The sequence below is a fragment of the Solibacillus sp. FSL H8-0523 genome (assembly GCF_038051985.1).
Lineage (GTDB): Bacteria > Bacillota > Bacilli > Bacillales_A > Planococcaceae > Solibacillus.
The window spans coordinates 749,731-1,211,103 of sequence record NZ_CP150291.1; the positions used below are offsets into that span (position 1 = coordinate 749,731).

Annotated in this window: 454 protein-coding genes, 1 pseudogene, 2 riboswitches and 1 other annotated feature (2 of these 458 cut by a window edge); of the genes and pseudogenes, 391 read left to right on the plus strand and 64 right to left on the minus strand. The window is 39.2% G+C overall.

The features are described 5' to 3' along the window. Both NSQ62_RS03455 and NSQ62_RS03460 read right to left on the minus strand, forming a co-directional pair. On the minus strand, window positions 1-358 hold the start of the coding sequence (locus NSQ62_RS03455; RefSeq protein ID WP_341322536.1) for a ribonuclease J. It extends 1,310 nt beyond the left edge of the window; the window shows 358 of its 1,668 coding nt (coding positions 1-358); its start codon is at window positions 356-358; the stop codon falls past the left edge of the window. 5 nt (window positions 359-363) lie between these two features. Further along, a complete protein-coding gene (locus NSQ62_RS03460; protein WP_341322537.1) occupies window positions 364-573 on the minus strand; it encodes a DNA-directed RNA polymerase subunit epsilon in 210 nt (69 codons plus the stop codon). Between the two features lie 339 nt (window positions 574-912). Between NSQ62_RS03460 and NSQ62_RS03465 the strand changes: the two genes are divergently transcribed. Together NSQ62_RS03465 and NSQ62_RS03470 are read left to right on the plus strand one after the other, a co-directional pair. Then, window positions 913-1,683, plus strand: a complete 771-nt coding sequence (locus NSQ62_RS03465) for a Cof-type HAD-IIB family hydrolase (protein WP_341322538.1) — start codon at window positions 913-915, stop codon at window positions 1,681-1,683. A 109-nt stretch (window positions 1,684-1,792) separates the two neighbouring features. After that, complete coding sequence (locus tag NSQ62_RS03470) at window positions 1,793-2,287, plus strand: hypothetical protein (protein WP_341322539.1); 495 nt, start codon at window positions 1,793-1,795, stop codon at window positions 2,285-2,287. A 40-nt stretch (window positions 2,288-2,327) separates the two neighbouring features. On the opposite strand, the gene def (NSQ62_RS03475) is transcribed toward NSQ62_RS03470, so the two are convergent. After that, window positions 2,328-2,885 carry a peptide deformylase gene (gene def / locus NSQ62_RS03475; RefSeq protein ID WP_341322540.1) on the minus strand — a complete coding sequence of 186 codons (558 nt, stop codon included), beginning with the start codon at window positions 2,883-2,885 and terminating at the stop codon, window positions 2,328-2,330. A 385-nt stretch (window positions 2,886-3,270) separates the two neighbouring features. On the opposite strand from def (NSQ62_RS03475), the gene pdhA reads away from it, so the two are divergent. The 6 genes from pdhA (at window position 3,271) to NSQ62_RS03505 (ending at window position 9,805) form a co-directional block, all read left to right on the plus strand. Further along, window positions 3,271-4,386: a pyruvate dehydrogenase (acetyl-transferring) E1 component subunit alpha gene (pdhA, locus tag NSQ62_RS03480; protein ID WP_341322541.1), complete on the plus strand. Its 1,116-nt coding sequence runs from the start codon at window positions 3,271-3,273 to the stop codon at window positions 4,384-4,386. Window positions 4,387-4,389: 3 nt separating this feature from the next. Continuing rightward, window positions 4,390-5,367, plus strand: a complete 978-nt coding sequence (locus NSQ62_RS03485; protein ID WP_341322542.1) for an alpha-ketoacid dehydrogenase subunit beta — start codon at window positions 4,390-4,392, stop codon at window positions 5,365-5,367. 18 nt (window positions 5,368-5,385) lie between these two features. Next, on the plus strand, window positions 5,386-6,726 hold the full coding sequence (locus NSQ62_RS03490; RefSeq protein WP_341322543.1) for a dihydrolipoamide acetyltransferase family protein: 1,341 nt from the start codon (window positions 5,386-5,388) through the stop codon (window positions 6,724-6,726). A 4-nt stretch (window positions 6,727-6,730) separates the two neighbouring features. Continuing rightward, the gene (lpdA, locus tag NSQ62_RS03495) at window positions 6,731-8,143 is read left to right on the plus strand and encodes a dihydrolipoyl dehydrogenase (RefSeq protein WP_341322544.1); all 1,413 of its coding nucleotides are present in this window, start codon (window positions 6,731-6,733) and stop codon (window positions 8,141-8,143) included. Window positions 8,144-8,739: 596 nt separating this feature from the next. Continuing rightward, window positions 8,740-9,153 carry a CidA/LrgA family holin-like protein gene (locus NSQ62_RS03500; protein ID WP_341322545.1) on the plus strand — a complete coding sequence of 138 codons (414 nt, stop codon included), beginning with the start codon at window positions 8,740-8,742 and terminating at the stop codon, window positions 9,151-9,153. Further along, the gene (locus NSQ62_RS03505; protein ID WP_341322546.1) at window positions 9,116-9,805 is read left to right on the plus strand and encodes an LrgB family protein; all 690 of its coding nucleotides are present in this window, start codon (window positions 9,116-9,118) and stop codon (window positions 9,803-9,805) included. The genes NSQ62_RS03500 and NSQ62_RS03505 overlap by 38 nt, the downstream gene beginning before the upstream one ends. Before the next feature lie 37 nt (window positions 9,806-9,842). Here NSQ62_RS03505 and NSQ62_RS03510 read toward each other — a convergent pair whose 3' ends face one another. Further along, window positions 9,843-11,312 (minus strand): aminotransferase class I/II-fold pyridoxal phosphate-dependent enzyme, encoded by a 1,470-nt coding sequence (locus NSQ62_RS03510; protein ID WP_341322547.1) that lies wholly within the window; start codon window positions 11,310-11,312, stop codon window positions 9,843-9,845. Between the two features lie 125 nt (window positions 11,313-11,437). On the opposite strand from NSQ62_RS03510, the gene NSQ62_RS03515 reads away from it, so the two are divergent. Both NSQ62_RS03515 and NSQ62_RS03520 read left to right on the plus strand, forming a co-directional pair. Beyond that, a complete protein-coding gene (locus NSQ62_RS03515; protein WP_341322548.1) occupies window positions 11,438-12,397 on the plus strand; it encodes a nitronate monooxygenase family protein in 960 nt (319 codons plus the stop codon). 25 nt (window positions 12,398-12,422) lie between these two features. Beyond that, entirely contained in the window at window positions 12,423-12,695 is a 273-nt protein-coding gene (locus NSQ62_RS03520) for a UPF0223 family protein (RefSeq protein WP_341322549.1), read from the plus strand. Between the two features lie 101 nt (window positions 12,696-12,796). Here NSQ62_RS03520 and NSQ62_RS03525 read toward each other — a convergent pair whose 3' ends face one another. Next, the gene (locus tag NSQ62_RS03525; RefSeq protein WP_341322550.1) at window positions 12,797-13,426 is read right to left on the minus strand and encodes a DUF1054 domain-containing protein; all 630 of its coding nucleotides are present in this window, start codon (window positions 13,424-13,426) and stop codon (window positions 12,797-12,799) included. 193 nt (window positions 13,427-13,619) lie between these two features. On the opposite strand from NSQ62_RS03525, the gene NSQ62_RS03530 reads away from it, so the two are divergent. Together NSQ62_RS03530 and NSQ62_RS03535 are read left to right on the plus strand one after the other, a co-directional pair. Next, window positions 13,620-13,817, plus strand: a complete 198-nt coding sequence (locus tag NSQ62_RS03530; protein WP_341322551.1) for a hypothetical protein — start codon at window positions 13,620-13,622, stop codon at window positions 13,815-13,817. Between the two features lie 137 nt (window positions 13,818-13,954). Beyond that, window positions 13,955-14,749, plus strand: coding sequence for an inositol monophosphatase family protein (locus NSQ62_RS03535; RefSeq protein WP_341322552.1), 795 nt, complete (start codon window positions 13,955-13,957; stop codon window positions 14,747-14,749). Between the two features lie 62 nt (window positions 14,750-14,811). Here the strand turns inward: NSQ62_RS03535 and NSQ62_RS03540 are convergent, their stop codons facing one another. Further along, entirely contained in the window at window positions 14,812-15,027 is a 216-nt protein-coding gene (locus tag NSQ62_RS03540; RefSeq protein WP_341322553.1) for a DUF5325 family protein, read from the minus strand. A 129-nt stretch (window positions 15,028-15,156) separates the two neighbouring features. Here NSQ62_RS03540 and typA point away from each other — a divergent pair, with 129 nt between their 5' ends. The 3 genes from typA to NSQ62_RS03555 all read left to right on the plus strand — a co-directional run bounded on the left by typA (window position 15,157) and on the right by NSQ62_RS03555 (window position 18,272). Further along, entirely contained in the window at window positions 15,157-17,004 is a 1,848-nt protein-coding gene (gene typA / locus NSQ62_RS03545) for a translational GTPase TypA (protein WP_341322554.1), read from the plus strand. A gap of 40 nt (window positions 17,005-17,044) precedes the next feature. Further along, on the plus strand, window positions 17,045-17,425 hold the full coding sequence (locus NSQ62_RS03550; protein ID WP_341322555.1) for a YlaH-like family protein: 381 nt from the start codon (window positions 17,045-17,047) through the stop codon (window positions 17,423-17,425). A gap of 208 nt (window positions 17,426-17,633) precedes the next feature. After that, window positions 17,634-18,272: a fucose permease gene (locus tag NSQ62_RS03555; protein ID WP_341322556.1), complete on the plus strand. Its 639-nt coding sequence runs from the start codon at window positions 17,634-17,636 to the stop codon at window positions 18,270-18,272. A 42-nt stretch (window positions 18,273-18,314) separates the two neighbouring features. Here the strand turns inward: NSQ62_RS03555 and NSQ62_RS03560 are convergent, their stop codons facing one another. Both NSQ62_RS03560 and NSQ62_RS03565 read right to left on the minus strand, forming a co-directional pair. Beyond that, window positions 18,315-18,518 (minus strand): YlaI family protein, encoded by a 204-nt coding sequence (locus NSQ62_RS03560; RefSeq protein ID WP_341322557.1) that lies wholly within the window; start codon window positions 18,516-18,518, stop codon window positions 18,315-18,317. Between the two features lie 11 nt (window positions 18,519-18,529). Further along, complete coding sequence (locus tag NSQ62_RS03565; protein WP_341322558.1) at window positions 18,530-19,030, minus strand: peptidyl-prolyl cis-trans isomerase; 501 nt, start codon at window positions 19,028-19,030, stop codon at window positions 18,530-18,532. Between the two features lie 170 nt (window positions 19,031-19,200). Here NSQ62_RS03565 and NSQ62_RS03570 point away from each other — a divergent pair, with 170 nt between their 5' ends. The 3 genes from NSQ62_RS03570 (at window position 19,201) to pyc (ending at window position 24,169) form a co-directional block, all read left to right on the plus strand. Next, complete coding sequence (locus NSQ62_RS03570) at window positions 19,201-19,482, plus strand: YlaN family protein (RefSeq protein ID WP_341322559.1); 282 nt, start codon at window positions 19,201-19,203, stop codon at window positions 19,480-19,482. Window positions 19,483-19,543: 61 nt separating this feature from the next. After that, window positions 19,544-20,713 (plus strand): FtsW/RodA/SpoVE family cell cycle protein, encoded by a 1,170-nt coding sequence (locus NSQ62_RS03575; RefSeq protein WP_341322560.1) that lies wholly within the window; start codon window positions 19,544-19,546, stop codon window positions 20,711-20,713. Between the two features lie 21 nt (window positions 20,714-20,734). After that, window positions 20,735-24,169 carry a pyruvate carboxylase gene (gene pyc, locus NSQ62_RS03580; protein WP_341322561.1) on the plus strand — a complete coding sequence of 1,145 codons (3,435 nt, stop codon included), beginning with the start codon at window positions 20,735-20,737 and terminating at the stop codon, window positions 24,167-24,169. A 187-nt stretch (window positions 24,170-24,356) separates the two neighbouring features. On the opposite strand, the gene NSQ62_RS03585 is transcribed toward pyc, so the two are convergent. Beyond that, complete coding sequence (locus NSQ62_RS03585) at window positions 24,357-25,268, minus strand: heme A synthase (RefSeq protein WP_341322562.1); 912 nt, start codon at window positions 25,266-25,268, stop codon at window positions 24,357-24,359. A gap of 895 nt (window positions 25,269-26,163) precedes the next feature. Here NSQ62_RS03585 and coxB point away from each other — a divergent pair. The 6 genes from coxB to NSQ62_RS03615 all read left to right on the plus strand — a co-directional run bounded on the left by coxB (window position 26,164) and on the right by NSQ62_RS03615 (window position 31,819). Next, a complete protein-coding gene (gene coxB / locus NSQ62_RS03590; protein WP_341322563.1) occupies window positions 26,164-27,234 on the plus strand; it encodes a cytochrome c oxidase subunit II in 1,071 nt (356 codons plus the stop codon). Between the two features lie 38 nt (window positions 27,235-27,272). Further along, window positions 27,273-29,213 (plus strand): cbb3-type cytochrome c oxidase subunit I, encoded by a 1,941-nt coding sequence (locus NSQ62_RS03595; RefSeq protein ID WP_341322564.1) that lies wholly within the window; start codon window positions 27,273-27,275, stop codon window positions 29,211-29,213. Then, entirely contained in the window at window positions 29,213-29,839 is a 627-nt protein-coding gene (locus NSQ62_RS03600; RefSeq protein ID WP_341322565.1) for a cytochrome (ubi)quinol oxidase subunit III, read from the plus strand. The genes NSQ62_RS03595 and NSQ62_RS03600 overlap by 1 nt, the downstream gene beginning before the upstream one ends. After that, entirely contained in the window at window positions 29,839-30,183 is a 345-nt protein-coding gene (locus NSQ62_RS03605; RefSeq protein WP_341322566.1) for a cytochrome C oxidase subunit IV family protein, read from the plus strand. The genes NSQ62_RS03600 and NSQ62_RS03605 overlap by 1 nt, the downstream gene beginning before the upstream one ends. A gap of 182 nt (window positions 30,184-30,365) precedes the next feature. Next, the gene (gene ctaG, locus NSQ62_RS03610; protein ID WP_341322567.1) at window positions 30,366-31,280 is read left to right on the plus strand and encodes a cytochrome c oxidase assembly factor CtaG; all 915 of its coding nucleotides are present in this window, start codon (window positions 30,366-30,368) and stop codon (window positions 31,278-31,280) included. Between the two features lie 77 nt (window positions 31,281-31,357). After that, window positions 31,358-31,819 (plus strand): DUF420 domain-containing protein, encoded by a 462-nt coding sequence (locus tag NSQ62_RS03615; RefSeq protein WP_341322568.1) that lies wholly within the window; start codon window positions 31,358-31,360, stop codon window positions 31,817-31,819. Window positions 31,820-31,966: 147 nt separating this feature from the next. Here NSQ62_RS03615 and NSQ62_RS03620 read toward each other — a convergent pair whose 3' ends face one another. Further along, window positions 31,967-32,323, minus strand: coding sequence for a YugN family protein (locus tag NSQ62_RS03620; RefSeq protein ID WP_341322569.1), 357 nt, complete (start codon window positions 32,321-32,323; stop codon window positions 31,967-31,969). Window positions 32,324-32,472: 149 nt separating this feature from the next. On the opposite strand from NSQ62_RS03620, the gene NSQ62_RS03625 reads away from it, so the two are divergent. From NSQ62_RS03625 to NSQ62_RS03635, 3 genes are all read left to right on the plus strand, one after another. After that, window positions 32,473-33,516 (plus strand): CAP-associated domain-containing protein, encoded by a 1,044-nt coding sequence (locus NSQ62_RS03625; RefSeq protein ID WP_341322570.1) that lies wholly within the window; start codon window positions 32,473-32,475, stop codon window positions 33,514-33,516. Window positions 33,517-33,588: 72 nt separating this feature from the next. After that, on the plus strand, window positions 33,589-35,058 hold the full coding sequence (locus NSQ62_RS03630; protein WP_341322571.1) for a UDP-N-acetylmuramoyl-L-alanyl-D-glutamate--2,6-diaminopimelate ligase: 1,470 nt from the start codon (window positions 33,589-33,591) through the stop codon (window positions 35,056-35,058). A 59-nt stretch (window positions 35,059-35,117) separates the two neighbouring features. Further along, entirely contained in the window at window positions 35,118-35,564 is a 447-nt protein-coding gene (locus tag NSQ62_RS03635) for a YlbF family regulator (protein WP_341322572.1), read from the plus strand. 113 nt (window positions 35,565-35,677) lie between these two features. Here NSQ62_RS03635 and NSQ62_RS03640 read toward each other — a convergent pair whose 3' ends face one another. Then, entirely contained in the window at window positions 35,678-36,580 is a 903-nt protein-coding gene (locus tag NSQ62_RS03640; RefSeq protein WP_341322573.1) for a glycerophosphodiester phosphodiesterase family protein, read from the minus strand. Window positions 36,581-36,855: 275 nt separating this feature from the next. On the opposite strand from NSQ62_RS03640, the gene NSQ62_RS03645 reads away from it, so the two are divergent. Further along, the gene (locus tag NSQ62_RS03645) at window positions 36,856-37,128 is read left to right on the plus strand and encodes a YlbG family protein (protein ID WP_341322574.1); all 273 of its coding nucleotides are present in this window, start codon (window positions 36,856-36,858) and stop codon (window positions 37,126-37,128) included. Between the two features lie 11 nt (window positions 37,129-37,139). Here NSQ62_RS03645 and NSQ62_RS03650 read toward each other — a convergent pair whose 3' ends face one another. Further along, window positions 37,140-37,529: a methylthioribose kinase gene (locus tag NSQ62_RS03650; RefSeq protein WP_341322575.1), complete on the minus strand. Its 390-nt coding sequence runs from the start codon at window positions 37,527-37,529 to the stop codon at window positions 37,140-37,142. Window positions 37,530-37,581: 52 nt separating this feature from the next. Between NSQ62_RS03650 and NSQ62_RS03655 the strand changes: the two genes are divergently transcribed. From NSQ62_RS03655 to coaD, 3 genes are read left to right on the plus strand one after another with little or no spacing between them, the layout of a single operon-like run. Then, entirely contained in the window at window positions 37,582-39,003 is a 1,422-nt protein-coding gene (locus NSQ62_RS03655; RefSeq protein WP_341322576.1) for an RNA polymerase II, read from the plus strand. A 22-nt stretch (window positions 39,004-39,025) separates the two neighbouring features. Beyond that, on the plus strand, window positions 39,026-39,598 hold the full coding sequence (gene rsmD / locus NSQ62_RS03660) for a 16S rRNA (guanine(966)-N(2))-methyltransferase RsmD (RefSeq protein WP_341322577.1): 573 nt from the start codon (window positions 39,026-39,028) through the stop codon (window positions 39,596-39,598). Continuing rightward, window positions 39,595-40,083, plus strand: a complete 489-nt coding sequence (gene coaD / locus NSQ62_RS03665) for a pantetheine-phosphate adenylyltransferase (protein WP_341322578.1) — start codon at window positions 39,595-39,597, stop codon at window positions 40,081-40,083. The genes rsmD and coaD overlap by 4 nt, the downstream gene beginning before the upstream one ends. A 46-nt stretch (window positions 40,084-40,129) precedes the next feature. Here the strand turns inward: coaD and NSQ62_RS03670 are convergent, their stop codons facing one another. Further along, complete coding sequence (locus tag NSQ62_RS03670; RefSeq protein WP_341322579.1) at window positions 40,130-40,954, minus strand: hypothetical protein; 825 nt, start codon at window positions 40,952-40,954, stop codon at window positions 40,130-40,132. A gap of 154 nt (window positions 40,955-41,108) precedes the next feature. Between NSQ62_RS03670 and NSQ62_RS03675 the strand changes: the two genes are divergently transcribed. Then, window positions 41,109-42,158 carry a SepM family pheromone-processing serine protease gene (locus NSQ62_RS03675; protein WP_341322580.1) on the plus strand — a complete coding sequence of 350 codons (1,050 nt, stop codon included), beginning with the start codon at window positions 41,109-41,111 and terminating at the stop codon, window positions 42,156-42,158. Here the strand turns inward: NSQ62_RS03675 and NSQ62_RS03680 are convergent. Then, on the minus strand, window positions 42,155-43,363 hold the full coding sequence (locus NSQ62_RS03680; RefSeq protein ID WP_341322581.1) for a nucleotidyltransferase: 1,209 nt from the start codon (window positions 43,361-43,363) through the stop codon (window positions 42,155-42,157). The genes NSQ62_RS03675 and NSQ62_RS03680 overlap by 4 nt on opposite strands. 184 nt (window positions 43,364-43,547) lie before the next feature. Here NSQ62_RS03680 and NSQ62_RS03685 point away from each other — a divergent pair, with 184 nt between their 5' ends. The 54 genes from NSQ62_RS03685 (at window position 43,548) to NSQ62_RS03950 (ending at window position 98,443) form a co-directional block, all read left to right on the plus strand. Then, window positions 43,548-44,081 carry a YceD family protein gene (locus NSQ62_RS03685; RefSeq protein WP_341322582.1) on the plus strand — a complete coding sequence of 178 codons (534 nt, stop codon included), beginning with the start codon at window positions 43,548-43,550 and terminating at the stop codon, window positions 44,079-44,081. Window positions 44,082-44,104: 23 nt separating this feature from the next. Then, entirely contained in the window at window positions 44,105-44,278 is a 174-nt protein-coding gene (gene rpmF / locus NSQ62_RS03690) for a 50S ribosomal protein L32 (protein WP_341322583.1), read from the plus strand. Window positions 44,279-44,623: 345 nt separating this feature from the next. Then, window positions 44,624-45,388 (plus strand): enoyl-CoA hydratase/isomerase family protein, encoded by a 765-nt coding sequence (locus tag NSQ62_RS03695; RefSeq protein ID WP_341322584.1) that lies wholly within the window; start codon window positions 44,624-44,626, stop codon window positions 45,386-45,388. A 108-nt stretch (window positions 45,389-45,496) separates the two neighbouring features. After that, window positions 45,497-45,880 (plus strand): transcriptional regulator, encoded by a 384-nt coding sequence (locus NSQ62_RS03700; RefSeq protein ID WP_341322585.1) that lies wholly within the window; start codon window positions 45,497-45,499, stop codon window positions 45,878-45,880. A 118-nt stretch (window positions 45,881-45,998) separates the two neighbouring features. Further along, complete coding sequence (locus tag NSQ62_RS03705) at window positions 45,999-46,211, plus strand: biotin/lipoyl-binding carrier protein (protein ID WP_341322586.1); 213 nt, start codon at window positions 45,999-46,001, stop codon at window positions 46,209-46,211. An 18-nt stretch (window positions 46,212-46,229) separates the two neighbouring features. Then, window positions 46,230-47,765: an acyl-CoA carboxylase subunit beta gene (locus tag NSQ62_RS03710; protein ID WP_341322587.1), complete on the plus strand. Its 1,536-nt coding sequence runs from the start codon at window positions 46,230-46,232 to the stop codon at window positions 47,763-47,765. 68 nt (window positions 47,766-47,833) lie between these two features. Next, window positions 47,834-48,721: a 2-dehydropantoate 2-reductase gene (locus NSQ62_RS03715; protein ID WP_341322588.1), complete on the plus strand. Its 888-nt coding sequence runs from the start codon at window positions 47,834-47,836 to the stop codon at window positions 48,719-48,721. Further along, window positions 48,718-49,113 (plus strand): DUF3397 domain-containing protein, encoded by a 396-nt coding sequence (locus tag NSQ62_RS03720; protein ID WP_341322589.1) that lies wholly within the window; start codon window positions 48,718-48,720, stop codon window positions 49,111-49,113. The genes NSQ62_RS03715 and NSQ62_RS03720 overlap by 4 nt, the downstream gene beginning before the upstream one ends. 105 nt (window positions 49,114-49,218) lie before the next feature. Then, a complete protein-coding gene (gene bshC, locus NSQ62_RS03725; protein ID WP_341322590.1) occupies window positions 49,219-50,832 on the plus strand; it encodes a bacillithiol biosynthesis cysteine-adding enzyme BshC in 1,614 nt (537 codons plus the stop codon). Between the two features lie 176 nt (window positions 50,833-51,008). Further along, window positions 51,009-51,440 (plus strand): division/cell wall cluster transcriptional repressor MraZ, encoded by a 432-nt coding sequence (mraZ, locus tag NSQ62_RS03730; protein WP_341322591.1) that lies wholly within the window; start codon window positions 51,009-51,011, stop codon window positions 51,438-51,440. A 14-nt stretch (window positions 51,441-51,454) separates the two neighbouring features. After that, entirely contained in the window at window positions 51,455-52,405 is a 951-nt protein-coding gene (rsmH, locus tag NSQ62_RS03735; protein WP_341322592.1) for a 16S rRNA (cytosine(1402)-N(4))-methyltransferase RsmH, read from the plus strand. Window positions 52,406-52,408: 3 nt separating this feature from the next. Continuing rightward, window positions 52,409-52,789 (plus strand): cell division protein FtsL, encoded by a 381-nt coding sequence (gene ftsL, locus NSQ62_RS03740; protein WP_341322593.1) that lies wholly within the window; start codon window positions 52,409-52,411, stop codon window positions 52,787-52,789. Window positions 52,790-52,827: 38 nt separating this feature from the next. Continuing rightward, the gene (locus NSQ62_RS03745; protein WP_341322594.1) at window positions 52,828-55,002 is read left to right on the plus strand and encodes a penicillin-binding protein; all 2,175 of its coding nucleotides are present in this window, start codon (window positions 52,828-52,830) and stop codon (window positions 55,000-55,002) included. A 57-nt stretch (window positions 55,003-55,059) separates the two neighbouring features. Further along, on the plus strand, window positions 55,060-56,976 hold the full coding sequence (locus tag NSQ62_RS03750) for a penicillin-binding transpeptidase domain-containing protein (protein ID WP_341322595.1): 1,917 nt from the start codon (window positions 55,060-55,062) through the stop codon (window positions 56,974-56,976). A gap of 140 nt (window positions 56,977-57,116) precedes the next feature. Continuing rightward, window positions 57,117-58,091: a phospho-N-acetylmuramoyl-pentapeptide-transferase gene (gene mraY / locus NSQ62_RS03755; protein WP_341322596.1), complete on the plus strand. Its 975-nt coding sequence runs from the start codon at window positions 57,117-57,119 to the stop codon at window positions 58,089-58,091. After that, window positions 58,088-59,440, plus strand: a complete 1,353-nt coding sequence (gene murD, locus NSQ62_RS03760) for a UDP-N-acetylmuramoyl-L-alanine--D-glutamate ligase (RefSeq protein ID WP_341322597.1) — start codon at window positions 58,088-58,090, stop codon at window positions 59,438-59,440. Before mraY ends, murD begins: the two co-directional genes overlap by 4 nt. Window positions 59,441-59,456: 16 nt before the next feature. Beyond that, complete coding sequence (gene ftsW / locus NSQ62_RS03765; protein WP_341322598.1) at window positions 59,457-60,542, plus strand: putative lipid II flippase FtsW; 1,086 nt, start codon at window positions 59,457-59,459, stop codon at window positions 60,540-60,542. A gap of 5 nt (window positions 60,543-60,547) precedes the next feature. Next, a complete protein-coding gene (locus tag NSQ62_RS03770; protein WP_341323876.1) occupies window positions 60,548-61,396 on the plus strand; it encodes a cell division protein FtsQ/DivIB in 849 nt (282 codons plus the stop codon). Further along, window positions 61,362-62,090 carry a DUF881 domain-containing protein gene (locus tag NSQ62_RS03775; RefSeq protein ID WP_341323877.1) on the plus strand — a complete coding sequence of 243 codons (729 nt, stop codon included), beginning with the start codon at window positions 61,362-61,364 and terminating at the stop codon, window positions 62,088-62,090. Before NSQ62_RS03770 ends, NSQ62_RS03775 begins: the two co-directional genes overlap by 35 nt. A 25-nt stretch (window positions 62,091-62,115) precedes the next feature. Next, a complete protein-coding gene (locus NSQ62_RS03780; RefSeq protein WP_341322599.1) occupies window positions 62,116-62,826 on the plus strand; it encodes a DUF881 domain-containing protein in 711 nt (236 codons plus the stop codon). 14 nt (window positions 62,827-62,840) lie between these two features. Next, on the plus strand, window positions 62,841-63,206 hold the full coding sequence (locus tag NSQ62_RS03785) for a small basic family protein (RefSeq protein ID WP_341322600.1): 366 nt from the start codon (window positions 62,841-62,843) through the stop codon (window positions 63,204-63,206). A gap of 104 nt (window positions 63,207-63,310) precedes the next feature. Further along, window positions 63,311-64,603: a cell division protein FtsA gene (gene ftsA, locus NSQ62_RS03790; protein WP_341322601.1), complete on the plus strand. Its 1,293-nt coding sequence runs from the start codon at window positions 63,311-63,313 to the stop codon at window positions 64,601-64,603. A 39-nt stretch (window positions 64,604-64,642) separates the two neighbouring features. Then, window positions 64,643-65,800, plus strand: a complete 1,158-nt coding sequence (gene ftsZ / locus NSQ62_RS03795) for a cell division protein FtsZ (protein WP_341322602.1) — start codon at window positions 64,643-64,645, stop codon at window positions 65,798-65,800. A gap of 257 nt (window positions 65,801-66,057) precedes the next feature. Continuing rightward, window positions 66,058-66,879 carry a sigma-E processing peptidase SpoIIGA gene (locus NSQ62_RS03800; protein ID WP_341322603.1) on the plus strand — a complete coding sequence of 274 codons (822 nt, stop codon included), beginning with the start codon at window positions 66,058-66,060 and terminating at the stop codon, window positions 66,877-66,879. Between the two features lie 13 nt (window positions 66,880-66,892). After that, window positions 66,893-67,600 carry an RNA polymerase sporulation sigma factor SigE gene (sigE, locus tag NSQ62_RS03805; RefSeq protein WP_341322604.1) on the plus strand — a complete coding sequence of 236 codons (708 nt, stop codon included), beginning with the start codon at window positions 66,893-66,895 and terminating at the stop codon, window positions 67,598-67,600. Between the two features lie 78 nt (window positions 67,601-67,678). Continuing rightward, window positions 67,679-68,449 (plus strand): RNA polymerase sporulation sigma factor SigG, encoded by a 771-nt coding sequence (gene sigG, locus NSQ62_RS03810; protein WP_341322605.1) that lies wholly within the window; start codon window positions 67,679-67,681, stop codon window positions 68,447-68,449. Between the two features lie 75 nt (window positions 68,450-68,524). Continuing rightward, window positions 68,525-68,764, plus strand: coding sequence for a YlmC/YmxH family sporulation protein (locus tag NSQ62_RS03815; RefSeq protein WP_341322606.1), 240 nt, complete (start codon window positions 68,525-68,527; stop codon window positions 68,762-68,764). Between the two features lie 75 nt (window positions 68,765-68,839). Continuing rightward, complete coding sequence (locus NSQ62_RS03820; protein WP_341322607.1) at window positions 68,840-69,508, plus strand: YggS family pyridoxal phosphate-dependent enzyme; 669 nt, start codon at window positions 68,840-68,842, stop codon at window positions 69,506-69,508. Between the two features lie 12 nt (window positions 69,509-69,520). Continuing rightward, entirely contained in the window at window positions 69,521-70,063 is a 543-nt protein-coding gene (locus tag NSQ62_RS03825; RefSeq protein ID WP_341322608.1) for a cell division protein SepF, read from the plus strand. Between the two features lie 23 nt (window positions 70,064-70,086). After that, window positions 70,087-70,347, plus strand: coding sequence for a YggT family protein (locus NSQ62_RS03830; RefSeq protein WP_341322609.1), 261 nt, complete (start codon window positions 70,087-70,089; stop codon window positions 70,345-70,347). Window positions 70,348-70,457: 110 nt separating this feature from the next. Then, on the plus strand, window positions 70,458-71,246 hold the full coding sequence (locus NSQ62_RS03835; protein ID WP_341322610.1) for an RNA-binding protein: 789 nt from the start codon (window positions 70,458-70,460) through the stop codon (window positions 71,244-71,246). 94 nt (window positions 71,247-71,340) lie between these two features. Further along, on the plus strand, window positions 71,341-71,895 hold the full coding sequence (locus NSQ62_RS03840) for a DivIVA domain-containing protein (RefSeq protein ID WP_341322611.1): 555 nt from the start codon (window positions 71,341-71,343) through the stop codon (window positions 71,893-71,895). Window positions 71,896-71,960: 65 nt separating this feature from the next. Next, window positions 71,961-72,259, plus strand: a binding site (T-box leader). 99 nt (window positions 72,260-72,358) lie between these two features. Then, entirely contained in the window at window positions 72,359-75,124 is a 2,766-nt protein-coding gene (ileS, locus tag NSQ62_RS03845; RefSeq protein WP_341322612.1) for an isoleucine--tRNA ligase, read from the plus strand. 93 nt (window positions 75,125-75,217) lie between these two features. After that, window positions 75,218-75,934: an AzlC family ABC transporter permease gene (locus NSQ62_RS03850; protein WP_341322613.1), complete on the plus strand. Its 717-nt coding sequence runs from the start codon at window positions 75,218-75,220 to the stop codon at window positions 75,932-75,934. Next, window positions 75,931-76,260 (plus strand): AzlD domain-containing protein, encoded by a 330-nt coding sequence (locus NSQ62_RS03855; RefSeq protein ID WP_341322614.1) that lies wholly within the window; start codon window positions 75,931-75,933, stop codon window positions 76,258-76,260. Before NSQ62_RS03850 ends, NSQ62_RS03855 begins: the two co-directional genes overlap by 4 nt. A 147-nt stretch (window positions 76,261-76,407) precedes the next feature. Beyond that, window positions 76,408-77,550 (plus strand): FIST N-terminal domain-containing protein, encoded by a 1,143-nt coding sequence (locus NSQ62_RS03860; protein ID WP_341322615.1) that lies wholly within the window; start codon window positions 76,408-76,410, stop codon window positions 77,548-77,550. 5 nt (window positions 77,551-77,555) lie between these two features. Next, window positions 77,556-78,536, plus strand: coding sequence for a methyl-accepting chemotaxis protein (locus NSQ62_RS03865; protein WP_341322616.1), 981 nt, complete (start codon window positions 77,556-77,558; stop codon window positions 78,534-78,536). 88 nt (window positions 78,537-78,624) lie between these two features. After that, a complete protein-coding gene (lspA, locus tag NSQ62_RS03870; protein ID WP_341322617.1) occupies window positions 78,625-79,104 on the plus strand; it encodes a signal peptidase II in 480 nt (159 codons plus the stop codon). Then, entirely contained in the window at window positions 79,101-80,006 is a 906-nt protein-coding gene (locus NSQ62_RS03875; RefSeq protein WP_341322618.1) for an RluA family pseudouridine synthase, read from the plus strand. Before lspA ends, NSQ62_RS03875 begins: the two co-directional genes overlap by 4 nt. Before the next feature lie 660 nt (window positions 80,007-80,666). Beyond that, window positions 80,667-81,212 (plus strand): bifunctional pyr operon transcriptional regulator/uracil phosphoribosyltransferase PyrR, encoded by a 546-nt coding sequence (pyrR, locus tag NSQ62_RS03880; RefSeq protein ID WP_341322619.1) that lies wholly within the window; start codon window positions 80,667-80,669, stop codon window positions 81,210-81,212. 27 nt (window positions 81,213-81,239) lie between these two features. Next, window positions 81,240-82,535, plus strand: coding sequence for a solute carrier family 23 protein (locus NSQ62_RS03885; RefSeq protein WP_341322620.1), 1,296 nt, complete (start codon window positions 81,240-81,242; stop codon window positions 82,533-82,535). Between the two features lie 269 nt (window positions 82,536-82,804). After that, window positions 82,805-83,683, plus strand: coding sequence for an aspartate carbamoyltransferase catalytic subunit (locus NSQ62_RS03890; protein WP_341322621.1), 879 nt, complete (start codon window positions 82,805-82,807; stop codon window positions 83,681-83,683). Next, window positions 83,684-84,958, plus strand: a complete 1,275-nt coding sequence (locus NSQ62_RS03895; protein ID WP_341322622.1) for a dihydroorotase — start codon at window positions 83,684-83,686, stop codon at window positions 84,956-84,958. It abuts the gene before it with no gap. Then, window positions 84,958-86,058, plus strand: coding sequence for a glutamine-hydrolyzing carbamoyl-phosphate synthase small subunit (gene carA, locus NSQ62_RS03900; RefSeq protein WP_341322623.1), 1,101 nt, complete (start codon window positions 84,958-84,960; stop codon window positions 86,056-86,058). The genes NSQ62_RS03895 and carA overlap by 1 nt, the downstream gene beginning before the upstream one ends. Beyond that, complete coding sequence (gene carB, locus NSQ62_RS03905; protein ID WP_341322624.1) at window positions 86,051-89,248, plus strand: carbamoyl-phosphate synthase large subunit; 3,198 nt, start codon at window positions 86,051-86,053, stop codon at window positions 89,246-89,248. Before carA ends, carB begins: the two co-directional genes overlap by 8 nt. 1 nt (window position 89,249) lies before the next feature. After that, window positions 89,250-90,023, plus strand: a complete 774-nt coding sequence (locus tag NSQ62_RS03910) for a dihydroorotate dehydrogenase electron transfer subunit (protein WP_341322625.1) — start codon at window positions 89,250-89,252, stop codon at window positions 90,021-90,023. Continuing rightward, window positions 90,020-90,931, plus strand: coding sequence for a dihydroorotate dehydrogenase (locus tag NSQ62_RS03915; protein WP_341322626.1), 912 nt, complete (start codon window positions 90,020-90,022; stop codon window positions 90,929-90,931). The genes NSQ62_RS03910 and NSQ62_RS03915 overlap by 4 nt, the downstream gene beginning before the upstream one ends. Window positions 90,932-90,933: 2 nt before the next feature. Continuing rightward, window positions 90,934-91,641 (plus strand): orotidine-5'-phosphate decarboxylase, encoded by a 708-nt coding sequence (pyrF, locus tag NSQ62_RS03920; RefSeq protein WP_341323878.1) that lies wholly within the window; start codon window positions 90,934-90,936, stop codon window positions 91,639-91,641. Between the two features lies 1 nt (window position 91,642). After that, window positions 91,643-92,275: an orotate phosphoribosyltransferase gene (gene pyrE, locus NSQ62_RS03925; RefSeq protein ID WP_341322627.1), complete on the plus strand. Its 633-nt coding sequence runs from the start codon at window positions 91,643-91,645 to the stop codon at window positions 92,273-92,275. Between the two features lie 447 nt (window positions 92,276-92,722). Beyond that, entirely contained in the window at window positions 92,723-93,736 is a 1,014-nt protein-coding gene (locus NSQ62_RS03930) for an ABC transporter ATP-binding protein (RefSeq protein WP_341322628.1), read from the plus strand. Beyond that, the gene (locus NSQ62_RS03935; protein ID WP_341322629.1) at window positions 93,733-94,680 is read left to right on the plus strand and encodes an ATP-binding cassette domain-containing protein; all 948 of its coding nucleotides are present in this window, start codon (window positions 93,733-93,735) and stop codon (window positions 94,678-94,680) included. Before NSQ62_RS03930 ends, NSQ62_RS03935 begins: the two co-directional genes overlap by 4 nt. A gap of 1 nt (window position 94,681) precedes the next feature. Then, on the plus strand, window positions 94,682-95,644 hold the full coding sequence (gene opp4B, locus NSQ62_RS03940; RefSeq protein WP_341322630.1) for an oligopeptide ABC transporter permease: 963 nt from the start codon (window positions 94,682-94,684) through the stop codon (window positions 95,642-95,644). 37 nt (window positions 95,645-95,681) lie between these two features. Then, window positions 95,682-96,593 carry an ABC transporter permease gene (locus NSQ62_RS03945; protein WP_341322631.1) on the plus strand — a complete coding sequence of 304 codons (912 nt, stop codon included), beginning with the start codon at window positions 95,682-95,684 and terminating at the stop codon, window positions 96,591-96,593. A gap of 17 nt (window positions 96,594-96,610) precedes the next feature. Continuing rightward, window positions 96,611-98,443 (plus strand): oligopeptide ABC transporter substrate-binding protein, encoded by a 1,833-nt coding sequence (locus tag NSQ62_RS03950; protein ID WP_341322632.1) that lies wholly within the window; start codon window positions 96,611-96,613, stop codon window positions 98,441-98,443. Between the two features lie 116 nt (window positions 98,444-98,559). On the opposite strand, the gene NSQ62_RS03955 is transcribed toward NSQ62_RS03950, so the two are convergent. Beyond that, window positions 98,560-100,245, minus strand: a complete 1,686-nt coding sequence (locus tag NSQ62_RS03955; RefSeq protein WP_341322633.1) for a methyl-accepting chemotaxis protein — start codon at window positions 100,243-100,245, stop codon at window positions 98,560-98,562. 282 nt (window positions 100,246-100,527) lie between these two features. On the opposite strand from NSQ62_RS03955, the gene NSQ62_RS03960 reads away from it, so the two are divergent. Next, window positions 100,528-102,030: a succinate CoA transferase gene (locus NSQ62_RS03960; protein ID WP_341322634.1), complete on the plus strand. Its 1,503-nt coding sequence runs from the start codon at window positions 100,528-100,530 to the stop codon at window positions 102,028-102,030. A 168-nt stretch (window positions 102,031-102,198) separates the two neighbouring features. Here the strand turns inward: NSQ62_RS03960 and NSQ62_RS03965 are convergent, their stop codons facing one another. After that, a complete protein-coding gene (locus NSQ62_RS03965; RefSeq protein WP_341323879.1) occupies window positions 102,199-103,881 on the minus strand; it encodes an NFACT RNA binding domain-containing protein in 1,683 nt (560 codons plus the stop codon). 239 nt (window positions 103,882-104,120) lie between these two features. Between NSQ62_RS03965 and NSQ62_RS03970 the strand changes: the two genes are divergently transcribed. The 14 genes and pseudogenes from NSQ62_RS03970 to NSQ62_RS04035 all read left to right on the plus strand — a co-directional run bounded on the left by NSQ62_RS03970 (window position 104,121) and on the right by NSQ62_RS04035 (window position 117,802). Then, window positions 104,121-104,996: a YicC/YloC family endoribonuclease gene (locus NSQ62_RS03970; protein WP_341322635.1), complete on the plus strand. Its 876-nt coding sequence runs from the start codon at window positions 104,121-104,123 to the stop codon at window positions 104,994-104,996. A 15-nt stretch (window positions 104,997-105,011) separates the two neighbouring features. Continuing rightward, window positions 105,012-105,629, plus strand: coding sequence for a guanylate kinase (gmk, locus tag NSQ62_RS03975; RefSeq protein ID WP_341322636.1), 618 nt, complete (start codon window positions 105,012-105,014; stop codon window positions 105,627-105,629). A 4-nt stretch (window positions 105,630-105,633) separates the two neighbouring features. Beyond that, window positions 105,634-105,858, plus strand: coding sequence for a DNA-directed RNA polymerase subunit omega (gene rpoZ / locus NSQ62_RS03980; protein WP_341322637.1), 225 nt, complete (start codon window positions 105,634-105,636; stop codon window positions 105,856-105,858). An 87-nt stretch (window positions 105,859-105,945) separates the two neighbouring features. Then, window positions 105,946-106,494, plus strand: a pseudogene (gene coaBC / locus NSQ62_RS03985) (bifunctional phosphopantothenoylcysteine decarboxylase/phosphopantothenate--cysteine ligase CoaBC); the annotation flags it as partial. A gap of 5 nt (window positions 106,495-106,499) precedes the next feature. Then, window positions 106,500-108,905 (plus strand): primosomal protein N', encoded by a 2,406-nt coding sequence (gene priA / locus NSQ62_RS03990; RefSeq protein ID WP_341322638.1) that lies wholly within the window; start codon window positions 106,500-106,502, stop codon window positions 108,903-108,905. Window positions 108,906-108,930: 25 nt separating this feature from the next. Then, complete coding sequence (gene def / locus NSQ62_RS03995; RefSeq protein WP_341322639.1) at window positions 108,931-109,422, plus strand: peptide deformylase; 492 nt, start codon at window positions 108,931-108,933, stop codon at window positions 109,420-109,422. 3 nt (window positions 109,423-109,425) lie between these two features. Next, window positions 109,426-110,367, plus strand: coding sequence for a methionyl-tRNA formyltransferase (gene fmt / locus NSQ62_RS04000; protein ID WP_341322640.1), 942 nt, complete (start codon window positions 109,426-109,428; stop codon window positions 110,365-110,367). Then, on the plus strand, window positions 110,364-111,725 hold the full coding sequence (gene rsmB, locus NSQ62_RS04005; protein WP_341322641.1) for a 16S rRNA (cytosine(967)-C(5))-methyltransferase RsmB: 1,362 nt from the start codon (window positions 110,364-110,366) through the stop codon (window positions 111,723-111,725). The genes fmt and rsmB overlap by 4 nt, the downstream gene beginning before the upstream one ends. Before the next feature lie 52 nt (window positions 111,726-111,777). Then, window positions 111,778-112,878, plus strand: a complete 1,101-nt coding sequence (gene rlmN / locus NSQ62_RS04010) for a 23S rRNA (adenine(2503)-C(2))-methyltransferase RlmN (protein ID WP_341323880.1) — start codon at window positions 111,778-111,780, stop codon at window positions 112,876-112,878. Window positions 112,879-112,888: 10 nt separating this feature from the next. Continuing rightward, window positions 112,889-113,635, plus strand: coding sequence for a Stp1/IreP family PP2C-type Ser/Thr phosphatase (locus tag NSQ62_RS04015; protein ID WP_341322642.1), 747 nt, complete (start codon window positions 112,889-112,891; stop codon window positions 113,633-113,635). A gap of 3 nt (window positions 113,636-113,638) precedes the next feature. Continuing rightward, window positions 113,639-115,615 carry a Stk1 family PASTA domain-containing Ser/Thr kinase gene (gene pknB, locus NSQ62_RS04020; protein ID WP_341322643.1) on the plus strand — a complete coding sequence of 659 codons (1,977 nt, stop codon included), beginning with the start codon at window positions 113,639-113,641 and terminating at the stop codon, window positions 115,613-115,615. 11 nt (window positions 115,616-115,626) lie between these two features. Then, window positions 115,627-116,508, plus strand: coding sequence for a ribosome small subunit-dependent GTPase A (gene rsgA, locus NSQ62_RS04025; protein ID WP_341322644.1), 882 nt, complete (start codon window positions 115,627-115,629; stop codon window positions 116,506-116,508). Window positions 116,509-116,510: 2 nt separating this feature from the next. Next, window positions 116,511-117,176, plus strand: a complete 666-nt coding sequence (gene rpe / locus NSQ62_RS04030) for a ribulose-phosphate 3-epimerase (RefSeq protein ID WP_341322645.1) — start codon at window positions 116,511-116,513, stop codon at window positions 117,174-117,176. Beyond that, window positions 117,173-117,802, plus strand: a complete 630-nt coding sequence (locus tag NSQ62_RS04035) for a thiamine diphosphokinase (RefSeq protein ID WP_341322646.1) — start codon at window positions 117,173-117,175, stop codon at window positions 117,800-117,802. Before rpe ends, NSQ62_RS04035 begins: the two co-directional genes overlap by 4 nt. A 205-nt stretch (window positions 117,803-118,007) precedes the next feature. Here NSQ62_RS04035 and rpmB read toward each other — a convergent pair whose 3' ends face one another. Continuing rightward, a complete protein-coding gene (rpmB, locus tag NSQ62_RS04040) occupies window positions 118,008-118,196 on the minus strand; it encodes a 50S ribosomal protein L28 (protein ID WP_049668398.1) in 189 nt (62 codons plus the stop codon). 212 nt (window positions 118,197-118,408) lie between these two features. Here rpmB and NSQ62_RS04045 point away from each other — a divergent pair, with 212 nt between their 5' ends. The 92 genes from NSQ62_RS04045 to NSQ62_RS04500 all read left to right on the plus strand — a co-directional run bounded on the left by NSQ62_RS04045 (window position 118,409) and on the right by NSQ62_RS04500 (window position 211,721). Then, window positions 118,409-119,284 carry a diacylglycerol kinase family protein gene (locus tag NSQ62_RS04045; RefSeq protein WP_341322647.1) on the plus strand — a complete coding sequence of 292 codons (876 nt, stop codon included), beginning with the start codon at window positions 118,409-118,411 and terminating at the stop codon, window positions 119,282-119,284. Window positions 119,285-119,592: 308 nt separating this feature from the next. After that, a complete protein-coding gene (locus NSQ62_RS04050) occupies window positions 119,593-119,955 on the plus strand; it encodes an Asp23/Gls24 family envelope stress response protein (protein ID WP_341322648.1) in 363 nt (120 codons plus the stop codon). An 18-nt stretch (window positions 119,956-119,973) separates the two neighbouring features. Then, the gene (locus tag NSQ62_RS04055; RefSeq protein WP_341322649.1) at window positions 119,974-121,620 is read left to right on the plus strand and encodes a DAK2 domain-containing protein; all 1,647 of its coding nucleotides are present in this window, start codon (window positions 119,974-119,976) and stop codon (window positions 121,618-121,620) included. Between the two features lie 196 nt (window positions 121,621-121,816). Beyond that, window positions 121,817-122,479 carry an L-serine ammonia-lyase, iron-sulfur-dependent subunit beta gene (sdaAB, locus tag NSQ62_RS04060; protein WP_341322650.1) on the plus strand — a complete coding sequence of 221 codons (663 nt, stop codon included), beginning with the start codon at window positions 121,817-121,819 and terminating at the stop codon, window positions 122,477-122,479. 12 nt (window positions 122,480-122,491) lie between these two features. Further along, window positions 122,492-123,409, plus strand: coding sequence for an L-serine ammonia-lyase, iron-sulfur-dependent, subunit alpha (gene sdaAA / locus NSQ62_RS04065; protein WP_341322651.1), 918 nt, complete (start codon window positions 122,492-122,494; stop codon window positions 123,407-123,409). Between the two features lie 118 nt (window positions 123,410-123,527). Then, window positions 123,528-125,567 carry an ATP-dependent DNA helicase RecG gene (gene recG / locus NSQ62_RS04070; RefSeq protein WP_341322652.1) on the plus strand — a complete coding sequence of 680 codons (2,040 nt, stop codon included), beginning with the start codon at window positions 123,528-123,530 and terminating at the stop codon, window positions 125,565-125,567. A 126-nt stretch (window positions 125,568-125,693) separates the two neighbouring features. Further along, entirely contained in the window at window positions 125,694-126,266 is a 573-nt protein-coding gene (gene fapR, locus NSQ62_RS04075) for a transcription factor FapR (protein WP_341322653.1), read from the plus strand. Further along, a complete protein-coding gene (gene plsX / locus NSQ62_RS04080; protein ID WP_341322654.1) occupies window positions 126,263-127,258 on the plus strand; it encodes a phosphate acyltransferase PlsX in 996 nt (331 codons plus the stop codon). Before fapR ends, plsX begins: the two co-directional genes overlap by 4 nt. A 28-nt stretch (window positions 127,259-127,286) precedes the next feature. Continuing rightward, window positions 127,287-128,240, plus strand: a complete 954-nt coding sequence (gene fabD, locus NSQ62_RS04085; protein WP_341322655.1) for an ACP S-malonyltransferase — start codon at window positions 127,287-127,289, stop codon at window positions 128,238-128,240. Beyond that, complete coding sequence (fabG, locus tag NSQ62_RS04090) at window positions 128,231-128,977, plus strand: 3-oxoacyl-[acyl-carrier-protein] reductase (RefSeq protein ID WP_341322656.1); 747 nt, start codon at window positions 128,231-128,233, stop codon at window positions 128,975-128,977. Before fabD ends, fabG begins: the two co-directional genes overlap by 10 nt. A gap of 29 nt (window positions 128,978-129,006) precedes the next feature. Next, window positions 129,007-129,243, plus strand: a complete 237-nt coding sequence (gene acpP, locus NSQ62_RS04095) for an acyl carrier protein (RefSeq protein WP_341322657.1) — start codon at window positions 129,007-129,009, stop codon at window positions 129,241-129,243. Between the two features lie 220 nt (window positions 129,244-129,463). Continuing rightward, window positions 129,464-130,225, plus strand: a complete 762-nt coding sequence (rnc, locus tag NSQ62_RS04100) for a ribonuclease III (RefSeq protein ID WP_341322658.1) — start codon at window positions 129,464-129,466, stop codon at window positions 130,223-130,225. Window position 130,226: 1 nt separating this feature from the next. Continuing rightward, a complete protein-coding gene (gene smc, locus NSQ62_RS04105) occupies window positions 130,227-133,802 on the plus strand; it encodes a chromosome segregation protein SMC (RefSeq protein WP_341322659.1) in 3,576 nt (1,191 codons plus the stop codon). Window positions 133,803-133,804: 2 nt separating this feature from the next. Continuing rightward, window positions 133,805-135,073, plus strand: coding sequence for a signal recognition particle-docking protein FtsY (gene ftsY / locus NSQ62_RS04110; RefSeq protein WP_341322660.1), 1,269 nt, complete (start codon window positions 133,805-133,807; stop codon window positions 135,071-135,073). Window positions 135,074-135,222: 149 nt separating this feature from the next. Then, window positions 135,223-135,558 (plus strand): putative DNA-binding protein, encoded by a 336-nt coding sequence (locus NSQ62_RS04115; protein WP_341323881.1) that lies wholly within the window; start codon window positions 135,223-135,225, stop codon window positions 135,556-135,558. A gap of 12 nt (window positions 135,559-135,570) precedes the next feature. Next, window positions 135,571-136,929 (plus strand): signal recognition particle protein, encoded by a 1,359-nt coding sequence (gene ffh / locus NSQ62_RS04120; protein WP_341322661.1) that lies wholly within the window; start codon window positions 135,571-135,573, stop codon window positions 136,927-136,929. 93 nt (window positions 136,930-137,022) lie between these two features. Next, window positions 137,023-137,295, plus strand: coding sequence for a 30S ribosomal protein S16 (rpsP, locus tag NSQ62_RS04125; protein ID WP_341322662.1), 273 nt, complete (start codon window positions 137,023-137,025; stop codon window positions 137,293-137,295). A 27-nt stretch (window positions 137,296-137,322) separates the two neighbouring features. Further along, on the plus strand, window positions 137,323-137,556 hold the full coding sequence (locus NSQ62_RS04130) for a KH domain-containing protein (RefSeq protein WP_008403311.1): 234 nt from the start codon (window positions 137,323-137,325) through the stop codon (window positions 137,554-137,556). Window positions 137,557-137,806: 250 nt separating this feature from the next. Then, window positions 137,807-138,325 carry a ribosome maturation factor RimM gene (rimM, locus tag NSQ62_RS04135; RefSeq protein WP_341322663.1) on the plus strand — a complete coding sequence of 173 codons (519 nt, stop codon included), beginning with the start codon at window positions 137,807-137,809 and terminating at the stop codon, window positions 138,323-138,325. Beyond that, window positions 138,325-139,053, plus strand: coding sequence for a tRNA (guanosine(37)-N1)-methyltransferase TrmD (gene trmD, locus NSQ62_RS04140; RefSeq protein ID WP_341322664.1), 729 nt, complete (start codon window positions 138,325-138,327; stop codon window positions 139,051-139,053). Before rimM ends, trmD begins: the two co-directional genes overlap by 1 nt. A 127-nt stretch (window positions 139,054-139,180) precedes the next feature. Further along, window positions 139,181-139,525, plus strand: a complete 345-nt coding sequence (gene rplS, locus NSQ62_RS04145) for a 50S ribosomal protein L19 (protein WP_341322665.1) — start codon at window positions 139,181-139,183, stop codon at window positions 139,523-139,525. A 207-nt stretch (window positions 139,526-139,732) separates the two neighbouring features. Next, the gene (gene lepB, locus NSQ62_RS04150) at window positions 139,733-140,296 is read left to right on the plus strand and encodes a signal peptidase I (protein WP_341322666.1); all 564 of its coding nucleotides are present in this window, start codon (window positions 139,733-139,735) and stop codon (window positions 140,294-140,296) included. A gap of 173 nt (window positions 140,297-140,469) precedes the next feature. Continuing rightward, a complete protein-coding gene (ylqF, locus tag NSQ62_RS04155; protein WP_341322667.1) occupies window positions 140,470-141,423 on the plus strand; it encodes a ribosome biogenesis GTPase YlqF in 954 nt (317 codons plus the stop codon). Between the two features lie 99 nt (window positions 141,424-141,522). Then, complete coding sequence (locus NSQ62_RS04160) at window positions 141,523-142,296, plus strand: ribonuclease HII (protein ID WP_341322668.1); 774 nt, start codon at window positions 141,523-141,525, stop codon at window positions 142,294-142,296. A gap of 5 nt (window positions 142,297-142,301) precedes the next feature. Continuing rightward, the gene (locus NSQ62_RS04165) at window positions 142,302-144,209 is read left to right on the plus strand and encodes a hypothetical protein (RefSeq protein ID WP_341322669.1); all 1,908 of its coding nucleotides are present in this window, start codon (window positions 142,302-142,304) and stop codon (window positions 144,207-144,209) included. After that, window positions 144,206-144,508 carry an EscU/YscU/HrcU family type III secretion system export apparatus switch protein gene (locus NSQ62_RS04170; protein WP_341322670.1) on the plus strand — a complete coding sequence of 101 codons (303 nt, stop codon included), beginning with the start codon at window positions 144,206-144,208 and terminating at the stop codon, window positions 144,506-144,508. Before NSQ62_RS04165 ends, NSQ62_RS04170 begins: the two co-directional genes overlap by 4 nt. A 296-nt stretch (window positions 144,509-144,804) precedes the next feature. Then, the gene (gene sucC / locus NSQ62_RS04175; protein ID WP_341322671.1) at window positions 144,805-145,986 is read left to right on the plus strand and encodes an ADP-forming succinate--CoA ligase subunit beta; all 1,182 of its coding nucleotides are present in this window, start codon (window positions 144,805-144,807) and stop codon (window positions 145,984-145,986) included. Further along, on the plus strand, window positions 145,983-146,885 hold the full coding sequence (sucD, locus tag NSQ62_RS04180; protein ID WP_341322672.1) for a succinate--CoA ligase subunit alpha: 903 nt from the start codon (window positions 145,983-145,985) through the stop codon (window positions 146,883-146,885). Before sucC ends, sucD begins: the two co-directional genes overlap by 4 nt. A gap of 142 nt (window positions 146,886-147,027) precedes the next feature. Further along, entirely contained in the window at window positions 147,028-147,921 is an 894-nt protein-coding gene (gene dprA, locus NSQ62_RS04185) for a DNA-processing protein DprA (protein ID WP_341322673.1), read from the plus strand. Between the two features lie 124 nt (window positions 147,922-148,045). Continuing rightward, window positions 148,046-150,130, plus strand: coding sequence for a type I DNA topoisomerase (topA, locus tag NSQ62_RS04190; protein WP_341322674.1), 2,085 nt, complete (start codon window positions 148,046-148,048; stop codon window positions 150,128-150,130). Window positions 150,131-150,148: 18 nt separating this feature from the next. After that, on the plus strand, window positions 150,149-151,462 hold the full coding sequence (trmFO, locus tag NSQ62_RS04195) for an FADH(2)-oxidizing methylenetetrahydrofolate--tRNA-(uracil(54)-C(5))-methyltransferase TrmFO (protein WP_341322675.1): 1,314 nt from the start codon (window positions 150,149-150,151) through the stop codon (window positions 151,460-151,462). Between the two features lie 253 nt (window positions 151,463-151,715). Further along, on the plus strand, window positions 151,716-152,615 hold the full coding sequence (gene xerC / locus NSQ62_RS04200; protein WP_341322676.1) for a tyrosine recombinase XerC: 900 nt from the start codon (window positions 151,716-151,718) through the stop codon (window positions 152,613-152,615). 17 nt (window positions 152,616-152,632) lie between these two features. Further along, window positions 152,633-153,175, plus strand: coding sequence for an ATP-dependent protease subunit HslV (gene hslV, locus NSQ62_RS04205; protein WP_341322677.1), 543 nt, complete (start codon window positions 152,633-152,635; stop codon window positions 153,173-153,175). After that, window positions 153,172-154,560, plus strand: a complete 1,389-nt coding sequence (gene hslU / locus NSQ62_RS04210) for an ATP-dependent protease ATPase subunit HslU (protein ID WP_341323882.1) — start codon at window positions 153,172-153,174, stop codon at window positions 154,558-154,560. The genes hslV and hslU overlap by 4 nt, the downstream gene beginning before the upstream one ends. 84 nt (window positions 154,561-154,644) lie before the next feature. Continuing rightward, window positions 154,645-155,424: a GTP-sensing pleiotropic transcriptional regulator CodY gene (gene codY / locus NSQ62_RS04215; RefSeq protein WP_341322678.1), complete on the plus strand. Its 780-nt coding sequence runs from the start codon at window positions 154,645-154,647 to the stop codon at window positions 155,422-155,424. Between the two features lie 603 nt (window positions 155,425-156,027). After that, window positions 156,028-156,420, plus strand: coding sequence for a flagellar basal body rod protein FlgB (flgB, locus tag NSQ62_RS04220; RefSeq protein ID WP_341323883.1), 393 nt, complete (start codon window positions 156,028-156,030; stop codon window positions 156,418-156,420). 2 nt (window positions 156,421-156,422) lie between these two features. Further along, window positions 156,423-156,887 (plus strand): flagellar basal body rod protein FlgC, encoded by a 465-nt coding sequence (flgC, locus tag NSQ62_RS04225; protein WP_341322679.1) that lies wholly within the window; start codon window positions 156,423-156,425, stop codon window positions 156,885-156,887. A 7-nt stretch (window positions 156,888-156,894) separates the two neighbouring features. Next, entirely contained in the window at window positions 156,895-157,203 is a 309-nt protein-coding gene (fliE, locus tag NSQ62_RS04230; protein WP_341322680.1) for a flagellar hook-basal body complex protein FliE, read from the plus strand. A 58-nt stretch (window positions 157,204-157,261) separates the two neighbouring features. Beyond that, a complete protein-coding gene (fliF, locus tag NSQ62_RS04235) occupies window positions 157,262-158,854 on the plus strand; it encodes a flagellar basal-body MS-ring/collar protein FliF (protein ID WP_341322681.1) in 1,593 nt (530 codons plus the stop codon). Window positions 158,855-158,869: 15 nt separating this feature from the next. Further along, window positions 158,870-159,883, plus strand: coding sequence for a flagellar motor switch protein FliG (fliG, locus tag NSQ62_RS04240; protein WP_341322682.1), 1,014 nt, complete (start codon window positions 158,870-158,872; stop codon window positions 159,881-159,883). Continuing rightward, window positions 159,867-160,673 (plus strand): flagellar assembly protein FliH, encoded by an 807-nt coding sequence (gene fliH, locus NSQ62_RS04245; protein WP_341322683.1) that lies wholly within the window; start codon window positions 159,867-159,869, stop codon window positions 160,671-160,673. Before fliG ends, fliH begins: the two co-directional genes overlap by 17 nt. Before the next feature lie 5 nt (window positions 160,674-160,678). After that, entirely contained in the window at window positions 160,679-162,004 is a 1,326-nt protein-coding gene (gene fliI, locus NSQ62_RS04250) for a flagellar protein export ATPase FliI (RefSeq protein WP_341322684.1), read from the plus strand. Continuing rightward, window positions 162,004-162,453 carry a flagellar export protein FliJ gene (gene fliJ, locus NSQ62_RS04255; protein ID WP_341322685.1) on the plus strand — a complete coding sequence of 150 codons (450 nt, stop codon included), beginning with the start codon at window positions 162,004-162,006 and terminating at the stop codon, window positions 162,451-162,453. The genes fliI and fliJ overlap by 1 nt, the downstream gene beginning before the upstream one ends. Before the next feature lie 4 nt (window positions 162,454-162,457). Next, window positions 162,458-163,078: a hypothetical protein gene (locus tag NSQ62_RS04260; RefSeq protein WP_341322686.1), complete on the plus strand. Its 621-nt coding sequence runs from the start codon at window positions 162,458-162,460 to the stop codon at window positions 163,076-163,078. Between the two features lie 21 nt (window positions 163,079-163,099). Next, window positions 163,100-164,341, plus strand: coding sequence for a flagellar hook-length control protein FliK (locus NSQ62_RS04265; protein ID WP_341322687.1), 1,242 nt, complete (start codon window positions 163,100-163,102; stop codon window positions 164,339-164,341). Then, window positions 164,342-165,082 (plus strand): flagellar hook assembly protein FlgD, encoded by a 741-nt coding sequence (gene flgD / locus NSQ62_RS04270; protein ID WP_341322688.1) that lies wholly within the window; start codon window positions 164,342-164,344, stop codon window positions 165,080-165,082. 12 nt (window positions 165,083-165,094) lie between these two features. Next, window positions 165,095-165,466 (plus strand): TIGR02530 family flagellar biosynthesis protein, encoded by a 372-nt coding sequence (locus tag NSQ62_RS04275; RefSeq protein ID WP_341322689.1) that lies wholly within the window; start codon window positions 165,095-165,097, stop codon window positions 165,464-165,466. 97 nt (window positions 165,467-165,563) lie between these two features. Beyond that, window positions 165,564-166,550 (plus strand): flagellar basal body rod protein FlgG, encoded by a 987-nt coding sequence (flgG, locus tag NSQ62_RS04280; protein ID WP_341322690.1) that lies wholly within the window; start codon window positions 165,564-165,566, stop codon window positions 166,548-166,550. 79 nt (window positions 166,551-166,629) lie between these two features. Then, window positions 166,630-166,854, plus strand: a complete 225-nt coding sequence (locus NSQ62_RS04285) for a flagellar FlbD family protein (RefSeq protein WP_341322691.1) — start codon at window positions 166,630-166,632, stop codon at window positions 166,852-166,854. Next, entirely contained in the window at window positions 166,841-167,266 is a 426-nt protein-coding gene (fliL, locus tag NSQ62_RS04290; protein WP_341322692.1) for a flagellar basal body-associated protein FliL, read from the plus strand. The genes NSQ62_RS04285 and fliL overlap by 14 nt, the downstream gene beginning before the upstream one ends. A 39-nt stretch (window positions 167,267-167,305) precedes the next feature. Continuing rightward, window positions 167,306-168,301, plus strand: coding sequence for a flagellar motor switch protein FliM (gene fliM / locus NSQ62_RS04295; protein ID WP_341322693.1), 996 nt, complete (start codon window positions 167,306-167,308; stop codon window positions 168,299-168,301). After that, on the plus strand, window positions 168,294-169,508 hold the full coding sequence (fliY, locus tag NSQ62_RS04300; protein ID WP_341322694.1) for a flagellar motor switch phosphatase FliY: 1,215 nt from the start codon (window positions 168,294-168,296) through the stop codon (window positions 169,506-169,508). The genes fliM and fliY overlap by 8 nt, the downstream gene beginning before the upstream one ends. A gap of 24 nt (window positions 169,509-169,532) precedes the next feature. Next, window positions 169,533-169,895, plus strand: a complete 363-nt coding sequence (locus NSQ62_RS04305) for a response regulator (RefSeq protein WP_341322695.1) — start codon at window positions 169,533-169,535, stop codon at window positions 169,893-169,895. Between the two features lie 97 nt (window positions 169,896-169,992). Then, complete coding sequence (locus NSQ62_RS04310) at window positions 169,993-170,583, plus strand: flagellar biosynthetic protein FliO (RefSeq protein WP_341322696.1); 591 nt, start codon at window positions 169,993-169,995, stop codon at window positions 170,581-170,583. After that, the gene (gene fliP / locus NSQ62_RS04315; RefSeq protein ID WP_341322697.1) at window positions 170,580-171,245 is read left to right on the plus strand and encodes a flagellar type III secretion system pore protein FliP; all 666 of its coding nucleotides are present in this window, start codon (window positions 170,580-170,582) and stop codon (window positions 171,243-171,245) included. Before NSQ62_RS04310 ends, fliP begins: the two co-directional genes overlap by 4 nt. Before the next feature lie 13 nt (window positions 171,246-171,258). Then, window positions 171,259-171,528, plus strand: coding sequence for a flagellar biosynthesis protein FliQ (fliQ, locus tag NSQ62_RS04320; protein ID WP_341322698.1), 270 nt, complete (start codon window positions 171,259-171,261; stop codon window positions 171,526-171,528). A gap of 4 nt (window positions 171,529-171,532) precedes the next feature. After that, complete coding sequence (gene fliR / locus NSQ62_RS04325) at window positions 171,533-172,318, plus strand: flagellar biosynthetic protein FliR (protein WP_341322699.1); 786 nt, start codon at window positions 171,533-171,535, stop codon at window positions 172,316-172,318. A 7-nt stretch (window positions 172,319-172,325) separates the two neighbouring features. Beyond that, the gene (flhB, locus tag NSQ62_RS04330) at window positions 172,326-173,414 is read left to right on the plus strand and encodes a flagellar biosynthesis protein FlhB (protein ID WP_341323884.1); all 1,089 of its coding nucleotides are present in this window, start codon (window positions 172,326-172,328) and stop codon (window positions 173,412-173,414) included. Between the two features lie 23 nt (window positions 173,415-173,437). Continuing rightward, a complete protein-coding gene (gene flhA, locus NSQ62_RS04335; RefSeq protein ID WP_341322700.1) occupies window positions 173,438-175,471 on the plus strand; it encodes a flagellar biosynthesis protein FlhA in 2,034 nt (677 codons plus the stop codon). Continuing rightward, the gene (gene flhF / locus NSQ62_RS04340) at window positions 175,468-176,664 is read left to right on the plus strand and encodes a flagellar biosynthesis protein FlhF (RefSeq protein ID WP_341322701.1); all 1,197 of its coding nucleotides are present in this window, start codon (window positions 175,468-175,470) and stop codon (window positions 176,662-176,664) included. Before flhA ends, flhF begins: the two co-directional genes overlap by 4 nt. Further along, window positions 176,648-177,526: a MinD/ParA family protein gene (locus tag NSQ62_RS04345; protein ID WP_341322702.1), complete on the plus strand. Its 879-nt coding sequence runs from the start codon at window positions 176,648-176,650 to the stop codon at window positions 177,524-177,526. The genes flhF and NSQ62_RS04345 overlap by 17 nt, the downstream gene beginning before the upstream one ends. Then, window positions 177,527-178,672, plus strand: a complete 1,146-nt coding sequence (locus tag NSQ62_RS04350) for a chemotaxis response regulator protein-glutamate methylesterase (RefSeq protein ID WP_341322703.1) — start codon at window positions 177,527-177,529, stop codon at window positions 178,670-178,672. A gap of 17 nt (window positions 178,673-178,689) precedes the next feature. Further along, window positions 178,690-180,750: a chemotaxis protein CheA gene (locus tag NSQ62_RS04355; RefSeq protein ID WP_341322704.1), complete on the plus strand. Its 2,061-nt coding sequence runs from the start codon at window positions 178,690-178,692 to the stop codon at window positions 180,748-180,750. A gap of 21 nt (window positions 180,751-180,771) precedes the next feature. Beyond that, window positions 180,772-181,218: a chemotaxis protein CheW gene (locus NSQ62_RS04360; protein ID WP_341323885.1), complete on the plus strand. Its 447-nt coding sequence runs from the start codon at window positions 180,772-180,774 to the stop codon at window positions 181,216-181,218. 58 nt (window positions 181,219-181,276) lie between these two features. Continuing rightward, the gene (locus tag NSQ62_RS04365) at window positions 181,277-181,915 is read left to right on the plus strand and encodes a chemotaxis protein CheC (RefSeq protein WP_341322705.1); all 639 of its coding nucleotides are present in this window, start codon (window positions 181,277-181,279) and stop codon (window positions 181,913-181,915) included. Then, window positions 181,912-182,415 (plus strand): chemotaxis protein CheD, encoded by a 504-nt coding sequence (locus NSQ62_RS04370; protein WP_341322706.1) that lies wholly within the window; start codon window positions 181,912-181,914, stop codon window positions 182,413-182,415. The genes NSQ62_RS04365 and NSQ62_RS04370 overlap by 4 nt, the downstream gene beginning before the upstream one ends. Further along, a complete protein-coding gene (locus tag NSQ62_RS04375) occupies window positions 182,415-182,789 on the plus strand; it encodes a multidrug transporter (protein WP_341322707.1) in 375 nt (124 codons plus the stop codon). The genes NSQ62_RS04370 and NSQ62_RS04375 overlap by 1 nt, the downstream gene beginning before the upstream one ends. Window positions 182,790-183,061: 272 nt before the next feature. Then, the gene (locus NSQ62_RS04380; RefSeq protein WP_341322708.1) at window positions 183,062-183,832 is read left to right on the plus strand and encodes a FliA/WhiG family RNA polymerase sigma factor; all 771 of its coding nucleotides are present in this window, start codon (window positions 183,062-183,064) and stop codon (window positions 183,830-183,832) included. Window positions 183,833-183,844: 12 nt separating this feature from the next. After that, a complete protein-coding gene (locus NSQ62_RS04385; protein ID WP_341322709.1) occupies window positions 183,845-184,153 on the plus strand; it encodes an RNA polymerase subunit sigma in 309 nt (102 codons plus the stop codon). Window positions 184,154-184,161: 8 nt separating this feature from the next. Next, window positions 184,162-184,788 carry a hypothetical protein gene (locus NSQ62_RS04390; protein ID WP_341322710.1) on the plus strand — a complete coding sequence of 209 codons (627 nt, stop codon included), beginning with the start codon at window positions 184,162-184,164 and terminating at the stop codon, window positions 184,786-184,788. 159 nt (window positions 184,789-184,947) lie between these two features. After that, window positions 184,948-185,670 (plus strand): 30S ribosomal protein S2, encoded by a 723-nt coding sequence (rpsB, locus tag NSQ62_RS04395; RefSeq protein WP_341322711.1) that lies wholly within the window; start codon window positions 184,948-184,950, stop codon window positions 185,668-185,670. Window positions 185,671-185,831: 161 nt separating this feature from the next. Then, window positions 185,832-186,719, plus strand: a complete 888-nt coding sequence (tsf, locus tag NSQ62_RS04400; protein WP_341322712.1) for a translation elongation factor Ts — start codon at window positions 185,832-185,834, stop codon at window positions 186,717-186,719. A gap of 186 nt (window positions 186,720-186,905) precedes the next feature. Then, the gene (gene pyrH / locus NSQ62_RS04405; RefSeq protein WP_341322713.1) at window positions 186,906-187,631 is read left to right on the plus strand and encodes a UMP kinase; all 726 of its coding nucleotides are present in this window, start codon (window positions 186,906-186,908) and stop codon (window positions 187,629-187,631) included. Then, entirely contained in the window at window positions 187,631-188,188 is a 558-nt protein-coding gene (frr, locus tag NSQ62_RS04410; protein ID WP_341322714.1) for a ribosome recycling factor, read from the plus strand. Before pyrH ends, frr begins: the two co-directional genes overlap by 1 nt. 266 nt (window positions 188,189-188,454) lie before the next feature. Then, complete coding sequence (locus NSQ62_RS04415; protein ID WP_341322715.1) at window positions 188,455-189,240, plus strand: isoprenyl transferase; 786 nt, start codon at window positions 188,455-188,457, stop codon at window positions 189,238-189,240. A gap of 5 nt (window positions 189,241-189,245) precedes the next feature. Then, complete coding sequence (locus tag NSQ62_RS04420) at window positions 189,246-190,040, plus strand: phosphatidate cytidylyltransferase (RefSeq protein ID WP_341322716.1); 795 nt, start codon at window positions 189,246-189,248, stop codon at window positions 190,038-190,040. Between the two features lie 66 nt (window positions 190,041-190,106). Further along, a complete protein-coding gene (gene dxr, locus NSQ62_RS04425) occupies window positions 190,107-191,252 on the plus strand; it encodes a 1-deoxy-D-xylulose-5-phosphate reductoisomerase (RefSeq protein ID WP_341322717.1) in 1,146 nt (381 codons plus the stop codon). 57 nt (window positions 191,253-191,309) lie between these two features. Beyond that, entirely contained in the window at window positions 191,310-192,566 is a 1,257-nt protein-coding gene (rseP, locus tag NSQ62_RS04430; protein ID WP_341322718.1) for an RIP metalloprotease RseP, read from the plus strand. A gap of 180 nt (window positions 192,567-192,746) precedes the next feature. Then, window positions 192,747-194,453, plus strand: a complete 1,707-nt coding sequence (locus NSQ62_RS04435) for a proline--tRNA ligase (RefSeq protein WP_341322719.1) — start codon at window positions 192,747-192,749, stop codon at window positions 194,451-194,453. A 211-nt stretch (window positions 194,454-194,664) separates the two neighbouring features. After that, a complete protein-coding gene (locus NSQ62_RS04440; protein ID WP_341322720.1) occupies window positions 194,665-198,987 on the plus strand; it encodes a PolC-type DNA polymerase III in 4,323 nt (1,440 codons plus the stop codon). 234 nt (window positions 198,988-199,221) lie between these two features. Next, the gene (gene rimP, locus NSQ62_RS04445) at window positions 199,222-199,707 is read left to right on the plus strand and encodes a ribosome maturation factor RimP (RefSeq protein ID WP_341322721.1); all 486 of its coding nucleotides are present in this window, start codon (window positions 199,222-199,224) and stop codon (window positions 199,705-199,707) included. 13 nt (window positions 199,708-199,720) lie between these two features. Next, the gene (gene nusA / locus NSQ62_RS04450; RefSeq protein WP_341322722.1) at window positions 199,721-200,848 is read left to right on the plus strand and encodes a transcription termination factor NusA; all 1,128 of its coding nucleotides are present in this window, start codon (window positions 199,721-199,723) and stop codon (window positions 200,846-200,848) included. A 34-nt stretch (window positions 200,849-200,882) separates the two neighbouring features. After that, window positions 200,883-201,161 (plus strand): YlxR family protein, encoded by a 279-nt coding sequence (locus NSQ62_RS04455; RefSeq protein WP_341322723.1) that lies wholly within the window; start codon window positions 200,883-200,885, stop codon window positions 201,159-201,161. Then, the gene (locus NSQ62_RS04460; RefSeq protein WP_341322724.1) at window positions 201,158-201,466 is read left to right on the plus strand and encodes a YlxQ family RNA-binding protein; all 309 of its coding nucleotides are present in this window, start codon (window positions 201,158-201,160) and stop codon (window positions 201,464-201,466) included. The genes NSQ62_RS04455 and NSQ62_RS04460 overlap by 4 nt, the downstream gene beginning before the upstream one ends. Before the next feature lie 14 nt (window positions 201,467-201,480). Next, entirely contained in the window at window positions 201,481-203,817 is a 2,337-nt protein-coding gene (infB, locus tag NSQ62_RS04465; protein ID WP_341322725.1) for a translation initiation factor IF-2, read from the plus strand. Further along, a complete protein-coding gene (locus NSQ62_RS04470; RefSeq protein WP_341322726.1) occupies window positions 203,817-204,095 on the plus strand; it encodes a DUF503 domain-containing protein in 279 nt (92 codons plus the stop codon). Before infB ends, NSQ62_RS04470 begins: the two co-directional genes overlap by 1 nt. 237 nt (window positions 204,096-204,332) lie before the next feature. After that, complete coding sequence (gene rbfA, locus NSQ62_RS04475) at window positions 204,333-204,677, plus strand: 30S ribosome-binding factor RbfA (RefSeq protein WP_341322727.1); 345 nt, start codon at window positions 204,333-204,335, stop codon at window positions 204,675-204,677. Window positions 204,678-204,773: 96 nt separating this feature from the next. Then, window positions 204,774-205,679: a tRNA pseudouridine(55) synthase TruB gene (gene truB, locus NSQ62_RS04480; RefSeq protein ID WP_341322728.1), complete on the plus strand. Its 906-nt coding sequence runs from the start codon at window positions 204,774-204,776 to the stop codon at window positions 205,677-205,679. Window positions 205,680-205,691: 12 nt separating this feature from the next. Beyond that, window positions 205,692-206,627, plus strand: a complete 936-nt coding sequence (ribF, locus tag NSQ62_RS04485) for a riboflavin biosynthesis protein RibF (RefSeq protein WP_341322729.1) — start codon at window positions 205,692-205,694, stop codon at window positions 206,625-206,627. A 257-nt stretch (window positions 206,628-206,884) separates the two neighbouring features. Further along, complete coding sequence (gene rpsO, locus NSQ62_RS04490) at window positions 206,885-207,154, plus strand: 30S ribosomal protein S15 (protein ID WP_341322730.1); 270 nt, start codon at window positions 206,885-206,887, stop codon at window positions 207,152-207,154. Between the two features lie 354 nt (window positions 207,155-207,508). Continuing rightward, the gene (pnp, locus tag NSQ62_RS04495; RefSeq protein ID WP_341322731.1) at window positions 207,509-209,623 is read left to right on the plus strand and encodes a polyribonucleotide nucleotidyltransferase; all 2,115 of its coding nucleotides are present in this window, start codon (window positions 207,509-207,511) and stop codon (window positions 209,621-209,623) included. Window positions 209,624-210,494: 871 nt separating this feature from the next. Continuing rightward, a complete protein-coding gene (locus tag NSQ62_RS04500) occupies window positions 210,495-211,721 on the plus strand; it encodes a pitrilysin family protein (RefSeq protein ID WP_341322732.1) in 1,227 nt (408 codons plus the stop codon). Between the two features lie 215 nt (window positions 211,722-211,936). On the opposite strand, the gene NSQ62_RS04505 is transcribed toward NSQ62_RS04500, so the two are convergent. The 5 genes from NSQ62_RS04505 to NSQ62_RS04525 form a co-directional block, all read right to left on the minus strand. After that, complete coding sequence (locus NSQ62_RS04505) at window positions 211,937-212,569, minus strand: hypothetical protein (protein WP_341322733.1); 633 nt, start codon at window positions 212,567-212,569, stop codon at window positions 211,937-211,939. Between the two features lie 67 nt (window positions 212,570-212,636). After that, entirely contained in the window at window positions 212,637-213,257 is a 621-nt protein-coding gene (locus NSQ62_RS04510; protein ID WP_341322734.1) for a hypothetical protein, read from the minus strand. Then, entirely contained in the window at window positions 213,257-213,856 is a 600-nt protein-coding gene (locus NSQ62_RS04515; RefSeq protein WP_341322735.1) for a hypothetical protein, read from the minus strand. The genes NSQ62_RS04510 and NSQ62_RS04515 overlap by 1 nt, the downstream gene beginning before the upstream one ends. After that, window positions 213,853-214,698: an ABC transporter ATP-binding protein gene (locus NSQ62_RS04520; protein WP_341322736.1), complete on the minus strand. Its 846-nt coding sequence runs from the start codon at window positions 214,696-214,698 to the stop codon at window positions 213,853-213,855. The genes NSQ62_RS04515 and NSQ62_RS04520 overlap by 4 nt, the downstream gene beginning before the upstream one ends. Next, a complete protein-coding gene (locus NSQ62_RS04525; RefSeq protein ID WP_341322737.1) occupies window positions 214,695-215,072 on the minus strand; it encodes a GntR family transcriptional regulator in 378 nt (125 codons plus the stop codon). Before NSQ62_RS04525 ends, NSQ62_RS04520 begins: the two co-directional genes overlap by 4 nt. A gap of 145 nt (window positions 215,073-215,217) precedes the next feature. Here NSQ62_RS04525 and NSQ62_RS04530 point away from each other — a divergent pair, with 145 nt between their 5' ends. The 81 genes from NSQ62_RS04530 to crtI all read left to right on the plus strand — a co-directional run bounded on the left by NSQ62_RS04530 (window position 215,218) and on the right by crtI (window position 306,356). Continuing rightward, the gene (locus NSQ62_RS04530) at window positions 215,218-215,487 is read left to right on the plus strand and encodes a YlmC/YmxH family sporulation protein (protein WP_341322738.1); all 270 of its coding nucleotides are present in this window, start codon (window positions 215,218-215,220) and stop codon (window positions 215,485-215,487) included. After that, window positions 215,484-216,257 carry an NAD(P)-dependent oxidoreductase gene (locus NSQ62_RS04535; protein ID WP_341322739.1) on the plus strand — a complete coding sequence of 258 codons (774 nt, stop codon included), beginning with the start codon at window positions 215,484-215,486 and terminating at the stop codon, window positions 216,255-216,257. The genes NSQ62_RS04530 and NSQ62_RS04535 overlap by 4 nt, the downstream gene beginning before the upstream one ends. After that, window positions 216,250-216,840 (plus strand): dipicolinate synthase subunit B, encoded by a 591-nt coding sequence (locus NSQ62_RS04540; protein WP_341322740.1) that lies wholly within the window; start codon window positions 216,250-216,252, stop codon window positions 216,838-216,840. Before NSQ62_RS04535 ends, NSQ62_RS04540 begins: the two co-directional genes overlap by 8 nt. A gap of 86 nt (window positions 216,841-216,926) precedes the next feature. Continuing rightward, the gene (locus NSQ62_RS04545; protein ID WP_341322741.1) at window positions 216,927-217,967 is read left to right on the plus strand and encodes an aspartate-semialdehyde dehydrogenase; all 1,041 of its coding nucleotides are present in this window, start codon (window positions 216,927-216,929) and stop codon (window positions 217,965-217,967) included. Window positions 217,968-217,982: 15 nt separating this feature from the next. Beyond that, on the plus strand, window positions 217,983-218,894 hold the full coding sequence (gene dapA, locus NSQ62_RS04550; protein ID WP_341322742.1) for a 4-hydroxy-tetrahydrodipicolinate synthase: 912 nt from the start codon (window positions 217,983-217,985) through the stop codon (window positions 218,892-218,894). A gap of 377 nt (window positions 218,895-219,271) precedes the next feature. Next, a complete protein-coding gene (locus tag NSQ62_RS04555) occupies window positions 219,272-220,939 on the plus strand; it encodes a ribonuclease J (protein WP_341322743.1) in 1,668 nt (555 codons plus the stop codon). Between the two features lie 271 nt (window positions 220,940-221,210). Further along, on the plus strand, window positions 221,211-223,517 hold the full coding sequence (locus NSQ62_RS04560; RefSeq protein WP_341322744.1) for a DNA translocase FtsK: 2,307 nt from the start codon (window positions 221,211-221,213) through the stop codon (window positions 223,515-223,517). A 201-nt stretch (window positions 223,518-223,718) separates the two neighbouring features. Further along, window positions 223,719-224,447, plus strand: coding sequence for a GntR family transcriptional regulator (locus NSQ62_RS04565; RefSeq protein WP_341322745.1), 729 nt, complete (start codon window positions 223,719-223,721; stop codon window positions 224,445-224,447). Window positions 224,448-224,510: 63 nt separating this feature from the next. Next, on the plus strand, window positions 224,511-225,590 hold the full coding sequence (locus NSQ62_RS04570) for a BMP family protein (protein WP_341322746.1): 1,080 nt from the start codon (window positions 224,511-224,513) through the stop codon (window positions 225,588-225,590). Between the two features lie 300 nt (window positions 225,591-225,890). Next, window positions 225,891-227,423, plus strand: a complete 1,533-nt coding sequence (locus NSQ62_RS04575) for an ABC transporter ATP-binding protein (RefSeq protein ID WP_341322747.1) — start codon at window positions 225,891-225,893, stop codon at window positions 227,421-227,423. Then, complete coding sequence (locus NSQ62_RS04580; protein ID WP_341322748.1) at window positions 227,423-228,472, plus strand: ABC transporter permease; 1,050 nt, start codon at window positions 227,423-227,425, stop codon at window positions 228,470-228,472. Before NSQ62_RS04575 ends, NSQ62_RS04580 begins: the two co-directional genes overlap by 1 nt. Window position 228,473: 1 nt before the next feature. Further along, a complete protein-coding gene (locus NSQ62_RS04585; protein WP_341322749.1) occupies window positions 228,474-229,433 on the plus strand; it encodes an ABC transporter permease in 960 nt (319 codons plus the stop codon). Between the two features lie 439 nt (window positions 229,434-229,872). After that, the gene (locus tag NSQ62_RS04590; protein ID WP_341322750.1) at window positions 229,873-231,135 is read left to right on the plus strand and encodes a pitrilysin family protein; all 1,263 of its coding nucleotides are present in this window, start codon (window positions 229,873-229,875) and stop codon (window positions 231,133-231,135) included. A gap of 3 nt (window positions 231,136-231,138) precedes the next feature. Then, window positions 231,139-232,440 carry a pitrilysin family protein gene (locus tag NSQ62_RS04595; RefSeq protein ID WP_341322751.1) on the plus strand — a complete coding sequence of 434 codons (1,302 nt, stop codon included), beginning with the start codon at window positions 231,139-231,141 and terminating at the stop codon, window positions 232,438-232,440. Continuing rightward, complete coding sequence (locus NSQ62_RS04600; RefSeq protein ID WP_341322752.1) at window positions 232,440-233,168, plus strand: SDR family oxidoreductase; 729 nt, start codon at window positions 232,440-232,442, stop codon at window positions 233,166-233,168. Before NSQ62_RS04595 ends, NSQ62_RS04600 begins: the two co-directional genes overlap by 1 nt. Window positions 233,169-233,214: 46 nt before the next feature. Further along, the gene (locus tag NSQ62_RS04605; protein WP_341322753.1) at window positions 233,215-233,472 is read left to right on the plus strand and encodes a DUF3243 domain-containing protein; all 258 of its coding nucleotides are present in this window, start codon (window positions 233,215-233,217) and stop codon (window positions 233,470-233,472) included. Between the two features lie 356 nt (window positions 233,473-233,828). Beyond that, the gene (locus NSQ62_RS04610) at window positions 233,829-234,626 is read left to right on the plus strand and encodes a DUF3388 domain-containing protein (protein WP_341322754.1); all 798 of its coding nucleotides are present in this window, start codon (window positions 233,829-233,831) and stop codon (window positions 234,624-234,626) included. Between the two features lie 62 nt (window positions 234,627-234,688). Beyond that, complete coding sequence (locus NSQ62_RS04615) at window positions 234,689-235,582, plus strand: helix-turn-helix domain-containing protein (RefSeq protein ID WP_341322755.1); 894 nt, start codon at window positions 234,689-234,691, stop codon at window positions 235,580-235,582. Window positions 235,583-235,630: 48 nt separating this feature from the next. Beyond that, window positions 235,631-236,209 carry a CDP-diacylglycerol--glycerol-3-phosphate 3-phosphatidyltransferase gene (gene pgsA / locus NSQ62_RS04620; protein ID WP_341322756.1) on the plus strand — a complete coding sequence of 193 codons (579 nt, stop codon included), beginning with the start codon at window positions 235,631-235,633 and terminating at the stop codon, window positions 236,207-236,209. 361 nt (window positions 236,210-236,570) lie between these two features. After that, window positions 236,571-237,827 (plus strand): competence/damage-inducible protein A, encoded by a 1,257-nt coding sequence (locus NSQ62_RS04625; RefSeq protein WP_341322757.1) that lies wholly within the window; start codon window positions 236,571-236,573, stop codon window positions 237,825-237,827. A 165-nt stretch (window positions 237,828-237,992) separates the two neighbouring features. Then, a complete protein-coding gene (recA, locus tag NSQ62_RS04630; RefSeq protein ID WP_341322758.1) occupies window positions 237,993-239,072 on the plus strand; it encodes a recombinase RecA in 1,080 nt (359 codons plus the stop codon). A gap of 311 nt (window positions 239,073-239,383) precedes the next feature. After that, the gene (rny, locus tag NSQ62_RS04635) at window positions 239,384-240,937 is read left to right on the plus strand and encodes a ribonuclease Y (protein ID WP_341322759.1); all 1,554 of its coding nucleotides are present in this window, start codon (window positions 239,384-239,386) and stop codon (window positions 240,935-240,937) included. A gap of 284 nt (window positions 240,938-241,221) precedes the next feature. Continuing rightward, window positions 241,222-242,985, plus strand: coding sequence for an S-layer homology domain-containing protein (locus NSQ62_RS04640; RefSeq protein WP_341322760.1), 1,764 nt, complete (start codon window positions 241,222-241,224; stop codon window positions 242,983-242,985). An 84-nt stretch (window positions 242,986-243,069) separates the two neighbouring features. After that, window positions 243,070-243,870 (plus strand): hypothetical protein, encoded by an 801-nt coding sequence (locus NSQ62_RS04645; protein WP_341322761.1) that lies wholly within the window; start codon window positions 243,070-243,072, stop codon window positions 243,868-243,870. Between the two features lie 66 nt (window positions 243,871-243,936). Then, window positions 243,937-244,689 (plus strand): Wzz/FepE/Etk N-terminal domain-containing protein, encoded by a 753-nt coding sequence (locus NSQ62_RS04650; protein WP_341322762.1) that lies wholly within the window; start codon window positions 243,937-243,939, stop codon window positions 244,687-244,689. A 3-nt stretch (window positions 244,690-244,692) separates the two neighbouring features. Then, a complete protein-coding gene (locus NSQ62_RS04655) occupies window positions 244,693-245,406 on the plus strand; it encodes a CpsD/CapB family tyrosine-protein kinase (protein WP_341322763.1) in 714 nt (237 codons plus the stop codon). A gap of 21 nt (window positions 245,407-245,427) precedes the next feature. Continuing rightward, a complete protein-coding gene (locus tag NSQ62_RS04660; protein WP_341322764.1) occupies window positions 245,428-246,189 on the plus strand; it encodes a CpsB/CapC family capsule biosynthesis tyrosine phosphatase in 762 nt (253 codons plus the stop codon). A 32-nt stretch (window positions 246,190-246,221) separates the two neighbouring features. Further along, entirely contained in the window at window positions 246,222-248,060 is a 1,839-nt protein-coding gene (locus NSQ62_RS04665) for a nucleoside-diphosphate sugar epimerase/dehydratase (RefSeq protein ID WP_341322765.1), read from the plus strand. A 23-nt stretch (window positions 248,061-248,083) separates the two neighbouring features. After that, complete coding sequence (locus NSQ62_RS04670; RefSeq protein ID WP_341322766.1) at window positions 248,084-249,439, plus strand: O-antigen polymerase; 1,356 nt, start codon at window positions 248,084-248,086, stop codon at window positions 249,437-249,439. Beyond that, window positions 249,429-250,958, plus strand: coding sequence for a murein biosynthesis integral membrane protein MurJ (murJ, locus tag NSQ62_RS04675; protein WP_341322767.1), 1,530 nt, complete (start codon window positions 249,429-249,431; stop codon window positions 250,956-250,958). The genes NSQ62_RS04670 and murJ overlap by 11 nt, the downstream gene beginning before the upstream one ends. Further along, window positions 250,955-252,067 carry a glycosyltransferase family 4 protein gene (locus tag NSQ62_RS04680; protein WP_341322768.1) on the plus strand — a complete coding sequence of 371 codons (1,113 nt, stop codon included), beginning with the start codon at window positions 250,955-250,957 and terminating at the stop codon, window positions 252,065-252,067. The genes murJ and NSQ62_RS04680 overlap by 4 nt, the downstream gene beginning before the upstream one ends. Window positions 252,068-252,071: 4 nt before the next feature. Then, a complete protein-coding gene (locus NSQ62_RS04685) occupies window positions 252,072-253,142 on the plus strand; it encodes a glycosyltransferase (protein ID WP_341322769.1) in 1,071 nt (356 codons plus the stop codon). Between the two features lie 13 nt (window positions 253,143-253,155). Next, a complete protein-coding gene (locus tag NSQ62_RS04690) occupies window positions 253,156-254,160 on the plus strand; it encodes an NAD-dependent epimerase (protein ID WP_341322770.1) in 1,005 nt (334 codons plus the stop codon). Window positions 254,161-254,183: 23 nt separating this feature from the next. Then, window positions 254,184-255,461 (plus strand): nucleotide sugar dehydrogenase, encoded by a 1,278-nt coding sequence (locus NSQ62_RS04695; RefSeq protein ID WP_341322771.1) that lies wholly within the window; start codon window positions 254,184-254,186, stop codon window positions 255,459-255,461. A gap of 98 nt (window positions 255,462-255,559) precedes the next feature. Further along, a complete protein-coding gene (locus NSQ62_RS04700; RefSeq protein WP_341322772.1) occupies window positions 255,560-256,462 on the plus strand; it encodes an NAD-dependent epimerase/dehydratase family protein in 903 nt (300 codons plus the stop codon). Further along, window positions 256,459-257,565: a glycosyltransferase family 4 protein gene (locus NSQ62_RS04705; protein WP_341322773.1), complete on the plus strand. Its 1,107-nt coding sequence runs from the start codon at window positions 256,459-256,461 to the stop codon at window positions 257,563-257,565. Before NSQ62_RS04700 ends, NSQ62_RS04705 begins: the two co-directional genes overlap by 4 nt. Window positions 257,566-257,585: 20 nt before the next feature. Next, complete coding sequence (locus NSQ62_RS04710) at window positions 257,586-258,149, plus strand: sugar transferase (RefSeq protein ID WP_341322774.1); 564 nt, start codon at window positions 257,586-257,588, stop codon at window positions 258,147-258,149. Window positions 258,150-258,317: 168 nt separating this feature from the next. Next, complete coding sequence (locus NSQ62_RS04715) at window positions 258,318-258,449, plus strand: hypothetical protein (RefSeq protein WP_341322775.1); 132 nt, start codon at window positions 258,318-258,320, stop codon at window positions 258,447-258,449. A 51-nt stretch (window positions 258,450-258,500) separates the two neighbouring features. Continuing rightward, on the plus strand, window positions 258,501-259,067 hold the full coding sequence (locus NSQ62_RS04720; RefSeq protein WP_341322776.1) for a transposase: 567 nt from the start codon (window positions 258,501-258,503) through the stop codon (window positions 259,065-259,067). Between the two features lie 378 nt (window positions 259,068-259,445). Further along, window positions 259,446-260,384: an LCP family protein gene (locus NSQ62_RS04725; RefSeq protein ID WP_341322777.1), complete on the plus strand. Its 939-nt coding sequence runs from the start codon at window positions 259,446-259,448 to the stop codon at window positions 260,382-260,384. 41 nt (window positions 260,385-260,425) lie between these two features. Next, window positions 260,426-261,721, plus strand: coding sequence for a glucose-6-phosphate isomerase (locus NSQ62_RS04730; RefSeq protein WP_341322778.1), 1,296 nt, complete (start codon window positions 260,426-260,428; stop codon window positions 261,719-261,721). A gap of 38 nt (window positions 261,722-261,759) precedes the next feature. After that, window positions 261,760-262,728, plus strand: a complete 969-nt coding sequence (gene galE / locus NSQ62_RS04735) for a UDP-glucose 4-epimerase GalE (RefSeq protein WP_341322779.1) — start codon at window positions 261,760-261,762, stop codon at window positions 262,726-262,728. A gap of 552 nt (window positions 262,729-263,280) precedes the next feature. Then, complete coding sequence (locus NSQ62_RS04740) at window positions 263,281-264,078, plus strand: TIGR00282 family metallophosphoesterase (protein ID WP_341322780.1); 798 nt, start codon at window positions 263,281-263,283, stop codon at window positions 264,076-264,078. A 140-nt stretch (window positions 264,079-264,218) separates the two neighbouring features. Then, window positions 264,219-264,683 carry a VanZ family protein gene (locus tag NSQ62_RS04745; RefSeq protein WP_341322781.1) on the plus strand — a complete coding sequence of 155 codons (465 nt, stop codon included), beginning with the start codon at window positions 264,219-264,221 and terminating at the stop codon, window positions 264,681-264,683. 143 nt (window positions 264,684-264,826) lie between these two features. Beyond that, window positions 264,827-265,873: a UDP-glucose 4-epimerase GalE gene (galE, locus tag NSQ62_RS04750; protein WP_341322782.1), complete on the plus strand. Its 1,047-nt coding sequence runs from the start codon at window positions 264,827-264,829 to the stop codon at window positions 265,871-265,873. A 94-nt stretch (window positions 265,874-265,967) separates the two neighbouring features. Continuing rightward, window positions 265,968-267,809, plus strand: coding sequence for a nucleoside-diphosphate sugar epimerase/dehydratase (locus tag NSQ62_RS04755; protein ID WP_341322783.1), 1,842 nt, complete (start codon window positions 265,968-265,970; stop codon window positions 267,807-267,809). A 42-nt stretch (window positions 267,810-267,851) separates the two neighbouring features. Then, window positions 267,852-268,460, plus strand: coding sequence for a sugar transferase (locus NSQ62_RS04760; RefSeq protein WP_341322784.1), 609 nt, complete (start codon window positions 267,852-267,854; stop codon window positions 268,458-268,460). Between the two features lie 32 nt (window positions 268,461-268,492). Next, window positions 268,493-269,680, plus strand: coding sequence for a glycosyltransferase family 4 protein (locus NSQ62_RS04765; protein ID WP_341322785.1), 1,188 nt, complete (start codon window positions 268,493-268,495; stop codon window positions 269,678-269,680). 1 nt (window position 269,681) lies between these two features. Then, window positions 269,682-270,719 (plus strand): polysaccharide biosynthesis protein, encoded by a 1,038-nt coding sequence (locus NSQ62_RS04770; RefSeq protein ID WP_341322786.1) that lies wholly within the window; start codon window positions 269,682-269,684, stop codon window positions 270,717-270,719. Window positions 270,720-270,735: 16 nt separating this feature from the next. Then, on the plus strand, window positions 270,736-271,845 hold the full coding sequence (locus NSQ62_RS04775) for a capsular polysaccharide biosynthesis protein CapF (RefSeq protein ID WP_341322787.1): 1,110 nt from the start codon (window positions 270,736-270,738) through the stop codon (window positions 271,843-271,845). Window positions 271,846-271,848: 3 nt separating this feature from the next. Continuing rightward, the gene (gene wecB, locus NSQ62_RS04780) at window positions 271,849-272,979 is read left to right on the plus strand and encodes a UDP-N-acetylglucosamine 2-epimerase (non-hydrolyzing) (protein ID WP_341322788.1); all 1,131 of its coding nucleotides are present in this window, start codon (window positions 271,849-271,851) and stop codon (window positions 272,977-272,979) included. Continuing rightward, window positions 272,979-274,211: a glycosyltransferase gene (locus tag NSQ62_RS04785; RefSeq protein WP_341323886.1), complete on the plus strand. Its 1,233-nt coding sequence runs from the start codon at window positions 272,979-272,981 to the stop codon at window positions 274,209-274,211. Before wecB ends, NSQ62_RS04785 begins: the two co-directional genes overlap by 1 nt. A gap of 12 nt (window positions 274,212-274,223) precedes the next feature. After that, window positions 274,224-275,330 (plus strand): glycosyltransferase, encoded by a 1,107-nt coding sequence (locus tag NSQ62_RS04790; protein WP_341322789.1) that lies wholly within the window; start codon window positions 274,224-274,226, stop codon window positions 275,328-275,330. A gap of 130 nt (window positions 275,331-275,460) precedes the next feature. Further along, window positions 275,461-276,903: an O-antigen polysaccharide polymerase Wzy gene (gene wzy / locus NSQ62_RS04795; protein WP_341322790.1), complete on the plus strand. Its 1,443-nt coding sequence runs from the start codon at window positions 275,461-275,463 to the stop codon at window positions 276,901-276,903. A gap of 71 nt (window positions 276,904-276,974) precedes the next feature. Then, window positions 276,975-277,958 carry a glycosyltransferase gene (locus tag NSQ62_RS04800; protein WP_341322791.1) on the plus strand — a complete coding sequence of 328 codons (984 nt, stop codon included), beginning with the start codon at window positions 276,975-276,977 and terminating at the stop codon, window positions 277,956-277,958. Further along, on the plus strand, window positions 277,943-279,424 hold the full coding sequence (locus NSQ62_RS04805) for a lipopolysaccharide biosynthesis protein (RefSeq protein ID WP_341322792.1): 1,482 nt from the start codon (window positions 277,943-277,945) through the stop codon (window positions 279,422-279,424). The genes NSQ62_RS04800 and NSQ62_RS04805 overlap by 16 nt, the downstream gene beginning before the upstream one ends. A 54-nt stretch (window positions 279,425-279,478) precedes the next feature. After that, window positions 279,479-280,024, plus strand: a complete 546-nt coding sequence (locus NSQ62_RS04810) for a GNAT family protein (protein WP_341322793.1) — start codon at window positions 279,479-279,481, stop codon at window positions 280,022-280,024. 71 nt (window positions 280,025-280,095) lie between these two features. Further along, a complete protein-coding gene (locus tag NSQ62_RS04815) occupies window positions 280,096-281,238 on the plus strand; it encodes a DegT/DnrJ/EryC1/StrS family aminotransferase (RefSeq protein ID WP_341322794.1) in 1,143 nt (380 codons plus the stop codon). Further along, window positions 281,235-281,942: a WbqC family protein gene (locus tag NSQ62_RS04820; RefSeq protein ID WP_341322795.1), complete on the plus strand. Its 708-nt coding sequence runs from the start codon at window positions 281,235-281,237 to the stop codon at window positions 281,940-281,942. The genes NSQ62_RS04815 and NSQ62_RS04820 overlap by 4 nt, the downstream gene beginning before the upstream one ends. A gap of 18 nt (window positions 281,943-281,960) precedes the next feature. Next, on the plus strand, window positions 281,961-282,854 hold the full coding sequence (gene rfbA / locus NSQ62_RS04825; RefSeq protein ID WP_341322796.1) for a glucose-1-phosphate thymidylyltransferase RfbA: 894 nt from the start codon (window positions 281,961-281,963) through the stop codon (window positions 282,852-282,854). 16 nt (window positions 282,855-282,870) lie between these two features. Beyond that, window positions 282,871-283,863 carry a dTDP-glucose 4,6-dehydratase gene (gene rfbB, locus NSQ62_RS04830; protein WP_341322797.1) on the plus strand — a complete coding sequence of 331 codons (993 nt, stop codon included), beginning with the start codon at window positions 282,871-282,873 and terminating at the stop codon, window positions 283,861-283,863. Window positions 283,864-283,981: 118 nt separating this feature from the next. Further along, on the plus strand, window positions 283,982-285,796 hold the full coding sequence (locus NSQ62_RS04835; RefSeq protein WP_341322798.1) for a CocE/NonD family hydrolase: 1,815 nt from the start codon (window positions 283,982-283,984) through the stop codon (window positions 285,794-285,796). Between the two features lie 119 nt (window positions 285,797-285,915). Further along, the gene (locus NSQ62_RS04840) at window positions 285,916-286,899 is read left to right on the plus strand and encodes a ketoacyl-ACP synthase III (protein ID WP_341322799.1); all 984 of its coding nucleotides are present in this window, start codon (window positions 285,916-285,918) and stop codon (window positions 286,897-286,899) included. Between the two features lie 27 nt (window positions 286,900-286,926). Continuing rightward, a complete protein-coding gene (locus NSQ62_RS04845; protein WP_341322800.1) occupies window positions 286,927-287,175 on the plus strand; it encodes an acyl carrier protein in 249 nt (82 codons plus the stop codon). Beyond that, window positions 287,165-287,857: an acetyltransferase gene (locus NSQ62_RS04850; RefSeq protein ID WP_341322801.1), complete on the plus strand. Its 693-nt coding sequence runs from the start codon at window positions 287,165-287,167 to the stop codon at window positions 287,855-287,857. Before NSQ62_RS04845 ends, NSQ62_RS04850 begins: the two co-directional genes overlap by 11 nt. Before the next feature lie 29 nt (window positions 287,858-287,886). After that, window positions 287,887-288,633, plus strand: coding sequence for a Wzz/FepE/Etk N-terminal domain-containing protein (locus NSQ62_RS04855; RefSeq protein WP_341322802.1), 747 nt, complete (start codon window positions 287,887-287,889; stop codon window positions 288,631-288,633). Then, entirely contained in the window at window positions 288,614-289,339 is a 726-nt protein-coding gene (locus NSQ62_RS04860) for a CpsD/CapB family tyrosine-protein kinase (RefSeq protein ID WP_341322803.1), read from the plus strand. Before NSQ62_RS04855 ends, NSQ62_RS04860 begins: the two co-directional genes overlap by 20 nt. A 152-nt stretch (window positions 289,340-289,491) precedes the next feature. Next, complete coding sequence (locus NSQ62_RS04865; protein WP_341322804.1) at window positions 289,492-289,758, plus strand: stage V sporulation protein S; 267 nt, start codon at window positions 289,492-289,494, stop codon at window positions 289,756-289,758. 43 nt (window positions 289,759-289,801) lie between these two features. Next, window positions 289,802-290,068 (plus strand): stage V sporulation protein S, encoded by a 267-nt coding sequence (locus NSQ62_RS04870; RefSeq protein ID WP_341322805.1) that lies wholly within the window; start codon window positions 289,802-289,804, stop codon window positions 290,066-290,068. Between the two features lie 535 nt (window positions 290,069-290,603). Further along, a complete protein-coding gene (locus tag NSQ62_RS04875) occupies window positions 290,604-292,340 on the plus strand; it encodes a 2-oxoacid:acceptor oxidoreductase subunit alpha (protein WP_341322806.1) in 1,737 nt (578 codons plus the stop codon). A 2-nt stretch (window positions 292,341-292,342) separates the two neighbouring features. After that, entirely contained in the window at window positions 292,343-293,209 is an 867-nt protein-coding gene (locus tag NSQ62_RS04880) for a 2-oxoacid:ferredoxin oxidoreductase subunit beta (RefSeq protein WP_341322807.1), read from the plus strand. Between the two features lie 132 nt (window positions 293,210-293,341). Next, a complete protein-coding gene (locus NSQ62_RS04885; protein WP_341322808.1) occupies window positions 293,342-294,868 on the plus strand; it encodes a methyl-accepting chemotaxis protein in 1,527 nt (508 codons plus the stop codon). A gap of 503 nt (window positions 294,869-295,371) precedes the next feature. Beyond that, window positions 295,372-295,698: a geranylgeranyl pyrophosphate synthase gene (locus NSQ62_RS04890; RefSeq protein WP_341322809.1), complete on the plus strand. Its 327-nt coding sequence runs from the start codon at window positions 295,372-295,374 to the stop codon at window positions 295,696-295,698. A 138-nt stretch (window positions 295,699-295,836) separates the two neighbouring features. After that, window positions 295,837-296,976: a radical SAM family heme chaperone HemW gene (gene hemW, locus NSQ62_RS04895; RefSeq protein ID WP_341322810.1), complete on the plus strand. Its 1,140-nt coding sequence runs from the start codon at window positions 295,837-295,839 to the stop codon at window positions 296,974-296,976. Window positions 296,977-297,232: 256 nt separating this feature from the next. Next, window positions 297,233-298,276: a heat-inducible transcriptional repressor HrcA gene (gene hrcA, locus NSQ62_RS04900; RefSeq protein WP_341322811.1), complete on the plus strand. Its 1,044-nt coding sequence runs from the start codon at window positions 297,233-297,235 to the stop codon at window positions 298,274-298,276. A 23-nt stretch (window positions 298,277-298,299) separates the two neighbouring features. Then, window positions 298,300-298,857 (plus strand): nucleotide exchange factor GrpE, encoded by a 558-nt coding sequence (grpE, locus tag NSQ62_RS04905; protein ID WP_341322812.1) that lies wholly within the window; start codon window positions 298,300-298,302, stop codon window positions 298,855-298,857. Window positions 298,858-298,953: 96 nt separating this feature from the next. After that, window positions 298,954-300,807 carry a molecular chaperone DnaK gene (gene dnaK / locus NSQ62_RS04910; RefSeq protein WP_341322813.1) on the plus strand — a complete coding sequence of 618 codons (1,854 nt, stop codon included), beginning with the start codon at window positions 298,954-298,956 and terminating at the stop codon, window positions 300,805-300,807. Between the two features lie 815 nt (window positions 300,808-301,622). Then, the gene (gene dnaJ / locus NSQ62_RS04915) at window positions 301,623-302,741 is read left to right on the plus strand and encodes a molecular chaperone DnaJ (RefSeq protein WP_341322814.1); all 1,119 of its coding nucleotides are present in this window, start codon (window positions 301,623-301,625) and stop codon (window positions 302,739-302,741) included. Window positions 302,742-302,756: 15 nt separating this feature from the next. Beyond that, the gene (gene prmA, locus NSQ62_RS04920; protein WP_341322815.1) at window positions 302,757-303,695 is read left to right on the plus strand and encodes a 50S ribosomal protein L11 methyltransferase; all 939 of its coding nucleotides are present in this window, start codon (window positions 302,757-302,759) and stop codon (window positions 303,693-303,695) included. Between the two features lie 94 nt (window positions 303,696-303,789). Then, window positions 303,790-304,530 carry a 16S rRNA (uracil(1498)-N(3))-methyltransferase gene (locus NSQ62_RS04925; protein ID WP_341322816.1) on the plus strand — a complete coding sequence of 247 codons (741 nt, stop codon included), beginning with the start codon at window positions 303,790-303,792 and terminating at the stop codon, window positions 304,528-304,530. A gap of 251 nt (window positions 304,531-304,781) precedes the next feature. Then, a complete protein-coding gene (gene crtI / locus NSQ62_RS04930) occupies window positions 304,782-306,356 on the plus strand; it encodes a phytoene desaturase family protein (protein WP_341322817.1) in 1,575 nt (524 codons plus the stop codon). Between the two features lie 44 nt (window positions 306,357-306,400). Here the strand turns inward: crtI and NSQ62_RS04935 are convergent, their stop codons facing one another. Genes NSQ62_RS04935 through NSQ62_RS04970 form a run of 8 tightly spaced genes read right to left on the minus strand, consistent with a single transcriptional unit; the run spans window position 306,401 to window position 318,514 of the window. Continuing rightward, window positions 306,401-307,081: a DUF4956 domain-containing protein gene (locus tag NSQ62_RS04935; protein ID WP_341322818.1), complete on the minus strand. Its 681-nt coding sequence runs from the start codon at window positions 307,079-307,081 to the stop codon at window positions 306,401-306,403. Between the two features lie 12 nt (window positions 307,082-307,093). Continuing rightward, complete coding sequence (locus tag NSQ62_RS04940; RefSeq protein WP_341322819.1) at window positions 307,094-307,801, minus strand: polyphosphate polymerase domain-containing protein; 708 nt, start codon at window positions 307,799-307,801, stop codon at window positions 307,094-307,096. After that, window positions 307,801-310,902 carry an exopolysaccharide Pel transporter PelG gene (gene pelG / locus NSQ62_RS04945; RefSeq protein ID WP_341322820.1) on the minus strand — a complete coding sequence of 1,034 codons (3,102 nt, stop codon included), beginning with the start codon at window positions 310,900-310,902 and terminating at the stop codon, window positions 307,801-307,803. The genes NSQ62_RS04940 and pelG overlap by 1 nt, the downstream gene beginning before the upstream one ends. Next, window positions 310,851-312,317, minus strand: a complete 1,467-nt coding sequence (gene pelF / locus NSQ62_RS04950; RefSeq protein WP_341322821.1) for a GT4 family glycosyltransferase PelF — start codon at window positions 312,315-312,317, stop codon at window positions 310,851-310,853. Before pelF ends, pelG begins: the two co-directional genes overlap by 52 nt. A gap of 10 nt (window positions 312,318-312,327) precedes the next feature. Then, the gene (locus tag NSQ62_RS04955) at window positions 312,328-314,139 is read right to left on the minus strand and encodes a DUF2194 domain-containing protein (RefSeq protein WP_341322822.1); all 1,812 of its coding nucleotides are present in this window, start codon (window positions 314,137-314,139) and stop codon (window positions 312,328-312,330) included. Then, window positions 314,117-315,031: a hypothetical protein gene (locus tag NSQ62_RS04960; RefSeq protein ID WP_341322823.1), complete on the minus strand. Its 915-nt coding sequence runs from the start codon at window positions 315,029-315,031 to the stop codon at window positions 314,117-314,119. The genes NSQ62_RS04955 and NSQ62_RS04960 overlap by 23 nt, the downstream gene beginning before the upstream one ends. Further along, window positions 315,028-317,208 (minus strand): NAD-dependent epimerase/dehydratase family protein, encoded by a 2,181-nt coding sequence (locus NSQ62_RS04965; protein WP_341322824.1) that lies wholly within the window; start codon window positions 317,206-317,208, stop codon window positions 315,028-315,030. The genes NSQ62_RS04960 and NSQ62_RS04965 overlap by 4 nt, the downstream gene beginning before the upstream one ends. Next, the gene (locus NSQ62_RS04970; RefSeq protein WP_341322825.1) at window positions 317,156-318,514 is read right to left on the minus strand and encodes a right-handed parallel beta-helix repeat-containing protein; all 1,359 of its coding nucleotides are present in this window, start codon (window positions 318,512-318,514) and stop codon (window positions 317,156-317,158) included. The genes NSQ62_RS04965 and NSQ62_RS04970 overlap by 53 nt, the downstream gene beginning before the upstream one ends. Before the next feature lie 254 nt (window positions 318,515-318,768). Between NSQ62_RS04970 and mtaB the strand changes: the two genes are divergently transcribed. From mtaB to rpsU, 4 genes are all read left to right on the plus strand, one after another. Continuing rightward, complete coding sequence (gene mtaB / locus NSQ62_RS04975; RefSeq protein ID WP_341322826.1) at window positions 318,769-320,121, plus strand: tRNA (N(6)-L-threonylcarbamoyladenosine(37)-C(2))-methylthiotransferase MtaB; 1,353 nt, start codon at window positions 318,769-318,771, stop codon at window positions 320,119-320,121. 102 nt (window positions 320,122-320,223) lie between these two features. Then, a complete protein-coding gene (locus tag NSQ62_RS04980) occupies window positions 320,224-320,700 on the plus strand; it encodes a hypothetical protein (RefSeq protein WP_341322827.1) in 477 nt (158 codons plus the stop codon). 166 nt (window positions 320,701-320,866) lie between these two features. Beyond that, window positions 320,867-321,535, plus strand: coding sequence for a deoxyribose-phosphate aldolase (gene deoC, locus NSQ62_RS04985; RefSeq protein WP_341322828.1), 669 nt, complete (start codon window positions 320,867-320,869; stop codon window positions 321,533-321,535). A 110-nt stretch (window positions 321,536-321,645) separates the two neighbouring features. Continuing rightward, window positions 321,646-321,819, plus strand: a complete 174-nt coding sequence (gene rpsU / locus NSQ62_RS04990; protein WP_004227078.1) for a 30S ribosomal protein S21 — start codon at window positions 321,646-321,648, stop codon at window positions 321,817-321,819. 202 nt (window positions 321,820-322,021) lie between these two features. Here rpsU and NSQ62_RS04995 read toward each other — a convergent pair whose 3' ends face one another. The 6 genes from NSQ62_RS04995 to NSQ62_RS05020 form a co-directional block, all read right to left on the minus strand. Next, entirely contained in the window at window positions 322,022-323,173 is a 1,152-nt protein-coding gene (locus NSQ62_RS04995; protein WP_341322829.1) for an acyl-CoA dehydrogenase family protein, read from the minus strand. Window positions 323,174-323,184: 11 nt separating this feature from the next. Further along, complete coding sequence (locus tag NSQ62_RS05000; RefSeq protein WP_341322830.1) at window positions 323,185-324,033, minus strand: 3-hydroxyacyl-CoA dehydrogenase family protein; 849 nt, start codon at window positions 324,031-324,033, stop codon at window positions 323,185-323,187. A gap of 38 nt (window positions 324,034-324,071) precedes the next feature. Continuing rightward, window positions 324,072-325,589, minus strand: coding sequence for an AMP-binding protein (locus tag NSQ62_RS05005; RefSeq protein WP_341322831.1), 1,518 nt, complete (start codon window positions 325,587-325,589; stop codon window positions 324,072-324,074). Window positions 325,590-325,640: 51 nt separating this feature from the next. Continuing rightward, complete coding sequence (locus NSQ62_RS05010) at window positions 325,641-326,837, minus strand: acetyl-CoA C-acyltransferase (protein WP_341322832.1); 1,197 nt, start codon at window positions 326,835-326,837, stop codon at window positions 325,641-325,643. Between the two features lie 2 nt (window positions 326,838-326,839). Then, window positions 326,840-328,534 (minus strand): class I adenylate-forming enzyme family protein, encoded by a 1,695-nt coding sequence (locus NSQ62_RS05015; protein ID WP_341322833.1) that lies wholly within the window; start codon window positions 328,532-328,534, stop codon window positions 326,840-326,842. Between the two features lie 142 nt (window positions 328,535-328,676). Continuing rightward, on the minus strand, window positions 328,677-330,101 hold the full coding sequence (locus NSQ62_RS05020) for a carotenoid oxygenase family protein (RefSeq protein ID WP_341322834.1): 1,425 nt from the start codon (window positions 330,099-330,101) through the stop codon (window positions 328,677-328,679). 333 nt (window positions 330,102-330,434) lie between these two features. Here NSQ62_RS05020 and NSQ62_RS05025 point away from each other — a divergent pair, with 333 nt between their 5' ends. The 17 genes from NSQ62_RS05025 (at window position 330,435) to NSQ62_RS05105 (ending at window position 347,092) form a co-directional block, all read left to right on the plus strand. Continuing rightward, window positions 330,435-331,769: a sigma 54-interacting transcriptional regulator gene (locus tag NSQ62_RS05025; RefSeq protein ID WP_341322835.1), complete on the plus strand. Its 1,335-nt coding sequence runs from the start codon at window positions 330,435-330,437 to the stop codon at window positions 331,767-331,769. Window positions 331,770-331,819: 50 nt separating this feature from the next. Further along, window positions 331,820-332,728 (plus strand): alpha/beta hydrolase, encoded by a 909-nt coding sequence (locus tag NSQ62_RS05030; RefSeq protein ID WP_341322836.1) that lies wholly within the window; start codon window positions 331,820-331,822, stop codon window positions 332,726-332,728. Between the two features lie 25 nt (window positions 332,729-332,753). Then, window positions 332,754-334,040 carry an RNA polymerase factor sigma-54 gene (rpoN, locus tag NSQ62_RS05035; RefSeq protein ID WP_341322837.1) on the plus strand — a complete coding sequence of 429 codons (1,287 nt, stop codon included), beginning with the start codon at window positions 332,754-332,756 and terminating at the stop codon, window positions 334,038-334,040. A gap of 293 nt (window positions 334,041-334,333) precedes the next feature. Further along, on the plus strand, window positions 334,334-335,683 hold the full coding sequence (locus NSQ62_RS05040; RefSeq protein WP_341322838.1) for a nodulation protein NfeD: 1,350 nt from the start codon (window positions 334,334-334,336) through the stop codon (window positions 335,681-335,683). Further along, window positions 335,680-336,681: a flotillin-like protein FloA gene (gene floA, locus NSQ62_RS05045; RefSeq protein WP_341322839.1), complete on the plus strand. Its 1,002-nt coding sequence runs from the start codon at window positions 335,680-335,682 to the stop codon at window positions 336,679-336,681. The genes NSQ62_RS05040 and floA overlap by 4 nt, the downstream gene beginning before the upstream one ends. A gap of 23 nt (window positions 336,682-336,704) precedes the next feature. After that, window positions 336,705-337,172 carry a hypothetical protein gene (locus tag NSQ62_RS05050; protein WP_341322840.1) on the plus strand — a complete coding sequence of 156 codons (468 nt, stop codon included), beginning with the start codon at window positions 336,705-336,707 and terminating at the stop codon, window positions 337,170-337,172. A gap of 125 nt (window positions 337,173-337,297) precedes the next feature. Further along, window positions 337,298-337,531 (plus strand): RNA methyltransferase, encoded by a 234-nt coding sequence (locus NSQ62_RS05055; RefSeq protein ID WP_341322841.1) that lies wholly within the window; start codon window positions 337,298-337,300, stop codon window positions 337,529-337,531. Further along, complete coding sequence (locus NSQ62_RS05060) at window positions 337,531-338,631, plus strand: sporulation protein YqfD (RefSeq protein WP_341323887.1); 1,101 nt, start codon at window positions 337,531-337,533, stop codon at window positions 338,629-338,631. The genes NSQ62_RS05055 and NSQ62_RS05060 overlap by 1 nt, the downstream gene beginning before the upstream one ends. Window positions 338,632-338,633: 2 nt before the next feature. Then, on the plus strand, window positions 338,634-339,593 hold the full coding sequence (locus NSQ62_RS05065; protein ID WP_341322842.1) for a PhoH family protein: 960 nt from the start codon (window positions 338,634-338,636) through the stop codon (window positions 339,591-339,593). A 143-nt stretch (window positions 339,594-339,736) separates the two neighbouring features. Next, on the plus strand, window positions 339,737-341,842 hold the full coding sequence (locus tag NSQ62_RS05070) for an HDIG domain-containing metalloprotein (protein ID WP_341323888.1): 2,106 nt from the start codon (window positions 339,737-339,739) through the stop codon (window positions 341,840-341,842). 18 nt (window positions 341,843-341,860) lie between these two features. After that, a complete protein-coding gene (gene ybeY, locus NSQ62_RS05075; protein ID WP_341322843.1) occupies window positions 341,861-342,346 on the plus strand; it encodes an rRNA maturation RNase YbeY in 486 nt (161 codons plus the stop codon). Beyond that, window positions 342,333-342,683 (plus strand): diacylglycerol kinase family protein, encoded by a 351-nt coding sequence (locus NSQ62_RS05080; RefSeq protein WP_341322844.1) that lies wholly within the window; start codon window positions 342,333-342,335, stop codon window positions 342,681-342,683. Before ybeY ends, NSQ62_RS05080 begins: the two co-directional genes overlap by 14 nt. Window positions 342,684-342,719: 36 nt before the next feature. Further along, window positions 342,720-343,127, plus strand: coding sequence for a cytidine deaminase (locus NSQ62_RS05085; RefSeq protein ID WP_341322845.1), 408 nt, complete (start codon window positions 342,720-342,722; stop codon window positions 343,125-343,127). Beyond that, a complete protein-coding gene (era, locus tag NSQ62_RS05090) occupies window positions 343,114-344,028 on the plus strand; it encodes a GTPase Era (protein WP_341322846.1) in 915 nt (304 codons plus the stop codon). Before NSQ62_RS05085 ends, era begins: the two co-directional genes overlap by 14 nt. Before the next feature lie 149 nt (window positions 344,029-344,177). Further along, window positions 344,178-345,368, plus strand: coding sequence for a CapA family protein (locus NSQ62_RS05095; protein ID WP_341322847.1), 1,191 nt, complete (start codon window positions 344,178-344,180; stop codon window positions 345,366-345,368). A 120-nt stretch (window positions 345,369-345,488) separates the two neighbouring features. After that, the gene (gene recO, locus NSQ62_RS05100) at window positions 345,489-346,262 is read left to right on the plus strand and encodes a DNA repair protein RecO (RefSeq protein WP_341322848.1); all 774 of its coding nucleotides are present in this window, start codon (window positions 345,489-345,491) and stop codon (window positions 346,260-346,262) included. A gap of 50 nt (window positions 346,263-346,312) precedes the next feature. Further along, window positions 346,313-347,092 (plus strand): MBL fold metallo-hydrolase, encoded by a 780-nt coding sequence (locus tag NSQ62_RS05105; protein ID WP_341322849.1) that lies wholly within the window; start codon window positions 346,313-346,315, stop codon window positions 347,090-347,092. A 29-nt stretch (window positions 347,093-347,121) separates the two neighbouring features. Here NSQ62_RS05105 and NSQ62_RS05110 read toward each other — a convergent pair whose 3' ends face one another. Together NSQ62_RS05110 and NSQ62_RS05115 are read right to left on the minus strand one after the other, a co-directional pair. Then, the gene (locus tag NSQ62_RS05110) at window positions 347,122-347,925 is read right to left on the minus strand and encodes an EcsC family protein (RefSeq protein WP_341322850.1); all 804 of its coding nucleotides are present in this window, start codon (window positions 347,923-347,925) and stop codon (window positions 347,122-347,124) included. 63 nt (window positions 347,926-347,988) lie between these two features. Then, window positions 347,989-348,453, minus strand: a complete 465-nt coding sequence (locus NSQ62_RS05115) for a hypothetical protein (RefSeq protein ID WP_341322851.1) — start codon at window positions 348,451-348,453, stop codon at window positions 347,989-347,991. A 125-nt stretch (window positions 348,454-348,578) separates the two neighbouring features. On the opposite strand from NSQ62_RS05115, the gene NSQ62_RS05120 reads away from it, so the two are divergent. Further along, entirely contained in the window at window positions 348,579-349,229 is a 651-nt protein-coding gene (locus tag NSQ62_RS05120) for an HAD family hydrolase (RefSeq protein ID WP_341322852.1), read from the plus strand. A 104-nt stretch (window positions 349,230-349,333) separates the two neighbouring features. On the opposite strand, the gene NSQ62_RS05125 is transcribed toward NSQ62_RS05120, so the two are convergent. Both NSQ62_RS05125 and NSQ62_RS05130 read right to left on the minus strand, forming a co-directional pair. Continuing rightward, a complete protein-coding gene (locus tag NSQ62_RS05125) occupies window positions 349,334-349,822 on the minus strand; it encodes a 3-isopropylmalate dehydratase small subunit (protein ID WP_341322853.1) in 489 nt (162 codons plus the stop codon). A gap of 2 nt (window positions 349,823-349,824) precedes the next feature. Beyond that, window positions 349,825-351,066, minus strand: coding sequence for a 3-isopropylmalate dehydratase large subunit (locus tag NSQ62_RS05130; protein WP_341322854.1), 1,242 nt, complete (start codon window positions 351,064-351,066; stop codon window positions 349,825-349,827). Between the two features lie 245 nt (window positions 351,067-351,311). Between NSQ62_RS05130 and NSQ62_RS05135 the strand changes: the two genes are divergently transcribed. From NSQ62_RS05135 to NSQ62_RS05195, 13 genes are all read left to right on the plus strand, one after another. Beyond that, window positions 351,312-352,517 carry an MmgE/PrpD family protein gene (locus NSQ62_RS05135; protein ID WP_341322855.1) on the plus strand — a complete coding sequence of 402 codons (1,206 nt, stop codon included), beginning with the start codon at window positions 351,312-351,314 and terminating at the stop codon, window positions 352,515-352,517. 10 nt (window positions 352,518-352,527) lie between these two features. Next, the gene (locus NSQ62_RS05140) at window positions 352,528-353,910 is read left to right on the plus strand and encodes an FAD-dependent oxidoreductase (protein WP_341322856.1); all 1,383 of its coding nucleotides are present in this window, start codon (window positions 352,528-352,530) and stop codon (window positions 353,908-353,910) included. Window position 353,911: 1 nt separating this feature from the next. Beyond that, complete coding sequence (locus NSQ62_RS05145; protein ID WP_341322857.1) at window positions 353,912-354,625, plus strand: isochorismatase family protein; 714 nt, start codon at window positions 353,912-353,914, stop codon at window positions 354,623-354,625. 1 nt (window position 354,626) lies between these two features. Continuing rightward, complete coding sequence (locus NSQ62_RS05150) at window positions 354,627-356,006, plus strand: amidohydrolase family protein (RefSeq protein WP_341322858.1); 1,380 nt, start codon at window positions 354,627-354,629, stop codon at window positions 356,004-356,006. A gap of 23 nt (window positions 356,007-356,029) precedes the next feature. After that, window positions 356,030-357,271: an ABC transporter substrate-binding protein gene (locus tag NSQ62_RS05155; RefSeq protein ID WP_341322859.1), complete on the plus strand. Its 1,242-nt coding sequence runs from the start codon at window positions 356,030-356,032 to the stop codon at window positions 357,269-357,271. 183 nt (window positions 357,272-357,454) lie between these two features. Continuing rightward, window positions 357,455-358,327, plus strand: coding sequence for a branched-chain amino acid ABC transporter permease (locus NSQ62_RS05160; protein ID WP_341322860.1), 873 nt, complete (start codon window positions 357,455-357,457; stop codon window positions 358,325-358,327). Beyond that, window positions 358,324-359,301 carry a branched-chain amino acid ABC transporter permease gene (locus NSQ62_RS05165; protein ID WP_341322861.1) on the plus strand — a complete coding sequence of 326 codons (978 nt, stop codon included), beginning with the start codon at window positions 358,324-358,326 and terminating at the stop codon, window positions 359,299-359,301. Before NSQ62_RS05160 ends, NSQ62_RS05165 begins: the two co-directional genes overlap by 4 nt. Continuing rightward, entirely contained in the window at window positions 359,301-360,029 is a 729-nt protein-coding gene (locus NSQ62_RS05170) for an ABC transporter ATP-binding protein (RefSeq protein ID WP_341322862.1), read from the plus strand. The genes NSQ62_RS05165 and NSQ62_RS05170 overlap by 1 nt, the downstream gene beginning before the upstream one ends. After that, entirely contained in the window at window positions 360,022-360,732 is a 711-nt protein-coding gene (locus NSQ62_RS05175) for an ABC transporter ATP-binding protein (protein WP_341322863.1), read from the plus strand. The genes NSQ62_RS05170 and NSQ62_RS05175 overlap by 8 nt, the downstream gene beginning before the upstream one ends. A gap of 30 nt (window positions 360,733-360,762) precedes the next feature. Further along, window positions 360,763-361,500, plus strand: coding sequence for an IclR family transcriptional regulator (locus NSQ62_RS05180; protein ID WP_341322864.1), 738 nt, complete (start codon window positions 360,763-360,765; stop codon window positions 361,498-361,500). A 30-nt stretch (window positions 361,501-361,530) separates the two neighbouring features. Then, window positions 361,531-362,871: an MmgE/PrpD family protein gene (locus NSQ62_RS05185; protein WP_341322865.1), complete on the plus strand. Its 1,341-nt coding sequence runs from the start codon at window positions 361,531-361,533 to the stop codon at window positions 362,869-362,871. Between the two features lies 1 nt (window position 362,872). Further along, window positions 362,873-364,069, plus strand: a complete 1,197-nt coding sequence (locus NSQ62_RS05190) for a CaiB/BaiF CoA-transferase family protein (RefSeq protein WP_341322866.1) — start codon at window positions 362,873-362,875, stop codon at window positions 364,067-364,069. A 12-nt stretch (window positions 364,070-364,081) separates the two neighbouring features. Beyond that, a complete protein-coding gene (locus tag NSQ62_RS05195; protein WP_341322867.1) occupies window positions 364,082-365,020 on the plus strand; it encodes a hydroxymethylglutaryl-CoA lyase in 939 nt (312 codons plus the stop codon). A 229-nt stretch (window positions 365,021-365,249) separates the two neighbouring features. Here NSQ62_RS05195 and NSQ62_RS05200 read toward each other — a convergent pair whose 3' ends face one another. Continuing rightward, window positions 365,250-366,638: a glycine--tRNA ligase gene (locus tag NSQ62_RS05200; RefSeq protein ID WP_341322868.1), complete on the minus strand. Its 1,389-nt coding sequence runs from the start codon at window positions 366,636-366,638 to the stop codon at window positions 365,250-365,252. 404 nt (window positions 366,639-367,042) lie between these two features. Here NSQ62_RS05200 and NSQ62_RS05205 point away from each other — a divergent pair, with 404 nt between their 5' ends. The 9 genes from NSQ62_RS05205 to NSQ62_RS05245 all read left to right on the plus strand — a co-directional run bounded on the left by NSQ62_RS05205 (window position 367,043) and on the right by NSQ62_RS05245 (window position 376,239). Continuing rightward, window positions 367,043-367,681, plus strand: a complete 639-nt coding sequence (locus tag NSQ62_RS05205; protein ID WP_341322869.1) for a helix-turn-helix transcriptional regulator — start codon at window positions 367,043-367,045, stop codon at window positions 367,679-367,681. A gap of 7 nt (window positions 367,682-367,688) precedes the next feature. Beyond that, window positions 367,689-368,504: a pyruvate, water dikinase regulatory protein gene (locus tag NSQ62_RS05210; protein WP_341322870.1), complete on the plus strand. Its 816-nt coding sequence runs from the start codon at window positions 367,689-367,691 to the stop codon at window positions 368,502-368,504. Between the two features lie 278 nt (window positions 368,505-368,782). After that, window positions 368,783-370,615 carry a DNA primase gene (gene dnaG / locus NSQ62_RS05215; RefSeq protein WP_341322871.1) on the plus strand — a complete coding sequence of 611 codons (1,833 nt, stop codon included), beginning with the start codon at window positions 368,783-368,785 and terminating at the stop codon, window positions 370,613-370,615. A gap of 30 nt (window positions 370,616-370,645) precedes the next feature. Next, window positions 370,646-371,773 carry an RNA polymerase sigma factor RpoD gene (gene rpoD / locus NSQ62_RS05220; RefSeq protein WP_341322872.1) on the plus strand — a complete coding sequence of 376 codons (1,128 nt, stop codon included), beginning with the start codon at window positions 370,646-370,648 and terminating at the stop codon, window positions 371,771-371,773. Window positions 371,774-371,961: 188 nt separating this feature from the next. Further along, window positions 371,962-372,516 (plus strand): hypothetical protein, encoded by a 555-nt coding sequence (locus NSQ62_RS05225; RefSeq protein ID WP_341322873.1) that lies wholly within the window; start codon window positions 371,962-371,964, stop codon window positions 372,514-372,516. A 161-nt stretch (window positions 372,517-372,677) separates the two neighbouring features. Further along, window positions 372,678-373,814 (plus strand): acyl-CoA dehydrogenase family protein, encoded by a 1,137-nt coding sequence (locus NSQ62_RS05230; RefSeq protein ID WP_341322874.1) that lies wholly within the window; start codon window positions 372,678-372,680, stop codon window positions 373,812-373,814. A gap of 148 nt (window positions 373,815-373,962) precedes the next feature. Further along, window positions 373,963-374,295, plus strand: a complete 333-nt coding sequence (locus NSQ62_RS05235) for a cytochrome c (RefSeq protein WP_341322875.1) — start codon at window positions 373,963-373,965, stop codon at window positions 374,293-374,295. Window positions 374,296-374,425: 130 nt separating this feature from the next. After that, entirely contained in the window at window positions 374,426-375,121 is a 696-nt protein-coding gene (locus tag NSQ62_RS05240; protein WP_341322876.1) for a tRNA (adenine(22)-N(1))-methyltransferase TrmK, read from the plus strand. Next, on the plus strand, window positions 375,118-376,239 hold the full coding sequence (locus NSQ62_RS05245; RefSeq protein WP_341322877.1) for a Nif3-like dinuclear metal center hexameric protein: 1,122 nt from the start codon (window positions 375,118-375,120) through the stop codon (window positions 376,237-376,239). The genes NSQ62_RS05240 and NSQ62_RS05245 overlap by 4 nt, the downstream gene beginning before the upstream one ends. 82 nt (window positions 376,240-376,321) lie before the next feature. On the opposite strand, the gene NSQ62_RS05250 is transcribed toward NSQ62_RS05245, so the two are convergent. Beyond that, complete coding sequence (locus NSQ62_RS05250) at window positions 376,322-378,139, minus strand: dihydroorotate dehydrogenase (protein WP_341322878.1); 1,818 nt, start codon at window positions 378,137-378,139, stop codon at window positions 376,322-376,324. 90 nt (window positions 378,140-378,229) lie between these two features. Next, window positions 378,230-379,198 carry a 4-hydroxy-3-methylbut-2-enyl diphosphate reductase gene (locus NSQ62_RS05255; protein WP_341322879.1) on the minus strand — a complete coding sequence of 323 codons (969 nt, stop codon included), beginning with the start codon at window positions 379,196-379,198 and terminating at the stop codon, window positions 378,230-378,232. A 228-nt stretch (window positions 379,199-379,426) separates the two neighbouring features. Between NSQ62_RS05255 and NSQ62_RS05260 the strand changes: the two genes are divergently transcribed. Continuing rightward, window positions 379,427-379,699: a DUF1450 domain-containing protein gene (locus NSQ62_RS05260; protein WP_341322880.1), complete on the plus strand. Its 273-nt coding sequence runs from the start codon at window positions 379,427-379,429 to the stop codon at window positions 379,697-379,699. A gap of 144 nt (window positions 379,700-379,843) precedes the next feature. Further along, entirely contained in the window at window positions 379,844-380,578 is a 735-nt protein-coding gene (locus NSQ62_RS05265) for an HAD-IIB family hydrolase (protein ID WP_341322881.1), read from the plus strand. Window positions 380,579-380,626: 48 nt separating this feature from the next. Here the strand turns inward: NSQ62_RS05265 and vrrA are convergent, their stop codons facing one another. Then, a complete protein-coding gene (gene vrrA / locus NSQ62_RS05270; RefSeq protein WP_341322882.1) occupies window positions 380,627-381,130 on the minus strand; it encodes a VrrA/YqfQ family protein in 504 nt (167 codons plus the stop codon). A 159-nt stretch (window positions 381,131-381,289) separates the two neighbouring features. Between vrrA and NSQ62_RS05275 the strand changes: the two genes are divergently transcribed. The 5 genes from NSQ62_RS05275 (at window position 381,290) to NSQ62_RS05295 (ending at window position 386,228) form a co-directional block, all read left to right on the plus strand. Further along, window positions 381,290-382,600 (plus strand): DEAD/DEAH box helicase, encoded by a 1,311-nt coding sequence (locus NSQ62_RS05275; RefSeq protein WP_341322883.1) that lies wholly within the window; start codon window positions 381,290-381,292, stop codon window positions 382,598-382,600. 67 nt (window positions 382,601-382,667) lie between these two features. After that, window positions 382,668-383,555: a deoxyribonuclease IV gene (locus tag NSQ62_RS05280; protein ID WP_341322884.1), complete on the plus strand. Its 888-nt coding sequence runs from the start codon at window positions 382,668-382,670 to the stop codon at window positions 383,553-383,555. Window positions 383,556-383,676: 121 nt separating this feature from the next. Beyond that, complete coding sequence (gene dacB / locus NSQ62_RS05285; RefSeq protein ID WP_341322885.1) at window positions 383,677-385,095, plus strand: D-alanyl-D-alanine carboxypeptidase/D-alanyl-D-alanine-endopeptidase; 1,419 nt, start codon at window positions 383,677-383,679, stop codon at window positions 385,093-385,095. A gap of 13 nt (window positions 385,096-385,108) precedes the next feature. Continuing rightward, a complete protein-coding gene (locus NSQ62_RS05290) occupies window positions 385,109-385,720 on the plus strand; it encodes a pyroglutamyl-peptidase I (protein ID WP_341322886.1) in 612 nt (203 codons plus the stop codon). Window positions 385,721-385,895: 175 nt separating this feature from the next. Beyond that, a complete protein-coding gene (locus NSQ62_RS05295) occupies window positions 385,896-386,228 on the plus strand; it encodes a MerR family transcriptional regulator (RefSeq protein ID WP_341322887.1) in 333 nt (110 codons plus the stop codon). 57 nt (window positions 386,229-386,285) lie between these two features. On the opposite strand, the gene NSQ62_RS05300 is transcribed toward NSQ62_RS05295, so the two are convergent. Then, complete coding sequence (locus NSQ62_RS05300; protein WP_341322888.1) at window positions 386,286-386,525, minus strand: isopropylmalate synthase; 240 nt, start codon at window positions 386,523-386,525, stop codon at window positions 386,286-386,288. Window positions 386,526-386,629: 104 nt separating this feature from the next. On the opposite strand from NSQ62_RS05300, the gene NSQ62_RS05305 reads away from it, so the two are divergent. The 12 genes from NSQ62_RS05305 (at window position 386,630) to NSQ62_RS05360 (ending at window position 395,252) form a co-directional block, all read left to right on the plus strand. Continuing rightward, window positions 386,630-387,376, plus strand: a complete 747-nt coding sequence (locus NSQ62_RS05305) for a metal ABC transporter ATP-binding protein (protein ID WP_341322889.1) — start codon at window positions 386,630-386,632, stop codon at window positions 387,374-387,376. Between the two features lie 15 nt (window positions 387,377-387,391). Beyond that, the gene (locus tag NSQ62_RS05310) at window positions 387,392-388,255 is read left to right on the plus strand and encodes a metal ABC transporter permease (RefSeq protein WP_341322890.1); all 864 of its coding nucleotides are present in this window, start codon (window positions 387,392-387,394) and stop codon (window positions 388,253-388,255) included. Further along, window positions 388,255-388,665 (plus strand): Fur family transcriptional regulator, encoded by a 411-nt coding sequence (locus tag NSQ62_RS05315; RefSeq protein WP_341322891.1) that lies wholly within the window; start codon window positions 388,255-388,257, stop codon window positions 388,663-388,665. The genes NSQ62_RS05310 and NSQ62_RS05315 overlap by 1 nt, the downstream gene beginning before the upstream one ends. 97 nt (window positions 388,666-388,762) lie before the next feature. After that, a riboswitch (cobalamin riboswitch) is annotated at window positions 388,763-388,944 on the plus strand. Window positions 388,945-389,091: 147 nt separating this feature from the next. Next, the gene (locus NSQ62_RS05320; protein ID WP_341322892.1) at window positions 389,092-389,646 is read left to right on the plus strand and encodes a hypothetical protein; all 555 of its coding nucleotides are present in this window, start codon (window positions 389,092-389,094) and stop codon (window positions 389,644-389,646) included. Continuing rightward, entirely contained in the window at window positions 389,636-390,592 is a 957-nt protein-coding gene (locus tag NSQ62_RS05325) for an ABC transporter substrate-binding protein (RefSeq protein ID WP_341322893.1), read from the plus strand. The genes NSQ62_RS05320 and NSQ62_RS05325 overlap by 11 nt, the downstream gene beginning before the upstream one ends. 68 nt (window positions 390,593-390,660) lie before the next feature. Continuing rightward, window positions 390,661-391,203: a bifunctional adenosylcobinamide kinase/adenosylcobinamide-phosphate guanylyltransferase gene (locus NSQ62_RS05330; protein WP_341322894.1), complete on the plus strand. Its 543-nt coding sequence runs from the start codon at window positions 390,661-390,663 to the stop codon at window positions 391,201-391,203. A 3-nt stretch (window positions 391,204-391,206) separates the two neighbouring features. Then, window positions 391,207-391,989 carry an adenosylcobinamide-GDP ribazoletransferase gene (cobS, locus tag NSQ62_RS05335; RefSeq protein WP_341322895.1) on the plus strand — a complete coding sequence of 261 codons (783 nt, stop codon included), beginning with the start codon at window positions 391,207-391,209 and terminating at the stop codon, window positions 391,987-391,989. Beyond that, on the plus strand, window positions 391,962-392,558 hold the full coding sequence (locus tag NSQ62_RS05340; RefSeq protein ID WP_341322896.1) for a histidine phosphatase family protein: 597 nt from the start codon (window positions 391,962-391,964) through the stop codon (window positions 392,556-392,558). Before cobS ends, NSQ62_RS05340 begins: the two co-directional genes overlap by 28 nt. Next, a complete protein-coding gene (locus tag NSQ62_RS05345; RefSeq protein WP_341322897.1) occupies window positions 392,510-392,938 on the plus strand; it encodes a bifunctional adenosylcobinamide kinase/adenosylcobinamide-phosphate guanylyltransferase in 429 nt (142 codons plus the stop codon). Before NSQ62_RS05340 ends, NSQ62_RS05345 begins: the two co-directional genes overlap by 49 nt. Further along, a complete protein-coding gene (locus NSQ62_RS05350) occupies window positions 392,925-393,419 on the plus strand; it encodes an ECF transporter S component (RefSeq protein WP_341322898.1) in 495 nt (164 codons plus the stop codon). The genes NSQ62_RS05345 and NSQ62_RS05350 overlap by 14 nt, the downstream gene beginning before the upstream one ends. Next, complete coding sequence (locus NSQ62_RS05355; RefSeq protein ID WP_341322899.1) at window positions 393,416-394,084, plus strand: hypothetical protein; 669 nt, start codon at window positions 393,416-393,418, stop codon at window positions 394,082-394,084. The genes NSQ62_RS05350 and NSQ62_RS05355 overlap by 4 nt, the downstream gene beginning before the upstream one ends. Before the next feature lie 97 nt (window positions 394,085-394,181). Continuing rightward, window positions 394,182-395,252, plus strand: coding sequence for a branched-chain amino acid aminotransferase (locus tag NSQ62_RS05360; protein ID WP_341322900.1), 1,071 nt, complete (start codon window positions 394,182-394,184; stop codon window positions 395,250-395,252). 94 nt (window positions 395,253-395,346) lie between these two features. Here NSQ62_RS05360 and NSQ62_RS05365 read toward each other — a convergent pair whose 3' ends face one another. The 3 genes from NSQ62_RS05365 to NSQ62_RS05375 all read right to left on the minus strand — a co-directional run bounded on the left by NSQ62_RS05365 (window position 395,347) and on the right by NSQ62_RS05375 (window position 399,066). Further along, on the minus strand, window positions 395,347-396,915 hold the full coding sequence (locus NSQ62_RS05365) for a flotillin family protein (RefSeq protein ID WP_341322901.1): 1,569 nt from the start codon (window positions 396,913-396,915) through the stop codon (window positions 395,347-395,349). Between the two features lie 81 nt (window positions 396,916-396,996). Beyond that, window positions 396,997-397,527, minus strand: a complete 531-nt coding sequence (locus tag NSQ62_RS05370) for a hypothetical protein (RefSeq protein WP_341322902.1) — start codon at window positions 397,525-397,527, stop codon at window positions 396,997-396,999. 93 nt (window positions 397,528-397,620) lie between these two features. Next, window positions 397,621-399,066: a bifunctional UDP-sugar hydrolase/5'-nucleotidase gene (locus NSQ62_RS05375; protein ID WP_341322903.1), complete on the minus strand. Its 1,446-nt coding sequence runs from the start codon at window positions 399,064-399,066 to the stop codon at window positions 397,621-397,623. A 112-nt stretch (window positions 399,067-399,178) separates the two neighbouring features. On the opposite strand from NSQ62_RS05375, the gene NSQ62_RS05380 reads away from it, so the two are divergent. After that, a complete protein-coding gene (locus tag NSQ62_RS05380) occupies window positions 399,179-399,505 on the plus strand; it encodes a heme oxygenase (protein ID WP_341322904.1) in 327 nt (108 codons plus the stop codon). Window positions 399,506-399,558: 53 nt separating this feature from the next. On the opposite strand, the gene NSQ62_RS05385 is transcribed toward NSQ62_RS05380, so the two are convergent. Further along, the gene (locus tag NSQ62_RS05385) at window positions 399,559-400,173 is read right to left on the minus strand and encodes a hypothetical protein (RefSeq protein ID WP_341322905.1); all 615 of its coding nucleotides are present in this window, start codon (window positions 400,171-400,173) and stop codon (window positions 399,559-399,561) included. 267 nt (window positions 400,174-400,440) lie between these two features. Here NSQ62_RS05385 and NSQ62_RS05390 point away from each other — a divergent pair, with 267 nt between their 5' ends. Both NSQ62_RS05390 and NSQ62_RS05395 read left to right on the plus strand, forming a co-directional pair. Beyond that, complete coding sequence (locus tag NSQ62_RS05390) at window positions 400,441-401,142, plus strand: O-linked GlcNAc transferase (protein WP_341322906.1); 702 nt, start codon at window positions 400,441-400,443, stop codon at window positions 401,140-401,142. 12 nt (window positions 401,143-401,154) lie between these two features. Beyond that, entirely contained in the window at window positions 401,155-401,592 is a 438-nt protein-coding gene (locus NSQ62_RS05395; RefSeq protein ID WP_341322907.1) for an iron ABC transporter substrate-binding protein, read from the plus strand. Window positions 401,593-401,963: 371 nt separating this feature from the next. Here the strand turns inward: NSQ62_RS05395 and NSQ62_RS05400 are convergent, their stop codons facing one another. From NSQ62_RS05400 to NSQ62_RS05425, 6 genes are all read right to left on the minus strand, one after another. Next, entirely contained in the window at window positions 401,964-402,278 is a 315-nt protein-coding gene (locus tag NSQ62_RS05400) for an acyl-CoA dehydrogenase (RefSeq protein ID WP_341322908.1), read from the minus strand. A 13-nt stretch (window positions 402,279-402,291) separates the two neighbouring features. After that, window positions 402,292-402,921, minus strand: a complete 630-nt coding sequence (locus NSQ62_RS05405) for a response regulator transcription factor (RefSeq protein WP_341322909.1) — start codon at window positions 402,919-402,921, stop codon at window positions 402,292-402,294. Continuing rightward, window positions 402,914-403,939, minus strand: a complete 1,026-nt coding sequence (locus tag NSQ62_RS05410) for a sensor histidine kinase (RefSeq protein ID WP_341322910.1) — start codon at window positions 403,937-403,939, stop codon at window positions 402,914-402,916. Before NSQ62_RS05410 ends, NSQ62_RS05405 begins: the two co-directional genes overlap by 8 nt. Continuing rightward, window positions 403,936-404,610 (minus strand): cell wall-active antibiotics response protein LiaF, encoded by a 675-nt coding sequence (gene liaF, locus NSQ62_RS05415; RefSeq protein WP_341322911.1) that lies wholly within the window; start codon window positions 404,608-404,610, stop codon window positions 403,936-403,938. Before liaF ends, NSQ62_RS05410 begins: the two co-directional genes overlap by 4 nt. A 70-nt stretch (window positions 404,611-404,680) precedes the next feature. Beyond that, window positions 404,681-405,307, minus strand: coding sequence for a PspA/IM30 family protein (locus tag NSQ62_RS05420; protein ID WP_341322912.1), 627 nt, complete (start codon window positions 405,305-405,307; stop codon window positions 404,681-404,683). A gap of 14 nt (window positions 405,308-405,321) precedes the next feature. Further along, a complete protein-coding gene (locus tag NSQ62_RS05425) occupies window positions 405,322-405,669 on the minus strand; it encodes an ABC transporter permease (protein WP_341322913.1) in 348 nt (115 codons plus the stop codon). A gap of 215 nt (window positions 405,670-405,884) precedes the next feature. Between NSQ62_RS05425 and NSQ62_RS05430 the strand changes: the two genes are divergently transcribed. The 6 genes from NSQ62_RS05430 to NSQ62_RS05455 all read left to right on the plus strand — a co-directional run bounded on the left by NSQ62_RS05430 (window position 405,885) and on the right by NSQ62_RS05455 (window position 410,784). Continuing rightward, window positions 405,885-406,106 (plus strand): YneF family protein, encoded by a 222-nt coding sequence (locus tag NSQ62_RS05430; RefSeq protein WP_341322914.1) that lies wholly within the window; start codon window positions 405,885-405,887, stop codon window positions 406,104-406,106. A 161-nt stretch (window positions 406,107-406,267) separates the two neighbouring features. Then, window positions 406,268-406,894, plus strand: a complete 627-nt coding sequence (locus NSQ62_RS05435; RefSeq protein WP_341322915.1) for a TrkA C-terminal domain-containing protein — start codon at window positions 406,268-406,270, stop codon at window positions 406,892-406,894. 248 nt (window positions 406,895-407,142) lie between these two features. Then, window positions 407,143-408,342: a glycine betaine/L-proline ABC transporter ATP-binding protein gene (locus NSQ62_RS05440; RefSeq protein WP_341322916.1), complete on the plus strand. Its 1,200-nt coding sequence runs from the start codon at window positions 407,143-407,145 to the stop codon at window positions 408,340-408,342. Next, window positions 408,335-409,198, plus strand: coding sequence for a proline/glycine betaine ABC transporter permease (locus NSQ62_RS05445; protein ID WP_341322917.1), 864 nt, complete (start codon window positions 408,335-408,337; stop codon window positions 409,196-409,198). Before NSQ62_RS05440 ends, NSQ62_RS05445 begins: the two co-directional genes overlap by 8 nt. A 55-nt stretch (window positions 409,199-409,253) precedes the next feature. Next, window positions 409,254-410,135: a glycine betaine ABC transporter substrate-binding protein gene (locus NSQ62_RS05450; protein WP_341322918.1), complete on the plus strand. Its 882-nt coding sequence runs from the start codon at window positions 409,254-409,256 to the stop codon at window positions 410,133-410,135. 178 nt (window positions 410,136-410,313) lie between these two features. After that, window positions 410,314-410,784: an S-ribosylhomocysteine lyase gene (locus NSQ62_RS05455; protein ID WP_341322919.1), complete on the plus strand. Its 471-nt coding sequence runs from the start codon at window positions 410,314-410,316 to the stop codon at window positions 410,782-410,784. Between the two features lie 44 nt (window positions 410,785-410,828). On the opposite strand, the gene NSQ62_RS05460 is transcribed toward NSQ62_RS05455, so the two are convergent. After that, window positions 410,829-411,782 carry an alpha/beta fold hydrolase gene (locus tag NSQ62_RS05460; RefSeq protein ID WP_341322920.1) on the minus strand — a complete coding sequence of 318 codons (954 nt, stop codon included), beginning with the start codon at window positions 411,780-411,782 and terminating at the stop codon, window positions 410,829-410,831. Between the two features lie 253 nt (window positions 411,783-412,035). On the opposite strand from NSQ62_RS05460, the gene NSQ62_RS05465 reads away from it, so the two are divergent. Together NSQ62_RS05465 and NSQ62_RS05470 are read left to right on the plus strand one after the other, a co-directional pair. Beyond that, window positions 412,036-413,217, plus strand: a complete 1,182-nt coding sequence (locus NSQ62_RS05465; RefSeq protein WP_341322921.1) for an acetyl-CoA C-acetyltransferase — start codon at window positions 412,036-412,038, stop codon at window positions 413,215-413,217. A gap of 22 nt (window positions 413,218-413,239) precedes the next feature. Continuing rightward, window positions 413,240-413,497 carry a YqkE family protein gene (locus tag NSQ62_RS05470; RefSeq protein WP_341322922.1) on the plus strand — a complete coding sequence of 86 codons (258 nt, stop codon included), beginning with the start codon at window positions 413,240-413,242 and terminating at the stop codon, window positions 413,495-413,497. Between the two features lie 24 nt (window positions 413,498-413,521). Here the strand turns inward: NSQ62_RS05470 and NSQ62_RS05475 are convergent, their stop codons facing one another. Both NSQ62_RS05475 and NSQ62_RS05480 read right to left on the minus strand, forming a co-directional pair. Next, entirely contained in the window at window positions 413,522-414,013 is a 492-nt protein-coding gene (locus NSQ62_RS05475; protein ID WP_341322923.1) for a VanZ family protein, read from the minus strand. Next, window positions 414,010-414,900 (minus strand): aldo/keto reductase, encoded by an 891-nt coding sequence (locus tag NSQ62_RS05480; RefSeq protein ID WP_341322924.1) that lies wholly within the window; start codon window positions 414,898-414,900, stop codon window positions 414,010-414,012. Before NSQ62_RS05480 ends, NSQ62_RS05475 begins: the two co-directional genes overlap by 4 nt. Window positions 414,901-414,988: 88 nt before the next feature. On the opposite strand from NSQ62_RS05480, the gene NSQ62_RS05485 reads away from it, so the two are divergent. From NSQ62_RS05485 to NSQ62_RS05495, 3 genes are all read left to right on the plus strand, one after another. Next, window positions 414,989-415,528: an NUDIX hydrolase gene (locus tag NSQ62_RS05485; RefSeq protein WP_341322925.1), complete on the plus strand. Its 540-nt coding sequence runs from the start codon at window positions 414,989-414,991 to the stop codon at window positions 415,526-415,528. A gap of 57 nt (window positions 415,529-415,585) precedes the next feature. Further along, complete coding sequence (locus tag NSQ62_RS05490; protein ID WP_341322926.1) at window positions 415,586-416,095, plus strand: hypothetical protein; 510 nt, start codon at window positions 415,586-415,588, stop codon at window positions 416,093-416,095. A 65-nt stretch (window positions 416,096-416,160) separates the two neighbouring features. Then, on the plus strand, window positions 416,161-416,628 hold the full coding sequence (locus NSQ62_RS05495) for a Fur family transcriptional regulator (protein ID WP_341322927.1): 468 nt from the start codon (window positions 416,161-416,163) through the stop codon (window positions 416,626-416,628). 43 nt (window positions 416,629-416,671) lie between these two features. Here the strand turns inward: NSQ62_RS05495 and NSQ62_RS05500 are convergent, their stop codons facing one another. The 3 genes from NSQ62_RS05500 to NSQ62_RS05510 form a co-directional block, all read right to left on the minus strand. Continuing rightward, window positions 416,672-417,013, minus strand: a complete 342-nt coding sequence (locus NSQ62_RS05500) for a general stress protein (protein ID WP_341322928.1) — start codon at window positions 417,011-417,013, stop codon at window positions 416,672-416,674. Window positions 417,014-417,133: 120 nt separating this feature from the next. Then, window positions 417,134-418,462, minus strand: a complete 1,329-nt coding sequence (locus NSQ62_RS05505; protein WP_341322929.1) for a hemolysin family protein — start codon at window positions 418,460-418,462, stop codon at window positions 417,134-417,136. A 36-nt stretch (window positions 418,463-418,498) separates the two neighbouring features. Beyond that, the gene (locus NSQ62_RS05510) at window positions 418,499-418,894 is read right to left on the minus strand and encodes a MerR family transcriptional regulator (RefSeq protein ID WP_341323889.1); all 396 of its coding nucleotides are present in this window, start codon (window positions 418,892-418,894) and stop codon (window positions 418,499-418,501) included. Window positions 418,895-419,222: 328 nt separating this feature from the next. Between NSQ62_RS05510 and xerD the strand changes: the two genes are divergently transcribed. The 10 genes from xerD (at window position 419,223) to NSQ62_RS05560 (ending at window position 429,951) form a co-directional block, all read left to right on the plus strand. After that, a complete protein-coding gene (gene xerD / locus NSQ62_RS05515; RefSeq protein ID WP_341323890.1) occupies window positions 419,223-420,125 on the plus strand; it encodes a site-specific tyrosine recombinase XerD in 903 nt (300 codons plus the stop codon). 191 nt (window positions 420,126-420,316) lie between these two features. Then, complete coding sequence (gene deoB / locus NSQ62_RS05520) at window positions 420,317-421,495, plus strand: phosphopentomutase (protein ID WP_341322930.1); 1,179 nt, start codon at window positions 420,317-420,319, stop codon at window positions 421,493-421,495. 13 nt (window positions 421,496-421,508) lie between these two features. Then, complete coding sequence (locus tag NSQ62_RS05525) at window positions 421,509-422,813, plus strand: pyrimidine-nucleoside phosphorylase (RefSeq protein WP_341322931.1); 1,305 nt, start codon at window positions 421,509-421,511, stop codon at window positions 422,811-422,813. 156 nt (window positions 422,814-422,969) lie between these two features. Beyond that, window positions 422,970-424,709: a sulfate permease gene (gene sulP / locus NSQ62_RS05530; protein WP_341322932.1), complete on the plus strand. Its 1,740-nt coding sequence runs from the start codon at window positions 422,970-422,972 to the stop codon at window positions 424,707-424,709. A 221-nt stretch (window positions 424,710-424,930) separates the two neighbouring features. Next, on the plus strand, window positions 424,931-425,293 hold the full coding sequence (gene spoIIAA, locus NSQ62_RS05535) for an anti-sigma F factor antagonist (RefSeq protein WP_341322933.1): 363 nt from the start codon (window positions 424,931-424,933) through the stop codon (window positions 425,291-425,293). Beyond that, window positions 425,278-425,718: an anti-sigma F factor gene (gene spoIIAB / locus NSQ62_RS05540; protein WP_341322934.1), complete on the plus strand. Its 441-nt coding sequence runs from the start codon at window positions 425,278-425,280 to the stop codon at window positions 425,716-425,718. Before spoIIAA ends, spoIIAB begins: the two co-directional genes overlap by 16 nt. 12 nt (window positions 425,719-425,730) lie before the next feature. Beyond that, window positions 425,731-426,501, plus strand: a complete 771-nt coding sequence (locus NSQ62_RS05545; protein WP_341322935.1) for a SigF/SigG family RNA polymerase sporulation sigma factor — start codon at window positions 425,731-425,733, stop codon at window positions 426,499-426,501. A 4-nt stretch (window positions 426,502-426,505) separates the two neighbouring features. Beyond that, on the plus strand, window positions 426,506-427,948 hold the full coding sequence (locus NSQ62_RS05550; RefSeq protein ID WP_341322936.1) for a spore germination protein: 1,443 nt from the start codon (window positions 426,506-426,508) through the stop codon (window positions 427,946-427,948). Between the two features lie 102 nt (window positions 427,949-428,050). Beyond that, the gene (lysA, locus tag NSQ62_RS05555) at window positions 428,051-429,370 is read left to right on the plus strand and encodes a diaminopimelate decarboxylase (RefSeq protein ID WP_341322937.1); all 1,320 of its coding nucleotides are present in this window, start codon (window positions 428,051-428,053) and stop codon (window positions 429,368-429,370) included. A 215-nt stretch (window positions 429,371-429,585) separates the two neighbouring features. Further along, the gene (locus NSQ62_RS05560) at window positions 429,586-429,951 is read left to right on the plus strand and encodes a GNAT family N-acetyltransferase (RefSeq protein WP_341322938.1); all 366 of its coding nucleotides are present in this window, start codon (window positions 429,586-429,588) and stop codon (window positions 429,949-429,951) included. A gap of 283 nt (window positions 429,952-430,234) precedes the next feature. On the opposite strand, the gene NSQ62_RS05565 is transcribed toward NSQ62_RS05560, so the two are convergent. Next, on the minus strand, window positions 430,235-430,759 hold the full coding sequence (locus NSQ62_RS05565) for a DUF309 domain-containing protein (protein WP_341322939.1): 525 nt from the start codon (window positions 430,757-430,759) through the stop codon (window positions 430,235-430,237). A 429-nt stretch (window positions 430,760-431,188) separates the two neighbouring features. On the opposite strand from NSQ62_RS05565, the gene NSQ62_RS05570 reads away from it, so the two are divergent. The 13 genes from NSQ62_RS05570 (at window position 431,189) to brnQ (ending at window position 445,301) form a co-directional block, all read left to right on the plus strand. After that, complete coding sequence (locus NSQ62_RS05570; RefSeq protein WP_341322940.1) at window positions 431,189-431,971, plus strand: segregation/condensation protein A; 783 nt, start codon at window positions 431,189-431,191, stop codon at window positions 431,969-431,971. After that, complete coding sequence (gene scpB / locus NSQ62_RS05575) at window positions 431,940-432,527, plus strand: SMC-Scp complex subunit ScpB (protein ID WP_341322941.1); 588 nt, start codon at window positions 431,940-431,942, stop codon at window positions 432,525-432,527. The genes NSQ62_RS05570 and scpB overlap by 32 nt, the downstream gene beginning before the upstream one ends. Window positions 432,528-432,540: 13 nt before the next feature. Further along, complete coding sequence (locus tag NSQ62_RS05580) at window positions 432,541-433,521, plus strand: D-alanyl-D-alanine carboxypeptidase family protein (protein ID WP_341322942.1); 981 nt, start codon at window positions 432,541-432,543, stop codon at window positions 433,519-433,521. A gap of 150 nt (window positions 433,522-433,671) precedes the next feature. Continuing rightward, window positions 433,672-434,415 carry a pseudouridine synthase gene (locus NSQ62_RS05585; RefSeq protein WP_341322943.1) on the plus strand — a complete coding sequence of 248 codons (744 nt, stop codon included), beginning with the start codon at window positions 433,672-433,674 and terminating at the stop codon, window positions 434,413-434,415. Between the two features lie 105 nt (window positions 434,416-434,520). Next, entirely contained in the window at window positions 434,521-435,054 is a 534-nt protein-coding gene (gene resA / locus NSQ62_RS05590) for a thiol-disulfide oxidoreductase ResA (RefSeq protein WP_341322944.1), read from the plus strand. A gap of 13 nt (window positions 435,055-435,067) precedes the next feature. Then, a complete protein-coding gene (locus tag NSQ62_RS05595) occupies window positions 435,068-436,726 on the plus strand; it encodes a cytochrome c biogenesis protein ResB (protein ID WP_341322945.1) in 1,659 nt (552 codons plus the stop codon). Continuing rightward, window positions 436,723-437,907 (plus strand): c-type cytochrome biogenesis protein CcsB, encoded by a 1,185-nt coding sequence (gene ccsB / locus NSQ62_RS05600; protein WP_341322946.1) that lies wholly within the window; start codon window positions 436,723-436,725, stop codon window positions 437,905-437,907. The genes NSQ62_RS05595 and ccsB overlap by 4 nt, the downstream gene beginning before the upstream one ends. A 121-nt stretch (window positions 437,908-438,028) precedes the next feature. Continuing rightward, a complete protein-coding gene (locus NSQ62_RS05605) occupies window positions 438,029-438,745 on the plus strand; it encodes a response regulator transcription factor (RefSeq protein WP_341322947.1) in 717 nt (238 codons plus the stop codon). Then, window positions 438,738-440,513 (plus strand): ATP-binding protein, encoded by a 1,776-nt coding sequence (locus NSQ62_RS05610; protein ID WP_341322948.1) that lies wholly within the window; start codon window positions 438,738-438,740, stop codon window positions 440,511-440,513. The genes NSQ62_RS05605 and NSQ62_RS05610 overlap by 8 nt, the downstream gene beginning before the upstream one ends. 249 nt (window positions 440,514-440,762) lie before the next feature. Continuing rightward, window positions 440,763-441,296 (plus strand): RNA polymerase sigma factor SigX, encoded by a 534-nt coding sequence (gene sigX / locus NSQ62_RS05615; RefSeq protein ID WP_341322949.1) that lies wholly within the window; start codon window positions 440,763-440,765, stop codon window positions 441,294-441,296. Then, on the plus strand, window positions 441,293-442,498 hold the full coding sequence (locus NSQ62_RS05620; RefSeq protein ID WP_341322950.1) for a hypothetical protein: 1,206 nt from the start codon (window positions 441,293-441,295) through the stop codon (window positions 442,496-442,498). Before sigX ends, NSQ62_RS05620 begins: the two co-directional genes overlap by 4 nt. A 244-nt stretch (window positions 442,499-442,742) precedes the next feature. Beyond that, a riboswitch (FMN riboswitch) is annotated at window positions 442,743-442,918 on the plus strand. A 244-nt stretch (window positions 442,919-443,162) separates the two neighbouring features. Beyond that, a complete protein-coding gene (locus tag NSQ62_RS05625) occupies window positions 443,163-443,738 on the plus strand; it encodes an ECF transporter S component (protein ID WP_341322951.1) in 576 nt (191 codons plus the stop codon). 225 nt (window positions 443,739-443,963) lie between these two features. After that, a complete protein-coding gene (brnQ, locus tag NSQ62_RS05630) occupies window positions 443,964-445,301 on the plus strand; it encodes a branched-chain amino acid transport system II carrier protein (protein ID WP_341322952.1) in 1,338 nt (445 codons plus the stop codon). Window positions 445,302-445,345: 44 nt separating this feature from the next. On the opposite strand, the gene NSQ62_RS05635 is transcribed toward brnQ, so the two are convergent. Further along, entirely contained in the window at window positions 445,346-446,203 is an 858-nt protein-coding gene (locus tag NSQ62_RS05635) for a YitT family protein (RefSeq protein ID WP_341322953.1), read from the minus strand. 527 nt (window positions 446,204-446,730) lie between these two features. On the opposite strand from NSQ62_RS05635, the gene NSQ62_RS05640 reads away from it, so the two are divergent. Next, window positions 446,731-447,129, plus strand: a complete 399-nt coding sequence (locus NSQ62_RS05640) for a MerR family transcriptional regulator (RefSeq protein ID WP_341322954.1) — start codon at window positions 446,731-446,733, stop codon at window positions 447,127-447,129. A gap of 25 nt (window positions 447,130-447,154) precedes the next feature. After that, the gene (glnA, locus tag NSQ62_RS05645) at window positions 447,155-448,513 is read left to right on the plus strand and encodes a type I glutamate--ammonia ligase (RefSeq protein ID WP_341322955.1); all 1,359 of its coding nucleotides are present in this window, start codon (window positions 447,155-447,157) and stop codon (window positions 448,511-448,513) included. Window positions 448,514-448,579: 66 nt separating this feature from the next. On the opposite strand, the gene NSQ62_RS05650 is transcribed toward glnA, so the two are convergent. Beyond that, complete coding sequence (locus tag NSQ62_RS05650) at window positions 448,580-449,077, minus strand: DUF3231 family protein (protein WP_341322956.1); 498 nt, start codon at window positions 449,075-449,077, stop codon at window positions 448,580-448,582. Between the two features lie 190 nt (window positions 449,078-449,267). Between NSQ62_RS05650 and NSQ62_RS05655 the strand changes: the two genes are divergently transcribed. From NSQ62_RS05655 to NSQ62_RS05725, 15 genes are all read left to right on the plus strand, one after another. Further along, complete coding sequence (locus NSQ62_RS05655) at window positions 449,268-450,383, plus strand: ABC transporter (RefSeq protein WP_341322957.1); 1,116 nt, start codon at window positions 449,268-449,270, stop codon at window positions 450,381-450,383. 12 nt (window positions 450,384-450,395) lie between these two features. Further along, window positions 450,396-451,607 carry an ABC transporter permease gene (locus NSQ62_RS05660; protein ID WP_341322958.1) on the plus strand — a complete coding sequence of 404 codons (1,212 nt, stop codon included), beginning with the start codon at window positions 450,396-450,398 and terminating at the stop codon, window positions 451,605-451,607. 10 nt (window positions 451,608-451,617) lie between these two features. After that, window positions 451,618-452,529 carry an ATP-binding cassette domain-containing protein gene (locus NSQ62_RS05665; RefSeq protein ID WP_341322959.1) on the plus strand — a complete coding sequence of 304 codons (912 nt, stop codon included), beginning with the start codon at window positions 451,618-451,620 and terminating at the stop codon, window positions 452,527-452,529. 188 nt (window positions 452,530-452,717) lie between these two features. Then, a complete protein-coding gene (locus NSQ62_RS05670) occupies window positions 452,718-454,409 on the plus strand; it encodes an FAD-dependent oxidoreductase (RefSeq protein ID WP_341322960.1) in 1,692 nt (563 codons plus the stop codon). A 107-nt stretch (window positions 454,410-454,516) separates the two neighbouring features. After that, window positions 454,517-454,777 (plus strand): metal-sensitive transcriptional regulator, encoded by a 261-nt coding sequence (locus tag NSQ62_RS05675; RefSeq protein WP_341322961.1) that lies wholly within the window; start codon window positions 454,517-454,519, stop codon window positions 454,775-454,777. A gap of 49 nt (window positions 454,778-454,826) precedes the next feature. After that, window positions 454,827-455,303 carry a DsrE/DsrF/DrsH-like family protein gene (locus tag NSQ62_RS05680; RefSeq protein ID WP_341322962.1) on the plus strand — a complete coding sequence of 159 codons (477 nt, stop codon included), beginning with the start codon at window positions 454,827-454,829 and terminating at the stop codon, window positions 455,301-455,303. A gap of 10 nt (window positions 455,304-455,313) precedes the next feature. Beyond that, entirely contained in the window at window positions 455,314-455,655 is a 342-nt protein-coding gene (locus NSQ62_RS05685) for a rhodanese-like domain-containing protein (protein WP_341322963.1), read from the plus strand. Between the two features lie 13 nt (window positions 455,656-455,668). After that, window positions 455,669-455,965, plus strand: coding sequence for a rhodanese-like domain-containing protein (locus tag NSQ62_RS05690; protein ID WP_341322964.1), 297 nt, complete (start codon window positions 455,669-455,671; stop codon window positions 455,963-455,965). A 63-nt stretch (window positions 455,966-456,028) separates the two neighbouring features. After that, complete coding sequence (locus NSQ62_RS05695) at window positions 456,029-456,595, plus strand: sulfurtransferase TusA family protein (RefSeq protein ID WP_341322965.1); 567 nt, start codon at window positions 456,029-456,031, stop codon at window positions 456,593-456,595. A gap of 1 nt (window position 456,596) precedes the next feature. Further along, window positions 456,597-456,992, plus strand: coding sequence for a DsrE/DsrF/DrsH-like family protein (locus NSQ62_RS05700; protein ID WP_341322966.1), 396 nt, complete (start codon window positions 456,597-456,599; stop codon window positions 456,990-456,992). Window positions 456,993-457,118: 126 nt separating this feature from the next. After that, entirely contained in the window at window positions 457,119-458,246 is a 1,128-nt protein-coding gene (locus NSQ62_RS05705; RefSeq protein ID WP_341322967.1) for an MBL fold metallo-hydrolase, read from the plus strand. Between the two features lie 494 nt (window positions 458,247-458,740). Beyond that, the gene (locus NSQ62_RS05710; protein ID WP_341322968.1) at window positions 458,741-458,968 is read left to right on the plus strand and encodes a sulfurtransferase TusA family protein; all 228 of its coding nucleotides are present in this window, start codon (window positions 458,741-458,743) and stop codon (window positions 458,966-458,968) included. Window positions 458,969-459,044: 76 nt separating this feature from the next. Further along, window positions 459,045-459,824, plus strand: a complete 780-nt coding sequence (locus NSQ62_RS05715; protein WP_341323891.1) for a sulfite exporter TauE/SafE family protein — start codon at window positions 459,045-459,047, stop codon at window positions 459,822-459,824. A gap of 116 nt (window positions 459,825-459,940) precedes the next feature. Next, window positions 459,941-460,573 (plus strand): hypothetical protein, encoded by a 633-nt coding sequence (locus NSQ62_RS05720; protein ID WP_341322969.1) that lies wholly within the window; start codon window positions 459,941-459,943, stop codon window positions 460,571-460,573. A 3-nt stretch (window positions 460,574-460,576) separates the two neighbouring features. Further along, window positions 460,577-461,373: the 5' portion of a NosD domain-containing protein gene (locus NSQ62_RS05725; protein ID WP_341322970.1), read on the plus strand. Its footprint extends 529 nt past the window's final position; 797 of the gene's 1,326 nt are visible here — the first part of the coding sequence; the start codon lies at window positions 460,577-460,579; its stop codon lies beyond the right edge, outside the window.

Here is a 461,373-nt window from a genome sequence, read left to right on the forward strand (position 1 = left end):
TTAATTTCGTTGTACGTAATAAGCCGTGCTCATCTAATTTGTTACGTAGTAAGCCTAATGCTAATTTACCACCATAAACAGGCACGTTTACCTGACGTAATAAGTAAGGTATCCCGCCGATATGGTCTTCGTGACCGTGTGTAATAAATAAACCTTTAATTTTGTCTACGTTTCGAACTAAATACGTATAGTCCGGAATCACGTAGTCAATACCAAGTAGCTCGTCCTCAGGGAATTTAATACCTGCGTCAATTAAAATAATTTCATCTTGGAATTGTACTGCGTATGTGTTTTTGCCGATTTCGCCCAGTCCGCCGAGTGCGAAAACAGCTGCTTGATCATTCTTAACGAATTTCATAAGAATTAAGCGTTCTCCAGAATGAAGTTAGGGCTGTTTTGTTCATACTCTAGATAGTTGCCTTCTAAAAGTTGAACTAGCTCGATGTTGTAGTTACGGTCTTTTAAATAGTGACGTACTTCACGCTCAGATGCCGCCTCTAAATAAACTACTTTTGTGTTTTCGCGAACTGGAATGTCAGTAACTCTTTCTTGATAATAAACTTTGTAAATCATAGTGTCTCTCCTTTAATAACGAACATTATTATTGCATCCTCTTTCATAAAGAAAAACGCATTTCCTTTATATTATCATGGGACTCCTTTAAAATAAAGAAAAGCCCTTTAAAAATGATGGATAAACATATTAAATCAATAAAAAAATGACACGTCCTAAAAAGGCGTGCCATTTTAAAATGAAATCTGTTAGGCAATTAATTTTTTCCCGAGGATGCCATTTAATTGTTTGAGCCACTTCTTTTTGAGACGCCTTAACATAGGTCATCACTCCTCATTTCTATTATACTGAATATTCAGTCTTTTGTAAAGGGTTACTATATATAAAGGAAGAAATTAAATGAAAAAAATTTTATTTTTTGATGTAGACGGCACCTTATATAATTCTAACAAACAGCTTCCAAGCACTGCGAAGGAAGCGCTATTTAAAGCACGAGAAAATGGCTATGAGATTGCAATTGCTACAGGACGCGCACCGTTTATGATTGCGGATTTATTAGAAGAATTACAAATTGATAGCTATGTCACGTTTAACGGTCAATATGTTGTCTATAAAGGCAAAGTGATTTATACAAACCAGATTGCAAATGACTTGTTAGCTGATATTTTACAATTCGGCGCTGAGCGCAACCATCCATTTGTGTTTTTAAATGAGCGTGAAATGATTGCATCAAAAGAAGGCTCTTGTGAAATTGAAGAAAGTTTAGCGACGCTTCATTACCCGTATCCGGAGATTAATGCAGATTATTATTTACAAACGCCCGTTTATCAAACGCTTCTTTTTGCAAATGCAAACGAGCAAGCAACCTATGAGCACCAGTTTCCAGGTGTTGAATTTGTCCGTTGGCATCCATATTCTTGTGACATGTTGCCAAAAGGAGGTTCAAAAGCAGTAGGGATTCAAAAATTAGTTGATCATATCGGAATAGATATGAGCGAAGTTATTGCATTTGGTGATGGATTAAATGACGTCGAAATGCTACGGGAAGTTGGTTTTGGTGTAGCGATGGGGAATGGGCACGAAGAAGCAAAGGAGTCTGCTTCAATCGTAGCGGGTCATGTAGATGAGGATGGGTTATTTAGAGTAATGAAACAGTTAAAAATTATTTAAAAAATAGTAGAATAATAGTGAATCGTATTATTTTTTGTTATATAATGTAAGGAAGAGGAATTGAGAATGCAAAATGTGTTATTAGTTTACGAATTGAAGGTGATTTTAAATGATAAAATTCGAAACAATGGTTGGGGGAATTTCTGTGGGGATGGAAAGTACCCAATCAAATAATGATGCGTTTTTCAACGTTACAGATAAAAAGCATGCTACAAAAGCGAACGAAATAGTGGCACAAGGGATTTACTATGGCTATATTAAAGTATTAATTGATGGTGAGGAACAATTTGGACAGTATCAATTACAAATTGTTGCGGCGCAATGGTTACGGTATATTGAATTGTTTGAACAATTTTTTGAAAAAGGTTATGTTCAAGCGGAGGTTCCGTCCTATTTAGAAGTGAAACGGATTGATGATGAGACGTTATCTTTTCACATAAAAGATTCACTGTTTGTTTTTTCCTATGTCGAGTTTATTAAGCAATTTATTCATGATGCCCTAGAATACTTCATATACCATCAACAGGTTACAAATGATGGTATGTATGAGGACGTCGTAGCGTATTTAAGGCAATGGCAATCAAAACTTTATTTAGCAGAATAAAAAAGCGTTGCGAATTCAATTTCGCAACGCTTTTTACTGTTTATTCTCTACCAAATGGGATGCTATTTTCAATCTCGTGGAATGGATCTTGTTCGTTAATGCGATCATAGAACATGACGCCGTTTAAGTGATCTAACTCATGCTGGAACGCAATGGCAGGTAACCCTGTTAAGCGTAATTTCTTTTCTTCGCCGTCTACCGTCATAAATTTCACCGTAATACGAGCGTAACGCGGTACGTAGCCTGGCACAGCACGGTCAACTGATAAACAGCCTTCACCACTTGTAATGTATGTTTGTTCTACCGAATGACTAACGATTTTAGGATTTATAGCAACAAAGCTTAATAGTTCGCCTTGATCATCATCTAAATGAAGCGCGAACATACGCTTTAGGCTATTTACTTGGTTTGCAGCTAAGCCAATTCCACCACGTAAATTGTATTTTTCAGCAATTTCAGGGTCTTGACTATTAATTAAATATTGCAGCATATCATCAGCTAATTGACGATCTTCTTGGGTTAATGGGAAAGTAACCTCTTCTGCGCGTGTACGTAATGTTGGGTGACCTTCACGAATAATATGTTCCATTAAAATCATGTGAAACTTCCTTTCAGTTCTAACTTAATTATTTTTCATTATACACAACTCATGAATTGGGATGTAGAAAAAACTTTTGAATGGCGAAATAATTAGTAGAATGGATTGTTTAGGTGAAGATATGGGAATGAATGTCATGAGAACTGAGGTTATTTAGCAAATAATGATAAAACCGTAATCAGCATTCTATTATAGTACAGAATAGATTTGCGTATAGTACAGAAACTTGCGCTGTTATAATTTGAACAATCGAAAGAAATTTCTTTGATTTAGATGATAAACAATGATTGACCGATAGAATTTTATTCATTATACTCGGGTTAGAACAATATTGTACTATACAAATTTATAAATTTTTTAATACAGTTCAAAGGGGATGTATACAATGGCAGAAAAAATGATGAATCAATTGGACCCAGCTGGCACATTGCATGAAGTGGAAAGTAAGTTTGAAATGTTCCAAATCTTAAATGAAAACGGCGAAGTAGTAAACGAAGCAGCAATGCCGGAATTATCGGATGAGCAGTTAGTGGAATTAATGTCACGTATGGTTTATGTACGTATTTTAGACCAACGCTCGATTTCGTTAAACCGTCAAGGCCGTTTAGGTTTCTACGCACCTACAGCAGGTCAAGAGGCTTCTCAATTAGCGTCACACTACGCACTTGAAAAGGAAGACTGGATTTTACCAGGTTACCGTGACGTACCACAAATTGTGATGCATGGTTTACCATTATGGAAAGCTTTCTTATTCAGCCGCGGTCACTTTATCGGAAACCAAGTACCTGAAGGGGTTAACGTTTTAGCGCCACAAATCATTATTGGTGCACAATATATTCAAGCTGCAGGTGTTGCGTTAGGCTTACAAAAGCGCGGTTCAAAAACGGTAGCGATTACCTATACAGGTGACGGTGGTTCTTCACAAGGGGATTTCTATGAAGGCATTAACTTTGCCGGTGCATTTAAATCACCAGCCATCTTTATTGTACAAAATAACCAATTTGCGATTTCAACACCACGCGAATTACAAACGGCAGCCAAAACAATCGCACAAAAAGGAATTGCAGCAGGTATTCCAAGTGTCCTTGTAGATGGTATGGATCCATTAGCGGTTTATGCAGCAACAAAAGATGCGCGTGACCGTGCAGTCGCTGGTGAAGGCCCAACTTTAATTGAAACAATGTGTTACCGTTATGGTCCACATACAATGGCAGGCGATGACCCAACACGTTACCGTACATCAGATACTGACAACGAATGGGCAGCAAAAGATCCGCTTATTCGCTTCCGTAAATTCCTAGAGGCAAAAGGCTTATGGGATGAGAAGAAGGAAGAAGAAGTAATCGAGCGTGCAAAAGAAGAGATTAAAGAAGCCATCAAATTAGCAGACCAAGCGCCAAAACAAAAAGTAACAGAGTTAATGGACAATATGTACGCAGAAGATATGCCTGCGAACTTAAAAGAGCAATATGCAATTTTCAAAGAGAAGGAGTCGAAATAAGCCATGGCACAAATGACGATGATTCAAGCAATTACAGATGCATTACGTTGCGAACTAAAAAACGACGAAAACGTATTAGTATTCGGTGAGGATGTTGGGGTAAACGGAGGGGTATTCCGTGCTACTGAAGGTCTTCAAAAAGAATTTGGTGACAATCGCGTTTTTGATACACCACTTGCTGAGTCGGGTATCGGTGGTTTAGCAATCGGTTTGGCGTTAACTGGCTACCGTCCAGTGCCTGAAATTCAATTTTTCGGCTTCGTTTTCGAAGTAATGGATTCAATTAGCGGGCAATTAGCACGTTTAAAATACCGTTCTGGTGGTACTTACAATGCACCAGTAACAATCCGCTCTCCATTTGGTGGCGGCGTGCATACACCAGAAATGCACTCAGATTCATTAGAAGGTTTAATGACACAATCACCAGGTTTAAAAGTAGTTGTGCCATCAACACCTTACGATGCAAAAGGCTTATTAATCGCATCGATTCGTGATAACGATCCAGTTATTTTCTTAGAGCACTTAAAATTGTACCGTTCATTCCGTGAAGAGGTTCCTGAAGAAGCGTATACAATCGAAATTGGTAAAGCAGATGTGAAGCGTGAAGGAACAGATTTATCAATCATTACGTATGGTTTAATGGTGCATGAGTCTTTAAAAGCAGCAGAAGAGCTTGAAAAAGAAGGTCATTCTGTAGAAGTAATTGACTTACGTACAATTCAACCGCTTGATATTGAAACAATTATTGCCTCTGTTGAAAAAACAGGCCGTGCCATCGTTGTTCAAGAAGCGCAAAAACAAGCGGGTATTGCGGCAAACGTTGTAGCTGAAATTACAGAACGTGCGATTCTTTCATTAGAAGCACCGGTATTACGTGTAGCGGCACCAGATACAATTTATCCATTCCCACAAGCTGAGGGTGTATGGTTACCAACGTACAAAGATGTAATCGAAACTGCAAAAAAAGTTTTAACATTCTAAGAATTGAGGGTGAGAGAAATGGCATTTACGTTCCGTTTACCAGATATTGGAGAAGGTATTCATGAAGGCGAAATCGTGAAGTGGTTTGTGAAACCAGGCGATCAAGTAAAAGAAGATGATATTTTAGCTGAAGTACAAAATGATAAAGCGGTCGTAGAAATTCCTTCACCAGTAGATGGTACTGTAGAAGAAATTTTTGTCGAAGAAGGTACTGTCGCAATTGTAGGTGACGCCCTTATTCGCTTTGACGCACCAGGCTATGAAGATTTAAAACTAAAAGGTGACGATCACCACGACGCAAACGAAGCAGCGAAAACAGAAGCCCAAGTACAAGCGACTGCAGAAGCGGGTCAAGATGTGAAAAAGCAAGAAGTTGCTAAAATTGACGCACCAAAAGCTGAAGCTCCTGCTGAAGTAGCGCAACCAACTTCAAACAAGCGCATCATTGCTATGCCATCTGTGCGTAAGTATGCACGTGAAAAAAGTGTCGATATTCAGCAGGTAACGGGCTCAGGTAAAAATGGACGTATCGTAAAAGAAGATATCGAAAGCTTCTTAAATGGTGGCGCACAAGCAGTTGAAGCTGAGGAAGTAACAACACAAGAAGTGACGGGAGCGGTTGAAACAACAACAGCACCAGTTGTTCTTGAAGGTGAATTCCCAGAAACACGCGAAAAAATGAGTGGGATCCGCAAAGCAATCGCAAAAGCAATGGTCCACTCGAAGCATACAGCACCACACGTTACATTAATGGATGAAGTGGATGTAACAGAACTTGTTGCACATCGTAAACAATTTAAGGATATCGCGGCAGAGCAAGGTGTTAAATTAACGTATTTACCGTACGTTGTGAAAGCTTTAATCTCGACTTTACGTAAATTCCCTGAATTTAACCGTTCGTTAGATGACGCGACACAAGAAATTATTCAAAAACATTACTATAATATTGGTATCGCTGCCGATACTGAGAAAGGTTTATTAGTCCCTGTACTAAAGCATGCTGATCGCAAATCAGTATTTGGCTTATCTGCAGAAATTAATGAGCTTGCTGTAAAGGCACGTGATGGTAAGCTAGCACCGCACGAAATGAAAGGTGCGTCTATGTCGATTACAAACATCGGTTCGGCAGGTGGGCAATGGTTTACACCAGTGATTAACCACCCGGAAGTAGCCATTTTAGGAATTGGGCGTATTTCAGAGAAACCCGTAATAAAAAATGGTGAAATTGTAGCAGCACATGTGTTAGCATTATCATTGAGCTTTGATCATCGTATGATCGATGGAGCGACTGCACAAAACGCTTTAAATCATTTAAAACGTTTATTAAGTGAGCCGCAACTTTTATTAATGGAGGCGTAAAAAAATGGTAGTAGGAGATTTCCCAATCGAACTAGATACTCTTGTAGTAGGTTCAGGCCCTGGTGGTTATGTTGCTGCAATTCGCGCAGCACAAACAGGTCAAAAAGTTACAATCGTAGAGCGTGGAGCATTAGGTGGCGTTTGTTTAAACGTTGGCTGTATCCCATCAAAAGCTTTAATTTCTGTAGGTCACCGTTTTGAACATGCACAACACTCTGACGATATGGGTGTTGTAGCATCAGACGTTAAATTAGACTGGTCTAAAGCACAAGCATTCAAAGACGGCGTTGTTAAAAAATTAGTAGGCGGCGTTGAAGGCTTATTAAAAGGAAATAAAGTAGACATCTTAAAAGGTGAAGCTTATTTCGTAGATGGCAACACTGTACGTGTAATTGATGGCGATAAAGCACAAACTTACACATTCAAAAATGCAATCTTAGCAACAGGATCTCGTCCAATCGAAATCCCAACGTTCAAATTCACAAACCGTGTAGTATCTTCTACAGGTGCGTTATCATTCCCTGAAGTACCAGGTAAATTAGTTGTAATCGGTGGCGGTTACATCGGTACTGAGCTAGGTTCTGCTTATGCTAACTTAGGTTCTCAAGTAACAATTATCGAAGGCGGCAAAGACATCTTAGCTGGTTTCGAAAAACAAATGACACAAATCGTTAAAAAAGGTCTTAAGAAAAAGGGCGTTGAAGTAGTAGTAGGCGCATCTGCTAAAGGCGTTGAAGAAAACGAAAATGGCGTTATCGTTACTTATGAGGCTGGTGGCGAAGAGAAAACAGTTGAAGCGGATTACGTATTAGTAACTGTAGGTCGTCGTCCAAACACGAACGAAATCGGCTTAGAAGAAATCGGTATTAAATTTGCAGAGCGCGGTTTATTAGAAGTTGACAACCAAGGTCGTACTTCTGTACCAAACATCTATGCAATCGGTGACATCGTTGCTGGTCCACAACTTGCACACAAAGCTTCTTACGAAGGTAAAGTTGCTGCAGAAGCAATCGCTGGTGAACCTTCAATCGTTGATTACTTAGCAATTCCAGCAGTATGCTTCACAGATCCTGAAATGGCAACTGTAGGTTACTCTGAAGAGCAAGCAAAACAAGAAGGTATCGAAGTAAAAGCTGCAAAATTCCCATTCGCTGCTAACGGTCGTGCACTAGCATTAAATGCTACTGACGGTTTCGTTAAATTAGTAGCGCGTAAAGAAGACGGCCTACTTATCGGTGCTCAAATCGTTGGTGTTGGTGCTTCTGACATGATCGCTGAAATGGCAACTGCTATTGAAGCGGGTATGACTGCAGAAGATATCGCATTAACAATCCATGCTCACCCAACTTTAGGTGAAATTACGATGGAAGCTGCCGAAGTATTACTAGGCAACCCAATCCACATCGTAGCAAAATAATTTTTAATTACTAAAGCTACTTAGCGCAATTTTGTGCTAAGTAGCTTTTTTTGTGCAAAAATTTTACATACCAAGGAAACTTGAGTGATATTTAGAAGATAATAGTGCCTAACGAAGAGAATCTGATTCACTTGTATAACAGAAAAATGATTATTTTTATAAATTTTAAATTTAATTTTAGGATGTTTTTAATTTATCGGTTTTGGTTATATATAACTGAATGATAATAATTTGATTTTTGTGATTCAGATATTTAGACGTAATACAAATAAAAGGGGATGTACAGATGAACTATTCAAATGAAAATAAATCAACAAGACGAAAAACGATTTTAACTTCTGCATCTACGGTTATTTGCGATCGCGCCCTACTAGACTGGGAGGCATCTGAAGACCTGCCTCAAATATTTCTCTCAACGATTTATAAGTAGTCGAAAAGCCGATTTGTCAGGTGTAATGACAGATTGGTTCGTTTTTTGTCTTTAAATGCAAATTTAAGTCGTAAGTTCATAAATTTTGTTGAGATGTTTTTGAAATGAAATAGACAGATAATTTGAATGAGCGTACAATAAAACTGTATATAAGGGGGTTTTTAACATGAATTTTGTAAGAACAATTGCTCAGATTGGTATTATCATCTTGTTTTACTTAGTTGGACAAGCAATTGTAGACTTTACGGGTATGATTATTCCAGGTAGTATCATCGGTTTAGTGTTATTGTGGCTAGCGTTATTTTTTAAGGTGTTGAATGTAAAATACATACAGAAAGGTGCTAGTTTTTTACTGGCTTTTTTAACATTATTTTTTATTCCGTCAACGGTAGCCGTCATTAATTATCCAGAGCTGTTAACTGTATCAGGGGGACTTTTAATCGTGGCGGTTATTGTCAGTACGCTGATTTCGCTCGCAGTAACAGGTAAAGTGAGTCAGTTTATTGAAAAGAAGGAGCAGCAAAAAAAGGAGGAGAAGGACGGTGCAACAATTTCTACTAATTCTCTTTATCATAAGTAGCACGGTGCTGTTATTTATACTGTTGAACAAATTGTATTTAAAAATAGGGAATCCATTTTTACTACCGATTTTAACGGTTACTTGTCTTACTGTAATCGTACTTTTAGTATTTAATATCCCCTATGAAACGTATATGGAAGGTGGTGCGTGGATTTCTAAAATGCTTGGACCAGCTGTTGTTGCACTCGCATTTCCACTTTATAACCAACGACAAACCATTTTTAACTATAAATACTCGATTGTAACGAGTATTTTCGTGTCGATGATTGCGGGGTTAGTTAGTGTTGTTGCATTACTGCTGTTATTTGGCGCAAGTAAGACGTTTTTATTAACATCCCTACCAAAATCACTGACAACACCTGTTGCCATGCAAGTGAGTGAGGGTATTGGAGGCATTGCACCACTGACTGTTGTCTTAGTAATGGTAGCAGGATTTACGGGCGCAATCGTAGGACCAGTTGTTTTTAAAGTTTGTAAAATTGATACAGCGATTAGTCGAGGTGTAGCGATGGGGAGTGCTTCTCATGGTGTTGGGTTAACAAAGCTAAAAGAATATAGCGAAGAAGATTTATCGATTGGCTCTTTATCGATGGGATTGAGCGCGGTTGTCGGGGCATTTGTTATTCCATTTATCGCGATGTTTCTATTTTAAAAAAAGACAGCACAGCAAGTTGCTGGCTGTCTAATTCTTAGTAAATCGCTTTACGTTCTTTAATGACACGAATATTTTTTAGTGTGCTATCTTCAGGTCCTTGAACCGGAAGACCGGCTTCGACATTCATTTGAATGAAATCGATATTAGATTGTGTAATTATTTCCCCGGGAATAAATAGTGGAATTCCTGGCGGGTATACCATGATAAATTCAGCACAAATATAACCTTCTGATTCTGCTAATGGCATACTTTCTGTTTGTGCATAAAAAGCATCACGTGGTGTCATAGCTAAAGCGGGAATCTCAGGGATTTTAACATTTGTTTCTGTAATGGTAGCCTCTGAATCAAAAGCTAGTGACATACGTGTTAGGGCATTAATGAGTAAATTGATTTCTTTTTTTGAATCACCAATGGTCACCAAGCATAAAATATTGTATAAATCCGATAACTCGACTTCTAAGTTGGCGTTTTTACGAAGCCATTCTTCTGCAATATGCCCGGTGATGCCTAAATCTTTAACACTAATTAATAGTTTTAACGGATCCATATCGTATGTAGCAGACGTGCCTAATTTTTCACGTCCTACACAATGTAAATGCGCGATATGATTAATACGTTTTCGTGCATCTTTTGCTAAACGAATCGCATTGTCTAGTAAATCATTGCCATGTACGGCAAGCTGACGACGTGCTGTGTCCAGTGAAGCAAGTAATGGATAAGATGTAGACGTTGTTGTCAGCATTGAAAATACGGACTGTGCACGCTTGACTGAGACGAGTCCTTCTTTCACATTTAATACGGAGCTACCTGTCATAGAGCCGCCCAGTTTGTGAATGCTCGTTGCAGCCATATCTGCACCAGCTTGCATTGCTGAAAGAGGTAAGTCATCATGGAATTTAATATGAACACCATGTGCCTCATCTACGATAACAGGAATGTTACGAGCGTGTACGATATCGACAATCCGTTTTAAATCGGCTACAAAGCCAAAATATGTCGGATTAATGACGAGTACTGCTTTTGCATCAGGGTAAGTCGTTAAAGCTCGTTCCACGGACTCTGGTGAGATACCGTGTGAAATACCAAGTTCTGTATCGACTTCAGGGTGAATGAAAATCGGAATAGCCCCTGAGAAAACAATAGCTGACATAATCGATTTATGTACATTCCGCGGTACTATGATTTTATCGCCTGGACCGACGACGGTCAGAATCATCGTCATAATGGCGCCACTAGTACCCTGCACGGAAAAGAATGTATGGTCAGCACCAAAGGCTTCAGCAGCAAGCTCTTGTGCTTGCGCGATTACACCTTTTGGAGCATGTAAATCATCTAGTGGAGCGATATTAATTAAATCTATTGATAAAACGTTGTCGCCTACAAATTCTCGGTAAGCTGGATCCATGCCCTGGCCTTTCTTATGGCCTGGAATGTGGAACTGAATAGGATGTCTGTTGCGATGCGCGAGTAGCGCATCAAACAATGGAGTCTCTAACTGTGACAACGCAGGTACCACCTCACATTAATGTAATTTTTAAAAACAAATGAATTATAGCACCGATTAAACTTGCTGACTATATAAAAATTTCGAATTATTACAATAACTACAACTATTCAGGGGGAATTTACATGAAATGGGAAACGCGTGTTACTGAATTATTGCAAATTAATTATCCGATTATTCAGGGGGGACTTGCATATTTAGCGTATTCTGAACTGGCGGCCGCAGTGTCAAATGCTGGTGCTTTGGGTCAGATTACTGCGATGAGCTTACCGAGCCCCCAAGCGTTAAAAGAAGAAATTGAAAAAGTTCGGGCATTAACAGATAAACCATTCGGGGTGAACTTTGCAATCGGCATGCATGGAACGGGTTATGAAAAAATGGTGGAGGTTGCTGCTGATATGGACGTACCAGTTGTCACGATAACTGGGGGTAATCCCGCTGCTATTTTTGATATTTTAAAGGATGCACGCTGTAAAAAGCTTGTCCTTGTGGCAGCGAAACGCCAAGCACAAAAGGCCGAGCAACTTGGTGCGGATGCTGTGATGGTCGTTGGACAAGAGGGTGGCGGTCATTTAGGACGTGACGATGTTGGAACGATGGTATTAGTGCCACAGGTTGTAGATAGTGTCTCTATTCCCGTCATCGCCTCAGGGGGGATTGGTGACGGTCGTGGCTGGATGGCAGCGCATGCATTAGGTGCAGAGGGAATTGAAATGGGAACACGTTTTATCGCGACTAAAGAATGTGTACATGCATCACAAGCCTATAAAGATGCGCTAATTGCGAGTGAAGAAACTGCCACAACAATCATCAAACGTTCAATCGGAGCCCCAGCGCGCGTAATTCGGAATGACTTTACGGATCAAATTTTAGCAATCGAAGAAAAAAGCCCTTCCTATGAAGCATTAAAATTTCATATTAGCGGGGAGGCAAACAAGAAGTTTATTTACGAGGGGGATGCCACGCAAGGCTTCGGCTGGGCCGGTCAGGTAACCGGAATGATTCAAGACGTGCCAACTGTAGAACAATTAATTCAACGTATGGTTGTACAAGCCGAAAGTTTCCGTTTAAAATGGGGACAGTAAGTAATTAAAGGTAGGGAAATCATACATGGAATATTCATATCCACTAAATACAGATTGGACAACGCAAGAAATGGTTGCGGTTGTACAATTTTTTGAAGTGATCGAGCTGGCATACGAAAAAGGCGTAAAGCGTGAAGTTGTGATGACGCGCTATAAACGCTTTAAAGAAATCGTTCCCTCACAGGCAGAAGAAAAAACAATATGCCGAGAGTTTGAAGAGGCAAGTAAATACGTACCATACCGTGTTGTGAAGCTAGCCAAAGAGTTAGCAGACGGTCAAATCGTACGAATGAAATAACAAAAAGAGCTTTGAACAACTTGTTCGAGGCTCTTTTTTGTATATTTACTAAAATTCATGGAATGTTTTACAGTCATTTGTGCATAGTAATAATAAATGGATTAGTTTTTACCAATGATGATGTTATAAATCGGCAGTAACTCATCGAAGGTTTGCTCAACTAATTGTAAAAATTCATCCGCAGATAATTTCACAGCATCCGTAGCTTGAATATGACGACCTACTAAAAATTCACCTTTTTTCACATCTCGTAAACGAATCACCATTTTTTCTAATTGTTCCTCACGTGCTTCAGCTAGTGCAATAGCGCCTGGCTGCATATGATCACCTGAAATGACATAATCATCGCTTAAGCTTTTGACAGCCTCTATGTTTTGAAGTAAGCGTTCTGCCATCTGCTGTTTGTGCGGTGCTTCGTAAATTACGGCAACAACGATAAATAAATGCGTGCCCCAAAGACCAATTTGGAAGTGAGGTAATGATTTATAACCGCGTTTATAAGGTGCGAAGGCAACCCATGAGTCTTTAGGTGGGTTTACCGTACGACGTGCATGCTTTGCAACATGCGCGAAAAATTCATCGCCCGTTTGAGCGCTGAAATAACTAGCAAATGTTTCACCTAGTTCATGAAACTTCGGACGAATCAAGGTTGTGAGTGCCTCCATTCGTGCATCTAAGCCTTCAATTTGAAAGACATGGAAATCTTCGTTTGACCAATTAACAATACTCATATTTATAAATTCCTTTCGAAGAAATGTTTATTTTATTATTTTTTTGGGAAAAAATCTGTTAATAGAAACTATTTACCATAAGGTTAGACTTTTGAAGGGTATTTTAGTCGCGATTGACTAATATTGTCTGTCGAAAAGTACTGAATCCATCGGACTGGTAAAGTTTTACACTAAAAATGAGGAAGTGATTATTATGAAACAGATGATTAAAATTATACGCAAAGTGGACATTGAAAAGCAATACGAAGAGATTTTAATGCTTGAAATGGATTATGAATTAGCTACATTATTCGCAGCAATGAATGATAATGATCAACCCGAAATTGAGAAAGCGAAAAAACGTTTGGTTGAAATTCAAGAGGAATTAAATGGTCTACATGCATATGCGTAACAAAAAAAGGCATCCGAAATAAAAAAGTCACTTGCAGAAGAAAGATTGCAGGTGATTTTTTGTTATAATGGAAATATTTAAAGAATTGTTTGTTTAAAACAAATGATGAGCTTCGTAGTCGGAGGGTGGATGCAAAGATGGATATAAATCAACTAGATGTATTTGCAAAAGAGATTATTTTTGAAGCAGGGCGAAGAATTCGTGATGCCTTTTCCTATGATATTGAAATCGAAACAAAATCAAATGCCAATGATTTAGTAACGAATATTGACCGTGAAACGGAGGCGTTCTTTATTGAAAAAATAAAGACGTTTGATCCGACACACCGTATTTTAGGTGAGGAAGGGATGGGCGAAAGGGTTGAAAGTTTAGAAGGCGTTGTGTGGATTATTGATCCGATCGATGGCACGATGAATTTTGTGAAGCAGCACCGTCATTTTATGATTACAATGGGAATCTATGTTGATGGTATTGGAAAGATTGGGTACATATTTGATGTCATGCGTGAAGATTTATTTTATGCAATTGCTGGAGTAGGGGCATGGTATAACGATTCACCGATGCGCAAATTACAGCCAGTAAAAATTGAAGAAGCCGTCATTGGTATTAATGCAAATTGGGTAACGCCAAATAACCGTATTCACCATGAAAAAATTATTGACCTTGTACGCACTGTACGTGGAACGCGCTCCTATGGTTCTGCTGCGATGGAAATTGCGTTTGTTGTCAGTGGTAAGCTGGATGCTTATATTTCAATGCGGTTGGCACCATGGGATATTGGAGGCGGTGTGATCATAGCAACGGAAGTAGGCGCGGTTGCAACGAACTTTAATGGGGAAGGGTTTGATTTTTTAACGACGGACACGTTTTTAATTGCCAATCCTTCAATTCACCAATTAATACTAGAAAAGTATATAGAAGAAAAAAAATAAAAAAAACTTCGGTGCTATGTAAGCATCGAAGTTTTATGCATGTTTTGTGAAAAAAAAACAGCTTATAATAATCCTTGGTCACGGAATTTACGTTTTTGTTTGAACGCCATTCCGAAAATTGCGCACATTGCAATAAGACCAACAATAACGCCAATCCAGCCGATTGTTTGATACTTATCACCTATCATAAAAACAAGTGAAAATGCGAATCCTATGCCTAACATAGACAGAATTGCGGCAAGCGCATAAATAAACATAACGAATTTTGCTTTATTCATAAAATTTACCTCCCAGTACCTTTAAATATGTGAAAAAAATGATCTTGTATTTTTCTGAAAAGACATTTAATCTTTCATGTGCTATAATATCACAGTTAAACATTTGAAAAAAGAATATGGAGTGGAATAATGACAAATTTACGTCAAGATTTACGCAATATCGCAATTATCGCCCACGTTGACCACGGTAAAACGACACTAGTTGACGAATTATTAAAACAATCAGGTACTTTCCGTTCAAACGAACGCGTTGAAGAACGTGCAATGGATTCAAACGACATCGAGCGTGAGCGCGGGATTACAATCCTTGCCAAAACGACTGCTGTTAACTATAAAGATACTCGTATCAACATCTTAGATACGCCTGGACATGCCGATTTCGGTGGTGAAGTAGAGCGTATTCTTAAAATGGTAGACGGTGTTTGTTTAGTAGTAGATGCATATGAAGGTTGTATGCCACAAACTCGTTTCGTATTAAAGAAAGCTTTAGAACAACGCTTAACACCAATCGTTGTTGTTAACAAAGTAGATAAAGATTCAGCTCGTCCACTAGAAGTAGTAGATGAAGTATTAGAATTATTTATCGAATTAGGTGCAGATGAAGACCAATTAGACTTCCCAGTAGTTTACGCTTCAGGTGTAAATGGTACATCTTCATTAGATTCAGACCCAGCTAAACAAGAAGAAAACATGGAAAGCTTATTTGAAACAATCCTTTCTTCAATTCCAGCACCAGTAGATAACTCAGAGGACCCTTTACAATTCCAAGTAGCATTACTTGACTATAATGACTTCGTTGGTCGTATTGGTATCGGTCGCGTATTCCGCGGTACGATTTCTGTAGGACAACAAGTTTCTCTTATGAAATTAGACGGTACAGTGAAAAACTACCGTGTTACTAAATTATTTGGTTTCTTAGGTCTTAAACGTGTAGAAATTGAATCAGCTAAAGCTGGTGATTTAATTGCCGTTTCAGGTATGGAAGACATCAACGTTGGTGAAACAGTTTGTCCAACTGACCATCAAGAAGCGTTAACACCATTACGTATTGATGAGCCAACTTTACAAATGCGTTTCTTAGTAAACAACTCACCATTCGCAGGTCGCGAAGGGAAATGGATTACTTCTCGTAAAATCGAAGAGCGTTTACGTGCACAATTACAAACAGACGTATCTCTACGTGTAGAAGATACAAACTCTCCTGATGCTTGGACTGTTTCTGGTCGTGGTGAGCTTCACTTATCGATCTTAATCGAAAACATGCGTCGTGAAGGATATGAATTACAAGTTTCTAAACCAGAAGTAATCGTTCGTTTAATTGATGGCGTACGTTGTGAGCCAATTGAACGCGTTCAAATCGACGTTCCTGAAGATGCTGTAGGTTCTATTATTGAATCGATTGGTACTCGTAAAGGTGAAATGTTAGATATGGTAAACAACGGTTCTGGACAAGTACGTTTAATCTTTAACGTACCAGCACGTGGTTTAATCGGTTATTCAACTGAATTCATGTCTTTAACAAAAGGTTTCGGTATCATCAACCATACATTCGATTCTTACCAACCAGAAGTTGCTGGTAAAGTCGGTGGACGTCACCAAGGTGTATTAGTATCTATGGAAAACGGTAAGTCAACAACTTACGGTATGATGGGTATTGAGGACCGTGGTACATTATTCATCGAGCCAGGTACAGAAGTTTATGAAGGTATGATCGTTGGGGAAAACAACCGTGACGGCGATATCACAGTAAACGTTGTTAAAATGAAACAAAAAACAAACATCCGTTCAGCTAACAAAGACCAAACGAATGTTATCAAAAAACCTCGTATCTTAACTCTTGAAGAAGCGTTAGAATATTTAGGTGACGATGAGTACCTAGAGGTAACTCCAGAATCTATTCGTTTACGTAAACAAATTTTAGACAAAAACGAACGTGAGCGTATGGCTAAAAAGAAAAAAACTGCTGAAAACGAATAATATATTCGTGTGAATAGGGAAAGGTTGAATGATGTTGAATATGATGGCTTTGACTAGCTATTTTAATTTAGTATTACTAGCAACTGTATCTACAAATGAAACTGATTATGTAATGAATCGTATGTCAGGGATTACAAGATATTTATACGAAAATTTACCAAACTACGATGTAGCCGGGTATGCAACATTCGTTCTCGTATTCCTTTTATCGGCACTTGTGTTTAAATTGGGCTTTGCACATAAATTACCTTTAGGTAAAAATATTATTATTTATACGTTCTTATTTTTAGGGTGTATTGTACTAACGTTTTTAGCGTTATTTTTACCAATGATTGAAGGTTTAATTGTTGCAGCGCTAATTTTAATCGTTTATAAATCGCGTATGTGGCGTGATAAACGACAACAAGCAAAACAAGCTTAATAGTTAGGGGTGGGAGAACAATACTGTTTTCCTGCCTCTTTTTTGTAAGATAAAGTATAAAATTTTAGCGTTAAAACAGTGTCTAGGCTAAAGCGCCAGCTGCTCGAGGTACTTCCTTTTCTTCTAAGGGTCTTTAATTGCGTAGGTTTAGTTGATAGCAGTATAATTTGTAATTGGGGATAATAAACTATAAATGGAGTAGAGAACAATGACTTTTACAAAAAAACAAGTGATTATTAGTGTCTTTATAGCGCTAGTTATTATTTCATGTATTATTTTCGTGCCAGCGGTTTTATCAGCAAAAAATGAAGACAATGCAGCAGCAGCATTAAGTGAAATTTACAACGACCAGTTTGTTGTTACAAAATCAACAGCGGGTGCGTTTAAAAAAGAATTTGAAGTAACAGTCCAATCAGAAAAGACAAAAATCGTTTATGATTTTGATGTGAAAGACGGCGCGTATTCAGGTGAATATTACGCAGAAAATGTCAATGTGAAAGTAAATGAGCTGATTCAACCAATCGTTGGCGAAAGAAGCTTTGTGATGTCAAATGTATTCCAAGAAGGCTTACAGCAAGAGTCTACACTAGATGAAGTGAATGTGGAAAAAGCAGCCGTGCATATTTTATTGGAAGAAAATTTGTCAGATGAAACAGCTAAGCAAGTAGCAGATGCATTAAAAGCACAGTTTGGTGAGATTCCAGTATCAATTGAAGCGTATGTAGTAGATGAAGAGCGTGTATTTGAAGGTGTAAAAACGGAAGTAGGTCAATTCTTCCAACTAAGCCAAATCAATGCGGATAGCTTCATTGACTTCCAATTCCATAAACAAACATTTGATTTCTAAATAAAAAGGCGGTGAGCTCTCAAGTTGAGGGCTCATCGCCTTTTAAAATTCTTCATCAAATTTGGATGATGTTCTAAAGAAACGGAAATTTCCTGTTTCGATCCGTTTTTTTGTATTGCCCGCAATGCGATCGCCACACGATTCACACATAAATGTATGAATTGGACGATTACGTAACTTTTTTGCTAAAGGTAAATCATTAGGTAATTCATGTATTGTATCGCAAATGACACATTTTACACGCATTGTTGTACCTCCTATTGAATACGAATCGAGCGAACAAATTTAATTGGATTGTCTACATTTGAACCGTCTGCAAATAATACATATACAGGGCCATCTTCTAGTAATGGTTTGCCGTCTTGGCTAAATTTGAAAATGAAGTTTTGTGCTTCTTCAATTGAAAAAGTGTGTTCTTCATCGTTTGCACATTCGAACACAACCTCTTTTGCATCTGCATGCATTTCGGCGTTGTTTAAGAAAGGTTTAAGTTCCATGCCGAATGTACCTGTCAGCATACCTTTACGGTCAAATTTACGCTCCGTTTTTAATGTTGGTGGGAATACCGCACCTTCCATAATTTCACGTGACCAGTGTGCACCCATTTCACGTAAGTATTTTTCGTTATCTTCTGTCGCTTTTTCTGTTACGAAATATGTAGTCAGATCCAGCTTACGATCATCGAAAATCCATACTGTTGGGTCAAGTGTCAGTTGAAATTTGACTGCACCTTTAATCGGAATGATTGTTTCGACCATTTGTAAGTCCCCCTTAACTATTTTCCTCCATTATTATAACGTTATTTCACATAGAAAGAAATATAATTGAATTGGGGTTAAAACATACAAAGACGCTTGCAATTTCTGTAGTAAAAAGATACACTTTATTAAGATAGAATCGAAGAAATATCATAGATGGGGGCGTCCTCATGGATACGAAAGCACAAGCTTCCTTTCAGGAAAAAGCATTAGCGCAATTAACTGTGGATGCAGCAAAAATTGCTCAATTAATTCACGTACAAATGGATAATTTGACAATGCCATCTTGTCCATTATATGAAGAAGTATTAGATACACAAATGTTTGGTTTGTCGCGTGAAATCGAGTTCGCTACAAAACTTGGTTTAATTGAGCGTGAACAAGGAAAGCAAATTCTAGATTCTCTAGAAAAAAAGCTTTCTTTATTACATGATGCGTATACAGACAAATAAAAGAAAACTCAAACGCGTTCGCGGTTTGAGTTTTTTTTTCAAAGAATGAGGTTTTGAAAACATGAAGCATTACTTTAAAAATTATTTCCGTAATTTTGATTACGGACTGCTATTTGTCTATATTTTACTCATGCTCTTTGGACTTGTGATGATTTATAGTGCAAGTATTTGGGTATCGATCGTACGATATGAAGCAGACCCAGATCATTATTACACAAGACAGTTAATCAACATTTGTCTGGCGTTTTGCCTATTTTTAGTAGCGGTTATTTTTCCATACAAGCAGTTTGCAAACAAAAAAATATTAGGCTTTTTATTTGGTATCATGTTTGTTTTAGAAATGGTATTAATTGCAGTTGGAACAGAAGTAAATGGTGCGAAAAGTTGGATTGACCTGGGCGTTATGAATTTCCAGCCTTCTGAATTTGCGAAGCTCTTTATTATTATTTATTTTGCAGGGACATTTTATCGTAAAAGTATACATAAAGGTTCTATGCAAAAGTTATCGTTTGAGGATGTAACACCACCGCTTGGTATGTGGCTATTTATCGTGCTTGTTGTCGGATTCGAAACGGATTTAGGGGCATTAGCTGTCATTATTGCCATTGCATTAGCTGTTGTTATTTCGAGTGGTTTTAGGGGTAAAACACTTGTTAAAATTTTCGGGTTACTTTCAGCACTTGGTGTTGTTGGGGCCATTGGTATATTAATCTTTAAATGGGATACGATATTCAATGCGAGTCGTCGAGGCCGTATTACCTCGTATTTAGATCCATTTAGTGATCCACTCGACACAGGGTATCATGTAGTCAACGGCTATTATGCAATTGGTGCAGGAGGCTTAGAAGGACGCGGACTTGGGCAATCGATTCAAAAGCTGGGCTATGTTCCTGAGCCACAAACCGACTTTATTATGGCGATTATCGCCGAAGAACTAGGGGTAGTTGGTGTTTCCGTTGTTATTTTTGGACTGGGCTATATTGTGATGCGTGGTTTATATATTGCAATGAAAACAAAAGACCCGCTTTCGCGTATGCTTGCGGCGGGCATCTCGACTTGGATTGGAACACAAACGTTTATTAACTTAGGGGGTTTATCGGGACTTATCCCGTTAACCGGAGTAACGCTTCCTTTTATTAGTTATGGCGGTACTTCTATATTATTGCTATCTTTGGCAATGGGGATTTTAATCAATGTTTCGACGCATTACAAACTAGAAAAAAGAAAGTAATGAATGAGGGGTTGAGGAGAAATGACAGCGATCAAAAAGATTTTAGTAGCAAACCGAGGGGAAATTGCGATACGTATTTTACGTGCATGTAACGAATTGCATATTAAAACAGTAGCGATTTATTCACGTGAGGATAGTGGTTCGTATCACCGTTATAAAGCAGACGAGGCCTACCTGATTGGGGTAGGTAAAAAGCCGATTGATGCGTATTTAGACATTGAAGGTATCATTGTAATCGCAAAAGATGCAAATGTGGATGCGATTCATCCGGGCTATGGTTTTTTAGCAGAAAATGTACAGTTTGCACGGCGCTGTGAAGAAGAAGGCATTCAATTTATTGGTCCGACTTCACGTCATTTAGATATGTTCGGTGACAAGGTAAAAGCACGTGAGCAGGCTATTGTTGCAAATATTCCAGTCATTCCAGGTACAGATGGTCCGGTTACTAGTTTGCAAGAAGTACAAGCATTTAGTGAAACGCACGGCTTTCCGGTTATGATCAAAGCCGCACTAGGTGGCGGTGGGCGTGGGATGCGTCTTGTTCATAGAGTGGAAGATTTACAGGATTCCTATGACCGCGCTAAATCGGAAGCAAAAGCGGCATTTGGCTCAGATGAAGTGTATGTAGAAAAGGCCATAATCAAACCAAAACATATCGAAGTACAAATCTTAGGGGATACGCACGGCAATATTGTGCATTTATATGAACGAGATTGTTCGATTCAGCGCCGTCATCAAAAGGTTGTTGAAATTGCACCATCTAATTCGATTTCAAAGGACTTGCGTGACCGTATTTGTGATGCCGCAGTAAAACTAATGAAAAATGTCGGCTACATAAACGCCGGAACCGTGGAATTTTTAGTAGCGGACGATGAATTTTATTTCATCGAAGTAAATCCACGTATCCAAGTAGAACATACGATTACAGAAATGATTACCGGCATTGATATTGTGCATGCACAAATAAAAGTGGCAGAAGGACTTAATCTTCACTCTGAAGAAGTAGGGATCCCAGCGCAGGACGCGATTCCTCTATTCGGCTTTGCAATTCAGTCACGTGTGACAACAGAAGATCCTGCGAATGACTTTATGCCAGATACAGGGAAATTAATGGTATACCGCTCAAGCGGCGGCTTCGGTGTGCGTCTAGATGCTGGAAATGGTTTCCAAGGTGCTGTTGTAACACCGTTCTATGATTCATTACTTGTGAAAATTTCAACATGGGGTATGACATTCGCTGAAGCGGCGGCAAAAATGGACCGTAACTTACGTGAGTTCCGTATTCGTGGTGTAAAAACGAATATTCCGTTTTTAGGTAATGTTGTAATACATGAAAAATTTTTAACAGGTGCATTTGATACGAGCTTTATCGATACCACACCTGAACTATTTGAGTTCCCAGAGCGTAAAGACCGTGGGACAAAGCTACTTAACTATATCGGTAATGTGACATTAAACGGCTTCCCAGGAGTAGAAAAGCGTGCGAAACCAATATTTGTGCAGCCAGAACAGCCAAAAGTGGACCTAGTAGCACCACCACAAAGCGGTACGAAGCAAATCTTAGATGAGCGCGGTGCAGATGGCTTAGTAAAATGGGTGAAAGAGCAGCAAGATGTGCTACTGACAGATACAACATTCCGTGATGCGCATCAATCACTGTTAGCAACGCGTATGCGCTCGCAAGATATGTTCCAAATTGCAGATGAAACAGCGCGCCTGATGCATAATTACTTCTCATTAGAAATGTGGGGCGGGGCAACGTTTGATGTGGCCTACCGTTTCTTAAAGGAAGATCCATGGGCACGTTTAGAAAAACTACGTGAGCAAGTACCAAATGTGTTATTCCAAATGCTACTGCGTGGTGCCAATGCGGTGGGTTATACGAACTATCCAGATAATTTAATTCGTGAATTTATTCAACAATCGGCCGCATCAGGTGTCGATGTCTTCCGCATTTTCGATTCATTAAACTGGATTAAGGGAATGGAAGTTGCAATTGATGAAGCACGTAACACAGGAAAAATCGCAGAAGCCGCGATTTGCTATACCGGCGATATTTTAGATGATAGCCGCGGAAAATACACAGTGCAATACTATAAAGACATGGCACGTGAATTAGAAGCAACAGGTGCGCATATTTTAGCGATTAAAGATATGGCCGGGTTACTAAAACCACAAGCGGCCTATCGCTTAATTTCAGAGCTAAAAGATGCGACAGACTTACCAATTCATTTGCATACGCATGATACGAGTGGCAACGGGATTTACTTATACGCAAAAGCCATTGAAGCCGGTGTTGATATTATCGATACGGCACTTGGCTCAATGGCGGGCTTAACTTCACAACCAAGCGCCAATTCATTGCATTACGCAATGAAAGGCTCAGAGCGCAATGTTCGTGCCGATGTCGAAAGTTTAGAAAAGCTCTCGTACTATTGGGGCGATGTGCGTAAATATTATGTAGACTTTGAAAGCGGGATGAACGCGCCACATTCTGAAATTTATGTTCACGAAATGCCGGGTGGTCAGTATAGTAACCTACAGCAACAGGCAAAAGCAGTCGGACTAGGTGACCGCTGGGACGAAGTGAAAACGATGTATTCAACAGTCAATATGATGTTTGGTGATATCGTTAAAGTAACGCCTTCTTCAAAAGTTGTTGGCGATATGGCGCTCTTTATGGTGCAAAATAATTTAACAGAAGACAATGTACTTGATCGCGGACGAGGCATTGACTTCCCAGAGTCTGTGATTGAGTTCTTCCAGGGCTATCTGGGACAGCCACATGGTGGATTCCCGCAAGAACTTCAGGCAGTTGTACTAAAAGAGCGTGAAGCGATTACAGTGCGTCCTGGTGAGTTATTAGAGCCTGTAAACTTTGATGAGCTTGCAAAAGATCTAGAAGAGAAAACGGGTCGCATACCAACGAAGAAAGATTTGTTAGCCTATGCGCTCTATCCAAAAGTATTTGAACAATATATGCAAGCAATGGATCAGTTTGGTGATATTTCCGTACTCGATACACCGACATTCCTTTACGGCTTAAAGCTCGGTGAAGAAATTGAAGTGGAAATCGAAAAAGGGAAGACGCTAATTATTAAGCTTGTATCAATTGGTGAGCCGCAGCACGATGGTACGCGTGTCCTTTACTTTGAGATGAATGGTCAATCGCGTGAGCTTGTTATTCAAGATTTAACAGTTGAGGTAGATGGCAGTATCGCATTAAAGGCTGACCCGTCAGATCCAAACCAAATTGGTGCAACAATGCCAGGTACGGTATTAAAGGTTGTTGTCAACAAAGGCAGCTCAGTGAAGCGCGGCGATCATTTACTCATTACAGAATCAATGAAAATGGAAACGACTGTACAAGCACCAAAAGATGGAATCGTTAAAGAAGTGTACGCTTCAGCAGGCGATGCGATTTCAACAGGTGATTTGTTAATCGAACTACAATAAGTAAAAACAAACGTGCTAAAGCGCCCGTTCAGCCTCGACAGACATTAGCGGGACCGAAATGTCCGAAGGGCTGGCGCTTTAGCCTAGACGTAGACAAAACTTTATGTAAAGTTATCTACAATGCGATCCTCTTTAATTTGGTAAACAAAAAATCCGATTTCTCTTAGTCTAAGAGAAATCGGATTTTTTATTTAGAACGAGATACTAACAAAATTAAATAGCATAATAACCCGAACAGTAATGTAATGAGTAAAGAATGTAGTAATGAAACAAGTAATTGTAACTTAAATAAGACAACAAGCATACCTGCTAACACTTGCCCAACGACAAGTGACATTGCAATGACCCAACCCCAATAAATAACACGTTGCCCTTTATAGTTACGAACAACATAAATTGTAATATAAACCATCCAAATAAAGAAGATTAACACCGCGAATCGGTGCCCCATCTGTACCCATTCATACAGGTTATAAGGAATAGCGAACGGTTCTTCGTTACGACAGAACGGCCAATCCGGACAGACTAAACTTGCATCTGTATGACGAACAAGTGCCCCTGAATATACCACAACGTATGAATAAAGTGTTACTGCAATTGTATGTATTTTTAACTTTTTACTCATCGAAATACGATTGGTATCGAATTTTTTATCGGCCTCAAAAACAATGAGCGTCAGCAGCAGTACAGATGCAAAGGAAATTAATGAAATCCCAAAGTGCAATGCTAAAATGTAGTCGCCTTGTCCCCAAAGTACTTGTGCAGCACCAATTAGTGCTTGAAGAACTAAGAAAAACATGGCTAAAAAGCCTAAAAATTTAACTTCACGAATATGTCCAAGTGAGCGCCACGTCCAAACGACTAAAATAAGAATGAAAATGGAAACCGAACCTGTCACTACTCGATGAGAAAATTCAATTAAAACTTCTGTTGTAATTTCTTTCGGGATTAAGGAGCCGTTACAATCAGGCCAATTTCGACCACAACCTAAACCACTATCTGTTTTTGTAACGAGCGCACCACCTTGAAGAATTAACAACATGCCAAGCGTCGATAAAACACCAAACCATTTTAAAAATTTATTGTATTTTTGTTGCATGAAGTTAAGCCCACCTACTTTAATATTAAACGTCGCTTATAAAAGCGTCTCTAGTTTAAGATAATAGCGAAAAAATGGTAGAAATACAACTTATAACAAGGTTCGACTTGGAATAGCAACCAGTTTTTCACAAATTGTTCATAAATTCGTCTCCTATCCTTCACAAATATTGGCAGAAAATGCATTACTATATATATGTTGTTCTAGATTTCTAAGCGCTTTTTGAATTTTGAATTACAGATATTTGAAATTTAACGAAACGTCTAGAAATCCGATGCAAATTTAGATATAGTTATGGTAGCGGAATATGCTTACAAATTTGAAAGGAAAAGTAATTATTAGCGCGTAGCCTTTGTAAGAACGAGCAATGTTCCTTACATAACGAGCGTTTTCTTGTCGGTTTTCTTGCACTTATTGAATGGAATTGGTAATTCAAACAGGATGAAAACAAACAAGCGAAGCGAAAGTTAGACAATCTTTTTCATGAATTGCGTTTTACATTCGTGTTGAAATGCATTTGCCAAGAAGAGAGTCGAAGGTGAAGAGGCGCAAAAATAACAGCATCCTTCCTCATTAGTGGGCGAAAATTTGTAAACAATGGCATCGTTCGCGGCCAAACATGTGGGGACTGGCAGTAGGGTTAGCGTATAGCGTAGAGCATGCCAAAATTATGGAGAATAGTGACATTAATTTCTAGCACTGATTATCTTTCTGTACGTTCACGATTCTCTAAAATTGATAACAGCATGACTCAAGTGTTGTAGCGTACATAAACATGAGCTAATCATTTTGGTTTACACATTGGAATTCTTTCTTAACTAAGAATTCACATAGACAGAACCGCAGTCCTGGTAACACATGAAAATACAACAAAGAAAGAGGGGTTTATTAAGCTATGATGAAAGGGCTTAAAAAGTGGCGTTTATTCTCGCTATTAACAGTAATGACAGTTTTCCTTTCAGCATGTGGTGAAGATTATCTTTCGACGCTTCGCCCAGCAGGTCCGGTAGGTCAAGAGCAATTAAATATTTTAATTTTATCTATTGTGATTATGGCATTAGTCGTAGTCGTAGTATCTACAATTTATTTAGTTGCGTTCTTTAAATTCCGCCGTGCTAAAGTAGGCGAAAACCATATGCCGAAGCAAGTGGAAGGAAGCCACACATTAGAAGTTATTTGGACAGTTATTCCGATTATCTTACTATTAATCTTAGCTGTACCAACGCTAAACTCTACTTATAAATTTGCAGATGTTGCTGCAATGGATGAAGTAGATGAAGAAGGCAACAAAACAGCTCTTACAGTGAATGTAACAGCAAAATTATACTGGTGGGAGTTTGAGTATCCAGACTTAGGGATTATTACGGCACAAGATTTAGTCGTACCAACTGGTGAAAAAGTATACTTCAACCTAATCGCTGCAGACGTTAAGCACTCATTCTGGATCCCAGCAGTGGGCGGTAAGATGGATACAAACGTTGATGGTATTAACAAATTCTACTTACAGTTCGACAAAGAGTCAGCTGGATTAAATGAAGGAGAAGGCGTGTTCTATGGTAAATGTGCTGAGTTATGTGGTCCTTCTCACGCATTAATGGACTTCAAAGTAAAAACGCTTGAACCAGCAGCATTTGATGCTTGGGTTGCGGCAATGAAAGCAACAGAAGGCAATACTGCAAGTGCAGATTCAACAGATGTTGGTGAAGCAGCATTCGCAAACTCTTGCCTAGGATGTCACGCTGTATCAGCAGTAGCTGGTAATGGTATGGGTCCAAACTTAACAACATTCGGTGACCGTAACCGCTTAGCTGGTTTCATGGAGCATAATGTTGAAAACACGACTGAATGGATTCTTGATCCTGAAACGTACAAACCAGGTAATACAATGACTGGTAAATATAATGTTACTCCGGAAGAAGCAAAAGCAATTTCAGAGTACTTAATGACATTAACAGTTGAAAAGTAATTTAAAACGAGAGAGAAACTTTGAAGGAGGTTAAAGTTGTGAGCTCTGTTACACAGAAAAAGGGCTTCGGGGCACATGTATGGGACTATTTAACAACGGTCGATCATAAAAAGATCGCCATTATGTATTTAGCTGCCGGTACACTGTTCTTCGCAATTGCAGGATTTGAAGCGTTACTTATGCGTATTCAATTAATGTTCCCAGAAAGTACGTTCATTTCTGCTGGCCTATTTAACGAATTATTAACAATGCACGGTACAACGATGCTATTCTTAGCAGCGACACCGATTATCTTTGCCTTTATGAATGCCATCGTGCCACTACAAATTGGTGCACGTGACGTAGCATTCCCATTTTTAAACTCACTAGGGTTCTGGTTATTCTTCCTTGGTGCGGTATTCCTTCACCTTTCATTCTTCTTAGGTGGAGCGCCTGATGCAGGTTGGACTTCATATGCATCATTATCTTTATATTCACCAGGACATGGTATCGACTTCTATATCCTAGGTTTACAAATTTCTGGTGCGGGTACATTAATTTCTGGTATCAACTTTATCGTAACGATTATTACAATGCGTGCACCTGGTATGACGTTCATGCGTATGCCACTATTTACTTGGACTACTTTAGTATCAAGTTCATTAATTTTATTCGCGTTCCCTCCACTTACTGGTGGTTTATTCTTAATGTTAGTTGACCGTATGTTCGGAGCAAACTTCTTCGATCATACAATGGGTGGTAACACAATTATTTGGGAGCACTTATTCTGGATCTTTGGTCACCCGGAAGTGTATATCTTAGTATTACCTGCGTTTGGATTATTCTCAGAGATTATTCCAGTATTCGCTCGTAAACGTTTATTCGGATACTCTTCAATGGTATTCGCAACAATCTTAATCGGTTTCTTAGGATTCATGGTATGGGCCCACCACATGTTCACAGTTGGTATGGGTGCTACTGCCAACGCAATCTTCGCTGTTGCAACAATGGCAATCGCCGTTCCAACAGGTATGAAAGTATTCAACTGGATTCTGACAATCTGGGGCGGTTCAATTAAAGTTACAGTACCAATGCTTTATGCACTTGGTTTCATCCCGTCATTCGTTGCGGGTGGTGTTACAGGGGTTATGCAGGCAACTGCACCACTTGACTACCAATTACACGATTCTTATTTCATCGTAGCTCACTTCCACTACGTAATCGTAGGTGGTATCGTAACTGCGTTATTCGGTTCAGCTCACTTCTACTGGCCGATTATGTTTAACCGTGCGTTAAATCCGAAACTTGGAGTACTTACTTTCTGGGTATTCTTCATTGGTTTCCACTTAACGTTCTTCGTACAACATTTCTTAGGTTTAATGGGTATGCCACGTCGTGTATTCACATACATGGGCGGCCAAGGCTGGGATCTATTCAACTTAATCTCAACAGTCGGTGCCATGATGATGGGTGTCGGGGTAGTATTATTAGTAGTCGATGTATTATTATCGATTAAATCTGAACCAGTTAACAAGCGCGATTACTGGGGCGATGGTCGTTCACTTGAGTGGGCAATCGAAACGCCACTACCATTCTATAACTTTAAACAAACGCCACTAGTGCGTGGATTCGATCCATATTGGATTGAAAAAGAAGAAGGTAACAAAGAAGGTATGGTATATGCTGAGCCACTAGGCGAAATTCACATGCCAAATAACTCAATCTTACCTTTAGTTATGTCAATTGGTGTATTCATCGCTGCATTTGGTGCGTTATATAGCCCATGGGGTGATCAAGTTCAAGCAGGTACAGCTACAGGTGCATCACCAGCAGTATCATTAGCGTTACTTATCGGAGGTTTAGGCTTAACGGTTGGTTCTATGATCGCTCGTTCAGTAAAAGACGATTTAGGATTCCATGTAACAGTTGCTGAAGTTGAAGCAATTGAGACAGATTTAGCAAACTACCGTGCAAAAGGAAACAAAGGGGGTAACAAGTAATGGATATTAATCAAAAATTTACTCCACAAACTTGGCCAAAACACCCTGAACAGGCTACACAAGAAGGGAAAAACAAGTTAGTTGGTCTTTGGATTTTCCTAGCGTCAGATACAGTTTTATTCGCGAGTGTGTTTGCTACATACATCGCTTTAAAAGACCATGGTCCAGCAGGTATGGAATTTGCTGCAAAGGATCTTTATGAATTACCATTAGCATTTATTATGACGATGTTATTATTAACATCTTCATTAACATCTGTATACGCAATGTACCATATGAAGAACTACAACTGGAATGGCGTTCGTACATGGATGGGTATTACTGTATTATTAGGGTTAGCATTCTTAGGTTTAGAAATCTACGAATTTAATCACTATGTACACATTGGCTTTGGTTACACACAATCGGCATTCTCATCTGCATTCTTTACGCTTGTAGGGATGCACGGTTTACACGTAATCATTGGTTTGGTTTGGATTACAGGCTTAATCGTCCGTAACGGTGGTCGCGGACTGAATCTTTACAACGCGCCGAAGTTCTATGCCGCTTCATTATACTGGCACTTTATCGACGTTGTATGGGTATTCATCTTCACAGTAGTATATCTGATGGGAGTGTTGGGATAATGGCACACGGAACTCATGTAGAAGTACGTACTCCAGCTCAATATGAATATGATAAAGCTCAGTCTAAAGCGCATATGCGTAAACAAGTAGTAAACTTTGCGATTATGATTTTCTTAACTTTTATCGCGTTTGCTGCAGTGTTAGCTGAATTTGCACCTACCTTTATCATTCCAGTCATTTTATTATTAGCTGGAATCCAAGTAGTATTACAACTTTATGCTTTCATGCACTTAGAAGACCGTTCTACACACATGGTTGGTGTAATCGAATTCTTCATTTGGAGTGCTGCCTTCATCGCGTTTACGTTCTTTATCGCGTTCACAACAATTATTTGGTGGGGTTAATAAGCAAAACAAACACGTCCTTAGCATCTTGCTAAGGGCGTTTTGTTTGTGGAAGCAATCAATTTTTTAACAAATATCAAAAATACATGTTTGAATTCAATCAATTGTCATAGATATTCCATTGAAGTTATAAATTTCCCATTTTATAATGAACTTACTGATGTTTAAAGGAGCATGGTTATATGCCAATAAGTATTTTTGGTTTTCAAGCGTTATGGAGTCCATACTTAGTAGGGACGCTTTTACTCGTGACGGTGATCTATTTTTTAGTAACAGTAAAATGGCAACACAAATTCGCAACAAGTGAACCATTAAAGAAAAGTGAAGCAATTAATTTTATCCTTTTTATCATTTCGTACTATATTATAAAAGGCTCGCCAATTGATTTATTAGGTCATATTATGTTCACGCTGCATATGACACAGATGGCCTTTTTATTATTGTTAGTACCGATTTTCTTTATTAAAGGGATTCCAGCTTGGATTTGGAAGATTGTTGTGGAAGCGCCGGTCGCACGTACAATTTTTAAAATTTTTACGAAGCCTTTAGTAGCGATTATTTTATTTACAGGATTATTTTCTGTTTACCATTTACCGCTTGTATTCGATACGATTAAACTAAATGAAGCGTTACATATGCTGTATACGATGATTTTATTCCTTTCTGCAGTATTCATGTACTGGCCACTATTGAACCAGGTAGAAAATCAGACTGAAATGAATAACATGAGTAAGCTGGCATATATTGCGGGCAATGCGGTTTTAATTACACCGGCTTGTGCGTTAATCATTTTCGCATCTGGCCCGATGTATGGTACATATAGTGATGGTGACATGTGGATGAAAGCGATGGCGCTTTGTGTGCCTTCTGATACATTATCAAGTCTTAGCTTATCAGGACCAGAGCTGTTTTCGAATATGGATTTAGTGAGTGATCAGCAAGTTGGTGGCGTACTAATGAAAATTATTCAAGAAATTATTTTTGGGATCATTTTATTCCGTATTTTCCGTAAATGGTGGAATACCGAGCGAGCAAATCCGGAAGAAATTACAGAAAATGCGTTAAAAGAGTTTCAAAATAGAACTCGCTATCAATAAAATGATAAGATAGAATACAGCATGAGGTATCATGTTTGTAAAAAATGAGACATAATTTTAGATTGGGGATTTGAAAAATGGGCGTACCTATTTTACCTACAATCAGCACGGCATTTATTGTCATTAGTGCTGTTTTAGTAGCAATTGGCTGGGTGCTAATTGCGCAAAGAAAAGTTGAAGCACATAAAAAAGTGATGTTCGCAGCTGGTGTATCAGCGCTAATCTTCTTTATTATTTATGCGTCACGTACAGTGTTTATCGGAAACACGGCTTTTGGTGGTCCAGATGATTTAAAGGGCTATTATACGTTCTTCTTAGTTTTCCATATAACATTAGCGACAGTTGGTGCAGTATTTGGTTTAACAAGTTTATTCTCGGGTTATAAAAATAACATGAAATTACACCGTCGTATCGGTGCGATTACAAGTATTATTTGGTTCTTCGTAGCGATTACAGGGGTTTTAGTTTACTTATTACTTTATGTATTTTATGAAGGCGGAGAAACAACGTCGGTATTTAAAGCAATTTTAGGCTTCTAATAAAGAGCTTCTCATACATTGTGTGAGAGGCTTTTCTTTTTTTCGATTAAATATAACCCATTTTATTTTAAACTTTGTCATCCTGAATTGTGGGGATAGGCCAAAAATAAAAAAGCTGGATAGTAGAGACCAGCTTTTTAGCGTGTATTAAATCCCGTATGCAGATAATTCTTTGCGAACGTTAATTAATACTTTTTCACATTCTTTTAGTAAATGCGAAGGGAATACTTCGTCTGTGTATTCAACACCATGTGGATAGTAGTATTTACCAAGTGCTGGTTTTTGAATGTTTAAAGTTGCATTGTGTCCACCAACATCACCTGATACAGCGTCACAGAAAACACGTAAGTAGAAACGGCCTTCTTTCACGTCGTATTTACGGTCAAATGTCATACGGTCATAATCCCATGCACCATGACATTCTAAACCAAATTTACCCATTACTGTTGTTAAAATTTCTTGATCCACTTTAACATTTTCCAGTTGTGTATTTTCAATATACATTTCATTATCCTCCTTTTTCCTATCGTACATAACTATACGGTCAAATTTAATAATAGAACAAAATGGTAAATGTTTCAATGACAACATTGTGTCATCGTGACCAAAATTGGTATAATTAAACTTAACAAAATACGACAATGGAGGGTTTTATGAAGGCCTTATTTCAAATCTTGATTATCGCTACATGTATTGGGATTGTTGTATATTATACAAATGTGGAGCCTTCGAAAACAGAATTATTAGAAGGGCCAACAGCGATTACCAAACCAGTATTAGAAACAGCATCCGTACAAAATGATATCGGTGGCTTGCCTAGGCCTGATACAGGTATTTCCATTTTTATTGGTGATAAAGAGAAAGAGATTTTGGATAATTACGGTAAGCCTTTGCGTGTGGATCCATCTGAGTTTGGCTATGAATGGTGGGTGTATGAAAAGAATGCAGCACTATTAATGGTTGGAGTTATGAACGGGGAAGTTGTACAAATTTATACAAATGACGTGAATGTTAATACAGCGCCTTATCTGATTGGCGAGTCGATTGATGATATTTACCGGCATACCATTTTGGAGCAAGAAGTAACCGTTGAAATTGGGGATAATCTCTATATCGTTGCAATGAGTGAGCAGGATATGAAAAATCGTTTGTTAGTAAAATATGAGGATCTATACATACAGCTTTATATCGATCGTGATCACAATACGTTATATGCGATACGCTTTATTGATGGTGCAACGTTAGTATTACATAAAACCTATGAAATGCAGTTTGTTGGGGAGCTTGTTGAAGCAAGTACACCATCAAGCTATGCACAAGTTGCTATTAATGCAGCAGTTGGTCGCCAATTAACGGAATTAACAAATGCTTTTCGTGTAAAGCAGCAATTACCAAAACTAGATGAATCCACTCTATTAGCAGAGCTAGCGCGTGAACACAGTGAGCAAATGGTTTTAGCGTCAATGGAATCACAAACAATCGAATCAGATTTTGATTTGAGTGCTCGGCTACAGGAACGAACTATAAGCTATGAGCATTTAGGTGAAAATGTAGCGGCCAATTATAAGGATTCCATTGAAGTTTTACATGGCTGGATAAATTCTAAAGAACACCGAGCGCTTTTATTAAGCGAAGATTATACACAAATCGGGTCCGGTACCTATGTGAATTACCATACGCAATTTTATATGCACTAACTAGTAAAAAAACGTTACGTCTTAGTAGCGTTTTTTTATTTGGTTCATACAGTAAGGTAAGGAGTGTGAGCGGTGCAATTAGCAGAGCTATTAAATGATTGGCCTTGTACGGTAAAGGGCTCTGTGCGGTGTGAAGTGAACAGCATAGAAGATTACGCTAGTCATGTAACGGCTGGTACGCTTTTTGTTGCAAGGAAGGGCCAGGTTTCGAATGGACTTCATTATATTGCGCAAGCGATTTCCAATGGTGCAGTCGCCATTGTCGTTGATGACGAGCATTATTTTAATATGACCAAGTTAGCCGTGCCACTTATTTGGGTGCCGAATGTATTAAGTTTTTTAGCCTATAGCTGTGCAAAAATAAATCGTTTCCCTGCAGAAGCGTTAACGGTTATTGCGGTGACTGGAACGAATGGGAAAACGACAGTTACACATTTTATCGGGCAATTATTGCAAAGGCAAAAGCAACAAGTGATGGTGATTGGTACGAATGGCGTTTATATTAACGGAGAACGCTGTGAAGAGCATAAGGTATCGTTAACAACGCTACAGCCAAAACAAATGCAAGCGTTATTTCAAGAAGCGGTGAGCAAAGAAATTGGCTACGTCGTACTAGAAGCTTCATCGATTGGCTTACAAAAGCACCGCTTAGATTATTGCGATATTGACGTGGGTGTATTTTTAAATGTAACGGAAGATCATTTAGATGAACATGGTAGCTTTGAAAATTATAAATTAGCCAAACAAATCTTAGTGACATTGGCCAAACAAGTAATCGTCAACGGGGACGATGCGATTTGTCGGTCAATTGGCTTTACGAAAAAAGGCAAGAGAAACTTTTTTGGGAAAGGGCAGCATGTCGATTATTTTTACCAAGCAATCTACGAAGGGAATGCGAACACGACATGTCTTGTACAACATAAGGATGAAAAGTATGTTGTACACATTCCGTTTGTCGGGGATTATCAATGTGCCAATGTATTAGCAGCAATCAGTACATTAGCACAATTAGGTTTTTCACTTGAACAATTATGTCGTTATAGCGAAACACTTAACCTGCCTGAAGGACGATTTGAGCGAATTGAGAACGCGAGAGGCATTGATATTATTATTGATTATGCCCATACACCCGATGCAATGAAACAAATACTGCAGGCAGTCAAAAAACAAACGCGGCAAAAGGTAATTGTTGTTTTTAGTTGTGGTGGTAACAGGGACCGGGAGAAGCGCCCGAAAATGGGGATGATTGCATCAATTTATGCCAATAGCATTGTGTTAACAACTGACAATGCGCGAAATGAAAGTCCGCAAGCTATAAATGCACAAATTCAGCAGGGCTTTTCGTCTACGCAAATTTTTAAGGAAGTACTGGACAGGAAGCAAGCTATTTTTACAGCATTAAATGAAGCGGATGAAGGCGATAGTGTAGTTATTTTAGGGAAGGGGCATGAAAAGACACAACAAATTGGTGATGTACAAAGCAACTTTTCAGATAAGGAATGCGTACTTGAATTTTTAAAAGTAAACAACACGAGTAGATAAACGATAATTGATTTTCGAAGTGTTTCTGTTATGATTAAAGAAGATTGGAGGAATTAACAATGCTCATGACTTCAGATTGGATAATGATTTTAGATGAGGTCGATGAATTAAGCGCCATGATTCTTTCTTCTACACAAGCACAAACCTATCGTAGTGCGCATAAGGCAGTGTATGAGGATGAAGCATTGAGTGCTCAAATTAAGGCCTTTCAACGATTAAAAGATCACTATGAGGATGTCCAACGTTTTGGAAAATATCATCCTGATTACCATACAATTATGAAACAAATTCGAACAGAAAAACGTGCACTTGACCTAAATGAACAGGTGGCTATGCTGAAGATAGCGGAAAATGAATATCAAGATTTACTTGATGAGATTAGCTTCATTATTGGCCGCTCTGTTTCAGAGGCCGTAAAAATTCCAGCAAGCAACCCATTTTTCGCGAGTACTTCGTCTTGCGGTACGAGCTGTGGTACAGGTGGCGGCTGTTCTTGTTCGGCATAATTTGTTCCTGTTTCATTACAAAAAGTGTCCCTAAAAATTATTTAGGGCACTTTTTTGTTTGTTCAACAAGAAAAGGCTGCTCCAAATGAATTGTGCAGCCTTTAGCTTATTTCTTAGTTTGTTTCTTCGATTAGCGCGGCAATATCAGGGCGGTTTGTGATGATGCCCATTGCCCCTTGTCGTAATAGACGATTCATTGCCATAAGATCGTCAATATTGCTATAAATTGTTGGAATGTTTAAGTCTTCTAAAAACTTCACAAAGCGCGGTGAATCGTAGTTGAATACACCTGATTTTAACGGTAAGACAAATAAATCTACCTTAGGGTGATACAGATGTCCAAATTGACTTGTGAACGCCGTCATCGCCTTTTTGATATCGCCTTCACCAGCGCCTAAAGCGATGCGGTTTTGTGCATATAAATTAAAGCGATCAATTTGTTCGCTATATGGACTTGTTACGAGAATTTGATATTGAATATCTAATTCTTCGATTAAGCGCCATAGTTTTGAAGGCATTAAACTCCCTTCATACGTGTCAGGGCTATCTTGAATCGAGACGATAAATAGCTTGTCTGGATAAGCCTCAAACAGTTCTCGTAATGTGACAACCGATACCGTTTCCTCTTCATAAGGGCGTGTTCCGTCGATTGTTTCGAAATAATAACCAATATTTAATTGTTGTAGTTCTTCTAATGTTAAATCTTTAACTGCGCCAGCACCGTTTGTGATGTGGTCAACCGTTGCGTCGTGGAAGGCGATAATTTCTTCGTCCTTTGTTAGGCGTACACTAACTGCAAATCCGTCGACGTTGTGCTTGCTTGCTTGTTCAAATGCAAGTCGTGAGTGTGCAGGAGCTAATGCAGCGCCCCCGTGCTGTGCGATAATAATTGGACGTTCAAATTGCAATGCTTCTTTAGATTCGCGTTTTTGTGGCTTCGAAATAGCTTTGGACCCTGCCCATGCCGCAGCACTCGCTGCAGCGATTGCTAAAGCAACTTTTGTTTTCTTACCCATTAAATTCGTCCTCCTCTAACCGTACATTCCTATTATTTAAAGTTTTAAAAATAGAGTGGTAAACGTGCATGAACGCATGGAGTATGAATCGGCACTCTACTAGCTCTTATTATAACGGATAACGGGGCATACTGTCTAAACTCTGTTGCTATCAATTTGCACATTTGGTATTCTTTTAATGGATAATGAAGTAAAAATTTTGCTTAAATGCACAGGGAAACCGGGTCGTTTTTTTTATAAATGTGGAAATGTCCATAAGAAAAGAGGGATTTTATATGAATGAAAGACAAGGCTTAATTGTTTACGTCCATCAATTGAAGCATGCGAAATCATTAAGAAAGTACGGGCATGTGAATTTTATTTCGCGTAAATTGAAATATGTCGTGATCTATTGTAATCAAGAGGACTTGGAAGCGCTGAAAACAAAAATACAACGCCTTCCATTTGTGAAAGACGTTGTAGAGTCATACCGACCATTTGTTAAAACGGAGTTCGAAAATGCAAAGCCGGATAAGGCAAAGGAATACGATTATAAAGTAGGCCTATAGCTTTTTGGGTATTAGTGCATAGGTGGAATATAATGATTTAATCGTAAAATACCAATTAAGTATTGATAATATTGATTTGTTTCCGAAAAAATAGATGAGTGCTTCACTTCGAAAATATTTTCAAGTTGTCCAGCGTCTTTAACGGTTTGCTTGAAAATGTCGATGCGCTTCGAAGGTTTTTCGGCACTATATGGGATACCTTCACGGCAAATATAAATAGGCATGAATTTACTTTCACCAGCTGGTTTAAATGCTACAGCAAGAGAAGCAACTAGTTGGCCGTTATGATTAGCAGTGAAGATGAACGCGTTATGGAAACGGTTTTCGTTTGATTTAACAAGCTCACAAAGCTCATAAATGTCACCATAGCCTTGACCAAGTTCGATAAATTGTTGAATCATTATGACACATCCTTTCTTTACAATAGTATCATGATGCAGGAGGGAAGAGCACATGAAAATTGCAGTAAGTATTTTTTCGTTTTTAGCAATTTTAATTGGAACCATGCTTTTTATGCAGTTCCAAGTATATTCGGATGAAGTGGGCTCGATTGAAAAAGGCTACAATTACTCACAGGAAATCGAAATTGTGTATCATGGCGATAGTTTAGATATTCGTCAGCACTTTAAAAATTTACCGACAGAGGAAATTAGCATTCAGTGGCCAAAAAATTCAGTGAATCCGAATTGTTTTATTGAAAATGAGCATAGCTGTGCGCGCTTAAGTGAAGACTCTTTGAAGTTTAAAGAAGGCGAAACACGTGCGCAATCGATTTCGTATGTCATTCCGTTAGAAAAAGGCTTACAATCCGGTAAGCTGATGAAAGATGTGTTTGCGACATTAAAAAATGGCGATGTCCAATTTTCAACGGTACATATTTCCGCGCAGCCGGATGTTTTGGGTGAGTGGGTAACAGGCTTACCGTTAATTGGCGAACAAAAGTTAACATTGGTAAATTACACAATGTTTAGCGGTCGCGGTGCGGTAAAAGATTTGTTCTGGCAAGATGGTCTCTTAGATTTACAACAACAGACAGATGTGTTGTCGATTTATTCAAAAACAGCATTAAAGCCAGCGTTTTATGAAAAACTTAAAAATGTAAATTTTTTAAGTGATGATTATTTCGCAATCATTAATGGGACGAATATTGATGGATTAGATGGTTATCGCATGCTATTCTTACCAAACATTACAGTATCGAAATTACAACAAACGGTTATTATTTCACAGCTTGACTCGATGTATAATTTCGGAGATAGCCCGCATTGGGTAAAAGAATTAGTGGCCTCGTATTTAACGGGCACGGTGTTTGGTAGCGATAAAACAAAAGAAGTGGCAGCGGGGATTACAAATCAATTAACGGATGCCCAATTAGCAGATTGGGTAGTACGACTTCAGGAATTAGAAGGGGAAGCGATGAACCCGAAAGTACTAGATGAACAGCTATCAGACATTCTTGGTGCATCGACAATGTATGTGTCAATGAATGCAACGACTGAAGGTTCGTATCCGTTCTTATTCAATGACCCACGTGATATTTTTGTAAACTTGCATAAACAAGAAACGATTCAAGTGGTCTTAAAAGACGGTGAAGTATTATATTCTGCGGATTCTTTATTAAATGCGTTAGGATATGATGTGAAGACGGGCGAAAACGGGTATTATGTAACAAGTGAAACACGTGCGTTCCGATTCCCGCATGAGCCAGGCTTCTATGTATTTAACCAACGTCGTTATAATACGGTATCGATGCCGATTAAAACGGTTGCGGGTCAGTACTTTATCGAAGAGGCGTGGCTACAACGTCTATTTTTAGTCGAGCTAACGAAATCGGGTAAACGCATTACGATTACAGCACCTCAAGAGCAACAATAGACGAAGAAAGATTGGTGAAAACATGCGCGTAGTAGCAGGAGATCGAAAAGGAATGCCTTTAAAGGCCATTACAGGCGATACGACTCGTCCAACGACAGATAAGGTAAAGGAATCGATTTTTAATATGATTGGACCGTTTTTTGATGGCGGTACAGCAGTTGATTTATTTGCTGGTAGTGGTGGACTTGGCATTGAGGCATTAAGTCGTGGGGCAGCGCATGCGTTATTTATAGAAAAGGATAGTCGCGCTTTCCAGGTGTTGCAAGAAAACATTAAAAAGTGTCGCTACGAGGATGTGTCAGAACGGTTCCGCGTAGACGCAACACGCGCGGTGAAGGCGTTGTTAAAGCGTGATATTGAAGTGGACTATTTATTCGTTGATCCACCGTATCATAAAAAAGAATATTATGATTTAGTCGAGGCACTTGTAGAAGGCGGGAAATTATCACAGCAGGCGATTATTATGTGTGAGCATTCGCGAGAAGTAAGCTTGCCAGAGAATTACGGGGTGTACCGCTTAGTTCGACAAGAAACGTATGGAAGTACGATCATCTCGATTTATCGTTACGAAGAGGAAGAGGGAGAAGTCGAGTGACTGAAAAAATAGCTGTAGTACCGGGCAGTTTTGACCCGATTACAAAAGGGCATTTAGATATTATTCGTCGTGCTGCAGATGTGTTTGATGTAGTTTATGTAGCTGTGTTAAATAATTCAGCAAAACAGCCACTATTTTCGGTAGAAGAGCGTACAGCGCTTATTCGGGAAGTAACAAAGGACTTACCAAATCTTCGCATCGAAACGTCTTCAGGCTTATTGATTGACTATGCACGCAAAAAAAATGCGAAGGCCATTGTGCGCGGGTTACGTGCGGTTTCTGACTTCGAATACGAAATGCAAATTACATCAATGAACCGTGTACTTGATGAAAATATCGAAACATTTTTCATCATGACAAAAAATCAATACTCGTTTTTAAGCTCGAGTATTGTGAAGGAAGTCGCAAAGTACGGCGGCGATGTAAGCGAGCTTGTACCGGCAATCGTCGAGCAAGCGTTAAAACAAAAATTTAGTAACAAGTAAGCTTTTGCGTAAGAAGGGGTTGTTTCCTTTTTGCGCAAAAGCTTTTTTACATAAAAAAGAGTAGATATAACAGTGGAATGCAGAGGCTATAAAGGGCGCGTAATGCAATATAAGGACGAATCGAGAGCCCGGCTGTTCGTGCAATGACAATTACCTGCAAGTGAATGCTGAGGCCCTGTGTCGTTAAAAGGACAACACAACAAAAAAGCAATAAATCTCCAGACAGATGCTGCTGAACTGTTGCAAGTCCATTCGTCATTTCAAGTAAGCTCGCTGTGAATAATTTGAATGCGAGAGGGACATTCGTGAATTGTTCAAGGCTGTAAATGACGACATGATAAATCGTTGTAAAAAAAATAAGTGTAATGGCAACAGTTAGGATAGTAGGGGCGCTATCGCGAATACTATTTGTGAAAGGTGTCGCTTCTTTTTTTAACGGAATGAGCTGAGAAGAATCGCTACGGATGACAGGGTAAACGATAGTTAATAAGCAAAGGGAAAAACTATGTATTAACAGTAAGTAGTACCAACTAAATGTAGTGGACTGCAGTAAATCTTGTCCGACAAATCCAAATAAAAACAAAGGGCTAGGACTATGGCAAATGCCGAGCAAATAAGCTGCCTGATGCTTTGTGATTGCCTGTTGTTTCGTCAGTTGTACAATTGTTGCAGCACCCGTAGGAAAGCCACCAATCGCGCTAATAAAGTACGTTTGTAAAAACGTGAAATAGGAAACAGTAGAAGAAGTTGCGCTTATACGAATGAGCCAGCTCGTCAAAATTAAATACGGTAGCAAATAAGGGAATAGGGCTTCCATGAAAAGTGTATAGCCCAAATCTGCACCTGCATGTGTGACTTCTGGAAATAGCAAAAGTAAGCTAATGAGTAGTAAGCATAAAAGGATTGTCCAAATAATTATTCATCCTTTACAAAATTTTGTCATTCTTTCGTTCAGATGCTACACTAATTGTATGCAATTAGATGTTTATTTAGTCTTTCACTGATTTTGGAGGCGTTTATATAGAATGAATAATAAAGCGAAAATATCATTAGGAATCTTTTTTATTGTGTTAATGGCATTATCATTTTATCGATTGGATTATTATATTACCAAACCGGGTGGTACATATGACGTCAGCGATTTTTTAGCCGTTCAGCAAGGTGACGAGGACGATGAGGGTGCCTTTTATATGACAACGGTTGCGATGGGTCAGGCAACACCGATTACGTACGCGATGGCTAATTTTACGGACTTTTACGATGTGGTGAAAATTGCTGATGTGCGTCAAGAAGAAGAAGACGACGAAGAATACAATATACGTCAATTAAAGTACATGACTGATTCACAGTTTAATGCCACATATGTTGCGTTTAACCGTGCTGGATTGGATTATCAAATTACGTATAAAGGGCTTTATGTATTAAATGTACTCGCAAAAGGGGCCGCAGATGGTGTATTAAAGCCAGGCGATGAGATTGTCGAGGCAGACGGACAGCGCATTATGAGTTTGGAAACCTTCCACGACATCATTACCCCGAAAACAAAAGGGGACCAAATACGCCTTGTCGTGAAGCGTAATGACAAATTAATCGACGAAACGTTAGCGATTAAAGAAATTCCAGGTGGAGATGGCCGTTACGGGATTGGCATTACGTATTCGGAAAGTAAATCGATTAAAACCGATCCAAAGGTAACAGTGAAAACTGAAGACATCGGTGGGCCTTCAGCGGGCCTAATGTTTACGTTAGAGCTGTTGAACCAGTTAATTGATCAGGATATTACAAAAGGTTACGAAATTGCGGGTACCGGAGAAATGCTAGAAGATGGTACAGTAGGACGCATTGGTGGGATTGAGAAAAAAATCGTCTCTGCCGATAAAGAGGGGATTGCTATTTTCTTCGCGCCAGATGATGAAATAACAGAAGCGATGCTTGAGTATAACCCAAACATCGAATCTAATTACCAAACAGCGAAAAAAACCGCTGAAAAAATCAAGACGGATATGAAAGTCGTGCCGGTCAAAACCATTGACGATGCACTCGACTATTTAGAAACGTTACAACCGAAAAATTAAACGCGAATAGGCGGAGATTTATAATCCTCGTCTATTTTTATGCGTGAAAATTGCGCCATCCCTTGTTGGTACATTTGCGTAGCATGTAAATCAAGCGAGAGTACCGGGTCGCTAACAGCACCGACACGACTAATCAGCGGTAAGGTAAGTGACTTTTTAATGCTTGAAATATATGCCTGCCCTTCTTTGGTCATCCCTAAAATACGGATGTAGCTCGGTGTTGTCGTTTGGTGAAGCTGCTCTTTTGTTATACCGGTAAAAATATGTGTGATCATGCGTTGAAGCCTTGTCCACGTATAGCGTTTTGATTTTAATGCATTCATAAACTCAGCGTAAGAATTACTGGCAGCTGCATGTTTAATAAGTGAATTTTCAAGTCCTTCGGTAACATCAGCATATGCTTTTAGTTGCTGTGGTATATGGCGTAAAATCGCATATTTTAACAGTGGCCAAAAATTTTCCCAACTCGCGAATTGCCCGTGCGTTTGTTGCCAAATCGCAAGCTGTTCTACACTGGATTTCGGTAAAAATTGTGTGACTTGTTGCAAGTTTTGTCCGCCAAATAATGCTTGTCGAATACCGGTCGCACTTGCAATCGAACTAGCTGCATCGATCGCATCATGATAACCAGCCGCAATGCGCTGAATCGTAGCGGGCTGCATCTTGCACTTGTGTGCTTTTATTGCCTCCACATAATGAAATCCTAAAATGTTATTCGGCTGCGCTAAATCGATGTATGTGTTTTTATAAAGTTGTGTAAGCTGTTCGTAAGCAATAAATAATGCTTGCGGATAGCTTTTGCCTTGCTGAACATGTTCTTTAATAATGGCATTGTAATCGTCGCGATTTTTTTCAATCACTTCATACGTATTTAAAAAAGGTGTAATTGTTCCTTGTTCACTACCAAAGGCAAGATGCGTGCATTTCATCGCTTCTAAAAGCTGGACGGCGCCGGATGCAAACAGGCTTGCTTGCGCGGTACTGAAAATGTAAGGAAGCTCAATTACGATGTCTACACCGCTAGCTAGCGCCATTTTTGTGCGATGCCACTTGTCAACGAGTGCGGGTTCGCCTCGCTGTAAAAATTGCCCGCTCATGACGGCAATCGCAACCTCTGAATGGGTTGTTTTTTTTGCCTCCGTTACATGGTGTAAATGGCCATTATGAAAAGGATTGTATTCAACAACGATACCTACAGCTTGCATAAAATTCCTCCTTACGTTAGAATAGTTTCTTATTGAATTCATGATATTTTAGTGAATGTTGTGCGTCAATATGATAGAATGTAACTTGATTATAAGCACCTTTTTAAAGAGTGACAAGAAATTATCTTGACATCTATTTTTGTAAGCTATATAATCAACAGTGTTGTCTCGAGGTGATAAACGAATGAAATGGTCAATTCATCAATTATCGAAGTATCGAAAAGACGGAATGCCACTTGATACTTATGTCGAGTTGCAGGAAGTAATGACTCGTAACGGAGATATTCGCAACGTTTCACCCGTTCATGTAAAAGGGCTATGTACTTTTGGTGCATCGCAAATGACTTGTCAATTAACGATTAGCGCTACATTGACGCTTCCATGTGCTCGCACGTGGGAAGATGTTGAATATCCTGTGGAAATCGAAACAGTTGAAATTTTCAGCTGGGTTGATGCAGAAAACCGTGGGGATGTTGAAGGCGATATCCATTTTATTGATGGAGACGTGATTGACATGAAACCAGTTCTTGAAGAATTAATTCTTCTCGAAGTGCCGATGCAAGTATTCAAAGAGAATACCGAAGGACAAGTGCTAGGTGGTAAAGACTGGTCCTATTCAACGGATGAAGATGTAGAAAAAGCTAAGGAAGTTGACGAACCAAAACTGGATCCAAGACTGGCTGCTTTAGCTAAGTATTTTGATCAAACAGATGAATAACTATCTGTAAGGAGGTGCCAATAATGGCTGTACCAGCTAGAAGAACTTCTAAAACTGCAAAAAGAAAGCGTCGTACGCATTTCAAATTAGCTTTACCAGGTATGGTAGCTTGCCCAAACTGTGGAGAAGCTAAATTATCACACCACGTTTGCAAAGCTTGCGGACAATACAAAGGTAAAGAAGTAGTAGCAAAATAATTCAGTATTTTGCTCAGATAAGACTAGTGAAGAGACCATGGCTCTTCACTAGTCTTTTTTCTGTTGGGTAAGAATATATAAAATTTTACCGTTATAGCAGTGTCTAGGTATTCGCGCCAGCCCCTCGGACATTTCGAACCCACCTGCAAAAGTGGAGGAGTGTTTACTTTTGCGTCGGGTCCTCCAATGCCTGTCGGGGCTTAAAGGGCGCGAATGCGCTTTTCTTATAAGTTATTGTAAAATCATTTCTTCTCGCGTACTATTAATATTATTAGAAAATTTCATTATTTAGTCGAACAATGAATAGCCTAATGAATGTTGATCATAATTTTGGGGGATGATGGAATGGATTACTTAATTCAACAAGAAGATGGGATTTTAACGTTTACGATTAATCGAGAAGAAAAACGAAATGCTATAAACTATGCCGTAATGGATGGTTTAAAAGAAGTGATTACATACATAAAACAACATGATGACGTGCGCTTTTTAGTTATTACTGGTGCTGGTGACAAGTCATTTTGTTCGGGTGGGGACTTATCGGAGTTTCATAATTTAGAAACAGAAGATGAGGCGTTCGGGATGCTGAGCAAAATGGCGGAAATTTTATATGAAGTGGCGACATTACCCGTACCAACAATCGCGCTCATTAATGGAACGGCGGTAGGTGGGGGCTGTGAAATTGCGACTGCCTGTGATTTCCGTATAATGGCTTCTCACGCAAAAGCAGGCTTTATTCAAGGGACGCTTGCGATTACATCTGGCTGGGGTGGCGGAACGTACCTATTTGAGCGCGGACTACGTCATGACCGTGCGTTAAAAATGCTTGTGGATGCAAAACCGTATGACGCAAAAACACTTTATGATATTGGTTGGGCGATGCGTGTCTACATTGAAGGTACAAAAGAGCAAGCATTGGCGGATTTTATTGAACATATGGCGAAAATTCACCCATCGGTTCATCAAGCGTATAAAGAAATTGAACTACGTAAATGGCGTGAACGCAATATGTATGAGCGGGTCATGGAGGAAGTACGCTTATGTGCAAAGCTTTGGGAATCAGAAGCGCATCATGAGGCGGTTCAAAACTTTTTAAATAAAAAAAAATAACATCATCCAGTTACGACGAAAACTATTTTTGTCGTAACTTTTTTCATTTCAAAGTCTATTTTAATGCGCGCGGCATATAGTAGTAAAAAATATGAGGTGGTGCATGAGGTGGAGTCGAAAAGAAGAAAAGATCAATGGACGATTGAAGATGATGAAAAACTTGCGGAAATTGTCATTCATAATGTACAAAATGGACGCACGCAGTTAGAGGCATTCGAACAAGCAGCTGGGGCGTTAAATAGGACGAAGCAGGCCTGTGGTTTTCGCTGGAATAAAACACTACGTACGCAATACGGACAGGTGCTAAATAGTGTGCGCAAACGTCCAAAGCAATTAATGCGCAGTCATTTGAAATTAGCATTAACCAGCTTTGAGGAGTTGACAGAAGCGTACAATGATTTAGAGATGAAATACTCTGAATTACAATCGGAGTACGATAAAATGCAAAAATGGTTGCAACAAGGAAGCACTTTGATAAAAGAAAAGGGTTAAAGATAGAAAATATTATATTATACGAGAAAATATTTGTAATTAAATTTGAAGCTAGCTTACAATAGAACTAGAAACAGTGCGCGACTTTGCGCAAATATCTTTCTAAGGGGGAAATTTTATGACACAGGTAAAAGCACAAATGGCAGGAACAGTTTTCGAAGTGAGTGTAAAAGAGGGAGATAGCGTAACGAAGGGGCAAACATTAATTATTTTAGAATCAATGAAAATGGAAATCGCGCATGACTCAGAAACGGATGGCACAGTAGAGAAAGTGGTTGTTGCTGAAGGGGATTTTGTAGAAGAAAATGATGTGTTAGTTGAACTAGCTTAAGTGACGGGGGAAACGACAATGCAACCAACTTACAATGAGTACTTACAGCAAAAAATTGACACAATTTATGCAGGTGGCGCTCCGAAATATCATGAAAAGCTAAAAGAAACAAATAAATTATTTGTGCGTGATCGCTTAACTTTATTATTTGATGAAGGTGTATATGAAGAAGACGCTCGCTTTGCAAACTGTGAAGCAGGGGACTTACCAGCAGATGGTGTTATTACTGCAATCGGGCAAATCGATGGGCAAACGGTGTGCGTCATGGCGAATGATTCAACAATTAAGGCAGGCTCTTGGGGCTCGCGTACGGTTGAAAAAATTATTCGTATCCAAGAAACGGCAGAAAAACTACAAGTACCAATGCTGTATTTAGTCGACTCGGCAGGTGCGCGTATTACCGATCAATTAGATATGTTCCCAGGGCGTCGTGGGGCTGGGCGTATTTTTCATAACCAAGTGCGAATGAGTGGGATGATTCCGCAAATTTGTATTTTATTTGGCCCGTCTGCTGCGGGTGGTGCTTATATTCCAGCGTTTTGCGATATTGTCATTATGGTTGATGGCAATGCGTCGATGTATTTAGGCTCACCACGTATGGCGGAAAAGGTAATCGGTGAAAAGGTATCGCTTGAGGAGATGGGGGGTGCGCGTATGCACTGTACGGTTAGCGGCTGTGGGGATGTGCTTGCCGAAACAGAACAACAAGCCATTGCTGAGGCGCGTCGATACATGAGCTACTTCCCGGCGAATTTTGCTGAGTTTCCGCCAATGAGTGAAATAAAAGCCCCAATTAAAGGGCGAACATTAGAAGAAATTATTCCGGAAAATCAAAATTCACCGTTTGATATGTATGAAGCAGTTGACCAATTGATTGATGAAGGAAGCTTCTTTGAAATCAAAAAGCTATTTGCACCAGAGTTGATTACAGGGTTAGCACATATTGACGGAGCGGTCGTAGGGATTATTGCGAATCAGCCGAAAGTAAAAGGTGGCGTGCTATTCGTTGATTCCGCAGATAAAGCAGCGAAGTTTATTACGCTCTGTGATGCCTTTTCAATCCCATTATTATTTTTAGCGGACGTGCCAGGTTTTATGATTGGTACAAAAGTCGAAAAGCAAGGGATTATTCGTCACGGTGCAAAATTTATTTCAGCAATGAGTTCAGCGACTGTACCAAAAATTTCGGTTATTGTGCGTAAAGCGTACGGCGCGGGGTTATATGCGATGTGTGGCCCAGCATTTGAACCAGATGCAGTCATTGCCTTACCAACAGCGCAAATTGCTGTAATGGGCCCTGAAGCAGCTGTAAATGCAGTGTATTCAAATAAAATCGAAGCCATTGAAGATCCGAAAGAACGCATGCAATTTGTGAAACAAAAAATCGAAGAGTATAAACAAGAGATTGATTTATACAAATTAGCGTCGGAAATGGTAATTGATGATATTGTGGCACCAAAAGAGCTACGCGATGTATTAATTCAACGCTTTGGGTACTATAATTCAAAGCAAATTACATTGTCGTATCGAAAACATCCAGTCTATCCAGTATAATAATGTTAGCTAAAGGTCTGTCTTGAAGGCAGACCTTTTTAATTCGAAATAAATTTGAGGTATAATACATGCGAATTGAAATTATCGGAGCAGGTGCGGTAGGGTTATTAATGGCGAGCTTTTTTATTGAGCAACAAGCGGATGTCACATTCGTGCTACGACGTCAGCTGCCTAAAGAACAAAAAATCACGCGAACAAATAGCGATGGCACCGTGACGGACAATTTACGAGTCTCGGTAGCGACAGAACTTTCGGGCAAAGCGGATCTAATTATTGTAGCGGTTAAATATGGCGACTTGCAAAATGTGTATGCACAGCTAAGAACTAGTGATGTGACAATACCGGTGCTGTTTGTACAGAATGGATTAGCGCATTATGAGGAGGCGTTGCAATTACCGCAGCTCCATCTGGCGTTTAGCTCAGTCCAATTTGGTGCACAAAGGCTAGAAATGTTCCATGTAGCGCATAAGGGGATTGGTGTGATGAAGCTAGCTGTAGGTCGCGGGGATGAAGTGTTATTTCTACCGCTGCTAAATTACGCGCAACATCAGCTGCCCGTTGTGTTTGAGGTAGATGCAGAGGCGATGCTACTAGAAAAAACGCTGTTGAATTGCTTTATCAACCCATTAACGGCTATTTTACAGGTGAAGAATGGTCAATTAATTACTGAAAACAATGCTTTTCAATTGTTGAAAAATTTATATAATGAAATAACAACTGTCTTTCCACAATATGGGCAAGTATTTCAATTCGAACAAGTTGTCGCACTTTGTGAAAAAACAGCAACGAACACCTCTTCTATGCTTGCGGACCGTTTAGCAGGAAGGGTAACGGAAATTGATACAATCGTAGCGCCTATTTTAAGAAAAGCAACACAGCAAAATCAGTCAATGCCCGTGTTGCAAACATTCTATTTGCTTGTTAAAGCTTTGGAGGAGAGCGGTGAAAAAATGTGATATTATTTCTTCAGTTCATATTAGCAACCATAATCATCTTTCCGATAATCGCTTTTATTTTGACGCTTATTATTTGTCGGAAGTTCAAGTTGAAAAAACATAAAGCTATCGGATTAGCATCAGATGTGACGACGGTCATTTTACTATTCTCGGTTCCTGTAGCAATTCGTAGTTTATGGGGACAGTCTATTTGGATTTTAATGCTCGTGGTCCTGTTAATCCTCGCGATTATCTTTACATACCTAGATTGGCGAACGAAAAAGGAAATTGAAGTGCAGCCGCTATTAAAAAAGATTTGGCGCGTTTATTTTTTACTACTAAGCATTGCATATTTCACGGTATGGATTATAGGGATGACGCATTCAGTCATGATTTTTATGATGATCGATTAAGAGCATATTCTTTTTGTTGTGGCTAATTTATCGATACAATAATGAGAAAGAGTTAAAAAGTAAAATACATTACAACTGAGTAGAGTGAAGCAGAGGAGAATTTTAATGGAACTGGAACAAATTCAAGCCCCAGTCAACAATCAATTATTAGCAGATTATTGGTCGAAGGATACGGCGATTCATACGTTCTTTGATTATGCATACAATAACGAAGCATTTGTTGCACGTGCAGCGTATTTAAAAAATCGCCACTATCGAACAAAGGAATTAGCGCATATTATTCGTGATTATATGCAGCCTTTCGGGATTTCAACGCAAACCGAAAATCATTTACAACAGTTGGAGCGAGGGGCGCTTGTTGTCGTTGGTGGGCAACAGGCTGGGCTATTAACAGGACCATTATATTCTGTGCATAAAGCGATTTCGGTCATTTTATTGGCAAATGAAAAGCGCACACAGCTAAGTACAGACGTGGTACCAATGTTCTGGATTGCTGGGGAAGATCACGATATCGAAGAAATTAACCATACGTATACGATTGTCGATGCACAAGTGAAAAAACGAGGCTATAGTGAGCGTTCAAAATTTAAAACGATGGCTTCTACTACAGCGTTCAATCAAGAAGCACTAACACAGGTGATTAAAACGACTTTTAAAGATTTCGGTGAAACGGAATATACAGAAAGTTTGCTAGAAAGTGTGTTAGTCCATGCAAGTGAAAGTACAACATTTACAGATTTCTTTAGCCGCTTAATGAATGATTTATTTGAAAATCATGGCTTATTGATGCTTGATGCTACATTCGCACCGTTTCGTGACTATGAAAAGGCCTATTTTACCGCACTTATAGAATGCAACGAAGAGATTGCGCATCAAGTAGTCGCGCAAGAACAAAAGTTAGCTGATGCGGGTTACGCAAAACCGATTGAAGCAACACAAAATAATGCGAATTTATTTTACGTAAAAGAAGGCGAACGCTTTTTATTAGAGCGTAAAGAGCAGCATTTTAAAAATGTGTCGGCGCATGTGAACTTTACAAAGGACGAGCTACTAAAATTAGCAAATGACAATCCACAAGCACTAAGTAATAATGTGGTGACACGTCCGTTAATGCAGGAGATGACGATTCCGGTGCTTGCCTTTGTTGGTGGACCTGGTGAGTTAGCGTACTGGGCAACATTAAAACCTGCATTTCACGCGTTACAGCTGCAAATGCCTATTTTTGCACCACGCTTAAATATTACACTTGTGACACGACAAGTGCAGGCGTTATTAAAAGAAACAGAACTAACGGTAGCTGAAGCGCTTGCGAATAAAGTTGAACAGAAATTAGCAGACTATATCGAACAAATTCGTGATGATGAGTCCGAGCAATTTATTGAAACGATGCAACACCAACTACAGACGCAATATGAGCAATTCGAAATGCAATTAAAAGGCCGTTACCAATTGAATGGTCTACTTGAAAAGAATATGGATTATCACAAACGTCAATTTGATTATTTACAAGCAAAAATCGAACAGCAAAATATCGAACAACATGCTGTGGCGATTCGTCAGTACAATACAGTAACGGCACATCTAAATCCAAATAAAGGATATCAAGAACGTGTTTATAGTCCTTACGTCTACCTAAATGAACACGGTAAGACATTGATTGACGAATTGTTAGCATTACCAATGGGTATTTCTAACCAACACAAAGTCGTCTATCTTTAATTAATTAAGAGTTATCTCATATAGAGGTAACTCTTTTTTGTGTCTTTTGACACCAAACTAATGTACTGTTTTGTGCGCATTTTCGTGATTTCTTTTTATTGGTAGTTGAATTCGTGAAATCAGTGGTGGAAAGTGGGGGGATGTGGTACATTATTTATTAAAGTGGGGTGAGTAGCATGTTCATGGGTGAATATCAACATTCAATCGATGCAAAAGGCCGTATGATTGTACCAGCAAAATTTCGGGAAATACTTGGCGAAACGTTTGTACTGACACGCGGGCTAGATCATTGTATTTTTGGATACCCTATGGATGAATGGCGAAAACTCGAACAAAAATTAAAAGGTTTACCGATGACGAATAAAGATGCTCGTGCATTTGCCCGCTTTTTCTTTTCAGGGGCAACCGAGGTAGAACTGGACAAGCAAGGCCGAATCAACATTCCATCTACCCTAATCAACCATGCTAATCTTGAAAAGGAGTGCATTGTATTAGGTGTATCGAGTAAGATTGAAATTTGGGCTAAAGATGCTTGGAGTTCGTATTTTGAAGAATCGTCGGAATCATTTAATGAGATTGCAGAAAATTTAATTGGAATTGATTTTTAAGAGGTGCTTTAACTATGTTTGATCATACAACCGTATTATTGAAAGAAACTGTTGATGGATTGAACATCAACCCAGATGGTATTTATGTAGACTGTACTTTAGGTGGTGCAGGACACAGTGAATACCTAGTGAAACAATTGTCAGAAAAAGGTCGTCTCATTTGTTTCGACCAAGATACCATTGCAATTGACAATGCAAAAGTACGATTAGCGGATTATTTAGACCGCGTTACGTTCGTGCATTCTAATTTCCGTTATTTAAAAGAAGAATTACACAATTTAGATATTCATCAGGTCGATGGAATTTTATATGATTTAGGTGTTTCATCGCCGCAGCTAGATACACCAGAGCGTGGTTTTAGCTATCATCATGATGCACCGCTTGATATGCGAATGGATCAAACAGCTGAATTATCAGCTTATCATGTTGTCAATGAATGGACTTATGAGAATTTAGTTCGTATATTCTTCCGCTACGGCGAAGAAAAATTTTCTAAGCAAGTTGCACGTAAAATTGAACAAGCTCGCGAAATCGCACCTGTTGAAACAACAGGTCAATTAGTAGAGCTGATTAAAGATGGTATTCCAGCTCCTGCACGTCGTAAAGGTGGACACCCTGCGAAGCGCATTTTCCAAGCAATCCGTATTGCTGTAAATGATGAGCTAGGTTCAGCAGAGGATTCGTTAGTTGATGCGATTGATTTATTAAAGATTGGTGGTCGCATTAGTGTGATTACGTTCCACTCTTTAGAAGACCGCTTAACGAAAACGATATTCAAAGAAGCTGCATCACTTCCTGATTTACCACCAGGGTTACCAGTCATCCCAGAACATATGAAACCGGTGTTAAAGCTAGTGACAAGAAAGCCTATTTTACCATCAGACGAGGAGTTAGCTGCGAATAATCGTTCACGTTCAGCAAAGTTACGTGTTGCTGAAAAAATTAACGACAAAGGGCGTGGGTAAGAAATGGCAGTAAGAGTAAGACAAACATACATCCAACACCAGCCAGAACTACCTGAACAGCAGCATGAGCAAATCCAAGAACATAAACCCCAGCCTAAAAAAGCGGCTAAGTTTTTTACGCCGGGGGAAAAGTTTTTATTCATAATTTTGGCGGTAGTTGTAGCATCTTTCGCAATTTCCATATTACACACGCAAGGAGAAATCCAAACGGTAAGTATGGAAATCCAATCGATTGAACGAGAAATTACAGAAGTTAATAATAACAACGTTGACTTAAAGGTACGCGTAAGTGAGCTATCGACTCACGAGCGTATTTGGGAAAAAGCGAAAGAACTCGGTTTAACACTAAATGAGAAAAATGTGAAGGTAGTGCCGGGGGAATGAAAAAGAGAAAATTTCGTTACCAGTTTGGAGCCTTTCTAATGTTTTTATTATTTGGAGGGCTCTTTTTACTGTTATATTGGCGTTTTGTATCGATCCAGGCAACTGGTGTTGTTAAAGGACACGAGCTAGCAACAGAAGCTCTGTCAAAGTATGAATCGGGCTATGCGTTGTCAGCGGATCGTGGCAAAATTTTAGATCGCAATGAACATATTATTGCAGAAGATACGCTAAGTTATCGTTTAGTCGTGGTCATTTCAGAAAAGGCCACGGAAAAAGAGAGTAACCCAAGACATGTAGTAAATCCAGCAGAAACCGCAGAGCAATTAGCAAACTATATTCCAATGGATGAAGAGAAAATATATGAACGACTTACTATTTCAAAAGATAAGTATCAAGTTGAATTCGGTCTTGCCGGACGTGGTATTAGCCATGATGTGAAAAAGCAAATTGAAGCACTCAATTTACCAGGAGTCATTTTCTTTAGCGATAAAAAACGCTATTATCCAAATGGCGCATTTGCCTCATACTTAATTGGTTTTGCATTACGTGAAACAGATGATGAGGGCAAAACGGCAGTCGTAGGAAAAATGGGGCTAGAATCAATCTATGATAAACAATTAACGGGGATAGATGGTCGATTATCCTATCAACGAGATGCGCGAAACTATTTATTACCGAATAGTAATAATATTGTAGAAGAGGCACAGCACGGGAATGATATTTACCTAACGCTTGATAAAACGATTCAAAACTTTTTAGAAGATGCAATGAGTCGTGTGAATACAAAATATAGCCCACAGTCGATGATTGGTGTCGTGGCCAATCCAAAGACGGGTGAAATTTTAGCTATGAGTCAGCGCCCGACATTTAACCCAGATACACGTGAAGGATTAGACGGGAACTGGTTAAACGATGTTGTTGAAAATACGATTGAGCCAGGTTCCACTTTAAAAACATTCACGGTAGCAGCTGCGGTGGATTCCGGTAACTGGTATCCCAATGCCAAGTATAAATCAGGACAATATAAGGTTTATGGAGACACTGTTCGAGACCATAATGAGGTTGGTTGGGGAACAATTTCTTATTTAGAAGGTTTCCAGCGTTCATCCAACACGGCGATGACGAACTTACTAGATGTCATGGGCTGGGACACGTTTGAAGGGTATTTAAATGATTTTGGTTTTGGTCAAAAAACAGGGATTGATTTACCGAATGAGGCGAGTGGTATCCTTAATGCACGTTACCCAATTGATAAATATACAACGACATTCGGACAAGGGACGACGGTTACACCAATTCAGCTTATTCAGGGCTTAACGGCAATTGCCAATGATGGGGAAATGATGCAACCATATGTGATTGATAAAATTGTTAATCCGAATACTGGTGAAATTGTATTAGATTCAGAGCCGACTGAAAAAGGACGACCGATTTCAGCGGAAACAGCCAAAAAAATGCGCGAATTACTTGCTTCAACGATTTATGGTGAGGCGGGGAACGCGAAACGCTTCCAACTTGACGGCTATGAGGTGGCTGGTAAAACAGGGACTGCCCAAATGCCAAAAGCAAACGGTCGTGGTTATGACTGGGGTAAAAATGAATTCCTTTACTCGTTTTTAGGTATGGTACCCGCAGATGACCCACAATTAGTTGTCTATATTGCGGTTGCAAAACCAAAACTTGGGGCAGAGGCCGGCTCAGATCCTGTATCACAAGTATTTAATTCAGTTGCACAAAATAGTTTAAAATACTTAAACATTAATCCGACAGACGTAGCTGAAGTACAAAAGAAAGAAGTTGCGAACTATGTTGGTGCGCATTCAGATTCAATTGTAACAGAGCTTGAAGCAGATGGATTGCATCCAGTCCTAATTGGCGAGGGTGGCGAAATTACGGAACAATTCCCGGTAGCAGGGAAAATCTTAACAAAGGGTGGCATCGTGTTCTTAAAAACAGAAGGAACGATTACCGTACCATCATTTGAAAATTGGTCATTACGTAATTTACTTGTGTATAAATCACTGTCGAATTTACCAATCGAAATTTTTGGTGAAGGCTTTGTCGAAAGTCAAAGTGTATCCCAAGGAACAATCATTGCAGATGGTTCTCCAATTGTCGTGAAATTAAAAACACCAGAAGAAAAGCATCTAACGCCTCCTGCTAAGGATATGGAGCTTGAAGAGGGTGAAGAAGAACAAACCGTACAAGATTAAAACGCTTTGAATACAACCTTTCATTAAGACATACGTTGATATTAGTGAGGTGTCTTAATGAAATGGGTACAAAAAAGTGCTAAACAACGATTAACATGGATCGCCATCGCATTTGTTCTATACGGCGTGGCGATTTTTGTTAAATTGCTTTATGTGCAAGTCGTGCAATACGACGAATTGTCGACATTAGCAAAGGAAAACTGGGACCGAGAAATTCCTTTTGCTGCTCAGCGAGGGGAAATTGTTGATCGAAATGGTGAAGTGATTGTCACGAATGAACTTGCGCCAACGATGTATTTCATGCCTGCACAAAATGAAAATAAAGAGCAGGTTGCCGATGCGCTTAGTCAAGTATTAAACAAAGATAAAACGAAACTTTTAGAGAAGCTTCAACAACGACTGAATCTGGTCAAAATTGCACCTGAGGCAAAAAATATTTCCTATGACCAGGCCATCGCGCTCCAACAGATGCAAATTCCAGGGCTTTATAGTGGCATTGATTATGTACGAGCGTATCCACATGGCAATTTGTTAGCACGTTTTCTAGGTTTTACAGGGGTAGATAATCAAGGTTTAGCAGGAATTGAATACGAATACAATAAAATTTTAACGAGCTCGAGCGAGGCAGTACGTCTATTTACCGATGCTAAAGGAACGCCACTTGAACATGTAGATGACGAATGGAAAGATGGCAAAGATGGGGCAACCTTGCAGCTGACAATCGATGTTGACGTCCAAAAAATAGTCGAACGTGAGCTATCGCAGGCAATGCTTCAATACGATGCAGATCAAGCGCTCGCCATTGCTATGAATCCGAATAGCGGAGAAATATTAGCACTCGCATCCTTTCCGTCGTATGACCCGACAAACTTTTCAGAAGTAGACTCCGGTATTTACAATCGCAACTTACCGGTATTTATGTCGTATGAACCAGGCTCAACCTTTAAAATCATTACGCTGAGTGCAGCGATTGAAGAAGGGGTTGTGGATATGGAGAACGATGAGTTTTACGATGCAGGTTATACGCTCGTTGAAGGCGCGCGTCTACGCTGTTGGAATCGCGCAGGTCATAAGCATCAAACATTTTGGGAAGTTGTGCAAAACTCCTGCAATCCAGGCTTTGTAGAGCTTGGTCAACGTGTTGGTTCAGAAAAATTACTTGATTATATTCATCGCTTCGGCTTTGGGCAAAAAACAGGCTCGAATATTGCAGGAGAGTCTTCAGGTATTTTGTTTAAGAAAGAAGCGTTTGGGCCAGTAGAGCATGCAACAACCTCTTTTGGGCAAGGTATTTCTGTGACACCGATTCAGCAAATGCAAGCCGTTGCCGCAGCGATTAATGGGGGGACATTGTATCAGCCTTATGTCGTGTCGAAAATAGTAGATGCCAAGACGAAGGACGTTTTACTTGAGCAACAGCCGGTCGTGAAGTCACAAGTTGTAAGTGAACAAACATCCGAGCAAGTGCGTCATGCATTAGAGCTCGTAGTAGCAAATGGTTCAGGACGTCAAGCGTATCGCGACGGCTTACGAATCGCTGGGAAAACAGGAACAGCGCAAAAGGTGGAGAACAATCGTTATAAGGAAGGCGATTACATCGTATCCTTTATCGGTTTTGCACCCGCAAATGACCCTGAAATCTTAGTGTATGTAGCCGTGGATCATCCGAAAAGCGCATTGCAGTTTGGTAGTGTTATCGCGGCACCAATCGTCGGCCAAATTATTGAGGATGCCGCGCCACTTCTTTCGATTGAAAAACAACAGCAACAATTGGAGCGCCGTTATGTATGGGGCGATGAATTAACAGAACGCATCCCCAATTTAGTCGGATTAACTAAAGAAGAAATCGTTGAAAAATACTATCCATATAAAATTGTCTGGCACGGTGAGGGCAGCAAGGTCATTCAACAAATTCCGGTTGAAAATAGTCGGATTTTGCAAAATGATACGGTTCATTTATATTTAGGAGATTAAATTGTATTTCAGCCTTTAAAAATCCAACTAAAAGAACTATTATAGTGAATGACGTTTTTTGTAAAGATATTGTAGAAAAACGATTTATCGAAGCAAGAACGCCACCGCATTTTAAACAGAAGTTTTAAAGGAGATTTATTATGACATTATCAACAACATTGACCATACTTGTTTCATCATTTTTATTAACGGTCATTTTAGCACCAATCGGAATTCCGGTGTTGCGCCGTTTGAAGTTTGGGCAAAGTATTCGTGAGGAAGGTCCTCAATCGCATATGAAAAAAGCGGGCACACCGACAATGGGTGGCTTAATTTTCTTACTAGCAATCATTGTCTCGACAGTTGTTGTGGCGATGATTTTTGATTTATTTACGACACAAACCGTCGTGCTCTTACTTGTTTTAATTGGATTTGGGGTTATTGGCTTTTTAGATGATGGATTAAAAGTTATTTTTAAACGAAATTTAGGGTTAACGTCATTACAAAAGTTAATCGGACAAATCGTTATTGCCATTGCTGCATTCTTATTATTACGTTTAGGTTCGTTTGATACATCGGTTGGCATTCCTTATACGGACATTTCAATTGACTTAGGTGTATTTTATGTTGCATTTTTAATTTTCTGGCTCGTTGGGTTCTCAAATGCTGTGAACTTAACAGACGGATTAGACGGACTTGTTTCAGGGACAGCATCCATTGCCTTTGCTGCATTTGGTGTGATCGCCCTATTTAATGAGCAAGCAGATATTGCATTATTTGCTTTTGCCGTAACAGGTGCGCTACTTGGGTTCTTAATATTCAATGCTAACCCAGCGAAAGTATTTATGGGTGATACCGGCTCATTAGCGCTTGGTGGAGCTTTAGCCATGGTATCGGTTCTTGTGAAGCAGGAATTATTACTATTGTTAGTTGGTTTAGTGTTTGTTATTGAAACACTATCGGTTATTTTGCAAGTAGGTAGCTTTAAACTACGAAAAAAACGTATTTTCAAAATGAGTCCCATTCATCACCACTTTGAATTATCAGGCTGGTCTGAATGGAAAGTAGTCATTGTATTTTGGTCAACAGGTTGTATCGTAGCACTTATTGCAGTATTAGCGGAGGCGTTATTATGATTCAGTATGAAGGATTACAGTCTAAAAAAGTTTTGGTATTAGGGTTAGCCAAAAGTGGTGTCGCAGCAGCGGAGCTATTACATAAGCTAGGCGCGTTTGTCACAGTAAATGATGCCAAACCATTTGATGCAAACCCGGAAGCACAGGAACTACTTTCAAAAGGGATTACGGTCATTTGTGGCCGTCACCCAGAGGATTTACTCGATGAAGGCTTTGAATTAGTTGTGAAAAACCCGGGGATTCCATATACAAACCCGATCGTAGCGGATGCGGTAGGACGCGGTTTACCAGTACTTACAGAAATGGAGCTTGCGTATTTAGTAAGTGAAGCGCCGTTTATTGGGATTACGGGTTCGAATGGTAAAACGACAACGACAACAATTATTTTTGAAATGCTTGCAAAGGGCAATTTAAAGCCGTTAATCGCGGGCAATATTGGTACGGTAGCGTGTGGTGTTGCGGCTGAAGCAACAAAGGACAATATAATCGTAACCGAATTATCATCATTCCAATTAATGGGTACACGCGCCTTCCGTCCACGCATCGCGATTTTAACAAATCTTTACGAAGCGCATTTAGATTATCATGGAACGTTTGAAGAATACGCGGAAGCGAAATTTGGTGTAACGCGTAATCAAACAGCAGAAGATTATTTCATCTATAATGCCGATCAGCAAGTTGTGGCAGATTATGCGAAAAAATCACAAGCACAACTTGTGCCATTTACAACAAAAGGCCGTACCGAGCAAGGTGTTAGTGCAGATGAGCAGGCGATTTACTGGCAAGGCGAAGCGATTTTAAATCGCGCGGATATCGTGTTACCGGGTAATCATAACTTAGAGAATATTTTATGTGCCGTTGCCGCAGCCAAACTATCAAACTGTCCAAATGAAGCGATTGCGCAAGTTTTAGCGTCATTTGGAGGGGTACGTCACCGTACACAGTTTGTACGTGAATGGCAAAGCCGCAAAATTTATAACGACTCAAAAGCAACAAATGTGTTAGCAACGAAGAGTGCTTTATCCGCCTTTACAGCGCCGATTGTATTGTTAGCGGGCGGATTGGACCGTGGACACTCATTTGAAGAGCTACGCGAGGATATGAAGGGCGTTAAGGGTGTCGTTGCTTTTGGTGAAACGGCACTACGCTTTATTGAATTTGCAAAATCTTGTGGTGTTGAAAACATTGTACGTGCAATTGATGTAGAAGATGCTGTGGGCTATGCAGCAAAAATGTCAGAAGCAGGAGATATTATTTTACTATCACCAGCATGTGCAAGTTGGGATCAGCACGAAAGCTTTGAAATTCGAGGCGACCTATTTATTGAACGTGTCATGAAACTTTCTTAAAGAAAGGATTGCAAGTTTGCCCCAACGAACAAAAATTTATTTTTTCGGTTCAGCATTTTTGTTATCGATTATTGGGATTGTTTTTATCTATTCAGCCGGAACGTATTGGGGGGAAGTCCATTACTTTGGACAAACCCCGTTCTATTTCAAACAGGCACTCTACTTTGGCGTAGCCGTTGTTTGTTGTGTTGTGGTCATGAATATACCAGCCTTCCAACAGGAAAAGCTTTGGGCTATTTTTTATGTGTTATCGCTCGTGTTATTGGTTGCAGTTTTAATACCGGGTATAGGCATTGTAAGAAATGGCTCGCAAAGCTGGATAGGTGTTGGCGCATTAACGGTTCAACCTGCTGAACTTGCGAAGTTGACAACATTGATTTACTTGAGTGCGATACTATCAAAGCGTAAATCGTATGAACGGGTTGTGCAGGTGCGACATTTTGTTGTGATTTTTCTACCAGCATTACTCATTATGCTACAGCCTGATTTTGGAGCAGTCTTCATATTAGTTGTTGTCGCATTTATCCTACTGTTTATTGCAAAGTATCCAATTCGTTTGTATGTCGCCTTTGTAGTAGCGGGAATCGTTGGTTTAGCATTGTTAATCGCTGCTGCACCGTATCGCCTAAAGCGGATTGAAGCATTTATCAATCCGTGGGAAGATCCTTTAGGAAGTGGGTTCCAATCCGTACAATCTCTTTTTGCAATCGGGCCAGCAGGATTATTTGGACATGGTTTATTAAAAAGTAGACAAAAGTATTTATATTTGCCTGAGCCACAAAACGACTTTATTTTCGCGATTATTTTAGAAGAAATCGGACTTGTTGGTGGACTAGGATTGCTGCTTATTTTTGCGTGCTTTTTAATATCGGGTTTCAAATTAGCGCTTCGCTGTCATGAGGCATTTCATTTTTACGCAATTTGTGCGTTAACGACGATGATTGCGGTACAAGCTTGTCTAAATGTGGGGGTAGTCATTAATTTACTACCTGTTACAGGAGTGACGTTACCGTTCATCAGCTATGGTGGGACATCGCTTGTTGTGGTGTGGTTAACCGTGGCACTGATTTTAAACTTTTCAACAGGGGAAAGAAAGGAGTAGAGATGATGGAAAAGGTGATTGATATTACAGAACGTGTACCCGCTATGAAAAAACGAAGAAAACGAAGAACCAATTTTAAATTTATCGCTTTAATCACCATTTTTCTTCTCATCATTTTAGTGCTTCTTTATTTTCAATTACCTTATAGCAATATAAAAAAGATTGATATCGAAGGTGCCGAACTTCGAGATGAAGCTTATTATTTAGAGCAATCGGGCTTGCGAGTGGAGAGTTCCTTATGGGACTTTAAAACATCGGATGTGGAACAACTACTTGCCAAAAATGAATGGATTAAATCGGTGGATGTGAAACGGAAATTTTTAAACGATGTTGAAATTACAATCGATGAATGGAAAAAGGTCGCATACATTTCAAAGGATGGCGATTTTTATCCGATGCTAGAAAATGGAGTTGTTTTCAGTGAAACGGATGAAGTAGTGCCCATTGATGCGCCAATTTTCTTGAAATTTGATGACGAATCACTACGTAAAAAGTTATTAAAACAACTGGCAGGATTGAAGCCAGAAGTATTGTCACTCATTTCCCAAATCAATTCAAACCCGTCGGAAGCGGATCCATATGCCATTACATTATTTATGAATGATGGCTATGAAGTACGAGCGGATGCGAATACATTAGCGGAAAAGCTCAATTATTATCCGTCGATTATTGCCCAAATCGAACATCAAGAAGCGTTTGAGAAGGGAATTATCGATATTGAAGTTGGTTCGTATTATCGTCCGTTTTCGGATGAATACTCGCTCATTGATATGAGTGAAGCGGAATCTGAGGAAGGGGGGCAAGCAGAGCAAACAAATGATGAACAACAAGAGCAACAGACAGGAGAAGACTAAATCGCTATTTTCACGTAAATATTTGGTTTTATTTATCGTATGTATTATTACGGGATTTATTATTGGCTTTTCGTATAATCTCTCCAAGGATAAAAGAACGCTCAGCTCAGCCTCTTCACAATTTGACCAGGAAAATCAATATTTAGAAGATTTGATTCGTCAAAAAGAACGCAACAAAGAGCTTGTAGGCGAACTTGCCGAACTTGAAGAAAAAATTCGGTCGTATGAGAAGCAGTATTCGTCAAATGAGGCACAATATGAACAAAACATTCAAGATGCCGAACAGCTACGCTTATTATTAGGCTTATCAGCGGGTGTAGGTGAAGGGATTAAAATTACGTTACAAGACGGCGATTATAACGCCCAATTAACGAACCCAAATGAATATATCGTCCATGAAAGTCACATATTCAAAGTGTTAAATGAATTAAAAATTGCAGGCGCAGAGGCTCTTGCTATTAATGGTCAACAGTTAAAAGCAAATTCTTATATAAGTTGTAATGGCCCTGTTATTACGATTGATGGTCAACAATATCCAGCGCCGTTTGTCATTGAAGCAATAGGCAATCAAGATACTCTTATTGAATCGCTAGAGTTAACAGGTGGAATATTTGATCAGCTTTTAAATGAACAAGTTGTCGTAACAATTGAACGCAGCAATTTAATTGAAATGGCAACAGTTAGCGAAGAATAACAAGCAACAAGCATTCGGAGGAATCATGATGACGAAAAAAATGTACCGTAATATTACACTCGTCTCGCTCATCATTGGATTTATGTTGGCGGTACAGTATAACACCGTACAAAACCCAACCGAGCGAAATACGGTAGATATATGGGAAATTCGCCAGCAATTATCACAAGAAAAAGAGCGACATTCCGAATTACTTACACAGATTAACGATGTGACAGCAACTGTCAATCAGTATGAAGATGTCGAATTTGATAATCCCGAATTACTTTTACAGCAGACAGTGGATAACTTGAAGGAACAAGCAGGTATACTGCCGACAACGGGTCCAGGCATGACGTTAACGATCGAACCAGCAGAAGAGTTGTTACAATTCGGCTATGAAATTAAACCCATTTCTCCCGAATTACTTATTCGATTGGTTAATGATTTATATCGATATAATGCGCAAGCGATTGAAATTGGCGGAAAACGGTTAACGTACAATAGTGCCATCCGTGATATCAATGGAAAAACAATGGTGAACAGTGAAGCAATTGATGATACAAATGTTGAAATAAATATTATTACGCAATCATTTGATCAAGCACAAAAATTAAAAAACCATTTACTCGCTTCATCGTTTCCAGATGAATTCTATATTGATAATCTTGTATTAACGGTTCATGAGCCATCTGAGCGTATCCGTATTAATTCCACGGTTGTAGTACAAAAAAGCAAGTATTTATCAGAGAAATAAGAGGGGATACGAATATGTGGTTACCGCTTTTAGGGTTGGTTTTTGGCGTGGTATTAGGGATTTTAACAGATATTCAAATTCCATCTGTTTATGAAAACTATTTGTCGATTGCTGTACTTGCAGCACTTGACACAATGGTAGGCGGAATTCGTGCACAGTTACAACAAGTCTATGATGATAAAGTATTTATTTCAGGTTTTTTCTTCAATATACTTTTAGCAGCAGGACTTGCCTTTTTAGGGGTTCATATAGGGGTTGACCTCTATTTAGCAGCAATTTTCGCATTTGGAGTACGACTTTTCCAAAATATTGCTGTAATCCGACGTATCTTATTAACAAAATTAGATAATAGACGATTAAAAAAAGGTGAAAACTCGTAACAATCACGTTAAAATATCATTACAATTTATTGTTTTACTTAGACAATCACATGAATTTACAATAGAATGAATTATAAGGAGTATTTCGAAGGAGGTGCAGAAAGTTGAATCATCAAGAAATTTATGTTTCGCTCGATATCGGTTCGTCTTCCATTAAAGTATTGATCGGGGAAATGAGCGATGATCAATTGCACGTAATTGGTGTAGGGCATGTCAAATCAACAGGCATTCGTAAAGGTGCAATTGTTGATATTGATGCAACGGTACAATCGATTAAAAAGGCAGTGGACCAGGCAGAGCGAATGACTGGTATTAAAATAGACGAGGTAATTCTCGGCGTTCCTGCTAACCAAACGTTTTTACAATCTGTAAAAGGTGTGGTGGCAGTTAATAGTGAAAACCGAGAAATCACAGATGATGATTTGGCACGTGTAATAGACTCTGCACAAGTGATGTCCATTCCACCTGAGCGGGAGCTAGTAAACTTAATACCTAAACAATTTATCGTAGACAATTTAGATGAAATCAAAGATCCAAGAGGCATGATCGGTATTCGTTTGGAAATGGATGCAACGATGATTACTACATCGAAAACGCTCGTACATAATGTGCTACGATGTGTGGAACGTGCAGGCCTACAAATTCGTGAAATCTATTTACAACCGTTAGCAGCAGGAGCTTTTGCATTAACGGAGGACGAAAAGAATCAAGGGACTGCCTACATCGACCTAGGTGGGGGTTCTACAACGATTGCGGTATTCCAAGATGGACTACTTTCGAATACAGCAGTCATCCCAGTTGGTGGAGATCATATTACGAAGGATTTATCAATCGTATTAAAAACGCCGACAGAGCAGGCTGAAAAAATTAAAAAGCAATATGGCCATGCTTTTTATGATGATGCTTCAGACGAACAACTATTTGAAGTTCCTGTTGTAGGAACGGATTCGACAGACCAATATAGTCAACGTTATATTTCTGAAATTATTGGGGTTCGTTTAGAAGAATTATTTGAACTTGTTTTAGATGAACTTGCTCGAATGGGTATTCAAGATTTACCTGGTGGTATTGTTATTTCAGGTGGGGTAGCACAGCTAGAAGGTATTGCTCAACTTGCTCGTCAAATAATGTTAACGCGCGTTCGCATTTATACGCCAGACTATATCGGTGTTCGTGAACCTGCATTTACAACGTCGGTCGGCCTTATACGCCATGCCTATGCGGATGACGAGTTTTATGGACACAGCGAGCCAGTAAATGCTGCACCATATCCTACTCAACCAGCTCCTTCTAAAAAGCAAGCTGCTAATGTATCGGAGAGAGTAGATAGCGCTAATGCTAATAAAGTAAGTGTTATTGATCGCGCAAAAAATATATTGAATAAATTTTTCGATTAAATCGAAAAAGATGACGTGAACAATTAGGAGGAGAATTGTATGTTAGAATTTGAAACGGGTATGGACCAATTAGCCGTAATTAAAGTAATCGGCGTTGGTGGTGGCGGTAATAACGCTGTAAACCGTATGATCGAACATGGTGTACAAGGCGTAGATTTTATCGCTGTAAACACAGATGCACAGGCTTTGAACTTATCAAAAGCTGAATATAAATTACAAATTGGTGGGAAATTAACACGTGGACTTGGTGCTGGAGCAAACCCTGAAGTGGGGAAGAAAGCAGCAGAAGAAAGTCGTGAACAATTAGAAGAAGTATTACGTGGTGCAGACATGGTATTCGTCACTGCAGGTATGGGTGGCGGTACTGGTACAGGAGCAGCCCCTGTAATCGCTTCAATAGCGCGTGATTTAGGCGCATTGACAGTTGGGGTAGTAACACGCCCGTTTACATTTGAAGGCCGTAAGCGTCAAACTCAAGCGATTGGCGGTATTACGTCAATGAAAGAAGCGGTTGATACGTTAATCGTCATTCCAAATGATAAGTTATTACAAATCGTTGATAAATCAACACCGATGTTAGAGGCGTTCCGTGAAGCGGATAACGTACTACGTCAAGGTGTACAAGGTATTTCAGATTTAATCGCAACGCCTGGTTTAATCAACCTTGACTTTGCCGATGTGAAAACAATTATGTCGGACAAGGGTTCTGCATTAATGGGAATCGGTATTGCTGCTGGTGAAAACCGCGCTGTAGAAGCGGCGAAAAAAGCCATTTCTTCACCACTTTTAGAAACATCAATTGATGGCGCTAAAGGTGTGATTATGAATATTACAGGTGGTACAAACTTAAGCCTTTATGAGGTGCAAGAAGCGGCCGATATCGTTCAATTAGCTTCGGATGAAGAAGTAAACATGATTTTCGGTTCAGTTATTAATGATAACTTAAATGACGAAATTATTGTTACTGTGATTGCAACTGGATTCTCAGATGATTTCATTGCACCTAAACCACAGCCTGTTCGTCCAACATTAGGTGCGCGTCAGCAAGCAGCAACGCAGGCACCACAACAGCAACAACCAACTCGTTCACAAGAGCCTATTCAACAAGAGGCGCCTCGTCAACAGCAACAAACAAATTATCAACAAGATGATGCTTTAGACATTCCGACATTCTTACGTAATCGTCGTAATCGATAAGAAAATCTCTCGAACTAGCGTTTCGCTTAAAAGCGAAGCGCTAGTTTTTTTTGTCTGATAGTTGATTGATTTAAGTTATTTTTTATTAATATACTCATTAATTCTCAAGATATACATCAAAATGATTAAATGGGTTTAACTTGTCGAAATATTCAAAAATATAAAGTTGTATGTCAATCGATTTTCTTGAAAAGCTATGCTCGTTTGACAAAAAGCGCCTCCTTGTATTTGGTAATCTTTGCTTAGGAGGACAAAGCATGTATGCAGAATGGGTGTTGTTGTTTAACTTTTTCGTCAATATTGCCTTATTAAAATTTATTGAGGCGATGACACATTCGAAAATTAGATTGTGGCGTTTGCTTACGAGTGCTTTTTGTAGTGCCATGATTGCACTTCTGATGTATGACCGTATTTTGAGTGTTTTTGTGTGCTTTGTCGTACTGATAGGGATTGCGTATTCCTTTCGTATTCCTGCCTTATTCAAATACGGACGGTGGCTTGTTGTAGCAACGCTTTTGGTAGGTGGCTTGTTAACTGCGCTACAACCACTATTATTTTCTCGTGCCTATTTTGTATATATTTTACTGTGCGTTGGCATAGTATGTAGTAGCTTACTAGCCTTAAAGTTCGGCTGGGTGAAAAAGTTACAGCAAGTTGTGCAGCTACGCTTTGTAACCCCATGTACCGTTTTTTTTAATGAGGAACCGTGGGAACTCATTGCCTATATTGATACGGGGAATGAATGCGTGGAACCGATTAGTCGGGCACCTGTGCATTTTATCGCGTATGACGCCGTGCAAGCTTTGATGTCAGATCCATTAAAAAGAGGGTTACTGACATGGGATGAAAAAAGCCCGCACGAAATCACAATGTTTGCTGCGCCACTCCAAAAATGTATACGAATGGTTGCGATTTCTACTGTACAAAAAACAACGACGATCGTGCCCGCATTTCGTGTCAAATTGCACATTCATGATCATCTGTATGTTGATCATTATGTCGTTTTTACAAAAAATGCGACGACGTTTCCTCAAAATGCACATATGATTGCACATGTTTCTGTTCTGACTAATTCATAAGGGAGGCTCGATATTGCTACAAAAAATCAAATCATGGATTTTTAAACTATTTAGCTACTTTACAAAAAAAGGGACATACTATATAGGGGGACATGATTCATTGCCTATTCCATTAACACGAGAAGAAGAAGTTGTTGTCGTTGAAGCTTTTATGAATGGAGACTTACACGCGAGAGATATGCTGATTGAACGTAATTTACGTTTGGTCGTTTATATTGCAAGGCGCTTTGATAATACAGCAACACCGATCGAGGATTTAATCAGTATCGGTTCGATTGGGCTTATTAAGGCGATTGAAACGTTTAATTTAGATAAAAACATTAAATTAGCAACCTATGCCTCGCGCTGCATCGAAAACGAAATTTTGATGCACTTACGTAAGACGAGCCGTATGAAGGGGGAAGTGTCGTTTGACGAACCGCTCAATGCTGATGCAGACGGCAATGAATTATTACTGTCCGATATTTTAGGGACAGAAGAGCATATTATTTCGATGGATGTTGAACGAAAAATTGAACGCCAGCACATGTTTATGGCGATTAATCAATTAACACCACGCGAAAAGTATATTATGGAATGTCGCTTTGGGTTAAATGGCAAAGAGGAAATGACACAAAAGGAAGTGGCTGACCATTTGGGCATTTCACAGTCCTATATTTCACGCCTTGAGAAAAAAATCATTCTTGATTTACGTGAATATTTAAATGAACCGATTGCGTAATAATGGCTAATTTTGGCGCGCATAGTGCGAGTTGTTTCGGACAAACTGATGTTAATCATGAAGTTCGGAAGGTGAATTATGCGTACGAAAGTAGAATTATGCGGCGTCGATACATCTACATTGCCAGTATTAAAGCCAGATGAAATGAAAAATTTATTTATCCGTTTGCAACAAGGAGAGCTGTATGTACGTGATGAACTCGTGTTTTGTAATTTGCGATTAGTGTTAAGTATTGTTGGACGCTATGCATATCGCGGAGAGCAAGCAGATGACCTGTTTCAAGTAGGTTGCATTGGTTTACTGAAGGCGATTGATAATTTTGATTTAAAGCATAATGTGCGTTTTTCCACGTATGCTGTACCGATGATTATGGGTGAAATTCGTCGGCATTTGCGCGATCATCATGCGCTGAGAGTGTCACGTTCTTTACGTGATATTGCGTATAAAGCGATGCAGGCAAAAGAGCGCTATATTACCGAGCATTTACGTGAACCAACAATCGAGCAGCTAGCACAGGCGATTGAAATGAAAAAAGAAGATGTGTTATTCGCACTAGATGCCATTCAAGATCCAATGTCACTAAACGAACCGATTTATTCAGACGGTGGTGACGCGATTTATATGATGGATCAAATTAAGGATAAAGTAACTGAAGAACAATGGGTAGGGACCATCTCGTTACAAGAAAGCATGAAACGTTTAAATAGCCGCCAAAAGATGATTATCGAAAAACGGTTTTTCTTAGGTGAAACGCAAACGGAAATTGCGCAAAGTTTAGGGATCTCTCAAGCACAAATTTCTAGGTTAGAAAAAAGCGCAGTGGAATTATTAAAGCGCGATTTTCGGTAATCCGTCAATCCAAGGGACCGTCCGTTAAAAGGGCTGTCCCTTTTCGCTCATTATTTTACTTGAAAGGATGGAAAGATGCGCTTTTCCTCCGTACAGGAGAAGGAAATTATTGATTCAGTTAGTGGGAAATTCATTGGTTATATTGTCGATGCGGAGATTGATGAAGCACGTGGAGAAATTGTGGCGCTCATTATTTCTACACCAAAAAAGTTTTACCACTTATTTCAAGGGGAAGAGACAGTTAAGAAAATTGCTTTCAGTCATATCCTCACAGTAGGAAAAGATGTCATATTAGTGAAGACTCCAGAGGAATAGGTCGGGCTATTCATTGAAAAAAGCTCCTTGCCTTGTTACAATGAAGGAAACTATTGTTGTAAAGTTGGGAAAAAAGTGGCGAAAATCGAAAATAATTTAGAAATTATTCAAACTCAAATAAAACAAGCAAAGTTACGTGTAAACGCATCGCAGCAGGTGAACATTATTGCTGTAACGAAAGAAGTAGATGTAGCACGCACACAAGAGGCGATTGAAGCGGGCTTAATTCATTTAGGCGAAAACCGTCCAGAAGGCCTCGAAAATAAACGACAAGCAATTGATGCAACTGTTTCATGGCACTATATTGGTTCGTTACAAACACGTAAAGTAAAGCAAGTAATCGACCAAATTGATTATTTACATTCATTAGACCGTTTAAGCTTAGCCGAAGAAATTGAAAAACGAGCAACAAAAACGGTGAAGTGTTTTGTACAGGTGAATGTTTCAGGGGAAGAATCTAAACACGGTTTAACGAAAGAACAGACACTAGCATTTGTAAAACAGCTAGAGCAATTTTCGAAAATCGAAGTAGTTGGCTTAATGACGATGGCTCCGTTTACTGAAGATGAAACTAAAATTCGTGAAGTGTTTAAACAACTAAAACAATTGCAGCAACAAGTGTCCGAATTAAGCATTTCCAATGTACCTTGTACAGAGCTTTCAATGGGAATGTCGAATGACTATGAGCTTGCGGTCGAAGAAGGCGCAACGTTTGTCAGAATTGGAACGGCTCTTGTTGGTTAAGGAGGATTTACGATGAGCATTAAAAATATTTTTGATAAATTCTTTTATTTAGAAGATGTCGAGGAAGAACAAGCTCCTGCACAAGCAGCACCAACAAAGCAAGCGTCAAAAGCCGCTCCAAAGGAAGTGCACTATCAAGAGGCAGTTCAAAAGCAGCAAACGCAGGTCATTCAAAATCGGATGAAAAAAGAGCGTAAAGTTCCGCAGAATTCGCAGCAACGCAATGAGGTTGTTGTGCAAAACCATAACCAAAATAATAACAATGTTGTGAGTTTACAAGCGGCGGCTTCTTCTAAAAATTCAAAATTAGTATTAATCGAACCACGTGTTTATGCGGAGGCACAAGATATTGCTGAGCATTTAAAACAACGACGTGCGACGGTTGTTAATTTACAGCGCATTGACCGCGATCAAGGCAAGCGCATTATCGACTTTTTAAGCGGAACAGTGTATGCGTTAGGTGGCGATATTCAACGTATCGGCAACGATATTTTCTTATGTACACCAGAAAACGTAGAGGTATCAGGAGAAATTTCGAATTTAACATTCGAGTAATTTAGTAATAGTGAGGTAATCAGATGATCATTTTTGGCGTTATATCTACAGCATTTCTTATTTACCGTTACATGCTGATTGGTTACATATTAATGTCTTGGATTCCAGCACTCCAAGAGTCAGCAGTCGGGCGTTTCCTAGAAAAAGTATGTGAACCATACTTAGGTTTCTTCCGTAAGTTTATCCCACCAATTGGCATGATTGACATTTCACCAATCGTTGGTTTATTCGTACTTTACTTCATTGAACGTGGTGTTTATAGCGTTCTAGGTTTCTTACTATAAGCCAAGAAAAACCCCTTCACAACATGTTGTAGGGGTTTTCTTTTGGAGTGTTTAAATTTGGAAATAAAAAGGAATAGGTATAGTATATACTTTAAGAAGGTAGGATTAAGATGGAGCATTTAATTCAACATTTCCGTAAAGATGAACAGCCATTTATTGAGCAGGTTATCGGTTGGCAGCGTGAGGTAGAAGATCGTTATGCGCCGAAGCTGACGGATTTTTTAGACCCAAGACAGCGCTTTATTGTGGAATCTGTCATTGGCCAAAATGAAGACTTGCGTATATTTACTGAAGGGACGTTTAAAGAGGCAGAGCGACAACGTATTTTAATTGCGCCTTCTTATCTTGAGCCGACAGAAGAAGACTTTCAAATTGGCGTTTATACGATTCATTACCCAGCAAAGTTTGTGCAGTTGCGCCATCCGGATGTATTAGGGGCGTTATTATCAATTGGATTAGATCGTAGTAAGTTTGGTGATATTCGCTTGGGTGAAAATACCGTGCAATTTGCTTTAGCACAAGAAATAGCAGATTATGTCCGTGCAAATTTAACTGGTATGGGAAAAGTGAAAGTGCATGTGGAGGAACTAGGTAGTTCAACGCCACTTATCCAAAACGAGGAACATTGGGTGGAAAGCTCGTATACGGTGTCTTCAATGCGTTTAGATGTTGTACTTGCTACTGTTGCCAATATTTCACGCCAAAAATCACAAAGCTTAATTAATGGCGGGAAAGTAAAAGTGAACTGGACGGTGCGTGAGGCGGTCGCATTTGAACTACAAGAAGGCGATATTGTCTCAGCACGCGGATTTGGCCGTTTGAAAGTCATTATGACAGAAGGACGAACAAAAAAAGATAAAATCCGCTTACAAGTAGGACGTTTAGAGCAAAAAGCCTAACTTTCAAGTATTTTTTATGAAAATAGATGTTATTCATTTGAGAAACGTTTATAATATTTTGTAACAATGTACGTGCAAAGGAGAGTAGAACGATATGCCATTATCACCTCTTGATATACATAACAAAGAGTTTACACGCGGTTTCCGTGGCTATGCTGAAGACGAGGTAAATGAGTTTTTAGATCAAGTGATTAAAGACTATGAAATTATTTTGCGCGAGAAAAAAGAGCTAGAAGACCAAGTGAAATCAATGTCTGAAAGAATGAATCATTACAATTCATTAGAAGAAACATTGCAAAAATCCATCGTTGTAGCGCAAGAGGCTGCCGATGAAGTACGCCGTAACTCTCAAAAAGAGTCAAAATTAATTGTCAAAGAAGCAGAAAAAAATGCCGATCGTATTATTAATGATGCGTTATCAAAAGCGCGCAAAGTAACGATTGAAATTGACGAATTAAAGAAACAATCTAAAGTGTTCCGTAACCGCTTTAAAATGTTAGTAGAAGCACAGTTAGACCTGTTAAACACAGGGGACTGGGATCATCTATTAGAATATGATGTCGACCTAACTGATATTCAAACGCCACATCAGCAACGTCAACAAGATGAAGACGAGGCTGCTTCAACAGATAGTAATTCAGCGTATTAAGGGAACGTACTTGACTTTTCTCATTACGATTTTTATACTGAAAAATAATGATTCTATGCACAACGCATAAAGCTTTGATGGAGACAGTACATTTAGCATTGCCGCTTAGCGATTCGAGGATGGTGAAAGCTCGAACAAAACAAGCTAAATTGAAAATCACTCCTGAGCTAAATAGCCGAACGACGGACGTCACAGATTTTAAAGGAAGTTTTTTGAGTTTACTCAAAAAAATCTGGACGCAATTATGCGAAGGCGTAATTGATTAAGTAAGCTATTTCGTGTCACACGACGTTACAGTGTCTAATGAGGCTATTTATAGCGAAATTAGGGTGGTACCACGAGACTAATGCTCCTCGTCCCTTTTAACAGGGATGGAGGGGCTTTTTTTATTCAACTGATTCAGCAGAAGTCCAATTCGCCCGTAGTAGAGCATTACATTTATTTTTATTTAGGAGGATTTTACATGGTAGAGTACAAAGAGACGTTATTAATGCCGAAAACAGATTTCCCAATGCGCGGTGGCTTACCGACAAAAGAACCCCAAATCCAAGCACAATGGGATGAAATGGACATCAACAAATTAGTGTTAGAGCGCACAAAAGACCGCCCACACTTCTTATTACATGATGGCCCTCCTTATGCAAACGGCGACATTCATGCAGGTCATGCATTAAACAAAGTCATTAAAGATATGATTAACCGTCATAAATCAATGACTGGTTTCAACGTGAACTATATTCCAGGTTGGGATACACATGGTTTACCAATCGAGCAAGCATTAACAAACAAAGGCGTTAAGCGTAAAGAAATGTCAGTAGCGGATTTCCGTGAGCTATGTGAAAAGTATGCGTATGAGCAAGTAGCAAACCAAAGCACACAATTCCAACGTTTAGGTGTTCGTGGCGACTGGGCAAACCCATACATCACATTAAAGCCTGAATTCGAAGCGCGTCAAATCGAAGTATTCGGTAAAATGGCTGAAAAAGGCTATATCTATAAAGGCTTAAAACCAGTTTATTGGTCACCATCTTCTGAATCGGCATTAGCAGAAGCAGAAATCGAATATAAAGATGTGGAATCGTACTCAATCTATGTAGCGTTCAACATTAAAGATGCAAAAGGTGTTGTACCAGCAGACGCGAAATTCATCATCTGGACAACGACACCATGGACAATTCCGGCAAACTTAGGGATTTCAGTAAATCCTGAGTACACATATGTAGTAGCACAAGCAAACGGTGCAAAATACATCGTGATGAAAGACTTAGTTGAAAAGCTTGCAACAACTTTCGGTTGGGAAACGTACGAAATCGTTCAAGAAGTAAAAGGGCAAGAGCTTGATTTAATCGTAGCAGAACACCCAATTTACAAGCGCGATTCATTAGTAATGGTTGGTGAGCACGTAACTGCTGAAGCGGGTACAGGATGTGTACACACAGCGCCAGGACATGGTGAAGACGATTACCAAATCGGGAAACAATACGGCTTAGAAATTTTATCACCAGTAGATAACGGTGGTTGCTATACAAATGAAGCACCTGGCTTTGAAGGTTTATTCTATGAAAAAGCAAACCCAATCGTGATTGAAAAGTTAAAAGAAGAAGGCGCATTATTAAACGTTTCTAAATTCTCACACTCATACCCACACGACTGGCGTACAAAAAAACCAGTCATCTACCGTGCAACACCACAATGGTTTGCTTCAGTAGAAATGTTCCGTGGTGAGTTATTAGATGCAGTAAAATCAACAGAATTCACACCAGCATGGGGCGAAACGCGTCTGTACAATATGATTCGTGACCGCGGTGACTGGGTAATCTCTCGTCAACGTGCATGGGGTGTACCGATTCCAATTTTCTATGCAGAAGATGAAACACCAATCATCACACCAGAAACAATCGCACATATTTCAAAATTATTCCGTGAAAATGGCTCAAACATCTGGTTCCAACGTGAAGCAGTTGAGTTACTTCCTGAAGGCTTCACACACGAAGGTAGCCCGAACGGTAAATTCACAAAAGAAAACGACATCATGGACGTATGGTTCGATTCAGGCTCATCTCACCAAGGTGTACTTGCTGAGCGCGGTATGAAATACCCTGCTGACCTTTACTTAGAAGGTTCAGACCAACACCGTGGCTGGTTCAACTCATCATTAATTACATCTGTTGCGATTAATGGCGTTGCACCATACAAAGGCTTATTAACACATGGTTTCGTATTAGATGGCGAAGGCCGTAAAATGTCGAAATCACTTGGTAACACAATTGATCCATTAAAAGTAATGAACCAATATGGTGCAGACATCTTACGTATGTGGGTAGCTTCAGTCGATTACACAAGTGATGTACGTATCTCAATGGATATGCTAAAACAAGTTTCTGAAACATACCGTAAAGTGCGTAACACATTACGTTTCTTACACGGGAACGTGACAGACTTCAATCCAAGTCAAGACCGCGTAGCTTACGAAGAGTTAAATGAAATGGATCAATATATGTACATGCGCTTACAAGATACAGTAAAGGCAATCCGTGCAGCATATGACCGTTATGACTTCTCAACGGTGTACACAACAGTAAACAACTTTGTCGCAATCGAATTATCTTCATTCTACTTAGATATCGCAAAAGACATTGTGTACATCGAAGGTACAGATAACAAAAACCGTCGTGCAATGCAAACAGTTATGTATGATACTTTAATGGCGTTAGTGAAATTATTAACACCAATGATCCCTCATACAACAGAAGAGCTATGGGGCTACATGACATTCGAAGGAAAAGAGCTTTCAGTTCAATTAACAGACTTCCCAGAAGTAGACGAAAAAGCGAACTTCGAACAATTACGTCCGAAATGGGCAAAATTAATTGCTGTGCGTAATGAAGTGTTAAAAGCGTTAGAAGAAGCGCGTAACGCGAAAACAATCGGTAAATCATTAGAAGCAAAAATCTCTGTTTATGCAGATGCAGAAACAGTTGAATTATTAAATGATGCAAGTATTGACTTTGCGCAACTTTCAATCGTCTCTCAATTTGTAGTAGCGGGCAGCAAAGAATCAGCTCCTGCAGAAAGCCTACAATTAGAAAAAACCGCTTTAGTTGTTGAAAAGGCAGACGGCGAGAAATGTGAACGCTGCTGGACAATTGCGGAAACAGTTGGTACGGAAGACAAGCACGCGACATTATGTAAACGTTGTGCGGATGTAGTAGAAAACTATTACGTATAATTTTTAAAAAGAACGCTGTTGCCATATTGGTAATGGCGTTCTTTATACATTTTTTTATTTTCTGAAGAGAATGACTATTTAGGGGCGAGAGACATGGGGCAAATTGAAAAAAACACGTATACACCGGATACGTTTAGGCAAGGTGTAAAAGACTGCATTCCAACATTACTCGGTTATATTAGTATCGGTGTAGCATTTGGGGTAGTTGGCATTGCTTCAGGGATTTCGGTGTTAGAGGTCTTTTTACTATCGGTGCTTGTTTATGCGGGTTCTGCACAGTTTATTTTTTGTGGACTGTATGTAGCGGGAGCCCCTGTAACAGCGGTCATTGTTACAATTTTTATTGTCAATTTGAGACACTTACTAATGTCGTTAACGGTTGCGCCGTATTTTACGAAACATTCGATGCTCCGTAACATTGGCTTTGGTACGCTGTTAACAGATGAAACATTTGGTGTGTCCGTTGTGACGGCTAGTAAAGAAGGGCGTCTTGGCGGGAAGTGGATGGATGGCTTAAATATTACAGCGTATACGACTTGGATAGCGGCTTGTACGGTGGGTGGGGTCATCGGGCAATGGCTACCAGATCCCGAACAATGGGGACTGGATTATGCGCTTGTGGCAATGTTTGTGGCATTACTTGTATTAACCTTGCAAAGTATTGCGCGTGAAAAAATTATGCATTACTTAAAATTAATTGTGGTCATGGCCGTTAGTATGTACGGTATGCTGTATTTCATGCCAGGACATTTAGCAGTACTTCTATCAACGGTAGTTGTAGCAACGATAGGGGTGGTGACTGAAAAATGACGACAACATTTGCGATGATTTTGTTGATTTTGGGTTGTGCAATGGTAACATGGATTCCGCGTATTTTACCATTTGTCTTAGTGAAAAATATGAACATGCCAGATATTGTACTGCGCTGGCTTGCCTACATACCTGTTTGTATTTTGTCTGCACTTGTCATTGAAGGTTTTTTTAAGTATGAACAATCGTTTGTAACAGTCAATTGGCTGAATGTCGCGGCGTTTATTCCGACATTATTCGTTGCGTTACTGACAAAGAGCTTGTCGAAAACGGTAATTGCAGGTGTAATAACAATGGCTGCTTTACGCTACATAATTGGATATTGAAACTTAAGACTCACTTAATATTTTCGTTAAGTGAGTCTTATTGTATGGTAGAGAGTTAAATTTGATACATTTTTTGTTTATGTTATAATATTTCGGTAGTAATTGGAAGAATTAGATTTTATATAGAGAATGAAGAGGAGTAATAATATGGATTTAATCCGTTCGGCGATAACAAAAACAAAGCAAGTTCAAAAAGCAATAGATGAACTTTCGTTTACGATACATAAGGACCCTGCATTGGTGCTATTTTTTGCAAGTACGTCTTACTCATTTGAAGAGCTTGTCGCATGCTTTGCGATAAAATACCCAAAAAGCCAGGTTGTTGGAGTAACGACGACTGGAGAAATGGGTCCACTAGGATTTGATGAACATAGCCTAAGTGTACAAAGTTATGCAGCACAGTTTGGTAAAGTTCAACCGACATTAATGACCGATATCGCACAATACCCAATCTTTGAGCGCCAAAAGCTTGTAAGCTCTGCCAAGCAATTAGGCATTCCATTACAGTCAAAAAATATCGAAAAAGAAGGCCTTGCATTTGTATTTCCTGTTGGCTTACATGCAGGAGAGGAAAAAATGCTGTCGGTTGTCAATTCGATTTTTGAACATGACGGATTCCCGATTTTCGGTGGTACTGCCGGAGATGATGCAAAATTTGAGGCGACATATGTTAGTGTAAATGGTGAAATTACATCAACAGGTGGGGCAGTCATTTTTATGAAGCCAACTGTTGATTTTTATATTATTAAGGAAAATAATTTTGAAAGCACGGGCAAAAAGGTCAAAATTACAAAAGCCGACCCAGAAAAGCGCCTTGTTTATGAAATGGATGGGCGCCCAGCAGCAGAAGTGTATGCAAAAGCATTAGGTGTGCCGGTCAGTACGCTTGCGCAGCATTGGTCACTTTATCCGTTAGGGAGAAAATTCAATAATGAGTTTCATAATGCATCGCCGTTTATGGTGAGAGAATCGGGTGCACTTGAATTTTATTGCCAAGTGTACGAAGGGGCTACGTTAGAAATTTTACAGCCGCGTGATGCGATTAAGGAAATGGAAAAAACAATTGATAATTTCACGAATCATTTCACTGAATTAAATGGCGTCTTTGCGTGTAATTGTATTCTCCGAAAGCTGCAGTTCCAACAAGAGCGTCTCTTTGGACAAATGAATGAGCGTTTAAAACAACTTCCGAATTTATGCGGGTTTTCGAGTTACGGTGAGCAGCTAAATAAATCACAGTTAAACCAAACGATGGTGCTAATTGGCTTTGGTAAATTAAGAGCGGAGTGAATGACATGTTAAAACGATGGTTGAACAAAGGGCAAGTAGTAGAAGACGTTAAACAGGAAATCGAAACACTAACACCAGATGAGCGCGCTCAAATTATTGAAGGTGTAGAGGAATTGCTGGAGTTGTTGAAAAAAACTAATACGAAAACTACGGAAGGCGATCACTTATTTATCGAACGGATTTCTGTCATTTCGGAGTCGCTTCAGCAAGACCAAACGCTGCTAAGTTCTACTTATGAAAATGCACAATCAATCGTGCAAGAAACTGAAGAAATTCAGCAAATTACAGCTTCCGTGGAATCACAAGTGGATCAAAACCGCCAATTGATTGAAGAGGGGCGTCATCAAATGGATGCGCTAAGTGGTCAAATGGAAAATGTGCGTCGTATCTTTACAAATGTCGGTGTATCGATTGGTGATTTGCAAAAAGACACGAAGGAAATTCAAGATTTTGCGAAGTTAATTGGCGCCATTGCGGATCAAACAAATTTACTCGCATTGAATGCTTCAATTGAGGCGGCCCGTGCAGGTGAGCATGGTAAGGGGTTTGCTGTTGTCGCTGCGGAAGTTCGAAAACTAGCAGAGCAAAGCAAACAAGCACTTGAGCAAATTAACGGTAAAGTATCCGATATTGTTCAGCATATGGAGCGTGTCGCTACGAATGTTGTACTAGAACAAAAAACGGTGGATGAGACGCAACAAATGTCGGCGCAAACACAACAATATTTTATTCGAATTGAAGAATCTGAACAGCAATTAGCGGACAATATGCAAACGATTCAGCAGGCAACAGAGCAAACCTTAAATCAGATTATGACGCTACAAAATTTACTTGAGCAGATGGTTTATTCGTCAAAAGGCTCGATGCAGCAAATAGAAGACCTTTACGGATTTTCTGAAACGAAGTCGTATCATGCAACTGATATGATTGCTTATATTATTCAAGTGAAAAATTTAGTGGATGCCTTGAAAAACAATCGATTGTAGTTGTCACAGATTTCTCATGCTATAATTATCGTTTCATCGTCTAATTATGATAAAATAGGAAAGATATATCGTAAACGGAGGATTTGCTGTGTATAAATATTACGGATTAGCAGTTATTGCAGTCATTTTGGATCAATGGACAAAGTGGCTAATCGTTAAAAATATGGAACTTGGGGAACGTATTAGTGTATGGGACCCGTGGTTTGGCATTTTATCGCATCGTAATCGTGGTGCGGCGTGGGGCATGTTAGAAGGACAAATGTGGCTCTTTACAATTGTCACAGTTGCAGTCATTATTGCAATTATTTATTTTAACCATACAGAAGCAAAAGGGAAACCGATGTACCATGTGAGTTTAATGCTCCTGTTAGGTGGCGCAGTCGGAAACTTTATTGATCGTTTAACGCGCGGCGAGGTTGTGGACTTTGTCGATGTACTAATTCCGGGGATTAACTATCACTTCCCAATCTTTAATATCGCAGATGCAGCGTTAACTATTGCTGTAATCATGCTCTTTATTACGATAATTATTGATGAAAAAGCTCAAAAGAAAAAGGTGAAAAAATGACAGTAGTCACATTAACAGTAGAAGAATTTGCTGGTGAACGTATCGACAAGGCGCTTTCATTAATGGAAAGCACATGGTCACGCTCACAAATCGGCAATTGGCTTGAACAGGAACGCATTACAGTAAACGGCGTGAACGTAAAAGCGAAATATAAAGTAAAAGCAGGCGACGTCATTGAAATTGATGTTCCTGACGTGATGGAAGAGTTAGAAATCATTCCAGAAGATTTAAATTTAGAAATCGTTTATGAAGATGCCGATGTATTAGTCGTAAACAAACCTCGTGGTATGGTTGTACACCCTGCACCTGGTCATGCATCAGGCACATTAGTAAATGGTTTAATGCATCATTGTAAAGACTTATCAGGTATTAACGGTGTAGCACGTCCTGGTATCGTACACCGTATTGATAAAGATACATCAGGCTTACTAATGGTTGCTAAAAATGATATCGCGCACGAAAGCTTAGTGAACCAATTAGTTGAGAAATCAGTTACGCGAAAATATACAGCGCTTGTTCATGGTCATATTGCACATGAAAAAGGTACAGTTGATGCGCCAATCGGCCGTGATCAAAAAGACCGTCAAAAGCAAGCGGTTGTGGACAAAGGCAAGCATGCTGTAACACACTTCCAAGTAATGGAGCACTTCGGTGAATTTACATTAGTAGAATGCCGTTTAGAAACAGGCCGTACGCACCAAATCCGTGTGCACATGAACTACATTGGCTTCCCATTAGCGGGCGATCCAAAATACGGACCAAAGAAAACAATCGATTTCGGCGGACAAGTATTACATGCAGGCGTACTAGGATTTGTACACCCTGTAACAAAAGAATACCTAGAATTCAGTTCTCCGCTACCAGCAGATTTCCAAGAGCTATTAGCAGAGTTACGTAACTAAAACAAACACCGAAATTTTACGATGACGTAAAGTTTCGGTGTTTTCTTTTCTAATAAAGTTATGCTCTCGGTATAAAGTGAAGGGTGAGCTACCGATACATCTGCTTCAACGAACAGAGTTGTACGGAGCGAAGGGGCGGACTCCTTGGCGATTAAGCGTGCGCGGAAAATCCACTTTTGATGCCGCCGTCAGAGGCATCAAAAGTTAGTTGGAGCCACGCCGCCCGGAAAGCCTGCCCTGTAGCGCAGTACAACGGACATGAGCTTAAAACCACCTCGCTTCAACGCGTTCCTACCGTAGCGTAACGGAATGAATAAATATCAGACAATTACAACATTTCTGTTTTGTTGTCTGACCTCTTAATTGTCTGTTGACGTGACAAAAAAACAAGCATATACTGACAACAGTGAATGAAAGGTCCTGACGAGAGCAGGCGAGTAATCACGCAATCATTTAAATAGTGTTCACCTTTAATGACAGTCCAGAGAGGCTGAAAAGGAATTATGTGAAGCTTTAGGGAAGATTTGTGCGCAAATCCAAGCCTAAATGCAGTTTAAACATGGACTTTTTCAACCCTCTAGGAAATACTCTAGAGGGTTTTTATTTGGCCTAAAAACATTTTCCGTGAACAAAAAACATTTGACGAAAGGAGAAAAAAACATGCAACAAACTTCGGTGTTACTAGATGGACCATCCTTGAATCGTGCGGTTACACGCATTGCACACGAAATTATTGAACGCAACAAAGGAATTGATGAAGTCATTTTAGTCGGCATTAAAACACGCGGTGCTTACTTAGCGAGACGCTTAGCCGAACGAATTGAAAAGATTGAAGGCAAGGCGATTCGTACAGGAGAATTAGACATCACATTATACCGCGATGACTTATCGACGAAGCAAGTCAATGATCAAGCGCAAGTACAGCAAGTAGACATTGAATATCAAGTAAACGACCAAAAAATCGTATTAGTAGATGATGTGCTTTATACAGGACGAACGGTACGCGCTGCACTTGATGCGGTCATGGATTTAGGAAGACCTTCTCAAATTCAATTAGCGGTTTTAGTTGACCGTGGTCACCGTGAGCTGCCAATCCGAGCAGATTATGTGGGTAAAAATATACCGACATCTGGTCATGAACGAATCGTTGTCAACTTAGATGAAGTAGATGGACAAGACGTTGTAAAGATTGTTAAAGAAAATTAACAACAAATCGAGAAAAGAGGAAATGGAATGTCTCAAAAAGCCGTGTTAGATATAAACGACAAGCCAAGTGTTGGCCAATTAATTACATTTAGTTTCCAGCATATGTTTGCTATGTTTGGTTCAACAATTTTAGTACCAAAATTAGTCGGGTTAAGCCCAGCGATTGCCTTACTTACAAGTGGGATTGCCACAATCATTTTCTTATTAATTACGCAGTTTAAAGTACCGGCTTACTTAGGATCTTCATTTGCATTTATTTCGCCAATTATTTTAGTAGCAGGTATGTCTGAAGCGGGTGTTGCTATCAATCCTGGAAACGCGATGATTGGTGCGATGATGGTCGGAGTTGTTTATGCGATTGTCGCATTAGTGATTTGGAAAACAGGCTACCAGTGGTTAATGAACATCTTACCGCCAATCGTAGTAGCGCCAGTTATTATCGTAATTGGTTTAGGTTTATCGGGTACAGCGGTAAACATGGCAATGAACTTTAACGGAGAATACAGCGGGAAGCATTTCTCAGCAGCGCTTGTGACACTCGTTGCAGCGATCATCTTTAACGTATATTTCAAAAATATCTTAAGTGCCATGCCAATTTTACTTGGGATCATTATTGGCTATATTTACTCAGTTATTATCGGAATTGTTGATTTCACAGCAGTAAAGGATGCGAAGTTCTTCCAACTACCTGAATTTTTAGTACCAGGTGTACATTATGACTTTAATATTACAGGAGCCATCCTAGTCGGAATGGTGCCAATCGTCATTGTAACGATTTCAGAGCATATCGGTCACCAATTAGTATTAGGGAAAGTCGTGAATCGTAACTACATTAAAGACCCAGGCTTACACCGTTCATTATTAGGTGATGGCTTAGGGACATTTGCATCAGCATTAATCGGTGGTCCACCAAAAACAACATACGGTGAAAACATCGGGGTTCTAGCGATTACACGTGTGTACTCAGTCTATGTTATTTTGGGCGCAGCGGTTGTTGCGATTATTGTCTCATTCTCAGGACAATTAATGGCAATCATCGAAACAATTCCAACAGCCGTACTTGGCGGAATTTCGATTCTCTTATTCGGTATCATTGCATCAAGCGGGTTACGCATGTTAGTAGAGAGCAATGTTGATTTCGGAAACAATCGTAACATGGTCATTTCATCAGTAATTTTAGTTATCGGTATCGGTGGCGCAGCAATGCGCTTTACAGAAAGCTTTGCCATCGAAGGTATGGCACTAGCAGCAATTATCGGGGTTATTTTAAACCTGGTGTTACCTGGCCGAGAAAAAGTAGACAAAGATAATTACGAAAACTAAATAAGTAGTACCTTTTAAACATTGTCCAGAGAGGCAAGAAAGGGTAGGACAAAAAAGGCATCTAGGATTTTCTAGCATGCATAGCTTGTCACACCCTTTTGAACCTCGCTAATTAGTTAGCGTGGTTTTTTTATAGAAAAATCGTCATGAAGTTGACATGATTCTGTTAAGAGTAAACAACCATAAATTAAATATTCGCAATATAATGGAAGTAAACAAAATACACGGAATTCAAATGATTAAGTATTTTCAAAATCGGGGGCGCGAGCATGAAAAATTTATTATCGATGGAACATTTATCGAATGAGGAAATCATAGCGATTTTAGATCGAGCACGAGACTTCGAAAACGGAAAGCAGTCCCAACTGAAACGCTCATATAACGTAGCGAATCTTTTCTTTGAACCAAGTACACGTACAAAAACAAGCTTTGAAATGGCTGAACGTCGTGTTGGCTGTACGGTTATCCCGTTTGACGCTGGGTTTTCAAGTAAAACAAAGGGCGAAACGATGTATGACACAGTGAAAACGCTCGAGATGATTGGTATTGACGCTGTTGTTATTCGTGATAAGGAAGATGAGTATTACAACGAACTACTAGAAGGCATCAACTGCGCGGTTATTAACGCAGGAGACGGAGCAGGACAGCATCCATCACAAAGCCTACTAGATCTTTATACGATTCGCAAAGAGTTTGGTAAATTCGAAGGCTTGAATATTACGATTGTCGGTGATATTTCACATAGCCGCGTTGCAAAATCGAATGCGACAGCACTAAAACGCTTAGGTGCAAATGTACGATTTTTATGTCCACCAGCATGGGCAGGCGATTTTGAAGCAGCACATAGTTGGGATGACGTGTTAACTGATAGCGACGTGATCATGCTACTACGTATTCAGCATGAGCGTCACTCTGTGAGTAAAAACTTTTCAAAAGAAAGCTATCATGAGGAATTTGGTTTAACTCCATTACGAGAAAAACAAATGAAGGACGGGGCAATTATTATGCATCCCGCTCCTGTAAACCGCGATGTTGAAATCGCAGATGAGCTTGTTGAATGTGAACGCTCCCGCATTTTTGAACAGGTACGTAACGGTGTCTTCACACGAATGGCAATCGTAGAAACCATTTTGAAAGGAAGAGAATAAATGACAACAGTACTTCAAAACGTAAAACTATTAAATGAACAAGGTGAATTAGTAGTTTCTTCTATAGTAATTGAGGACGGGAAAATTGCTTCAATCGGTGGCGACATGCCAACGGACGCTCAAATTATTGACGGAAAAGGCCACTTCGCTTCACCTGGTTTTGTCGATGTACATACACATTTACGCGAACCAGGCTTCGAGCACAAAGAAACGATCGCAACAGGTACCGCTTCAGCGGCAAAAGGTGGTTTCACAACGATTTGTGCCATGCCAAATACAAAGCCAGTACCCGATTCAGTAGAAAACATGCAGTTAATTAACGGATTGATTAAAGACAGCGCGGTTATTCGCGTATTACCATACGGCTCATTAACAAAAGACATTTCTGGTGAAGTACGTACAGATATGGCAGAGCTAAAAGAACATGGCGCGGTTGCTTTCTCAGATGACGGCGTAGGAATTCAGCTTGCTTCGACAATGTACGAGCAAATGCAACAAGCAGCAAAACTTGATGCAGTAGTCGTAGCACACTGTGAAGACAACTCACTAATTTACGATGGGGTTATGCACGAAGGTACACGTAACAAAGAGTTAGGCTTACCAGGAATTCCATCAATTTGTGAATCAGTACAAATTGCACGCGACGTACTACTTGCTGAAGCAGCAGGTGCCCGCTATCACGTATGTCACGTATCAACAAAAGAATCTGTACGTGCTGTACGCGACGCAAAAGCAGCAGGTATTAAGGTAACAGCTGAAGTTTGTCCACACCACTTATTATTAGAAGAAATGGATATTCCATCAGATGATGCAAACTGGAAAATGAACCCACCATTACGTGCGCTTGAAGACAAAGATTCATTACACGCTGCACTACTTGATGGCACAATCGACTGCATCGCAACAGACCATGCACCACATACAGTAGAAGAGAAATGCTGTGGTATGGTTGGCGCACCATTCGGTATTGTAGGCTTTGAAACAGCGTTCCCATTACTGTACACAAACTTTGTGGAAACAAAGAAATGGACTTTAAAGCAATTAGTTGATTGGATGAGCGTAAAAGCAGCAGATATTTTCGACTTACCATACGGCACATTAGCAAAAGGTGCTTCGGCGGATATTGTATTAATCGATCTTGAAAAAGAGCAAACAGTAGATGCAGAAGGCTTTGTTTCAAAAGGTCGCAACACGCCATTCAACGGTTGGACAGCAAAAGGTTGGCCAGTAGTTACAATTTTTGAAGGCAATATCGTATATCAGGAGGCAGAATAATGAAAACACGCTTATTAATTTTAGAAGACGGCACGGTATTTACAGGCACGGCATTTGGTAGTGACGGGGCTTCACAAGGTGAGGTAGTATTCACAACAGGAATGACAGGTTACCAAGAAACATTATCTGATCCTTCTTTCTACGGACAAATCGTTACATTAACATACCCATTAATCGGGAACTACGGCATTAACCGTGATGACTTTGAGTCGATCACACCAGCAATCCGCGGCTTTGTTGTCCGTGAATTATCAGAGCAACCATCAAACTGGCGCTGTGATACAACGGTGGATGCGTACTTAGCTTCACAAAATATCCCAGGAATTGAAGGTATTGATACACGTAAATTAACACGTATCATTCGTGCAAAAGGTGCGGTTCGCGCGATTTTAACAGAGGCTGATGCGGAAGTGAATGTAGAAGAAGTGGTGGCAACATTACAAAGCACACCATTAATTACACACCATGTAAAAGAAGTGTCACCAAAAGCTGCGTATCCATCACCAGGGCGCGGTAAACGTGTTGTGTTAATCGACTTCGGGATGAAGCACGGCATTTTACGTGAATTAAATAAACGTGATTGTGATGTACTCGTTGTCCCTTACAACACTCCAGCAGAACGCATTTTAGCGTGGCATCCAGATGGCATTATGCTATCAAACGGACCAGGTAACCCAGAAGATGTGCAAGAAGGAATCAAAACGGTGAAAAACCTAATCGGAAAAGTGCCAATGTTCGGTATTTGCTTAGGTCACCAAATCTTCTCATTAGCATGTGGCGCAAAATCGTTTAAATTACCATTCGGTCACCGCGGTGGGAACCATCCAGTAAAAGATTTACGCACAGGTCGCACTGATATAACGTCTCAAAACCATGGCTATGCGATTGATATCGAGTCATTAAAAGATACAGATTTAGAATTAACGCACGTAGCACTAAACGACGGGACATGTGAAGGGGTACGCCATAAAAATTACCCAATCTTCACAGTACAATATCACCCAGAAGCATCACCAGGTCCAGAAGATTCAAATCACTTATTCGATGAATTTATCGAAATGATGGAAAATGAAGCAGCGAAGGAGAACCAACATGCCTAAACGTACAGATATAGAAACAATTTTAGTAATCGGATCAGGTCCAATCGTAATCGGTCAAGCAGCAGAGTTTGACTATGCAGGAACACAAGCATGTCTTTCATTAAAAGAAGAGGGCTACCGTGTTATTTTAATCAACTCAAACCCAGCAACAATTATGACGGATACAGAAATGGCAGATAAAGTTTACATCGAGCCAATTACATTAGAATTCGTATCACGTATTTTACGTAAAGAACGTCCAGATGCGATCCTACCAACATTAGGTGGTCAAACAGGTCTGAATATGGCCATTGAATTAGATGAATCAGGTATTCTTGACGAGTTAGGCATTGAAATTTTAGGAACGAAATTAGACGCAATTCATAAAGCAGAAGACCGCGATTTATTCCGTAACTTAATGTACGAGCTAAACGCACCAGTACCAGAATCAGATATTATTCACAACATGGAAGAGGCGCATGCATTAGTAGCGCGTATCGGTTATCCAGTAATCGTACGTCCAGCCTTCACACTTGGTGGTACAGGTGGCGGTATTTGTCACAATGACCAAGAGCTAGAGGAAATCGTTACTTCAGGGCTGAAATATTCTCCTGTAACACAATGCTTACTTGAAAAATCAATTGCCGGTATGAAGGAAATTGAATATGAAGTAATGCGTGACGCAGCAGATAACGCCATCGTTGTTTGTAATATGGAAAACTTCGACCCAGTTGGGATTCATACAGGGGATTCAATCGTAGTAGCACCAACACAAACATTATCAGATCGTGAAAACCAAATGCTACGTAATATCTCACTAGATATTATCCGTGCATTAAAAATCGAGGGTGGCTGTAACGTACAGTTAGCACTTGATCCTAATAGCTTCCAGTACTATGTAATCGAGGTAAACCCACGTGTATCTCGTTCATCAGCACTTGCATCAAAAGCAACAGGTTACCCAATTGCGAAACTTGCGGCGAAAATCGCGGTAGGCCTAACACTGGATGAAATTAAAAACCCAGTAACAGGTTCAACATATGCATGCTTCGAGCCAGCACTTGACTACATCGTAGCGAAAATTCCACGCTGGCCGTTCGATAAATTCGAATCTGCAAAGCGTAATCTAGGTACACAAATGAAGGCAACAGGTGAAGTAATGGCACTTGGTCGTACCTTTGAAGAAGCGTTATTAAAAGCAGTTCGTTCATTAGAAACAGGCCATGTGCATATCGAAATGAAGCACCCTGAAGAGCTAACAGATCAGTGGATTGAAAAGCGTATTAAAAAAGCAGGCGATGAGCGTTTATTCTTCATCGGCGAAGCACTACGCCGCGGTGTGACAATTGAAACGATTCATGAGTGGTCAGCAATCGACTTATGGTTCTTGCACAAATTAGAAAAAATCGTGAAAATGGAAACAACGCTTGCTGAAAACAAAAACGACAAAGCGGTATTACGTACAGCGAAACGTCTAGGGTTTGCAGATAAAAAAGTAGCACAGCTTTGGGAAACAACAGAACGAGAAATCTACGCATTCCGTAAAGAAGCAGGCATCGTACCGGTTTATAAAATGGTCGATACATGTGCAGCGGAATTCGAATCAAATACACCATACTTCTACGGGACATATGAAGATGAAAACGAGTCAATTCGCTCTGAAAAAGAGTCGGTAATCGTTCTTGGTTCAGGCCCAATCCGTATCGGACAAGGCGTTGAGTTCGACTATGCAACAGTACACTCAGTATGGGCAATTCAAGAAGCTGGCTATGAGGCGATTATCATCAACTCAAACCCAGAAACAGTATCAACAGACTTCTCGATTTCAGATAAATTATACTTCGAGCCATTAACAATCGAAGACGTGATGCACATCATTGACCTAGAGCAACCAAAAGGTGTTGTTGTTCAGTTCGGTGGGCAAACAGCAATCAACTTAGCAGATAAATTAGAAGCATACGGCGTGAAAATTTTAGGTACATCTCTAGAAGATATCGACCGTGCAGAAAACCGTAACAAGTTTGAAGCAGCACTACAAGAGCTAAAAATCCCGCAACCACAAGGGCAAACAGCGATTTCAAAAGAAGAAGCATTAGTAATCGGTGAAAAATTAGGCTTCCCTGTACTAGTTCGTCCTTCTTATGTACTTGGTGGACGCGCAATGGAAATCGTTTATAACTTAGACGAACTGGCACATTACATGGAAAATGCCGTAGAAGCATCTCCAGATCACCCTGTATTAGTAGACCGTTATTTAACAGGTCAAGAAATCGAAGTCGATGCGATTTGTGACGGAGAAAACGTGCTAATCCCAGGAATCATGGAGCATATTGAACGCGCAGGTGTTCACTCAGGTGACTCAATTTCGGTATACCCACCACAAAAATTAACAGATGCACAAAAAGACACATTAGTAGACTACACAACACGTCTTGCAAAAGGTCTTGGCATTATCGGCTTAATGAACATTCAATATGTACTGAGCGAAGGGGAAATTTACGTAATCGAAGTAAACCCACGTTCAAGTCGTACGGTACCGTTCTTAAGTAAAATTACGAACATCCCGATGGCAAACATCGCAACCAAAGCGATCCTTGGTCAATCAATCGTCGAACAAGGTTACCCGACAGGCTTAGCACCAGAGCAATCAGGCGTCTTTGTAAAAGTACCAGTATTCTCATTCGCGAAATTACGCCGCGTAGACATTACATTAGGACCTGAAATGAAATCAACAGGTGAAGTAATGGGGAAAGATGCAACGTTCGAAAAAGCATTATATAAAGGCTTCGTTGCTGCCGGTATGGAAGTTAAAACACATGGCACAATCCTGTTCACAGTATCAGATAAAGATAAAGAAGAAGCAGTTGCTTTAGCGAAACGCTTCTCTACAGTTGGCTACCGTATCGTCGCTACAGAAGGTACAGCAAACTTATTCGCAGCAAACGGTGTGAAAACAGATATCGTTGAAAAAATCGGCGGTAAAGGTAAAACGTTACTTGATATGATTCAAAACGGCGAAGCACAACTTGTAGTGAATACATTAACAAAAGGTAAACAGCCAGCGCGTGACGGCTTCCGAATTCGCCGTGAGTCAGTAGAAAATGGCGTACCTTGCTTAACTTCATTAGACACAGCAGAAGCAATGTTACGTGTAATTGAATCGATGACATTTACAGCTGAAGAAATGCCAAAAGCGGAGGTTGTACACTAATATGATGCGTCAAGAGAAAATGACTGTAGTTGCGCAAGCACAAATTGCGACAAACATTTTCGAATTGACACTACAAGGACAACTGGTACAGGACATGACTCCTGGCCAGTTTGTTCATGTAAAAGTGTCTGATACATTCGAGCCATTATTACGTCGTCCAATTAGTATTGCCAATGTAGATAAAGAAAAAAGTGAATTTACGATGATTTATCGTGCGGAAGGGCGCGGCACGAAGTTTTTAGCGAAAAATCGTGAAGGCGAGCTTGTCGATGTGTTAGGTCCACTAGGGAACGGCTTCCCAGTTGATGCGGTAAATCCAGGCCAAACAGCACTTTTAGTTGGTGGGGGGATCGGTGTACCACCATTACATGAGTTATCAAAGCAATTAAACGCACGCGGAGTAAAAACAATCCACGTACTAGGCTTCCAATCAGAGGACGTATGTTTCTATGAGGAACAATTTACAGCACTAGGTGACACTTACTATGCAACTGTCGACGGCACTAAAGGAACGAAAGGTTTTGTCACAACGGTATTTGATGAAGTACAGCCAGAATTTGACGTGTTCTATTCTTGTGGTCCACTACCAATGCTACGTGCCTTAGAGAATTATTATCCAGAAAAAGAAGGGTACATGTCGTTTGAAGAACGCATGGGCTGTGGGATCGGTGCGTGCTTTGCCTGTGTATGCGACACGACAGATAAAATTGAAAAAGACTATGTAAAAGTGTGCTCAGACGGGCCAGTATTCCCGAAAGGAGTTGTGGCACTATGAGCCGTTTAAACTTACAACTACCAGGATTAGAATTAAAAAATCCAATTATGCCAGCATCAGGCTGCTTCGGCTTTGGTCGAGAGTATGCACAGTTGTATGATTTATCTAAGCTTGGCGCGATTATGATTAAAGCGACAACTGTGGAAACACGTAAAGGCAATCCAACGCCACGTGTTGCGGAAACGTCAGCAGGTATGCTAAATGCAATCGGCTTACAAAACCCAGGGATCGATAAAGTAATGGGTGAAGAGCTGAAGTTTTTAGAAGGCTATGATGTGCCGATTATCGCAAACGTTGCTGGAACAGAAGTAGCAGACTACGTAGAAGTAGCAGAGCGTATTTCAAAGGCACCGAACGTAAAAGCGCTTGAATTAAATATTTCATGCCCGAACGTAAAATGCGGTGGGATTCAATTTGGGACAGACCCAGCAACAGCGCAACAACTAACTGCAGCAGTAAAGGCCGCATCAAATGTGCCGGTTTATGTGAAATTATCACCAAATGTCACGAATATTGTCGATATCGCTAAAGCGGTTGAAGCAGGTGGTGCGGACGGAATTACAATGATTAATACCCTTGTGGGGATGCGTCTTGACGAGCGTACAGGCAAACCCGTTATCGCTAATGGGACGGGTGGTCTATCAGGCCCAGCTATTAAACCGGTTGCGATTCGCATGGTGTATGAAGTATATAAAGCAGTTAACATTCCGATTATCGGTATGGGCGGGGTAACCTGTGCACAAGACGTGATTGATTTCATGTCTGCGGGTGCATCAGCAGTAGCAGTAGGGACAGCAAACTTTGTCGATCACTTTGTTTGTCCGACGATTATTGAAGAATTACCAGCGCTATTAGATACATTAGGGGTTACGCATATTTCAGAAATTATCGGAAGGAGCCATCGCTAATGTTGAATACAAAACCGATCATTGCTTTAGACTTTCCTGGTGAACAGGATGTCCTAAAATTTTTAGCGCAGTTTGACGAGAAATTATTCGTTAAAATTGGCATGGAATTATATATGCAGGAAGGTCCGTCCATCGTTTCGAAAGTAAAAGAACAAGGCCATGATATTTTTCTTGATTTAAAATTACATGACATTCCAAATACAGTGAAGTCTGCAATGAAAGGCTTAGCACGTTTAGGTGTCAATTTAGTCAATGTGCATGCAGCGGGAGGACGCACGATGATGGAAGGTGCACTAGAAGGCTTAGAAGCAGGTACAGCAGCGGGCCAAACACGTGCGGCGTTAATCGCAGTAACGCAATTAACATCAACAACAGAACAACAAATGCAGCAGGAGCAAAAAATCGAATTAGCACTGAACGAATCGGTTTTACATTATGCACAGTTAACGAAACAAGCAGGGCTTAATGGTGTTGTGTGCTCAGTACATGAGGCAAATGCCATTCGCGAGGCTTGTGGTGAGGACTTTTTACGCGTGACACCAGGTATCCGTATGCTTGGTGGGGAAGCGCATGACCAAAAGCGCATCGCTACTCCAGATGGTGCAAAACAAGACGGCTCATCACTTATTGTAGTAGGACGTGCCATTACAGGCGCGGAAAATCCAGTAGAAGCGTACAAGCAAGTTTGTCAATTATGGGAGGCAAAATAATATGTCATTACAAAAAGAAATCGCACACGCAATGTTACAAGTAGGTGCGGTAGAATTAAATCCAACAGACCTTTTCACATGGGCTTCAGGCATTCAATCGCCAATCTACTGTGATACACGTTTAACAATTTCAGATCCAATCATCCGTAAGCAATTAGCAAAAGGTTTAGCATTACTAATTCAAGAAAACTTTGCAACTTGTGATGTCGTGGCAGGCACAGCAACAGCTGGTATTCCGCATGCTGCTTGGGTTTCTGATATTTTAGAACTTCCAATGGTATACGTACGTTCAAAAGCAAAAGAACACGGCCGTGGCAACCAGATTGAAGGAAAATATGCTGCAGGTCAAAAAGTCGTTGTCGTAGAAGACATCGTATCTACAGGTGGTTCTTCGATTACCGCAGTCGAAGCATTACGTGCAGCGGGCTGTGAAGTGTTAGGGGTTGTGTGTGTGTATACGTATAATCTACCAAAAGCAGAAGATGCGTTTGAAGCAGCTGGCGTGAAATACATTTCTTTAACAAATTTTGACTACCTAATTGAAGCAGCAAATGAATCTGGCGCAATTCAAGAAAATCAGATTCCTTTCTTAAAAAACTGGCATAAAGAGTTAAAAGAAGGTAAATTAAAATAAATAAATATTAGAAATATTCAAAAACGTGTGAATGTATAAAAAATATACTTTACACGTTTTTATTATAGTTATATAATTCCTTTATCGAATTGTTCAGTTTTTTTAAAACTGAAGTTTAATATCTTGTCAAAATTTTAAACTTAAAAGGGAAACACTAACCTTATGTCATTAAATTTTAATCGTAAAATTAATGATATAAGCCTAATTTTTAACTCAAATTATCGGAAAATTAAAATTTTAAAGAATAGTTTGCTATTGATAAAAGATAAATGTTAAATTAGAATAGTTAGAAAGTTTAATAATTGACATTAAAAATTTTTTATGGATAATTTATAATTAGATACAAAATATTTACATATTATTCATAAAACTAGTTTTAGACGAGTTTATTTGATAGATAGAGAATAGCTGAGAAAGTTTTTTAAATATAGAAAGGAGCGATTACTTGTGTCTACGACGAATGAATTATTAGAAATTAAAAATTTAAGCACGAGTTTCCGAATTAAAGATACGTATTATCGAGCTGTAGACAATGTTTCATTAACGCTTCGCAAAAATGAGATTTTAGCTATCGTAGGAGAATCTGGTTGCGGAAAAAGTACATTAGCAACTTCGATTGTTGGATTACATAATTCAATTACAACAAAGGTTGAAGGAGAAATCATTTACAACAATCAAAACTTAGTTAATTTAACAGACGAACAATTTAACAAACTAAGAGGAAATGACATCGGCTTCATTTTCCAAGATCCGTTATCTGCATTAAACCCATTAATGCGTATTGGTGATCAAATTGAAGAGGGATTAATTTACCATACAAAATTAACAAAGCAAGAACGTCAGAAACGTGTGCTTGAATTAATAGACCAAGTAGGGATTCCGAATGTAGAACGTGTTGCACGTCAATTCCCACACCAATTATCAGGTGGTATGCGTCAGCGTGTGATGATCGCAATTGCCTTATCTGGAAAGCCGGCCATTATCATTGCTGATGAGCCAACAACCGCACTTGATGTGACAATTCAAGCACAAATTTTAGATTTATTAAAATCGCTTCAAGATGAGATTGAGTCAGGCATCATTTTAATTACCCATGACTTAGGGGTCGTTGCTGAAGTTGCTGACCGTGTTGCCGTGATGTATGCGGGTCAAGTAATCGAGGAAGCACCGGTAGTCGAATTATTTAGAAATCCAAAGCACCCTTATACAAGATCATTACTTAAATCGATTCCACAAACAAACAGTGAGAACGAGGAATTAGAAGTGATTCAAGGGATGGTACCTTCACTGATGAAGCTACCACGTGAAGGTTGTCGCTTTTCTCCACGTATTCCATGGATCCCAGCATCAGCACACGAAGCAAGTCCACAGCTTCATGAAGTTTCACCAGGCCATCTTGTTCGCTGTACATGCTGGAAAGAATTCCATTTCGAGGATGAGGAAGGGAGCGTAAATCCATGAGTTTCATGCAAATTAAAGATTTAAAAGTTCACTATCCAATCCGCGGTGGTTTCTTTAATACGGTAGTTGACCATGTTTATGCTGTTGACGGTGTGACAATGGAATTTGACAAAGGGAAAACTTACGGTTTAGTAGGCGAATCTGGTTCAGGTAAATCAACGACTGGTAAAGCCATTATCGGCTTAGAAAAAATTACATCAGGTAGCATTATTTATGAAGGCAAAGAAGTAACGAATACGCGTCGTAATCGTGATTCAGCTTATAACCGTGACATCCAAATGATTTTCCAAGATTCACATTCAAGTATGAATCCACGTAAACGCGTTTTAGATATTTTAGCAGAGCCAATTCGTAACTTTATGAAATTGTCTCCACAAGAAGAGCGTAAACGCATTAATGAATTACTTGCAATCGTTGGGATGTCTGAGGACGTCTTATTAAAATATCCACACGAATTCTCTGGTGGTCAAAAGCAGCGTTTAGGGATTGCACGTGCGGTAGCCTGTAACCCAAAAATGATTATTGCCGATGAGCCCGTTTCAGCACTTGATTTATCCGTTCAAGCACAAGTTTTAAACTTTATGAAGGATATTCAAGAACAATATGGAATTAGTTACTTATTCATCTCACACGATTTAGGGGTTGTGCGTCACATGTGTGACCATATCTCGATCATGTATAAAGGGCGTTTTGTAGAAACAGGGAAGCGTGAAGATATTTACACGAACCCACAGCATATTTATACGAACCGTCTGTTATCTGCGATTCCTGATATTGCGCCAGAAACACGTATTGAACGTAAAGTAGTACGTCAAAAAGTGGAAGCAACATATCGTGAAGAACAGCATAAGTATTATGACAAGGATGGAAAAGTGTATCCTTTAAAAGCCCTTTCAGATACGCATCAAGTAGCCATGTCTGAAGACGAAAAGGAGCGTGTGTAGTATGTGGAAAACAATCGTCCGCCGTGTGTTAATTATGATTCCGCAGCTATTTATTTTAAGTCTCCTAATTTTCATTTTAGCGAAACAAATGCCTGGGGATCCATTTACAGGTTTAATTACACCGGAAACTGACCCGAACGTAATTGAAGAATTACGTATTAAAGCAGGATTTTATGATCCATGGTACGTACAGTACTATAACTGGATTGCCAACGCAGCGCAAGGTGACTTCGGTCAATCATATACATTTAAAAAGCCGGTCGCAGATATTCTTGGGGACCGTGCCATGAATACATTCTTACTATCATTACTAAGTGTTATTTTCTTATATGCTTTAGCCATTCCACTAGGGGTGCTAGCAGGACGTTACCAAGAATCGTTCTTAGATAAAACCATTGTTTTTTACAGTTTTATCTCCTACGCGATTCCAACGTTCGTATTATCATTAATCTTCCTGTACATCTTTGGTTATCGCCTCATGTGGTTCCCAACGAGTGGTACGGTAGACATCTCACTCGATCAAGGAACCTGGGCATATTATTGGGATAAGTTCTATCACTTAATTTTACCAGCAGCGACGTTCGCGATTCTTGGTACGACGGGTATTATTCAATACTTACGTACGGAAATCATTGATTCAAAAACAATGGATTATGTAAAAACAGCGCGTAGTAAAGGGATTCCGATGAAGAAAGTGTATTCACGTCATATCTTCCGTAACTCGTTATTACCAATCGCAGCGTTTTTAGGTTTTACAATTACAGGTTTACTTGGTGGATCAATCTTCATCGAAAACGTATTCGCATATAATGGTATGGGTAAATTATTTATCGAATCAATTCAAGGTCGTGACTATAGTGTGATTACAGCACTGGTTATGCTATATGGCTTCTTAGCATTATTAGGTAGTCTATTATCCGATATTATTTTAAGTATTGTGGATCCGCGTATTCGCATAGACTAATTCAATTAATAATGACTAAGGAGAGGTGATTTTAATCATGGAAACTAAAAAAGAACAAGCTGTAGAAAAATTAGAATCTCAAAGCTCTCCACCAACTGGTATTCAAGTGGTTTTACGAGAGTTTAAAAAAGATAAATTAGCACTAGGCTCATTGATTTTTATCATTTTATTAATGGTAACAGTAATGGTTTTATCCATTGTCATTGACCAAGCAGAAGTAATGAAAATTCAATTATTAGAACGTTATACGGAGCCTGGTGTTCGAGGTTATATCCTTGGGGCCGATGAAGCTGGACGAGATATGTTCGGTCAGTTAATCATTGGGGCGAAAAACTCGATTTTAATTGCGATTGCCGTTACGATTTTGGCAAACTTTGTGGGGATTGCCCTAGGGATTATTATGGGGTACTACGGTGGATTTATCGATAACTTCTTTATGCGTATTATCGATTTCTTCATCACATTACCAACGACAATGATTATCATCGTTGTTGTAACAATCATTCCTTCTTACGGAATTTTGGATTTAATTTTAATTATCGCAGCATTCCAGTGGATGGGGACGGCCCGACTCGTGCGTTCAAAAGCGCTATCGGAAGCACGTCGCGATTACATAAGCGCCTCGAAAACAATGGGGACAAGTGATTTCGCGATTATGTTTAAAGGATTATTACCAAACTTAAGTTCTCTATTAATCGTTGAAGTGACACTTAGCTTCGCTGGTAACGTAGGGATTGAAACAGGTCTTTCATTCTTAGGTTTCGGTTTACCACCGTCAACACCAAGTTTAGGAACTTTAGTAGCTTATGCCATGAACCCGATAATTTTATCGAGTAAATGGTGGATATGGTTACCCGCATCGATCTTAATTTTAGTGATGATGCTTGGTATAAATTATGTCGGTCAAGCGTTACGACGTGCAGCTGACGCAAAACAACGTTTAGGATAAAGGGAGGAAGAAAACTTATGAAGAAAAAGAATGGCTTAATGCTTACAACTGTATTTGCATCTGCACTAGCACTTGCTGCTTGTGGTGGAGATGACAACGAGACAACAACTGAAAAACCAGCAGATAACAACACGGACACGAAGACAGAAGATACTAAAACGGATGATGGTGCTTCAACAGCTGATGCGCCAACACTTCCAGATGAAGTTGCAAACGACGGCGATGCAATTGCTGGCGGTACATTAAAGTTCGCTTTAGTAACGGATTCTCCATTCTCAGGTATTTTGTCTTGGGAATTATATGAAAATGCGTATGATGCAGACGTTATGGATTTCATGTCGAACTTAATTTTCGACACTGATGGTGACTTCTTAATCACTGACGAAGGTATCGCGAAATTAGACGTAGATGCAGATAACAACAAAGTAACTGTAACAATCCAACATGACGTGAAATGGTCTGATGGCACGCCATTAACTGCTGACGACATTATTTATTCTTACGAAATCATTGGTCACCCAGATTACACAGGTATTCGTTATGACGGCGACTTCCAAAACATCATTGGTGCTGCTGAATACAAAGCCGGTACTGCAGAAACAATTTCTGGTATCAAAAAAATCGATGATAAAACTGTAGAAATTTCTATGACGAAAGTTTCTCCAGCGATTTACTCTGGTGGTGACGGTTTATGGAGCTATGCAGCACCTAAACACCAATTAAAAGATATTCCTGTGAAGGATTTAATCTCATCTGAACCAGTGCGTAAAAGCCCGGTTACTTTAGGTCCATTTAAATTAGATAAATTAGTAGATGGTGAATCTGTACAGTACGTAGCGAACGAGCATTACTGGAAAGGTAAACCAAAATTAGACTCAATCGTATTACAAGTTGTACCTTCAACTTCAATCGGTGAAGCATTACGTACAGGTCAATACGACTTAGCATCTTCTTACCCAACGACTCAATATGATGGCGTAAAAGATTTAACAAACTTAACAGTATTAGCTCGCCCTGAGTTAGCTTACTCTTACTTAGGATTCAAATTAGGTAAATGGGATAATGCTGCAGGTGTCAACATTACGGACGAAAATGCTAAAATGAACAACAAACAATTACGTCAAGCAATCGCTTATGCAATTGATGTTGAGCAAGTAACAGAGCGCTTCTACCAAGGCTTACGTTCTCGTGCAACTTCATTAATTCCACCAGCGTTCTCTACATTCCATGACAATACGTTAACTGGTTTCAACTATGATCCAGAAAAAGCAAAAGCTTTACTTGATGAAGCTGGCTACAAAGACGTAGATGGCGATGGTATTCGTGAAGATGCAAACGGTGAAAAATTCTCAATCCGTATGGCAGGTATGTCTGGTTCAGACACTGACGAAGCAATCGTAGAATACTACCGTCAAAACTGGAAAGATGTAGGTTTAGATGTACAGTTAACAACTGGCCGTTTAATCGAGTTCAACAGCTTCTACGATAAAGTAAAAGCGGATGATGCTGAAATCGATATGTTCATGGCTGCTTGGGGTACTGGTACAAACCCATCTCCACTTGGTTTATATGGTGAAACAGCTGCATTCAACTACAGCCGTTTCGTAACACCAGAATTACAAACTTTATTAGCTGCTATCGACTCTAAAGAAGCGATCGATGCAAGCTACCGTGCAGATGCATTCCGTAAGTGGGAAGAGTATATGTTTGATAATGCTACAACAATTCCAACATATTTCCGTACAGAAATCATCCCGGTTAACAAACGTGTGAAAAACTACAACGTAAGCTATTCTAACAATACAGAATGGCACGAAGTAGAAGTTGTTTCTGAAGATCCAGTTAAATAATTTTCAAGAACTACAACCCGCTTAGGATTTTTCCTAAGCGGGTTTTTCAAGGATTTTTTATGATAGAGGAAAGGGGATATTCAAAAGTGATTACTTTTTGAACATCCCCAGTTTACTTAGAGTTTAAATTTATTAACAAGTTCATTTAAGTCTTGTGCATTATGACTAAGTTCAATGGATACATCGTTAATTTGTTCCATCGTAGCGGATTGTTCTTCTGTTGCTGCGGCTATCATTTCAAAATCACTAACGGATTGTTCAGAGCCATTTGCCATTTGTGAAACAGAAGCGGTTACTTGTTCAGCACTTGCTGAAATCTCTTCAGACGCTGCTGATATTTCTTGCACTTGCTCGACGACCTGTCCGATTGCACCGTTGATTGACGTGAAGGTGCTTTGTGTATTGTTAATGATATCAACACCTTTTGCGACAGAAGATAAGCCTTCATGTACGGCTTGTTCCACGTTTTTCGTGCCTCGTTGAATTTCTAACGTTAATGCGACAATTTTTTCTGCTGAAAGTTTGGATTGTTCTGCTAATTTTTTTACTTCATCGGCTACAACGGCAAAGCCTTTTCCATGCTCACCAGCACGAGCTGCCTCGATGGAAGCATTTAATGCGAGTAAGTTTGTTTGATCGGATAAATCGGTAATGACCTTTGTAATTAAGCTGATTTCTTCCGATTGCACACTTAAAACTTCGGTTACAGACGAAATATTAGACGTCGATTCATGAATTGTTGTCATTTGATGTTTTGCTTCGGTTAAGGTTTCGTTACCGATTCGTGCTTGTTGCTCCATATGACTTGAACTTTCAAGTAAGACTTGCGCTGATTCTGCGATTTTTTGAATCCCAGATGCGGTTTCTTCCATTGCAGAAGAGCTTTCGCCAGCAGTAGTTGCGGTCATTTGTGCAATTTCAGTTGTATTGACGACGCGCTGTGCAACATCTTCACTTGTCGCCCGAATTTCTTCGGTACTCGCGGCTAATTCCTCGGCCGAAGAACTTAAATGCTCGGTGTTTGCTTGGATACTACCTAAAACGTCGCGTAGGTTATTTTTCATTTGATTAAAAGCGCCTGCTAATTGACCAATTTCATCTTTCGATTTGTATGTAAAATCTTCGCGCGTTAGGTCACCATTTGCAATGTAATCTGCCTCTGTTGTGACACGGCGGAGTGGGCGGGCAATTTTTGTTGTAACGAAAATTGCTAAAGCAATAATGATGGCGCTATTTAGTAAAATTGCGAGCACCGCAAGCGTGGTTGAGATGGTAATTGTCTGATCGGTTCTTTGGTCAATTGCATCTAATTGTTGTTGTTGTAGCTCTTGTAAGGATACTGTTAAATTAAAAATTTCAGAATTAGCACTTGAAAACTCGTTATTTACAATGCTGAGTGCTTGCGTTTCATTGCCAGTATCAAACGCTGTGATCGTACGGTTTGCAGCATCGATGATTGCAGTGGATGCCAGTTCTAATTCATTAAGTAACTCAGCTGACTGTGCATCCTGATTAAACGTTTTTAATTTTTGTACTTCATCTGTTAATAATGTGTTGTAAGCATTTAAACGATCGATATTAAAATCTGAAGGATCTAAAATATAAGCACGAATAAACATACCTTGAGTAGCGATCGCACGTTGTATTTCTTTCCCGATTTGAATTTGTGAGACACGTTCATCCATCATTTCTTCTACTTGGTTATTAATGCGATAAAACTGTTGTAACAATAATGATAAGCAGAGGAAGACAATAATTAATAACATTGCAAAGGATAAATTTAATTTTTTACTTACAGACATAAAAATGCCCCCTTTAGAATACGAAACTTTAAGACTATCGATTTATATATCAGTTTAATCAAACAATGACATGTGTGCAAATTATTTATTGAGGAAAAATATTATATTATTTCGAATATACAAAACGGTTGTTAATTTGCTATATTATAGAGGGGATATTCTATTTTATGTAGAATAATTCTATATCGGCGAAAACGAGGAGTACATAGGATTTATTTCTTTTTAAGTGTTTTGCCGACTTGTAGAATGCACATCACAAAGGGAAAAAGAGGAGGAAAAGAATTGGACACAACTTTACATGCAAGAATTCGTCATAATGAACTTGAGGGGAAAATTGTATCAGCTGAAACAGCAGCATCATGGATTCAAGATGGTATGGTAGTGGGGATGAGTGGCTTTACACGTGCGGGGGATGCCAAAACGGTACCGCTAGCACTGGTTGAAAAAGCAAAAACTGAGCCATTCAAAATTGATGTATATACAGGCGCTTCATTAGGGCCAGAGGTAGATCAACTAATGGCGGAGGCGGGGATTATTCGCAAGCGTGCGCCTTATCAAGGGGATCCAGCCATTCGTAAGTTAATTAATACAGGGGAAGTATTATATTCAGATATGCATTTATCACATAATGCAGAGCTAATTCGACAAGGGATTATCGGACCGATTGATTTTGCGATTATCGAAGCAACTGCGATTACGGAAGATGGCATGATTATTCCAACGACATCAATCGGAAACTCGCCAATTATTGTGCAGATGGCAAAGGAAATTATTATTGAATTAAATCCAGAACAGCCAAATTTAGAAGGGATTCATGATATTTATTTACCAGGACCACAGGGAGACCGTGAGCCAATTCCGTTATTAACTGCAAGCGACCGCATTGGGACAATTGGGATTCCGGTAGATATCAACAAAATTAAAGGGATTGTACATTCTACAATTAAAGATGCACCGTCGTTAATCGTACAGCCGGATGAAGAAACAGAACAAATCGCACAGCACTTATTAAACTTCCTGCGCGATGAAATCAAAGCAGGACGCCTACCAGAAAATTTATTACCACTGCAGTCAGGTGTTGGTTCTGTTGCAAACGCCGTATTAAACGGCTTCTTAAATTCTGAATTTGAAGAGCTAGAAATTTATTCAGAAGTATTACAAGATGCTGTATTCAATTTACTAGATGCGAACAAAATCAAAATTGCGTCAGGTACATCTATTACGTTAAGTGAAGAATGCGCTAATAAAGTGTACGGCAATATTGATCACTATAAAGATCGTTTAGTATTACGCCCACAAGAGATTTCAAATCACCCAGAAGTCATTCGTCGTATCGGAATTATTGGCATTAACACAGCGCTTGAAGTAGACATTTACGGCAACGTGAACTCAACGCATGTCAACGGTACACATATGATGAACGGTTTAGGTGGTTCAGGAGACTTCACGCGTAATGCACGATTAGGTATTTTCGTAACGAAGTCGTATGCAAAAGGTGGCGATATTTCGTCAATCGTGCCAATGGTAGCGCACCACGACCATACAGAGCATGACGTGGATGTTATTGCAACCGAGCAAGGAATCGCAGACCTACGCGGCATGGCGCCAAAAGAGCGTGCAAAAGCGATTATCGAAAACTGTGTGCATCCTGACTATAAAGAGGCGCTATGGGATTACTACAACAGTGCAGTTGAAAAAACAGGCAACGCACATACACCACATGATTTAGAAAAAGCGCTTTCATGGCATGTGAACTTCCAAAAAAATAAAACGATGAAGTTTTAATAGAGAAAAGGGATTGACCAAAAAGCTTTCTGGTCAATCCCTTTTTGCGCCGAGGATGGTGGGAATTTATTCCGACCACCGCAGAAACACCGCGCCATCGCGGATAATTAGTACATGAGCGAAACACTGTCCGCAAAAGTACAACTTTTCGGACAGCCCTCTTTATCATTATTTTTTCAACTGCATAATAACGGCTTCATCTGGTGTAACGTAGAGTGTCTTTTGCTCGAAGTAAATCACGAAACCTGGTTTTGCGCCATTTGGTTTTTTAACATGACGAATTTCTGTGTAATCTACAGGGACAGATGCCGATTCACGGGCTTTACTGAAGTAAGCACTTAACATCGCTGCTTCTTTTAACGTTGTTTCATCTGGATTTTCAGCATGAATGACAACGTGTGAGCCTGGAATGTCCTTTGTATGTAGCCAAATTTCATTGCGCTTGCCAATTTTAAATGTTAAATAATCATTTTGCTTATTATTTTTACCGACCGAAATGGCAATACCTGTTGAAGACATGAAGTTTTCAGGTGTTGGTTTTGTCGGTTTCTTTTTGCGTTTTGACTGACGTAATCGGAGTAAGCCTTGCTCTGCGAGTTCTTCACGAATTTCCTCAATATCAGAAGGTGAAGCTTGCTGTACTTGCTGCGAGAGCATCTCTAAATAATGAATGTCATCAAGCGTTTTTTGCTGCTGTTCTTCAATCATAATCAGTGCTGTTTTAGCTTTGTTGTATTTTGTGTAATAGCTTTGTGCATTTTCAATCGGCGATTTACGCGGGCTAATGGGAATACGCACTTTTTCAGCCGGTTCACTGTAGTAGTTTTCAACGTCTACATAGTCTGCACCTTTCGCAAAGTTATATAAATTGGCCATTAATAATTCGCCGTAAAGCTGAAACTGTTCTAAGTTTTGTGCGCGCTCTAAATCTTTTTGTAGTTTCTTTTGCTTTAGCTTTAATTTGTTCAGTTCGTTTTGTAACCAACGCTCTAAATCACCTGCCTGCTGCTTGACACGATCACGCTCAGCGCGTGCGAAAAATACACGATCCAGCAGTTCACCCAGTGTGTCATATGTAGTAACAACACCTTGTAAATGGGTTAGGTTTGTAGGAGAGAAATAGCTTTTACCTTCTAATTCTACGTATGTTGGTTTTGCAATGGTTGCAATTTCATTCATAAACTGACGCGTCGCTGTTACCGCATCTTGTGTTGTTAAACGGTGTAGGAGCTCTGTCGCGTGCAGTGGTGAAAAACCAGCGAACTTTTCAATAAGGTCTTTTGCTGTTAAATCTTGTGTGAATAGTTGTTTTAGCTCTTCGTCGGATAAGCTTGTTAGAGAAGCTTTATCTTGTTTTGGTGGCTCAATGTACGCTTGCCCAGGTAACACGGTACGGTAGCTATTCACTGATGGTGGTAAGTGTTTTAAGCTATCGATAATTTTCCCCGTCTCTACATCAATTAGTAGAAGGTTACTGTGACGGCCCATCACTTCAATGATTAGCTGACGTTTTACAGGGTCACCAATTTCGTTTGTACTATCAATATCAAATGTAAGAACGCGTTCAAAGCCTTGTTGCGTAATGTTTGAAATATAGCCACCGTCTAAATGTTTGCGCAGGAGCATACAGAACATTGGAGGATCTGCCGGGTTTTCAATCGATTGCTCTGTACGATGTACGCGTGAATAGGATGGATGGATCGAAAATAAAAGCTTTGTGTTTACACCAGCTGCGCGGATTTGTAATACGACTTCTAGCGCGTTGGGCTGATAAATTTTTGTAATGCGTCCAGATGTTAAGCTTTGTAGCTCTTTACTCATTGAACGCGTAAATAATCCGTCAAATGCCATTGTGTTTGCCTCTTTCGTTTCATTAAATTCTTTGTCCATCTATCATACCACTTTTTGACGGGTTGGCAGTAGGCAGATACATAAACGCCGTGGATTATTCAAGGTGAAGGATATTCCCCTTGTTCACAGTTTTTCACTCGCTTTCGTACGAATTGTATTTACTATCGTAATCGATTACGCAAATTTAAATAAACCTATGTTATAATTAATGCAATATGCAAAGAAGGGCGTGACGAACCTTGGTACGTAGTATGACCGGTTTCGGCAGGGGGGTCACAACAACGAAAAACTTTCAACTAACTGTTGAAATTCGTGCTGTGAATCATCGTTTTTTAGAAATGAATACGAAGTTTCCAAAAGAATGGATGGAAGCGGAAGTGCTTGCAAAAAAAATGTTGTCGGATACGATTTCTCGTGGGAAAATAGATGTTATCATTTTTCTAAAAGAATTAAAGGATACCGAGCAAACAATTCAAATAAATTGGCCGCTACTAAATGCGTTTTTACAAGCGAAGGAAGAGCTTGCACAGTCTGTTTCGATGGAAGAAAAGTGGACGATGCAAGAAATTGTCAGCCTTGAGCAAGTACTGCAAATCGAAAAGATGGAGCTTGAACAAGCACAAATTATCAAAGCAGTACAAAGTGCGTTAGCAGAAGCCATTCAAAATTTAATTGCGATGCGTGAGCGTGAAGGCGAGCAATTACAGCAAGTAATGTTACAATATAAGGCTGAGCTAGAAAAAGAGATTGCGCAAATCCGAAATTATGCGCCATTAGCAGTGGACAAGTATCGCGAACGTTTAACAAGTCGTTTACAAGACATTGCAAGTGGGCAATTAATAGAAGAACGAATCTTTACAGAAGTAGCCATTTTTGCTGAACGTATTGATATTACAGAAGAGCTAGATCGTCTTACGAGTCATTTTAGCCAATTAGTCGAAACATTAAATGAACCAATAGCAATTGGCCGTAAGCTTGACTTTATTATGCAAGAAATGAATCGTGAAATTAATACAATTGGTTCAAAAAATCAGTCAACGGCTTGTTCGTCAGCTGTTGTCCAAGCCAAAACGATTTTAGAAAAAATGCGAGAACAAGTTCAAAATATTGAATAACAAAAGGAGATACATATGCATAAACAACGTGGATTATTAATTGTTTTATCTGGTCCATCAGGCGTTGGTAAAGGGACAGTTCGTAAAGAGCTCTTCTCACAGCCTGATACAAATTACGAATATTCGATTTCGATGACAACACGTAATCCTCGCGAAGGAGAAATAGATGGTGTAGACTATTTCTTTAGAACACGTGAGGAATTCGAAACGTTAATTGAACAAGGAGGCTTACTCGAGCACGCGGAATTCGTAAGCAACTATTACGGGACACCGCTTGCCTATGTTCAAGAAACGCTAGAAGCGGGTCGTGACGTATTTTTAGAAATCGAGGTGCAAGGTGCAGCTCAAATTCGTGAAAAGGCGCCAGATGCGTTGTTTATCTTTTTAGCCCCACCTAGCATTACCGAGCTTGAGCAGCGTTTAGTTGGTCGCGGTACAGAAACAGAAGACGTGATCGCGCGACGCATTGCAACGGCTCGTGAAGAAGTTGAAATGATGTCTCTTTACGATTATGTTGTAGAAAATGACCAAGTTCAAAATGCATGTGATAAAATTAATGCAATCATTGTAGCGGAGCACTGCCGTCGTGTACGTGTAGAAAAACGCTACTTGTCAATGTTGAGAGGAGAATAAAACTATGTTATACCCATCAGTAGATAAGTTAAAAAAACAAATCGATTCTAAATACTCATTAGTGAGCTTAGCATCAAAACGTGCACGCCAATTGCAAGAAGAGGGCGGCGAAATGCTAGACAAATACGTTTCATACAAACCAGTAGGAAAAGCGTTAGAAGAAGTTGCTGCAGGTAAGTTACGTAAAGTGAAGCAAGATGCTTCAGCGATTTACGAAGACGAAATTTAATCTAGATAAAACATTCAAATATGTTGAGTTGAAGCTCCCTTAGAATCTTTCTTTGGGGGCTTATCCTTTGAAAGGACGGTTATGATGATGGAAAAGAACAATGTATTATTGTGTGTTTCAGGGGGCATTGCCGTTTATAAGGCGGTCGCACTTGTAAGTAAATTATCGCAAGCGGGCATGAACGTAAAAGTCATGATGACCGAGTCAGCAAGAAAGTTCGTGGCACCACTTAGCTTTCAGGTGATGTCAAAAAACGATGTGTTTTACGATACATTTGATGAAAAGGATTCCAACGTTATTGCACATATTGATTTAGCGGATTGGGCGGATTTAGTCATTGTTGCACCAGCGACAGCCAATATGATTGCCAAAATGGCACACGGCATGGCCGATGATATGGTGACAACGACATTACTTGCGACAACGGCACCAGTTTGGGTCGCACCGGCGATGAATGTACATATGTATGAGCATCCGGCAGTGAAGCGCAACATTCAGCAACTCCATGAAGATGGGCTTCGTTTTATCGAGCCATCAGAAGGTTTTTTAGCATGTGGTTATGTGGGCAAGGGACGTTTAGAAGAGCCTGAAAAAATTACCGCGCTTGTTGTGAAGCATTTTAATGAGCGAAGTGAGGCGCAATGAAGTTTGCACAAGTAATCGTAGATGTATCGGCTTACCCGGTAGATCGACCGTTTGATTATTTAATTCCTAAAGAATGGGAAGAACTAATTGATACTGGTTGCCGTGTGAAAGTTCCATTTGGCCCGCGGAATGTGCTCGGCTTTGTTGTCGGGATTTCCGAAGAGTCCGATGTACCCGTAGAAAAAATTAAGGCCGTGGCGCAAGTGCTTGATCTTGAATCGATTTTAACTGTTGAAATGCTCGAGCTTGCCAAATGGTTGAAGCATCAAACGATTTGCTATGAAATTGATGCCCTACAAGTGATGCTACCAGGTGCTCTGCGCGCAAAGTATGAAAAGTATGCCATGTTAATCGGCGATGCGACACAGCTAGCATCTGAACTTCAGCCGTATTTTGAAAAGGCCACAAAGGTGAATGTTGCGCAATTTGAAAAAGCAAATGCATTGAAATCGTTAAAGCAAGCGGTAAACGCTGGGCTTGTGCTGATTGAAAATGAAGTGAAGCAAAAGGGGCAAGTAAAGCAAGTACGGAAAGTGCAAATTGCCTCACTCGAACAGCTTGAAGTTGTGCAACAGCAAATTAAGCGCGCCCCAAAGCAAATCGCACTTATTGAATGGATGAAGCCTTATGCCGGAGCCATTTTAATGCCGGATGCGATTTGTGAAGCGGTCAATGTGACGAGCGCCGTATTAAAAGGCGTCATTGACAAAGGTGCGGCAGAATATATTCACGAGGAAGTATATCGTGACCCGTATACAAAGGAAATTGTGCATACCGACAATTTAACGTTAACCGATGAGCAGCACAACGCATTGACTAAAATAAAGCAGGCGATGGAAGAACAGCGCCAAGAAACGTTTTTACTACACGGTATTACCGGGAGTGGGAAAACGGAAATTTATTTGCAAGCGATTCAGCGTGCGATTGCGGAAAACAAAGAAGCGATTGTACTGGTTCCTGAGATTTCGCTAACCCCACAAATGACGGAGCGCTTTAAATCACGTTTTGGTGATGAGGTTGCCGTGATGCATAGTGGACTATCTGTTGGTGAAAAATACGATGAATGGCGCAAAATTCAGCAAGGCAAAGTAAAAGTTGTTGTTGGAGCGCGTTCAGCGATTTTTGCGCCCTTTAAAAATTTAGGAATTATCATTTTAGATGAGGAGCATGAATCCACATACAAGCAAGAGGATTCGCCGCGTTACCATGCGAGGGATGTAGCGATTTGGCGCGGCAAGTATTACAACTGTCCGGTCATTTTAGGGAGTGCGACACCAGCACTTGAAACATATGCTCGTGCAAAAAAAGGTGTGTATACGCTATTAACGCTCAATAACCGTGCGAAAAGCCAAGCGTTGCCAACCGTTCACATTGTCGATATGCGTGAAGAGCTCCAGGCGGGGAATCGTTCGATGTTTTCACAGCAACTTATGACAGCACTTCTAGAACGACTAGAGCGCGGCGAGCAAGCGGTGCTGTTTTTAAATCGCCGTGGGTATTCATCGTTTGTGCTATGCCGGGATTGTGGAACGAGCGTACAATGTCCGAACTGTGATATTTCACTAACGTACCACCGCTATCAAGAAAAGTTGAAATGCCACTATTGTGGACATGAGGAGTATATTCCAGAGACGTGCCCCGAGTGCCAAAGTGAAAACATCCGCTATTTCGGTACAGGTACGCAAAAAGTAGAGGAAGAGATTTTCAAGCTGTTCCCGCAAGCGCGTGTCCTGCGAATGGATGTAGATACAACAAGGCAAAAAGGTTCACATGAAAAAATGCTTGATGCGTTTGGACGTGGGGAAGCAGATATTTTACTCGGCACGCAAATGATCGCAAAAGGCTTAGATTTTCCGAACATTACGCTAGTTGGTGTACTGAGTGCTGATACGAGCTTACATTTACCAGATTATCGTGCGGCAGAGAAGACGTTCCAGCTCATGACACAAGTAAGTGGTCGTGCTGGGCGTCACGACAAACCAGGGGAAGTATTTATTCAAACGTATACCCCAGAGCATTATGCGATTGAATTATCGAAAGAGCAGCACTACACGCCGTTTTATGAACGTGAAATGCATGCACGTCACACAGCAGGCTACCCACCGTATTATTATTTAGCGCTTGTGCAAGTAACACATGAAGACGTCGTCATGGCGGCAGAATATGCAGGACGTGTTGCGGAGTATTTACGTTCGAATTTATCGTTTGATGTTTCGGTTATTGGACCAACAACGGCAAGTATTGCTCGTCTCCAAAATAGATATCGCTACCAATGTTTGATAAAATATAAAATAGAGCCAAAATTAATTCCTGTGCTGTTGCAATTGATTAAATTGTATCGTTCCGAATGGATTAAAAAAGGCATTGTGTTAACAGTTGATTTAGATCCACAGATGATCTAATGGATATAGAAAGAGGTTAAAGGTTATGGCAATTAAAGAAGTTATTAAAAACCCGGCAAACGTGTTAAACCAACAAACAAAAGAAGTCGAAGTAATCGATGAATCGATCATCGCATTACTAGATGATTTATACGACACAATGGTTGAGCACGACGGTGTAGGGATTGCGGCGCCACAAATTAATGTAGGCCTACGCGTTGCGATTGTTGAGCTTGGGGAAGATATTTTAGAAATGATTAACCCTGTAGTGATCGAAACACGTGGCGAAGAAGAAGATGTAGAAGGCTGCTTAAGTTTCCCAGATCTTTTTGGTATGGTAAAACGCCCAACGTACGTGAAAATTGAAGCGGCTGACCGTGAAGGCCAAATCTACGAGTTAGAAGCAGAAGATTTCGAAGCGCGTTGCATTTTACACGAAATCGACCATTTAGATGGTGTGTTATTTGATTCGAAAATGACACGTGTGTTAACAGAAGCGGAGCTAGAAGAGTTATACGCGGACGCTGAGGAGGAATAATCGATGACAAAAATCGTTTTCATGGGTACACCGGCATTCTCAGCGCCGATTTTGCGTATGCTACAACAAGAAGGCTATGATGTCGTAGCTGTTGTCACACAGCCAGATCGTCCTGTGGGTCGTAAAAAAGTGTTAACACCACCTCCAGTAAAAGCGGAAGCGTTAGCATTAGGTATTCCGGTCATTCAGCCTGAAAAATTACGTGGCTCTGAAGAATTACAACAAATTATCGCGTTAAACGCTGATTTAGTAGTTACAGCTGCATTCGGTCAAATTTTACCTAAAGAATTACTAGATGCACCGCGTTTGGGCTGTATTAACGTCCATGCTTCATTATTACCAGTATACCGCGGCGGAGCGCCAATTCACCAAGCGATTATTGATGGTCAAGCGAAAACAGGCGTGACGATTATGTATATGGCACAGAAGCTTGATGCAGGAGATATTATTGCACAGCGCGAAATTATGATTGAAGATACAGACCACACAGGTGGCCTATTCGACAAATTAAGCGATGTAGGTCGTGAGTTATTAAAAGATACATTACCATCAATTATTGATGGTACAAACGAGCGCACTGTACAAGACGAGTCACTTGTCACATACGCGGGCAATATTAGCCGTGACCAGGAGTTAATTGATTGGAATAAAGACGCACGCACATTATATAATCAAGTGCGCGGCTTACATCCATGGCCAGTTGCCTATACAACATTTGAAGATGCCAACTTCAAAATATGGTGGGCAAAACCAGGTGAAACCGCTACGAACGCCGCACCAGGTGAAGTCGTAAACATCGAAAAAGATTATTTTGAAGTCGCAACAGGTGATGGTTCAACACTCGCATTATACGATGTACAGCCAGCAGGCAAAAAACGTATGACAGCTGAGGAATACCTACGTGGTACGGGCTCGAAATTACAGATTGGGGACCGTTTTCAATGAGCAAGAAAAAAGAAATCATTTGGGATGGTAATGTACGTGACGCGGCATTAACGATTTTACTTACAGTCGATAAAAGCCAAGCCTACAGTAACTTACTATTACACCAAACGATTGAAAAATATAAAATTGACGCCAAAGACCGTGGTTTATTAACGGAATTAACGTATGGTACACTGCAATATAAATACACGCTAGACTACTATTTAGATCCATTTATTCGCGGGAAAGTGGATATTTGGGTGCGTTGGTTACTACGTATGTCGCTGTATCAAATGCATTATTTAACACGTATTCCAGCGCACGCTGCGGTAAATGAAGCAGTAGAAATCGCAAAACGTCGTGGCCATAAAGGAATTGCATCGATGGTGAACGGGATTTTACGTTCGATTTTACGTGAAGGTGTACGTTCGCTTGATTTAATCACAGATGCCAATGAGCGTTTAGCGATCGAAACAAGTCATCCGCAGTGGCTAGTTAACCGCTGGGTAGAAAGCTATGGCTATGACCACACACGCGAAATGCTTCTTGAAAACAACATCGCCCCACTACAAACGGTGCGTGTTAATACGACAAAAGCAACGGTTGAACAAGTGATTACAACGTTAGAGCGTGAAGGTGTGAAAGCACGTCGTAGTGAATTTATGCCACAGTGTTTACATTTAGAAAGTGGACAAGCCGCACGGACAGGCGCATTCCGTAATGGCTTAATTACGATTCAAGATGAAAGTTCAATGCTACCTGCTACCGTGTTAAACCCACAGCCAGGTATGAAAGTACTGGATATGTGTGCTGCACCAGGCGGGAAAACGACGCATTTAGCTGAAGTCATGAACAATGAAGGTTCTATTTTGGCAACGGACTTACATCCGAAAAAATTAAATTTAATCGAAGAAAATGTCGAGCGCTTAGGGCTAACGATTGTGGAAACCGCACCACTTGATGGACGTAAAGCAGCGGAGCTTTTACAAAAAGAAGGCTATGATGCGATTTTAGTCGATGCACCGTGCTCAGGCCTAGGTGTAATGCGTCGTAAGCCAGATATTAAGTATACAAAGCGCGAAGAGGATTTAGAAAGTCTACAAACAATCCAATTAGCTATTTTAGAGAATGCGGTACAATTATTAAAAACGGAGGGTCGTTTAGTGTACTCAACATGTACAGTCGATCGTCGTGAAAACGAAGGTACGGTACAAGCCTTCTTACAAGCACATCCGGAAATGCAACCGGTGATGTTAGAAAATTTACCAACACAACTAGATGCGAAACAACAAGACGGGATGCTACAAGTATTCCCTCAAGATATTGGCAGTGACGGATTTTTCGTAGCTGCATTCGTAAAAAAAGGAGCGTCCAATTAATATAATGGAGCAGGAACAATTAAAACAATTTGATGACCGTATTCAGGATTTAATGGAAGAAGTGGCAGACAAGCCAGTTCGCCGTGAGAAAAAAGAAAAACCACAATTAAAACCTTCTATCTACTCATTACGTCTAGATGAAATGAAGGAATGGTTAACAGCGAATGGTGAAAAAGCATTCCGCGCAGGCCAAATTTACGAGTGGTTATATGAAAAGCGTGTAAAAACGTTTGAAGAGATGTCGAACCTATCAAAAGGCTTACGTGACAAGCTTGAAGCAGAATTTGCGTTAACGACACTTTCAACAATTATTAAACAGGAATCAAAAGACGGCACAATTAAGTTTTTATTCCAATTACAAGATGGCTATTCAATCGAAACAGTATTAATGCGTCACGAATACGGAAACTCGATTTGTGTAACAACACAAGTAGGTTGCCGCATTGGCTGTACGTTCTGTGCCTCAACATTAGGCGGACTTAAACGTCACTTAATGGCCGGAGAAATCGTTGAGCAAGTAGTGAAAGTACAACAACAACTTGATGAAACAGAAGAACGCGTATCATCAATCGTGATTATGGGGATTGGTGAGCCATTCGATAACTATGATGCGATGATGAGCTTCTTAAAAATTATGAATGATGACAAAGGCTTAAACATCGGCGCGCGTCATATTACGGTTTCCACTTCTGGGATTGTACCGAAAATTTACGAATTTGCCGACGAAGGTATGCAAATTAACTTTGCTGTATCCTTACACGCACCAAACCAAGAAGCACGTCAGAAATTAATGCCGATTGCTAAAGCATATAAATTAGAAGAGCTAATGGACGCGGTAAAATACTATACGACGAAAACAGGTCGCCGTGTAACGTTTGAATATGGCTTAATGTCAGGTCAAAATGATACGGAAGAAGTAGCATTAGAATTAGCGAAATTAATTAAAAACATTAAATGTCACGTTAACTTAATTCCAATCAACTACGTACCAGAACGTGATTATATTCGTACGTCACGTAGTAAAATCTTTGCCTTTGAAAAAACGTTAAAGGAACAAGGTATTAACGTAACGATTCGTCGTGAGCAAGGTGCGGATATCGCAGCAGCTTGTGGCCAGTTACGTGCACAGGAACGATCACAAGAAACAAAGTAGGTGGACGATAGTGAACTTTACAGTGGAAAGTGATATTGGGTTGAAGCGAACAATCAATGAAGATCGGGCGGCGTTTTTTGAACGCCCCGATCGTTTTAAGCTTGCGATTTTAGCAGACGGCATGGGTGGACATAATGCAGGCGACGTGGCGAGTGAAATGGCGATTAACGAAATGCAGCAGCTTTTCGAGCAAGTCGACAGTGCACAATTCGCGACAAAACAGACGCAATTCGAATGGTTGCGTGATGCGGTTTCACATATTAATCAGAAAATTTACCACTATTCCTTAGCGCATGAAAATTGCCAGGGGATGGGGACGACAATGATTGCAGTGTTACTTGATCAAAAGGAATGTATTATTAGTCATGTCGGTGATAGTCGTGTATACCATTTTACAAACGATTCCGTAGAGTTAGTAACGAGAGACCATTCATACGTAAATATTTTATTAGAAAATGGGGAAATTAGTGAGGAAGAGGCAAAAAATCATCCGAAGCGTAACTTCATTTTAAAAGCATTAGGAACGGAAATTTCAATTGAACCAGACTTCTATGAAATCACCTTAGATGATGAGGCGCATATACTCATTTGTTCCGACGGCTTAAGTAATAAGCTAACGCCAGCGGAAATGGCGCAGGTCATCGCGCGACCGATTTCGATTCAAGAAAAAGGAAAACATTTTATTCAAGCAGCAAATGAACGCGGCGGAGAAGATAATATTTCCCTTATTTTAATGACGACCAAGCAGGAGGTGTAGTCAATGCTAGTAGGAAAACATATTAGTGGCCGTTACAAAATTTTACAAGTAATCGGCGGCGGCGGTATGTCGAATGTGTATTTAGCGCATGACATCATTTTAAACCGTGATGTTGCCGTTAAAATTTTGCGCTATGATTTATCCAATGAAGAAGAATTGCATCGTCGTTTCCAACGTGAAGCATTGTCTGCAACAAGTTTAATGCACCCAAATATCGTCAGCATTTATGATGTTGGGGAAGATGGGGATATGCATTATATCGTCATGGAATACATTAAAGGGAAAACATTGAAACAATACATACAAGAGTTTTCACCTTTATCATCTGCGCGCAGTGTGCACATTATGAAGCAATTAACTTCAGCACTAGATCATGCACATGAGAATGGGATTATCCACCGTGATATTAAGCCGCAAAACATTTTAATGGACGAAGAAGGTAATGTGAAAATTACCGATTTTGGAATCGCGACGTCATTAGGCGCAACAAGCTATACACAAACAAACTCGGTCATCGGTACCGTACATTACCTATCACCAGAGCAAGCGCGTGGCGGACTTGCGACAATGAAGTCTGACATTTATGCGTTAGGGATTGTGTTGTACGAATTATTAACAGGCGAATTACCGTTCTCAGGTGAGTCAGCCGTATCGATTGCACTCAAGCATTTACAAGCCGAAACACCATCAGTTCGTGAATTCGATGCGACCATTCCGCAAAGTGTGGAAAATATCGTATTAAAAGCAACGTCAAAAGATGCGAATCATCGCTACGAAAGTGCCGAAGCAATGCAAGAAGATTTAGAAACATGTTTATCACTAAATCGCATGAATGAACCAAAGTTCGCACCACCGTTAGATGATGATGTAACAAAGCTAATTCCGATTATTAAAGAACCAAAGCCAGCGCAGCCACATGTGCAAAAACCTTCTACTGGTGTAACAGAGCAAACGGTGTTAATGGAGAAAACCAATCCTACACCAACAGCGCCGCAACAGCCAGAGGTGAAAAAGAAGCCGAAGAAAAAATGGCCGATAATTGTCGGGGTTTTAGCACTCTTTCTGATTGCTGGGATTGCCGCAGCATTTATGCTAACACCGAATAAATATCCAGTGCCGGGTGTAGTAGGCATGCCACTCGATGAAGCGATTGCAGAAATTGAAAAGGCAGGCTTTGTTGTCGGGAAGCAAGAAGAGCGAAATGCTGAAGATGTAGAAGTGGGACTGATTATCGATACGACACCACGTGCTGGCCTTGAAAAGGTAAAGGGCACTGAAATTGATTTAATCGTTAGTCTCGGGAAATCAGCTTCAGAAATGCCTGATTTTGTTGGAAAGCAAATTACCCAAGTTGAGCCAGTGTTAAAGGGCTATAAAGATTATTATATTGATGATGAAGTTTATGATGATTATGCGCTAGAAGGTGAAATTATCAAGCAAACGCCAAAAGCCGGTAGCGAAATAATCGCCGAAGAAACAGAAGTTGTATTAGTTTTAAGTAAAGGTAAGGAAAAAAGGACGGTTAGTAGCTTAGCGAATTTTAGTGAGGCGCAGCGTAAAGAATATGAACGTACGTCTGGTTTTAAAATTCATGTAACAGGTAGCAAGCACTCGGACACGGTGGAAGATGGTCATGTCATGGAGCAGACGCCAAAATCAGGTACTACGCTTGACGTAGGAGCGACAATCAATGTTGTTCTTTCAAAAGGTCCAGAAGCGAAACAAGAAAGTGTGTACCGCAAGGAAATCGAAATTCCATATGAGCCTTTAGAGGAAGGTATGGAGCAAACGGTTTCGATTTATATTCAAGATAAAACACGTACGATGATTGAGCCTGATGATACATTTACAATTACCGAAACAACGAAGTATGAAATTTTACTAACAATTGTTGAAGGCGATAAAGCTGCTTATCAGGTTGTTCGGGATAATAATGTCATTCAAAACGAAACAATCACATATGAAAGTTTAATCCCGTAAGGAGGAATTAGATGGCGCAAGCCCAAATCCGCAAAGCATTAAGTGGTTATTATTATGTTGAAAAAGACGGTGAACTCATTCAATGTCGCGCACGTGGGATTTTCCGGAACCGAGGAGAATCACCACTTGTGGGGGATCTTGTAGAGTATTCCTATGACGGCCATTCAGATGGCTCGATTGAAGAAATCAAGCCGCGTCATAATGCATTAGTTCGTCCGCCAATTGCCAATGTCGATCAAGCACTGCTTGTATTTTCGGCAAAGGAACCGGATTTTAACACGATACTACTCGACCGCTTTTTAGTAGTGCTAGAATCATTCCACGTAAAGCCGATTATCATTTTAACGAAATTAGATTTGATCAGTGCTGAAGAACGTGAAAAGCTACAAACGTATATTAACGATTACAAAGAGATTGGCTATGATTTTATTGAAACGTTTAAAGATGACGAGACATTAATGGATAAAATTGAGCCGATTTTAAAAGGGAAAACATCGGTACTAGCGGGTCAGTCAGGTGTTGGGAAATCAACATTACTCAATACGCTTTTACCAGCATTAGATTTAAAAACAGGCATTATTTCAAAAAGTTTAGGGCGTGGTAAGCATACAACCCGTCATGTAGAGCTGATTGAAGTGGCAGGTGGGTTACTTGCTGACACACCAGGCTTTAGTTCATTTGATTTTGATACGATTGAAAAAGAAGAGTTAACGGGGTGCCTACCTGAATTCCAGCGTATTAGTGAAGACTGTAAATTCCGCGGCTGCCTTCATACGAAGGAGCCAAAATGTGCCGTGAAGCAGGCAGTTGAAACAGGAGAAATCCGTAAATACCGCTACGCCCACTATGAACAATTTTTACAAGAAATTATTGATCGGAAGCCGAGGTACTAAACATGATTAAAATTGCACCATCGATTTTAGCAGCAGACTTTGCAAAGTTAGGTCAAGAAGTAAAAGAAGTTGAAGCAGCAGGCGCTGAACTGATTCATATCGACGTGATGGATGGCCATTTCGTGCCTAATATTTCATTTGGCGCGATTGCACTAGAAGCGATTCGTCCACTTTCTACATTACCAATGGACGTTCATTTAATGATTGAAAATCCAGACCAATATATTGAGCAGTTTGCAAAAGCAGGTGCTGACTATATTACGGTTCACGTGGAAGCGTGCCGTCACCTGCACCGTACAATTCAATTAATTCGCTCATTCGGTGTAAAGCCGGGTGTTGTGTTAAATCCACATACACCGATCGAATCGATTCAACACGTATTAGAAGACGTGGATATGGTGTTATTTATGACGGTAAACCCAGGCTTCGGTGGACAAAAGTTCATCGAATCGGTTGTGCCAAAAGTAGCGGCATTATCAACAATTATTAAAGAGCGCAGCCTTAATATCGAAATCGAAATTGATGGCGGTATTAATGCGAAAACAATCGTACCATGCGCAAAAGCGGGCGCAACGATTTTCGTAGCAGGCTCAGCTATTTACGGTAAAGAAGATCGCGCACAAGCTCTGCAAGAAATTAAACAAGCAGGACTTTCGGCAATCCAGTGATTGTAGCTATTTGCGCAGGCGGCCCCATTCGTGAGGTCGCCTTTTCTTTAACGCCGGATAAATGGATTGGTGTCGACCGAGGAGCGCTCTATTTAATTGACGAAGCGATCAACCCCGATGCCATTGTCGGTGATTTTGATTCGGTTACTGCGGAGGAATTTGCGCGAATTTCTAAAGCAGTGGCACATATCGAACAATTTCAGGCGGAAAAAGATGAAACCGATACCGATTTAGCGCTCATAAAAGCCCTAGATTACGCGCCAACAGAAATTTGGTTAACAGGCGTTACGGGTGGGCGTTTAGATCATTATGAGGCTGTACTGCGCTCTGTGTATACGTTACAGCAGCAACATCCGGAAGTTACGTTAAAAGTGATTAATCCGTACAATGAAATCCAGTTTTTACAAGAAGGAAAGCATGTATTAGATAAAGGTGTGTATGCTTATGTATCATTTTTTGCATATGGTCAAACGTTAACGAATGTGACGTTACGTGGTGTAAAATATGAAACGACAGATGAAGTAATCGAACAAGGTACAACACGCTTTACAAGTAATGAAATCCTTGGAGATGGGTCTATTTCTTTTGAAGGCGGCATATGTTTAATGATAAAGAGTAGAGACTAAGGAGGAGTTTTCCTGAAAGTGTATACCTTTCAATTACCAAAATGGGTGAGTGGGATGGCAAGGGGCTGTGTGAAGTTATTTCGAAGAGACAAAAAAGAAAAATGATAGCTAGCTATCGTTCACAAATGTGGGCGGTGGCTTTTTTGTCTATCTTTCTAGAAGAAATAAAAAAGAGCATCAGCTTTTGCTGATGCTCTTTACGCGATTAAACGCGTTCGATTTTACCTGATTTTAAAGCACGAGCAGAAACCCATACACGTTTTGGCTTACCGTCAACTAAAATACGAACTTTTTGTAGGTTAGCACCCCAAGTACGTTTAGAAGCGTTCATAGCGTGTGAACGGTTGTTACCAGTACGAGCTTTACGGCCAGTAATTACGCATTGTTTTGGCATTGTAAAATTCCTCCTTACAGCTGAATCTGAAATCTATATTTCAGTTCGATATTTCACATACCATAATAATTTAACATACCTCCCGAATGAGTGCAAGACATTTTGCACAAGCTTTCAAGAAAAAAACCTTTACACCTACTTTCAAATTAAATGGTTACATTTTTTGTGAAATGGAAATAGAAGGAGTGGTGAAAACAATAGGAGGTTTTTGTATGAAAAAATGCATGATTATTTTAAATCCATCATCAGGAAAAGAACAGGCGCTTGAATATAAGGATCAAATGTTAAAGCAGCTACATAACTTTGACGTGGTTGTGAAAGAGACGAAAAAAGAAGGCGATGCGACACAGTTTGCGCGCTTAGCTTGTGATGAGCAGTATGATGCTGTTGTATTGGTTGGAGGTGACGGTACATTAAACGAAGGGATTAACGGCATTGCTGAGCAACCTCATCGCCCTATTGTAGGCATTGTCCCGCTCGGCACGGTAAATGACTTTGCCAGAGCCCTTAAAATTCCATTAGAACCAGCAGAAGCGATCACTTTACTTGGTGGTGCTACTAGAAAAGCAGATATTGGAAAAGTGAATAATCATTACTTTACGAATGTCGTAGCAATTGGTTCGATTGCCGATGCGGTCGGAGATGTTTCAGTAGCGCAAAAAACGTCACTCGGATCACTTGCCTATTTAGTAGAAGGGGTAAAGGCTGCGGTTCAAAATGAAGCGTTTGAAATTCAAGTAGAAGCAAACGATACGGACTACCTAGAGGAAACGATGTTGTTTTTATGTGTACTAACGGATTCGGTCGGGAGTTTCAAAGCGATAAATGAAGAGGCAGATGCTTCGGATGGTTTATTGCATGGCTTTATTATAAAAAATAGCAATGTGTTACAAGCTGTAGGGATTGCCAAAAATTTATTAACAGGGAATTACGAAGACGATGATAATATTATTAAATTCGATGCAAGTGAAATGATTGTCAAAGCAAATAAACCGCTGACTCTAAATGTTGACGGCGATTTAATCGGAGAAGTACCCGCCACGATTTCGATTTTGCATAATCATCTTGAATTTTTTGTACAAGGCTAGGCCACTAGCTTTGTCTTCTTTCAAAAATAAAAAGTATACAATTTTACCGTTATAACAGTGTCTAGGCATTCGCGCCAGCCCCTCGGACGTTTCGAGCCCTCCTGCAAAAGTGGTGGGGCGTTTACTTTTGCAGGAGGGCTCTCCAATGCCTGTCGGGGCTTAAAGGGCGCGAATGCGCTTTTCTTGTGTGGGTCGAAATTTGTCAGAAAAGCAAGTTTGAACTGGACGAATGTGAACGTTTTCTTTTATAATCAACTTTTGTGTAGTACAATATAGATTAGTCAAATAGAGCCAAGGGGGCATACACTATGTCAGTTGAATTAAATAATGAATTCGGCCATATTGATATTTCCAATGATGTAATTGCACAAATTGCTGGTGGAGCGGCAATCGAATGCTACGGAATCGTGGGCATGGCTTCAAAACATCAAGTACGTGATGGTTTAACAGATATTTTACGAAAAGAAAATTTTGCAAAAGGTGTACTGATTCGTCAAGAAGATGAAGACTTACATATTGATATGTACATTATTGTAAGCTATGGTACAAAAATTTCAGAAATCGCATATCAAGTTCAATCGAAAGTAAAATACACAGTAAATAAAACATTAGGCATGAGTGTTAAGTCAGTTAACATCTATGTTCAAGGCGTTCGTGTAGCGAACGTGTAAGAGGAGGAAATGAATCGGATGAAGTCTTTAGACGGAATTAAGTTTGCTGAAATGGTACAAATGGGTGCACACAACCTTTACCAAAACGCAGCATATGTAGATTCACTAAATGTATTCCCTGTACCAGACGGGGATACAGGGACAAACATGAATTTATCTATGACATCTGGTGCAAACGAAACACAAGCAAATGCAGCAGAGCATATTGGGAAAGTAGCACAAAGCTTATCTAAGGGCTTACTTATGGGCGCACGCGGAAACTCTGGCGTAATCTTATCGCAGTTATTCCGTGGTTTCGGTAAAGCTATTGAAAAAGAAGCGACAATCGATGCACTTGGTTTAGCAAATGCATTCCAAGCAGGTGTTGATACTGCTTACAAAGCCGTGATGAAGCCTGTAGAAGGCACAATCTTAACGGTAGCACGTGAAGCAGCTGCAAAAATTGTAGAAGTTGCACAAACTGAAGCAGATATGATTGCTGTAATGGAAGCATTCATCACAGAAGCGAAAGCGTCACTTGACCGCACACCGGATCTTTTACCAGTGTTAAAAGAAGTAGGCGTTGTGGACAGTGGTGGTCAAGGGTTACTATTCGTATACGAAGGTTTCCTTGCTTCAATGAAGGGCGAGCCATTACCAGAGAAAAACGAATCGTCTTTAGATGATTTAATTAATGCAGAACACCACCGTGTCCAAGACTTCATGGATACTTCGGATATCGAGTTCGGTTATTGTACAGAAATTATGGTACGTCTTGAAGAAGACAAAGTACCATTTGATGAAGAACAATTCCGCCAAGAGTTAAATCCGATGGGTGACTCATTATTAGTGATCTCGGATGATGAAGTTGCGAAAGTACATATTCACTCGGAAACTCCAGGTGCTGTACTAGCAGCAGGGCAAAAATATGGTAGCTTAATTAAAATCAAAGTAGATAACATGCGTGAGCAACATTCTGCGATTGTGAATGATGCACCAAAAGCGCCTGCTAAAAAAGCGCAAGCAAAAGTACCTTATGCCGTTGTAACAATTGCAATGGGCGAAGGTGTGGCGAACTTATTACGTTCAATCGGTGCCTCTTATGTAATTGAAGGCGGTCAAACAATGAACCCTTCAACAGAAGATATCGTAAAAGCTGTCCAAGAAATTGGTGCAGAGCGCGTATTAATTTTACCAAACAACAAAAATATCATTATGGCAGCAGAGCAAGCAGCAGAACTGTTAGATATCGAAGCTGCGGTTGTACCGACAAAAACGATTCCTCAAGGGATGGCTGCTATTTTAGCGTTCAATCCAGAAGAGTCAGTAGTCAACAACAAAAACAACATGACATCTGGTTTTGCGCACGTAAAAACAGGTCAAGTAACATTCGCTGTTCGTGATACGTCGATTGATGGTGTTGAAATTCGTAAAGATGACTACATGGCGTTAGCAGAAGGAAAAATCATTTTATCAACAAAAGAAATGATGGACGCTGCCAAACAAGTGTTAGAAAACTTAATGGATGAAGATGCAGAAATCGTAACGGTTATTTACGGTGAAGACGCAACGGCCAAGCAAGCTGAAGAACTACAAAGCTTTATCGAAGCAAATTACCCAGATGCTGAAGTGGAAATTGTGGAAGGTAAGCAATCACTTTATCCGTTCATTTTATCTGTAGAATAATTTTTAGCAGTGTGTATTTTATACGCACTGCTTTCATCGTTTTCAAGGATATTATTTGTACTATTCTTAAAACTTTCGACTCTCGTGAATTAATGAGAGTCGTCTTTTCATTTTTTGACAAGAAATTTGTTAATTGTAGCCAAAATGGTTACACTATTAGTAAATATGAGAATAAAAGAAACAGGAGGGACCTCTTATGAAATTTACATCAGTTTTTGATATTATCGGTCCTGTGATGATCGGCCCTTCTTCATCCCATACAGCAGGTGCTGCTCGTATTGGACGTGTCGGACGTGATTTGTTTGGTCGTCAGCCGAAATGGGTGAAAATTTATTTATACGGTTCGTTTGCAGAAACGTACCGAGGTCATGGTACCGATGTTGCGATTGTCGGAGGGCTACTGGATTATGATACAGATGACGAACGGATTAAAACAGCCTTTGAAGAAGCAAAAAAAGCAGGCTTACAATTTGAGTTTATTCCAGAAACAGCAAACAAAGAACATCCAAATACAGCACGTCTACTAATGGGCGATGATGAAGGTGAAATGAGCGTTGAAGGCATTTCAATTGGCGGTGGTAAAATTGAAATTAGTGAAGTAAATGGCTTTAAACTGCGCCTGACGGGTGGTATGCCAGCGATTCTAGTTGTCCATGATGACCGTGCCGGTTGTATTGCGAATGTGGCGAACTGTTTAGCGATGCATGAAGTGAATATTGGGCATATGGAAGTGTCTCGTATTGAGCGCGGGCTAACGGCGCTTATGGTCATTGAAGTGGATCAAAATATTGACGAACGTATTTTAGAGCAAATTTCTTACATCCCACATATTACAAAAGTTTCGAAAATTAATAACTAAGGGGTGAAACGTATGGATGTATTATTTCGTAGTGTTCGAGAGTTAGTGGAACGAGCAGAAACAGAAGGCAAGTTAATTTCCGAATTAATGATTGAGCAAGAAATGTTAATTAGTGGCCGTACGCGTGAAGAGATTTTCGCACAAATGGATCGCAACTTAACGGTTATGGAAGAAGCGGTTGAGCGCGGGCTACGCGGTGTGCAATCGGTAACGGGCTTAACAGGTGGCGATGCAGTACTACTTCAAAATTATATCGCACAAGGAAAATCACTTGCAGGCGATTTATTATTAGATGCAGTAAGTAAAGCTGTGGCAACGAATGAGGTAAACGCTGCAATGGGAACGATTTGTGCGACACCAACAGCTGGTTCGGCAGGTGTCGTTCCGGGAACGTTATTTGCGGTGCAAAATAAACTCAATCCAACCCGTGAGCAAATGATTCGTTATTTATTTACATCGGGTGCATTTGGCTTTATCGTAGCCAATAATGCGTCAATTTCAGGTGCTGAGGGTGGCTGTCAGGCGGAAGTTGGGAGTGCATCGGCCATGGCGGCAGCAGCCATCGTAGAAATGGCGGGCGGTTCTCCACAACAAAGTTCAGAAGCATTTGCGATTACACTGAAAAACATGCTAGGGCTAGTATGTGATCCTGTGGCAGGGCTTGTGGAAGTACCTTGCGTCAAACGAAACGCAATGGGCGCCTCGAACTCACTTGTTGCAGCAGATATGGCATTAGCGGGTGTTACGAGCCGTATTCCGTGTGATGAAGTCATAGGTGCGATGTATCGAATCGGGCAAGCGATGAGTCCGAACTTAAAAGAAACTGCGCGCGGTGGTTTAGCCGCAACACCGACAGGAAAAGCGATTACTCATGCCATTTTCGAAGGTGGCAATTTAAAAGAAATTTTAAATTCGCGCACAAATAATTAATAACATGATGAGTGTGTCCGATTAGGGATGCATTCATTTTTTGCTTTTGACAGAACGTATGCACCCATTTTGTGCTATATTACTAGTAAAACAGTTTAAGTAAAGGAAGTGTCAGTGAATGATTCATGAACCTGTTTCGAATTTAAAAGGTATCGGTAAGGAAACGGCTGAAAGTTTAGCAAAAATCGGCATCCACACGGTACATGATTTAATTTGGACATTTCCGTATCGTCACGAAGATTTTCGTTTAAAGGATTTAGCAGAAACACCGCACAATGAGCGCGTCACGATTGAAGCGCGTGTTGAAAGTGAGCCGACTGCCTTATTTTTAGGGAAAAATAAATCACGCCTACAATTTACGGCATTAGCAGGACGTCATTTAATTAAAGTGGTGTTCTTTAATCAAAACTATTTACGCCAAAAAATTTCAACAGGCATGACGATTACGGTAACAGGTAAGTGGGATCGTGGTCGTCAAGTGCTGGTCGGGAGTTCTGTAACGTTTGGACCGAAAACGGAGCAAGTGGATTTCGAACCGGTGTATAGCTTAAAAGGGGGCTTGCAGCAAAAGCGCTTCCGCAAATATATGCGTCAAGCACTTGATACGGTAAAAGAAGAGCTGCCAGAAACATTACCGCACACATTACGTGACAGCTATCAATTACTTGTGCTGCAAGATGCGCTAGAAGGTGTACATTTTCCGCAAGATGCTGAACATGCAAAACAGGCACGTCGCCGTTTTGTTTATGAGGAACTACTTGAATTTCAGTTGCGTATTCAAGCGCTTAGAAAAGCGAATAAGGAAAACGAAAAAGGGATTTCAATTCGCTATGATTTAGATAAATTAAAGGTGTTTATTGCGACATTACCCTACGAATTAACCGGAGCACAAAAGCGTGTGGTCAATGAAATTTGTAAAGACTTACTTTTGCCGCAGCGTATGAATCGTTTACTGCAAGGGGACGTTGGTTCGGGTAAAACCGTTGTTGCGGCAATTGGACTTTATGCGGCAGTAACAGCTGGTTATCAGGGAGCCTTAATGGCGCCAACTGAAATTTTAGCAGAGCAACATGCAGAAAACTTACATGCTTGGTTTGATGCAATTGGTATTACCGTCGCAATCTTATCAGGCTCAACAAAAGCCAAGGCGCGTCGTGAACTCTTAGCTCAACTGGCAGCGGGAGAGATTGATATTTTAATTGGTACGCATGCGCTGATTCAACCGGGTGTTGAGTTTAAAAACCTAGGCTTTGTTATTACGGATGAGCAGCATCGATTTGGGGTAGAGCAGCGCCGTGTACTTCGAGATAAAGGTGAAAACCCAGATGTCCTGTTTATGACGGCGACACCGATTCCACGAACGCTTGCAATTACGGCGTTTGGTGAAATGGATGTATCGATTATTGATGAGTTACCAGCTGGACGTAAAGAAATCGAAACACATTGGCTGAAAAAAGAGCAGTTGAATAGTGTGCTAATGCGTATGACGAAGGAGTTAGAAGCTGGTCGTCAAGCATACGTAATTACACCATTAATCGAGGAATCCGATAAGCTAGATGTGCAAAATGCGGTTGAAGCGTTTGAGCATTTATCGATGTACTTTGGCAACCGCTTTAAAGTCGGATTAATGCACGGGAAATTGCACCCAGATGAAAAAGATGCTGTTATGCGTGCGTTTAGTGATGGCGACATCCATGTACTTGTGTCAACTACGGTTGTAGAGGTCGGGGTAAATGTACCGAATGCGACGTTTATGACGATTTATGATGCCGAACGCTTTGGTTTAGCGCAGCTTCATCAGTTGCGCGGACGTGTCGGACGTGGGGAACATCAGTCGTACTGTGTATTAATTGCTGATCCGAAAACCGATGAGGGCAAAGAGCGTATGACCAGTATGACCGAAACAAATGATGGTTTCCGTTTAGCTGAAAAAGATTTAGAGCTACGTGGTTCGGGTGATTTCTTCGGCAAGCGTCAAAGTGGGATGCCGGAATTTAAAATGGCGGATTTAGTACATGATTACCGTGCGCTTGAAACCGCACGACAGGATGCGGCAAAAATGCTGTACGATGAAGCGTTTTGGCAAGAAGATGAGTACGAGCCGCTACGTGACAAACTAGCTGCTTCAGGTGTGCTTGAAGGCGAGCGTATCGATTAAATACGTTAAATTTAGGAGAACGCGACAAAAAAATGTTGCGTTCTTTTTTTGTACACTGTATATTGATATTAGTACCAAGTGCTAATACTAATCTTATATAAAATTAAAGGCAGGTAACAAATACGTATGAAGCGTTCCAAAAAAGAGCGACAGTCGTTACTGACTGAAAAAATATCCGACAATCCTTTCGTGACAGATGAACAATTAGCAACGGAATTTAATGTCAGCGTTCAAACGATTCGTCTGGATCGTATGGAGTTAGCTATTCCGGAATTGCGTGAGCGTATAAAAGATGTTGCTGCGAAAAAATATGATGAAGTAAAATCACTCCCATTAGACGAAGTCATTGGTGAAATTATTGATATCGAGTTAGATAACCGCGCCATTTCGATTTTTGATGTGAGTGAAGAACATGTATTCCAACGTAATGGCATTGCACGCGGACATCACTTATTTGCACAAGCCAACTCTTTAGCGGTTGCGGTAATTGATGATGAGCTTGCACTAACCGTCAAATCCAACGTGGCTTTCGTAAAACCTGTAAAAGCAGGGGATCGTGTTGTAACGAAAGCTATTGTAAAGGGCAAACATCCTGAAAAAAATCGTACATTAATTGAAGTGACGTCAACCGTAGATAACGAAATCGTTTTCAGAGGCGAATTTGAAATGTACCGCACGAAAGGTGAAGAAGCAAAATGAAGTTAGCAGTAGATGGCATGGGTGGAGATAACGCCCCACAAGCAATTGTCGAAGGTGTCTTATTAGCTCTTGAAGACTTTCCAAATTTAGAAATTAATTTATACGGTGACGAAAGTAAGATGGCTCCGTTTTTAAAGCAGCATAGTCGCTTAACGGTTGTACATTGTACAGAAGTTGTTGAAGCCGAGGATGATCCGGCACGCGCGGTTCGCCGTAAAAAGGATTCTTCGATGACACGCATGTTAGAAGCGGTGGCTGAAGGTAGGGCGGATGCTTGTTTGTCTGCTGGGAACACAGGCGCATTAATGGCAGGTGGCTTATTTAAAGTAGGACGTATCGAAGGGGTTTCACGTCCTGCGTTAGCGACAACTTTACCAACGATGAATGGTGATGGCTTCTTAATGCTAGACCTAGGTGCCAATGCCGATGCAAAGCCCGAAAACTTACTACAATATGCCATCATGGGTGATATTTACGTGAAGCAAGTGCGCGGTATGACGTCGCCTCGTGTTGGATTATTAAATATCGGGACAGAAGATAAAAAGGGTAATGAATTAACGAAATCAGCGTTTACATTACTAAAAGAGGCAGATTTCAATTTTGAAGGCAATGTTGAATCACGTGAGCTGTTAAATGGGGTAGCGGATGTCGTTGTGACAGACGGATTTACAGGGAACATGGTGTTAAAAACAATTGAAGGAACTGCTGGGATGATTTTTAAGATGTTAAAAGAGACATTATTCGCAACGACGAAAACAAAACTTGCAGCAGCACTTATCAAAAAAGATTTAAAAGGCTTAAAAGATAAAATGGATTATACAGAGTATGGTGGCGCGGCATTATTCGGTTTAAAAGCACCAGTGATTAAAGCACACGGCTCGTCTAATCCACGTGCTATTTACAGTGCAATTCGACAAGCTTCTATTATGGTGGAGCATAAAGTATGCGAAACTATTGCAACGAAGATTGAACAAATGCCAAAACCAGAATAAAGCTTTTTTCACAAAGGGGAATATTGATATGACGAAAATCGCGTTTATTTTTCCGGGGCAAGGTTCGCAATCCGTGGGGATGGGTGCGGAGCTTGTAGCAAGCGACGAAAATAGTAAACAATTTTATGATTGTGCAGACGAAGTGTTACAGTTACCGCTGTCGGACTATATGTTAAACGGTCCACAGGAAACGTTAACACTGACATATCATGCACAGCCAGCACTTTTAACAACAGGCGTCATGATCGCCAATAAGTTAATCGCTGCAGGAATTACACCGCATTATACAGCGGGTCATTCATTAGGAGAATACAGCGCATTTGTTATCTCAGACGTGCTAACGTTTGAAGATGCAGTGCAAACGGTTCATAAGCGTGGGGTGTATATGGACGAGGCAGTGCCAGCAGGTCTTGGGGCAATGGCAGCAATTTTAGCGCTAGATGGGGATCAGCTAAATGCCATTTGCGAACAAGTATCCAGTACTGGTGAAGTCGTACAAGTTGCGAACTTCAACTGCCCAGGCCAAATTGTGATTTCGGGGACGAAACAAGGTGTCGACGAGGCATGTAAACGTGCGAAGGAAGCGGGGGCAAAACGTGCGCTTCCACTCGTCGTAAGTGGACCATTCCACAGTGTGTTAATGCAACAAGTAGCAGACAACTTAGCAGTATCAATAAAAACGTTAGACGTGAAAGCACCGAAAATTCCGGTAGTTAGTAATGTAACGTCAGAAATTTTAACAACACCAGAAGTGATCCGACAAGAAATGGTGGCACAAGTAACGAGCTCTGTACAATGGGAACAAAATGTACAAAAGCTGATTGCAGAAGGTGTTACCGTATTTATTGAATGCGGACCAGGAAAAGTATTATCTGGGTTAGTGAAGAAAATTGATCGCAATGTACAAACATACTGCGTTTCTGATGAGGCAAGCTTTGCGCAAGTTGTTGAAGCATCAAAGGAGTGGACACAATGGGTTTAACGGGGAAATGTGCGGTTGTAACGGGCGCCTCTCGCGGGATAGGCCGTGCGATTGCATTAGAATTAGCGAGTCTTGGCGCGCGTGTTGTTGTCAATTACAGCGGTAGTGCGGATAAGGCACAACAAGTTGTAGACGAAATTAAAACAAATGGCGGCGAAGCAATTGCTGTACAAGCAGATGTTGCGAACGGGGAATCTGTACAGCAATTAATGCAAACCGCGCTTTCGACATATGGCTCGATTGATATTTTAGTTAATAATGCAGGGATTACACGCGATAATTTACTTATTCGTATGAAAGACGACGAGTGGGATGATGTGTTAAATACGAATTTAAAAGGTGTATTTCTTTGTACAAAGACGGTTGCTCGTCAAATGATGAAGCAGCGTGCAGGACGAATTATTAATATTTCGTCGATCGTCGGTGTTGTCGGGAACCCGGGGCAGGCAAATTACGTTGCAGCTAAGGCAGGCGTAATCGGTCTAACGAAAACGACGGCGCAAGAACTAGCGTCGCGCAACATATTAGTCAATGCGATTGCACCAGGCTTTATTACGACAGAGATGACCGATAGCTTACCGGAAGAGTTAAAGCAAACGATGCTTAAACAAATTCCATTAGCGAAGCTCGGTCAACCAGAAGATATTGCAAAAGCGGTTGCCTTTTTCGCATCGGATAGTGCGAAGTACATTACCGGTCAAACATTACAAGTTGATGGTGGTATGGTGATGGCGTAAGCAACACATTCTTGAGGGGAGGTGACAATATGTCTACAGTATTTGAACGCGTATCAAAAGTAATCGTTGATCGCCTAGGCGTTGACGAAAGCGAAGTAAAATTAGAAGCATCATTCCGTGATGATTTGGGTGCCGATTCATTAGACGTTGTTGAATTAGTTATGGAGCTTGAAGATGAGTTCGATATGGAAATTTCTGATGAAGATGCAGAAAAAATCGCTACAGTTGGTGATGCTCTTTCATACATCGAAAGCAAAGTGAGCTAATGAATGTACAGGGTGCTCTATTGTATATAACATACAATAGAGGGCCCTTTTTCATGCTTTCAAATGACAAAAGACTTCAAAATTTAGAAAATGGTAGGCTATCGTGAGTGGTAATTGTAAAATTCCTTGATTTTACGCGTTTTTTTATGACAACCCTTTGCACAAAGTTATAGAACAATGTAAACTAAACGATAGAAACCAGAAGGAAGGCAGAAAGTCCATGACGCAAAGAAAAAAAGGAAGTAACCAAAAAATTGGGGTACTCCCTGAAAAAGTAAAAGCACAATTTCAAGTATTAGAAAATGAATTAAATATTCATTTCACAAACAAGGCTCTGATTTATCAAGCCTTCACACATTCATCTTATGTGAATGAGCATCGACGCAAACAATTTACGGACAACGAACGATTAGAATTTTTAGGGGATGCAGTGTTAGAGTTATCTGTATCGAAGTATTTGTTCGAAAAATTCCCAAATATGAGCGAGGGCGAATTAACGAAGCTGCGTGCATCAATTGTATGTGAGCCTTCATTAGTTGTGTTTGCTAACGAATTGGATTTTGGTCAATTTGTGTTATTAGGTAAAGGGGAAGAGCTAACAGGTGGTCGTGAGCGTCCAGCATTACTTGCAGACGTATTTGAATCATTTGTAGGCGCGCTTTATTTAGACCAAGGTTTAGATGTCGTTGTCGCATTTTTAGAACGTGTCGTATTCCCTAAAGTAGAAGTCGGTGCTTTTTCGCATGTGATGGATTTTAAAAGTCAATTACAAGAAATTATTCAACAAACAAATAATGGTCTTTTACATTACGAAATTGTCGATGAAAAAGGACCAGCGCACAACAGAACGTTTGTATCACGTGTGTTGTTAAATAGCCAAGAGCTTGGCTTAGGTAAAGGGAAATCGAAGAAAGAAGCTGAGCAGCAAGCAGCGCAAAGTGCGATGGTTATGCTTAAGCAGTCAAAGCTAGAGGGGGAATAATATGTTCCTTAAACGACTTGAAGTAGTAGGGTTCAAATCATTTGCTGAACGTATTGGGATTGATTTTGTTCCCGGAGTAACGGCGGTAGTAGGTCCAAATGGTAGCGGTAAGAGTAATGTTACCGATGCGATTCGCTGGGTATTAGGTGAACAATCAGCAAAGAGTTTACGTGGGGCAAAGATGGAAGATATCATTTTTGCTGGGAGTGAATCACGAAAAGCATTAAATTTTGCGGAAGTGACACTCGTTTTAGATAATACAGATGAACGCGTTGCGATTCCATACACAGAAATTAGTGTAACGAGACGTGTGTATCGTTCAGGTGATAGCGAATATTTGCTGAATAATCAGCAATGTCGCCTGAAGGATATTACGGACTTGTTTATGGATTCAGGCCTTGGAAAAGAAGCATTTTCGATTATTTCACAAGGACGCGTTGATGAAATATTAAACAGTCGTCCAGACGATCGTCGTAGCATTTTTGAAGAGGCAGCAGGCGTTTTAAAATATAAATTACGTAAGAAAAAAGCCGAGCACAAGTTAGTTGAAACGGATGAAAACTTAAACCGTGTGCTCGATATTTTGCATGAAATTGAAAATCGCTTAGAGCCATTGAAAATTCAAGCATCTAGCGCAAAAGATTATGTACGTATGACCGCGGAGTTGAAAGACTTTGATATTGCGTTGATGGTGCATGATGTATTAGGTCATGAAAAAACATTAAAAGGCTTTGATGAGGAGCATCGTACGTTAGCAACAACCGAAAAAGAGCATGCGGCGAAAATGGCCCAATCTGAAACGAATTTGCGCAACATGCGTACCGAATTAAAGACTATCGATGAAGTATTAGATAATTCGCAAGAGCAGCTTGTAGAAGCGAGTGCCGAAGTAGAACGTTGGGAAGGGCGTAAAGCGTTATTTAACGAAAAACGCTCGAATGCCGAAAAGCAAATCCAACAGTTAAAGCAGTCGTTAAAAGAAGCGAATCAGAAGGTTACGGAATTAGTACAGCAAGAGCTAGAAAATCGCCAGCAATTTACTGAAAAGCAAAAAGCGGTACAACAAGTGCGCTCGGCAATCAAGCAAGTAGAGCAAGCCTTAACACGTAGTGCTTCTGAAATTGAACAAGAAATTGAACAAGCAAAAAATATGTTCATTAACTTATTAAATGAAGAAGCGACTGTAAAAAATGAATTAAAGCATATTGATCAGCAGCTATCACAAGAGAAGGCCTCATCAGATCGTATGACGGGACGCTCTTCTGAAATGCAAAAGGAACTGGCGCAGGCTATTGTTTCACAGCAAACGACCTCGCATATCCTTGAACAAGCAGAACAGGCGTTAAAAGAGCAACTGAGTCAATCCGATGTATTACAAGCGAAGTTAAAAACAGCAACCGCGGATTTAGATGAAAAGCAAGCGCTGTTATATAAAGCGTATCAACATCATCAGCAGTTAAAGGCACGTAAAGAAACGTTAGCCGAGTTGGAAGCTGATTTCTCAGGCTTCTTCCACGGTGTTAAAGAAATATTACTTGCACGTGATCGTGGTGAGTTACAAGGTATTGAAGGCGCGGTAGCTGAGCTAATTCAAGTCGAAGCGAAATATTCGCAAGCATTAGAAACAGCATTAGGTGCGGCTTCACAGCATATTGTGACAGTAAACGAACAGCACGCGCAAAAAGCAATCAGTTGGTTAAAGCAAAAACGCGCGGGACGAGCAACATTTTTACCGAAAACCGTTATGCGTTCGCGTAAAATTGCACAGCAGCAATTGTATGACATTCAGTCGCATCCGGCATATGTTGCATTAGCGTATGAATTAGTAAGCTATGCGCCTGAAAATACGAATATTGTGGAAAACCTTTTAGGAAATGTCCTTGTGGCAGCCAACTTAGAAGGGGCCAGTCAAATTGCGCGTACATTAGGCTTTAAATACCGTGTTGTTACACTAGAAGGCGATATCATCAATGCAGGTGGTTCGTTAACAGGTGGTGCAGTAAAACAGCAAAGCTCACTCTTCTCACGAAAAGCTGAGTTAGACAAATTAGTGACAACGTTAACGGATATGGAAAAAACGATTCAATCAGCAGAACAAACCGTAGCGTTGAAGAAGTCGCAAATCGCAGAATTACGCCATACGCTTGAAGATATGAAGCTGCAAGGTGAGGTACTGCGCGAGCAAGAGCAAATCCATCGTTCAAAATTAGTAGAACTTGATATGACCGTGAAAAGCTTACAAACAACGGTTTCGCTAACACAGTCAGAGCAATCTACGCTTTCAACACGCAAAGACTCACTCGCTGAGCAGCACGAGCAAGCGACAACGCGTTTAGCAGAACTAAGCGATGAATTACAGCAAGTGCAAGAAACGGTTGATGAGTTAACAAAAGCGAAAGCGCAAAGTGAAACACGAAAAGATGTATTACGTGAGCAATTGGCGCAGCAACGCTCTGAGTTAGCGGTTGCTGGTGAGCAGTTAACACAAGTGCAGGCTGCCATCGCGGGGATTGAGCTCAACTTAACGAAAGCAAAAGACCAAGCCGAAAAGATTACTCAGGAAATTGATTGGATTGAATCAGAAGATGGTTTAAATGGGCCTTCTGCTGAAGAGTTAGCGCAAACGATTGTCAACTGGGCAACGAAGAAGGATGTACTCACAGAAACGATTCAAAAAAATCGTACGTCACGTGATTCACTGCATGAGCAAATTACAGAAACCGAAATTCAATTACAAGAAGTACAACGTGTACATAAAAGCTATGTCGACGCAATCCGCGCATTAGAATTAAAACGTAGTCGTATTGAATTTGAAAAAACAAACTTGCAGCAACAATTACTCGAGCAATATGAGCTTGATATTATAACAGCACAAGACTTGGCAATCGATATTGAAGACGAAGATCAAGTGCGTCGTAAAGTAAAACTATTAAAACAGTCGATTGAAGAATTAGGTCCAGTCAACTTAGCAGCTATTGAAGAATTTGACCGTGTACAGGAGCGCTATGCTTTCTTAAGTGAGCAACGTGAAGATTTAGTCGCGGCAAAAGATACGCTTCATAAAGCAATTGGTGAAATGGATGAAGAAATGACCGAGCGCTTTAACGAAACATTTAAGCAAATCCGTAAGCAGTTTACTGTGTCATTCCGTGAATTATTTGGTGGTGGTACAGCTGATTTAGTGCTACTGGATCCAGACAATTTACTTGAAACAGGTATCGAAATTATTGCGCAGCCACCGGGTAAAAAGCTACAAAGCTTAAGCTTGTTATCAGGTGGTGAACGTGCATTAACCGCGATTGCTTTATTATTTGCCATTTTAAATACGCGTCCAGTACCATTTTGTGTACTCGATGAAGTAGAAGCAGCACTCGATGAATCGAATGTTGCGCGTTATAGTGATTATTTACGTAAATTTAGTAGCCAAACGCAGTTCATCGTCATTACACACCGTAAAGGCACGATGGAAGGCGCAGACGTTCTGTATGGGATTACGATGCAAGAATCGGGTGTATCAAAGCTTGTATCGGTAAAACTAGAAGAAGAAACGGATTTAGTAATGCAAGGGAGTGTCTAATCATGAGCTTTTTTAAACGACTGAAAGAAAAATTAATTGGTGGCAACGAAGAGCAAGAACAAAAAGTTGACCAACTTGCGCTTAGTGAACAGGAAACAGCCGATCAACCACAAGTTGCTTTAATCGAAGAGACAACTGTTCAGGAGCCGGTAGAGCAAGCAGAAGAAGTTGTTGAACCAGAAGTAAAGCAAGTAGCAGCTACACCTGAAAAAGCCGAAGCTGAGCAAGTGGAAGCTATTTTATTTGGTAACGAAGTACTTGAGTCACCAGAAGTAGTTGAAGAAAAGGTAGAAGAGATAAAACCTTCTGCTTGGTCAATTACACAAAAATTCAAAGCAGGCTTAGAAAAAACACGTAATTCATTTACATCAAAAGTGAATGATTTAGTGGCACGTTATCGTAAAGTAGATGAAGATTTCTTCGAGGAATTAGAAGAATTATTACTACAAGCGGACGTAGGCTTTGAAACAGTTATGGAATTAATGGATAAGCTACGTTTTGAAGTACAGCGTCAAAACATTAAGGACACAAACGGTATCCAAGCGATTATCTCAGAAAAGCTAGTTGAAATTTATGAGTCGGGTGAGGATAACTTAACAAACTTAAATATTCAACAAGATGGCGACTTAACGGTTATTTTATTCGTTGGGGTAAATGGTGTTGGTAAAACGACAACAATCGGTAAATTAGCACATCGTCTAAAATCTGAAGGTAAATCCGTCATGCTTGCTGCGGGTGATACATTCCGTGCGGGTGCGATTGAGCAATTACAGGTTTGGGGCGAGCGTGTTGGCGTTGAAGTGATTGCGCAGTCAGAGGGCTCTGACCCAGCTGCCGTGATGTACGATGCGATTCGCGCGGCGAAAAACCGTGGTGTTGACGTACTGATTTGTGATACGGCAGGGCGTCTACAAAACAAAGTTAACTTAATGAACGAGCTTGAAAAGGTACACCGCGTGATTTCACGTGAAATTCCAAACGCACCACATGAAGTCTTATTAGCGCTAGATGCGACAACGGGTCAAAATGCGCTTGTACAGGCACAAACGTTTAAAGAGGTAACAAATGTAACCGGAATCGTGTTAACGAAGCTAGACGGTACAGCAAAAGGCGGTATCGTATTAGCTATTCGTAACAAATTACACATTCCAGTAAAGTTTGTGGGTCTTGGCGAAAAAATGGATGACTTACAACCATTTGACGCAGAACGTTACGTATACGGCTTATTCGCAGATGGCTTAGAGCAAGAGTTAAAAGAATTCGAAGAGTAATGAGAAGGGATTGTCCAGAAAGCATTCTGGACAATCCCTTTTATTTTCACAAATTTTGTCACAACTAAAAGAAAGACAAGGGAATTGCCTTGACAGTAAGCGTAGTCGCGATTATGATAAAAGAGACAAATTACGATTGGAGAGATAAAATGCTACTTGAAAAAACAACACGCATGAATTTTCTCTTCGACTTTTATCAAGCACTCTTAACAGACAAGCAACGCAGTTACATGGAGCTTTATTATTTAGATGATCATTCGCTTGGTGAAATTGCCGAGAGCTACAGTATTTCGCGTCAAGCTGTTTATGATAACATTCGTCGTACTGAGGCGATGCTTGAAGAATATGAAGATAAACTACAACTTTTTGGTAAATTTCAACAACGCCAAGAAGTATTAAAACAACTGACTGGTGCCATACAGGACGATACGACTTCAGTAGCGTCACGTTTAGCATTAGTTGAACAATTGAAGGAATCGGATTAGGAGGCGAACGAGTTGGCTTTTGAAGGTTTAGCAGAGCGACTCCAAGGTACGATCCAAAAGATTAAAGGTAAAGGGAAAGTTTCGGAACAAGACGTTAAAGAAATGATGCGTGAAGTCCGATTTGCCTTAATCGAAGCGGACGTAAACTTAAAGGTAGTTAAGGAATTCGTAAAAAAAGTAAGTGAGCGTGCTGTTGGCGTTGATGTCATGAAGTCATTAACACCTGGTCAGCAAGTAATTAAAATCGTACAAGAAGAATTAACTACATTAATGGGCGGCGAACAAAGCCCGATTAAATTTAGCACACGTCCACCGACAGTCATTATGATGGTTGGTTTACAAGGTGCTGGTAAAACGACAACGACTGGTAAATTAGCGAGCGTTTTACGTAAAAAATACAATAAAAAACCATTATTAGTTGCTGCTGACGTGTATCGTCCTGCCGCAGTTCAACAGTTACAAACATTAGGGAAGCAACTGAGCTTACCGGTATTTGCACTTGGCACAGATATTTCTCCAGTAGAAATCGCGCGCCAAGCGATTGAACATGCGAAAGAAGAGCATCACGATGTTGTATTAATCGATACAGCCGGCCGTTTACATATCGATGAAACGTTAATGCAAGAATTAAAAGATATTCGTGCATTAAAAGAACCTGATGAAGTGTTCTTAGTTGTCGATGCCATGACTGGTCAAGATGCGGTCAATGTAGCGCAAAACTTTAATGAAGCAGTGGGTATTACAGGCGTCGTCTTAACAAAATTAGACGGTGATACGCGTGGTGGTGCGGCACTTTCAATTCGTGCTGTTACCGAAAAACCGATTAAATTCGTGGGTATGGGTGAAAAAATGGATGCGCTTGAGCCATTCCATCCTGAGCGTATGGCGTCACGTATTTTAGGTATGGGTGACGTGTTATCGTTAATCGAAAAAGCACAAGCAAACGTCGATATGGATAAAGCAAAAGAGCTTGAAGAAAAATTCATGACGCAAAGCTTTACCTTTGACGATTTCATCGAGCAATTACAAGCTGTGAAAAAAATGGGCCCATTAGATGAATTATTAAAAATGATTCCAGGTGCCAGCAAAATGAAGGGCTTAGAAAATGCAAAAGTCGATGAAAAACAAATGGGTCGCATTGAAGCAATCATTTATTCAATGACGTCTACTGAAAAAACAAACCCAGAAATTATCTCTGCAAGCCGTAAAAAACGTATTGCAACAGGTTCAGGTACGTCAATTCAGGAAGTAAACCGTTTGCTAAAACAGTTTGAAGATATGAAAAAAATGATGAAGCAAATGACTGGCATGACGCAAGGTAAAGGCAAGAAAAAGATGAAAATGCCAGGTTTTGATCAATTATTTAAATAAAAAATTAAGGTGTTAAGAAAAAACACTTTACAAACCCTCAAGACATTGCTAATATAATATCTTGTGTGAAACTTATTCGGAGGTGCTATTAAAATGGCAGTTAAAATTCGCTTAAAACGTATGGGAGCTAAGAAGTCTCCTTTCTATCGTATCGTAGTTGCAGACGCTCGCTCACCACGTGACGGTCGTCAAATTGAAACAGTAGGTACTTACAACCCACTTACTCAACCAGCAACAGTAGAAATCAATGAAGAGCTAGCTCTTAAATGGTTAACTGATGGTGCAAAACCATCTGATACTGTACGTAACCTGTTCTCAGAACAAGGTATCATGGAGAAATTCCATAACGCTAAATACAGCAAATAATTCAATGATTAATTCGGAGGTGGCTCTATGCAGCAGCTGATTGAAGCAATTGTGAAACCATTAGTCGATTATCCTGAAGACGTACGTATTGAGACGGACGAAACTTCAAATCGAGTTGTTTATAAGCTTTTTGTTCATCCTGAGGATCGAGGGAAAGTGATAGGCAAGCAAGGACGTGTTGCGAAAGCAATTCGTACGATTGTGTACTCAGCCGCGGGCGGTCACCAGAAGAAAAAGACATACGTCGATATATTGGATTAGTAAAAGGAGGGTGGCATTTTGCTAACCCTTCTTTTTTTAATTAATAAGGAAGTATAAAATTTTCACGTCATAGAGTGTCTAGGCTAAAGCGCCAGCCCCTCGGACATTTCGAACCCTCCTGCAAAAGTGGTGGAGCGTTTATTTTTGCGTCGGGCCCTCCAATGTCTGTCGAGGCTTAAAGGGCGCTTTAGCGCTTTTCTCAAATATTTGTTATGATGTGGGTAAAATAGATATTAGAGGTGAACGAAACATGGAATGGTTTAATGTAGGACGTATTGTGAATACACATGGGATTCGCGGAGAATTACGTGTTATCTCAACAACTGATTTTGAAGACGAACGCTTTGCAGTTGGCGCAAAATTAGCCGCATTTAAAAAAGACGATAAACACCCAACATGGGTAACGATTGGCACATCACGTCGTCATAAAAACTTTATTTTAGTTACGTTTGAAGGAATGGAAAACATCAATTTAGTTGAGCCTTTTAAAGAAGGGTTACTAAAGATTACGATGGATCAATTAGCGGACGATGAACTAGATGAAAACGAATACTACCACTTCGAAATTAAAGATTGTGAAGTGTATTCAGAAGAAGGTGAACTGATCGGTGTCGTAACAGACATTTTAGAAACAGGTGCCAACGATGTATGGGAAGTAAAAGCAGAAAGTGGTAAGAAGTATTACATTCCGTATATTGAGGATGTCGTGAAAGAAATTGATGTCGATGAAAAGAAAATCATTATCCACGTGATGGAAGGCTTATTGTAATGAACATTCATGTATTAAGTTTATTTCCAGATATGTTTTCTGGTGTATTCGGTGCATCGATTTTAAAAAAGGCCCAAGAAAAGGGTGCTGTGGAATTAGCAGTTACTGACATTCGTGAGTACACTGAAAATAAGCATAAGCAAGTGGATGATTATCCATACGGTGGCGGCGCGGGCATGGTGTTAAAGCCAGAGCCGATGTTTAACGCCGTAGAAGCGATTACAGAGGGCCGTAAGCCACGTGTGATCCTGATGTGTCCACAAGGCGAGCGCTTTACGCAGAAGAAGGCAGAGGAGCTTGCACAAGAGGAAGATTTAGTTTTCCTTTGTGGTCACTATGAAGGCTATGATGAACGGATTCGTCAGCATCTTGTAACCGACGAGATTTCGATTGGTGACTTCGTACTAACAGGTGGGGAGCTGCCAGCCATGACGGTCATTGATGCGGTTGTACGTCTTTTACCGGGCGTTTTAGGACAAGCAGATTCTCATATTCAAGATTCATTTTCTACAGGGTTACTTGAGCACCCGCATTACACCCGCCCATCGGATTTCCGTGGGATGAAGGTGCCTGACGTGCTGTTATCAGGTAACCATGCGAAAATTGACGAGTGGCGTGAGGAACAATCATTCTTGCGTACATTACAACGTCGACCAGATCTTTTAGATGTACTCGAGCTGACAGAAAAACAGCAAAAAGTACTCGATAAAATTAAGGCGCAAATGTAAAGCAAATTTACTTGAAATGCCCTATTGTTTATGATAAGATACAATTTGTGCAAAAGCACTGAATCACGGTGTTCCGCTGTGGCGTAAATATGCGCGTGCAAGAGCATCTGTCTAAGGAGAGAATATAATGTCAAACATTATTACAGAAATCACAAAAGCACAACTACGTTCTGATTTACCTTCATTCCGTCCTGGTGACACTGTTAAGGTACACGTTAAAGTAGTTGAAGGTACTCGTGAGCGTATCCAATTATTCGAAGGTGTAGTTATTAAACGTCGTGGTGGCGGAATTAGCGAAACTTTCACAGTACGTAAAATTTCTTACGGCGTTGGTGTTGAACGTACTTTCCCAGTACACACTCCAAAAATCGCTAAATTAGAAGTAGTTCGTAAAGGTAAAGTACGTCGTGCTAAACTTTACTACCTACGTAACCTACGTGGTAAAGCTGCTCGTATTAAAGAAATTCGATAAGAACTTTTTAGAAGGGGGCTTGTGTATACAAGTCCCTTTCTTTATGACTATGACCGACTAGGATTTTGAAAATCCGTAAAAGAAAAGCATTCTAACGCATCGAATCGTGTGGCAGGTGGTTTTTAACGGTAAGCAATATAGATTATATTTTTGCTTGTAATACATATTTCGTATACAATAAGTGTTATAAGCAAGGGGGATCGCTACGTGGAAAAAACTGAAAAAGAGAAAAATGAGCTTTGGGAATGGACGAAAGCTCTATTAATTGCGTTTGCTATCGCAGCATTTATTCGTTATTTTTTATTTACACCGATAGTAGTTGATGGGGATTCAATGATGCCAACCCTTGAAAATGGAGATCGAATGATTGTGAACAAGTTTAGCTACAAAATCGGAGAGCCTGAGCGCTTTGATATCGTCGTGTTCCATGCACCTGAACAAAAAGATTACATTAAACGTGTAATTGGTTTACCGGGTGACTATGTTGAATATAAAGATGACCAGCTATACATTAATGGTGAAGCAATCGATGAGCCCTATTTAGACGCTTATAAAGCACAAGTTAGCGAAGGCAATTTAACAGGCGATTTCTCACTTAAAGATATCGATCCATCACTTGATGTGATTCCAGAAGGCTATGTCTTTGTGATGGGTGACAATCGTCGCTTCAGTAAAGATAGCCGTCATATCGGTATTGTTGACCAGAAAGAAATTATTGGTAACACAAGTATTATTTTCTGGCCACTAAGTGAAATTGAAATTGTAAAATAACTTTGCAAATAAAACAGCAACACATAAAAATGAGGGGGTAGTTTTTCTCCTCATTTTTTTAGTGGATAGGAAAGTATAACTTTTTAAGGAAATCCACATAAGAAAAGACATCATTTCACGCTGTTTGGCGCGAAATGTGTTTTTCTAAATGAAACAATCAGGAGGTAATTATTATGACAATTCAATGGTTCCCGGGACATATGGCGAAGGCGCGTCGCCAAGTATCAGAAAACTTAAAGTTAGTGGATATCGTTTTTGAGCTTGTAGACGCACGTTTACCGTTATCATCACGTAACCCCATGATTGATGAAGTAATTCATCAAAAACCACGCTTACTCATTTTAAATAAGCAAGATATGGCGGATGAAACCGAAACACGTCGCTGGATTCAATATTTCGCCGATAAAGGCTTTAAGGCTGTAGCAATTAACTCATTTGAAGGGAAAGGCTTACAAGCGGTCATAAAGGGCGCTCAAGAGATCTTAGCGGAGAAGTGGGATCGTATGAAAGCAAAAGGCATGAAGCCACGTGCGATTCGTGCCATGATCGTTGGGATTCCAAACGTAGGGAAATCAACATTAATTAACCGTTTAGCAAAGAAAAACTTAGCGAAAACAGGTAATATGCCAGGTGTTACAAAGTCGCAACAATGGATTAAAGTAGCAAAAGACATCGAGTTGTTAGACACACCAGGTATTTTATGGCCGAGATTTGAAGACCAACAAGTTGGTTATAAATTAGCGTTAACAGGTGCCATTAAAGATACGATTATTAATATGGAAGATTTAGCGATTTTTGGCTTAAATTTTTTAGCGACAAACTATCCAGCACGTATGGAAGAACGCTATAAATTGACGTCGGTTAGTGAAGAGCTTGTTGAAACATTTGATCATATCGGGAAATTACGCCGTGTATTTGGACAAGGTGGCGAAATTGACTACGATCAAGTAGCAGTATTAATCGTACGTGATATTCGTGACCAACATTTAGGGCCAATTACGTTGGATTTTGTAAAAGAACAGCTTGAAAAAGAAAAATTAGCAGCAGCGATTGAAATTGAAAATGAAGAACGCCGTAAAAAAACAGCAGAACTTCGTCGTCAGCAACGCTTAGAAAATAAAGAATAATTACGTGAAAACCTTTTTCATTTTTATGAGGAAGGTTTTTTCTTTTATAATGAAAAGAACTGTCGATATAACACGTAATGAAAGAGTAGAGGGACCTAGATGAAAACGATTAAAGAAATTACACAAGCACTAAAAGAAGCAACGCAAGTAGAAGAGTGGATGACAGAAATCGCGCAAGATGAGCGTGCGGGGGTTGTGAAAGCCTTGGTACAGTTTCATAAACGTTTAGAAAAGCAAGAAGCGTTAAAACAAGCGCATCAAGCAAAACTGGATTTTGATGCAAGTTATTTACCGCATCAAGCAGCCTTTGTTGCTGGTACGGATGAAGCAGGGCGCGGACCACTTGCAGGGCCAGTTGTAACTGCGGCCGTTATTTTACCGAACTATTGTGTGGAACTATTAGGTGTTAATGATTCGAAACAATTATCAAAAGAAAAACGCAATGACTTTGCAAAGCGTATTAAAGAACATGCACTCTATTACGCAGTGCATTTCCAAAGCGCAGAGGAAATTGACCGATTAAATATTTATGAGGCAACGCGCCAATCGATGCTAAAAAGTATGGAAGCGTTAGAAGTGCAGCCCGATTTTATTTTAGCCGATGCAATGACGCTGCATACAGATATTCCGCAAGCATCGATCATTAAAGGCGATGCAAAAAGCTTAGCGATTGCTGCAGCGTCGATTTTAGCAAAAACTGCCCGTGATGATTATATGGAAGCACTGGACGAAGCGTTTCCGCAGTATGGCTTTGCGCAACATGCAGGCTACGGTACGAAACAGCATTTAGAGGCGTTGGCCAAGTACGGACCGACGATTCATCACCGAAAAACATTTGAACCGATTAAATCTATGATTACACAAAGGGAGTGACCTTTATGAATTTTGCATCCTTTAATTCGATACAAGTCAACAACCAACAACAAGTGACTACAAACCAGCCGTTAGCACTACGCCAGGATCAAGTCTTTCATGGAGCGATTAAGCAACTGTATCCAGATCAAATGGCAGAGGTACAAGTAGGTAATCAAAAGATGATGGCGAAACTTGAAGTACCTTTAAAGGTTGGCGACGCGCACTTTTTCCAAGTAACGGCAACGAATCCGCAAACGGAATTAAAAGTCGTGACAGGGCCCATGTCACAAGCGATGACCCAAACACAGCAAATGAATCAGCTGCTCGATACAATGAACTTACCGAAATCCTCAGAAATGCAGCAGGTGCTGTCGCATTTTATGAAAGCACAGCTACCGATTTCAAAGGAGCAATTACTATCTGCCGAAGCGTGGATGAAAAACTTACCGGCAGGAGTAGAGAAGAATAATGCGCTACAAGCCTTACAGCGTATGGTTGAGCTTAAAATGCCGTTTACCAATACGGTGTTTCAGGCGTTAACGCAGGGCGCGAAAACAGACGGCATGTCGGCGAATTTAGCGAATTTAGCACAACTACTGGCCAATCAAACAGGCGGTAATGAAACGTTAAAATCGAATTTACTTCAGCAAATCAATCAAATTGCGAAACCACTTAATAATGAAACCGGCGGCGTATTATTGGCGCGTGCGACGCAAACGTTAATGGATCAGTCATCATCGGTAGCAACGAAGCTCCAAGCGTTAACTGCTTTAAAAGAAGCGGGCGTTGTACCGAATAATGCGACGCTCCAAAATTGGCAAAGTGCGAGTCAAACAGCAACACAGCAGACGACACAAGGAAGTGCACTACCAACACAGGCAGGTCCTATGATTCAGCAACTTACAAACACTTCACCCGAGCAGTTAAAGCCAGTGCTTGATCAGGTGAAAGCGTGGGTCAATAATGAATCGCTGTTATCGCAAAATCAAAAGCAGCAAATCCAGCAGTTGATTTCACGTTTCGAACAAATTCCACCATCCAAGCAAGCGATTGAAGTGTTTGCAAAACAAATGCAAGAGCAACTAACAAAAGCATTTAGTGAAAACGCAACAACACGTTTGTTTACGCAAAACGAACAAGGTGTATCGGCAAAGGATCAACTGTTAAGTTTGTTAAAGCCTGGTACGAACGTGCCTCAAAATGACATGTTACTACGAAATTTAGTGAAGGTGACTCAAGATAGCCCACTGCCGCAAATGCAAAGTGCGTTGACACAGGCAGAAGCACAGGTGCAATCTGCAGCAGATAGTAAAGCGATGGAACAAGCCATTAAAACCGTGTTAAAGGGGCTTGGTGTAAGCTATGAGGCGGCTTTGGCTAACAAAGCGGGCGATGTTCAGGCGGTCGCACAGCAAATGAAACCACAGCTACTGGCGCTTATTCAAGATATGCAAACCCCACCAGCCCTACGTGATGCGGCAGAAACCGTGATGGCACGATTAAACGGGATGCAATTATCTTCGGGGGAGAATGGTCATCAACACCAGCTTGTCATGCAAGTGCCGTTAGAGTTTTTCGGAAAGAAAATGGATGCAACGCTTCAATGGAATGGTCGCATGAAAGAAGATGGTAAAATCGATGCTAATTTTGCGCGGGTCATGTTTTATTTGAATATGGAAAATTTAGCGCAAACGGTCATTGACATGCAAGTACAAAACCGAGTTGTGACGATCAATGTATATAACGATATTCCGCAGTTAGATACGCTCGCAATGTCGTTAAAAGGTACGTTAAAGGCAGGCTTATTGGATAAAGAGTATACGTTATCTGGCGTGTTCATTAAGCCGTTTGGGGAGCAACATGCTAAAAATGTCACAAAAAATGCAACTCAGTCAGATGAACAGCAAGGTGGGGTGGACATTCGGGTATGAGTGAGAAAAAATTTGTACGAAAAGAAGCTATTGCTTTAACGTATGATCCCCAAAAAAGTAACGGCCCTACCGTTGTGGCTAAGGGAAGAGGGAAAATTGCTGAAAACATTTTAGAGCAGGCATCACTTCATGATGTACCTGTCTACGAAGACCCGAACCTTGTCCAACTGTTAGGACAGCTTGATTTAAATACATCCATCCCCGAAGAGTTGTATCAAGCGGTGGCAGAAGTATTTGCCTTTATCTATCATTTAGATGAAAAACATAAATTAACTATGAACAGTAGGCTACCAAAATAGCTTGCTGTTTTTTATTTTTACAATAACAATAAATAAGTAATAAGTGCATTGTATTTCTCGAATAGGTTATTTTATGAATAATAATTCACAAATAAATGTGAATAAACAATGATAATTATCAATTTTATAGCTTATCTATCTTTTTTTAAAATTGTAAAAATCATCTAAAGAGCATATTTTGACATAAAATAAAGTAAAAAATGCAACTGTGACAAATATAGACATTATCAGAATTATTGTTTAGAATAGAATATGTTAGTAGAATAATTTCCAAATGTCCGATGGGAGGATGTATCATGAATATCCATGAGTATCAAGGAAAAGAAATATTAAGAAAATACGGTGTTGCAGTTCCAAAGGGGAGCGTAGCATTTTCACCAGAAGAGGCTGTTAAAGTTGCAAAAGAACTAGGTGCAAACGTAACAGTTGTAAAAGCACAAATCCATGCAGGTGGACGCGGAAAAGCTGGCGGTGTAAAAATCGCAAAAAATTTAGATGAAGTACGTTCGTACGCAAAAGAATTACTTGGTAAAATCTTAGTTACTCACCAAACAGGTCCAGACGGTAAAGAAGTAAAGCGTCTTTATATAGAGGAAGGATCAGACATCAAAAAAGAGTATTACTTAAGTTTGGTACTTGATCGTGCCACTTCTTGCGTAGTCATGATGGGTTCGGAAGAAGGCGGTATGGATATTGAAGAGGTAGCGGAGTCAAATCCGGAAAAAATCTTCAAAGAAGTGATTGACCCAGTTACTGGCTTAAATGCATTCCAAGCACGTCGTATGGCATTCAACATGAACATTCCTTCAAAATTAGTGAATAAATCTGTGGCATTAATGCTTGGTATTTATAAAGCATTTATCGATAAAGATGCATCGACAGTAGAAATTAACCCACTAGTTGTAACGGGGGATGACCAAGTAGTAGCATTAGATGCGAAATTTAACTTCGATGCAAACGCATTATATCGTCACAAAGATATCGTTGAATTACGTGACTTCGATGAAGAAGACGCAAAAGAAGTGGAAGCATCAAAATATGACTTAAGCTATATTTCTTTAGATGGCAACATCGGCTGTATGGTAAATGGTGCGGGTCTTGCGATGGCAACGATGGATACGATTAGTTATTACGGCGGTTCACCCGCTAACTTCCTTGACGTTGGGGGCGGTGCAACGGCTGAGAAAGTAACGGAAGCATTTAAAATTATTTTATCAGACAAAAATGTGAAAGGAATTTTCGTTAACATTTTTGGCGGCATTATGAAGTGTGACATCATTGCAGAAGGTGTAATCATTGCTGCAAAAGAGGTCGGCTTAGCTGTGCCATTAGTAGTACGTTTAGAAGGAACAAACGTAGACTTAGGTAAAAAATTATTAAATGAATCGGGCTTAAACATCGTAGCAGCCGATTCAATGGCTGACGGTGCGCAAAAAATCGTGAAATTAGTTGAAGCTGAAGGCGGGGTTATGGCATGAGCGTGTTCATTAACAAAGATACAAAAGTAATTGTACAAGGGATTACAGGGGAAACAGCCCTTTTTCATACAAAACAAATGCTTGAATACGGTACAAAAATCGTTGCAGGGGTAACACCAGGTAAAGGTGGTCTTGAAATCGAGGGTGTTCCAGTATTCAACACAGTAGCAGATGCAGTACAAGCAACAGGTGCCAACGTATCGGTTATTTATGTACCAGCACCATTTGCTGCGGATGCAATTATCGAAGCGGTAGATGCAGAGTTAGATATGACCATCTGTATTACAGAACATATTCCAGTACTGGATATGGTCAAAGTAAAGCGTTATATGGAGGGCAAAAAAACACGTTTAGTTGGACCAAACTGCCCGGGTGTTATTACGGCGGATGAGTGTAAAATTGGGATTATGCCAGGCTACATTCATACAAAAGGTCATGTAGGCGTTGTTTCGCGCTCTGGTACATTAACATACGAGGCGGTACACCAACTTTCTCAAGAAGGTATCGGTCAAACGACAGCAGTAGGTATCGGTGGTGACCCGGTGAATGGGACGAACTTCATCGATTGCTTAAAAGCATTCAATGAAGATCCGGAAACCTATGCAGTTGTAATGATTGGTGAAATCGGCGGTACAGCTGAAGAAGAAGCAGCTGAATGGATTCAAGCCAACATGACAAAACCGGTCGTTGGCTTCATTGGTGGTCAAACAGCACCTCCAGGTAAACGTATGGGCCACGCAGGTGCGATTATTTCAGGTGGTAAAGGAACAGCAGCTGAAAAAATCAAAGCCATGAACGCGGCGGGAATTGAAGTAGCACCAACGCCTTCGGTAATCGGTGAAACATTAATTAAAGTAATTAAAGAAAAAGGTCTATACGAAGCTTGTAAGACACACTAAAATAGAAGATGTAGCGGACGCCTCGCTACATCTTTTTTCTACTTAAAATCACTATTGATAAAATTTGTTTATAAAAACTACCCCATCTAAAAAGCAAAGCGGTCATTTAAATTTCTTCTATTTAAAACAAGGAGTGTTTAACATGACAAATTCTATGGATGAAAAACTTTTAAGGCTTCATTATATTCACCCTCTACCATGGCATAAAATCCAACATCTATTGACAATTATTAATGATCTAGACGAATTACACGCTGTTTCACCTGATATTTTAGCGATGCATTTAAATATTAAACAACAAACTGCTGCGTCGATTATTACGCTGTATGCAAAATTAAAAGCAACATCGCTACAAGACTATTATGAAAAACACCAAATATACGCAATTCCTTATACGAGTGCGCATTATCCGGAGCGGTTAAAACAATTGTTTGATCCCCCGGCAGTACTGTATGCTAAAGGAGATATATCAATCTTGCATGCTGAGCGGACGATAGCGGTCATTGGTTCACGTGTAGCGACAAGTTATAGCGAAAATGCGCTAAAATTATTACTCCCCCCGCTAGTGAAGCAACAATTTGTGATTGTTAGTGGCTTAGCAAAAGGCGCAGATCGATTGGCTCATGAGGCGACGATTCGTTATGGCGGAAAAACCATTGGCGTATTAGGGAATGGCCTGTTTCATAGTTATCCAAAAGAAAATGATGAGCTGTATCGCTATATGGCCGAACATCAGCTTGTGGTAACGGAATACCCGCCGTACATGGGTGTGAAAAAATGGCATTTCCCAGCACGTAATCGTATTATTAGTGGGTTAAGTGAAGCGCTACTCGTGACAGAGGCAAAGCTAAGAAGTGGGACGTTAATTACAACAGAGCTTGCACTTGAGCAAGGGAAGGATGTATTTGTGGTGCCTGGAAATATTTTTAGCGAACAGTCAAGAGGGACGAATAAATTAATAAAAGAAGGTGCAATTCCTGTATGGGACGGGCATCAAATGTTAGCTGAACTGCAAATGTTTTCAAGTTTTCGTTGAAAAAAAGTTGCATTATCCGCCAATCTGTTATACATTTTGCAACAGGAAACGCTTTGAAAAACATTGACAAATTCATGTAGAATGAATTGAAGAAAATAACAACCCTCTCTAAGGAGGAAAACAGATGGCAGATTATTTAGTAATTGTAGAATCACCTGCGAAGGCGAAAACAATTGAACGCTATTTAGGAAAAAAATATAAAGTAAAAGCATCGGTGGGACATGTCCGTGATTTACCACGCAGTCAAATGGGGATTAATACGGAAAACAACTATGAACCAAAATATATTACGATTCGTGGCAAAGGTCCTGTTTTACAAGAGTTAAAGACAGCGGCCAAAAAAGCGAAAAAAATCTATCTCGCGGCCGATCCAGACCGTGAAGGGGAAGCAATTGCTTGGCATTTAGCAACGGCGTTAAACATAGATATCCATTCGGATTGCCGCGTCGTATTCAACGAGATTACAAAAGAAGCCATTCTAGAAAGTTTCAAACATCCACGCCCAATTAATATGGATTTAGTAGATGCGCAACAAGCACGTCGTATTTTAGATCGTTTAGTAGGCTACAATATTAGCCCAATCCTTTGGAAAAAGGTGAAGAAGGGTCTATCAGCTGGTCGTGTGCAATCGGTTTCATTACGTCTAATTATTGACCGTGAGCATGAAATCAAAAGCTTTGAACCCGAAGAATACTGGTCAATCGAAGCAGCATTTGAAAAAGGGAAAAAGCAGTTTGAAGCTTTGTATTACGGTAATGGCAAAGAGAAAGTAAAATTAACGAACGAAGAGCAAGTAACAAAGATTCTAAAGAACGTCAAAGGTTCTGAATTTGAAGTAATGAATGTTGTTAAAAAGGAACGTAAGCGTAATGCAGCACCAGCCTTTACAACCTCATCATTACAACAAGAAGCGGCTCGTAAGTTAAATTTCCGTGCAAAGAAGACGATGATGCTAGCACAGCAATTATATGAAGGTATTGAGCTAAGCAAAAAAGAGGGCGCAGTTGGGTTAATTACGTATATGCGTACGGACTCGACACGTATTTCAGAAACTGCAAAAACAGAAGCAGTTGCTTATATTGAAGGTAAATACGGTAAAGAATTTGTTGCACAAGAGCAAAAGCAAGTTAAGGCAAAGGCCAATGCACAAGATGCCCACGAAGCCATTCGTCCAACAAGTGCAATGCGTACGCCTGAGGAATTAAAAGCGATTTTAAGTCGTGACCAACTTCGTTTATATCGTCTCATTTGGGAACGCTTTATTGCCAGCCAAATGGCATCAGCGGTGTTAGATACCGTAACCGTTGACCTACAAAATAATGATGTACTGTTCCGTGCGAATGGTTCACAAGTGAAATTTGCAGGATTCATGAAGCTTTATATTGAAGGAACAGACGATCAAGCAGAAGAAACAAATAAGCTGTTACCAGAAATGGAAATCGGCGATAAAGTGTCATCGCTTGAAATCGAACCGAAACAGCATTTCACACAGCCACCACCACGCTATTCGGAGGCACGCTTAGTAAAAACGCTTGAAGAGCTAGGTATAGGCCGCCCGTCAACCTACGCCCCAACGCTTGATACAATTCAAAAGCGTGGCTATGTACAGCTGGATACGAAGCGTTTTGTACCAACGGAGCTAGGAGAAATCGTGCACCAAGCGACATTGGAGTTCTTCCCAGAAATCATTAACATCGAATTTACAGCGCAAATGGAACATAATCTGGATGAAGTCGAAGAAGGTATTACACAGTGGGTGAATGTCATCGACGCATTCTACAAAGATTTTGAACCACGCGTAAAATATGCGGATGAAGCGATGGAAAAAATCGAAATTAAAGATGAACCAGCTGGAGAAGATTGCGAAAAATGTGGCCAACCAATGGTATTTAAGCTTGGACGTTATGGTAAGTTTATGGCTTGTTCGGGCTTCCCTGATTGTCGCAATACAAAAGCCATCGTAAAACCGATTGATGTTGCATGTCCAACATGTAAGGAAGGCGAAATCGTAGAGCGTAAATCGAAAACGAAGCGTATTTTCTACGGTTGCAACAGCTACCCTGAATGTGAATTTGTTTCATGGGATAAGCCAATTAGTAGACCATGTCCAAAATGTAGTGCATTATTAGTAGAGAAGAAATTGAAAAAAGGTGTTCAAATTCAGTGTACAAACAGTGAATGTGACTATGAAGAAACACCATCACAATAAAGATTTGAGGTAACAACAATGACACAACCAATAGTAAATGTAATTGGTGCTGGTCTTGCTGGATCTGAAGCAGCTTGGCAAATCGCGAAGCGCGGCGTAAATGTTCGTCTTTATGAAATGCGTCCAGTAAAGCAAACACCGGCCCACCACACGGATAAATTTGCCGAGCTTGTATGCTCGAACTCATTACGCGCAAACGGTTTAACAAATGCAGTTGGCGTAATTAAAGAAGAAATGCGTAAATTAGACTCGGTTATTTTGGCGGCAGCAGATAATTGTGCTGTACCAGCTGGCGGCGCGTTAGCAGTAGACCGTCATGAATTTGCCGGCTACGTAACAGAAAAAGTAAAAAACCACCCGTTAATCGAAGTCATTAACGAAGAGGTAACGGAAATTCCAGAAGGGATTACTGTTATTGCAACAGGCCCGTTAACGTCTGAAGCGTTAGCGAAACAAATCCAAGGCTTAACAGGCGAGGAGTATTTATACTTCTACGATGCAGCCGCGCCAATTATCGAAAAAGATTCAATTGATATGGATAAAGTGTATTTAAAGTCTCGCTATGACAAGGGTGAGGCAGCTTACTTAAACTGCCCAATGAATAAAGAAGAATTCGATGCCTTCCGCCAAGCGTTAATTGAGGCAGAATGTGCACCACTTAAAGAATTCGAAAAAGAGAAGTATTTCGAAGGCTGTATGCCAATTGAGGTCATGGCAGCCCGCGGAGAAAAAACAATGACATTCGGACCGATGAAGCCAGTTGGTTTAGAAGATCCGAAGACAGACAAACGCCCATATGCAGTTGTTCAATTACGTCAAGATGATGCAGCGGGAACGCTTTACAATTTAGTAGGCTTCCAAACACATTTAAAATGGCCAGAACAAAAGCGCGTATTCTCGATGATTCCTGGTTTAGAAAACGTAGAAATCGTGCGCTATGGCGTTATGCACCGTAACACATTCATTAACTCACCGAAAGTGTTAGCACAAACGTATCAATTAAAAGCACGTCCGAATCTCTTCTTCGCAGGTCAAATGACAGGTGTTGAAGGCTATGTAGAATCAGCTGGTAGTGGTTTAGTTGCAGGAGTAAATGCAGCGCGAATGGCATTAGGCCAAGAGCTATTATACTTCCCGCATGAAACAGCACTAGGTTCAATGGCGCGTTACATTACGCATACGGATGCGAAAAACTTCCAACCGATGAACGTAAACTTCGGTATTTTCCCAGATCTTGGGGAGCGCGTTAAATCGAAGCCAGAACGTGCAGAAAAGCATGCTACACGTGCATTAGAATCAATTCAGAATTTTATTAATACTCAGGTAATTTAATTGCGAAAAGCCCTTAAAGACTGTTATACTTTAAGGGCTTTTAGATTTTTATTTTAAAAATATTACTAAATGAACCATTTTTCATGTGAAAGTACGGCTATTGTTGAAAATTTACAAGAAATCTGAATAAATTAAGCGAATTTCACTTGAAATCTTCTCTTAATAGGTATAGTGTCAATATGTATGTTTTTTTAATGTGGTTGAATCAATATCACATCATTCAATTCTCTTTCGTATTAGGAGGTTTTGCACGATGAATGGGCAAATGAAAGAAGCGCTCGAACAGTTTATGCGGTACGTACAAGTAGAAAAAAACTTTTCTTTACATACTGTACGTGAATACCAAGCAGATTTAGAAAACTTCTTTACATTTTTACAAACGGAAGGCATTACCGAACTGACAAAAGTTGATTATATCCATGCGCGTTTATACGTTACGAAACTTTATGATGAACAAAAAGCGAGAACTTCGATTTCGAGGAAAATCTCATCGATCCGTTCTTTTTTTCGTTTTTTAAATCGAGAACAGCATATTGATGATGCTCCGTTTCGTTCACTTTATCATCCGAAAAAGGAAGAACGATTACCGAGCTTTTTTTATGAGGAAGAACTGGCGCAGCTATTTGAAAAAAATCAAGGCGATGAGCCAAAGCAAATTCGAAATCTTGCGCTACTGGAGCTTTTATATGCAACAGGGATGCGTGTGAGTGAATGTGTAAGCTTAGAATTATCAGATATTGATTTTCACTATAGCATTATTCGGGTAATGGGTAAGGGACGTAAAGAACGAATTATTCCATTCGGTCAGTTCGCCCATGACGCTTTAACACGTTACCTAGAAGAAGTTCGAACAAAACTTATGAAACAGACGCACCATCAAAAAGTATTTGTCAATTTACGAGGTGGCGAACTTACTGCACGTGGCGTACGTTATATATTAAGTGAGATGATTGAGCATGCAAGTATGCATACTAAAATTTATCCGCATATGTTACGACATACGTTTGCTACTCATTTATTAAATAATGGAGCAGATATGCGTACGGTCCAAGAACTACTCGGACATGCGAACTTATCTTCTACTCAAATTTATACTCATGTAACGAAAGAAGCTCTTCGGAAAACCTATATGAATAGTCATCCGAGAGCATAAGTTAAGGGGGAAATAGTATGGGTCAAATTCATGCAACAACGATTTTTGCGATTCATCACAATGGTGAATGTGCGATGGCAGGTGATGGCCAAGTAACGTTAGGCAATCAGGTTGTAATGAAGCATACGGCAAAAAAGGTCAGACGTCTGTTTAATGGCAAAGTACTTGCGGGGTTTGCGGGTTCTGTGGCAGATGCCTTTACATTATTTGAAATGTTCGAAGCAAAATTGAACGAATATAACGGGAACCTACAACGTGCGTCTGTGGAAGTCGCAAAGCAATGGCGCGGTGATAAAATGCTACGTCAGCTAGAGGCAATGCTACTCGTGATGGATGGAACAACGTTATTACTAGTATCTGGGACAGGTGAAGTGATTGAACCGGATGATGGTATTTTAGCGATAGGCTCAGGTGGTAACTATGCGTTATCAGCAGGCCGTGCGCTTAAAATGCATGCGGGCGATCATTTAACGGCAAAGGAAATTGCGCATGCTGCACTTACGACAGCAGCGGATATTTGTGTGTTTACAAACCATAATATTATTTTGGAGGTTTTATAATGACGACGAATTTAACACCAAGACAAATTACGGAGCATTTAAACCGCCATATAGTAGGTCAAGATACTGCAAAGCGTGCCGTTGCGATTGCACTGCGTAATCGATATCGCCGTTCGTTACTAAGTGATGACTTAAAAAACGAAGTCATCCCGAAAAACATTTTAATGATTGGACCAACGGGTGTTGGGAAAACTGAAATTGCACGTCGCATTGCCAAACTAACGAACGCACCATTTATTAAAGTGGAAGCAACAAAGTTTACGGAAGTAGGTTATGTAGGTCGAGACGTTGAATCGATGGTACGTGATTTAGTCGAAGCAGCGCGTCGACTTGTGAAGGATGAAATGACAGAAGCAGTACGAGAGCAAGCGGAGCGCAATGCAACTGAAGTGCTTGTAAAGTTGTTAGTGCCTTCTAAAGTAAAGGAAAAGCTAACGCAAAATCCTTTTGAAATGCTGTTTGGTCAAAAACAGCAGCAAGAAGAACCTACACAACAAGACGAGCCAGAAATTCGTTCACGCCGAGCGCAAATTGCACAAGATTTAAAAAATGGGAAATTAGAAGATCAATGGGTGTCGATTGAGGTGACAGAAAATGCACCATCACTATTTGATGCCATGCCAGGCATGAATATGGAAGGTGCTAACGGGATGCAAGATATGTTATCAAACTTCATGCCAAAGAAAACGAAAAAACGCAAAGTGCAAGTGAAAGACGCACGTCGCATTTTAACGCAAGAAGAGGCAAATAAGCTAATTGATACAGATGCATTATCAAGTGAAGCCATTCACCGTGCTGAGCAAGTAGGGATTATTTTCATTGATGAAATCGATAAAATTGCAAGTAAAGGTTCGTCTTCAGCGGAAGTTTCGCGTGAAGGTGTACAACGTGACATTTTACCGATTGTAGAAGGGTCAACGGTAACGACAAAATATGGTCCGGTGAAAACAGATTATATGTTATTCATCGCAGCTGGAGCGTTCCATATGTCGAAACCAAGTGATTTAATTCCAGAATTACAAGGCCGTTTCCCGATTCGTGTTGAACTCGAAAAATTAACGAAACAAGATTTTGTGCGCATTTTACAAGAGCCAGATCAGTCGTTAATTTTACAATATAAAGCGTTATTAGCAACAGAAGGTGTGACAATTGACTTTACAGCGGATGCGATTGAGCGTCTTGCAGAAATTGCGACAGAAGTAAATCAAGAAACAGATAATATCGGTGCACGTCGCTTGCACACAATATTAGAGCGCCTGTTAGAAGAGCTTTCTTATGAAGCATCTGAAATCGCACCGGCACACATCGAAATCACACCGAATTATGTCGATCAAAAATTGGCGAATATCGTAAAAAACAAAGATTTATCTCAATTTATCCTATAATATAAGTTGAATTAGTATCTTTAAATTGTAAAAACCTTTAGAATATTAAGTGAATTAATCAGTCCTGTAGGAGGAAATATAAAAATGAATTTATTAGCAAAAACACGTAAGATCAACGCAATGTTACAAGCATCGGCAGGGAAGCCGGTTAACTTTAAAGAAATGGCTCAAACATTAGGAGACGTTATTGAAAGTAATGTATTTATCGTGAGCCGTAAAGGGAAGTTATTAGGTATTTCAATTCACCAACAAATCGAGAATGAGCGCATTAAAAAAATGTTCGAAGAGCGCCAATTCCCGGAAGCATATACGCAAAACCTATTCAACATTAGTGAAACTTCACCAAACTTAGACGTTAACAACGAGCACACAGCGTTCCCAGTTGAAAACAAAGACTTATTCGAAAAAGGTTTAACAACAATCGTGCCAATTATCGGTGGTGGTGATCGTTTAGGTACACTAATTTTAGCTCGTATCTCAGATCAATTCGAAGATGACGATTTAATCTTAGCTGAATACGGTGCAACAGTAGTAGGTATGGAAATTTTACGTGAAAAATCAGAGGAAATCGAAGAGGAAGCGCGTTCTAAAGCGGTTGTACAAATGGCAATCAACTCTTTATCATACTCAGAATTAGAAGCGATTGAGCACATTTTCGAAGAGCTTGATGGCAACGAAGGTTTATTAGTAGCCTCTAAAATTGCTGACCGCGTGGGAATTACACGTTCTGTAATCGTTAACGCATTACGCAAATTAGAATCTGCTGGTGTAATCGAGTCTCGTTCATTAGGTATGAAAGGTACTTACATCAAAGTACTAAATAGCAAGTTCTTAACAGCATTAGCTGAAATCAAAATGAAATAATTAAAACTATTTGTACGCGATAAAGTTTAACACTTTATCGCGTTTTTTAGTGTAATTTTGTGAGAAATGTTTGAATGGATTCTTTAAAAGTTAATAATTAACAATAATAAAAATAAAAAGGGAATATTTATTTCAAATCATCATTCTAACTTTTTTTGTAAATTCTATAGGGCAAATTGATAATGACAGAAAATTGATATATTGATAAATAAAACCCAAGTAACTGAGTTTGTAACATTGTTACGATATTATGAACAGTTTTTAAAAAAGCACCGTTCTATCAAGAATTAAGCTATTATATTTCCTAAGGGAAAAATTAGTGAGGAGTACAAAAAAAGGGTAAATAGGTATTTTTAACTAATGCATAATGGTAAATATTTATCATCAAAGTACTTTAATCAATGCCGTTTTAATTAGAAAGCAAAGGGGAATTCATTTACATACTAATTTGATTTGCAAAAAATGTCGAAACGTCGTAAAAATAGTTCCTAAAGACTAGTAAAAAGAGCCAAAAGACAATAGACACTAGGAAATAATATATTTACAATTGTATTATTAAGTTGTCGTGGGAAAGAAATGGCAAAAGTGAATGAGGTGAAAAAATTGAATTTATTTGGTGGTACGATTAGTAAGCTAGAAAATGGACTTTCATATGCTACGCTAAAAAATAAGACGATAACACAAAATATAGCGAATGTTGATACACCGAATTACAAAACAAAAGATGTAAGTTTCCAAGATGTTTTTAATGACGCAAAAAAATCTTCTATTTCAGCATATCGCACGGATGCCAAACATTACGATTTTTCAATTGAAATTGGTCATAGTGCTGTATATTCGAACGAAAATTTCCGCTCGAGACCGAACGGCAATGCCGTAAATATGGATGCAGAGCAAGCAAAATTAGCTGAAAATACAATTTACTATAACGCGTTGATTGAACGTTTAAATAGTAAATTCTCTACATTAAATACGGTAGTTAAGGGAGGTAGATAATTATGTCGATTTTTCATAGTATGAATACAACTGCTTCAGCGTTAACGGCGCAGCGCCTTCGAATGGACGTTATTTCTTCTAATATTGCCAATGTAGACACGACTCGTGCAAAACAAGTAAATGGCGAATGGGAGCCTTATCGAAAGAAGTCGATTACATTAAAGGAAAATGAAGGCCAGTTTTCAAACTTCTTAAATATGGCAATGGGAAAAACCGTGAAGGCGGGCGTTGGTAATGGTGTAAAGGTGACTTCTATTAAAGAAGATACAGAAACACCATTCAAATTAGCGTACGATCCGACACATCCAGATGCCAATGCAGACGGTTATGTACAAATGTCGAATGTTGATTTACTAAAAGAAATGGTTGATTTAATTTCTTCGACACGTTCGTATGAAGCAAATATTACAGCGTTTAATGCAAATAAAAGCATGTTAACAAAAGCGCTTGAAATTGGGAAAGGGTGATTACTAAATGGCCATTAATGCAATTTCATTTATGTCTCCTGCACAATCAGTGAATGAAGTGAAAAACGCTACTCAAGTAACATCTGCAGATGCGCAACAACAGTTTGCCGATGCTTTGAAAGAAGCGATCGCTGGTGTTAACGAGCACCAAAAAACATCAGATATGATGACACAAAAATTAATAAGTGGTGGAGATGTTGACTTATTTGAAGTAATGGTAGCTGCTCAAAAAGCAAGCGTTACTTTAAACACAACAATTGAAATTCGCAACAAAGCTGTGGAAGCTTATCAAGAAATTATGCGCATGAGTGTATAATTATTTTGTTTGACGAATAATTAATTGTTGGGCATTCACTATAACCGGAGGATTCATAATGAATGAACGACTTACTAAAATTAAAAGCGACTCCACTAACTTTTGGCAGAGTCGAACGAAAAATCAAAAAGGCGCAATGATTGGCGCTGTTGTAGCGGTGATTGCACTTGCTGCAGCTCTTACATATTTTTCAACGCGTACAACAATGGTTCAACTATTCCCAGAAATGTCTCAAGCAGAGGTAGGGAGTATAACGGAAGTACTTACCGCACAAGGGGTTAAGTATGAAATAACAAATGCAGGAACAACGATTTTAGTTCCTGAAAATCAAGTACAAGATTTACAAGTGTCACTTGCGTCTCAGGGTTATCCAGATTCAGGTGAAATAGGTACGTCATTTTTCGCAACAAACGCTGGTTTTGGTATGACAGATAATGAATTTAATGTTATTAAAAAAGCAGCAATCGAAACAGACTTAGCGAACCTTTTACGGAAATTTGACGGTGTAAAAGATGCTAAGGCCATTATTACATTGCCAAATGAAGGTGTTTTCTTAAAGGATGCACAGGGTGAATCAACCGCAGCAATCGTTTTAACGACAGCGCCTGGTCACAAGTTCTCAGACGAACAAATTAAAGGGTTATTTAATTTAGTTTCAATGAGTATTCCAAATTTAACAAAAGATAACATCCAAATTTCGAACCAACTTGGGGATTATTACGACTTAGATTCTGCTCAGAATGGTAGTAATAGTACGAATACCGTAGAAGGTCAAATGGGCGTTAAGAAAACAATCGAACGAGACTTACAACGTCAAGTACAACAAATGTTAGGTACATTAATTGGTCAAGATAAAGTCGTTGTAAACGTATCGGCTGATATTGATTTCAAGAAAGAAAATCGTGAAGAAAATCTAGTAAAGCCTGTTGACGAAGAAAATATGACAGGAATTGAAATTAGTGCACAGCGTATTACAGAAAGCTATTCAGGTGGTACGCCAGCAGATGGTTCTCCAGAAGCTGAAAACGTAACAGATAACTTTGTTGATTACGTAGAAGGTACAACAACAGGTAACGGTGATTATGAACGTGTAGAAGAAACAATTAACAACGATGTCAACCGTATCCGTCGTGAAATTCAAGAGAGTCCGTACAAAATCCAAAATTTAGGTATTCAAGTAATGGTAGAGCCTCCGAATGCAGACGAGGAGTTAGATGCAAGTATTCGTACGGATATCGAGCAAATCTTATCGACGATTGTACGTACTTCAATCGATCAAGAAACTGCAGGTATGTTAACGGATGAGGAAATTGCAAACAGAATCGTTGTTTCAATTCAACAATTCCACGGCAACGACACTGAAGATGGTGCACCAGAATCAATTATCCCTTGGTGGGTATGGGTGATTGGCGGTATCTTACTTGTAGCTATCGTATTATTAGTTCTTTATGTCCTACGAGCTCGTAAACGTAAGCAAGAAGAGGAAGAACTAGAAATTATTGAACAACAACAGCAATTAATTGATGTTGATGATATTTCAGAAGAAAAAGAAACTGAAGCGACTGTACGCCGTAAGCAATTGGAAAAAATGGCAAAAGAAAAGCCAGAAGATTTTGCGAAACTATTGCGTAGTTGGATTGCTGAAGACTAATAGGAGGTTCAGCTCTTGTCCAAGAAAGATAAAGATTTATCAGGAAAGCAAAAGGCCGCTTTACTGCTGATTTCTCTAGGGCCAGAAGTTTCGGCTTCTGTTTATAAGCATTTAAGTGAAGAAGAAATTGAACGTTTAACACTTGAGATTTCAAGTGTTAAAAAGGTTGACTCGGTGGTGAAAGATGAAATTATCGAAGAGTTTCACCAAATCGCATTAGCGCAAGATTATATTACGCAGGGCGGGATTGGCTATGCGAAAACAGTACTTGAAAAAGCATTAGGTGCTGAACAAGCACAAGCTATCTTAAACCGTTTAACATCTTCTTTACAGGTGCGTCCATTTGATTTTGCGCGTAAAGCAGATCCATCTCAAATTTTTAACTTTATTCAAAATGAGCACCCGCAAACAATTGCCCTGATTCTATCGTATTTAGATCCAGGTCAAGCAGGGGTGATTTTATCTTCATTACCACAGGAAGTACAAGCAGACATTGCAAAACGTATTGCAATTATGGAATCAACATCACCAGAGGTTATTAGTGAAATCGAATCTGTATTAGAACGTAAACTTTCTTCTACAGTTACGCAAGATTACACTGAAACAGGTGGCGTAGATGCAGTGGTAGAAGTATTAAATGGTGTAGACCGCCAAACAGAAAAAACAATTCTCGATGCACTCGAAATCCAAGATCCAGAGCTTGCAGAGGAAATCAAAAAGCGTATGTTCGTATTCGAAGATATCGTTACATTGGACAACCGTTCGATTCAACGCGTTATTCGCGATTGCGAAAACGAAGACTTATTACTATCAATGAAGGTTTCTTCAGACGAAGTAAAAGATATTATTTTCCGCAATATGTCACAGCGTATGGCTGAAACATTCCGTGAAGAAATGGAAATTATGGGGCCAGTTCGTTTACGTGATGTTGAGGAAGCACAATCTCGCATCGTAGCGGTTATTCGCCGATTAGAGGACGCAGGTGAAATTATCATTGCACGTGGTGGAGGAGATGACGTCATTGTCTAGAATCATCCGTTCAATGAATGCACAACCAGCTGAAGAAGCGCCAGTTGTTGAAATTAAACTTCAAAGTTTCTTCGAGCCGATTCATTTTGCTGAGCCGGAACAAGAAAACATAGACGATACGCCAACATTAACGTTAGAAGACATTCAACAAGAGCGCCAAATGTTGCTTGAGCAAGCAAAGCTAGAAATTGAAGCACAAAAGAAACAGTTTGAACAGTTTCGTGATGAGCAATTAGCTGCGATTGAAGCATTAAAGCAAACATGGGAAGAAGAAAAAATCCAATTGCAGCAAGAGGCCTATGATGCAGGTTTTGCGCAAGGCTATGAAGATGGCGTGCAAAAAATAAATGCAGATATGCAAGGTGCTTTGACGGTTGCAAATGACACAATGAATGATGCAAAGGTAAACGCTGCTGCATATATTGAATCTCAAGAACCGGTTTTATTAGAGCTTGCGCTTACTTCAGCAGAACGCATTTTAAATACAAAGTTAGCACGCGACGATGAGGCTTTTGTTTCAATAATTGAACGCGCACTAAAAGAAGCACGCGAAATGAAAGAAATTAAAGTGTATGTTTCGCCAAAGTATCATAAAGTCGTAACGGAACGCCGAGCAGAATTAGCTGAAATGTTCCCACCAAATATTCAGTTCTTAATCTTCGTCAATGAAGACTTACAAGACACCGAAAGCTATATCGAAACCAATCATGGTCGAATTGTCGTATCAGTAGATGAGCAATTGAAAGAACTACGTCGACAATTATATGAATTAATTGAAAGTAAGGAATGATACGGATGAAAACGGCTCAATTAGTTGAACAAATTCCTAATCTTAATACATTTAAAAAGTATGGAAGAGTGACGAGGGTTGTCGGTTTGATGATTGAGTCTCAAGGTCCGGAAAGTTCAATCGGGGATGTTTGTAAGATTCATATACAAACATCCAAAAATGGTCCTCAAGTTATGTTAGCTGAAGTAGTAGGGTTTAAGGATGAAATCGTCATTCTTATGCCTTACTCGTCGCTAAAAGAAATTTCAATTGGCTGTCTTGTAGAAGGGACAGGCACACCACTTGAAGTGAAGGTAGGACCAGAATTAATCGGTCAAGTATTAGACGCGATGGGGAACCCATTTGATGGGCAATCTTTACCAAAAGGTTTAATATCTGTTCAAACGGAAAAAGAACCACCAAACCCATTACATCGCCCACCTATAGATGAACAATTAGAAGTAGGTGTAAAAGCGATTGACGGGATGTTAACAGTAGGTAGTGGACAGCGTGTAGGTATTTTCGCTGGTTCGGGTGTAGGTAAGAGTACATTGCTTGGCATGATTGCGCGTAACACGAAAGCGGATATTAACGTCATCGCACTTGTAGGAGAGCGTGGACGTGAGGTACGTGAGTTTATTGAACGTGACTTAGGTCCAGAGGGGTTAAGTCGCTCGGTTGTCGTTGCCGCAACAAGTGACCAACCAGCTTTAATGCGTATTAAAGCGGCATTTACTGCTACAGCAATTGCTGAATATTTCCGCGATCAAGGTAAGAATGTCATGCTGATGATGGACTCAGTAACACGTGTTGCAATGGCACAGCGTGAAGTAGGGCTAGCAGTTGGTGAACCACCAGCAACGCGAGGTTATACGCCTTCTGTATTCGCAATTTTACCATCATTACTAGAACGTTCAGGGACGAATATTCATGGGACGATTACAGCATTCTACACCGTGCTCGTTGACGGGGATGATATGAATGAACCAATCGCCGATGCCGTTCGAGGGATTTTGGATGGTCATATTGTACTTGATCGAAATTTAGCCAATAAAGGGCAGTACCCGGCCATTAACGTGTTAAAGAGTGTCAGCCGTTTAATGAACCATATTGCTGAACCAGAGCATGTAAAAGCAGCAAGTCGCTTACGTGAGCTGTATTATACATACTCAAAGTCAGAGGATTTAATTAATATCGGTGCGTATAAACGTGGAACTTCAAAGGAAATCGATGAAGCGATTCAATATGAGCCATTAATTACCCAATTTTTAAAGCAAGGATTCAAAGATAAGGTATCCATTGAGCAAACGGTTCAAGAGATTCTTACACTATCGAATGGTGGTGCGAGGTAATGTCGAAATACACGTATCGCTTTGAAAAAATTCTAGTCGTGAAAGACCAAGAAAAAACAGAATCAGAGCTTGCGTTTAAAGAGTCTGTTCAGGTGTTCGAGGAAATTGCGACAAAGCTTTATGACTTATTAAGGAAAAAAGAAGACTTAATCGCCTATCAGCAAGAGCGATTAAAAGTTGGCTCTTCCATTGATGAAATTAACCATTACTCGAAGTTTATCGACAGTATGGAAAAGACAATTGAAGATGTGCAACAAAAGGTAGTACAAGCCCGTGCTAAAATGAATTGGCACGAACAAAAATTATTAGAAAAAAACTTGGAAGTACGTAAATATGAAAAAATGCGCGAAAATGACTTCGAACAATTTAAAGAAGAGCAGTTACGCGTAGAGGCAATTCTTTTAGATGAGCTTTCAACCATTGCGTATTACAAGAAGGAAATCAGGTGATTTCGTGGCAAAAAAAATAAAAGAAAATATTGAGCTTCAAAACGAGGGAACGGTAGTGGAAGAAAAATCACCCGGGTTTTTCAAAAAGTTTTTTTACTTGTTTTTAATTCCGTTAATGTTCATTGTCGCTATTGCACTCATTTTAGCAACGGTGACAGAGTATAACGTATTTAAAATGGCCAATAATGCGATTGAAAAAATTCCATTTGTCGGATCTTCAGATGATGAGAAGATAGTCGTTGAAAATAGCTCGTTAAACGAAAAAAAAGTGGTTGAATTACAAGCTGAAGTTCAAGAAAAAGAATTACAGATTACAGAACTTCAATCAAAAATTGATTCCTCAGCTATTGAAAAAGAGGAGCTTCTAACAGAACAAGAGCGCTTATTATTCGAAATTGAAAAATTAAAGCGCAATCAAGAAGAAACGCAAAAAGAATTCAATGAAATTTTATCGACATTTGAAAAAATGTCTGCAAAAACAGCAGCACCAATATTAGTACAAATGAGTGATACAGAGTCTTTACGTATTATGTCTAATATGAAGCCAGATACACTTTCAGCAATTTTTACGAAAATGTCACCGGTAGATGCAGCCAGATATACGGAGCTTCTATCTCAACAGTAAATTTGAAAGGGGGTGGAAAGAATGAATATCGCAATGTTACAAGCAATGAGCGCTACTAAAATGCCGCAACAAAAAAACACAGTTGAAACAAATTCACCAGATACTAATGCATTTGGTAGCGTGTTTCAATCGATTATGTCTAATTCGAGCCAGTCGACAAGTGAAACGACTAAAACGGAAGCAGCGACATTAGCTGAAGAGGTAAGTACAACATTAGCTACCGATTCACTAGAAGCTCTGTTAGAAGAGCTGGGCGTTGAAATGGATGAAGCGGGATTATTCGTGTTTGTCGGTGAAGAGCAAATGCCTGTTGCCGTCGATGAAATGCTAACACTAGAAAACCTAACGCAATTGTTAGGAATGACGGAAGAGCAATTGACACAAATTGTGCAGCAACTTCTTGGCGAAGAAACTCAGTTTGAAATGACGGATGTCTGGTCAATGATTGAGCAAGCACCTGCGATTTTGAGTGAAGTAATGGCTGCGATTCAAGGTACACAGCAGTCAAATGTGCAACCAAAAGAGCTACAGCAACTTGTTCAAATACTAAAATTAGCACAGCTTGTTGGAAATAAGGTTGACACAGTGTATCAACAAGAAGTCCAATTATCGCAATTAAAAGATGCACTACAGCTATTAGCCAATCAAGCACAGCAAGCCGTTCAAACACAAAATAACCAACAAGCATCAAAGTTAACGTTTGAGCAAATTGTACAACAAGTAACGCAAACGACGGTAAAAACAGATACAGAAACACAGCCAACTGTAGGCTTACAGCAGCAACAAGGAACGCAAACAAAAACAGTAACGATTACGCTACCAGCAGAAAAACCAGCACAATCTGAAGCGCTTGTAAAAGAAATTCAAAATTTAATAGCTCGTGGACAATTATCAGGTCAACAAGGAAATATGAAGTTATTTCTGAAATTATTCCCTGAAAATTTAGGGCAAATTCGTATTGAATTAGTACAAAAAGATGGTGTATTAACGGCGAGATTACTAGCGACGACAGCGGTTGGTAAAGAGTTATTAGAAAACAACTTAAACCAATTAAAAGCTGGATTTGTTGCTCAAAACATTCAAATGGATCGTATTGATGTATCGCAATCTTTACAAGATACAGACCGTAACGCACGTGACCAAAGCTTCTTCAATAACTTCTTCGGGCGTCAGCAAGAAGATGAGGTAGAAAAAGAAGAGGAAAACGACGACGAATCCATTTCCTTTAAAGATTTATTAATGGAGAGTGAGGAGGTAGAGTAAATGGCTGGGATTTCAAATGATTATTATTTACAAACGGCAAATCCAAACTTCAAAGTTACGGATAAACAAGACAACGGCGCACTTGGTAAAGATGCATTTTTACAAATTCTCATTACGCAATTACAAAACCAAGATCCAACAAGCCCCATGGATGATAAAGAATTTATCGCACAGATGGCGCAATTCTCTTCTTTAGAACAAATGCAAAATATGACAAAAGCGATGGAAAATTTATTAGCCTCACAAGAGCAATCTCAGTTAATGAATTACTCGACATTTGTTGGTAAGGAAGTTAAGTGGCATGAGCTAACAGATAAACTTGATAAAGATGGCAAGCCACTTTATAACGAAGGTACAGGCGCAATAGCGGAGCTGAAGTTTGTAGAAGGTGAAGCAGTATTCGTATTAGATAGCGGTAAGGAAATCGCACCAGGTAATATTTCATCTATCTTGGGTGGTAATCCGACGGCATCAACGACACCTGCTATCCCGTCTAATCCATTGGTACAGGCAAGTGAAATGCTTGGCAAGATGGTTAGCTATACATCTGCAGAAACAAGCCAATTAGTCCAAGCAATGATTGAATCAATTGTGAATAAAAAAGATGGTACAATCGAGTACGTTTTAAACGATGCTACTAACACTCGTTTAACAAAAGATCAGTTCACGCTTGTAGAAAATCCAACTGAAACGAAGGACGATGAAGAGCAAGCAGCTGAGTCAGAAACCGTTACGGAGTAAGAGGTGATTTTGATGAATCGAGTGACTATTCAACACATACCGTATCATCCACCTATTCAACCAACTGTTAAATCTGTAGGGCAAGCTTCTAAGCAATCATTTATTGATCACTTAAAGCAAGCGTCAGAACAGCACTTAAAAATCAGTAAGCATGCGTCAGAACGTCTGACAGAGCGTAATATTTCGATTTCAGAAGGCGAATGGCAGCAAATTACTGAAAAAGTTTTTGAAGCAAAAGATAAAGGTGTAAATCAACCACTTGTGCTACTTGACCAAGCCGCATTAGTTGTTAGCGCAAAAAATGCAACGGTTATTACAGCACTCGACCGAGCAGAAGCAAAGCAGCAGCTATTCACTAATATTGATGGCACCATTGTTATATAGGCTGGACCTTCAGAAGTAAGGAAGCCTTAGGTTGTTGACTGATAGAGACAACTAAATTATATGCACATTTTGAAAAATGAAGGGAGAACGGCATACTATGTTACGTTCAATGTATTCAGGTATTTCAGGCTTAAAAAACTTCCAAACGAAGTTAGATGTAATTGGTAATAATATTGCTAACGTAAATACGTACGGTTTTAAGAAGGAGCGTACTGTATTTAAAGATTTAATTTCACAAACGCAAGCAGGTGCTTCTAGCCCGTCAGCAACTCGTGGTGGTGTTAATGCGATTCAAGTCGGTTTAGGTTCACAATTAGCAGCGATTGATACAATGCATACGCCAGGTTCAATGCAATCAACAGGCCGTACATTAGACTTAGCGATTTCAGGAGACGGTTTCTTCATGGTAGCGGATTCAGCTGCTGAAGAATTACCAGCAGTTGAAGATATGGCTTCAATTACTGAAAATGCTTTAATTGATGAGGAATTAACAAATACTCAGTATACACGTGCTGGTAACTTTTATATGGACCGTAATGGTTTCGTTGTCAATGGTGATGGTAAATATCTTGTTGGTTATGCGAATCCAGAAATTTATGGTGAAGTTGATCCAGACGGTGAAAGTTTGGCAGATGCTGATAAAGAAACAGCTGCGGAAGAACTTGGTCAAGATAACTTGTACGAAGATGGTGCAATTACTGTTGATACACGTGCAATCAAAATCCCAACAAACGCGCAATCAATGTCAATCAGCAAAGACGGTTCGATTTACTATGTTGATGTGAATGGTAAATTACAATTTGCCGGACAAGCAATTTTAGCGAAATTCCCGAATGCTTCAGGTCTTGAAAAAACGGGTTCTAACTATTTCCAAGTAACTGCGAACTCAGGAGATCCATTAGTACAGGTTGGTACTCAAGCTGGTATTGGTTCAGTGGAATCAAGCTTCTTAGAAATGTCTAACGTTGACCTATCTGAAGAATTCACAGAAATGATCGTGGCACAGCGTGGTTTCCAAGCAAACTCTCGTATTATTACAACATCAGATGAAATCCTACAAGAGCTTGTAAACTTAAAACGATAATCTCGTAATGTAGGATAAAAATAATTTCATTGCAAAGGGGGGTCGGGCCGGCTCTCTTAGAAGGTCCGGCCCTATTTCAATGATAGAACTATCAAAGCTTAATGGGAAGCCATTCACTTTAAACGCTCTATACATAGAAACAGTCGAAGCTTTTCCAGACACAACGATTACGCTGACGACTGGGCGTAAATTCATTGTTTTAGAAACTGAAGAACAGGTGCGACAAAAGGTGAAAACCTTTTATCAACATATACAAGCACTATCAAACCCGCATCTAAGAGGTGAAGAAGATGAAGAACAATAAATTATTAACGATTATGCTCATTATGTTAGTGACGATTACGTTAATCGGTGTTATCGTGGTAGTGTTATTAACACAACTCGACAAAGGCTCTACAAGTGGACCAACAATAGATGAAATTGTTGAATCTTCAGTAGATGTCCCAGAAATTACGACAAATTTAGCAGATGGAAGCTTTGTACGACTTTCATTAAAAATTCAAGGATCAGATAAAAAAGCTGGTGAAGAGTTACTAAAACGTGATTTCCAAGTGAAAAATATTGTAATCCAAGAACTTTCTGAGATGGAAGCAGAGGCGTTAGAAGGAAAACAAGGGAAAGTGACATTCCAAAATGCAATTAAATCACAAATAAATGAATTAATGCAAAATGGAGAAGTTACGCAAGTGTACATTACATCTTATGTACTACAGTAAATTCGTACACAATTTTAATCTTGAAATGGAGGTGGGCAAATGGCAGGAGATATAATGTCTCAGTCCGAAATTGATGCGCTCTTATCGGCCATCTCTACTGGCGAAATGTCAGCAGCGGACATGAAAAAAGAAGACGAAACACGCAAAGTAAAAGTATATGACTTTAAACGTGCGCTTCGTTTTTCTAAAGACCAAATCCGAAGTTTGACCCGTATACACGAAAACTTTGCTCGACTGTTAACGACATTCTTCTCAGCGCAGCTAAGAAGCTATGTGCAAATTACAGTAGCATCGGTTGACCAAATTCCTTTCGAAGAATTTGTTCGTTCCATTCCGAATATGACGCTAATTAACGTGTTCGAAGTGCCACCACTTGATGGCAATATTTTAATGGAAATCAACCCAAACATCGCCTACTCTATGTTAGATCGTTTAATGGGTGGGACTGGTGCGAGTCATAGTAATGTGGACAATTTAACTGAAATCGAAACAAAAATTATGACGAACTTATTCGAACGTTCATTTGATAATTTACGCGAGGCATGGGAAAATATTTCGGAAATTGATCCGATGCTCGTTGAATTAGAAGTCAATCCGCAGTTCTTACAAATGATTTCACCGAATGAAACGGTCGTCGTTATTTCACTCAACACGATTATTGGAGAAACAACAGGGATGATTAATATTTGTATTCCGCATGTTGTGCTAGAGCCAATCGTGCCAAACTTATCTGTGCGTTACTGGATGCAAACGAACACGAAAGAAATTTCGCCAGAACAAACAAAAATGCTTGAAACACGTGTTAAACAAGCAACATTACCAGTCATTGCAGAATTAGGAACAACCGATATTACGATTGAAGATTTCTTAATGATGTCAATGGGTGACGTAATTGAATTAGATCAAAAGATCGAAAATCCATTAACCTTAAAAATCGGGAACCTACCGAAGTTTACCGTGCAGCCAGGGAAATTAAACAAAAAAATGGCTGTTCAAATTATCGACCCTTTGAAAGGAGGAGACGAAGATGAGTGATGAAATGCTCTCGCAAGAAGAAATTGAAGCGCTACTAAGAGGCGAGACATTAGACGATACTCCTACCGCGAGTAACGAAGATGTTGTAGAAGAAATTAATGTAGATGATCATTTAAGTCCAATTGAAATTGATGCGTTAGGTGAGGTGGGAAATATCTCATTTGGTAGCTCGGCTACTGCATTATCGTCTTTATTAGGACAAAAGGTTGATATTACAACACCAAACATTTCGATGATTAATCGAAATCGTTTAGAGGAAGAGTTCCCGCATCCATATGTTGCGGTTCAAGTAGAATACACAGTCGGTTTATCAGGTATGAACTTGCTGGTAATTAAGCAATCAGATGCGGCAATTATTGCGGACTTAATGTTAGGTGGCGACGGTTTAAATCCAAAGCCGGAGCTAAGTGAAATTCAATTAAGCGCTGTGCAAGAAGCGATGAACCAAATGATGGGTTCAGCAGCAACATCTATGTCGACAATATTTAATCAAAAGGTGGATATTTCACCACCTTCTATCGATTTAATGAATATTTCGCAAAATGAGGGGACAGATAATATCCCAGCGGATGATTTATTAGTGAAAATCTCATTCCGACTACGCATAGGTGAACTGATTGATTCAAATTTAATGCAATTACTACCTTTAAACTTTAGTAAAAAAGTAGTAAAGTCATTAATGGGAGAAGTTGATGAGCAATTAGCTACAGAAGTGCCTTCACAACCGGCACCTGCAGCACAACCTGCACCTCAGCCAGAGCCGTTACAACAACCGATGCCGCAACAGCAACAGCCGATGCAACAACCGATGTATCAGCAGCCAATGCAGCAACCGATGTATCAGCAACAACCGGTGTATCAACAACCAGCGTATACAGCGCCACCAGCAAATGTACAACAGGCACAATTTGCTAGCTTCGATTCAGCAAATATCACGCAAGACGAGGCACGCAATTTAAATATGTTACTTGATATTCCATTACAGGTAACTGTAGAGCTTGGCCGTACAAAGCGCTCAGTAAAAGAAATTCTAGAGCTTTCTAGCGGTTCAATTATTGAGTTAGATAAACTTGCGGGTGAGCCAGTTGATATTTTAGTGAACAATCGCTTGATTGCAAAAGGTGAAGTTGTAGTAATTGATGAGAACTTTGGTGTTCGAATCACAGATATTTTAAGCCAGGCAGATCGCTTGAACAATTTACGATAGTTTTTTAATTGGAGGAATCAGAATATGTCTAAGAAAATTTTAATTGTTGACGATGCCGCATTCATGCGCATGATGATTAAGGACATTTTAACGAAAAACGGTTTTGAAGTTGTAGGGGAAGCGGCGGATGGTATCCAAGCTGTTGAAAAGTACAATGAGTTACGCCCTGATTTAGTAACAATGGACATTACAATGCCAGAAATGGACGGTATCGCTGCATTAAAAGCAATCAAAGGTACAGATCCAAGTGCGGTAGTTATTATGTGTTCAGCAATGGGTCAACAAGCAATGGTTATTGATGCAATTCAAGCCGGCGCAAAAGACTTCATTGTAAAGCCATTCCAAGCTGATCGTGTAATCGAAGCAATTCAAAAAGCTTTAGGTTGATGCTATGCTAGCAAAAAAATCATTTCGATTTTGGCTTTTTGTTGGAGTAGTATGCTTTGCTGTACTCTTCTCACCAAATTCAAATGGAACTTTTGCAATGGTAAGTAACGTATACGAAAATTGTAATGAAAACCCTGAATTATGTTCAGAAGAAAATATTTCAGAAGATAACACGACAGATGCCGAAACAGAAAAAAATGAATCGGCATCTGTTGGTGTAGGGGTATGGGACTACATAAAAATCGTATTAGCCCTAGTTTTTGTGATAGGGCTATTATTAGTAATTATAAAATTTTTAAATAAGCGTAACTTAACGTACCAACAAAATGCCATTATCAAAAATATTGGTGGTTTGTCTGTAGGTCAGCAAAAGTCTGTACAGCTACTGAAAATCGGTAATAAGATTTATGTAGTGGGTGTAGGTGAAGATATTCAATTGCTAAAAGAAATTGAATCTGCTGATGAAGTCGATCAATTACTAAATCAAATTGAACAGAATCAAAGCATGGTGACAACAACACCTTATATTGCGGAATTATTCAAGAAATTTTCAAAGAAAGATCAGCCAAAAGATATTTCTGATAGTCCAAAATTTAACGACATGTTTAGTGAAAAATTAGATGAATTAAAACAACAACGAAGTGACGAATTAGAACGTTGGAAAGAACAGGAGCGTGACAAACGATGACTGATCTACTATCCGTCTTTTCAGAAAGTAATCCAGGAAATGTTTCTACATCGGTTACGCTATTATTCCTGCTGACAGTTCTTTCTTTGGCACCAAGTATTTTAATATTAATGACGTCGTTTGCTCGTATTGTAATTGTTTTATCATTTACACGTACGGCACTTGCGACAAACCAAATGCCGCCGAACCAAGTCATTATTGGTTTAGCACTTTTTTTAACGTTCTTTATTATGGCGCCAACGTTTTCAGAAGTGAATGAACAAGCACTTCAGCCTTTATTCGACGAAGAAATTGGGATTGAGGAAGCGTATGAAAAGGCGACCATTCCGTTTAAGGAATTTATGGCACAGCACACAAGGCAAAAGGATTTAGAGCTGTTTTTAGCGTATAACGAGGCAGAATATCCTGAAACGATTGAAGATATTTCGTTGATTTATCTCGTTCCAGCTTTCGCCTTAAGTGAAATTAAAACAGCATTTCAAATGGGCTTTATGATTTTCATTCCATTTTTAGTGATTGACATGGTCGTAGCGAGTACGCTCATGGCAATGGGGATGATGATGCTGCCTCCGGTAATGATTTCACTACCATTTAAAATTTTATTATTTGTACTTGTGGATGGTTGGTATTTAGTAATGAAATCTTTACTTCAAAGTTTTTAGGGGATGATACATAATGACACAGGAAATGGTCATTGCAATTGCAGAAAGTGCAGTGTTTACGGTATTAATCGTATCCGGGCCGTTATTATTAATCGCGTTAATTTCAGGTTTAGCGGTCAGTATATTTCAGGCAACGACATCGATTCAAGAGCAAACATTAGCATTCGTACCAAAAATTGTTGCTGTACTTGTTGGGATAATCTTTTTTGGTCCTTTTATGATTTCGAAAATGACAGATTATTTTTATAACATCTTAAATAATTTAGTTCGATATATTGGGTGAATCGATGACAGAACTACTTCAAGTATTTCCTAATATCTCAATTTTATTATTAATTATGGTTCGGGTTTCTGCATTTTTTGTATCAGTCCCTTTATTTTCTTATCGAACAATTCCTCAGCAAGTTAGAATTATCCTAGCAGTAGCACTCGCATGGATGATGTACTATACATTCAATATTGAACCTTTCGAAATTAACGGTGACTACCTATTACTTATCTTAAAAGAAGCAATTGTCGGGCTAATGCTCGGGCTAGCAGCAGCGATGATTATGTCGGCTGTTCAAATTGCTGGTGGATTCATTGATTTCCAAATGGGGTTTGCGATGGCCAATATTATTGATCCGCAAACAGGTACACAATCGCCGCTTATGGGGCAATTTTTAAACTTTCTATCACTTTTATTATTACTTGCAATAAATGGTCATCACTTAATTTTAGATGGTATTTATTATAGTTACCAATTTATACCATTGCAACAGTTTTTTCCGAATTTTGGGGAAGAAGGAACCGCACTTTTTATTATGAAAATGTTTGTTGCTGTATTTGCCATCGCATTTCAAATGTCAGCTCCAATAGTTGCAACACTGTTTTTAGTAACGTTAGCGTTAGGGATTACCGGGAAAACCGTGCCACAAATGAGTATTTTCGTTATTGGATTCCCGATTAAAATCGCAGTTGGCTTTCTTGTCTTAATCGTCACTATGGGTGTATTAGTTGGAGTAATGAAAGAACTAATTGAATATATGATTATTTCTTTACGTGATTTAATGGTTATTTTAGGTGGTGAATAGCATGGATATGAAGCTATTGGTAATGTTAGATCTTCAGTTTTTTGCAGGTGAAAAAACGGAGAAAGCAACACCAAAAAAACGACAAGATGCACGTAAAAAGGGGCAAGTTCTAAAGAGTCAAGATGTAACGGCAGCTGTATTGTTATTACTTACCTTTTTCTTTTTATTATTTTTCGCACCATTTATGTATGACGGTGTAAAGGGTTTTTTACTACAAGCATTAAACCGAAATCTATTAATTGAAACATTAAATGAAGATACCGTCATGGATATGTATGTGGAATCATTAAAGGAAATGGCGATTATTGTTTTACCGATTATGGTTGTCGCTATGATTGCAGGTATTGGAGCTAACTTTTTTCAGTTTGGCTTACTATTTACAACAGAAACATTAAAAATTGATTTAAAAAAGATGGATCCAATTAAAGGGATCAAAAAAATTATTTCCGTTCGTGCCATTGTCAATTTAATTAAATCGTTATTAAAGGTTACGTTAATTGGTACGGTTACGACGGTTGTTATACTTATTTATTTAGAAGATGTACTATCTTTAGCCTTACATAGTCCAGCACAAATTTTAGCAACGGTTGCGTATTTATCGGCAATCATGGGTATTGCAGCATCAATTATGCTCGTGGCCATTGCGTTATTTGACTATTTATACGAGCGCTTTGAATATGAGAAGCAATTAAAAATGTCGAAGCAAGATTTAAAAGATGAATATAAAAACTCAGAAGGTGACCCACTCATTAAATCAAAAATTAAGCAGCGGCAACGTGAGATGGCGATGCGCCGTATGATGTCAGAAATTCCATCAGCGGATGTTGTCATTACGAACCCGACGCACTATGCAATTGCGTTAAAGTATGATGAAAATGAAATGGATGCACCAAGAGTTGTTGCCAAAGGGACAGACTTTGTAGCACAAAAAATTAAAATGATTGCAAAAGAAAATAATGTCACGATGGTAGAAAATAGACCGCTTGCACGTGCCATGTACGATCAAGTAGAGATTGGACAAGCCGTACCGGAGGAATTTTTCAAAGCAGTGGCAGAAGTTCTAGCGTATGTATACCGAATTAAACGCAAAATTTAACGTAAAAATCAGGAGGGGCAACAATGCAAATACGCGACATAGGGGTTTTAGCTGCAGTTATTATGGTTGTAGCCATGCTCATCATCCCTCTTCCACCTTGGTTATTAAGCTTTTTAATTATTGTTAATATTACGCTTGCCTTACTTGTATTATTAACAGCAATGAATATGAAAGAAGCATTAGATTTCTCCATTTTCCCAACGATTATCTTATTATTAACGCTGTTTCGTTTATCGTTATCGGTATCAACGACACGTGCCATCTTAGCAGAAGGTGATGCAGGTCAGGTTGTTGAAACGTTCGGTAATTTCGTAACAGGGGGTAATATTTTAGTCGGGTTAGTAATCTTCTTATTACTTGTAATTATTCAGTTCATCGTTATTACTAAAGGTTCGGAGCGTGTTGCTGAAGTAGCTGCACGTTTCACATTAGATGCGATGCCGGGTAAACAAATGAGTATTGATGCGGATTTAAATGCCGGTGTTATTTCTGAGCAAGAAGCACGTGAACGCCGTGAAAAAGTTTCAGGCGAAGCAGACTTCTACGGAGCGATGGACGGGGCAACAAAATTCGTTAAAGGGGATGCCATTGCATCGATTATCATGGTAGGGATCAACTTGCTCTTCGGTATGATTATCGGGATGATGCAAATGGAATTAAGCTTTGGCGAAGCAGCTACAAAGTATTCAATGTTAACAGTCGGTGATGGTCTTGTATCACAAATTCCAGCGCTACTTATTTCAACTGCGACAGGTATCGTTGTAACACGTGCTGCATCAAAGGGAAATCTGGGCTCAGATATTACGGGTCAGCTTTTTGCGCAATCTAAGTTACTGTATGTGGCAGCGGCTACGGTCTTCTTATTAGGTTTATTTACACCAATTCCAGATTGGATTACGATACCAATTGCAGCGGTTTTAGCAATTAGTGCGTACTTAATGGACAACAAAAAAGAAGAGACGCCAGAAGAAATGTTGGAAATCGAGGAAGAAGTGGCAACCGATACGATGAAAAGTCCAGAGAATGTTATTAATTTACTAAATGTGGACCCAATCGAATTTGAGTTTGGTTACGGCCTGATTCCATTAGTAGATGCTGCACAAGGCGGAGATTTACTTGACCGCGTTGTTATGATTCGTCGTCAATTAGCACTTGAACTAGGGATTGTTATTCCAATCGTTCGAATACGCGATAATATTCAGCTACAGCCGAACGAATATCGCATAAAGATTAAAGGGAATGAAATGGCACGAGGCGAATTATTATTAGACCATTACCTAGCAATGAGTCCTGGTGATGATGATTCGATTGATGGTATTGATACAATCGAGCCTTCGTTTGGTCTTCCGGCTAAATGGATTACAGAAGAGGTCAAAGAAGATGCCGAAATGTATGGCTACACGGTTGTTGATCCACCAAGTGTTGTTTCAACACACTTAACCGAAATTATCCGTGCAAATGCACACGACTTACTTGGTCGTCAAGAAACGAAGCAATTAATCGACCACTTACGCGAAACACATGCGATTTTAGTGGACGAGTTAATCCCAGCACCACTTTCAATTGGTGAAGTGCAAAAAGTATTAGCTAAATTACTGCGTGAAAATGTATCGGTACGTAACTTACCAATTATTTTCGAAACGCTTGCGGATTATGCAAAATTAACAAGTGATACTGATATTTTAACTGAGTATGTTCGTCAAGCATTGGCTCGTCAAATCACAGCACAATTTGTGGCTGGTCAACCAGCATTAAAAGTCATTACTGTTTCTGGTCAGGTTGAAAAACTAATTACTGATAGTATTCAGCAAACTGATCATGGCAATTATTTAGCGATGGACCCTCAAGAATCACAGTTTATTCTTGAAGCGATTGCCAAAGAAGTGGAGCGCGTTTCCTATATGGAACAATCGCCAATTATTCTTTGCTCGCCAGGTGTTCGTATGTATTTAAGACAATTAACTGAACGTTACTTCCCACAAGTTCCGATTCTTTCGTATAACGAGCTTGATGCGGCTGTAGAAATTCAAAGTGTAGGGGTGGTGAATGTCGAATGAAAATGAAAAAATATAATGCTACTTCAATTGCAGAGGCAATGAAGCAAATTCGTGCTGATTTAGGTGAAGATGCGATTATTTTAAATTCAAAAGTCGTTGTAAAGAAAAAGTTTTTTGGTTTAGTGAAAAATAAAAGCTACGAGGTTGTAGCAGGTTATGATCGCATTGAAAAAAAACCGACAATCTCAAATTTACCAGACATTCCAGCCTATACGTCTTTGAATAATGAACAACAACATATACCAAGTCAACCGATGAAGCAATCTGAGGAGCCCGCATTCGCGCAGGCTCCTCAGGCCGATTCATCATTACCAAGTAATTTGGTGAAAGAAATTGCTGATTTAAAGTCCATCATGCAATCGATGCAACGTATGTCGACACAATCTCAATATCCAGATGAACTCTTACCATTTGTCGATTTTTTAAAACAGCAAGAACTTGGCGAGGAGCTTATCACAGCAATTAGTGATGAGCTTTTTATGCATTATCATAAAAATCACGAAATTTCCTGGGAAAACATGCAGAACATTGCAAAGGATTTTTTACGCAAAGAGCTGTATGCCTTACCAATTAGTGGTCTGTCATATGAAAAGAAGTACATTAATGTGTTAGGCCCAACAGGTGTAGGAAAAACAACTACAATCGCAAAAATGGCTGCTCGTTCGGTTTTGGAAAAGAAAAAGAAAGTTGGCTTTATTACAACAGATACGTATCGAATTGCGGCGATTGAGCAATTAAAAACGTACGCAGCATTATTACAGGCGCCAGTTGAAGTTGTCTATAATGCTGAGGATTATGCAACAGCAATTAACAAGCTTGCACATTTGGATTTGATTTTCATTGATACAGCAGGACGTAACTACCGCGAAGCAAAATATGTGAACGATTTAAAAACACTCATAAATTTCAGTGAACAGGCAGAATCTTATTTAGTGTTAGCTTTGACAGCTAAGCAAAAAGACTTAGAATCAATAATTGAACAATTTAAGGACTTAACAATCGAGAAATTCATCTTTACGAAGCTGGACGAAACAAATTCTATTGGCACTATGTTTAATTTAATGATTAAATATAATAAAGGACTAGCTTACTATACGGATGGTCAAGAAGTACCAGAAGATATTGAACAACCAAATAGTGATAGTCTACTAGAGCTTTTTTTCAAGGAGAATTTAGATGAAAGATCAAGCTGAAAAACTTCGTCAGTCAATGCTTGAAAATGATGCCAATATAGGTCGATCAATTGCGGTCATTAGTGGCAAAGGTGGAGTTGGTAAAAGTAACTTCACGACTAATTTTGCTACATTGTTGGCTAAATCAGGTAAAAGAGTAGTAATATTAGATATGGATATTGGTATGGGAAATGTACATATTTTGGTTGGTAAATCTGCTAAATATAGTTTAAAGGATTACTTAGATGGTAATTTAGCCTTAGAAGATGTCATGTTTTCGACTTCGGATGGTGTGAACTACATTTCAGGTGGCTCAGGCATGTCGTCACTTATGGATTGGTCTCCGGTTGTGTTTAGTCGATTGATTACGGGACTAGAAACACTTCAAAAGGAATATGACTTTGTATTATTTGATATGGGTGCAGGTATTGTCGAATGGTCGCTTGACTTATTAACGTCACTCGATGAATTGATTGTTATTTCAACAGCAGAGCCTACATCGATTATGGATGCTTATTCCATGATGAAATTTATTCATTTAAAAGATGATTCGAAAACGTTTTATATTTTGTGTAATCGAGCATTTAATACGGAGGAAGGCCAAGATACGACAAAACGTCTAAAAACCGTTATGGAGCGCTTTTTAGAAAAAGAGGTTGTTGTACTTGGCTCGTTGCCAGAAGACCCTGTCGTTCGACAAGCTGTACGTCAACAATCATTGTTTACAACACTTTATCCAGATGCACCTATTACGCAAACGATGCATAAGATTGTGAAGCAATTTTTAAATCATCAGGTGGAAATAGAAGAAGTGCATGCTGCTGAAAAATCGAACAAGTTCTTATCCAAATTAAAAAGTATCTTTTCGAAAGGTCGTGAGTAAATGGACAATCTAAAGAAAAGCAAGCTATTAGTAGTTGATGATTCGGCATTTATGCGGAAATTAATTAGTGATTTTTTTACTGACCATTTACAAATTGAAGTTGTGGGGTCTGCGCGCAATGGCAAAGACGCGATTAAAAAAATTCAACAGTTGAAACCAGATGTTGTAACACTAGATGTTGAAATGCCAGAAATGAATGGTTTGGATGCATTAAAGGAAATTATGATTCAGTGTCCAGTACCGGTCGTTATGTTATCGAGTACAACACAACGTGGTACAGAAAACACATTAACAGCAATGGAATACGGAGCTGTTGATTTTGTAGCGAAACCGAGTGGCACAATTTCATTGGATTTACATAAAATCCAAGATGAGTTAGTACATAAAGTTGTTGAAGCTTCAAGAGTACCAATTGCTAAGTTAAAAAAGCCAATCTCTTCAGTTTCTACTTTCGCAAATAAAAAAATAGAAACAGCACCAAGAATAGAGGTTGCTAAACTTACTTCGACGCCGTTAAAAGTTACACCAGTATTTGATAAGCCAATGAAAAAAGTAGATTGGAACAAGCATTCCAAAAAAATTATTTTAATTGGCACATCGACAGGTGGACCGCGAGCTTTGCAAGAAGTGATTACGAAAATCCCAGGAAATGTGGATGCACCAATAGTAATTGTGCAGCATATGCCAGCAGGATTTACAAAATCTCTTGCAACTCGTTTAGATCAGTTAAGTCAAATACATGTAAAAGAAGCCGAACAAGGCGATATATTACAAAAGGGAACAGCTTACATTGCACCAGGTGGTTTTCACTTGAAATTGCGTAAAGTCGGTTCAACTTTTGCGATTGCGCTCGACCAAAATGAGCCACCTCGTTCTGGGCATCGACCTTCAGTGGACGTTATGTTTGAAGATGTTAGTCAATACCCAGATTTTGATAAAATAGCTGTAATTATGACAGGTATGGGGTATGATGGTTCAAAAGGTCTGAAAGCTTTAAAGAAAACAGGAAATGTAATTGCAATTGCAGAGTCAGCAGAAACGTGTATAGTATACGGAATGCCCAAAGCTGCCGTGGAAACGCAGCTCGTTGATGAAGTGGTAGATGTTGACGTTATTGCACAAACAATTATGAAATATATGCCTTAAAAAGGGGTGCCTTTTAAATGGAAGTAAATCAATATTTAGAAATGTTCATTGAAGAAAGTAAAGAGCATTTACAAGCATGTAGCGAACATTTATTAGAATTAGAAAAAAATCCAGAAGACTTAGCAATTGTCGGTGAAATCTTTCGTTCGGCTCATACTTTAAAAGGTATGTCAGCTACAATGGGCTTTGAGGATTTAGCAGACCTAACACATAAAATGGAAAATGTGTTAGATGCGATTCGTAACGAAAAAATTAAAGTAACACCAGAAATTTTTGACGTTGTTTTCGAATCGGTCGATCACTTAGAAGAAATGGTTTACGATATTGCTGATGGTGGCGATGGTAAACGTAACGTGCAAGAAACAGTAGCGAAGTTAAAAAACATTGAATTAGGCGAGCCAGTAGTAGCTGCAAAAGTCCTAACGAAGCAAACAGTTGAAGCACCAGTGCCAGTAGAAGAAGTCGATTTTAAATTAACGTATGATGACTTTGAAAAAACGGTTATTTTACAATCTTCAGAGCAAGAATTTAATGCATACGAAATTTCAATTGCCCTACGCGAAGACTGCTTATTAAAAGCGGCACGTGTATTCATGGTATTTGAAATTTTAGAGAAGAATGGCGATGTGATTAAGTCATCACCTACAGTGGATAAGTTAGAAGAAGAACAATTTGATAATGAGTTCCATGTCGCTTACATTTCAAAAGAATCAGCAGAAGACTTACAAAAAATGCTGATGAAAGTTTCTGAGGTAGACCTTGTAGATGTAAAGGAAATTGGTCAAGACGTATTTACGCAAGTGACGGTTTCTTCAGCAGCTCAATCAGAAGAAATTACAGAAGCAGAAATAGCTGCAACGACAGAAGTTGTGCAAGCGCCAGTTGAACAAAAAGCAAACAGCAATAAAGCATCTGGTGGTCATGCAACAAGTAAAACGATTCGTGTAAATATCGAGCGTTTAGATATTTTAATGAACTTATTCGAAGAGCTTGCGATTGACCGTGGCCGATTATTATCAATCGCTGCAGATGTAAATCACGGTGAGTTAAATGAAACGGTTGAGCGTATGAGCCGTACAATGGGCGATTTACAAAATATCGTCTTAACAATGCGCATGGTACCAGTTGAAACGGTATTTAACCGTTTCCCAAAAATGGTGCGTCAATTATCACGCGATTTAAACAAAAAAATTGAGCTTAATGTTATCGGTGCTGAAACAGAGCTTGACCGTACAGTAATCGATGAGATTGGTGATCCATTAGTTCACTTAATTCGTAACTCGGTTGATCACGGAATTGAATCACCAGAGGTTCGTCGTGCAAAAGGTAAGCCAGCAGAAGGTACTGTCGAGCTTCGTGCATACCATAGTGGTAACTATGTCTTCATCGAAATTGAAGATGATGGTGCAGGGATTAACCGTGACCGCGTATTGGCAAAAGCCATTTCAAAAGGCGTTGTGACGCATGAACAGTCATTATCAATGTCAGATAAGCAAATTAACGAACTGATTTTAGCGTCAGGCTTCTCAACAGCAGAAGTGATTTCAGACGTATCAGGCCGTGGCGTAGGCTTAGACGTTGTTAAAACGACGATTGAATCGTTAGGTGGTAACATCTCGATTGAATCGACACAAGATGTAGGATCTGTATTCTCGATTCAATTGCCATTAACATTATCGATTATTTCAGTAATGTTAGTTGAAATTGAAAGCGAAATTTATGCAATTCCTTTATCATCGATTATCGAAACATCAATTATCCGTAATTCTGATATATTAAATGCCCACAATCAAAAAGTAATTGATTTCCGTGGCAAAGTCGTACCGCTAGTATTCCTTGAAGAAATCTTTGAAGTACCACGTCAAGAACCAAAAGATGATGGATTCCATTCAGTAGTCATCGTTCGTAAAGGCGATAAACTAGCTGGGTTAGTAGTAGATTCATTCATCGGTCAGCAAGAAATTGTATTAAAATCATTAGGTAACTACTTAACAAATATTTTTGCGATTTCAGGTGCAACAATTTTAGGTAACGGTAAAGTAGCGTTAATCGTAGACTGTAACGCACTTATGAAGTAAAAAGGATAAGAGGTGTGAATGATGACAAATGCAATCGAGCAAAAAAATTTAAAAGTCATTGTATTTCAATTAGCGGATAAAGAATATGCAATTCCTGTTTCTCACGTAAAGGGAATTGAAAAATTAATGCACATTACGCGCGTACCAAAAACAGCACGTTACGTAAAAGGTGTGATTAATTTACGCGGTGTTGTAACGCCCGTAATCGATTTACGTGAACGCTTTGATTTACCGATTTCAGGTAACGAAGAAACAACACGTATCATTATTATTACGCTTGAAACGATGGAAGTAGGCTTTGTTGTAGATTCAGCAAACGATGTGCTAGATATCGATGCATCTTCAATTGAGCAACAACCGGAAGTAGTAGGTTCTTTCGAAGAAGAATTTATTGCAGGTGTAGCGAAATTAGATAATCGTTTATTAATTTTACTTCACTTAGATAAAGTGTTAAACCCATTAGATTAACGATTAATTTTCAAGGTAAGCATATGCTTACCTTGAATCTATTAAAGTAGGGATTAAAATGGACTTTAATGAAAAGATCAGTTCGCTTCATTTAGATGTATTAAAAGAGATTGGTAATATCGGTGCGGCCCATGCAGCAACAGCGCTATCGGATTTGCTCCAAAAAAAAATCGATATGCGTGTTCCAAACGTTAAAACGGCTTCTTTTAATGAAATGATGGAGTTAGCGGGCGGTTCTGAAAATGTAGTGGTTGGCATTTTCCTTCGAATTGAAGGCGATGCAGAGGGAAGTATGTTTTTCATATTACCAGTGGAGCAAGCGAATCGTTTTATTCGTCGATTAATTCGCGATGAATCGTTCGACTTTAACAAACCACCACATTCAGAATTAGGTTTATCCGCGATGCAAGAAATGGGTAATATTTTATCGGGTTCTTATTTATCAGCACTATCTGATTTTACAGGACTAAAAATTTATCCAACCGTACCTGGGTTAAGTATCGATATGTTCGGGGCCATTATTAGTATTGGGCTAATCGAATTATCACAAGTAAGTGATACCGTAATCGTAATTAACACATCCATTTATGAAGAATTTATTTCAGATGATGAGGCTGTAAAAGGACATTTCTTCCTATTACCGGATCCAGATTCCTTTGAAGCTATTTTTAAAGCTTTAGGGGTGCCGACGACATGATTTTATCCAGCTCGAACGAAGTAGTAAAAGTGGGTATTGCACAAATGGATGTAGTAAAAGTCCCTAAAACAATTCGTACGTCGGGTTTAGGGTCATGTGTTGGTGTCGTTATTTATGATGAATCAACAAAGGTTGCGGGAATGGTGCATGTCATGTTACCAGACTCAAGTTTAGGTCGTACCGAAACAATTAACGTAGCAAAGTTTGCAGACACCGGTATAGCGGCTTTAGTGGATATCTTGAAACGAGAAGGCGCACATTCGTTCAAATTGAAAGCTAAAATTGCTGGTGGTGCACAAATGTTTCAATTTACTTCGGATAAAGATTCTATGCGTATTGGGCCTCGCAATGTAGAGGCGGTAAAGGCACAGTTGAAAAAGCTAAATATACCGATTGTTGCAGAGGATACAGGTGGTAATAGTGGACGTACAATTGAGTTTAATCCAAATACAGCTAAATTGAATGTACGAACAGTTAACCAAGGAGTGAGTGAAATTTGATGTTTGGTTCGATTTTTTATAATTTTTGGGCAGCTTTATTTTCATTCGCTGCATCTTTTATTTGGGCAATTCGAAATCCTTTTGCCATGCCTCTGCCAACCATTGGGACAGCGGTAATTGCAGCGATTATTGGATTTGTTGTCATGTATGCGATTCGACTTTTTATTGGCTATGTATTTTATACACCAGAAGAAGTTATACATACGGAAGTGGAAAATACAACGGAAGCCACAATGATTGAAGAAGATGGCAATCAGCAATTTGTTCCACAAAGTACTCGTACAACAGCAGAGTTTGAAGAGGCTAACACAGAAGAAATGGCTCAAGCTGTGCGGACGATGTTGCATGGCGAAGAAGCTTCGTTTTCACGTTGATTTTTAAATGAGTCGAAATTGCTATAAGAAAGAGACTGTTAAAAGTATTTTTACTTTTAACAGTCTCCTTTTTTAGGTGGAAATTATAAAGTTCTCATGTTATAGCAGTGTCTAGGTTAAAGTACCAGCCCCTCGGGACTTAAAGGGCGCTTTAGCGCTTTTCTAACTTATGAAAATATTATGTATCATTCTTCCGTCACATGTTTATTTATAGGCTTTTTGGTATAATGAGTAATAACTATGCTTACATTTCAGAAGAGAGGTGGATACGAGTGACTGAACAAGGACGCGCAGAAGAGCAATCACTATGGATTCGCTGGACAAAAGATAAAGATCCAGAAGCAGGCGACTTACTCATTAAGAAGTATAAGCCGCTCGTTTCATATCATGTACAACGTATTGCTGTAGGGTTACCGAAAAACGTTTCACGGGACGACTTAACAAGTCTTGGCATGATGGGACTATTCGATGCATTAAATAAATTTGATATAAATCGAGATTTAAAATTTGATACGTATGCATCATTTCGTGTACGTGGTGCAATTATTGACGGATTGCGGAAAGAAGACTGGTTACCTCGCTCTGCCCGTGAAAAGGCAAAAAAACTAGATGCACAAATTGAAAAGCTCGAACAAAAGCTCATGCGCCATGCGACACCAGAGGAACTTGCAGCGCATATGGAGTTACCGGTAGAGGACATTTACCAAACCGTTCACGAGCATTTTTTCTCAAATGTGTTGTCGATTAATGAGCAGTTAGATCAAGACGAAGGCGAAGGGAAAACATTCGTCATTCGTGATGATCATACAAGAACACCGGAGCAGCAAATGGTACATAGTGAGTTGTTAGGGGATTTAGCGGATAAAATCCAAAAACTAAATGAAAAAGAGCAGCTGGTTATTAGTTTATTTTATACAGAAGAAATGACGTTAACCGAAATTGGCGAAATGTTAGAATTATCGACGTCACGAATTTCTCAAATCCATTCGAAAGCATTATTTAAGTTACGTAAATTATTATCTTCGGAAATGATTAATACGTAGGAGGGATTTACGATGAGCTTAAAGGGCGTAGAATTACAAATTGCCATTCCAAAAACATTTGACGCTGGGAAAATGGCAGACCAACATCATCAAAATAATATTCAACAACAAATGCATGCGAACGAGGCACTAAAAAGGGAAATTGAACGCAAGCAATTTTTAGTTAATGAAATGGATAAAATGGATGTTGTTGATGGTGAAGAAGAACGGGATGATCAAAACGATCAATCGTCAGATCAGCAACAAAAGAAAAATAAGCAACAGCTAGAAAAAAAAGCCCAGCACCCATTTAAAGGAAACTTTTTTGATTTTAGCGGCTAGGAGATCATATGGTAACAGCACTAATCATAACGTTATTTATCATTCAGTTAATTACAATTTTCATTATTATATTGCTATCTGGCAAGTTAGCGAAATTTAAAGAATTAGAAATTCGTCAAAACCAACTTGTTGAGGAAATGGACAATGCCATTAGTGTCTATTTAATAGAAATGAAAGAGGAAAATAATCGTCTGATTGAAGAGTTGAAAGAGGCAACTGTATCGATTCCAGCAAAGCCAGCAGTACAACCATTCACTCAGACTCAGCCTCAAGTAGAAGTTGCACCAATTGCGACAGTGAACGCTAAAAAAATATTTGATGAAATTGCTGAAAATGAAGTAAAAAAAGAAAAGACACCGCCTCAAACGGAAGTGCCAGAATTTGAAAAACGCAAATTTGTTCCGGTTCAACAAGCAGCAAATGCCTACAGTAAACAAAAAGTGCAAACCGATAAACAATCGGAACTTGAACAAGTAGAGGACGAACTGTTTGCAAAAGAACCTGTAAAACAACAGCAAACAGTTGAACAACAAGTCGTAGCACATTACCGAGCAGGCAAATCAATCGAGGAAATTGCGCGGATGATGCAGCGCGGGAAAACTGAAATTGAGTTGTTAGTAAAGTTTCACGCGTAAAGTAGTTGCACTTGAAAGCGGTGTATGATATATTTACAAGCGGTGTTAAACCAATTCACACGTATTTTGATGTAGTAAGTGGTGCTCGTGACACACGGGTAGCTTGTTGCAGATGAAGAATACGGAGGAAAAAAACCAAACATTTAGGAGGAAACACACATGTCAGTAATTTCAATGAAACAATTACTAGAAGCTGGTGTACATTTCGGTCACCAAACTCGCCGTTGGAACCCAAAAATGAAGAAATATATCTTCGTTGAGCGTAACGGTATCTATATTATCGATTTACAAAAAACGGTTAAAAAATTAGAGGAAGCTTATGACTTCATGCGTCAAGTTGGTCAAGACGGTGGTAAAGTTTTATTCGTTGGTACGAAAAAACAAGCACAAGAAGCGATCAAAGAAGAAGCAGAGCGTTCAGGTAACTACTACATCAACCAACGTTGGTTAGGTGGTACTTTAACTAACTTCGGTACTATTCAAAAACGTGTTAAACGTATGAAAGATATCGAAAAAATGGAAGAAGATGGCACTTTTGCTGTACTTCCTAAAAAAGAAGTAATCCAACTTAAAAAAGAACACGAACGCTTAGTTAAATTCTTAGGCGGTATCCGTGATATGAAAGCTGTTCCGGACGTTATGTTCGTAGTAGACCCTCGTAAAGAGCGTATCGCAGTTGCAGAAGCAATCAAATTAAACATCCCTCTAGTTGGTATCGTAGACACTAACTGTGATCCAGATGAAATTGATTACGTAATCCCTGCAAACGACGATGCTATCCGCGCTGTTAAATTATTAACTGCGAAAATGGCTGACGCTTTATTAGAAGCTAAACAAGGTGAAGAAGAAGCTCCAGCAGTAGAAGCTACTACAGCTGAGTAATTCACTGTTAGAAAAGGTGATAAGTGGATCAAACCCTTATCACCTTTTTTTGAGAAAACTTTCGTGAATATGCATGAATCGTTGAAAATTCATGGCGTATCGCTTAAAGTATGATTAGTTAATTAAAAAATTTTTTAATAGACCTTAGGAGGAAACTCAACATGGCAAACATTACTGCACAAATGGTAAAAGAATTACGCGAAAAAACAGGCGCAGGTATGATGGACTGTAAAAAAGCATTAGTACAAACTGAAGGTGACTTCGAAGCTGCAGTTGACTTCTTACGCGAAAAAGGATTAGCTGCTGCAGGCAAAAAAGCTGACCGTATCGCTGCTGAAGGTACAACTTACATTTTAGAACAAGGTAATGAAGCAATCTTAGTTGAAATCAACGCTGAAACTGACTTCGTATCTAAAAACGACAAATTCGTAGCTTTAGTAGAAGAATTATCTGCTCACCTTTTAGCTACTAAACCAGCTGACGTTGACGCTGCTTTAGAAACTGAAATTAACGGTGCTAAAGTTTCTGACTACATCTCAACTGCAATCGCAACAATCGGAGAAAAAATCTCTCTACGTCGTTTCGAAATCAAAACAAAAACAGATGCAGACGCTTTCGGTTCTTACCTACACATGGGTGGCCGTATTGGTGTATTAGTAGTTCTTGAAGGTTCTACTGACGCTGCTGCTGCAAAAGATATCGCAATGCACATCGCTGCAATCAACCCAACTTACGTTTCTCGTGACGAAGTTTCTGCTGAAGAAGTAGAGCGCGAGCGCAAAGTATTAACTGAGCAAGCTTTAAATGAAGGCAAGCCAGAAAACATCGTAGCGAAAATGGTTGAAGGTCGTCTTGGTAAATACTTCGAAGACGTTTGCTTACTTGACCAAACTTTCGTTAAAAACTCTGACCAAAAAGTACGTACTTTCGTAGAGTCTACTGGCGGTACAGTAACTGGTTTTGCTCGTTATGCTGTTGGTGAAGGTATCGAGAAAAAAGAAGATAACTTCGCTGAAGAAGTAATGAGCCAAGTTAAAGGCAACAACTAATTTTAATACAACTTAAATTACTTATGATTTAAGCAAAGAGTAGGGAGCACCATTTGCGTGTTCCCTATTTTTAAAGAAAGCTGTTATTGGCTATAGTTAATTTGATCATAATTAGTGAAATACTATACATACGAAAGACGATTGTTTAGTGTTTCCTTTTAAATAAATGAGTAACGGAGGTTTACTATGAGTGTGTCACAATACAAGCGAGTAATCATTAAACTTAGCGGAGAAGCATTAGCTGGAGAATTAGGCTTTGGTTTTTCACCAGAAGTGATTAAATCAATCGCTGGAGAAATTAAAGATGTCATTGATTTAGGTGTGGAAGTAGCACTAGTTGTTGGTGGTGGTAACATTTGGCGCGGGAAAATTGGTGCCGAAATGGGTATGGAGCGCGCAAATGCAGACTATATGGGAATGTTAGGGACGGTAATGAATGCATTAGCGTTACAAGATTCTTTAGAAAACCTTGGTGTTCCAACACGCGTTCAATCATCAATTGTGATGACACAAGTAGCAGAGCCTTATATTCGTCGTAAAGCAGTACGTCATTTAGAAAAAGCACGCGTTGTGATTTTCGCAGCAGGAACAGGTAACCCGTACTTCTCAACAGATACAACAGCGGCTTTACGTGCAGCAGAAATTAATGCAGATGCAATTTTAATGGCGAAAAACAACGTGGATGGTGTTTATTCTGCCGATCCAAAATTAGATCCGACAGCAGTTAAGTATGACACACTTACGTATTTAGACGTTATTCAACAAGGCTTACAAGTAATGGATTCAACAGCTTCTACATTATGTATGGATAATGACATTAAGCTTGTTGTGTTCAACTTATCAGAGTCAGGTAATATTAAACGTGCCGTAATGGGCGAAAAAATTGGAACAGTAGTTAGGAGAGATGCATAATGACTAAGCAAGTATTAGATCAAGCACAAGACAAAATGACAAAATCGATTGCTGCTTTCTCACGTGAGTTAGCGTCAATTCGTGCGGGCGTAGCAAACGCTTCATTATTAGACCGTATTAATGTAGATTACTACGGTTCACCTACACCAATCAACCAAATGGCGGGTATTTCTGTACCAGAAGCACGTCTATTAGTAATCCAACCATACGATAAATCAATTTTAGGTGAAATCGAGAAAGCAATTATGCGTTCTGATATCGGGATTACACCAACAAATGATGGAAATATCATCCGTTTAGCAATCCCAGCGTTAACAGAAGAGCGTCGTAAAGATCTTGTGAAACGCGTGAAAAAAGAAGCAGAAGAAGCAAAAGTTGCAGTACGTAACGTGCGTCGTGATGCGAATGATGACCTGAAAAAGTCAGAGAAAAATGGTGAAATCACAGAAGACGAATTACGCGGCTTTGGTGAAGACATTCAAAAGTTAACAGATAGCTCAATCGTAAAAATCGATGAGTTAGTGAAAGAAAAAGAAAAAGAAATCTTAACAGTTTAATTTTTAATAGGTTGATTCGCGCTATTGAAAAGTAGCGCGAAATCTTTTTCTAAGAACATGAACTTTAAATGGATTGAAAGCGTCCTACTAGTGAGGACGTTTTTTTACTAAGCATTCCTAATGAAATATAGAGAATTTACATATAAGAATAATTAAGACATAAAGAGAAATCAATAAATTCATGAATCTGTGAAGGACAGGCTTTTGCTTTTTTGATATGATGAAAGTATAGACTAGTCCGATTTGTGCAGTTGGGGGAATTAACTATGTTTAAACAACTTTTTAGAAAAAAATCAAATACAGAGCAGCCAATTAATGATGGTCGTGTGGACTTAGTTAAGGAGGATGAAATCCCTACCCATATTGCAATTATCATGGATGGAAATGGTCGTTGGGCAAAAAAACGTGCACTTCCTCGAGTAGCAGGGCATCATGAAGGCATGCAAACTGTACGAAAAATTACCCGTTGTGCTTGTGATTTAGGGGTAAAAGTACTTACGCTCTATGCATTTTCGACAGAAAATTGGAAGCGACCTAAATCAGAGGTAGAATTTTTAATGCGTTTACCAGAGCAATTTTTAAAATCGTTTTTACCAGAGCTGATGGAGCGTAACATTCGTGTCGAAATGATCGGTGTCATGGAGTCATTGCCAGATTATACGCAGCGCGCTCTAAAGAATGCGATGGAAGCAACGAAAAATAATACAGGCCTTATCTTAAATTTTGCAATGAACTATGGTGGGCGTGCAGAGATTGTGATGGCGATGCAACAACTAATGACAGATGTTGAAGCCGGAAAATTGGCAATTGAAGATGTGAATGAACAACATATTACACAGCACATGATGACCGCGCATTTACCTGAGCCAGATTTATTGATTCGCACAAGTGGAGAAATCCGCATCAGCAATTTTATGTTATGGCAGCTAGCTTATACGGAATTTTGTTTTACAGATGTCCATTGGCCTGATTTTGACGAAGCATGTTTAAATGAGGCGATTGCTGTGTATCAAAACCGTAACCGCCGTTATGGCGGACTGAAAGGAGAATAATTGAATTGAAACAGCGCATTATAACGGGCGTCGTAGCAGCAGCATTATTTATTCCGTTCGTCATCTATGGCGGCGTGCCGTTTGCTATAATGGTTAGCCTTTTAGCGGTTATTGGATTTTATGAATTATTAAAAATGCGAGGAATTTCGATTTTTTCTGTTCCAGGAATAATTGGATTACTCGGCTTATTAATGCTAGTTGTACCAAATGAATGGTCAAAGGAAATCATTCAATTCGTAAATTACGAATCGAACTTAATGATTATTTATGGCGTCGTAATCTTATTATTAATTTATATCGTGTTAGTGAAAAATAAAATGACCTTTGATGAAGTCGGTTTTATTCTTTTAGGCGCTTTTTATGTGGGACTTGGTTTCCACTACTTTATTGAAACACGTTTTGTTGGTTTAGAATTTGTCATCTTTATTCTATTAGTGGTATGGACGACTGATTCAGGGGCATATTTTGTCGGGCGTAAGCTTGGGAAACATAAATTATGGCCAGAAATTTCACCGAAAAAAACGATTGAAGGTTCTATTGGCGGGGTTGTCATTGCGGTGATTTTCGCGGTCTTGATGCAGCTGATTTATCCATTTGCATCAAGTTGGACACTATTAATTGTTGTCACGATTATTGCGTCGATTATTGGTCAAATGGGTGATTTAGTCGAATCTGCTATTAAGCGTCATTATGGCGTCAAGGATTCGGGAACGATTTTACCTGGACATGGTGGGATTTTAGACCGCTTTGATAGTTTATTATTTGCGGTACCATTATTACATTTTGTTCATTTCTTTTAAGCAGACTTTGATGTAAAAAAAGTGTTTTGGCCTGCTCATGTAGCTCAAAGAGGGGAAGTATTTGTTGTGAAAAAAATTAGTTTATTAGGTGCGACAGGTTCAATTGGTTGGCAAACGTTTGATATTTTATTAGTACAGCCAGAGGAATTTAAGCTTGTTGCCTTTTCTGCAGGACAAAATGTAGAAAAGTCTCGTGAAATTATTGAAAAATTACAACCAGAACTTGTTTCGATGCAAACAGAGGAAGCAGCGCGTGTCTTGCAAAAAGACTATCCGCATATTTCCTTTACATATGGTGCTAAAGGGTTAGTAGAGGTGGCAACACATCCAGACTCTACGGTGCTTGTAAATGCGGTACTAGGCAGTGTGGGTTTAGAATCGACACTTGCGGCGATTCGTATGGGCAAAACGATTGCAATTGCCAATAAAGAGACGCTTGTCACGGCGGGTCACTTAGTCATGGCAGAAGCGAAAAAATACAATGCACCGATTTTACCGGTTGATAGTGAGCATTCAGCAATTTTCCAATCAATGAACGGGGAAAATAAAAAACGGATTGAGCGCATAATTTTAACAGCTTCAGGGGGCTCATTCCGTGATAAAACACGTAAAGAGCTTGAAGGGGTAACGGTAAAGGATGCGCTGAATCACCCGAACTGGTCAATGGGAGCAAAAATCACGATTGATTCAGCGACGATGATGAATAAAGGTCTTGAAGTAATCGAAGCGCATGTATTATTTGATATGGCATACGATAATATTGATGTATTATTACATCGTGAGAGTATTATTCACTCAATGGTGGAATATGAAGATACAAGTGTCATTGCACAGCTGGGCACACCAGATATGCGTGTACCGATTCAGTATGCACTGAGCTACCCGGATCGTCTGCCGCTTAAAAATGGGCAACGTTTAAACCTAGCACAAATTGGCCAGCTTCATTTTAAGGAAGTAGACTTTGATCGTTTCCGTGCTTTAAAGCTTGCATATGATGCAGGACGTATGGGCGGTACGATTTTAACGGCAATGAATGCAGCGAATGAAGCAGCGGTTGCACTATTTTTACAAGAAAAGATTACATTTTTGCAAATTGAAGAATGTATTGAGCGTGTGATGAATAGTCATAACAATATCATCATGCCAGATTTAGAAACGATTTTACATGTAGATGGCGAAACAAGAAAAACTGTTGCAAGCATGGTAAAATAGGGAACGATGAAAGTAAGCTATGTTTTGAGGCATAGCGCTATTTGAAGGTGGGAAATTATGGAGACAGTTATTGCCTTTATTTTAATCTTTGGCTCACTTGTATTTTTCCATGAGCTAGGTCACTTTATTTTTGCAAAACGCGCAGGGATCATGGTACGCGAATTTGCAATCGGAATGGGACCGAAAATTTTTGGTATGACGAAAGGCGAAACAATTTACACGCTACGTCTTTTACCAATCGGTGGTTACGTGCGCATGGCCGGGGAAGAAACCGATACGGTTGAACTGCAACCAGGCTACCGCGTGGCTTTAGTAACAAACGAAGATAATATTGTTGAAAAAATTGTACTAAATCAAAAAACACAGTATCAAAATGTTGTGTTTTTAGAAGTAGAGCGCGCGGATTTAGAGCGTGAACTATGGATTGAAGGCTATGACGAGGAAGAAAAGCTTGTTCGTTATCAAGTCGCTCGTACGGCAACGGTTGTTGAAAATGGCACGGAGCAAATTATTGCACCGTATGATCGTCAGTTTAACTCAAAATCGGTTGGCGCACGCGCAATGGCAATTTTTGCAGGGCCATTATTTAACTTCATTTTAGCGTTTTTCATCTTTATGGTGATTGGGTTAATTCAAGGAATTCCTGTAGATGACCCAATAATTGCGACGGTCAATGAGGATTCACCTGCTAGTGTGGCAGGTCTTCAAGACGGCGATAAAGTTGTAAAAGTGGACGGCGAGACGATTACTTCGTGGGATGAGCTATCAGAGCAAATTCAAACGAATCCAGCAACTGCGATTACATTCGATGTTGAACGTGCGGATGGTTCGACGGCAACACTTGAAGTAACACCAAAAGCGGTTGAGCAAAATGGAGAAGAATTTGGTCAAATCGGTGTCATGCGTTCGATGGATACGAATCCGTTAAAGGCCGTTGTCTACGGCGCTGAGGAAACGTATAACATGACGGTATTGATTCTGAAAATGGTTGGGAAACTTGTAACCGGTCAATTCTCAATCGATGACTTATCAGGTCCTGTAGGGATTTACAAAGCAACAGAAACGGTTGTAACATTCGGTCTTTATAATGTGTTGTACTGGGCAGCGATGTTAAGTGTCAACTTAGGGATTATGAACTTACTCCCACTACCAGCGCTTGATGGTGGACGTTTACTATTCTTCGCATTTGAAGCAGTGCGAGGGAAGCCATTAGATAGTCAAAAAGAAGGTATGGTTCATTTTGTAGGAATCGTACTGTTGATGATCTTAATGGTTGTTGTGACCTGGAATGATATCCAGCGCTTCTTCTTCTAATCAAATAAGATCTTAAAATGACGGCTTTGAGCGTTTTGTATGAATAATACTAGCGTTCAAAGCTAAATTTGTTTAGTATAGAAACAGTAGAATTTTTCGATTATCCAATCGAATTAATGTATTGAGGACAAAAATTGTCTTATAATGATGAAGTGAAAACTAAAAAAGGTGGCACTATTTATGAAACAAAGTAAAGCGTTTATTCCTACTTTAAGGGAAAATCCATCTGATGCAGATGTAAAATCACACCGCACATTATTACGTGCTGGTTTTATTCGTCAAAATGCAGCAGGGGTATACTCATATTTACCATTAGCAAAAAAAGTTTTATCTAAAATCGAGCAAATTGTTCGTGAAGAAATGGATGCAATCGATTCAGTAGAATTATTAATGCCAGCATTACAAGCTGCTGAACTATGGCAAGAATCAGGTCGTTGGGAAGCTTATGGTCCAGAATTAATGCGTTTAAAAGACCGTCATGACCGTGATTTCGCTTTAGGTGCAACACATGAAGAAGTGATTACAACATTAGTGCGTGATGAAATTAAATCATACAAAAAGTTACCGATCACACTTTACCAAATCCAAAACAAATTCCGTGATGAAAAACGCCCACGCTTTGGCTTATTACGTGGCCGCGAATTCATCATGAAAGATGCCTACTCATTCCATGCAACGCGTGAATCTTTAGATGCAACGTATGACGATATGTACCGTGCATACTCGAACATCTTCACACGTCTTGGCTTAAACTTCCGTGCGGTAATTGCGGATGCAGGTTCAATCGGTGGTAAAGGGACACATGAATTCATGGTTCTTTCTGAAATCGGTGAAGATACAATTGCTTACTCTGATACGTCAGATTACGCAGCAAACATCGAAATGGCAGAAGTAGTTGTAGAATATTCTGCACCAGATGCACCAATGAAAGAAATTGAAAAAGTGTCTACACCAGACCAAAAAACAATCGAAGAAGTTTCAGCGTTCTTAAATGTGGAACCTTCAAATGTTATTAAAACATTAGTATTCAATATCGATGACGAGCTAGTGGTTGTATTAGCGCGCGGCGATCACGAAATTAACGATATTAAATTAAAAAATGCATTAGGTGCCAATTCAGTTGAATTAGCAGACGATGCAGCAATTAAAGAGTTACTAGGCTGTGCACCAGGTTCAATTGGTCCAGTAAAATTACCTGTAAGCGTAAAAGTAATTGCCGATAACGCAATTAAATCAGTACGTAACGGTGTAGCTGGAGCCAACGAAGATGGTTTCCACTTATTAAATGTCAATCCAGAGCGCGACTTCGCGATTGGTTCTTATGAAGATATCCGCTTCATCCAAGTGGGTGACCCATCTCCAGACGGACAAGGTGTTATCAAATTTGCTGAAGGTATCGAGGTTGGTCACATCTTCAAATTAGGTACAACGTATTCAGCGAAAATGAACGCAACATTCCTAGACGAGCAAGGCAAAGCACAACCATTCATCATGGGTTGCTACGGTATCGGGGTTTCTCGAATTCTTGCAGCAGTTGCTGAGAACTTCCAAGATGACAATGGTTTCGTATGGCCAGCTCAATTAGCGCCATATGATTTACACTTAGTACCAGTGAATACAAAAGACGAAGCACAAGTGCAATTAGCCGAAGAATTATACGGTGTCTTAAAATCGTACCGCTACGATGTCCTATTTGATGACCGTGCGGAGCGCGCAGGCGTTAAATTCGCAGATGCAGACCTTATTGGTCTACCAGTGCGTATTACAGTAGGTAAAAAAGCTTCTGAAGGTTTAGTAGAAGTGAAATTCCGCGCGACTGGCGAATCAGCAGAGTGGGCAAAAGAAGAAGTAGTCGATCGTTTAAACGAATACTTCCGTCAAAACTAATCAGTACCACTAGATAGAAAGAATGGGAAAGTACAGGTTTCATGTACTTTCCTTTCTTTTTCGGTGTCTAGGCTAAAGCGCCAGCCCCTCGGACATTTCGAACCCTCTTTTCAAAAGTGGTGGAGCATTTACTTTTGAATCGGGTTCTCCAATGTCTATCGTGGCTGGACGGGCGCTTTAGCGCTTTTCCTATATAGAAAGGGTGAAACAATTGTCAAAACAGGAAGGAAGACAGAAATTCCTACTTCTCTTACAACAGCTTGAATTGACTGATGATGTCTACATGTCCTTTTTTGAAAATGGCGCACTCGAACGTGTTACCGTACAGAAAAAGAAACGTGTGTGGCACTTCAAAATTCAAATCGAAAATATTTTACCATTCCAGGTGTATCAGCTATTACGTATGCGCATGGCTGAGAAATTTTCACATATTGCAAACGTCTCACTAACGATTGAATCACTGAATCCGGTAGTTAATGAGCAGCATCTATTAGAATATTGGCAAGTAGCGATCGAGCAGCTTGGTGAAATGTCGCCACTGCTACGAGAAAACTTATTAAAGCAAACACCACACTGGACAGGCAATAAGCTCGTTGTCACATCGATGCTTGAGCACGAATTATCCATTTTAAAAACGAAGTATACCGAGAAAATCGCCTTATCTTATAAAGAGTTCGGCTTCCCTCATATTCCATTAGACTTTAAGTTAGTGGAGGAGTCCGAAGAATTCGTTGCCCAGCAAGCAGCATTTTATGAACAGCGCCGAGAAGAAGAGGAACGTCTATCGAAACAAGCGATGGCGGATTTTGCGGCACGTGAAAAAGTAAAAGCGGATAATCCAGGTGCAACCCAAAGTGAGGCACCATTCCAAATCGGCGCATTGATTAAAAATGCAGAAACAACGGAAATCCGTACAATCCTAGAAGAAGAACGTTCGATTATTATTGAAGGCTTTATTTTCGCTGTAGAAGTGAAAGAACTTCGTAGTGGGCGTTCAATTTTAGAATTTAAAATGTCGGATTACACCGATTCATTAATGATTAAAATGTTCTCAAATGGTGATGAGGACGTTGTAAAAATGAATCAACTGAGTAAAGGGATGTGGGTACGCGTACGTGGGGCAATTCAAATGGATACCTTCGCGCGTGATTTAGTCATGATGGCCCGTGATATTAATGAAGTGAAGCATGAGCCACGAAAAGATTCAGCACCTGAAGGAGAAAAGCGTGTAGAGCTCCATTTACATTCACCGATGAGTCAAATGGATGCAATGACACCTGTTGATAAGCTCGTTGCTCAAGCAGCCAAATGGGGACACCCCGCGATTGCGATTACCGATCATGCGGTCGTACAAGCATTCCCGGATGCCTATTCGGCTGGTAAGAAAAACGGCATTAAAGTGATTTACGGCTTAGAAGCGAACTTAGTGGATGACGGCAAGCCAATCGTCTATGATCCACAAGACCGCATGCTAGAAAATGAAACGTATATCGTATTTGACGTAGAGACAACTGGTTTCTCCAATGTCTACGATACAATCATCGAGCTGGCTGCCGTAAAAATTCAAAACGGGCAAGTCATTGATACGTTTGAACGCTTTGCCAATCCGCATCGTAAATTAACAGCGAAAATTATTGAATTAACACATATTACCGATGACATGCTAGTAACAGCTCCTGAACTAAGCGATGTCATTGCAGAATTCCGTGATTTTATTGGTGAAGCAGTATTAGTCGCCCACAATGCAGCATTTGACTTAGGCTTCTTATATGTGGCCTATAAAAACGCAGGGATTGACGTGCGTCACCCAGGGATTGATACGGTCGAGCTATCACGACTTGTGAACCCTGGCCAAAAATCGCATAGCTTAAAAACGTTAACGAAAAAATATAATATCGAATTAACGCAACATCACCGTGCCATTTATGATACCGAGGCAACGGCTGAGTTGTTTTTATATTTAATGAAGCAAGCGACAGATTTAGGGATTCACAACTTACTTGAAATGAATGATCATGTAGGTGGTGAGGATGGCTACAAACAGGCGCGTCCAAGTCACTGTACGATTTTAGCAGTTAATAATGATGGACTCAAAAACTTATTTAAGTTAGTTTCCATTGCGCATACACAAACGTTTTATCGTGTACCGCGTATTCGTCGCTCGGATTTACAAAAGCTACGCGACGGGCTCATTGTTGGTTCGGGTTGTTCAAACGGTGAATTATTTGAAACGATGATGAACAAAACACAAGAGGAAGCGGAACGTATGGCGCGCTTCTATGATTATTTAGAAATTATGCCAAAGCCAGTCTATTCGCCATTAGTCGATGGTGGGACGGTGCATGATGAATGGGCGCTAGAAGATATTATTCGCCGTATTGTCAAGATGGGGAAAAAGCTAAACATTCCAGTCGCAGCAACAGGTAACGTACACTATTTACATGAAACAGATGCGAAGTTCCGTCAAATTTTAATCGGCTCAATGGGTGGAGCCAATCCACTTAACCGTAATAAGCTACCAAAAGTGCATTTCCGTACAACCGATGAAATGCTAAAAGAATTCGATTTCTTAGGACCTGATTTAGCGAAAGAGGTCGTTGTAACGAATACACAGTTCATCGCGGATATGATTGGTGATGTCAAACCGATTAAAGATGATTTATATACACCAAAAATCGAAGGCTCGGATGACGAGGTTACGAATTTAACGTACGAAATGGCGCACCAAATTTATGGTGAAAACTTACCGGAAATTGTGCAGGCCCGTATCGACAAAGAATTAAAGTCGATTTTAGGGCATGGATTCGGGGTAATTTATTTAATTTCCGCGAAGCTCGTAAAAAAATCATTAGCGGACGGTTATTTAGTAGGTTCGCGTGGTTCGGTTGGTTCTTCACTTGTTGCAACGTTTATGGAGATTACCGAAGTGAATCCATTGCCACCGCATTATGTATGTCCAGCATGTAAGCATTCGGAATTTATCGCAGATGGTTCGGTTGCATCCGGGTATGACTTACCGAATAAAGTATGTCCTGAATGTGGGGCACAGTATAAAAAAGACGGGCAAGATATCCCGTTTGAAACGTTCCTTGGATTCAAGGGAGATAAGGTACCCGATATCGATCTCAACTTCTCTGGTGAATATCAACCGCAAGCACATAATTATACAAAAGAGCTATTCGGTGAAGATTATGTATTCCGCGCGGGAACGATTGGTACCGTTGCAGAGAAAACCGCGTATGGTTATGTAAAGGGCTATGCGAATGATAATAATCTTACGTATCGAAATGCAGAAGTCGATCGTCTTGTACAAGGCTGTACTGGCGTAAAGCGTACGACAGGGCAGCATCCAGGGGGCATTATCGTAGTACCAGATTATATGGACATTTACGATTTCTCGCCGGTACAATTCCCGGCTGATGCGCAGGATTCAGAGTGGAAAACGACACACTTTGACTTCCACTCGATTCACGATAATATTTTAAAACTCGATATTCTTGGGCACGATGATCCGACCGTAATTCGTATGCTGCAGGATTTATCGGGCATTGATCCAAAAACGATTCCAACTGATGATCCAATCGTAATGAAAATTTTCAGTTCAACGGAATCGCTTGGGGTCACGGAAAAACAAATTGGTGCCAAAACAGGGACACTCGGAATCCCTGAGTTTGGAACAAAATTCGTTCGCCAAATGTTAGAGGAAACAAAACCAACGACATTTAGTGAGCTTGTCCAAATTTCAGGACTTTCTCATGGTACGGACGTATGGCTAGGAAACGCAGCAGATCTGATTAAAGACGGTACATGTGTCTTAAAAGAAGTAATTGGTTGTCGTGACGATATTATGGTTTATTTAATTTATCAAGATCTTGAGCCATCATTTGCGTTTAAAATTATGGAGTCGGTGCGTAAAGGGAAGGGCCTAACAGATGAGATGGAAGCCGAAATGCGCGCGAAAAAAGTGCCAGAATGGTATATCGATTCATGTAAAAAGATTAAGTACATGTTCCCGAAAGCCCATGCGGCAGCCTACGTATTAATGGCCGTGCGTATCGCCTGGTTTAAAGTGCATCACCCAATTCTATATTATGCTGCATACTTTACGGTACGTGCATCGGACTTTGATTTAATTTCGATGACACAAGGCTCTGTTATGATTCGTAAAAGAATCGATGAAATTAACATGAAGGGCTTAGATGCTGCACCGAAAGAAAAAAGTTTACTAACCGTTATGGAAATTGCACTTGAAATGTGTGAGCGCGGGATGAACTTCAAAAAGATTGACCTGTATAAATCGCATGCAAGTGAATTTATAATTGAAGGGAATTCGTTAATTCCTCCATTCGATGCGATTCCGGGACTTGGAACGAATGTAGCGAAGCAAATTGTAGAAGCACGTAAAAACGGTGAGTTTTTATCGAAGGAAGACTTACAGCAACGTGGCCGTGTATCGAAAACGTTAATTGAGTATATGGATGAGCTAGGCTGCTTAGAAGGCATGCCAGATGCCAACCAGTTATCGCTGTTCTAAATGGTCCAGCAAGAAAAAGATATAAGCATCGGCAAAATTTGCATTAGCAAAGTGTTTGTGCTATGCTAATTGTAATAATTTGTTGATAGTTCGCCAGCAAAAGAGTGGGTTTTCCCGCTCTTTTCTGTTGTTTACATGGCTATTTATCATATACAACCGGTGCGTAATTGATACAAATTTTTCAATGAAATACTCGTCTTTTACTTGAAAAGGTGAAAGCGATAGGAGGATACGATGAGCAAAGTTACGTCGATCATTGAAGAGCTAGTGACACCGATCGTTGAAGAACTTGAATTAGAATTAGTTGATATCGAGTTCTTGAAAGAAGGACGCGACTGGTTCCTTCGTATTTATGTTGACACACCTGCTGGCGGCATTGATATTTTACAATGTGCGCAAGTAAGTGAACGTTTAAGCGAGAAACTGGATGAAAATGATCCAATTGAGGAAAACTACTATTTAGAAGTTTCTTCACCAGGAGCTGAACGTCCGTTAAAAAAACAACAGGACTTTGAAAAGGCAATTGGCCAATATATTTATGTGAAAACGTATGAGCCAGTGAAAGACTTAAAAGAATTCTATGGTTATTTACGCGCCTATACAGATGAATTTTTAGAAATTGAAATCCGCATCAAAACACGTAAATTAACAATACAAATCGAAAAAGAAAAAATTGCGCAAGCACGTCTTGCTATCGATTTTTCTGACAAGCAAATTTAGGAGTGAAAACAAAATGAGTAGTGAATTACTAGATGCCCTAACTGCCCTTGAAGAGCAGAAAGGTATTTCAAGAGATGTATTAATTGAGGCGATTGAAGCGGCTTTAGTAACGGCTTACAAACGTAACTTTAACCAAGCACAAAACGTGCGTGTAGACTTAAACTTAAATACAGGTACTATGGTTGTCTATTCTCGTAAAGATGTCGTAGAAGATGTGGAAGATGAGCGTTTAGAAATCGCATTAGAAGATGCACAATTCATCAACCCTGCTTTCCAAATTGGCGACGTTGTAGAAGAAGAAGTAACACCACGTAACTTCGGTCGTATCGCTGCACAAACAGCGAAACAAGTTGTAACGCAACGTGTGCGTGAAGCAGAGCGCGGTTTAATTTACGAAGAGTATGTTGACCGTGAAGACGATATCGTATCAGGTTTAATCGAGCGTCAAGATGCACGTAACATTTACGTGTCAATTGGTAAAGTAGAAGCGGCATTACCATTAAATGAGCAAATGCCAGGTGAAGTTTACAAGCCAACAGCACGTATTCGCGTATACATCACGAAAGTGGAACGCACAACACGTGGCCCACAAGTAATTGTATCTCGTACACATCCTGGATTATTACGCCGTCTATTCGAAATGGAAGTACCGGAAATTTATGATGGTACGGTTGAAATCAAATCGATTGCACGTGAAGCGGGCGACCGTTCTAAAATTTCAGTGTATGCACATAATGAAGAAGTAGATCCTGTAGGTTCATGTGTAGGAGCGAAAGGTGCTCGTGTACAAACAATCGTGAATGAACTAAATGGTGAGAAAATCGACATCGTAGAATGGTCTGAAGATCCAGTCGTATTCGTAGCGAATGCCCTTAGCCCATCTAAAGTATTAGATGTACAGGTGAATGAAGAAGAAAAGTCAACTACTGTAGTAGTACCAGATTATCAACTATCTTTAGCAATTGGTAAACGTGGTCAAAATGCTCGTTTAGCGGCGAAGTTAACTGGCTGGAAAATCGACATTAAGTCGGAAACGGATGCACGTGAATTAGGGATTTATCCTTCTGAAACAAGCTTATTCGTTCCAAGCGAAGACAACGAAGAAGTTAAATTTGATTTATATGGTGACGACGAAGAATAGGCTTCACCAAAAGTTTTACTAGGAGGGTGAGCATATGGTTGTAGGTAAAAAAATCCCTTTACGAAAATGTGTAGCAACAGGTGAAATGTTACCGAAAAAAGCAATGATTCGCGTCGTTCGCTCGAAAGAAGGCGACGTAAGCGTTGATATTACTGGTAAAAAATCTGGTCGCGGTGCGTATGTATCAAAATCAGAGCAAGCCGTTGAAATTGCACGCAAGAAAAATATTTTAGATCGTCAGCTAGAAGCAAAAGTACCAGATGAAGTGTACGAAGAGCTATTAACACTGATCCGTAGGGAGTCTATTTTATGACAAACACGGCATTGTTACAGCTATTAGGTATAGCAGCACGTGCACGCAAGGTAATCTCTGGAGAAGAGCTCGTCGTGAAAGAAATTCAAAGCGGCAGAGCCCAACTAGTATTACTCGCATCAGATGCTTCGGACAATACTAGTAAAAAGATTCAAGACAAATGTACGTATTATCATGTTGAGTATCATGTTTTTGGGGATCGTTATGATCTTGGACATGCTACCGGGAAAGAACACCGTGTAGCGCTTGCTATCTCTGATAGCGGATTTGCTAAAAAAATGTCTAGTCTACTCAACGAAAAATAATCGGGGGTGAGCAGATGAGCAACGTAAGAGTTCATGAATATGCGAAAAAGGTAAACAAAACAAGTAAGGAAGTTATTGAGCAGCTCGCGAAATTTAATCAGCCAGTGAATAATCATATGGCGGTATTAAATGAAACGACGCTTTCAAAACTTGATTCTGTCTTTAAGCAAGCAGCAGGACCAGCAAAAGATTCTCCTGCAAAATCATCATCTGCCAATGCTGGAAAACCGGCGCAAAAGCCAGTACAAAAGCAAGGGCAGAACAAAGTACAGCATGAGAAAAAGCAGGAGCGTCAACAGTCTGCTTCAACTAATCAACAACCGAACAAAACCAACACAGCCTCAGGGCAACCAAAATCGCAATCAAGCGAAAAACTAAGAAATGAAAAAGGTAACCAAAATCGAAATATGACTCAAAATAACAACAACAACCGCAAAGGCGGCAACACACCAGGCAACAACAATAAAGGCGGCAACACACCAGGTAACAACAAAGGTGGCTATCAACAACGCCGTAAACCAGGTATTAACGGCGGTAAACGTCGTACACACCGTCCAGCACCACAACCAATGGTACAAAAAGAATTACCTGAAAAAATTACTTTCTATGAAAGTTTATCAGTTGCAGAACTTGCGAAGAAATTACACCGCGAGCCATCTGAAATTATCAAAAAATTATTCATGCTTGGCGTTATGGCAACAATCAACCAAGAGCTTGATAAAGATGCAATCGAATTAATCTGTGCTGACTACGGTGTAGAAGTAGAAGAAGAAATTCGCATCGACAAAACAGATTTAGATACGTACTTCGACGAAACAATCGTAGAAGTAGATGAAAATGCACTTGAAGAGCGTCCAGCTGTTGTAACAATCATGGGGCACGTTGACCACGGTAAAACAACATTACTTGACTCAATTCGTAATACAAAAGTAACTGCTGGCGAAGCAGGCGGTATCACTCAGCATATCGGTGCTTACCAAGTATCAGTTGAAGATAAAAAAATCACGTTCTTAGATACACCTGGTCACGCAGCCTTCACAACAATGCGTGCGCGTGGTGCATCTGTAACAGATATCGCGATTATCGTAGTAGCAGCAGATGACGGTGTAATGCCTCAAACTGTAGAAGCAATTAACCACGCGAAAGCGGCAGAGGTGCCAATTATCGTTGCGGTAAACAAAATGGATAAACCATCAGCAAACCCTGATCGTGTACAACAAGAATTAACAGAACACGGTTTAGTGCCAGAAGCATGGGGCGGCGATACAATCTTCGTACCAATTTCTGCATTAAAAGGTGAAGGTATCGATGAGTTATTAGAAATGATTCTATTAACTGCTGAAGTAGGCGAATTAAAAGCCAACCCAACGCGTACTGCGATTGGTTCTGTAATCGAAGCACAACTTGACAAAGGTCGTGGTGCAGTTGCAACATTACTAGTTCAAGATGGTACATTACGCGTTGGTGATCCAATCGTAGTAGGTCATGCTTATGGCCGTGTACGTGCGATGGTAAATGATTTAGGTCGTCGTATTAAATCGGCTGGCCCATCAACACCAATCGAAATTACTGGTTTAAACGAAGTACCACAAGCGGGCGACCGTTTCGTAGTATTCCAAGATGAGAAAACAGCTCGTCAAGTTGGTGAATCACGTTCAATGACTGCGATTCAAGCACAACGTTCTGAAAAACAACGTATAACGCTTGATAACTTATTCGAACAAATGAGCCAAGGCGAAGTGAAAGAATTAAACTTAATCGTTAAAGCAGACGTACAAGGTACTGTAGAGGCGATGGCTTCATCATTAATGAAAATTGATGTAGAAGGCGTAAACGTAAAAATCATCCATACGGGTGCAGGTGCGATTACAGAGTCTGATATTTCATTAGCAGCAGCTTCAAACGCAATCGTAATCGGCTTCAACGTTCGTCCTGATGTGAACGCAAAACGTGCAGCAGACGAAGAAGGCGTAGATATTCGCTTACACCGTATCATCTACAAAGTAATCGAAGAAATCGAGCAAGCGATGAAAGGTATGTTAGACCCAGAATTCGAAGAGAAAATCGTTGGTCAAGCAGAAGTTCGTCAAACAATTAAAGTATCTAAAGTAGGTACAATCGCAGGTTCATACGTAATTGAAGGTAAAATCGTTCGCGATGCCGGCGTACGTATTATCCGTGAAAACGTGGTTATTTTTGAAGGCGAATTAGATACATTAAAACGCTTCAAAGATGACGCGAAAGAAGTAGCTAAAGGGTATGAGTGTGGTATTACAATCAAAAACTTTAACGACATTAAAGAAGGCGACATTATCGAAGCCTTCGTAATGGAAGAAATTATTCGTAAATAATGATTGTATACGCAGAAATTGAATTTATCATTCAGACTGCCCACTCATTAAAAGAAAAGCGTGCTGTCTTGCAGCGCATGACGACACGCACAAAACAAAAATTTAATGTTTCCGTTGCAGAAATTGACCATCAAAATGTCTGGCAACGAACGCGTCTAGCGCTTGTAGCAGTCGCTTCTTCAAAAGAGGCGGCTGAACGAGAGCTGATGCATGCTGTGCACTTTTTACAGTCAAACCCGCAGTGGGAGCAATTAGATTTTTACCGAGAATACTTATAAATTCCACAGTTTTGTGGCAAGTTAAGTATTAATCAATTTCGCCTTGGCGTAATTGAGTTCAGATTCGGCTTTGCGCTAGCGCAAAGTAAGGCCTTACCGAATCTGTAACATCCTCCGGAGGATTAACTTCTTTCAGCAGGCTTTTAAGTACATGTTGAAAGAAGATGAAATTTGCATTGATTTCACCATCTATATAGATGGCGATTTCTGCTGAAAAAGTTAAATGAGGTGACTTTTATGTCTCTACGTTCAAATCGTGTTGCAGAGCAAATGAAAAAAGAGATTACGGATATTATTGCACGTAAAATTAAAGACCCTGCTGTTGGTTTCATTACCGTAACAGAAGTAGCAGTAACAGGAGATCTTCAACAAGCGACAGTCTATATTACATCTCTAGGTAACGAACGTGAGCGCAAGGAATCGTTAAAAGCTTTAGAAAAAGCTTCTGGCTTTATGCGCCAAGAAATCGGTTCTCGCATTCGCTTACGTCGTACGCCAGAATTAGCGTTCGAATTCGATACAGCAATCGAATATGGTAACAAAATCGACGCATTACTACGTGGTTTACACGAAGATAAATAATGAAAAGGACAAATTCGTGAATCAGTGCGAATTTGTCCTTTTTTTATTCCAGTACGGTATAATAAGTTCGATATTGGTTATTAAAGGAGTTTATATATGGATGGCATTTTAGCTTTATGGAAAGAGCGCGGCATGACGAGTCATGACTGCGTATTTAAATTGCGCAAAATTTTAAAAACAAAAAAAGTAGGACATACAGGTACGCTTGATCCAGGTGTAGAAGGTGTACTACCCATTTGTATCGGTCAAGCGACGCGCATCGCAGAATATTTAACTGACACGGGTAAAACGTATGAAGCAGTGGTAAGCCTTGGCCGCACGACGACAACAGAAGACGCAGAGGGTGAAACGGTAGAAGCAGATACAAGCTTCAAATCATATACCCGCGCAAAAATTTTACAGGCATTAGAGAGCTTAACAGGTGAAATTGAGCAAACCCCTCCAATGTTTTCTGCCGTGAAGGTAAACGGAAAAAAACTTTATGAATATGCACGTGCTGGTCAAACAGTGGAGCGCCCTACGCGTAAAATTCATATTTATGAGCTTGAACTTTTATCAGAGGGCGAGCAATTCGAAGGCGAAGAAGTGCAGTTTGCCATCCGCATTAAATGTAGTAAAGGGACTTATATTCGTACGCTTGCTGTACAAATTGGTGAAGCGTTAGGTGTACCGGCGCATATGCATGAGCTTGTGCGCACAATGTCAGGCACGTTCCATGAAGGGAATTGCTTAACGCTTGCCCAAGTAGCAGAGAAAATGGACGCAGGCGATCTGTCGTTTTTACTTCCTGTTGAGTACGCGCTAAGTGATTATCCGCAGCTTGAAATCGATGCAGCAAACGAGAAAAAAATTAGCAATGGACAACAGTTACCGATTCATCCATTATTAAAAGAGTACGATAAAATTGTCTATATGAAGGATGGGAAAGCGTTCGCTGTATACATCGAGCATCCAGAAAAACAAGGGGTTATGAAGCTCGACAAAATGTTCCCGAACGTGTAATAGGAGGAAATTATGGAAGTAATTCATTTAAAGTACCCACACAAGTTAGTGGCAAGTGATGTGCCCTATTCATTAGCAGTCGGCTTTTTTGACGGGGTACATTCAGGACATCAAAAAGTCATTCAAGCAGCGATAGACAATGCTGTGCGTTTGCAATGTAAAAGTGCGGTCATGACATTCGATCCGCATCCATCAATTGTATTAGGTGGACGCAACGAAAAAGTGTTTTACATTACACCACTTGAACAAAAAATTGAAAAATTAAAGGAGCTGGGCGTTGATACATTATTTGTCGTAAACTTTACGTCGGATTTTGCGAAATTAACACCCGAGAGCTTCGTACAATATTTCGTTCGCGGTTTAAATATTAAGCATGTATCGGCTGGCTTCGACTTTTCATTTGGCGCATTTGGTAAAGGCAACATGGCAATGATGCAGCAATTAGCGGGCGACGATTTTGGTGTGACCGTTGTAGGAAAGTTTGAACAAGAAAATGAAAAAGTAAGCTCTACACGTATTCGCCAAGCACTACAAGATGGCGAAATGGAGCAAGCACATGCATTACTGGGGCGTCCGTTTGAAGTGCCGGGCATTGTCGTGCATGGCGACAAGCGCGGCCGCACAATGGGCTTTCCAACAGCAAACGTGCAGCCAATCGAAGGAAGCTTCGTGCCATCAACAGGCGTTTATGCCGTGAAAATTTTAGTACAAGACGAGTGGCACAACGGTGTCTGCAATGTCGGCTACAAGCCAACATTTAACGACCCAAGCTTAAAGCAACTATCAATTGAAGTAAATATTTTTGAGTTTGATAAAAACATTTACGGGGAACAAGTTGTTGTTGCCTGGTATAAGCGTATCCGAAGCGAGCAGAAGTTTAATGGGATTGAGGCACTTATTCAGCAAATTGAATTGGATAAACAACAAGCGATTGCGTTCTTTCAATGAAAATAGGTCTATAAACCTTAATTTAATAGTTATCAATGATAAACCTACATTAAAAAGCGAGCTGCGCAAAAGGTGGAATTACCTTTGCGCAGCTCCTTTTTTGAATTTCTACTAGTTCAAATGTTCTTTAGTTGTACATTCAACTGGATTATGATACTATATCTAAGTACAAATTTGTACGAACCTTAGCTCGGCTTTGCGCAACTCCAGCGATTGCTGTGCTAACGGGGATATTTAAAATTAGGAGGTCATTTCAAATGGCAATTACACAAGAACGTAAAAACGAAATCATCGCTGAGTACCGTGTACACGATACTGATACTGGTTCTCCAGAAGTACAAGTAGCTGTATTAACTGCAGAAATCAATGCTTTAAACGCACACTTAGGTACACACAAAAAAGATTACCACTCTCAACGTGGTCTTTTAAAAATGGTTGGTAAACGTCGTCACTTATTAAAATATTTACGTGAAAACGAAGTATCTCGTTACCGTGAATTAATCAACAAACTAGGATTACGTCGCTAATCTGACTATAAAAAGCGGGATTTTTCCCGCTTTTTATTATGCTTTCAAGTAACTTGAAATTTTAGCGTTATAACAGTGTCTAGGCTAAAGCGCTAGCTGCTCGAGGCGCGGTCTGCAAGTCTCTACGCGTGGCAAAGCACGCTAGGTCCTTCCAAAGCGCTTGTCGCAGCTAAAAGGGCGCTTTAGCACTTTTCTTATAATCATGCTTTTAATAGAGAGCGCCAAATAAAAAAAATTAAATTTAATCAAAGAATTTATTGAAAAAATTTCGCATAGATATAGCTTTTTTGATACACTAACTATTGTACATACTAATGATACGTAGAGTGTTTCAACAAGAAAGGGGTTCATTTAATGAACGAAAAAAAGGTCTTTTCGTATGAATGGGCTGGCCGTCCTTTAGTAGTAGAGGTAGGACAGTTAGCAAAACAAGCAAATGGTGCAGCAATGGTTCGTTACGGCGAAACAGCAGTATTAGCAACAGCAACAATGTCAAAACAAGCAAAAGCATTAGATTTCTTCCCGTTAACAGTTAACTTTGAAGAACGTTTATATGCAGCAGGTAAAATTCCAGGAGGTTTCATTAAACGTGAGGGTCGTCCATCAGAGACAGCTGTCTTAACATCTCGTTTAATCGACCGTCCAATTCGTCCGATGTTCCCAGATGGCTTCCGTAACGAAGTTCAATCTATTTTAATGGTTATGTCAATTGATCAAGATTGCCCAGCAGACGTATCAGCAATGTTTGGTTCTTCATTATCATTAGCAATTTCTGATATTCCATTCGATGGCCCAATCGCGGGTGTACATGTTGGATATATCGATGGTGAATTCGTATTAAACCCAACAGTTGATCAAGCAGCGAAGTCAACAGTTCACTTAACAGTAGCTGGTAACAAAGATGCAATCAACATGGTAGAAGCAGGCGCACTAGAAGTTCCTGAAGAAATTATGTTAGAAGCGATCATGTTTGGTCATGAAGAAATTAAAAAATTAATCGCGTTCCAAGAAGAAATCGTAGCAGCAGTTGGTAAAGAGAAAATTGAAGTGGTTCTTTACGAATTAGATGCAGACTTAACAACGGCTATTAAAGCAACTTGTGAAGCAGACATGAACACTGCGATTCAAACGGTGGACAAGCAAGAGCGTGAACAAAATATTACAGCTGTAAAAACACGCGTAATTGAAGCATATCAAGCTGAAGAAGCTGATGATGCGACAATGAAACAAGTATATTCAATCTTAGACAAAATGGTTAAAGATGAAGTACGTCGTTTAATTACAGAAGACAAAATCCGTCCAGATGGTCGTAAACAAGACGAAATTCGTCCGTTATCATCTGAAACAGATCTTTTACCACGTGCACACGGTTCAGCAATGTTCACACGTGGACAAACACAAGCATTATCGATTACAACATTAGGTGCTTTAGGTGATGTTCAAATTATCGATGGTATTGGTCTAGAAGAATCAAAACGCTTCATGCACCATTACAACTTCCCTGCATTCTCTGTAGGTGAAACAGGTCGTTACGGTTCTCCAGGTCGTCGTGAAATTGGTCACGGTGCATTAGGTGAGCGCGCGATTTCAGCTGTGTTACCATCAGAAGAGGATTTCCCATACGCAATTCGTTGTGTAGCGGAAGTATTAGAATCAAATGGTTCTACTTCTCAAGCATCAATCTGTGCATCAGTAATGTCTCTAATGGCTGCAGGTGTTCCGATTAAAGCACCAGTTGCGGGTATCGCAATGGGTCTTGTGAAAAAAGGCGACAACTATACAGTATTAACGGATATTCAAGGGATGGAAGATCACCTTGGCGATATGGACTTTAAAGTTGCTGGTACGGCTAAAGGCGTTACAGCACTTCAAATGGACATTAAAATCGACGGTCTTTCTCGCAACATCTTAGAAGAAGCGTTAACACAAGCAAAAATTGGTCGTATGCAAATTTTAGAGCATATGTTAACAACAATCTCTGAACCACGTACGTCTTTATCAACACATGCACCAAAAATCGTAACAGTGAAAATCAACCCTGATAAAATCCGTGATGTAATCGGACCAGGTGGTAAAATGATTAACAAAATCATTGACGAAACAGGCGTTAAGATTGATACAGAGCAAGATGGTACAATTTACATCGCATCTGCTGATGAAGCAATGATTAACCGCGCGAAAGAAATGATCGAATCAATCGTACGTGAAGCAAAAGTGGGCGAGTACTACATGTCGACTGTTAAACGTATCGAAAAATTCGGTGCTTTCTGTGAAATCTTCCCTGGTAAAGATGGATTATTACACATCTCAGAAATCCAAGAAGAGCGCACAAAAGAAGTTGAAGACGTACTAAAACTAGGCGATGAGCTATTAGTGAAATGTATCGAAATCGACAAACAAGGTCGCGTAAACTTATCACGCAAAATTGTGATTAAAGAAGAAAAAGAACGCGCAGAAGAAAACAAATAATTTAGCGTAGCGAGTTATTAGTTTTCTGCACCGAAAGTAAAGCAACAGGTGTAGGCGGTATTTTCTACAATATAAAACGAGAGGTTGTACACTACGTACAGCCTCTTTTTTAAATAAAGGGTCACTATATGATATGGGTTGTTATTCTGATAAACGCTTACTTTTTTGATTGTTGGGCTACGGCATGACAGCCTACAAGTCACGTTGTACGTGTCTTTACGACTGTCTTTTATGCCGTTTGCGATGCCCAACAATCCATCATTTTACTCTCGTTATAAAGTGAAGAAGTAAAGAACCTCAAATTAAGCCGCTTGCGCTTACGCGAGGCAAAGAATAATCAAATGCCTTGTGATTTGATTATTGTTTTGCGACGAAAGCGTAGCGACAGGAGCAGGCCTTTCAGATGGTGGCAAAAGGATTTCCTCTTAATAGGTTAAGTATTAAAACAGATTCTATTTTTGATAGGGAATTTATTATAGTATTTTTTTGCTATATTACTTTTGATTAAAAGTAGAAGATTTTAAAGGGATAACTTTTTAATTTACTTGCTTCACCATTTTGATATAGAAGCTTACTCTATGCCAAAGTAGAGTGGAGTGGGCGACTCCTAGGGGATAAAGCGTGTGCGGAAAGAGGTTGCTCCTGTCGCTGGCGCTTTCGTCGCAAAGCTTTTTGACAAAAGCTTTGGAGCCACGCCCCCAGAAAAGCCTGCCCCGGAACGTAGTACAACGGACTTAGGGCTATAACCATCCCGATTCAATGCGCTCTCCCCGCAACGTAGCAGAACGGACTTTATTAAAAGTACCAATTATATTTATAAAAACTTTGTCATCCCCAACTTATGGTGATGCGCCAAATAAAGGAGCAAACTATGGTACAAATTATTACAGCTAAAAATGGTGTGCGTATTGTGGCGGAGCAGATGCCACATGTGCGCTCATTGTCAGTCGGCATTTGGGTTAATGCCGGTTCACGCTATGAAACAATTGAAGAAAACGGCATTACGCATTTTATTGAACATATGCTATTTAAAGGCACAAAAAACCGTACAGCGCGTCAAATCGCAGAAGAATTTGACCGCATTGGCGGCGAAATCAATGCCTTTACATCAAAAGAAAACACATGCTACTACGCAAAAGTATTAGACCATCACGGCGAAATTGCAGTTGATATTTTAGCAGATATGTTTTTCAATTCATTATTCACAAAAGAAGACATCGAACGTGAGCGTCAAGTCGTATCAGAAGAAATTTATATGAGTGAAGATGATCCTGCTGATGATGTGCATGAAAAATTGTGGGCAGTCATGTATCCAGAAGACGCGCTTGGTCGTCCGATTTTAGGCACTCCAGAAACACTTGAAACCTTTGATGAAGCAATGATTCGTCAGTATATGGCCAAGCACTACGGCCCGCAAAATGTGGTCATTTCAATTGCAGGGAATATCGAAGACGGCTTACTTGAAAAAATTGAGCAGCTTTTCGGTCAATACGAGGCAAGTGAACAAGCGGTTGTGTCAAAACCATCATTCCCTAAGTTTACAGCTGGGGAAGTGGAGAAAACACGTGATACGGAGCAAGCACATATCGCGATTTCGTTCCCTGCGATTAGCGTGAAGGACCCGAAAATGTATAGCTTTATTGCGCTTAATAATATTATCGGTGGCAATATGAGTTCACGCCTATTCCAAGACGTGCGTGAGGATCGTGGGTTAGCTTATTCGGTATTTAGTTATCAATCGAGCTTTGAGGATGTTGGGGCATTTACGATTTATGCATCGGCTTCAAAGCAAAACCTTGATGCACTGAAGCAGCAAATTGACCAAACGTTATTTGACGTGGTAACTGGCGGCGTAACCGAAGAAGAGCTTGAAAACGCGAAACAGCAGCTAAAAGGCGGTTTCGTATTAGGGCTAGAAGGTACAGAAGATTTCATGACACGTAACGGAGTCAATGAACTCATTCACCAAAATCACCGTACTGTCGATGAAGTATTAGCGAAAATTGACACCATTTCGATGGAAACAATTGATGAACTGATTTCACAAATCTTATTAACCGAACCAGCAATTGCGATTATTGGTCCGGAAAACGAATAATGAAAAGGGATTGTCCAGAAAGTTGGTCAATCCCTTTTTGCGCCGAGGATGGAGGCCAGCATGATGCTGGTCATGAATGCATTGTCACAGGATGTGACGGTCTTAGCATTCTTTCTTTATTCTGACCACCGCAGAAGCACCGCCCTAAAGCGGTTAAATAACACATGAACGAAGTACTGCACGAAAAGTGAATGCTTTTCGCGCAGCCCCTTTTTTTATAGAAATTCAGCTTGTTCATAAAGTTTAATAGCGTCTAGGTATTGTCTATAAAAGAGATAAAAACAAGCAATGGGTGTGATAATTGCTCCGATATAAGTTAAATGAATAAGAAAAAAGAACAAGCATAAAAGGACATGACTTATAAAAATTAAGAGAATATAAAAGAATAAATCGGAATTCGAGAAAGATTCCGTTTTTGTAGGCTGTTTAAAATGTGCCTTTAATGCACCACCTGTTGCAAGAAGAGTAAAAGCGAATATCCCTAACATATAACAAAGAGGAATTGCGCTGATATTGCCCTTAAAATACTGATAACTAGTCATGGAAATAAGAGGGATAAAAACAATGCTAAATAACATTAGTGTATAAAGATAGGAGCTTTTGACAAAGAGCCTAGGTGAAATCGGAAGTATTCGAATTAAGACGCTAAACTGGGCACTTAACATATGCGCAATTGAAAGTATAGGTACATAAATGGTCAGTAAGCTAGAAAATGTGTATAAGCCGACATCAATTGTTTGCGTAAACTTTGCATTCGAATAGATTATGAAAATCAGAACGGCTAAAAAGAGAAATATAGAAATGGTTTTGCGAGAAAAACGAAAATGAAAACGTAGTAATTGCGCCATCTAACTAACACCACCTTATTGTAAAATAACGAGACGAACCTAATAAACCGTAGCAATCCCAACCGTTTTATAAAAATTCCGCCTTTTTATATAATTCAACGGATGACTTATACTGACGATAAAAAATAAACAAGCAAACAGCAGGTGTGATGAGTGCACCAACAAATACAAAGTTAATGAGTGAAAAGAAGAAGCAGAGTAGCGTATGCGGAATCGCTGTTAGGATGATACAAAAAAATAAATCCGCGCCTGAAAAGGCTTTTGAATTTGTTGGCTCTTTAAAGTAAGCCTTTAAAATACCGCCTGTTGTGACAACTGCAAAAGCTACAACCCATAAAATATAGCAGAGCGTAAATGTATCAACATTTTCACGTAAGAGTTGATAAAGCAGCCAAAAGCTAATGGGAACAAAGAAAATACTAAATAAAATGATCATATATAAAAATGCGCTTTGAACGAATTGTTTGAATGATATCGGAAAGGTACGCAACAGTACGCTAAACTTTCCATCGAGTAAATGTGCAAGGCAAATGGTTGGCAAATACATAATGAGTAAAAATATAAGGGTGACTAAATTTAAATGGATGGTTTCACTAGAATAAATGATGGCAACACCAATAATGACGAATAGTAGAATAAGAATGGCTTTACTTGAAAAACGAAAATGAAGACGTAGTAACTGCGTCATTAAAATTCTAGCCTCCTAACCTTCAGTGCAATCGTGCCAAAATAGCTGAGGATTGTTACACTCAGTGTAAGTATGAAAAAGATAAGGCCATATTGGCTAGCAAATAACGTAAAATCGGTCATAATGATTAGCAAAAAATACAGTAAAGTCATAATTGGCAAAGCATTAATCATGTGGAATTGTAGTGCAATCATCCAGGTATTGAGTGAAATCAGCAACAAACAGCAGCCGATGATAAAACCAATTTGATTAATTGAAAGAAATATAAATTCTTTTTCTATAAGTAATGTTAACGCAGTAAACGCTACTAAGGCATAGCTTAGGTAGCAAAAGGAAATCCAACTTAAAAAAGCAAAATCAGCCTGTACAACCTTTTTTACAGAAATCGGTGCTAATGCTAATGTTAGTGCATAATGCTTACGTGATTCATTGTATTTTGAAAATACAACGATACAAGAAAACATAATGAGCATTAAAATAAAGTAAAAGGGTGAGCCTGTAAGTGAGCCAAGCAACAAAAATGGACTAAATAAAAGCGGTAAAAACAACACCCATCCCGACAATTCATTTAAAAAATACCTCATTAAAAACAGCGTCACCCTTTCCGCCCCCTTACAAAGAACAGCATCAACTCATCAATTGTCGGCTTAGTAAGCTCAATAGTAGGATTGACAAACTCACGCTTCACTAAATATTCCACCCCAAATACATAGTCGCGCTTACTGATAATTGAGTGATTTGGAATCATACGTGCTTCTTCTGGTGTACCTTTCCAAATGCCGTAACCGTACTGTAAGTCGTCCTTATTTTCATGGAACAAAATTTCACCTTCATGAATAAAAACAATCGTATCCGCAATTTTTTCTAAGTCACTCGTAATATGGGAAGATATTAAAATCGTGCGGTCTTCTTGCTCCATAAACGTTTGTAGCAGCTCCAATACCTCATCACGCGCAATCGGGTCCAGCCCACTTGTTGGTTCATCCATTAATAAAACTTTTGGCTCGTGCGATAGCGCTGTAATAATACCGAGCTTTGCTTTCATTCCTTTTGACATACTTTTAATCGTGTCATACGAACGAACATCAAAGCGCTCGAGTAAGTCAAAAAAGTAAGTGCTGTTCCATTTTGGGTAGAGTTCACGGTATAACTTGTCAATATCCCTTGGTGTTAACTGCTGGGGGATATGAATTTCATCGAACACCACACCGATTTGCGCTTTCGTCTCTAAATCATTTTCTGCGACATTTTTTCCTAGAATAAAAATGTCTCCTTCATCTGGTTTCAGTAAATTCAACAAGAGCTTTAATGTAGTGGATTTTCCGGCACCATTTTGGCCGATAAAGCCTGCAATTGTGCCAGCCTCTACTGAAAATGACAAATTGTTAAGCTGGAATTTTTTGATTCGTTTCGATACGTTGTTTACTTCAATGACCTTCATCGCTCTTCCTCCAATAGTAAGTCTAGTAGCTCATGTAACTCTTCTTTTTTGACATTCGCCAACTTCGCAACGGACACGGCCTTTGTTAAATGTATTTCGACTTGGCGAATTAATTCCTCGCGTAAAAAATCTTGATTGCGCCCTGCGACATAGCTGCCTTTACCGGCGATCGTTTCGATAAAGCCGTCGCGTTCTAAATCAGCGTAAGCCCGTTTTGTTGTCATTACACTAATTTTTAATTCTTTCGCAAGCGCGCGAATCGAGGGGAGCGCGTCACCTGTCATGAGCACACCTGATAAAATCGCCTGTTTTAATTGATCGGTAATTTGTTCGTAAATCGGTTTTGCACTATTATTACTTAATTGGATAATCATCCATTCACCACCTACGTTAAAACTGTATATATACAGTGTATACAGTTTGGCGAAATATGTCTATTGAAAATTCGAACAATTCAACTTTCACTTAAGTGGCCCAAGACGCATATAGTATGGGGAGCTCACATAAAGGAGGAGAAGGATGCTGTTGTCAGAGCTAGCTGAAAAGGAATTAATCGAAATGGAAAACGGGGTACGCTACGGTTTTTTAGCCGAAACCGAATGTATATTTGATGCAAAGACTGGGAAAATTATCGGCTTTGAAATGCCCCCACAAATGGTGAAAATGCCATTTCAAAAAAAGAAGTCGGGAATGGTCAAGTACATTCCGTGGGAGGAAATCCAACTAATCGGTGAAGACCGCATATTGTTTCACAAAACAACATCAACATTAAAGCAGATGGACGGATGACGGAGCGCTGGCTGATTATCGGAACAGATGAGCGGATGAAGTTTTTAGCAAAACAACTCTCGAGCGATCTACGCACGGTCTATTATAAAAATAGTGATACATGGGATGCTGAATTAAATAAAACCGCGTTAGAATTTTACCCGACGCATGTTGTCTTGCCAATTCAGCCCCTTACACTGAAAGTTGAGGAACTTGCAGGTACCGCGCAGGCACAAATCTTTGCAGGAAAATTAAATGATGCTTGGACCGAGGCACTAAGTAAAAAGCATGTAAACTTTTATTTACAAGATGAAACGTTTATCTGGAAAAATGCCGCGCTTACGGCTGAAGGATTTTTAGCGCATCTTTATAGAGAAAAGGTAAGTGTTCAACAGAAGAAGATCCTCATAGCAGGCTTTGGTCGCGTTGGGAAAATGCTGGCCTTGTTTTTATCGAGGTTGCATGCACAGGTGGTCATTGCTGTTCGTTCACCTGCCCAGCAAGCAGAAGCCATTACCTATGGCTATGAAGGGGTCGTATTAAATACACAGCTACCAAAAGTCGATTTTATCATTAACACCATTCCTACGAAGTGGCTCACAAAAGAATATCAGCCACTCGTTACCTGTGCGATTTATGATATTGCATCGGCACCCGGTTGCTTAGATAATTTAAAGCTTTCGCAATACGAACTACTCCCGGCATTGCCTGGGAAATTTTTTCCGCAAGCAGCAGCCGGTGTATTAGCTGAAACCATCCTACGTTTAAGAAAGGAGCACATTCATGCTTGAGGGAAAACGAATCGGCTTAGGGATTACCGCGTCGCATTGTACGTATGAAGATGTGGTACCGAAAATTACCGATTTACGAAATGCGGGTGCAGTCGTAGTACCCATCATTACACCATCTGTTTTACATGCTGCAACCCGCTTTGGTACAGGGGAAGAATGGATTGAAAAAATAGAGGCGCTTGCTGGCGAAAAAGTCGTGAGCTCCATTTCCGAAGCAGAGCCATTTGGACCGAAAAATCCACTTGATTGTATGGTCATTGCCCCGTTAACAGGGAATTCACTCAGTAAATTTGCCAACGCAGCAACCGATAGTCCCGTATTAATGGCGGCTAAAGCGACTTTACGTAATGGCTCACCTGTTGTACTTGGTATTTCAACGAATGATGCACTTGGATTAAATGGTATGAATTTGATGAAACTCATGAATGCAAAAAACATTTTCTTCATTCCATTTGGTCAAGATGATCCGATAAAAAAACCGACGTCCTGTATTTCGGATTTCACGAAAATGCTCGAAACTGTCGTGTTTGTGCTCGCTCATAAAAAACAGCCTCAGCCTATATTTATACAATATTTTAAATAATCAAAAAATCTTACACAATTCAAAAAAATTATGTTACAATATCCAACATTATATACATACTGATGAGATTTAGGAGAGATGAAAACATGTCGAAGAAATTGAATGTTGCTGTAGTTGGAGCAACAGGAGCAGTAGGATCAAAAATGATGGAGAAATTAATTGAACGTAACTTCCCAATTGAATCAATTAAGTTTTTAGCCTCAGCACGTTCAGCAGGCAACCCGATTGAGTTCAATGGCACAACGTACAAAATCGAAGAAGCAACGCCAGAAAGTTTTGAAGGGGTAGATATTGCACTATTCTCAGCAGGTGGATCTGTATCAGAAATCTTAGCGCCAGAAGCAGCGAAGCGCGGGGCAATTGTTATTGATAATACAAGTCACTTCCGTATGGACCCAGAAGTACCGCTTGTTGTCCCAGAAGTCAATCGTCATGTATTAAAAACAATTCCTAAGGGGATCATTGCAAACCCGAACTGCTCGACAATTCAAATGATGGTCGCATTACAGCCGATTCGTGAAAAATTTGGTCTAAATAAAATCGTCGTTTCAACGTATCAAGCAGTTTCGGGTTCTGGCATTGCAGCGATTGATGAATTACGTACACAAAGCGCACAGTGGGAAGCGGGTAAAAACGTCGAAGCAAACGTGCTACCAGTGAAATCAGACGTAAAGCATTATCCAATCGCACGTAATGTAATTCCACAAATCGATAAATTTACAGACAACGGCTTTACATATGAAGAAATGAAAATGATTAACGAAACGAAAAAAATCATGGAAGCACCTGACATGAGTGTGGCGGCAACATGTGTACGTGTACCGGTTGTTTCAGGTCACTCAGAATCGGTCTATATTGAGCTTGATCAAGAGGCAACGGTTCAAGAAATTTTTGACGTATTAAAAGATGCACCAGGCATTGTGTTACAAGATGATATACGTGAGCAGCTTTACCCAATGCCAATTTTTGCTGAAAATGACGATGCAACATTCGTTGGCCGTATTCGCCAAGATTTAGATAATAAAAAAGGCTTCCACTTATGGATTGTGTCTGACAACTTATTAAAAGGTGCAGCACTGAACTCTATTCAAATCGCAGAAGCAATGCTAGAGGATAACTTACTATAAGAGGGGGATTTACGCATGGATTTCGGACGTATTGGCACAGCGATGATTACGCCATTTAAACAAGATGGCACCATTAATTATCCTGAATTAGAGCGTATTATTAATCATTTAATCGATAATGGGACAGATTGCATTATTGCGTGTGGGACCACTTCAGAAAACCCGACGATGTCAACAGAGGAAAAAATTGAAGTTGTACGTTTTACGGTTGAAAAAGTAGCAGGTCGTATTCCAGTAATCGCGGGTACAGGGGATAACGAAACCGCGTACTCAATCGCGATGACACATAAGGCAGAGGAAAACGGTGCAGACGGTATTATGCTCGTAACACCGTATTACAATAAGCCAAATCAGCGTGGGATGTATGCCCACTTTGAAACGATTGCCAAAGTTACAAAACTCCCTGTCATGCTCTATAATGTACCGGGTCGTACAGGCGCGAACATTTTAGCAGAAACGACGATTGCGTTAAGCCGTGATGTTGAAAATATTACGTGCATTAAAGAAGCAAGCGGCAACTTAGATCAAATGGGTGACATTATCGAAAATGTAGAGCCAGATTTCCACGTGTATTCGGGTGATGACGGCTTAACATTACCTTTACTTGCGATTGGTGGTCGCGGTATTATTTCTGTCGCGTCACATATTGTTGGTAAGGATATGCAGCAAATGATTCGTGCATTTGAAGAAGGGCGTCATCAAGAGGCTGCACAAATTCACCGTGCGCTATTACCACTTGTGCGTGCATTGTTTGCACAGCCAAATCCTTCACCAGTTAAATATGCGATGACAAAACTCGGCTTTGATACATTAGATGTGCGTATGCCAATGATGGAAATGCTACCAGAAGAAAAGGATGCATTCGATCAAATTTGGAATACGTACCTAGCAAAGGCCGAAAAATTCCGCACATTGCAAAATAATTAATTGGTTTTTGTAAAAACAAAAATACGAAATTGATCAATACAACCACCACTTCGAAATGGAGTTGGTGGTTTTTTATTTGTTAAGGAAATTATAGATTAACGCATTGTGGGTGACTTTGCATAAAGTTGTCTCTACGTTTAGGTTGAAGCGTCAGCCCCTCGAATATTTCAAACCCTCCTGCAAAAGTGGTGGAACGTTTACTTTTGCGTCGGGCTCTCCAATGTCTCTCGGGGCTTAACGGGCGCTTTAGCACTTTTGTTCATTCCAAAATGCTGGTTAAAAGAGAAATATCACTTTTTTATTTGTACTAACGCCATTCTCCCCGTATAATGAGATTTAAGTGGTTGCTGTTCGGAACATTTTTAGGAGGAAATAAAGTGACAAAGACAAAAAACGAATTAATCCGTGTCATCCCGCTAGGCGGCGTTGGCGAAATCGGAAAATCAATGTATGTAATTGAAATCGACGAAGAGCTTTTCGTAGTAGACAGTGGGTTAATGTTCCCAGAAGACGAAATGCTTGGAATTGATATCGTAATACCAGATATTACGTATTTAGAAGAAAACAAAGAGCGTGTCAAAGGGATTTTCTTAACGCACGGACATGAAGACGCAATTGGTTCGATCGCGTATGTATTAAAGAAAATCAAAGCACCAGTCTACGGTTCAAAATTAACAATCGCATTAGCAAAAGAGCATTTAAAAGAATTACCAGCACCGTATCAGGTGAAATTCTTTGAAGTAACGAGCAATAGCCGTATGAACTTCAATTCAACGCATGTGACATTCTTCCATACAACACACAGTATTCCAGATTCACTAGGAATCGTGTTCCATACGTCGGAAGGTGCTATTGTGCACACAGGTGAATTTAAATTCGACCAATCTGCTAAAGGTAAATTCAAGCCGGATTTAGCAAAAATGGCGATGCTAGGTGAAGAAGGCGTATTCATGCTTTTATCTGAATCTGTTGAAGCAGATCGTCCAGGCTATACAACGAGTGAAGCAGTAGTAGCAGAAGAATTACAAAAAACATTCCACTCAGCACCAGGTCGTATCATTGTAGCCCTTTATGCATCAAACTTTATTCGTATTCAACAAGTATTTACACAAGCAGCTGCCTCTCACCGTAAAGTAGCGGTTGTCGGCAAGTCGTTAGAAAAAATCGTTGATATCGGTGTGAACTTAGGCTACTTAGCGGTAGACGAAGAAACAATTATTCCAGTCAACGAAATTAGCAAATATCATGATGAACAAATTATTATTATGGCAACGGGTAATAAAGGTGAACCACTTGATGCGCTTGATAAAATCGTGCGCAAACACCACCGTGATGTCAAAATTAAAAATACAGATACTGTGTTAATCACATTTACACCATCACCATCGATGGAAGTGCAAATGTATAACACGCTAAACCAGCTAGCTAAAGCAGGGGCACAGGTGTTAACATCGAACAAAAAAGTTCACGTGTCCGGTCATGGTAGCGCGGAAGATTTAAAATTAATGTTAAACTTAATGAAGCCAAAGTATTTCGTGCCAATTCAAGGGGAGTACCGCATGTTAATTGCACACTCTAAATTAGCACAAGAAGTCGGCTTACAAAAATCGCAAATTTTCATCGCAGATAAAGGCGATATTATTGAGCATAAAAGCGGTAAAATGCGCATGACTGGTCGCGTACAAGCAGGTAACGTCTTAATTGATGGTATCGGTATTGGCGATGTTGGAAATATCGTATTACGTGATCGTAAACTATTATCACAGGATGGTATTTTCATCGTAGTTGTAACATTAAACCGTGCTCAAAAGAAAATTGCATCAGGTCCAGAAATTTTATCTCGTGGCTTCGTTTATGTGCGTGAGTCAGAGCATCTAATGGAAGAGGCTTCAAAGATTGCTCGTGAAGTCATCGAAAAATACGTAGGTAAAGAAACGTTTGAATGGACAAACATTAAGCAAGAAATTCGTGATACACTAAATCAATACTTATTCCAAAAAACAAAACGTCGCCCAATGATTATTCCAATTATCATGGAATACTAAGCGCGTAATTGAAAAGGGTTTTCTTACAGCAAGTGTGAGAAAGCCCTTTTTGTTACTATAAATAAAGGGTGCTAACGGAACTTTTTAAATTAAAGTACACTTTAGCTATTGGTGGGCTACGGCAAGACAGCGCTAAAGCCACGCTCCCAGGAAAGCGCCCCGTAGGCAGTAGAACGGATTTTATTTAAAAGTAAATGAATTGAAGCCTAAATTGAATGTTTGACGTCTAATAGTAGAATCAAAAAAGCAAGAAGAAGTAGGTGAGGGACCGTTGGAACGTAATTCTAAAGCGGCAAAAGGGAAATCAAAAGCAAAACAAAAATCAAGGCCAACCTTAAAGGCCAAAAATAAAGAGCTGCATCCGCTCGCATATGAAATTATCGGACTCGTGCTCATTGCATTTGCTGTCATCGAATTTTTCGAATTCGGACTCGTGGGGAAATGGATGCATTCGCTTGCGATGTTTTTCTTCGGCAATTTGCATTTTATCGTGCCGTTATTATGCTTTGTCATTTCGGGAATGCTGATGGTAAAGCGTCGAGGAGTAGCTTTTAAATCACGCGTTGTGTACGGTGTGTTATTTATCGGGATGAGTTTAACCATTTTTAGCCATAGTATGCTGTTTGAACAACTCCATAATACGAATGGTTTATTGTCTGACTCCGTGTTAAAAGAAACATGGCGTATTTTAATTAGTACAGAAGGGATTACCAATCGTAGTAATGCATTAGGCGGCGGAATGATTGGTGGACTATTGTTTAGCATCTTACATGTATTGTTTGATTCAGGTGGTGCCAAAATTGCAGCGTTTGTGTTATTTGCGATTGGGGCCATTTTAATTACGGGTAAAGCACTTGTACCGGTGTTAGTGGAAAAAGCTCCGTCTATGAAGGGAAAATTTCCGAAGCGCCGAGCAAAACGTGCTAGACCTGCAAATCGTAATAATAGAGCACGTCCCCAACGGCAACAGCAGGAAATCGAACATGAAGAAGCGAATGAAGAGACAGAAGAGCTTGTCATAACAGCAGCACATCAAGAGCCACCGATTATTTCAAATTTCTCAGAGCAAATAAGGCGCCAGATTGAGCCAGAACCGGAGCCAGAGTTAGAAGAAGAAATGGAGGAGGTTATACAGCTCGTACAAGAGCCAACAACATCACAACAAGCGTATACATTACCTTCCATTCAATTATTACAGGCACCACCACAGCATGACCAAAGCGGTGAGTATTCGATTATCCAAGCAAATGCGAAAAAGTTAGAGCAAACATTTGCGAGCTTTGGGGTAAAAGCAAAGGTGACACAGGCACATTTAGGGCCTGCTGTTACAAAATATGAAGTCATGCCAGACACCGGTGTGAAAGTTAGTAAAATCGTTGGCTTGCAGGATGATTTGGCGTTAGCACTTGCGGCGAAAGATATTCGGATCGAAGCACCGATTCCAGGGAAATCTGCAGTAGGCATTGAAGTACCGAACAGTGAAATTGCGATTGTAACCTTACGTGAGGTAATTGAAGTGAATGAACAGGTAAAGCTCGATTCTAAGTTGTTTGTCAGCTTAGGCCGTGATGTAACAGGACAAGCCATCTCTGCAGAATTAAACAAAATGCCGCATTTATTAGTCGCCGGTTCAACCGGGAGTGGTAAAAGCGTATGTATTAATGGCATCATTGTGTCACTCTTAATGCGTGCCACGCCAAGTGAAGTGCGCATGATGATGATTGACCCAAAAATGGTAGAATTAAGTGTTTATAACGGAATTCCCCATTTATTAGCGCCTGTAGTCACGGATCCGAGAAAAGCTGCTCAAGCCCTGCAAAAGGTGGTCGCGGAAATGGAACGTCGTTATGACCTCTTTTCAACGTCGGGGACACGTAATATTGAAGGGTATAATGATTATATTATGCGTTACAATATGGAAAATAACGAAGAGCAACCGAAGCTTCCTTTTATCGTTGTTATTGTCGATGAGTTAGCAGATTTAATGATGGTAGCCTCACATGAAGTGGAAGATGCCATTACACGTTTAGCACAAATGGCGCGTGCTGCAGGGATACATTTAATCATTGCCACACAGCGTCCATCTGTTGATGTTATTACAGGTATCATTAAAGCGAATATTCCGTCACGTATTGCCTTTGCGGTATCGTCTGCGGTGGATTCGCGTACAATCTTGGATATGGGTGGTGCTGAACGCTTACTGGGGCGCGGGGATATGCTGTATTTACCAGCCGGCGCATCGAAACCTGTTCGTGTCCAAGGTGCGTTTGTAAGTGATCAAGAAGTGGAAAAGATCATCGATAGCGTCGTCGAACAACAAAAAGCGCAGTACGAGGAGGCGATGATTCCGACAGATGAACCCGTAGCAAATGAGCTCGATGACACGGATGACCTTTACGAAGAAGCGGTACAAATGGTTCTAGAAATGCAAACGGCTTCGGTATCATTACTGCAACGTCGCTTCCGAATTGGCTACTCACGGGCAGCTAGAATCGTCGATCAAATGGAAGCTCGAGGCGTCGTAGGACCACCAGAAGGAAGTAAGCCGAGACAAGTATTAGGGAATCGTTACAATTAAGTAGCGATTTCAAATGATTAAAATTTTCGGAATATAAATATTTCTGTACATTATTTAATAAATTTGCTCAATATTTCTTTTAACATGACACATTTCTAGAAATATGTTTTCTTTTTACGTTCAAAGTGTTATATTATTTACGAATTAGTAGGAATGTTGTACATCAGATGTCTGATCTCTATGTTATGGTGGTGATATAAAGTGTCAATTAAAGCTGATCATCGTCATTTATACTTACAAGTGATTGATCGTTTGAAATCAGATATTGATAAAGGGGTTTATCATGAAAATGAAAAACTACCGTCTGAGTTCGAGCTTTCGAAAACACTTGGTGTAAGTCGTGCAACGCTTCGTGAAGCACTTCGACTATTGGAAGAGGAAAACGTCATTGTACGTCGTCATGGTGTAGGTACATTTGTTAATCCAAAACCGTTGTTTACATCAGGTATTGAGCAATTATCAAGTGTTTCTTCTATGATTGAAAATGCCGGTATGAATCCGGGCACAATTTTTATTAGTGCCAAGGAAGAAAAGGCAACAGAAGATGATATGGAACGATTCCAAACTGACATTGATGACAATGTTATCACGATTGAACGTGTAAGAACGGCGGATAATGAGCCGGTCGTCTACTGTGTAGACAGAGTACCAGCGAGTCTTTTGCCAAAAGAATTTTTAAGCAATCAAAATGTTTCAATTTTTTCGGCTTTAGAGCAAACAGGGAATATTCGAGTGGCGTATGCCATCACGTATATTGATCCAGTAGGTTTCCATGACGAAGTTTCACCAATTTTGAAATGTGGTCCAGAAACCGCTTTACTAGTTTTGAAACAGCTACACTATGATGAAAATGATCGTGTAGTACTTTACTCGAAAAACTACTTCAGAGCTGATAAATTCAGTTTCCATGTAGTACGTAAACGGGTGTAGAACAATTTTTTATGTATTCCTGCTAATATCATCAATCAATTACCTTTGAGGGGGACTCATTCAATGAAAAAGCGTAAATTTGGTTTATTAATTTCTTCTGTAGTAGCAACTGGTGCAATCTTAGCTGCGTGTGGTAGCGACGAGGACACAAAAAAAGACACGGACACAAACGCAGGTAGCGAAGGCGATAACTTTGCAATTGCCATGGTAACAGACGTAGGTGGCGTTGATGACAAATCATTCAACCAATCAGCTTGGGAAGGCGTTCAAAAATTTGGCGCTGACAATGGTTTATCAAAAGGTGACGGCGGTTTTGATTACTTACAATCACAATCAGATGCAGACTACAACACAAACTTAAATAACTTATTACGTCGTGATTTCGATTTAGTATTTGGTGTTGGTTTCATGATGGCTGACGCAATGGGCGAAGTTGCAAACGAAAACCCAGATGCACAATTAGCATTAATTGACTCAGCTGACGTAACAGCAGATAACTTAGTAAACATTCTTTTCAAAGAGCAAGAGGGCGCATTCTTAGCAGGTGTTGTTGCTGCTGAAATGTCTCAATCAGGTAAAATTGGTTTCGTAGGTGGCGTTGATATCCCAGTTATCAACCGTTTCCACGCTGGTTTCGTTGAGGGTGCAAAAGCAGTAAACCCTAATATCGATATTAAAGTGAACTACACAGGTGCATTCGATGACGCTTCTAAAGGTAAAATCGCTGCAAACTCTATGTACTCTGCAGGCGTAGATATTATTTTCCACGCTGCTGGTGGTACAGGTAACGGTGTATTCTCTGAAGCAAAAGAGCGTAAAGCAAAAGACCCTAATGCCAACGTATGGGTAATCGGTGTAGATGCTGACCAATACGCTGAAGGTCAAGTGGATGGTTCAACAAACATCACATTAACTTCTATGTTAAAAGGTGTTAACAACGCAGTAATAGACGTTGCAAATAAAGCTAAAGCTGGGGAATTCCCTGGTGGCGAAACAATCGTTTACGGTTTAGCTGAAAACGGTGTTGGTTTAGCAGATTCTCGTGGCGCAATTCCTCAAGAAATCTTAGATGATGTAGAAGTATACAAAGAAAAAATTGCTTCAGGCGAAATTAAAGTTTCTGAAGAAAAACCTAAAGAATAATTTAGTTATTCCTAAAGGGAATCATCATAGGCGTCTTCTTGCCTATGATGATTTTATAGTTTAATGAAGTATTCTTAAAATTGAAATAATAATTGCCGATAAGCTTGGAAATCTATTTTTATTCGATATCGATAAAAATGTAAGCGTTCTATTTTTTTAATATAATAATAAAAGGGAATTTTCAACCTTTGTCGAATACTATAAAATTGATAGATGAAAGATTTTTCAAAAAAATCTTTCATGTGTTTATTTTAACCTAATACTAATTTTTTATTTAAATAGCCTAAAGGAGTGAATACTGTGGAACATGTGATTGAAATGCTAGGAATCCGAAAAGAATTCGGAAACTTCGTAGCAAATAACAACATCACCCTCCAATTAAAAAAAGGCGAAATTCATGCACTACTTGGTGAAAACGGTGCAGGTAAGTCGACTTTAATGAATGTGCTTTTCGGTCTTTATCAACCAGAAGCTGGTGAAATAAAAGTGCGTGGGAAAGTAGAAAAAATTACAGACCCAAACAAGGCAAATGATTTAGGAATCGGGATGGTTCACCAACACTTTATGTTAGTGGAAAACTTCACGGTGACAGAAAACATTATTTTAGGGAGCGAGCCAACAAAATTTGGTTCAATCAACATTAAAGATGCAGCAAAGAAGATTGCAGATTTATCGAAGAAGTACAATTTAGATGTAGATCCCTACGCGAAAATTGAAGACATTTCAGTCGGTATGCAACAACGTGTAGAAATTTTAAAAACATTGTACCGTGGTGCAGAGATTTTAATTTTCGACGAACCAACAGCGTCACTAACACCGCAAGAAATTATCGAATTAATCGCGATTTTAAAGCTTCTTATTAAAGAAGGTAAATCAATCATCATTATTACACACAAATTAAAAGAAATTATGGAAGTATCTGACCGTGTTACGATTATTCGTAAAGGGGAAGGGATTGGTACAGTTGTTACAGCTGAAACAAACCCAAATCAGCTTGCTGAATTAATGGTTGGACGCCAAGTCGAGTTCAAAACAGAAAAAACAGAAGCACACCCGACAGAGGAAGTACTTTCAGTTGAAAACTTAGTTGTGACAGATTACCGTAACATCGAAAAAGTAAAAGGCTTAAACTTATCGGTTCGCCGTGGTGAAATCGTTGGTATTGCTGGTATTGATGGCAACGGTCAATCAGAATTAATCGAAGCGATTACAGGTCTTCGTAAAGTGAAGAGCGGTAAAGTAATGTTAAACGGTAAAGATATTACGGGGTTAAAGCCGCGTGAAATTACGGAAACAGGCATTGGGCATATTCCACAAGACCGTCATAAACACGGACTTGTACTCGATTTCCCAATTGGACATAACATTGTGCTACAAACCTATTACAAAGAGCCGATTTCAAAAGGCTTTGTAATGGATTATAAAAAGATTAATGAAAAAGCACGCCAAGTCATCGAAGAGTTTGACGTTCGTACAGGTCATGGTGAAATGACACCGGCACGTGCGCTTTCAGGTGGTAACCAACAAAAAGCGATTATCGGTCGTGAAGTTGACCGTGATCCGGATCTTTTAATTGCGGCACTTCCTACGCGTGGCCTTGACGTGGGTGCGATTGAGTTTATTCACTCACGCCTTATTGAGCAACGCGACAAAGGAAAAGCGGTACTATTAATTTCATTCGAATTAGATGAAGTCATGAATGTATCAGATAAAATCGCTGTAATTTACGATGGAACAATTGTAGATACAGTCTATCCGAAAGAAACAACTGAACAAGAGCTTGGCTTATTGATGGCCGGCGAAAAGCGTAAAGTGAAGGAGGGGAACGACTAATGTCTAATCGTGCAATCAATATTCTCGTTCCTGTCATTTCCGTTATTTTAGGTTTACTAGTAGGCGGCATCGTGATGGTTGTCAGTGGCTACAATGCCATTGACGGGTACATCGCGTTATGGAACGGTATTTTTGGGGATATTTATTCAATTGGTAATACAATTCGCCAAATTACACCATATATTTTATCAGGTCTTGCGGTAGCATTCGCGTTCCGTACTGGGCTATTCAACATCGGGGTAGAAGGTCAGCTATTAATGGGTTGGCTAGCAGCAGCATACGTAGGTTATGCGATTGAAGGCTTACCTCGTGTAATTCACTTACCACTTGCATTACTAGCAGCGGCAGCAGCAGGTGCTTTCTGGGCATTTATCGTAGGTTTCTTAAAAGCGAAACTTCACGTACACGAAGTAATCGCTTCGATCATGTTAAACTATACAGCGCTGTATATTACGAATGCAGCGATTAAATCATTATCAGATGGTGGTTTCAAAACGCCAACAGTTGTTGAATCAGCAACATTACGTAATCAATGGTTACGTGAGTTCACAGATAACTCAAGTATGCACTTAGGGATTATCGTTGCAATTTTAATGGTTGTGGTGATGTGGTTCATCTTAGAAAAAACAACACGTGGTTACGAGTTAAAATCAGTAGGTTTCAACAAAAACGCTGCTGAATACGCTGGTATGAACGTGAATAAAAACATTATTTTAGCAATGACGATTTCGGGTGTTTTCGCAGGTCTTGCAGGTGCGATGGAAGCGCTAGGTACATACCAAAATGCTTCAATCAAAGCAGCTGCTTCAGGAATCGGGTTTGACGGGATCGCCGTAGCCTTACTTGGTGCCAATAACCCAATCGGTGTATTCTTCGGGGCATCATTATTCGGCTCATTAAAATACGGGGCACTGAATATGCCAAACGCCGCTGGTATCCCAGAGGAAATCGTATCAATTATTATTGCCGTAATTATTTTATTCGTAGCATCAGGCTATATTTTACGTGTCGGTTTAGAGAAATTCGGTAAGAAAAAGGAGGGCAAGTAACATGAGCTTTTTAGAAGTGTTATACTTTATCGTCCCTTCTGCTCTACTTTACGCAACACCACTTATTTTCACGGGTACGGGCGCGTTATTTTCTGAGCGTGCTGGGGTAATCGGCCTTGGTGTTGAAGGTTTAATGATTGTTGGTGCGTTTACAGGGATTTATGTAAACTTAGAGTTTTATGATCAATTTGGTCGCAATGTTATTTGGGTTGCCTTACTTGCAGCGCTTGTTGCAGGTGCCATCTTCTCATTAATTATCGCAGTAGCAGCGGTTACATTCCGCGCTGACCAAACCGTAACAGGGGTAGCGGTCAACATGTTAGCGGCTGCCATTACGGTATTCTTAGTGAAATTAATTTATGATAAAGGGCAAACGGACATGATTCAAGCGCCAATTCGTCGTTTTGAAGTGCCGTATTTATCAGATATTCCGTTCTTCGGTAAATTATTATTCCATGACCTATATGCAACGACAATTATTGCATTTATCGTCGCAATCGGTGCATGGTATATTATGTACAAAACGCCATTCGGTCTACGTATTCGTGCAGTTGGGGAACACCCAATGGCAGCGGACACAATGGGTGTAAACGTAACAAAAATGCGTTATATCGGTGTTATGATTTCAGGTGCATTAGCAGCAGTTGGTGGTGCGTCATTAGCCATGACCGTTTCAGGTGACTTCTCTGCTTCGACAATTGCCGGACAAGGGTTCATCGCCATCGCAGCCATGATCTTCGGTAAATGGCATCCACTTGGTACATTAGGTGCGGCGTTATTCTTCGGTTTAGCGCAAACATTAAGTATCGGTGGTAGCAATCTTCCTGTTATCCAAAACATTCCATCTGTTATTTTACAAGTATTACCGTATGTGTTAACGATCCTTGCATTAGCAGGCTTCATTGGTAAAGCAGTAGCACCAAAAGCATCAGGCGTACCTTATATTAAAGGGAAACGATAAAATAAAACGATTTGCTCGGTGGAGGATTCATCTTCCATCGGGCATTTTTTTATGGGAGCCAGTGAAGTTTAGAGAGCTTAGCACGGGGAGGTGTTCTTCCTTAATTTGGGTATTCGCTCGTAAGCTCATGAAAAACGCTCGTAAAACTCGTGAAAACGCTCATAAACGTTGAACTTCCGCTCGTAATAACTGAGTTTCCGCTCGTAATAACTGAATTTTCACTCAAAAAATCAAAAAACCGTTCATTAATCCTGATGAACGTAATAAAAATCGAAACTTTATATGAAAAAAGCATAATCTTTCCTCGGAGACGTCATACTAAAAAGAAAATGTTTATTGCGGATTTCGACAACTTTTAGCTAATAATTTTGCACAAAGTATTCCAACACATGTATAGTAGAAGAAGAATGATTTTATTAGGTAGTCAGGAGGAGTTTTTTTGTTTTTAACGACTGAAATAGCGAAGGGTGTTTCGCTTCATATACGACAAACAGCTCAATTTAAAACGGTCAATTTTTCAATTAAGTGGAGAGCCCCGTTATCTGAAAAAACAGCATCAGAGCGCACGGTACTATCGAATGTGTTACAACATAGTAACGAAAAATTCCCAACATCAGCGAGCTTCCGTAGCTATTTAGATGATCTATTTGGCACGGTGTTATACTTCGATACGACAAAGCGTGGCGCGGAGCATACGCTTTTATTCAACGTTGAAACGGTAAACGATCAATACTTATCACACGGCAACGTTTTAAATGAAGTAATCGATGTGATGCATGAGGCAATTTTTAAGCCGAACTTTGAAAATGGTCAGTTTAAAGAAGCGATTGTAGAACGCGAAAAAAGCATGGTTGTTCAACGTATTGAGTCGGTATTTGACGATAAATCACGCTATGCACAAAAGCGTTTAACAGAAATTTTACGCCCGAATTCACCAGCTTCGATGTCAGCGAATGGTACGATTGACGATGTAAAAGCCATTACACCAGCATCTTTAACAAAAACATACGAAGACATGCTAAAAAATGACGTCATCGATATTTACGTTGTCGGTGATGTAGATATTGAGCAAATGACAACACAAATTAAAAAAGCATTACCATTTACAGACCGCGAAAACGTGCGTCTACCAAAAGTAGCGGACTTTGATGGACAAGTTGAAGCGTATACAAAAGAAACACTAGAAATGAAACAAGGCAAGCTGCATATCGGTTATTCAACACCGGTACGCTTTGGCGATGAAGACTTTGCGAGCATGCAAATTTTCAACGGGATTTTCGGTGGCTATGCGCATTCGAAATTGTTCATGAATGTGCGTGAAAAAGAAAGCTTAGCTTATTATGCGTCAAGTTCGTATTCTTCACACTATGGTCTACTGTTTGTTGTGTCAGGGATTGAGCCAGCAAATGAAGAAAAAGCACGCGAGTTAATTACACAGCAACTGCAAGTCATGCAAAATGGTGAGATTTCGGAATTAGAGCTAGCGCAAACAAAAGCAATGCTTATTAATCAAATGAAAGAAGCGTTAGACTCATCACGCGGCCAAATCGAAATTTTTGACCAATATAAAACATTAGACGAGCAATTTACATTAGATATGTGGGTTACGCGTTGGAATGCTATTACAAAAGAAGACGTACAAAAAGTAGCGCAAAAAATTGAGCTACAAGCAACGTATTTCTTATGCGGTAAGGAGGACTAGACTTTGCAAACGATTGAATTTAAACAACTAGACGAAACATTATATTACAAAAAATTAAACAACGGGTTAGATGTCTACATCTTGCCGAAAAAAGGATTTTCAAAAACGTTTGTGACGTTCACAACAAAGTATGGTTCAATCGATCGTACGTTTGTACCAATTGGTGAACAAGAGCCAATTACCGTTCCAGACGGGATCGCACACTTTTTAGAGCATAAAATGTTTGAAAAAGAAGATGGCGACGTGTTCCAAAAGTTTAGTGAAGTAGGTGCACAGGCAAATGCCTTTACGTCATTTACACGTACAGCGTATTTATTCTCAGCAACGGATCACCTTTATAAAAGCACTGAAACGTTATTAAACTTCGTGCAGGAGCCTTATTTCACGGAAGAAACAGTAAACAAAGAAAAGGGCATCATCGGTCAAGAAATTACGATGTATGATGACCAACCCGATTGGCGTTTATATTTTGGTGCGATTGAAAATATGTATCACAATCACCCAGTGAAAATTGATATTGCGGGTACAATTGAAACGATTGATGGCATTACTGCTGAGCATTTATACACATGCTACAACACGTTTTACCATCCATCGAACATGCTGTTATTCGTCATTGGTGCAGTGGATCCAACCGAAATGATGGCATTTATCGAAAACAACCAAAACGAAAAAACATTCCCAGAAGCAACACCGATTGAACGCTTATTCGATGAAGAGCCATCAACCGTGGCAGAAAAAGAACGCGTGCTGCATATGGATGTGCAAAAGCCAAAAGTTTATGTTGGCTTAAAGGCAAAAGAGACCGATTTAAGTGGCGAGGCAATGTTAAAGCATGAACTGTCAGCACAAATTGCGTTAGAATGTTTATTTGGTCGCGCTTCAGCGTTCTACACAGATATATATGAGAATGACCTAATCGATGAGTCTTACGGCTATGATTTTTCATTAGAAAAAGGCTACGGCTTTGCATTAATTGGCTCAGATACAGAGCAGCCAGACAAGCTAGTAGAAGTTATTAAAGAAAAATTAGCACAAGCAGAGCAAGAGAACTTATTCACAACAGAAGATGTTGAGCGTATTAAACGAAAAAAAATCGGTTTCTTCTTACGTGCACTGAATTCAATCGAGTTTATCGCGAACCAATTTACACGCTATAAATTTAACGACATGAACTTATTTGATGTTGTGCCCGTATTAGAAACGTTAACAGTAGAAGATATCGCACAAGCGTTTAAAACGGTACAAGGTAAAGAACAACAAACGGTGTTCAAAGTTTTACCGATTAGTGAGCGCAACGCATAATGAAGAAGTTTGCATTAATTTGTGGGGCGTCCGGTGCAATTGGTGAAGCCATTTCCCGTAGCCTTGCGCAAGATGGCTGGTCCCTGTATCTGCATTACAATGCGAGTGCGGAAAAGGTACAAGCGTTGTATACGCAGTTAGCAGGGAATTTCCCCGAGCAAGAATTTATCCCTGTACAAGCAGACTTTAGTACAGATACAGGTGCCGAGCAGCTTGCGTCACAAATCTTCTCACTGCAGGCGATTGTCTTTGCAAATGGACATGCTTATTATGGACTGCTTGAAGATACGACAGGCGCAGATATGACGAAGCTGTGGCTTGTACATGTACAAAACCCGATGCGCACGACAGCACTCTTAGCGAGCAAGCTCCGTGCGCATTCAGTGAGTTATGTGCTTGTTATTGGGTCTATTTGGGGAGATGTTGGCGCGGCTGGTGAAGTGGCGTATTCGGCTGTCAAAGGCGCACAGCATAGCTTTGTAAAAGCCTATGCACAGGAAGTCGCGTATAACGGCATTCGCGTCAATGCGATTGCACCAGGCATTATTGATACGGCAATGAACAGTAAGCTAAATGCAGAAGAGCGTGAGGAGCTGGCAAGCCAAATTCCGCTACAAGCTTTCGGTGAAGCGCGTGATATTGCAAATATGGCTACCTTTTATGTGAGTGGTAAAGCGGATTATGTGACAGGTCAAATTATTCGAGTGAACGGTGGTTGGTACATATAATTTTCGTTTCTCGTACATACTAAGTGTGCGAGAGGAGGGGAAACGTATGGGAATTTTGCAAAACTGGGAGCAATGGACAAGCTTTTTAGGCAAGCAAGTATCGGATGCAAAAGATAGTGGCATGCCGAAAAAGATGATTGAGCAAGCGGCGGTTCAAATTGGGGAATACTTGGCGAAAAACGTCGATCCACAAAACGAGCAGGAGCGCGTCTTATCTGACTTGTGGTCTGTCGCCGAAAAGGATGAAAAGCAGGCAATTGCGAGCTGTGTAATGAAATTAGTCCAACAAAAACCAACACATTAATCGCATGAAAAAGCGAGATGTCACTCACATAATTTGTGAGCGGCATCTTTTTTGAGTGCATAATGAAGAACGTGGTGTCATATGATTTAATTTGAAGTGTATTATTTTTAAGGCAAGGGAATTCCCCGTAGCGTAGCAAAATGGAAAAGAGTAAAAATTCACATGTTATTTATTAAAAATTCCTCATTTCCCACATACGGTTTTGTACTATATTTTATCAAGTACTCACTTTTCATGAAAAATTTCAAGAAATCTAACAAAAACAATGGATTCGAACTTTTCAATAGGTATAAAATCCGCTATGATGGAACTTATAAGAAATAATTACGTTTCTATTACGAGGGGACAGATAAAAAATGGGCGAATGGTATTTCGAATATGAAATTCAAGTGAATCGACCAGGCTTATTAGGAGATATTGCATCGTTACTAGGGATGTTGCGTGTCAATATCGTTTCAATCAATGGTGTCGATGAAGAACATCGTGGTATGCTATTATCGACCGACAATGAAGAGACGATTCAGCGTTTTATTTCAATTGTTTCGACAATGGAAAACATTAACGTAACCAGATTTCGCGAGCCGAAGCTACGTGATCGTTTAGCAGTTCGCCATGGCCATTATATTCCACGTGATGCGGATGAGAAAAATACATTTCGCTTTGTCCGAGACGAACTCGGGATATTAGTTGATTTTATGGCTGAATTATTTAAGAAAGAAGGTCATAAATTAATAGGAATACGTGGAATGCCCCGTGTAGGAAAAACCGAATCCATTGTAGCGGCAAGTGTATGTGCAAATAAACGCTGGCTATTTATTTCATCTACAATGATTAAACAAACTGTTCGTAGCTCGCTAATGGGTGATGAATTTAGTGGAAACAATATTTTTATTTTAGATGGTGCGGTAACACGCCGTTCCAATGATGAGCGTCATCAGCAATTAGTACGCGAAATTATGGGGATGCCAACGATTAAAGTAATCGAACATCCAGATCTTTTTGTACAGCATTCATCCTATAAATTAGAGGATTTTGATTATATTATTGAGTTGCGTAACCATCCCGATGAAGAAATTACATATGAGATCATTCAAAAAAACGATATGTTTTCAAATACGAATGATTTTGGTGGCTTCGGAGGATTTAATTTTTAGTGAAATTGATAATTTTAACGACGATATTTGTTAAAGTAAATATATGAATATATTAAAAGTAGGTGTTTTTTTTGACAGAACTAGGAGCTCGCTTAAAAGAAGCGAGATTAGCGAAGGGATACAGCTTAGAAGATTTACAAGAGATTACAAAAATTCAAAAACGCTATTTAATCGGAATTGAAGAAGGAAACTATTCGATTATGCCAGGTTCTTTTTACGTGCGTGCATTTATTAAACAGTATGCAGAAGCGGTAGGATTAGATGCGGAACAAATTATAACGGATTATCGTAGTGATATTCCAATGGTACAAAAAGAAGAGGTAGCACAATCATTTACAAAGAGCCCAAGTCGCCGTAAAATGACGGCTGCATCGAATAGCAAAATGATGGAGGCTATGCCAAAGTTAATCGTTGCATTATTTGCGATTGTTATTTTAATCGTGATTACGACACTCTATATGCAAAAAGCAAAAAGTGTACCAGATGTCGTAGAAGAAAATAACAAACCGATTGAGTATGAGCAAAATCCAAATTCAACACAACCGAAGCCTGTCGTAACAGAAGAAGATGATGCGGAGGAAGACGAAGAACCAGTAGAGCCTGTACCAACAGAGCCAGAAGTTGTTCAAGTCATTAGCCCAGGTGTTGCAGAAGGCGAAAATACAACTTATGAAGTAACAGGTACAGAAACACTAAATGTACGTGTAGAATTGTCTGGTTTAACATGGGTAGGTATTCGTAATGAACAGCGCCAAGAGCAAGTAGAAGCGAAGTCTTACAACGCTGGTGATATTGTAGAGCACGATTCTACTGAAAATGGTTACGCACGAATCCGTTTAGGAAATTCAAAAGTGGCTAAAGTATATGTAAATGATGTAGAAGTACCATACACACAAGATCGTACAACACAAAACATTATTTTAAAATTAGTTAAAGAAGAACAACAAGGAGAGTAGTCATCTAATACAGATGGCTCTTTTCTTTCAAATGAAAGGTGTTTAGAAATGAATATTCCAAATAAGATTACAGTGTCACGAATTTTACTGATCCCGGTGTTTGTCATTGTAATGATGTTTGATTTTGGTTGGGGAAATATGACGCTATTTGGCGCCGAAATGCAAGTGAACTATTTTGTTGGGGCACTTATTTTTATTATCGCTTCTGCTACAGATTGGGTGGACGGCTTTTACGCACGTAAATACAATTTAGTAACGAATTTAGGGAAGTTTTTAGACCCACTTGCAGATAAGTTACTTGTATCAGCAGCTTTTATTTTGTTAGTAGAAATCGGTCTAGCACCGGCATGGATTGTCATTGTCATTATTTCTCGTGAGTTTGCAGTAACCGGCTTACGTTTAATTTTAGCTGGTCAAGGTGAAGTCGTTGCAGCGAATCAATTAGGTAAAATTAAAACATGGGCACAAATTGTGGCAATTTCAGCATTAATTTTACACAATACGATTTTTACATTAATCGGTATTCCGTTTGATGTCATTATGCTATATGTGGCATTATTCTTTACGTTATGGTCTGGATGGGATTATTTCTATATCAACCGTCGTGTGTTATTAGAGTCAAAATAATTAGCTTAAAACTCGTACTATTCGTAGTGCGAGTTTTTTTCGAATAAAGTTTTACGAATATAAGTAGAAAATGATTTCGAATAGTGTCTTACATTTGAGTGCAAAATTTTGCTGCTAGCACTTAATATCGAAATAGAGTGACGCGAAGCGAAGTGGGCGGACTCCTTGGGGAATAGCGTGCGCGGAAAATCCAATGTGAAGTGCCGCCGTAAGAGGCACTTCACATTTAGTTGGAGCCACGCCCCCAGGAAAGCATGCCCCGTAGCGTAGCAAAACGGATTCTAATAATAACTCAACATGTTATTTTAAATATTGTCATTCCCTATTTAAAGTGTTGAACCAATTAAAAGGAGGATATTTAATGAATGCAGAAATTATCGCAGTAGGTTCAGAGTTACTATTAGGACAAATCACGAACACCAATGCCAAGTTTATTTCAGGACAATTATCAGAGCTCGGCATTAATGTGTATTACCATACGGTGGTAGGAGATAATCAGGCGCGTTTAGTAGAGGCGATAAAAATTGCAGAACAGCGCGCGGATTTGATTATTTTTTCAGGTGGCTTAGGACCGACAAAGGATGATTTAACAAAAGAAACGATCGCGAAGCATTTAGGGCGTGAGCTTGTTATGGAGGATGTAGCGCTTCATGCGATTGAACAGTTTTTTAATAAGCGAAACCGTGTAATGACGGAGAATAACCGTAAGCAGGCACTTGTATTAGATGGCTGTGACGTGTTAACGAATCATCACGGGATGGCACCGGGGATGTTGTTAAAAGAAGCAAATCGTTTTTATATGCTACTGCCAGGCCCGCCAAAAGAGCTTGAACCAATGTTCCAATTTGAAGCAAAGCCAAAACTTGCAGCGCTCTTGCATGATGGTGGCGTCATTGTGTCACATGTTCTGCGTTTTTATGGAATTGGTGAGGCGGAGCTAGAAGTACGTGTACAGCATATTTTAGATGAGCAAACGAATCCAACTGTAGCCCCACTCGCAGCGGATGGTGAGGTAACGCTACGAATTACCGCAAAAGCGGCTACGGAGCAAGAGGCCTACATTTTAATCGAAGAGAAAAAACGTGAAATTCTAGCGATTGTTGGTGAATATCACTACGGGGTGAACGACGATTCGCTTGCCTCGAAGCTTGTCGATATGTTGCTTGAAAATAAGTTGACGATTGCGGCTGCTGAAAGTTTAACAGCTGGGCTATTTCAATCGGAGCTTGCTGAAATCTCAGGTGTATCTTCAGTTTTAGTAGGTGGTGTTGTCACATACACGGAGCAGGCGAAGACCGAGCAGTTAGGAATCTCTGCGCATGTAATCGACCAATACGGTGTTGTTAGTAGTGAATGTGCAGCAGAGATGGCTTCGAAGGTGCGCGAAAAGTTTGGGACAGATATCGGGGTAGGATTAACGGGTGTTGCCGGCCCGGGAAGTCATGACGGCCAGCCTGCAGGAACAGTATGGGTTGGTATTAGCATTGGTGACAATCTGCCGTTAACGTACCGCTTACAATTATCAGGGGCACGTAATACGAATCGTTTACGCGCGGTAAAGTTTACATTTAGTTATTTAATGCGTGAGCTTTCGAAATTAGGGTATAAAAAATTGTAGAATAACAAATGATAAGCAAATTGGAAATTTCATCGTTTAAAATAGGTCAAAAAGAGAGTTTTAAATAAAAAGCGAAAATATGTTCGCTTTTTTCTTGAATGTTATCTCATTAGCAAGTATAATAGAGACATAACAAATAAAGCTTTTTCTTAAGGAGGAAATAGTTTGAGCGATCGTAAAGCAGCATTAGACATGGCGTTAAAACAAATTGAAAAACAATTCGGTAAAGGTTCTGTCATGAAGTTGGGTGAAAATTCAGACCGCAAAATCGATACAACATCATCAGGGTCAATCGCACTTGATGCAGCATTAGGTGTGGGCGGTTATCCACGTGGACGTATTGTAGAAGTCTATGGTCCAGAGTCTTCTGGTAAAACAACAGTTACATTACATGCCATTGCAGAAATTCAAAGAAATGGTGGTACAGCAGCGTTTATCGATGCTGAGCACGCATTAGACCCAGTATACGCGCAAAAACTAGGCGTTAATATTGACGAACTATTATTAGCACAGCCAGATACGGGTGAACAAGCGCTTGAAATCGCGGAAGCATTAGTACGTTCAGGTGCGATTGATATTATCGTTATTGACTCAGTAGCAGCGTTAGTACCAAAAGCAGAGATTGAAGGCGAAATGGGTGACTCACATATGGGTCTTCAAGCGCGTTTAATGTCTCAAGCATTACGTAAATTATCAGGTGTTATTAACAAATCAAATACACTTGCGATCTTCATCAACCAAATCCGTGAAAAAATCGGTGTTATGTTCGGTAATCCTGAAACAACGACTGGTGGTCGTGCGTTAAAATTCTATTCATCGATTCGTTTAGAAGTACGTCGCGGTGAAGCGATTAAGCAAGGCACAGAAATTGTTGGTAACAAAACAAAAATTAAAGTTGTAAAAAATAAAGTAGCACCACCATTCCGTACAGCAGAAGTTGATATTATGTATGGCCAGGGGATTTCTAAAGAAGGGGAAATCGTTGATATTGGTGCTGAATTAGAAATTATTCAAAAGAGTGGTTCTTGGTATTCGTATAACAACGAACGAATCGGTCAGGGTCGTGAGAATGTTAAAGCTTACTTAAAAGAAAACCCAGCAGTTCGTGAAGAAATTGCTGAAAAAATCCGACAAAACTTTGGTATCGGTGGCGACATTGGCTATACAATCGGTGCACATGATGCAGCTGAAGAAGAAGACGGCGAATTAGAATTAGATTTATTAGTAGATAAAGATAAAAAGTAAAATGAAGGGGACATGCCATGCAAACTGCCAAGGCATGTCTTTTTTTACATATTGATGTTAGAATGTTTGTGCTATTCATAAAATAAGATTAGTATGGAATGAATCTGCGTTCCCAAAAAACACGGGTATTAAGATATAAAAAGTCTTGGGAACATGGCTATTCTTGACATACCCAAAAGGGAACTATACAATTAAAAATGTATAATTTCTAAATTTTGAAATGAAATAGGCAGTATGTTTGAAACGAAACATATTAGGCCGACTAGAAGAACATCAGACATATAGTTATAAGCTTAGGAGGGAACGATAAGATGGATATGATTATCCCTGCTTTGCTAGGATTCGCTGTCGGTGTCGCTGTTATCTATTTCTACATGAAAAACGTGAATGAATCAAAAGTGACTGGTGCAAAGCATGTTGCTGCGCAAATCGTGGATGAAGCGAAACGTGAAGCAGATGCATTGAAAAAAGAAGCGCTACTTGAAGCAAAAGATGAAACTCACAAATTTCGAACTGAAGCGGAAAACGACATTCGTGAACGCCGTAATGAGCTTCAGAAACAAGAAAATCGTTTATTGCAAAGAGAAGAAAATCTGGACCGCAAAGATGATGCTCTGAACAAGAGAGAGACAGGTCTAGAGCGTAAGGAAGAGGCTCTAGCAAACAGACAACAGCAGATTGAACAGATGGAAAGCAAAGTAGAACAATTAGTCGCAAGTCAAAAAACAGAGCTTGAGCGTATTGCTGCTCTTACTCGTGAAGAAGCGAAAGAGATTATTCTGAAGGAAGTTGAAAATGAACTAACTACAGATATCGCTGTCATGACGAAGGAATCAGAAACACGCGCGAAAGAAGAGTCAGACAAAAAGGCACGCGAGATTTTATCGCTTGCATTACAACGCTTTGCAGCAGACCATGTTGCTGAAACAACAGTGTCCGTTGTAAACCTACCAAATGATGAGATGAAAGGTCGCATCATCGGTCGTGAAGGTCGTAACATCCGTACACTTGAAACACTTACGGGAATTGACTTAATTATCGATGATACGCCGGAAGCCGTTATTTTATCTGGTTTCGATCCAATTCGTCGTGAAACTGCACGTCTTGCACTTGAAAAATTAGTACAAGATGGCCGTATCCACCCAGCACGAATTGAAGAAATGGTTGAAAAATCTCGCCGTGAAGTGGATGAACAAATTCGCGAAACAGGTGAGCAAACAACATTTGAAGTAGGCGTTCATAACCTACACCCTGATTTAATGAAAATTTTAGGTCGCATGAAGTACCGTACAAGTTATGGTCAAAACGTATTGAAGCACTCAGTGGAAGTTGCTCATTTAGCTGGTTTACTTGCAGCTGAATTAGGAGAAGATGTCACGTTAGCGCGTCGTGCAGGCTTACTGCATGATATCGGTAAAGCGATTGACCACGAAGTAGAAGGTAGCCACGTTGAAATTGGTGTGGAATTAGCGACGAAGTATAAAGAACATCCAGTTGTTATTAACTCGATTGCGTCTCACCATGGTGATACAGAAGCAACTTCTGTCATTGCAGTACTTGTTGCAGCAGCCGATGCTCTATCAGCCGCTCGCCCGGGTGCACGTAGTGAAACACTTGAAAACTACATTCGTCGCCTTGAAAAGCTGGAAGAAATTTCAGAAAGCTATGATGGTGTTGAAAAATCATTTGCGATTCAAGCGGGTCGTGAAGTACGTATTATCGTACAGCCAGAAAAGATTGATGATCTTGCATCACATCGCCTAGCTCGTGATATTCGTAAGCGTATCGAAGAAGAGTTAGATTACCCTGGTCACATTAAAGTAACGGTTATCCGTGAAACACGCTCAGTCGAATACGCGAAATAATAGTAAAAAAGCCTTAATCTACTCGGAATTATTTATATTCTGTGTCAGATTAAGGCTTTTGTGTGTTTTTTTTAGTATTTTTACAAATTATGTAGTAATAATATGATGTTTCCTGTAATATTAGACAAAAATAGAGAAGAAAATTGATGGTTCTGTTAGAAATTAATTGAATTAAGGGGTTTTTCGACAATTCGAGACAAAAAATTCCTATTTCTAAAACTATAATGAAATTTGTGTGGTATAATAAGTTTGGATTTTTATTTTTTAACTTAGGAGGAAATACTATGAAAAAAACAACGAAAAAAGCTTTTAACGTTGCAATTGCTTCGGTAATGGCAGCAGGTGCAGTAGTTGCAGTAGCACCACAAGCATCAGCAGCAAAATCATTCTCAGACGTACCAGCTACAAACGATCACTATGCAGACATCACGAAATTGGTGGAAGCAGGACATATCAATGGTTTTGAAGATGGTACATACCGTCCGAACGTATCAGTAACTCGTGGTCAAGCTGCGAAAATTATCGCAAACGTTTTAGGCCTTGATACGACAAACGTAAAAGATGTGAACTTCAAAGACTTACAAAAGTCTAACATTTACTATGGTCCAATCGCTGCATTAGCAGAAGCTGGCATCATTAATGGTTTCGAGGACAATACATACCGTCCAAACGGTACATTAACTCGTGGTCAAATGGCAAAAATTATTGCACTTGCATTTGAATTAAAAGCTGGTGAAACGGTTAACCCATTCACAGATTCAGCGAACAGCATTTATGCTGATTCAATCGTTGCATTATTTGCAAACGAAGTAACAAAAGGTAAAACAGCTACTAGCTTCGCACCAAACGATGCAGTAACTCGTGGCCAATTAGCTTCATTTGTTATCCGTGCGAACGACGTATACACAGCTAACAAAAATATTGTAGAAACAAAAGCGACAATCAAAGGCATCGAAAACGGTAAAGTACTAGTTGCTGGTGAAGAATTAGAAGTTGCTTCTAACTTAACTGGTTTCTTCGCTGCTAAAAACGCAGCTGCATTAAAAGATGCTGAATTAACATTAGTTGTAGAATATACAACTGCAGAAGTTGCTTCTGTAACTCCAGTAGCAGCATTAGTTACTGGTAAAATTATCGGTGTTAAATCTGCGAAATTTGTTGCTGAAGGCACAACATTCGATGCAGACGGCGTAGAAGTACCATTAGTAGAAACAGCTAAAGGTATGACGTTACAAAACTTAATCGCTGAAGAATTAGTAATCGCTGGTAATGTAGTATTAGCAAACGTTGCAGCTGAAACTGTAACAATTACTGGTGATGCAAAAATCACTATTGATAAAGATACTACAATTACAAAATTAGTAATTCCAGCTGGCAAGAAAATCGAAGACGTAATTGCTAACTATGCGGAAGTAAAAGAGCAATTAGCAAACGTTAAGGTTGAAAATGCACCTGCAGCTACAACACCTCCTGCAGCAGGCGGTGGCGGTGGCGGTGCTACAGGCGGCGGCGCTGGTGGTGCTGGCGATGGAACTACAACAACTCTTGATGTTGCAAATTTAGTTACCTTCTTAACAGGGGAAATTAACTCTGGATTAACTGGGTTAAATAAAAACTATTTAACAATTGGAAAAATTGAAGGTCAAAATATTCCATTAACTATTACAAACGGAGACTATGAAATCTCTGAAGTGAAAAAAGATTTAGCAACACAAAAAGAGCTAAAATTCACATCTTTAGTTGTAGACTATGCTAAACAATATGGTGATGCTGGTAGATTATTTGACGAAATCGAGTCAATAACGATTAATGCTAATGGCCATCCAGCAACTTATACAATTGCAGAATTTATTGATAAAGATACTAATGACGTTGAAGAAGGCGATGTGAAAGACGGAGCGAAAGAATTTATTACTGAAGCTCTAAAAGGTACAAGCATCACTAAAATTGGTGATTTCAAAACTAAGAACACTCCAATTACTTTAACTGTAACTCCAAAATCAAGTACAGGTAAATCTGCTGTAACTTATACGGTAATTTATAAATAAAATTTAATTAACTTAAATTCCCCAGAACCTAAAATTCTGGGGAATTTATATGAATCTTTTCGAAGAATATAGGAGGTAAAGGTTTTGAAAAAGGGTTTAAAGTATGCACTCCTAATAATTGGTTGCCTTGTTTTAATAGGGGGCGGCTATGTATTATATGAATTTAAATTTAAAGAATACGACGTTGCCGATGCGCAGGTCGATGAAATTATTAACGAAAATATCACAGTAGAATTACCAGACGGCACAAAACTAGTATTAGATGCAGAAGGTAATATTATAGAAGAAGTTGCACCTACAACAACAGATTTTTCTGTAAATGAATTCGAAATCGAAGGCGAAGAGATCATCGTACAAACAAAAGATGGTGTCATTACAGCCGTTTTAAATAAAAATCATGAACCAATCGAGCACGAAACAATCAAAATTGGCCAAACCGTGACAGAAACAGAGAATGGTGTAACGGTTGTTACAGAAAATCAAGAAGTCGTTGCAAAGCCAGTACCTACAACGCCAACTGGGACAACTCCAGCGCCTAAAGTAACAGTAGCTAGTATTAAAGGCAATTATGAAAGCAGCTTTGTTGCATTAGAAGGTCAGGCGACAAGTCGTTTAGGCGGCTTAATCGATCAGGCAAAGGCCGAGTATAGTGCAAAAAAAGCGGCGGGCGAGTCAATTAGCTATAGCTATTTCTACCAAAAATATTACGGTGCGGCAACAGCAATGGAACGTACAATTGATGCCTCATTTAATACATTATATGCACGCTTAGAGTCGGATCTAGAAAAAAATCAATTCGATAAAGCACATGCACAAAGCTTTAAAGATCAATACGCTGCTACGAAGAGTTCGCTGAAATCGGAGCTTTTAAGTAAGCTAAAGTAAATCAAACGAACATCGATAAAGAGAGAAGCCGCAAATTTATATAGCTAAAAAGGGAGAGACACAGATTTGGAAGAAACAATTAGCCTACAAGAGATATTTAAAACATTAAAAAAGCGTATGCCACTCATTTTACTATGTACTTTTGGGGCAGCCTTAATCGCTGCAATCATCAGCTTTTTCTTAATGACACCGATTTATCAGGCGTCGACACAGGTGTTAGTGAATCAGAAAAAAGATACAGTTGCACAGCAGCAAGTAACAACAGCAGACATTCAGTCGAATCTGCAATTAATTAATACATATAACGAAATCATTACAAGCCCTGCTATTTTAACAGTTGTATCTGAAAATTTAGATATGGGTTTAAGTGCAGCACAATTAAAAAGTAAAATTTCCGTTTCAAATTCAAACAACTCGCAAGTGTTAAATATTAGTGTACAAGACGAAACGTACAATATTGCAGTAGACATTGCCAATGAAGTGGTAGAGGTATTCAAAGAAAAAATACCTTCATTAATGAATGTAGATAACGTTAACGTCTTATCACCAGCAGAACCTATGGAAAATGCAAGCCCAATTAAACCGAGCAAACTGTTAAATATGGCAATTGGTTTAGTGCTTGGTTTAATGGTTGGGGTCGGCTTAGCGTTCTTACTAGAGTTTTTAGATACGACGGTTAAAACAGAAGATGACGTAGAGCAATTATTAAACTTACCAATTATCGGATTAGTAAGCCCGATTAGCGATAGTGAATTTGCAGAAACGATTAGTTCGCAGCGACGAAGCCCTCGTGAAGCTGTTAGAAAGGCTGAGGTATAAACAATGTTTAAACGCAAAAAGAACAACAATTCAACGCAGACAACATTAGCACGTAAACTGATTACTGTACGTAATCCGAAATCAGTCATATCTGAACAGTTCAAAACGATTCGTACAAATATTAATTTCTCTATGCCCGATCAGGACATTAAAACGATTATTGTGACGTCTTCAACACCAGGGGAAGGAAAGTCAACGGTGTCTTCAAATAGCGCGGTTGTTTTCGCCCAATCTGGTAAAAAGGTGTTGATCATAGATGCTGATATGCGTAAGCCAACAGCGCACCATACATTTGGCATTCGTAATGCTTCAGGCTTATCGACATTATTAACACGTCAGCATTCAATTGAAGAAGTCGTACATAAATCAGAGGTAGAAGGCTTACACGTGATTACAAGTGGACCGATTCCACCGAACCCAGCCGAGTTACTAGGCTCAAAGATGATGGATCAGCTTATTGAACAGTTAACAGCAATGTATGATTTAGTCATTTTTGATGCACCACCAATCTTATCGGTAACCGATGCACAAATTTTGTCGAACAAGTGTGAGGGCACAATATTAGTTGTCAACTCAGGCAAGGCTGAAAAAGATGGTGTGTTAAAGGCAAAGGAAGCGTTAGTAAGCTCTCAGGCTAACATCTTAGGGGTTATCCTAAATAACTTTGTATTAGAAAAAGATCATTACTATTACCAGTATTACGGAAACGCAGAATAACATTTAAGGAGGATGAAAACGATGATTGATATTCATAGTCATATTTTATATGGAGTTGATGATGGTCCCAAAGATGCTGAGGAAGCAATAAGCATGCTTGAACAGGCAGTAAATGAGGGGATTTCACAAATCATTTCAACATCGCATAGCTTTCATCCTCAGTATAATGTTTCATCTTCAGTAGTCACTCAGCAAGTAGCGCATCTGCAAGAGCAGTTGAATACACGAAATATTCCACTTCAAATTCACTGTGGGCAAGAGGTACGATTAGTCGAAAATATCGTGGCACTACTTGAGCAAGGTGAAATTTTAACATTAGCCAATTCCGATTACTTATTACTCGAGCTCCCTTCGAGCACGGTGCCCAATTACACAAAGCGTGTCATAAATCAGCTACAAGAGCAGGGCATTACACCGATTATTGCCCATCCTGAGCGCAATAAAGCGATTGCCGAAAAGCCAAGTCGCTTAGAGGCACTATTACGGGAAGGGGCCGTTGCGCAAATAACGGCTGGTAGTTTGGCTGGCCATTTTGGCAGCTCGATTCAAAAGCTTTCACTGGATTTAGTGAAGGCCAATTTAGTCCATACATATGGGTCAGATGCACACAATCTGACGACAAGGCCTTTTCTTTTTGATGAAGGGCTCAACGTTTTAGAAAAGAAAAAACAGTTAAATGCAGTAGATGTTTTGTTAGAAAATAACGCGCGAATAATTGAAAACAAGCAAATGATAATGCTAGAACCAGAGCAAATTACAAAAAAATGGTGGCAGTTGTTTTGAAGTAACAAACTTCGAGGTAAGGACGGATTACAATGGATTACCGTAAAAGATATTTAGTTTTTTTTAGTTTAGATTCAGTGATTGTTTTGTTTGCAATTTATATTAGTTATTGGATATTGCACCCAACCGTTTCGCTATACTCAAACAAAATGATTTTCATTAGTGCAATTACGTTATTAGTTGCACATCATATTGTTGCGCATTTTTATCAATTGTATGCGCGTGTATGGGCTGTTGCCTCGGTTAAGGAGCTACTCATTATCGGCTATGCGGTAACGATTTCAGTAGCGATTGCGATGCTGATGCAAAGAATCCTTAACGGGGATGTCTATTTCCGTGTCATGACAATTACATGGCTATTGCATATTATTTTAATTGGTGGCTCGCGTTTCGTATTACGCATGTTGAATGATCGAAGAGAGCTAAAATACGAAGGCAAAACGAAGCGTGTACTGATTGTTGGTGCCGGTCAAGCCGGAACAATGCTTGCGCGTAGCATTAGCCGTAATCCATATACCGAATATAAAATTGTTGGCTATGTCGATGATGACCTCAATAAAATTTATTTAAAATTAATGGATGTCCGTGTACTTGGCACAACGAATGATATTGCAACGATTGTGAAGGATAAGGGAATCGATGATATTATTATCGCGATTCCATCATTATCGAAGGCTGATATGAAAACTCTTTATGAGCGTTGTACGGTATCCAATGCCAAAGTAAAGGTTATGCCAAATATTGAAGATGTCATGACGGGTAAGGTTTCGGTAAGTGATATGCAGGACGTAAAAATCGAAGACTTACTAGGTCGTGATGAAGTACAGCTGGATATGCTAGCAATTTCTCGCAAGTTGACGGATAAAGTTGTACTTGTTACAGGTGCGGGTGGCTCGATTGGCTCTGAAATTTGCCGACAAATTATGAAATTCCAGCCTGCCAAAATTGTACTATTAGGTCACGGTGAAAACTCGATTTATAATATTAGTATGGAGCTGCAAGAAAAGTACATAGGTGAAACAGCGATTCTGCCAGTTATTGCGGATGTACAAGACCGTGAGCGTATTTTCGAAGTAGTAAGCGAACATCAACCAGATGTGATTTACCATGCAGCGGCGCATAAGCATGTACCGTTAATGGAGTATAATCCACGTGAAGCGGTGAAGAACAATATTTTTGGTACAAAAAATGTTGCTGAAGCTGCACATGAGTTTGGCGTGAAAAACTTTGTACTTGTATCAACAGATAAAGCAGTTAACCCGCCGAACGTCATGGGTGCTACGAAGCGTATTGCAGAAATGGTTATTCAAGATTTAGCACGCCGCAGTAAAACAACTTTTGCCGCAGTTCGATTTGGTAATGTCCTTGGATCACGAGGTTCAGTTGTGCCTCGCTTTAAAGCGCAGATTGCAGCAGGTGGGCCAGTAACGGTCACACATCCTGATATGACACGTTATTTCATGACCATTCCAGAAGCGAGCCGTTTAGTACTACAAGCAGGTTCACTTGCAAAAGGTGGCGAAGTGTTTGTCCTCGATATGGGGGAGCCAGTGAAAATTGTCGATCTTGCAAAAAACGTCATTCGACTTTCAGGCCATACGGAAAATGAAATTAACATTGAATTTTCCGGCATTCGCCCTGGTGAGAAGATGTATGAGGAGCTACTCAACCCTGAGGAGATTCAGGAGCAGAATATTTATCCGAAGATCCATGTTGGGAAGGCGAATTGTATGGAGGAAGAACAGCTAGTTGGTTTTTTAGTAGAGCTAGAACAGGTGAAGCTTGATGAGTTGAAGGGGAGAGTTGTTGGGGTTGCTAATGGGGAGTGGCGAGAAAACACAAAAAAATTTAGAGAAAGTATTATTTATTAATAATATTTTGAATGGAGAACAACATGGAAAGAAGTATAGGGTTGAAATATGTTACTCTATTAATGGCAATATGTCTATCTAGTGTAGGAATTTACTTTACGGATAGTGTTTTAATGAATATTATCTATTTTTGTGTACTTCCAATTATAGCAGTCGTCTTAGTACGGGGAGATTTAGCACATCCATATACCTGGTATTCTATTGTGTATACTTTATACGCTATTGGATATCCAGTTACATATTTATTTGAATCTACTTACGATATATATATATACACAAAAAGCCTAATGTTAGTTCAAATAATTGCTTTAAGTATTATTCTTGTTATTGTAGGACCTACAAGAATTAGTTTTCATAAAAATGTATTTAAGTTAGCATTTGAAAAAAGAAATAAAACTCTTTTTTATGTGGTACTTATTTTGGTAAGTATGTCTGTGCTAGAAGTGATTTTCAAAGGTTATTCTCACAAAGTACAGATCTATGAACAAGGCTCCCCTATCGTGCAAATAGGCTTTAGGGTAATTTTATTATTAATGATTATTTATGCAATAAATCAAACTATAACATTTATTAAAAATGAAAAATTCAATAATAAGGAACTTTTCGCTTTTATACTCATTACTTTTGGTATTTTTTATTACTCTGGAGAAAGAGATTTATTTTTAAGAGGGTTAATTGTAATTTTATTTTTATATTATATTTTTAGTGCGAAACAAAAAATAAACTTGTTAACAATAATAATGGGCATTTCTTCTCTATTACTTATTCCACTAATGGCTAAATTTAAATATTTTGGTTTGACAGGAAATGTTTCAAAAAGTGATGGGAATTTTTTATTAAGTCTTTTTAATTCTGAATTTGCCTCAGCATCTAAGAATTTACAAATAATTTTACTAAGTGAGTACAATTCATATTTTGGTGGACAAAGCTATATATGGGGTATAATTAGAGGTTTAAATTTAGACTCTATTTTTACTGCACCATCAATAATGAGTTGGTATAACAGTACATTTTTTGAAGAAAATAGAGCTGGACAGGGATTTTCAATTTTAGCTGAAGGTTATTTGAATAATGGATATAGTGGTATAGTATTCATAGCAGTGTCTATTGGCCTAATTATGAAGTTACTTTATCGAACGAGTAAAATTAATGTATATTTTTTCGTATATTATTTATCTGCTATTCCAATATTTATGTATTCATTAAGAGCAGATTTAGCTAATTTATTAACTCCTTTAATAGGACAAAATTTACTGTTTTTAGTTTTGCTCTTAATTTTCAACTCTTTAAGTAGGGAATTTAAAATAATAACAAAGAGAAAGAATAAATCGAAACAAGTGATTGTTTTAGAAAAAGTAGGTAAATGTGGTGAGAGTTAAAACCATTTTAAAAACTATTCTTATACTAATGCTTTTTTCAGTGGGATCCAAATTTTTGGGTTTTTTTAGAGAAGTATTAATTGCTAACTATTTTGGTTCAACATTTTTTACAGATGCATTTTATTTAGCACTAGGTATTTTAGCACTTTTCAAAGTAATGTTAACAGCGACTATAAGCACGACTTTAATACCGATATTAGCCAAAATAAATGACAATGAAATTAAAATGAAATTTATTTCAAATTTAAAAGGATTATCACTAGGTTTTTCTATTCTTATTATTATCGCCGTTTATTTGTTGGCAGAAACAATAGTGAGTATGATTGGTATTGGGTTAAATAATGTGCAAATAGAATTTGTAGCCAAACTAGTAAAAATTGGTATTTGGGTAGTTATTTTTTCAGCTGCTGCAGGTATTAATCGAGGTTATTTTCAAAGTGAGGGATCATTTACTGAATCTGCTATAACAGACTTGCCATTTAATCTAGTATATATATTTTATTTGATATTTTTTTCAAGTATATACGGAATTGAGGGGTTAATGGTTGCATCTGTATTAGCTGTAGTTTCTCAAGTTCTGTTGCAACAATGGACTCTCAGAAAATTAAAGTTTAAGTATGTACCTCACATAAACATTAAAGATGAATATATAATAAATATAATAAAATTAGCACCGCCTATTTTGTTTAGTGTATCAATTATAGAAATAAATAATTTGATAGATAAAATGTTAGCTACTAAAGTTAGTGAGGGTGTAGTTTCGGCACTTGCATATTCCTCAAGGGTTAATTTAATTATAATTTCGTTATTTATTGTAATTATTTCTACCGTTTTATTCCCTTTATTATCACAAAAAGTGCAAAAAAAGGATTATGAAGAACTGAACAAAATTACTACCTTGTCAATAAATAGTATAGTGATATTGATGACACCAATTATGTTCTTTGTATTTAATTATTCATATTTAATAATAGAACTGTTGTTTGAAAGAGGGGCATTTATAAAAGAAGATACTTTGATAACCAGTGAAGCGTTAAAATATTATTCTATAGGTTTACTTGCTTTTTCTCTGAGAACTTTCTTGGACAAGGTATTTTATTCTTTTCAAGATACAAAAACGCCTTTTATAAATAGCTTTTTTTTGGTAGTCATAAATATTATTTTAAGTATTGTATTAGTTAAGTATTTTGAACATAAAGGATTGGCTTTTGCAACATCTTTAGCGGCAATTATAACAACATTTTGGTTGTTATATCGGTTAAAATCAAAATTAAAATCATTTAGATTTAGACCCCTAACAATAATAGTGATCACCAGCATCGCTATACATATTGTTTGGTATGAATTGTTAAATATTTGTACTAAGGATATGGATATTAATTTAGGAATTTATTTCATTATTAATATGTTTTTTGTGATTATTTACTTTTTAATTTTAAAAATATTTAAGGTGAAAGAGATTGAATATATATATAGTGGTATTGTTAAAAAACTTAAAAAAAGGAAGAAAGTATTGTGAAATTAGCTTTTATTACCGATAATGGATTTTATGAAAATAATGGAATGAATTTTTTCTCGATTGCTAATCTTCAACATATAACAACTATGAATAACCATTTTGAGGAAATTATTGTTGTCGCACAAAAAACAGAATTTGATGGTTCTAATTTAGAATTGCCTTCTAGCAATAAGTTAATTTTAGTAAATAGAAGAGGGGAAAATTTGGTTCAGCAAATTAAAAGAGCTGTTAAAGACTGTGATATGGTAATAAATTTTGGTTTCAATGGTTTGATTGGTCAATTTTTTGCGAAAAAATACAAAAAAAAATCTATTTTTTACGTAGGTGGATGTTATTATGATATTTGGAGGAATATAGGTTCATATAAAAAATATTTTTTAGCACCATTTCTTAAAGTGTGCTTTAAAAAAGCAATTAAAAGAGCAGATTATGTTCAATATGTAGATCAATATTTAATTGAACGATATCCTCCTAATAAGTTTGCCCAAATTTTAGTATGTCCAAGTGCGAGAGTGTCAATAAATTACGAAAACTTACAACGGAGATTAAAAAAGCCTATTATTAAACCATATAAACTCGGTTTAATTGGTTACACACATAATAAAATAAAGGGCATTGATACAGCTATTAAAGCAATTGCTTTATGTAATTCTGATGTAATTTTAGAAGTAGTTGGCAGAGGAGATACTACAGAGTTAGAAAAATTAGCAATAAGTTTAGATATAGAATTACAAGTGAAATTTCTAGGTGTTATGTCAGATAGGGAACAACTTTTTATGTGGTTAAACAGCCTGGATCTATACCTTCAACCAAGTTTAACTGAAGGATTACCTCGAGCAACCTTAGAGGCTATGTCTACAGGCTGCCCAGTGATTTCAAGTTCAGCTGGTGGGTTAAAAACGTTAGTACCAGAAAAACAACGGATTGAATATGGTGATTTTAAATTAATGGCTACCAAAATCGATAACGTTCTTGCAAATGCGGAAGATTATAAAACTATTGTTAGAGAAACATTTGAAAAAGCTGCTAGTTACTCTTTTGATAAACTAGATGAAAGAAGAAATTATTTTTACGCTCAAATAGTTGAAGATGATAAAAAGGATGACTAAATCAATGTCAAAGATACTACATATTATACCTACTCTGGGGAATGGTGGAGCAGAGACACTACTTGTTGAAACAGTTAAAGAATTAAAAAAAAATAATATGACTTGCGATGTATTAGTTTTATCGAATGTTGATATGTACAATTATAGAGAATTAGAAATTTACGCTGATCAAGTTATTGTTGGAAATATTAATAAAGTTTATTCAGTGAAACAAATCCAATTAATAAGGCGTGTGATTAAACAAAATAATTATGAAGTCATTCATACTCATTTGTTTGGAGCCCAATTTTTTACTGTACTTGCAACTACTAATTTAAAAAATAAAATAAAATATATAACAACCGAGCATAGTACGTATAATCGTAGGAGAGCAAAGTTTTTTGGGAGAATAATAGATAAGTGGAGTTATAAAAAATATTCAAGTGTAATTGCTATAAGCAATGGTGTAAGGGAGAGCTTAGTTGAAGTTTATCCCTTTTTAAAAGAGAAAGTAATAGTGATCTTTAATGGAATTAATCTTAATTTATACAAAAATGCTAAAAAATATAAAAAAGACGAGATATCTTCAGAATTTACGGAAAGTGATATTTTATTAATTATGGTAGCAAACTTTAAAGATTCTAAGGACCATAAAACTTTAATTGATGCACATAGTATGTTGGATGGAAAGTATAAATTGTTATTAATTGGAGAAGGCAAAAACAAACTTTATTACGAAGAATATGTAAAAACTAAAAAGTATTCAAATGTATATTTTTTAGGAAATAGATCGGATGTACCGAATTTATTAAAATCATCGGATGTTTTTGTTTTATCTTCATATTGGGAAGGCTTTGGTCTTGTTACAGTAGAAGCAGCCGCTACAGGATTACCTGTAATTGGTAATGACATTACAGGTCTAAAAGAAGTAATATTTGCTTTGCATGGAACAGTTTTTGAAAGTGAAAACCCTACTTCATTGAAGCAAGCTATAGAAACTGTAATAAAAGAAGATAGAAACTTTAGTGATGATGTATTAACACAATTTTCTATTGAAAAAATGATAAAACAATATATTTCTATTTATAATTTATAAGGAGTGTTTAAGTATGAAAATCCTTATCACAGGTGCAGCGGGTTTTATCGGTTCAACATTAGCAAAGAAATTTTTAGCAAAAGGTTATGAAGTAGTTGGTATTGATAATTTAAATGACTACTATGATGTTTCATTAAAAGCAGATCGTTTAAAGCAGATTGAAGGTATGACTTTTTATAAAGTAGATATGGTAGAGCGGGATGCTATCAATACTATTTTCGAGACAGAAAAACCTCAAGTAGTAGTTAATCTAGCAGCGCAAGCAGGAGTACGTTACTCAATTGAAAATCCAATGGCTTATATTGATTCAAACATAGTTGGATTTATGAATGTACTAGAAGCTAGCCGCCATAATGATATTAAAAACTTCATTTATGCTTCTTCAAGCTCGGTTTACGGTGCAAATGAATCTTATCCATTCTCAGTGCATGACAATATCGACCATCCTCTTAGCTTATATGCCGCAACGAAAAAATCCAATGAGTTGATGGCGCATACATATAGTAACTTATATGATCTCCCTACAACGGGCTTACGTTTCTTTACAGTATATGGTCCATGGGGACGTCCAGATATGGCATTATTCAAATTCACTAAAAATATTATTGAAGGTAAGCCTATTGATGTATACAACAATGGTGACATGCTACGTGATTTTACATATGTAGAGGATATTGTAGAAGCTATTTCACGTTTAGTTGAAAAGCCCGCACAACGTAATCCAAAATGGTCTGGTAAAGATCCAGACCCGGCTACAAGTTTTGCACCTTATGAAATATACAATATCGGTAATAATAGCCCGGTGAAGTTACTAGATTTTATTGAGGCTATTGAAGGGCATGTTGGTAAAAAAGCTATTAAAAATATGATGCCACTACAACCTGGTGATGTACCTGCAACATATGCAAATGTAGATGCTTTGTATAATGCTGTTGATTTCAAGCCAGAAACGAGTATTAAAGATGGCGTAGGCGAATTTGTTAAATGGTATGTAGGTTACTATAAAATTAAACTTTAATTTTAGTTGGGAGTCTTAAAGACATGGATAGAAAAATTGCAGTTGTTGGATTAGGTTATGTAGGCTTACCTGTAGCAGTAGCTTTTGGTAAAAAACATGAGGTAGTAGGTTTTGATATTAATGAATATCGTATTGCTACCTTAAAACAAAATATTGATTATACAAACGAAGTGACACCAGAAGATTTAAAACAAGCGATAATACACTATACTAATAAGTTTGAAGATTTACAGCAAACAGATTTTATTATTGTGGCAGTACCAACACCAATTGATGCATATCACACGCCAGATTTAACACCATTATTAAAGGCTTCTGAAACTGTGGGTAAAGGCTTAACAAAAGGGACAATTGTTGTATATGAATCGACAGTGTACCCAGGTGTAACAGAGGATGAATGTATTCCTGTTCTAGAGCGAGTTTCTGGATTAAGATGCGGAGAAGACTTCTTCGTTGGCTATTCACCAGAACGTATTAATCCAGGAGATAAAGAGCATACCTTTACAAAAATTAAAAAGGTTGTTTCAGGACAAACACCAGAAGTACTAGAAGTTGTAGCAGAAGTTTATGGCAGTGTTGTAGAAGCTGGTGTTTATAAAGCAAGTACTATTAAAGTAGCTGAAGCGGCGAAAGTAATCGAAAATACTCAACGTGATGTTAATATTGCATTAATGAATGAGTTAGCATTAATTTTTGATCGTATGGATATTGACACATCAGAAGTGTTAAATGCAGCAGGGACTAAATGGAATTTCCTGAACTTCTCACCAGGTTTGGTAGGAGGGCACTGTATTGGTGTAGATCCGTACTACTTAACACATAAAGCTGAATCATTAGGCTACTATCCAGAAGTAATTTTAGCAGGGCGTCGGATTAATGATGGCATGGGTGCATTTGTAGCACAATCATTAGTGAAGCAAATGATTAAACAAGGTTCAACAATCCAAGGCTCTACTGTCACTGTGTTAGGTTTAACATTTAAAGAAAATGTACCAGATTTACGTAACTCTAAAGTAATTGATATTATTAGAGAGCTCCAAGACTATGGTATTAATGTACAAATAACGGATCCAGAGGCTGATACTGAAGAGGCATTTGAAGAATACGGTGTTCATTTAGTGAAAGAGGTAGACTTAAAATTAGCAGATGCTTTAGTTTTAGCAGTACCACATAAAAAATATGTGGAGCAGAGTTGGAACTTAACTAAGTTGTTAAATGAATCAAGTAATTTAATTGTAGATATTAAATCTGTTTTACCTTTAGAAGAAAAGCCTGAAGCAATTTGTGCTTGGAGGTTGTAATTATTAGTTAAAAGGAGAAGTTATTTAGATATGATAAAGAAACTTATCAATACTAAATAGCTTTTTATTATGCATAAATAGAAAGGAGATGTGAAAATATGTTACTTGTAACGGGAATTACGGGTCATACAGGCCAATATTTTTTAAAAGAATTAATTGCAAATGATTATATTGGAAAAATCAGGTGTTTGGTAAGAGAAACAACCAATATAGCTAAATTAGAAAATACATCATTAGATATAGAAGTTTTAAAAGGGGATTTAAATGATAAAAATTTTTTAGTAAAAGCCATTGAAGGGGTAACTGAAATAGTACATATTTATAACATTCATCATTCGAGAAGTATTATTGATGTAGCGCTAAAAAAGAATGTTTCTAAGGTAGTGCTAGTTCATACCACAGGAATTTATTCTAAATTTAAAGAAGCATCTGCTGGATATAAGCAAATTGAAGCAGATATACAAGAAACTCTACATATTGCTAATCATCCAATGAATGTAGTTATTTTAAGACCTTCAATGATTTATGGTGATCTTTGTGATCATAATATGAGTAAATTCATTAAACTAGTGGATAAGGTTAAATTTGTACCTATAATTGACAATGGAAACAGTTTGATTCAACCTGTTAATGCCAGAGATTTAGGGAAAGCCTATTATACAGCATTGACAAAGATAAACAAAAGTACAGATTACGATTTAACAGGGGATAGACCGATAACTTTGAAAGAAGCTTTAGAGTCCATAGCCTTGAATTTAAATAAAAAAATTCATTTTATTAGCGTACCTCTTTCTTTAGGTCTTATTGGTGCTCGAGTAGTTAAAACTTTATCATTAAGTAAAATAGATTTAATCGAAAAGGTGCAAAGAATGGCAGAAAATAGAAGCTATTCTCATGAAAAGGCAAAACAGGACTTTGCATATAAACCAATGACTTTTGAGCAAGGAATTTTAGAGGAGATAAGGCAGTATAAAGTGAAAAAGAGTGGGGAATCTCTATGAAAATTATTGTTTTATCAAGTCATACACAATCATTATTTTGGTTTCGTATGGACATGATGAAAAGCTTCATGGAAGCAGGACATACAGTAATTGCAATTGGCTCAGAGCCGATGAAAGAATGGGCATTTAAATTTCAGGAACAGGGGATTAAGTATAGACAAATTCCTGTGCAACGAAATGGAATTAATCCCTTAAAAGATATTAAAACGATGAACGTAATTAAGAAAATTTTTAAAGAAGAAAAACCAGATAAAGTTTTCGCGTATCAAGCAAAAAGTATTATTTATGGCAGTATAGCTGCTAAACAAAGTAATATAACGGAATTTTATCCCTTAATAGCAGGCTTAGGTTCTATTTTTAGAGGAACAGGTCTAAAAAATAAATTGATAAAGATTGTAATGGAAAATCAATATCGTGTTGCGTGCCATTTTAGTAAAAAGGTATTTTTTCAAAATAATGATGATAAAAATGAGTTTATTAAAAATAAGTTAGTTGCTGAAAGTAAAACAACAATTATTAATGGTTCAGGAGTTAATTTAGATAGGTTCCAACCTGTTGAACAACCTAAATTAGCTACATTTTTGTTTATAGGAAGGCTTATAAAGGATAAGGGTATTATCGAATATTTAGAGGCTTGTAAGCGAATAAAACAGCAATATCCGCAAGTTAGATGTTTACTACTAGGTCCCTTTGATACTAACCCTTCTGCGTTAAAGCCTGAAGAGCTTCAGCCATATATTGATTCCAACATTATTGAGTATTTTGGTGAACAAAAAGATGTTAGACCTTATTTAGTTATGAGTAGTACCTTTGTCTTACCTTCATATCATGAAGGTACCCCGAAAACTATATTGGAAGCTATGGCTATGGAACGTTCAATTATAACTACAGATGCTCCTGGGTGTAGAGAAACAGTAGAAGATGGGGTAAATGGGTACTTGGTAAAAGTGGGAGATGTACATAGTTTAGTTCAAGTAATGGAAAAAACTATTTTAAATCGTGAACTAAGTTTAAATATGGGGAAATTTAGCTTAAAGTTAGCGCGTGAGAAGTACGATGTAAATTTAGTAAATCAATCAATTATAAAAACTATGCAATTATAAGTTGCTAGAAAGGTAGAGTTATGAAACGAATTATAGATATTATTCTGAGTGGGATAGCCATTATTGTATTTTCAATTCCTATGCTAATTGTTGCGATATGGATAAAAAAAGATTCAAAAGGTCCTGTTTTTTTTAAACAAAAACGTACGGGAAAAGACTGCAATTTATTCGAAATCTACAAATTCCGCTCTATGAGAACAGACACCCCAAATGTATCTACCGAGCTATTAGGTGACCCATCTACATTTATTACCAAAAGTGGACGTTTTATTCGCAAGACAAGTCTAGATGAATTACCACAACTATTTAATATAATTAAAGGGGACATGTCAATTGTAGGTCCACGGCCAGCGTTATATAATCAATATGATTTGATTGAAATGAGAAACAAAGTAGGAGTTAATGATATTCGACCTGGTTTGACAGGTTATGCTCAGATTATGGGGCGGGATTTAATTTCTGATGAACAGAAAGTACAATATGATAAATATTATGTTGATCATCAAAGCCTGGTTTTGGATTTAAAAATTATTTGGTCAACCGTTTTTAGTGTTGCTAAATCAGAAGGTATACGATTGAAATAGTTATGTCTAAGTTGTAGATTGTACAAAAGGTAATAATGATAGAACAAAAGTAATAAAATATAACACGCCTGTTGATTAAATAATTTTTACCAGTAAAATTCAATAAAAAAGAGAGATTCCATGTAAAATGTAAAGTTATAACACCAACTTTTACGAGGAGAATCTTTCATGGCTAAGGTTACCACGATTTTTAAATTTCTTCAAAACTTTATTTCACAGGAAGAAATCAAAGGAATTCTCGCTGAATTCGGTTTTGAAGATACGGCTCGGAAATGTGAGGTATCAACACTTAAAAACTAATTAGTTGGCGCTGCTACATTTGAATGGAAAAGTTCACGATCAGCTTCGGATGTGGCAACCGAGAAAGGCTTAAAATTCGTGAATTATCCCACGCTATGCAAACGTTTGGGCGAACTGAATTACCTCATCGTCAAACGAGTTTTTGAGTTGATTGTTGGTCGATTAAACCGTTTACCCTCGGTGCTTTATCACGGTTATCGTTCAGGAATTAAACTGCACGTTCGCTTGACAAATACTACAGGAATGCCCCTTCAAATCGTTGAAACAACGGGCTTGAAACACGATGACCCTATTGGTGTAGAACTCAAAGATAAGCGTTTAATACTCGTCGCAGATCGTTCATATTTTTCAATTGATAAGGCTGATCGCTATGGGTCAACGAAACAAGATTTTGTCCTCCGCTTAAAGGATAATATTCAGTTAAACCGTCAAAAGCCCTTGAAAAGAACGGCTGTTGAAGGCTCGAACATTGTGGCTGATTTTACTTGTACACTTGGCACGATCAAAAATACGGTATTCAGCCAGTTTCTTTGTGCTACCCTGCCAATTGAAAGGCAGATTGATCTCAGAGAAATACTCAAATTTTATCGGGTGCTTTATCAAATAAATACTGGATGAATTTGGCTAATTAACACGTGTATGTGCTTACGGTTCTATTAAGAAAAGAATATCAAATCTAATAAATTCTTTCATTGCCACCTCAAAGTAAATAAATTACAATAAAAACTAGCGTGGTCTTATAACACACCATACATAAGGCAACAAAAACCAAAAAAAGTCGCTAGATGAATAGCCATTTAGTAACTTTACCAAAAGCATTGAGGAATGAAAATTTCTTCAATGCTTTTGTTTTTTTTTTTTTTTGTGAATTTTCCCCTCCCTAGGAATATTCCCCCACTTCCAATACTATACTATTCATTAGAGATTTAATTTCCAGCACGTAAGAAAGGAGGCACTCGTCACATTCCCTAGCAATCACAAAACTTGGAGGCATGGATGAAACGTTTATTCAAATGGCCAGTTGTCCTACTCGTCGGTTGTCTGTGTGTGGTTACACTTGTTGCGGCGAGTACTGCACAACAAGTGGAGCAGCTATCGACGAACATGTATCAACCTTTACGAGCAAATGAAGAACTCCCGCAGCGCAGTGTCAAACTTTCAAAACAAGAAAAAAGTCCTTTTTCAATCGCCCTTTTAGGTGTCGATGAACGGGGGGAAGACAAAGGGCGTGCAGATACCATCATCATTTGCACCATCAACCCAAGCGAACAATCAGCAAAGCTTCTGAGCATTCCGCGCGACACGCATGTCGAGATTTTTGAACGCCAAATGTCTGATAAAATTAATCATTCCTATGCTTACGGCGGTACGTTATTAACCGTCGAAACCATAGAACAACTACTTGAAATCCCGATTGATTATGCGGTCAAGGTCAATATGGAAGGTTTTACACAGATCATTGATGCCATTGGAGGCGTTGAGGTCGAGAATGCTTTTGCCTTTCATTCGGCTGGGGAAAATTTTTCGCAAGGGGCGATTTCATTAGACGGGGATCGTGCGCTAAGCTATGTGCGTATGCGGTATGACGATCCACAAGGTGATTTTGGTCGCCAAAACCGTCAAAAGGACGTAATCAAAGCTTTGATGAATGAGGCCACAAAGCTTCAAACGGTGCGGCATTATTCAAAAATTATTGACGTGATGGAACAAAACGTCGAAATGAATTTATCCTTTGACACGTTACTAGCGCTCCGCAAAGATTTTATGACGAGCTTTCAAGATTTAGAGCAATATTATTTCACACAAGGTGCCGGCAAAACAGTCGATGGCATCTATTATTATTTTTTAGACGAAGCCGAATTACACAACATACAACTTACACTACAATCCCACTTACAGCTACCTACAAAAACTCTACCACCACACACCGAATAACTCGCAACCATTCTTAATTTTTAGTAGAAAAGAGTGAGCATTTGATAAACCCAATCAACTTAAAGAATCATCGTTCTGTAACAGGAGCCACTGACGCGAATTGGCCCGTTTACCAACCACTTGTGACGGCAATTCACGACAAATTACATGAACACAATGTACCAGGAACCGGATGGCTACAAGACCCGCTCGAACAAAATAGCTCCGTCTTATTCGAGTTAAATTGGCTCGTCGAAGAAATACAAGCACAGGCAGACACTCTAATTGTCATTGGCGTTGGTGGTTCCTATAACGGCACAAAGGCGGTACAACAAGCATTAACGCCTTATTTTAAAGAGTCCGATATTGAAATCATTTATGCGGGGCATAATTTAAGTGGCGCCTATATGGAGCAGCTGTTACAGCATTTGCAGCACAAAAATCCGTATGTTTACGTTGTTTCTAAATCTGGTACAACACTTGAAACATGCCTTACATTTCGTTTGTTAACACAATTTATGAAAACTAAGTTTGGTCAAAATTACAGCGACCGTATCCTTGTGGCAACGGATGAAACGAGTAGTCCATTACGGGAAATTGCTAAGCTGAATCATTACCGCTGCTTTCCCATTCCGACTACGATTGGTGGGCGGTACTCACTTTTTACCGTTGTGAGCTTATTGCCTTTAGCGGTAGCAGGAATTGACATCATCGAGGTGTTAAAGGGTGCGAGTACTGCAGCTAAACAGCTTTCAAAAAGGGAAATTCACCACAATATTGCTTATCAATATGCCATTTTACGTCATGAATATTATAAAAAGGGTTACCACGTAGAGTTGCTCGCTTCATTCGAGCCATGCTTAACGACACTACACGAATGGTGGAAGCAGCTCTTTGGTGAAAGTGAAGGCAAACAGCAAAAAGGCTTGTTTCCAACGAGTGCAAATTATTCAACGGATTTGCATTCAATTGGGCAGTTCATTCAGCAAGGCAACCCCATTTTATTTGAAACAATCCTATCATTTGGTCAAATGGAGGGCGATGTCGTCATTCCGCACGACCAAAACAATATAGATCAGCTGAATGATTTAGCGAATCGTAGCTTTAATGAAATCAATTGCCATACAAAAGAGGGTGTCATTAGAGCGCATCTAGACGCAGGTGTGCCAGTGATTGAGCTTGAGGTTCACAAGCTCGATGCCTATCATGTCGGGTACTTATGCTACTTTTTTATGAAAGCATGTGCCATGAGTGCGTGTTTACTAGGTGTGAATCCATTTGATCAGCCGGGTGTGGAGCATTATAAACGGAAAACACTGGAGTCCTTAACAAATTCAGTTGTGCACTCGATGAAATAGCGGGAAGTTATGATTATTCGAAGAGAGGGGCATTGTTCATGATATTAGTAGTTGGTGGGGCTGGCTATATTGGCAGTCATGTCGTCAAACATTTAGTACAAACCGCGCAAGTCGTTGTGTACGATAATTTATCAACGGGTCATAAGGAAGCGGTTGATCCGAAGGCGATTTTTATTGAAGGTGATTTAGCAGATGAACAACGCTTAACGCAAGTATTTACACTGTTTCCTATTGAAGCCGTTATGCATTTCGCCACAGTTAGTGGAGTAGCGGAATCGATTAGAAACCCACAGCGTTATTACGAAAATAATGTGGGTGCTACATTAAGTTTACTTACCGTGATGCGCAATTGTCAGGTGAAGAATATTATTTTTTCATCGTCCGCTGCCACCTATGCGCCGAGTGAAGAATTATTACACGAGGGAAGTCCGGTCGCCCCTACGAATCCGTACGGGCGTTCAAACGGTTTTGTAGAGCAAATATTACAAGATTATGCACATGCCTATCAGTTTAATTGTACCGTACTACGTCATTTTAATGTCGCGGGTGCAAGTGCGGATGGTGAGATTGGTGAAAGGCATGTCCCAGAAACCCATCTTATTCCGACGGTTTTACAGCATTTGCGAGGCGAATTAGAAACCGTTAAGTTATATGGCGATACGTATCCTACTGAGGACGGAACCTGTATTCGCGATTATGTTCACGTAGAAGACTTGGCCAATGCCCATATTCTAGCACTCGAAGCGTTGCTGCAAAGGGAGGCTGATTTTACGATTTACAATATTGGTAATGAACTAGGCTTTTCAGTGAAAGAAATCATAGAACAGTGTGAGCAAGTAACAGGAAAAAGCGCCAACATTGAACTGACGCATAAGCGAGCAGGCGATGCAGCTATTCTAGTGGCCAGCACGAAAAAAATTCAACGAGAACTCGGCTGGCAACCGGAAAAAACCTTACAGCACATGATTGAACACGCATGGCATTGGCAGAAACGAGCGGTTTATTAAAAATGTAATATTGCTCGTTGTACTGTACTGAATAAGATAAAGCAGAGCATTGATTTAAGTAGATTAAATGAAAAAGGAATAACTTTTAACTACCAAAAAGTCCTGCTCCTGGCGCTCCGCTTTCGTCGCAAAAGCGCAAGCGGCTTGGTTTCACGTTCTTAACTTAATAACGAGAGTGACATTTTATGATTGGCTGGCATCGCAAACGGCATGAAAGGAAAATTCTAAAACACTTTTTAGAATTTTTCTTTGCGCCGAGGATGGTGAGAATTCATTTTGACCACCGCAGAAGCACCGCCTCAAGCGGCTAAACTCACATGGTGCGAGTTAATGTGCCTGTCGCTTCGCTTTCGGCACAGAATTCAAAGTCAGCCGATCCTGACTTTGAATTTGCTTTCTTGCCGTAGCCAGCCAATTAATAAAGTGAAATGCTATTTGAATTGCCTACATAAGTAAAACAGTGTTAAAATAATAAGATGTGTTACTTCTTTTGGCACGTCGAAATGTGCGAATGGAAGATATAATTGAACGATTAGAAAGTGTGGTTTATTTATGAAAGTATTATTTATTGGTGATATCGTTGGTTCTATTGGGCGCGATGCAGTAGAGCAGTATTTACCGCGTTTAAAGAAAAAGTATAATTTAGATGTTGTCATTGCAAACGGTGAAAACGCAGCAGCAGGCCGCGGGATTACACGTGCTATTTATACGGATTTATTACAAATGGGTGTGGACGTCATTACGATGGGGAACCACACGTGGGATAACAAAGACATTTTTGATTTTATCGATGATGCTGATTATTTAGTACGCCCGGCGAACTTCTCGAAAGACGCACCAGGTCAAGGGATGACGCAAGTAACGAAAAATGGTGTGACAATCTCAGTTATTAACTTACATGGTCGTGTGTTTTTACCGCCACATGAAGATCCATTTGCTATGGGCTTAGAGCTTGTTGAAGAGGCACGTAAAACATCACCAGTTGTTTTCGTTGATTTCCATGCAGAAGCAACAAGTGAAAAAATTGCATTAAGTTGGCATTTAGAAGGTAAAGCGTCGGTTGTTGTTGGTACGCATACACATGTACAAACAGCTGATAACCGCATCTACCCAGGAGGTACGGCGTATATTACTGATGTTGGTATGACAGGCCCTTACGATGAAGTACTAGGTATGGGGAAAGACAATGTCATTTATAAATTCTTAACAAACATGCCTGCACGCTACGAGGTACCGAAAAGAGGCCGCGCCGTATTAAGTGCCTTCTTCGTAGAGATTGATGATAATACAGGAAAAGCAATCCGCCAAGAGCGCGTGCTAATTAACGAAGACAATCCATTTCGTGGATAACTAAAAAATCTAAATACCTATCGTTCGGGGTTACCCGTTTTCTAACGATAGGTGTTTTTTGTTTCCTAATTTTAGATAAAACCGAATGAGTATTCAAATAATAGGATAAGACTGGATAGTGGAGGTGGAAATAACCGAACATGCGAAAATATATTATTTGGATTATCGTAATTATATGGATGCTGCTGATCTTTTATTTTTCTCAACAACCGGTCGAAAAATCGAGTGATTTAAGCTCAGGCATAACCGAACGAATTATTGAAATGGTCGATATTATTGCGCCGACGGATGAGTTATCAGTGGACCGATTGCATCACATCATTCGAAAAAACGCGCATTTCTTTATTTTTTTCTGCCTCGGTTTGTTCGTGTTTACCGCATTAAAGAACCGTAAGATGAAAGGTTTTAGAAAAGAACGAGTTGCGTTTTACATTTGTATGCTCTATGCGATATCAGATGAAGTCCATCAGTTATTTGTCTCAGGGCGAGGCGCTCAGGTAAAGGATGTGCTCATTGATAGCGCGGGTGCAGCTTGTGGCATTCTAGTAGCTTCACTAATCAGTTCTTTTGTAAAAAGTAGAAAGCGTATGAAAGAAGCCGCGTAATAATAGAAGAATACGAGAGTTGAAAGAGGATAGAACTTTGTCGAATACAAGGTTCTGTTCTCTTTTTTTAGCGTATTTGAATAATTTTGGAATTTAATGAATAAGCTAACTGTTAGAAAGACCACGGGCAGGATGTAGATCGATTGTGCCCTTACTCGAAAACTAGTAACAGAGGAGGGACGACAACGAATATTTTAGTAACGGGTGGTGCGGGATACATTGGAACACATACGTGTATAGCGCTTATTGAAGCAGGTCATACAGTGGTTGTCGCGGATAATCTCAGCAATAGTAAAAGAGAGTCCATAGAAACTATCAAACGGATTACGAATCAAGAAATTCCTTTTTACGAGGTGGATATATCCGATAGACAAGCGGTTGAGCGAATTTTTGAAACAAATCACATTGACGGTGTCATTCATTTCGCCGGATTAAAGGCGGTCGGTGAATCGGTAGAAAAACCAGCAACGTATTACGAGAATAATCTGATCAGTACGCTTGTGCTGGTGAACAGTTGTTTAAAATATGGCATTAATCGATTTGTATTTAGCTCGTCGGCTACGGTATACGGTGAAAACGAGGTGCCATTTGTAGAGACAATGGAGCGATACCCGACAACCAACCCATATGGTGAAACAAAAGCCATGTGTGAGCGGATTTTAACAGATATCGCAAAGGCCAATCCCTTATTTTCCGTGTCACTTCTACGTTATTTTAATCCAGTCGGTGCCCATGAAAGTGGGTTGATTGGAGAAGTACCAACTGGCATTCCGAATAATTTAATGCCCTATCTAACACAAGTTGCGAAAGGCAAAATAGACGATTTAAGCATCTTTGGCAATGACTATCCAACAATTGATGGCACCGGTGTACGTGATTATATTCATGTGATGGATTTAGCAGAAGGGCATGTGGCTGCGTTAACCTACCTCAAAAAAGGTGCCCATATTTATAATCTTGGAACAGGTCAAGGCACGAGCGTTTTACAGCTAGTAAAAGCCTTTGAACAGGCGAATGGTGTGACGATAAGCTATAAAATGGTACCTCGTCGATCAGGCGATATCGCGTGCTGTTATGCAGATGTAGACAAGGCAAGAAGAGAACTACAATGGATCGCAAAACGCGATGTCATCACCATGTGCAAAGACGCCTGGCGATTTGAGCAAAATAATCTGCATCAAGAGGTGTGAAAATTTTCACCACAAGGAATACAACGCGGTTACAGCAACATATAATCTAAATCACGCGTTCTAAATGCACGACTATTTTTAGGGAGGATAAATAGTGAATTACACAGCTCGGTATACGATATTTTCCATTCTCGATTCACTTATTGTGTTATCAGCGATTTATATTAGTTATTTTTTATTGCATCCGACACTTAAGATTTCCGCGGATTCATTGCTTATCCTGAGCGCCATAACCTTGCTAATGAGCTATCATATTATGGCGTATTTCTTCCAACTCTATAATCGGATTTGGAGTTTAGCATCAGTCAGAGAATTGCTGACTATCAGTTATGCGGTGACGACAGCTGTAGTAACCGCAAGTGTCATGCAATATGTACTAAAAGGCGATGTGTATGTGCGCATTATGATTGTGACGTGGCTCTTACTCATTCTGTTAATCGGGGGCTCACGCTTTTTACTTAGAATTGCGCACGATCGGACGACAACTCAACCGAATGGCGATTTGAAAAAAGTACTCATCATTGGCGCGGGAGAAGCGGGGACTATGCTTTTACGTAGCATTAGAAAACATCCTGCTGAATATCAGGTCGTTGCCTTTGTCGATGATGATCGAAATAAACAGCATTTAAAATTAATGGACGTAAGTGTATGTGGCACTACAAAAGATATTCCACACATTGTGCAGGAAAAAGGGATTCAAGAAATTATTTTGGCGATTCCCTCTCTAAGTAAAAGAGAAATTCAAGAAATTTATACACGGTGTGTCGCGACAAAAGCAACGATAAAAATCATGCCGAAAATTGAAGATGTCATGACTGGGAAAGTTTCGGTCAATGATATGCAAGAAATCAAAATCGAAGACCTTCTTGGACGTGAAGAAGTAAAGCTCGATATGATGGCACTCTCTAATAATCTAACAAATAAAATAATCCTCGTAACAGGTGCTGGCGGTTCTATCGGTTCAGAAATTTGCCGACAAGTAGCACAATTCCAACCACAACAACTCATCTTACTCGGTCACGGAGAAAATTCCATTTACACAATCCACCTCGAGTTATCAGAAAAAATAGAATACAAAGGCGTGGAGTTTATTCCCGTCATTGCAGATGTACAGGACAGGGAACGGATTTTTGAAGTCGTTCAGCAGTTTCAGCCTGACGTTATTTATCATGCTGCTGCGCATAAGCATGTACCGATGATGGAATGTAACCCACGTGAAGCGGTGAAAAATAATATTTTTGGAACAAAAAATGTAGCAGAAGCTGCGCATACATTTGGTGTGTCCAATTTTGTCATGATTTCAACGGATAAAGCAGTGAATCCGCCAAATGTCATGGGAGCAACGAAGCGAATCGCTGAAATGATTATTCAACATTTAGCGACTTATAGTGATACGAATTTTGCAGCGGTACGTTTTGGTAATGTGCTTGGCTCTCGCGGTAGTGTTATCCCGAGATTTAAAGCACAGATTGCTATGGGAGGCCCTGTCACAGTTACCCATCCAGAAATGACCCGCTATTTTATGACGATTCCAGAAGCTTCGCGACTTGTGTTACAGGCCGGGGCGCTTGCGCATGGCGGGGAAGTATTCGTGCTTGATATGGGAGAGCCTTTGAAAATCGTTGACCTCGCGAAAAATTTAATTCGCTTATCCGGCTTTAGCGAAGAAGAAATTGAGATTGAATTCTCAGGCATTCGCCCAGGCGAAAAAATGTTTGAGGAATTGCTAAATGCTGCGGAAATTCAGGAGGAGCATGTCTATCCGAAAATCCACGTTGGCAAAGCGAATTGCATGGAAGCCTATCAATTGGCTGCTGTTTTAATCGAATTGGAGCAATGTCCAGTAGCGGAATTAAAACAAAAGCTGATCGATGTCGCTAATGGGAATTGGGACGCAACCACTAAAGAAATTCACTTGCTTAATAAGGCGTTATAAATACACCGTTTCCTAAATTATGAGTGAAGGAGCTGGAACCCCTTGTATAAGATTATCAAAAGACTAATGGATATTATCTTTTCTTTTACGGCAGGCATCCTTTTATCCCCTTTATTTTTACTATTGGTGATTGCCATCAAACTCGATTCAAAAGGGCCGATTCTTTTCAAACAAAAAAGAGTCGGCATTCATAAACGTCATTTTACGATTTTGAAATTTCGAACGATGCGTATCGATACGCCTAAAGATACACCGACTCATTTATTAGAAAATCCTGAGCAGTATCTGACGAAAATAGGAAGATTGCTTCGGAAAACTAGTTTAGATGAGTTGCCGCAAATTTGGAACATCTTCGTTGGGCACATCAGTTTGATTGGACCAAGACCAGCACTATGGAATCAATACGATTTAATTGCTGAACGTGATCAGTACGGGGCGAATGATATTTTACCAGGGTTAACAGGCTGGGCTCAAATTAATGGGCGCGATGAACTGACGATTGAAGACAAAGCAAGGCTGGATGGCGATTACGTAAGGCATTTCAGTTTTTGGATGGATGTGAAGTGCTTCTTTGGAACAATCCTCAACATTTTTACAACAGTAGGAGTTGTTGAAGGCGGTACGGGTGCGATTAATTCGAAGGAACGTTAAATGACATTCAATCAGTGGAGGCTAATTTACTTATGAAGCTACTTGTTATTTGCCAGTATTACTATCCTGAGCCTTTCCGTATATCAGATATTTGTGAAGCACTCGTAGAAAGAGGGCATGATGTCACCGTTTTAACCGGATTGCCAAACTATCCAGAGGGAAACGTATTGGATGCTTATCGCGGTGGAAAAAATCGAAAAGAAGTCATTAATGGGGTCAATGTCATCCGTAGCTTTGAAATTGGGCGTGGCAATCGGAAAGCAACCCTTCTGTTAAATTATTTTAGTTTTGCCTTATCTGCTTCCTATAAGACGCTGTTGATGAAGGAGAAGTATGACGCGGTATTCGTCAATCAACTATCACCTGTCATGATGGGCATTCCTGCAATGGTCTATAAAAAGAAGCACAACAAAAAGATGCTCCTATATTGCCTTGATCTATGGCCCGCTAGTTTGACAGCAGGAGGCATTCAAAAAGATTCACGTATTTATAAGCTATTTTCTCATCTATCCACGTGGATTTATCGCTCTGCGGACCAGATTGCGGTGAGTTCAACGATGTTTCAAAGCTATCTGAACGATACGATTGGTGTCAATTCATCAGCCATTGTGCATTTGCCACAATATGCGGAAGCTTTATTTACGGAAAAAGTCGAAGTGGATAAAGGGAAGCAGTTTCATTTTGTATTTGCCGGTAATATCGGAGAAATGCAAAGCGTCGACACACTCATAAAGGCGGCAGACCTTTTACGAAATGACGCATCTATCCAGTTTCACATCGTAGGAGATGGTTCGAAATTAGAGGAATGCAAAGCTTTGAGTAAAAATTTGGGGCTTGAAAATATCCTTTTTCACGGACGAAAACCGCTCAATGAAATGCCGAATTATTACAGTTTAGCCGATGCGATGCTCATTACATTAAAAGATGATGCAGAGCTTTCCTCTACATTACCTGGGAAAGTTCAGTCTTATATGGCAGCTGGCAAACCAATTATCGGAGCAATTAATGGTGAAACAAGTGAAGTAATCGAAGCCGCAGCTTGCGGATACTGCTGTGAGGCAGAAAATGTGAGCGCGCTGGCCAATTTAATTGTGCAATTTTGCCAAAATAGCGAAAAGGAACAAATGGCGACAAATTCATATGACTACTACTGCAAAAACTATAGTAAAGAGCGATTTTTAGCAGTGCTGGAAGAAACGCTTATAAAAATGGAGGTTTGACATGTTTCGAGATAAAACGTTAATGATCACAGGTGGCACCGGTTCGTTCGGCAATGCTGTAATGGAAAGATTCCTAGATACAGATATAAAAGAAATTCGTATTTTTTCCCGTGATGAAAAAAAACAGGACGATATGCGAAAAAAGTATAACAGCGATAAATTAGCCTTTTATCTTGGTGATGTCCGTAATCGTGATAGCTTAAAAAATGCGATGCACGGTGTGGATTATATATTCCATGCAGCAGCCTTAAAGCAAGTTCCTTCGTGTGAGTTTTTCCCACTTGAGGCGGTCAAAACAAACATTTTAGGAACAGAAAATGTATTACATGTCGCAATCGAATGCGGTGTGAAAAAGGTCATTTGCTTATCTACAGATAAAGCTGCCTATCCGATCAACGCGATGGGCATTTCAAAAGCCATGATGGAAAAGGTGTTTGTCGCAAAATCAAAAACGGTTTCCCCAGAAAAAACCGTCATTTGCGGCACAAGGTATGGCAATGTCATGGCCTCGCGCGGCTCCGTCATTCCTTTATTTATTGAACAAATAAAACAGGGGCTGCCACTGACAATCACAGACCCTAACATGACAAGGTTTTTAATGAGTTTAGAAGAAGCGGTGGAGCTCGTATTATTCGCGTTTGAATTTGCACAAGCAGGCGATATTATGGTTCAAAAATCGCCGGCTAGTACGATTGGCGACCTCGCACAAGCATTGAAGGAATTATTTAATGTGGACAACGAAATTCAAATCATCGGCACAAGGCACGGAGAAAAACGCTATGAAACCTTGCTGACAAAAGAAGAATTTGCTGTGGCAGAAGACTTAGCAGGCTTCTTTAAAGTGCCAGCTGACCAACGAGACCTTAATTACAATAAATATTTTGAAGATGGCGACCTGAGACTCACAACAGTTCAAGAATACAATTCGGATAATACGAAAAAGTTAACGATCGAGGAAATTAAAGAAACACTACTACAGTTAGACTACATTCAAGCGGAATTGAAGCAATGGGCTCAAGTAACCCATATTTTAAACTAAAAGGTGGCGTGCAGAGATGAAAATTTTAGTGACAGGTGCGAATGGATTTATCGGGAAAAACCTCATTGCGGAACTGAATAATCTAGGGTTTAATGAAATCTTTGAGTTTACAAGAGACACGGATCCCGCACTGCTTGAAACCTATACCGAGGCGTGTGACTTTGTATTTCATTTGGCTGGGGTAAACAGACCCAAGCATGCGCATGAATTTATGGAAGGTAACTATGAATTTACTTCTCGTTTACTAGAGTTACTAAAGAAAAGCCAAAAGCAGGCGCCTATTGTAACAACTTCATCGACCCAAGCAGAATTAGATAATCCATATGGGCGAAGTAAAAAGGCAATGGAAGAGTTGTTGCTTCAATACCAACAAGAAATAGGAGCACCCGTGTATATTTACCGATTACCAAACGTATTTGGTAAATGGAGTAAACCGAATTACAACAGTGTTGTCGCTACGTATTGCCATCATATTGCACGGAACCAAGAGATCCAAATCCATGATCCCGAGGCGAGGCTAACGCTTTGTTATATCGATGACTTATTAGAAGAGTTTTTCCAAGCGCTTAGTGGGATGCCAACTGCTGAAGGTGATTTTTATGTTGTGCCGACAACGTACACGATGACCGTGAGCGAGCTAGCCAGTCAAATCCAAAAGTTTAAAGACAGCCGAGCGAATGGCCAAATTGAAAATATGCAAGATCCACTTACGAAAAAGCTCTATAGCACGTATTTAAATTTTTTGCCGGAAGATCAATTCGCCTATGACTTAAAGATGAATGTTGACAGCCGTGGCTCGTTTACCGAATTTATCCGTACACCGGACCGGGGCCAGGTATCCATCAACCGATCGAAGCCAGGTATTGAAAAGGGCAACCATTGGCATCACACGAAAAATGAAAAGTTTTTAGTGGTGAGTGGAGAAGCGTTAATCCGACTGAGAAAAATCGACGCGAGTGAACTGATTGAATATAGGGTGAATGGAGATAAGCTACAGGTTGTTGATATTCCTACAGGCTATACCCATTCCCTAATTAACATAGGAAACACCGATCTTGTAACAGTCATTTGGGTAAATGAATGCTTCGATCCAGTTAAGCCGGATACGTACTATTTGGAGGTATAAAGCTTGAAAAAACTAAAAGTAATGACAGTAGTAGGAACGCGACCAGAAATTATTCGCTTGTCTGCCGTAATCAATAAGCTAGAAGAGTCTCAAGTCATTGAACATACGCTTGTTCATACCGGACAAAACTATGATTATGAACTGAATGAAGTTTTCTTTAAAGATTTCGGATTGAAGAAGCCAGATTTTTTCTTAAATGCAGCTACCGGAACAGCAACTGAAACAATCGGTAACATTTTAAATAAAATTGATCCTGTATTAGAGGAAGTGCAGCCTGATGCATTTTTAGTATTAGGAGATACGAACAGTTGCTTATGTGCAATTGCTGCGAAAAGAAGGCAGATACCGATTTTCCATATGGAAGCAGGTAATCGCTGCTTTGATCAACGCGTGCCAGAGGAAACAAATCGTAAAATCGTCGATCATATTTCGGATATAAATTTAACATATAGTGATATTGCGAGGGAATACCTGTTACGAGAGGGCTTTCCGGCAGATCGAATTATTAAGACAGGAAGTCCGATGTTTGAAGTGCTTCATTCGAAAAAAGCGGACATCGAACAGTCGGATATCGTACAAACATTAGCACTTGAAGAAGGTCGTTATTTTGTTGTATCTGCACACCGCGAAGAAAATATTAACTCAAGCAGAAATTTCCTTGATTTAGTGGAAAGCTTAAATGCCATTGCTCAAAAGTACCAGCTTCCAGTTATCGTGAGCACTCATCCAAGAACGCTAAAAATGATTGACAGTAAGGGGATTGAGTTTAACCCACTGATCAAAATCATGAAGCCTTTAGGGTTTAACGATTATGTGAAGCTGCAATCAAAATCAAAAGCAGTGCTGAGTGATAGTGGAACAATTAGTGAAGAATCATCCATTCTAGGCTTCAAAGCACTCAATATTCGCCAAGCGCATGAACGCCCAGAAGCGATGGAAGAAGCGTCTGTTATGATGGTCGGTCTTGAAAAGGAAAGAATTTTACAAGGGTTGGAGATTTTAGAAACACAGGAAACGGACACGTTAACGCTAGTGAAAGACTACGGAATGCCGAATGTTTCAGATAAAGTTTTGAGGATTATTTTGTCTTACACACATTATGTGAATCGGGTCGTGTGGGGGCTGGTGAATTGATGAGAGTTGTACAAATAAACTCAGTTTGTGGGATAGGAAGCACTGGCAGGATAGCTACCGATATTCACCATACTTTGATTGAAAATAGCTATAAGAGTTACATTGCTTATGGAAGGAATACACCTAAAAATTGTGAAAACCCAATAAGAATAGGTACTAACTATGATAATTATTTACATGTAGGATTAACAAGAATATTCGACAAACATGGATTTGGATCAGTAAAGGCAACAAAAGCATTTATAAAAAATCTAGAAGAAATAAATCCTGAGATTATTCATCTCCATAATCTTCATGGATATTATATCAATATCGAATTGCTATTCAATTATTTAAAACAAAGTAATAAACGTGTTATTTGGACACTTCACGACTGTTGGGCTTTTACTGGACACTGTTCTCATTTTGAATTTGTAGGTTGCAAAAAGTGGGAATTAGGATGTTTTGAATGTCCAGAAAAAAAAGAGTATCCAGCAAGTTTATTTAAGGATAATTCTGAGCAAAATTTTTTGAAGAAAAAAGCATTATTTACAGGGCTTAAGGATTTAACAATTATTACCCCATCGAAATGGCTAGCTAGTTTAGTAAACCAGTCTTTCTTAAGTGAGTATCCTATTAAAGTAATTCATAATGGTATAAATTTAGATGTTTTTAAACCAACAACAAACAGCAGTTTTCGAAAAAAACATAATTTAATGAATAAGTTTATGATTTTAGGAGTAGCAAATATTTGGAATCAAAAAAAAGGTCTAAATCACTTTATTGAACTTTCAAATTATCTTGAAGACGATGAAGTGATAGTTCTAGTAGGTTTGACAGAAAAGCAGAAAAAAGAATTGCCTAAACAAATAATTGGTATTTCTTTAACGAATAGCACGAAAGATTTAGCGGAAATTTATTCAGCTGCAGATGTTTTTGTAAATCCAACTTTAGAGGATAATTTTCCAACAACTAATATTGAAGCATTAGCTTGTGGAACACCTGTATTTACATTTAATTCAGGAGGGAGTTACGAGAGTATAGATGAAACATGTGGGAGAATAATAGCTCCTAAAAATACTAGAGGAATAATAGATTGTTTAAAAACATATAGAACTAGTAAGTTGATTAATTCTTCAAGTTGTATAAATAGAGCAAATAAATATAACATGAAAAATCAATATATCGAATATTTAAATCTATATTTAAAGAAAGGTAGTGAACTGCAGGAGATAGCATTACCTTCTATTTAAGGAGTTAAATTGATGAAAAGAATATTGGTGGTAGTAGATAATCTAAATAGCGGTGGTATTGCCTCAGTTGTACTTAATATTGCAGAGGCAACAGATACAGATAATTATATTTTTGATTATATTCTTTATAAACAACCTAACAATGATGTAGTACAAAGAATAGCAAAAATAAAAGGGAAATACTTTGTAGTTAAAAGGATAAGTGAGACAACCCCATTTAAATATGTAAAAAAAATAAGAGAAATAATACGAAATAACGGTCCTTATGATGCAATACATGCACACACCTCAAGTTTTATTTGGTTATCTTGTCTAGCTGCAAAAAAAGAAAATATCTCTATACGAATAGGACATGCACATGGCAGTAGAAATTCTAAGCAATTTTTAATGAGTAAAGGGTTATATTCAATTTTAAAATATTTTAATAGAAGATATTGCACAAAAAAAATAGCTTGCGCGGAAATATCAGGTAAGTATATTTTTGGGAATGAATTTGATTTTATACCCAATTTTATTGATCACAAAAAATACTTAAAGGTTAATAAAGAAGAAATAGATGAATTTATGTTTCAACACAACATCCCCAAAAATATTGAAATATACTGTTTTATTGGATATTTAGGCGGAGAAAAAAACCCCCTGTTTGCATTAAAAATATTTAAAGAGATTTTAAGAGATAATTCAAATTCATTTTTACTTATCGCAGGGGATGGGCCAGATTCAAATCAATTAGAGGAATATATAAAAGGAAATCAAATGGAGAATAAAGTGGAAATGTTTGGAAATACAGATAAAGTAAGAGAAATTCTTCAAATATCCAATACCTTATTAATGCCATCATTCTCTGAGGGGATGTCGATGGCATTATTGGAAGCCCAAATATCTGGAGTAAACTGTATTGTATCGAAAGGGGTCCCAAAAACGAATGACATTAAAGCTGGGCTCTTTCATCAGTGTTCAACATTATCAGTTGAAGACTGGATAGATATGATAAAAGAGGGTAAAAAAACCGATGAAATAAGTCAAATGGAAATTATAAAATCCTTAGAAAAGATTGAATATGATAAGGAAAGCGTTGTAAAAAAATATGAAATGATTTATTCAAATCATAAATTTTAATAGTTAAGAAAATTTCATCCAATTAGCAAGGCTCCCACATCAAGACTTTGGAGTACTATTATTTAGAATTAAAATATATAACACTAAATTTTTTAACATTTATAATAAAAATATTATTAGGAGATATAATATGGGGGAAATTTTATTAAATGATTCTATTTTAGCGAAAAGAAAAAATATTGAAGGTTTAATGACGGTTTTAAACGCGTTATCAATTAATTTAGCACTTATAGGTGTTGCCATTTATATAAAAGATTATCCTTTTCAAAAATGGGTATTTCTATTTGCCCTATTATCGATAATTCAGTTAATTATTAATATCGTTACAGTAAGGAAATTAGAAGGGAAATTCTTCTCATTAACTACACTTTTTCTACTATTTTCATTTATAACTCATCTTGGGTTAGTAATAATTTTTGGGTTTAATATTAATGTAGAATTACCTTGGGATCCCATGTCCACGATTTCAACTAAAATGTTTAAAGATGCCTCTTTTTTTTCTTTGTGCTGCCATTTGTTTCTCATTCTGGGGATGTCTGTGATTTTTATAAATACTAAAACAATAAAAATTGTTCCTAAACTTTTAGAAAATGAAAATAATCAATTAGCTCTAACCAGAAATATTGGTACCATACTACTTTTTGCAGGCTTATTGCCCATGCTATATATCGATATTAATAAAATTATTTTATATGCAAATGGAAATTATTTAGATACTTTTCAATTGGGTATTCCTAGCTTTTTGTATATTATAGCTAGTTTTAGTGATATTGGAATAATAATGTTATTGATTGGTAATAAGTCGAATAATAGCAAAGTATTGCTATTACTAATACTTGTAACAATTTATAAAGGTGCTTTAATGTTCACGGGTAGTAGAGGCGAGCCCATTTTATATTTATTAACATTATATTTTATATATTATAACTTTATAAAAATAAAAAAAATCAAGTCCTTTAAGATTCCTTTATATTTATTTTTAATTTATATGGTAGGATTTTTAACCACGTTTATCAGTCGAACTCGTATGATGTCCATAAATGATGTGAATACCTTTATAGATGTTTTAAAATCAACATTTGTAGATTTCTCTCCATTTTCTGTCATAGCAGAGTTTGGTATTACAATAATTACATTAGGTATTTCGATAGAATTTTTTTCATTCAATAATGATTTTCAATATGGATTAAACTATCTTCTATCATTATTGAATATATTTCCAAATGTAGGTGGTGTGTTGGACTTTACTATTCCGAAAACAATATACATTTACAATTATCCTGCACATTTAAGGTCGTTTCTGGGCGGTTCCTATTTAGGTGAAGCGTTTTATAGTTTTGGCTATTATGGAATGATTTTTATAGCATTTATCGGAATGTTAATTAGTTATATTTCTTTAAAATTCCAAGAACTATTTTTAAAACAGAAATATATACAGTTATCAATTTTGTTGATTTTATTTCCAAATTTACTTTGGTGGACAAGGGCCTATTTTGCGGATATGGTGAGGGAATTTACTTGGATTTCTATATGTACTGTTATTTTAACTTTATTCTTAAAAAGAAATAAATAAATTTAAGGGTTTAAATAATATATGACTTTTTGATTTGTCCTAAAATATTAATTTCTGGGAGAGTATAAGATATGGAAACCGTTGTAGTAAGCGTTCATTGTTTAACGTATAATCATGAAAAATTTATAGCAGAGGCTATAGAAAGTTTTTTAATGCAAAAGACTAATTTTAAATTTGAAATATTAATACATGATGATGCTTCTACTGATCGAACGCCAGAAATAATCAAAGAATATGAGTTAAAGTATCCTGGGTTAATCAAGCCTATCTTTCAAACAGAGAATCAGTATTCAAAAAGAAAGTCGTTTAATACATTAAATCTTAATAATTTGATTCGTGCAAAAGGAAAATATATTGCCGTGTGTGAAGGTGATGATTACTGGATAGATCCATATAAGCTACAAAAACAAGTGGATATGATGGAGAAAAATCCTAATTGTAGTCTATGTGTTCATGGCGGATATATAGTGACTGCTGCAGAAAAAAAGGTTCTCTTAAAAAATAGACCATCTAAAAAGGATAAAGTTTTTACAGTAGATGAGGTTATTGAAGGTGGTGGAGGACTATTTTTAACTAATTCTATGGTATTCCGCAAAAATTACGGATTAGAAACACCTGAATTTTTAGAAAAGTCTCCAGTGGGTGATTATCCATATGTAATACATTTTTCCTTACTAGGTGAAGTATGTTATATTGACGAACTTATGTCAGCATACCGATTAGGACATAGTGGCTCTTGGACAGCAACAGAATTTAACACTATAGAGATTAAGAAGCGTCATTACTCTGAAATTGAAAAAATGCTTGATAACTTAAATGTATATACTGATTCTCAATATAAAGATGTAATTAATAGGACAAAAATAAAAACGCAAATCTCTTTTTTATTAGAACAAAGAAACTATTATGAAATAAAAAAAGGTATATATAAAGAATACTATTTAGCGTTAAGTTTCAAGAGAAAATTAATAATTTTTATGGATCAATTTAGTCCATTTCTATCTAGGATTTTGAGGGTTGTTAAAAGGAGAGTAAGTGTATGGACTTCCATCTAACAAAACTCAAAGTACTTTCGTCTCTTTTGTGGAAATTAACTGAAAGATTGGGAGTTCAGGGGATTCAATTTATCGTAATGATTGTTCTTGCCCGCTTTCTTTTACCGGATGATTTTGGATTAATCGTTCTGGTAATGGTTTTCATATCCATGGCTGGAATTATAACGCAAGGCGGATTTAATTTAGCCTTAATTCAAAAGAAAAAAGTTGAAGAGATTGATTTTTCATCGGTCTTTTATTTAAACTTATTTATTGCATTAATTCTATATATCCTACTCTTTTTCACAGCACCATATATAGCCTCATTTTTTGAACAACCTCAATTGAAATTTATTTTAAGAATACTTGCTATAACATTATTTTTTAATTCTTTAAGTGCAATTCAAAATACAATCATTTCGCGAGAATTTCAATTTAAAAAACTATTTACTAGTACATTGACGGCATCTATTATAGCGGGAATAGTTGGTATAGCTATGGCATATACTAATTATGGTATATGGGCTTTAGTAGGGTTTCAATTAACAAATCAATTTCTAGTTACGATTATATTATGGTTCACAATAAACTGGAGACCAAAATTTCTTTTTTCCTTTAAAAGGATTAAGCGTTTATTTTCTTTTGGGTGGAAGTTACTAGTTTCTTCTTTAATTGATGCAATAGATCTAAATATTAGAATTTTATTAATAGGGAAGTTGTTTAATCCTGCAATACTAGGTTTTTATAATAGAGGAGAGCAATTTCCTAATCTCCTTGTAAATAATATAAATGGAGCAATACAAGCGGTTATGTTTCCTACACTCTCGTCACATCAAGATGATAGAAATAGAGTGAAGGAGATTTTGCGGAGAGCAATTGTGACGAGTTCATTTATCATTTTCCCTATGATGGTTGGGTTAGCCGTCGTTGCAGAACCTTTAGTGAAGCTTTTATTGACAGAAAAGTGGCTACCTGCCGTGCCATTTATCCAAATTTTTTGTGCGGGCTATGCATTATGGCCAATTCATACAGCTAATTTACAGGCTATAAATGCATTAGGAAGAAGCGATATTTTTCTCAAATTGGAAATTATAAAAAAGCTATTAGGAGTATTTTTTTTAATAGTGAGTATCCCTTTCGGTGTTTATGCAGTAGCTCTTAGTATAGTAGTTGGTGGAGTTATAGCATCGTTCATTAATGCATATCCCAACTCGCAATTACTTAACTATAGTATTCGAGAGCAATGGAATGATGTGATTCCTTCCTTTCTATTATCTATTGTTATGGGAGCAGTTATATATACTATTCATTGGATTCAAATGTCAGCCATGTTAACCTTATTAGCTCAAGTTTTTGTCGGCGTATTTATATATATAGGATTAGCTGCTCTTTTCAGACTCGAATGTTTTTCTTATTTAGTAGTAACGCTAAAAGAACTTTTAAGAACTAGAAGGAGTATACAATTAAAAGCATATAAGAAAATATGATTATAGGCTATTTGTAAAAATTCATCCATTTAATTAATAGATAAGGAGAATAATATGGAAAACAAAGTATATTTAAGAGCTTTTGAGCATAGTGATATTAGTTTTTTAAATACTATTAGAAATAATGACACGCTTTATCAAACAACGACAGGTAATAAATACTATATTTCTTCAGAACATGATAAAAAATGGATAGAGGACAAAATATTTAATAATTACAATCAGCTCTATTTAGTTATTTGTAGTAGTGAAAGCCAACAACCACTTGGGTACGTTTGCGCAAATAACATTGACTATATCAACAGAAAGGCGGAATGGGGAGGGCTAATCGTTACGAATGAACTGAATAGTAAAGGGATTGGCACAGACGCGGGCTATTTACTATTAGATCATTTATTTGGCGAATTAGGTATGAATATGGTATATGCCTATGTAAATGAAAATAATAAAGCATCATATCGTTTATCTGAGAAGTATGGATTTAAAAAAGACGGGTTAATTCGAAATTTTGTTTATAAACAAAATCGTTTTCACAATGTCTATGTGTTTTCAATCTTGAAATCAGAATATGTAAATAACAAAACATTATACGTTGAGTAATAGTTACTGATTTCATTATAATGATTTTGAAATTTTACTAGGTTACTATCCTATAGAGCAAAGGTGATGCTATGAATAATCCAATACAAGTAACACAATCGTCCATGCCAGCGTTTACCGATTATATCGACGAAATAAAAGATTTATGGGAAAGTAAATGGTTAACCAATCAAGGCGCAAAGCACGCACAGTTAGAGCTGGAAATAGCGGAGTTTTTAAAGACGCCCAATGTGGCACTCTTTACAAACGGGCATTTAGCACTGGAAGCAAGTTTAGAGGCTTTCGGGCTGACAGGCGAGGTTATTACGACACCATTTACATTTGCTTCAACAACGCACGCCATTGTAAGAAAAGGATTAACGCCTATTTTTGCGGATATCAATCCTCATGATTATACAATGCAAACCGAAAATTTAGAGCGACTCATAACCGAAAAAACGTCAGCGATCCTGCCTGTTCATGTATACGGCAATCTGTGTGATGTAAAAGAAATTGAACGAATCGCCATTAAATATAATCTGAAAGTCATTTATGATGCGGCACATGCTTTCGGTGTTACCGTAAATGGCGAGAGTATGGCCAACTTTGGAGATGCTTCGATGTACAGTTTTCATGCTACAAAAGTTTTTAATACAATTGAAGGTGGGGCTCTAACGTTTAAAGATTCCAACCTAAAACACGTCATAAACGCATGTAAAAACTTTGGTATCACTGGACCTGAAACGATAGACTATATTGGTGGTAACGCCAAAATGAACGAATTTCAAGCAGCGATGGGGCTTTGTAATCTGCGAACACTCCATCAAGAAATCGCCAAAAGAAAAACCGTTTACGAACGCTATCTAGAAAATCTAAGCGGCATGGCTGATATAACAATACCAACGATTCAAAAAGAAGTCGCTAGTAATTATGCGTATTTCCCAGTGCTATTTGACAGCACAAAAACTTCAAGAGACGACATCCAACACGAATTAATGAAACACAATATATATACAAGAAAATATTTTTATCCATTAATCAATGAACTTGAATGCTACCAATCTAAATTCACTACTAATCCTACTCCAGTCGCACAACAAATCGCACAAAATGTCTTAACACTGCCACTCTATGCAGATTTATCATTAGATGCGGTCGATTGTATTTGCAGCTTAATCAAAGCCAAACTCAATCCTAAAAAAATAATTGTTTCAAAAGGGGATATTTTCATATGAACGTTGCCTTAATGCAACCGTATTTCTTTCCCTATCTGGGTTACTTTCAGCTTATCCACGCGGTCGATGAATTTGTTGTTTTTGACCAAGCACAGTATATCCGAAGAGGCTGGATTAACCGTAATCGACTGTTGAATCCACACAAAGAAAGCGTTTATATCAATGTGCCTGTACACAAAGCGCCTCGAGAAACAAAAATTAAAGATATATTGATCAATCATACGAGTAGTTGGAAGGACACGATTTTTCAACAACTCAGCTATTACCGGAAAGCACCGAACTATGCATTTGTACTGGATTTTATGACGGACTGCTTGGCGAGTGATGCGGTTTATTTAAGTGAACTAAATACGAGCGTCTTAAAAAAAGTTTGCGTTTTATTGGAAATCGATACAAAAATCACGGTTTTATCTGAGCGCTTGCCCCTGTTAACTGAAATGGATGCAGCGGATGACTGGGGAATTGCAGTCTCAAAAGCGCTACATGCTACTACCTACATTAATGCTATCGGTGGTATGGATTTTTACGATCAACAAAAATATCTCGCCAATGATTTAGATATTCAATTTATTAAAACCGAGCTAAAACCGTATCAACAATTTCACAATGAGTTTGTACCGGGTTTGTCCATTATTGATGTGCTGATGTTTAATGAGCCAGAACAAGTAAAACAGATGTTAGAAATTCATGAACTAATTAAATAGCAAAAAAGGGGACTAGATATGAAAGGCATACTTCTAGCAGGCGGTTCAGGAACGAGGCTGTATCCTTTAACGAAATCCATTTCAAAACAAATGCTACCGATTTACGACAAACCGATGATTTATTATCCGCTATCTGTATTAATGCTGGCGGGAATAAGAGAGGTTTTAATTATTTCTACCCCGCGTGATATTGAAGGCTTTAAGGAGCTTTTAGGGGATGGAAGTAAGCTAGGGATGCAGTTTGACTATGCGGTTCAGGAGCATCCAAATGGTTTAGCTGAGGCCTTTATCATTGGCGCGGATTTTATCGGTGATTCGTCCGTTGCATTTGTGTTAGGAGATAACATTTTTTACGGGTCTAATTTATCGCCTGTATTAAAAGAAGCAGCATCCTTAACGAATGGCAGTATAATTTTAGGCTGTTATGTCAATGACCCGCGCGCTTATGGCGTAGTTGAAGTAGATGCGCAGCACAATGCCATTTCAATAGAAGAAAAGCCGGAAAAACCGAAATCTTCTTATGCGATTCCAGGGTTATATTTCTTTGATAACAAAGTTGTTCAGTTTGCTAACGAGGTGCAGCCATCTGCGCGAGGGGAACTGGAAATTACCTCGATTTTAGAAAGATACATGCAGCAAGGTGAACTGATTGTAAAGCTTGCAGGGCGTGGGTTAGCTTGGCTAGATACGGGCACACATGAATCACTATTAGAAGCCTCAAATTTTGTTGAGGCAATTCAAAAACGGCAAGGCTTGTATATTGCGAGTATTGAAGAGATTGCCTACCGAAAGGGCTATATTACAAAGAAAGAGCTCATTGAACTTGCAGAACCTCTTATGAAAACAGATTACGGGAAATATTTGATGGATGTTACACAAATGGTCGAAGAAACTGTCGAAATTGTATCTTAAAAGGTGGCAAAATCATATGAAAAAGCTATTAGTAACGGGTGGAGCTGGATTTATCGGTGGTAATTTTATTCATTATGTACTTGAAAAATACCCTCATTATAAGCTCTATAATTTGGATGCACTGACGTATGCAGGCGATTTAACGAAGCATTCTGCGATAGAATCGTTGGAAAATTATCATTTTATCAAAGCGGATATTACAAATGAACATGAAATGATGCATTTATTCGAAAAGGAACGATTTGATTTTGTCGTTCATTTTGCTGCAGAAAGTCATGTAGATCGGTCCATTATCGAGCCTGGTATTTTTGTTCAAACCAATGTTCTAGGTACACAAGTGTTATTAGAAGCAGCGAGACGCGTCGGGATTACAAAGTTTGTTCACGTCTCAACTGATGAAGTTTACGGGGAGCTCGATTTGGACCCGACAACCTTTTTCACAGAAGAAACGCCGTTACAGCCAAATAGCCCATATAGTGCAAGTAAAGCATCCTCGGATTTTCTTGTACAGGCATATCACCATACTTACGGAATGCCCATGAATATTACGCGTTGTTCGAATAACTATGGCCCTTACCATTTTCCTGAGAAGTTAATACCTTTAACGATTAATCGTGTTTTGAAAGATGAAAAAGTACCGGTGTACGGGGATGGTCAAAATATCCGTGACTGGTTGCATGTGATGGATCATTGCGCAGCGATTGATGTCGTGTTGCATGAAGGTGTCGACGGTGAGGTCTACAATATCGGTGGTCATAATGAACGCACGAATTTACAAGTCGTGAAGACCATTATCCAAGCATTAGGTAAGTCAGAACAGCTGATTGAATTTGTCGAGGATCGTTTAGGTCACGATAAACGCTATGCCATCGATCCATCGAAAATTGAGCAATTAGGATGGAAGCCGAAATTCACCTTCGAATCAGGGATCAATCAAACGATCAAATGGTATATGGACAATAAAGCGTGGCTTGAGCAAGTGAATCGTAGGCGCATTCAGATGTATTGAGGCAATCATGGCGTTAGAAAGAGGCTGAGTTCTAGACAATAGAATTCAGCTTTTGTTCATTTAATTGTACGAAAGTAGAAAAGTAATCAAATGGAGAGGCAACAAGTAGGAGGCCATTATGATTGTGAATAAAAAATTTTATATAGCGATGATTATCTTATTAACCGTCATTCTAAGTGCATGTTCAGAAGAACGGCAAGGAGCAATAGATGTTGTGATTGAAGATGTATTCATTGAAATGAATGACGGGGTAAAATTAGCTTCTCGTATTTATCGCCCAAATGATGTTAAAAGCTATCCGGTCTTGCTCGCGAGAACGACCTATAATAGTGGCGCATTTAGCAGTAAAGAAGAAGGAGACTACCGAAAGCTTGGACTAACAATGGCTGAAAAAGGCTATGTCGTCGTGATCCAAGATGTTAGAGGCTTATATGGTTCTGAAGGAGAATGGCGATTGTTTCAGGATGATGCATCAGATGGGTATCAAACGGTTATTTGGTTAAACGAACAAGCATGGAGCAATGGGAAAGTAGGCGCTTTTGGGAAATCTGCTCCTGGAATGACAGCGAATTTATTAGCAACGAAAAACCCACCTGGATTAAAGGCTGCCTTTGTCCAAATGGCACCTTCTGAATTTTATGAAGAAGTGATTGCGGAAGGTGGCATTTATCGACACGAACTGGCAACAAGGTGGATGTATTTTATTAACACGGCGTATTCAATAAAAATGCTACAGCAAGGCAAAATTGATGACGAAACCTATTCTACTATAGTGGAAAAAAATAAGGAGTTTCCAGAGTTATTTAGACATACACCGCTTAATCGCTTCCCTTATTTAAGTGATAATCCATTGTTTACGTCAATTTTTGAACATTATATACAAGATGATTACTATGATTATTATGATATTCCGGCTAACTTTTCGAATATTAACATTCCGATTTATCACCTTGGAGGCTGGTATGACACCTTTTTAGAAGGAACGATGAAAAACTATCTCGGTCTGCAGCAAGATGGAGGAGATGGAGCGAAAGGGAACCAAAAGCTTCTGATGGGCCCTTGGACGCATCAAGATTTCGGACAGCACGGGATAGACGGCGATAGTGCTTTTTTTGAAGGCGATGAAATCTATTTAATTAACGAAATGGAGCGTTGGTTTGATTACTGGCTAAAGGATATCGATACAGGTGTTATGGCAGAAGATCCGATCACGTATTATACAATTGGCGCTAATGAATGGAAAACGTCGAGCGTATGGCCCGTTGCAAATGTAGAAGAAGATACATGGTACTTTACAAATGAAAAAAGCAACAGTGCTATGTCAATCAATGATGCGCGTTTGTCGAAACAACAGCCGGCTTTACAAGGGGTAGATCAATATAAATACGATCCGAAAACCCCAATTATTACCATTGGCGGGAGAAACTTATTTGGCGAATTAGGACTGGGGCCTTTAGATCAACGCCCTGCCGAAAAACATTCATTAACCTACACATCAGAGCCGTTAACACAACCTGTAGAAATCGGGGGGACGGTGACAGCGACGTTATATGTTTCTTCAGATGCCGTTGATACGGATTTCACGATGAAATTAACGGATGTTTCACCCGATGGTACGTCCCATATATTAAGTGAAGGTGCGTTACGAATGCGATTCCGTGAAGGACTAGATCAAGAAGTCTTTATAGAAGACGGGAAAGTGTATGAGATTGAAATCGATTTACAGGATATAAGTCATGTATTTAAAGAGGGGCATCGCATTCGAGTCGCTGTCGCAAGCAGCAATTTCCCGAGATTTGACCGAAATTCAAATACCGGAAATCCGCTCGGTGTAGATTCAGAACTAGATTTTGTGATCGCAGAAAATACTGTTCATATCGGTCCAGACTATCCATCACATATCAAGCTACCGATCATAAAACATCAAGAATAAAGGAAGCAGTTTGTCTGTTTATTTGTTTGATACTAATTAGTAATGAATAGCAAAGCCCAAACATATAATAAAAAAGCTTAAAAATATTGCAATCACTAGAGAATCGGTAGGTGATAAAAATGACAACAGTCAAGGCAATAGAATACCATTTCCCAACAAACTATCAAACTAATGACCCGAACAATAAATTAACTAAAAAGCTTGGCATATCAACGAGATATATCGCGGAGCAGGATGAAACTGCTTCTGACTTAGCGATACAAGCTGCTGAAAAGTTATTTGCAAAGGGCATTTGTCAAAAGGGTGAAATTGATTTTTTGCTTTTTTGCACACAAGCACCAGATTATATTTTGCCGACAACAGCCTGCATCATTCAGGAGAAATTAAAGCTTCGGACGAGTTGCGGTGCACTGGATTTTAATTTAGGCTGTTCGGGATTTATTTATGGTCTGGCTCTTGCAAAAGGTCTGATTGAAAGTGGGCAAGCGAAAAAGGTGCTGCTTTTAACAGCAGATACGTATAGTAAATTTGTTCACAATCAGGATCTCGGTACCTCTTTATTATTCGGGGATGGAGCAGCGGCGACTTTAATTACGGAATCTTCCGATGAAGGCGTGGGACCATTTGTATATGGAACAGATGGCAGCGGGGCAAAAGATTTAATCATCTATGCAGGCGGGGCGAGAGAGCCAATGGATTCTGAAGCTTTAATAGAAGTGGCAGATGAAAAAGGCAATATTCGAACGCGCAGCAATTTGTATATGAATGGATCAGAAGTATTCAATTTTGCGATGAGAGAGGTCCCAAAAGCAATTGCTGATTTGTTACACAAAGAACAGACGACCTTGAATGACTATGATTATTTTATTTTTCATCAAGCGAATGCGTACATGCTAGAAGCTTTGAGAAGAAGACTCGGTATTGATAAGACTAAGTTTTCCATTCAATTGAAGGATTGTGGCAATACGGTTTCATCTACAATTCCAATTGCTTTAAAAAGAGAAATCGAACAGGGAAACATAAAAAATGGGGACAAAGTGTTATTAGTTGGGTTCGGTGTAGGACTATCTTGGGGTGTTTGCGCAATCAAGATCAGCGCGTAATTTTATTTTTTATGAGGGGGCAAATCGGTGAATCTCCAACAATTTATTACATTATGTGAAGAAATTTTAGAAGTAGAACCAGGTACGCTAACAATGGCTACACGTTTAGACAGTATAGATGAATGGGACTCCTTAACGAGGATGGACTTAGTTTCTTATTGTGATGACAAATTCAACACAACACTTCCTGTTGAAATTTTTCGAGATACAGAAACATTTCAAGACGTAATCGATAAAGTGAAGCCGTATTTATATGTGACGGCCTATGAAAAATGAGGACATTCTATTAATTGGTGATGGCGAATTTGCTGAAATTGCCTATGAATACTTTACGTATGATTCACCATATCGTGTCGTGGCCTTCGCTGTTGAAAAAGAGTATCTAAAAAAAGACACACTGTATGATTTGCCGATTATTCCTTTTGAAGAAATTGAACAGTATTATGCACCAGCTCAATATAAAGTGTTTGTTGCGATCAATAGCACAAAGTTAAATCGACCCCGGACTCGCTTATATCATGAAGTGAAAAATAAAGGCTATGAAGTCGTTTCTTATATTAGCTCAAAAGCCTTTGTTTGGCCCAATGTAACAATTGGGGAAAATACGTTTATTTTTGAACACAATGTCTTACAGCATCATGCCCGTGTAGGGAATAATGTCATTATGTGGAGCGGTAATCACATTGGCCATCGTTCAGTCATTAAAGACAATTGCTTTATCACGTCTCAGGTGGTGATAGCGGGACGTTGTGAAATTGGGGAAAGTTGTTTTTTGGGGGTTAACAGTACGTTGAATGACTCAATTAAAATCGCAAAAGATTGCTTGATTTCATCGGGAGCGGTCGTCAATAAACATACAAAAGAAGGCTTCATTTACTCGGGAAATCCCGCTAAAGAAAATAAAATCACTAGTTATCGATATTATGGAATAGCAGCTGAACCGTATATTAATCATTAACAACAATCCTATTTCAAGGGGGAATAAAATTGGAAGAAACTATCACTCTACGAGAAATATTCAGAGTAATAAGGAAACGAATGGTGCTTATTATTATCTTCATTATTATTAGTATTGGTATCAGTCTAGGGATAACGGTTTACGTCTTAACACCAATTTATCAGGCACAAACTCAAATATTAGTCAATCAAAAAAGTAACTCTGTGGAAGCGAACCCCTGGCAATCAATAGAGAGCGATTTACGATTGATTAATACGTATAACGAAATTATCACAAGTCCGGTCATTTTAACCCCAGTTATTGAAAAGCTTGAGCTAGATACTACGCCAGAACAATTAATGAAACAAATATCCGTGTCGAGTAAAAGTGAATCAAAAGTTGTAAATATTAGCGTCGATGCCACCGATCCATTACGGGCTGTTGAAATAGCAAATACCGTGGCCGAAGTATTTAAAGAGCAAATTCCAAAGTTGATGAGCGTAGACAATATTACGATTTTATCAGCAGCAAAACAAAGTGATTCGCCCCGTCCCTTAAAACCAAATAAAGAGCTGAATCTAGTAGTTGGAGCAGTCATTGGCTTTATGTTAGGTGTTGGGTTGGCAATGTACTTAGAATTTTTAGATACGACAATCAAGAGCGAGGATGACATTGAAACATTTTTGCATTTGCCAGTGATGGGTGTAGTTGGATTAATTCCAGAAGAAAAAGTGAAAAAAAAGTCCCTATTCTCGCAGAAAGATAGGAGGAAAAAAAATGTTTTGGCTGAAAAGTAGAAAAAAGAAAAAAAGTCTAAAGCTCTCAAGAAAGGCCCGACAACTTGTGACGGTTACAGATATGAAATCGACTGTGGCGGAGCAATATCGTATGATCCGTGCAAATATTACATTTTCTACGCCTGGCCAAGAAATAAAAACCATTTTAGTTACCTCCTCAACACCAGGTGAAGGGAAGTCTACAAATGCAGCAAATTTAGGCGTTGTTTTTGCGCATGAAGGAAAAAAAGTGTTGATTATTGATGGTGATATGCGCAAATCAACGTTGCATCAAACGTTCAAAACCTTTAATAATATCGGGCTGTCGAATTTTCTGACAAAGAAAATTTCTTTCGAAGAAGCTGTACAAGAGACATTTATAGTAGGGCTCTACGTCATTACAAGTGGTCCGGTTCCAACAAATCCAGCAGAATTACTTTCCTCAAAAGCGATGGATGCATTGATCCTGGAGGCCAAGAAGACGTTTGACATCATTATTATTGACGCGCCCCCCCTGTTATCGGTATCAGATGCACATATCTTGTCGAATAAATGTGATGGAACATTATTAATCGTTCATTCGGGTGTTGCAGAAAAGGAGGTTGTCCGAAAGGCAACGGCGATTTTAGAAAATTCCCAAGCGACCATTTTGGGAGTTATTTTAAATAAATACGTTGCCCCTCGTAGCAAAGATTATTATAATGCTGAACATTATATGGAATCCTGACAAATCGGTCATATGTTGTCGAAAGTGAGGGTTCATTATAATTTACAACTTTTCTAAGACTATTTCTTTTCGGCCGTGCATACAATAGGCTACGGACAATAAATAAACCAGTCCTAATAAAAAAAGAGGAACTTATATGAGGAGGAATAGCTGTGGATTCATTAAAAGTATCATCTCGTTCTAATCCGAACTCAGTTGCAGGGGCACTAGTCGCGGTCATTCGGGAACAAGGGTATGCAGAAATGCAAGCAGTTGGAGCAGGCGCACTGAATCAGGCGGTAAAAGCGGTGGCCATTGCGAGAGGATTTGTGGCACCGAGCGGAACGGATTTAATTTGTGCACCAGCTTTTGCAGATATTACGATTGCTGGTGAAGATCGAACAGCACTTAAGCTTCTTATTGAAAAACGTAAACGATAATTTTTTTCTAGAAAACTAATTTTATATAATGGGGGAAATAACTGTGGATGCATTAAAAGTATCATCTCGTTCTAATCCTAATTCTGTGGCAGGAGCACTAGTTGCGGTCATTAGAGAGCAAGGCTTTGCAGAAATGCAAGCGGTCGGCGCAGGGGCACTGAATCAGGCAGTCAAGGCAATCGCTATAGCGAGAGGGTTTGTGGCACCGAGTGGAACGGACTTAATTTGTGCACCTGCATTTGCGGATATTATAATTGCAGGGGAAGATCGAACGGCATTAAAACTACTTGTTGAAAAAAGAACACGTTAAGCTACAAACATTTACGCGAATGAAAAATTTGCGTAAATGTTTTTTTCGTTTTGGAACATTTTAAGAAGAGAAGCGTTGTGAAAAGAGAGCACATTGTTTGGCATTTATCTTTCCTAACCACAATATGTGCGAAAAATCGAAGTTTATGAGCGAAATATGTGCGGATATGAGCGTTTTTATGTAAGTTATGAGCGAAAATTTTACCGTTATGAGCAATTACCACAAAGTTACGAGCAGAATCCCTTAAAATGGAATTAATATCCCCGAAAATGGTGCACAGACCGCTCAGCATGACGTAACTTGAAAACATAATCAATTTGTGTACGAAAGCTTCCGTCAAAGGTCTGATTTTTTGATGCGATATGACATTTGCAATAGAAGGAACTAACACTTCATGTTAAACTAATGAAGGAAATTTATCACCATTACGTCATGTAATGGCTTATACATAGCTGTAGCTTTATTCAGCTACCGAATCAAGTCGTTTCAAACGCTTGATTTACTTTATAAATAGAACCCTTAAGGAGATGTTGATATGTTACATCAGCTTTCATGGAAAGTCGGTGGGCAACAAGGTGAAGGAATCGAGAGTACAGGTGAAATCTTCTCAATGGCAATGAATCGTTTAGGTTATTTCCTATACGGTTACCGTCATTTCTCTTCACGTATTAAAGGTGGCCATACGAATAATAAAATTACGGTGCGTCCGACAGAGGTACGTTCAATTGCGGACGATTTAGATATTTTAGTGGCGTTCGACCAAGAAACGATCGACGTGAACTATAAAGAATTAACAGCATCAAGTATCATTTTAGCCGATGCAAAATTTAATCCAACAAACCCAGAGGACTGTGTAGCGCCTCTTTATGCAGTACCATTTACAGAAATTGCAGCAGAGCTAGGAACGTCACTGATGAAAAACATGGTGGCAATCGGTGCGACAGCGGCCCTGTTAAATTTAAATGAAGAAGTATTCCAATCAGTAGTTGACGAAATCTTCGGCCGTAAAGGGGAAGAAGTCGTTGCAAAAAACATTGAAGCGATTACCCGTGGGCGTGAAGCGATTGCCGAGCAAATCGGTGAGCGTGTAGGAGCGTGGGAGTTAGTTCCTGCAGACGGCAAACGTCGTATGTTCATGATTGGTAATGACGCGGCAGCATTAGGCGCACTTGCAGCGGGTTCACGCTTCATGGCAGCTTACCCAATAACACCCGCTTCTGAAATTATGGAATACATGATTAAAAAGCTTCCGTTAGTGGGCGGCGCGGTTATTCAAACAGAGGATGAAATCGCAGCAGCAACAATGGCAATCGGTGCAAACTACGGTGGTGTTCGTGCATTCACAGCATCAGCAGGTCCTGGTCTATCACTGATGATGGAAGCAATCGGCCTTTCAGGTATGACCGAGCAACCACTTGTTATTTTCGATACACAACGTGGTGGTCCATCAACAGGTTTACCGACAAAGCAAGAGCAGTCAGATTTAATGGCGATGATTTACGGGACACACGGTGAAATTCCGAAAGTGGTAATCGCACCTTCTACAATGGAAGAAGCGTTCTACGATACGATTCAAGCATTTAACATTGCAGAAGAATTACAACTACCAGTAATCGTTATGACCGATTTACAATTAGCATTAGGTAAACAAACGGTTGAACCATTTGATTACAGCAAAATTGAAATCCGTCGCGGTAAAATTGTTGATACGGTGGAAGTAGAAGAAGGATCAAAAGAGTATTTCAAGCGTTTTGAAAACACAGAAGACGGTGTTTCGCCGCGTGTACTACCAGGAACTAAAGGTGGGATTCACCACGTAACGGGTGTTGAGCACGATGAAACAGGGAAACCTTCTGAAGCGACAGGCAACCGCCGCACACAAATGGACAAACGTATGCGTAAACTAGCGCAGGTACGTTTTGAAAATCCTGTATATGTTAACGCGCCACATGAAGAAGCAGATGTACTACTAGTCGGCTTCAACTCAACGCGCGGTGCATTAGAAGAAGTACAAGAAGCGCTAAATGCTGAAGGCTTAAAAGTAAACCACGCGCATATTAAATTAGTACACCCATTCCCAGCAGCAGAAATGACTGCGTTAATGGATCGTGCGAAAAAAGTGATTGTGGTAGAAAACAACGCAACAGGTCAATTAGCGAACATTATGAAAATGAACATCGGTGGTCATGCGAAGATGAAATCGGTTTTAAAATACGATGGCACACCATTTATGCCACGTGAATTAACGAACTTAGTGAAGGAGGAAATGTAATCATGGCAACATTTAAAGATTTCCGTAATTCAGTAAAACCGAACTGGTGCCCAGGCTGTGGTGACTTCTCTGTTCAAGCAGCCATTCAACGTGCCGCAGCAAACGTCGGCTACGAGCCAAATGAATTAGCTGTGATTTCTGGTATCGGCTGTTCAGGTCGTATTTCAGGCTACATTAACTCATACGGCTTCCACGGCATTCACGGTCGTGCCCTACCAATCGCACAAGGCTTAAAAATGGCCAACAAAGATTTAAAAGTAATCGCATCAGGTGGTGACGGTGACGGTTTTGCAATCGGTATGGGTCATACAATCCATGCGATTCGCCGTAACATCGACATTACGTACGTGGTTATGGATAACCAAATCTACGGCTTAACAAAAGGCCAAACGTCTCCACGTTCAGCAGCTGGTTTCATTACGAAATCAACGCCAGGTGGTGCGATTGAGCCATCATTAAAACCATTAGAAGTTGCATTGACAAGCGGTGCCACATTCGTAGCGCAAGGCTTCTCAACAGACATTAAAGAATTAACGGCGATGATTGAAGCCGGCTTAAATCATAAAGGTTTCTCATTCATTAACGTCTTCTCACCATGTGTGACATACAACAAAGTAAACACATATGAATGGTTTAAAGAAAACTTAACAAAATTAGCAGATATCGAAGGCTATGACAATTCAAATCGTGGTCAAGCGATGCAAACGGTGATGGAGCATGAGGGCTTAGTAACAGGGATTATTTATCAAGATACAGAGACATCTTCGTATCAAGAAAAAATCCAAGGCTACTCAGAATTGCCACTAACAGATATCGACATCAGCTTATCTGAAACGCAATTTGATAAATTAGTAAAAGAATTTATGTAATGTGTAAGAGAGTATCCAGAACTTAACCTGGGTACTCTCTTTTTTACATGTATTTTACAATTTCCGTAAAGTAATTTTACAGTAGTTACTTATAGTTAGAGGTAAGTCTAACAACAGAAGAGGTATCAGGCAGTGCGCTTTCTAAATGCGATTAAAGTGAAGGATAGGCTAGCGGTTTTAATGATTGTTTGTATTTTTTCAAATTTGATTTTAACGGTGTTTAGTATCGATTATTTACGTAAAATGGAGCAGGAAACAGCTAAGATGTATGAAGAAAAGCTGTTAAGTATACAGCTGTTGCAACAACTAGAGCAACAATTAGTGCTAGACGGAGAATTAGCACCGGGGAGTCAAGAAAAGTTAAAAGTGATGATGTTTGACGGCAAAATGGAGCATTATGTGAAGCAACTTACCGCAAATCCGTCAACCGCATTATTTGATGAAATGAATACATATATTATTGAGCGAGCAAGCGCACAGCTTGCGCATCATGAGCAGGATATTGCATTTGGGTATCGCTTATTAGTAGGGATTTCCATTGTCCTCATGATGGTTATTTTATACTTTGGTGTTGGCGCGGTTCGGGCAATAAATAAACCAACACGCGAATTAAAACGGTTGTTTAAACTTGCACAGCAAGGGGATTTAACGAATTATGCAACACATAGTGCAACCGATGAGCTTGGTGAAACGACCAAATACTATAACTTAATGATGGCGGATGTTAAAGAGTTATTAAAAACAGTAAGACATAGTGCCACCTCAGCGACAGAAGCGAACCATGATTTGACGTATAATTTTGAGCAAATTACAAAAGGTGCAGTCCATATTGCTTCTAATGCAGATGTGATGACGAGCTCACTTCATTATGCGACCGCACAGCTTGCGGAAAATACTGCATCCATTCAGCAAGTAGGTGCTGGAATTGATGAAATTTCACAGCGTATGCATGAAATTGAGCATGTGGTACAACAAACAATTGCAAAAGCATCGGACGGAGAAATCATTGTGGAGCAAAGCTTGTCACAAATGCACTGTATTGAGCATTCGATGGCGCAATCCAATCATAAGCTATTGCAACTAAAAGAGCAGTCTCAAGAAATTTCTCGAGCGGTGCATATGATCCATGAAATTGCGAATCAAACCAATTTATTAGCGTTAAATGCCTCGATTGAAGCTGCACGAGCAGGTGAACATGGTAAAGGCTTTGCGGTTGTCGCACACGAAGTACGAAAGTTAGCAGAGCAATCGAAAACATTTACGAACGCAATTGCAATAATTGTGACCGATATTCAAGAGGGAACCTTTGAAGCAACAAAAAGTATGGATGAAGCGATGCAAAACGTAACAATTGGTGCTAAATTTACGGAGCAAAGTGCATCGCAGTTTAGAGAAATTACAAATGAGGTACATCAAATTGGCCCGCAAATGGAGCATATGGCACAGGTGATGGTTCAAATTTCAAGTCATAGTACAGGAGTGACAGAAAGCGCCATCGAATTAACAAACCGCTCTGAAGAAAATTTAGCATCTATGCAAAAAATTCAGCAGCAGGTCGTTATACAAAAACAATCGACTACTGAAATATCAGATGAAATTCGCAGCATTGCCAAAAATATGCGAGCATTAACGCATGCAGTAGATCGATTTAAAGTGTAACATCAAACTTTTGGTGACAATAGTGCACCAAAAGTTTTTTAATTGGTTGATTACCTGTTAAATTAGATACAATTTTGATGTAAAATAAGAACGTGTAAAAATAAAATATCTGTAAATTTTAAAAAATTAGTGAAATTTAATAACTTAATTGGTATGATGTAATCAATTAGTAATGATACTAATCGATATGTAAAAAAATACCATAAGTTCAAATACCCACAAAAATTTTAAAAATGTTAAAAATATTTATAAAATTGACGCTTTTAATAAATTATTGATTGTAGTACAATGGGGATAAGCGGTTGGTAGATGCATTAGTTAATAGGGATTTTAATGATTTATAGAGAGATAGTAAATTAAGCATGCATAGTCCGTTTTAATAGTCATGAACGACTAGTCGTTTATATGCTAGGGGAAAGAGAAGTTAGTTAATTGTGTTCGAAACGTTTTAAATCATTGCGGGTTTTACGCAATATCACACTTTATTTAAGGGGATGAAATTTATGAACAATCAAATTCAATTAATAATTCCAGAGTGGTTTGTATTAGACGAGCTACATATTATCGAAACTGTAATTGGTGATCCTTCATCTGGTACAGGAATGATTATTGCAGGCGAAAATCTTGATGCAACAAAGCATTGTTGCCCAACTGTACGTTTGTATATGATTCGTTTAGTAGGAGATCAATATGAACTGATGAAAGAACTGGATGCTTTTCAATTCCAATCGGTAGAAGATGCTAAGGCGTTTTGCGATAAGCTACCTCAATTAAATGCCATTGATTTAATTATGTTAATGAATAAAGAAGAGCCAATGTTTGCTCTATAAAATACTTTCCGTACTCGATAATGGGTGCGGTTTTTTTGTGCAAATTTATAGGCGAATGAATATCGTGTGCGTTCTCTAGAGGCGTTGTTTATAATAATGAAGAGAAACTATGAAATTTAACTTAAGGAAGTGATCTAAATGGCTAGAGGTGTATACATTCACATTCCTTTTTGTCATCAAATTTGTAACTACTGTGATTTTAATAAGGTGTTTTTTAAAAATCAGCCAGTTGATGAATATATTGAAGCGTTAGGGCGCGAAATGGAGCTAACCGTAAAGCAAATGCCAGAAGCATTCGCGAATATCGAAACGATCTTTTTAGGTGGCGGGACACCAACTTCACTGTCAGCAGTCCAAATCGAAAAATTATTATCTCTTATTGCGAAACATATTCCGTTGTCAAACGTAAAAGAGTTTAGTAGTGAAGCAAATCCCGACGAATTAACAGTTGAAAAGCTACAGGCGCTTTATAACGGGGGCGTGAATCGTTTAAGTATGGGTGTGCAATCATTTGATCAAGGCTTGCTCGAAAAAATTGGGCGCACGCATTCGAATGAACATGTATACGAAACGATTCAAAATGCCAAAGATGTCGGCTTTACGAACATTAGCATCGATTTAATGTACGGTTTACCAGGGCAAACGATGGCACAGTGGCAAGATTCACTTGAAAAAGCATTGGCACTGAAACTCCCACATTATTCAGCGTACTCACTAATTGTCGAGCCGAAAACCATTTTCTATATTCAATACGCAAAAGGAAAGCTGATTTTGCCGACAGAGGATTTAGAGGCGGAAATGTATGGTGTGTTAATTGATACAATGGAAGCACATGGTGTGCATCAGTACGAAATTAGTAATTTTGCGCATGAAGGCTATTCTTCAACACATAATAAAATTTATTGGGATAATGACGAATATGCAGGCTTTGGCGCGGGTGCACATGGTTATTTACAAGGTGTGCGCTATTCAAATGTGGCGCCAATTAAAAAGTATATTGAACTTGTGATGGAAGGCAATCGTCCTTTATTACACGAGCATACCGTAACGCTAGAAGAACGTTTAGAGGAGCAAATGTTTTTAGGGCTTCGCAAAACGGACGGTGTGACGCATGCAGAGTTTGAACAGAAATTTGGCCAATCGATGGCTTCATTATATGAAGAAATTATTGCGAAATTACAGCAAGAAAAATTGCTTGAGATGGATGAACAGGGAGTACGTTTAACTCGCCGAGGTCGCTTTGTTGGCAATGAAGTGTTTCAGCGCTTTTTAATTTAATTCAGTTAGGGGTTCAACCCCCAACTGAATTAAATTAATCCTCCGGAGGGTGTCACAGATTTTTTAAAGGAGTTTTTCGAGCACACTCAAAAAAAAATCTGGACGCAATTACGCCGAGGCATAATTGAATAGGAGAATAATTTCATAAAAAATTTAAAAAAATTTGGGCGGATTCATTGACATCAATTTAGGGATTTGTTAATTTATATAATATATTAGCACTCCACTTGAACGAGTGCTAACAGAGGTGAAAAAGATGTTAACAAATCGACAATTACAAATATTACAAGTAATCGTAGATGATTTTGTGATGTCTGCTCAGCCTGTTGGTTCGCGTCAATTATCTAAAAAGGAAGGCATTACCTATAGTGCCGCTACCATTCGTAACGAGATGGCAGACTTAGAGGAATTAGGCTTTTTAGAAAAAACGCACACTTCTTCAGGACGAGTTCCATCAGAAAAGGGCTATCGTTATTACGTAGACCATTTATTACAGCCTCAGATTATTACACCTGGGGAAGTTGAAACAATTCATTCGCTGTTTAAAAAGCAAATACTAGAAGCCGAGCAACTTATTAAAGAATCGGCCAATATACTATCAGAACTAACAACGTATACAACGATTTTACTTGGTCCTGATGTACAAAAGCACCGTGTGAAAAAGTTTCAAATTGTTCCCTTAACAAATGAAACAGCGGTTGCGATTATCGTCACAGATAATGGTCATGTAGAAAATCGCACATTAACGTTACCACCTGGTTTTAGTCCAGTTGACATTGAAAAAATGGTAAACATTTTAAATGAACGATTAGTAGGGATTCCGCTGTTTGAACTTCCGATGAAATTGCAGACAGAAGCGCTTGCAGTATTGAAGCAGCATGTCAATGCATCGGAGACAGTTGTCAATTCACTGTTATCGATTTCATCCGGTCAATCGGAAAACAAAGTGTACTACGGTGGAAAAACCAATATGTTAAATCAGCCTGAATTTCATGACTTAAATAAAATGCGGATGCTGATGGATTTAATGGATAAGGAAGGCCAAGTGCAATCATTATTCAATCCACAAGACTACCGCATTAATAATGATCTAGGCATTCAAATTCGCATAGGCTCAGAAAATAATCATTTGGCTATGGAAAACTGCAGTGTCATTACCGCTTCTTTTTTAGTAGGTGAAGAGCAGCAGGGGGCAATCGCGATTATCGGCCCAACACGTATGGATTACCGCCGTGTTGTGACGTTACTTGATGCGATGCGCACTGGTTTATCGCAAGCCTTTTTCGATCAGAAAAAATGATGTGAATCCGAGGAGGAAAAGAAGTGTCAGAAACAACAAAGACAACAGAAGAATTACAACAAGAGACTACGAATGAAACAGTAGAAGCTACAGAAACAGAAGTAGTAGAAGAAGTTGTAGTAGATGAAAACGAATTAAAACTTGCTGACTTAGAAGCAAAATTAGCAGAAGAAGAAGCGCGTTACGTACGCTTACGTGCAGACTACGATAACTTAGCTCGTCGTAATCGCTTAGATTTAGAAGCATCAGCTAAGTATCGTGCACAAAATTTACTAACAGAGCTATTACCTGTATTAGATAATTTAGACCGTGCCTTGAAAGTAGAAACGACTACTGAAGAAGCGGCTTCATTATATAAAGGTGTAGAAATGGTATACAACCAACTGCTAGTAGCTACGCAAAAAGAAGGCTTAGAAGTGATTGCAGCAGAAGGCGAAAGCTTTGATCCAAACTTCCACCAAGCAGTTATGCAAGAACAAGATAGCGAAAAAGAAGCAGGTACAGTGCTGCGCGAGCTTCAAAAAGGTTATAAATTAAAAGACCGCGTATTACGACCATCAATGGTTTCAGTAAACGAGTAGTATTTCTTGCCATAGCCAGTGCAGGATATGGCAACACTTCAATGTAATCGAATTAAACAAAATTATGTGTTTGAATAATAGGAGGAAAAACGAATTATGAGCAAAATTATCGGTATTGACTTAGGAACAACAAACTCTTGTGTATCAGTATTAGAAGGCGGCGAGCCAAAAGTAATTCCAAACCCAGAAGGCAACCGTACAACACCATCTGTAGTAGCATTCAAAAACGGTGAAAAACAAGTTGGTGAAGTAGCGAAGCGTCAAGCGGTTACAAACCCAAATACAATTATCTCAATCAAATCTAAAATGGGTACAAACGAAAAAGTATCTGTAGATGGCACAGACTACACACCACAAGAACTATCAGCAATGATCTTACAATACTTAAAAGGTTATGCAGAAGACTACTTAGGTGAAAAAGTAACGAAAGCCGTTATTACAGTTCCTGCTTACTTCAACGATGCACAACGTCAAGCAACAAAAGACGCTGGTAAAATCGCTGGTTTAGAAGTAGAGCGTATCATCAACGAACCAACAGCAGCAGCTTTAGCTTACGGTTTAGATCAACAAGATGTTGACCAAAAAATCTTAGTATTCGACTTAGGTGGCGGTACATTCGACGTATCAATCCTTGAGTTAGCTGACGGCGTATTCGAAGTATTAGCAACTGCGGGGGACAACAAACTAGGTGGTGACGACTTCGACGACAAAATCATCAACCACTTAGTAGCTGAATTCAAAAAAGAAAACGGCGTTGATTTATCTAAAGATAAAATGGCGATGCAACGTTTAAAAGATGCAGCTGAAAAAGCGAAAAAAGACTTATCAGGTGTAACAGCTGCACAAATTTCATTACCATTCATCACGGCTGGTGCGGAAGGTCCATTACACTTAGAAATGAACTTAACGCGTGCGAAATTCGATGAGTTAACACATGATTTAGTTGAGCGTACAATCGTACCAACGCGTCAAGCGTTATCAGATGCAGGTCTTTCTGCTTCAGAATTAGACAAAGTCATCTTAGTTGGTGGTTCTACTCGTATTCCTGCAGTAGTAGAAGCAATCAAAAAAGCGACTGGACATGAGCCACACAAAGGCGTAAACCCAGACGAAGTAGTAGCAATGGGTGCTGCTGTACAAGGTGGCGTATTAGCTGGTGACGTACAAGGCGTATTATTATTAGATGTAACACCATTATCATTAGGTATTGAAACTATGGGCGGCGTTATGACGAAATTAATCGACCGTAACACAACGATCCCAACTTCTAAATCTCAAGTGTTCTCAACAGCTGCAGATAACCAACCAGCAGTAGACATTCACGTATTACAAGGTGAGCGTTCAATGGCAGCAGACAACAAAACATTAGGTCGCTTCCAATTATCTGATATTCCAGCAGCACCACGTGGTATTCCACAAATCGAAGTAACATTCGACATCGATGCAAATGGTATCGTATCAGTTAAAGCAAAAGACTTAGGTACGCAAAAAGAGCAAACAATTGTGATTCAATCTGATTCTGGTTTAACAGATGAAGAAATCGAACGCATGGTAAAAGACGCAGAAGCAAACGCTGATGCGGATGCGAAACGTAAAGAAGAAGCTGACTTACGTAATGAAGCGGATCAATTAGTATTCCAAGTAGATAAAACAATCACTGACTTAGGTGAGCAAATTACAGAAGATGAAAAGAAATCTGTAGAAGACGCACGCGATGAACTAAAAGCTGCTTTAGAAGCGGGCGAATTAGAGGGCATCAAAGCTGCTAAAGAAAAATTAGAAGGCGTATTACAGCCATTAGTAATGAAAGTATATGAGCAAGCTGCAGCTGCTGCACAAGCACAACAAGGTGGCGCAGAAGGCTTCGAAGGCGCACAAGACGCTGGTAAAAAAGACGACGGTATCGTAGACGCTGACTTTGAAGAAGTAAAAGACGACAAAGAGAAGTAAGATACGTTTATAAAGCCAAACCTAAAAGCCAAAGACCGCTTGCGGCTTTGGCTTTTTGGTATTAGGCTAGCAATAATTCGATTATAAAGGAGTATGCCTTGGAATAAAGTCCGTTCTGCTACGTTACGGGGCACGCTTTCCTGGGGGCGTGGCTTCAACTAAATGTACTATGCCTCATACGGCGGCATAGTACATTGGATTTTACGCGCACGCTTATTCCCCTGGGAGTCGGCCCCTTCACTTCGCGGCACTCTACTTTAAAAATGAAGTAATACTTCCGATTAGTGGGCTAGCTACAGCGAGTAGAACGAAATTTGATTTGAGGTGCTTTCAAAATTGGGGATAAGTGTATCTACATTTATGTTATTTAATACATCTTTGTTGAAACGTGACGTGTACTTTGTTAAAAATGAAAAAGATTAAATCCTACTGTCGAGCGATTATTTAGTCGGAAGTATGGAATTTTAAACTAGAGTAAATAAGCAGATTTGTTTTTAACTATTTTTAGTAAGTGGTTTTTCTTATCTTAATTAAGCAATCAAGCATAGTTGTAGCTACAAGTTTTGTTTATAGTAGAGTTATGCGTAGCAAAGGCGGCGACTCCTACGGGAAAAGCGGGACAGCCGATACACCGCAGGAACGTAGTGACGAGGAGGATTGGCCCCGCCCGTGGAAAGCGTCCGCCGCAGCGCAGCATAACGGATGAGTAGGACAAACTTTATTGAACCCAATTGCATAATGATGTAGCAAATGGTATACATCATTTTTTCAACATGTTAAAATAGACGTTATGTAAAAAGAGCGGAGAGTGAATCATGAGTAAGCGCGATTACTATGAAGTGCTAGGCATTAGCAAAGGTGCTAGCAAAGACGAAATTAAAAAAGCGTACCGTAAATTATCAAAACAATATCACCCTGATTTAAACAAAGAAGCAGGGTCTGAAGAGAAATTCAAAGAAGTAGCAGAAGCGTACGAGGTATTATCAGACGATAACAAACGTGCACGTTACGACCAATTCGGTCACGAAGATCCAAACGCAGGCTTTGGTGGCGGAGGCGGAGGCGGTGGTTTCGGCGGCTTCGAGGACATTTTCAGTTCATTCTTTGGTGGTGGCGGACGTCGTCAAGACCCGAACGCACCACGTAAAGGTGATGACCTACAATTCCGCATGAACATTACGTTTGAAGAAGCGGTATTCGGGAAAGAAACAGAGATTGAAATTCCAAAAGAAGAAACATGCGACACATGTCACGGCTCTGGTGCAAAACCAGGGACACAACCACAAACATGTTCACAATGTAATGGTGCAGGCCAAGTAAATCAAGCGGTTGATACACCATTCGGTCGCATGATGAATAAGCGCTCTTGTCCAAGCTGTCGCGGACAAGGTAAAATCATCGTGGATAAGTGTACATCTTGTCGTGGTGCAGGTAGCGTAACGAAAAAGAAAAAAATCAAAATTACGATTCCAGCAGGTGTTGATGATGGTCAACAACTGCGCGTAGCGGGTCAAGGGGAAGCCGGCTTTAACGGTGGACCAGCTGGAGATTTATATATTGTTTTCGCGGTACGTAAGCACGAATACTTCGAGCGTGATGGCGACGATATTTTATACGAATTAAACTTAACATTCCCACAAGCGTCATTAGGTGACGAAATTGAAGTACCGACAATTCACGGTAAAGTGAAGCTGAAAATTCCAGTAGGTACACAATCAGGCGCACAATTCCGCTTGAAAGATAAAGGTGTTAAAAACGTTCACGGTTACGGCATGGGGAACCAATATGTTATCGTTAAAGTGGTAACGCCAACTAAATTAACTGAAAAACAAAAACAGTTATTACGTGAATTCGCAGAAATTAGTGGCGACATTCCTGAAGAACAAGGAAGCTCACTTTTTGATAAAATTAAAAAAAAAATTAAAGGTGACTAAAAGGAGAGATTGCAAGTGACGTGGACAGAACTTTCGATTTTAACAACGCATGAAGCAGTTGACGCAGTAACAAACATTTTACATGAAGCTGGCGCAAGTGGCGTAGTTATTGAGGATTCAAAGGAATTAGATAAGGAAAGAATCGATAAGTTTGGTGAGATTTATGCACTAAATCCAGCAGATTTTCCGAAAACAGGCGTCGTTGTAAAAGCGTATTTATCAGCGTCAAGCTTCTTATCGGAGACAATCGAAGAAATTAAGCTTGCAGTCGCAAACCTAGTGAACTTTGATATTAATATCGGTGAAAACCTATTCACGCTATGTGAGATAGATGAGGAAGACTGGTCAACGGCGTGGAAACAATATTACCACCCAGTGAAAATTTCAGAGCGCTTTACAATTGTGCCGACTTGGGAAGATTATCAGCCAGTTTCAACGGATGAGTTAATTATCGAACTGGATCCAGGTATGGCGTTTGGTACGGGTACACACCCAACAACGGTTATGTGTCTGCAAGGGCTTGAAAAGGTTGTCAAAGCAGGAGACACAGTAATCGACGTCGGTACAGGATCAGGCGTACTATCAATTGGTGCCGCGATGCTTGGCGCGAAAAGCGTACATGCCTTGGACTTAGATGAAGTGGCCGTTACAGCAGCGCGTGAAAACGTCGAGCTAAACAAAATGGATTCAATTGTAGAAGTATTCCACGGCAACTTACTGGATACCGTTAAAGAACCGGCAGATGTAGTTGTAGCGAATATTTTAGCTGAAATTATTATATCATTTACAGATGATGCCTTTTCAATCGTAAAACCAGGAGGCCTTTATGTAACGTCTGGTATTATCGGTGCGAAAAAGGACGATGTAAAAGTTGCGTTAGAAGCATCAGGCTTTGTAATCGAAGAAGTATTAATGATGGAAGACTGGGTCGCGATTATTTCTCGCCGACCATAAAACATGCAACAGCTGTATAAAAGCAGCTGTTGTTTTTGTATAAAGCAAAACTTCAATCAATGGGAGCCATCCCGCGGGATAAAGGAGAAGGAAGATGCAACGATATTTTGTAGAACAAAGCAGCACACAAGACGAATTTGTCATTGCAGGCGAAAATGCGCGTCATATTAGTAAGGTGATGCGTATGGCCGTGGGTGACGAAATTATACTTGTACACGACAATACCGCATTTATTTGTGAGATTACCGAAATCGATCAAGATGTGACGGCAAAAAAAACTGGTCGAACAGTTGCGTCACCTGAAATGCCCGTAAAGGTAGCTATTGCGTGTGGTTTACCAAAAGGTGATAAGCTAGAACTAATTGCACAAAAGGCAACGGAATTAGGTATGCATGCACTTGTTCCCTTTGCAGCAGAGCGTTCGATTGTAAAGTGGGATGATAAAAAGGCGAAGAAAAATCAAGAGCGCTTGCAAAAAATTGCCCAAGAAGCGGCAGAGCAATCGCATCGTACACATATTCCGCAGGTAGAACAGCCGATTAGCTTTAAACAGCTTGTACAAACGTTTAACAAGTATGATGCAGTCTTTATTGCAGACGAAGAAGATGCGAAGTTAGCTGAACGTACAAGCTTTAAGCAAAAATTACAAGCACTTGATTCATCGAAACAATTGAACATCTTATGCATTTTCGGTCCTGAGGGTGGGATTGCACGTCAAGAATCAGAAGTGATGCTTGCAGCTGGTGCACAGACAATGTCGCTAGGGCCAAGAATTTTACGTGCTGAAACGGCGCCATTCTATGCATTATCAGCCATTTCTTATGAATTTGAATAATTTACTTTAGAACAAACCAAAAAAAGGTTTGTTCTTTTTTTATTTATAGTTGTACAAATTTAAAATTAATTTGTATAATGTTTGTACATAGTTTTTTGCATTTATCTTTGAATGACTAGGAAAAAGAGGGTAATAGGCGGTAGAAACAATTATTACGGTAACATTTTAACTATTGTAGATAACTATGATTGTACAAAAAGCTGAATTACTTGTTGTTTTGTACATTCTTTTGAAAGGAAGAGGATGAGTAAATGAAAAAAATCGCAGTAATTGGAGCGGGTCCTGGTGGGTTAGCGGTAGCGATGCTTTTAGCGCACAAAGGATATGATGTATCAGTTTATGAAAAACAAGCATATGTAGGTGGACGTACAAGTGAAATTCGATTAGGTGACTATAAATTTGATATGGGCCCAACATTTTTGAATATGTTATACATTGCGGAGGAAATCTTTGAGTTAACGGGACGAAATATCCGTGATTATATAGAATTAATTGATTTGAATCCGATGTATCAGCTCATTTTCCATGATAAGAAAATGAACATGACGCGAGATGCCGATGAAATGATTCGCCAAATTAATGAGCTTTATCCGGGCAACGAAGGCAGCTACGAGCGTTATATGGAGCAGACGAATAAAAAGCTAGAAATTTTAGCGCCTGTATTACAAGCGCCAATGAATCGCATGACGGATTTATTGAACCCAAAAGTGATCAAGGCTCTAGGGGAGCTTGAAATCGGTAATTCACTTGTTGATACATTAGCGAAATTTTATAAAGATGAAGATTTGCAATTATCGTTTACGTTCCAAGCAAAATACTTAGGTATGTCACCATGGGAAAGTCCGGGTGCGTTTTCGATTTTATCGTATATTGAGCATGCTTATGGCGTGTACCACATTAAGGGTGGAATCAATAAGTTAACACAAGCGATGGCCAAAGTTTTTGAGGAAATGGGCGGGAAAATCTATTTAAATAATGGCGTGAAAAAGCTAACGCTACAAGATAAAAAAGTGACCGGCTTTACGTTAGAGGACGGTCAAAAGGTGGAAGCGGATGAAGTGGTGATTAACGGGGACTTTGGGCATATTATGACAACCGTTGTGCAACCAGGGGTATTAAAAAAATACTCTCCGAAAAAATTAGATGAAAAGCATTATTCGTGCTCCACTTTTATGTTGTACTTAGGTGTCAATAAGCGCTTTGATTTACCACATCATACGATTTGGTTTGCGAAAGATTATCGTAAAAATGTAGAGGAAGTGACAAAAACTAAACTCTTATCGGAGGACCCATCGATTTATATTCAAAATGCAATTGCGACAGATGAAACCGTCGCACCAGATGGGAAATCGACATTATATATCCTTGTGCCAGTGCCAAACAATTCGAGCGGCATCAATTGGGATAAGGTAGCAGCTCCTTTCCGTGAAATGGTGCTTGATATGGTATCTGAAAAGTTAGGTGTGGCAGATATTCGAGATTATATCGAGGAAGAGCGTATGATGACCCCTGATAATTGGGCGAACGATATCGGAGTATATAAAGGCGCAACATTCAATTTAGGTCACCAATTATCACAAATGCTGGTATTTAGACCGCGTAATAAGTTTGAAGAGCTAGATCAGTGCTGGCTTGTTGGAGGGGGGACCCATCCTGGTAGTGGGTTGCCGATTATTTTAGAATCGGCCCGTATTACGGCGAATGGTATTTTAAAGCAAGATCACTTGCCGCTGCTTCCAGTAAAACCTTTACCGAAAATCGAGCATTATCGACTTTCTACACAGTTGTATAAGCATCAGCCTGCAGCGATAAAAATGAATACTTAAAAGGAAAAGGCATCGCATGTCGTTATGCGATGCCTTTATCTTATTTACTGTGCATAATCGCCCGTGTAGTTTACAAGTGAGCAAGAGTGAACCCCATTGATTTCGTCGATGAGTGAAACAAAATACGTATTATCATCGACTAAACGCACTTCGACCGTCATTTCAATCATGCCATTTCGAACGGTTTTAGATTTTAATTTTGTATTTAATTTTGCTAATATTTTGCGCACATCTTCATGGGCTTCCTGTGAATAATTAGTGACTAATAAATACGTTTCGCCGCGAATCTTTTTCTTTGATAGCCAAGCGAGTACTGCTCCAAATGCAAGTGAGCCAATGAGTGCAATTGGATACATTCCCGCACCAATCGCAATGCCTCCTGCAATGGCCCAAAACATATAAACGATATCTAACGGGTCTTTAACAGCGGTACGGAAGCGCACAATACTTAATGCCCCAACCATCCCGAGCGACAGCACTATGTTTGTACTAATTGTCATAATAATGACGGAGGTAATCATCGTCATTAATACAAACGATACATTGTAATTGTAGCTATAAACAACGCCGCGGAAGCATGTTTTATAAATAAAATAAATAAACATCCCAACGGCAAATGAGCAAATTAAGCCTAAAATAATTTCAATATATGAAACATTCTTAAATGAATCGAATGATAAAACACTTTTTTTAATAATGTCCTGAAATGATAATGCGTCATTCATCAACATGTCCCCTTACTTAAAATATTGAATTGTACGTTCTCGACAAAGTACATATTTTGAAATTGACGAGCGTACAAGACGTTCTGGTTGAACGAGCTTACGAATGACATCCGGTAAAAACTGATCGAATTTCACTTCAAGTACTAGCTGTTCGGGGTATAGAATATTTTCGTAAATAATCCGGTCATCAAATAAATCGATTCCGTTGACGCCGGCTTTTAACTCCTTATCAAACGTGACCCTTACATTGCCTGGTCCATACGTATAGGCGGCGCGAATATAATCAACAATGACGCGCGGCGTAAATAACCGGTATCGCAAGGCTTGGTAAAAGTCCTTTATTAAAGGTTCATTACGTTGTGCAAGCAGGTCATAGTGTCCAGCTAAAATGGCGTCGTATTCTGCACGTGAAAGCCTGGCCGATTCCTTTGCGATAAAGTCACCATATTTACTTTTGCGTTCTAAATTGATGACGTCGTCAGAGCCGTTGTAAATGCGAATTCGGTATTTTTCACGTCCGAAAATACCTTCATTTTTGTCATAAATGGCATGATCATGTACACCGTCAAAGTAGAGGCTTCGAATATTGTAGCCCTCTGTTGTTAGTGCGTGTTTGTCCATGGGCATTACTTGCGAAATACGTGAAACAAGCGGGGCCATTTCGAAATAATTGATATAGTATTTCATTTCATGTCTAAATTTTTTGTTAAACATATTCATTAGGGTACCTCCACTTGAATTGTTTGGAAATGGTTGACACCGTCATCATCTAAATACAAATCAAAGGCTGCATTCGTATGACCTTGTTCGTCTTTTACAGTGACCGATAAATAATACGTACCTGGTTGTAATTCAGGTACTTTCATTTCGGTTTCACGTAAATCGTGCGCATCGGCGACAATATCCGTAAGTGCTGGATCTCTCGCGACGACAGCAGAATAGTAAACGATATCTCCTTGTAAATTGAACGATGGTTGCCAAGAGAAAATATGGTGGTTATTTTCAAGTAGTACTTCAGCGTGCATATAAAATGGTTTTGGTTTATCTAGATCTTCATAGTAACGTAAAAGTGCTAGTTTTGGTGTAGCGATGATTTCGTCCAATTCTTGTTGTAAGTTTTCGACTTTTCCACTTAGAAATTGGACATCTGGCATTTTTTCAATATAGCGATAGCTTTCTTCGTATTTGGCTAACTGATTTTCAACAATCTCCTCGTTAATATAATCAGCGTAAACTTCTTCAAGCTTTGCAGTAAATTTGTCGACATTCACTTGGTCCCGGAAATAACGGTTGAGTAAAATATTTCCCCAGTAGTTACTAATACCAGCTTGATACGGGCGAATGTTCTCGGTTTTGCGTCCGAGGTTCCAGCCATCATCATAATCCCAAGGGAGAATGAGCCATTTATGAATATTAAGAGGCGAATAGATATAAAAGTTATTCGCATCTGTATCCATATTGTCCATTAAAATATTGACCGCAAGCCAAGTTAAAAGATTTTCCTCATCGAAATGATGTGCGATAACATCGTTTATTGGAATTTCATAGTTGTTCACATCATTTAGCATTTGAATGAGCTTGTCATGTTCTTCACGACCTTTAATTTCGAGTATCGATTCAAATTCATTTTTGTCATACAACGGATCGGTTTCGGACTTAATTTGTTCAGGATAACGACCAAATTCGAAAAACGTTACTTTATATAAATAGCCGTTTGGATCAAATAGGTGGTTACGTAAAAACTTTTTGTTTGGCTGTTCGACATGTGTATACAAACCGTAATCTTCATAGACAGTAGAACCAACAGTCGTATCTTTTACATATAAATGAATGAATTGGGTGCGCAAGCTAGAGACGTTCGGAATCGATTCCATTAAGTCGAAGCTTAATTTGTTGCGTACTTTTGTCATGTCTTTAAAATGCTTGTTTAAGTTAATTGTTGTTTGGTCATTCCACGTGCCCGCGCTATCAAGTAAGTTAATTTTGTACGATTTTTGTGGCTGATTACGCGCGGTATTACCTCGTAAACTGATTTTGGCATTCGCTTCGGTTGTGTCAAAGCCAAACATGCCACTTTGAATACCACCGCCATTTGGCAATCCTTCTTGTAAGATGATTTTTAAATTGTCTTCACTAAAACGTTCAATAATTCGATTCAAGCCGTACCAATCTAAAGTGGGTTGTTTGCTATCAGGTAATACCGTCATATAAAGGGTTTTTATTGTTGCATCATGATCACGCTCGTAAATGCGCTTATCGTCAATTGTGATGAAGTTATTTACGATTTGGTTTTCTGATATCGGCGGCGTGTTCAAGTTTGCATTAGCCAGTTCGTCACTTTTGGCATCACTACAGCCGACAATAAAAATCAATGCAATTAACGAGAAAAAGCGTAAACTTTTTGGTGATAATGCTTTGAACTTTTTCGGTGGGCTAAGCGTTTGAACAGGTTGTGGGCAATAGGTGAAATAATCAATATTTTTTGTAATGTAAGATAAGCGTAATAGTACGGCACATAAACTAATAAATGCTGCGATAAATAATCCCATCCCGTGAAGTGCTAATTGCATCGAAAAATACGTACAAGTGGCACAGAGTAGTACGAATACACCAGATAAAATAAGAATTCCTTTACGATCATCGAAGTACATTAATAGATGAAATGCCACGAACATTAAAATAAAGAAAAAATAAGCTAAACAAAGGGTAATAAAGACGTCGAGTTGCTCCATAGTGAACCCGATTTTTGATAAATATAAAATACCTACCGCGATGGCAAGTGCTGTAAAGAGTAATTGAACTTCTGCTAAAAAGCCCATGCGTTTTATTAAGACTCTTTGCATTTTTTTCTTCGCCGTTTGCACACTTTCGTAAGTGCCACCTTCCGTAATGTTTTTGTAGTAGCTTAAAAAGCGTTCATAAAAATCAGTTTCAATAATGACAACAAAAAAGATTAATGATGGTAAAACCGATAAATAGGCATAAAAGACGGGCACATCATAAAAGGGCATTAAATAATACTGTCCGGCTACAATAGTTGGTGAATCCGATAAAAACCAATAGACTAAATTGTGTATATAGACGCCTGAATAAAGTAAAACACCACTTATGAAAATCGATGGATAGCGCTTTGCGATTGAAAAGTAGGCAAAGTAGCGATTATTTTGACTGCTCGGAAATACGTGTTCAAAATGAAAGGCTGAAAAAATAATAATGCTTGCAAAACCTACATCCATTCCAAGTAAAGCGATAATCACAGGTGATAGCGTAGTCAGTTTAAATAATAAAAAGCTGACAATAATGGAGAGTAAAACGGCAAAGGCAAAGCTTCTGAAAATCCGTTTATAATCTTTTAAGGCAGACATAAAAACATTTTGCGTCCAAATGACGACTAGTTCGACAAAGAACAAATACGCCACCGCTTTATAGAAGAAACTTTCATCAAGAGAAAATAAAAAAATCCCCGCAATAATGGCCGCAACGGGTAAGACGAAAAATAAGCTTCCGTAATAAGCATTTAAAATGTAGGTATAATTTTTTTCGTAAATACAATCCGCAATATAGCGCGTTATAAGCAATGTAATACCAGACGTTAGAATAATTGAAAACACAAAGCAATAAGCAAGTGTTGCAATGAATAACTCGTTTTCTAAAAATGTTACGCCATGTTGTTTCATTAAAATTTGCTGTACAAAAACGAGAATTAAACATAAAATCATCGGTCCAATTGTCGTCATTGTTGAATAGGCGTAGGCTTGTAAGCTGTTAACTAAGCCTTGTTTTCGGTAAAGCTTTCGTAATTCGAAGCCGATTCCTGCCATGCTGTGTTCCCTCCACACTGTGCATAAATTGCTTTATAGCTATTAATAAAGCTTGAACGTGTATATAAATGAGCTACTCGCTCATAGCCGTTTTGACCATATGTTTTTCGTAAGTTTCCATCCTCGCATAATTTGATAACCTGCCCAGCCATTTCTTCATAATGCATAACGGGAACAATTGCGCCAGCAGGTCCAAATACATCGTTCGTGCCTTCGATTAATTCACGGCACCCCCCAACATTTGTACAAACAAATGGAATGGCACATGCAAAGCCTTCTAAAATCGCAAGTGGCTGCCCCTCACTAATACTTGTTAAAACGAGTAAATCTAAATTACCTAAATAGTCTTTAATTTGAACCATACCAGTAAAGTAGGCATTTTTAATATGGAGTGTTTCCGCAAGCTGCAAGCATTCCTCGTAATATTCGAGATCCTCTTCAAATGGTCCCATTATATGAAGTTCGACGTTTGGCAATTTACGCTCAACTAGTGCAAACATTTGAAGCATCATTTTTATATCTTTAATTGGCACCACGCGCACAATAGCCCCGATACGTATTTTGTCTTCAGGTAAAGTCCGTGAAATCGATGCAAAATCTGCCACATCGACGCCGTTTGGAATGACGCGTATTTTTTGCGGGTCACAGCCTAGCTCGATTTGGATTTGCATATTGCGGTCAAATAAGGTAATGACTTCATCTGCTAAGCTATAAATTGCGCTAGATAATGTGTAAAAATAATTAATCCATAAATCTTTAAAATAGCCGTGTACCCAGTTGGCTTTAATGATTTCCTCCTCGCGTTCACGTGAATAAATGCCATGCTCGGTTAGGAGGAGAGGTTTTTGATGGATTACTTTTGCAAGTGCGCCAATAACCCCGGCATAACCAGTTGATACGGCATGATAAAGGTCAGCTTTTGGTACATCGCCGCGAATAATTAAAAATAGTGGCAATATCATGGAGCTCACCGTCCAAAAAAGCTCGGTATACGGTACTTGCGAATAATTCGTTTTTGCTAAATGCTCAATCATATCGTAATAATCTTTACTTGATAAAAACTCTCCGACATTTTGAATAGGGAGGTTACGAATGTCTTCAAAGAGCCTCTCCCAATTCACTTGCTGGTCACCACTAACGAGCGCAAATAGATTTTGTTTTTGAGCATCACTAAGGTTAAATCGCTTGCCCCATTTTGAATGCTCCTCTAAATGCGCATCTAAAAAAATTTCGTGCACCTGTATTAAGTTTTCAGGCAAGGTGTATTTGAATTGACCTTGCTGTTTTCTTTCAGCTGCAATGGCAATAATAATGAACTCGGTAGTTGGCATAGCAGTCATTAAGGAATGAATCCAGCTGGAAACCCCGCCCGTTACGTAAGGGTAAGAGCCTTCTGCGATTAAACAAATTTTCATCGGTCGTCCCTCATTTAAAAGTAATTTCAAACGTAGTGTTTGTTGCTTTTACTAAATACGTATTATCATCAATTTTTTCATACGTACAATGTGTCGCTTTTTTGATTGCTTTTTCGGTACGTAAGATGAAGTCATGCTGCTCATAAAAAGGCTCGATACTTCCTTTAATTGTGGATGAGTTCTCATGAAAGCGAACGGTTGAATTAATCATACTTGCCGTTTTTAATGCACCATTTGTCGCTGTTGTTGCGTCAATCCATGGGTAGCGTTTATGAATGTCACCGAAAAACTGTTCGAACTCTTCAAACATACTTGTCCAACCACCTTTACTACGGTCTTCACTAATAACATCATCTGGGTGAATAAAATGCGAGATGAAACCTAATGAGGTAATCGCATTAACAATTTCCCATTCATTGATGGAAGTAGGGAAGTAACCTGAAGAAACGCGCGGCATTTCGACAACCTTATCTTCACTCACTTCAAATTCCTGCACATAGGCTCGTTTGGAAATATCCTCTGAATACAGAGAGGATATGACCAGTAAATTAGGTAGCGCTTTTTTCAAAATGCCTCTTGCTTCTATCGACAAAACATTCGAAGGAGGAATGTAAGATGACACATCGTAAGAAGGGAAGGCTTTGTTGGTATAGGACTCTAATTCGCGCAGGGAGTTTTCCATATCCTCAAGCGAGTGCCAATGATTATAGCCGAATGTTTTTGAAATTGCGGCATCCATCGTGAGCGATTGGTGATTGTATCCGTGATAACCGATTTCACCATCACTATTAATGAGCTCACGACCAAAGCCAACTAAATACGTTAGCTCAATGTCTTGAGAATTATCGTAAGGTGGTGTGACGTTATCTTCGTAGGATTCAATTAAGGCACCTGTGTACACTAAATTGAATTTCTTTGCGGCTTCTAACATATCGGGCCACCAAATATTGCGATAAAAGTCTGCTAAATCTAACTTGAATTCTTTGTAAATAATGTCGTTACGTCCTTTAGCAATAGGAGCAGGGAAGTCGTCAATGAAAAAGGTTTTGGCATTAATAACAGGGTAAATAAACGTTTCTTTCGGTAAACTGAGCATTCCTGCAATGATCCCACGTGAATATTTTTCTGCTGCGATATTGACGTTAAGTACAACAAAATGTCCTTTACCATAAGGTTTAGCCCACAGTAGTGGGATGCCTTTTAAATTTTTCATGGCCGGTGAAATGTTACTTTCAATGGCAATGTTTAAACTACTATCTTCTAAGTCTTCGTTGAAAAAAAATTGACCTTTTGCTCCAATTAGGAAGTTGGATGTTACTTCGATTCCAGTTGTTGTCGTAAAATCCGAGTAACTGATAATCCCTAAGTGTGGACTGACTGTAATAAACAAACTAGTTGGTTCGAGTGTTGTCATCGCAAAAATCGTACCACCGTTTTTAACATATCCCTCGATTTGTTCGACTGTTCCAATATCATCTAAATAGGCGGTAGCTAGTAAAACATTGGGACAACGTGATAATTCGATTTTGCCTAATGCAGCATCATAGGATTTATATGATTTTTGCATGTAGTGCAACGTTTGCTCGATATTGTTTTTTAATTTTTCGTGCTCTGCATTATATAAAATGCAGTACGCCGCATCTGAAACCGATTGGGAGCGGCTTGTGCTCTTGTGTAAGAGATGAGCGTTAACGGTTAAATCGAGTTCATTTTCTACAGATTTCAAGACAAAAGACGAACGTGAAAGCTGTAGCGCAATACCGCTTATTAAAATTAAGGCAAGGATGAAAATAATTTTTTTAGTTTTCAATAGTTCTTTCATAGCGTTCCAACACCTCAGACCAGTATCTTACATAATTCATTGTTTCGTTTGAAAAGGTAATGGGGGCAGCCTTAAGCGCCTGTAATTCCATAAATAGTCGTTCAATTGCATGTGTCTCATAATAGAGCTTCATCGCTGAAATATAGGCATGCTCATTTTTGGGATAGCGTTGTTTAAATAATTGCATGGTATCTTCTGCTGCGAGTAGGTCTTGAACCGCAAGCTCCATTTGAAATTTTTCTTTAAATGTTTCATCGGTTGCATCGCCATTTTTAATGATTTGTGCCATCAGCGCAATGTACTGAACTTGATATTTTTCTTTTGAATGCGTATCTAAAAAGCCACTTTGTAAATATTCCTGAATGATATGAGCGTAGGCTTTTACAATTTCAGAGTTCGATTGATTTTGGTGATATTCAACCTCCAGCTTTTGCATAAGTAACGTTAGCTTACGCTTTACTTCAACTACGGCCGTTACGGCATAATGTGAAGTTTCGGTATCGTCGTTGATGACAGCGATTTTTAGTACGTCGATATATTGCATGGCATCTTCTTTTAATACATCAATTAATACTTTTCGGCGAACGCTTACATCGTTTACAAGCAATGCTTCTTCAATCGAAATGCTATTCAATTCATGTTGCTTTTCGATTTTGCTTAAAGCTTGTTGTTTTTTAAATTCAATATCTTCTGTTTGCTGAGCCAAATAGTGTGCGAAATCGTTTTCATCTTTTTTGAACCATGACTTCGGCCAAACGACAGGTAAACACCAACCGATGATAGGTAGTAATAAAACTATCGTTAGTTTTAAAAACCACGCTTTCAAATTGCCCCTAGATAAAAGTCCAGTTGCGATAATCGATAAGAGTAGATAGATTCCGATATACTTCATAAATAAGACACCTGCTGATCCAATGAAAAGTTAAATCCGGCTTGTTGAAAACGTTGTAAAATTACTGGTAAATCTTGAGTTTGTAAATTTGAAAATAAGATAAAAAGTTGTTGATTGTCATAGCCCAAATAATCGGTTTCGCGTATGAGGTGCTGTATTTGATAGGCTGTCTGCTGCAAATGATAGGGAGCTACTTGAAGTGTTAATACATGATAGGGCATATGATGAATTGTCTGTGCTTGCTGTTTTGCCGCTAATACTTCTTTAAAGGCATCTATTTTTAAAACGGCAGTATTTTTTATGAAACGTTGGTCTTCTGATACTTTAATAAATTCGAATGCGCGAGCAAGTGAAGACTGAATGAGCTCCTTTAAAACGAGGAATAAATTTTCATGATAGTGTGAAAAATTTTCAAAAGGCATTTTGCCAATAGTGATTATCGCTTGTATATTATTGTCATAATAAATCGGTGCAGCCATAAGAGGGGCTTGTGCTACGAGTGTGCGATTAATAAAAGGCTGCTCAGTTGTTAGTAACTGTTGAACAAAAGGGGACTCGTCAACTTTTAACGAGTTAGTGATTGCTTCGCTTTTGTCTAAATCGGAATGTGCAATTAACCATAAATACGATTGCTCACTATTAAAAATATAAATGGCAACATCTTCACAGTGCATGACACTTTCGATCACGTTAACCGCGCTCGTAAATATTTTTTCTGGTTCCAATTGGTCGAGTGTCTTCATAATGGAATGAATTTTACCGAAGCTATCCTCGTTATTTTTTACACGGTATTGTAGTTCATCTTTTACATCTCGAACTTCAGCGTGTACTTCTTCTAAAAAATCGTAGCGCATTTGTAGTTCATGGATTTGCTCGTTTTGCTCCGTAATTTTTTCATTTTTACGTTGCACAGAATAGCCGACAACGAGTCCGATAAATAAAAATGTAACGATTTGAAACAAAAAAGTTGAATCGTAAAGTAACGAAATCAATTCACGTCCACGAGACAAATAATCGGCAACTAGTAATGAAAATGCTAGAACCCCACCTGTAAATGCTTGTTTGTTCCCGTAAATGGAACCAATCGTCATAATATAAAACACACCGAAAACGAAAATTGACATTGTCGGTAATCGAAGCTGCCATAAAAATAGGCTAATCACTAAAAAGATTACGCTATTTTCGAGATAGGGTTTCACGCCTAAAGCCCAGGCCGGTATCTTAGTAGTTTTTGGAGAATTCTTTACTTTCAGTGTTCGGTGATTGAACGTTTCAAATCCCCATTCATACGTTTTTATTAAGCTTTCTTCGATGCTGTATTTAGGGACCCAGTCTAATTCGGTTTTGATTTTTTCGTTGCTAAGTGAGGAGTGCATAATATCTCCTTCTCTTGCTTGCGTATAAGTAGTTTTGAGTGTATAGCCCTGTGCTTGCAAAACTTGTACAAGCTGATTGACGCTTGTTTGTATATTCGTCGATAAATTATACGTGCCTGTTATAAAGCTTTGTGTTGCCCTAAAAATAGCATGTGCTACATCTTTTACATAAATAAAGTCACGTGTTTGTTCACCGTTTCCGTAAATTTCTACTGTTTCGTTTTGTAAGGCTTTTGTGATAAAGGTTGCTACGACACCGCCTTCACCTTCGCTAGTTTGGCGCGGACCAAAGACATTAGATAAGCGAAAACAAACGGCATCGAGATCATGTTGCGCTGCCCAATTGCTACAATATTGTTCGCCAACCCATTTACTCACCCCATATGGTGCAATCGGAAGTGGTGTTTCATGCTCGGTTAACGGCAAATTCGTATTATTACCATAGATGGCAGCGGAAGAAGCAAAAATGAATTTTCTTACGTTAGATTGCTGTGAAAATTGCAACATATTAAGTAAGCCAATAATATTTGCTTCTGCATCGTAAATTGGATTTTGAATGGAACGTGCTACACTTATTTGTGCAGCTAAATGAATGACAAAGTCAAAACGATTAGCAGCAAAAATTTCTTTGCATTTAGGATCCGTAATCGAAATAATATGTGCCTTATGCTTAAATGTAATATTTTCACGATGCCCAGTTGAAAGATTATCAATTATATGGATTTCGTAGCCTTCCTTGTAAAACTGTTCAGCTACATGTGACCCAATAAAACCGTAGCCACCTGTTATTAAAACTCTCATTGTAATTCCTCCTAAAACGTTTGCATTCATCACAACGACTAAAAGAAAAGAGCAATTTTTCTTGCGATTGAGTAAATGACAAATTAGATTTACCTCTATTATTTATATACTTATTCATAGCGCATATCTTATATGTGTTTTTCGTGAGTGATAAATGTTGAATATTTTGCTGTAGCGTAATTTCGTAATAACCATGCTGCATGGTATCGTTGGCGATAAAGTCATTGTTTTCAATGGAAATATGCGAAGCGCCACCATTTAAGTCTTGAGTAGAGCCACCAATTACAAGACCAGCTTTATCATTATTTTTTATCGTATTGTTACGAACGGTTATATAAGTGGAGGACTGCTTATAGTTTTCACTGCCAATTGAAATGCCGTAATTATTGTTTGCTAGATAGTTATTGATAATTTTAATATGTTTCCCACCGTCTACATATATGCCGGGAGCAGAATCATCGCCTTCATATGCCGGATTTTCTCTCGAAGAGTGTTCGATCACGATATTGTTTGAAATAATGCCATTTCGCGCATAATCGATACAACCTCTATCTGAGCAAGCTCCATAAAACCCTGCAACGTCAATTCCGATATTGTTATTTTTGTATAAAGTGTTGCGATCAATAATAAAGTTTGAGACATTCCCGCTTAACGTTAAACTTTCGCTACTACCAAGTGTTAAGTGATGTAGCCTGTTATTACGAATTAGTAAGTGTTCAATCGGTGTTACGCTATTTCCGTATACTAAAATTCCATGAGCATTGCCTTCTTCGTGATTATTCGCAATATGATGGATATGATTATGCAGTAACTGAATAGTTTTACTTTCCCCGAGCACTAAAATTCCTGCAGGATAAAAATCATCACTCTCCGTTGAAATATTGCGGATTTCAAACCCGATAATGTTAATATTGGAGCTATTTTCAATTGTAAATGCAGCTCGTTGTGAACTTGTTGAATCACGCTTACTGCCATCAATGACGACTTTCTCATTTTTATAAGGACGTATTGTTAAGTGAAGATTGGAATCTGTAGTACGACCTTGAATGGTCATTAGCTCGTGATATATTCCTTTTCGTACTAAAATTTCATCACCATGACTACTTGTATTAATTGCGTATTGAATCGAACGAAATGGTGCTGTTATAGAACCATCACCGGCTGTATCATGCCCGTTTGGTGCCACATAGATCGCATGAGCGGCGTGCGAAACAGTTGCACCCCAACTCAAGAAAACTAATAGTAAAATCCAAAAAATTATGCCTTTGTAAATAAAGACCACCTCATTTTCTAGTAAAGGATTCAAATTTAAGTTGCTTAAAAAATGTCTTAATTCTCGTAGGTTTTTATAGCAAAAGAAAGTTTAAAAAAAGGGGCTTTAGCGAACGATTTATGCTATGATAAAAAACGTTGATATTTAATCGGGAAGTGCTTCAATACTTAAAGGTATGCGTGATTTTTAATAAAGTATATAGAAAACGAAAAGTGATCTAGGGCACCATGACGATGAAATCTATAGTAGATAAAATATAAAAGTGTAACCTTGAAAGGATGATATAAATGACGAGTTACGAGCCAACGAAAACCGTATCTCTACATACATTAGGGTGTAAAGTAAACCACTATGAAACGGAAGCAATTTGGCAATTGTTCAAAGAGCAGGGCTACGACCGTGTAGAGTTTGACCACCAAGCAGATGTATATGTAATTAATACATGTACAGTAACGAATACGGGGGATAAAAAATCTCGCCAAGTCATTCGTCGTGCAATTCGTCAAAATCCAGATGCGGTTATTTGTGTAACAGGTTGTTATGCACAAACGTCACCGGCTGAAATTATGGCAATTCCAGGCGTAGATATCGTTGTCGGCACACAAGACCGTGAAAAAATGCTTGGCTATATTGAACAGTACCGTGAAGAGCGTAAGCCAATTAACGCCGTGCGTAACATTATGAAAAACCGTGTGTACGAAGAGTTAGACGTACCAGCGTTTACCGACCGTACACGTGCATCACTAAAAATTCAAGAAGGCTGTAATAACTTCTGTACATTCTGTATCATCCCTTGGGCGCGCGGTTTAATGCGTTCACGTGATCCAGAAGAGGTCATCCGCCAAGCACAGCAATTAGTGGATGCAGGCTACCTTGAAATCGTGTTAACAGGTATTCATACAGGTGGTTACGGTCAAGACTTTAAAGATTATAACTTAGCGCAATTACTACGTGAAATGGAAGCACAAGTAAAAGGCTTAAAACGTTTACGTATTTCTTCGATTGAAGCGTCTCAATTAACAGATGAAGTAATTGAGGTATTACAAAATTCAGAAATCGTAGTCAACCACTTACACATTCCGATTCAATCAGGTTCGGATACGGTATTAAAGCGTATGCGTCGTAAATATACGATGGAATTTTTCGCAGAGCGTCTTGAGAAATTAAAGATTGCTTTACCAGATTTAGCGGTTACATCGGATGTAATTGTTGGATTCCCTGGTGAAACAGAAGAAGAATTCTTGGAAACATACAACTTTATCCGTGACCATAAATTCTCTGAGTTACATGTCTTCCCTTACTCTCAACGTACAGGTACACCAGCAGCGCGTATGGATGACCAAGTTGATGAAGAAGTGAAGAATGAACGTGTACATCGTTTAATCGCATTAAATGACCAATTAGCAAAAGAGTATGCCTCTCGTTTTGAAGGCGAGGTACTGGAAGTGATTCCAGAAGAGCGCTTCAAAGATGGTGAAGGTGAAAACTTATACGTAGGTTATACAACGAACTATCTAAAAATCATCTTCGAAGGCACAGAAGATATGATTGGCCAATTAACAAAAGTAAAAATTACAAAAGCAGGTTACCCATATAACGAAGGGCAATTTGTTCGCGTATTAGAAGAACAAAATAATTAATTTTCAAGCAACGTAAAACAGATGACTGTTTTACGTTGCTTTTTGCATATTCTAAATAAAAGAGGGTAATAATCATTAATGGTATGTAGGAGGTGCAAGACAGTGAAACATAACCTTTCCGAAGAGCAATTTGCTAGATTAGCTGTTGTTGAAATTCCAGACGGAGTACTTGGTAATATTCATCAATTTAAAAACTTTGATCCTTCAAGAATCGTTCATTACGAACTAAAAGAAGACAGTTTATTGTTATATATGGAAGAAATGAAGCGAGTAGAAGCGGTGCTTGAATTTCGTAGTACCATTGAAGCGTTTCGTTATGAGGTAGAGCGCGGTGTACGTCCTGAAGTGGAAATATTTTCTTCTTTCGAATATACGGAAGATTTTTCAGTCCTTACGTTTACGGTAGACCGGGCAGAATATGAACAAGACATTACTGCGGAAATGATTGAGCTTAGTATCACAGAGGATGCGATTAAATATCAGATTTATAGCCGGAAACCGATTGCGGTAGAAGTACGTTACAAAGATTCAACTACAAATCAAATATTTGAACAGCGGACTTACCCAGAGCCGAGATGAACAGTTGATTATTGGGGAAGTATCGTATCGAATAAGAGTTATGGCTAGGGAAAATTCGGGCTTGCACAGAAATAGTTGAAGTTGTCTGATAGTTTGACTCGCTGTCATAACATGCTAAACTATAGTTGTACGGACAACTATTTATATGTAAAGGGAGTAATTTAACATGACTCAAAATTATGCAGCAATGATTGACCACACATTATTAAAAGCAGATGCTACACAAGCACAAGTTGAACAAATTTGTGCGGAAGCAAAACAATACGGCTTTGCTTCAGTATGTGTCAATCCAACATGGGTTAACTACAGCGCGAAAGCATTAGCAGGTACAGATGTTTTAGTATGTACAGTAATTGGCTTCCCTTTAGGTGCTTCGACTTCAGCTGTAAAAGCATTTGAAACAAAAGACGCAATCGCTAATGGCGCAGGCGAAATTGATATGGTAATTAACATTGGCGCTTTAAAAGACGGCAACTTTGATTTAGTTCGCGATGACATTAAAGCGGTAGTAGATGCAGCAAACGGTACACTTGTAAAAGTAATTATCGAAGCTTGCTTATTAACAGATGAAGAAAAAGTAAAAGCTTGTGAATTATCTGTTGAAGCTGGTGCGGATTTTGTGAAAACTTCTACTGGTTTCTCAACTGGTGGGGCAACGGCAGCGGATATCGCGTTAATGCGTAAAACTGTAGGCCCAGACCTTGGTGTGAAAGCTTCTGGTGGTGTTCGTAGCCTAGAAGATATGCAAACAATGATCGAAAATGGTGCGACGCGTATTGGTGCTTCATCAGGCGTTGCCATTATGAATGGATTAAAGTCAGATTCTAACTATTAATTCTAATAGTTTTTGTTGACTCTTAACAAACTATACGTTATACTACTTTAGTACACATTAACTAGACGTTAATGTCGTATTGACGTGTGTTCGGAGGGAGGGAAAGAGAGATGTCAAAAACTGTCGTTCGCAAAAACGAATCGCTTGAAGATGCTCTTCGTCGCTTCAAACGTACTGTATCAAAATCAGGTACAATTCAAGAAGTTAGAAAGCGCGAGTTCTACGAAAAACCTAGCGTAAAACGTAAAAAGAAATCAGAAGCTGCACGTAAACGTAAGTGGTAATTTCCCTATAAAAACCCTACGTTCATAACACGCAATTTTCAGATTCAATTGAGCATTCAAATGATATACCCCGCAGTTGCCTCAGAGCAATTGCGGGGTATTTGTGTTTATTAAGAAAATTATAAATTATCGCATTGCGGATAACTTTGCATATAGTTCCCTCTACGTCTAGGCTTAAAGGGCGCTTTAGCGCTTTTGGTCTTTATAAACCTAAATTCTTCGCGATGATTTGCTTCATAATTTCGTTTGTTCCTGCATAAATCGAACCTACTGCCACATCTCGGTAGCGTCTGGCGATTTCGTATTCTTCCATGTAACCAAAGCCGCCATGTAGCTGCATACAATCAATCGCAACTTGCTGCGCCATATCTGTAATCCACCATTTAGCCATGGATACTTCTGTGACAATGTCTTTGCCACTAATATGGTCTTGGACAAGCTGTTTGACAAAGGTATCACCGATTTTCACTTGCGTAGCCATTTCAGCGATTTTAAATTGGGTATTTTGGAATTTGCCAATTGGGCGACCAAAGGCAGTACGTTGTTTTACATAGTCCAATGTAATGTCGACCATGCGCTGTGCTTCGGCAATTGCGCCAATCGCTAACACTAAGCGCTCCTGTTGTAATTTTTGCATCATATAGTAAAAACCAAAGCCCTCATGACCAATTAAGTTTTCTTTCGGAACACGGGCATTTTCAAAAATGAGCTCCGATGTATCATTGGCGTGTTGGCCGATTTTTTTTAGTTTTTTTCCTTTTGTAAAGCCGGGAGTACCTGCTTCAATTGCAAGTAAACTTACCCCTTTATGAATCGGCTGTGCACTTGGATCGGTAATTAACGCAACGATGACTAAATCGGCTGAATAGCCATTTGTAATAAATGTTTTTTCGCCGTTTACAACATAATGATCCCCGTCTAAAATCGCAGTTGTTTTAATGCCTGCTAAATCGGAGCCAGCGCCTGGTTCTGTCATCGCAATCGCAGAAATAATTTCACCGTTCACCGCTTTAGGAAGCCAGCGCTGCTTTTGCTCAGGTGTTCCAAATTCATCGATATAAGGTATCACGACATCACTGTGCAAGCCAATCCCACCAATGCCAGCCCCAATTAATGATAATTCCTCATTAATGATAACTGAATAATTAAAATCTACGCCAGATCCTCCGTATTGCTCATCGGCCCATGGGCATAAAAAGCCTTGTTTCCCCATTTCTAACCAGAAGTCACGCGGAACTTGTTTATCTTCCTCCCACTGCTCGAAGTAGGGTGCGGCATGTTTCGATAAGAATTGACGTACAGATTTGCGGAAAATATCAAACTCGATCTTTTGTTCAACGTTTGTACTTTGCATGTAAATCCCTCCTATTGATAAGTGTAGAAGCCTTGTCCCGTTTTTCGTCCTAGCTGCCCATGAGCGAGCTTCTCTTTCAAAAGAGGGGATGGCTCTTTCACATCGTTATCTAACTCAAATTGTGTTTTTTGAATGGCATAAGCAGTATCAAGTCCAGTTAAATCCATTAACGCAAATGGTCCAATTGGATGATTTAATGCTTTTGTACAAGCGAGATCAATCTCTTCAACCGTTGCAACGCCTTCTTCTAATAAAAACATCGCTTCCTCCATTACCTTTGTTAAAATTCGGTTCGCAATAAAACCGGTAATTTCCTTTTGTAAAAGAAGAGGTGTTTTATGAATACGTTTCACAAAGTCGACTGCAGCTTGTGTCGTTTCATTCGATGTATGTGCACCTTTTACAACTTCTACAACCGCCATTAAAAATACAGGATTGAAAAAATGAAGGTTACACACTTTATCAGGGCGAGTTGTGCTAGATGCGAGCATCGAGCTCACAATCATCGAGCTATTCGTTGCTAAAATGGCATGAGGTGGTGCGAATTCATCTAGCTGCTGGAAAAGGTTTCTCTTAAGTGTTAAATCCTCAACAATCGCTTCAATCACCAAATCGGCTTGTTCTATAGCCTTAGATAGGGATGTTTCTAAAATTAAGTTGTCGTTTGCTTGGTCAAATTGAGTTTTGCTGAACAGTCCTTTTTTGATATATTTCTCCATTTGTTTGGCTAACTGTTGTTGGCTCGTTTGTAATCGCTGTTCATCCACATCGTATAAATGGACTTTGAAGCCTGCAAATGCTGCGCACAATGCGATTTGAGAACCCATTAAGCCAGCGCCAATCACACTAATTTGATTCATAAAGCACCTCCGTGAAATCGTATTTAACGTGTTCTTGATTAGAGAACTTCTTCACTTTTTTCTTTAAGTTGTTTACGTAAAGGGGTTTTTAAAATTTTCCCTGTCGCATTTTTTGGAAGTGCTTCTAAGAAGTAAAAAATTTGTGGCACTTTATATTTGGCGATATGTTCCTGGCAGTGGGCTTGTAATTCTTCTACAGTGACGGGTGTTTTTGTGACAACAAATGCGGCCACTTCTTCACCAAATACTTCATCGGGTTCACCTAAGACCGCACATTCTGCGATTGCAGGATGCGTATACAGTACTTCTTCGATTTCGCGAGGATAAATATTGTTACCTCCGCGGATAATGATGTCCTTTATGCGGTCGACGATATATACATTCCCGCGCGCATCTTGATAAGCTAAATCCCCTGAGTGTACCCAGCCATCACGAATTGTTTCGGCTGTCGCTTCTGGATTTTTATAATAGCCCATCATTGCACTGCGACCATTAAACACAATTTCACCGATTTCTCCTTGTGGCACATCGCGTCCGTCTGGTGTCACAATACGGAATCCAATGCCGTCTACAGGCAATCCTACTGAACCGGCAATTCGTTCACCGTTTAAAGGCTGGCACGTAATCATAACGGTTGCTTCTGTTTGGCCATACGCTTCTGCGACCGGAACACCGATACTATTTTGAATGCGCTCAATGATTTCGACCGGAATACTTGCCCCTCCAGAACCGAATAGACGAAGAGATGAATAATCGAATTCTTTTAGACGCGGTGACATCGTAAACATGGTGAACATTGTCGGCACGCCGTAAAATACAGTCGCTTTTACACGTTCAATTAATTCTAAAATCGCGTCTGGTATGAAGCGTTCCTCTAAATAAATTGTAGCGCCGTGGACTAAGGCAGCCCAAACTCCCGCCATTTTCGATAACGTATGGAAAATCGGGAGCACAACGATAATTCGGTCCTCTTCTAAAATGCCAAGCTCACGAATGAGTAAGGTTGTCATATTTGCTAAATTGTCATCGGATAGCATGACGCCTTTTGGATTACCGGTTGTCCCTGATGTATATAAAATTTGAGCAATCCCTTCTTCACCGCGTACATAAGGTACTGTAAGTGGTTCATGCTCCAGTAATTGATTCCATGTACAATGTGGATTGCTTTCGCTAAAATCAATTAATAAATCGGCTGTTGTTAAGGAAGCTTTTGTTTTATCAATCGTTGGCTGAATAAGCTCATGGTAAATAACAGCCTTCGTGTCAGCATTATTTAAAATATAGCTCAGCTCACGGTCGGTATATAGCGGGTTTACTGGAACAATTGTAGCGCCTGCTGCTAACACACCATAATACGAAATAATATATTGAGGGCAGTTTGGCATCAGTAGTGCCACATGTGAATTTGACGTAATACCTGCCTCAATTAGTCCACTTGCAAACTTCATTACTTGTTCCTTTAATTGACTATACGTAATTTGTTGATTTCGGAATACGATGGCAACTTTGTCTGGTAATCGATCAGCGGTTTCCAAAAATAATTCTGCACAATTCATAAAATTTCCTCCAGTTCAATTTTAATCGTCACAGTCTTTGCCGATGTTCCACTATAATTTTTCAATAATCATGGCCGTACCAACGCCACCACCACCACTCAATGTAATCAGTCCATATTTCCCGTTGCGGTAAGCCAGTTCATCTAATAGAGAACACATCATCATAGCTCCGGTTGCACCTAGTGCGTGGCCGGTTGCAATGACGCCGCCATTTGGGTTAAAGGTTTCCTCCGAGACTTGCCAATCTTGCATTGCTTTGACAGCGGTTGCGGCATAGGCTTCATAAAATTCAATGACATCCATATCCTCAAACGTAAGGTGACAGTTTTTTAATAATTTTTCAGCAGCTACTTGTCCTCCAAGTAAGAGCATTGGGTGTTCGGCAATCGACAATGTACCGATAATTTTTGCGATTGGTGGCTTGTTTAATTTTTTGGTAGCTGCTTCATTTCCAACGACTACTAATGCGGCACCATCAGCTAAACTAGGGGAGTTGCCAACATGGTGTACATGCTGGAACTCCGCTAATGTAGGTAATTCAGAAGCAATCATTTCTTTATGTTTTTTTGCAAGAAATGGTCCAAAACTAGGTTCTAATGCTGCAAGTGTTTCGAGCGAAGTGTTTTCGCGTATGAGCTCGTCATGTGCAAGGATGGTTTCGTCATTTAGAGAAACAGGTACTATGGAAGATTGGAAACGATTTTCTTGTTGTGCTTTGTTCGCTAATTGATGGGAACGTACGGCATAGGCATCGAGTTGTGTTCGGTTAATGTTGCCAAGCTCAGCCATTAAATCTGCAGAAACGCCCATGTGTAAAAATTTTGACTGCTCACTCACATGTGATTGTGAAAACCAGGACCCTTCGTCACTAAACATCGGGACACGAGAAACCGACTCAACGCCGCCCGCAACGATAACTTGCTGACTTGCGCTATGGACTTTGCTTGCTGCAATCGAAATGGCATCTAACCCCGAGGTACAAAATCGATTAATTGTCATACCAGGGACGGAGTAGGGAAGTCCTGCATAGGTAACTGCCGTTTTTGCCACGTTCGCACCTTGCTCTTTAATTTGTGTGACACAACCTAAAATGACATCTTCTAAAACGTTTGGAAGCGTGCTATTGCGATTTTGTAAGGCGTTTAAAAGTATTGTGACTAATTCAATTGGTTCAACGTCGTGTAATGAGCCATTTTTTCGGGTGGATCCTCTCGGTGTTCGAACCGCATCGTAAATATAAGCATCCATATTTATGCACCAACTTCCTCGTCTGTTAGTTGGTCGATTAGGGCTGATTTCATCACTTTTCCAACGGCATTACGTGGGAGTGCATTCACAATCATCAATTTCTCAGGGAGCTTAAAGGAAGCGATTTTTTTATCGATTAGTAGGGTCTTTACATCTTCTAAAGTAATCATTTGTCCTTCTGCGACGACAATGCAGGCGCAGCTAATTTCGCCGTGTGTTCGATGTGGATGGGGAATAACCGCTACTTCAACAACACTAGGGTGCTCCTGAATAATTTCTTCAATTTCTAGTGGTGAAATTTTCATTCCAGAACGGACAATAATATCTTTTAATCGACCAACAACACGGTAATAACGATCTTCCCCATTTTCATGGATGATTTCGAATAAATCACCGCTACGGAAATATCCCTCTGCATCAAACGCTTTTTCGTTAATTTCGGGCGCTTGCCAATAACCTGAAAATACACCTGGGCCACGGATAAGTAATTCTCCCGGGTGATTTGGTTCTGTTATTTCTTCCCCACTTTCTACATCGATTAACTTACTTTCCACCATTTTTCCAACACGATTATGCCAAGTTAATTCTTTTGGTCCAAAGCGCGGTAAATAGATGGAACGAAGCTGTGGATCTGGTACGTCTTCGGCATCACTTAAAAATGTTGCGCCTTCATTTGACCCGAAATAGTTGATTAAATCCACTCCGTGACTGTCCTTCCATGAATGGATGAGCCAAGGTGTAATTGGAGCAGAACCTGTGCCAATTGCGCGTAATGCAGAAATATCAATATTTGATAGAATCGCTTGGTTTTTAATCATCATCGTTAATAATGATGGGGGAACAAGTGTGTACGTAATGCGTTCTGATCCAATTTGAGCTAAAAATGTTGGGAAATCAAACGGGTGATGGAGTACAAGTGTACCGCCAGTGACAACCCAAGGAACTAAAACCCCACCAATTCCGGCCATATTTACAAGTGGAAACGTTAATAAAATCCGGTCATCTGCAGAAAGTTTGGCGGCGTCAACACTCGCATACGCACTAACGAGCCATTCATTATGGCTTCTTGGTACACCTTTAGGTTTTCCTTCTGTACCAGAAGTCCAGCAGATGGTAAAAATATCGTTTGCTGTAACGTCTACATTCGGCAATTCGTGAATAGGCTGCTGTTCAAAATCGATGAACACACTCACTTCGCTAGCCCCATCAAATGTAAAAATTGTGTTCAAAGAGGGTACCTGATCTTGCAATTTCGCATACATCTCAGCATACTGCCGGTCATTAATTTGCTGCATGGTTACAACGGCTTTTGCGTTGAGTGCTTGCAGAAGTTGCAGGCATTCAAATTCTCGATATTGAATTGGAATCGGGCTTGAAATGGCACCAACTTTTAAAATCGCAAAATAGCTAATGACGAGTTCAACAACGTTTGGTAGTTGAATCGCGACGATATCATCTTTGCCAATACCTTGCTCGTTTAGGGCGCTTGCCACTTGGTCGATTTTTTGTTGCAGCTGTTCGTACGTTAATGAAAGTAAAGGTGTATTACATAAAGTAGCTTTGTTTAATGGATCGATTACCGCTGTTTTAGTCGGTGAACTTTCAACGAACTGTTGTAAATAATGTTGAACGGTTTTTGTACCCCACCAGCCTTTTTCTGTGTAATCCTTCATTTTTTCTTCTGTTGTCAGAATCATACGTATGCTCCTTTATTCATAGTGTCTAGGCATTCGCGCCAGCTGCCCGAGGCTCACACGATGTGAGTCATGTCGGTCATGCCACACGGATGTGGCGTACTGACCGACGCGCAGCTAAAAGGGCGCGAATACGCGTTCCTAATTATTCAGCATATAAGCTTTCACCGTTTACCCAGGTTGCGTGGAAGCCCATTGGTATACGCTGTGGAATTTCAAGTCGTGCAATCGGCCCGAGATCAAAGTTTTTTGCGTCTAAAATAATTAATTCGGAACGATTGTGATGTTGATCGAACACGTACGTAATTAAGTAACCATCATCTTCTGATGTTGCATTTGGACGTGGAGCATAGGCGCCTTCTGTACCGAAACGCCCTGGCCCAAACTCATAGCGTGTAGATTGTCCCGTCCACGTATCATATTTCGCAACCCCATCAAATTCGAGTGTGCGCCCATTTGTAATACACACATTATAGGAATAGCGAGATTTTAAACCCGAATAGTCTAAATTGATAACAGGGAATTCTGTATTTGCATCACATAGCTCATATTCTTTAACGGCACCGGTTTTTAAATTAAATCGCCAGCAATGCATTTGCGCGTCTAATCGCAAAAATGCGAGCATTCGTTCAAGTGGCCCGTCTTCTTTTGAATTTGGTGGTTCTGGCTCTTTTACGCGACAGCACACCATGACCACTTCATCGCCTTCTTCCCAGGCATTGACGACGTGGTAAATGTAGCAGGGAGACGATTCGAACCATTTGATTTCTTCGGCGCTCCCATAGCGAGGAATAATACCAAAACGGCTTGGGAGTTCACGGAAAAATTTTGATTTGTAATAGCCGAGCTTTGCTGCTTCAGGATCATTGAACAACGGTAAATCCATTAAAATCGAATAGTTTTTCGTAATAGCCATATCATGTGGTAGTCTTGGACCCGGTAATTCAATGGGTACACAATGTACGAGTTCACCTGTTGCTGAAGCCACCCCATACATCATGTATGGATACGTATGACCGTAGTCAAAGAATAGAAATTCACCTGTTTGTTCATCTACTTTTGAATGGGCAGATACATTGCATTGCAGTTGGCCCCCGAAATCTTCTATGCCGATGGTTTCAAGCGTGCGGGCATCTACTTTATACGGTTGTCCAGCGCGATACCAAAGGCTTAATAAATTGCCGTTGTGGAATACAACATCAGTATTGGATGTGTTTTTTTCCTTTTCAAAATACGGGTTATTCTTTTTGTTTTCGAGCAACCCAGTCCAAATGGCGCGTTCTTCAATAGCTTCATGTTGGAACCCTTTTGTTTGAACATAGCGGTTACGATAACTCACTTTTCCTTCATTAAAGTAAACACCGTGCAGCATGCCATCTCCGTCAAACCAGTGATAGCGCCCATTCGGTTCATGCTTTGGATTGGGGCCATTGCGAATATACGCACCGTAAATATCATTTGGCACCTGTCCCTCGATAACCGTTAATTGCTCAACAAATAACTCATCCTTTGCTGGACCGTATAAGTTTTCCTCGTAATAAGGATTATGGAACGACATTTCTCGTACCATCACCATTCCTCCTCTTAATAAACAATATTATTTAGTAGTGTAATCAATGCATGTTAGATGTTTCTTCGGTAATTGGTGCTTAGTATCTGTTATTAGCTGACTGCCCTCATGACAACTGAAAATTGCTCATTCTCATGAGGGCGTCCTCCTTTCATCGCTTTACTATTAGTCTCGCAAAAACTGTGCCAATTAAAAAAGATAGATAAAAAAATTTAAAAATAAGGATAATTTCGAGTTAAATAGCGGAATTTTCTGTAAAATGAAACGTATATTACTAGTAGTTTGATGAAAAAAGGAATCGGTGATGAAAATATTCATCAAGGGGGGCGTGATATGATGTTTGATCAATTGGCGGCGCAGTATAGTTATGATGGATTATGTGTATTGGATAAGGATGGAACCGGGCTCTATATGAATCCAGCGGCAGCAGCAATTTGTAATTATTCAATTGAGGAGTTTGTCGGTCATAATATTAATGAAGCGGTAAAAAAAGGTGAAATTAGTGATTCGGTTACCTCATTAGTCGCTAGAAAACGGCAAGTGATTACGAAAATTATTAATATTCGTGGTGTAGATGTTCTTATTACAGGAACGCCTCTTTTAAATGAGGATGGCACCGTGTCTAAAGTAATCTTGAATGTTCGTGATATTTATGAGTTAAATAACCTGAAAATGGACCAATTGCTGTCAATAGCTTTAAAAAATAGACAAGCAGTTGTAGATGAATTTCCGCTAGATCCATTACCTGATTTGGAGCATATTGTGGCGAAAAGTAAAGCGTTTCGCAATGTGATCAAACTGATTCTTCGTATTACGAAAGTCGATTCCACCGTCTATTTGCGCGGTGAATCGGGAGTTGGCAAGGAAGTGGTTGTGAATTTATTACATCAGTATAGTGCGCGTGCAAATAAGCCGCTTATTAAAGTAAATTGTTCAGCCATTCCTGCGCCGCTGCTTGAAGCAGAATTATTTGGATATGAGAAAGGAGCGTTTACCGGAGCGGATCAACGCGGTAAGCCTGGTCTGTTTGAACAAGCGGATGGAGGTACGATTCTTTTAGATGAAATCGGGGATATGCCGCTCGATTTACAAGCAAAAATTTTACGTGTGCTTCAAGAGCATGAAGTAATGCGTATTGGTGGTCGTCAAACGATTCCGCTAAACATTCGCGTTGTGTCAGCGACGAACAAAGATTTACATGAGCTCGTAAAGGAAGGTAAATTCCGTCTTGATTTGTATTATCGCTTAAATATTGTGCCGATTGAAATACCCCCACTTCGAGAGCGCAAGGAAGATATCGCACCGCTTGCCTATTATTTTTTACAAAAGAAAAATGCAAAATATCATTTGAATGTGAAATTTGCACCCGGCACAATTCATTTGTTTTCAGACTATGATTGGCCAGGGAATGTTCGTGAAATGGAAAACATGATCGAGCGATTAGTAGTCATGTCCGAAAATAACGAAATTAGTTGGAGTGATTTGCCGTTTATTCATGAACAGCCACATAAGATCTTACAAAAACCATTAAAGGAATTGCTGTTAGAGATTGAACATAAAATTATACTTGAAAAGATGCAGCAATATAAAACGACTAGAAAAACAGCGGAAGTATTAGGCATTAGTCAATCCGCACTCGTAAAAAAGTTACAGCGCTTCGATCGCTAAGTTGTAGTTGGCATCAAACTTGCGTAGTAGTTTGCAAGGAGGGATGTCCTGTGAAAAAAGAAGATGTGACATTCAAAAGTGAAGGTAAAAATTGTGCTGCTCACTTATATATGCCAGAAAATTTATCAAAGGCTGCACCTGCAATTGTGATGGCGCATGGCTTTAGTTTAGTAAAGGAAGTTTTTTTAGAGCGCTATGCACAGCTATTTTGTGAAAATGGTTTTATTGTTTTGGTGTTTGATTATCGAAACTTTGGAGAGAGCGAGGGCGATCATCGTCAGCATCTTGAGCCATATGAACAAATCAAAGATTATCGTAATGCCATTACGTGGGTAAGCACTTTACCTGAGGTGAATGAAGAACAAATCGGCATTTGGGGAACATCCTATAGTGGCGGTCATGTCCTGCATATTGCGGCAGTTGATCGCCGCGTGAAGGCGGTTGTAGCCCAGGTTCCAACAATTAATGGACGGAAAGGTGCCGCTCGGAAAATGGGTTATGACCAATTAGCATCCTTTGTTGAAAAGCTCGAAAGCGACCGAATTCAGCGCTACTTTACAGAAAAACAGCAGATGCTACCGGTTGTTTCACTACATGAGCCTTGTGCACAGCCTCACCCAGATGCCTTTGATTGGTTTATGAAGGCGTCGAAAATGGCACCAACCTGGAAAAATGAAATTACCTTACAATCGATGGAACATTATTTAGAATATACCCCAGCGAGTTTAATGGAGTTTATTTCACCTACTCCATTATTAATGATTGCAGCTATGGAAGATGGCATTACCCCGCCAGACTTGATTATTGAAGCGTATGAAGAGTGGGCAAATGAACCAAAGGAATTATTGCAGCTTCCTGGTGGGCATTTTGATGTTTATGATGGCTTTACGTTTAAGCAAGCGAGTGAAGGCGCATTAAATTGGTTTTTACAGCATTTAACCGTCACTGCTGTAAGCTAGCTAAAATCAGAACAGGAGGATGCTTATGCAAATGGACATCCAAATTTCAAATGAATTAAAGCAAGTGATGACGATGGGCGCAATTTTTCATTTAGAAATGCTGCAACTAACAAATGAGGAACTAGCCAGCTTGGTTGCAGAGAAAGCGCTAGAAAATCCACTGTTAGAGGTGAATGCACCTGCCTTTGATTCTACGGATAAGTTACGGCCTCAAATTAGTAATGGTCACAGAGAATTTTTAGTGCAGCAAGATACAGTAAAAGATTATTTGTGGGAGCTAATTCCGTTAAAAATGGATCTCTCGCAGGAGAAAAAACGCGTACTAAATTTTCTAATCAATCATTTAGATGAGCATCTTTTTTTACGAATCGAAGCGCAAGAGGTGTATGCACAATTATCCGTATCAGTAGAGGTAGTAACTGAGTGCATCGAAATTTTGCGAAGTTTAGAGCCATTTGGGTTAGCGAGTAAAAACAGTCCACACTTTTTAGAGCGTCAAATCCAAGTAGACCAAGAGGCGCCACCATTTGCGCTTGTTTTTATTCAACAGGAGCTAAACGCAATTGCCGAGTTGAATATCCCATATTTAATGAAAAAATATCAGCTGTCCAAGCAACATGTGCTAACAACCATTCAATACATCAAAAAGCTCCAACCATTTCCGCGTCTCCCAACATTGCAGGAACGCACGGTCTATATTATTCCAGATGTAGAAATAACGAAAATTTACGGCAATTGGCATGTACGCTTGGATGCTACATTCATTCCAAAAGTGACGGTAAATGAGGGTTACATCGAGTTATTAAAACAGCAATCGCACTTGCAAGATTATTTACAGCATTTGATAAAAGAGGCCAAACTGTTAGTGGAGGGAATAGAAGAACGTACAAAAACCATCAATCGAATTATGCATTGGCTCATTGAAAAACAGCATTTGTTTCTTGAAACTGGGCAAGCAGGGATGATTCCTTTGCGATTAATCGATGCAGCAAATGCGTTAAATTTACATGAGTCTACGATTAGTCGAGCGATTCGAAATAAATATGTGAAAACACCTTACGGAATATTCCTGTTTAAGGGGTTTTTCCCAAAAGGGATCAATTATAACGGCCAACCAAATGCAACAAGTGATTGGATTAAAGACAGGATTCAGCAACTGATTGCATCAGAAAATTCGGCAAATCCATTATCAGATCAGCAGCTTATGGACTCACTGAGGCAGGAACAAATTCAAATATCTAGAAGAACCGTTGCGAAATACCGAGAAAGTTTATTGATTCCTAATTCAACTAAACGTGCTTATTCAAAGTAAAGTGAGACGATGCTGGAACAAAGCAAATCCAAATGCTCCCTCTACAAATCACATACAAGATTTGTAGGGAGAGTTCAATTAGTAGCATAAGACAAGTATCCTGTATGAAAGGAAGAAAATTCGTGAATTATAGAGAATATATACCTAAAATTGCGCAAATAACGTATACTTTAATTAGCGGTTGAAAAAGGTTTTCAACAAATCCAGTTTTTTGTTGCCTTTTTGAAACTTTTTGGTGGCTGACCCGTATAGATATTGTACATACAAAACAAAGCTAAAGAGAGGTGAACAAATTGAGACGAACGAAAGTGTTTAGTTGGCTCTTTTTAATGATGATGTCACTGGTTTTAGTTTTCCCTTCAGTAACAGCCTTCGCAAAAAGCACAGTTTATGAAATTTCCATCCATAATGAAGTTGAAAAAGGGCTACTTCAACATTTAAAGCGTGGATTTGATGAAGCAAAGCAACAAAATGCTGAAGCAATCATTTTAAATATGCATACACCAGGTGGCTTTGTTAATGCCGCAACAGATATTGGCAAGCTAATAGATGAAACAGACATACCAGTCATTGCCTTTATCAATTCAAATGCGATTTCAGCAGGCGCGTATATTGCACTGCACGCCGATCAAATTTATATGACACCAGGCGCTACAATGGGCGCTGCTGCTGTGATTGATGCTTCTGGTAATACGGCAGGGGAAAAAGCAGAAAGTGCATGGCTAGCGCAGATGACCGCCGCTGCAAAAAATTCTGGGCCTAATCCAGAAGGGCGTAATCCGAAATTTGCACAGTCCATGGTGATTGATACAATTGATTTATCAGAATTCCGTGCACCAGTAGGAAAACTGTTAACATTAACAGCGGATGACGCACTAAAAGTGGGGTACTCGGAAGGAACAGTTGCTTCAATGAGCGAGCTTTTACAGGTATTAAAGTTAGAAAATAGCGAAGTAGTATCCGTTGAACAAACATTCTCTGAAAAGCTAGCGCGTTTCATTACCAATCCAATTATCGTGCCAATTTTGCTATCGATTGCGAGTATTGGCTTAGTCGTTGAATTATATTCGCCGGGCTTTGGTGTTCCAGGTACAATGGGGTTAGCTTCACTTGGGATGTTCTTTTTTGGACATATGGTCGCTGGTTTTGCAGGCTATGAAACATTGATTGTATTTGCAATCGGACTCAGTTTAATCATTGCCGAACTATTTGTTCCGGGTGGGATCATCGGAATCATTGGTGGTGCACTGATCATCGGGAGTTTACTTTTTGCAGGGGAAAGCTTTGTCCATATGGCATATTCAATATTAATCGCAATGATAATTGCTGGTTTAGGAATGGTGATACTTATGAAATTCTTCGGAAAAAAACTTCATCTGTTCAATCGTCTCGTATTAAAAGACGCGACAACAACAGAAGAAGGGTACGTATCGAATACAAACCGAGTTGAATTAATCGGCAAGCAAGGTACATCGATTACACCTTTACGTCCATCAGGTACGATTTTTATTACGAATGAGCGTCTTGATGTTGTGACGGAAGGTAGCTATGTCGATGCGAGTAAAACAGTAGAAGTGGTAAAAGTAGAAGGCTCGCGCATTGTTGTGCGAGAAATTAAAGAAAAAGGTGGAGAAGCACTATGATGTTTGATGCAGCAGCAATTTCCCTAATTATTGGGATTGTAATCGTCTTTCTTATTTTAGCTGTATTCTTTACATTTGTTCCAGTTGCACTATGGATTAGCGCACTGGCAGCAGGTGTAAAAGTAAGTATTTTCACATTAATCGGGATGCGCTTACGTCGCGTAATTCCTTCACGTATCGTGAATCCGTTAATTAAAGCACATAAAGCGGGCATTGACGTAACAATTAACCAATTAGAGTCACATTACTTAGCAGGTGGTAATGTTGACCGCGTAGTAAACGCATTAATCGCAGCGCACCGTGCCAATATTGAGTTAACATTTGAACGTGCAGCAGCAATCGACTTAGCTGGACGTGACGTATTAGAAGCGGTACAAATGTCGGTAAACCCTAAAGTAATCGAAACGCCATTTATTGCCGGTGTTGCGATGAACGGGATTGAAGTAAAAGCAAAAGCACGTATTACGGTTCGTGCCAACTTAGACCGCTTAGTCGGTGGTGCGGGTGAAGAAACAATTGTAGCCCGTGTTGGTGAAGGGATTGTCTCAACACTCGGTTCATCTGAATCGCATTCAAAAGTGTTAGAAAACCCAGACTTAATTTCTCAAACGGTCCTTTCAAAAGGCTTAGATTCTGGTACGGCTTTTGAAATCTTATCGATCGATATCGCAGACGTTGATATCGGTAAAAACATCGGTGCCGAGCTTCAAATTGAGCAAGCACAAGCGGATAAAAACATCGCGCAGGCAAAAGCTGAAGAACGTCGTGCGATGGCCGTTGCAACTGAGCAGGAAATGGTCGCACGCGTACAAGAAATGAAAGCAAAAGTAGTAGAAGCAGAGGCGGAAGTTCCAATGGCTCTTGCAGAAGCTTTACGCTCAGGCAATTTCGGGATTATGGATTATATGAACTACAAAAATATTCAAGCAGATACATCGATGCGTGATTCGATTTCAAAGGCATCAAATCTTGATAAGCCTGAACAAGGCAACAAATAATCGAGGAAGGGAGTGAGCACTAAATGGAAGGTCTTATTATTATGCTGGTAATGATTGCGATTAGTTCGTTGTTTAACAAAGCTAAAAACAAAGAGCAGCCAAACAAGCAGCAACCGAAACAAATGCCACCATTTAGCAGTCAACCTGCTCCTCGAACACAACAAACACGTCCAAATACGCGTACGCAAAACCGACCTAAAACGTTGGAGGATTTTGCAAGTGAAGTATTTGGACAGCTAAATGAAAAAGCGAAGCCGCTTGTGCAAAAGGTAGAAGAGCCAATTGAACTTGAGCTACCACAAGAAGTACCTGTACAAGTAAAAGAACGTCAGACAATGGCACAGTCAACGCGAAAACTGACAGATCGCCCGCTTGTTGAAAAACTAAAGCAGCAATCGGAAGGTTTACAAGTTGTTCCACAAAACAATAAAGAGCTGATGCAAGCGATTGTAATGGCAGAAATATTGGGTCCGCCAAAATCTCGTCGTTAATCTTGGAAGAGTATGTTGAATGTATGTTCAGCATGCTCTTTTTCTTAGATTGGTGAATTCCAAAAAATAATACGTTCATGCCTCTTTTATTCAACGCATATAGTGAATAAAGGGGGCTTTTTGTTGTGAAAAAATTATTTGAAACGCAAAATCAGCTGACAATAAAGCAATTTCAGCAGTTACTATTTGATGGCGCTTATACAATTGAACAAATCGCCGATCAACGTTATGCATGTCACAACGAGCAATTTCGCATACTAATTGAAGCAAAGAAAATTGATGTCCAGTATTTATACGATTCCGGGTTTTTAGTGGATTGTCACACACTACAAAAACTTGTGATTGAACGGATTACGTGATGAATCGTAATGTCATTATTATTTCGACAAAACATAATGCTGCCACATCGCAACTGTTACAACAGCTAAAAGCACAACGAATCCCTATTCGAAAATTGACTTTTCAAAAAGAGCAATTAACGTTTGAAATGGATTATCACCATTTACGGGCTTTACGTAGAATTCGTAAACGCTATCAACTGAAGCTGAAAATTCGCTACAAGGCACCTCATAAAATTCTTCAACGAAATGGCGTCACCCTTGTTGGGGTACTACTGTTAGTTATTATTCCGTTTGTCTTAGCACAATTTATTTGGCAAGTACAAACAGAGGCAGAGACCATTGAGCTAGAGGACACAATGGACAACTACTTGAAAAATGAAATGGAGTTAGAGCTACCCGTTTATAAGGGGAAATTTTATTCGGATAATGAATTGCGCCAGCAGTTAATGGAACAGTTTCGGCAATTTTCTTGGGTACATATTATGAAGCAGGGGGGGAAGGTGACCATTTCGCCACAATTAGCACCGAAAGAAACGCCAAAAATGGACCAAATTTTAAATCAACATTTAATTGCTTCAAATAGTGGGGTCATTACCCATTTTGACATTGAGCGTGGTATAAGGAAAGTCGTACCGAATATGACAGTATATAAGGGAGATACGCTTGTATCAGGCGTACTAATGCGCGATGATGAAGTATTTGTTGTAGGGGCGCAGGGTGAAGTGTTTGCCGATTACTGGCTTGAAACCACTTTTTCCATTCCAAAAACGATTCACATGCAGGTGTTAGATGAGGTTGGCTGGCATGTGCAGGTGAATTGGAAGCAACTAGGTAAAAGCGTCGAGCAACTGTCGATTCAACCGTTAAAGGAGCTCATTACACGCGAGCCTTACCGCGTATTTCATGAACAAACGGAAACAATCAGTGAACAGGATATTGAAAAAGTAATTTTGCCATTATTACATGAAAAAATGATTCGTTCATTGCCACTGAAATCGACTATTAAATCGGAAAAACTTTTGCACGTCTACGCCGATGATGATACAGTAAAGGGGAAAGTCCTATATTTGGTAAATGAAAACATTGCAACACCACATCCAATTCATCAAGGAGAATGATTATGTCACAAAACTATATCGAGCTTCAAATCGACAATCCCAATGAAGCGGTCATGCTGTTAGGAATGTCAGATGCAAATATAACATTAATCGAAGAAACGTATGGGATTCAAATTATCACGCGTGGTGAAGTCATTCAAATCGCGGGTGGACAGGTAGAAAACAAAAAGCATGCCTATGACGTATTAGCAGCGCTGTTAAAGGTCATTCGTAAAAACATTAATATTGATCAACGAGATGTCGCAACAGCAATTGAAATGGCCAATAAAGGCACAATTGAGTATTATGCAGAACTGTATGATGAAGAGATTGCACGTAATACGAAAGGCAAGCCAATTCGAGCGAAAACAATCGGACAACGTGAGTATATCCGAGCGATTCGTCACAAGGATTTAATTTTTGGTATTGGTCCAGCGGGTACGGGGAAAACGTATTTAGCGGTTGTGATGGCAACGCAAGCCTTAAAAAATGGTCATGTGAAGCGTATTATTTTAACGCGTCCTGCAGTTGAAGCAGGGGAGTCTCTAGGATTTTTACCAGGGGATTTAAAGGAAAAGGTCGATCCGTATTTACGCCCGTTATACGACGCCCTGCACGATATTTACGGGCAGGAGCAAACACAGCGTCTTATTGAACGTGGCACGATTGAAATTGCACCACTTGCCTACATGCGCGGCCGTACATTAGACGATGCATTCGTTATTTTAGATGAAGCACAAAACACAACACATCAGCAAATGAAGATGTTTTTAACGCGCTTAGGCTTTGGCTCAAAAATGGTCATTACAGGGGATAAAACGCAAATTGACTTACCGAAAAACAGGGAGTCAGGTCTGATTATCGCAGAACGCACGTTAAAATATGTGAAGGATATCCACTTCCAAATTTTAGAACAAGGCGATGTAGTGAGACACCCATTAGTAGCCAGAGTTATTCAAGCTTATACAGAACAAGAATTATAAGCACCACCATCCAATTCTAATGCGAGTTGGGTGGTTTTTTGTGCATAAAGTCAATTATTTGAAAAACATACAACCTTTTCGTCAACACAGCCAAATAAATTTGTTAGAATAATACCTATAGAGAAAAAAAGTGGAGGTGCATGATGAAAGAAAAAGTAAACAAGCTCATCCAATTAATTAGCTTTCGAACATTGTTAATTGTTGTACTGGCGATTGCAGGCATTTTGCAATTTTCGTTGATGGTTGATAATGTCCGTGGTGTTACATATGATATTCAGCTTACTGAATTATCACCAGAAACGATTCGCTCTGCGAAGACAATTGAGGATACGGCAAAAACTGAAATTGATAAGGAACATGCGGTAGAGATTATTGAGCCGGTTTATGTTTTTAAAGAGGATATTCCTAGTCATCGTGCCACATTTGTGACGACGATTTTTGATATTGCATTAGAAGTAAAAAAAGATGTAAATGAAGATGGCGAGAATTCGTTAGCGAAGCAAACGGATCGATTACGTGAGGATTTAAAAACCATTGTAGAAAATCAGCAATCACTAACGATCTCAGATGCGCAACTTCATAATTTATTAGCCGCATCGAAAGAGCAATTAGAACAGGCACGTGATGCACTGGCTACTTTAGTCGAAGTGAATTTAAACCGCCCGTTACGTAAAGAGAATTTAGTGACAAATCGTAACGAATTAGAAATGAAAATTCGTCAGCAACCGGCTATCTCAGAAAATCTGATGAGTGTGGCGGTAAGTATTGGACGCGCGGCGGTAGTTGAAACAGAAATATTAGATGAGGAAAAAACCGCTGTTGCCAAGCAGCAGGCTCGAGATGCGGTAGAACCGACGCGTATTTTACAAGGGCAAATCATCGTGCAAGAAGGTGAAGTCATTACACGCGAAATTTATCGTCAGTTAGAGCTTTTAGCGATGCTTGACAATAAAGTATCGATTAAGCCGATTATTGGTTTAGTGTTTTTAATTTTATTGCAGATGGCCTTTTTATTCGTGTTATTTGATCGTTCGAAAAAGGACCTATCAAAAAAACGGAAAGATTTATTTGTAACACTTATTGTCTATACGATCGCACTTGTAACGATGAAACTCATTGGGTTAATCGCAGCAAACTTTGATGTGATGCTGGCATTTGTCTATCCAACAGCGATGGCGACGATGCTTGTGCGTATTTTAGCAAGCGAAAAAGCAGCGAGTATTGTGACGGTATTAACCGCAGCATCAGCAGGAATTATTTTCCACGAGGGCTATGCAGCTGTACTACAAATGGATGCAGCGCTTTATATTTTATTTGGTGGCTTTGCGGCTTTAATCTTTATGCGTAGCTTTGAAAAGCGTTCAGATATTTTACATGCAGTTTGGATAGTTACATTAGTCAATGTGGTGTTCATTGCATTTTATTTACTGATGTCGCAATCTGGCTTTGGCTTTAAAGAAATCTCATTTTATCTTGCAGCCGCTGTGATTTCTGGGTTATTATCAGGAGCACTGACGATGGGGCTATTGCCATACTTTGAATCGGCCTTTGGTTTACTGTCGACGATGCGTTTAATCGAATTGTCGAACCCGAACCATCCGCTATTCAAAAAAATTCTAACGGAAACACCAGGCACCTACCATCATAGTATTATGGTGGCGAATTTAGCGGAGGCCGCATGTGAGGCAATTGGTGCGGATGGCTTGCTTGCGCGCGTAGGTTGCTATTATCATGATGTAGGGAAAACGCGTAGACCGCTATTTTTCATCGAGAACCAAATGGGCACCAACCCACATGATTCCTTGCCGGCTGAAAGTAGCGCGGAAATTATTATTGCGCATACAACAGACGGTGCAGAATTACTTCGTAAGCACAAAATGCCGCAAGAAATTATCGATATTTGCTTGCAACATCACGGGACAAGCTTATTGAAGTACTTCCTGTTTAAAGCAAAAGAAGAAGGGAAACAATTGGATGAGGTCGTTTTCCGTTACCCTGGTCCGAAGCCGCAAACAAAGGAAGCGGCCATAATTAGTGTCGCAGATAGTGTGGAAGCAGCCGTGCGCTCGATGAAGGAGCCAAACGCTGAAAAAATTCAAAAGCTTGTGCAGTCAATTATTCAAGATCGTGTACAAGATGATCAGTTTGATGAATGTGATATTTCGTTAAAAGAGTTAAAAACGATTGAAGATGTATTATGTGAAACTTTGAATGGGACGTTCCACTCGCGTATTGAATATCCAAAGTAGTTGTAGGAGGGAACAAAAATGTTATTAATTGATTTTTTAGATGAAACAAATGAAGTACAAGATGCCCATCTTGAATTAGTAGAAAAATTATTACAGCATGCGGCACAGGTTGAAGGAATCGAGGATGGTTCTGAAGTGTCAATTACCTTTGTGACAAACGAGGCGATTCACGAAATTAACCGTGAATACCGCGACAAAGACCAACCAACAGATGTCATTTCGTTTGCGTTAGAGGAAATGGGCGAAGGTGAAGTACAAATTATCGGCGAAGGCATTCCACGTATTTTAGGCGATATTATTATTTCAACAGACCGTACTCGTGAACAAGCCGAAGAGTTTGGCCATACGTTTGAGCGTGAATTAGGCTTTTTAGCCGTACATGGCTTCCTACACTTATTAGGTTATGATCATATGGTATCTGAAGATGAAAAAGTGATGTTTGGAAAACAAGATGAAATTCTATTATCTTACGGCTTAGGTCGTGACACAAATGAACGCGCGTAAATTTTTAAAATCGTTTCGCTATGCCGTTGAAGGGATTTTAACGGCAACAATGGAACAAAATTTACGCTTTCATATACTGAGTGCGGTTATCGTTGTGCTAGCGGGTTTATTGACGGGGTTAAGCACAACGGAGTGGTTTATGATAACAATCGTGATCGCGCTTGTGATAGGCGCGGAGCTTTTTAATAGTGCGATTGAGCGGGTAGTAGACCTGGCTTCACCTGAAATTCATCCACTTGCAAAGCAGGCAAAAGACATCGCAGCCGGAGCTGTACTTGTTTTTGCTGTGGCAAGTGTTATAATCGGACTACTCATATTTTTACCGAAATGGTTTTAAAACTATTACTTTAGTAGGCGGAAGGAGCCACTCTTAATGACTATGGAGCAATTACTTGAGCAATCAAAATTAGCGCGTGAATTTGCATATGTGCCGTATTCGAAATTTAAAGTAGGTGCAGCGTTACTTGCTGAAGATGGAACGGTTTACCAAGGTTGTAATATCGAAAATGCAGGGTATAGTATGACAAACTGCGCCGAACGTACAGCTTTTTTTAAGGCGGTTTCAGAAGGCAATGTGAAGTTTAAAGCACTTGCGGTAGTAGCAGACACACCGGGCCCATGCTCGCCGTGTGGGGCTTGCCGTCAAGTAATGAGTGAATTTTGCGCACCAGACATGCCCGTTTATTTAACGAACATGAACGGTGACGTACAACAAACAACTGTAGGCGAGCTCATTCCGGGCGCGTTTACAACGGAGGATATGAAAAATGCAGGAAAATAAAGGATACAAATCGGGCTTCGTCTCGATTGTAGGTCGACCAAATGTCGGCAAATCAACATTCTTAAACCGTGTAATCGGTCAAAAGATTGCGATTATGTCAGACAAACCACAAACAACACGTAACAAAGTTCAAGGTGTATTAACACAAGACAATTCACAAACAATTTTCATCGATACACCAGGGATTCACAAACCGAAGCACAAGCTAGGCGAATTCATGTTAAAAACATCACGTAACGCATTAAAAGAAGTTGACGTGATTATGTTCATGGTTAATGCAGAGCAAGCAATCGGTAAAGGTGACGAGTTCATCATTGAGCTATTAGAAGGTAATAAAACACCAGTATTTTTAATCATCAACAAAATCGATTTAATTCACCCAGATGCATTAGGTAAGATTATTTCATCTTATAAAGACAAATTTGATTTTGCAGAAATTATTCCGATTTCCGCATTACAAGGCAATAACGTCGAAAACTTATTAACAACAATTGAAAAATACTTACCTGAAGGGCCACAATACTACCCAGCAGACCAAGTAACGGATCACCCAGAGCGCTTCATCATCTCTGAGTTAGTTCGTGAAAAAGTATTACACCTTACACGTGAAGAAATTCCACACTCAATCGCGGTTGTTATCGACCGTATTAAGCCACATGAAGAAAAAGAACATATGATTCATGTACAAGCAACAATTATGGTAGAGCGTGATTCACAAAAAGGCATCGTTATTGGTAAACGTGGTGCATTACTGAAAGAGGTAGGCGTACAGGCACGTAAAGATATCGAAATGCTACTTGGTTCAAAAGTATATTTAGAGCTTTGGGTTAAAGTTCAAAAAGACTGGCGCAACAAGCAAACGCATTTACGTGATTTCGGCTTTAGAGAAGACGACTATTGATAAGAGAGACAGATGTGACGTTTTATCGTCGCATCTGTTTTTATTTATTGGAAAGGAAATGCGCGAAATGCATTTTTCTAAACTTGCATAAATGTTAGCATTTGATACTATTGAATAGGGAATAATTTACAAGAATAAGAGGTGGAAAGTTGAGTAAGTTGAATCAAACTTTATTAGGAATGTGGATTATTTCACTTGCTGTTTTAGTATTTGTTGTCATGAATTTAGATAATGAGTCAGAAATACATGTAGTAGAAGGGCAAATGAATCATACAGTTGAGAACGCAACTAACAATACATCAAAAGCTCCTACTCAAGTTGCGGAACCAGAAATAGTTATTGAACCGGAGCCAGAACCGGAGCCAGAACCAGAACCAGTGAACAAAAAAGAAACGGTACGTCTTGCGATGATTGGTGATGTCCTACTGCATTATCGATTGGCACAGTATAAGGATTTTACTTCGTCATTTGCATCGGTAGCACCGCTTATGCAAAGCTATGATTATTTAATTGCCAACCAAGAATCGCCACCTGTAGGCAATAAATATGCGCTAAGTGGTTATCCACAATTTTCGAGTCCACCGCATATTTTACGCGATATTCAACAGGCTGGAGTCGACCTAGTAACGATTGCGAATAATCATACGGTCGATAAAGGAGAGGGTGGTATCCGGACATTTTTTGAGAATCTAGATGCGCAAAATATGCCTTATGTTGGCGCGTATAAAAATCAAGAGGACAAAAATGTTCATCGCATCATTGAACTGGGCTCTATCAAGATTGGTATGCTAGCGTATACATATGGAACAAATGGTTTGTATTTACCGAAAGGCTCACCGTTTATCATAAATTATATTGATGAATCGAGAATAAAAGCGGATGTTGAGGCTATTCGTAATGAGGTCGATGTACTCGCTGTGTCAATGCACTGGGGGTCAGAATATGTGTATGGAGAAAATGACTACCAGCGTCATTATGCAAAAGTATTAAATGATGCTGGTGCGGATATAGTGTTTGGTACACATCCGCATGTGTTGCAGCCGTATAAAAAATGGGTAAGCGAGGCGCAGCATGAAACGCATGTCTTTTATTCGTTAGGTAATTTTTTCTCAACGATTTTAACGGTACCCAACTCAATGATTGGCGGTATCGCGAGTATGGAGATCACAAAAGAGGGTGACAATGTGACAATTGGTAGCCCGAGATTAGATGCAACGTCTGTTTTAAAGGATGCGGATGGTATATACCGGGTGTATCCACTAAAGGATGTAGAGGCGCGTTCTGTGAAAAATTTAGAATGGGTGAAGAAGGTTGTTGGCTCTGAAGTAAGTGTTTATTAATACGTCAATGATTCATTAAATCGCTCATACACCGCGTTTCATAAAACTGTGAAAGCAAGCTTTTAACGTCCGAATGCATTATAATAAGTAGTATGAAAGAAAGAAAAGGATGTGCAACCGATGCTACATAAATGGGAAGGCATCATTTTAAAAGCGCGTGCTTACGGTGAATCAAATAAAATTGTAACGTTAATGACGAGAGAAGCGGGGAAAGTCGCATGTATGGCGCGTGGGGCGAAAAAGCCAACGAGCCGTTTAGCGGGTGTCACGCAGCCATTTGTGCACGGCTCGTTTTTAGTACAGCGAACAACAGGTATGGGGACGCTTCAGCAAGGCGAGCATTTCAATACGATGCGTCATATTCAAACGGATATTATGGCGACCGCTTATGCGAGCTATGTTGTCGAACTTGTTGACCGTTTGACGGAAGAAAGTGGTCCGGAACCGCATGCGTTTGAGGTGTTATTGCAGGGGTTAAATGCCATTGAAGAAGGGCATGACCCCGAGGCAATTGCGCTGTTTGTTGATTGGAAAATGCTCCCGTATGCAGGGGTGCAGCCAATTTTACATGCGTGCGCGGGCTGTGGTGCAGTCGACGGGGAATTTGCATTTTCTTTTCCGCAAGGTGGTTTTTTATGTCATCGCTGCTTCGGCTTAGATCCATACATTATCCGTTTATCGCCTACACAATTAAAGCTCATTCGTATGTTTTATACCGTACCGATTGAACAGGTCGGTAAAATGGAATTAAAGCCTCAAACGAAGCAATTTATAAAAAAAATTGTCACGACGATTTATGAGGAACAAACGGGAATCCGTTTAAAATCGCGGAACTTTATTGAGCAATTAGAACGTACACCGCTCATGCAACGAGCACCGAAAAAAGAAGAATAATCAAAAGCCAGCCCGTTAGTGTGGCTGGCTTTTTGAATGGAGAGAGTACTATGATTCAGTTTCAAAATGAGCACATGAAGGTGTTTCAAAGTGTGCTATATCAAACAACGTCAGTAGTCATTCAGACGCAAAAAGCAATTATTGTGACGGATCCCAATTGGCTACCGTCAGAAGTAGAAACGATTAAAGCCTATATTGAAAAGAACCTTGGCACAAGACAGCTCTATATCATTTATACGCATAGTGATTTTGATCATATAATTGCCGCTGGAGCATTTCCATATGCGCTTACCATTGCAAGTGAGGCGTTTGTGAATCGCGCAGATCAGGAAACGGTGCTCGAGGAAATTCGTAACTTTGATGCACAGTATTATGTGACAAGAGATTACCCGGTACATTATCCCGAGATTGATATTGTTATTTGTGAAGATGGGCAGCAGGTAATGCTAGGAGATACGCTTTGCCGTTTTTATTTCGCGCCGGGACATACTGATGATGGGGTTTTTACGATTGTTGAGCCACTTGGAATTTTCCTTGCGGGTGATTATTTATCAGATGTGGAATTTCCGTTTATAAGTGATTACAAGGCTTATGTAGCAACACTAGAAAAGGCACAGCAGCTAGTCGAGCGCTTTGACGTACGCGTGTTAGTACCAGGACATGGGCAAACGACAACACAACGTCATGAGCTGGAAACGCGCATAGCCGAATCGCAGCGCTATTTGCTTGATTTAAAGCAAGGGATTGATCAAGAGCAAATGTTAACAAAACGTTATCCATATTATCGCTCGTTAAAAGACATGCATGAGGCCAATAAAAAAGCGCTGTAAGAGGTTCTTACGGCGCTTTTCTATATGTTTTATAGGGATTTTTCTTGAAGTCGTTCTAGCACACGTCGCTTACGATATAGCATCATACCTGCTTCTGCGATATCTTCAATCATGGATTTGTTAATGATTGCGCCGAAAATCATGCCAGCAATCGGAATCATTTGGAACAGCTTTTTCATGCCGAAATTGTCCCGGTATGTGTAAAATACCTCCTGCCAACCTTTTAGCTGTGACATCATATTTTCACTTGCTGTTGGATTTTCAAAGCTTTTTGTCAGCTCGTTTAAAATTTGCTCTTTGCCGACAATATCCGAGGAGGCAAATTGAATGCATTTGACGATAAAAATCCGTTCTTGTTTTTCATTTGGATCGTAGCCGTGAATGAGCGCGATTTCTTGTAACGTTTTCAATGCTATGCCTAATATTACGGGAATATCGATTGCCAGTGTGAAAATGCCACCAAACCCTGTAGATGCCCCTTGTACGGTTGCCAGATTCGCGCGGCTTTTTTGCAGTTTTTCACTAAGCTCGACCATATCCCGAAGCGGCATTTGCTGAATGTCTTCAAGTGACGCTACATTATGTAACGTCTGTTTTTGGATATGACGTAGCATGGACTCTTGGCTTACTAAATACTTGCCGCCGGTTTGAATATAACTCACCAGTTCATCGATGAATAAGGCAATTTTTTCTTGTACAAATTTAGGTGTTAATTTATCGAGTATTTTAAATGGAATGCGACCAAGCTTTTCCCAAAACCACAGGCCCTTTTGATCTTTTTCCCATTTTTGAATGTCTGCTAAATAATGCTGTAGCTCTTGTGTTGTTTCCATACTTCTCCTCCTAATGGGTACGCTCTTACATATACGTATCCTTGTAGAAAAAGTTTCAAATGGCTATTCGAATTGTGTGAGTAAGAGGGTGATATCATTTTTTAAGTGCTCGTAAAAAATGGTCTCTAAACCGAGCTGTTTGTGTTGCTCTTTTTTTGAAAATAACGCATGCATGGCATCGATTTTTTCCTTGGAGAAGCGGAAATGATGGTTGAAATGCGCACGCCGCGAATCGTCGCTTAAATGCATATAGCCGCGAATAATTGTGTACAGCTGATTGTATTTTTGGTTGGCGAGTTGATAGGCTTCACGGCTAAAGAGGCCAAGTGAAGTACTTGGTTCCTCTAATGGGCGATAAAAGTCACGTGCTTCTCGGTAGCTTTCAAGTTGTGTATTTGCTGTATATAAAATATGGTGGTTGGCGCGGTGTTCAGGGCATTCAACATAGAGTAGCCCGCGAACAAGCTCTGAAATTTTGTCGAACGTATCAATCGTTTGTAGCGGTGTTTCCTTTACTTGAAAAAACATGAACATCCCTCCAGAAAGTAAGTTATCTGAAAATTATAACTTATTTTTACTTAAATTAACGTAAAAAATAGTGAAAAAGTTTAGTAACATAGAGAGTGAACAAATTTTGCAAGGATGGTGGCAACATGAATTACGAAGTTGTGTTATTTGATTTAGACGGAACGTTGATTGATCCGAAAGAAGGGATCACGAAAAGTGTGCAATATGCATTAGGTAAAATGAATGTGGAAGTAGCAAGCTGTGACGAGCTAGAAAGCTTTATCGGGCCACCGCTGCAGTTGTCATTTATGGAGCAATATGGGTTTAGTGAACAACAGGCAAATGAGGCAATTAACTTTTACCGTGAGCGCTATAAGCCAACAGGGATTTATGAGAACACGGTATATGAAGGCGTCGTAGAGTTACTAGCAGAACTAAAGGCAGCAGGATGTAAGCTAGCAATCGCGACATCGAAGCCTGGTGTGTTCGCGCAAAATATTGCGGAGCACTATGATTTCGCTCAGTATTTTGACGCGATTGTCGGTTCGGAATTAGACGGCACGCGCACATTAAAAGCAGAAGTGATTGAAGAGGCGCTTCGTCAATTAGGCAATCCTTCAGTTGAAAAGTGCATCATGATAGGTGATCGTAAATATGACATCATCGGTGCGCAGGTAAACCATATGGCAAGTGTTGGTGTTGAGTATGGCTACGGATCAGTAGAAGAATTACATAGTGCTAACGCGACATTTGTTGTAGGTACTGTTACGCAATTACGTGATGTGTTGGTGAAATAGAAATAAAAAAGAAGCTGTTCTCCATATCCGGGGAACAGCTTCTTGTGCATTCATTAAATTTGGTTAGTTCATTTAATTACTTGAAAAACGATTTTGTATGATTTTTACAAATGATAGTTATTATGTTTGGCTAAATAAGGTACTAAGCCATCTTCATTTAAAATATCCACCATTACTTGTGGCATTTTAGTGCCTATATATGTTTCACCATTTACTGTAATTGTTCCATTAATTAAATCTGCTTCTACGATGTCATTAGGAGCAATCGTAAAATCTTTTACTTCTATGATTGGTAAACCGATATTAATAGCATTTCTAAAGAAAATACGAGCAAAAGATTGAGCGACAATTAGGGAAACACCTGCAGTTTTCAGTGCAAGTGGTGCTTGTTCACGTGAGGATCCACATCCAAAGTTTGTGCCAGCTACGACGATATCACCTTGTTGGACATTTTTACTGAAATCCGGGTCTAAATCTTCCATAACGTGGTCAGCAAGTGATTGTAAATCTAATGTTTTAGTATATTTACCTGGAATGATACGATCTGTATCGATATTATCTCCATAAACATGCGCTCTTCCTACAATTTTCATCGTTATATACCTCCGTAATATTGTTGAGGATTACTTATTTTCCCATTGAGTGCAGCTGCGGCAACAAATGCTGGAGAGCCAAGATAAATATTTGAATTACGATTCCCCATACGTCCTTGGAAATTACGGTTTGTTGATGAAGCGGTCACCTCATTGTTACCTGGAACACCGAGGTGAGTACCAACACACGGTCCGCATCCTGCAGGTAAAAATGTACCACCGGCCTCGGTTAATGTTTGTACTGTACCATCGGCAAGCGCATTTAAAAACACCTCTCTAGATGCTGGTGCAATTAATAAACGGACATTCGGGTGAACTTTTTTCCCCTTTAAAATGTGTGCTGCTTCATGTAGGTCTTCTAAACGCCCATTTGTACAACTTCCGATAAACGCTTGATGCACAATAATCTCTTCCACATCATGTATAGAACGTACATTATCAGGTGAATGTGGTACCGCAATTTGCGGTGTGATTTTTGTTGCATCAATTTGAATTACTTCCTTATATACCGCATCTTTGTCAGGTAAAATATGTTCGAATTCCTGCTCCAGTTGTAAACCGGTAGTATGTAAAATACCAGCCTTTGCGCCCATTTCAATTGACATGCTTGCAATTGTCATTCGACCATCTAAGGATAAATTTTCGATTGTCGTCCCTTTGTATTCAATTGCATCATAAGTAGCCCCCTGAATACCTATTTGGCCCACCACATATAAAACGATGTCTTTTGCAGATACGCCAGGTTGTAATGCCCCATCAATGTTAATTAGGATTGTTTCTGGTACTTTAATCCATGTTTTCCCTGTTAACATAGCCCCGGCTAGGTCAGTAGAACCTACACCAGTTGAAAATGCTCCTATTGCGCCATATAAACAAGTATGTGAATCCGCACCTAAGATTAATTGTCCTGGATTGGCATGCTTATTTTCAATCATTAATTGATGACAAATGCCATCTCCAACGTCATAAAGCTTTATTTTCTGCATAGTAGCAAATTCCCTCATCATGTCATGTAATGAAGCAATTCGCTGATTTGGAGCAGGTGAAGCATGATCAATGACAAGCGCCATTTTTGTAGAATCCCAAATGGCTTTACCACCCATTTTCTCAAACGCCTGAATTGCTAATGGCGCGGTTGTGTCAGATGCCATGACAAAATCAACATCAACGACCGTTAAATCATTTGCGAAAGTTGTTTTCCCAGCATGGTTCGAAACGATTTTTTCAATGATTGTTTGTCCCAAAGTTTTACCCCCTATCCCACAATACGAAACGTGTTGCGGAAATGAATTTTATACTTTGAATTTAATACCCTAGTAATAGATATGTCAAATATTTTCTATTAATGCATTATAAATGCTGTTTAGAATCATTTTTTAAAAGTTTTCGGAAAATTTATTTTTTTGTTGTGTTTTTTTGAAGAAGGAATTATTGTAATTGTAAGGCAGTATTTTAGAAACAAACCACGATACGAAACGGAGGTGTTATTTTGCAACAAATTATTCGATATATTCAAAAATTTGAAATTTCTAATATGCCAGATGAAATGTTGAAGCGAGCTAAGTACATCTTGCTTGATTCAATTGGAGGAATGTTCTCCCCAAACAAATCGGATAATTATTCAACTACATTCTGGAGTGGTGTTCGATTAGTAGAATGTGAAAAGGATGAGGGGAATGCCTTTGCTAAAGGGCATCCAGCCTGTCATTTTCTACCATCACTGTTGCAGATAGCTAAAAATGAAGATAAAACATATGACGAAGTACTAGAAGCGTTTGTAGTAGGTTACGAAGTAGGTGCAAGATTTGGAGAAATCATTACACTTAAACCCTTGATTCATCCTCATGGTAATTGGGGTATCATAGGCGGGGCTGCAGCGTTAGCAAAATTAAAAAACTGGAATTCTGAACAAACGAAACAAGCTATTCTAATTAGCGCGCAGCTAAGTTATCCTACTCTCTGGAAGTCTGTATTAGAAGGACATGAAGTTCGAAATCTGATTATAGGTTATAACAATATGAATTTGTTGCTTTTGCCAGAAATTATAGATGCTGGCTATTCAGCATCAGAAGAAACATTGACAATCATATTCAATGATATTTTAGGAACCCAACTGGATATAGATAATTGGAATATTGATTCTACGACATCCTATTTTTCTCATGCCTATTTTAAATTTTATGATAGTTGTAGATTTTGCCATGGCCCGATTGATGCAATTAAAAAAGTACTTTTAAAAGTAAATCCGGCTTCGAAGGATGAAATTGTATCTATTACGATTGAGACATACGAAAGCGCAGCAAGGCTAAATGATAAACAACCACGCAATGCATTTGCAGGGAAATTCTCGATCCCTTATTCAATGGCAAAAGAAATTTGTGTTTACTTTAATGAGCCTTACGATGAAAAAAACGTCTATGAAATAGCCGAAAAAATTGAGGTAATTTCATCTGAGGAACTCAATAAATTATTACCAGCAATCAGAGCGACAAAATGCTCTGTTAAGTTTAGAAATCAAGAAGTTGTAGTGGAAATACAAGGAGCTTTAGGCGAAGAAAACCTAGAACAATTACAGACATTAATTGAAGATAAGTTTATAAATCAATTAAGTACATATTTTGATGAAACAACAATTAAGCGATGGATTGACCAGATCATTGTTCAACATGTATTACCATATGAGGAGCTTATTTAGGAGGGGTTACATGAATTGGGATGCTGAAGTAGATGTAGTTGTTGTTGGTGGTGGCGGTGGCGGGCTAGTAGCTGCATTAACTGCTGCAGAAGCCGGATTAGAAGTGGCACTATTTGAAAAAACGGAATTTTTATTAGGGAACACTGCAGCAAGTGCTGGGATGATTCCAGCATGTAATACACGCTTTCAAAAATCACTAGAGATTGACGACTCGATTGAAACTATGACGCAAGATATTCTGAAAAAGAATCATTTTGAAAGTGACCCAAAACAAGTGAGTGCATTAGCGAATGTATCTGGGCCACTTGTAGAGTGGTTAAATGATTCGTTGAAAATTGAAATGTCAGTGGTGACTGAATTTAAGTATCCAGGGCATTCAAATTTTCGAATGCATGCACCTCCTTCACGCTCTGGATTAGAGCTGATGAGACTATTAAAACGAAATGCTCTTAACCATGAAAATTTATATATTTTATACCAATCTGATTTAGAAGAAATTTTACTAGATGAGGCTGGTGAAGTGTTAGGGATTTCGATTAATACTCCAGATGGACTACAGCTTATTCGTGGTAGAAAAGTGATATTAGCAACGAATGGATTTGGTGGAAATACCAAAATGGTACAAGAATATATTCCGGAAATTGCGGCTGCATTGTATTTTGGTTATGAAGCCAATACAGGAAAAGGTATTGAAGCTGGTAAAAATATCGGTGCTGCAACTACTCATTTAACTGCATATCAAGGACATGCAGCTGTTAATGAAAATACCGGATTACTTGTTACCTGGGGCACAATTATGATGGGTGGCTTTTACATTAATATCGAGGGCAATCGATTTGGCAATGAAGCACATGGTTATTCAGAGTTTGCAAAAGAAGTCTTAAAACAACCTGAACAGTATGGGTATATCATATATGACGAAGAGATTCATAATCAGTTACTGACGATTGAAGACTATAAACAATTAACGGAAATGGAAGCCTTTAAAAAGGCTGATTCCATTGAAACATTAGCTGAACTTATTGAAGTAGATGTAAAAAATTTAGCTAATAATTTCGGAAAATTCAGTAATCAGATAGATGGTACTGCGGATGAATTTGATCGAACATCGTTTGCGAAAAAATTAACCGATCCGTTATATGCGATTAAAGTTTGTCCAGCTTTATTCCATACACAAGGTGGCTTACAAATAAATGAACAAGCACAAGTACTAACAGCTGAAGGAACACCATTCCAACATTTATATGCAGTAGGTGGTTGTGCCACTGGTGTTTCTGGTAAACAAGCATATGGTTATATGTCCGGTAATGGTTTGTTGGCAGCAATGGGCTTTGGGAGAATTGCAGGTTTACACGCTGTTAATCAATTAGAACAAATTAAGAGGGGGATATAATATGCCAACTACACGTCCGTGGGAAGAATTATTAACAGAAACAGATCGAATTGTTATTCAAAAAGGGGGATATGGTCAAAGTCGCGGTTTAGGAAAGCGTCCACTATTAGTCATTATTGACGCACAACCAAACTATATCGGTGCTGATAAACCGATAGCCGAACAATTAGAAGAGTGGCCAAGTGGTGGTGGCGATGTAGCATGGAATGGGATTCGAAAAATTGTTGAATTAAAGGAACTGGCTGAACGTTATAATATCCCGGTGTTATATACACGTAATGTTCAAAAGAAAACAATCCAGTTTGATTCGTTTTCTACGAAAGCAAAGCGTGATAATACAAAATATATAGACGGAAATCCCGCAGCAGACATTTTAGAATGCTTGGCACCAAAAGCAACAGACATTGTCGTAGATAAAAGTTATGCAAGCGCATTTTTTGGCACACCGCTGATTAGTTATTTAGTGAAAATGCAAGTAGATTCATTAATTATTGTTGGTGGTTCTACGAGTGGCTGTGTTCGAGCAACTGCAGTAGATGCTGTAACTCATAACTATAATGTTGCAATTATTGAGGATGCTGTATTTGACCGTATTGATTTATCACATAAAGCAGCATTACTAGATTTATGGATGAAATATTGCGATGTACTACCATCAGATGACATTATTGAGTATTTTTCTAGCTTGAATCATGCACATGAAGAGGTGAAATAATATGTTGGATTTGTTTATTAAAAATGGAGAGGTTGTTTTTCCTCGTGTAGGTGTTCAAAAAGTAAATATTGGTGTGAAAGATGGTAAAATCGTTGGCATTTATAACAAAGAGCAACAACTAGATGCAGATCGTACTATTGATGCGCACGGATTGCATGTTCTTCCAGGTGTCATTGATCCACATCAACATTTAGGGATTTATAATTCGATGGAAGATGACTTTGCAGATACAAAACAGCATGCGTTTAGTGGAATAACAACAGTCATTAACTTCGATCGTCAACCTGTTAGTTATTTAGAGTGGTTCCCAGAGGTAAAAGAACGTGTAAGTAAACATGCATATATCGATTACACGTATAGCTTAGGCATTATGAAAGAAGAACATTTAGATCAATTAGATGAGCTCGTTAAACGTGAAGGTATTACTTCATTTAAGTTTTTTAGAAATTATGAGCGTCAACTAAACGATAAATTTAAAATTACGGATGGAATCGATTTATCTGCTTATGATATTGGACGAATTTTCGACCGCTTTAATGAGATTTCACCTAAGTTAATGCTGGCTGTTCATTGTGAGAATATGGATATTAACCGAAACGTGACAAAAGAGTTGATTGAAGCTGGAGAAGATGAAGGCTTATCAACTTGGTCAAAAACGAGCCCGGGATATGCGGAAGCGGAGTCACTATTAAGCACCCTTTATATGAATAGAGTTCATAACGGAAATGTCTATATTGTTCATTTAACATCAAAAGAAAGTGTTGAGGTCTTAGAAAAAAGTGCTTGGTTAACAGAAGGTAATGTTAAGGTTGAAACTTGTCCACATTACTTAGTGTTACATGATGAACATGAAGTAGGTATCAAGGCAAAAGTTGGTCCTCCAATTCATAAAATTGAAGACGGAGAAGCTCTTTGGGAAGGGATAAGAAAAGGCTTAATTAATGCAATTGGTACAGACCATGTTCCAAGTGACTTGAATAAAAAATTAAATGGGACTGGCAATACATGGGACACATTATTTGGATTCCCAGGAGCAGGTGGTTTATTGCCCCTTATGTTAACAGAGGGCTATAAAAAACGTGATATTCCGCTTGAACGAATTACAGATATTATGTCATTGTCTATTGCAGAATCTTATAATTTACCTTCTAAAGGTCGTATAGAAATTGGGGCAGATGCAGATTTTGCCATCGTAGACTTACAATCTAGTAAATTACTTAAGGCTTCAGAGTTATCGAAGACATCGGATTATTCTCTATACGAAAACAACGATTTATATGGGTGGCCAGTTTACACAATTAATCGAGGGGATGTGATTGTCGAAAAGGGTGAAATTACTGGAGAAAACGGTCGCGGTCAATTTATTTTTAGAACAATTTAATCAAAATAAAGGGGGATAAACAAATGAAAAAATGGAGTTTAATGTTTTTGTTGTTTGTACTGACAGCGCTACTTGTTGCTTGTGGAGGAGAAGAATCGTCAAGTGGTTCGGGAGTGGAAGGCGATTCAGGTTCAACTTCAGCAGATGTTATTAAAATCGGTTCGTTACACCCATTGAGTGGTGGTCTTGCATTAGAAGGGCAAGAAATGAGAGATGCTGTAAAATTAGCCGTCGAACAACGAAATGCAGATGGTGGTATTAAATCACTTGGCGGTGCAAAAGTTGAACTAATCGAAACAGACCATGAAGGTTCACCAGAAAAAGGGGTTTCTGAAGTTCAAAAGCTTGATCGTGAGGGTGCATTAGGCGTAATTGGTGCATATTCTTCGGGTGTTGCATTACCAGCAACGCAAGAAGCTGAGCGTGCAAAATTACCATTTGTAATTGATATTGGTTCTGCGAATGATATTACTGAACGTGGATTTAAATACACATTCCGTTTACAACCTGCTGCAACTACATTCTCTAAAGACTTCTTAGAAATCTTAGAGGAATTAAATGCAAATGCTAGTGAAAAATTAACAAAAGTTATGTTAGTACACGAAGATAGCGTTTTTGGTACAAGTATTGCAGAAGCGATTAAATCATTATCAAAAGAGCATGGAATTGAAGTTGTTGGTGTGTTACCACATGCAGCATCAGCAGCAGATTTATCAACGACAATCAATAAAATTTCTTCTGCAAAGCCAGATATCGTTGTAGCAACAACTTATTTACGTGATGGTGTAATGCTAGTTGAAGGTATTGAGAACTCAAATTTCACACCAAAAGCAATTATTGGTGTAGCAAATGGTGCATTTAGTAACGCATCATTTTTAACAGACTACCAAAAAATCAATCAAAACATTATGGATGTTAACTACACAATTAACCAAAAAAGTGAGTTAGCAAAAGAAGTTTCAGAAGCATATAAAGAAAAATTCGGACGTGAAATTGGTCCAAATGGTGCGTATTCATACATGGCAACAGTCGTTTTACTTGATGCTATTGAACGTGCAGGGACGACAGATCGCACAAAAATTGAAGAAGAGTTACGTAAAACAAAATTAGAAGAGCATATTTTAGCAGCAGGTGTCATCGAATTTGATGAAAAGGGTCAAAACATCAATGCTCGTGCGGTATTAAATCAAATTAGAGATGGCGAATCATTTATCGTAGGTCCTGAAGAATATAAGATTGAAGAGCCAGTTTATCCACGTAACTAAACTAAGAAAAAACATAGGGATGAGATGATCCTTTTGTTCTCTTATGTAATTACTCAAGAAATATTATCGACAAGGCTAAAAAACTTTGTCGATAATATTTAGCATAAAAAATGGAGTGTTAAATTTTAAAATTCATTTAGTTAAGTTGAATGATATTCACATAACTAGATTGGGGGGGTATTTATGACAGCTGAGTTATTTTTCCAGTCTTTAATAGATGGAATTTTAATGGGTGGAATTTATGGTTTAGTAGCGATTGGGTTAACATTAATATTCGGGGTTATGAAAATTATTAACTTTGCTCAAGGTGCATTATTAATGCTAGGTATGTATGTTTCATATTGGTGTTTTGCACTATTTGGGATAAGTCCATACATATCATTGCCATTGAGTGCTGTAATTTTATTCTTTATCGGTATGCTTATACAGCGCGGCGTACTTCAACGTATGTCAGGTGCGCCAGATCACAACCAATTACTGGTGACGCTAGGGATTACGTTATTTATTGAAAACTTAGCATTAGTAGTATTTAAACCTGATTTTCGTAGTATTAATTTAGAAGGAATTCCAAATACAATTTCAATTTTAAATTTAAACATTCATACTACAAAATTAATTGCTTTCGTATTTACAATTGTATTAGCAATTGCACTATTTTATTTTTTAAAGAAAACGTATATAGGAAAAGCGATTCGTGCAACGTCAATCAATTCCGGAGGAGCTGCACTTGTAGGTGTCAACATTAAGAAAATTAACTATATCGCATTTGGTATTGGTGCTGCATTAGCTGGTATTGCTGGTGCGTTAATTTCACCATTTTTCTATACGTCACCTACAGTAGGGTCAAGTTTTATCTTAACGGCTTTTGTTGTCGTTGTTTTAGGTGGTTTAGGAAACTTTTTAGGAGCTTTAGTTGGCGGGGTATTAATTGGTGTAACTGAATCTTTGGGTGGCGCTATTTTACCTGGTAGCCTAAAAGAACTTGTACCTTATGTTATTTTCATTCTTGTTTTAATGTTAAAACCAAATGGGCTGTTTGGAGGTAAGGTGCGATGAAATTAAACAAATCACTGCTCTTTTATGGAATAGGTTTACTAATTTTATTTATTTTCCCCCTCTTTACAGAGAGTCAATATTACTTGCATATTGGAATTTTAATTTTATATAGCGCACTTGTTTCGCAAGCATGGAATATTTTAAGTGGCTACGCGGGGCAGTTCTCGTTTGGACATGCAATGTTCTTTGGTACAGGTGCTTATATTTCATCTATATTTTTTATGAAGTATAATCTTACACCTTGGTTAGGAATGTTTGCTGGAGCTCTAGTGGCAATCGTCATTGCTTTATTTATTGGGTTTTTATCATTCCGTTATAAACTACGCGGTGCTTACTTTAGTTTAGGGACGCTGGCTTTTGCTGAAATTTTACGTATCGTTGTACAAAACTCTAGCTACTTTAATAAAACATTAGGTGTCAATTTACCAATTGGTGATAATCCGCTCATGTTTCAATTTGCTTCACGTACATCATATTACTACGTCATCTTAATTATGTTAGTAATTGTGACACTTATTACACTATGGATCAGTCGTTCACGTCTTGGCTTTAGTTTAATAGCAATTCGTGAAAATGAAGACGCAGCGCAATCTTTAGGAGTCAATACGTTCAGAGCTAAAATGACAGCAATAGCGATTAGTGGTGGGTTAACAGCTATTGGCGGTGCATTTTATGCGCAGTATATCCTATATATCGCACCACCGACAACATTTGGGAATGATGTCTCAGTATCTATTATTTTACCTGCGATTTTAGGTGGTATGGGTACAATCCTAGGACCAATCATTGGGGCATTAATCATTATTCCATTAGGCGAAATTACAGCTCACTTCTTTGGAGGGTTTGCCGGTGTTCACTTAATGGTATATGGACTAATTTTAGTTTTAGTAATTTTATTCTTACCTGAAGGAATCGTTGGATGGGTACAAGAAAAATTACGTTTACGTAAAATGAAAAAGGAGGGGGAAAGTTAATGGCTATACTTACATTAGAAAATGTCACTAAACGATTCTCTGGTCTTGTCGCCGTAAACAATGTTTCATTAGAATTAAATGAGGGTGAGATATTAGGAATGATTGGCCCAAATGGTGCTGGGAAAACAACGTTATTCCACTCGATTTGTGGTTATCATGTACCTACGGAAGGTCGCATTTTACTAAATGGAAAAGAGATTCAAGGACTAAAGCCTGAAAAAATTTGTGTGCAAGGTATTTCACGTACATTCCAAATTGTTCAACCGTTCGGTAATTTAACATTGCTTGAAAATGTTATGGTTGGTGCGTTTAATCAAGTAAGTAAATACGACCAAGCAGAAAAAATTGCAGCAGAGCAATTAGCTTATCTAGGTATGGATCATAAAATGCATGATCGCATGAAAGATTTAACATTCGCTGAACAAAAAAAGGTTGAGGTAGCACGTGCGTTAGCAACAAATCCTAAAATTCTATTTTTAGATGAAGTAATGTCTGGATTAAATCCAACAGAGGTTAATGATTTCATTTCACTTATTAAAGATATTCGAGATAAAGGGATTACTATTTTCTTCATTGAACATTTAATGTCTGCTGTTATGCAATTATCTGATCGTGTTGTCGTGATGCACCTAGGTGAAAAAATTGCAGAGGGACCACCAGAAGTTGTTACAAAGAACCCATTAGTTGTGGAAGCTTACTTAGGAGGAGAGGTGTCAGAGCATGCTTAGAGTTGAAAATCTGTCTGCAGGGTATGGAAATCTTCAAATTTTACGAGATTTAAGTTTTCACGTGAATCAAGGAGAAGTTGTAAGTATTCTAGGAACAAATGGTGCAGGGAAAACGACGACATTGCGTGCCATTTCAGGTTTAATTCCTGTTACAAACGGAGGCATTTATTTTAATGACGTACTCTTAAATAAGAAATCAACGGAATTCATTGTTCAGTCCGGTCTTATTCAAGTACCTGAGGATCGTAAACTCTTTTCGGATATGACTGTACGTGAAAATTTAGAGATGGGTGCATATACAAAATCGACTCGTGCAAACTTCAAAAAAAATCTAGATTATTGCTATGAGCTGTTTCCAATATTAAAGGAACGAGAAACACAAATTTCTGGCACTATGAGTGGTGGTCAACAACAAATGTTAGCGATTGGCCGTGCGTTAATGGCTGAACCAAAATTATTGATTTTGGATGAACCATCTATCGGGTTATCTCCACTCCTAACGAAGCAAGTTTTCGATATTATTTCAGAAATAAAGAAAAATGGCGTAACAATTTTACTAGTAGAACAAAATGTTAATCAAGCGCTTCAAGTAGCAGATAGAGGTTACGTAATTGAAAATGGTGAGATTGCAATAGAAGGTCTAGCGGATGAATTATTAAATGATGATAATCTAAAAGCTGCATACTTAGGAATTTCTACGTAAAATAGTGTGTGAATTGAAGGGAAGGATTAAATGATTAAATCAATTGAGAAAGTTACAATGATCTTAAATCTATTTTCAATTGATAGGCCAAAATTATTGATTAAAGAAATTCAAGAAGAACTCAATATGCCTAAAAGTACAGTATTTCGAATACTTGATACGTTAGAACAAACTAACTATATTCAACGGAACGAAGCAACCCATGAGTATTCATTAGGTTATCAAGTATTTCGATTAGGCAGTATTTATCAAACCAATTTAGATTACCGTAGAATTGCGTTACCGCATATGCAGGCACTAATGGATGAAACCAAGGAAACGGTGGAACTAAATATTATTGATGGCATCAACCGAGTTTGTATTGAAAAAATTGATTCCCCTCTTGATGTTCGAAATTTTGTCCGAGTAGGTGAACGTAAACCTGCATATTTAGGGGCAGCTGGAAAAGTCATGTTGGCATTTTTACCTGAAAATGAATTAGCTGAGATTTTAGAAGAAGTATCGGCTCTCAATGTTATTAACGTGGAAGAGTTGTTAAAAGAACTAAAAGAAATTCAACAAACTGGTTATGCAATCACACACGGTGAGCGTATTTTAGGAACGTATTCAATTTCTGCCCCTATTTTAGGGATAAATGGACAATTAGTTGCAGGCATTAATTTAGCTGGTCCGATTCAGCGATTAACAGAAGAACGTACAGCATTATTAAAAGCAAGATGTATACAAACTGCTGAAAAAATTTCACGATATATGGGGTATTCGCAATAATTTCTGAAGTTTATAGTTAGGGGGATAAGTATGCGTAGCATCGCAGATCAAATAGTAAATGCTCCGATAAGCTATGAGGCACAAACCGTTGAAATGGTGAAAATGACATTGCTAGATACAGTAAGTGCAATTATTTTAGGAATGCACGAGCCTGAAGTGAAAGTTTTAAAAAAGGAAATCCAACGATGGGATAGTGGAAACTATTCCGTAATTGGGGTTGAAGAAAAGTTCTCATTGACAGATGCAGCGTTTGTTATGGGAACAGCTTCTGTAGCTGTTGAATTAGACGAGGGAAATCAATGGAGTAAAGGACATCCATCAGTCCACATTTTACCGATTTTTATCATACATGCTATGTCGGAAAAAACGTATAATGGGAAACAATTTATTGTTGATTTTATTAATAGTTATGAAGCGTGTACTTACTTTGGGAAAATTACTACTTTAAAAAGTGATTTGCATGCACATGGAACCTGGGGTGTACTTGGTTCAGCCGCTGCCCTTGGAATTATTCATAAAGCAAGCAATGAAAAGATGGAACGGTTATTAAATTTAGCCGCTACTTTTGCAACACCCACACAATGGTCAGCCGCACTTGAAGGCGCACAAATTCGCAATGTGTATATCGCAGAAAGTATCGTAGGTGGTCTACGTGCTTGGCAATTAGTAAACGCATCATTCAAGGCGCCACAAGGAAATGCTGAACGTATATATGGCGGTATATTAGGCGAGAAGTTTGATTTGCAAATTCCGTTCCGTGAAAATCTACCAGCTATTGAAAATAGTTATTTTAAGTTTCATGCATTTTGTCGCTATGTGCACGTTCCTTTGGAGATATTTGAATTGATTGTCGTGGAAAAACAAATAGATATTGCTTGTATTGCGTCTGTAACGGTTAAAACTTATGCGAGAGCTGCTACATTGCAATGTAAAAATCCGGAAAATTCACTATCTTCTAAATTCAGCATTCCGTTTGCGTTAGCTGCTTGGGCATATACAGGAAGAACAGATCATGGAATATTTATGGAAAAACTGTATGAATTGGCTCAAATTAAACAATTGGCTGAACGGATTACAGTTATTCATGATTCTACTTTTGATGAAAATTACCCACATGTTATGCCAGCAGAAGTTGAAATTACTTTAACTACAGGTGAGGTGTTTACACATCGTCAAGATTATGCGCTTGGTGGTCCTAATGAAAAAACCGATTATAATGCCTTAGCAAATAAATTTAAAATGAATACGAATCGAATTATTACAGAAAAAGCCCAAGATGAACTCATCCATTTTATTAATACTCTTGAAGAGCAAACAAGTATGAATCAAATTGTTGAAATCGTAAATAGTGGGTTAAAGGGGGATATCTAGTATGAATTTTGGCCCGTTAACAGGTGTTCGAATTTTAGATTTATCGACAATGATTGCCGCACCATTTGGCGCAACATTACTAGGAGATTTTGGTGCCGACGTTATTAAAATCGAAATGCCCGATCGTGGAGATTCATTACGAAGTATGGGACCATTCAAAGAGTCTGAGCCGTTAAGATGGCCAGCGTTAGCTCGAAATAAGAAATCTTTAACATTAGATTTACATACGGAGGAAGGGCAATCTATTTTAAAAAAACTGGTTGCGCAATCAGATGTTGTGATTGAAAACTTCCGTCCAGGCACTTTAGAAAAATGGGGGATTGGTTATGACGTTCTAAAAGAAGCCAATCCAGAAATTATACTAATGCGTGTAAGTGGATATGGCCAAACAGGTCCATATGCAGAAAAAGCTGGTTTTGGTACACCTGCAACAGCTTTTAGTGGATTTACATATTTGCATGGCTATACAGATCGTCCGCCAATTAGCCCCTCATTCTCTTTAGTGGATTACATTACGGGTATTTACGTAGCCTTTGGTGTTGTCTCTGCTCTTTACTACCGCGACGCTAAAGATGGAAATGGCCAAATGATTGATATTGGATTATATGAATCTGTATTTCGCATGATGGAGTTTTTAGTGGCTGATTTTGACCAGAATGGTATTGTAAAGGAGCGTTCACCAGGTTTATCCGGTCATTCAAGTCCCGCAGGTACTTTCCAAACAAAAGATGGTCATTGGATTGTTCTTGTAACTAGTTCTGATCGTACATTTGAACGCTTAGCTGTAGCAATGAATCGTCAAGACATGCTAGAGGATGAAAAGTTTTATACAAACAAAGTGCGTTTAGAAAACTTTGATTTAACGAATGGTATTGTTTCTGACTTTGTTAAAACATTGAATCGAGAGGAATTACAAAGTCTATTAGATGAACACGGTGTTCCAATTAGTCCAATTAATAGCATTGAGGATATTTTTGAAAATCCACAATTTAAGAGTAGAGAAAATATTGTCGAAATTGATCATCCACGTTTAGGCTCAATTAAAATGCCAGGAATCGTTCCTAAGTTTTCTGAAACACCGGGAGCAATTCGAAATGTTGGTCCGGATTTAAGTGAACATACAGATCAAATTTTAAAAGATTTAATCGGCTTATCGGAAAGTGAAATTGTCGAACTTAAAAATAAAAAAATTGTATAGGGGGTATTGTGAATGTTTGAAAAAGTGAATATTGCTGAAGTAAGTTCTCGTGATGGCTTTCAAATTATTAAACAGGATATCCCAACAGAGAAAAAAATAAGCTATTTAAATCAATTAGTCGATTGTGGCTTTGCTCAAATTGAGGTGAGTTCATTTGTACATCCAGCTGCAGTCCCTCAGTTAAAAGATGCCCAGGAAGTGTTTCGTGAAATTAAACGACAAAACGATGTTGTGTATCGCGCTTTAATTCCTAATTTACGCGGATTAGATCGTGCCATTGATGTTGGTGTTGATAAAGTGAAATTAATGTTATCTGCAACAGATGCTCATAGTTTACACAATGCCAATGCTACGACCTTTGACGCCATGCGTGAATTTCCAACAATCTATGAAAAAGCATCTGAAACTCATATTAAAGTAGGGGGTTCTATCGCAGTTGCATTTGGTTGTGCTTATGAAGGTAAGGTTCCGATTGAACGACATTTAAAAATTTGTGAGGAATACGATAGTATTGGCATTCATGATATTTCATTAGCTGATACAACGGGGATGGGCAATCCATACTTAATAAAGGAAGTAATCACGGCATTAAAAGAAGCTTACCCACATTTTAATTTTTCACTGCATCTGCACAATACGCGCGGAATGGCATTTGCGAATGCAGTCGCTGGTTATGAGGTAGGTATTCGAGATTTCGATAGTTCTATTGGTGGTATTGGTGGTTGCCCTTATTTACCATTAGCTGCGGGCAATATCTCTACTGAAGATATTGTACACGGTTTTGAAGAGATGGGTATACCAACTGGTGTTCAATTAGATAAAGTCATACAAATTGCTCGTCAAAATCAATTAGATTATCCTAGCTATGTAAATAGTTTTGTAATGAAAGCTGGAACAAATAAAGATTTATCTATTGCTCCAGGCAAGCAAGTAAAAAAAGGCAATGCCTGAGTAAACTGAAGATCCTAAAGAATGGTTTACGTATTTTAGACGTGCATATCAAATAATTATTAGGTCGCTTACTCCTAAATTAAAGGGGAGCTAAGTAGCCTAATTTTTTTGTATCCGTTTTTCATTATAAGCTTTGCTTCCGTATTCATGTCACTTGTTATAAAGTTATAAAAAACACCTCTGTTAATGTTAATCATTAACAGGGGTGTTAGTATGTTACTTTATGAAATTAGAATTGTAAGAGAGATTCGATATAAGCTTTTACATCAGCAATCGGCATACGTGTTTGTTCCATAGAATCACGGTGACGTACTGTAACTTGGCCGTCTTCTTTTGAATCGAAGTCGTACGTGATACAGAATGGTGTACCAATTTCGTCTTGACGACGGTAGCGTTTACCAATTGATTGAGACTCATCAAAGTCAACTGGGAAAGCTTTACGTAAGTCAGCCCATACTTCGCCTGCTTCGTCTGATAATTTTTTCGATAATGGTAATACAGCTGCTTTAAATGGTGCTAAAGCTGGGTGGAAGCGTAAAACGGTACGCTTGTCATCGCCTTCTAAAGCTTCTTCATCATAAGCGTCGCATAAGAATGCTAATGTTACACGGTCAGCACCTAAAGATGGCTCGATGCAGTATGGTACATAACGTTCGTTTGTTAATGGATCAATGTAAGTGAAATCTTCACCTGAGTGTTCCATATGTTGTTTTAAGTCGAAGTCTGTACGGTCAGCGATACCCCATAATTCGCCCCAACCGAATGGGAAGCGGAATTCGATATCAGAAGTTGCGTTTGAGTAGTGAGATAACTCATCTTCCTCATGGTCACGCATACGCATAGATTCTTCGTTCATGCCTAAGTTTAATAACCAATTTTTACAGAAGTTTTTCCAGTATTCATGCCACTCTAAGTCTTCACCTGGTTTACAGAAGAATTCTAATTCCATTTGTTCGAATTCACGTGTACGGAATGTGAAGTTACCTGGCGTGATTTCGTTACGGAATGATTTACCCACTTGTGCAATACCAAATGGTGTACGTTTACGCATTGAGCGTTGTACGTTTTTGAAGTTAACGAAAATCCCTTGTGCTGTTTCAGGGCGTAAGAAGATTTCGTTTGTTGAAGATTCTGTTACACCTTGGAACGTTTTAAACATTAAGTTGAATTGACGGATGTCTGTAAAATCAATTTTACCGCAATCTGGACAAGCTACTGTTAACTCTTCCATTTTTGCTTTCATTTGGTCGAATGTCATACCGTCAACGATGATTTCTTCACCTGTTTTAGCAAGGTTCGCATCCTCGATTAATTTGTCCGCACGGTGACGCGCCTTACATGCTTTACAGTCGATCATTGGGTCGTTGAAGTTCCCAACGTGACCAGATGCAACCCAAGCTTTTGGGTTCATTAAAATTGCAGCGTCTAATCCTACATTATGTTCAGATTCCTGAACGAATTTTTGCCACCAAGCTTTTTTAACGTTGTTTTTTAATTCCACACCTAGAGGACCGTAATCCCAAGTGTTTGCTAAACCGCCGTAAATTTCAGAACCCGGGAATACAAAGCCACGGTGTTTTGCTAATGCTACGATAGTTTCCATTGATTTTTGTGTCATGAAAAATTCCTCCTATTTGAATCAGTTATGTCTTGGCCTACTTGTAAAGCAGGCCAAATCAAGATAAAAAGCACCCGTCCCCGGGCAAGTTTATGCCCGGGGACGAGTGCTGAATAAACAATACCCGCGGTTCCACCCCGCTTGTTTTTATGTAAAATAAAAACCTCTTTTAAAAAATAAGCTCAGGGGTGCCGTTTCACAATTCTAGTCGTAGGCTTACACTATCCCTACTCGCTTGTAGTCGAATTGATACTTATTAATCCCGTCATTGCTTGCATATACAGTTAAATGTCCGAACAACTTGTTCGTTCGCTCATATTGTAGCAAAAGATTCTTTTCTTCGCAATAAAGAAGAATATAGTATATAATAATTCAGGAATAAGTATAACATTTTTTTGAAGCGGGTGAGTCTAATAGAACTCAATAAACGTCAAGATGCGATCTTGCAAATTGTAAAAGAAAACGGCCCTATTACGGGCGAGCATATTGCCGAGCGCCTTGGATTAACGCGCGCTACATTACGACCAGACTTAGCGATTTTAACAATGGCAGGCTTTTTAGATGCGCGACCACGTGTCGGCTATTTTTATGCCGGAAAAAAAGCTTCGGTCGTATTAACAGAGGCTATGCTGAACTTAAAAGTAAAAGATTTCCGATCATCACCAGTCGTCGTGCCCGATCACATGACGGTTTACGATGCGATTATTTATATGTTTTCAGAGGATGTCGGAACATTATTTGTTATTGACCGCGATGAAATCCTGCAGGGTGTTTTATCACGTAAGGACTTATTGCGCTCAAGCATTGGTTCACAAGAGCTGAATAAACTTCCTGTGCATATGATTATGACGCGTATGCCAAACATTGCTTATTGTACAAGCTCAGAATCATTAGTCGAGGCAGCGAAAAAGTTGATTGATCGTGAAATTGATTCCATGCCGGTTGTAGAAGAGACAGAGCAAGGGATTAAAGTCGTAGGGCGTTTAACGAAAACGAATATTACACGTGCGTTCATTTCGTTAGCTGAGACGCACGATTTATAGGTGAACGATGAAAAAAATAACGATTTTTGTTGTTTCTGATTCTGTTGGTGAAACAGGTGAAGCGGCAGTAAAGGCTGCAGTCAGTCAATTTCGACCGGATTTTGATGGCGTAAGAATTCGCAAGTTTCCTCACATTAATAAACGCGAGCTTCTCGAAAAGATTGTTCATATCGCGGTATTAAATGAGGCGACAATCATCTTTACATTGGTTGCAGTAGAAATGCGCCAAGCTATGCAAGAACTCGCAATGCAAAATCAAATTCCAGCGATTGATTTACTCGGTTCCATGATTGATTTAATCGGGCAGACGACAGGTGAAAAACCGTTACAAAAACCAGGACTTGTACATAAGCTTGACGATGATTACTTTAAAAAAATCGAAGCGATTGAATTTGCTGTCAAGTACGATGATGGCCAAGATCCACGCGGGATTTTGTTAGCGGATATTGTATTAGTCGGGGTTTCGCGTACTTCGAAAACACCGCTCTCGCAATATTTAGCACATAAAAGCTATAAGGTAGCGAATGTACCGCTTGTACCTGAAGTGACGGCACCGTCAGAGCTGTGGGAAATTGATCCGAAAAAATGCTTTGGGCTCGTCATTACACCAGAAAAATTAAACAATATACGAAAAGAACGTTTAATCACACTGGGGTTAACCGAAGATGCATTTTACGCGCAACAATCTCGAATTGAGCAAGAAATTAGCTATTTTTATAGTATTGTTGATAAGATAGGGTGTCAGGCGATTGATGTAACGAATCGTGCTGTTGAAGAGACAGCGCATAAAATTATCGATTTATATGAACGAGAATGTAAATAACAGTGAAAACCACCTCGAAATTTTTTTTGTGAGGAGGTTTTTTTACGGTTTGAACCGAATCTTTAAGTATTAGAAAAATATGCCTGGATTTTGTTGATTGCCTCATGTTTTTACATGTTTTACTTAAAAAATATAGCGATAAATGTCTTTTTGTTTTATAATAATAAAATTGTGGTAAAAATATTATTTATAGAGAAGTTATAATATTTATTCTTAAAAATTTGTCGAAATTTAGAGGATATTTGTAACTCATCTCGAAATATACAGATGGTGATAAAGTGGCTGGGAAAATACCTGAACATGTTATTGAGCAGATTCGTTCACAGTCTGATATAGTCGACGTGATTAGTGACTATATGCAGTTAACGAAAAGAGGGCGCAACTATTTTGGATTATGTCCATTTCATGGGGAGCAAACACCCTCTTTTTCCGTGTCTCAAGAAAAGCAAATTTTTCACTGTTTTGGCTGTGGTGCGGGAGGAAACTCGATTACGTTTGTTATGGATATCGAGCATATTCCATTTCCAGATGCACTTGTCAAACTAAGCCAGCGTGCCGGCATTCCGCTGGAGGTTGAGCTTTCTAGCGATCAACAGAAGGAAAGTAATCCTTTTTCAAAAAAAGAACAACAAATGCGCGAGGCACATGCATTTGCAGTAGAGTTTTATCATCATATTTTAATGAACACCGAAGACGGAGAACCTGCGTTAAATTACTTACTTGAACGAGGATTTACGCGCGAGCAAATCGAAACGCATCAAATTGGATGGGCAATGCCAAATTGGGATACGCTGTCCATGCTATTAGAGCGTAAAGGGTTTGATTTGGAGGAAATGGCTGAAGGCGGGCTGATTATTCCTAAAGAGAGTGATGGGAGTTATTTTGATCGCTTTAGGGGACGAATTATGTTTCCAATTCGAGATGAAAACGGCAAGACCATTGCCTTTTCGGGTAGGATATTAAATACAGATGGTGATGATGCCAAATATTTAAATAGTCCCGAAACGCCAATATTCCATAAAAGTCAGGTGCTTTATAATTTAGATAAAGCACGTGCGTCGATTCGCAAAACGAGACAAGTGATTTTGATGGAAGGTTTTATTGATGTATTAGCGGCGAATCGTGCAGGCGTATACAATGCGGTTGCTACGATGGGTACGTCTCTTACAGCCCAGCATATTACAAAGCTTAAGCGCTTAGTGCAGCAAGTTACAGTTTGCTATGATGGTGATAATGCTGGCTTTGAGGCGGCCAAGCGTGCAGCGCAAATGCTTCACGATGAGCAATTGAAAGTCGAAGTTTCGGTTTTACCAGACAAGCTTGACCCGGATGAGTATATCCGAATAAATGGCGTAGAAGTCTTTAAAGACCAAATCATTGAAAAGCCATATGCTTATATTGCATTTATGATGATGCATGCTAAGCGCGGTAAAAACTTTCAATTTGAAAATGATACATTGCAATATATTCAGGAAGTATTGGAAACGCTAAAGGGTAATACTTCCCCAACAGAACGAGATTTATACATTCGTCAAATCGCAGCGGATACGAATATTTCACCAGAAGCGATTAGTGCCCAACTTCGTAAACTTACAGCCGATACGGTGAAAGAACAAAAGCGAAGTCAGGTTGTGCTACAAACGCCACAAAGTGAGCTCGTGAAGCAAGAGCGAAAACGAGATGCAACAGACCGCGCAGAAAGCCTATTACTTGCGCATATGCTGCATGATGTAAATGTTGTCAACAAAGTGCTTAAAAATGGTAACAATGAGCCATTTATTCACGAAGAATTTTTAGCAGTTTTTGTAAGGCTAGTCGGCTTTTATGAAGAATATGAAATGGCCGATTTTCATCGCTTTGTCGAGGTGTTAAATGACGCTGAATTGCGCAAAATTGTTATGGAGGCAGCATATATTGATCGCGACCCCGAACATGGAAACGCAGAAATTACCGATTGCTTAAAGCAAATCGAAAAGCGTCGCCTCGAATTACAAAGAGAGCAGTTAATACATGACCAAAATGAAGCGATAAAGATGTTTGAGTCTAGAAAGGCTCTTGAAATTGCTCAGAAAATTATGGACATTAACAGAAAAATAAAGATGGGCAATTAACGCGATTGTTTTTTAGAAGGAGGAAGGTTTATGGCGGACAAGTCAAAACATTCAAAAGATACGGTGGTTAACGGGGTTTCATTAGAACAAATTAAGAAACAACTTTTAGCAAAAGCGAAAGCAGTTGGCGAAATTTCTATGAAAGAAATTTCAGATACACTAGCATTTTTTGAATTAGAAAACGAAGAAATTTTCAACTTTGCCGATGAAATCGAGAAAAGCGATGTAACGGTTGAAGGTAAAGAAGAGTTTGAAGAAGAATCACTTTCAAAACAAGAATCAAGTGAAGAAGTATTTGATTTAAATGATTTAAGTGTTCCTCCTGGCGTTAAAATTAATGACCCAGTTCGTATGTATTTAAAAGAAATCGGTCGTGTTGACTTACTTTCTGCTGAAGAAGAAGTTCGTTTAGCAGAGCGTATCGAGCAAGGTGACGAAGAAGCACGTAAGCGTTTAGCAGAAGCAAACTTACGTCTTGTTGTATCGATTGCAAAACGTTACGTAGGACGTGGTATGTTATTCCTTGATTTAATTCAAGAAGGTAACATGGGTCTTATTAAAGCGGTTGAAAAATTTGATCACCGTAAAGGATTCAAATTCTCAACTTATGCAACGTGGTGGATTCGTCAAGCAATTACACGTGCGATTGCTGACCAAGCACGTACAATTCGTATCCCAGTACACATGGTTGAAACAATTAATAAGCTTATCCGTGTACAACGTCAACTACTTCAAGACTTAGGCCGTGAACCTTCTCCAGAGGAAATCGGAGAAGAAATGGATCTAACACCTGAAAAAGTACGTGAAATTTTAAAAATCGCTCAAGAGCCCGTTTCACTTGAAACGCCAATTGGTGAAGAAGATGATTCACACTTAGGTGATTTCATCGAAGACTCAGAAGCACAATCTCCAGCAGATCATGCAGCGTATGAGTTATTAAAAGAACAATTAGAAGACGTGTTAGATACATTAACAGACCGTGAAGAAAACGTATTACGTTTACGTTTTGGTTTAGATGATGGCCGTACACGCACATTAGAAGAGGTTGGTAAAGTGTTTGGCGTTACACGTGAGCGTATTCGTCAAATCGAGGCAAAAGCCTTACGCAAGCTTCGTCATCCATCTCGTTCAAAACGTTTAAAAGATTTCTTAGAATAGAAATTGCATAAAAGATGAAGACACAATTTCTGTGCTTCATCTTTTTTTTACATAAAAGGGAGTATATTAGTTGAAAAGTAATGGTTTTAAAGAACTGCGATGCTACTTTTTACAGATGTTTCGAAGTGTTTTTTTACTTACAATAAAAGGGAGAATGAAATACATATTATGAGATTTGGAGCGGAATTATGTCAAATCAAAAGAAACAAATCATTATGAACGAAATTACTTTTTGGAAACAAAATAAGCTGTTACCAGAACATTACTGTGATTTTTTAATGACGCTTTATTCAGAAGGAAATCAACAGGTAGAAATAGAGGGTAAAGTTAAAAATTCAGTGAAGAGTGTTGAGAAACGTAAAAAGCTGAGCTTTGCTGTATTTTTTCCAATAGTTGCTGCGGTCATTGTCATGTTACTATTCACAATGCAATATGAGTGGGTTGTCATTGCAGTTGCGGGCGTCTTTGCGGCCTGTTGTTTGCTTGGCGCAATCTACTTTGCAAAGAAGAATAACATACTTGCAACGATGCTACAGTTAGCAACAGCACTTTTAGCATTAGGCGTAACATTAAAAATTTGTACAACATATTTTGCTGGCAATAACGAAATGCTGTATGTACTATTACTTATCAACTGTGTATTTTGGCTATTAAGTGGGATCACAATGCGTATTGTTTATTTTACGATTTCAGGTGTATTAGGAATCCTCGTAATAGTAGGCGCATGGATGTATTTTTTATAGTGTTAAAGACAATGGATTATTTTTTAATAATCCATTTTTTTATGTATTTTTTAAAGTGTGAAAAAAGAATAATATTCTCGAAAATACGTATTTTCTGTAAAAATAACTAGTTTTAGATTACAATAGTTTTGTAAACTATGTTGGTTGAGAGGATGAATGAAATGAATTTTGATTTATCGCAAGAACAAGCAATGTTACAGAAAATGATTCGAGAATTTTCCGATGAAGTGGTGGCACCAGGTGCGGTAGAGCGTGATCGGACGAAGGCGTTTCCACTTGAAGTGTTCAAGGAGCTTTCACAAATGGGCATTATGGGCTTGCCATTTTCAGAGGAATACGGCGGGGCTGGGGCAGATACGGTTAGCTTTGCGATCGTCACTGAAGAATTAAGTCGTGTTTGTGCGTCAACGGGCATTACATATTCGGCGCACATTTCACTTGGTGGTGCACCACTTCACTTATTTGGAACAGAACAGCAAAAACAAAAATACTTGACGCCAATTTGTACAGGAGAATCTTTTGGTGCTTTCGGTTTAACCGAGCCAAATGCAGGGTCGGATGCGGGTGGTACGGAAACGTCAGCAACGTTATCGAACGGCGAATTTGTCATCAATGGTACGAAAGTATTCATTACGAATGCAAGCTACGCCAAGCATTTAGCATTAACAGCGATTACCGACCGTAAAGGAGATAAAAAAGAAATTAGTGCGATTATAGTCCCAACGGATGCGCCAGGCTTTACGATTAAATCTGAGTACGAAAAAATGGGCTTACATGCTTCAAATACAACAGAGCTCATCCTACAAGATGTCCATGTACCCGAAGAGAATCTACTCGGTGTGCGCGGGAACGGCTTTAAGCAGTTTTTAACGACGCTTGATGGGGGACGTATTGGGATTGCGGCGATGGCGGTCGGCATTGCGCAAGGTGCTTTAAATAAAGCGTTGAACTATGCAAAAGAACGCAAACAATTTGGTAAAACGCTAGCAGATTTTCAAGCAACACAGTTTAAATTAGCGGATATGGAGGTAAAGGTTCAACTAGCAAGAACTTTTGTTTACAAGGCGGCTTGGCTGAAAGATCAAGGGCGACCATTTGGTAAAGAAGCAGCGATTGCAAAATACTACGCTTCAGAAATGGCGATGGAAGTATGTGACGAAGCGATTCAAATTCATGGTGGCTACGGTTATATGAAAGAATACGAAGTCGAACGCTTCATGCGCGATGCGAAATTACTTGAAATTGGCGAAGGTACATCTGAAGTCCAAAAAATGGTGATTGCAAGACATATCTTATAATGTCCACTCAAATTGGTAAAATTGTTACAAAGATAGTAAAAGTTATGCTATAAGTCTTCCCGTTTTTTACAGAATCAAGTACAATTAGAATTGTTTACTAGGCGCTTGTCTAGCAGTAATAGAATAATTAATGAGGGAGGGGAACTCTATGAAAAACAATCCACTAATTCCTTACGTGCTTATCGTGGTATTCGGTATTGGTCTAATTTTCTTCATGTCATTTATGGGTGCAGCTGATAAAAATAGTGCGGATGAGGATCATGGTTCAACTGCTGAAATCAGCGGTGAAGAGGTAGCTCAAAAGAACTGTATTTCTTGTCACGGTGGCGACTTACAAGGTCAAGGCACAACTCCAGCAATCACTGGCTTAGATGCTGAGCATATTAAAGAAGTAGCATTAAACGGTCAAGGAAACATGCCAGCAATTCTTAAATCAGATGCAGAGGCTCAGGCTGTAGCAGAATATATTTCTGGTCTATAATTGTAAAAGTGTAGAGGTAGAGTAATCTATTTCTACACTTTTTTGCGTTGTAAAGGACTTAAGCGAGACGTGCTCTAGAAATTTTTATATAATGAAAGTACTTTGTTATATAGAAAAGAGGAACTAACTTATGAACGCACAAAAACTTTCAAAACGATTAGAAATGGTGGCGTCATTTGTCCCAACAGGAGCAATTGTAGCGGATATCGGAAGTGACCATGCGTACTTGCCATGTTACTTAGTACATAAAGGCATTGCATCGCGTGCAGTGGCTGGTGAAGTTGTGCAAGGTCCTTATGATTCAGCGGTGCGTCAAGTACGCACAGAAGGGCTGTCAGACAAGATTGCGGTACGTTTAGCGGATGGTCTAGCGGCTGTAGAAGAAGCCGATAGTGTAACAGCAGTAACAATTGCTGGGATGGGTGGTCCGTTAATCGTGTCGATTTTAGAAAAGCATCCCGAAGCGCTAAAAACAGTGACGCGTTTAATTTTACAGCCAAATATTCATGCAAAAGCTATTCGTGAATGGGCAGTACAACATGGCTGGGCACTGCAAGATGAAGTGATTTTAGAAGAGGACGGCAAAGTATATGAGGTGCTTGTCTTACAACGCGGATCAATGGATTTAACAGAAGCTCAAACGCTACTTGGACCAAAACTAATGAACACAAAAAGTGATGTATTCGTTGAGAAATGGTCTCGTGAAGTTGCAAATTGGCAGCGTGTACAGCAAGCGATTGCCAGTGCAGAGCCAACAGCAGAAAATAAAGCAAAATCTGAAGAGCTTGCGCATTTAATCGAACTTGTGCAGGAGGCGATTTCATGAAATCGGTAAACGGTAACGAAATTATTCAACTGTTTGAATCATGGTCACCGAAAAAATATGCCTGTATGCCAAACGATCCGATTGGTTTAGCAATTGGCACACTCAATAAACCGATATCAAACGTATTGGTAACACTAGATGTTACCCATGAAGTTGTAGATGAAGCAATCGCGCAAGGTTGCGAATTAATCATCGCACATCACCCTCCAATTTTCATGAAGCTCTCCAATTTACGCACAGATAATCCACAAGGTGCGTTGTACGAAAAATGTCTAAAAAACGACATCGCGGTATATGCAGCACATACGAACTTAGACGTCGCACCAGGTGGAGTCAATGATTTACTAGCAGATGCACTTAAGCTTGAGAACCGTCAAATTCTTGATCATTCTTATGACGAGCACATGATGAAGCTTGCCGTATTCGTACCAACGACTGAAAGTGAAGCAATGCGTGAGGTGTTAGCGAAAGCTGGGGCTGGGCGTATTGGGAACTATGAGGCATGTAGCTACACACTTGCTGGAGAAGGGCGCTTCCGTGCACTAGACGGCGCAAATCCAACAGTAGGTGAAGTGGGCGAACTTCATGTAGAACGAGAAGAAAAAGTAGAAGTCGTGTTCCCAAGCTCGATTAAAAATAAAGTGTTAAAGGCGATGCTAAACGCGCATTCGTATGAGGAGCCAGCGTATGATTTAATGGCGATGGAGATCAAGACCAATGAGCAAGGTTTAGGTCGTATTGGGAAATTAAAAGAGCCGATGACATTAAAAGAATTTGCGGAGTTTGTGAAAGTACAGCTAGACGTACCCGCATTACGCGTTGTAGGGCCACTTGATCGTTCTGTGCAAAAGGTAGCGGTTGTTGGTGGTGACGGTAACAAATACATCAAAACGGCGAAATTTGCGGGTGCTGATGTGTTTGTGACGGGTGATATCGGCTTCCATATGGCACAAGATGCAGAAGTGAACGGTTTAAGTATTGTTGACCCAGGACATCATGTGGAAAAAGTGATGATTAAAGGGGTTGCAGATAAGATGACACAGCTATGTGCAGTGAAAAAATTACCTGTAACGTTTATTGAGTCAAACGTACACACGGAACCATTTAAGTTTATTTAACTTAATTCAGATGGAATTCAAATCCCATCTGAATTAAATGGCTGATGTCACAGATTTAATAAAGTTGTTTACTAGCTGTGTTCTAGTAAACAACTTTTTTTTGCTGTGTTAAATAAGAATAGGAAAGCGCTAAGCCGAGCAAATAAATAACGCATAAAAAATACAACGGCAATAGATGAATAAAGCTTGTATAGCCAATCACAAAATGTGTGCCAATACCCGCAACAAAGGCCGGGAGCGCACCTAGAAGTAGTGTATACCAGAGCCAACGTTCTCCGGCACGAAAGCCCCATAGCGACAGACATAAGACAAGAATACCCGTGCTAATAAGCGCACTCCCAAAGCCAGCACGGTCATGGGCAATGACTGGAATTAATTGATCACTTATCGTTTCTAACATCGCGCGGTCCATACATAAAAAGCTAATATCTGTCGTCACAAATACCTTGGTGATGCCAATAATGGAAATAACGACACCCCCAATGACCAATGAAAAACCAAGGATAACAAAAAACAGTTGTCCATAGAGTGCGCGCATCCAAGTGCGGTCGTTCGTTTCATGCCAAGACATGGGACTTGCCTTTAACGCTTTTCCCTCACGCCAACTTAACCAATAAATCGGCGCAAGTAACAACCAAAATAAGCCGTGAAGCCAATCAAAATAACCGTAGCCAATAAATAAAAGTATGCCTAAAAATCCGCTAATGGCCGCACTATGAAAGGTAATCTTTGCCCAGTGTAAACCGCGCCGCAAACCAAAATAAGCGAGTGCCATATAAAGAAGACTTGCTGAAATCATTGTCCCCGCAAGCGACATGCGGTCATGAGCCATAAAGGCTAAAATGTTTGGATTTACGACATTTAATTGGTCACGTGTAAGTCCGATGGAATTTACATCATACTGTAAAATAACAGTGTTTAATGCGAAAAATAAGGCAAGTAAACCACCAATAAAAATCGAAAGCCCAAATAAAAAGGACCAATGCCACTGTTGAGGTGGGGGCTTAGGGAGTGCCTCATATAATAGACGTTCATGTATGCGTTTTGGTAATCCAGGCCCAGATTTTACATAGCCTTCTGTTAGTAGCATCAAATCAGCGCCAGCAGCTGTTAGTGTAAGCGCATCAGCAGGTGTCCTAATCCCGCCAGTTGTGATGATAGGTAGCTGTGGGGAATTCGTTTTAATACTAGACGCAGCCTGCTGTAAGGTGAGTAAACTATCTTTTTGTTCGACCATTCGATCTTCGACTATTGTATAGGATGGATTGAGCACAATGCCGTCAACTATAAATGGAATAGAATCGCTAGGTATAATTTGATCAGCGGTCATGATTAGATAGCAAGGAATGCCAACTGCTTTATTGAGTAACTTTACTTGCTGAGGGTGTAAAAAGAGCCCATCAACAAATGGGATTAATTGTTCGAGACATGTATGTAAGTCATGGGTGTTTAAGCTGTCATCAAGTCGTGCAAATATAGGAACATCAAAGGGCGTTTTGATGAGTTGACGCAAGGCTCTTTTTAACGGCACTTTTTCCGGTAATTGGGAAAACGCGATTTGATCTGCAAGCCACACAGGAGGTATTTGCGTTTTGGGTTCTTTTAAAACAATTGGCCCAATTTCTAAAAAACCAAAGCCGAGCCCTTGAAAAGCAGGCATGCCCGTCAGTAGAGGGTCAATGGAGCCACTTAGCCCGATTGGTGATTTGAAATGAGTATCATGTATTGTTTTTTGTAATAAGAGACTTGTTTTGTTATGCCCTAAAAACTCAATGATGTGTTTTCCACCTGGAATTTTTGCGATCGTACACATGCTCGTGTGAATGAACTGACGACTGTTTTTCGCTTCTACTTTTGATAAGATTGCTTGTTTTAACGGTTGATAGGACCAATCTGGCATGCAATTCACCACCGAATGTTAGAGTAGCTTTAGTTTACCATAGTGCGTAGTAATAGGAAAAAGCGCTGCAACGTAATGCAGCGCTTTTTCTTAGTATGGCATAATTTTATCTACTGGTTTTGGTGTTTTAATTTTCGGCAAGATTTTATCTAATGTTACTGAGCGAACAATCTCGTGTGTAGCAGGGTCGTTTTTGTCGAATTTTTCGATGAAATTGATCACTTCTCGAACAATTGGTGTTGGTGTAGACGCACCAGCTGTAATTGCTACAGTTTCAACATTATCAAACCAATCTAATTTAAGTTCCGAAATATCGGAAATGCGGTAAGATGGTGTACCAGCAATTTCAACGGATACTTGTGTTAAGCGATTCGAGTTATTTGATTTTGGATCGCCTACTACGATTAATAGATCCGCTTGTCCGGCCTGTTCAGCAACTGCTTCTTGACGTACTTGTGTAGCTAGGCAAATTTCCTTGTGTACTTCGATATGTGGGAATTTTTCCTTTAAGCTCTCCATTAAAAATGCTACATCCCATTGACTCATTGTCGTTTGGTTCGTTACTAAGATTTTATCTGTTTTAAATGATAGATTGTCAATGTCATGTGTTGATTGGACAAGGTGAACATGTTCAGGGGCAACACCAATTGCGCCTTCTGGTTCTGGGTGGCCTTTTTTGCCGATATAGACGATTTCGTAACCTTCAGCCGTTTTTTCACGAATTAAATCATGCGTTACCGTTACATCAGGACATGTAGCATCAATGGAAACGAGACCTTTACGCTTCGCAATCTCACGGATTTTAGGAGAAACACCATGTGCTGTAAAGATTACCGTTCCTTCGTTCACTTGTTCAATAATTTCTTCACGGTTCTCACCATCTAACGTAATAATGCCGTCTTGTTCAAATGCGTCCGTTACATGTTTATTGTGCACAATCATACCTAGGATATAGATTGGTCTTGGTAATGTTGTATCAAGTGCTGCATTGCGTGCGATGACCATTGCATCGACAACACCGTAGCAATAGCCACGTGGGGTAATTTTAATGACTTTCATTATGTGAAACTCCCTTCAAAACTCTGTAATCTATATTATATAGGACGTTATATGATTATTCAAAGTTCGATTCCCGCAATTGAAAATGAATTGTTTTGGAAATCTGTTTAAAGGAACGATTTATAGCCTTAAGTTGGTCAAAAAATTATGTTTTTTTAACGTGTTTATAAGAAATGTAGGGTGGAATTTTTGTATAATGATGGCAGTAAGGAAGAAGGGGGAAAGAGCGTGGCATTTTCATTTTTTAAACGGAAAAAGGATTTGAAAAATCAGGTGGAATTTTGCATAACCAACCTTTCACTAGGCGCGGCTGATGTTTATGACGTATTAATCGAACGTGATGATGTAGAAATTTCGGAATCTGGATGTACGTCAAACTGTGAAATTTGTGAATGTCAGCTGTTTGCGATTGTGAATGGGGAAATTATTCAGCACGATACAGCACATCAGCTATTAGAGGCAGTTGAAAAAGAGCTAGAAGAAAATTCGGTAGTTGTATAGGCAGGGGATACTTCAAATAAATTTTTCTTTCAGTTGTACCTATCTGCCAATTATTGCTCGATTTTTGTTTCAAATTTATAAGTTGAGAGAGGTTATTGTCCAATTCACAAAAATTTAGGTATCATAACGGTGTGAGGTGGAACAATGATTTTTGTATTTGATTTAGATGGAACGATTTGTTTTCAAGGTGCTCCGTTAGATAAGCATATTGTCAACGCATTACATAAGGTGCAGGCGCAAGGCCATGAAATTATTTTCGCATCGGCGCGTCCGATTCGCGATATGCTACCGGTGTTACCAGAGTCACTGCAAGATTGCCGAATGATTGGCAGTAACGGTGCGTTTACCTATGTAGATGGACTCGTCGAAGTAGAATTTTTACATGCGAGTATTCAATCGCAAATCACTAAGTTGGTAGAAGAGCATCAGCTTGCCTATTTAGCGGACAGCGATTGGGATTATGCCTATACAGGAAGTGTCGAGCATCCGATGTATAAGGGTATTGATAGTGAGAAGAAAGCCAAAAAGCGTAGAATTCATGAGCTGACAGGCTTTTCGAAGGTACTGCTATTTGACCCGCCAAAAAATGTCATAGAGCATGTGAAAACATGGCCAGTGACTACGTTTGAATATGCAGAGGAAAAAATTCTCGATATTTGTTCGCCAAATTTAAATAAAATTAAAGGACTTGAGCGATTAGGTGTAAAACAATACATTGCATTTGGAAATGATGTTAACGACCGTTTGATGTTTGAGCAAGCAACGCATAGTGTATGTGTTGGTATGCATAGTGTTGGCGAAGTCGCAACAGAGCGTGTCGCACAACAAGATGTACATTTAAAAATTATGGAGCTAGGTCAAGTTTGGCAAAATCAATAAAAAAGTAGCTACACCAACGAACGAATTGGTGTAGCTGCTTTTTTGTTCTTATTCAAATGGTGGTTGGAAAATCATCGGTACGGATGGTTTTGGTGTAATCGGTACGGACTGTGGCCTTTCCTGCCTAGCTCTCCGCGGCTGTCTTGGTGGTCTTTCTACGGGTGCAACGATTGTGGAAGACTCGAGCGGGTCAGGTGAGGGTGAGCCCTTAAAACCTCGGTACAGCCTCCATAAAGCAGGGAGATTTTTAAACATAGGCGTTGCTTGCTGAATATAGGGCGTAAATTTTTGCGCATTTTCAAAAAGAGAGTTGGCACCAGCTAAGAATCCTTCTAAGCGAGGTGCTCCGGCTGCGGCAGTTGCAGCAGCTACACCTGCACCTGCACCTGGAAACTGTGGTGGGATTGGAGGCATGTTATTCATGGGCATGTTGTTCATGGGCATCTGATTCATAGGCATTCGCATCATATAAGGAGCATACATCGGAAAACGTGGAGCAATAGGCATTTGTGGCATCATTCCCTGAGGGGGCATGAAAAATGGTTGTCGCATATCAAGCTCCTTTCTCAAATTTTCATGAAATGTTACATTTCTTTCGTCATTTGGTCTCAAGTGTTTGACGTTAGTTCTATTTATCGTATATGATATGCAGATGGTCACTAAAATGTACGGAACATGGTACAATAGGACAGATGTAAGGAGGTACGAAAAATGTCAAAATATACTGATTATCAATTCAAGCCATTTTTGCAGGACGCCATTGCAAAACTTGGATTTACAGAACCGACACCGATTCAAAAAGAAATGATTCCACTCGTATTAAAAGGTAAGAGTGCAATCGGACAAGCGCATACAGGTACAGGGAAAACGCATAGTTTCTTATTACCAATCGTACAGCGTATTGTAGAGGACAAACAACAAGTACAAGCGGTGATCACTTCACCAACACGTGAATTAGCGCAACAAATTTTTGATGCGTTAAACCAATTAGTAGAAGGTACAGAAATTTCTACGAAGTTATTTATTGGTGGTACGGACAAACAACGTTCAATCGACCGTTTAAAAACACAACCACAAATCGTGGTAGGTACGCCAGGGCGTATTAAGGACTTAGTGAAAGCAAATGCACTTTTAGTTCATACAGCACCAATTTTAGTGGTCGATGAGGCAGATTTAGCATTCGACATGGGCTTCATTGAAGAAATTGATGGCTTTGCATCTCACATGCCTGAAAATCTAGAAATGTATGTATTCTCAGCGACAATTCCTGAAAAATTAAAACCGTTCTTAAAAAAATATATGGATTCACCGGTTCATATTCATATGAACGACAAGCGTCCAGTAGCAGAAGGTATTGAGTTTGTATTAGTACCGGTGCGTTCAAAATCACGTAACGCACGTTTACTTGAGGTAGTGAAAGGAATTAACCCATTCTTAGCGGTTATTTTCTGTAACACACGTAAAACAGCGGAACACGTAGCAAACTATTTAGCGGAGCAAGGCATTCGTGCAGCTCAAATTCACGGGGATTTACCACCACGTGAGCGTAAAAAAATGATGAAACAAGTACGCGATTTAGAATTCCAATACATCGTAGCAACAGATTTAGCTGCGCGTGGTATTGATATTCAAGGGATTTCACACGTAATTAACTACGAAATTCCTGAAGATTTAGAGTTCTTCATCCACCGTGTAGGTCGTACTGCACGTGCTGGTACAAAAGGTACTGCCATCACATTATTCAACCCTGAAGATGAAGATGCATTAGTACGCGTTGAAAAAATGGGGATCCCATTCGTTCAAAAGGACATCAAAAACGGCGAATGGTCTGAATTAAAAGACCGTCACCAACGTGCGGCTCGTAAAACAGAGCGTAAAGAAGATGAAATTGATAAAAAAGCAAAAGCCCTAGTACGTAAGCCGAAGAAAGTAAAACCAGGCTACAAACGTAATATGAAATGGGAAATGGATAAAGTTAAAAAACGCGAGCGTCGTATTAAAGCGCGTCGTAATAACAAGTAATCAAACGGGGCTGCCTAGAATTTATTTCTTAGCAGTCCATTTGTATATTAGCGGAGGGAAAAAAGGAATGTTATTAGGATCTCATGTATCAATGAGTGGCAAAAAGATGCTGCTAGGCTCAAGTGAAGAAGCGCTAAGTTATGGAGCCAATACGTTTATGATTTACACGGGCGCACCGCAAAATACGCGTCGTAAACCAATCGAAGAATTAAACATTATGAAGGGCTTACTGCACATGCAAGAAAACGGTATGCAAAATATCGTTGTCCATGCACCGTACATTATTAACCTAGGCAACACGACAAAGCCTGAAACGTTTGAGCTTGGTGTGAACTTCTTACAAGAAGAAATTAAGCGTACAGCAGCTCTAGAAGCGACGCAAATCGTTTTACATCCAGGTGCGCATGTTGGTGCTGGGGTCGATGCAGGCATTGCGAGAATTGTAGAAGGATTAAATGAAGTATTAACACAAGATTACCCAGTACAAATCGCACTAGAAACAATGGCTGGCAAAGGGACTGAAATCGGTCGTAACTTTGAAGAGTTAGCACGTATTATTGATGGTGTTACCAATAATGATCGTTTATCTATTTGTATGGATACATGTCACATTCACGACGCTGGCTATGGCATCGTCAACGATTTTGATGGTGTGTTAAATGAATTTGATAAGACAATTGGTATAGATCGTTTAAAGGTGTTACACATTAACGATTCGAAAAACGTACGTGGTGCGGCAAAAGACCGTCATGAAAACATTGGTTTTGGTGAAATCGGCTTTGACGCACTGAAATACATCGTGCACCATCCACAATTAATGCACTTACCGAAAATTTTAGAAACACCATTTGTCGGTAGTGATGCAAAAAACAAGCAAGCACCGTACAAGCATGAAATTGCGATGCTACGTGATGGCCAGTTCCGTCCCGAGCTGATCGATCAACTGCGCGGTTAAATTTAAATGAAGCATACCTGGCATGAATCTGATGCTAGGTATGCCTTTTTTGCGTTATTGATGGCTTTTTTTGTTATAATTATTTAACAGTATATTGAGAATTTTGAATTGGAGGAAAAATATGAAAAAAATTATTCAAATCATGCTGCTATTTCTGTTGTTTTTTGCGTTACCTTTACAAAGTTTCGCATCGATTGATGGTGCAGTTATTTCTAATTTAGGCACCAGTAATGTTGCGCTGACGATTCGCGATGCGGATACAGGGAAAATGGTTTATTCACATAATGGGGACAAGTTAATGCGCCCGGCCTCAAATATGAAGCTGATCTCAGGTGCAGCAGCATTAGGGATTTTAGGGGAAGACTACCGCTTTACAACGGAACTTTATATGGATGGTACCGTACAAAATCATGTACTCAACGGCAATGTTTACATAAAGGGTAGTGGAGATCCAACATTGACAAAAGAAAATTTTCAAGCGTTTGCGAATGTATTAAAGCAAAACGGTATAAAAACAATTAACGGGAATTTAATTGGGGATGATACCGCGTTTTCGGGGAGCACGCTACCAGTCGGTGTCGATAAAGCAGATGAATCGTATTATTTTGGTGCGCGCACGTCGGCGATCACGATGTCTCAAAATGCGGACTTTGATGCGAGTACGGTCATTATTGAAGCGAAGCCAGGAAAGGTTGGCGCGAAACCAACGTACTCAATCGAGCCAAATTTAAGCGGCTTAGTTATTTCAAATCAAGCAAAAACAGTGAATAAGGGTCAAAAAAATACACTAACCATTAAGCGTGTGTATAATTCTAATAAAGTAATTATCTCAGGGAGCTTACCACAGGGCAGTAGCGCAAAAGAATGGGTAACTCTACAAAACCCATCAAAAAATACAATGCAAGCTATTAAAACAACGTTAGAGAATGCAGGAATCAAGTTTGTGAATAATTCTAAAATAGTATTAGCGCCTGTTTCAAACGAAGCCAAATTATTGCACACAAATAAATCCCGTCCATTAGCAGCAATTTTCCCAGCGTTCATGAAGCTAAGTAATAACAGTATTGCAGATATTTTAGTAAAGGCGGTTGGGCAACAAGAGCTTGGTGAAGGGAGTACAGTAGCAGGAATTAAGGTACTGAAATCGTATAGTCAGTCGCTAAATGTGCCCGTGGATAAATGGCGTTTTGCAGATGGCTCGGGTCTATCTGATGCAAACCGTGTCACGACAAATGGGTTAGCGCAATTATTATTCAACGTGCAACAACAGCCATACTTCAACACGTACTTCATTTCTTTACCAATAGCAGGAAACAGTGAGCGTATGGTTGGTGGTACATTACGGAAGCGTTTAACGGAAGCAAATTTACAAAATCGTATTTATGCAAAAACAGGGTATATCCCGAATGTCTATACATTGTCAGGCTATGTAAAGGGCAATAGTGGCAAGCAATATATTTTCTCGATATTGTTAGAAAATAAAGCGAATGGTAATACACATATTGATCGCGCGATGGCATCAATTGTGAAAAGCTTATAAGGGGATGACATCGATGCAAAAACTGTTATTAACCGGATTTGAACCATTTTTATCGAATCCACTTAATCCGACAATGGACATTGTGAAGGCGCTTGACGGAAAAATTTTAGGCAATTATGAGGTCGTTGGACGTGTATTAGCGGTTGATTTTAAACAAGCACCGACGCAATTTTTAACACTTATTGAAGAAGTACAGCCAGCAATCATTGTGTCACTTGGTTTAGCAGCAGGTAGTACAAAAATTTCACCAGAGCGCGTGGCGATTAATGTTAAAGATGGCGAGAAGGATAATAGCGGAAATGCTTTTCTTGATACACCGATTCATGAGGACGGAGATGTGGCCTATTTTTCAACGTTGCCAATTCGTCAAATTGTCAATCGATTAAATGAGGCAGGCTACCCGGCAGCGATTTCAAATTCGGCAGGCACATACCTATGTAATAATATCATGTATGAAGGGTTATATTATGCAAAATCTCATAGCTCGATTAAACGTGCAGGCTTTATTCATATCCCTGCTTCGTTTGAATTAGCCATCCAAAATGGTCGTATTGCAGGTTGGCCGCAGAAGGATTTACAAGCTGCCATCGAGTTAGCACTAACTGAATGCATACTAAATGACTAGAAATTGTCATGTTTTATATAAAGAAATATAGCTCAAACGTTGATTTGACGCTTTATACCAAAATTAGATTGAAACATTCGAAATTCGCTATGTAATAAAAGCTAACAAATTATTGTTGTATAATGTCTTCCTGTTGTAAATTATTAGTAGATAAAAGAAAGGCGGGGAGAAAAATATGACAAAAGATTACCGTAAAGCAATGCCGATTTTACCAATTCGCACCGTAATGCAAATTACGAATTTATCAGCCAGACAAATTCGCTATTATGAGGAGCATGAGTTAGTAGAGCCAATGCGATCTGAAGGCAATCGTCGCATGTTCTCGCTCCAAAACGTCGATGAATTATTAGAAATTCAAGAGCTGCTTGAAGAAGGCGTAAACATTGCGGGAATAAAAAAGGTGTTTGCATTAAAACGTGAAAGCAATAATCATACCTATCGCGGTAAAACATTCCGAAATGAAGATTTACGTGCGATGGTTCAAAAAGAATTACAAGCGTTATCGTAAGCGAATAAATTTATTACAAAAAGGAAAGCTAATTCTCGTAGCTTTCCTTTTTGCATATTATATCCCGACTAGCTTCATCAATTGCTTATACCGCTTACTTCCGAGCAGCTTGTGTACTTTTTGTAACACCTCTTGTGGTACACCTGTAATCGCCCAGCTAATGTTCGCGTGCCGCATGATTTTGCGGAGCTTTTTAACTTCATCAAGCGTTACGTGCAAATCATTTTTCCCAGCGAATTGCTGTAGCTGTTCATCACTGCTATTTTGTAAATTGTCAAACCATTCCAACTTTTTCAAGATAGTTCTCCTTTCAAGCTTATTTCCTTTACATTGCAAAAAAAGTCCATTATACTAATTTGATGTAAATCGTAATGATTTTGAATTAGAAAGAAGCGAACGAGATGAAAAAAACATTGATAGAATTGAAGGATGTTTCCTTTCAATATGAATACACACAAGTGTTAAAACACATTTCTTTACGCGTGGATGAGGGCGACTTTTTGGCGTTAATCGGTCAAAATGGCTCGGGCAAATCGACGCTTTTAAAATTGATTTTAGGGCTATTAAAGCCAATGTCTGGAGAAATACAGTTATTTGGAGAATCAGCAAAAGACTTTAAGAATCGTGAATGGATTGGCTACGTCTCACAAAAGTCAAACGCCTTTAACTCAGGATTCCCAGCAACGGTAGAGGAAGTTGTAAAAAGTGGCTTATCACAAAAAGTAGGACTCTTTAAACGCTATCCTAAAGATGCGGACTTTTTAGTAAAGGCCGCACTAAAAGATGTTGGCATGGAAAAGTTTATGAAGCGCAACATCGGACAGCTGTCAGGTGGACAACAGCAACGTGTGTTTATCGCGCGTGCGCTCGTGTCAGATCCAAAGCTACTGATTTTGGATGAACCAACTGTAGGGATTGACCGTGAAAACGTGCAGGCATTTTATGATATGCTAGGGCACTTAAATAAGCATCATAAGATGACGATGATTTTAGTAACACATGATGTGGATACGGTATCAGACCGTGTGAGCCATGTAGCATGCTTAAATCAAACGATTCATTTCCACGGCTATAAAAATGATTTTGATGCGATTACGGATGAACAGATCGCAAGCTGGAATGGCTACTCTGTTCGAAAGATTCATTAAGAGGAGCAGGCCACTATGATTGAAGCAATATTAAACTATGAATTTTTACAAAATGCCTTTTTCTCAGGGTTAATTATTGGTGTAATTGCACCACTTTTAGGCGTATTTATTGTTGTACGTCGTTTATCACTGATTGCAGATGCGCTGTCACACGTAACACTTGCCGGGATTGCCGGAAGTCTTTATTTAAGTCAGTCCTTTGCAGCACTCGCACTACTAAATCCGATCTATTTAGGGATTGTGGCATCTGTTAGTGGCTCGATTTTAATTGAGCGTTTACGTCGTCTGTATAAGCACTATGAAGAACTTGCGATTCCAATTATTATGTCGGGTGGTATCGGGATTAGTGCAATTTTAATTTCGTTAGCAAGTGGCTTTAATACGGATTTAATGAGCTATTTATTTGGCTCGGTTTCCGCGGTTTCTAGACAAGATTTACTTGTTGTGATCGCGATTGCGGTAGTCGTTATTATTTTCTTAGTATTATTTTTCAAAGAGTTATTCGTGTTGTCATTTGATGAAGAGTATGCGAAAGCAAGTGGCTTACCGGCTAAATGGATTCATTTATTATTCATGGTCGTTGTGGCACTCGTAATCGCGGCAAGCATGCGCATTGTCGGAATTTTATTAGTATCGAGCTTAATGACGTTACCGGTAGCAGCTGCCATGCGTTTAGCGCGCGGCTTTAAACAAGCGATTATTTTAGCGATTGTATTCGGAGAACTTGCTGTGTTAATTGGTTTAGTGAGTGCATTTTACTTAAACTTAGCACCAGGTGGAACAATTGTTGTGACATCGATTGTTATTTTATTAGTCGTCATTCTTATTAAAAAAATGATTTTAAAATTTTCAACTAGAACGGAAGGGGAAGAAGCATAGTGAATACAACACGCGCGTGGGAAATATTAAAAGACAATGGCTATAAAAAAACAGATAAACGAGAGTTGATTTTAGGGATGTTTGCGGCTACAGAAAAATATTTAACAGCCCGTGATTTATTGCAAGTGCTAAAAAAAGACTTCCCAGGGATGAGCTTCGATACGATTTACCGTAACTTAGCGACATTTGTTGAACTTGATATTTTAGAAGAAACAGAGCTAAACGGAGAACGTAATTTCCGTATGCACTGCGAATCGGATCACCACCACCATCATTTCATTTGTCGTGACTGTGGCAATGTAAAAGAATTATCATTGTGTCCGATGGAAATGCTCGGTGAAAAATTGCCAGGCTATGCCGTTGAAGGACATAAATTTGAAATTTACGGTAAATGCCCGAATTGCTTATAAAGACATATATTTCATGAATTTAAACGAGTAATTTATGCGAATCTAAAAATTATTTGCATAATTTTGCAACTATGATAAAGTTAGTTTTACAAATTGAATAGTTTTGCAGGAAAGAGATGCTTTGTAGCATAAATGGGAATTCGGTGTAAATCCGAAGCTATATCCGTAACTGTAAGCGTAGATGAAAATAAGCAAAATGCCACTGCCAAAAGCGGGAAGGTGCTTGTGAGTAAAGGGAAGCGCGAAGCCAGGAGACCAATCTTTTTCTGATCGTAACACACCTCTTCGGAATTAAAGAGAATGTACGGCAACCAGTTATCAAATGAACTTTTTTTATTTTGATTTTTGAAGCCATCCATTTTCTTGGATGGTTTTTTTGCTGTCCAAGACTCCAAAGAGCAACAAACTTGAAGTGAGGGTTAACACATGAAAAAGGACATTCGTTATTCATGCTATCCATTTATGCGTGAAAAATCGAACTGCGTGGATTATGAAATTCGTACCGATTCCTTAACTACACGCATTGGCGCAGTGATACCAACATTAGTAGACGATGTACACGGGCAACTTGTATTAGAGGACTTACGGGTTATTCAACCGCTTGCCTATCATGCGAACGGCTCTGTACGAGGAAAACTAGCGATTATAGCAGAGGACGTCGCTTGGCTAAGTAAACGCTATGATTTTTATGTAAGTGAAGTAAAAGAGACCATTCAGCAGTTTTTATTACCACAAGGTGTAGAAAGTGCCGCACGCCTTCATATTTGCCGTAGTGAGGCAAAAAAATCGTACCGCGCCTTACATAAAGTGAGTGAAGAAAAAGAAGTTCCTGAAATTTTATTTGATTTTTTAGGCTTACTTGCGAACGTCTTATTTGTCATGGCGGTGTACATGAACAAGCTACACGCTTGTGAAGAACTTGTTTTTATCTCAAAATCCTATCCAATGAAAAAGAAAAAGGAGTCAAACAATGAAAACTAAAATGAAATGGGTTGCCCCAGTTGCTGCGGCACTTTTGCTAGCAGCATGCGGAGCAGACGAAGAAAAAGCATTGAATGACACAGCAAAAGAACAAGAAACGGTAGAACAAGCAAAGGCTGCTGGTCCTTATACAGTAATAGATGATCGCGGTATTGAAGTAACATTCAACGAAGTACCAGAAACAATCATCTCGTTACAGCCAAGTAATACAGAAATTTTATTCGAGCTAGGTGTTGGTGAGCAAATTGTGGGTGCCACAGACTTTGATGTATATCCTGAAGCAGCACAAAAAATCGAACGTGTTTCAACGTCAATGGCCATTAACGCAGAACGCATCCTAGAGTTAAACCCAGATGTGGTGGTTGCGTATACAAGTGGTAATGAAGAGCAAATCACACAGCTAGAGGATGCAGGCTTAAAAGTGTTTGTTATCGCTTCAGCGACATCATTTGATGATGTGTATACAGACATTATTCAGCTTTCTGAAGTGATGGGTGTGGAAGCAAAGGGTGAAGAGATTGTAGCTGGTATTCAAGCACAAATCACAGCGGTACAAGAAAAAACGGATACAGTAGGTACAAAGAAAAAAGTGTATTATGAAGTATCTCCTGCTCCAGATATTTGGACAACAGGTAACAATACATTTCAACAAGAAATTATGAATGCTGCCGGTGTTGAAAATCTTTTTGCTGATCAAGACAGCTGGTTAAGTGTAACAGAAGAAGATGTGATTACCCGTAATCCAGAAGTCATCATTACTCCTGCAACGTATATGGAAAATGCAGTTGATGAAATTTTAGGGCGTGCGGGTTGGGATCAAATTCAAGCGGTTTCTGACAAATCAGTGGTACTCGTAGACGGGGAAGTCATGTCTCGCCCAGGGCCACGTATTGGCGAAGCCGTTGAAATTATGGCCGAAGCGGTCTACCCAAATTTATTTAAATAAGGTTACAATAAAGGAGCATGCCCGAATTTGGGTGTGTTCTTTTATCCATTTAAAAAGGTGGAATTAATTTGATTTTTATTACAGGCGGTGTACGTAGTGGTAAGAGTGCGTTTGCTGAGCAACTGGCAGCAAAAATCGGGGCAGAAAAAAACTGTTATTATGTTGCAACGGGCATGGCATTTGATGAGGAAATGAAAAAACGGATTTTGCGTCATCAGCTAGACAGAAAAGAACAAGAAATGAACTGGACAACGACCGAAATGCAAGTAGAAGTCCCTAAGCAACTGAAGCATTTATCTACAAAGGATGTTGTTCTTTTTGAATGTGTGACAACTTGGCTTTCGAATGTCCTTTATAGGAGTGAAAGGGACAGTGCGCGTAGCGAAACAATCCATAACTGCATTGAATCCTTACAAAAGCAACTACTAGCTTGGCAAGCGCAAGGTGCTACAATTATAGTTGTATCCAATGAAGTACTAGATGAGCTGCCTTCAAACTACGAGGAAGTGAATATGTATCGTAGACTATTAGGTGAGTTGCATCAATGGCTCGTACAGCAGAGCGATGAAGCGTATGAAGTACAGTTTCAACTTGTACAGCGCTGGAAGTAAGGAGTGAGCAAGTTGAAAAATGCAGGAATAGGGTTTTTATTAGCATGGCAGTTTTTTTCATTCGTGCCGATTAAAAAGCAACTAGACATGAACAAAAGCTCAATTACTTGGATGTATGCGAGTTTACCACTAGTTGGTTTAATCATTGGTGCGATTTTAAGTAGCTGTGCGAATTTACTTGTGAGCTATAGTGATCTGTCGTATGTATTAGTAGCCATCTTACTTGTTGTGGGCATGATTGTGTTTACAGGTGGCTTACATGTAGATGGTTTTATTGATCTATGCGATGCTTTTTTCTCGTACGGAGATAAGAAAAAGCGACTGCAAGTATTAGATGACCCGCGTACAGGAGCGTTTGGTGTGCTTGGTGTTGTGGTGCTAATCTTACTAAAGTTTGGTTTTATTTATGAGGCACTAGAGCAAGGACGTTTTGAGATGCTGGTGTTTATTGCCGCAGTTCCGTATGTTGCGCGTGTCGGCATGCTTATGTATTTTGTTTCGATGAATACGTCAAAACAAACCGGATTAGCTGCCTATTTTAAAGGGCAAGTGATGACGAAACAGTTAATTGTAACGAGCGTGGTAATGTTTGCATTATTAAGCGTGGGTGCGGTGTACATAGGGCTTTATAGTTTCTTTATTTTAGTAGCAGTTATGCTTTTCGCTGTCGTACTGTACCGTAACTGGTCATATCGCAATTTTGGAGGGATGAGTGGCGATTTACTTGGGGCTTTGGGTGAAAGTTTGGAGGTTGTGTTATGGCTAGTCGTATTACTGTGCATTTAATCCGCCATGAAAAAACGCAGGCCAATCGTGAACGTAAATATATTGGCTGGACAGATGAACCAATCGTAGCTTGTGCAAAAGCGATACCATTTTTACAGTCTGACATAGTTTATGGCAGTGACCTTGTGCGTTGTAGGCAAACAGCGAACGGTTATTTTCCCCAGGCGAAATTCATCGCGACTGAGCAATTACGTGAGTTACATTTCGGGGATTTTGAAATGAAAACGTATGAGGAGTTGCAGCATAACCTGATGTACCGCGCTTGGATTGATAATCCGTATACAGTAACACCACCAAACGGAGAAAGTTTTACTGCATTTTGTGACCGTGTAATAACGGCATTCAGACAAATTATCACTGCCGAACAATCTTACACGTTTGTAGTCCATGGCGGTGTTATTCGGATATTACTTGCAAAGTACGGGCTAGAGGAAAAATCATTTCAGCAACTGCTAGCTAATCATCAAACAATTTATACACTGACGTGGGATTCGCTCACAGATTTTAGAGGAGGTGCACGATGCACGTCATACTCGGAGGCGCTCACAATGGAAAACGAGCCTATGTAGAAAGAGAAATCTTAAAATTCGAAAAAATTGATGTTCTGTATTTTGACGGAGCGCTACCAAGCAACGAGTTACAACCCCTTGGTAAATGCATTATCATTAGTCAGTTTGAAAAAATTTTGGAACCATTTTTAAACGAACCAGAGCAAATTATTGCGCAGGAAATATTCAGCCAAATTAAGCATCTCGAAAAATATAATAATGTCTATTGTATCTGCACAGATACGAGTCGCGGGGTCGTACCACTTGAAAAAGATGCACGGCAACTGCGTGATACGTGTGGTCGCCTATATCAATTACTTTGTGCACATGCCAAAACCGTTACACGTGTTTGGTACGGTATTCCACAACATTTAAAGGGAGATTCAAATGGAGAAAACTAAACTACGTTTACTTATTTTAACGGCGCTTGTTGCTGCAATTTGTGTGATTGGGAGCTTTGTGAAGGTGCCAGTTGGTGTGATTACTACAGCTGCACTTGATTCAGCACCGGCATTTATTAGCACGGTCTTTTTACCACCAGTATTTGCAGGAGCAGCTGGGGCGATTGGGCATATTGCATCGGGCCTAACATCTGGATTTCCACTGGGGGTCTTTCATTTAATAATTGCCATTGAAATGTTTATTATTATTGCAATTTTTGCCTGGATGCATCAAAAGGGCTATAATCTCTTAAAATGGATTTTTGTTGTTGTTGCCAATGGCGTTTTATCGCCGTTACCGTTTTATTTCTTAATATCACCAGCGTTTTATTTCAGTTCATTACTAGGCTTAGTTGTCGCAACGATTGTGAACTTAGTGATTGCAGCTGTGGTGATGCCGGTATTAAAAACCGTTGTGAATCGTGTTGGGGTGAATGCATGAGAAACGCAATTGAAATCAATAATTGTATTATCACGATTGATAATTCAGGCTGCATTGGAAGTAAGGAGCTTGATGCGGTGAAAGTGCCGGATGACATTACCGCGTATTTCACAGCGCGCACCGCAATTTTAGAACAGCTTTGTGCAGGAGCCGTGCCAATGCAGCTACTGATGGCCAATTTTTCAGGTGATACCGTTTGGGCAAGCTACGAGCAAGGCTTCAAGCGCGCATTTGATGAAATGAAGCTTACGATGCCGCCACTTATGGGTTCAAGTGAATCAAATTTTCAGGCGCTGCAATCAGCAGTTTCGTTAACGATTATTGGCAAAAAGCAATTTCAGCGTAGCACAGAAGGCTGTACGTACTTTGTTGTGGGGGAACCACTTGTTGGCGGAGACGTGATTGCCAATCCAGAAAAAATTGCGAAGCTGCATGAACTGTACGAGGGATTAACAGAAGGGATTATCGAAGCGATTTGGCCAACTGGATCAAAGGGCATTGCCAAAGAAATCGAGCGCTTTGTTGGGAAAGGCCATACATGCGATATCAATTTACATACGTCAGCAGGGCCATCGTGCTCGGTATTAGTCGCTGTGAAATCACATCAAATCAAAACGTTTAAGCAGAATATTTCTGTTCCAATTCATGAAATACACGCTATTTAAAAATATTTTCATTAAATATTAAAAAATTATAAATTTTCTAAAAATAAAGTGGTATGATAGACTGTATCAATTCATTTACAGTTAAGGAGCATGAACAATGACGACGTACCAATTTACAACGGAATTAACAACAACTAAAAAACAAAAAACACCTGCCGATCAACTAGGCTTTGGTCATGTATTTACGGACCACATGTTTGTCATGGATTATGTAGAAGGCCAAGGCTGGATTAATCCGACGATTACGGCGTATGCACCAATTGAACTGAGCCCAGCTGCGATGGTATTCCACTACGGACAAGCAGTATTTGAAGGTTTAAAGGCATATATGACAGAAGACGGCGACGTACAATTATTCCGCCCAGATCGTAACTTCAAGCGTCTAAATGCTTCAAACGAGCGCTTATGTATTCCAGCAATCGATGAAGAGCTAGCATTAAATGCTTTAAAGGAATTACTTCGTGTTGACCGTGAGTGGGTTCCGACTGCACCAGGTACTTCACTATATATTCGTCCATTCATTATCGCAACAGAACCATACTTAGGGGTAAACCCAGCGAAACACTATAAATTTATGATCATTATGTCACCAGTTGGCTCTTACTATAAAGAGGGCATTAACCCGGTGAAAATTTTAGTAGAGCAGCATTATGTACGTGCCGTAATTGGTGGTACGGGTGAAGCAAAAACAGCCGGCAACTATGCATCTAGTTTAAAGGGTGCTGAAATTGCTGCACAGCAAGGATACTCGCAAACATTATGGTTAGATGGGAAAGAAAATAAATACGTTGAAGAAGTAGGCAGCATGAACATCTTCTTTAAAATTGCAGGTAAAGTCATTACACCGGCATTAAACGGCAGTATTTTACCAGGGATTACACGCGATTCTATGATTCACGTGTTAAAATCAAAAAATATCCCAGTGGAAGAACGTGCGATTGCATTTGAGGAAGTACTGGAAGCGGCGAAGGCTGGCACACTAGAAGAAGTATTTGGTACAGGCACAGCAGCGGTTATTTCTCCAGTAGGCGAGCTGAAATGGTTAGATGATGTTATTACCGTGAACCATGGTCAAATCGGTGCAGTAACACAAATGCTTTACGATACATTAACAGGTATCCAGTACGGAAAGTTAGAAGATTCATTTGGTTGGATTGTGAAAATCTAAAAGTAGTTTTAAAGAATAAAGATAAGGGCCGTGCGAAAAGTCGTAAAACTTTTCACACGGCCCTATTTGTGGATTTTCCGCTCGTGCTATTCCACTATTGCTTTACTGTTTCTTTTTCTACTTCAACCGTTAAAGGTGTTTGCTTTTTCTCAAGACCCGTAACAATTTGCTGTAGTTCTGGACGTAGCGTATGTTTGCCTGCATAACTTTCAATCAGCTCTTTCACATCAAGCCCAGATGTTTCTTTCAGAGTTTCTTGCAATGTTGACATTAGGTTAGTCGCGTAAGCTGTCACTTTGTTAGCACCACCTCCGCCTTCTCCGCCGCCTGTATCAACCACTGTAATTTTATCAATATTAGCGAGAGGGCTTGCGATTTGTTTTGCGTATTCTGGCATCATCTTCACAACCATATCTAAAATAGCGGCTTGACCATATTGCTCGAACGCTTCGGCAATTTTTTGTTTCGCTTCGGCTTCGGCTAGACCGCGTAGGCGAATGATTTCCGCTTCCGCAGTACCTTGTGCTCGTTCTGCATCGGCTTTGGCAATACCGTCTAAACGAATTCGTTCTGCTTGTGCTTGTGCTTGTGTCTCAACACGATATTTCTCAGAATCAGCTTCAGCAAATTGCTTCATTTTTTCAGCGCTTGCACGTTGTTCGATAGCATAACGATCCGCATCTGCCTTTTTCTTAACTTCTGAATCATATTGCTTTTCTCTACGTAAAATTTCTTTTTCTTCTAACTCAATTTGCTTTTGACGTTCAATGATCTTTACTTGCATTTCTTGTTCAGTTACTTCTTGTTTGGCACGTGCAGATTCTAATTCATAGGCTTGGTCAGCTCGTGCTTTTGCAATGTCCTGCTCACGGCGATATTCCGCTACTTTTAACTGGTTTTCTTTTTCTGCTTCTGCAATTTCAGTAGCACGTTCAAGTTCTGCCTTTTGTGCTTCTTGAGAGGCTTTTGCACGTTTAATACGTGTTTCTTTATCTGCTTCGGCAGTCGCAATATCTGCATCACGTTTTACTTGAGCAATACGTGGTTTACCTAGTGAATCTAAGTAACCATTATTATCTTGTACGTCTTTAATTGTAAACGATACAATAACTAAGCCCATTTTTGCTAAGTCTTGAGACGCGACACGCTGGACTTCTTGTGAAAATTTATCACGGTTTTTATAAATTTCTTCTACTGTCATCGAACCTAAGATTGAACGTAAGTGACCTTCTAATACTTCACGCGCTTCACTTTCGCGCTCGCTTTTTTGTTTTCCTAAAAATTGTTCAGCAGCCGTTGCAATTTCAGAAATCGAACCACCAATTTTAATAATTGCTGTTGCACTTGCCATAACTTTTACACCTTGCTCCGTATAAACTTCTGGTGTCGTTACCTCTAATTTGCTTGAAAGTAAACTAAGAGGTTTTGCTTGCTGGAATACTGGGAATACGAATGTACCACCGCCACGAATAATTTTAATTTTATTTCCCGAATCATCTGTGTGTACATTTTTGCTACCCAAATAACTACCTGTAACAATAAGAGCTTCATCTGCGCCCACTGTTTTATATTTTGTTACGTATACCGCAACTAGCGCAATAATAAAAAATACCACAACTCCTACTGCAATTAATACACCGAAATCTTCCAATACAACATTCATAATCAATTTCCCCCTTAATAATCTATTGATTAGAATAATTTCACTTTCAATTCTAATCGTTAATAGTACATATACAGAAACCTATTCAGAAAACGCTTCTTTTTCATAGACAGCAACAAAGGCTGTACCTTCCCGAACTTCAATGATTAATACTTGGGCATCATAGGGAATTTCGATATTGTGATAACTAGTTGCTCGTTTGGATATAATGCCGTTCACGCCTTCAATGACGATTTCACCAAAGCCGTCTACTGGAATTGGCACAATCACACGAGCAACCTGGCTTTCAAGTGATTCATCCGTATAGGCTAAGGAAACCTCCGCAGAACGTAATGGAACGAGCAAGAAAAAGTAAAGTAATACGGTGAATATACTCGCGATGATGATGGCAATAACGAAAGTAATTAAGCTTGTATAGGATGAAAAGTGTTCGAAAATGTAGCCACTAGCAGCGGTAAACGTAATGAACGATAAAATGATAGCAGGGTCTAAAAAGGGAATCCCGTCTATAGAAGCGTCTGCAACGTCTGCAAAGAATAAATACAAAATGGTACAGCAGCCAATGACGATTAAAATCGTTAAGTAGATGACTTCTAATGAGTACCCAAACATGTCAACACCTCCTTATTTGTTTGTACTACTTCTACGGAATAAGAGGGCATTAGGTTTCGAAAAATCAGAATTTTATAAATTAAAAATGAAAAATCACTTTCGTAATAGAAAATGATTTTTCATTTTAGTCGTTAATGGGCTATTTTGTTGGATGTATGCCATCATTAATTCAGGTACAAAGCGCTGACTTTCACAGAGAGGGACTTTGTTGAACATAGAAAAGCCGTGTGCTCCAGTTGCACGGTAGCTGTTGATCACAACGGTAAAAAGTTGATCTTCTTGAATTTCTTTTCCGCCATAAAGGCATGTTACAACGCGCTTTCCGCTAGGGTTTTGTAAGCAAATTTCATAATCGATTCCGCCCCATACATCGTAAATATACGGTTGTGGCTGCGGGTAGTAGACATTCATGCTGAAATCGATTTCACCCTGTGCATTGATGGCAAATACACGCGCGCTCAGCTCAAGTGCGGCGCGGATTTCTGCTCCTGTCATTTCAAGAACAACGAGCCGGTTTGGGCGGGGAAAGTTATGTAATACATCTTTTCTTGTAATGCGCTTTGCGAAACCACCTTCACTATGGTAAGGAAGTTCAATGACAGACAGTTGTGCATTTGTGTAAGACAGTTGCATGTCATGCAGTAGCTGTACATAATTTGTTGTCTGTGTGCGCGGTGTGAAGAAATCATAATATGCTAACTGACAGGCACTTTCACCAAGCAACTCATTTTTCCAATCGTTAAATGCTTTATTGATTAATGGGGGAAGCGATTCATCTACATATACTAACGATGGTTCATGTGTAATTTTTCCGTCTTCAATGGTCACGTCAATTTGTGCAAAGCATTTTGCATTTGCCCCAGGTTGTACAATTGAAATACCGTTTATTTTCGTGGCGATTTCTAAATGCTGGTGACCAGTAATGAAAATATCAATTCCTTCAATTTCGTGCAGCATCCGGTAACCTTCATTTTCCCCTTCATGCAGGTCAATTGTATTTCCATTATGTACATCACATTCAAAGCCCCCGTGATAGCTTAAAATGACGAGATCTACTTGCTCATGCGTATGCACGTAGTGAACAGTTCGCTTTGCTGCGTTAAAGGCTTGTTCAAACTGCAAAGATTTTGTTGCATCGCCTTCGTCCCAAAGTGCGGTGTAGTGCGTAACGACGCCAATTACCGCAACGCGAACGCCTTCGATTTCTTTGATAAAGTAGCTATGTGCAAAGTCCGTGACATTTGCAGCAAGCCAGGGAAAGTTACAAGCATTGCGCATCGCTTCGATTTTGTGTAGCGGGTAATTGAACTCGTGATTCCCGAAAATGGCTACATCGTATTTTAGCTCGTTTGCTATCGCGATTTGCGGATGTTTGCAGCGCTTAATATTTTCGTAATAATAACTAAAATGACTGCCTTGCAAAAAGTCCCCGTTGTCGATTAACAGTGCGGGTTGTTGCGCTTGAATCATTTGGGCAAGCTGCGAGAAACGCTCGGTATGTCCGTGTACATCACTAGTAGCAATAATCGAAAATTTCATAGACATTCTTCCTTTAGTGTTCATTGTTCTAATTATAGCGCGAATAATTGCGCAATGGCGATGAAAGTGATTAAATGAATATGTTGAGTAAAATTTTAAGGAGTGATCATTTATGATTACAGTAACAAACCGTATTAAAGTAAAAAAAGGCATGGCAACAATGATGGCACCAATGTTCGTAAAACCAGGTCCATTACAACAATTCGAAGGCTTCGAAAAAGTAGAAGTATTAGTGGCTACACAATTTGAAGAGTATGATGAAATGAGCGTAGTAATGTACTGGGATACAAAAGAGCACTTTGCTGCATGGCGCGAAAGTGATGCATTTAAAGAATCTCATAAACGTCCAGAAGGCGGCGGTCACGCTGAGCAAGGTGAATCACCAATGCTTGGCTCAGAAATTGTCATTGCAGAAATAGCGGCTTCAATTTCAAAATAATTGTGATACGCATTTGCGTAAACATAAAGTAGCCTGTCGTATTTTACGACAGGCTACTTTTCTAACGTTTGATAGGATCTACTTTCAATAAAGTCTTGATAGAAGAAACTTGCTTCATCACATGATTTTTTGATGAGACGTTCAAACTCATTTGAATGTGAAAAATGGTGAATTAAAATTTTTACAAAGCTTGCCTGATCCTTCATAAATGATTGCAATTGTGATAGATCTTGTAAATGCATCAAAAAATAATGACGCGCATGGGTGCGCTTCATTAATGGGCGCTGATTATTAATTTTTAACAGTTTGACATACCAACTAGTTAAGTTTTTCGTTAATAAAATTGATAAAATATAGAGATGCTCTGGTGTAGTATTAGGATGCGAGCGAAAATAATTAAAATAATAGTCTTCCTTTATAGCGCTAATCATAATTTGATCGGAAGAATAGTAAAGCATTTTATCGAAAGATTGGACGATATTTTTTTCTTCTGGGTGTGAAAGCACCCAGTAATTGAATGCAGCAATCCACATATCTTCTAGGTTGAAATAGCCTAGTTCATCAATTGTCAGCAAGGGCTTCATTTTTTCAGCAAGTTGCTGAAAGTTTGTAATGTATGAATCGTCAATAAAAAATAAACTGTGTTCAATTGTGATTTGATTATACATAGAATCGCTCACCTCATTAAATTGCTGATTGGTTTAGAATAATAATTTATTGTTCTAGCTTACTATTAAATATGTGTTAAACCAAATTCAAGTATTCCGATTATCTTAAATATCGTCGGTTTTGGTTATATTTTCATCGTAAATACTAGATTTAGTACAAAAAGATGATATAAATCGGAATAAAGTATGATGTCTGAATATTTTAAATCGACTTATATTCATATTGAAATATATAATGTTATAGGGGAAAAGTAGGGGGAAGAATAGATGACAACAATGGAGCACCATTTTTACGCTGGTCAGTTTTTAAAAAGTTATGAACAAGCACAAGCAGAGAAATTAGCTGGAAGTGACGAACAAGCAAAGTCGTTTTTAGCTATTTTTGAAAAATATGAATACGAAAAGTTTCCACAACCAACTGCTGAAATTACACAAAGTACGGAGCGTGCTAATGAAAGCTATCCAGAATTGGATGAAGTGGAAAGTTTACGCTCAATAAAAGACGAAGCGCAATTTTCACAAGCAATTCAAGCACTTGAACAAGATGCACGCACAGCGGATGACGAACGTAAAGCCGAGTCATTTTTCGTACAAGCCCAGCTATTTTTAATGGCGCATCATTACGATGAAAGCATTCATTGCTTTATGCAGGCGGTGAAGCATAATCCAAATAAAGCGTTATATTATGGGTTTGCTGGCCAAACGATGAACCGCTTTAGCTGGTCACCGTTTGATGCAATGCCATACATCGAGCGTGCCATCGAATTAGATCCACAAAATGCGCGTTGGTACTGGAACAAGGCGCTTGTGTTAACGCAGCTTTATAAAGACTTGCAAGCAGAAGCCTTTTTAGAAAACGCCCTCATTGCGATTGAAAAGGCAATTGACGTGTGCCGCGAAGACCAAACGTCTTTACGTAATGGCATTGATTCAACATTAGAAAATTTAAAGGATCATTTATTTAACTAGCGGAGGCACAGCATGAAAAACAAAAAGTTTTTATCGTGGAAAGGCATTTCGATTTATTTAACGATTATTTTATTTTTAGTCATTTTCATTCAAATTATGGATCAAAATAAACGCAACGAAAAAGAGGGGCAGTACTTACAACAAATAGAAAAATCCTATCTAGAGCTGGTCGATTTTCAAACGTATATTTTAAATAATGACATAAAAGTAGACGCAGATAAGCATGTGTTAACGATGTCTGAAAAGAACTTTCAACATCAATTAACGATGTTTATTGATACGTTTGGCAATAAAGAAAAGGGCGATGAAAGCCTGTACGACTTTTATGTAGAGACCGACAAAGCGCTCCAAGCATTTTATGAGGCAACATCGAAAGAACAACAAGCTGACGCCCATGAGCAGCTAGTAAAGTTAAAGAAACCGTTCTTCTCACTGATTAAGAAGTTATAAGGTCCAAATGTACAATGTTCTGCTATCGTTAGAGAATTCTCATATTAGAGGATTCTTTTTTTATTACCTTTGATTAAAAGTAGTGTTGTTTAATGAAGAAAGTAATTAATTTATTTGCTTCATCATTTTGATATAGAAGTTTAATTTATATCAAAGTAGAGTGGCGCGGAACGAAGGGGCGGACTTCTAGGGGATTAAGCGTGCGCGGAAAATCCAATGTGATGTGCCGCCGTCAGAGGCACATCACATTTAGTTGCAGCCACGCCCCCAGAAAAACCTGCCTCGGAATGCAGTACAACGGACGTAGCTTAAAATCATTTCTCATCAACGCGTTTTCCTCGTAGTGTAGCAGAACGGATCATGAGCTTTTGTTAGTTATTTTTCTTCGCTTTTACAAAGGCATACACAATGGCACCAACTTGTAGCACCGCAATCGCGATGACTAAGTAGAAGTTTTTCGAGGCGTCTGCTAAATTTAATTCATCGGCTAAAATTCCACTAATAGATAATAGCTGGGCGCTTAGTAAAATAATGAATGCGCCAATAAAGAGCATGATTTTTGGATTGATTGAAAAGCGTAGTACAATAATCATAAACAACGCACTGAAAATTAACATCAGTGTAAACAGTGGGTCGAGTAAGGTTAATGTGCCATCTTGTGCGAATTTTTCATATGAAAAGGTCATAAATTGATTCTCCTTATTTTACAAGCCCATTTTGGAACGCATAAACTACAGCTTGTGTGCGGTCTTGGACTTCTAATTTACTTAAAATATTACTGACATGTGTTTTCACCGTTTTAAGTGCGATAAATAATTCTTCTGCGATTTCCTGATTCGCTAAGCCACGCGCCATGCACTGCAGGACTTCCGTTTCCCGCTCAGTTAAATGGTCATGTAGCGCAGGAGCAACACCGCGCATACGGGCCATCACTTTCGTTGTGGCTTCAGGTTCTAATACTGTTTCCCCGTTAATCGTTTTACGAATCGCATCTGCAATTTGCTTGGCGTTACTCGTTTTTAAAATATAGCTCACAGCACCGGCTTCTAAGGCAGGGTATAGCTTATCATCATCGATAAAGCTAGTAACCATCATGATTTTTGCTTGTGGCCAGCTCATGATAATTTCAGCGGTTGCCTGTGCACCGTTTTTGATTGGCATGACATTATCCATTAAGATGATATCCGGCTTTAGGGCAAGCGCTTGTTCCACTGCTTCTTGCCCGTTTGCAGCCTCACCAACGACTTCAATATCAGGCTGGGCAGACAAGTAAGCAGCAACGCCAATCCGCACCATTTCGTGGTCATCTGCAATGACGACTTTAATCATTTGCCGGTTCCTCCTTTTTTATCGGTACTTTTACTTCGACGATGGTCCCTTCATCGGGTACGGATACAATTTTATACGTACAACCGATTTCAACCGCACGCTCTGCAATATTACGAAGACCATAAGAAGATGTTTTATCGCCATTATTATCAAAGCCGAGTCCATTATCTTGAATACGTAAGATGGCTAAGTCGTCACGTGCGATAAATAATAGCTCGACTTCTGAAGCTTTGGCATGACGTAATGTATTCGATAACGCCTCTTGAGCAATCCGGAATAAATGATCTTCCTCAGCTTTTCCAAGAGCAATTTCCTCAATTTGATAGTCAATATTAAAGTACACTTTTTCCTGTAGTTCGACAATTAAATCCTCTAAACCTTCTGCGAGGCTTTTATTACGAAGGGCGACAGGGCGTAAATGTAAGAGCAGGGCACGCATTTCAAGTTGCGCTTGTTGTACCACTTTTTCAACTTGTGCGAGCTTTTTTTGTGACTGTTCGTTTTCTTCCTGTACGGTTAATGCAGAGAGTAGCATCGACGCCGCAAATAACTGTTGAGACACAGAATCGTGAAGCTCACGTGCCAAACGCTGACGCTCGGCAAGTAAGCGTTCTTGGACAATGGCATCATTCGTTTCTACTTTTTCATTTGATAGGCGTTGTAAGGATGAACGCTGTGTTTCAATTAGTTCATTCGCATCGCGTAGTGCTTTTTTCAAGGAGCTGTTGGCCTTTTTCACGTTTTGTGAAAAGTCTGGCTCTGCTACTTTTTTGACAAGGCGCGTTGTTTGGTTTTCTTTCATTTTGACGGCAATCGTCATCCAGAGGGCGATTAAGAAACTGAAGCATGCAGCGACAATGAGCATCAGTGCACCGAGTGGTAGATCAAAATCGCGATTATCGATTAAAAAGCGCCATGTTTCCTCACGTGGCTCCCCGTATAAAAAGGCCAATAGATTAAAGGTAAACGTCACAAATAAAACGACTAAAATCATAAAGCGGGTTAAAAAGGCCATCATGCGCGTTGCACCTCCACATCTCCAATCCAAGTTGTTACATAAATAACAAGTATGCGCTTGGCATCTTGTGGACCGTCTTCAAATTGAAGCTGCTCATTGAAGCATTGTTTGTGTGCATAGTTGAAGCAGGTTGCTTGACCGTAGAGCGTTGAATAATTTAGTTGAACGCTTACTTCGTAGGGAACAACAACACGGACTTTTCCAAGTGCTTGCTGGATGACAATCAGTGATTTCCCTTGAGGCAAAATCGTTTCGGTTGTATCAATTGTTATATCCCCAATAAAACGCTGGATATGAATATCCCGCCAATGATAGCTTTCTGTAGGGGCATGTGTTGTGCCAATTAATTGGTTTTGCTCGGTGCTCGATGTTAAAAAATTTTTAATTTCAACGACTTGTTCTTTTTTTGTTAAATAGCGGTAAAGCATGAAAATTAATGTGCCAATAATTAAGAGACGTAATGTCCAAATATTAATGACCGCTAAAAATAAAAAGAATAGTCCAGCATACAAATAATATTGCTTTTTCTTTTGATAACTAAAATATAAGAACCCTGCACCTAAAATCAGTAAAAATACCGTCCCGTTATTGAATAATGTTAATTCAATTAACACAACAAGGGCAAAACAAATCGCAATGATGGCAAGATGATCGGTTGTAATTTTCGGCATGCTGTCCCTCCTAAAACGTACAAAATGGAGAAAGCATGTGAGCCTTCTCCTAACTTGCAATATTATATCATTATTTTGGTTGTTCGATGAATGTTTGCTCCTTTTCTAGCTGTGCTAGGCGAGCTTCGAATGTAGTTACTTCATATTTACGCTCAATGTTGTGCGATAATTCATCGATGTAGTTTGAAAGCTCATCAAAATTGTCGGCGTTATTGGCTGTGATTACTTTGTCCATTTGGTGATTCGCACGTACGATATTTTCTTTGCTCATTAATTGCAGTTGGCGTACTTTCATATCTTTAATTTTATGTTTCATCGTTTCGAATTTACGTTCTAATGAGAAGTATTCGGAATTGGCGGCATCGATACTTGTTAGTAATGCTTGTTTACGTGCTGTATAAGCGGCTACTTCATCTTGTGCGAACGCAATTAATTCTGTATCTTCAGTCCCTTGCGCGAGTGATAGTTGGGCTTCGCGCTTTTCTAACATCTCCACAGTTTCTACAAGCTGCAGCTCTAGCTCTTTTTTCAATTGGCCCTGGCGTTGAAGTAATTTCCCTGTTTCTTCCGTTTGCTTTTCCGCTTCACGGATATACTGATTTAACATTTTGATTGGATTTTTTTCTACCTTCTTATCAAATAAATCATGTAAGTCTGCTTGAATTGTGTATTTAAATTTTGTTAGTAAGTTTTTCATTGCGCTTCCGCTCCTTATTTGTTTAAATTTGCCCATTCACGCTCAAAGTTTGTGAAGGGATCGTCTTCTTTTTTAGAGAAAATTTCTACTTTTTCATGTTTACGTGTTTTATAGATGTAAAATAAAATGGCGATAGCGACTAAGCCGATGAAGCCTGGAATGTTTGACAGTGCACTAATTAAACCAGCAAGTGCAATGACTAAGCTCATCACTTTACCAAATGTGCTTGTGCTCTCTGTGTAGTAATGTAAGCCTCCTGCAAGCAGTAAGCCGGATATCAGTAAGCCAGCGACTGGTGCCAGTAAAGTAAGGGCAATGATTGCTGCGAAAAACCCTCCTGTGTATAAGAAAAATTTCTTCATTGTGTTGTGCCTCCTCGTATTTGATAGCTTAATGTTACCGTGATTCGGAATTTCGGGTAACGACCTGTAACTGTATTTTCATCTAGGTCTAGAGGCTGAGTGTATGTAAGACTAAATTGTTCAAATTAAATATATAGAAAGACTATTCTTTTTAGTGTATAATCCTTCATGGAGAGCTTATCTCGGGATATAGGACAGTGGAGGAGGTTGGTACTATGGCAACATGGATTTGGATTCTAATCGTAATCGTCGCATTAATCGGGGGTGTAGCAATCGGTTTCTACGCAGCTCGTCAATATATGATGAAGTATTTAAAAGAGAACCCACCTATTAATGAACAAATGATTCGTGTCATGATGGCACAAATGGGACGTAAACCATCTGAAAAGCAAGTTCGTCAGATGATGGCGTCAATGAACAAGTTCCAAGACAAATAATTAAATGTTAAATGATCACTACCCGAAGTACGCATGTGCTCGGGTAGTTTTTATTTATGAATAGACCTCTAATGAACATCCCTATTAGATTAAAAGAAAATAGGGTAAACTATAAGTGATCTTGGCAATAATTTAGATGTTAAACATTTAGGAGTTATCAAATGGAAAAAAAAATTCAAATTAAACAACCGAAATATCAAGTCATAGCAGAAGATATCGCGGGAAAGATTGTTGAGAAGAAATATGTAGTCGGTGAAAAAATTTATGCGCGGTCGTCTCTTGCCTCACAATACGGTGTATCTTCAGAAACCGCTAGGCGAGCAATTGCCGTTCTGCAAGATTTAGATATCGTAAAGGCAACGAAAGGAAGCGGCGTTGAAATTGTTTCGTATGAAAATGCTGCGAAATTTGTGCATCGCCTAGAAGGTGTTCATTCCATCCGAGAAATTCAACAGCAATTAATGACAAGTGTCAATACGCAAATAGACGAACTCAAGCATTTTCAGTCCACAGTGAATGAGTTAGTGAATCGTACAAGTCGCTTTCAATCTATTAACCCCTTCGTGCCATTTCAAGTAGAAATTATTAAAAGCTGTCACTATATTTCTAAAAACATTGGCGAAATTAACTTTTGGCAAAATACAGGCGCAACCATTATTGGCATTCGAAAAAATGATGAACTGATTATCTCACCTGGGCCTTATGCAACTTTAGAAGAAGACGACACACTATACTTTGTTGGTCAAGAAGCATGTTATTCAAATGTAAAATTATTTTTAAATATATAAAGTAACAACTTGTATCTAAGCCTTTTAAAAATTCAATAACTTCAAAAATATTAAAACCACTTAATTTCAATAGAAATTAGGTGGTTTTTTCTGCTTTAAACAAGTAATTCCTTAAAAACATAACCTAAAAAATGGGATAAATTTGACACAAGTAACAACTTGCTTTAAAGTTTAAGTTGCTTAAAGTAAAAACCTAATATTTTTATAGAGTTGTTACTTGATGCGAGAAAAGGTATAGGAAGTGGATTATGAGTAAATTAAAGATTGAAGGAGTCACCAAAGTTTTTGGGAAAAATACTTCTCAGGCACTGAAAATGGTTGGAAATGGAAAGTCTAAAGAGGAAATTCTAAAAGAAACACAAGCGACGGTTGGCGTCTACGATGTTAGCTTTTCGGTAGAGGAAGGCGAAATCTTTGTGATTATGGGCCTTTCTGGTAGTGGTAAATCGACATTAATTCGTTTGTTGAACCGATTAATCCAACCAACAACCGGTAATATTTTTATTGATGGTGAAAATATTACGAAAATGAACAAAAAAGGGCTGCAAAGTGTACGACGCGAAAAGATGAGCATGGTCTTTCAAAACTTCGCTCTCTTCCCACATCGGACGATTTTGAAAAATGCTGAATACGGTTTAGAAGTTCGTGGAATTTCGAAAGAGGAAAGACGATTAAAAGCAGAAAAGGCTTTACAAAACGCCGGTCTACTATCCTATAAAGACCAATATCCTAGTCAGTTATCTGGTGGCATGCAGCAGCGTGTCGGACTAGCAAGAGCGTTAGCAAATAATACTGAAATTATTTTAATGGATGAAGCTTTTTCTGCGCTTGATCCGCTTATTCGAAAAGAAATGCAAGATGAGTTGTTAGAATTACAGGCATCTCTTCAAAAAACAATTGTATTTATTACCCACGATCTAAACGAAGCATTACGTATCGGAGACCGAATCGTCATCATGAAAGACGGTAAAATTATGCAAATAGGTACGGGTGAAGAAATATTAACAAACCCAGCGAATGAATACGTTCGTACATTTTTAGAAGATGTTGATCGTTCAAAAGTGATTACCGCGGAACACGCGATGATTCGTCCAATAACGATTCAAGTCGACCATGAAGGACCTAAAGTTGCGTTACAACGTATGCGTGAAGAAAAAGTGAGTGTACTGCTTACATTAGACCGCGCAAGAAAGTACATTGGCTACATCACAGCGAATGATGCATTGCGTTTATCACAAGCTGGTGAAAAATCGATTCAATCGATTATTCGAACGGATATGCCTACTGTAGAGCCTTCTACAGTTATCCAAGATTTATTACCAATTATATCCGATTCACCAACACCGATAGCAGTTGTAGATGAAGGGAAATTACGCGGTATTTTAATACGTGGAGTCGTATTAGAAGCGTTAGCCTCTGAAAAAAATGGAGGTGAATCACATGAATAACCTTCTCGAATTCATTCCTAAAATTGAAGTAGCAAATAATGTTGAAAAATTCATGGATATCTTAACGGATTCTTTATCTGGCATTTTCGGATTTATACAAGACGAAGGACAAGATGTGATGGATGCGATAACAAATTTTTTAATAGCGATTCCATCTGTCCTCTTTATCGTAATTGTTGCGTTATTGGCATTTTTCGCGACTGGTAAACGTTTTGGATTAGCTGTATTTTCAATAATCGGGTTGTTCTTTATTTATAATCAAGGGCTATGGGAACAGCTCATGAACACCTTCACCCTTGTATTATTTTCTAGTTTGATTGCCATTATTATAGGTATCCCAATGGGTATTTTAATGTCAAAATCAAAAATTATGGAAGAAGTAACTAAACCAATACTTGATTTTATGCAAACAATGCCTGGTTTCGTTTATTTAATTCCGGCTGTTGCCTTCTTTGGTATCGGCGTAGTGCCTGGGGTTTTTGCCTCTGTTATTTTTGCACTTCCACCAACGGTTCGTTTTACGAATTTAGGTATTCGACAAGTTCCTAAACATTTAATTGAAGCTGCGGACTCTTATGGTAGTACATTCAGCCAAAAACTATTCAAGGTTGAATTGCCACTAGCTAAATCCACGATTATGGCAGGCATTAACCAAACGGTACTGCTATCGTTATCAATGGTTGTAATTGCCTCAATGATTGGCGCACCTGGATTAGGGCGTGAAGTGTTATCTGCTCTACAACGTGCACAAATCGGTAACGGCTTTGTAGCAGGATTAAGTTTAGTAATCTTTGCAATTATCGTCGATCGCTTAACGCAAAGTTTCATTCGGAACAAAGATGAAAACAACGTATAAAGCAAAGAGATAGATTATAAATAAAAGATTTTATGATTCTAAGGAGGAAAAAAATATGTTTTTTAATAAATCAACAGCATTCGCATTACTAACGGCTGGAGTCGTTTTAACGGGTTGTAGTAATGACGAGAATACAAGCAAAACACTTGAAGAACAAGTAGATTACACAATTGTAGGAATTGAGCCTGGTAGTGGTACGATGGAAAAAGCGCATGCTGCTATAGAAGACTACGAAAACTTAAAAGATTGGAAGTTGGAGGAAAGTTCAGCGGCTGGAATGTTAGCTGAGCTAGATAAAGCCCTTAAAAATGAAAAACCCGTAATTATTACAGGTTGGAATCCGCATTGGATGTTTTCTAAGTATGATTTAAAGTACCTTGAGGATCCCAAAAAATCATTTGGTGAAGTAGAACAAATCAACACCATTGTGAGAAAAGGCTTTAAAGAAGATTTACCGAATGCTTATACAATTGTCGACCGCTTTTATTGGGAGCCTGAGGATATGGAAGAAGTAATGGTAGATTCGCAAACTTCTAGTTTTACCGAAGCAGCTAGTAAATGGGTTGAGAAAAATGCGGATTTAGTAGCAGAATTCACAGCCGATGTTGAAAAAGGGAACGGTGAGAAAATCAAACTCATTTCAACACCTTGGGAAACGGAAGATGCCTCTTCACATGTCATGCAAGCAATTTTACAACAGCATGGATTTGAAGTGGAGTTAACACCTGTAGACCCAGCAATCATGTTCCAAGCAATTGCAACGGGTGAAGGGGATGTGTCAGCTGCACCATGGCTACCAGTAACGCATCAATCATTCTATGAAAAGCATAAAGACGATATTGTTGATTTAGGAGAAAACTTAGACGGTGCTCGAATCGGTTTAGTTGTCCCAGCCTATATGGATATTGATTCGATTGAAGATTTAGCAGCAAAGTAACAAACAGATTTTTTCTTGAATGACTATGTAGAGATTAAAGCTTCCCTAATTTTTTAGTGGGGGAGCTTTTTATTGTTAAGGAGGTAATTTCTTTGTGGAAATAAAAATCTGAATATTCTATTGATTCTGTCGGAAAACTAGTCTAAGCTAGTAACAATAGATTTTTGGAGGGTTAAACATGACAACAGAGAAAACAAATGTAGAAAGCTTTGATTTAGACCATACGAAAGTAGTAGCACCATATGTACGTCTTGCAGGAACAAAAGAAGGTGCAAAAGGCGATGTTGTAACAAAATATGATATTCGTTTTAAACAACCAAACAAAGCGCATATGGAAATGCCAGCGCTGCATTCATTAGAGCATTTAATGGCCGATCGTATTCGCAATCATAGCGATGCAGTAGTAGACCTTTCACCAATGGGCTGCCAAACAGGGTTTTATGTCTCGTTTATCAATTACGATGACTATGAAGGGATTTTAGACATTTTAGAAAAAACAGCACAGGATGTTTTAGCGGCAACGTCAGTACCAGCTTGCAATGAAGTACAATGTGGCTGGGCCGCTAGTCATAGCTTAGAAGGCGCGCAAGATTTAGCAAAAGAATTTTTAGAAAAACGTACGGAGTGGCATATCGTTTTTGAAGATTAAAAAAGCTGAACGTTACGAATTTACGTAGCGTTCAGCTTTTTACTTTATAGTATCGATTTCGTTTCTTGTCGATAGGCGGGTACATAATCATGTAAAAACTTCGCAACTGTTTGTTCATAGTCGCCTGAATTTTCATTAAATGATTTGGCATGATCTCCTTGATCAAACAGCTTTAATCGTTTGGGTTCAGGCTTTGCTTCATATAATTCCTCTGCCATCGTATACGGAATGAAATCGTCTGGTGTGCTGTGAATAAATAATACTGGTTTTTCAATATGCTCGACTGCATCGATTGGCATCACGTCTTTTACTGAATAACCATCTCGAATACGCATGAAGAAGTCAGCGAATGGAATTGTATATTTAGCATCAATCGGCACAACATTTTCAAAAATTATTTTTAAGAGCTGTGGGAAATTAGAAAACGCGCAATCTGAAACGTAAAAGTCTGCGCTATCCTCAATCGTTCCAGCGTATAAAAGCGTTGTGGCAGCGCCCATCGATTCCCCGTGAATGCCTAAAATCGCATCTTCTCCGATTTCTTCTCGGATTTTTGTGACAACCGCTTGTAAATCAAATTTTTCGTAATGACCATAGCTTGTTGTTTTACCTTCTGATTCCCCGTGACGGCGGTGATCATACACAACGGAATTAAAACCAAGTCTTTCAAACATACGGGCATAGCGCATCGAGTTAATTTTGTTTTCGGTAACCCCGTGACAAATAATGACCGTATTTTTCGTTTCAAGTGGCTTTAAATAAACCCCGCGAATCATGTAACCATTAGGTGAGTCAATTGTCAGCACTTCTTTTGGACAGCCTTCATACCAAGCCTCGTCAAAACGCTTTGACGAAACTTCGCGTTCTAAAATGAAGGCGTCGTCTTTTTTCTTAATGTACATTAGGCGATTTGTCATCAAAACACCTGTTGCGGTTGTGGCCGCAGCGATGAGTGTTGTCGCGATACTTCCTGATAAAAATAACGTACGTTTTTTCATAATGCGTCACTCCTTAATAAGTTCATTATTCAATGAACAGCGAACAGAAATCAACTAAAAGAACACTAAATGTTGGGAATTTTAATTTTTTGCAATAATATCGACATGGAAATCTTTCTCTTACTCAGTATATTCCCCCTAAGTTATGGTCATTAACCAATATTTTGTATAAATTAGGACGGGAATTTGATAAAATTTTTAATGAGCAACATGTTTGCTTATAGGGATGGAGTACGAAAGGGGAATGGGATTTATGGCACGAGAAGTAGTAATTGTAAGCGCAGTTCGTACAGCGATTGGTGCATTTCAAGGGACATTGAAGGATATTGCCGCACCAACACTAGGAAGCATAGTTATTAAAGAAGCATTAAACCGCGTGAATTTAGACCCGGCATTAGTGGATGAAGTGATTATGGGCAATGTACTTGCAGCGGGATCAGGTCAAAATCCAGCACGTCAGGCGAGCATTCAAGCAGGGGTGCCACATGCAGTGCCGGCGATGACGATTAATAAAGTATGTGGTTCGGGTTTAAAGGCAGTCCATTTAGCAACACAAGCGATTTTAGCCGGAGATGCAGAAATCGTTGTTGCGGGTGGCTTTGAAAATATGAGTCAAGCACCGTATGTGATGCAAAATGCACGTGAAGGCTTCCGCATGGGCGACCAAAAAATCATAGACACGATGATTAAAGACGGTCTTTGGTGTGCGTTTAACGATTATCACATGGGCATTACCGCTGAAAATTTATGTGATCAATACGGCATTACACGCGAAGAACAAGACGCTTTCGCCGCGCGTTCACAAGCACGTGCCGCACAAGCAATTGCAGACGGAAAATTTACCGACGAAATCGTAGCAGTCGAAATCCCACAGCGTAAAGGGGAACCGGTTATTTTTGCACAAGATGAATACGTAAAAGCCGGAACGACTGCCGAAAAATTAGGGAACTTACGTCCAGCATTCAAAAAAGATGGGTCTGTAACTGCAGGCAACGCTTCAGGTATTAATGACGGAGCGGCCGCAGTCGTTGTGATGTCAAAAGAGCGTGCGTTGGAACTTGGTATTCAACCAATGGCGACAATCGTAGCGAATGCGAGCGCGGGTGTAGATCCAGCAGTGATGGGAATTGGCCCTGTACAAGCAGTGAAAAAGGCATTAGCCAAAGCAAATGTCACATTAGATAAAATGGATGTTATTGAAGCAAATGAAGCTTTTGCAGCACAATCAATTGCTGTGGATCGCGAATTAGCCTTCAATCATGATAAACTAAATGTAAATGGCGGTGCGATTGCGCTCGGTCACCCAATTGGTGCAAGTGGTGCGCGTGTACTCGTGTCATTACTACACGAAATGCACAAGCAGGATGCAGGCTACGGGCTAGCGACACTTTGCATTGGTGGAGGACAAGGGGTTGCAACAATCGTTCAGCGCTAACAAATGAAAAAAGGTGAGTATAATGGCAAAAAAGAAACAACAGCAACGACAAACTTCAGAATTTGATTTACCGAAAGAAAAAGCGGCCACATTAGCCGATCAACTAGGTGGCGACATCTTAGCAAAACTAAAAGCAGCGAAGCAAGAAATGGTTGCCGATGAGCAAGCTAAAGAAGAAGAACGCATTGCGCGAGAAAAATTCGAACGCAAGCAACGTGAAAAAAATATGAGCTTTGAAGAGCTTTTAAACCAATACGGTGAGCAAGGTTCAAAATTTTAGTGAAAAAACAGGTGTGCGAAGTGATTACCTCACTTCACGCACCTGTTTTATTTTATGACTGCTCCAGCAAAAAAGCTTCACGCAAACTAACAATGTAAATGCCCCACACGCATCTAAAATGACATCATCTACAATACCACTTCGACCAGGAATCGTACTTTGACGAAACTCATCTAAGCTCGCGATTATCACGATTGAAAGGAATGCAAGGACGGTTGGTAAGCGCCACGATAATTTACGATAAAAAAAGTAAAAAATGACAGCAAGTATGCCATAACCAAAAAAGTGTGTTGCTTTACGAATTAAAAATTCAATTACATAATAATAGCCCCGTGTTTCGACGGTAATCGTGCTTCCCCAATAATGAAACTCAAATTGGCTTAACCAGTTTTCAAGAGGCTTTTCCTGTAAGAGCTCTCTTAATGTTGGGATGAGTGTTTGTTGCTCATAGCTCATATTTGATAAAACAGCGACGAGGAGTAAACTAATAATGACGAAAAAAATGGATTTTTTCATCGGTGATCGGTATAACGGTCTTGACGGGTAAAGTTCGCTAGTTGGCTAATATCGCCAAGCGTTTGCGCTTTTTCATAAGCCGCAAGATTTTGTAAGAGTTGTTGTTTTGTTCGTGCGCCAATGACTGTAGAGGCTACGGCTTCATTGTTTAGATTAAACGCTAGTGCCGCTGCATGCACATCTCCGTATAACGCTTCAATTTTTTCTAATAGCTCTTTTGCTTGTGCTTCATCATAGCTCATAAACGATTTCAACCGTTCTCGCCAATCATTTGTTAATAAACCTTTCGCAACAGTTCCACGAGTAACGACAGAGGCGCCTGCTTGTTGAATCGCTTCGAAATATTCCTCCGCACGCTCATCAAAAATATTAAATTGCATCATATTACTAATCGCCGTGCTAGTTTGTAAAAATGGTAGAAAAACATTTGGACGAATAGAAGAAATTCCGTAGGCACGAATCAAGCCTTCTTTTTTTAAGCCTTCAAACGTATCAATAATTTCTTCCCAATTGTCTTCGGTTGTGCCACCGTGTAATTGGTACACGTCGATGTAATCTGTTTGAAGACGCTTTAAGCTACTGCGTACCGCTTCATTTATATATTGTGCTGATGTGTCCCAGCCCCAGCCGTCCTTGCCATCTTCCCAGCGATTGCCGACTTTTGTTGCTAACAGGATGTTATGACGGTGTTCTTTTAATGCTTGTCCTACGACTTTTTCGTTTTCCCCGCGGTCATATAAATCGGCCGTATCGAAATAGGTAATTCCCGCATCAATGGCTGTATCAATTACCTGCTTGACCTCTGTTTCGATTGGAGGAAGTGACATGCAACCTAAACTGATTTCTGAAATGTTGAGTGTGCTATTTCCAAGTGTACGTGTTTTCATCGGATTACCTCCATCGTCTCTCTATTTTAGAATTTCTCTTTCTAATGGTACAATGAAATCAAGTAAGAGAACAAGTGGAGGTGTTAGGATGAAGAAATTTGAAGAAAAAACCATTCAATCAACCCCGATTTTTGAGGGAAAAGTAATTTCGTTGAAAGTAGATGATGTAACTTTACCAAACGGTGGTGTGTCAAAACGAGAAATTATTAATCATCCTGGCGCAGTAGCAGTCATTGCCATCACGGATGATCATAAAATTTTATTAGTAGAACAATATCGAAAAGCTTTAGAGCGTTCCATTATTGAAATTCCAGCCGGCAAGCTAGAAAAAGGAGAGAAGCCGATCGTTACGGCGCGTCGTGAATTAGAGGAAGAGACGGGCTATACAACTGATGATTTAACGTTTGTGCAAGCGTTTGCGACATCTCCTGGCTTTGCAGATGAAGTGATTCATATATATGTTGCGAAAAATTTAAAAAAGCTAGACGTGCCTGTTGCGCTGGATGAAGATGAATTTGTCGAGTTAATGGCAGTAACAGTTGAAGAAGCAGAAGTCATGATGGCAGATGCGCGTATTTATGACGCCAAAACGGCCTTTGCGATTCTTTGGATGAAGTGTCAAAAATAAAGATGCATACCGCCTGTCCACTAGCATAAATTGTATGGACAAAAGGGGGCGGTTTGTGTGCGAAATTATAGAGTGATTTTATACTCATCGATGATTGTCATCTGTTTTATTTGCGGTGTGTTATGTTATCAATTATTTGAGATGGCTCAAATTGAGCAAGTAATTACCATTTTTGATCAACGGTTGCTTTCACAGGAAAAACCTTCTTGGGTTTGGAGTGTAGTTCCTTTTCTTGTGAGTGTAAGTGTTGTATTATTCTTTTCGACGCATCAATATTTAGCAAAAGTCGCACTCATTTTTATTGCATTGAAAATGACATTTTTTGGGCTGAGCTCTGTGTTTTTACTTGTGCATCATGACTCTGTAAAGCTGTATGCATTTTGGTGGTTCCCGTTTCAGTTTTTATATGGCATCTTACTTATTATGCTTTACGAGGTCATGAACAAACAACAAACTACGAGAGCGTTAAAACGAACAATGCCGACAAAAAAAGTGCTACTATTGTTAATGATGTTTGTTTTATTAGGGATACTAGAAAATTTTATCATAACGTACCTATTTATATAAATCATTGTCTTGTAATAAGATTTAGTCATTTGGTATAATGAAGTAAGTTTAGGAGGGCGTCACATATGGAGAGCCGTATTGATCGAATTAAAAAGCAACTGCATAGTGCGAGCTATAAGCTGACGCCACAGCGAGAAGCGACGGTAGCGGTATTACTGGAGCATGAGGAAGATCATTTAAGTGCTGAGGATGTTTACTTATTAGTAAAAGAAAAAGCACCTGAAATTGGTTTAGCAACAGTGTATCGTACGTTAGAGCTTCTAACAGAGCTGAAAATTGTCGATAAAATTAACTTCGGTGATGGTGTATCTCGTTATGATTTACGTCAGGAAGGTGCAAAACACTTCCACCACCATCTAGTTTGTATCGAATGTGGCGCAGTAGATGAAATTCAAGAAGACTTATTAGAAGATGTAGAAGTAATTGTGGAAAAACGTTGGAACTTTATAATAAAAGACCACCGCCTAACATTCCATGGCATTTGTTGGCGTTGTCACGATAATAGTGAGGATGCTGGAGACAACAATGCATAATCTATATGTACGAAAAAAGAGCAGCGAATGAGCTGCTCTTTTTTTATTGGGGGTGGTGCGCAATGATAATTAATTTGCCAGCATCCAATTCTTTTTTAGCAGTTTCAATCTCCAAAGTAGAAAGGCCAAGCTTTGATAAATTACTGTTGAAATCATCTGGAGTTGTTTGAAAGAAATTTTTAATGGATGCAAAGAAGCCTGTTTCTTCACCTGAGGTTTCTGCTGCTGCGCCAGCATCTACATTGAGGAAATCGGCAATACTTTCTGCACGCTTATTGCTATTTGCAAATACATGAATATGATTACGGTCATAGCCCTCGGAAACAAAGCGCTCAATCACCGTTTTTGCCTGTACGCCATTTTCTACTGCATTCATCGTTGCCATGTTATATCCACTCCTTTATTTCGTAATATATAGTCACTTCCCTCAATATAAATTTATTAAACCAAAGAGCATATACATAGAAAAACACCGAAAAACAGTACGTTTTCCGGTGCGAATGAATTATTCTACTACTTTTTCTTCGATTATATCATGTAACTTTTTAATCTCTAAAAATTGAATTTGTAAACCATCAATCTCATGGATTTTAAATTCATAATTTTCGTAAATGAACGATTCATCGATATTGAGATCAGGCATGTTTGTAAAGTACCAGCCACCAATTGTATCAACATTTGGATCTTCGATATCTAAGTATAATAATTTACAAATATCATCTACTAAAACTTTTGAATAAACTAAGTAATGGTCTTCGCCAATTTTACGAATATCTGAGATTTCATCGTCATCGAATTCATCACGAATTTCACCAACAAGCTCTTCTAATATATCTTCTACTGTTACCATACCACTTGTTCCACCATATTCATCTAGCAAAATCGCAATATGAATACGTTTCTTTTGCATGATTTGTAGTAAATCTTGAATCGCTGTTGTTTCGATCGTACGAATGACCGGATTAATAAAATCCTCTAGCTTAAATGTTGCAGAGCTAATGCGATTGTTCATTCCTAATGTCAGGAAGTCTTTAATGTTTAAGAAACCTAAAATATTGTCGCGGTCACCGTCATATACAGGATAACGAGTGTAGCGTTCTTCTGAAATTTGCGTTAAAACCTCTTCGAAAGAAGCTGTTACTTCAAAGCCTACGATGTCTGTACGAGGCACCATAATTTCACGAGCGATTTTGTCGTCGAATTCGAATACATTGTTTACGTATTTTAATTCGTTCATGTTAATTTCGCCTGATTTATAGCTTTCTGATAACAGTAAACGTAGCTCTTCTTCTGTATGTGATAATTCATGTTCACTTGCAGGCTGCATGCCAACTGCTTTTAATAGCAGACGAGCAGAGCCATTCAGTAACCAAATTAATGGGAACATTAACTTATAAAACAGTTGAATTGGTTTTGCAAATGCTAATGTAACCGCTTCAGCCTTTTGAATCGCAATTGTTTTGGGTGCTAATTCACCAACGACTACGTGGAAGAATGTTGCAAGGAAAAAGGCAGCTCCTAAAGTAAACCAATGAATATAGTCGGTAGAAATTCCGATTGCTTCAAACATCGGGTGTAAGATGAATTCAAACGTTGATTCCCCGACCATACCAATACCAAGTGCCGTTACGGTAATCCCTAACTGACACGCTGATAAATATTCGTCTAAATGTGTAGTGACATTTTTGGCTGCTAATGAGCCGGCCTTTCCTTCAGCAACAAGCTGATCAATACGAGATTGGCGCACTTTTACGATGGCAAACTCCGTTGCAACGAAAAAGGCTGTTAAAGCGATTAATACCGCGAAAATGGTTAAGTTAATGACTGTGGTCAAACAAGCGTTCTACTCACGAAGTAGAACGTTCACCTCCTAGTTATTTAAGATTAATAATAGTGATTGCATAAGTGCAACACTTTCTGGCGACACTTTTTTGCGCAGTTTTTGGCGCTCCGTGTCGTCTAGATGCTCCATTAAAATCGTGACGTCGTGCTCAAGCTTGCGCATTTGCAGACGGATGTCCTGAACATCGATTACCTCAGGTGCTTCCTTTGAAGGCGCGAGCATCGTGTGAATTTCTTCTAAGCATTTGCCTTGTCTTTTTTGTTCTTCAATCCAATGAATCCGTTCAATCATTGCTTTATCATAGTAGCGATAATTGGACGCTGAACGTTTAACTGAAAGCAGACCTAAATTTGTATAGTAATCAATTGTTCGTTTTGTCACGCCTGTTGCAGTGGCAAGTTCTCCAATTTTTAGTTTATCGATCCCAAAGTATCACTCCCATCCAAAACGTTATACTTGTAAGAATAACGTATATTGTACAAATTGTAAATTAATCGAGTGTGGAATCGGAGGATGAAGAAATTGATTTATGGGGGGGGATTTTTGATGACAAAATAGAGGGATAAACTCCGCTACGGGGGTAAAGCGTTGAAGCAAGGTCATTACATGCTCCTGTCCGTTGTACTACGTTCCGGGGCAGGCTTTTCTGAGGGCGTGGCTAAACTTTATTAGAAAAAGAAACACGATGTTACGGTGATGAACCAAGAAAATGGTAAAATAATGAGATTAAGTAGTAAGTGAGGCGAAGATGATGCAAGTATTAAAAGATCCGATAGACGACTATCTTCATTTTATAAAAGTAGAACGCCAGTTAGCTGAGAATACATTGCAATCCTATAAGCGTGATTTAGTAGCGTATGCAAGACATCTTTTTCATGAGCAAAAGATTGCTGATTTCAATCAAGTAGTACGCGAACATATTTTGTTGTATTTAGAAAGTATGCGTGCGGTCGGGAAATCGAGTAAAACAATCTCACGACAAATTTCATCGATCCGTTCGTTTCACCAATTTTTATTACGTGAAAAAGTATGCGAAAAGGATCCGACCGTGCATTTAGAAATGCCTAAGAAAGAACAAAACTTGCCGAAAGTCCTTTCTATAGAAGATATCGATGCGCTTATTTCAGCGCCAACGATTGAAAAGCCACAAGGAATTCGTGATATTGCGATTTTGGAAATGATGTATGGCTCAGGTATGCGTATTAGCGAGCTGATTGCGTTAAATCTGGAGGATGTGCATATTACGATGGGCTTTGTACGTGTGTTTGGTAAAGGTGGGAAGGAGCGCATTATTCCACTAGGGCGCGGTGCATTAACAGCGTGTACAAATTATTTAAATGAAGCGAGACCGCAGTTACTGGGTAACGCCCCGAAAAATGATGCGTTTTTTATTACACAAAGAGGGAAACGTTTCACTAGACAGGGCTGTTGGAAAATTATTAAAGAACATGCTGAGAAAGCTGGCATTAACAAAGAAATTACTCCACACGTACTGCGCCATTCCTTTGCGACGCATTTAATCGAAAATGGAGCAGACCTTCGTGCAGTTCAGGAACTACTCGGTCATTCAGATATTTCAACAACGCAAATATATACGCATGTTAGTAAAACAAGATTGTCCGAAGTATACAAACAATTTCATCCGAGAGCCTAGCAAAATTATTTTTAGCGCATAAGAAACGATTATTTTTTCAACGAAATCCATAGAAAATAACACATCATTTTGCGCATTTTAACGCGAAAAGTGCTTGTCTAATGAAAACCTTTTCAAAATCGGAGGTCTGACCTTTATTTGTTGGAACTTTTTATGTAAAATAGGGATTGAAGAAAGAGGAGTGAACACAAATGCAACCTTTTAAAAAAATACATGTAATCGTTATGGACTCAGTAGGAATCGGCGAAGCACCAGATGCAGCTAAATTTGGTGATGTTGGTTCACATACATTAGGACATATCGCAGAAAAAATGAACGGATTAAATATGCCAAACATGGCAGACTTAGGATTATCCAATATTCGAGAATTACAAGGCATTGAAAAAAGCGAAGCACCAAAAGCTTATTACGGCATGATGCAAGAAGCATCAGTAGGTAAAGATACAATGACAGGTCACTGGGAAATCATGGGCTTACACATCGATACGCCATTTAAAGTGTACCCAGAAGGCTTCCCGCAAGAATTAATTACAAAGCTTGAGGAAGCAATAGGTCGCAAAGTACTTTGTAACTTACCGTACAGTGGTACTGCAGTTATCGATGATTATGCAAAAGAGCATATGGAAACAGGTGCGATTATTGTTTATACATCAGCTGACCCAGTATTACAAATCGCGGCACACGAAGATATTATTCCACTAGAAGAATTATATAAAATTTGTGAAATCGCACGTGAATTAACGTTAGACCCAGAATTTTTAGTAGGTCGCGTCATTGCACGTCCATTTGTTGGTGAAGAGGGGAACTTTACACGTACATCAAATCGTCATGATTATGCCTTAACGCCATTTGGTCGTACAACAATGGCCGAAATGAAGGATGCCAATTTAGATGTGATCGCAATCGGTAAAATCTCAGACATCTTTAATGGGGACGGTGTAACAGAATCAATTCGTACGAAAGACAATACAGATGGCATGGACAAAATGGCAGATGTGGTACGTCGTGACTTCCACGGACTGAGCTTCTTAAACTTAGTAGACTTTGATGCCAATTTTGGTCACCGTCGTGATCCAATTGGTTATGGTGAAGCACTAGAAGAATTTGACCGTCGCTTACCAGAAGTGCTAGAAGCCTTAACAGAGGACGACTTATTAATGATTACAGCAGACCACGGGAACGATCCAACATTCCCTGGTACCGACCACACACGTGAATTTGTGCCGTTAATCGTTTATTCACCACGTTTTAACCAGGCTGCTGAATTACCATTACGCGAAACATTCGCAGACATCGCAGCAACAGTAGCAGAAAACTTCAACGTCGCTGCACCAAAGTTTGGAAAAAGCTTCTTAAACGAGCTTAAATAAGGGGGACTAAGCCATGAGAATGGTTGATATTATTGAGAAAAAACGTAATGGTGAAGAGCTAACAACACCAGAAATTCGCTTTTTTGTAGAAGGTTATACAGATGGGTCAATTCCTGACTACCAAGCAAGTGCACTATGTATGGCAATTTATTTTAAAGATATGACAGACCGCGAGCGCGCGGACTTAACAATGGCAATGGTAGAATCAGGTGATCAAATCGACCTATCTTCAATTGCTGGTGTAAAAGTAGACAAGCACTCAACTGGCGGTGTAGGTGATACAACAACACTTCCACTTGCAGCTATGGTAGCAGCAGTAGGCGTACCAGTAGCGAAAATGAGTGGCCGTGGTTTAGGTCACACAGGCGGTACAATTGATAAGCTAGAAGCAATTGAAGGCTTCCACGTAGAATTAACGAGCGAGGACTTTTCAAAACAAGTAAATGAAATCGGCATGGCGGTTATCGGTCAATCAGGTAACTTGACACCAGCAGATAAAAAGTTATACGCATTACGTGATGTAACAGGTACGGTTTCAAGTATTCCATTAATCGCTGGTTCAATTATGTCGAAGAAAATTGCAGCAGGCGCAGATGCCATCGTTCTTGACGTAAAAACAGGTGACGGTGCATTCATGAAAACGGTGGAAGATTCAATCAAGCTTGCGCAAGCAATGGTGAAAATAGGAAACAACGTTGGACGTAAAACAATGGCCATTATTTCTGACATGAGCCAGCCACTAGGTTTTGCTATTGGTAACGCACTTGAAGTGCAAGAAGCAATTGATACATTAAAAGGCAATGGTCCACAAGACTTAAACGAGCTTTGCTACACACTAGGTGCACAAATGGTTGTACTCGGCGGCAAGGCACAAACAATCGAAGAAGCACGTAAAATGCTAGAAGAAGTAGTAGCAAACGGTGCGGCTTTAGAAGTATTGAAAAAATTCATCGCAGCACAGGGCGGCGACGCTTCAGTAGTGGACGATCCATCTCGTTTACCACAAGCGAAGTTCAAATTCGACGTACCAGCGAAACAAGCAGGTTACGTATCTAAAATCGAAGCAGATGATATCGGTACAGCGGCAATGCTACTTGGTGCAGGTCGTGCAACGAAAGAATCAGAAATCGATTTAGCAGTTGGTTTAGTTTTACACAAAAAAGTGGGCGACCAGGTTGCAGAAGGTGAGTCATTAATGACAATCCATGCGAACACAGAGCAGGTTGACGAAGTATTAGCGAAAATCTATGCACACGTTCACCTTTCAGCTGAAAAAGTAGAAGCGCCAAAATTAATCGAAGCGGTTATTACGGAATAATTCTCATAAGCCTCTTTTAGTTTCATTACGAAACTATGAGAGGTTTTTTTGTTCTTTGAAAATTTTGTAAATATGATAGAATATGTATAATAATTCTATTTAATGTATATAATTTTGTTGGTTGTTCGCGGAATCATCAAAGGGGGCACTGGGGATATGCAGTGGAAGTGGTCGGGGAGATATGAAGGATACACGGTTGCACATTTTAAAAAGGATTTAATTTCGGGGACAATTGTTGGGATTATCGCGGTGCCACTGGCGATGTCATTTGCGATTGCGTCTGGTGTAAAGCCTGAATACGGTATTTATACTGCAATTATTGCAGGAATATTAATTTCGCTTTTTGGTGGCTCGAAATTTCAAATTGGTGGGCCGACTGGTGCATTTGTGCCAGTGTTACTTGGTGTTGTTTTAGTATATGGCTATGAAAACTTGCTCATTGCAGGGCTCATGGCTGGAATTATACTTGTATTAATGGGCGTATTTAAGCTTGGAACGCTCATTAAATTTATCCCACGGCCTGTGACAGTTGGGTTTACAGCGGGGATTGCGGTCATTATTTTTGCTGGTCAAATTGGTAATTTCCTCGGCTTATCGGGAATGGAACAACATGAACGATTTCACGAAAATCTTATAGAAATTGCGTCGCATATTGGGACAATTAATTTATATAGTATTCTTGTGGCCATCATTTGTTTAGTTGGCATATTACTTACACCACGTCTGTTGCCTAAAGTACCGGGTGCATTAGTAGGGATACTTGTTTCTGCGATTATTTCAGCTTTTGTCTTTCCAGGACAAGTAGCGACGATTGGTTCGACATATGGGGAAATTCCAAATTCATTGCCGACATTTGCGATACCGGAAATTACATTTGAACGAATTTATCAGCTGCTCGGGCCAGCCTTTGTCATTGCCATGTTAGGTGGGATTGAGTCTCTATTATCGGCCGTTGTAGCTGATGGTATGACAAACAGTAAACATAATAGTAATAAGGAGTTAGTTGGACAAGGGATTGCCAATATTGTTACACCATTTTTCGGTGGAATTCCCGCGACGGGTGCGATTGCGCGTACAGCGACAAATATAAAAACAGGGGCTACATCTCCAATGTCGGGGATTATTCACGGCATATTTGTTTTATTGACGCTTGTTGTATTTGCACCTTTCGCCGTCCATATACCGCTAGCTAGTCTTGCCCCGGTGTTAATGATCGTTGCCTGGAATATGAGTGAACGGTATCATTTTGCTCATATCCTAAAGTTGAAATCTGGGGATTCCCTTGTGCTTGCCATTACGTTTTTATTAACCGTATTTACGAGTTTGACGTTAGCTGTTGAAGTAGGCTTAATACTTGCGGTTGTACTTTTCGCAAAACGTATGAGTGAAATGCTTGTCGTGACGAAGGTTTTACCGGATTTAGATACGAAGGAAGGTAAGCTACTTTCAGGTATTGTATCGGATAGTCATGATTGTCCACAGGTAAGTGTGTATACGATTGAAGGTCCGTTATTTTTTGGTGCTGCACAAACATTTGAGCAGTCCATTTTAAATACGATTCACTATCGACCACGCGTGCTTATTTTGAGGATGGGGAAAGTTCCGTTTATTGATACGACAGGTGAAGAATATTTCCGTAATATCGTGCGTAGTTTTACGACACAAGGTGGGAGTGTACTTGTAAGTGGGGTGCAGCCAAGCTTGAAGTCCATGCTTGATGCCAACGGATTAACTGAAGTTATTGGCGAGCAAAATTTCTTTCCACACACGGGTGATGCGATTACAGCAGCGATTGAAATCATTAATCATAAAGATTGTATTGGCTGTAAGCATTTTGCTTTCCGTGAATGCCAGCAACTTTCAACTGGAGAAAAGATAAGGGAGCAAAAAAGTTAATAGAGACAATGATTTAAATAAGCAACTGTGTGGAAGAGGGAACCTTTTTGCGCAGTTGTTTTTTGTTTGCCTAAAAAATGATTAAAACATATGCATTTTACCTATACTTCACCTAGCTGTCGTAAATCCACTACTTATAGCGAACACGCACTTGTTTTGTCAACGTGATAGGAAAATACGGGAACATGCCGAATATTCGAAGCTAGAAGGAGGCGGCATGAATGAATTTTAATGTAACGATGTACCCGAATCAGCTACTAATTGTAAAGCTGTACGGGGAGCTTGATCATCATGAAACAGAAAAAATACGCAGCGATATTTCAAATGCGATTTTGCAAGGAGATGTGCGGCTGCTCGTTTGGAATTTAGAGCATTTGCAGTTCATGGATAGCTCAGGAATTGGCTTAGTGTTAGGTCGAATGCGCGAGCTACGTGCGGTAGACGGACAAATCATGTTACTAAATCCATCATCAACGATGCAAAAAATATTTCAATTTTCAGGGTTAGCCAAATATATCTGTTTTGCATCTGAGGAGCAGATTATTTTACAGAGCAAGGGGGATCATGAATGGATAACGAAATGACACTTACTTTTTTAGCGCGCAGTGAAAATGAAAGCTTGGCACGCCTTGCGGTAACTAGTTTTATGGCGCAATTGGACCCGACTGTGGAAGAGCTATCCGAATGTAAAACAATTGTGTCAGAGGCCGTTTCTAATGCCATTATCCATGGCTATGCACATAATCCGAATGGCATTGTAACTGTTCATGCCGTACGAAATGGTGCAGAAATCAGTGTAGCCATTAAGGACGAAGGTTGTGGCATCGAAAATATTAATCAAGCGAGAGAGCCACTTTATACAACAAAGCCAGAGCTTGAACGCTCAGGGATGGGTTTTACGATTATGGAAAGCTTTGCAGATTTTTTACAAATCGAATCAACACTGGGTGAAGGAACAATCATCACATTTACGAAGCAAATTTCACCGGTACAAACACTCGTGACATAACGACATAAGGGGATGGAGAGAATCGAACAGTCATCTGAAACGTTATTAACACAAGCACTGATGCGCGAGCTGATTGCGAAGTCGCAACAAGGCGATACGGACGCAAGAAAGCGGATGATTGAAGGCAATACAAGACTTGTTTGGTCAATTGTACAGCGCTTTAGCTCGCGCGGTGTGGAGCTAGAGGATTTATTTCAAATTGGCTGCATCGGACTGATGAAATCGGTTGATAAGTTTGATTTATCATATGAGGTCAAGTTTTCAACCTATGCCGTACCGATGATTATCGGTGAAATTCAACGCTTTTTACGTGATGATGGAATGGTAAAAGTTAGTCGCTCGATACGCGAGCTCAATTTTAAAATCCGCCATGCGACGGATGAATATTTAAAAACGAATGAAAAGCCACCAACGATTGCGGAGCTCGCCGCGATATTGGACGTATCGACGGATGATATTTTAATGGCTACAGATGCGATGCGTGACCCAGCGAGCTTGCATGACCAGCTATTTGAAAACGACGGAGACTCGATCACGCTCATGGATCAAATGCGCGACGATAAATCGCAGTTACCATTTGAATATATTCCATTAAAGGATTTACTACAGCGGCTTGGGAAGCGTGAGCAATCGATTATTTATTTCCGTTATTATTTAGATTTAACGCAAACTGAAATCGCAGACCGACTCGGCATTTCTCAAGTGCAGGTGTCGCGCTTAGAAAAAAAGATTTTAGCACAGTTAAAAACATGGCTTGAACTACCAACAACAAGTAAGCGGTGAAAACATGAAGAATCAATTATTCACATCTAAGGATATCGCTAAAGATTATTTAGAGAAACGCTTTGACACGAAGCGTACGTTTGATGTTTGCGTAAAAGACATCACGATTAAAAATCTACCGACACTCACCGTATATATTAGTGGATTAGTGAATGGTGAGAGCTTGGCTGAAATGCTTACCAACTTACAGTGGGAACAGCAAGAAGAAATTGAAGATGAAAATGAGTATTTCAACGAGCATTTTAATTACCACGGCAAGGAAGAGGCAACATCGCTTGATGATTTTTTATTAGGTGTTTTAAGTGGGCGTGTGGGCTTTATCACACTGAGTGGTTATGCGTTTTTAGCGGAGTTTCGTGAATATCCGGGGAGAAGTCCTGAAGAGCCTGACAATGAAAAAGTGATTCGAGGTTCGCGCGACGGCTTTGCGGAAAACGTCATTCAAAATGTTGCGCTCATTCGGCGCCGCATTCGGAGCACCGAGCTTCGCTATCAAATGCACCATGTATCAACTTATGGCCAAACCGATGTAGTCATTGCCTATATGGCTGATCTAGTAAATGACGAACATTTGCAGTGGATTACCGAACGGCTTAATCAAATTAAGCATGATGGGTTAACAATGAGTGATAAATCACTTGAAGAATGGTTGTTTAAGCAGCGCTACCATCCGCTGCCGTTTGTACGCTACACAGAACGTCCAGATATTGTCGCGGCGCATTTATTAGAAGGGCATATTGCCATCGTTGTGGATACGTCGCCGTCTGTCATGCTGATGCCGGTAACGATGTTCTATTTACTACAGCATGCAGAAGAATATCGACAAGCACCACTCATTGGATCCATGATGCGCATTTTACGCTTTGGTGCAGTGCTACTGAGCTTTTTACTTTTACCGTTTTGGTATTTACTTGTGACGAATGAGCAGCTCATACCAGATCAATTAGCGTATATAGGAATTAACGATCAGAGTGAAGTACCGCTATTTTTGCAACTGGTCATTGCCGATCTCGGGATTGAATTTTTACGCATCGCCGCCATTCACACCCCAACGCCATTATCGACTGCGATGGGGTTAATCGCCGGCATCATTATCGGACAAATTGCGATTGACGTTGGGTTATTTTCAAGCGAGGTTGTCTTATACACTGCAATTAGCGCTATTTTCACATTTGCCATTCCGAATTACGAATTAAGTATCTCGGTCAAAGTGTTCCGCATATTGCTATTGGCGATCACGGCATTGTTTGGAGTCAATGGATTTTTCATCGGGCTGTTTGCGATTTTTACGTATTTATGTGCATTAAAGCCAATGAAAGTGCCATATTTATGGCCGCTTGTGCCTTTTTTTCCAAAAGCTTTTTTACGCGTCATCATTCGTTTCCCGATGTCAACCGACGCGTTAAGGCCTTATATCGTTGGAGCAAAACAGCGAAAACGCGCATGAACGCACATTGCATGACACTCTCTCCTATGTTAAAGTTCTCATATAATATTTTGTGATTTTTGAGAATATTAAGGCGACTATTTATAGTTAGGAGAGAATGACATGCATTTTTACGGTACACAACAAATTAACGAACAAGGCCATTTAACAATTGGTGGCGTTGACACAATGGAGTTAGCTAAGGCATACGGAACACCTTTATTCGTTTATGATACGGCATTAATTCGAAAGCGCGCGCGTGGCTTTATCGATACATTTGAAAAATTAGGTGTGACGGCACAAGTTGCATATGCTTCAAAAGCATTTGCCTGTGTGGCAGCCTATCAGTTGGCGGCGCAAGAAAATTTATCGCTTGATGTCGTATCAGGTGGCGAATTATTTACTGCTATTAAAGCAGGATTCCCGGCAGAACGCATTCATTTCCACGGCAACAATAAATCTATTGCTGAACTAGAGTTAGCATTTGATACAAAAATCGGCTGTATCGTCGTAGATAACTTTTACGAAATTGCAGTAATTAAAGAAATCGCACAAAACAAAAATCAAAAAATGAACATTCTTTTACGTGTTACACCAGGCGTGGAAGCACATACACATGACTTTATTACAACAGGTCAAGCGGATTCGAAATTTGGTTTTGACTTAAATAATGGTCAAGCCGACGAAGCGTTTAAGCAAGTTGTCAATGATGACTTCATTAACTTACTGGGCTTACATTGTCACATCGGTTCACAAATTTTCGAAACTGAAGGCTTTAGCTTAGCAGCGGGTAAAGTGATGCAAAAAATGGGTGTTTGGAAAGAACAGCACGGTTTTGAAGCAACGGTCTTAAACTTAGGTGGAGGGTTTGGCATTCGTTACACGGAAGAAGACAAGCCGCTTGAGCCACATGAATATGTAGCAGACATGATTAAAGCAGCACAAGCAGAAAGTGTAAAATTAGGCTTAACAATGCCTGAAATTTGGATTGAGCCAGGCCGCTCTTTAGTAGGGGATGCAGGAACATCTCTTTACACAATCGGCTCTCAAAAAACAGTTCCAGGTGTACGCGAATACATCGCGGTTGATGGTGGCATGAGCGACAATATCCGTCCAGCACTATACGATGCAAAATACGAGGCTGTCATTGCGAACAAAGCGAATGAAGAAAAAACAAATACATATACTGTAGCAGGAAAGCTTTGTGAATCAGGTGACAAATTAATCACTGATGCGAGCTTACAAAAGGCGGAAACGGGCGACATTTTAGCGATGTTCTGTACAGGTGCTTATGGGTATTCAATGGCATCTAACTACAACCGTGTGCCGCGTCCAGCTGTTGTATTCGTAGAAAATGGTGAGCACCAATTAGCGATCCAACGCGAAAGTTATGAAGATTTAGTAGTAAATGACCTACCGTTAACATTAAAAAAGGGTGAATAAACGTTGAAACTTTCAAAGCAAGCGAAATGGGGATTAGGTTTACTGACAGCAATCATTGTGTGGAGTCTTCTTTTCATTTACGTTATCAGTCCATTAGTTTATAAAATGTCGAACTAGTTTAGTACAAGCTACAGTGTAACGTTGGAAAATTGTGTTATTGCATTTCTCGGCATCTTTTGATAGGATTTGCAATGGTAGAATTGAGGGAATGTTAAATGTTAGTTCGATATAAAAAGACACTTGAAAAAATTGCGATGGGATTAATTTCATTAATGCCGCAAGAAAAAGAAATCAAACGCTTAATGGAAACTATTCAACAATATGAACAAAACGATAATTGGACATTATATTTGTGGAAAAAGAATGATGAATACGTTGGAACAGTTGGCATTATGGAAGAAGATAATGTTGCAACACTCCAGCATATTACAGTCATTCCATCTTATCGCGGTGAAGGGGTAGCCATGGAAATGCTACAGGAGCTAAAAGATATGGGCTACGAGAAAATCGTTCCCAATGATGACACACATGCATTTGTTCAAAAGTGTATACCTATATTAAATAACGAAGCAGATGAGTAATCTGGCTTCAATAAAAAAGTGAAGTGGCCTCTGCAGCCATTTCACTTTTTTATTTGTTAAGGAAATTATAGATTATCGCATTGTGGATAACTTTGCATAAAGTTCCCTCTACGTCTAGGCTAAAGCGCCAGCCCCTCGAGCTTTTCGGTCCCGCCTTGAGATGCGTGGTAAAGCGTTTACTTTCTAGTCGGGCCCTCCAAAGCTTGAGGCTCACACGACGTGAGTCATTTCGGGCATGCCACATGGATGTGGCGTTTTGACCGATCACGGCTTAGAGGGCGCTTTAGCGCTTTGTTTCTTTGCGGTTGAAGGCACGGATCTGTTTACTAAGTTCTCGCTCGGCAATGACTTCAGAGCGGTCGCGTAGCATATGCTTGTGTAAAATAAATTGTGGATCGAGTGGCGCGGTTGCCGCGATTTTTTCTTCGGTTGCTTTTTTTAGCGCGGCATTCGTTAGCGGAATATTAATACGAGAAAAGGATTCGTGTGACTTTATGCGTGCATACAAGGTAGACATGTCTCTTAGAAGCCGTGCGAAATCGATATACTCAAAAAATGGGGAACCGGCATTCGTTTCGAAATTATCAATGGCTTTTTTCAGGATACGCGCAGCCCCATCAAAATTTTCACGGCGCCAATGATACATACCCGTTGCCAGTTGAACATAGCCTACAAGTGGATGCAACTTTTCGCCAGGCGCAATGTCCTTCCAATACTCTTCAAGCACTTCATGGCATTCAAAATAGTCTTCATTGCCATTAAAATACGCCAGGTAATCGATAAACAGTGGGTGAAGTAAGGGATGCATTGTAAACTCCTTTCGAATATACTAATTAAGTAATGGTATAATGATTTTTGCTGTTTAATAAAAATGTATTAATAAAACTACTTTTTTAAGGTGTGCTTTAACATAAAGTCCGTTGTACTGCGTTGCGGAGAACCTCCACTTCGTACAACTCTAGTTTGTTATTGTCATAAGTAACTTAGATATATTACAAGTGAAAAATAATGCTTTTTTGATATATAAGTAGTTTTGGGATTTATTAAAGTAATCCTTATATTAACATACCCGCCGCCTCGCGATAGCGCAAGCGGCAGCATTGGACTCTTTAATTTTATTTACGAGAGTAGAATGATTGAATCGGTGAGATCACGTGGCTTAGCACGGACATGCATAGGCCATCGATAAAGAAACATTATGCAAAAAATTTAAATCCAAAGATAGGTGACTAAAAATATGTCTTATGAAGTAAAGCTAGAAGCCTTTAGTGGGCCGCTGGATTTATTGTTGCACTTAATCAACCGCTTGGAAATCGATATTTATGATATTCCGATGTCTGAACTGACTGAGCAATATATCGATCATATTCATGCGATGCAAACATTAGAATTAAATGAAGCAAGCGAGTATTTAGTGATGGCGGCAACACTGCTAGCTATTAAAAGTCGTACGTTAATCCCGATTAACGAGGGCGAAATTGACATCGAGGAGTTCGATGTTGATGAAGTCGATCCGCGTGAAGAATTAGTTGCACGTTTAATCGAGTATAAAAAATATAAAGAAGCTGCAACGCAATTACAAGAGCTAGAAAGTGAACGTGGACAAGTATTTACAAAAGCACCAGCGGATTTATCGGAATTTATGTCAGATGAACAAATGACGATGTTTGATACAAACGTCAACGTCTATGACATGCTTAGTGCGTTCCAAAAGTTAATGCGCCGAAAACAACTGAAAAAGCCGTTAGCAACACGTATTGCGCGCCAAGAAATTTCGGTGAAGGAGCAAATGCGCTCCGTGGTAAATGTATTAAAGCAAGCAGGCGGAAAAATGATGTTTTCGCAGCTATTTAAATATGAAGACAAATCAATGCTTGTCTTAACATTTTTAACATTACTTGAGCTGATGAAGCGTCAAGTCGTCTTTGTTGAACAAGAAAAAAACTTTGACGATTTATCCGTATTGCTAAAGAAAGAGGAGATTGGCGATGAACTCGAACAAATTGTTGAGCCGAATTGAGGCATTATTATTCGTAGCAGGCGATGAAGGTATGACAGCAAAGCAGCTTGCACAATATATAGAAGTAGACCTAATGGATATTGAGGCAGGCTTAAGTGACCTACTCTCACAATATAATGAAGAAGAAGCGCGAGGCATTACATTAAAAGAGCTTGCTGGTACATACCAATTAACAACAAAACCAGACGTTGCGGATACATTGAAAAAATTAATCGAAAACCCAACGAATCAGGTATTAACAGCAGCTTCATTAGAAGTGCTTGCCATTATTGCCTACAAGCAACCGATCACACGTGCTGAGGTGGAAGATTTACGCGGTGTGAAAAGTGAGCGCCCTATCGCAACGCTTGTGTCTCGTGCCCTTGTACAAGAAGTGGGCCGTGCAGAAGGGACAGGTCGTGCGATTTTATACGGGACGACAAAAGAGTTTTTAAACTACTTTGGCCTAAAAAATATTAAAGAGTTGCCACCACTTCCAGAAGACGTGGATACAGATGATGAGCAACCAACCGATTTATTCTTAACGAAGTTCCAAGAAACATTTAACCAAAACTAAAAGGAGTGACCTGTTGAAGAAGTGGATTGTTTGTATGATTGTATTGTTACTAGTGAGTACGAGTGCTATTCAAACAAATGCAGCTGGAGCAAGCTATGCCGTCATTGATGCGGAAAACGGTCGATTACTGTTAGGAGAAAACGAACACGCACAATTACCGATTGCGAGCTTAACGAAAATTTGGACAGCTTTAATTGTCCTAGAGCGGAGCGAATTATCGGATTTAGTGTATGTTTCGAGTCGTGCCGCTGCTGTGGAAGGCTCGTCGATTTACCTGGAGCAAGGGCAAACCTACACGATTGACTATTTAGTGCATGGGTTAATGATGCAATCGGGCAATGATGCGGCGGTTGCACTAGCCGAGCATGTCGGCGGCTCGGTGGAGGGCTTTGTTCATTTAATGAACGAAAAGGCAAAGGCCTATCAATTAAAACAAACGACGTTCACCAATCCAACAGGCCTTCATCACGAAAAACATCTCTCTTCTGCCTACGATACAGCGAGAATGCTACAAATTGCGATGCAACATGAAGCATTTCAAAAAATTGCCTCTACAAAAGTTTTTTCGCAAGGAATGACGTGGAAAAACAAGCATCGTTTACTGCATGAAGAGGTCGGGGCAATTGCTGGGAAAACAGGATACACAAAAGTAGCAAGCCGCACACTTGCTACTTTTTTTAAACGGGAACAAAAATCTTTCGTTGTCGTCACGTTAAATGAAGGAAATGACTGGTTTATTCACAAGGAATTGGCAAATTATGTAGAAACACATTTTGAACATGAAATCATCGTCAAAAAAGGTACCTATAAAGTAAATGGAATTTCCGTGTTTGTCGATAGGCCGATGAAACTCCTGTTGAAAAAAGGGGATAGACCAGAGCTTCGGCACCTGCTTGTTGTATCGCGCCATCCCGATTCTGACCGTGCCGCTTGGCGGGTTTATGAAGATAACGTTTTAGTTGCATCGAAATTGATGACCGTAACGGCACGCTAAACCCTCATCAATTAGGTCGTAAAGTAATGGATAAAAGTTAATTCCCTTTTCTAATGGCAGGAAGTATGACATAATCAAAAACGTAAAACTGTGAATGCGTACGCTGAGAAGCACGCGTTATTTGCGCATATCAATCAATGAGGTGAACTTATGGAACGATTACAGAAAGTGATTGCATACGCAGGCGTAGCATCACGACGTAAAGCGGAGCAATTAATTGTAGAAGGTAAAGTTAAAGTAAACGGAAAAGTGATCAAAGAATTAGGAACGAAGGTAGCTAATTCGGATGAGATCGAAGTAGAAGGCGTGAAATTAGAAAAAGAAGATAAAGTGTATTTCTTATTATATAAACCACGTGCCTATATTTCTGCTGTAACTGATGATAAAGGTCGTAATACAGTAACAGATATTTTCAAAAAGCACGTACATCAACGTATTTTCCCAGTAGGTCGTTTAGATTACGATACAACGGGCTTGTTATTATTAACGAATGACGGCGAGTTCTCAAACTTAATGACTCACCCGAAATTCAAAATCGATAAAACATATATCGCGCGTGTAAAAGGGATTCCAACAAAGCAGGGCTTAATGCAGCTACAAAACGGAATCAAGCTTGAAGATGGTAAAACAGCACCAGCGAAAGTAAGTATGACAAGCTATGATGAAAATGCAGGCAAAGCTATTTGTGAAATTACCATTCATGAAGGTCGTAATCGTCAAGTACGTCGTATGTTCGAAGCAATCGGTACACCAGTCGTAAAATTAAAACGTGAGCGCTTTGCGTTCCTTGATTTAGTCGGTTTATCTCCAGGTGAATACCGCCAGTTAACGAAGCACGAAGTAAAATTACTACGTGTATTAGCGGAAACAGGAAAAATAGATTTCAACAGATAGATAGTGGAAACGTTCATAAAGGATTCAAAACTAAGCAATTTCTAACTTGTAATTATTTGCTATAATGGCAAAAGCAGTTGCGGAAAAGGAAGGAGGTTTTCCTATTTGGAACAAAAGAAAAAACGTTCGATTACGCGCGGTACGATTCTAGCAATTTTAGCATTAGCCATTGGATATACTATATACGCCGCCGTAGCGAAGGATAAAATAGAGCTCATTGCAGTTGGTGCAGATGCGCCGGACTTTGAAGTTGTCGATTTAAACGGTGACAAGCATCGACTAAAGGATTACAAGGGTGAAGGTGTGCTCCTCAATTTTTGGGGTACCTGGTGTGAGCCTTGTGAACGAGAGTTCCCAGCAATGGAACGTCAATACGATGTGTTTAAAGAGCAAGGTGTCGAAATGATTGCGGTTAACTTTGCCCAGTCAGATTTTGAAGTAAATAAATACGTAGCGAATATGGGCATGACGTTCCCTGTTGCCATCGATAAAACGAAAAGTGTATTCACTGCCTATAACATCGGCCCACTTCCCACTTCGATCTTTATTAAGCCAGACGGTACAATAGATCGAATCGAAAAAGGTGAAATGAGCGAAGTAGAAATCATTCAATATTTAGAATCGATAAAGCCGGAATAGGAGTTTTTACGCAATGAATAAAATACTTTGTGAATGCGGGCATGAAAATCCTGAAGGCACAAATCTGTGTCAAAAATGCGGTTCCCCTCTAACGGAGGAGGAAAAAGGCAAAAAGATTGCAGATATGCGTTATGAAGGAACAGCCATCCGTTCAAAAACTTATAACAAGTCAATTATTGATAAAATTTGGAATTTCTTTTCGAGTGTAAAGGTTGGGATTACACTCATCATTATTAATTTAATAGCAGCATCGCTTGGTACAATTTTACCGCAGGAGTTTTTCATTAGTGTCGCAACAGACGCGGAGAAAAAACAGTACTATTCAGATGTTTATGGTTGGTTCGGTGAAATCTATTATGCATTAGGTTTATCGGATCTTTATTCGTCCCTTTGGTTCCAAATACTTGTATTAATGTTAGGTGTGTCCATCATTATTGCCAGTATCGACCGCGGTATTCCATTACATAAATCATTAAAAAATCAGCGAGTTAAACGACATATTAATTTTATGAAGCGTCAGCGTGTTGTGGCAAATGGTGCCCCTCTAAAGGAAAGTACGCAGACAATGGAATTAGTCGAGCAAAAGCTAAAAGATTTAAAATACAACGTACGCCGTGAAGACAATGCGGTCATGGCAGAAAAGGGTCGTTTTTCGCGTTACGGTGCGTATGTCAACCATGTAGGCTTAATTGTATTTATCATCGGTGTCATGCTGCATTTATTGCCAGGCGTTTATGTCGATGAATCGATGTGGCTCCGCGAAGGCGAAACACGTGCGATTCCAGGCGTGGATGGCTATTTCTTGAAAAATGATAAATTCATTTTAGAGACCTATGACAACGATCCACAAGGCGAGCAGCTAAAGCAAGGCGTTAATACGATGGCAAAAAACTATCAAACTAATGTCACGCTTTACAAACAAGCAGAAGATGCCGTACCTGGACAAGCAGATAATCTAGAAGAAGTAAAATCCTACGAAATCCGCGTAAACCACCCGTTAAAGCATGAAGGGTTTGCGATGTATCAAATGGATTATCGCTTAAACGAATTAAAAACAATGGTTTTCGATTTAACGAATAAATCAACAGAAGCATCACTTGGACAAGTAAGTATTGATTTAACCAATCCTCAAGATGAGTATGATTTAGGGAATGGTACGAAAGTGCGCTTAATGGGTTATTATCCAGATTTTTCTGGCTTTAAAGAAGGTGTTCCACAAACAGCAACACAAACACCAAATAACCCAGCGTTTATTTTCAAAATGTATACACCTGAAACACCAGACGGCGAAACAAGCTTTGTCGCAATTCAAAATACACTTGAGCCGGATGGTGAAAATGTGTATAAAATGAAGTTCGCAAATGTGGAAACGCGCAATATGTCAGGTTTAATGGTTCGTTACGATAAAACGATACCGCTGTTAATTGTAGGTGGCATTATTTTCATGATTGGTGTGACAATCGGTTCGTACTGGAATCACCGCCGTATTTGGGTGGAGCAGCTAGCAGACGGTACGATTCGGTTAGCCGCACATACAAATAAAAACTGGTTTGGTATAAAGAAAGATTTAAATGCGTTAACGGCGCATGCCCATTTACCACAGTATATAGATCAACAAGATTTAGAGAATAACGACAATGTTGAAATAGAAAAGGATGGTAAAACTTCATGAGTTTAATCGATTTAAGCGGTAACTTGCTTTATGTGGCATTCCTTTGTTATTTATTTGGAACGTTTTTCTTTGGCGGTGCCATTAAAGAAAAAAATGATACTGCAGCAAGTCGCGCCGATAAGTACGGTAAAATAGCGATTATTATTACAATCATCGGTTTTGTTGCACAACTAGGTTATTTCATTACCCGTTGGATTCACACAGGGCATGCGCCTGTAAGTAATATGTTTGAATTTACAACGGCATTTGGTATGTTTATTATTCTGTCATTTATAGTAATTTATTATATGTACAAAGTGGCAGCACTTGGTGTAGTGGCATTACCAATCGCACTATTAATCATTGGTTATGCTGCGATGTTCCCAAGCGAAGTAAGCCCGCTTGTCCCATCATTACAAAGTAATTGGTTAACAATTCACGTGATTACCGCAGCACTTGGCCAATCGATTTTTGCGATTAGTGCCGTTGCCGGTTTAGTATATTTACTAAAAAATGTGGATATGTCGAAAAAATCAAAAGAAAGCTTTTGGTTAGAAACCGTTATGTTCTGCTGTGTACTTGTCGTTGGGTTTATGGTAGCGACAATTACATTTACAGCAATGGATTACAAAGCTGAATTTGAATATGTCGATACATTAGATGCAACAAGTAAAACGACGTATACAATGCCTGCTATTTTCGGAATGAATGAATACGTGGAACTTACAGAAGATAAAATGACACCACTTGTTGAATTACCCGCATTAATCGATGCGCGTAAATTAACGACAGTTGTATGGTCAATCCTTTTCGGTTCAGTATTATACGTAATCATTCGTTTAATCTTCCGCAGAAAAGTGGCAACGATGCTACAGCCATTAGTAAAGCGTGTCAATTCGACATTACTAGATGAAATTGCCTATCGTGCCGTGTTAATCGCTTTCCCGGTATTTACACTAGGCGCACTGATTTTTGCGATGATTTGGGCGCAAGAAGCATGGGGCCGTTTCTGGGGCTGGGACCCGAAAGAAGTATGGGCACTGATAACTTGGTTGTTCTATGCAGCCTTTTTACACCTTCGTTTATCGAAGGGATGGGAAGGGAAAAAGACAGCATGGTTAACGGTAATTGGCTTCTTAATCATTATTTTTAATTTAGTTGTTGTTAATCTAGTAATCGCAGGATTACATTCATACGCATAAAATTAACAAAATATCATAATTTTAGAAAAGTTCTTCCTTGTTTGGTCGAGCTTTTCTTTTCAATTGCCTTTTGAACAGGTACAATAGAATGAGAAACAGAGTTTTGAAAGGGGTAACACCAGTGTCTGAAAATATTTCTGTATTAATCGTTGATGACGAGGATCGTATTCGTCGCTTATTAAAAATGTACTTAGAACGCGAAGGTTATTTTGTAGAAGAAGCTGAAAACGGCGAACAAGCACTAGAAATGGCATTAGAAAAAGATTACCACTGTATTTTACTAGATATTATGATGCCTGAAAAAGACGGGCTTGAAGTGTGTGCAGAGCTACGTGAAAAGAAAACAACACCAATTATTTTATTAACGGCAAAAGGTGAAGAAGCGAACCGTGTACAAGGTTTCGAGCTTGGCGCGGATGACTATATCGTAAAACCATTTAGTCCTCGTGAAGTCGTATTACGTGTAAAAGCAATTTTACGTCGTTCTGCGGTATTCTCGCCAGTAAACAGTGCATCGTCTTCAAAAGACTTAGTGGTATTCCCACACTTAACAATCGATCATGATGCTCATCGTATAACAGCAGATGGCACAGAAGTAAACTTAACACCAAAAGAGTATGAGTTACTTTACTTCCTAGCAAAAGCACCAGATAAAGTATTCGACCGTGAACAATTATTAAAAGAAGTATGGCACTATGATTTCTTTGGGGACTTGCGTACAGTTGATACACATGTTAAGCGCTTACGTGAGAAACTAAACCGCGTTTCTGAAAATGCGGCGAAAATGATCGTTACGGTTTGGGGCGTTGGCTACAAATTCGAGGTCGTAAATGATTAGAATAGCAACAAGTATTGTCGGGAAGCTATGGGGAACCATATTGCTTCTCGTTTCGTTTGTCCTGTTTATTTTCACGGTGTTTATGCTAGAGTTTTTAGAAAAGTACCATAACGAGCAATCTGAAATTTCGCTGCGTCAAACGGCAGCGGCGATTGTGAGTATTGTTGATCATGAAGAGCTAGACGAAAAGCAATTTGCCATTATTTCTGAGCTACTAACAGAAACAACAAATGTACTGATTGCAAAAGATTCAAATGAAGTACTTTACTCCGTACAAGAGGGGGTCAACAAAGAAGCCATCCAGCAGAGAATCATAGCGAATCAAGCATTTGAAAAGCTATACGCCACGAATGAGCCGATTGTAAAGGAACTCCTGTTACCATCGAATACGGATGAAGATAAAAATAGCTCGTACATTGTACTAGGCTTCCCGTTAAAGAGCGAAGCGGAAACACATGGTGCAGTCTTTATATATAAAAATCCGGATGCACTTCATCAAACAAGTAAGCAAACGACAAAAATTGTTTTTATCGCAGCAACGATTGCCCTGATCTTGACAACCATTTTTGCTTTTTTCTTATCTTCTAAAATTACCTTACCATTACGTAAAATGCGTGAGCACGCGTTTGAATTGGCAAAGGGGCGCTTTGACTCAAAATTGGATACAAAACAAAATGATGAAATTGGCCAATTAGCGGTCGCCTTTAACCAAATGGGACGCCAATTAAAAAACCATTTAGAAGTCATTAACCAAGAAAAAGAGCAGCTTTCGAGCGTTTTAACGTCGATGTCTGATGCGGTCATTACCTTTAATCGGGATAAAACTATTTTAGTAAGTAACCCGCAAGCGGAGCGTATGCTGCAAAAATGGTTTGTATCAAAAGGTCTAGATAGCTCAAAGCCGATTCCGGTAGAGGTGTATCATATGCTGGATCATGTACTAAGCTTTGAGGATCAGCTAGAAGAAGAGCTCGAAATCGGAAAGTCGTATTATAGCATTTCGATTAGCCCACTATATAGCGGCGAGGCAATTCGTGGTGCGGTTGCGGTTATCCGTGATAAAACCGAAGAAACAAAGCTCGAAAAATTAAAGTCTGACTTTATTGCCAATGTTTCGCATGAATTGCGTACACCAATTGCGATGCTACAAGGCTACTCAGAAGCGATTTTAGACGGTGTTGTCGAGTCAGAGGAAGAGCGTAATGATATGATCCGTGTCATTCATGATGAATCACAGCGTATGAGCCGGTTAGTGACGGATTTACTTGATCTAGCACGTATGGAAGCAGGACATATGACGCTGTATAAAGATGATGTCCCACTCGTTTCAGTAATTGACCGGATGACGCATAAATTCGATCAACGTGCGAAGGAAAATCATGTACAGTTAAAGTTTGAAACACTGATGCCTAAACAGACGATCATTCCGATTGATGAGGACCGTATTGAGCAAGTGTTAACGAACTTAATCGATAACGCCATTCGCCATACACCAGAAGAAGGTGCGGTGACAGTATCTATTACGGAAGATCAGGGCTATGCGAAAATTCAAGTAAGTGACACAGGACAAGGCATCCCGCAAGATGACCTACCCTATGTATTCGAACGTTTCTATAAAGCAGATAAAGCCCGTACCCGCTCAAAGGGTGGTACAGGACTCGGCCTTGCGATTACCAAAAATATCGTAGAAGCGCATAAAGGGAAAATTACGGTGGAAAGTGTTGAGCAGCAAGGCACAACCTTTACGTTCCACATACCATTAGCTTAAATAGACAAGACGATTAAATTCACCATTTTTATGTAAATGGTGAATTTAATTTTTTTAGTGGATAGGAAACTATAACTTTTTCAAGGAAATCCACATAAGAAAAGACATCATTTCGCGCTATTTGGCGCAAAATGTGTCTTTCTAATAGAGAACTCTCTATAATACTTACTAGAATTACGGTAAAATTGATACACATTGTAACTTTTTTTGTTTTGACACGACAAATTAATGAAACGGAGGTGGGATGGGGTGCAACAATCCATTTTCCATCGATTATATGACACGTATCATCAGGATGTTTTTAATTTTTTGTTTTATTTAGTCAAAAATCGAACGGCTGCTGAGGACCTTTCGCATGAGGTGTATGTGCGCGTTTTGAAATCCTATGAACGCTTTGAAGGCAAAAGCAGCGAAAAAACATGGCTTTTCTCAATCGCAAAAAACGTAGCGATTGATTACTTCAGGAAAAAACAAGTGCGCGATAAGCACGCGTTTACTGCTTTTGATTGGGAAACAGAGCAGCTCGTGTCACAAAGTCCATCACCAGAACAGTTTGTCGAGCTAAATGAGCAGCTTCGTCACATGCTGGATGCGTTAGAGCAGTGTTCCGGTGACCAAAAGATGGTCGTAATTATGCGTTTTATACAGGACTTATCAATTCAGGAAACGGCTGAAGTTTTAGGATGGACACAGGGAAAGGTGAAAACCACACAGCACCGCGCATTAAAGCAATTGCGCCAATTATTAGAGCAGCAAGATGGAAAGGAGGCGAATTCATTATGAACAAGGAGCAGTGGGATGAGGAAGCCTTAGAAACCCTTTTCAAACAAGCACCTAAAGTAACCGATCATCGAACAAAAGATGAAGTCTTACAGCGTTTAATCGATGAAGGGTCATTTAATGAACAGCCACCTCAACAGCAAAAAGTAGTAAAGAAGGGCATTCGCTGGACACCACTAATTGCCTCGATTGCTTCATTATTTATTTTAGTCGTAGTTGGTTCGCAGTTTTTAAATAATAACTCCATCTCGATGCAAAATAGCGCACGTGATGATGCAAAAGTAGAGACGACGAGTGGCGCGTTGGAAAAAGAATCAATGGACGCTGCAACAGAAAGAGCTATGCCTTCCAATTTTTCGATGACTGCTGCACAACAAACGCTCGTTTACGCCTCACAAATAGAAGGGGTCACACTTTTTAAAATGGGGTTAGCGGATGGTGCGCAAATTGTACCAGTGAGCTTTTTAATTCCCAATGATATTGTCGCTGAAAAAGTAGGGACAGAGAAGCCGACAAAATTACAGCTTTACGAAACATTTGCAAGTGCGATTGATGAAACGGTGCTCGGTTTCAGTGAATTTCACCCGTTTAAAGGGGCTTTGCGTGAAGCAGGAGATACGCTCATCCATACCTTACCTAAAGGGCACCAGTACGATGTAGGTTCTGCTGCAATCGCGAATTATATGGCTGCATTAGCTGATACATTTGGAGATGCCTATAAAGAAGTAAGACTTGAAGATGCAAACGGAGAAACAATCTTCTTTGACCATATTGGCGATATGCTTGAACCTGTAACGCTACAAGGGACAGCTCGACAATATAATTACTTTACCTATCAAAGACAGGACGGCTCGTTTTATTTAAGTCCAAATTTTCACATGGGCTATAGCGATGTAACAGAGGCGTTTCAAACTATGACAACAGAGGTAAATGATATCTATCAATCGGCCATTTTACCAAACGTCACATTTAGCGTAGAAGATGGAAATGATTTTGTAACGATTACGTTCGATAGTCCACTAGATTTAGAACAATATGATTCAGCACAAGCGATGCGTATGATTGAAGCGATGTTATTAACAGCCGCAAGTTTTGATAAACAAATAAAATTCGAACAAATTGTGCAGGAGACATGGAATGGCTTTGACTTTTCAAATCCTTTAGAGAAGCCACTTGCTGCAAATATTGTATTCTATAATTTTTAAACAAACCTCTTTTAGCTAGTGCTAAAAGAGGTTTAGTCCTCCGGAGGATGTCAAGGTTTGTAAGGCGTTTTTTGTGCCAACACAAAACCAAATCCAGACGCAATTACACCGAGGTGTAATTATATTTTAATAATTCAAATAATTTTACTCGGAATTGTAAGCAAAGGGCTTTACAATTCCGTTTTTTGTTTTATAATAGGTATTGTAGTAAAGTTTTCGAACTTTATTAACTAATTTCATATTGATTCATCTTCGGGGCAGGGTGTAATTCCCGACCGGCGGTAATAAAAGTGTCAACCTCTGACCATTCACTTGGAGGACGTTGCATCAAAGCTTTTTCAGCCCGCGAGCCACTTTTTGTGTGCAGGATTTGGTGAAATTCCAAAGCCGACAGTATAGTCTGGATGGGAGAAGATGAAGGTACGGTCGTCATTTTATGAAAATGTCGTTGTATTTGTAGTACCAATTTATTTCCTTGTGCAAATAAGCGAAATGCCTTTTGTGCATAGAAAATTGGTGTATAACTACAAATCCTACGAATAGACCCTTATTAAAGTGTGCCTATTTCTCCCTTATGCTAATTTTTGCATAGGGGTTTTTTCGTGAAATGAATGGTGTCCGTCCTTTCTTCTTGCGAGTGAATCAGCAAAGAGGAGAGATTTTTATGCAAAAAAGAAGTCTAAAGTTACGTTCGTTCGTAACGATCGCCATGCTCAGTGGGGTATCATTTGTATTAATGTTACTTAATTTCCCGCTACCTTGGTTCCCAGTGTTTTTACAAATCGATTTCAGTGATGTGCCAGCACTAATTGCGGCGATTACGATGGGACCGGTTGCAGGTATTTTAGTAGAGCTTGTTAAAAATGTGCTAGATTGGATTTACACAGGCGCACCAGAGGGTATTCCAGTAGGCCATATGGCAAACTTTGCAACGGGCGTATTATTTATCTTACCAGCGTATTTCATTTATAAAAAATTCCCTTCAGTAAAAGGTTTAATGACAGGCTTGGTTGTTTCAACGATTGTGATGTCAATTGGTATGGCTGCACTAAACTACGTGGCATTCTTACCACTTTACACATATTTACTAGGCTTTGAATATGATATGTACGAAACAATTGTGCTAGGTATTTTACCGTTTAACATTGTCAAAGGTGTGATGATGTTCGTGGTGATGACAATGCTGTACCGCACAATGCATGTATGGATTGAAAATCAACGTAAACAATATTCACTTTAAATAGTAGGATGATCGGTGATAGACAGAGCGAACTTTGCTTTATGTCTATCGCCTTTTTATTTTGCATTTTAATTGTTGGAATCATGATATAGTAATAAAAGTGTTTAATAACTATTTGCTATTGTCTTTGATGGCGTAGCCTGTTATCATTATGACTATTGTTGTAAAAATCGATATATTTAGTTTATTCGACAACTTAGAAAAACATCATAGGAGCGAGTTTTAATGGAGAAAAAAATACCATTTTCAACATACGCGGTCATTGGTACGATGCTGTTTGGTATGTTTTTTGGTGCAGGGAACTTAATTTTCCCGATTCAAATGGGTCAGTTAGCTGGAACGAATTATTGGCTAGCGCTCATCGGCTTTTTAGTGACGGCGATTGGCTTGCCGTTTTTAGGGATTTTAGCCATTGGTCTTTCGGGTAGTAATGGACTACGTGATTTAGCGAGTAAGGTACACCCGGTATTTGGCGTGGTGTTTGCGTTAGCGCTGTATTTAACGATTGGGCCATTCTTTGCGATCCCGCGTACAGCAACAGTACCGTTTGTTGTTGGGTTTGAACCGTTTATCGACCCATCACAAGTGAAAATGTGGCTAGCGGTATTTAGTTTTGTGTTCTTTGCGATTGTGTTTTATTTCTCACTTAATCCAGCGAAAATTATGGACATTATCGGCAAATATTTAACACCGGCCTTTTTAATTTTCTTATTTCTATTAATCGGGATTAGTTTATTTTCGCCGATGGGTAGCTTTATTGAGCCGGCGGGAAATTATGTGAACGAGGCGTTTATGACCGGTTTTAAAGAGGGGTATAACACAATGGATGCCCTGGCGTCACTGGCATTCGGGATTATCGTCATTAATGCGATTAAACGTACCGGTATTACAGATAAAAAGGAAATTGCTAAAGCGACGTGGAAATCAGGGATTTTTGCGATGGCGTTAATGATGCTTATTTACGGTTTAATTGCGTATATGGGGGCATCAAGTGTAACAACGATTGGAACGTTTGATAATGGTGGTCAAATTTTCGCAGCAGTAGCAGATCATTATTTTGGTTCGTACGGGGCCATTTTATTGGCGATTATTATTATCTTAGCTTGTTTAAAAACAAGTATCGGGCTGATTACGGCATGTAGTGAATTTTTCCATGAAGTATTCCCAAAAATTAGCTATACGGCATTTGTTGTTGTACTATGTGTCGTATCGTTTACTATTGCGAACGTTGGGTTAACGAATATTATTACGTATGCAGTTCCAGTATTAATGTTCTTATATCCATTAGCGATTGTGTTAATTATCTTGGCATTAGCAGGGCCGCTGTTTGACTATAAACAGCCGGTATTTGCTGGGGCGATTTTATTTACGTTCTTTATTAGTGTGATTGATGGCTATAATGCACTTGTGGCAAGTGTACCAGCATTTGAAGTAGGCTTTTTAACGAAGCTTGCACAGGTGTATGCGGATTACTTACCGCTGTATGCAATTGGCTTAGGGTGGATTGTGCCTGCAATTGTAGGTGCGGTTATTGGTTATATTATAGGACAAATAAAAAAATAAACGAAAACGCGAACTTCGATAAGACGAGGTTCGCGTTTTTGTTCTTAATGGACGTCGCGTTTTTGGAAGTTACCGCCTTTTACTTCGATTACTTCATAAATTGTCACGAATGCTTTCGGATCAATTTCGCGGATAATCACTTTCATTTTGCTCTCTTCCATACGGTTAATGACGCATGTAATTTCTTTGAATTCTTGATTTGAATACGCACCTTGCACGGTATTGAACGTTGCGCTTCGGCCTAGGCGGTCGCGAATTGTTTCAACCATTACAATTGGCTCGCTTGTAATGATTTTGAATGTTTTTGAGCCACTTAAACCTTCTTCAACGATGTGGATTACTTTTGAAGCGATATAGTAGGCAATCGCAGAAAGTAGCGCTCCTTTAAAGCCGAATACGGTAGAAACTACGATGAATACGAAGAAATTTAAAAATAGGATTAAATCGCTCGTTCCAAATGGTAATTTACGAGATAGTAAGACGGCAAGCATATCGATTCCATCTAACGCACCACCGTTACGCAGTGCCAGACCCATACCTAAACCGATAATAATCCCTCCGGCTACTGTTACAAGTAAAGCATCTCCGGTAATGATTGTTGGGACGTGGTGCATTAATGAAGTGCCGACTGCTAATGAGACAATCCCAATTACTGAGTTAATCGCGAAGCTCTTACCGATTTGTTTATAACCTAAATAAATAAATGGAATGTTAAGTACAGCAATTAGTAGCCCGAGTGAAATCGGCGAGATCTTTGATAGTACGATACTAATTCCTGTAACCCCTCCATCAGATACGTTGTTTGGAATTAAAACGGCTTCTAAACCGTAAGCGGCGATTAAACCACCGATAATAATGATTAATTTTTGACCAATTGACTTGGCAATACTTTGTTTAGCCATAAATCTCCTCCTAGCTTTCTAATACTAATAATTATACATGAATAATGCATTGATTTCTTTGTCATGCTCTTAACGGGTTAAAATTTGTGATAAATAATAGGATATCTGTTTAAATATTTCTAATTGCTATTTTGTTCCCTTTTCTCGTTAGGAATATCTAGGAGTTCATATAAAATTTTAACGGACAATGGGGAAGTAATTCAAGATGTTTTATTGATTTAATTGTTGATGTAACAATTTGGATAAAAAATAAAGTGTTCTTTTTGTAGGGGAGGATAACATCGTTAGAGAAATGGTCGTTTTTTAGAAGTCATTTATTGTACAGTGTTGTGCAGTAAATGGCTTATTTGTATGGAAATCTAACATCTGTAATTGATTTAACGTCTGGTACGGTGGTTATTTGGTAAAAAATGTTCGAATTGTGAGATGAAATCGTTCTAAAAAACGTATGTTAGTTTTTCTAACATTGAATTGACAAAGTAACTGACATTGCTTTAAAGTAAGAATCAAGAAAGGGAGGCGAGCTGATGAGTCGAGAGTTTCGAAGAGCAATGCCGTTATTGCCAATAAGCATGGTCATGCAATTAACAGAATTAACGGCTAGACAAATTCGCTACTACGAAGAGCACAAATTAATCGTCCCTGCCAGGTCTGAAGGAAACAGACGAATGTTTTCTTTAGACGATATCGATGCATTACTAGAAATTAGAGAATTACTAGATCAAGGCATCAATATGGCGGGCATTAAAAAGGTGTTTGCGATGCGAAATGATACTTATGTTAGAAGTACTGACATGGTACAAATGTCAGATGCAGAATTACGATCTATATTACGTGAAGAAATGCAACAGGCGCAGGCGTCAAAAAAAACTTCGCTACGTCAAGGCGACTTATCGCGTTTCTTTCAATATAAAAATGAGCAGTAACCATTAAAAAGGAGAGTGTTGAGGTATGACGAATACAGTGGTAAAAGGTGCAAGCAAGCTAACTAAAGAGGACATCCAAAAAATCGTTGCAGACAAAAACGTAAAATTCATCCGTCTACAATTTACAGATATTTTAGGTACAATCAAAAACGTTGAAATTCCAGTAAGCCAATTAGAAAAAGCGTTAGATAACAAAATGATGTTTGACGGTTCTTCAATCGAAGGCTTCGTGCGTATCGAAGAATCTGACATGTACTTACGCCCAGACTTAGATACTTTCATGATCTTCCCGTGGACAGCGGAAAAAGGCAAAGTGGCACGCTTAATTTGTGATATCGCTCGCCCAGATGGTACGCCATTTGAAGGGGACCCTCGTTCGAACTTAAAACGTGTACTAAAAGAAATGGAAGAGCTAGGCTTCACAGGCTTCAACTTAGGGCCAGAGCCAGAATTCTTCTTATTCAAATTAGATGAAAAAGGCAATCCAACATTAGAATTAAACGATGATGGTGGCTACTTCGACTTAGCACCAACAGACTTAGGTGAAAACTGCCGCCGTGATATCGTGTTAGAGCTTGAGGAAATGGGCTTTGAAGTCGAAGCATCTCACCATGAGGTAGCGCCTGGCCAACACGAAATCGACTTCAAATACGCAAACGCGATTGAAGCATGTGATAACATCCAAACATTCAAATTAGTTGTGAAAACAATTGCGCGTAAACATGGCTTACACGCAACATTCATGCCGAAGCCATTATTCGGTGTAAACGGTTCAGGGATGCACTTCAACCTATCATTATTCCAAGGCGACAAAAACTCATTCTGGGATGAAGGTTCAGAGCTACAATTATCTCAAACTGCGAAGCATTTCATGGCTGGTGTATTGAAGCACGTACAAGGTTTCACTGCGGTAACAAACCCAACAGTAAACTCTTACAAACGTTTAGTACCAGGCTATGAGGCACCTTGCTACGTGGCATGGTCAGCACAAAACCGTTCACCATTAATTCGTATTCCGGCGTCACGTGGCTTATCAACACGTATCGAATTACGTTCAGTTGACCCATCTGCAAACCCATACTTAGCGATGGCTGTAATTTTAGCTGCTGGTTTAGATGGCGTGAAAAATGCAATCGAGCCACCAGCACCAGTGGATCGCAACATCTACGTGATGAACGCAGAAGAGCGCGCAGCTAGCGGCATTGATAGCTTACCGGGTTCTTTGGACGCTGCTCTTGAAACATTAGCAAAAGACCAAACAATCATCGATGCGTTAGGTGAGCACATCTACGCAAACTTTAAAGAAGCAAAAGAAGTAGAGTTTGATATGTTCCGCACATCTGTGCATCAGTGGGAACGCGATCAATACTTGAAGATGTATTAATAGGTAAACACATTTCGAATGTGAAATGGGAAACCCCCGAAGCGGAGTGCTTCGGGGGGTTATTTTTTAAAACACATGTAGCGGCGGTGGTACAAGCCAGCCTTTTTCCTTATTTAGTTTCAGTACCTTCGCCCCAAGTTGCGCGGCGTTCATATGGAATTGCCCAAACATCATGGCAATATCTTCGCGCAGTGACATGCCCATCGCCCCACTACAAGCAACTAAATGGGCAGCGATATCAATAGATAGTTTCGCTGCAATTTCTGGGTCCTGAAATCTTGCACCAACTGGGATTTCCTCCAATTTTGCATAAGGACGTTCAGGTGGAGCAGGTGGTAGTAAAATGCCGTTATATTTTAATATTTTTTCGAGTGGCTTTTTTTCTTCTTCTAAGCCTTGGATCGCATCCTCTAAAAGTTTTTTCAAATCCTTATCACCCACGTGATTTAACAGTGTTTGGTAGCTAGCAATCATACCGTTGTTGCTAAGTGCATTAGACCAAATTGTAAAAACCTCGCCGTAATGCAATGGCTCTTCTTTAAAATTTCCACTTAAAATACCCATTTAGATCTTCCTTTCAATTGTAGTTCAAATACTAGCATTCGAAAATCTGGTCCATTTTATACCTATATAATCAGAAATAACGCGTAGACAACTGGAGGATATGATAATAATTTGTAAAATTGGAATAATTAGATTATTCTAATATAAAGTACTCAATTTTCCGAAAACTGAAAAAGAAAGGGTGGTGCATATGCTACGAGCGTTAAAAGTAGGACTGTTGATTGAACGTACGAATCTTAAGAACTTAGTTGCGCTATTAGCTGTTGTGGTTATCGTATTTGGAATGATGTTTTTCGTTAAGGCACAGGAGGTTGGACAGCAGCTAGATGAAAAGAAGAGTGATTTTTATAATAGTCGTGCAGGGCTGTCAAAGTTTCAGGTAAAGGATGCTTCTGAAGATGGGGATGGTAGCGATCTTTATAAAAACTTAACGAAGCAACACACGTCAATTGCCTTGCAAATTGCGGCATTAACAATGGAAAATTACCCATTGTATTATCAGTCATCCGTCGAAATCGCGGAGCTTCGAAAAGAAGCATTTGATCTAGAGGATTATGAAAAAGTGGGAGATTTATTGCCAACAAAGCTAGAAAATACGCTGAACTATCTATATTTTAAACAGCTAGTAGATGCTGAAAGACAAGGAGTTAGTGATTTATCACATTACATACCGTTTTTACTTTACTTCTTTAGCATCGCAGGCTTTGGGTGGTATATTTTTATTAGCTTTTACACGAGCGCCATCTTGCTCGATGACTTTGAACATACGAGCATAGTAAAAGGCTATCCGGTACGCTTTGATCAATACATTATCTCGAAATGTATGCTTGCATTTGGCTATGTGCTCGCGTTTATTGCACTCATCTTTATATGTGCGTTGCCACGTTTAAATAGTGGCATTGGTGATATGACTGAACCTGTGCGTGTATTTTTAGGTGAGCCGGCAATTATTTCAAGTATTTCGTACATTGGACGTGCGGTTCTTTACATGATCGTTATTTCTGTCTTTGTCATGCTACTGTCAATTATTTTGAACGTCTTAGTAAAAAATATGTATTTAACGCTGTTTATCCACTTTATTTTATTCTTTTTACCAATAGTATTCCCAAGATTAATTAGTATATTCCCGTACAATCCTTTTAATTTTATGAGCTTTAATGATATTTTATCTGGGCTTCCGGTTGATTTAGAAAAGTCGACATCAATTACGATGAATCAAGGACTTATAGTGATTGTCATTTGTATTGTGTTGATGCTGATAATTATTCAGCGTTTCTTCTCAACAGGAAAAATCAAACGGGCGTAAGGGGGAACAGTTATGTGGGGATATTTTGTTTTTGAATTTAAGCAATTTTTTACGAACAAGAAAAATATTGCAGTATTCGCTTTACTGACATTTGCGGCCATCTTTTATGCGTTTAAACTAGCGCCGGCTTATGACCCGATAGAAAAGGTAGACTATGATGAAATTGAGGCGAGGTTTTTAACTCGTGAGGAATTTTTAGACTCGATGTTTGGTGAAAATTTAAATGATTATCATCATACTGTTCGGTACGCTGTCAATATGTTTGATTTCTTGAACCCATATGATGAGCGACGTCTACAAGCCCTTGATGAAGGTGATTTACGTAAATATGCAGTAGCAACAAGGGATTGGTACTTTTATACAAATATCCATACTTATCGTAACGATTTGTTAGCTTACAATCCACGTTATTATATGGAAGACAGACGATTTGCTGAAGAAGAAGCTAATTATGCTTATTTTGAACAATTTCAGCGCTATGATGCGTATAAACGTGTATGGTACAATTTAACGATTGAAATTTTGGAACAACGAACGGCACTTCAAACATTAGAACGCTTACTGAAAGGACCTTTACCATACATTATTTTAATTGCAACGCTACTACTGACAATTGATATCGTGACGAAAGATCGACGTCACCCATCAATTTTAAAAGGTTTCCCAATTGCAGATTGGAAGCGGTTATTTGTAAAGGTATTTGTGGGGTTAGTTGGTAGTGTGCTTCTGTGGATCCCGGTTATTGTTGGGCTGATAATTATTGGCTTTCAATTTGGCTTTGGAAATTTCGACTTACCAGTTCCTGTATATGGCTATGAAATGGTTGCACAAGAAGAAGGTAAATTTGTTTATATGTCAATGGGAATGTTTTTATTCCGGTGCTTCTTATTATTAGCGGTTTGGATGGTAGTCCTCATTTCAGCAGTCTTATTAAGTAGTATTTTATTCCGCCAAGAGATGCTGAACATGGTGGTAGGTGCATTACTTATTTTTGGAGAACGCTTTTATACAAGTCGTGGTGTCGGTTATTTCTGGGATGTCGAACAATACCCAACCTCGTATGTGCAGGTCGGAAAGATTGTATCGAAATACCAAAATTACTATTTCACAACTGGAGGATTACACGATATGCTCGGTTTGAAATTATTGTTAGCAAGTGCAACCATCCTACTTGTTTTAACACTAGTCATTTCATTATCTAAGCGTTTTAGACTGATTAAATAGGAGGGCTAATATGATTGATATACAAAACATAACGGTGCAATTTGGCGAACGCAAAGTGTTACATGACATTGCAATTCAGTTCAATCAAGGAGAAATGATTGGTCTTGTTGCGCCAAACGGAACCGGTAAATCAACGCTAATGAACGTCATTATGAACTATTTAGTACCAACAAGCGGGAAAGTTGCATTCCATGATGGACTTGCATATTCTAGTAAAAAAAATGAAGTGAAAATCCATCAGTTCGTATCCATGATGCCGGATCAAAGTGACTTATACAACCATTTATCAGGTCGAGATCACTTAAAAATGTTCGCGTTAATGTGGGGCTCAGACAAAAAGCTCATTGATGAAACAATCGGCTTGTTAAATATGGGGCATTATGTCAACAAAAAGACCGGGACATACTCACTTGGGATGCGTCAGCGTTTATGCTTCGCGATGCAAATCGTCGCCAATACGGAAATTATGATGATGGACGAGGTGATGAATGGACTGGACCCGAATAATGTTGAAATTATTTCGCGATTATTAATGCAGAAAAAAGCAGAGGGCAAGCTCATTATTATTGCCTCGCATTTACTTGATAACCTTGAAAAGTACGCGGACCGAATTTTCTTATTTAATGAAGGCAAGCTTATTGATGCCAATGAAATTATTGAGGGCTTTAGTCATGCTAAAATTAAAACGATTCGTGTGAAAAACTTAGACGAATCAATTAAAGAGGATTTACAGCAAAGCTATCCGTTAATTAATCAGCAAACGTTGATGAACGATATGACGCTACTACATTTGCCACATTCAGAAGCAAGTTTATTAAGTGAGTTAACAACATTTTTAGTTGACAAGGATGTTACGGACTTTAACTTTGGGAAAGTGACGTTGAATGATTTGTATGCGCTATATTATCACGAGGTTGTGTAACTAGAATAGAAGAAGCCCGTGTCGTTTTATGACACGGGCTTTTCTCTTATCGGACAATGATTTGAAAGGGGGATGAAATACACTTGTTACCTGAGTATCATACGGTTGACAATATACCGTACGGGGTATATTATAAGGGGCGTAGAATTAGAACAGGTCAGCATGGAAACTTGAGAGGGGTATTGAAAATGAAGAAAATTGTAATCGTAGGTGGCGTAGCAGGTGGTGCATCTGCAGCAGCACGTATTCGTCGTTTAGATGAACAAGCACAAATTGTAATGTTTGAAAAAGGGCCGCATGTGTCGTTTTCAAACTGTTCATTGCCGTTTTATTTAAGTGGCGTTGTCGCAGATAGTAAGCGTTTAGTCATGATGAATCCAAACTCATTTGAAGCAAAATATAATATTGATGCGCGTGTCAATAGTGAAGTTATTGCCATCAATCGTTCGGAAAAAACGGTGACGGTTAAAGATGTACATACAGGGGAACAGTTTACAGAAAGCTACGATCAGTTAGTGCTATCACCTGGGGCTAGCCCAATTGTTCCGAATATTGAGGGCGCGGATTTAGCGCATGTTTTCACGGTACGTAATGTTGTGGATATCGAGCGTTTACATAATGCCATTGTCGAGCAGGACGCGCAAAGTATCGCGGTTATTGGTGGTGGCTTCATCGGAGTAGAAGTCGCAGAAAATTTACGATTAGCTGGCCGAAATGTGACACTAGTACAATCAGCCGCGCAAATTTTAACACCGTTTGATGAAGATATGGTGCAAATTTTGCATAAGGAAATGGTAGATCATGGTGTTGAATTAATTACAGGAGATGGCTTAGCTGAAATTACTACGGAATCAATTACGTTAAAATCAGGTAAACAAGTAGCAGCTGATCTTGTTGTTTTAGCTGTTGGTGTACGTCCTGAAACAAAGTTAGCCGTTGAAGCAGGCTTAGAAATTGGTGAAACGGGTGCGATTGCTGTAAACCAAAACTATCAAACAAGTGACCACAATATTTATGCGGTTGGTGACGCGATTGAAGTGTACCACCGTTTAATGAACAAAAAAACGCGCCTTGCACTTGCAGGCCCAGCGCAAAAGCAAGCCCGAGCGATTGCTGACCATATTTACGGCATTCCGAACCAAAACCGTGGTGTCATTGGTTCATCAAGTATTCAAGTGTTTGATTTAGCCGCTGCATCAACTGGCTTAAATGAACGATCGGCTAAGCAACTAGGGATTCCGACAGAGGCTGTCTATGTCATTGCACCGGATAAAGTGGGGTTAATGCCATCAAGTAATCCACTGCACTTTAAATTGATTTACGAAGTGCCAACAGGGCGCATTTTAGGTGCGCAAGCGATTGGTAAAGGCAATGCCGATAAGCGTGTTGATGTCATTGCGACACTGATTTCGATGAATGGAACGGTAGAAGACTTAAAAGATTTAGAATTAACGTATTCACCAATGTTCTCGACGGCAAAAGACGTTGCGAATATGGCAGCGCTTGTTGCATCAAACTTAATGGCAGGGCGTTTTAAACAAGTGCGTGTGAATGAAGTGCGCGGTCTAGTGGAAGCAGGTGCCTATATTTTAGATGTGCGTGAAGTCAATGAATTTGCGAATGGCGCATTAAAAGGTGCCATCAACATTCCGCTTGGTGAAGTTCGTACACGTATGAGCGAAATTCCAAAAGATAAACCCGTATACGTACATTGCCGTTCTGCACAGCGTAGCTATAATGCGGTAATGGCGTTAGAAAACAGTGGGTATGATAAGGTGTATAATATTTCAGGTTCGTTTTTAGGCATTAGTTTATATGAATATTTCACGGATCAACAACAAGGCCGTGAGCCAATCGTTACAGCCTATAATTTTAAATAAAAAGTTGTGGGGGAACGTCAAATTTCCCCACTTAAAAATTTTTGTTTGACATATACCTCTAGGGGTATTATGATGAGAGTATCAAATCAGAAAAACGAGGTGAGCTTATGCAATACGATGCAAAAGTAACAGCACGTATGAAACGAATGGAAGGGCAACTTCGCGGAATTCTTCGCATGATGGAAGAAGAAAAAGACTGTAAAGATGTCATCACACAGCTTAGTGCCGTTCGTTCCGCAGTGGATCGTACAATCGGTGTCATCGTCTCAGATAACCTGGTTGACTGTTTATCAAAAGAAGATGCCGATGATTTAGATAAAAGTGCATTAGTTAAACAAGCAGTAGATTTATTAGTAAAAAGTCGATAAGGCTTTTTATTTTTTAACATAAAAATACCTATACGGGTAAGGAGATATTATGGAAAAGAAAAGAACAACTATCGTTTTATTTAGTGGAGATTACGACAAGGCAATGGCCGCTTATATTATTGCAAACGGCGCGGCAGCATATGATCATGAGGTAACCATCTTCCATACGTTCTGGGGTATCAATGCCCTACGTAAGCAAGAGGCGATTGAAGTGAAAAAAGGCTTTTTAGAAAAAATGTTTGCGAAAATGATGCCACGCGGTGCAGAAAAATTAGGCTTATCAAACATGCAAATGATGGGTATGGGTCCAAAGATGATTAAGCATGTTATGCAAAAGCATAACGCCTTAACGTTAACGCAGTTAATTGACATGGCACAGGAGCAAGATATTAAACTTGTGACTTGTACGATGACAATGGATTTACTTGGTCTGGAGAAAGAAGAGTTACTAGACGGAATCGAATATGCCGGCGTAGCTGCTTACTTAGCAGATGCAGAACAAGGAAACGTAAACTTATTTATTTAGGGGGCGCACGATGGAAACAATCATTATAATCGCTGTCATTGCGGCATTTATTATTTGGCGCATGAAGCCAGTAAAGGGCATAAAGTCGATTTCAACAGCACAAGCTAAAGAAATCCTTAACGATAAAGATAAAGTATTGATCGATGTACGCACACCAGCTGAATATAAAGCAAGAAGCGTTAAGCAATTTAAAAATATGCCCCTTGGCACAGATTATTCGAAGCTACCGAAGGACAAAGAAATTATTGTGATTTGTCAAAGCGGGATGCGTTCGATGCAGGCGTGTAAGCAATTAAAAAAATTAGGCTATGAAAACGTAACGAATGTCCGTGGTGGCATGAGTGCATACTAGGAGGAAATGAATCATGAAATCTATTACAACTTCTGAATTACAAGCAAAACTAGAAGCGGGCGAAGCAGTAAATTTAATTGATGTACGTGAAGTCGCTGAAGTAGAAGAAGGACACATTCCAGGTATCAATCACATTCCATTAGGTCTACTTGAATTTCGTATGCATGAGTTAGATAAAAATGAGCACTACTATATGGTCTGTCGTTCGGGTGGTCGCAGTGGCCAAGCAACAGCATTCCTTGAATCACAAGGCTACAATGTAACGAATATGACAGGCGGTATGTTAGAGTGGGCGGGCGAAGTTAAATAACGACCTGCTCGACAATTCAAAAATTTTTTAACTAAAATTATACCCGTGGTGGTATGGAGGTAAATGATGTCAATTAAAGCAGATGTACAATTAGACGCAAAAGGTTTAGCGTGTCCAATGCCAATCGTTAAAACAAAAAAGGCAATGCAAGGCTTAGAGGACGGTCAAGTATTAGAAGTAATCGCAACAGATAAAGGCTCGAAAGCAGATTTAGCCGCATGGTCGAAAACAGTGGGGCACCAATATATTGGCACAACAGAAGAAGGCGATGTGTTATATCACTACATTCGCAAATGTAATCCTGAAGCAAGTGAAGCTGTGGAAAAAACATTCGAACAAACGGTAACAAATGAAGAAGCCATAGCAGCAAATGGTGTCATTTTAGATGTACGTGAAGCAGCAGAATATGCATTTGGTCATATCCCTGGCGCGAAATCAATGCCGATCGGTGAGCTGTATTCACGTATGTACGAGCTAGACAAAGCGCAAACTATTTACGTGATTTGCCGTACAGGTACACGTTCAGATATGGCCGCGCAGCAATTAGCGGAAGCTGGATTTACAAACATTTATAACGTCCTACCTGGTATGTCAGGTTATGCGGGCGAATTAGAGAAAGAGGTTAACTAATATGTCAAACAAAGTAGCAATCATCGCAGCAAACGGCGGCCTTTTCGACGCCTATAAAGTATTCAATATTGCAACGGCAGCAGCCGCTTCAGAAAAGGAAGTAGAAATTTTCTTCACATTTGAAGGATTAAACTTAATTCACAAACAAGGTATGCATGCGCTAGAGATGCCAGCAGGAAAAGAGCATTTCGCAGAAGGTTTTGCGAAAGCAAACGTACCAGCGATTCCACAATTAGTGGAAATGGCACAGGAGCTTGGTGTGAAATTCGTTGCTTGTCAAATGACAATGGACGTAATGGGCTTAACGAAGGAAGATTTTGTTGAGGGCATCGAAGTAGGTGGCGCTGTGACATTCCTAGAGTATGCAAAAGACGCAGCACCAACTTTAACGTTTTAAAATGCGGTATATAACCGGCCTGGTTGTTTATACTAGATAGAAATTCTTATCCACTGGTTCGGGTAGCTTCGCGCTGCCCTAACCAAAAAAATTTACAAAAAATTATACCTATGGGGGTACATTGATATGACAGTAACAGCATGGACAGCGGCTCAAGTAGCACGCAAAGTAATCGACAACAAAGATTTATTCATTTTAGACGTACGTAATGCCGATGCATTTGAAGACTGGAAAATCGATGGTCATAAGTTTGAGTACTTAAACATTCCATACTTCGAGCTTTTAGACGGCGTAGAAGAAATTTTATCGAAAATCCCTAGTGACAAAGAAGTCCTTGTAGTATGTGCAAAAGAAGGTTCTTCTATTATGGTAGCAGACATGTTATCAGAAGCCGGTTTAACGGTAGGCTACTTAGAAGGCGGTATGAAATCGTGGTCAATGTACTTAGAGCCAATTAAAGTGGGCGATCTTCGTGACGGCGGTGAGTTATACCAATTCGTACGTTTAGGTAAAGGTTGTCTTTCTTACATGGCAATTAACGGAGGCGAAGCAGCCATTATTGACGCAGTTCGCTTCACAGACGTCTTCACAAAATTCGCTGAAGATAAAGGTGTTCAAATTAAGCACGTATTTGACACACACTTACATGCGGATCATATTTCAGGTGGACGTCATATTGCAGAAAAAACGGGAGCAACATATTATTTACCACCAAAAGATGCAGAAGAAGTGGTATTTGACTACTCACCACTTGAAGACGGCTTAACAGTAAACTTAGGCGCTTCAGAAATCGAAGTAGGTGCAATGTATTCACCAGGGCACACAATCGGTTCAACGTCTTTTGTTATTGACGGACAATACTTATTAACAGGGGATATTTTATTCATCGATTCAATCGGACGTCCTGATTTAGCTGGATTGGCTGAGGACTGGGTTGGCGATTTACGCGAAACTTTATATTCGCGCTACCGCACTTTAGCAGAAGACTTAATCGTTTTACCAGCACATTTCATGATTATTGAAGAGTTAAACGAAGATGGAACGGTTTCAAAACGCCTTGGTGATTTATTCGCTGAAAACCACGGTTTAAATGTAGAGGACGAGGAAGTATTCCGTTCAATGGTAACAGACAATTTACCACCACAACCAAACGCCTACCAAGAAATTCGTCACGTTAACATGGGGAAAATTACACCAGATAATGACGAGCAAACGGAGATGGAGATTGGACCAAATCGTTGCGCAGTGCGCTAGGTTCGATTAAAGGAACAAAAGCTAAGAACGCCATGTCGTGTGGAATGCTTTTGTGACAGGCGTCGTGCCGGCCTCAAACCGTTGCGCAGTGCGTAATTTTAGAAGGAAATCTTTCCAATAAAATTTCACTTGCTTGATTTGCGGGCTACGGCAAGACCGCGATAAAATTACCGTTAATTATAATTCAGATTGTTTTAAAAAAGGAATCTGCTTTATTTCATCATTTTTTAAAAAGGTTTACCTTTATGCCAAGTAGAGTGGCGCGGAGTGAAGGCGGCAGACTCCTGCGGGAACAGCACGCGCGGAAAATCCATTTTTTTTGCCGCCGTCAGAGGCACAAAAAATTAGTTGGAGCCGTGCCCGCGGAAAGCGTCCGCCGTAACGGAGCAGAACGGATTTAATTAGAAAAACTTATTTATTTTTAACCTTATCATCCCCAACTTATGGTGATGAATCACTTACAACAATAAAACTTAAGAATAGAGGAATTTTAAATGAACATTACACAAACTTTAGACGCAAAAGGCTTAGCATGCCCAATGCCAATCGTACGCACAAAAAAGGCAATCGATGCCATTAACTCAGGTGAAGTACTTGAAGTATTAGTAACAGACAAAGGCGCATTAAATGACTTTAAAGCATGGTCAGCTGCTGGCGGCCACACAATTTTAGAGCAAAAAGAAGAAGCAGGCGTACTTTACTTCTACATCCAAAAAGCATAATTACTTGTAGAAGCTGTCGACGCAAATTTGTGAAGACAGCTTTCTTCATGTTAGAAAGAAGGATAAGAGAATGGAAATGGATTTATCGATCACATATTTAGCCGTAATTTTCGGGCTGGGCTTTATTGGCTCATTTATTTCAGGGATGCTTGGTGTTGGGGGTTCAATTATTAAATATCCGATGCTACTGTACATTCCACCACTATTTGGTTTAGCAGTGTTTACTGCGCACGAAGTATCCGGCATTAGTGCGGTGCAAGTGCTCTTTGCATCGATTGCCGGCGTGTGGGCATACCGTAAGAGTGGTCTTTTAAACAAAGACTTAATCATTTACATGGGTGCTTCTATTTTAGTAGGTAGCTTTATCGGCAGTTATGGTTCGGGCTTCTTATCAGAAGATGCGGTGAATATCGTATACGGCGTACTGGCAGTGATTGCCGCAGTGATGATGTTTATTCCACGTAAACAAGTTGATGAAAAAGCAGCGATTACTTTTAACAAGCCCTTAGCAGCAATTTTAGCGTTAGTTGTCGGTGTCGCTTCTGGGATTGTCGGAGCAGCAGGTGGTTTCTTACTTGTACCGATTTTACTAACGGTATTAAAAATTCCAACACGTGTCACAATAGCTACGAGCTTAGCGATTACGTTTATTTCGTCAATTGGTGGATCTGTCGGGAAAATCATCACAGGTCAAGTTGAGTACTGGCCAGCATTTATTATGATTATTGCGAGCATTTTAGCGGCGCCACTAGGGGCAAAAGTGGGGCAAAAAATGAATGTCAAATTACTACAATGGCTACTTGCCATCATGATCGGGGCTACCGCGATTAAGATCTGGTTTGATATTTTACTATAATAAATTGTGAACACCAAATTCACGGGATTGCTACGAATTTGCCATCTGTATTTCAATTAGATTTCACAATTACTTGTTATTGTGAACATGTAGAAAAAATACTGGAGGAACGACCAATGAAAAAACTATTAGCGCTGACGCCGTTACTTTTTGGACTGTATGCATGTGGGGATGCAGCAGAAGAAAGTGCGCCAAAAGAAACAGTGGAACAACCAGCAGAAAATGAAGTGACGCAACAAACAGACTGGGACATCGATGAGCGTTTACAAGAGCCTACAGAAGAGACGGTATGTTTTATGTGCAACATGAAAGTGTATACGCGCGATCATGAGCAGGGTGTGTTCTCGGCACAGGCCATTCGTGAAGACGGCAAATTAGTCTTTTATGATGACATCGGCTGCCTGTTAAACGACGAATATGTAAATAACGTATCGAACGAAAAATTTGTACGTGATTACACAACGTTAAATTGGTTCAATGTTGATGAGGCGTACGTGGTTAAAACGGACTTAAAATCACCGATGAACTGGGGCTATATTTTCTTTAAATCAGAAGCGGAAGCAAACGACTATATCGCACAAAATCCAAAGGCTGGATTAGCGACGCTTCAACAAGTACGTGATGAGGCAATTGAACGCCACAAGAAAAAGCAGCAAGCAAAAAAAGATGGTGCACAAGATAGCCATAATCATGACCATGACCACAATCACGGTGAAGAAGATCACACGACAGAAGATTCGAAAGAGTAGCCTATGTTTAAAAATTTGTTACTTACCGCAATACTTTTACTAAGTGTTATCACGATGCCACAGCTTAGCTTTGCAGCGCATAATCATGAAGCACCGATTGAATTTAAAAAACCGATCATTAAAACAGGTGAAAAAAGTACATTGCAAAAATTGATAGATGCAACAAAACCTGGTGACACGCTTCTTTTAGAGGGGCGTGTTTACCGCGGTTCGGTCACAATTAATAAGCCCATCACGATCCAAGGTGTCAAGGGAACAGAAATTCATTCGCTGTCAAACGCTTTGACGATTGCTGACAGTGAACAGGTTCGTTTAGAAAATCTAGTGTTTAATGCGGAAGAAACTGCTATTGTTGCGACTAATATGAGTGATTTGACGTTTAATGATGTACGTATTGTGAATGCACATGCAGGAATCTTCATTACGGAAAGTGAAAAAATCCAGTTGCAAAACGTTACGATTGAAGGGCGCGAGGGGCATTTCAAAACGAAAAATCATGCAGTCGCGATGTATAATTCAAAAAATGTAACGGTTACGAATAGCGCGATTTCGGATGTATTAGACGGCCTTTATTTGGAAAGTGTTGACGGGATTGAACTTCACGAAAATACCGTTAAAAATAGCCGCTATGCGATGCATTTTATGTATAGTGACAATATCAATTTAACGAATAATACGCTTGTTCATAATATGACGGGCTTTATGATTATGATTGGGAAAAACTTAACCTTAACAGACAATATCGTGACGAAAAACAACACGTTAAATAGCTTAGGTGTCTATTTCTATGACGTAGAGCA

Coding starts and splice junctions, on each gene's coding strand:
- sulP (WP_341322932.1), top strand. CDS start 422,970: ATGCAGTGGAAGTGGTCGGGGAGATATGAAGGATACACGGTTGCACAT.
- fliQ (WP_341322698.1), top strand. CDS start 171,259: ATGACACAGGAAATGGTCATTGCAATTGCAGAAAGTGCAGTGTTTACG.
- NSQ62_RS05360 (WP_341322900.1), top strand. CDS start 394,182: ATGACGACGTACCAATTTACAACGGAATTAACAACAACTAAAAAACAA.
- NSQ62_RS03645 (WP_341322574.1), top strand. CDS start 36,856: ATGAATGAAAGACAAGGCTTAATTGTTTACGTCCATCAATTGAAGCAT.
- fliP (WP_341322697.1), top strand. CDS start 170,580: ATGACTGATCTACTATCCGTCTTTTCAGAAAGTAATCCAGGAAATGTT.
- typA (WP_341322554.1), top strand. CDS start 15,157: ATGACAAATTTACGTCAAGATTTACGCAATATCGCAATTATCGCCCAC.
- NSQ62_RS04725 (WP_341322777.1), top strand. CDS start 259,446: ATGAAACGTTTATTCAAATGGCCAGTTGTCCTACTCGTCGGTTGTCTG.
- NSQ62_RS05695 (WP_341322965.1), top strand. CDS start 456,029: ATGATGTCAATTAAAGCAGATGTACAATTAGACGCAAAAGGTTTAGCG.
- NSQ62_RS04790 (WP_341322789.1), top strand. CDS start 274,224: ATGAAAAGAATATTGGTGGTAGTAGATAATCTAAATAGCGGTGGTATT.
- NSQ62_RS04610 (WP_341322754.1), top strand. CDS start 233,829: ATGGGCGAATGGTATTTCGAATATGAAATTCAAGTGAATCGACCAGGC.
- NSQ62_RS05245 (WP_341322877.1), top strand. CDS start 375,118: ATGAAATCGGTAAACGGTAACGAAATTATTCAACTGTTTGAATCATGG.
- sdaAB (WP_341322650.1), top strand. CDS start 121,817: ATGAAATTTACATCAGTTTTTGATATTATCGGTCCTGTGATGATCGGC.
- NSQ62_RS05445 (WP_341322917.1), top strand. CDS start 408,335: ATGAATAACCTTCTCGAATTCATTCCTAAAATTGAAGTAGCAAATAAT.
- floA (WP_341322839.1), top strand. CDS start 335,680: ATGATGTTTGATGCAGCAGCAATTTCCCTAATTATTGGGATTGTAATC.
- spoIIAA (WP_341322933.1), top strand. CDS start 424,931: ATGAATTTTAATGTAACGATGTACCCGAATCAGCTACTAATTGTAAAG.
- NSQ62_RS04470 (WP_341322726.1), top strand. CDS start 203,817: ATGATTGTATACGCAGAAATTGAATTTATCATTCAGACTGCCCACTCA.
- NSQ62_RS03890 (WP_341322621.1), top strand. CDS start 82,805: ATGAAAAATTTATTATCGATGGAACATTTATCGAATGAGGAAATCATA.
- NSQ62_RS05570 (WP_341322940.1), top strand. CDS start 431,189: ATGTCTTATGAAGTAAAGCTAGAAGCCTTTAGTGGGCCGCTGGATTTA.
- rpoD (WP_341322872.1), top strand. CDS start 370,646: ATGGCGGACAAGTCAAAACATTCAAAAGATACGGTGGTTAACGGGGTT.
- mraZ (WP_341322591.1), top strand. CDS start 51,009: ATGTTCATGGGTGAATATCAACATTCAATCGATGCAAAAGGCCGTATG.
- era (WP_341322846.1), top strand. CDS start 343,114: ATGCAGGAAAATAAAGGATACAAATCGGGCTTCGTCTCGATTGTAGGT.
- galE (WP_341322779.1), top strand. CDS start 261,760: ATGATATTAGTAGTTGGTGGGGCTGGCTATATTGGCAGTCATGTCGTC.
- fliL (WP_341322692.1), top strand. CDS start 166,841: ATGAAGAACAATAAATTATTAACGATTATGCTCATTATGTTAGTGACG.
- rpmF (WP_341322583.1), top strand. CDS start 44,105: ATGGCTGTACCAGCTAGAAGAACTTCTAAAACTGCAAAAAGAAAGCGT.
- rfbB (WP_341322797.1), top strand. CDS start 282,871: ATGAAAAAGCTATTAGTAACGGGTGGAGCTGGATTTATCGGTGGTAAT.
- NSQ62_RS04835 (WP_341322798.1), top strand. CDS start 283,982: ATGATTGTGAATAAAAAATTTTATATAGCGATGATTATCTTATTAACC.
- NSQ62_RS04525 (WP_341322737.1), bottom strand. CDS start 215,072: ATGATTATCCAATTAAGTAATAATAGTGCAAAACCGATTTACGAACAA.
- NSQ62_RS03840 (WP_341322611.1), top strand. CDS start 71,341: ATGCCATTATCACCTCTTGATATACATAACAAAGAGTTTACACGCGGT.
- NSQ62_RS04385 (WP_341322709.1), top strand. CDS start 183,845: ATGAGCTTAAAGGGCGTAGAATTACAAATTGCCATTCCAAAAACATTT.
- NSQ62_RS05255 (WP_341322879.1), bottom strand. CDS start 379,198: ATGAAAGTCATTAAAATTACCCCACGTGGCTATTGCTACGGTGTTGTC.
- NSQ62_RS04580 (WP_341322748.1), top strand. CDS start 227,423: ATGTCTAATCGTGCAATCAATATTCTCGTTCCTGTCATTTCCGTTATT.
- liaF (WP_341322911.1), bottom strand. CDS start 404,610: ATGCCGAAAATTACAACCGATCATCTTGCCATCATTGCGATTTGTTTT.
- NSQ62_RS05170 (WP_341322862.1), top strand. CDS start 359,301: ATGGCTATACTTACATTAGAAAATGTCACTAAACGATTCTCTGGTCTT.
- carA (WP_341322623.1), top strand. CDS start 84,958: ATGAAAACACGCTTATTAATTTTAGAAGACGGCACGGTATTTACAGGC.
- tsf (WP_341322712.1), top strand. CDS start 185,832: ATGGCAAACATTACTGCACAAATGGTAAAAGAATTACGCGAAAAAACA.
- topA (WP_341322674.1), top strand. CDS start 148,046: ATGGCAGATTATTTAGTAATTGTAGAATCACCTGCGAAGGCGAAAACA.
- truB (WP_341322728.1), top strand. CDS start 204,774: ATGGATGGCATTTTAGCTTTATGGAAAGAGCGCGGCATGACGAGTCAT.
- NSQ62_RS05250 (WP_341322878.1), bottom strand. CDS start 378,139: ATGCCAGATTGGTCCTATCAACCGTTAAAACAAGCAATCTTATCAAAA.
- NSQ62_RS03785 (WP_341322600.1), top strand. CDS start 62,841: ATGTGGTTACCGCTTTTAGGGTTGGTTTTTGGCGTGGTATTAGGGATT.
- pyrE (WP_341322627.1), top strand. CDS start 91,643: ATGTCATTACAAAAAGAAATCGCACACGCAATGTTACAAGTAGGTGCG.
- ctaG (WP_341322567.1), top strand. CDS start 30,366: ATGCCAATAAGTATTTTTGGTTTTCAAGCGTTATGGAGTCCATACTTA.
- priA (WP_341322638.1), top strand. CDS start 106,500: ATGAAGTTTGCACAAGTAATCGTAGATGTATCGGCTTACCCGGTAGAT.
- NSQ62_RS04690 (WP_341322770.1), top strand. CDS start 253,156: ATGAAAATCCTTATCACAGGTGCAGCGGGTTTTATCGGTTCAACATTA.
- NSQ62_RS05310 (WP_341322890.1), top strand. CDS start 387,392: ATGATTGAAGCAATATTAAACTATGAATTTTTACAAAATGCCTTTTTC.
- NSQ62_RS05395 (WP_341322907.1), top strand. CDS start 401,155: ATGAAAAACAAAAAGTTTTTATCGTGGAAAGGCATTTCGATTTATTTA.
- NSQ62_RS05000 (WP_341322830.1), bottom strand. CDS start 324,033: ATGAATCAAATTAGTGTGATTGGCGCTGGCTTAATGGGTTCTCAAATC.
- NSQ62_RS05425 (WP_341322913.1), bottom strand. CDS start 405,669: ATGAAGAAATTTTTCTTATACACAGGAGGGTTTTTCGCAGCAATCATT.
- NSQ62_RS04705 (WP_341322773.1), top strand. CDS start 256,459: ATGAAAATTATTGTTTTATCAAGTCATACACAATCATTATTTTGGTTT.
- fabG (WP_341322656.1), top strand. CDS start 128,231: ATGGGTTTAACGGGGAAATGTGCGGTTGTAACGGGCGCCTCTCGCGGG.
- pgsA (WP_341322756.1), top strand. CDS start 235,631: ATGAATATTCCAAATAAGATTACAGTGTCACGAATTTTACTGATCCCG.
- sigG (WP_341322605.1), top strand. CDS start 67,679: ATGCGTACGAAAGTAGAATTATGCGGCGTCGATACATCTACATTGCCA.
- NSQ62_RS05620 (WP_341322950.1), top strand. CDS start 441,293: ATGAACAAGGAGCAGTGGGATGAGGAAGCCTTAGAAACCCTTTTCAAA.
- NSQ62_RS04940 (WP_341322819.1), bottom strand. CDS start 307,801: ATGAATATGTTTAACAAAAAATTTAGACATGAAATGAAATACTATATC.
- NSQ62_RS05210 (WP_341322870.1), top strand. CDS start 367,689: ATGAAAAAAATAACGATTTTTGTTGTTTCTGATTCTGTTGGTGAAACA.
- vrrA (WP_341322882.1), bottom strand. CDS start 381,130: ATGCGACAACCATTTTTCATGCCCCCTCAGGGAATGATGCCACAAATG.
- pelG (WP_341322820.1), bottom strand. CDS start 310,902: ATGGCAGGAATCGGCTTCGAATTACGAAAGCTTTACCGAAAACAAGGC.
- flgC (WP_341322679.1), top strand. CDS start 156,423: ATGTCGATTTTTCATAGTATGAATACAACTGCTTCAGCGTTAACGGCG.
- NSQ62_RS03895 (WP_341322622.1), top strand. CDS start 83,684: ATGACAACAGTACTTCAAAACGTAAAACTATTAAATGAACAAGGTGAA.
- NSQ62_RS04130 (WP_008403311.1), top strand. CDS start 137,323: ATGCAGCAGCTGATTGAAGCAATTGTGAAACCATTAGTCGATTATCCT.
- NSQ62_RS03625 (WP_341322570.1), top strand. CDS start 32,473: ATGAAGGCCTTATTTCAAATCTTGATTATCGCTACATGTATTGGGATT.
- ileS (WP_341322612.1), top strand. CDS start 72,359: ATGGTAGAGTACAAAGAGACGTTATTAATGCCGAAAACAGATTTCCCA.
- NSQ62_RS04365 (WP_341322705.1), top strand. CDS start 181,277: ATGGACTTTAATGAAAAGATCAGTTCGCTTCATTTAGATGTATTAAAA.
- NSQ62_RS04890 (WP_341322809.1), top strand. CDS start 295,372: ATGAACAATCAAATTCAATTAATAATTCCAGAGTGGTTTGTATTAGAC.
- NSQ62_RS05340 (WP_341322896.1), top strand. CDS start 391,962: ATGGCTAGTCGTATTACTGTGCATTTAATCCGCCATGAAAAAACGCAG.
- NSQ62_RS05295 (WP_341322887.1), top strand. CDS start 385,896: ATGACAAAAGATTACCGTAAAGCAATGCCGATTTTACCAATTCGCACC.
- NSQ62_RS04695 (WP_341322771.1), top strand. CDS start 254,184: ATGGATAGAAAAATTGCAGTTGTTGGATTAGGTTATGTAGGCTTACCT.
- trmD (WP_341322664.1), top strand. CDS start 138,325: ATGAACATTCATGTATTAAGTTTATTTCCAGATATGTTTTCTGGTGTA.
- fliE (WP_341322680.1), top strand. CDS start 156,895: ATGGCCATTAATGCAATTTCATTTATGTCTCCTGCACAATCAGTGAAT.
- NSQ62_RS04435 (WP_341322719.1), top strand. CDS start 192,747: ATGAAACAAAGTAAAGCGTTTATTCCTACTTTAAGGGAAAATCCATCT.
- acpP (WP_341322657.1), top strand. CDS start 129,007: ATGTCTACAGTATTTGAACGCGTATCAAAAGTAATCGTTGATCGCCTA.
- rsmD (WP_341322577.1), top strand. CDS start 39,026: ATGCGCGTAGTAGCAGGAGATCGAAAAGGAATGCCTTTAAAGGCCATT.
- NSQ62_RS04170 (WP_341322670.1), top strand. CDS start 144,206: ATGAGTGAGAAAAAATTTGTACGAAAAGAAGCTATTGCTTTAACGTAT.
- lpdA (WP_341322544.1), top strand. CDS start 6,731: ATGGTAGTAGGAGATTTCCCAATCGAACTAGATACTCTTGTAGTAGGT.
- NSQ62_RS04545 (WP_341322741.1), top strand. CDS start 216,927: ATGTCGAAGAAATTGAATGTTGCTGTAGTTGGAGCAACAGGAGCAGTA.
- infB (WP_341322725.1), top strand. CDS start 201,481: ATGAGCAACGTAAGAGTTCATGAATATGCGAAAAAGGTAAACAAAACA.
- NSQ62_RS05635 (WP_341322953.1), bottom strand. CDS start 446,203: ATGGCTAAACAAAGTATTGCCAAGTCAATTGGTCAAAAATTAATCATT.
- NSQ62_RS04925 (WP_341322816.1), top strand. CDS start 303,790: ATGCAACGATATTTTGTAGAACAAAGCAGCACACAAGACGAATTTGTC.
- NSQ62_RS04770 (WP_341322786.1), top strand. CDS start 269,682: ATGTTTCGAGATAAAACGTTAATGATCACAGGTGGCACCGGTTCGTTC.
- nusA (WP_341322722.1), top strand. CDS start 199,721: ATGAGTAGTGAATTACTAGATGCCCTAACTGCCCTTGAAGAGCAGAAA.
- NSQ62_RS05015 (WP_341322833.1), bottom strand. CDS start 328,534: ATGATTCTGACAACAGAAGAAAAAATGAAGGATTACACAGAAAAAGGC.
- NSQ62_RS04510 (WP_341322734.1), bottom strand. CDS start 213,257: ATGACGCAGTTACTACGTCTTCATTTTCGTTTTTCAAGTAAAGCCATT.
- flhB (WP_341323884.1), top strand. CDS start 172,326: ATGAAGCTATTGGTAATGTTAGATCTTCAGTTTTTTGCAGGTGAAAAA.
- NSQ62_RS03715 (WP_341322588.1), top strand. CDS start 47,834: ATGCGAATTGAAATTATCGGAGCAGGTGCGGTAGGGTTATTAATGGCG.
- NSQ62_RS03460 (WP_341322537.1), bottom strand. CDS start 573: ATGATTTACAAAGTTTATTATCAAGAAAGAGTTACTGACATTCCAGTT.
- wzy (WP_341322790.1), top strand. CDS start 275,461: ATGGGGGAAATTTTATTAAATGATTCTATTTTAGCGAAAAGAAAAAAT.
- def (WP_341322639.1), top strand. CDS start 108,931: ATGGCAATTAAAGAAGTTATTAAAAACCCGGCAAACGTGTTAAACCAA.
- rsmB (WP_341322641.1), top strand. CDS start 110,364: ATGAGCAAGAAAAAAGAAATCATTTGGGATGGTAATGTACGTGACGCG.
- NSQ62_RS05650 (WP_341322956.1), bottom strand. CDS start 449,077: ATGGGTATTTTAAGTGGAAATTTTAAAGAAGAGCCATTGCATTACGGC.
- ftsY (WP_341322660.1), top strand. CDS start 133,805: ATGAGCTTTTTTAAACGACTGAAAGAAAAATTAATTGGTGGCAACGAA.
- NSQ62_RS03770 (WP_341323876.1), top strand. CDS start 60,548: ATGGAAAAGGTGATTGATATTACAGAACGTGTACCCGCTATGAAAAAA.
- NSQ62_RS05325 (WP_341322893.1), top strand. CDS start 389,636: ATGAAAACTAAAATGAAATGGGTTGCCCCAGTTGCTGCGGCACTTTTG.
- NSQ62_RS05625 (WP_341322951.1), top strand. CDS start 443,163: ATGCAAAAAAGAAGTCTAAAGTTACGTTCGTTCGTAACGATCGCCATG.
- NSQ62_RS04345 (WP_341322702.1), top strand. CDS start 176,648: ATGAAAGATCAAGCTGAAAAACTTCGTCAGTCAATGCTTGAAAATGAT.
- rplS (WP_341322665.1), top strand. CDS start 139,181: ATGTCAAACATTATTACAGAAATCACAAAAGCACAACTACGTTCTGAT.
- NSQ62_RS03835 (WP_341322610.1), top strand. CDS start 70,458: ATGGAGCATTTAATTCAACATTTCCGTAAAGATGAACAGCCATTTATT.
- NSQ62_RS05125 (WP_341322853.1), bottom strand. CDS start 349,822: ATGAAAATTGTAGGAAGAGCGCATGTTTATGGAGATAATATCGATACA.
- NSQ62_RS03750 (WP_341322595.1), top strand. CDS start 55,060: ATGAAATGGGTACAAAAAAGTGCTAAACAACGATTAACATGGATCGCC.
- NSQ62_RS04785 (WP_341323886.1), top strand. CDS start 272,979: ATGAGAGTTGTACAAATAAACTCAGTTTGTGGGATAGGAAGCACTGGC.
- NSQ62_RS05400 (WP_341322908.1), bottom strand. CDS start 402,278: ATGACCTTTTCATATGAAAAATTCGCACAAGATGGCACATTAACCTTA.
- NSQ62_RS05200 (WP_341322868.1), bottom strand. CDS start 366,638: ATGACACAAAAATCAATGGAAACTATCGTAGCATTAGCAAAACACCGT.
- NSQ62_RS03685 (WP_341322582.1), top strand. CDS start 43,548: ATGAAATGGTCAATTCATCAATTATCGAAGTATCGAAAAGACGGAATG.
- NSQ62_RS05495 (WP_341322927.1), top strand. CDS start 416,161: ATGGAGAGCCGTATTGATCGAATTAAAAAGCAACTGCATAGTGCGAGC.
- NSQ62_RS05430 (WP_341322914.1), top strand. CDS start 405,885: ATGGCAACATGGATTTGGATTCTAATCGTAATCGTCGCATTAATCGGG.
- pnp (WP_341322731.1), top strand. CDS start 207,509: ATGAACGAAAAAAAGGTCTTTTCGTATGAATGGGCTGGCCGTCCTTTA.
- coxB (WP_341322563.1), top strand. CDS start 26,164: ATGATGAAAGGGCTTAAAAAGTGGCGTTTATTCTCGCTATTAACAGTA.
- NSQ62_RS05365 (WP_341322901.1), bottom strand. CDS start 396,915: ATGAATGTTGTATTGGAAGATTTCGGTGTATTAATTGCAGTAGGAGTT.
- NSQ62_RS04530 (WP_341322738.1), top strand. CDS start 215,218: ATGCTGTTGTCAGAGCTAGCTGAAAAGGAATTAATCGAAATGGAAAAC.
- NSQ62_RS05705 (WP_341322967.1), top strand. CDS start 457,119: ATGACAGTAACAGCATGGACAGCGGCTCAAGTAGCACGCAAAGTAATC.
- NSQ62_RS05005 (WP_341322831.1), bottom strand. CDS start 325,589: ATGAATTGTGCAGAATTATTTTTGGAAACCGCTGATCGATTACCAGAC.
- recO (WP_341322848.1), top strand. CDS start 345,489: ATGCTACATAAATGGGAAGGCATCATTTTAAAAGCGCGTGCTTACGGT.
- NSQ62_RS03655 (WP_341322576.1), top strand. CDS start 37,582: ATGAAAATTGCAGTAAGTATTTTTTCGTTTTTAGCAATTTTAATTGGA.
- NSQ62_RS03465 (WP_341322538.1), top strand. CDS start 913: ATGAAAAAAATTTTATTTTTTGATGTAGACGGCACCTTATATAATTCT.
- glnA (WP_341322955.1), top strand. CDS start 447,155: ATGACGAATACAGTGGTAAAAGGTGCAAGCAAGCTAACTAAAGAGGAC.
- plsX (WP_341322654.1), top strand. CDS start 126,263: ATGAAGTTAGCAGTAGATGGCATGGGTGGAGATAACGCCCCACAAGCA.
- spoIIAB (WP_341322934.1), top strand. CDS start 425,278: ATGGATAACGAAATGACACTTACTTTTTTAGCGCGCAGTGAAAATGAA.
- NSQ62_RS04275 (WP_341322689.1), top strand. CDS start 165,095: ATGAATCGAGTGACTATTCAACACATACCGTATCATCCACCTATTCAA.
- NSQ62_RS03650 (WP_341322575.1), bottom strand. CDS start 37,529: ATGATTCAACAATTTATCGAACTTGGTCAAGGCTATGGTGACATTTAT.
- NSQ62_RS05440 (WP_341322916.1), top strand. CDS start 407,143: ATGAGTAAATTAAAGATTGAAGGAGTCACCAAAGTTTTTGGGAAAAAT.
- hemW (WP_341322810.1), top strand. CDS start 295,837: ATGGCTAGAGGTGTATACATTCACATTCCTTTTTGTCATCAAATTTGT.
- rpsU (WP_004227078.1), top strand. CDS start 321,646: ATGTCAAAAACTGTCGTTCGCAAAAACGAATCGCTTGAAGATGCTCTT.
- NSQ62_RS04625 (WP_341322757.1), top strand. CDS start 236,571: ATGAATGCAGAAATTATCGCAGTAGGTTCAGAGTTACTATTAGGACAA.
- NSQ62_RS03500 (WP_341322545.1), top strand. CDS start 8,740: ATGAATTTTGTAAGAACAATTGCTCAGATTGGTATTATCATCTTGTTT.
- NSQ62_RS03950 (WP_341322632.1), top strand. CDS start 96,611: ATGAAGAAAAAGAATGGCTTAATGCTTACAACTGTATTTGCATCTGCA.
- dapA (WP_341322742.1), top strand. CDS start 217,983: ATGGATTTCGGACGTATTGGCACAGCGATGATTACGCCATTTAAACAA.
- dprA (WP_341322673.1), top strand. CDS start 147,028: ATGACAAATTCTATGGATGAAAAACTTTTAAGGCTTCATTATATTCAC.
- NSQ62_RS04500 (WP_341322732.1), top strand. CDS start 210,495: ATGGTACAAATTATTACAGCTAAAAATGGTGTGCGTATTGTGGCGGAG.
- NSQ62_RS04810 (WP_341322793.1), top strand. CDS start 279,479: ATGGAAAACAAAGTATATTTAAGAGCTTTTGAGCATAGTGATATTAGT.
- NSQ62_RS03825 (WP_341322608.1), top strand. CDS start 69,521: ATGAGCATTAAAAATATTTTTGATAAATTCTTTTATTTAGAAGATGTC.
- NSQ62_RS04805 (WP_341322792.1), top strand. CDS start 277,943: ATGGACTTCCATCTAACAAAACTCAAAGTACTTTCGTCTCTTTTGTGG.
- NSQ62_RS03885 (WP_341322620.1), top strand. CDS start 81,240: ATGTCTCAAAAAGCCGTGTTAGATATAAACGACAAGCCAAGTGTTGGC.
- NSQ62_RS05500 (WP_341322928.1), bottom strand. CDS start 417,013: ATGGCAACGATGAATGCAGTAGAAAATGGCGTACAGGCAAAAACGGTG.
- pyrH (WP_341322713.1), top strand. CDS start 186,906: ATGAGTGTGTCACAATACAAGCGAGTAATCATTAAACTTAGCGGAGAA.
- NSQ62_RS05525 (WP_341322931.1), top strand. CDS start 421,509: ATGAGAATGGTTGATATTATTGAGAAAAAACGTAATGGTGAAGAGCTA.
- NSQ62_RS05595 (WP_341322945.1), top strand. CDS start 435,068: ATGAATAAAATACTTTGTGAATGCGGGCATGAAAATCCTGAAGGCACA.
- NSQ62_RS03570 (WP_341322559.1), top strand. CDS start 19,201: ATGGATACGAAAGCACAAGCTTCCTTTCAGGAAAAAGCATTAGCGCAA.
- NSQ62_RS04350 (WP_341322703.1), top strand. CDS start 177,527: ATGGACAATCTAAAGAAAAGCAAGCTATTAGTAGTTGATGATTCGGCA.
- NSQ62_RS04850 (WP_341322801.1), top strand. CDS start 287,165: ATGAAAAATGAGGACATTCTATTAATTGGTGATGGCGAATTTGCTGAA.
- NSQ62_RS03575 (WP_341322560.1), top strand. CDS start 19,544: ATGAAGCATTACTTTAAAAATTATTTCCGTAATTTTGATTACGGACTG.
- NSQ62_RS03875 (WP_341322618.1), top strand. CDS start 79,101: ATGACAGTAGTCACATTAACAGTAGAAGAATTTGCTGGTGAACGTATC.
- flhA (WP_341322700.1), top strand. CDS start 173,438: ATGCAAATACGCGACATAGGGGTTTTAGCTGCAGTTATTATGGTTGTA.
- NSQ62_RS03800 (WP_341322603.1), top strand. CDS start 66,058: ATGTATGCAGAATGGGTGTTGTTGTTTAACTTTTTCGTCAATATTGCC.
- NSQ62_RS05120 (WP_341322852.1), top strand. CDS start 348,579: ATGAATTACGAAGTTGTGTTATTTGATTTAGACGGAACGTTGATTGAT.
- NSQ62_RS03615 (WP_341322568.1), top strand. CDS start 31,358: ATGGGCGTACCTATTTTACCTACAATCAGCACGGCATTTATTGTCATT.
- fliH (WP_341322683.1), top strand. CDS start 159,867: ATGACGTCATTGTCTAGAATCATCCGTTCAATGAATGCACAACCAGCT.
- NSQ62_RS03600 (WP_341322565.1), top strand. CDS start 29,213: ATGGATATTAATCAAAAATTTACTCCACAAACTTGGCCAAAACACCCT.
- NSQ62_RS05585 (WP_341322943.1), top strand. CDS start 433,672: ATGGAACGATTACAGAAAGTGATTGCATACGCAGGCGTAGCATCACGA.
- ccsB (WP_341322946.1), top strand. CDS start 436,723: ATGAGTTTAATCGATTTAAGCGGTAACTTGCTTTATGTGGCATTCCTT.
- NSQ62_RS05265 (WP_341322881.1), top strand. CDS start 379,844: ATGATTTTTGTATTTGATTTAGATGGAACGATTTGTTTTCAAGGTGCT.
- NSQ62_RS05380 (WP_341322904.1), top strand. CDS start 399,179: ATGATTACAGTAACAAACCGTATTAAAGTAAAAAAAGGCATGGCAACA.
- rpoN (WP_341322837.1), top strand. CDS start 332,754: ATGCAAATGGACATCCAAATTTCAAATGAATTAAAGCAAGTGATGACG.
- smc (WP_341322659.1), top strand. CDS start 130,227: ATGTTCCTTAAACGACTTGAAGTAGTAGGGTTCAAATCATTTGCTGAA.
- NSQ62_RS05670 (WP_341322960.1), top strand. CDS start 452,718: ATGAAGAAAATTGTAATCGTAGGTGGCGTAGCAGGTGGTGCATCTGCA.
- NSQ62_RS04710 (WP_341322774.1), top strand. CDS start 257,586: ATGAAACGAATTATAGATATTATTCTGAGTGGGATAGCCATTATTGTA.
- rpmB (WP_049668398.1), bottom strand. CDS start 118,196: ATGCCAAAACAATGCGTAATTACTGGCCGTAAAGCTCGTACTGGTAAC.
- dnaK (WP_341322813.1), top strand. CDS start 298,954: ATGAGCAAAATTATCGGTATTGACTTAGGAACAACAAACTCTTGTGTA.
- NSQ62_RS05480 (WP_341322924.1), bottom strand. CDS start 414,900: ATGAAAACACGTACACTTGGAAATAGCACACTCAACATTTCAGAAATC.
- NSQ62_RS04800 (WP_341322791.1), top strand. CDS start 276,975: ATGGAAACCGTTGTAGTAAGCGTTCATTGTTTAACGTATAATCATGAA.
- NSQ62_RS05485 (WP_341322925.1), top strand. CDS start 414,989: ATGAAGAAATTTGAAGAAAAAACCATTCAATCAACCCCGATTTTTGAG.
- NSQ62_RS04660 (WP_341322764.1), top strand. CDS start 245,428: ATGATTGATATTCATAGTCATATTTTATATGGAGTTGATGATGGTCCC.
- NSQ62_RS03585 (WP_341322562.1), bottom strand. CDS start 25,268: ATGCAACAAAAATACAATAAATTTTTAAAATGGTTTGGTGTTTTATCG.
- NSQ62_RS04685 (WP_341322769.1), top strand. CDS start 252,072: ATGTCAAAGATACTACATATTATACCTACTCTGGGGAATGGTGGAGCA.
- deoC (WP_341322828.1), top strand. CDS start 320,867: ATGACTCAAAATTATGCAGCAATGATTGACCACACATTATTAAAAGCA.
- trmFO (WP_341322675.1), top strand. CDS start 150,149: ATGACACAACCAATAGTAAATGTAATTGGTGCTGGTCTTGCTGGATCT.
- NSQ62_RS05640 (WP_341322954.1), top strand. CDS start 446,731: ATGAGTCGAGAGTTTCGAAGAGCAATGCCGTTATTGCCAATAAGCATG.
- NSQ62_RS03830 (WP_341322609.1), top strand. CDS start 70,087: ATGATCATTTTTGGCGTTATATCTACAGCATTTCTTATTTACCGTTAC.
- NSQ62_RS03540 (WP_341322553.1), bottom strand. CDS start 15,027: ATGAATAAAGCAAAATTCGTTATGTTTATTTATGCGCTTGCCGCAATT.
- NSQ62_RS04390 (WP_341322710.1), top strand. CDS start 184,162: ATGGTAACAGCACTAATCATAACGTTATTTATCATTCAGTTAATTACA.
- NSQ62_RS05025 (WP_341322835.1), top strand. CDS start 330,435: ATGATGTTTGATCAATTGGCGGCGCAGTATAGTTATGATGGATTATGT.
- NSQ62_RS05235 (WP_341322875.1), top strand. CDS start 373,963: ATGAAAAACAATCCACTAATTCCTTACGTGCTTATCGTGGTATTCGGT.
- NSQ62_RS05350 (WP_341322898.1), top strand. CDS start 392,925: ATGGAGAAAACTAAACTACGTTTACTTATTTTAACGGCGCTTGTTGCT.
- pyc (WP_341322561.1), top strand. CDS start 20,735: ATGACAGCGATCAAAAAGATTTTAGTAGCAAACCGAGGGGAAATTGCG.
- fliR (WP_341322699.1), top strand. CDS start 171,533: ATGACAGAACTACTTCAAGTATTTCCTAATATCTCAATTTTATTATTA.
- rfbA (WP_341322796.1), top strand. CDS start 281,961: ATGAAAGGCATACTTCTAGCAGGCGGTTCAGGAACGAGGCTGTATCCT.
- NSQ62_RS04460 (WP_341322724.1), top strand. CDS start 201,158: ATGACAAACACGGCATTGTTACAGCTATTAGGTATAGCAGCACGTGCA.
- NSQ62_RS03965 (WP_341323879.1), bottom strand. CDS start 103,881: ATGGCATTTGACGGATTATTTACGCGTTCAATGAGTAAAGAGCTACAA.
- NSQ62_RS05115 (WP_341322851.1), bottom strand. CDS start 348,453: ATGTTTTTTCAAGTAAAGGAAACACCGCTACAAACGATTGATACGTTC.
- NSQ62_RS04115 (WP_341323881.1), top strand. CDS start 135,223: ATGCTACTTGAAAAAACAACACGCATGAATTTTCTCTTCGACTTTTAT.
- NSQ62_RS04840 (WP_341322799.1), top strand. CDS start 285,916: ATGACAACAGTCAAGGCAATAGAATACCATTTCCCAACAAACTATCAA.
- NSQ62_RS04605 (WP_341322753.1), top strand. CDS start 233,215: ATGGGAATTTTGCAAAACTGGGAGCAATGGACAAGCTTTTTAGGCAAG.
- NSQ62_RS04955 (WP_341322822.1), bottom strand. CDS start 314,139: ATGAAAGAACTATTGAAAACTAAAAAAATTATTTTCATCCTTGCCTTA.
- lysA (WP_341322937.1), top strand. CDS start 428,051: ATGCATTTTTACGGTACACAACAAATTAACGAACAAGGCCATTTAACA.
- NSQ62_RS04520 (WP_341322736.1), bottom strand. CDS start 214,698: ATGAAGGTCATTGAAGTAAACAACGTATCGAAACGAATCAAAAAATTC.
- NSQ62_RS05065 (WP_341322842.1), top strand. CDS start 338,634: ATGTCACAAAACTATATCGAGCTTCAAATCGACAATCCCAATGAAGCG.
- NSQ62_RS03530 (WP_341322551.1), top strand. CDS start 13,620: ATGAAACAGATGATTAAAATTATACGCAAAGTGGACATTGAAAAGCAA.
- NSQ62_RS03490 (WP_341322543.1), top strand. CDS start 5,386: ATGGCATTTACGTTCCGTTTACCAGATATTGGAGAAGGTATTCATGAA.
- NSQ62_RS03520 (WP_341322549.1), top strand. CDS start 12,423: ATGGAATATTCATATCCACTAAATACAGATTGGACAACGCAAGAAATG.
- NSQ62_RS05160 (WP_341322860.1), top strand. CDS start 357,455: ATGACAGCTGAGTTATTTTTCCAGTCTTTAATAGATGGAATTTTAATG.
- NSQ62_RS04455 (WP_341322723.1), top strand. CDS start 200,883: ATGGTTGTAGGTAAAAAAATCCCTTTACGAAAATGTGTAGCAACAGGT.
- xerD (WP_341323890.1), top strand. CDS start 419,223: ATGCAAGTATTAAAAGATCCGATAGACGACTATCTTCATTTTATAAAA.
- rlmN (WP_341323880.1), top strand. CDS start 111,778: ATGGAAGAAGTGGCAGACAAGCCAGTTCGCCGTGAGAAAAAAGAAAAA.
- NSQ62_RS04655 (WP_341322763.1), top strand. CDS start 244,693: ATGTTTAAACGCAAAAAGAACAACAATTCAACGCAGACAACATTAGCA.
- NSQ62_RS05225 (WP_341322873.1), top strand. CDS start 371,962: ATGTCAAATCAAAAGAAACAAATCATTATGAACGAAATTACTTTTTGG.
- NSQ62_RS05565 (WP_341322939.1), bottom strand. CDS start 430,759: ATGCATCCCTTACTTCACCCACTGTTTATCGATTACCTGGCGTATTTT.
- rpsB (WP_341322711.1), top strand. CDS start 184,948: ATGTCAGTAATTTCAATGAAACAATTACTAGAAGCTGGTGTACATTTC.
- NSQ62_RS05165 (WP_341322861.1), top strand. CDS start 358,324: ATGAAATTAAACAAATCACTGCTCTTTTATGGAATAGGTTTACTAATT.
- hrcA (WP_341322811.1), top strand. CDS start 297,233: ATGTTAACAAATCGACAATTACAAATATTACAAGTAATCGTAGATGAT.
- mraY (WP_341322596.1), top strand. CDS start 57,117: ATGACATTATCAACAACATTGACCATACTTGTTTCATCATTTTTATTA.
- NSQ62_RS05560 (WP_341322938.1), top strand. CDS start 429,586: ATGTTAGTTCGATATAAAAAGACACTTGAAAAAATTGCGATGGGATTA.
- NSQ62_RS05185 (WP_341322865.1), top strand. CDS start 361,531: ATGCGTAGCATCGCAGATCAAATAGTAAATGCTCCGATAAGCTATGAG.
- NSQ62_RS04355 (WP_341322704.1), top strand. CDS start 178,690: ATGGAAGTAAATCAATATTTAGAAATGTTCATTGAAGAAAGTAAAGAG.
- NSQ62_RS05355 (WP_341322899.1), top strand. CDS start 393,416: ATGAGAAACGCAATTGAAATCAATAATTGTATTATCACGATTGATAAT.
- NSQ62_RS03945 (WP_341322631.1), top strand. CDS start 95,682: ATGGAAACTAAAAAAGAACAAGCTGTAGAAAAATTAGAATCTCAAAGC.
- fapR (WP_341322653.1), top strand. CDS start 125,694: ATGAAGCGTTCCAAAAAAGAGCGACAGTCGTTACTGACTGAAAAAATA.
- NSQ62_RS05060 (WP_341323887.1), top strand. CDS start 337,531: ATGAATCGTAATGTCATTATTATTTCGACAAAACATAATGCTGCCACA.
- NSQ62_RS03535 (WP_341322552.1), top strand. CDS start 13,955: ATGGATATAAATCAACTAGATGTATTTGCAAAAGAGATTATTTTTGAA.
- NSQ62_RS03850 (WP_341322613.1), top strand. CDS start 75,218: ATGGGGCAAATTGAAAAAAACACGTATACACCGGATACGTTTAGGCAA.
- NSQ62_RS03855 (WP_341322614.1), top strand. CDS start 75,931: ATGACGACAACATTTGCGATGATTTTGTTGATTTTGGGTTGTGCAATG.
- sucC (WP_341322671.1), top strand. CDS start 144,805: ATGAATATCCATGAGTATCAAGGAAAAGAAATATTAAGAAAATACGGT.
- NSQ62_RS05110 (WP_341322850.1), bottom strand. CDS start 347,925: ATGGAAACAACACAAGAGCTACAGCATTATTTAGCAGACATTCAAAAA.
- NSQ62_RS03910 (WP_341322625.1), top strand. CDS start 89,250: ATGATGCGTCAAGAGAAAATGACTGTAGTTGCGCAAGCACAAATTGCG.
- NSQ62_RS05660 (WP_341322958.1), top strand. CDS start 450,396: ATGTGGGGATATTTTGTTTTTGAATTTAAGCAATTTTTTACGAACAAG.
- NSQ62_RS04935 (WP_341322818.1), bottom strand. CDS start 307,081: ATGAATGACGCATTATCATTTCAGGACATTATTAAAAAAAGTGTTTTA.
- NSQ62_RS04670 (WP_341322766.1), top strand. CDS start 248,084: ATGGAAAGAAGTATAGGGTTGAAATATGTTACTCTATTAATGGCAATA.
- NSQ62_RS04745 (WP_341322781.1), top strand. CDS start 264,219: ATGCGAAAATATATTATTTGGATTATCGTAATTATATGGATGCTGCTG.
- NSQ62_RS05370 (WP_341322902.1), bottom strand. CDS start 397,527: ATGTTTGGGTACTCATTAGAAGTCATCTACTTAACGATTTTAATCGTC.
- NSQ62_RS05720 (WP_341322969.1), top strand. CDS start 459,941: ATGAAAAAACTATTAGCGCTGACGCCGTTACTTTTTGGACTGTATGCA.
- NSQ62_RS04305 (WP_341322695.1), top strand. CDS start 169,533: ATGTCTAAGAAAATTTTAATTGTTGACGATGCCGCATTCATGCGCATG.
- crtI (WP_341322817.1), top strand. CDS start 304,782: ATGAAAAAAATCGCAGTAATTGGAGCGGGTCCTGGTGGGTTAGCGGTA.
- NSQ62_RS05465 (WP_341322921.1), top strand. CDS start 412,036: ATGGCACGAGAAGTAGTAATTGTAAGCGCAGTTCGTACAGCGATTGGT.
- NSQ62_RS04535 (WP_341322739.1), top strand. CDS start 215,484: ATGACGGAGCGCTGGCTGATTATCGGAACAGATGAGCGGATGAAGTTT.
- NSQ62_RS04585 (WP_341322749.1), top strand. CDS start 228,474: ATGAGCTTTTTAGAAGTGTTATACTTTATCGTCCCTTCTGCTCTACTT.
- fliY (WP_341322694.1), top strand. CDS start 168,294: ATGAGTGATGAAATGCTCTCGCAAGAAGAAATTGAAGCGCTACTAAGA.
- NSQ62_RS04375 (WP_341322707.1), top strand. CDS start 182,415: ATGTTTGGTTCGATTTTTTATAATTTTTGGGCAGCTTTATTTTCATTC.
- NSQ62_RS03695 (WP_341322584.1), top strand. CDS start 44,624: ATGGATTACTTAATTCAACAAGAAGATGGGATTTTAACGTTTACGATT.
- NSQ62_RS05455 (WP_341322919.1), top strand. CDS start 410,314: ATGACAACAGAGAAAACAAATGTAGAAAGCTTTGATTTAGACCATACG.
- fabD (WP_341322655.1), top strand. CDS start 127,287: ATGACGAAAATCGCGTTTATTTTTCCGGGGCAAGGTTCGCAATCCGTG.
- murD (WP_341322597.1), top strand. CDS start 58,088: ATGATTCAGTATGAAGGATTACAGTCTAAAAAAGTTTTGGTATTAGGG.
- NSQ62_RS05420 (WP_341322912.1), bottom strand. CDS start 405,307: ATGAAAAACTTACTAACAAAATTTAAATACACAATTCAAGCAGACTTA.
- ftsZ (WP_341322602.1), top strand. CDS start 64,643: ATGTTAGAATTTGAAACGGGTATGGACCAATTAGCCGTAATTAAAGTA.
- NSQ62_RS04775 (WP_341322787.1), top strand. CDS start 270,736: ATGAAAATTTTAGTGACAGGTGCGAATGGATTTATCGGGAAAAACCTC.
- NSQ62_RS05180 (WP_341322864.1), top strand. CDS start 360,763: ATGATTAAATCAATTGAGAAAGTTACAATGATCTTAAATCTATTTTCA.
- fmt (WP_341322640.1), top strand. CDS start 109,426: ATGACAAAAATCGTTTTCATGGGTACACCGGCATTCTCAGCGCCGATT.
- pknB (WP_341322643.1), top strand. CDS start 113,639: ATGCTAGTAGGAAAACATATTAGTGGCCGTTACAAAATTTTACAAGTA.
- NSQ62_RS03515 (WP_341322548.1), top strand. CDS start 11,438: ATGAAATGGGAAACGCGTGTTACTGAATTATTGCAAATTAATTATCCG.
- NSQ62_RS05685 (WP_341322963.1), top strand. CDS start 455,314: ATGGAAACAATCATTATAATCGCTGTCATTGCGGCATTTATTATTTGG.
- NSQ62_RS04285 (WP_341322691.1), top strand. CDS start 166,630: ATGATAGAACTATCAAAGCTTAATGGGAAGCCATTCACTTTAAACGCT.
- NSQ62_RS03560 (WP_341322557.1), bottom strand. CDS start 18,518: ATGCGTGTAAAATGTGTCATTTGCGATACAATACATGAATTACCTAAT.
- NSQ62_RS03815 (WP_341322606.1), top strand. CDS start 68,525: ATGCGCTTTTCCTCCGTACAGGAGAAGGAAATTATTGATTCAGTTAGT.
- NSQ62_RS05140 (WP_341322856.1), top strand. CDS start 352,528: ATGAATTGGGATGCTGAAGTAGATGTAGTTGTTGTTGGTGGTGGCGGT.
- def (WP_341322540.1), bottom strand. CDS start 2,885: ATGATTTTAATGGAACATATTATTCGTGAAGGTCACCCAACATTACGT.
- NSQ62_RS04045 (WP_341322647.1), top strand. CDS start 118,409: ATGAAAAAATGCATGATTATTTTAAATCCATCATCAGGAAAAGAACAG.
- NSQ62_RS05665 (WP_341322959.1), top strand. CDS start 451,618: ATGATTGATATACAAAACATAACGGTGCAATTTGGCGAACGCAAAGTG.
- NSQ62_RS04310 (WP_341322696.1), top strand. CDS start 169,993: ATGGTAAGTAACGTATACGAAAATTGTAATGAAAACCCTGAATTATGT.
- NSQ62_RS04265 (WP_341322687.1), top strand. CDS start 163,100: ATGAATATCGCAATGTTACAAGCAATGAGCGCTACTAAAATGCCGCAA.
- recG (WP_341322652.1), top strand. CDS start 123,528: ATGATTCATGAACCTGTTTCGAATTTAAAAGGTATCGGTAAGGAAACG.
- NSQ62_RS04055 (WP_341322649.1), top strand. CDS start 119,974: ATGAAGTCTTTAGACGGAATTAAGTTTGCTGAAATGGTACAAATGGGT.
- NSQ62_RS03525 (WP_341322550.1), bottom strand. CDS start 13,426: ATGAGTATTGTTAATTGGTCAAACGAAGATTTCCATGTCTTTCAAATT.
- NSQ62_RS03705 (WP_341322586.1), top strand. CDS start 45,999: ATGACACAGGTAAAAGCACAAATGGCAGGAACAGTTTTCGAAGTGAGT.
- NSQ62_RS05305 (WP_341322889.1), top strand. CDS start 386,630: ATGAAAAAAACATTGATAGAATTGAAGGATGTTTCCTTTCAATATGAA.
- rsmH (WP_341322592.1), top strand. CDS start 51,455: ATGTTTGATCATACAACCGTATTATTGAAAGAAACTGTTGATGGATTG.
- NSQ62_RS03550 (WP_341322555.1), top strand. CDS start 17,045: ATGATGGCTTTGACTAGCTATTTTAATTTAGTATTACTAGCAACTGTA.
- NSQ62_RS05655 (WP_341322957.1), top strand. CDS start 449,268: ATGCTACGAGCGTTAAAAGTAGGACTGTTGATTGAACGTACGAATCTT.
- NSQ62_RS04740 (WP_341322780.1), top strand. CDS start 263,281: ATGAAAGTATTATTTATTGGTGATATCGTTGGTTCTATTGGGCGCGAT.
- NSQ62_RS05385 (WP_341322905.1), bottom strand. CDS start 400,173: ATGTATAATCAAATCACAATTGAACACAGTTTATTTTTTATTGACGAT.
- NSQ62_RS04715 (WP_341322775.1), top strand. CDS start 258,318: ATGGCTAAGGTTACCACGATTTTTAAATTTCTTCAAAACTTTATTTCA.
- frr (WP_341322714.1), top strand. CDS start 187,631: ATGACTAAGCAAGTATTAGATCAAGCACAAGACAAAATGACAAAATCG.
- NSQ62_RS03555 (WP_341322556.1), top strand. CDS start 17,634: ATGACTTTTACAAAAAAACAAGTGATTATTAGTGTCTTTATAGCGCTA.
- ribF (WP_341322729.1), top strand. CDS start 205,692: ATGGAAGTAATTCATTTAAAGTACCCACACAAGTTAGTGGCAAGTGAT.
- NSQ62_RS04570 (WP_341322746.1), top strand. CDS start 224,511: ATGAAAAAGCGTAAATTTGGTTTATTAATTTCTTCTGTAGTAGCAACT.
- NSQ62_RS03710 (WP_341322587.1), top strand. CDS start 46,230: ATGCAACCAACTTACAATGAGTACTTACAGCAAAAAATTGACACAATT.
- flgD (WP_341322688.1), top strand. CDS start 164,342: ATGGCTGGGATTTCAAATGATTATTATTTACAAACGGCAAATCCAAAC.
- NSQ62_RS05405 (WP_341322909.1), bottom strand. CDS start 402,921: ATGATTAAAGTCGTCATTGCAGATGACCACGAAATGGTGCGGATTGGC.
- NSQ62_RS03935 (WP_341322629.1), top strand. CDS start 93,733: ATGAGTTTCATGCAAATTAAAGATTTAAAAGTTCACTATCCAATCCGC.
- NSQ62_RS03915 (WP_341322626.1), top strand. CDS start 90,020: ATGAGCCGTTTAAACTTACAACTACCAGGATTAGAATTAAAAAATCCA.
- rseP (WP_341322718.1), top strand. CDS start 191,310: ATGGAGACAGTTATTGCCTTTATTTTAATCTTTGGCTCACTTGTATTT.
- rimP (WP_341322721.1), top strand. CDS start 199,222: ATGAGCAAAGTTACGTCGATCATTGAAGAGCTAGTGACACCGATCGTT.
- NSQ62_RS05390 (WP_341322906.1), top strand. CDS start 400,441: ATGACAACAATGGAGCACCATTTTTACGCTGGTCAGTTTTTAAAAAGT.
- dnaJ (WP_341322814.1), top strand. CDS start 301,623: ATGAGTAAGCGCGATTACTATGAAGTGCTAGGCATTAGCAAAGGTGCT.
- NSQ62_RS05450 (WP_341322918.1), top strand. CDS start 409,254: ATGTTTTTTAATAAATCAACAGCATTCGCATTACTAACGGCTGGAGTC.
- gmk (WP_341322636.1), top strand. CDS start 105,012: ATGCATAAACAACGTGGATTATTAATTGTTTTATCTGGTCCATCAGGC.
- NSQ62_RS05345 (WP_341322897.1), top strand. CDS start 392,510: ATGCACGTCATACTCGGAGGCGCTCACAATGGAAAACGAGCCTATGTA.
- NSQ62_RS03565 (WP_341322558.1), bottom strand. CDS start 19,030: ATGGTCGAAACAATCATTCCGATTAAAGGTGCAGTCAAATTTCAACTG.
- fliM (WP_341322693.1), top strand. CDS start 167,306: ATGGCAGGAGATATAATGTCTCAGTCCGAAATTGATGCGCTCTTATCG.
- NSQ62_RS05320 (WP_341322892.1), top strand. CDS start 389,092: ATGAAAAAGGACATTCGTTATTCATGCTATCCATTTATGCGTGAAAAA.
- NSQ62_RS05195 (WP_341322867.1), top strand. CDS start 364,082: ATGTTTGAAAAAGTGAATATTGCTGAAGTAAGTTCTCGTGATGGCTTT.
- NSQ62_RS05145 (WP_341322857.1), top strand. CDS start 353,912: ATGCCAACTACACGTCCGTGGGAAGAATTATTAACAGAAACAGATCGA.
- NSQ62_RS04050 (WP_341322648.1), top strand. CDS start 119,593: ATGTCAGTTGAATTAAATAATGAATTCGGCCATATTGATATTTCCAAT.
- NSQ62_RS05010 (WP_341322832.1), bottom strand. CDS start 326,837: ATGGATGCTTATATTTACGATGCGGTTCGAACACCGAGAGGATCCACC.
- NSQ62_RS05410 (WP_341322910.1), bottom strand. CDS start 403,939: ATGATGGCCTTTTTAACCCGCTTTATGATTTTAGTCGTTTTATTTGTG.
- fliF (WP_341322681.1), top strand. CDS start 157,262: ATGAATGAACGACTTACTAAAATTAAAAGCGACTCCACTAACTTTTGG.
- sdaAA (WP_341322651.1), top strand. CDS start 122,492: ATGGATGTATTATTTCGTAGTGTTCGAGAGTTAGTGGAACGAGCAGAA.
- ybeY (WP_341322843.1), top strand. CDS start 341,861: ATGTTATTAATTGATTTTTTAGATGAAACAAATGAAGTACAAGATGCC.
- NSQ62_RS03605 (WP_341322566.1), top strand. CDS start 29,839: ATGGCACACGGAACTCATGTAGAAGTACGTACTCCAGCTCAATATGAA.
- NSQ62_RS05050 (WP_341322840.1), top strand. CDS start 336,705: ATGGAAGGTCTTATTATTATGCTGGTAATGATTGCGATTAGTTCGTTG.
- NSQ62_RS05070 (WP_341323888.1), top strand. CDS start 339,737: ATGAAAGAAAAAGTAAACAAGCTCATCCAATTAATTAGCTTTCGAACA.
- rpoZ (WP_341322637.1), top strand. CDS start 105,634: ATGTTATACCCATCAGTAGATAAGTTAAAAAAACAAATCGATTCTAAA.
- NSQ62_RS03635 (WP_341322572.1), top strand. CDS start 35,118: ATGCTCATGACTTCAGATTGGATAATGATTTTAGATGAGGTCGATGAA.
- NSQ62_RS05715 (WP_341323891.1), top strand. CDS start 459,045: ATGGATTTATCGATCACATATTTAGCCGTAATTTTCGGGCTGGGCTTT.
- rsgA (WP_341322644.1), top strand. CDS start 115,627: ATGGCGCAAGCCCAAATCCGCAAAGCATTAAGTGGTTATTATTATGTT.
- NSQ62_RS03860 (WP_341322615.1), top strand. CDS start 76,408: ATGGATTTAATCCGTTCGGCGATAACAAAAACAAAGCAAGTTCAAAAA.
- NSQ62_RS05690 (WP_341322964.1), top strand. CDS start 455,669: ATGAAATCTATTACAACTTCTGAATTACAAGCAAAACTAGAAGCGGGC.
- NSQ62_RS03640 (WP_341322573.1), bottom strand. CDS start 36,580: ATGGGTAAGAAAACAAAAGTTGCTTTAGCAATCGCTGCAGCGAGTGCT.
- NSQ62_RS04640 (WP_341322760.1), top strand. CDS start 241,222: ATGAAAAAAACAACGAAAAAAGCTTTTAACGTTGCAATTGCTTCGGTA.
- NSQ62_RS04960 (WP_341322823.1), bottom strand. CDS start 315,031: ATGAAGTATATCGGAATCTATCTACTCTTATCGATTATCGCAACTGGA.
- NSQ62_RS05470 (WP_341322922.1), top strand. CDS start 413,240: ATGGCAAAAAAGAAACAACAGCAACGACAAACTTCAGAATTTGATTTA.
- pyrR (WP_341322619.1), top strand. CDS start 80,667: ATGCAACAAACTTCGGTGTTACTAGATGGACCATCCTTGAATCGTGCG.
- pdhA (WP_341322541.1), top strand. CDS start 3,271: ATGGCAGAAAAAATGATGAATCAATTGGACCCAGCTGGCACATTGCAT.
- NSQ62_RS03775 (WP_341323877.1), top strand. CDS start 61,362: ATGAACAACAAGAGCAACAGACAGGAGAAGACTAAATCGCTATTTTCA.
- NSQ62_RS04165 (WP_341322669.1), top strand. CDS start 142,302: ATGAATTTTGCATCCTTTAATTCGATACAAGTCAACAACCAACAACAA.
- NSQ62_RS04875 (WP_341322806.1), top strand. CDS start 290,604: ATGTTACATCAGCTTTCATGGAAAGTCGGTGGGCAACAAGGTGAAGGA.
- NSQ62_RS05020 (WP_341322834.1), bottom strand. CDS start 330,101: ATGGTACGAGAAATGTCGTTCCATAATCCTTATTACGAGGAAAACTTA.
- NSQ62_RS04160 (WP_341322668.1), top strand. CDS start 141,523: ATGAAAACGATTAAAGAAATTACACAAGCACTAAAAGAAGCAACGCAA.
- rnc (WP_341322658.1), top strand. CDS start 129,464: ATGACGCAAAGAAAAAAAGGAAGTAACCAAAAAATTGGGGTACTCCCT.
- fliI (WP_341322684.1), top strand. CDS start 160,679: ATGAAAACGGCTCAATTAGTTGAACAAATTCCTAATCTTAATACATTT.
- hslV (WP_341322677.1), top strand. CDS start 152,633: ATGGGTCAAATTCATGCAACAACGATTTTTGCGATTCATCACAATGGT.
- NSQ62_RS05475 (WP_341322923.1), bottom strand. CDS start 414,013: ATGAAAAAATCCATTTTTTTCGTCATTATTAGTTTACTCCTCGTCGCT.
- NSQ62_RS05680 (WP_341322962.1), top strand. CDS start 454,827: ATGGAAAAGAAAAGAACAACTATCGTTTTATTTAGTGGAGATTACGAC.
- NSQ62_RS05230 (WP_341322874.1), top strand. CDS start 372,678: ATGAATTTTGATTTATCGCAAGAACAAGCAATGTTACAGAAAATGATT.
- NSQ62_RS05155 (WP_341322859.1), top strand. CDS start 356,030: ATGAAAAAATGGAGTTTAATGTTTTTGTTGTTTGTACTGACAGCGCTA.
- flgG (WP_341322690.1), top strand. CDS start 165,564: ATGTTACGTTCAATGTATTCAGGTATTTCAGGCTTAAAAAACTTCCAA.
- NSQ62_RS04820 (WP_341322795.1), top strand. CDS start 281,235: ATGAACGTTGCCTTAATGCAACCGTATTTCTTTCCCTATCTGGGTTAC.
- NSQ62_RS04370 (WP_341322706.1), top strand. CDS start 181,912: ATGATTTTATCCAGCTCGAACGAAGTAGTAAAAGTGGGTATTGCACAA.
- NSQ62_RS03955 (WP_341322633.1), bottom strand. CDS start 100,245: ATGTCTGTAAGTAAAAAATTAAATTTATCCTTTGCAATGTTATTAATT.
- NSQ62_RS04765 (WP_341322785.1), top strand. CDS start 268,493: ATGAAGCTACTTGTTATTTGCCAGTATTACTATCCTGAGCCTTTCCGT.
- NSQ62_RS04415 (WP_341322715.1), top strand. CDS start 188,455: ATGTTTAAACAACTTTTTAGAAAAAAATCAAATACAGAGCAGCCAATT.
- mtaB (WP_341322826.1), top strand. CDS start 318,769: ATGACGAGTTACGAGCCAACGAAAACCGTATCTCTACATACATTAGGG.
- rny (WP_341322759.1), top strand. CDS start 239,384: ATGGATATGATTATCCCTGCTTTGCTAGGATTCGCTGTCGGTGTCGCT.
- NSQ62_RS05080 (WP_341322844.1), top strand. CDS start 342,333: ATGAACGCGCGTAAATTTTTAAAATCGTTTCGCTATGCCGTTGAAGGG.
- rpsP (WP_341322662.1), top strand. CDS start 137,023: ATGGCAGTTAAAATTCGCTTAAAACGTATGGGAGCTAAGAAGTCTCCT.
- NSQ62_RS03620 (WP_341322569.1), bottom strand. CDS start 32,323: ATGTATATTGAAAATACACAACTGGAAAATGTTAAAGTGGATCAAGAA.
- NSQ62_RS04700 (WP_341322772.1), top strand. CDS start 255,560: ATGTTACTTGTAACGGGAATTACGGGTCATACAGGCCAATATTTTTTA.
- NSQ62_RS04540 (WP_341322740.1), top strand. CDS start 216,250: ATGCTTGAGGGAAAACGAATCGGCTTAGGGATTACCGCGTCGCATTGT.
- NSQ62_RS05190 (WP_341322866.1), top strand. CDS start 362,873: ATGAATTTTGGCCCGTTAACAGGTGTTCGAATTTTAGATTTATCGACA.
- NSQ62_RS05105 (WP_341322849.1), top strand. CDS start 346,313: ATGATTCAGTTTCAAAATGAGCACATGAAGGTGTTTCAAAGTGTGCTA.
- sucD (WP_341322672.1), top strand. CDS start 145,983: ATGAGCGTGTTCATTAACAAAGATACAAAAGTAATTGTACAAGGGATT.
- NSQ62_RS03485 (WP_341322542.1), top strand. CDS start 4,390: ATGGCACAAATGACGATGATTCAAGCAATTACAGATGCATTACGTTGC.
- NSQ62_RS05375 (WP_341322903.1), bottom strand. CDS start 399,066: ATGAAATTTTCGATTATTGCTACTAGTGATGTACACGGACATACCGAG.
- NSQ62_RS03745 (WP_341322594.1), top strand. CDS start 52,828: ATGTTTTTATTATTTGGAGGGCTCTTTTTACTGTTATATTGGCGTTTT.
- NSQ62_RS04360 (WP_341323885.1), top strand. CDS start 180,772: ATGACAAATGCAATCGAGCAAAAAAATTTAAAAGTCATTGTATTTCAA.
- brnQ (WP_341322952.1), top strand. CDS start 443,964: ATGGAGAAAAAAATACCATTTTCAACATACGCGGTCATTGGTACGATG.
- NSQ62_RS05700 (WP_341322966.1), top strand. CDS start 456,597: ATGTCAAACAAAGTAGCAATCATCGCAGCAAACGGCGGCCTTTTCGAC.
- NSQ62_RS03780 (WP_341322599.1), top strand. CDS start 62,116: ATGATGACGAAAAAAATGTACCGTAATATTACACTCGTCTCGCTCATC.
- rbfA (WP_341322727.1), top strand. CDS start 204,333: ATGTCTCTACGTTCAAATCGTGTTGCAGAGCAAATGAAAAAAGAGATT.
- bshC (WP_341322590.1), top strand. CDS start 49,219: ATGGAACTGGAACAAATTCAAGCCCCAGTCAACAATCAATTATTAGCA.
- NSQ62_RS04505 (WP_341322733.1), bottom strand. CDS start 212,569: ATGGCGCAATTACTACGTTTTCATTTTCGTTTTTCTCGCAAAACCATT.
- scpB (WP_341322941.1), top strand. CDS start 431,940: ATGAACTCGAACAAATTGTTGAGCCGAATTGAGGCATTATTATTCGTA.
- NSQ62_RS05435 (WP_341322915.1), top strand. CDS start 406,268: ATGGAAAAAAAAATTCAAATTAAACAACCGAAATATCAAGTCATAGCA.
- NSQ62_RS04880 (WP_341322807.1), top strand. CDS start 292,343: ATGGCAACATTTAAAGATTTCCGTAATTCAGTAAAACCGAACTGGTGC.
- NSQ62_RS05240 (WP_341322876.1), top strand. CDS start 374,426: ATGAACGCACAAAAACTTTCAAAACGATTAGAAATGGTGGCGTCATTT.
- NSQ62_RS03470 (WP_341322539.1), top strand. CDS start 1,793: ATGATAAAATTCGAAACAATGGTTGGGGGAATTTCTGTGGGGATGGAA.
- fliJ (WP_341322685.1), top strand. CDS start 162,004: ATGTCGAAATACACGTATCGCTTTGAAAAAATTCTAGTCGTGAAAGAC.
- NSQ62_RS05175 (WP_341322863.1), top strand. CDS start 360,022: ATGCTTAGAGTTGAAAATCTGTCTGCAGGGTATGGAAATCTTCAAATT.
- NSQ62_RS04995 (WP_341322829.1), bottom strand. CDS start 323,173: ATGCAAAGTACAAACGTTGAACAAAAGATCGAGTTTGATATTTTCCGC.
- NSQ62_RS05710 (WP_341322968.1), top strand. CDS start 458,741: ATGAACATTACACAAACTTTAGACGCAAAAGGCTTAGCATGCCCAATG.
- NSQ62_RS05275 (WP_341322883.1), top strand. CDS start 381,290: ATGTCAAAATATACTGATTATCAATTCAAGCCATTTTTGCAGGACGCC.
- ylqF (WP_341322667.1), top strand. CDS start 140,470: ATGACAATTCAATGGTTCCCGGGACATATGGCGAAGGCGCGTCGCCAA.
- ftsL (WP_341322593.1), top strand. CDS start 52,409: ATGGCAGTAAGAGTAAGACAAACATACATCCAACACCAGCCAGAACTA.
- rpsO (WP_341322730.1), top strand. CDS start 206,885: ATGGCAATTACACAAGAACGTAAAAACGAAATCATCGCTGAGTACCGT.
- NSQ62_RS03865 (WP_341322616.1), top strand. CDS start 77,556: ATGTTAAAACGATGGTTGAACAAAGGGCAAGTAGTAGAAGACGTTAAA.
- NSQ62_RS04860 (WP_341322803.1), top strand. CDS start 288,614: ATGTTTTGGCTGAAAAGTAGAAAAAAGAAAAAAAGTCTAAAGCTCTCA.
- NSQ62_RS05085 (WP_341322845.1), top strand. CDS start 342,720: ATGACTATGGAGCAATTACTTGAGCAATCAAAATTAGCGCGTGAATTT.
- NSQ62_RS03675 (WP_341322580.1), top strand. CDS start 41,109: ATGAATAATAAAGCGAAAATATCATTAGGAATCTTTTTTATTGTGTTA.
- rimM (WP_341322663.1), top strand. CDS start 137,807: ATGGAATGGTTTAATGTAGGACGTATTGTGAATACACATGGGATTCGC.
- rpe (WP_341322645.1), top strand. CDS start 116,511: ATGATTAAAATTGCACCATCGATTTTAGCAGCAGACTTTGCAAAGTTA.
- NSQ62_RS04665 (WP_341322765.1), top strand. CDS start 246,222: ATGGATTACCGTAAAAGATATTTAGTTTTTTTTAGTTTAGATTCAGTG.
- xerC (WP_341322676.1), top strand. CDS start 151,716: ATGAATGGGCAAATGAAAGAAGCGCTCGAACAGTTTATGCGGTACGTA.
- carB (WP_341322624.1), top strand. CDS start 86,051: ATGCCTAAACGTACAGATATAGAAACAATTTTAGTAATCGGATCAGGT.
- NSQ62_RS05675 (WP_341322961.1), top strand. CDS start 454,517: ATGCAATACGATGCAAAAGTAACAGCACGTATGAAACGAATGGAAGGG.
- NSQ62_RS05460 (WP_341322920.1), bottom strand. CDS start 411,782: ATGAAAAAACGTACGTTATTTTTATCAGGAAGTATCGCGACAACACTC.
- NSQ62_RS04600 (WP_341322752.1), top strand. CDS start 232,440: ATGAAGAAGTTTGCATTAATTTGTGGGGCGTCCGGTGCAATTGGTGAA.
- NSQ62_RS04965 (WP_341322824.1), bottom strand. CDS start 317,208: ATGAGAGTTTTAATAACAGGTGGCTACGGTTTTATTGGGTCACATGTA.
- opp4B (WP_341322630.1), top strand. CDS start 94,682: ATGTGGAAAACAATCGTCCGCCGTGTGTTAATTATGATTCCGCAGCTA.
- NSQ62_RS03680 (WP_341322581.1), bottom strand. CDS start 43,363: ATGCAAGCTGTAGGTATCGTTGTTGAATACAATCCTTTTCATAATGGC.
- NSQ62_RS05610 (WP_341322948.1), top strand. CDS start 438,738: ATGATTAGAATAGCAACAAGTATTGTCGGGAAGCTATGGGGAACCATA.
- flhF (WP_341322701.1), top strand. CDS start 175,468: ATGAAAATGAAAAAATATAATGCTACTTCAATTGCAGAGGCAATGAAG.
- NSQ62_RS05150 (WP_341322858.1), top strand. CDS start 354,627: ATGTTGGATTTGTTTATTAAAAATGGAGAGGTTGTTTTTCCTCGTGTA.
- NSQ62_RS04815 (WP_341322794.1), top strand. CDS start 280,096: ATGAATAATCCAATACAAGTAACACAATCGTCCATGCCAGCGTTTACC.
- NSQ62_RS05280 (WP_341322884.1), top strand. CDS start 382,668: ATGTTATTAGGATCTCATGTATCAATGAGTGGCAAAAAGATGCTGCTA.
- pelF (WP_341322821.1), bottom strand. CDS start 312,317: ATGAAAATTTGTTTAATCGCAGAAGGCTCTTACCCTTACGTAACGGGC.
- codY (WP_341322678.1), top strand. CDS start 154,645: ATGAATTTATTAGCAAAAACACGTAAGATCAACGCAATGTTACAAGCA.
- dacB (WP_341322885.1), top strand. CDS start 383,677: ATGAAAAAAATTATTCAAATCATGCTGCTATTTCTGTTGTTTTTTGCG.
- NSQ62_RS05545 (WP_341322935.1), top strand. CDS start 425,731: ATGGAGAGAATCGAACAGTCATCTGAAACGTTATTAACACAAGCACTG.
- NSQ62_RS05290 (WP_341322886.1), top strand. CDS start 385,109: ATGCAAAAACTGTTATTAACCGGATTTGAACCATTTTTATCGAATCCA.
- NSQ62_RS05550 (WP_341322936.1), top strand. CDS start 426,506: ATGAAGAATCAATTATTCACATCTAAGGATATCGCTAAAGATTATTTA.
- deoB (WP_341322930.1), top strand. CDS start 420,317: ATGCAACCTTTTAAAAAAATACATGTAATCGTTATGGACTCAGTAGGA.